The 461,373-nt window shown below is 36.4% G+C and carries 478 protein-coding genes, 3 tRNA genes, 10 pseudogenes, 2 riboswitches and 12 other annotated features (1 of these 505 cut by a window edge); of the genes and pseudogenes, 378 read left to right on the forward strand and 113 right to left on the reverse strand.

Annotated features, from left to right (window positions below; all coding sequences use genetic code 11):
- Positions 1-99, forward strand: the 3' end of a protein-coding gene (locus tag ACUN28_RS05485) for a pseudouridine synthase (protein WP_016085899.1). Its footprint begins 630 nt before the window's first position; only the last 99 of its 729 coding nucleotides appear in the window; the start codon falls outside the window, past its left edge; its stop codon occupies positions 97-99.
- A gap of 81 nt (positions 100-180) precedes the next feature.
- Here the strand turns inward: ACUN28_RS05485 and ACUN28_RS05490 are convergent, their stop codons facing one another.
- Entirely contained in the window at positions 181-402 is a 222-nt protein-coding gene (locus ACUN28_RS05490; protein WP_000805512.1) for a DeoR family transcriptional regulator, read from the reverse strand.
- A 357-nt stretch (positions 403-759) separates the two neighbouring features.
- On the opposite strand from ACUN28_RS05490, the gene pepV reads away from it, so the two are divergent.
- The 4 genes from pepV to ACUN28_RS05510 all read left to right on the forward strand — a co-directional run bounded on the left by pepV (position 760) and on the right by ACUN28_RS05510 (position 6,263).
- Positions 760-2,166 (forward strand): dipeptidase PepV, encoded by a 1,407-nt coding sequence (gene pepV / locus ACUN28_RS05495; RefSeq protein ID WP_016085900.1) that lies wholly within the window; start codon positions 760-762, stop codon positions 2,164-2,166.
- A 103-nt stretch (positions 2,167-2,269) separates the two neighbouring features.
- Positions 2,270-2,815 carry an RNA 2',3'-cyclic phosphodiesterase gene (gene thpR / locus ACUN28_RS05500; protein WP_016085901.1) on the forward strand — a complete coding sequence of 182 codons (546 nt, stop codon included), beginning with the start codon at positions 2,270-2,272 and terminating at the stop codon, positions 2,813-2,815.
- A 279-nt stretch (positions 2,816-3,094) separates the two neighbouring features.
- On the forward strand, positions 3,095-5,236 hold the full coding sequence (gene pulA / locus ACUN28_RS05505) for a type I pullulanase (protein ID WP_016085902.1): 2,142 nt from the start codon (positions 3,095-3,097) through the stop codon (positions 5,234-5,236).
- 229 nt (positions 5,237-5,465) lie between these two features.
- Entirely contained in the window at positions 5,466-6,263 is a 798-nt protein-coding gene (locus ACUN28_RS05510) for a phosphotransferase family protein (protein WP_016085903.1), read from the forward strand.
- A gap of 3 nt (positions 6,264-6,266) precedes the next feature.
- On the opposite strand, the gene ACUN28_RS05515 is transcribed toward ACUN28_RS05510, so the two are convergent.
- A complete protein-coding gene (locus ACUN28_RS05515; RefSeq protein ID WP_001122235.1) occupies positions 6,267-6,545 on the reverse strand; it encodes a YtzH-like family protein in 279 nt (92 codons plus the stop codon).
- A gap of 228 nt (positions 6,546-6,773) precedes the next feature.
- Between ACUN28_RS05515 and trmB the strand changes: the two genes are divergently transcribed.
- Entirely contained in the window at positions 6,774-7,427 is a 654-nt protein-coding gene (gene trmB, locus ACUN28_RS05520; RefSeq protein ID WP_016136871.1) for a tRNA (guanosine(46)-N7)-methyltransferase TrmB, read from the forward strand.
- A gap of 69 nt (positions 7,428-7,496) precedes the next feature.
- The gene (locus ACUN28_RS05525) at positions 7,497-8,351 is read left to right on the forward strand and encodes a YtnP family quorum-quenching lactonase (RefSeq protein WP_016085905.1); all 855 of its coding nucleotides are present in this window, start codon (positions 7,497-7,499) and stop codon (positions 8,349-8,351) included.
- Between the two features lie 156 nt (positions 8,352-8,507).
- On the opposite strand, the gene ACUN28_RS05530 is transcribed toward ACUN28_RS05525, so the two are convergent.
- Positions 8,508-8,819 (reverse strand): PepSY domain-containing protein, encoded by a 312-nt coding sequence (locus ACUN28_RS05530; RefSeq protein ID WP_000118541.1) that lies wholly within the window; start codon positions 8,817-8,819, stop codon positions 8,508-8,510.
- Between the two features lie 148 nt (positions 8,820-8,967).
- Between ACUN28_RS05530 and ACUN28_RS05535 the strand changes: the two genes are divergently transcribed.
- The 10 genes from ACUN28_RS05535 (at position 8,968) to murC (ending at position 21,250) form a co-directional block, all read left to right on the forward strand.
- On the forward strand, positions 8,968-10,041 hold the full coding sequence (locus ACUN28_RS05535; RefSeq protein WP_001031515.1) for a M42 family metallopeptidase: 1,074 nt from the start codon (positions 8,968-8,970) through the stop codon (positions 10,039-10,041).
- A 282-nt stretch (positions 10,042-10,323) separates the two neighbouring features.
- On the forward strand, positions 10,324-10,833 hold the full coding sequence (locus ACUN28_RS05540) for a DUF84 family protein (RefSeq protein WP_016136870.1): 510 nt from the start codon (positions 10,324-10,326) through the stop codon (positions 10,831-10,833).
- A gap of 83 nt (positions 10,834-10,916) precedes the next feature.
- Positions 10,917-11,231 (forward strand): thioredoxin family protein, encoded by a 315-nt coding sequence (locus ACUN28_RS05545; protein ID WP_000838193.1) that lies wholly within the window; start codon positions 10,917-10,919, stop codon positions 11,229-11,231.
- Positions 11,232-11,309: 78 nt separating this feature from the next.
- Complete coding sequence (locus ACUN28_RS05550; RefSeq protein ID WP_016135479.1) at positions 11,310-12,122, forward strand: DUF1444 domain-containing protein; 813 nt, start codon at positions 11,310-11,312, stop codon at positions 12,120-12,122.
- Positions 12,119-12,733 carry a YtpR family tRNA-binding protein gene (gene ytpR, locus ACUN28_RS05555; RefSeq protein WP_016136869.1) on the forward strand — a complete coding sequence of 205 codons (615 nt, stop codon included), beginning with the start codon at positions 12,119-12,121 and terminating at the stop codon, positions 12,731-12,733. Before ACUN28_RS05550 ends, ytpR begins: the two co-directional genes overlap by 4 nt.
- Positions 12,734-13,042: 309 nt before the next feature.
- A complete protein-coding gene (locus ACUN28_RS05560; protein ID WP_016085909.1) occupies positions 13,043-13,387 on the forward strand; it encodes a hypothetical protein in 345 nt (114 codons plus the stop codon).
- Positions 13,388-13,427: 40 nt separating this feature from the next.
- Positions 13,428-14,384: an N-acetylmuramoyl-L-alanine amidase gene (locus ACUN28_RS05565; protein WP_016136868.1), complete on the forward strand. Its 957-nt coding sequence runs from the start codon at positions 13,428-13,430 to the stop codon at positions 14,382-14,384.
- Positions 14,385-14,537: 153 nt separating this feature from the next.
- A complete protein-coding gene (locus tag ACUN28_RS05570; RefSeq protein WP_445423357.1) occupies positions 14,538-18,506 on the forward strand; it encodes a DNA translocase FtsK in 3,969 nt (1,322 codons plus the stop codon).
- Positions 18,507-18,567: 61 nt separating this feature from the next.
- Positions 18,568-19,686 (forward strand): nicotinate phosphoribosyltransferase, encoded by a 1,119-nt coding sequence (locus tag ACUN28_RS05575; protein ID WP_000658380.1) that lies wholly within the window; start codon positions 18,568-18,570, stop codon positions 19,684-19,686.
- Positions 19,687-19,939: 253 nt separating this feature from the next.
- On the forward strand, positions 19,940-21,250 hold the full coding sequence (gene murC / locus ACUN28_RS05580) for a UDP-N-acetylmuramate--L-alanine ligase (RefSeq protein WP_000219461.1): 1,311 nt from the start codon (positions 19,940-19,942) through the stop codon (positions 21,248-21,250).
- A 54-nt stretch (positions 21,251-21,304) separates the two neighbouring features.
- Here murC and ACUN28_RS05585 read toward each other — a convergent pair whose 3' ends face one another.
- A complete protein-coding gene (locus tag ACUN28_RS05585) occupies positions 21,305-21,835 on the reverse strand; it encodes a hypothetical protein (protein ID WP_257149080.1) in 531 nt (176 codons plus the stop codon).
- A gap of 64 nt (positions 21,836-21,899) precedes the next feature.
- Complete coding sequence (locus ACUN28_RS05590) at positions 21,900-22,244, reverse strand: PadR family transcriptional regulator (protein WP_016136864.1); 345 nt, start codon at positions 22,242-22,244, stop codon at positions 21,900-21,902.
- A gap of 142 nt (positions 22,245-22,386) precedes the next feature.
- Here ACUN28_RS05590 and ACUN28_RS05595 point away from each other — a divergent pair, with 142 nt between their 5' ends.
- The 3 genes from ACUN28_RS05595 to ACUN28_RS05605 all read left to right on the forward strand — a co-directional run bounded on the left by ACUN28_RS05595 (position 22,387) and on the right by ACUN28_RS05605 (position 23,905).
- On the forward strand, positions 22,387-22,935 hold the full coding sequence (locus ACUN28_RS05595; RefSeq protein ID WP_016085917.1) for a GNAT family N-acetyltransferase: 549 nt from the start codon (positions 22,387-22,389) through the stop codon (positions 22,933-22,935).
- Entirely contained in the window at positions 22,932-23,423 is a 492-nt protein-coding gene (locus ACUN28_RS05600) for a GNAT family N-acetyltransferase (protein ID WP_016085918.1), read from the forward strand. Before ACUN28_RS05595 ends, ACUN28_RS05600 begins: the two co-directional genes overlap by 4 nt.
- A gap of 77 nt (positions 23,424-23,500) precedes the next feature.
- Positions 23,501-23,905 carry a PH domain-containing protein gene (locus ACUN28_RS05605; RefSeq protein ID WP_016085919.1) on the forward strand — a complete coding sequence of 135 codons (405 nt, stop codon included), beginning with the start codon at positions 23,501-23,503 and terminating at the stop codon, positions 23,903-23,905.
- Positions 23,906-23,939: 34 nt separating this feature from the next.
- Here ACUN28_RS05605 and ACUN28_RS05610 read toward each other — a convergent pair whose 3' ends face one another.
- Positions 23,940-25,055, reverse strand: coding sequence for an aminopeptidase (locus ACUN28_RS05610; RefSeq protein WP_000654739.1), 1,116 nt, complete (start codon positions 25,053-25,055; stop codon positions 23,940-23,942).
- Between the two features lie 187 nt (positions 25,056-25,242).
- Between ACUN28_RS05610 and ACUN28_RS05615 the strand changes: the two genes are divergently transcribed.
- The 6 genes and pseudogenes from ACUN28_RS05615 to ccpA all read left to right on the forward strand — a co-directional run bounded on the left by ACUN28_RS05615 (position 25,243) and on the right by ccpA (position 29,412).
- Entirely contained in the window at positions 25,243-25,755 is a 513-nt protein-coding gene (locus ACUN28_RS05615) for a DUF948 domain-containing protein (protein WP_001197726.1), read from the forward strand.
- A complete protein-coding gene (gene ytxJ / locus ACUN28_RS05620; protein ID WP_016085920.1) occupies positions 25,755-26,081 on the forward strand; it encodes a bacillithiol system redox-active protein YtxJ in 327 nt (108 codons plus the stop codon). Before ACUN28_RS05615 ends, ytxJ begins: the two co-directional genes overlap by 1 nt.
- A gap of 117 nt (positions 26,082-26,198) precedes the next feature.
- A complete protein-coding gene (locus tag ACUN28_RS05625; protein ID WP_016085921.1) occupies positions 26,199-27,215 on the forward strand; it encodes a CamS family sex pheromone protein in 1,017 nt (338 codons plus the stop codon).
- A gap of 94 nt (positions 27,216-27,309) precedes the next feature.
- Positions 27,310-27,792, forward strand: a complete 483-nt coding sequence (locus ACUN28_RS05630; protein WP_098405430.1) for a DUF2247 family protein — start codon at positions 27,310-27,312, stop codon at positions 27,790-27,792.
- A gap of 55 nt (positions 27,793-27,847) precedes the next feature.
- Positions 27,848-28,090, forward strand: a pseudogene (locus ACUN28_RS05635) (hypothetical protein); the annotation flags it as partial.
- Positions 28,091-28,413: 323 nt separating this feature from the next.
- Positions 28,414-29,412 (forward strand): catabolite control protein A, encoded by a 999-nt coding sequence (gene ccpA / locus ACUN28_RS05640; protein ID WP_016085923.1) that lies wholly within the window; start codon positions 28,414-28,416, stop codon positions 29,410-29,412.
- Between the two features lie 34 nt (positions 29,413-29,446).
- Here ccpA and ACUN28_RS05645 read toward each other — a convergent pair whose 3' ends face one another.
- From ACUN28_RS05645 to dhp61, 3 genes are all read right to left on the reverse strand, one after another.
- Positions 29,447-29,809, reverse strand: coding sequence for a DUF4288 domain-containing protein (locus ACUN28_RS05645; RefSeq protein ID WP_033660194.1), 363 nt, complete (start codon positions 29,807-29,809; stop codon positions 29,447-29,449).
- A 1-nt stretch (position 29,810) separates the two neighbouring features.
- Positions 29,811-30,047, reverse strand: a complete 237-nt coding sequence (locus ACUN28_RS05650) for a DUF3949 domain-containing protein (RefSeq protein ID WP_016085925.1) — start codon at positions 30,045-30,047, stop codon at positions 29,811-29,813.
- A 78-nt stretch (positions 30,048-30,125) separates the two neighbouring features.
- On the reverse strand, positions 30,126-30,422 hold the full coding sequence (dhp61, locus tag ACUN28_RS05655; protein ID WP_016135470.1) for a protein Dhp61: 297 nt from the start codon (positions 30,420-30,422) through the stop codon (positions 30,126-30,128).
- 152 nt (positions 30,423-30,574) lie between these two features.
- Here dhp61 and ACUN28_RS05660 point away from each other — a divergent pair, with 152 nt between their 5' ends.
- Entirely contained in the window at positions 30,575-30,847 is a 273-nt protein-coding gene (locus ACUN28_RS05660) for a DUF3917 domain-containing protein (protein ID WP_000636592.1), read from the forward strand.
- A 49-nt stretch (positions 30,848-30,896) separates the two neighbouring features.
- Here ACUN28_RS05660 and mscL read toward each other — a convergent pair whose 3' ends face one another.
- The 3 genes from mscL to ACUN28_RS05675 form a co-directional block, all read right to left on the reverse strand.
- Positions 30,897-31,295 carry a large-conductance mechanosensitive channel protein MscL gene (mscL, locus tag ACUN28_RS05665; protein WP_016135469.1) on the reverse strand — a complete coding sequence of 133 codons (399 nt, stop codon included), beginning with the start codon at positions 31,293-31,295 and terminating at the stop codon, positions 30,897-30,899.
- Positions 31,296-31,423: 128 nt separating this feature from the next.
- Complete coding sequence (locus tag ACUN28_RS05670; protein WP_016085928.1) at positions 31,424-32,350, reverse strand: Gfo/Idh/MocA family protein; 927 nt, start codon at positions 32,348-32,350, stop codon at positions 31,424-31,426.
- A gap of 78 nt (positions 32,351-32,428) precedes the next feature.
- Positions 32,429-33,109 carry an ankyrin repeat domain-containing protein gene (locus ACUN28_RS05675; protein ID WP_016136859.1) on the reverse strand — a complete coding sequence of 227 codons (681 nt, stop codon included), beginning with the start codon at positions 33,107-33,109 and terminating at the stop codon, positions 32,429-32,431.
- 149 nt (positions 33,110-33,258) lie between these two features.
- Between ACUN28_RS05675 and ACUN28_RS05680 the strand changes: the two genes are divergently transcribed.
- The 3 genes from ACUN28_RS05680 (at position 33,259) to ACUN28_RS05690 (ending at position 35,815) form a co-directional block, all read left to right on the forward strand.
- Positions 33,259-34,713 (forward strand): sensor histidine kinase, encoded by a 1,455-nt coding sequence (locus tag ACUN28_RS05680; RefSeq protein WP_016136858.1) that lies wholly within the window; start codon positions 33,259-33,261, stop codon positions 34,711-34,713.
- 1 nt (position 34,714) lies between these two features.
- Positions 34,715-35,404: a response regulator transcription factor gene (locus tag ACUN28_RS05685; protein WP_033659783.1), complete on the forward strand. Its 690-nt coding sequence runs from the start codon at positions 34,715-34,717 to the stop codon at positions 35,402-35,404.
- Positions 35,405-35,572: 168 nt separating this feature from the next.
- Positions 35,573-35,815 (forward strand): hypothetical protein, encoded by a 243-nt coding sequence (locus ACUN28_RS05690; protein WP_223267286.1) that lies wholly within the window; start codon positions 35,573-35,575, stop codon positions 35,813-35,815.
- Between the two features lie 55 nt (positions 35,816-35,870).
- Here ACUN28_RS05690 and ACUN28_RS05695 read toward each other — a convergent pair whose 3' ends face one another.
- The 4 genes from ACUN28_RS05695 to acuA all read right to left on the reverse strand — a co-directional run bounded on the left by ACUN28_RS05695 (position 35,871) and on the right by acuA (position 39,316).
- Positions 35,871-36,746 (reverse strand): alpha/beta fold hydrolase, encoded by an 876-nt coding sequence (locus ACUN28_RS05695; RefSeq protein ID WP_116329189.1) that lies wholly within the window; start codon positions 36,744-36,746, stop codon positions 35,871-35,873.
- A gap of 111 nt (positions 36,747-36,857) precedes the next feature.
- A complete protein-coding gene (gene acuC / locus ACUN28_RS05700; RefSeq protein WP_000092820.1) occupies positions 36,858-38,024 on the reverse strand; it encodes an acetoin utilization protein AcuC in 1,167 nt (388 codons plus the stop codon).
- Positions 38,021-38,665, reverse strand: a complete 645-nt coding sequence (locus ACUN28_RS05705; RefSeq protein ID WP_000634565.1) for an acetoin utilization AcuB family protein — start codon at positions 38,663-38,665, stop codon at positions 38,021-38,023. Before ACUN28_RS05705 ends, acuC begins: the two co-directional genes overlap by 4 nt.
- 18 nt (positions 38,666-38,683) lie before the next feature.
- Positions 38,684-39,316, reverse strand: coding sequence for an acetoin utilization protein acetyltransferase AcuA (acuA, locus tag ACUN28_RS05710; protein WP_016135466.1), 633 nt, complete (start codon positions 39,314-39,316; stop codon positions 38,684-38,686).
- Between the two features lie 176 nt (positions 39,317-39,492).
- Here acuA and acsA point away from each other — a divergent pair, with 176 nt between their 5' ends.
- From acsA to tyrS, 6 genes are all read left to right on the forward strand, one after another.
- Complete coding sequence (gene acsA, locus ACUN28_RS05715) at positions 39,493-41,211, forward strand: acetate--CoA ligase (RefSeq protein ID WP_016085936.1); 1,719 nt, start codon at positions 39,493-39,495, stop codon at positions 41,209-41,211.
- 86 nt (positions 41,212-41,297) lie between these two features.
- Positions 41,298-41,858 carry a maltose acetyltransferase domain-containing protein gene (locus ACUN28_RS05720; RefSeq protein ID WP_016136855.1) on the forward strand — a complete coding sequence of 187 codons (561 nt, stop codon included), beginning with the start codon at positions 41,298-41,300 and terminating at the stop codon, positions 41,856-41,858.
- A gap of 66 nt (positions 41,859-41,924) precedes the next feature.
- Complete coding sequence (locus ACUN28_RS05725) at positions 41,925-42,380, forward strand: hypothetical protein (protein ID WP_000066436.1); 456 nt, start codon at positions 41,925-41,927, stop codon at positions 42,378-42,380.
- Positions 42,361-42,906, forward strand: coding sequence for an RNA polymerase sigma factor (locus tag ACUN28_RS05730; RefSeq protein WP_000057187.1), 546 nt, complete (start codon positions 42,361-42,363; stop codon positions 42,904-42,906). The genes ACUN28_RS05725 and ACUN28_RS05730 overlap by 20 nt, the downstream gene beginning before the upstream one ends.
- The gene (locus tag ACUN28_RS05735) at positions 42,887-43,132 is read left to right on the forward strand and encodes a hypothetical protein (RefSeq protein ID WP_001293781.1); all 246 of its coding nucleotides are present in this window, start codon (positions 42,887-42,889) and stop codon (positions 43,130-43,132) included. Before ACUN28_RS05730 ends, ACUN28_RS05735 begins: the two co-directional genes overlap by 20 nt.
- Before the next feature lie 77 nt (positions 43,133-43,209).
- Positions 43,210-43,439: a binding site (T-box leader), on the forward strand.
- Positions 43,440-43,509: 70 nt separating this feature from the next.
- The gene (gene tyrS / locus ACUN28_RS05740) at positions 43,510-44,766 is read left to right on the forward strand and encodes a tyrosine--tRNA ligase (protein ID WP_098405431.1); all 1,257 of its coding nucleotides are present in this window, start codon (positions 43,510-43,512) and stop codon (positions 44,764-44,766) included.
- A gap of 78 nt (positions 44,767-44,844) precedes the next feature.
- Here the strand turns inward: tyrS and ACUN28_RS05745 are convergent, their stop codons facing one another.
- Positions 44,845-45,234: a YjdJ family protein gene (locus ACUN28_RS05745; RefSeq protein ID WP_080117833.1), complete on the reverse strand. Its 390-nt coding sequence runs from the start codon at positions 45,232-45,234 to the stop codon at positions 44,845-44,847.
- A 63-nt stretch (positions 45,235-45,297) separates the two neighbouring features.
- Between ACUN28_RS05745 and ACUN28_RS05750 the strand changes: the two genes are divergently transcribed.
- Entirely contained in the window at positions 45,298-45,426 is a 129-nt protein-coding gene (locus ACUN28_RS05750; RefSeq protein WP_000050940.1) for a hypothetical protein, read from the forward strand.
- 66 nt (positions 45,427-45,492) lie between these two features.
- Here the strand turns inward: ACUN28_RS05750 and ACUN28_RS05755 are convergent, their stop codons facing one another.
- The 8 genes and pseudogenes from ACUN28_RS05755 to rpsD all read right to left on the reverse strand — a co-directional run bounded on the left by ACUN28_RS05755 (position 45,493) and on the right by rpsD (position 50,470).
- Positions 45,493-45,957, reverse strand: coding sequence for a hypothetical protein (locus tag ACUN28_RS05755; RefSeq protein ID WP_016085940.1), 465 nt, complete (start codon positions 45,955-45,957; stop codon positions 45,493-45,495).
- 257 nt (positions 45,958-46,214) lie between these two features.
- Positions 46,215-46,760, reverse strand: coding sequence for a hypothetical protein (locus tag ACUN28_RS05760; RefSeq protein ID WP_016085941.1), 546 nt, complete (start codon positions 46,758-46,760; stop codon positions 46,215-46,217).
- A 114-nt stretch (positions 46,761-46,874) separates the two neighbouring features.
- The gene (locus tag ACUN28_RS05765) at positions 46,875-47,120 is read right to left on the reverse strand and encodes a hypothetical protein (RefSeq protein WP_016085942.1); all 246 of its coding nucleotides are present in this window, start codon (positions 47,118-47,120) and stop codon (positions 46,875-46,877) included.
- A 121-nt stretch (positions 47,121-47,241) separates the two neighbouring features.
- Complete coding sequence (locus ACUN28_RS05770) at positions 47,242-47,772, reverse strand: SMI1/KNR4 family protein (protein WP_098405542.1); 531 nt, start codon at positions 47,770-47,772, stop codon at positions 47,242-47,244.
- A 132-nt stretch (positions 47,773-47,904) separates the two neighbouring features.
- Positions 47,905-48,378 (reverse strand): hypothetical protein, encoded by a 474-nt coding sequence (locus ACUN28_RS05775; protein ID WP_016136853.1) that lies wholly within the window; start codon positions 48,376-48,378, stop codon positions 47,905-47,907.
- A gap of 71 nt (positions 48,379-48,449) precedes the next feature.
- Positions 48,450-48,914 carry a hypothetical protein gene (locus tag ACUN28_RS05780; protein ID WP_116329188.1) on the reverse strand — a complete coding sequence of 155 codons (465 nt, stop codon included), beginning with the start codon at positions 48,912-48,914 and terminating at the stop codon, positions 48,450-48,452.
- 132 nt (positions 48,915-49,046) lie between these two features.
- Positions 49,047-49,367 (reverse strand): annotated as a pseudogene (locus ACUN28_RS05785) (T7SS effector LXG polymorphic toxin); the annotation flags it as partial.
- 500 nt (positions 49,368-49,867) lie between these two features.
- The gene (gene rpsD / locus ACUN28_RS05790) at positions 49,868-50,470 is read right to left on the reverse strand and encodes a 30S ribosomal protein S4 (protein ID WP_000135322.1); all 603 of its coding nucleotides are present in this window, start codon (positions 50,468-50,470) and stop codon (positions 49,868-49,870) included.
- 550 nt (positions 50,471-51,020) lie between these two features.
- Here rpsD and megL point away from each other — a divergent pair.
- The gene (megL, locus tag ACUN28_RS05795; protein WP_016136850.1) at positions 51,021-52,196 is read left to right on the forward strand and encodes a methionine gamma-lyase; all 1,176 of its coding nucleotides are present in this window, start codon (positions 51,021-51,023) and stop codon (positions 52,194-52,196) included.
- Positions 52,197-52,256: 60 nt separating this feature from the next.
- Here megL and ACUN28_RS05800 read toward each other — a convergent pair whose 3' ends face one another.
- Positions 52,257-52,736 (reverse strand): GAF domain-containing protein, encoded by a 480-nt coding sequence (locus ACUN28_RS05800; protein ID WP_016136849.1) that lies wholly within the window; start codon positions 52,734-52,736, stop codon positions 52,257-52,259.
- Between the two features lie 147 nt (positions 52,737-52,883).
- Between ACUN28_RS05800 and refZ the strand changes: the two genes are divergently transcribed.
- On the forward strand, positions 52,884-53,522 hold the full coding sequence (gene refZ / locus ACUN28_RS05805) for a forespore capture DNA-binding protein RefZ (RefSeq protein ID WP_016136848.1): 639 nt from the start codon (positions 52,884-52,886) through the stop codon (positions 53,520-53,522).
- A gap of 11 nt (positions 53,523-53,533) precedes the next feature.
- On the opposite strand, the gene ACUN28_RS05810 is transcribed toward refZ, so the two are convergent.
- The gene (locus tag ACUN28_RS05810; RefSeq protein ID WP_016136847.1) at positions 53,534-54,478 is read right to left on the reverse strand and encodes a DMT family transporter; all 945 of its coding nucleotides are present in this window, start codon (positions 54,476-54,478) and stop codon (positions 53,534-53,536) included.
- A gap of 124 nt (positions 54,479-54,602) precedes the next feature.
- Between ACUN28_RS05810 and ACUN28_RS05815 the strand changes: the two genes are divergently transcribed.
- From ACUN28_RS05815 to ACUN28_RS05850, 8 genes are all read left to right on the forward strand, one after another.
- Positions 54,603-55,439, forward strand: coding sequence for a LysR family transcriptional regulator (locus ACUN28_RS05815; RefSeq protein ID WP_016085951.1), 837 nt, complete (start codon positions 54,603-54,605; stop codon positions 55,437-55,439).
- 361 nt (positions 55,440-55,800) lie between these two features.
- Positions 55,801-57,513 carry a septation ring formation regulator EzrA gene (gene ezrA, locus ACUN28_RS05820; protein ID WP_016136846.1) on the forward strand — a complete coding sequence of 571 codons (1,713 nt, stop codon included), beginning with the start codon at positions 55,801-55,803 and terminating at the stop codon, positions 57,511-57,513.
- Positions 57,514-57,681: 168 nt separating this feature from the next.
- Positions 57,682-58,824, forward strand: a complete 1,143-nt coding sequence (locus ACUN28_RS05825; RefSeq protein WP_016085953.1) for a cysteine desulfurase family protein — start codon at positions 57,682-57,684, stop codon at positions 58,822-58,824.
- A gap of 6 nt (positions 58,825-58,830) precedes the next feature.
- Positions 58,831-60,045 carry a tRNA uracil 4-sulfurtransferase ThiI gene (gene thiI / locus ACUN28_RS05830; protein WP_016135454.1) on the forward strand — a complete coding sequence of 405 codons (1,215 nt, stop codon included), beginning with the start codon at positions 58,831-58,833 and terminating at the stop codon, positions 60,043-60,045.
- Positions 60,046-60,125: 80 nt separating this feature from the next.
- Positions 60,126-60,320, forward strand: coding sequence for an alpha/beta-type small acid-soluble spore protein (locus ACUN28_RS05835; protein ID WP_000157912.1), 195 nt, complete (start codon positions 60,126-60,128; stop codon positions 60,318-60,320).
- A 176-nt stretch (positions 60,321-60,496) separates the two neighbouring features.
- Positions 60,497-62,083, forward strand: coding sequence for an acyl-CoA synthetase MbcS (gene mbcS, locus ACUN28_RS05840; protein WP_016085955.1), 1,587 nt, complete (start codon positions 60,497-60,499; stop codon positions 62,081-62,083).
- A gap of 91 nt (positions 62,084-62,174) precedes the next feature.
- Positions 62,175-62,606 carry a VOC family protein gene (locus ACUN28_RS05845; RefSeq protein ID WP_016085956.1) on the forward strand — a complete coding sequence of 144 codons (432 nt, stop codon included), beginning with the start codon at positions 62,175-62,177 and terminating at the stop codon, positions 62,604-62,606.
- A 69-nt stretch (positions 62,607-62,675) separates the two neighbouring features.
- Positions 62,676-64,244, forward strand: coding sequence for an amidohydrolase (locus tag ACUN28_RS05850; RefSeq protein ID WP_016085957.1), 1,569 nt, complete (start codon positions 62,676-62,678; stop codon positions 64,242-64,244).
- 127 nt (positions 64,245-64,371) lie between these two features.
- Here the strand turns inward: ACUN28_RS05850 and ACUN28_RS05855 are convergent, their stop codons facing one another.
- Positions 64,372-65,175, reverse strand: coding sequence for an NAD kinase (locus ACUN28_RS05855; RefSeq protein WP_016085958.1), 804 nt, complete (start codon positions 65,173-65,175; stop codon positions 64,372-64,374).
- 205 nt (positions 65,176-65,380) lie between these two features.
- Between ACUN28_RS05855 and ACUN28_RS05860 the strand changes: the two genes are divergently transcribed.
- From ACUN28_RS05860 to ackA, 6 genes are all read left to right on the forward strand, one after another.
- Complete coding sequence (locus tag ACUN28_RS05860; protein ID WP_016085959.1) at positions 65,381-66,019, forward strand: DUF2953 domain-containing protein; 639 nt, start codon at positions 65,381-65,383, stop codon at positions 66,017-66,019.
- Positions 66,020-66,031: 12 nt separating this feature from the next.
- On the forward strand, positions 66,032-66,427 hold the full coding sequence (ytfJ, locus tag ACUN28_RS05865) for a GerW family sporulation protein (RefSeq protein ID WP_016085960.1): 396 nt from the start codon (positions 66,032-66,034) through the stop codon (positions 66,425-66,427).
- A gap of 136 nt (positions 66,428-66,563) precedes the next feature.
- Positions 66,564-70,676, forward strand: coding sequence for a right-handed parallel beta-helix repeat-containing protein (locus ACUN28_RS05870; protein WP_016136845.1), 4,113 nt, complete (start codon positions 66,564-66,566; stop codon positions 70,674-70,676).
- Positions 70,677-70,791: 115 nt separating this feature from the next.
- The gene (gene tpx, locus ACUN28_RS05875) at positions 70,792-71,292 is read left to right on the forward strand and encodes a thiol peroxidase (protein WP_000024529.1); all 501 of its coding nucleotides are present in this window, start codon (positions 70,792-70,794) and stop codon (positions 71,290-71,292) included.
- Positions 71,293-71,491: 199 nt separating this feature from the next.
- Complete coding sequence (locus ACUN28_RS05880; RefSeq protein WP_016136844.1) at positions 71,492-72,478, forward strand: class I SAM-dependent methyltransferase; 987 nt, start codon at positions 71,492-71,494, stop codon at positions 72,476-72,478.
- A 299-nt stretch (positions 72,479-72,777) separates the two neighbouring features.
- Complete coding sequence (gene ackA, locus ACUN28_RS05885; protein ID WP_016085963.1) at positions 72,778-73,971, forward strand: acetate kinase; 1,194 nt, start codon at positions 72,778-72,780, stop codon at positions 73,969-73,971.
- A 28-nt stretch (positions 73,972-73,999) separates the two neighbouring features.
- Here ackA and ACUN28_RS05890 read toward each other — a convergent pair whose 3' ends face one another.
- Positions 74,000-74,434, reverse strand: a complete 435-nt coding sequence (locus ACUN28_RS05890) for an NUDIX hydrolase (RefSeq protein WP_016136843.1) — start codon at positions 74,432-74,434, stop codon at positions 74,000-74,002.
- Between the two features lie 178 nt (positions 74,435-74,612).
- On the opposite strand from ACUN28_RS05890, the gene ACUN28_RS05895 reads away from it, so the two are divergent.
- Positions 74,613-75,446: an EcsC family protein gene (locus ACUN28_RS05895; protein WP_016085965.1), complete on the forward strand. Its 834-nt coding sequence runs from the start codon at positions 74,613-74,615 to the stop codon at positions 75,444-75,446.
- Positions 75,447-75,477: 31 nt separating this feature from the next.
- Here ACUN28_RS05895 and ACUN28_RS05900 read toward each other — a convergent pair whose 3' ends face one another.
- Positions 75,478-76,140, reverse strand: a complete 663-nt coding sequence (locus tag ACUN28_RS05900) for a YitT family protein (protein ID WP_016085966.1) — start codon at positions 76,138-76,140, stop codon at positions 75,478-75,480.
- Positions 76,141-76,994: 854 nt separating this feature from the next.
- On the opposite strand from ACUN28_RS05900, the pseudogene ACUN28_RS05905 reads away from it, so the two are divergent.
- Positions 76,995-77,189, forward strand: a pseudogene (locus tag ACUN28_RS05905) (hypothetical protein).
- 28 nt (positions 77,190-77,217) lie between these two features.
- Here the strand turns inward: ACUN28_RS05905 and ACUN28_RS05910 are convergent.
- Positions 77,218-77,535, reverse strand: a complete 318-nt coding sequence (locus tag ACUN28_RS05910; protein ID WP_016085969.1) for a hypothetical protein — start codon at positions 77,533-77,535, stop codon at positions 77,218-77,220.
- A 166-nt stretch (positions 77,536-77,701) separates the two neighbouring features.
- Here ACUN28_RS05910 and ACUN28_RS05915 point away from each other — a divergent pair, with 166 nt between their 5' ends.
- The gene (locus ACUN28_RS05915; protein WP_000412328.1) at positions 77,702-78,907 is read left to right on the forward strand and encodes an argininosuccinate synthase; all 1,206 of its coding nucleotides are present in this window, start codon (positions 77,702-77,704) and stop codon (positions 78,905-78,907) included.
- Positions 78,904-80,295, forward strand: coding sequence for an argininosuccinate lyase (gene argH, locus ACUN28_RS05920; RefSeq protein ID WP_016085971.1), 1,392 nt, complete (start codon positions 78,904-78,906; stop codon positions 80,293-80,295). The genes ACUN28_RS05915 and argH overlap by 4 nt, the downstream gene beginning before the upstream one ends.
- 54 nt (positions 80,296-80,349) lie before the next feature.
- Here the strand turns inward: argH and ACUN28_RS05925 are convergent, their stop codons facing one another.
- Together ACUN28_RS05925 and ACUN28_RS05930 are read right to left on the reverse strand one after the other, a co-directional pair.
- Positions 80,350-80,916: a DinB family protein gene (locus ACUN28_RS05925; protein WP_016085972.1), complete on the reverse strand. Its 567-nt coding sequence runs from the start codon at positions 80,914-80,916 to the stop codon at positions 80,350-80,352.
- A gap of 101 nt (positions 80,917-81,017) precedes the next feature.
- The gene (locus ACUN28_RS05930) at positions 81,018-81,197 is read right to left on the reverse strand and encodes a hypothetical protein (protein ID WP_000502807.1); all 180 of its coding nucleotides are present in this window, start codon (positions 81,195-81,197) and stop codon (positions 81,018-81,020) included.
- 95 nt (positions 81,198-81,292) lie between these two features.
- On the opposite strand from ACUN28_RS05930, the gene ACUN28_RS05935 reads away from it, so the two are divergent.
- Complete coding sequence (locus tag ACUN28_RS05935; RefSeq protein ID WP_016085973.1) at positions 81,293-81,988, forward strand: hypothetical protein; 696 nt, start codon at positions 81,293-81,295, stop codon at positions 81,986-81,988.
- 82 nt (positions 81,989-82,070) lie between these two features.
- Positions 82,071-82,742, forward strand: coding sequence for a hypothetical protein (locus tag ACUN28_RS05940; protein ID WP_016085974.1), 672 nt, complete (start codon positions 82,071-82,073; stop codon positions 82,740-82,742).
- 56 nt (positions 82,743-82,798) lie between these two features.
- Here the strand turns inward: ACUN28_RS05940 and ACUN28_RS05945 are convergent, their stop codons facing one another.
- Entirely contained in the window at positions 82,799-83,257 is a 459-nt protein-coding gene (locus ACUN28_RS05945) for a universal stress protein (protein ID WP_001066672.1), read from the reverse strand.
- 147 nt (positions 83,258-83,404) lie between these two features.
- Here ACUN28_RS05945 and ACUN28_RS05950 point away from each other — a divergent pair, with 147 nt between their 5' ends.
- The 9 genes and pseudogenes from ACUN28_RS05950 (at position 83,405) to ACUN28_RS05990 (ending at position 88,745) form a co-directional block, all read left to right on the forward strand.
- Complete coding sequence (locus ACUN28_RS05950) at positions 83,405-84,196, forward strand: SDR family oxidoreductase (protein WP_033660193.1); 792 nt, start codon at positions 83,405-83,407, stop codon at positions 84,194-84,196.
- Between the two features lie 213 nt (positions 84,197-84,409).
- Positions 84,410-85,543: an alanine dehydrogenase gene (ald, locus tag ACUN28_RS05955; protein ID WP_001219390.1), complete on the forward strand. Its 1,134-nt coding sequence runs from the start codon at positions 84,410-84,412 to the stop codon at positions 85,541-85,543.
- Between the two features lie 141 nt (positions 85,544-85,684).
- Positions 85,685-86,110, forward strand: a complete 426-nt coding sequence (locus tag ACUN28_RS05960; RefSeq protein ID WP_016085976.1) for a hypothetical protein — start codon at positions 85,685-85,687, stop codon at positions 86,108-86,110.
- 44 nt (positions 86,111-86,154) lie between these two features.
- Positions 86,155-86,487 carry a cupin domain-containing protein gene (locus ACUN28_RS05965; protein ID WP_016085977.1) on the forward strand — a complete coding sequence of 111 codons (333 nt, stop codon included), beginning with the start codon at positions 86,155-86,157 and terminating at the stop codon, positions 86,485-86,487.
- Positions 86,484-87,272 carry a GNAT family N-acetyltransferase gene (locus ACUN28_RS05970; protein ID WP_016085978.1) on the forward strand — a complete coding sequence of 263 codons (789 nt, stop codon included), beginning with the start codon at positions 86,484-86,486 and terminating at the stop codon, positions 87,270-87,272. Before ACUN28_RS05965 ends, ACUN28_RS05970 begins: the two co-directional genes overlap by 4 nt.
- Before the next feature lie 2 nt (positions 87,273-87,274).
- Entirely contained in the window at positions 87,275-87,619 is a 345-nt protein-coding gene (locus ACUN28_RS05975) for a DUF6176 family protein (RefSeq protein ID WP_016085979.1), read from the forward strand.
- A 72-nt stretch (positions 87,620-87,691) separates the two neighbouring features.
- The gene (locus tag ACUN28_RS05980; protein WP_016085980.1) at positions 87,692-88,147 is read left to right on the forward strand and encodes a GNAT family N-acetyltransferase; all 456 of its coding nucleotides are present in this window, start codon (positions 87,692-87,694) and stop codon (positions 88,145-88,147) included.
- Positions 88,148-88,283: 136 nt separating this feature from the next.
- Positions 88,284-88,475 (forward strand): annotated as a pseudogene (locus ACUN28_RS05985) (anti sigma factor C-terminal domain-containing protein); the annotation flags it as partial.
- 63 nt (positions 88,476-88,538) lie between these two features.
- Positions 88,539-88,745 carry a hypothetical protein gene (locus tag ACUN28_RS05990; RefSeq protein WP_001248904.1) on the forward strand — a complete coding sequence of 69 codons (207 nt, stop codon included), beginning with the start codon at positions 88,539-88,541 and terminating at the stop codon, positions 88,743-88,745.
- 14 nt (positions 88,746-88,759) lie between these two features.
- Here ACUN28_RS05990 and ACUN28_RS05995 read toward each other — a convergent pair whose 3' ends face one another.
- The gene (locus ACUN28_RS05995) at positions 88,760-89,587 is read right to left on the reverse strand and encodes a DUF2785 domain-containing protein (RefSeq protein ID WP_016085981.1); all 828 of its coding nucleotides are present in this window, start codon (positions 89,585-89,587) and stop codon (positions 88,760-88,762) included.
- A gap of 237 nt (positions 89,588-89,824) precedes the next feature.
- On the opposite strand from ACUN28_RS05995, the gene ACUN28_RS06000 reads away from it, so the two are divergent.
- Positions 89,825-90,202 (forward strand): hypothetical protein, encoded by a 378-nt coding sequence (locus ACUN28_RS06000; RefSeq protein ID WP_080118151.1) that lies wholly within the window; start codon positions 89,825-89,827, stop codon positions 90,200-90,202.
- A gap of 20 nt (positions 90,203-90,222) precedes the next feature.
- The gene (locus ACUN28_RS06005; protein WP_016136842.1) at positions 90,223-90,594 is read left to right on the forward strand and encodes a DUF3221 domain-containing protein; all 372 of its coding nucleotides are present in this window, start codon (positions 90,223-90,225) and stop codon (positions 90,592-90,594) included.
- A 31-nt stretch (positions 90,595-90,625) separates the two neighbouring features.
- Here the strand turns inward: ACUN28_RS06005 and pepQ are convergent, their stop codons facing one another.
- On the reverse strand, positions 90,626-91,723 hold the full coding sequence (gene pepQ, locus ACUN28_RS06010; RefSeq protein ID WP_016085984.1) for a Xaa-Pro dipeptidase: 1,098 nt from the start codon (positions 91,721-91,723) through the stop codon (positions 90,626-90,628).
- Between the two features lie 150 nt (positions 91,724-91,873).
- Here pepQ and ACUN28_RS06015 point away from each other — a divergent pair, with 150 nt between their 5' ends.
- Complete coding sequence (locus ACUN28_RS06015) at positions 91,874-92,557, forward strand: metal-dependent hydrolase (RefSeq protein WP_016085985.1); 684 nt, start codon at positions 91,874-91,876, stop codon at positions 92,555-92,557.
- Positions 92,558-92,597: 40 nt separating this feature from the next.
- Here ACUN28_RS06015 and ACUN28_RS06020 read toward each other — a convergent pair whose 3' ends face one another.
- A complete protein-coding gene (locus ACUN28_RS06020; protein WP_176543722.1) occupies positions 92,598-92,756 on the reverse strand; it encodes a hypothetical protein in 159 nt (52 codons plus the stop codon).
- A 247-nt stretch (positions 92,757-93,003) separates the two neighbouring features.
- Here ACUN28_RS06020 and ACUN28_RS06025 point away from each other — a divergent pair, with 247 nt between their 5' ends.
- The 5 genes and pseudogenes from ACUN28_RS06025 (at position 93,004) to ACUN28_RS06045 (ending at position 97,335) form a co-directional block, all read left to right on the forward strand.
- On the forward strand, positions 93,004-94,317 hold the full coding sequence (locus ACUN28_RS06025; RefSeq protein WP_016085987.1) for a CBS domain-containing protein: 1,314 nt from the start codon (positions 93,004-93,006) through the stop codon (positions 94,315-94,317).
- Between the two features lie 198 nt (positions 94,318-94,515).
- A complete protein-coding gene (locus ACUN28_RS06030; protein WP_016085988.1) occupies positions 94,516-94,839 on the forward strand; it encodes a hypothetical protein in 324 nt (107 codons plus the stop codon).
- Between the two features lie 310 nt (positions 94,840-95,149).
- Positions 95,150-95,268 (forward strand): annotated as a pseudogene (locus ACUN28_RS06035) (transposase); the annotation flags it as partial.
- Between the two features lie 13 nt (positions 95,269-95,281).
- Positions 95,282-96,634, forward strand: a complete 1,353-nt coding sequence (locus ACUN28_RS06040; protein ID WP_016085989.1) for an RNA-guided endonuclease TnpB family protein — start codon at positions 95,282-95,284, stop codon at positions 96,632-96,634.
- 437 nt (positions 96,635-97,071) lie between these two features.
- Positions 97,072-97,335: a DUF3949 domain-containing protein gene (locus ACUN28_RS06045; protein ID WP_016135438.1), complete on the forward strand. Its 264-nt coding sequence runs from the start codon at positions 97,072-97,074 to the stop codon at positions 97,333-97,335.
- A 17-nt stretch (positions 97,336-97,352) separates the two neighbouring features.
- On the opposite strand, the gene ACUN28_RS06050 is transcribed toward ACUN28_RS06045, so the two are convergent.
- Positions 97,353-97,649, reverse strand: coding sequence for a YtpI family protein (locus ACUN28_RS06050; RefSeq protein WP_001144784.1), 297 nt, complete (start codon positions 97,647-97,649; stop codon positions 97,353-97,355).
- A gap of 240 nt (positions 97,650-97,889) precedes the next feature.
- On the opposite strand from ACUN28_RS06050, the gene ACUN28_RS06055 reads away from it, so the two are divergent.
- Positions 97,890-98,822: a DHH family phosphoesterase gene (locus ACUN28_RS06055; RefSeq protein ID WP_016085991.1), complete on the forward strand. Its 933-nt coding sequence runs from the start codon at positions 97,890-97,892 to the stop codon at positions 98,820-98,822.
- A gap of 51 nt (positions 98,823-98,873) precedes the next feature.
- On the opposite strand, the gene ytrI is transcribed toward ACUN28_RS06055, so the two are convergent.
- Together ytrI and ACUN28_RS06065 are read right to left on the reverse strand one after the other, a co-directional pair.
- Positions 98,874-99,377 carry a sporulation membrane protein YtrI gene (gene ytrI / locus ACUN28_RS06060; RefSeq protein ID WP_016085992.1) on the reverse strand — a complete coding sequence of 168 codons (504 nt, stop codon included), beginning with the start codon at positions 99,375-99,377 and terminating at the stop codon, positions 98,874-98,876.
- Entirely contained in the window at positions 99,374-99,787 is a 414-nt protein-coding gene (locus tag ACUN28_RS06065; protein WP_116329186.1) for a YtrH family sporulation protein, read from the reverse strand. Before ACUN28_RS06065 ends, ytrI begins: the two co-directional genes overlap by 4 nt.
- A gap of 42 nt (positions 99,788-99,829) precedes the next feature.
- Here ACUN28_RS06065 and dnaE point away from each other — a divergent pair, with 42 nt between their 5' ends.
- The 8 genes from dnaE to ACUN28_RS06105 all read left to right on the forward strand — a co-directional run bounded on the left by dnaE (position 99,830) and on the right by ACUN28_RS06105 (position 110,658).
- Entirely contained in the window at positions 99,830-103,156 is a 3,327-nt protein-coding gene (gene dnaE, locus ACUN28_RS06070; protein ID WP_098404988.1) for a DNA polymerase III subunit alpha, read from the forward strand.
- A gap of 133 nt (positions 103,157-103,289) precedes the next feature.
- Positions 103,290-104,498, forward strand: coding sequence for an NAD(P)-dependent malic enzyme (locus ACUN28_RS06075; protein ID WP_011199012.1), 1,209 nt, complete (start codon positions 103,290-103,292; stop codon positions 104,496-104,498).
- Positions 104,499-104,512: 14 nt separating this feature from the next.
- On the forward strand, positions 104,513-105,157 hold the full coding sequence (locus tag ACUN28_RS06080) for a FadR/GntR family transcriptional regulator (protein WP_016085994.1): 645 nt from the start codon (positions 104,513-104,515) through the stop codon (positions 105,155-105,157).
- A 185-nt stretch (positions 105,158-105,342) separates the two neighbouring features.
- A complete protein-coding gene (gene accD / locus ACUN28_RS06085; RefSeq protein ID WP_016085995.1) occupies positions 105,343-106,212 on the forward strand; it encodes an acetyl-CoA carboxylase, carboxyltransferase subunit beta in 870 nt (289 codons plus the stop codon).
- Positions 106,200-107,174 (forward strand): acetyl-CoA carboxylase carboxyl transferase subunit alpha, encoded by a 975-nt coding sequence (gene accA, locus ACUN28_RS06090; RefSeq protein ID WP_016085996.1) that lies wholly within the window; start codon positions 106,200-106,202, stop codon positions 107,172-107,174. The genes accD and accA overlap by 13 nt, the downstream gene beginning before the upstream one ends.
- A gap of 128 nt (positions 107,175-107,302) precedes the next feature.
- On the forward strand, positions 107,303-108,262 hold the full coding sequence (gene pfkA, locus ACUN28_RS06095; protein WP_000821161.1) for a 6-phosphofructokinase: 960 nt from the start codon (positions 107,303-107,305) through the stop codon (positions 108,260-108,262).
- A gap of 53 nt (positions 108,263-108,315) precedes the next feature.
- A complete protein-coding gene (gene pyk / locus ACUN28_RS06100) occupies positions 108,316-110,073 on the forward strand; it encodes a pyruvate kinase (RefSeq protein WP_016085997.1) in 1,758 nt (585 codons plus the stop codon).
- Positions 110,074-110,268: 195 nt separating this feature from the next.
- Positions 110,269-110,658, forward strand: a complete 390-nt coding sequence (locus ACUN28_RS06105; RefSeq protein ID WP_016085998.1) for an FxsA family protein — start codon at positions 110,269-110,271, stop codon at positions 110,656-110,658.
- A 670-nt stretch (positions 110,659-111,328) separates the two neighbouring features.
- Here the strand turns inward: ACUN28_RS06105 and ytvI are convergent.
- Complete coding sequence (gene ytvI, locus ACUN28_RS06110; RefSeq protein ID WP_016085999.1) at positions 111,329-112,447, reverse strand: sporulation integral membrane protein YtvI; 1,119 nt, start codon at positions 112,445-112,447, stop codon at positions 111,329-111,331.
- Positions 112,448-113,011: 564 nt separating this feature from the next.
- On the opposite strand from ytvI, the gene ACUN28_RS06115 reads away from it, so the two are divergent.
- The 5 genes from ACUN28_RS06115 (at position 113,012) to ACUN28_RS06135 (ending at position 118,110) form a co-directional block, all read left to right on the forward strand.
- Entirely contained in the window at positions 113,012-113,473 is a 462-nt protein-coding gene (locus tag ACUN28_RS06115) for a DUF441 domain-containing protein (protein WP_445423358.1), read from the forward strand.
- A gap of 387 nt (positions 113,474-113,860) precedes the next feature.
- Entirely contained in the window at positions 113,861-115,009 is a 1,149-nt protein-coding gene (citZ, locus tag ACUN28_RS06120) for a citrate synthase (RefSeq protein ID WP_016086001.1), read from the forward strand.
- A gap of 160 nt (positions 115,010-115,169) precedes the next feature.
- Positions 115,170-116,462 carry an NADP-dependent isocitrate dehydrogenase gene (icd, locus tag ACUN28_RS06125; protein ID WP_016086002.1) on the forward strand — a complete coding sequence of 431 codons (1,293 nt, stop codon included), beginning with the start codon at positions 115,170-115,172 and terminating at the stop codon, positions 116,460-116,462.
- A 19-nt stretch (positions 116,463-116,481) separates the two neighbouring features.
- Positions 116,482-117,420, forward strand: coding sequence for a malate dehydrogenase (mdh, locus tag ACUN28_RS06130; protein ID WP_000153232.1), 939 nt, complete (start codon positions 116,482-116,484; stop codon positions 117,418-117,420).
- Between the two features lie 216 nt (positions 117,421-117,636).
- A complete protein-coding gene (locus ACUN28_RS06135; RefSeq protein ID WP_016086003.1) occupies positions 117,637-118,110 on the forward strand; it encodes a MaoC family dehydratase in 474 nt (157 codons plus the stop codon).
- A gap of 56 nt (positions 118,111-118,166) precedes the next feature.
- Here the strand turns inward: ACUN28_RS06135 and ACUN28_RS06140 are convergent, their stop codons facing one another.
- Positions 118,167-118,298 carry a hypothetical protein gene (locus ACUN28_RS06140; protein WP_016086004.1) on the reverse strand — a complete coding sequence of 44 codons (132 nt, stop codon included), beginning with the start codon at positions 118,296-118,298 and terminating at the stop codon, positions 118,167-118,169.
- 88 nt (positions 118,299-118,386) lie between these two features.
- On the opposite strand from ACUN28_RS06140, the gene ACUN28_RS06145 reads away from it, so the two are divergent.
- The 19 genes from ACUN28_RS06145 to ACUN28_RS06235 all read left to right on the forward strand — a co-directional run bounded on the left by ACUN28_RS06145 (position 118,387) and on the right by ACUN28_RS06235 (position 138,589).
- Complete coding sequence (locus tag ACUN28_RS06145; RefSeq protein ID WP_033659780.1) at positions 118,387-118,623, forward strand: hypothetical protein; 237 nt, start codon at positions 118,387-118,389, stop codon at positions 118,621-118,623.
- Positions 118,624-118,771: 148 nt separating this feature from the next.
- Positions 118,772-119,491, forward strand: coding sequence for a two-component system response regulator PhoP (gene phoP / locus ACUN28_RS06150; protein WP_016086006.1), 720 nt, complete (start codon positions 118,772-118,774; stop codon positions 119,489-119,491).
- Positions 119,484-121,247, forward strand: coding sequence for a sensory box histidine kinase PhoR (gene phoR, locus ACUN28_RS06155; RefSeq protein WP_016086007.1), 1,764 nt, complete (start codon positions 119,484-119,486; stop codon positions 121,245-121,247). The genes phoP and phoR overlap by 8 nt, the downstream gene beginning before the upstream one ends.
- Positions 121,248-121,530: 283 nt before the next feature.
- On the forward strand, positions 121,531-124,164 hold the full coding sequence (gene polA, locus ACUN28_RS06160; RefSeq protein ID WP_016086008.1) for a DNA polymerase I: 2,634 nt from the start codon (positions 121,531-121,533) through the stop codon (positions 124,162-124,164).
- 12 nt (positions 124,165-124,176) lie between these two features.
- Positions 124,177-125,007: a DNA-formamidopyrimidine glycosylase gene (mutM, locus tag ACUN28_RS06165; protein WP_016086009.1), complete on the forward strand. Its 831-nt coding sequence runs from the start codon at positions 124,177-124,179 to the stop codon at positions 125,005-125,007.
- Positions 125,008-125,079: 72 nt separating this feature from the next.
- A complete protein-coding gene (gene ytaF / locus ACUN28_RS06170) occupies positions 125,080-125,712 on the forward strand; it encodes a sporulation membrane protein YtaF (RefSeq protein WP_000281744.1) in 633 nt (210 codons plus the stop codon).
- A gap of 53 nt (positions 125,713-125,765) precedes the next feature.
- Complete coding sequence (coaE, locus tag ACUN28_RS06175; protein ID WP_016086010.1) at positions 125,766-126,368, forward strand: dephospho-CoA kinase; 603 nt, start codon at positions 125,766-125,768, stop codon at positions 126,366-126,368.
- Between the two features lie 109 nt (positions 126,369-126,477).
- Positions 126,478-127,506: a glyceraldehyde-3-phosphate dehydrogenase gene (locus ACUN28_RS06180; RefSeq protein ID WP_000198979.1), complete on the forward strand. Its 1,029-nt coding sequence runs from the start codon at positions 126,478-126,480 to the stop codon at positions 127,504-127,506.
- A gap of 387 nt (positions 127,507-127,893) precedes the next feature.
- Complete coding sequence (gene speD / locus ACUN28_RS06185) at positions 127,894-128,277, forward strand: adenosylmethionine decarboxylase (RefSeq protein ID WP_002003660.1); 384 nt, start codon at positions 127,894-127,896, stop codon at positions 128,275-128,277.
- Positions 128,278-128,561: 284 nt separating this feature from the next.
- Complete coding sequence (gene nrdR / locus ACUN28_RS06190; protein ID WP_001203687.1) at positions 128,562-129,023, forward strand: transcriptional regulator NrdR; 462 nt, start codon at positions 128,562-128,564, stop codon at positions 129,021-129,023.
- Positions 129,024-129,174: 151 nt separating this feature from the next.
- The gene (locus ACUN28_RS06195) at positions 129,175-130,581 is read left to right on the forward strand and encodes a replication initiation and membrane attachment family protein (protein ID WP_016135430.1); all 1,407 of its coding nucleotides are present in this window, start codon (positions 129,175-129,177) and stop codon (positions 130,579-130,581) included.
- A gap of 33 nt (positions 130,582-130,614) precedes the next feature.
- Complete coding sequence (dnaI, locus tag ACUN28_RS06200) at positions 130,615-131,553, forward strand: primosomal protein DnaI (RefSeq protein WP_016086012.1); 939 nt, start codon at positions 130,615-130,617, stop codon at positions 131,551-131,553.
- A gap of 277 nt (positions 131,554-131,830) precedes the next feature.
- The gene (ytxC, locus tag ACUN28_RS06205) at positions 131,831-132,712 is read left to right on the forward strand and encodes a putative sporulation protein YtxC (RefSeq protein WP_016136839.1); all 882 of its coding nucleotides are present in this window, start codon (positions 131,831-131,833) and stop codon (positions 132,710-132,712) included.
- Between the two features lie 31 nt (positions 132,713-132,743).
- Positions 132,744-132,972 (forward strand) — a binding site (T-box leader).
- Positions 132,973-133,020: 48 nt separating this feature from the next.
- The gene (thrS, locus tag ACUN28_RS06210) at positions 133,021-134,958 is read left to right on the forward strand and encodes a threonine--tRNA ligase (protein ID WP_000786076.1); all 1,938 of its coding nucleotides are present in this window, start codon (positions 133,021-133,023) and stop codon (positions 134,956-134,958) included.
- 210 nt (positions 134,959-135,168) lie between these two features.
- Positions 135,169-135,289 (forward strand) — a sequence feature (ribosomal protein L20 leader region).
- Positions 135,290-135,351: 62 nt separating this feature from the next.
- Positions 135,352-135,858 carry a translation initiation factor IF-3 gene (infC, locus tag ACUN28_RS06215; RefSeq protein WP_170959974.1) on the forward strand — a complete coding sequence of 169 codons (507 nt, stop codon included), beginning with the start codon at positions 135,352-135,354 and terminating at the stop codon, positions 135,856-135,858.
- An 18-nt stretch (positions 135,859-135,876) separates the two neighbouring features.
- Entirely contained in the window at positions 135,877-136,077 is a 201-nt protein-coding gene (rpmI, locus tag ACUN28_RS06220; protein WP_001125946.1) for a 50S ribosomal protein L35, read from the forward strand.
- A 37-nt stretch (positions 136,078-136,114) separates the two neighbouring features.
- On the forward strand, positions 136,115-136,471 hold the full coding sequence (gene rplT, locus ACUN28_RS06225; RefSeq protein WP_001138362.1) for a 50S ribosomal protein L20: 357 nt from the start codon (positions 136,115-136,117) through the stop codon (positions 136,469-136,471).
- Between the two features lie 470 nt (positions 136,472-136,941).
- A complete protein-coding gene (locus ACUN28_RS06230; RefSeq protein ID WP_000365057.1) occupies positions 136,942-137,433 on the forward strand; it encodes a dUTP diphosphatase in 492 nt (163 codons plus the stop codon).
- A 70-nt stretch (positions 137,434-137,503) separates the two neighbouring features.
- A complete protein-coding gene (locus ACUN28_RS06235; RefSeq protein WP_016086015.1) occupies positions 137,504-138,589 on the forward strand; it encodes a M42 family metallopeptidase in 1,086 nt (361 codons plus the stop codon).
- A gap of 40 nt (positions 138,590-138,629) precedes the next feature.
- Here ACUN28_RS06235 and ACUN28_RS06240 read toward each other — a convergent pair whose 3' ends face one another.
- Positions 138,630-139,247: a TetR/AcrR family transcriptional regulator gene (locus tag ACUN28_RS06240; protein ID WP_000023656.1), complete on the reverse strand. Its 618-nt coding sequence runs from the start codon at positions 139,245-139,247 to the stop codon at positions 138,630-138,632.
- Between the two features lie 297 nt (positions 139,248-139,544).
- Between ACUN28_RS06240 and ACUN28_RS06245 the strand changes: the two genes are divergently transcribed.
- Together ACUN28_RS06245 and ACUN28_RS06250 are read left to right on the forward strand one after the other, a co-directional pair.
- On the forward strand, positions 139,545-140,198 hold the full coding sequence (locus ACUN28_RS06245; RefSeq protein ID WP_016086016.1) for an HlyD family secretion protein: 654 nt from the start codon (positions 139,545-139,547) through the stop codon (positions 140,196-140,198).
- A gap of 12 nt (positions 140,199-140,210) precedes the next feature.
- On the forward strand, positions 140,211-142,010 hold the full coding sequence (locus tag ACUN28_RS06250) for a DHA2 family efflux MFS transporter permease subunit (RefSeq protein WP_016136838.1): 1,800 nt from the start codon (positions 140,211-140,213) through the stop codon (positions 142,008-142,010).
- Between the two features lie 39 nt (positions 142,011-142,049).
- Here the strand turns inward: ACUN28_RS06250 and ACUN28_RS06255 are convergent, their stop codons facing one another.
- The gene (locus ACUN28_RS06255) at positions 142,050-142,427 is read right to left on the reverse strand and encodes a hypothetical protein (RefSeq protein WP_016136837.1); all 378 of its coding nucleotides are present in this window, start codon (positions 142,425-142,427) and stop codon (positions 142,050-142,052) included.
- A 145-nt stretch (positions 142,428-142,572) separates the two neighbouring features.
- Between ACUN28_RS06255 and ACUN28_RS06260 the strand changes: the two genes are divergently transcribed.
- Together ACUN28_RS06260 and ACUN28_RS06265 are read left to right on the forward strand one after the other, a co-directional pair.
- Positions 142,573-143,115 carry a sigma-70 family RNA polymerase sigma factor gene (locus ACUN28_RS06260; RefSeq protein ID WP_016135429.1) on the forward strand — a complete coding sequence of 181 codons (543 nt, stop codon included), beginning with the start codon at positions 142,573-142,575 and terminating at the stop codon, positions 143,113-143,115.
- A gap of 21 nt (positions 143,116-143,136) precedes the next feature.
- The gene (locus tag ACUN28_RS06265) at positions 143,137-144,162 is read left to right on the forward strand and encodes a DUF4179 domain-containing protein (protein ID WP_016136836.1); all 1,026 of its coding nucleotides are present in this window, start codon (positions 143,137-143,139) and stop codon (positions 144,160-144,162) included.
- 27 nt (positions 144,163-144,189) lie between these two features.
- Here ACUN28_RS06265 and ACUN28_RS06270 read toward each other — a convergent pair whose 3' ends face one another.
- From ACUN28_RS06270 to sspI, 4 genes are all read right to left on the reverse strand, one after another.
- Complete coding sequence (locus ACUN28_RS06270; RefSeq protein ID WP_016136835.1) at positions 144,190-144,864, reverse strand: CPBP family intramembrane glutamic endopeptidase; 675 nt, start codon at positions 144,862-144,864, stop codon at positions 144,190-144,192.
- Positions 144,865-145,111: 247 nt separating this feature from the next.
- Positions 145,112-145,825 carry a CPBP family intramembrane glutamic endopeptidase gene (locus tag ACUN28_RS06275; RefSeq protein WP_016086022.1) on the reverse strand — a complete coding sequence of 238 codons (714 nt, stop codon included), beginning with the start codon at positions 145,823-145,825 and terminating at the stop codon, positions 145,112-145,114.
- Positions 145,826-145,964: 139 nt separating this feature from the next.
- Positions 145,965-146,522, reverse strand: coding sequence for an HD domain-containing protein (locus tag ACUN28_RS06280; RefSeq protein ID WP_016086023.1), 558 nt, complete (start codon positions 146,520-146,522; stop codon positions 145,965-145,967).
- 176 nt (positions 146,523-146,698) lie between these two features.
- Positions 146,699-146,908 (reverse strand): small acid-soluble spore protein SspI, encoded by a 210-nt coding sequence (gene sspI, locus ACUN28_RS06285; RefSeq protein WP_000009509.1) that lies wholly within the window; start codon positions 146,906-146,908, stop codon positions 146,699-146,701.
- 82 nt (positions 146,909-146,990) lie between these two features.
- Here sspI and ACUN28_RS06290 point away from each other — a divergent pair, with 82 nt between their 5' ends.
- The 5 genes from ACUN28_RS06290 to ACUN28_RS06310 all read left to right on the forward strand — a co-directional run bounded on the left by ACUN28_RS06290 (position 146,991) and on the right by ACUN28_RS06310 (position 153,663).
- The gene (locus ACUN28_RS06290) at positions 146,991-147,788 is read left to right on the forward strand and encodes a TrmH family RNA methyltransferase (RefSeq protein ID WP_016086024.1); all 798 of its coding nucleotides are present in this window, start codon (positions 146,991-146,993) and stop codon (positions 147,786-147,788) included.
- Positions 147,789-147,836: 48 nt separating this feature from the next.
- Positions 147,837-148,065: a binding site (T-box leader), on the forward strand.
- Positions 148,066-148,108: 43 nt separating this feature from the next.
- Positions 148,109-149,143, forward strand: coding sequence for a phenylalanine--tRNA ligase subunit alpha (pheS, locus tag ACUN28_RS06295; protein ID WP_000388217.1), 1,035 nt, complete (start codon positions 148,109-148,111; stop codon positions 149,141-149,143).
- Positions 149,144-149,161: 18 nt separating this feature from the next.
- Positions 149,162-151,582, forward strand: a complete 2,421-nt coding sequence (gene pheT, locus ACUN28_RS06300; protein ID WP_016136833.1) for a phenylalanine--tRNA ligase subunit beta — start codon at positions 149,162-149,164, stop codon at positions 151,580-151,582.
- Positions 151,583-151,735: 153 nt separating this feature from the next.
- Positions 151,736-151,987 (forward strand) — a binding site (T-box leader).
- A 52-nt stretch (positions 151,988-152,039) separates the two neighbouring features.
- Complete coding sequence (asnS, locus tag ACUN28_RS06305; RefSeq protein WP_016086026.1) at positions 152,040-153,431, forward strand: asparagine--tRNA ligase; 1,392 nt, start codon at positions 152,040-152,042, stop codon at positions 153,429-153,431.
- Between the two features lie 97 nt (positions 153,432-153,528).
- Positions 153,529-153,663 (forward strand): YuzL family protein, encoded by a 135-nt coding sequence (locus ACUN28_RS06310; protein WP_016086027.1) that lies wholly within the window; start codon positions 153,529-153,531, stop codon positions 153,661-153,663.
- Between the two features lie 40 nt (positions 153,664-153,703).
- Here the strand turns inward: ACUN28_RS06310 and ACUN28_RS06315 are convergent, their stop codons facing one another.
- The 3 genes from ACUN28_RS06315 to rnhC form a co-directional block, all read right to left on the reverse strand.
- The gene (locus tag ACUN28_RS06315; protein ID WP_016086028.1) at positions 153,704-153,955 is read right to left on the reverse strand and encodes a hypothetical protein; all 252 of its coding nucleotides are present in this window, start codon (positions 153,953-153,955) and stop codon (positions 153,704-153,706) included.
- A complete protein-coding gene (locus ACUN28_RS06320) occupies positions 153,952-154,221 on the reverse strand; it encodes a hypothetical protein (protein ID WP_033660118.1) in 270 nt (89 codons plus the stop codon). The genes ACUN28_RS06315 and ACUN28_RS06320 overlap by 4 nt, the downstream gene beginning before the upstream one ends.
- Positions 154,222-154,338: 117 nt before the next feature.
- Positions 154,339-155,274 carry a ribonuclease HIII gene (gene rnhC / locus ACUN28_RS06325; RefSeq protein ID WP_098506235.1) on the reverse strand — a complete coding sequence of 312 codons (936 nt, stop codon included), beginning with the start codon at positions 155,272-155,274 and terminating at the stop codon, positions 154,339-154,341.
- 124 nt (positions 155,275-155,398) lie between these two features.
- On the opposite strand from rnhC, the gene zapA reads away from it, so the two are divergent.
- The 12 genes from zapA (at position 155,399) to srtB (ending at position 170,968) form a co-directional block, all read left to right on the forward strand.
- Positions 155,399-155,668 (forward strand): cell division protein ZapA, encoded by a 270-nt coding sequence (gene zapA / locus ACUN28_RS06330; protein ID WP_000082701.1) that lies wholly within the window; start codon positions 155,399-155,401, stop codon positions 155,666-155,668.
- Between the two features lies 1 nt (position 155,669).
- Entirely contained in the window at positions 155,670-156,209 is a 540-nt protein-coding gene (locus ACUN28_RS06335; protein WP_016136832.1) for a CvpA family protein, read from the forward strand.
- 55 nt (positions 156,210-156,264) lie between these two features.
- Positions 156,265-157,983, forward strand: a complete 1,719-nt coding sequence (gene polX, locus ACUN28_RS06340; RefSeq protein WP_016086031.1) for a DNA polymerase/3'-5' exonuclease PolX — start codon at positions 156,265-156,267, stop codon at positions 157,981-157,983.
- A 19-nt stretch (positions 157,984-158,002) separates the two neighbouring features.
- On the forward strand, positions 158,003-160,363 hold the full coding sequence (locus tag ACUN28_RS06345; RefSeq protein ID WP_016086032.1) for an endonuclease MutS2: 2,361 nt from the start codon (positions 158,003-158,005) through the stop codon (positions 160,361-160,363).
- A gap of 195 nt (positions 160,364-160,558) precedes the next feature.
- The gene (locus ACUN28_RS06350; RefSeq protein WP_016086033.1) at positions 160,559-161,248 is read left to right on the forward strand and encodes a 23S rRNA pseudouridine(2604) synthase RluF; all 690 of its coding nucleotides are present in this window, start codon (positions 160,559-160,561) and stop codon (positions 161,246-161,248) included.
- Between the two features lie 108 nt (positions 161,249-161,356).
- Positions 161,357-161,612 (forward strand) — a binding site (T-box leader).
- 114 nt (positions 161,613-161,726) lie between these two features.
- Entirely contained in the window at positions 161,727-163,052 is a 1,326-nt protein-coding gene (gene brnQ6, locus ACUN28_RS06355; RefSeq protein WP_016136831.1) for a branched-chain amino acid transport system II carrier protein BrnQ6, read from the forward strand.
- Positions 163,053-163,552: 500 nt separating this feature from the next.
- On the forward strand, positions 163,553-164,263 hold the full coding sequence (isdC, locus tag ACUN28_RS06360) for a heme uptake protein IsdC (RefSeq protein ID WP_016086035.1): 711 nt from the start codon (positions 163,553-163,555) through the stop codon (positions 164,261-164,263).
- Between the two features lie 49 nt (positions 164,264-164,312).
- Entirely contained in the window at positions 164,313-167,450 is a 3,138-nt protein-coding gene (locus tag ACUN28_RS06365) for an NEAT domain-containing protein (protein ID WP_445423429.1), read from the forward strand.
- Positions 167,451-167,519: 69 nt separating this feature from the next.
- The gene (gene isdE / locus ACUN28_RS06370) at positions 167,520-168,401 is read left to right on the forward strand and encodes a heme ABC transporter substrate-binding protein IsdE (protein ID WP_016135421.1); all 882 of its coding nucleotides are present in this window, start codon (positions 167,520-167,522) and stop codon (positions 168,399-168,401) included.
- 27 nt (positions 168,402-168,428) lie between these two features.
- The gene (locus ACUN28_RS06375) at positions 168,429-169,412 is read left to right on the forward strand and encodes a FecCD family ABC transporter permease (protein ID WP_016086039.1); all 984 of its coding nucleotides are present in this window, start codon (positions 168,429-168,431) and stop codon (positions 169,410-169,412) included.
- Positions 169,402-170,172, forward strand: coding sequence for an ABC transporter ATP-binding protein (locus tag ACUN28_RS06380; protein WP_016086040.1), 771 nt, complete (start codon positions 169,402-169,404; stop codon positions 170,170-170,172). The genes ACUN28_RS06375 and ACUN28_RS06380 overlap by 11 nt, the downstream gene beginning before the upstream one ends.
- A 31-nt stretch (positions 170,173-170,203) precedes the next feature.
- Positions 170,204-170,968 (forward strand): class B sortase, encoded by a 765-nt coding sequence (srtB, locus tag ACUN28_RS06385; protein ID WP_016086041.1) that lies wholly within the window; start codon positions 170,204-170,206, stop codon positions 170,966-170,968.
- A 68-nt stretch (positions 170,969-171,036) separates the two neighbouring features.
- On the opposite strand, the gene isdG is transcribed toward srtB, so the two are convergent.
- Positions 171,037-171,360 (reverse strand): heme oxygenase, encoded by a 324-nt coding sequence (gene isdG, locus ACUN28_RS06390; RefSeq protein WP_016086042.1) that lies wholly within the window; start codon positions 171,358-171,360, stop codon positions 171,037-171,039.
- Between the two features lie 291 nt (positions 171,361-171,651).
- On the opposite strand from isdG, the gene ACUN28_RS06395 reads away from it, so the two are divergent.
- Positions 171,652-172,851 carry a class I SAM-dependent rRNA methyltransferase gene (locus ACUN28_RS06395; RefSeq protein WP_016086043.1) on the forward strand — a complete coding sequence of 400 codons (1,200 nt, stop codon included), beginning with the start codon at positions 171,652-171,654 and terminating at the stop codon, positions 172,849-172,851.
- A gap of 38 nt (positions 172,852-172,889) precedes the next feature.
- On the opposite strand, the gene ACUN28_RS06400 is transcribed toward ACUN28_RS06395, so the two are convergent.
- Both ACUN28_RS06400 and ACUN28_RS06405 read right to left on the reverse strand, forming a co-directional pair.
- Positions 172,890-173,084 (reverse strand): YwbE family protein, encoded by a 195-nt coding sequence (locus ACUN28_RS06400; RefSeq protein ID WP_001014310.1) that lies wholly within the window; start codon positions 173,082-173,084, stop codon positions 172,890-172,892.
- Entirely contained in the window at positions 173,085-173,258 is a 174-nt protein-coding gene (locus tag ACUN28_RS06405) for a hypothetical protein (RefSeq protein WP_016086044.1), read from the reverse strand.
- Positions 173,259-173,427: 169 nt separating this feature from the next.
- Here ACUN28_RS06405 and ACUN28_RS06410 point away from each other — a divergent pair, with 169 nt between their 5' ends.
- The 7 genes from ACUN28_RS06410 (at position 173,428) to ACUN28_RS06440 (ending at position 178,623) form a co-directional block, all read left to right on the forward strand.
- On the forward strand, positions 173,428-174,120 hold the full coding sequence (locus ACUN28_RS06410; RefSeq protein ID WP_016086045.1) for a response regulator transcription factor: 693 nt from the start codon (positions 173,428-173,430) through the stop codon (positions 174,118-174,120).
- Between the two features lies 1 nt (position 174,121).
- Positions 174,122-175,057 carry a HAMP domain-containing histidine kinase gene (locus ACUN28_RS06415; RefSeq protein WP_016086046.1) on the forward strand — a complete coding sequence of 312 codons (936 nt, stop codon included), beginning with the start codon at positions 174,122-174,124 and terminating at the stop codon, positions 175,055-175,057.
- 125 nt (positions 175,058-175,182) lie between these two features.
- Positions 175,183-176,106: an ABC transporter ATP-binding protein gene (locus tag ACUN28_RS06420; RefSeq protein WP_016086047.1), complete on the forward strand. Its 924-nt coding sequence runs from the start codon at positions 175,183-175,185 to the stop codon at positions 176,104-176,106.
- Positions 176,099-176,260, forward strand: a complete 162-nt coding sequence (locus ACUN28_RS06425; RefSeq protein WP_000931763.1) for a hypothetical protein — start codon at positions 176,099-176,101, stop codon at positions 176,258-176,260. Before ACUN28_RS06420 ends, ACUN28_RS06425 begins: the two co-directional genes overlap by 8 nt.
- Before the next feature lie 34 nt (positions 176,261-176,294).
- Positions 176,295-176,999 carry an ABC transporter permease gene (locus tag ACUN28_RS06430; RefSeq protein ID WP_016086048.1) on the forward strand — a complete coding sequence of 235 codons (705 nt, stop codon included), beginning with the start codon at positions 176,295-176,297 and terminating at the stop codon, positions 176,997-176,999.
- 34 nt (positions 177,000-177,033) lie between these two features.
- Positions 177,034-177,903, forward strand: a complete 870-nt coding sequence (locus tag ACUN28_RS06435; protein ID WP_016086049.1) for a DUF4097 family beta strand repeat-containing protein — start codon at positions 177,034-177,036, stop codon at positions 177,901-177,903.
- Between the two features lie 24 nt (positions 177,904-177,927).
- Positions 177,928-178,623 (forward strand): ABC transporter permease, encoded by a 696-nt coding sequence (locus tag ACUN28_RS06440; protein WP_016086050.1) that lies wholly within the window; start codon positions 177,928-177,930, stop codon positions 178,621-178,623.
- A gap of 63 nt (positions 178,624-178,686) precedes the next feature.
- Here the strand turns inward: ACUN28_RS06440 and ACUN28_RS06445 are convergent.
- A pseudogene (locus ACUN28_RS06445) lies at positions 178,687-178,857 on the reverse strand (spore coat protein C); the annotation flags it as partial.
- 130 nt (positions 178,858-178,987) lie between these two features.
- Positions 178,988-179,491 carry a DinB family protein gene (locus ACUN28_RS06450; protein WP_098800204.1) on the reverse strand — a complete coding sequence of 168 codons (504 nt, stop codon included), beginning with the start codon at positions 179,489-179,491 and terminating at the stop codon, positions 178,988-178,990.
- A gap of 132 nt (positions 179,492-179,623) precedes the next feature.
- On the opposite strand from ACUN28_RS06450, the pseudogene ACUN28_RS06455 reads away from it, so the two are divergent.
- The 9 genes and pseudogenes from ACUN28_RS06455 to uvrC form a co-directional block, all read left to right on the forward strand.
- Positions 179,624-179,746: pseudogene (locus ACUN28_RS06455) on the forward strand (sigma factor); the annotation flags it as partial.
- Between the two features lie 281 nt (positions 179,747-180,027).
- The gene (locus ACUN28_RS06460) at positions 180,028-181,119 is read left to right on the forward strand and encodes a BclA C-terminal domain-containing protein (RefSeq protein ID WP_116329183.1); all 1,092 of its coding nucleotides are present in this window, start codon (positions 180,028-180,030) and stop codon (positions 181,117-181,119) included.
- Positions 181,120-181,457: 338 nt separating this feature from the next.
- Positions 181,458-183,143, forward strand: a complete 1,686-nt coding sequence (locus tag ACUN28_RS06465) for a long-chain-fatty-acid--CoA ligase (RefSeq protein WP_016086061.1) — start codon at positions 181,458-181,460, stop codon at positions 183,141-183,143.
- Between the two features lie 106 nt (positions 183,144-183,249).
- Positions 183,250-183,837 carry a TetR/AcrR family transcriptional regulator gene (locus ACUN28_RS06470; RefSeq protein ID WP_080117847.1) on the forward strand — a complete coding sequence of 196 codons (588 nt, stop codon included), beginning with the start codon at positions 183,250-183,252 and terminating at the stop codon, positions 183,835-183,837.
- Between the two features lie 11 nt (positions 183,838-183,848).
- Positions 183,849-184,625: an enoyl-CoA hydratase gene (locus ACUN28_RS06475; RefSeq protein WP_000911291.1), complete on the forward strand. Its 777-nt coding sequence runs from the start codon at positions 183,849-183,851 to the stop codon at positions 184,623-184,625.
- A gap of 78 nt (positions 184,626-184,703) precedes the next feature.
- Complete coding sequence (gene etfB / locus ACUN28_RS06480) at positions 184,704-185,477, forward strand: electron transfer flavoprotein subunit beta (protein WP_001029031.1); 774 nt, start codon at positions 184,704-184,706, stop codon at positions 185,475-185,477.
- Positions 185,478-185,513: 36 nt separating this feature from the next.
- Entirely contained in the window at positions 185,514-186,491 is a 978-nt protein-coding gene (gene etfA, locus ACUN28_RS06485) for an electron transfer flavoprotein subunit alpha (RefSeq protein ID WP_016086063.1), read from the forward strand.
- A 211-nt stretch (positions 186,492-186,702) separates the two neighbouring features.
- Positions 186,703-187,017, forward strand: coding sequence for a thioredoxin (gene trxA, locus ACUN28_RS06490; RefSeq protein WP_001018943.1), 315 nt, complete (start codon positions 186,703-186,705; stop codon positions 187,015-187,017).
- A gap of 148 nt (positions 187,018-187,165) precedes the next feature.
- Positions 187,166-188,950: an excinuclease ABC subunit C gene (gene uvrC, locus ACUN28_RS06495; protein WP_016086064.1), complete on the forward strand. Its 1,785-nt coding sequence runs from the start codon at positions 187,166-187,168 to the stop codon at positions 188,948-188,950.
- Positions 188,951-189,066: 116 nt separating this feature from the next.
- On the opposite strand, the gene ACUN28_RS06500 is transcribed toward uvrC, so the two are convergent.
- On the reverse strand, positions 189,067-189,516 hold the full coding sequence (locus ACUN28_RS06500; RefSeq protein WP_000042214.1) for a YslB family protein: 450 nt from the start codon (positions 189,514-189,516) through the stop codon (positions 189,067-189,069).
- Positions 189,517-189,815: 299 nt separating this feature from the next.
- On the opposite strand from ACUN28_RS06500, the gene sdhC reads away from it, so the two are divergent.
- From sdhC to ACUN28_RS06520, 4 genes are all read left to right on the forward strand, one after another.
- On the forward strand, positions 189,816-190,442 hold the full coding sequence (gene sdhC, locus ACUN28_RS06505; RefSeq protein ID WP_000678354.1) for a succinate dehydrogenase cytochrome B558: 627 nt from the start codon (positions 189,816-189,818) through the stop codon (positions 190,440-190,442).
- A 13-nt stretch (positions 190,443-190,455) separates the two neighbouring features.
- Positions 190,456-192,249 carry a succinate dehydrogenase flavoprotein subunit gene (gene sdhA, locus ACUN28_RS06510; protein WP_016086065.1) on the forward strand — a complete coding sequence of 598 codons (1,794 nt, stop codon included), beginning with the start codon at positions 190,456-190,458 and terminating at the stop codon, positions 192,247-192,249.
- Complete coding sequence (gene sdhB, locus ACUN28_RS06515; RefSeq protein ID WP_016086066.1) at positions 192,242-193,003, forward strand: succinate dehydrogenase iron-sulfur subunit; 762 nt, start codon at positions 192,242-192,244, stop codon at positions 193,001-193,003. The genes sdhA and sdhB overlap by 8 nt, the downstream gene beginning before the upstream one ends.
- Before the next feature lie 92 nt (positions 193,004-193,095).
- Entirely contained in the window at positions 193,096-193,542 is a 447-nt protein-coding gene (locus ACUN28_RS06520; protein ID WP_016086067.1) for an acyl-CoA thioesterase, read from the forward strand.
- A gap of 36 nt (positions 193,543-193,578) precedes the next feature.
- Here the strand turns inward: ACUN28_RS06520 and ACUN28_RS06525 are convergent, their stop codons facing one another.
- Complete coding sequence (locus ACUN28_RS06525) at positions 193,579-194,358, reverse strand: M15 family metallopeptidase (protein ID WP_016086068.1); 780 nt, start codon at positions 194,356-194,358, stop codon at positions 193,579-193,581.
- Between the two features lie 264 nt (positions 194,359-194,622).
- Between ACUN28_RS06525 and motA the strand changes: the two genes are divergently transcribed.
- Positions 194,623-195,417 (forward strand): flagellar motor stator protein MotA, encoded by a 795-nt coding sequence (gene motA / locus ACUN28_RS06530; RefSeq protein ID WP_000344857.1) that lies wholly within the window; start codon positions 194,623-194,625, stop codon positions 195,415-195,417.
- Positions 195,407-196,195 (forward strand): flagellar motor protein MotB, encoded by a 789-nt coding sequence (gene motB, locus ACUN28_RS06535; RefSeq protein ID WP_001256734.1) that lies wholly within the window; start codon positions 195,407-195,409, stop codon positions 196,193-196,195. The genes motA and motB overlap by 11 nt, the downstream gene beginning before the upstream one ends.
- A gap of 24 nt (positions 196,196-196,219) precedes the next feature.
- Here the strand turns inward: motB and ACUN28_RS06540 are convergent, their stop codons facing one another.
- Positions 196,220-197,047: a 5'-nucleotidase, lipoprotein e(P4) family gene (locus ACUN28_RS06540; RefSeq protein WP_016086069.1), complete on the reverse strand. Its 828-nt coding sequence runs from the start codon at positions 197,045-197,047 to the stop codon at positions 196,220-196,222.
- 342 nt (positions 197,048-197,389) lie between these two features.
- Here ACUN28_RS06540 and ACUN28_RS06545 point away from each other — a divergent pair, with 342 nt between their 5' ends.
- From ACUN28_RS06545 to ACUN28_RS06555, 3 genes are all read left to right on the forward strand, one after another.
- On the forward strand, positions 197,390-198,274 hold the full coding sequence (locus ACUN28_RS06545) for an ABC transporter ATP-binding protein (protein WP_016086070.1): 885 nt from the start codon (positions 197,390-197,392) through the stop codon (positions 198,272-198,274).
- Between the two features lie 2 nt (positions 198,275-198,276).
- Complete coding sequence (locus tag ACUN28_RS06550) at positions 198,277-199,497, forward strand: ABC transporter permease (protein ID WP_016086071.1); 1,221 nt, start codon at positions 198,277-198,279, stop codon at positions 199,495-199,497.
- Between the two features lie 118 nt (positions 199,498-199,615).
- A complete protein-coding gene (locus ACUN28_RS06555; RefSeq protein WP_000512998.1) occupies positions 199,616-200,047 on the forward strand; it encodes an Rrf2 family transcriptional regulator in 432 nt (143 codons plus the stop codon).
- Between the two features lie 58 nt (positions 200,048-200,105).
- Here ACUN28_RS06555 and ACUN28_RS06560 read toward each other — a convergent pair whose 3' ends face one another.
- Positions 200,106-200,771, reverse strand: a complete 666-nt coding sequence (locus ACUN28_RS06560; protein ID WP_000913207.1) for an aquaporin — start codon at positions 200,769-200,771, stop codon at positions 200,106-200,108.
- Between the two features lie 143 nt (positions 200,772-200,914).
- Positions 200,915-201,880, reverse strand: coding sequence for a DMT family transporter (locus tag ACUN28_RS06565; protein WP_016086072.1), 966 nt, complete (start codon positions 201,878-201,880; stop codon positions 200,915-200,917).
- A gap of 100 nt (positions 201,881-201,980) precedes the next feature.
- Between ACUN28_RS06565 and ACUN28_RS06570 the strand changes: the two genes are divergently transcribed.
- Positions 201,981-202,553, forward strand: coding sequence for a helix-turn-helix domain-containing protein (locus ACUN28_RS06570; RefSeq protein WP_016086073.1), 573 nt, complete (start codon positions 201,981-201,983; stop codon positions 202,551-202,553).
- Positions 202,554-202,624: 71 nt separating this feature from the next.
- Here ACUN28_RS06570 and ACUN28_RS06575 read toward each other — a convergent pair whose 3' ends face one another.
- Entirely contained in the window at positions 202,625-202,810 is a 186-nt protein-coding gene (locus ACUN28_RS06575) for a PspC domain-containing protein (RefSeq protein WP_000044337.1), read from the reverse strand.
- 335 nt (positions 202,811-203,145) lie between these two features.
- On the opposite strand from ACUN28_RS06575, the gene ACUN28_RS06580 reads away from it, so the two are divergent.
- The 6 genes from ACUN28_RS06580 (at position 203,146) to ACUN28_RS06605 (ending at position 208,375) form a co-directional block, all read left to right on the forward strand.
- On the forward strand, positions 203,146-204,387 hold the full coding sequence (locus ACUN28_RS06580; RefSeq protein ID WP_016086074.1) for an amidohydrolase family protein: 1,242 nt from the start codon (positions 203,146-203,148) through the stop codon (positions 204,385-204,387).
- A gap of 98 nt (positions 204,388-204,485) precedes the next feature.
- Complete coding sequence (locus ACUN28_RS06585; protein ID WP_016086075.1) at positions 204,486-205,781, forward strand: purine/pyrimidine permease; 1,296 nt, start codon at positions 204,486-204,488, stop codon at positions 205,779-205,781.
- A gap of 165 nt (positions 205,782-205,946) precedes the next feature.
- A complete protein-coding gene (gene gerE / locus ACUN28_RS06590; protein WP_000659484.1) occupies positions 205,947-206,171 on the forward strand; it encodes a spore germination transcription factor GerE in 225 nt (74 codons plus the stop codon).
- Positions 206,172-206,462: 291 nt separating this feature from the next.
- Positions 206,463-206,750 carry a hypothetical protein gene (locus tag ACUN28_RS06595; RefSeq protein ID WP_016086076.1) on the forward strand — a complete coding sequence of 96 codons (288 nt, stop codon included), beginning with the start codon at positions 206,463-206,465 and terminating at the stop codon, positions 206,748-206,750.
- A 163-nt stretch (positions 206,751-206,913) separates the two neighbouring features.
- Entirely contained in the window at positions 206,914-207,576 is a 663-nt protein-coding gene (locus tag ACUN28_RS06600) for a type 1 glutamine amidotransferase domain-containing protein (protein WP_016086077.1), read from the forward strand.
- A gap of 160 nt (positions 207,577-207,736) precedes the next feature.
- Positions 207,737-208,375: a TetR/AcrR family transcriptional regulator gene (locus tag ACUN28_RS06605; protein WP_016086078.1), complete on the forward strand. Its 639-nt coding sequence runs from the start codon at positions 207,737-207,739 to the stop codon at positions 208,373-208,375.
- Positions 208,376-208,422: 47 nt separating this feature from the next.
- Here the strand turns inward: ACUN28_RS06605 and ACUN28_RS06610 are convergent, their stop codons facing one another.
- Positions 208,423-209,106 carry a type 1 glutamine amidotransferase domain-containing protein gene (locus tag ACUN28_RS06610; protein ID WP_445423359.1) on the reverse strand — a complete coding sequence of 228 codons (684 nt, stop codon included), beginning with the start codon at positions 209,104-209,106 and terminating at the stop codon, positions 208,423-208,425.
- Positions 209,107-209,476: 370 nt separating this feature from the next.
- Here ACUN28_RS06610 and ACUN28_RS06615 point away from each other — a divergent pair, with 370 nt between their 5' ends.
- The 9 genes and pseudogenes from ACUN28_RS06615 to ACUN28_RS06655 all read left to right on the forward strand — a co-directional run.
- Positions 209,477-210,799: an MFS transporter gene (locus ACUN28_RS06615; RefSeq protein ID WP_016086080.1), complete on the forward strand. Its 1,323-nt coding sequence runs from the start codon at positions 209,477-209,479 to the stop codon at positions 210,797-210,799.
- A gap of 218 nt (positions 210,800-211,017) precedes the next feature.
- Positions 211,018-211,827, forward strand: coding sequence for a glutamate racemase (racE, locus tag ACUN28_RS06620; protein WP_016086081.1), 810 nt, complete (start codon positions 211,018-211,020; stop codon positions 211,825-211,827).
- A gap of 128 nt (positions 211,828-211,955) precedes the next feature.
- Positions 211,956-213,005 carry a spore germination protein GerM gene (gene gerM, locus ACUN28_RS06625; protein ID WP_016086082.1) on the forward strand — a complete coding sequence of 350 codons (1,050 nt, stop codon included), beginning with the start codon at positions 211,956-211,958 and terminating at the stop codon, positions 213,003-213,005.
- Between the two features lie 128 nt (positions 213,006-213,133).
- Entirely contained in the window at positions 213,134-213,871 is a 738-nt protein-coding gene (rph, locus tag ACUN28_RS06630; RefSeq protein WP_001261765.1) for a ribonuclease PH, read from the forward strand.
- Positions 213,872-213,882: 11 nt separating this feature from the next.
- A complete protein-coding gene (locus ACUN28_RS06635; protein ID WP_000815943.1) occupies positions 213,883-214,491 on the forward strand; it encodes an XTP/dITP diphosphatase in 609 nt (202 codons plus the stop codon).
- Positions 214,492-214,504: 13 nt separating this feature from the next.
- Positions 214,505-215,008 carry a metallophosphoesterase gene (locus tag ACUN28_RS06640; RefSeq protein WP_016086083.1) on the forward strand — a complete coding sequence of 168 codons (504 nt, stop codon included), beginning with the start codon at positions 214,505-214,507 and terminating at the stop codon, positions 215,006-215,008.
- Positions 215,009-215,117: 109 nt separating this feature from the next.
- Positions 215,118-215,191 (forward strand) — tRNA-Gly (locus ACUN28_RS06645).
- A gap of 1 nt (position 215,192) precedes the next feature.
- Positions 215,193-215,266: transfer RNA gene (locus ACUN28_RS06650), tRNA-Arg, on the forward strand.
- A 110-nt stretch (positions 215,267-215,376) separates the two neighbouring features.
- Positions 215,377-215,652: pseudogene (locus tag ACUN28_RS06655) on the forward strand (hypothetical protein); the annotation flags it as partial.
- Positions 215,653-215,872: 220 nt separating this feature from the next.
- Here the strand turns inward: ACUN28_RS06655 and ACUN28_RS06660 are convergent.
- Both ACUN28_RS06660 and ACUN28_RS06665 read right to left on the reverse strand, forming a co-directional pair.
- Positions 215,873-215,995 (reverse strand): hypothetical protein, encoded by a 123-nt coding sequence (locus tag ACUN28_RS06660; RefSeq protein WP_016086086.1) that lies wholly within the window; start codon positions 215,993-215,995, stop codon positions 215,873-215,875.
- Positions 215,992-217,086, reverse strand: coding sequence for a response regulator aspartate phosphatase (locus ACUN28_RS06665; protein WP_016086087.1), 1,095 nt, complete (start codon positions 217,084-217,086; stop codon positions 215,992-215,994). Before ACUN28_RS06665 ends, ACUN28_RS06660 begins: the two co-directional genes overlap by 4 nt.
- Positions 217,087-217,316: 230 nt before the next feature.
- Between ACUN28_RS06665 and ACUN28_RS06670 the strand changes: the two genes are divergently transcribed.
- The 3 genes from ACUN28_RS06670 to ACUN28_RS06680 all read left to right on the forward strand — a co-directional run bounded on the left by ACUN28_RS06670 (position 217,317) and on the right by ACUN28_RS06680 (position 219,992).
- Complete coding sequence (locus ACUN28_RS06670; RefSeq protein ID WP_445423360.1) at positions 217,317-218,819, forward strand: T7SS effector LXG polymorphic toxin; 1,503 nt, start codon at positions 217,317-217,319, stop codon at positions 218,817-218,819.
- A 5-nt stretch (positions 218,820-218,824) separates the two neighbouring features.
- Complete coding sequence (locus tag ACUN28_RS06675) at positions 218,825-219,244, forward strand: immunity 70 family protein (RefSeq protein ID WP_016086089.1); 420 nt, start codon at positions 218,825-218,827, stop codon at positions 219,242-219,244.
- A 547-nt stretch (positions 219,245-219,791) separates the two neighbouring features.
- Positions 219,792-219,992 carry a hypothetical protein gene (locus ACUN28_RS06680; RefSeq protein WP_016086090.1) on the forward strand — a complete coding sequence of 67 codons (201 nt, stop codon included), beginning with the start codon at positions 219,792-219,794 and terminating at the stop codon, positions 219,990-219,992.
- Positions 219,993-220,076: 84 nt separating this feature from the next.
- Here ACUN28_RS06680 and ACUN28_RS06685 read toward each other — a convergent pair whose 3' ends face one another.
- Positions 220,077-220,691, reverse strand: coding sequence for a PH domain-containing protein (locus tag ACUN28_RS06685; protein WP_016086091.1), 615 nt, complete (start codon positions 220,689-220,691; stop codon positions 220,077-220,079).
- Between the two features lie 154 nt (positions 220,692-220,845).
- Between ACUN28_RS06685 and ACUN28_RS06690 the strand changes: the two genes are divergently transcribed.
- From ACUN28_RS06690 to ysxC, 8 genes are all read left to right on the forward strand, one after another.
- A complete protein-coding gene (locus ACUN28_RS06690; protein ID WP_016086092.1) occupies positions 220,846-221,259 on the forward strand; it encodes a group I intron-associated PD-(D/E)XK endonuclease in 414 nt (137 codons plus the stop codon).
- A 287-nt stretch (positions 221,260-221,546) separates the two neighbouring features.
- Positions 221,547-221,795 carry a hypothetical protein gene (locus ACUN28_RS06695; protein WP_001983650.1) on the forward strand — a complete coding sequence of 83 codons (249 nt, stop codon included), beginning with the start codon at positions 221,547-221,549 and terminating at the stop codon, positions 221,793-221,795.
- Between the two features lie 197 nt (positions 221,796-221,992).
- On the forward strand, positions 221,993-222,991 hold the full coding sequence (locus ACUN28_RS06700) for a hypothetical protein (protein WP_016086093.1): 999 nt from the start codon (positions 221,993-221,995) through the stop codon (positions 222,989-222,991).
- A 309-nt stretch (positions 222,992-223,300) separates the two neighbouring features.
- Positions 223,301-224,578: a trigger factor gene (gene tig, locus ACUN28_RS06705; RefSeq protein WP_016086094.1), complete on the forward strand. Its 1,278-nt coding sequence runs from the start codon at positions 223,301-223,303 to the stop codon at positions 224,576-224,578.
- Between the two features lie 264 nt (positions 224,579-224,842).
- Entirely contained in the window at positions 224,843-226,102 is a 1,260-nt protein-coding gene (gene clpX, locus ACUN28_RS06710; RefSeq protein ID WP_000472285.1) for an ATP-dependent protease ATP-binding subunit ClpX, read from the forward strand.
- A gap of 106 nt (positions 226,103-226,208) precedes the next feature.
- Complete coding sequence (lonB, locus tag ACUN28_RS06715; protein WP_033659894.1) at positions 226,209-227,879, forward strand: ATP-dependent protease LonB; 1,671 nt, start codon at positions 226,209-226,211, stop codon at positions 227,877-227,879.
- 182 nt (positions 227,880-228,061) lie between these two features.
- On the forward strand, positions 228,062-230,392 hold the full coding sequence (gene lon / locus ACUN28_RS06720; protein ID WP_016086096.1) for an endopeptidase La: 2,331 nt from the start codon (positions 228,062-228,064) through the stop codon (positions 230,390-230,392).
- A complete protein-coding gene (ysxC, locus tag ACUN28_RS06725; protein WP_000869115.1) occupies positions 230,389-230,985 on the forward strand; it encodes a ribosome biogenesis GTP-binding protein YsxC in 597 nt (198 codons plus the stop codon). The genes lon and ysxC overlap by 4 nt, the downstream gene beginning before the upstream one ends.
- 30 nt (positions 230,986-231,015) lie before the next feature.
- On the opposite strand, the gene ACUN28_RS06730 is transcribed toward ysxC, so the two are convergent.
- Together ACUN28_RS06730 and ACUN28_RS06735 are read right to left on the reverse strand one after the other, a co-directional pair.
- Positions 231,016-231,432 carry an organic hydroperoxide resistance protein gene (locus tag ACUN28_RS06730; RefSeq protein ID WP_000359777.1) on the reverse strand — a complete coding sequence of 139 codons (417 nt, stop codon included), beginning with the start codon at positions 231,430-231,432 and terminating at the stop codon, positions 231,016-231,018.
- 2 nt (positions 231,433-231,434) lie between these two features.
- Positions 231,435-231,887: a MarR family winged helix-turn-helix transcriptional regulator gene (locus ACUN28_RS06735; RefSeq protein ID WP_016086097.1), complete on the reverse strand. Its 453-nt coding sequence runs from the start codon at positions 231,885-231,887 to the stop codon at positions 231,435-231,437.
- 415 nt (positions 231,888-232,302) lie between these two features.
- Here ACUN28_RS06735 and hemA point away from each other — a divergent pair, with 415 nt between their 5' ends.
- From hemA to pheA, 32 genes are all read left to right on the forward strand, one after another.
- On the forward strand, positions 232,303-233,637 hold the full coding sequence (gene hemA / locus ACUN28_RS06740) for a glutamyl-tRNA reductase (RefSeq protein WP_016086098.1): 1,335 nt from the start codon (positions 232,303-232,305) through the stop codon (positions 233,635-233,637).
- A gap of 17 nt (positions 233,638-233,654) precedes the next feature.
- A complete protein-coding gene (locus ACUN28_RS06745) occupies positions 233,655-234,488 on the forward strand; it encodes a cytochrome c biogenesis protein (RefSeq protein WP_016086099.1) in 834 nt (277 codons plus the stop codon).
- 15 nt (positions 234,489-234,503) lie between these two features.
- Positions 234,504-235,433 (forward strand): hydroxymethylbilane synthase, encoded by a 930-nt coding sequence (gene hemC, locus ACUN28_RS06750; RefSeq protein ID WP_016086100.1) that lies wholly within the window; start codon positions 234,504-234,506, stop codon positions 235,431-235,433.
- Positions 235,434-235,435: 2 nt separating this feature from the next.
- Complete coding sequence (hemD, locus tag ACUN28_RS06755; protein ID WP_016086101.1) at positions 235,436-236,188, forward strand: uroporphyrinogen-III synthase; 753 nt, start codon at positions 235,436-235,438, stop codon at positions 236,186-236,188.
- Between the two features lie 20 nt (positions 236,189-236,208).
- Complete coding sequence (gene hemB / locus ACUN28_RS06760) at positions 236,209-237,198, forward strand: porphobilinogen synthase (RefSeq protein WP_001087078.1); 990 nt, start codon at positions 236,209-236,211, stop codon at positions 237,196-237,198.
- The gene (hemL, locus tag ACUN28_RS06765) at positions 237,198-238,487 is read left to right on the forward strand and encodes a glutamate-1-semialdehyde 2,1-aminomutase (RefSeq protein ID WP_016086102.1); all 1,290 of its coding nucleotides are present in this window, start codon (positions 237,198-237,200) and stop codon (positions 238,485-238,487) included. The genes hemB and hemL overlap by 1 nt, the downstream gene beginning before the upstream one ends.
- Before the next feature lie 109 nt (positions 238,488-238,596).
- Positions 238,597-239,574: a stage VI sporulation protein D gene (gene spoVID / locus ACUN28_RS06770; RefSeq protein ID WP_016086103.1), complete on the forward strand. Its 978-nt coding sequence runs from the start codon at positions 238,597-238,599 to the stop codon at positions 239,572-239,574.
- Between the two features lie 62 nt (positions 239,575-239,636).
- Positions 239,637-240,662 carry a spore coat protein YsxE gene (ysxE, locus tag ACUN28_RS06775; RefSeq protein ID WP_016086104.1) on the forward strand — a complete coding sequence of 342 codons (1,026 nt, stop codon included), beginning with the start codon at positions 239,637-239,639 and terminating at the stop codon, positions 240,660-240,662.
- 124 nt (positions 240,663-240,786) lie between these two features.
- Positions 240,787-241,019: a binding site (T-box leader), on the forward strand.
- 37 nt (positions 241,020-241,056) lie between these two features.
- Positions 241,057-243,702, forward strand: a complete 2,646-nt coding sequence (locus ACUN28_RS06780) for a valine--tRNA ligase (protein WP_016086105.1) — start codon at positions 241,057-241,059, stop codon at positions 243,700-243,702.
- 92 nt (positions 243,703-243,794) lie between these two features.
- Positions 243,795-245,096: a bifunctional folylpolyglutamate synthase/dihydrofolate synthase gene (locus ACUN28_RS06785; RefSeq protein ID WP_016086106.1), complete on the forward strand. Its 1,302-nt coding sequence runs from the start codon at positions 243,795-243,797 to the stop codon at positions 245,094-245,096.
- A gap of 165 nt (positions 245,097-245,261) precedes the next feature.
- Positions 245,262-246,224 (forward strand): hypothetical protein, encoded by a 963-nt coding sequence (locus tag ACUN28_RS06790; protein WP_016086107.1) that lies wholly within the window; start codon positions 245,262-245,264, stop codon positions 246,222-246,224.
- Between the two features lie 221 nt (positions 246,225-246,445).
- Positions 246,446-247,021, forward strand: a complete 576-nt coding sequence (locus ACUN28_RS06795; protein WP_016086108.1) for a Maf family protein — start codon at positions 246,446-246,448, stop codon at positions 247,019-247,021.
- Positions 247,022-247,068: 47 nt separating this feature from the next.
- Positions 247,069-247,746: a DNA repair protein RadC gene (radC, locus tag ACUN28_RS06800; protein ID WP_016135385.1), complete on the forward strand. Its 678-nt coding sequence runs from the start codon at positions 247,069-247,071 to the stop codon at positions 247,744-247,746.
- A 157-nt stretch (positions 247,747-247,903) separates the two neighbouring features.
- Complete coding sequence (gene mreB, locus ACUN28_RS06805) at positions 247,904-248,923, forward strand: cell shape-determining protein MreB (protein ID WP_000466737.1); 1,020 nt, start codon at positions 247,904-247,906, stop codon at positions 248,921-248,923.
- A 41-nt stretch (positions 248,924-248,964) separates the two neighbouring features.
- On the forward strand, positions 248,965-249,816 hold the full coding sequence (gene mreC / locus ACUN28_RS06810) for a rod shape-determining protein MreC (protein ID WP_016086136.1): 852 nt from the start codon (positions 248,965-248,967) through the stop codon (positions 249,814-249,816).
- Between the two features lie 14 nt (positions 249,817-249,830).
- Positions 249,831-250,376: a rod shape-determining protein MreD gene (gene mreD, locus ACUN28_RS06815; protein WP_016086137.1), complete on the forward strand. Its 546-nt coding sequence runs from the start codon at positions 249,831-249,833 to the stop codon at positions 250,374-250,376.
- A gap of 35 nt (positions 250,377-250,411) precedes the next feature.
- A complete protein-coding gene (gene minC / locus ACUN28_RS06820; RefSeq protein ID WP_016086138.1) occupies positions 250,412-251,098 on the forward strand; it encodes a septum site-determining protein MinC in 687 nt (228 codons plus the stop codon).
- A 2-nt stretch (positions 251,099-251,100) separates the two neighbouring features.
- A complete protein-coding gene (minD, locus tag ACUN28_RS06825; RefSeq protein WP_000503311.1) occupies positions 251,101-251,898 on the forward strand; it encodes a septum site-determining protein MinD in 798 nt (265 codons plus the stop codon).
- 133 nt (positions 251,899-252,031) lie between these two features.
- A complete protein-coding gene (spoIVFA, locus tag ACUN28_RS06830) occupies positions 252,032-252,778 on the forward strand; it encodes a stage IV sporulation protein SpoIVFA (protein WP_016086139.1) in 747 nt (248 codons plus the stop codon).
- The gene (spoIVFB, locus tag ACUN28_RS06835) at positions 252,771-253,631 is read left to right on the forward strand and encodes a stage IV sporulation intramembrane metalloprotease SpoIVFB (RefSeq protein ID WP_016086140.1); all 861 of its coding nucleotides are present in this window, start codon (positions 252,771-252,773) and stop codon (positions 253,629-253,631) included. Before spoIVFA ends, spoIVFB begins: the two co-directional genes overlap by 8 nt.
- A gap of 67 nt (positions 253,632-253,698) precedes the next feature.
- The gene (locus tag ACUN28_RS06840) at positions 253,699-255,087 is read left to right on the forward strand and encodes an Rne/Rng family ribonuclease (protein ID WP_016136825.1); all 1,389 of its coding nucleotides are present in this window, start codon (positions 253,699-253,701) and stop codon (positions 255,085-255,087) included.
- A 77-nt stretch (positions 255,088-255,164) separates the two neighbouring features.
- Positions 255,165-255,242 (forward strand) — a sequence feature (ribosomal protein L21 leader region).
- Positions 255,243-255,256: 14 nt separating this feature from the next.
- The gene (gene rplU / locus ACUN28_RS06845) at positions 255,257-255,565 is read left to right on the forward strand and encodes a 50S ribosomal protein L21 (protein ID WP_000270907.1); all 309 of its coding nucleotides are present in this window, start codon (positions 255,257-255,259) and stop codon (positions 255,563-255,565) included.
- Positions 255,566-255,576: 11 nt separating this feature from the next.
- Positions 255,577-255,921, forward strand: a complete 345-nt coding sequence (locus ACUN28_RS06850; RefSeq protein WP_001993153.1) for a ribosomal-processing cysteine protease Prp — start codon at positions 255,577-255,579, stop codon at positions 255,919-255,921.
- A gap of 3 nt (positions 255,922-255,924) precedes the next feature.
- Positions 255,925-256,215 carry a 50S ribosomal protein L27 gene (rpmA, locus tag ACUN28_RS06855; RefSeq protein ID WP_000944957.1) on the forward strand — a complete coding sequence of 97 codons (291 nt, stop codon included), beginning with the start codon at positions 255,925-255,927 and terminating at the stop codon, positions 256,213-256,215.
- A 63-nt stretch (positions 256,216-256,278) separates the two neighbouring features.
- Positions 256,279-256,827 (forward strand): sporulation initiation phosphotransferase B, encoded by a 549-nt coding sequence (locus ACUN28_RS06860; protein WP_016086142.1) that lies wholly within the window; start codon positions 256,279-256,281, stop codon positions 256,825-256,827.
- The gene (gene obgE / locus ACUN28_RS06865; protein WP_000497121.1) at positions 256,827-258,113 is read left to right on the forward strand and encodes a GTPase ObgE; all 1,287 of its coding nucleotides are present in this window, start codon (positions 256,827-256,829) and stop codon (positions 258,111-258,113) included. The genes ACUN28_RS06860 and obgE overlap by 1 nt, the downstream gene beginning before the upstream one ends.
- A gap of 137 nt (positions 258,114-258,250) precedes the next feature.
- Positions 258,251-258,958, forward strand: coding sequence for a response regulator transcription factor (locus tag ACUN28_RS06870; RefSeq protein WP_016086143.1), 708 nt, complete (start codon positions 258,251-258,253; stop codon positions 258,956-258,958).
- On the forward strand, positions 258,948-260,030 hold the full coding sequence (locus tag ACUN28_RS06875; protein WP_016086144.1) for a HAMP domain-containing histidine kinase: 1,083 nt from the start codon (positions 258,948-258,950) through the stop codon (positions 260,028-260,030). Before ACUN28_RS06870 ends, ACUN28_RS06875 begins: the two co-directional genes overlap by 11 nt.
- Positions 260,031-260,123: 93 nt before the next feature.
- On the forward strand, positions 260,124-260,900 hold the full coding sequence (locus tag ACUN28_RS06880) for an ABC transporter ATP-binding protein (RefSeq protein WP_000114530.1): 777 nt from the start codon (positions 260,124-260,126) through the stop codon (positions 260,898-260,900).
- A complete protein-coding gene (locus tag ACUN28_RS06885; protein ID WP_016086145.1) occupies positions 260,875-262,797 on the forward strand; it encodes an ABC transporter permease in 1,923 nt (640 codons plus the stop codon). Before ACUN28_RS06880 ends, ACUN28_RS06885 begins: the two co-directional genes overlap by 26 nt.
- Positions 262,798-262,846: 49 nt before the next feature.
- The gene (locus tag ACUN28_RS06890) at positions 262,847-264,760 is read left to right on the forward strand and encodes an ABC transporter permease (RefSeq protein ID WP_016086146.1); all 1,914 of its coding nucleotides are present in this window, start codon (positions 262,847-262,849) and stop codon (positions 264,758-264,760) included.
- 96 nt (positions 264,761-264,856) lie between these two features.
- Positions 264,857-265,708: a prephenate dehydratase gene (gene pheA, locus ACUN28_RS06895; protein ID WP_016086147.1), complete on the forward strand. Its 852-nt coding sequence runs from the start codon at positions 264,857-264,859 to the stop codon at positions 265,706-265,708.
- Between the two features lie 93 nt (positions 265,709-265,801).
- Here pheA and ACUN28_RS06900 read toward each other — a convergent pair whose 3' ends face one another.
- The 3 genes from ACUN28_RS06900 to ACUN28_RS06910 all read right to left on the reverse strand — a co-directional run bounded on the left by ACUN28_RS06900 (position 265,802) and on the right by ACUN28_RS06910 (position 268,223).
- The gene (locus ACUN28_RS06900; RefSeq protein ID WP_016086148.1) at positions 265,802-266,449 is read right to left on the reverse strand and encodes an MOSC domain-containing protein; all 648 of its coding nucleotides are present in this window, start codon (positions 266,447-266,449) and stop codon (positions 265,802-265,804) included.
- Between the two features lie 89 nt (positions 266,450-266,538).
- Positions 266,539-267,081: a transcription repressor NadR gene (locus ACUN28_RS06905; protein WP_016086149.1), complete on the reverse strand. Its 543-nt coding sequence runs from the start codon at positions 267,079-267,081 to the stop codon at positions 266,539-266,541.
- Positions 267,081-268,223, reverse strand: coding sequence for an IscS subfamily cysteine desulfurase (locus tag ACUN28_RS06910; RefSeq protein WP_016086150.1), 1,143 nt, complete (start codon positions 268,221-268,223; stop codon positions 267,081-267,083). Before ACUN28_RS06910 ends, ACUN28_RS06905 begins: the two co-directional genes overlap by 1 nt.
- 152 nt (positions 268,224-268,375) lie before the next feature.
- Between ACUN28_RS06910 and nadB the strand changes: the two genes are divergently transcribed.
- The 5 genes and pseudogenes from nadB (at position 268,376) to ACUN28_RS06935 (ending at position 274,966) form a co-directional block, all read left to right on the forward strand.
- Positions 268,376-269,905 (forward strand): L-aspartate oxidase, encoded by a 1,530-nt coding sequence (gene nadB, locus ACUN28_RS06915; RefSeq protein ID WP_016086151.1) that lies wholly within the window; start codon positions 268,376-268,378, stop codon positions 269,903-269,905.
- A 19-nt stretch (positions 269,906-269,924) separates the two neighbouring features.
- Complete coding sequence (gene nadC, locus ACUN28_RS06920) at positions 269,925-270,758, forward strand: carboxylating nicotinate-nucleotide diphosphorylase (RefSeq protein ID WP_016086152.1); 834 nt, start codon at positions 269,925-269,927, stop codon at positions 270,756-270,758.
- 30 nt (positions 270,759-270,788) lie between these two features.
- A complete protein-coding gene (gene nadA, locus ACUN28_RS06925) occupies positions 270,789-271,895 on the forward strand; it encodes a quinolinate synthase NadA (protein ID WP_016086153.1) in 1,107 nt (368 codons plus the stop codon).
- Between the two features lie 279 nt (positions 271,896-272,174).
- Positions 272,175-272,331 (forward strand): annotated as a pseudogene (gene safA / locus ACUN28_RS06930) (SafA/ExsA family spore coat assembly protein); the annotation flags it as partial.
- A gap of 1,978 nt (positions 272,332-274,309) precedes the next feature.
- Entirely contained in the window at positions 274,310-274,966 is a 657-nt protein-coding gene (locus ACUN28_RS06935) for a YhcN/YlaJ family sporulation lipoprotein (protein ID WP_016086157.1), read from the forward strand.
- A gap of 33 nt (positions 274,967-274,999) precedes the next feature.
- Here the strand turns inward: ACUN28_RS06935 and ACUN28_RS06940 are convergent, their stop codons facing one another.
- Positions 275,000-275,443: a branched-chain amino acid ABC transporter substrate-binding protein gene (locus tag ACUN28_RS06940; protein ID WP_080117851.1), complete on the reverse strand. Its 444-nt coding sequence runs from the start codon at positions 275,441-275,443 to the stop codon at positions 275,000-275,002.
- 436 nt (positions 275,444-275,879) lie between these two features.
- Here ACUN28_RS06940 and ACUN28_RS06945 point away from each other — a divergent pair, with 436 nt between their 5' ends.
- From ACUN28_RS06945 to ACUN28_RS06955, 3 genes are all read left to right on the forward strand, one after another.
- Positions 275,880-276,200 (forward strand): ArsR/SmtB family transcription factor, encoded by a 321-nt coding sequence (locus ACUN28_RS06945; protein WP_016086159.1) that lies wholly within the window; start codon positions 275,880-275,882, stop codon positions 276,198-276,200.
- Between the two features lie 67 nt (positions 276,201-276,267).
- On the forward strand, positions 276,268-277,197 hold the full coding sequence (locus ACUN28_RS06950) for a DMT family transporter (protein ID WP_016086160.1): 930 nt from the start codon (positions 276,268-276,270) through the stop codon (positions 277,195-277,197).
- Positions 277,198-277,317: 120 nt separating this feature from the next.
- Positions 277,318-277,848, forward strand: a complete 531-nt coding sequence (locus ACUN28_RS06955) for a BofC C-terminal domain-containing protein (protein WP_016086161.1) — start codon at positions 277,318-277,320, stop codon at positions 277,846-277,848.
- Positions 277,849-277,859: 11 nt separating this feature from the next.
- On the opposite strand, the gene ACUN28_RS06960 is transcribed toward ACUN28_RS06955, so the two are convergent.
- A complete protein-coding gene (locus ACUN28_RS06960; protein WP_016086162.1) occupies positions 277,860-278,804 on the reverse strand; it encodes an iron-hydroxamate ABC transporter substrate-binding protein in 945 nt (314 codons plus the stop codon).
- Between the two features lie 188 nt (positions 278,805-278,992).
- Between ACUN28_RS06960 and ruvA the strand changes: the two genes are divergently transcribed.
- The 6 genes from ruvA to yajC are packed head-to-tail and all read left to right on the forward strand — an operon-like array spanning position 278,993 to position 283,326.
- Positions 278,993-279,610, forward strand: coding sequence for a Holliday junction DNA helicase RuvA (gene ruvA / locus ACUN28_RS06965; protein WP_016086163.1), 618 nt, complete (start codon positions 278,993-278,995; stop codon positions 279,608-279,610).
- A 5-nt stretch (positions 279,611-279,615) separates the two neighbouring features.
- A complete protein-coding gene (gene ruvB / locus ACUN28_RS06970) occupies positions 279,616-280,617 on the forward strand; it encodes a Holliday junction branch migration DNA helicase RuvB (RefSeq protein ID WP_000344450.1) in 1,002 nt (333 codons plus the stop codon).
- On the forward strand, positions 280,614-280,814 hold the full coding sequence (locus ACUN28_RS06975; protein WP_016086164.1) for a DUF2905 domain-containing protein: 201 nt from the start codon (positions 280,614-280,616) through the stop codon (positions 280,812-280,814). Before ruvB ends, ACUN28_RS06975 begins: the two co-directional genes overlap by 4 nt.
- 19 nt (positions 280,815-280,833) lie before the next feature.
- The gene (gene queA / locus ACUN28_RS06980; protein ID WP_016086165.1) at positions 280,834-281,886 is read left to right on the forward strand and encodes a tRNA preQ1(34) S-adenosylmethionine ribosyltransferase-isomerase QueA; all 1,053 of its coding nucleotides are present in this window, start codon (positions 280,834-280,836) and stop codon (positions 281,884-281,886) included.
- Between the two features lie 12 nt (positions 281,887-281,898).
- Positions 281,899-283,038, forward strand: a complete 1,140-nt coding sequence (gene tgt, locus ACUN28_RS06985) for a tRNA guanosine(34) transglycosylase Tgt (RefSeq protein WP_000125362.1) — start codon at positions 281,899-281,901, stop codon at positions 283,036-283,038.
- A 27-nt stretch (positions 283,039-283,065) separates the two neighbouring features.
- Entirely contained in the window at positions 283,066-283,326 is a 261-nt protein-coding gene (gene yajC, locus ACUN28_RS06990) for a preprotein translocase subunit YajC (RefSeq protein ID WP_001068064.1), read from the forward strand.
- Between the two features lie 36 nt (positions 283,327-283,362).
- Here the strand turns inward: yajC and ACUN28_RS06995 are convergent, their stop codons facing one another.
- Complete coding sequence (locus tag ACUN28_RS06995) at positions 283,363-283,746, reverse strand: TIGR04086 family membrane protein (protein WP_016086166.1); 384 nt, start codon at positions 283,744-283,746, stop codon at positions 283,363-283,365.
- 104 nt (positions 283,747-283,850) lie between these two features.
- Here ACUN28_RS06995 and ACUN28_RS07000 point away from each other — a divergent pair, with 104 nt between their 5' ends.
- Positions 283,851-284,498, forward strand: a complete 648-nt coding sequence (locus tag ACUN28_RS07000) for a DUF421 domain-containing protein (RefSeq protein WP_016086167.1) — start codon at positions 283,851-283,853, stop codon at positions 284,496-284,498.
- A 29-nt stretch (positions 284,499-284,527) separates the two neighbouring features.
- Here the strand turns inward: ACUN28_RS07000 and spoVB are convergent, their stop codons facing one another.
- The gene (spoVB, locus tag ACUN28_RS07005; RefSeq protein WP_016086168.1) at positions 284,528-286,087 is read right to left on the reverse strand and encodes a stage V sporulation protein B; all 1,560 of its coding nucleotides are present in this window, start codon (positions 286,085-286,087) and stop codon (positions 284,528-284,530) included.
- A gap of 185 nt (positions 286,088-286,272) precedes the next feature.
- On the opposite strand from spoVB, the gene ACUN28_RS07010 reads away from it, so the two are divergent.
- The 11 genes from ACUN28_RS07010 (at position 286,273) to ACUN28_RS07060 (ending at position 300,941) form a co-directional block, all read left to right on the forward strand.
- Entirely contained in the window at positions 286,273-286,557 is a 285-nt protein-coding gene (locus ACUN28_RS07010) for a post-transcriptional regulator (RefSeq protein ID WP_445423361.1), read from the forward strand.
- Between the two features lie 270 nt (positions 286,558-286,827).
- On the forward strand, positions 286,828-289,092 hold the full coding sequence (secDF, locus tag ACUN28_RS07015) for a protein translocase subunit SecDF (protein ID WP_016086169.1): 2,265 nt from the start codon (positions 286,828-286,830) through the stop codon (positions 289,090-289,092).
- 155 nt (positions 289,093-289,247) lie between these two features.
- Positions 289,248-290,141, forward strand: coding sequence for a cation diffusion facilitator family transporter (locus tag ACUN28_RS07020; RefSeq protein ID WP_016086170.1), 894 nt, complete (start codon positions 289,248-289,250; stop codon positions 290,139-290,141).
- Between the two features lie 101 nt (positions 290,142-290,242).
- Positions 290,243-292,582 carry a single-stranded-DNA-specific exonuclease RecJ gene (recJ, locus tag ACUN28_RS07025; protein WP_016086171.1) on the forward strand — a complete coding sequence of 780 codons (2,340 nt, stop codon included), beginning with the start codon at positions 290,243-290,245 and terminating at the stop codon, positions 292,580-292,582.
- A gap of 47 nt (positions 292,583-292,629) precedes the next feature.
- Positions 292,630-293,142 carry an adenine phosphoribosyltransferase gene (locus ACUN28_RS07030; protein ID WP_000346220.1) on the forward strand — a complete coding sequence of 171 codons (513 nt, stop codon included), beginning with the start codon at positions 292,630-292,632 and terminating at the stop codon, positions 293,140-293,142.
- A gap of 209 nt (positions 293,143-293,351) precedes the next feature.
- The gene (relA, locus tag ACUN28_RS07035; RefSeq protein ID WP_016086172.1) at positions 293,352-295,535 is read left to right on the forward strand and encodes a GTP diphosphokinase; all 2,184 of its coding nucleotides are present in this window, start codon (positions 293,352-293,354) and stop codon (positions 295,533-295,535) included.
- Positions 295,536-295,551: 16 nt separating this feature from the next.
- Complete coding sequence (locus tag ACUN28_RS07040) at positions 295,552-295,992, forward strand: D-tyrosyl-tRNA(Tyr) deacylase (RefSeq protein ID WP_001266956.1); 441 nt, start codon at positions 295,552-295,554, stop codon at positions 295,990-295,992.
- Positions 295,993-296,236: 244 nt separating this feature from the next.
- Positions 296,237-296,413 (forward strand): hypothetical protein, encoded by a 177-nt coding sequence (locus tag ACUN28_RS07045; protein ID WP_016086173.1) that lies wholly within the window; start codon positions 296,237-296,239, stop codon positions 296,411-296,413.
- A 54-nt stretch (positions 296,414-296,467) separates the two neighbouring features.
- Positions 296,468-296,698, forward strand: a binding site (T-box leader).
- Between the two features lie 69 nt (positions 296,699-296,767).
- Complete coding sequence (hisS, locus tag ACUN28_RS07050) at positions 296,768-298,039, forward strand: histidine--tRNA ligase (protein ID WP_000027073.1); 1,272 nt, start codon at positions 296,768-296,770, stop codon at positions 298,037-298,039.
- Between the two features lie 12 nt (positions 298,040-298,051).
- Positions 298,052-299,827: an aspartate--tRNA ligase gene (aspS, locus tag ACUN28_RS07055; protein ID WP_016086174.1), complete on the forward strand. Its 1,776-nt coding sequence runs from the start codon at positions 298,052-298,054 to the stop codon at positions 299,825-299,827.
- A 346-nt stretch (positions 299,828-300,173) separates the two neighbouring features.
- A complete protein-coding gene (locus tag ACUN28_RS07060; RefSeq protein WP_000903182.1) occupies positions 300,174-300,941 on the forward strand; it encodes a tRNA threonylcarbamoyladenosine dehydratase in 768 nt (255 codons plus the stop codon).
- 489 nt (positions 300,942-301,430) lie between these two features.
- On the opposite strand, the gene ACUN28_RS07065 is transcribed toward ACUN28_RS07060, so the two are convergent.
- Both ACUN28_RS07065 and ACUN28_RS07070 read right to left on the reverse strand, forming a co-directional pair.
- Positions 301,431-302,072 (reverse strand): RsfA family transcriptional regulator, encoded by a 642-nt coding sequence (locus ACUN28_RS07065; RefSeq protein WP_016086175.1) that lies wholly within the window; start codon positions 302,070-302,072, stop codon positions 301,431-301,433.
- A gap of 37 nt (positions 302,073-302,109) precedes the next feature.
- Positions 302,110-303,396, reverse strand: coding sequence for a replication-associated recombination protein A (locus ACUN28_RS07070; protein ID WP_016086176.1), 1,287 nt, complete (start codon positions 303,394-303,396; stop codon positions 302,110-302,112).
- Positions 303,397-303,689: 293 nt separating this feature from the next.
- On the opposite strand from ACUN28_RS07070, the gene cymR reads away from it, so the two are divergent.
- From cymR to ACUN28_RS07105, 7 genes are all read left to right on the forward strand, one after another.
- Positions 303,690-304,106 (forward strand): cysteine metabolism transcriptional regulator CymR, encoded by a 417-nt coding sequence (gene cymR, locus ACUN28_RS07075; protein ID WP_000704116.1) that lies wholly within the window; start codon positions 303,690-303,692, stop codon positions 304,104-304,106.
- A 35-nt stretch (positions 304,107-304,141) separates the two neighbouring features.
- The gene (locus ACUN28_RS07080) at positions 304,142-305,287 is read left to right on the forward strand and encodes a cysteine desulfurase family protein (RefSeq protein ID WP_016086177.1); all 1,146 of its coding nucleotides are present in this window, start codon (positions 304,142-304,144) and stop codon (positions 305,285-305,287) included.
- A gap of 16 nt (positions 305,288-305,303) precedes the next feature.
- On the forward strand, positions 305,304-306,419 hold the full coding sequence (gene mnmA, locus ACUN28_RS07085; protein WP_016086178.1) for a tRNA 2-thiouridine(34) synthase MnmA: 1,116 nt from the start codon (positions 305,304-305,306) through the stop codon (positions 306,417-306,419).
- 110 nt (positions 306,420-306,529) lie between these two features.
- Complete coding sequence (locus ACUN28_RS07090) at positions 306,530-307,189, forward strand: tetratricopeptide repeat protein (protein WP_016086179.1); 660 nt, start codon at positions 306,530-306,532, stop codon at positions 307,187-307,189.
- Between the two features lie 97 nt (positions 307,190-307,286).
- Entirely contained in the window at positions 307,287-309,623 is a 2,337-nt protein-coding gene (recD2, locus tag ACUN28_RS07095) for an SF1B family DNA helicase RecD2 (protein WP_016086180.1), read from the forward strand.
- Positions 309,624-309,750: 127 nt separating this feature from the next.
- Positions 309,751-309,939 (forward strand): hypothetical protein, encoded by a 189-nt coding sequence (locus ACUN28_RS07100; protein WP_000469281.1) that lies wholly within the window; start codon positions 309,751-309,753, stop codon positions 309,937-309,939.
- Positions 309,940-309,957: 18 nt separating this feature from the next.
- Entirely contained in the window at positions 309,958-310,086 is a 129-nt protein-coding gene (locus ACUN28_RS07105) for a YrzQ family protein (RefSeq protein WP_001053553.1), read from the forward strand.
- Positions 310,087-310,121: 35 nt separating this feature from the next.
- Here the strand turns inward: ACUN28_RS07105 and ACUN28_RS07110 are convergent, their stop codons facing one another.
- Complete coding sequence (locus tag ACUN28_RS07110; protein WP_016086181.1) at positions 310,122-310,334, reverse strand: hypothetical protein; 213 nt, start codon at positions 310,332-310,334, stop codon at positions 310,122-310,124.
- A 176-nt stretch (positions 310,335-310,510) separates the two neighbouring features.
- On the opposite strand from ACUN28_RS07110, the gene ACUN28_RS07115 reads away from it, so the two are divergent.
- The gene (locus ACUN28_RS07115; protein ID WP_016086182.1) at positions 310,511-311,578 is read left to right on the forward strand and encodes an AI-2E family transporter; all 1,068 of its coding nucleotides are present in this window, start codon (positions 310,511-310,513) and stop codon (positions 311,576-311,578) included.
- 38 nt (positions 311,579-311,616) lie between these two features.
- Here the strand turns inward: ACUN28_RS07115 and ACUN28_RS07120 are convergent, their stop codons facing one another.
- Complete coding sequence (locus tag ACUN28_RS07120; protein WP_016086183.1) at positions 311,617-311,961, reverse strand: PH domain-containing protein; 345 nt, start codon at positions 311,959-311,961, stop codon at positions 311,617-311,619.
- A gap of 225 nt (positions 311,962-312,186) precedes the next feature.
- Positions 312,187-312,406, forward strand: a binding site (T-box leader).
- A 41-nt stretch (positions 312,407-312,447) separates the two neighbouring features.
- Here ACUN28_RS07120 and alaS point away from each other — a divergent pair.
- From alaS to ACUN28_RS07185, 13 genes are all read left to right on the forward strand, one after another.
- Positions 312,448-315,090, forward strand: a complete 2,643-nt coding sequence (alaS, locus tag ACUN28_RS07125) for an alanine--tRNA ligase (RefSeq protein ID WP_016080215.1) — start codon at positions 312,448-312,450, stop codon at positions 315,088-315,090.
- A gap of 76 nt (positions 315,091-315,166) precedes the next feature.
- Positions 315,167-315,433, forward strand: a complete 267-nt coding sequence (locus ACUN28_RS07130; RefSeq protein ID WP_000348590.1) for an IreB family regulatory phosphoprotein — start codon at positions 315,167-315,169, stop codon at positions 315,431-315,433.
- A gap of 3 nt (positions 315,434-315,436) precedes the next feature.
- Positions 315,437-315,850, forward strand: a complete 414-nt coding sequence (gene ruvX, locus ACUN28_RS07135; protein ID WP_001221202.1) for a Holliday junction resolvase RuvX — start codon at positions 315,437-315,439, stop codon at positions 315,848-315,850.
- 12 nt (positions 315,851-315,862) lie between these two features.
- A complete protein-coding gene (locus tag ACUN28_RS07140) occupies positions 315,863-316,141 on the forward strand; it encodes a DUF1292 domain-containing protein (RefSeq protein ID WP_000392245.1) in 279 nt (92 codons plus the stop codon).
- Positions 316,142-316,359: 218 nt separating this feature from the next.
- Positions 316,360-317,430 carry an endolytic transglycosylase MltG gene (mltG, locus tag ACUN28_RS07145; RefSeq protein ID WP_033659776.1) on the forward strand — a complete coding sequence of 357 codons (1,071 nt, stop codon included), beginning with the start codon at positions 316,360-316,362 and terminating at the stop codon, positions 317,428-317,430.
- A 202-nt stretch (positions 317,431-317,632) separates the two neighbouring features.
- The gene (locus tag ACUN28_RS07150; protein ID WP_016086185.1) at positions 317,633-318,274 is read left to right on the forward strand and encodes an O-methyltransferase; all 642 of its coding nucleotides are present in this window, start codon (positions 317,633-317,635) and stop codon (positions 318,272-318,274) included.
- A gap of 7 nt (positions 318,275-318,281) precedes the next feature.
- The gene (locus ACUN28_RS07155; protein ID WP_016086186.1) at positions 318,282-319,211 is read left to right on the forward strand and encodes a peptidase U32 family protein; all 930 of its coding nucleotides are present in this window, start codon (positions 318,282-318,284) and stop codon (positions 319,209-319,211) included.
- Between the two features lie 18 nt (positions 319,212-319,229).
- Complete coding sequence (locus ACUN28_RS07160; RefSeq protein ID WP_000217975.1) at positions 319,230-320,510, forward strand: peptidase U32 family protein; 1,281 nt, start codon at positions 319,230-319,232, stop codon at positions 320,508-320,510.
- A gap of 18 nt (positions 320,511-320,528) precedes the next feature.
- Positions 320,529-321,167: a uridine kinase gene (gene udk / locus ACUN28_RS07165; protein WP_000537082.1), complete on the forward strand. Its 639-nt coding sequence runs from the start codon at positions 320,529-320,531 to the stop codon at positions 321,165-321,167.
- Positions 321,168-321,445: 278 nt separating this feature from the next.
- Positions 321,446-321,922 (forward strand): transcription elongation factor GreA, encoded by a 477-nt coding sequence (greA, locus tag ACUN28_RS07170; RefSeq protein ID WP_000179964.1) that lies wholly within the window; start codon positions 321,446-321,448, stop codon positions 321,920-321,922.
- Positions 321,923-322,081: 159 nt separating this feature from the next.
- Positions 322,082-322,762 carry a hypothetical protein gene (locus tag ACUN28_RS07175; protein WP_016086187.1) on the forward strand — a complete coding sequence of 227 codons (681 nt, stop codon included), beginning with the start codon at positions 322,082-322,084 and terminating at the stop codon, positions 322,760-322,762.
- A gap of 86 nt (positions 322,763-322,848) precedes the next feature.
- Positions 322,849-324,603: a peptidoglycan D,D-transpeptidase FtsI family protein gene (locus tag ACUN28_RS07180; RefSeq protein ID WP_016086188.1), complete on the forward strand. Its 1,755-nt coding sequence runs from the start codon at positions 322,849-322,851 to the stop codon at positions 324,601-324,603.
- A gap of 116 nt (positions 324,604-324,719) precedes the next feature.
- On the forward strand, positions 324,720-325,367 hold the full coding sequence (locus tag ACUN28_RS07185) for a YrrS family protein (RefSeq protein ID WP_016086189.1): 648 nt from the start codon (positions 324,720-324,722) through the stop codon (positions 325,365-325,367).
- Between the two features lie 35 nt (positions 325,368-325,402).
- On the opposite strand, the gene ACUN28_RS07190 is transcribed toward ACUN28_RS07185, so the two are convergent.
- Positions 325,403-325,618, reverse strand: coding sequence for a YrzA family protein (locus ACUN28_RS07190; protein WP_000010984.1), 216 nt, complete (start codon positions 325,616-325,618; stop codon positions 325,403-325,405).
- Between the two features lie 136 nt (positions 325,619-325,754).
- Here ACUN28_RS07190 and ACUN28_RS07195 point away from each other — a divergent pair, with 136 nt between their 5' ends.
- The 13 genes from ACUN28_RS07195 (at position 325,755) to ACUN28_RS07255 (ending at position 337,596) form a co-directional block, all read left to right on the forward strand.
- On the forward strand, positions 325,755-326,393 hold the full coding sequence (locus ACUN28_RS07195; protein WP_016086190.1) for a class I SAM-dependent DNA methyltransferase: 639 nt from the start codon (positions 325,755-325,757) through the stop codon (positions 326,391-326,393).
- A gap of 14 nt (positions 326,394-326,407) precedes the next feature.
- Positions 326,408-327,103, forward strand: coding sequence for a 5'-methylthioadenosine/S-adenosylhomocysteine nucleosidase (gene mtnN, locus ACUN28_RS07200; RefSeq protein WP_001217038.1), 696 nt, complete (start codon positions 326,408-326,410; stop codon positions 327,101-327,103).
- 82 nt (positions 327,104-327,185) lie between these two features.
- Positions 327,186-328,109 (forward strand): O-acetylserine dependent cystathionine beta-synthase, encoded by a 924-nt coding sequence (locus ACUN28_RS07205; protein ID WP_016086191.1) that lies wholly within the window; start codon positions 327,186-327,188, stop codon positions 328,107-328,109.
- Positions 328,110-328,111: 2 nt separating this feature from the next.
- Positions 328,112-329,245, forward strand: coding sequence for a bifunctional cystathionine gamma-lyase/homocysteine desulfhydrase (locus ACUN28_RS07210; protein WP_016086192.1), 1,134 nt, complete (start codon positions 328,112-328,114; stop codon positions 329,243-329,245).
- A 259-nt stretch (positions 329,246-329,504) separates the two neighbouring features.
- Positions 329,505-332,108, forward strand: coding sequence for a bifunctional acetaldehyde-CoA/alcohol dehydrogenase (gene adhE / locus ACUN28_RS07215; RefSeq protein ID WP_016086193.1), 2,604 nt, complete (start codon positions 329,505-329,507; stop codon positions 332,106-332,108).
- 126 nt (positions 332,109-332,234) lie between these two features.
- Positions 332,235-332,456, forward strand: coding sequence for a YrhC family protein (locus ACUN28_RS07220; protein WP_016086194.1), 222 nt, complete (start codon positions 332,235-332,237; stop codon positions 332,454-332,456).
- A 157-nt stretch (positions 332,457-332,613) separates the two neighbouring features.
- Complete coding sequence (locus ACUN28_RS07225) at positions 332,614-333,561, forward strand: ABC transporter substrate-binding protein (protein WP_016086195.1); 948 nt, start codon at positions 332,614-332,616, stop codon at positions 333,559-333,561.
- A gap of 5 nt (positions 333,562-333,566) precedes the next feature.
- Positions 333,567-334,595, forward strand: coding sequence for a FecCD family ABC transporter permease (locus tag ACUN28_RS07230; RefSeq protein WP_016086196.1), 1,029 nt, complete (start codon positions 333,567-333,569; stop codon positions 334,593-334,595).
- Positions 334,582-335,400, forward strand: coding sequence for an ABC transporter ATP-binding protein (locus tag ACUN28_RS07235; RefSeq protein ID WP_016086197.1), 819 nt, complete (start codon positions 334,582-334,584; stop codon positions 335,398-335,400). Before ACUN28_RS07230 ends, ACUN28_RS07235 begins: the two co-directional genes overlap by 14 nt.
- On the forward strand, positions 335,367-335,762 hold the full coding sequence (locus tag ACUN28_RS07240; RefSeq protein WP_001258431.1) for an ankyrin repeat domain-containing protein: 396 nt from the start codon (positions 335,367-335,369) through the stop codon (positions 335,760-335,762). Before ACUN28_RS07235 ends, ACUN28_RS07240 begins: the two co-directional genes overlap by 34 nt.
- Before the next feature lie 309 nt (positions 335,763-336,071).
- On the forward strand, positions 336,072-336,578 hold the full coding sequence (locus ACUN28_RS07245; protein ID WP_016086198.1) for a GNAT family N-acetyltransferase: 507 nt from the start codon (positions 336,072-336,074) through the stop codon (positions 336,576-336,578).
- Between the two features lie 56 nt (positions 336,579-336,634).
- Entirely contained in the window at positions 336,635-337,093 is a 459-nt protein-coding gene (locus ACUN28_RS07250) for a GNAT family N-acetyltransferase (RefSeq protein ID WP_016086199.1), read from the forward strand.
- A 125-nt stretch (positions 337,094-337,218) separates the two neighbouring features.
- Complete coding sequence (locus ACUN28_RS07255) at positions 337,219-337,596, forward strand: MaoC/PaaZ C-terminal domain-containing protein (RefSeq protein ID WP_000025009.1); 378 nt, start codon at positions 337,219-337,221, stop codon at positions 337,594-337,596.
- Positions 337,597-337,629: 33 nt separating this feature from the next.
- On the opposite strand, the gene ACUN28_RS07260 is transcribed toward ACUN28_RS07255, so the two are convergent.
- On the reverse strand, positions 337,630-338,175 hold the full coding sequence (locus tag ACUN28_RS07260) for a helix-turn-helix domain-containing protein (protein WP_001020700.1): 546 nt from the start codon (positions 338,173-338,175) through the stop codon (positions 337,630-337,632).
- A gap of 156 nt (positions 338,176-338,331) precedes the next feature.
- Between ACUN28_RS07260 and ACUN28_RS07265 the strand changes: the two genes are divergently transcribed.
- A complete protein-coding gene (locus tag ACUN28_RS07265; protein WP_016086200.1) occupies positions 338,332-338,736 on the forward strand; it encodes a DoxX family protein in 405 nt (134 codons plus the stop codon).
- A gap of 21 nt (positions 338,737-338,757) precedes the next feature.
- On the forward strand, positions 338,758-339,615 hold the full coding sequence (locus ACUN28_RS07270; protein WP_016086201.1) for a VOC family protein: 858 nt from the start codon (positions 338,758-338,760) through the stop codon (positions 339,613-339,615).
- Between the two features lie 15 nt (positions 339,616-339,630).
- Here ACUN28_RS07270 and ACUN28_RS07275 read toward each other — a convergent pair whose 3' ends face one another.
- The 3 genes from ACUN28_RS07275 to ACUN28_RS07285 form a co-directional block, all read right to left on the reverse strand.
- Positions 339,631-339,945: a 4a-hydroxytetrahydrobiopterin dehydratase gene (locus tag ACUN28_RS07275; protein WP_016086202.1), complete on the reverse strand. Its 315-nt coding sequence runs from the start codon at positions 339,943-339,945 to the stop codon at positions 339,631-339,633.
- A complete protein-coding gene (locus ACUN28_RS07280; protein WP_016086203.1) occupies positions 339,926-341,680 on the reverse strand; it encodes an aromatic amino acid hydroxylase in 1,755 nt (584 codons plus the stop codon). Before ACUN28_RS07280 ends, ACUN28_RS07275 begins: the two co-directional genes overlap by 20 nt.
- Positions 341,681-341,841: 161 nt before the next feature.
- Positions 341,842-342,069 (reverse strand) — a binding site (T-box leader).
- A gap of 51 nt (positions 342,070-342,120) precedes the next feature.
- Positions 342,121-342,350 (reverse strand) — a binding site (T-box leader).
- A 188-nt stretch (positions 342,351-342,538) separates the two neighbouring features.
- On the reverse strand, positions 342,539-345,286 hold the full coding sequence (locus tag ACUN28_RS07285) for a S8 family serine peptidase (protein ID WP_016086204.1): 2,748 nt from the start codon (positions 345,284-345,286) through the stop codon (positions 342,539-342,541).
- A 229-nt stretch (positions 345,287-345,515) separates the two neighbouring features.
- Here ACUN28_RS07285 and ACUN28_RS07290 point away from each other — a divergent pair, with 229 nt between their 5' ends.
- On the forward strand, positions 345,516-346,754 hold the full coding sequence (locus tag ACUN28_RS07290; protein ID WP_016086205.1) for a TolB family protein: 1,239 nt from the start codon (positions 345,516-345,518) through the stop codon (positions 346,752-346,754).
- Between the two features lie 41 nt (positions 346,755-346,795).
- On the opposite strand, the gene ACUN28_RS07295 is transcribed toward ACUN28_RS07290, so the two are convergent.
- Both ACUN28_RS07295 and ACUN28_RS07300 read right to left on the reverse strand, forming a co-directional pair.
- Positions 346,796-346,918, reverse strand: coding sequence for a DUF4023 domain-containing protein (locus ACUN28_RS07295; protein WP_000071864.1), 123 nt, complete (start codon positions 346,916-346,918; stop codon positions 346,796-346,798).
- 68 nt (positions 346,919-346,986) lie between these two features.
- Positions 346,987-347,325: a hypothetical protein gene (locus ACUN28_RS07300; protein WP_016086206.1), complete on the reverse strand. Its 339-nt coding sequence runs from the start codon at positions 347,323-347,325 to the stop codon at positions 346,987-346,989.
- A 169-nt stretch (positions 347,326-347,494) separates the two neighbouring features.
- On the opposite strand from ACUN28_RS07300, the gene ACUN28_RS07305 reads away from it, so the two are divergent.
- The 3 genes from ACUN28_RS07305 (at position 347,495) to ACUN28_RS07315 (ending at position 349,416) form a co-directional block, all read left to right on the forward strand.
- Complete coding sequence (locus tag ACUN28_RS07305) at positions 347,495-348,097, forward strand: histidine phosphatase family protein (protein ID WP_016086207.1); 603 nt, start codon at positions 347,495-347,497, stop codon at positions 348,095-348,097.
- A gap of 18 nt (positions 348,098-348,115) precedes the next feature.
- Positions 348,116-348,652: a hypothetical protein gene (locus ACUN28_RS07310; RefSeq protein WP_016086208.1), complete on the forward strand. Its 537-nt coding sequence runs from the start codon at positions 348,116-348,118 to the stop codon at positions 348,650-348,652.
- Between the two features lie 263 nt (positions 348,653-348,915).
- A complete protein-coding gene (locus tag ACUN28_RS07315) occupies positions 348,916-349,416 on the forward strand; it encodes a DoxX family protein (RefSeq protein ID WP_000236600.1) in 501 nt (166 codons plus the stop codon).
- A gap of 41 nt (positions 349,417-349,457) precedes the next feature.
- On the opposite strand, the gene ACUN28_RS07320 is transcribed toward ACUN28_RS07315, so the two are convergent.
- Together ACUN28_RS07320 and ACUN28_RS07325 are read right to left on the reverse strand one after the other, a co-directional pair.
- Positions 349,458-350,342, reverse strand: coding sequence for an alpha/beta fold hydrolase (locus ACUN28_RS07320; protein ID WP_016086209.1), 885 nt, complete (start codon positions 350,340-350,342; stop codon positions 349,458-349,460).
- A gap of 15 nt (positions 350,343-350,357) precedes the next feature.
- Entirely contained in the window at positions 350,358-351,191 is an 834-nt protein-coding gene (locus ACUN28_RS07325) for a GNAT family N-acetyltransferase (protein ID WP_016086210.1), read from the reverse strand.
- Positions 351,192-351,452: 261 nt separating this feature from the next.
- Between ACUN28_RS07325 and ACUN28_RS07330 the strand changes: the two genes are divergently transcribed.
- Complete coding sequence (locus ACUN28_RS07330; RefSeq protein ID WP_016086211.1) at positions 351,453-352,838, forward strand: alkaline phosphatase; 1,386 nt, start codon at positions 351,453-351,455, stop codon at positions 352,836-352,838.
- Between the two features lie 54 nt (positions 352,839-352,892).
- Positions 352,893-353,360, forward strand: a complete 468-nt coding sequence (locus tag ACUN28_RS07335; protein WP_016086212.1) for a hypothetical protein — start codon at positions 352,893-352,895, stop codon at positions 353,358-353,360.
- Positions 353,361-353,436: 76 nt separating this feature from the next.
- On the opposite strand, the gene ACUN28_RS07340 is transcribed toward ACUN28_RS07335, so the two are convergent.
- Complete coding sequence (locus ACUN28_RS07340; RefSeq protein ID WP_016086213.1) at positions 353,437-354,087, reverse strand: GTP pyrophosphokinase; 651 nt, start codon at positions 354,085-354,087, stop codon at positions 353,437-353,439.
- Between the two features lie 350 nt (positions 354,088-354,437).
- Here ACUN28_RS07340 and ACUN28_RS07345 point away from each other — a divergent pair, with 350 nt between their 5' ends.
- The 3 genes from ACUN28_RS07345 (at position 354,438) to ACUN28_RS07355 (ending at position 356,944) form a co-directional block, all read left to right on the forward strand.
- A complete protein-coding gene (locus tag ACUN28_RS07345; RefSeq protein WP_016086214.1) occupies positions 354,438-355,061 on the forward strand; it encodes a nitroreductase family protein in 624 nt (207 codons plus the stop codon).
- A gap of 144 nt (positions 355,062-355,205) precedes the next feature.
- Entirely contained in the window at positions 355,206-355,355 is a 150-nt protein-coding gene (rpmG, locus tag ACUN28_RS07350) for a 50S ribosomal protein L33 (RefSeq protein ID WP_001265617.1), read from the forward strand.
- Between the two features lie 92 nt (positions 355,356-355,447).
- Entirely contained in the window at positions 355,448-356,944 is a 1,497-nt protein-coding gene (locus tag ACUN28_RS07355; protein ID WP_016086215.1) for a YcdB/YcdC domain-containing protein, read from the forward strand.
- A 55-nt stretch (positions 356,945-356,999) separates the two neighbouring features.
- Here ACUN28_RS07355 and ACUN28_RS07360 read toward each other — a convergent pair whose 3' ends face one another.
- Positions 357,000-357,776 (reverse strand): hypothetical protein, encoded by a 777-nt coding sequence (locus ACUN28_RS07360; protein ID WP_116329175.1) that lies wholly within the window; start codon positions 357,774-357,776, stop codon positions 357,000-357,002.
- A gap of 187 nt (positions 357,777-357,963) precedes the next feature.
- On the opposite strand from ACUN28_RS07360, the gene sigK reads away from it, so the two are divergent.
- Positions 357,964-358,677 (forward strand): RNA polymerase sporulation sigma factor SigK, encoded by a 714-nt coding sequence (gene sigK, locus ACUN28_RS07365; protein WP_000051382.1) that lies wholly within the window; start codon positions 357,964-357,966, stop codon positions 358,675-358,677.
- Positions 358,678-358,967: 290 nt separating this feature from the next.
- Positions 358,968-359,756: a phosphatidylserine decarboxylase gene (locus ACUN28_RS07370; RefSeq protein ID WP_016086217.1), complete on the forward strand. Its 789-nt coding sequence runs from the start codon at positions 358,968-358,970 to the stop codon at positions 359,754-359,756.
- 149 nt (positions 359,757-359,905) lie between these two features.
- Here ACUN28_RS07370 and ACUN28_RS07375 read toward each other — a convergent pair whose 3' ends face one another.
- Positions 359,906-360,061, reverse strand: a complete 156-nt coding sequence (locus tag ACUN28_RS07375; protein ID WP_000850097.1) for a sporulation histidine kinase inhibitor Sda — start codon at positions 360,059-360,061, stop codon at positions 359,906-359,908.
- Between the two features lie 247 nt (positions 360,062-360,308).
- Here ACUN28_RS07375 and ACUN28_RS07380 point away from each other — a divergent pair, with 247 nt between their 5' ends.
- The 8 genes from ACUN28_RS07380 to ACUN28_RS07415 all read left to right on the forward strand — a co-directional run bounded on the left by ACUN28_RS07380 (position 360,309) and on the right by ACUN28_RS07415 (position 365,445).
- The gene (locus ACUN28_RS07380) at positions 360,309-360,821 is read left to right on the forward strand and encodes a YqeG family HAD IIIA-type phosphatase (RefSeq protein WP_016086218.1); all 513 of its coding nucleotides are present in this window, start codon (positions 360,309-360,311) and stop codon (positions 360,819-360,821) included.
- 3 nt (positions 360,822-360,824) lie between these two features.
- Positions 360,825-361,931 carry a ribosome biogenesis GTPase YqeH gene (yqeH, locus tag ACUN28_RS07385; RefSeq protein ID WP_016086219.1) on the forward strand — a complete coding sequence of 369 codons (1,107 nt, stop codon included), beginning with the start codon at positions 360,825-360,827 and terminating at the stop codon, positions 361,929-361,931.
- Between the two features lie 15 nt (positions 361,932-361,946).
- Positions 361,947-362,780, forward strand: coding sequence for a shikimate dehydrogenase (aroE, locus tag ACUN28_RS07390; protein WP_016086220.1), 834 nt, complete (start codon positions 361,947-361,949; stop codon positions 362,778-362,780).
- A 5-nt stretch (positions 362,781-362,785) separates the two neighbouring features.
- Positions 362,786-363,079 carry a ribosome assembly RNA-binding protein YhbY gene (gene yhbY, locus ACUN28_RS07395; RefSeq protein WP_016086221.1) on the forward strand — a complete coding sequence of 98 codons (294 nt, stop codon included), beginning with the start codon at positions 362,786-362,788 and terminating at the stop codon, positions 363,077-363,079.
- A 138-nt stretch (positions 363,080-363,217) separates the two neighbouring features.
- On the forward strand, positions 363,218-363,787 hold the full coding sequence (gene nadD, locus ACUN28_RS07400) for a nicotinate-nucleotide adenylyltransferase (RefSeq protein WP_016086222.1): 570 nt from the start codon (positions 363,218-363,220) through the stop codon (positions 363,785-363,787).
- On the forward strand, positions 363,777-364,346 hold the full coding sequence (gene yqeK / locus ACUN28_RS07405; protein ID WP_016086223.1) for a bis(5'-nucleosyl)-tetraphosphatase (symmetrical) YqeK: 570 nt from the start codon (positions 363,777-363,779) through the stop codon (positions 364,344-364,346). The genes nadD and yqeK overlap by 11 nt, the downstream gene beginning before the upstream one ends.
- Positions 364,343-364,699: a ribosome silencing factor gene (rsfS, locus tag ACUN28_RS07410; protein ID WP_000653203.1), complete on the forward strand. Its 357-nt coding sequence runs from the start codon at positions 364,343-364,345 to the stop codon at positions 364,697-364,699. Before yqeK ends, rsfS begins: the two co-directional genes overlap by 4 nt.
- Positions 364,696-365,445 carry a class I SAM-dependent methyltransferase gene (locus ACUN28_RS07415; RefSeq protein WP_000873069.1) on the forward strand — a complete coding sequence of 250 codons (750 nt, stop codon included), beginning with the start codon at positions 364,696-364,698 and terminating at the stop codon, positions 365,443-365,445. Before rsfS ends, ACUN28_RS07415 begins: the two co-directional genes overlap by 4 nt.
- A 320-nt stretch (positions 365,446-365,765) precedes the next feature.
- On the opposite strand, the gene comER is transcribed toward ACUN28_RS07415, so the two are convergent.
- A complete protein-coding gene (gene comER / locus ACUN28_RS07420; protein WP_016086224.1) occupies positions 365,766-366,593 on the reverse strand; it encodes a late competence protein ComER in 828 nt (275 codons plus the stop codon).
- Between the two features lie 77 nt (positions 366,594-366,670).
- Here comER and ACUN28_RS07425 point away from each other — a divergent pair, with 77 nt between their 5' ends.
- From ACUN28_RS07425 to ACUN28_RS07435, 3 genes are all read left to right on the forward strand, one after another.
- Positions 366,671-367,270, forward strand: coding sequence for a helix-hairpin-helix domain-containing protein (locus ACUN28_RS07425; protein WP_016086225.1), 600 nt, complete (start codon positions 366,671-366,673; stop codon positions 367,268-367,270).
- A gap of 63 nt (positions 367,271-367,333) precedes the next feature.
- Positions 367,334-367,891, forward strand: a complete 558-nt coding sequence (locus tag ACUN28_RS07430) for a ComE operon protein 2 (RefSeq protein WP_016086226.1) — start codon at positions 367,334-367,336, stop codon at positions 367,889-367,891.
- A gap of 14 nt (positions 367,892-367,905) precedes the next feature.
- Positions 367,906-370,227 (forward strand): DNA internalization-related competence protein ComEC/Rec2, encoded by a 2,322-nt coding sequence (locus tag ACUN28_RS07435; protein WP_016086227.1) that lies wholly within the window; start codon positions 367,906-367,908, stop codon positions 370,225-370,227.
- Between the two features lie 29 nt (positions 370,228-370,256).
- On the opposite strand, the gene ACUN28_RS07440 is transcribed toward ACUN28_RS07435, so the two are convergent.
- The gene (locus ACUN28_RS07440) at positions 370,257-370,391 is read right to left on the reverse strand and encodes a YqzM family protein (RefSeq protein ID WP_000997609.1); all 135 of its coding nucleotides are present in this window, start codon (positions 370,389-370,391) and stop codon (positions 370,257-370,259) included.
- A 346-nt stretch (positions 370,392-370,737) separates the two neighbouring features.
- Between ACUN28_RS07440 and holA the strand changes: the two genes are divergently transcribed.
- On the forward strand, positions 370,738-371,748 hold the full coding sequence (holA, locus tag ACUN28_RS07445; protein ID WP_016086228.1) for a DNA polymerase III subunit delta: 1,011 nt from the start codon (positions 370,738-370,740) through the stop codon (positions 371,746-371,748).
- Between the two features lie 85 nt (positions 371,749-371,833).
- Here the strand turns inward: holA and rpsT are convergent, their stop codons facing one another.
- Positions 371,834-372,091, reverse strand: a complete 258-nt coding sequence (gene rpsT, locus ACUN28_RS07450) for a 30S ribosomal protein S20 (protein ID WP_001274014.1) — start codon at positions 372,089-372,091, stop codon at positions 371,834-371,836.
- A gap of 180 nt (positions 372,092-372,271) precedes the next feature.
- Between rpsT and gpr the strand changes: the two genes are divergently transcribed.
- From gpr to ACUN28_RS07610, 32 genes are all read left to right on the forward strand, one after another.
- Positions 372,272-373,375, forward strand: a complete 1,104-nt coding sequence (gene gpr, locus ACUN28_RS07455) for a GPR endopeptidase (protein ID WP_016086229.1) — start codon at positions 372,272-372,274, stop codon at positions 373,373-373,375.
- Positions 373,372-373,737: a YqxA family protein gene (locus ACUN28_RS07460; RefSeq protein WP_016086230.1), complete on the forward strand. Its 366-nt coding sequence runs from the start codon at positions 373,372-373,374 to the stop codon at positions 373,735-373,737. The genes gpr and ACUN28_RS07460 overlap by 4 nt, the downstream gene beginning before the upstream one ends.
- A gap of 210 nt (positions 373,738-373,947) precedes the next feature.
- Positions 373,948-375,771: an elongation factor 4 gene (lepA, locus tag ACUN28_RS07465; RefSeq protein ID WP_016086231.1), complete on the forward strand. Its 1,824-nt coding sequence runs from the start codon at positions 373,948-373,950 to the stop codon at positions 375,769-375,771.
- Positions 375,772-375,900: 129 nt separating this feature from the next.
- Positions 375,901-376,275 carry a winged helix-turn-helix transcriptional regulator gene (locus tag ACUN28_RS07470; RefSeq protein WP_016086232.1) on the forward strand — a complete coding sequence of 125 codons (375 nt, stop codon included), beginning with the start codon at positions 375,901-375,903 and terminating at the stop codon, positions 376,273-376,275.
- Positions 376,276-376,326: 51 nt separating this feature from the next.
- Positions 376,327-377,466: a radical SAM family heme chaperone HemW gene (gene hemW / locus ACUN28_RS07475; RefSeq protein ID WP_033659774.1), complete on the forward strand. Its 1,140-nt coding sequence runs from the start codon at positions 376,327-376,329 to the stop codon at positions 377,464-377,466.
- 133 nt (positions 377,467-377,599) lie between these two features.
- The gene (gene hrcA / locus ACUN28_RS07480) at positions 377,600-378,616 is read left to right on the forward strand and encodes a heat-inducible transcriptional repressor HrcA (RefSeq protein WP_016086234.1); all 1,017 of its coding nucleotides are present in this window, start codon (positions 377,600-377,602) and stop codon (positions 378,614-378,616) included.
- Between the two features lie 114 nt (positions 378,617-378,730).
- Positions 378,731-379,297: a nucleotide exchange factor GrpE gene (grpE, locus tag ACUN28_RS07485; protein WP_016086235.1), complete on the forward strand. Its 567-nt coding sequence runs from the start codon at positions 378,731-378,733 to the stop codon at positions 379,295-379,297.
- Between the two features lie 26 nt (positions 379,298-379,323).
- On the forward strand, positions 379,324-381,159 hold the full coding sequence (gene dnaK / locus ACUN28_RS07490; protein WP_016086236.1) for a chaperone protein DnaK: 1,836 nt from the start codon (positions 379,324-379,326) through the stop codon (positions 381,157-381,159).
- Positions 381,160-381,352: 193 nt separating this feature from the next.
- Positions 381,353-382,468: a chaperone protein DnaJ gene (gene dnaJ, locus ACUN28_RS07495; protein WP_016086237.1), complete on the forward strand. Its 1,116-nt coding sequence runs from the start codon at positions 381,353-381,355 to the stop codon at positions 382,466-382,468.
- 28 nt (positions 382,469-382,496) lie between these two features.
- Entirely contained in the window at positions 382,497-383,435 is a 939-nt protein-coding gene (prmA, locus tag ACUN28_RS07500) for a 50S ribosomal protein L11 methyltransferase (RefSeq protein ID WP_016086238.1), read from the forward strand.
- A gap of 145 nt (positions 383,436-383,580) precedes the next feature.
- Positions 383,581-384,330: a 16S rRNA (uracil(1498)-N(3))-methyltransferase gene (locus tag ACUN28_RS07505; RefSeq protein WP_016086239.1), complete on the forward strand. Its 750-nt coding sequence runs from the start codon at positions 383,581-383,583 to the stop codon at positions 384,328-384,330.
- 6 nt (positions 384,331-384,336) lie between these two features.
- Positions 384,337-385,689: a tRNA (N(6)-L-threonylcarbamoyladenosine(37)-C(2))-methylthiotransferase MtaB gene (gene mtaB / locus ACUN28_RS07510; RefSeq protein WP_016086240.1), complete on the forward strand. Its 1,353-nt coding sequence runs from the start codon at positions 384,337-384,339 to the stop codon at positions 385,687-385,689.
- 412 nt (positions 385,690-386,101) lie between these two features.
- On the forward strand, positions 386,102-386,275 hold the full coding sequence (gene rpsU, locus ACUN28_RS07515) for a 30S ribosomal protein S21 (RefSeq protein WP_000048061.1): 174 nt from the start codon (positions 386,102-386,104) through the stop codon (positions 386,273-386,275).
- Between the two features lie 15 nt (positions 386,276-386,290).
- The gene (locus tag ACUN28_RS07520; RefSeq protein ID WP_000054579.1) at positions 386,291-386,734 is read left to right on the forward strand and encodes a GatB/YqeY domain-containing protein; all 444 of its coding nucleotides are present in this window, start codon (positions 386,291-386,293) and stop codon (positions 386,732-386,734) included.
- 109 nt (positions 386,735-386,843) lie between these two features.
- Positions 386,844-387,137, forward strand: a complete 294-nt coding sequence (gene yqfC / locus ACUN28_RS07525) for a sporulation protein YqfC (RefSeq protein WP_016086241.1) — start codon at positions 386,844-386,846, stop codon at positions 387,135-387,137.
- A 176-nt stretch (positions 387,138-387,313) separates the two neighbouring features.
- A complete protein-coding gene (gene yqfD, locus ACUN28_RS07530; RefSeq protein WP_016086242.1) occupies positions 387,314-388,513 on the forward strand; it encodes a sporulation protein YqfD in 1,200 nt (399 codons plus the stop codon).
- 3 nt (positions 388,514-388,516) lie between these two features.
- Positions 388,517-389,476, forward strand: a complete 960-nt coding sequence (locus ACUN28_RS07535; RefSeq protein WP_016086243.1) for a PhoH family protein — start codon at positions 388,517-388,519, stop codon at positions 389,474-389,476.
- A gap of 193 nt (positions 389,477-389,669) precedes the next feature.
- On the forward strand, positions 389,670-391,814 hold the full coding sequence (locus tag ACUN28_RS07540; protein ID WP_016086244.1) for an HD family phosphohydrolase: 2,145 nt from the start codon (positions 389,670-389,672) through the stop codon (positions 391,812-391,814).
- On the forward strand, positions 391,811-392,281 hold the full coding sequence (ybeY, locus tag ACUN28_RS07545) for an rRNA maturation RNase YbeY (protein ID WP_000054692.1): 471 nt from the start codon (positions 391,811-391,813) through the stop codon (positions 392,279-392,281). Before ACUN28_RS07540 ends, ybeY begins: the two co-directional genes overlap by 4 nt.
- Complete coding sequence (locus ACUN28_RS07550; RefSeq protein ID WP_016086245.1) at positions 392,278-392,631, forward strand: diacylglycerol kinase family protein; 354 nt, start codon at positions 392,278-392,280, stop codon at positions 392,629-392,631. Before ybeY ends, ACUN28_RS07550 begins: the two co-directional genes overlap by 4 nt.
- A gap of 99 nt (positions 392,632-392,730) precedes the next feature.
- Positions 392,731-393,129, forward strand: a complete 399-nt coding sequence (locus ACUN28_RS07555; RefSeq protein WP_016086246.1) for a cytidine deaminase — start codon at positions 392,731-392,733, stop codon at positions 393,127-393,129.
- Positions 393,122-394,027: a GTPase Era gene (gene era, locus ACUN28_RS07560; RefSeq protein WP_016086247.1), complete on the forward strand. Its 906-nt coding sequence runs from the start codon at positions 393,122-393,124 to the stop codon at positions 394,025-394,027. The genes ACUN28_RS07555 and era overlap by 8 nt, the downstream gene beginning before the upstream one ends.
- Positions 394,028-394,203: 176 nt before the next feature.
- Positions 394,204-394,347, forward strand: a complete 144-nt coding sequence (locus ACUN28_RS07565) for a YqzL family protein (protein ID WP_000883924.1) — start codon at positions 394,204-394,206, stop codon at positions 394,345-394,347.
- Between the two features lie 33 nt (positions 394,348-394,380).
- Positions 394,381-395,127 (forward strand): DNA repair protein RecO, encoded by a 747-nt coding sequence (recO, locus tag ACUN28_RS07570; RefSeq protein ID WP_016086248.1) that lies wholly within the window; start codon positions 394,381-394,383, stop codon positions 395,125-395,127.
- 107 nt (positions 395,128-395,234) lie between these two features.
- Positions 395,235-395,867, forward strand: a complete 633-nt coding sequence (locus ACUN28_RS07575) for a helix-turn-helix transcriptional regulator (RefSeq protein ID WP_016086249.1) — start codon at positions 395,235-395,237, stop codon at positions 395,865-395,867.
- 29 nt (positions 395,868-395,896) lie between these two features.
- Positions 395,897-396,709, forward strand: a complete 813-nt coding sequence (locus ACUN28_RS07580) for a pyruvate, water dikinase regulatory protein (RefSeq protein ID WP_016086250.1) — start codon at positions 395,897-395,899, stop codon at positions 396,707-396,709.
- 367 nt (positions 396,710-397,076) lie between these two features.
- Complete coding sequence (locus tag ACUN28_RS07585) at positions 397,077-397,232, forward strand: hypothetical protein (RefSeq protein ID WP_170959979.1); 156 nt, start codon at positions 397,077-397,079, stop codon at positions 397,230-397,232.
- 320 nt (positions 397,233-397,552) lie between these two features.
- Positions 397,553-399,349, forward strand: coding sequence for a DNA primase (dnaG, locus tag ACUN28_RS07590; RefSeq protein ID WP_016086251.1), 1,797 nt, complete (start codon positions 397,553-397,555; stop codon positions 399,347-399,349).
- A 59-nt stretch (positions 399,350-399,408) separates the two neighbouring features.
- Positions 399,409-400,536: an RNA polymerase sigma factor RpoD gene (gene rpoD / locus ACUN28_RS07595; RefSeq protein WP_000764060.1), complete on the forward strand. Its 1,128-nt coding sequence runs from the start codon at positions 399,409-399,411 to the stop codon at positions 400,534-400,536.
- 385 nt (positions 400,537-400,921) lie between these two features.
- Complete coding sequence (cccA, locus tag ACUN28_RS07600; RefSeq protein ID WP_000828145.1) at positions 400,922-401,278, forward strand: cytochrome c550; 357 nt, start codon at positions 400,922-400,924, stop codon at positions 401,276-401,278.
- Between the two features lie 165 nt (positions 401,279-401,443).
- Positions 401,444-402,151, forward strand: a complete 708-nt coding sequence (locus ACUN28_RS07605; protein WP_016086252.1) for a tRNA (adenine(22)-N(1))-methyltransferase — start codon at positions 401,444-401,446, stop codon at positions 402,149-402,151.
- Positions 402,148-403,269 carry a Nif3-like dinuclear metal center hexameric protein gene (locus tag ACUN28_RS07610; protein WP_016086253.1) on the forward strand — a complete coding sequence of 374 codons (1,122 nt, stop codon included), beginning with the start codon at positions 402,148-402,150 and terminating at the stop codon, positions 403,267-403,269. Before ACUN28_RS07605 ends, ACUN28_RS07610 begins: the two co-directional genes overlap by 4 nt.
- Before the next feature lie 38 nt (positions 403,270-403,307).
- Here the strand turns inward: ACUN28_RS07610 and ACUN28_RS07615 are convergent, their stop codons facing one another.
- Together ACUN28_RS07615 and vrrA are read right to left on the reverse strand one after the other, a co-directional pair.
- A complete protein-coding gene (locus ACUN28_RS07615; RefSeq protein WP_016086254.1) occupies positions 403,308-404,258 on the reverse strand; it encodes a 4-hydroxy-3-methylbut-2-enyl diphosphate reductase in 951 nt (316 codons plus the stop codon).
- Between the two features lie 89 nt (positions 404,259-404,347).
- Complete coding sequence (gene vrrA / locus ACUN28_RS07620; protein ID WP_016086255.1) at positions 404,348-405,109, reverse strand: VrrA/YqfQ family protein; 762 nt, start codon at positions 405,107-405,109, stop codon at positions 404,348-404,350.
- Between the two features lie 180 nt (positions 405,110-405,289).
- Between vrrA and ACUN28_RS07625 the strand changes: the two genes are divergently transcribed.
- Positions 405,290-406,600, forward strand: coding sequence for a DEAD/DEAH box helicase (locus tag ACUN28_RS07625; protein WP_016086256.1), 1,311 nt, complete (start codon positions 405,290-405,292; stop codon positions 406,598-406,600).
- 173 nt (positions 406,601-406,773) lie between these two features.
- Positions 406,774-407,670 carry a deoxyribonuclease IV gene (locus ACUN28_RS07630; protein ID WP_016086257.1) on the forward strand — a complete coding sequence of 299 codons (897 nt, stop codon included), beginning with the start codon at positions 406,774-406,776 and terminating at the stop codon, positions 407,668-407,670.
- Between the two features lie 26 nt (positions 407,671-407,696).
- Here ACUN28_RS07630 and ACUN28_RS07635 read toward each other — a convergent pair whose 3' ends face one another.
- Positions 407,697-407,951 (reverse strand): DUF2624 domain-containing protein, encoded by a 255-nt coding sequence (locus ACUN28_RS07635; protein WP_001048965.1) that lies wholly within the window; start codon positions 407,949-407,951, stop codon positions 407,697-407,699.
- 149 nt (positions 407,952-408,100) lie between these two features.
- Between ACUN28_RS07635 and ACUN28_RS07640 the strand changes: the two genes are divergently transcribed.
- The 4 genes from ACUN28_RS07640 to ACUN28_RS07655 all read left to right on the forward strand — a co-directional run bounded on the left by ACUN28_RS07640 (position 408,101) and on the right by ACUN28_RS07655 (position 411,338).
- Positions 408,101-408,979 (forward strand): YitT family protein, encoded by an 879-nt coding sequence (locus ACUN28_RS07640; RefSeq protein WP_016086258.1) that lies wholly within the window; start codon positions 408,101-408,103, stop codon positions 408,977-408,979.
- Positions 408,980-409,307: 328 nt separating this feature from the next.
- Entirely contained in the window at positions 409,308-410,078 is a 771-nt protein-coding gene (locus tag ACUN28_RS07645) for a metal ABC transporter ATP-binding protein (protein ID WP_001059649.1), read from the forward strand.
- Complete coding sequence (locus tag ACUN28_RS07650) at positions 410,078-410,911, forward strand: metal ABC transporter permease (protein WP_016086259.1); 834 nt, start codon at positions 410,078-410,080, stop codon at positions 410,909-410,911. Before ACUN28_RS07645 ends, ACUN28_RS07650 begins: the two co-directional genes overlap by 1 nt.
- A 13-nt stretch (positions 410,912-410,924) precedes the next feature.
- The gene (locus ACUN28_RS07655; protein WP_001054512.1) at positions 410,925-411,338 is read left to right on the forward strand and encodes a Fur family transcriptional regulator; all 414 of its coding nucleotides are present in this window, start codon (positions 410,925-410,927) and stop codon (positions 411,336-411,338) included.
- A gap of 80 nt (positions 411,339-411,418) precedes the next feature.
- Here ACUN28_RS07655 and ispG read toward each other — a convergent pair whose 3' ends face one another.
- The 3 genes from ispG to ACUN28_RS07670 form a co-directional block, all read right to left on the reverse strand.
- On the reverse strand, positions 411,419-412,522 hold the full coding sequence (gene ispG / locus ACUN28_RS07660; protein WP_141533940.1) for a flavodoxin-dependent (E)-4-hydroxy-3-methylbut-2-enyl-diphosphate synthase: 1,104 nt from the start codon (positions 412,520-412,522) through the stop codon (positions 411,419-411,421).
- A 164-nt stretch (positions 412,523-412,686) separates the two neighbouring features.
- A complete protein-coding gene (locus ACUN28_RS07665; RefSeq protein ID WP_000825407.1) occupies positions 412,687-413,052 on the reverse strand; it encodes a hypothetical protein in 366 nt (121 codons plus the stop codon).
- 72 nt (positions 413,053-413,124) lie between these two features.
- Complete coding sequence (locus ACUN28_RS07670; protein ID WP_016086261.1) at positions 413,125-413,883, reverse strand: DUF1189 domain-containing protein; 759 nt, start codon at positions 413,881-413,883, stop codon at positions 413,125-413,127.
- Positions 413,884-414,125: 242 nt separating this feature from the next.
- Here ACUN28_RS07670 and ACUN28_RS07675 point away from each other — a divergent pair.
- The 14 genes from ACUN28_RS07675 (at position 414,126) to glcK (ending at position 428,338) form a co-directional block, all read left to right on the forward strand.
- A tRNA-Ile gene (locus ACUN28_RS07675) sits at positions 414,126-414,199 on the forward strand.
- A gap of 221 nt (positions 414,200-414,420) precedes the next feature.
- On the forward strand, positions 414,421-415,032 hold the full coding sequence (gene sodA, locus ACUN28_RS07680) for a superoxide dismutase [Mn] (protein ID WP_016086262.1): 612 nt from the start codon (positions 414,421-414,423) through the stop codon (positions 415,030-415,032).
- 116 nt (positions 415,033-415,148) lie between these two features.
- The gene (locus ACUN28_RS07685) at positions 415,149-416,426 is read left to right on the forward strand and encodes an MFS transporter (protein WP_016086263.1); all 1,278 of its coding nucleotides are present in this window, start codon (positions 415,149-415,151) and stop codon (positions 416,424-416,426) included.
- Between the two features lie 109 nt (positions 416,427-416,535).
- A complete protein-coding gene (locus ACUN28_RS07690) occupies positions 416,536-418,665 on the forward strand; it encodes a peptidoglycan D,D-transpeptidase FtsI family protein (protein WP_016086264.1) in 2,130 nt (709 codons plus the stop codon).
- A 330-nt stretch (positions 418,666-418,995) separates the two neighbouring features.
- Positions 418,996-419,913, forward strand: coding sequence for a phosphate ABC transporter substrate-binding protein PhoX (gene phoX / locus ACUN28_RS07695; RefSeq protein WP_016086265.1), 918 nt, complete (start codon positions 418,996-418,998; stop codon positions 419,911-419,913).
- 27 nt (positions 419,914-419,940) lie between these two features.
- Positions 419,941-420,891, forward strand: coding sequence for a phosphate ABC transporter permease subunit PstC (gene pstC / locus ACUN28_RS07700; RefSeq protein WP_016086266.1), 951 nt, complete (start codon positions 419,941-419,943; stop codon positions 420,889-420,891).
- Between the two features lies 1 nt (position 420,892).
- Positions 420,893-421,759, forward strand: a complete 867-nt coding sequence (pstA, locus tag ACUN28_RS07705) for a phosphate ABC transporter permease PstA (RefSeq protein WP_016086267.1) — start codon at positions 420,893-420,895, stop codon at positions 421,757-421,759.
- Between the two features lie 28 nt (positions 421,760-421,787).
- On the forward strand, positions 421,788-422,603 hold the full coding sequence (gene pstB, locus ACUN28_RS07710) for a phosphate ABC transporter ATP-binding protein (RefSeq protein ID WP_016086268.1): 816 nt from the start codon (positions 421,788-421,790) through the stop codon (positions 422,601-422,603).
- 167 nt (positions 422,604-422,770) lie between these two features.
- Positions 422,771-423,427, forward strand: a complete 657-nt coding sequence (phoU, locus tag ACUN28_RS07715; RefSeq protein WP_033659893.1) for a phosphate signaling complex protein PhoU — start codon at positions 422,771-422,773, stop codon at positions 423,425-423,427.
- Between the two features lie 347 nt (positions 423,428-423,774).
- A complete protein-coding gene (locus ACUN28_RS07720) occupies positions 423,775-426,129 on the forward strand; it encodes a sugar phosphate nucleotidyltransferase (RefSeq protein ID WP_016086270.1) in 2,355 nt (784 codons plus the stop codon).
- A 69-nt stretch (positions 426,130-426,198) separates the two neighbouring features.
- A complete protein-coding gene (rpmG, locus tag ACUN28_RS07725) occupies positions 426,199-426,348 on the forward strand; it encodes a 50S ribosomal protein L33 (protein ID WP_001265616.1) in 150 nt (49 codons plus the stop codon).
- 104 nt (positions 426,349-426,452) lie between these two features.
- Entirely contained in the window at positions 426,453-427,031 is a 579-nt protein-coding gene (locus tag ACUN28_RS07730) for a 5-formyltetrahydrofolate cyclo-ligase (protein WP_016086271.1), read from the forward strand.
- 103 nt (positions 427,032-427,134) lie between these two features.
- Positions 427,135-427,335: a YqgQ family protein gene (locus ACUN28_RS07735; protein ID WP_000253699.1), complete on the forward strand. Its 201-nt coding sequence runs from the start codon at positions 427,135-427,137 to the stop codon at positions 427,333-427,335.
- A 19-nt stretch (positions 427,336-427,354) separates the two neighbouring features.
- Positions 427,355-428,338 carry a glucokinase gene (gene glcK, locus ACUN28_RS07740; protein ID WP_016086272.1) on the forward strand — a complete coding sequence of 328 codons (984 nt, stop codon included), beginning with the start codon at positions 427,355-427,357 and terminating at the stop codon, positions 428,336-428,338.
- Positions 428,339-428,418: 80 nt separating this feature from the next.
- On the opposite strand, the gene ACUN28_RS07745 is transcribed toward glcK, so the two are convergent.
- Positions 428,419-428,592, reverse strand: coding sequence for a DUF2759 domain-containing protein (locus tag ACUN28_RS07745; RefSeq protein WP_000524852.1), 174 nt, complete (start codon positions 428,590-428,592; stop codon positions 428,419-428,421).
- 170 nt (positions 428,593-428,762) lie between these two features.
- Between ACUN28_RS07745 and ACUN28_RS07750 the strand changes: the two genes are divergently transcribed.
- Positions 428,763-429,392 carry an MBL fold metallo-hydrolase gene (locus tag ACUN28_RS07750; RefSeq protein ID WP_016086274.1) on the forward strand — a complete coding sequence of 210 codons (630 nt, stop codon included), beginning with the start codon at positions 428,763-428,765 and terminating at the stop codon, positions 429,390-429,392.
- Between the two features lie 9 nt (positions 429,393-429,401).
- Positions 429,402-430,514 carry a class I SAM-dependent methyltransferase gene (locus ACUN28_RS07755; RefSeq protein ID WP_016086275.1) on the forward strand — a complete coding sequence of 371 codons (1,113 nt, stop codon included), beginning with the start codon at positions 429,402-429,404 and terminating at the stop codon, positions 430,512-430,514.
- 145 nt (positions 430,515-430,659) lie between these two features.
- Here the strand turns inward: ACUN28_RS07755 and ACUN28_RS07760 are convergent, their stop codons facing one another.
- From ACUN28_RS07760 to metI, 4 genes are all read right to left on the reverse strand, one after another.
- A complete protein-coding gene (locus ACUN28_RS07760; protein WP_000894375.1) occupies positions 430,660-430,950 on the reverse strand; it encodes an ArsR/SmtB family transcription factor in 291 nt (96 codons plus the stop codon).
- Positions 430,951-431,383: 433 nt separating this feature from the next.
- The gene (locus ACUN28_RS07765) at positions 431,384-431,896 is read right to left on the reverse strand and encodes a cysteine hydrolase family protein (protein WP_016086276.1); all 513 of its coding nucleotides are present in this window, start codon (positions 431,894-431,896) and stop codon (positions 431,384-431,386) included.
- A 160-nt stretch (positions 431,897-432,056) separates the two neighbouring features.
- A complete protein-coding gene (gene metC / locus ACUN28_RS07770; RefSeq protein ID WP_016086277.1) occupies positions 432,057-433,220 on the reverse strand; it encodes a cystathionine beta-lyase in 1,164 nt (387 codons plus the stop codon).
- On the reverse strand, positions 433,217-434,329 hold the full coding sequence (metI, locus tag ACUN28_RS07775; RefSeq protein ID WP_016086278.1) for a cystathionine gamma-synthase/O-acetylhomoserine thiolyase: 1,113 nt from the start codon (positions 434,327-434,329) through the stop codon (positions 433,217-433,219). The genes metC and metI overlap by 4 nt, the downstream gene beginning before the upstream one ends.
- A gap of 93 nt (positions 434,330-434,422) precedes the next feature.
- Positions 434,423-434,532: riboswitch (SAM riboswitch) on the reverse strand.
- Between the two features lie 202 nt (positions 434,533-434,734).
- Positions 434,735-434,844: riboswitch (SAM riboswitch) on the forward strand.
- A gap of 70 nt (positions 434,845-434,914) precedes the next feature.
- On the opposite strand from metI, the gene ACUN28_RS07780 reads away from it, so the two are divergent.
- The 6 genes from ACUN28_RS07780 to ACUN28_RS07805 all read left to right on the forward strand — a co-directional run bounded on the left by ACUN28_RS07780 (position 434,915) and on the right by ACUN28_RS07805 (position 442,763).
- Positions 434,915-436,747: a bifunctional homocysteine S-methyltransferase/methylenetetrahydrofolate reductase gene (locus ACUN28_RS07780; RefSeq protein WP_016086279.1), complete on the forward strand. Its 1,833-nt coding sequence runs from the start codon at positions 434,915-434,917 to the stop codon at positions 436,745-436,747.
- Entirely contained in the window at positions 436,747-440,145 is a 3,399-nt protein-coding gene (gene metH, locus ACUN28_RS07785; protein ID WP_016086280.1) for a methionine synthase, read from the forward strand. The genes ACUN28_RS07780 and metH overlap by 1 nt, the downstream gene beginning before the upstream one ends.
- A gap of 18 nt (positions 440,146-440,163) precedes the next feature.
- A complete protein-coding gene (gene murG, locus ACUN28_RS07790) occupies positions 440,164-441,222 on the forward strand; it encodes an undecaprenyldiphospho-muramoylpentapeptide beta-N-acetylglucosaminyltransferase (RefSeq protein ID WP_016086281.1) in 1,059 nt (352 codons plus the stop codon).
- A 244-nt stretch (positions 441,223-441,466) separates the two neighbouring features.
- On the forward strand, positions 441,467-441,727 hold the full coding sequence (locus ACUN28_RS07795) for a DUF3966 domain-containing protein (protein ID WP_000817964.1): 261 nt from the start codon (positions 441,467-441,469) through the stop codon (positions 441,725-441,727).
- A 93-nt stretch (positions 441,728-441,820) separates the two neighbouring features.
- Positions 441,821-442,195, forward strand: a complete 375-nt coding sequence (locus ACUN28_RS07800) for a nucleoside 2-deoxyribosyltransferase (RefSeq protein ID WP_016086282.1) — start codon at positions 441,821-441,823, stop codon at positions 442,193-442,195.
- Positions 442,196-442,274: 79 nt separating this feature from the next.
- On the forward strand, positions 442,275-442,763 hold the full coding sequence (locus ACUN28_RS07805) for a hypothetical protein (RefSeq protein ID WP_016086283.1): 489 nt from the start codon (positions 442,275-442,277) through the stop codon (positions 442,761-442,763).
- A 36-nt stretch (positions 442,764-442,799) separates the two neighbouring features.
- On the opposite strand, the gene ACUN28_RS07810 is transcribed toward ACUN28_RS07805, so the two are convergent.
- Entirely contained in the window at positions 442,800-443,111 is a 312-nt protein-coding gene (locus tag ACUN28_RS07810) for a hypothetical protein (RefSeq protein WP_016086284.1), read from the reverse strand.
- 252 nt (positions 443,112-443,363) lie between these two features.
- Between ACUN28_RS07810 and ACUN28_RS07815 the strand changes: the two genes are divergently transcribed.
- Positions 443,364-443,579 (forward strand): DUF3912 family protein, encoded by a 216-nt coding sequence (locus ACUN28_RS07815; RefSeq protein WP_001008334.1) that lies wholly within the window; start codon positions 443,364-443,366, stop codon positions 443,577-443,579.
- A 214-nt stretch (positions 443,580-443,793) separates the two neighbouring features.
- On the opposite strand, the gene ACUN28_RS07820 is transcribed toward ACUN28_RS07815, so the two are convergent.
- The 3 genes from ACUN28_RS07820 to ACUN28_RS07830 form a co-directional block, all read right to left on the reverse strand.
- Entirely contained in the window at positions 443,794-445,188 is a 1,395-nt protein-coding gene (locus tag ACUN28_RS07820; protein ID WP_016086285.1) for an L-cystine transporter, read from the reverse strand.
- Between the two features lie 105 nt (positions 445,189-445,293).
- Positions 445,294-445,536 (reverse strand): DUF2626 domain-containing protein, encoded by a 243-nt coding sequence (locus ACUN28_RS07825; RefSeq protein ID WP_000440713.1) that lies wholly within the window; start codon positions 445,534-445,536, stop codon positions 445,294-445,296.
- A gap of 125 nt (positions 445,537-445,661) precedes the next feature.
- A complete protein-coding gene (locus ACUN28_RS07830) occupies positions 445,662-446,357 on the reverse strand; it encodes a helix-turn-helix transcriptional regulator (RefSeq protein ID WP_016086286.1) in 696 nt (231 codons plus the stop codon).
- Between the two features lie 205 nt (positions 446,358-446,562).
- On the opposite strand from ACUN28_RS07830, the gene comGA reads away from it, so the two are divergent.
- The 10 genes from comGA (at position 446,563) to ACUN28_RS07880 (ending at position 452,176) form a co-directional block, all read left to right on the forward strand.
- Positions 446,563-447,606 carry a competence protein ComGA gene (gene comGA, locus ACUN28_RS07835; RefSeq protein ID WP_033659772.1) on the forward strand — a complete coding sequence of 348 codons (1,044 nt, stop codon included), beginning with the start codon at positions 446,563-446,565 and terminating at the stop codon, positions 447,604-447,606.
- Positions 447,599-448,630, forward strand: a complete 1,032-nt coding sequence (comGB, locus tag ACUN28_RS07840; RefSeq protein WP_016086288.1) for a competence type IV pilus assembly protein ComGB — start codon at positions 447,599-447,601, stop codon at positions 448,628-448,630. The genes comGA and comGB overlap by 8 nt, the downstream gene beginning before the upstream one ends.
- An 11-nt stretch (positions 448,631-448,641) precedes the next feature.
- Complete coding sequence (comGC, locus tag ACUN28_RS07845) at positions 448,642-448,941, forward strand: comG operon protein ComGC (protein WP_016086289.1); 300 nt, start codon at positions 448,642-448,644, stop codon at positions 448,939-448,941.
- The gene (gene comGD / locus ACUN28_RS07850; protein WP_016086290.1) at positions 448,938-449,393 is read left to right on the forward strand and encodes a comG operon protein ComGD; all 456 of its coding nucleotides are present in this window, start codon (positions 448,938-448,940) and stop codon (positions 449,391-449,393) included. Before comGC ends, comGD begins: the two co-directional genes overlap by 4 nt.
- Positions 449,386-449,688: a competence type IV pilus minor pilin ComGE gene (comGE, locus tag ACUN28_RS07855; RefSeq protein ID WP_033659770.1), complete on the forward strand. Its 303-nt coding sequence runs from the start codon at positions 449,386-449,388 to the stop codon at positions 449,686-449,688. The genes comGD and comGE overlap by 8 nt, the downstream gene beginning before the upstream one ends.
- Entirely contained in the window at positions 449,658-450,128 is a 471-nt protein-coding gene (gene comGF / locus ACUN28_RS07860) for a competence type IV pilus minor pilin ComGF (protein ID WP_016086292.1), read from the forward strand. The genes comGE and comGF overlap by 31 nt, the downstream gene beginning before the upstream one ends.
- On the forward strand, positions 450,125-450,496 hold the full coding sequence (gene comGG / locus ACUN28_RS07865) for a competence type IV pilus minor pilin ComGG (protein ID WP_033659769.1): 372 nt from the start codon (positions 450,125-450,127) through the stop codon (positions 450,494-450,496). Before comGF ends, comGG begins: the two co-directional genes overlap by 4 nt.
- A 174-nt stretch (positions 450,497-450,670) precedes the next feature.
- A complete protein-coding gene (locus ACUN28_RS07870; protein WP_016086294.1) occupies positions 450,671-451,321 on the forward strand; it encodes a 2OG-Fe(II) oxygenase in 651 nt (216 codons plus the stop codon).
- A gap of 118 nt (positions 451,322-451,439) precedes the next feature.
- The gene (gene aroK, locus ACUN28_RS07875; protein WP_016086295.1) at positions 451,440-451,937 is read left to right on the forward strand and encodes a shikimate kinase AroK; all 498 of its coding nucleotides are present in this window, start codon (positions 451,440-451,442) and stop codon (positions 451,935-451,937) included.
- Positions 451,938-451,975: 38 nt separating this feature from the next.
- Positions 451,976-452,176: a YqzE family protein gene (locus ACUN28_RS07880; protein ID WP_000106081.1), complete on the forward strand. Its 201-nt coding sequence runs from the start codon at positions 451,976-451,978 to the stop codon at positions 452,174-452,176.
- Between the two features lie 67 nt (positions 452,177-452,243).
- Here ACUN28_RS07880 and ACUN28_RS07885 read toward each other — a convergent pair whose 3' ends face one another.
- Entirely contained in the window at positions 452,244-452,876 is a 633-nt protein-coding gene (locus ACUN28_RS07885) for a VC0807 family protein (RefSeq protein WP_016086296.1), read from the reverse strand.
- Between the two features lie 139 nt (positions 452,877-453,015).
- Positions 453,016-453,133 (reverse strand): annotated as a pseudogene (locus ACUN28_RS07890) (GTP pyrophosphokinase).
- A gap of 73 nt (positions 453,134-453,206) precedes the next feature.
- On the opposite strand from ACUN28_RS07890, the gene ACUN28_RS07895 reads away from it, so the two are divergent.
- Positions 453,207-453,434: a hypothetical protein gene (locus ACUN28_RS07895; RefSeq protein ID WP_000032704.1), complete on the forward strand. Its 228-nt coding sequence runs from the start codon at positions 453,207-453,209 to the stop codon at positions 453,432-453,434.
- Positions 453,435-453,531: 97 nt separating this feature from the next.
- On the forward strand, positions 453,532-453,663 hold the full coding sequence (locus tag ACUN28_RS07900; RefSeq protein ID WP_000064669.1) for a hypothetical protein: 132 nt from the start codon (positions 453,532-453,534) through the stop codon (positions 453,661-453,663).
- A 37-nt stretch (positions 453,664-453,700) separates the two neighbouring features.
- Here ACUN28_RS07900 and ACUN28_RS07905 read toward each other — a convergent pair whose 3' ends face one another.
- Together ACUN28_RS07905 and ACUN28_RS07910 are read right to left on the reverse strand one after the other, a co-directional pair.
- A complete protein-coding gene (locus ACUN28_RS07905) occupies positions 453,701-454,495 on the reverse strand; it encodes a YqhG family protein (protein ID WP_001183975.1) in 795 nt (264 codons plus the stop codon).
- Positions 454,482-456,164, reverse strand: coding sequence for a DEAD/DEAH box helicase (locus ACUN28_RS07910; protein WP_001100033.1), 1,683 nt, complete (start codon positions 456,162-456,164; stop codon positions 454,482-454,484). Before ACUN28_RS07910 ends, ACUN28_RS07905 begins: the two co-directional genes overlap by 14 nt.
- Positions 456,165-456,555: 391 nt before the next feature.
- On the opposite strand from ACUN28_RS07910, the gene gcvT reads away from it, so the two are divergent.
- From gcvT to ACUN28_RS07935, 5 genes are all read left to right on the forward strand, one after another.
- Positions 456,556-457,656, forward strand: a complete 1,101-nt coding sequence (gcvT, locus tag ACUN28_RS07915) for a glycine cleavage system aminomethyltransferase GcvT (RefSeq protein ID WP_000631766.1) — start codon at positions 456,556-456,558, stop codon at positions 457,654-457,656.
- Between the two features lie 20 nt (positions 457,657-457,676).
- Positions 457,677-459,020: an aminomethyl-transferring glycine dehydrogenase subunit 1 gene (gene gcvPA / locus ACUN28_RS07920; RefSeq protein WP_016086297.1), complete on the forward strand. Its 1,344-nt coding sequence runs from the start codon at positions 457,677-457,679 to the stop codon at positions 459,018-459,020.
- A complete protein-coding gene (gene gcvPB, locus ACUN28_RS07925; RefSeq protein ID WP_016086298.1) occupies positions 459,017-460,492 on the forward strand; it encodes an aminomethyl-transferring glycine dehydrogenase subunit 2 in 1,476 nt (491 codons plus the stop codon). Before gcvPA ends, gcvPB begins: the two co-directional genes overlap by 4 nt.
- 361 nt (positions 460,493-460,853) lie before the next feature.
- On the forward strand, positions 460,854-461,057 hold the full coding sequence (locus tag ACUN28_RS07930) for a DUF3929 family protein (protein ID WP_000639160.1): 204 nt from the start codon (positions 460,854-460,856) through the stop codon (positions 461,055-461,057).
- Between the two features lie 70 nt (positions 461,058-461,127).
- Positions 461,128-461,319 carry a hypothetical protein gene (locus tag ACUN28_RS07935; RefSeq protein WP_000535935.1) on the forward strand — a complete coding sequence of 64 codons (192 nt, stop codon included), beginning with the start codon at positions 461,128-461,130 and terminating at the stop codon, positions 461,317-461,319.
- Positions 461,320-461,373: the final 54 nt, after the last annotated feature.

Consider the following 461,373-nt stretch of genomic DNA (forward strand, 5'->3'; position numbering starts at 1 on the left):
TTAGTATTAGATGAAGAGCTAGAACTTGGACAATACCGAGAGCTATCAGATGAAGAAGTAGAAATGTTAAGAACATATCAAGTAGATACTGAGAAATAGTGCTGTTTTTAGGCGCAGAAAAGACCCCTTTCTAATGAGTTAGAAAGGGGTATGTATTTATTTACATACAATTATTTTTCGTTATGAGGTCATTCTCACTTTCTTTCCTGTTGTTGTCCACTTACCGCGGCAAGGGCTATACACGAGTTCATTAAACTGCAACACATTTAGATCACGTTGTATCGTTCGCGGTGTGATCCCGAACTCATCTACAAGGTCTTTCGTCGTTACCGTTCCGTTTTCATTGATGTACATATAAATTGATTTAATGCGTGTTAGCATACGAGTAGTTGTAGGTTTCAAGAGAAAACCACTCCTCTACTAGTTTTTTTGACCCCATTCAGGAAAGAAGGTCGTTACTACCATTGTACTCTACATGATAAAATTCATGCTTTAATCTACTTAAATTTTACAAAAGTTTAACAAAGATTCATATAGAAAAATATTGGTAGTTGACATTATATATATGGTCAGTCAACTAACACATAAAATTCTACGTAAAACGCCAAATTCCTGCAAATTTTTTTGGGAAAATAAAAGAAAAACTAATGAGAAATATCTGAAATATTACAATTGTTCGGTATTTGAGTTTCGTGTATGGCATAAGAGATTTCGGTTTGTTATGATGAAGGAAACAATATAGTGAAGGATGGATGCGTGATGTCAGCGATTAATTGGACAGAAGAAGTTGCAAAACGAAAAGATGATTTAATTCGTGATACACAACAATTTTTACAAATTAAAAGTGTATGGGAAGAAGAATCGGCGAAAGAGGGCGCACCATTCGGTGAAGGTGTAGAAAAAGCTTTATCTTTCATGTTACATAAAGGAGAAGCTGAAGGTTTTGCTTCTAAAAATTTAGAGGGGTATGCAGGTCATCTTGAAATGGGACAAGGAGAAGAATTAGTAGGTATTCTTTGTCACGTTGATGTTGTACCAGAAGGAGATGGCTGGACGACTCCGGCATATAGCGCGGATATTCGCGACGGAAAGATTTTTGCACGTGGTGCAATTGATGATAAAGGCCCAACGATGGCAGCTTATTATGCGATGAAAATTGTGAAAGAATTAGGTTTACCTCTTTCAAAGCGCGTTCGTATGATTTTAGGAACAGATGAGGAAAGCAATTGGAAATGTGTAGACCACTACTTTAAAAACGAAGAAATGCCAACAATCGGTTTTGCGCCAGACGCGGACTTTCCGATTATTAATGCAGAAAAAGGAATTTCTGATATACAAGTTGTGCAAAATGGTAGTGAAGAGAAGAAGGGGACATATGAACTTGTTTCATTTGAATCAGGTCGCCGTTTAAATATGGTTCCTGATTTTGCAGAAGCGATTATTACAGGAGAAGATGTAAATGCTCTTACAGTAGCATATGAAGAGTATTTACAAACTGCTAAAAAAATAGGTGAAGCAATTGTAGAAGGTAATACGGTGACGTTGCAAATCAAAGGGATTTCAGCTCACGGATCTACTCCGGAGAAGGGCGAGAATGCCGGTTTATTACTGGCAAACGTTTTAACGAAAGTTGCTCTTGATGGAAAAGGGGCTTCGTTTGCATCGTTTGTAACAGAAACATTTACAGGAGATATTTTAGGAGAGAAAGCTGGTATTTCTTATAAAGACGATATTAGCGGACCATTAACAGTAAATGTTGGTCGCCTTTCTTATACGAAAGAAAATGGTGGCAATTTAGGATTAAATGTACGTTATCCAGTTACGACTAACTTTGAAGAAACGATTGCAAAGTTAAAAGAATACGTTGGTACTCATGGATTTGAAGTGGCAGATTATTCAAACTCTCGCCCGCATCACGTTGATAAAGATCACGTATTAATTCGTACGTTGCAACGCGTATATGAAGAACAAACAGGAGAAAAAGCAGAGCTATTAGCAATTGGCGGCGGTACTTACGCTCGTTCATTGAAAGCTGGCGTTGCGTTTGGTCCGTTGTTCCCTGGAAAAGAAGAACTTGCGCATCAAAAAGACGAGTACATTGAAATTGAAGACTTATTAAAAGCAACAGCAATTTACGCGCAAGCAATTCATGAATTAGCGAAGTAATGGATATATAAATAATGACCGCTCTCTATTTTGGAGGGCGGCTTCTTTTTACCTGAATGAGATAAGAAAGAAAAGCAACAATAGAAAGAAGGAGAAAATGTAGATGGATCCGCATTATTTTGTCGCGATTACGTTACCAAATCATATAAAAGAAGTGCTGTCTAACTATAAAGAGGAAATGAAAGAGGAATTGCCATTTCGTTCATGGGTACATAAAGAAGACTATCATATTACCCTTTCATTTTTAGGGAGTGCGACAGAGGAACAATTAGAAGGAATAAAGAATGGATTACAAACACTTATAGAAACGAAAGAACTATCGTTCACATTACAAGGATTTGCAACGTTCGGTATGGAAGACAGGCCGCGTATTTTTTGGTCGAAGGTAAGCGAGAATCAAGATTTGTTTCAATTGCAAAAGCAAGTACACAATATGTGTGAAGGAAATGGATTTTCTTTAGAAACACGCCCGTATCATCCGCATATTACTGTTGCTCGTAAATGGGTAGGAGAAGAAAAGTTTGATTTAGAACATATAAAGGAAGTACCTGAAATATCATTTCAAGCGGATACGATTACTTTATACGAATCTCACGTGAAGGAGACACCGAAGTATAAAGCGATTGCTGAAATAAAATTACAAAAATAGAATGTATGAAAACGTTTTTTATACAGGTGAATATACTATAGAGAATAATGGAGTTACTGTATAGAGTCTTACTGATCAGAAAAGCCTTATCATTTGTAGCTCGTTTCATCCCGCTATTTGCGGACAGTCAGACTCTACCTCAAAATTCGGCGAATGCGAGGAAATTAGGTGGGGAGATAACTGCCCGATTGTTGGGGGCAATAATCAGTGGGATGAACAAAATAACCACTAATTAAAGGTTCACTTTATTTTAACTTTGAGAATGATGGTGATTTTTTTATGTTGAAAGTAAAACGTCCATTTGATGCCTATTTAGATGAAATGAATAAAATTACAATTTTGCTCCCACATGCGTATGGAACAAGTCGGACATTTCGTTTGCAAGAAGGAAGTAACGTGAAAGATTTACCGATTTCTCATACGATTGCGCTTCCGGATGCAACGAAGTATGAGTGCTTTATAAAAGAGCCGCTAGATGTGGGGAAGTATTATACAGTACGAGATGAACGGAATGAAGAAACAGATTTACAAATAGGTGCTGTCATAAGAACAGCGATTTTCGATGAAAAGTATTATTACGAAGGTACAGATTTAGGTGCTGTGTATCAAAAAGAGGAAACGACATTTAAAGTATGGGCTCCAACTGCGAGGCTTGCGAAAGTAAGGATTTATAAAAGTGATAAAGAATATACCGATCATGAAATGTATAGAGGAGAGAATGGCGTTTGGGCCCATACATTACAAGGGGATCACGATGGAGCTCGATATACATTTCTTGTTTGTATTAATTTAATATGGAATGAAGCAGTGGATCCTTACGCAAAGTCAGTGACTGTAAATGGGAAGTACGGCGTTGTTATCGATTTGGAAAAGACGAATGTAACAAAGCAAGAGCAATTACCACCATTGCAGGCAATGACAGATGTCATATTGTATGAACTGCATATTCGTGATGCCACTATTCATCCAAACAGTGGAGCGAGTAAAAAAGGAACATATAAAGGGCTAATGGAAGAAGGGACAACAGGGCAAAATGGGACGTTAACAGGCTTGTCTCATATAAAAGATTTAGGTGTTACACATGTTGAATTATTACCTTTATATTGTTTCGGTGGTGTAGATGAGGCGAATCCTTCCTCTGCATATAATTGGGGTTACAATCCATTATATTACAATGCGCCAACAGGATTTTATGCTACAAACCCCTCTGACCCATATAACAGGATAGTAGAGTGTAAGCAACTGATTGAAACATTTCATGAGCACGGCATAAGGGTGATTATAGATGTTGTATATAATCATGTTTATGAAAGAGAGCTATCATCATTTGAAAAGCTTGTCCCAGGATATTATTTTCGTCATGGTGAAGATGGTATGCCTTCTAATGGGACGGGAGTCGGCAATGATATAGCATCTGAACGGAAAATGATGAGGAAATTCATTGTAGAGTCTATTTTATATTGGCTTACTGAATACAATGTTGATGGATTCCGATTCGATTTAATGGGAATTTTAGATGTTGATACATTGAATATAATAGAAAAAGAAGTGCGAAACATAAAGCGAGATGCATTGTTATTAGGAGAAGGATGGGATCTACAAACCCCACTTCCTCTAGAGGAAAAAGCAACGTTAAATAATGCAAAAAAAATGCCGCATATCGCGCAATTTAATGATCAATTTCGTGATGGGATAAAAGGGAGTACCTTTCATATAAATAAACGTGGGTTTGCACTTGGTGGGCATGTAGACTGTAATCATTTGCAGTATATAGCATCAGGAAGCCTTTTGAGTATGAAAGAAACAGGTTTGTTTCTAGAGCCTGTGCAAAGCATTAACTATGTAGAATGTCATGACAATATGACGATGTGGGATAAACTAATGCGTAGTAATGAAGAGCCAGAAGAGATTTTGAAAAAACGTCACCTTCTAGCGAGCGCAATGGTGATTCTGTCGCAAGGGATTCCTTTCTTACATGCTGGGCAAGAGTTTTATCGTACGAAGCAAGGAAATGAAAATAGTTATAATGCAAATGATAAAATTAATCAATTAGATTGGGATCAAAAAGAGAAAGAGATAGAGACCGTTAACTATATAAAAGGCTTAATAGCGATTCGCAAAGAGCACGGAGCATTCCGATTACAAAACGCAGAACTTATAAAAAAGCACATGACTTTTTTGCAAACATCTTCAGAAGTACTTGCATATCACCTACAACATGCAGAATCGTTTGGACCATGGAAAGAGATTGTCGTTTTATTTAATAGCGATTTAGAAGCTAAAACGGTGCAACTTCCGAAAGAAGAAACGTGGCATGTGTTAGTAAACGAAAAGCAAGCGAAAATAGAGCCAATTTCTTCATTTAGAGGAAAGGAACTGAGGCTCGCTCCAATTAGCACGTATATATTGACGATAATGTGACAAATCGCTACTTGACGATGAGAATGTAATAAATGTAGAATTGACAAAGGTGACGATTTTGATAAGTTGTCATTCTATGACTGGTTTTGTAAAATAAAATAGAGAGTTTTTGGCTTATGCCAAGTTTTCTTTTCATTTACAGTAAAATATATATGAATCCACAACATGTGTAGAAATGTTGCGGTTTTTCTTTTCATAACTATAAAAGATAAGGATTTGTTAACGGGTAATGAATATGGAATGGTTGGAACAATTATTAGGAAAAGAGTGGAGTCTTGTACCGGCTGGTGGAGTAACGGGCGATGCATATATTGCGCAAAACGGACAACAGAAGTTATTTTTAAAGCGGAATACATCGCCCTTTTTAGCGGTATTGTCAGCAGAAGGAATTGTTCCAAAATTACTTTGGACAAGAAGGGTAACGAACGGTGATGTAATTTCTGCTCAAAAATGGCTTCCGGGACAGAAGCTAGAGCCAGAGGATATGAAACTAGAACGTGTTGCGAAACTTTTGAAGAAAATACACTCCTCTAAAGCGCTTGTACAGATGATTCAAAGACTTGGGAAGCAGCCGCTTCACGCACAAGAGTTATTACAACAACTGCAACTTGTTTTAAGAGGAGATATAAGGGATGATGAAACAATTCAGCAAGGCCTTCAATATTTAATGGATTCATTAAAAGATATTGAATACAATGAATTCGTTGTATGCCATTGTGATGTAAACCATAACAACTGGTTATTGTCGGATGAAGATGAGTTGTTTTTAATTGATTGGGATGGAGCTGTAATTGCTGACCCAGCTCTAGACCTCGGTATGTTATTATATTGGTACATTCCGCGCCAAGAATGGAGCGAGTGGCTCGAATATTATGATATTGAAATGGATGAATCGCTGCTTAGGCGTATGAGATGGTATGTAATAGCACAAACGATTTTGTCTATTCAATGGCACACAACAAAAAAGCAGCAAGCAGAAGCTGAATATTGGCATCAATATTTACAGCAACTACTTGCTTCAGAGTAATACTTAAGAAAAATTGTCCATTCCAGCAATCCACTGAGTAAGTTGTTCTTGATTATTGGAAATGTGGTTGTCCAAATTAGAGGAAGATTTACCCGATTGACTATAAGAATATACATCGTTTAGCATTGTTTTAGCGTCACTACTTATATTATCGTTTGCGAGTAACGATTGAATGAGACGCTCTAATTGCTCGCATTCAGAAACTGTCCCGCAGCAATCACTTTGGTGATTGACTAAAATATCTTTCAGCACTTCTAATTGATGTTGTTGATTAATTGGCATGAACGGATCATCCTTTCGATTGTTTTTCTCTTCAAATGTAAGAGAAAAAGCTGTTTCGTCATGGAATGTTTAATGCTGTATGTAGTTTTTATCAAAATGGTACATCTTATACTTGAAAGAAACGGACCGAGTGCTCGTACGTACTTGGTTTTTTGTTTGGGAGATTGATTAAAACAGAAAGAAGGAATTATTCCTTTAAAATAGCTATGTAAAGAGAGGGAAACATCTATGCGTTTAAGACATAAACCATATGCAATGGATCGAATTAATGAGTATGCACATATCGTAATCGGAAACCCAGAGGAGCGCGCTGGTAACTGGAAAGAAGTATTTGGAAATGACCACCCAATTCATATTGAAGTAGGTACAGGTCGTGGTCGTTTTATGTATGATATGGCAAAAGCAAATCCGCATATTAATTATATTGGAATTGAAAAATTCACGAGTGTTGTTGTAGATGCACTTGATAAATTAATTGAAGAAGAATTACCGAACTTAAAGTTAATTAATAAAGATGCTGAAGATTTAAAAGTTTTCTTTGCACAAGGTGAGATTGATCGCGTTTATTTAAACTTCTCAGATCCATGGCCAAAGAAACGTCATACGAAGCGTCGTTTAACGTATAAAACGTTCTTACGCAATTATGAAGAAGTGTTAGTAGAAGGTGGAGAAATTCATTTCAAAACAGATAACCAAGGTTTATTTGAATACTCTCTAATGAGTATGGCTGAGTATGGTATGTTACTAACTTACTTAAGCTTAGATCTTCATAATAGTGATTATGAAGGTAACATCATGACTGAATACGAAGAAAAATTCTCTAGTAAAGGTCATCGTATTTACCGAGTTGAAGCGAAATATCGTACAGAGCCTATGCAGTAATGCATAGGTTTTTTGTAACTAAAATAATCAGAATTTTATGTTAAAATTAAATAAAAAGGGGGATGTGTGATGGAACAGTTACAAATTGGAGATATAAAAGTGACATGGTTAAAAGGCGGGAATACACATTTAGACGGAGGAGCAATGTTTGGTGTCGTGCCGAAAGTACTTTGGTCACGTAAATATAAACATAATGATACAAACCATATTTATTTACGAACAGATCCGTTACTTTTGCAAACGAAAGATGGTAATATGCTGATTGATTCCGGAATAGGAAACGGTAAATTGAATGAGAAGATGAAGCGAAATCAAGGTGTAACAGAAGAGTCATCGGTTTATGAATCATTAGAAAAACTAGGATTAAAGTCTGAAGATATTCATTATGTTTTAATGACACACCTGCATTTTGATCATGCATCTGGTTTAACAAAATGGAAAGGTGATCAACTTGTGCCAGCGTTTCCGAATGCGAAAGTTTACGTTAGTGAAACAGAATGGGATGAAATGAGGAACCCAAATATCAGGTCGCGCAATACATATTGGAAGGAAAATTGGGAGCCAATTATAGATCAAGTTGTTACGTTTCAGCAAGAAATAGAAATTACAGATGAAATAAAAATGGCGCATACGGGCGGTCATAGTGATGGACATGCAGTTGTTGCTTTGGAAAGTAAAGGTGAAACGATGCTTCATTTAGCAGATCTTTTGCCGACGCATGCACATCAAAATGTACTATGGGTAATGGCCTATGATGATTATCCGATGACATCGATTGAAAATAAGCAAAAGTGGATGAAGTACGGCGCTGAAAAAGAGGCATGGTTTACGTTTTATCATGACGCGTATTACCGTGCAGTAAAGTGGAATGAGGAAGGGCATATTGTAGAAAAGATAGAGCGGAAAACGAGTATAGAAGCTTAAAAGGAGGAGGTTGTTCCAGAAGTCTGTTGGGGCAGCCTTTTTTTCTGTTATCGGCTTTTGTCGGTAAGCCGATAACAGAAAAATCGCTGATATAATTTCAATCACTACCCGTAATTTCAAAAAAATAAGAGGTTCACCTAATGGGAACCCTCCTTTTTATGCTGCTATAACCTCTAAAACAGTACCTGTTTTAGCATCAACTAAAAATTCAAATCGTTCTTGTATATCATCTAACATCGTTGTAAGACCGCCACGATAAACTTCGTATGCGACATCATATTTTTCAAATGTCTCTGGAACCATATGTACCCAAGAGCCAGTAATTTCACCTTTATGACTTAATGCTTGTTTCACCATTTTCAATGCTTTTTCTGAAGAAATATGGGATTGTTCTTGTACTTTGTTTGCAACAAGATAACCAGCTGCGAACCCAACGCCAAGACCTGCTACTAAACCTTTCCAGCTCATATATTCACCTCAATTCTGTAAAATAAAAATAGTGTACCAATAATAATTATAAAGCAAATACAGCTAAAAAAGAAGAAACTAGAAACATTTCGAAAATTTCGTTACAATAAAAGAGGTATTCTACTAAGGTTTGAAAGAAGGGGACTTCGTGAATAAAGAGACATTACAATTATTTCGTACGTTAACAGAATTACAAGGTGCATCAGGTTTCGAACATGATGTACGCCGTTTTATGAAGCAAGAATTAAGCAAATATGCGGATGAAATTGTGCAAGACGGTTTAGGTAGCGTATTTGGTCTGAAAAAAGGGGACGAAACTGGCCCACGTGTTCTTGTAGCAGGTCATATGGATGAAGTAGGTTTCATGGTTACGCAAATTACGAAAAACGGGATGCTTCGTTTTCAAACGTTAGGCGGCTGGTGGAGCCAAGTATTATTAGCACAGCGTGTACAAGTGATGACGAAGAATGGCCCTGTTATTGGGGTTGTTGGTTCTATCCCGCCTCATTTATTAAGTGACGCGCAACGTGCAAAACCGATGGATATAAAAAATATGTTAATTGATATAGGTGCAGATAGCTACGAAGATGCGATTGAAATTGGTGTAAAACCAGGACAACAAATCGTGCCAATCTGTCCGTTTACGCCGATGGCAAATGAAAAGAAAATTATGGCGAAAGCTTGGGACAACCGTTACGGATGTGGCCTTGCAATCGAATTATTAAAAGAATTAAAAGACGAAACATTACCAAACACATTATACTCTGGTGCGACTGTACAAGAAGAAGTTGGTCTTCGCGGTGCACAAACTGCTGCAAATATGATTCAACCAGACATTTTCTATGCGCTTGATGCAAGTCCAGCAAACGATGCATCTGGTGATAAAACGCAGTTCGGTCAATTAGGAAAAGGTGCTCTTCTTCGTATTTACGACCGTACGATGGTAACACATAGAGGAATGCGCGAATTCATTTTAGATACAGCTGAAACACACAACATTCCGTACCAATACTTTATTTCACAAGGTGGTACAGATGCGGGCCGTGTACATACAAGTAACTCAGGTATCCCATCAGCAGTAATTGGTGTTTGCGCACGCTACATTCATACACATGCTTCTATTTTACATGTTGATGATTATGCGGCAGCGAAAGAACTAATTACGAAGCTTGTAAGAGCAACGGATAAAACGACGTTAGAGACAATTAAGAATAACGCGTAAGGAAGAAGGGCTGAAGAGCCTTTCTTTTTTTGGATTGAAGAGATGACCCATCGGTGTGTGGTGGCGGTTAGTGCTTAATGGGTGCTCGAATGATGTATTAAGACCGCGGATAGGAAGAGAGAGGAAGGCTGTTTTTGAGTTCGAAGCCGGTAATGTTGTGAGAAAAACCTCTTTCTTTAGGTTGAATAGATGCCCCGGTGATATGCGGTAGTGGTTCGTGCTTAATTTGTACCGGAAGTGGATATTAGAACAAAGTGATAAATTTTTACAGAGGTGAGCGGAATGAAAGTAGTAGTTGGATCGAAGAATAAAACGAAAGTTGGAGCTGTGGAGAAGGTTTGGAGAGATGCTGAAATTACGTCGCTTTCTGTTCCTTCAGGAGTAGCAAACCAGCCGTTTACAGATGAAGAGACGATGCAAGGAGCGGTTAATAGAGCGAAGCGAGCGCTGCAAGAAGGAGAAGCTCAAATTGGTATTGGTCTAGAAGGCGGCGTAATGAAAACAGCACACGGCTTATTTATGTGTAACTGGGGTGCTTTGGCGACAAGTGACGGTAGAGTATTTGTTGCAGGAGGCGCTCGTATTAAATTACCAGATGACTTTTTAAAGCCACTGGAAGAAGGAAAAGAGTTAAGCGAAGTGATGGAAGAATTTGTACAGCGAAAAGATATTCGAAGCCACGAAGGTGCTATCGGTATTTTTACAGATGATTATGTTGATCGCACAGAATTATTTGTACACGTTGTTAAGTTACTTGTTGGGCAATATAAGTATGATGAAAAGCAAGCATAAACCTTGCACCGTGCGCGATGTATGGTAGTATAAAAGAAAGATTATAACATGAAAAAATGCACTCGTTAGAGGAGGAAATATAGATGAAATCATTAGAAAGCATGGAGCAATTCCAACAATTGAAAAATGAAGAGAATGTAGTCTTTATGTTCTCAGCAGAATGGTGCCCAGACTGCCGCTTTGTAGATCCATTTATGCCAGAAGTAGAAGAGAAATATAGTGATTTCTCATTTTACTATGTAGATCGTGATGAGTTTATTGATCTATGTGTAAAATTAGACGTATTTGGCATTCCGAGCTTTGTAGCGTACAATAAAGGTGAAGAAACAGGTCGCTATGTAAACAAAGATCGTAAAACACAAGAACAAATCGAAGAGTTTATTGAAGGTTTAAAATAAGGCAATTTGCCAATTGAATTGTAAAACAACCTCTACCTTCGCGGGGGAGGTTATTTTTTTGGAAGGGAGGAAAAAGAGATGAAGATGACAAGTAAAAAGATGAAAGATGAGTTAATGAAGAAATTATCTCGCCCGGAATGGGACTTTCAGTATGATAGCGAGAAAGAAGTTCTACGTATAGAACAAAAAGACTCGAAAAAAGGTATTAACGTATCGCTTCCAGGAGTTGTAGCAAAATGGGAAGTGAACAAAGAAAAGGCGATTGAAGAAGTTGCTTATTACGTACAAGAAGCACTAATTGCGATGCATAAAGAAGAAAATAACGCAGCGAAAATTTTACCTGTTATTCGCTCTACTTCTTTTCCGAAACAAGCAGAAGAAGGAAATCCGTTTATTATGACGGATCATACGGCGGAAACACGTATTTACTATGCGTTAGATTCGAATAAAACGTATCGACTCATTGATGAGCGTCTATTACAAAAATTAGAACTTACAGAGCAACAAGTGCGTGAAATGGCATTATTCAACGCTCGCTCATTAGGTTATGAATTTAAACAAGACACAGTAGCAGGGAATACATTCTACTTTTTAAACACAAATGATGGGTATGATGCGACGCGTATTTTAAACGAATCGTTACTACAATCGATGCGTGAAAAGATTTCTGGTGATATGGTTGTGGCTGTTCCTCACCAAGATGTATTAATTATTGCTGATATCGTCAACGAAATCGGTTATGATATTATTGCACAAATGACAATGAAATTTTTTGCCGAAGGGCATGTTCCGATTACATCACTTTCATTCGTATATGAAGATGGGGACTTTGAACCAATCTTTATTTTAGCGAAGAATCGGAAGAAGACAGATGGAAAAGAGAAAGGATGAACGAAGTGAACGTTTTTTACAACCTTGAAGGAATTGGTGACACTCTAATTGTTGCCTTACAAGATATTACTTTAGAGAACCGTACTTTTGATCGCAAAGGAGATGTTGCACGCGTATACGATCGTGAAAGCAATGTAACAGCAGGATTCAACATCTTTAATGCATCTTCTTATTTAGAAGTAACAGAAACAGGTAACCTTACATTAACGAAAGAACTTGTTGAGAAAATCAACGAAATTTTAGCGAAGAACGGCTTTGAAGAAACAGTAGAAGCAGATCTTTCTCCAAAATTTGTTGTAGGCTATGTAGCTGAGAAAGAGAAGCATCCAAATGCTGATAAGTTAAACATTTGTAAAGTAGAAATTGGTACAGAAACATTACAAATCGTATGTGGCGCACCGAACGTTGATGCAGGACAAAAAGTTGTCGTTGCAAAAATCGGCGCTGTAATGCCAAGCGGTATGCTAATTAAACCAGCTGAACTTCGCGGTGTTCCTTCTTCTGGAATGATTTGCTCAGCACGTGAATTAGAGCTTCCAGATGCTCCACAAGAAAAAGGTATTCTTGTATTAGAAGATAGCTTTGAAGTTGGACAAGAGTTTAAATTTTAATTGATATAAGAAAAGAGAGGTTGTCTTTTGGACAGCCTCTCTTTTTGTTTTATCATTTTTTGCTGGTAAGTCGATATTCTGTGTCAAATCGTTGATATATTGCGAGTTGTGATAGATATATTTGAAAAATCGTTGATATATCGCGAGTTGTGATAGATATATTTGAAAAATCGTTGATATATCGCGAGTTGTGACAGATATATTCAAAAAATCGTTCATATTATAGGATGTCACTTTTTTTCTCAAAATCTATATTGTATTTTATAAACAAACTAGTTAAAATTTAGAAAAATAGAAGGGGATAGACGTATGAAACAACAACTAAAAATCGCAGAACTTCTGAAACGAATTGAAACTTCAAAACAGCAAGATATTGAGTTAGGTTCTTATGAAATATATTTGTTTAGCGAAAATGAATTAGAAAAAGGGCAAATTGGTTACCGATATGATAAACATAAAAATTCATTAATAAGTGGAGAAAACGGTAAATGGCAAGAAGAATGGATTGTTATCGGATATGAAACAGATATGGGGGATCCGGTTTTCGTAAATGTGGCTGATGATGCTTATCTAGTTTATACTGCGGAGCGTGGTACAGAAACGTGGCAACCCGTTCATATTGGAAATATGGCTGAGATTATAAAACAATTATAAGAAAAACTTTGAGACCGGTGCAAAGTGATGGGAGAAAAACATGAAGTATATAAAAATAATGAGCATGATTGCATTCATTGGAATATATATGGGAGGTTGCTCACAAGAACAACCGAAAAAAGAAACAACATCTTCTATAAAAGAAACAAGCGAAGATAAAAAGGAAGACGCACCGGTAGAAAAGCAGCAGGAAGAACAAGAAAAGAAAGAAGAACCACAAGCAGTTCAAACAAATGAGCAAGTGGAGCATAAGCAGGAGGAAGTGCCGGCCGAGGAAAAGAAAGAGGAAGCTACGCCAGTGCAGCCAAATGAGCAACCAGTACAACAGAATGAACAAAAAGTAGAGAGTAATGAAAAACAAGGAAAGTTTCTTGTTGTTATCGATCCGGGGCATCAACAAAAAGCGAATTTAAATTTAGAGCCGGTTGGTCCAGGAGCAACGACGCAAAAATATAAAGTGACAGATGGTACAACTGGTATTGTGACGAAAAAAAGAGAGGCTGTTCTTGTATTAGAAATGGCTTTCGTATTAAAAGAAAAGTTAGAAGCAAAAGGTATACAAGTATTAATGACGAGAACGTCACAAGATGTTGATATGAGTAATAAAGAACGCGCGACATTTGCGAATGACCATAAGGCAGATTTGTTTTTACGTCTTCATGCAGATGGTTCTGAAAATCTGAATCAAAGTGGATTCGCTGTATTAACGCCGGCAGAAGGAAGCCCGTATACCAAAGAGATTTATGCGGAAAGTCTTCAAATCTCTCAAACGATAGTAAATAAAATGAGAGAGAATCAGCAAGTGAAAGTAAATGGAATTAAATTCAGGGATGATCTTTCTGGGTTTAATTGGTCAAAAGTTCCTGGCGTACTATTAGAACTTGGGTTTATGTCAAATCCTGAAGAAGATAAAAAATTATCTGACCCGCAGTATGTAAATTCTTTATTACAAAGTGTAACGGATAGTGTAGATGAATATCAGAAGAGTAAAGCTTAAACGCAGTCTTACATGGAAGGCTGCGTTTTTCTATATGAAAACACTCGTAAATTAGAATTATGGATAAATATGACATGCTTAATTTTACCTGCACTTTTTGCGGAATGCTGATACAATAAAGGATGTTACTATTTAGTAGAAAGAGTGGTAAGCATGTTAGATTGGATGAAAAAGCTGTTTAACAAAGAGGAAGAACAAACAGCGATGAATAAAGAAGTACCAAAGCAAATTGAAAGTCAGCCGAAAATTCCTCGTGTAAACCACTATACTGAAGCAAGAGAAGCACAAATGGCAAGTAGGAATGCAGGTAAATGCCGTTTTCCATTAGTACCGGATAATGGGTTCGATGAAGAGGATGTTATAGAAACAGGGCATTTTGAAGAACAACCTGTTCAAGGTGTAACATATGAAACTCAGCCTATTCAAAGAGGAATCAAAGTGGAAAGAAGTAGACGACAGTATGTAGAGAAGGTAGTTTCTACATATGAAGAGCCGGAAATGCAATATGAACCGGAGCAAGAGCCTGTCGTAAAAAAAGCACCTGTACCTTCGCAAGAAAGTAACCGTAGACCATTTCGTCCAACAGAAATGATTTCGCCAATTTACGGATATAATCGTCCTTCAGTAGAGAAAAAAGTTGTACAACAGGAGGAAGAAAAGGAAAGAGAAGACCTTGAAATATCTGTAGAGGGTAAATCAGTTGTTGATGCCTGGTTAGAGAAAAAAGGATATACATTATCTGATTTCTCTGAAGGACAAGCAAAGACTTCTTCCAGTCATGAAGGAGTTGATCAGCGAGATCAACCAAGTAAAAAGGAAGAAAAGTCAGTTGTCGATCAATGGCTAGAGAAAAACGGTTATGAAATTGAACGCCAAGAGCCTATAGTAGAAGAAAAAGAAGTGGTTCAAGAAATGAGTGCACCGCAGGAAGTTCCAGCGGCTGAATTACTTCATCAAACAATCGCTGAGCGTATGGAAGATACTAAGCAAGAAAGTGATGTAGTGGCCCGAAACATTCTACAAGCAGAATTAGTAGATTCTAAAGTAGAGCACGAGGATACAATATTATCAGAAGAAATTAAACGTAATACAGAAATAGAACAACCTACTATTGAAGTAGAAAAGCAAGCTCCAGAAGAATCAGTGATTGTTAAAGCAGAAGTAAAGCTTGAAGAAACAATCATTGTGGAAATACCAGAAGTGGAAGTAATTGCAGAAACAGAAGAGCCAGAAGAAGTGGAAGTAATTGCAGAAGCAGAAGAGCTAGAAGAAGTGGAAGTAATTGCAGAAACAGAAGAGCCAGAAGAAGTGGAAGTAATTGCAGAAACAGAAGAGCCAGAAGAAGTGGAAGTAATTGCAGAAACAGAAGAGCTAGAAGAAGTGGAAGTAATTGCAGAAACAGAAGAGCTAGAAGAAGTGGAGGTAATTGCAGAAACAGAAGAGCCAGAAGAAGTGGAAGTAATTGCGGAAGCAGAAGAGCTAGAAGAAGTGGAACCTGTAGCACTTGAGGAAACGCAGCAAGAAATGTTGTTAAATGAAGCAATTGAACAAAAGAACGAATTCATACATGGTGCTGAGGCTGATGAACAAACGAAGAAAGATGTTCAAAGCTTTGCGAATGTTTTAATTGCAGAAGAACAACAAGTTGTAGAAGAAGCACCGATTGTGGAAGAACAACAAGTTGTAGAAGAAGCACCGATTGTGGAAGAACAACAAGTTGTAGAAGAAGCACCGATTGTGGAAGAACAACAAGTTGTAGAAGAAGCACCGATTGTGGAAGAACAACAAGTTGTAGAAGAAGCACCGATTGTGGAAGAACAACAAGTTGTAGAAGAAGCACCGATTGTGGAAGAACAACAAGTTGTAGAAGAAGCACCGATTGAAGAAGAACAACAAGTTGTAGAAGAAGCACCGATTGCGGAAGAACACCGAGTTGTAGAAGAAGCACCGATTGTGGAAGAACAACAAGTTGTAGAAGAAGCACCGATTGTGGAAGAACAACAAGTTGTAGAAGAAGCACCGGTTGTGGAAGAACACCGAGTTGTAGAAGAAGTTCTGATTGCGGAAGAACAACGGGTTGTAGAAGAAGCACCGGTTGTGGAAGAACACCGAGTTGTAGAAGAAGCACCGATTGCGGAAGAACAACCAGTTGTACAAAAAGAAGAGCCAAAACGTGAGAAAAAGCGTCATGTACCATTTAATGTTGTTATGTTGAAACAAGACAGAACGCGATTAAGGGAAAGACATGCGGCTAGAATGAATGCAATGCAATCTTCTATGAGTGAACGAGTAGAGAATAAGCCTGTACACCAAGTAGAAGAACAACAGATGCAACAAGAGGTAATAGAATCCCGAGTGGAAGAACGTCCAGTGCAGCAAGTAGTGGTAGAACCACAAGTGGAAGAAAAACCAATGCAGCAGGTAGTGGTAGAATCCCGAGTGGAAGAAAAACCAATGCAGCAGGTAGTGGTAGAACCACAAGTGGAAGAAAAACCAGTGCAGCAGGTAGTGGTAGAATCCCGAGTGGAAGAACGTCCAATGCAGCAAGTAGTGGTAGAACCACAAGTGGAAGAAAAACCAGTGCAACAGGTAGTGGTAGAGCAAGTACAAAAGCCAATTTCAAGTACGGAAGTACAAGAGAAAGCATATGTTGTCAATCAAAGAGAGAACGATATGCGAAATGTATTGCAAACACCACCGACATATACAATTCCGCCATTAACATTATTGTCAATTCCACAGCAAGCAGCGTTAGATAATACGGAATGGTTGGATGAACAGAAAGAATTATTAGATACAACGTTTAATAATTTCCATGTTGGTGCACATGTTATTAACGTATCACAAGGTCCAGCAGTAACTCGTTTTGAAGTACAGCCAGACCCAGGTGTGAAAGTAAATAAAATTACAAATTTAAGTGATGATATTAAGTTAAGCTTAGCTGCGAAAGATATTCGTATTGAAGCGCCAATTCCAGGGAAGAGTGCGATTGGAATTGAAGTTCCAAATAAAGAAAGTAAGCCAGTGTTTCTTCGTGAAATTTTAAGAAGTCCTGTGTTTACAAAGAGCGAATCACCGCTTACAGTTGCGCTCGGTCTTGATATTTCAGGCGATCCAATTGTAACTGATATTCGGAAAATGCCACACGGACTTATTGCGGGTGCAACAGGTTCTGGGAAAAGTGTGTGCATTAACGCAATTTTAACGAGCATTTTATATAAAGCGAAACCGCATGAAGTGAAGTTAATGTTAATCGATCCGAAGATGGTTGAGCTTGCACCATACAATTCTGTTCCACATCTTGTAGCGCCTGTTATTACAGATGTAAAAGCAGCAACAGCGGCTTTAAAGTGGGCAGTCGAAGAGATGGAACGCCGTTATGAATTGTTTGCGCACGCTGGTGCTCGTGATTTAACTCGTTACAATACGATTGTAAGTGGGCGAGAAATTCCGGGAGAGACATTACCTTATATCGTTATTGTCATTGACGAGTTAGCCGATTTAATGATGGTAGCACCTGGTGATGTTGAAGAAGCAATTTGTCGTATTGCGCAAAAAGCACGTGCGTGTGGTATTCATTTATTAGTAGCGACGCAGCGTCCATCTGTAGATGTTATTACAGGTTTAATTAAGTCAAACATTCCAACGCGTATTGCGTTTACTGTATCATCTCAAGTTGATTCGCGTACGATTATTGATATTGGGGGCGCGGAGAAATTACTTGGCCGTGGTGATATGCTATTTCTAGGAAACGGTACGTCTAAACCAGTTCGTGTACAAGGTGTATATGTATCGGATGATGAGATTGAGAAAACAGTTGATCATGTGAGAAAGCAAATGAAGCCGAACTACTTATTTAAACAAGAGGATTTATTAGCGAAAACAGAACAAGCTGAGTCGGAAGACGAATTGTTCTTTGATGCATGTCAATTTGTTGTAGAACAAGGGGGAGCGTCCACATCTTCTGTACAGCGAAAATTCCGCATCGGCTATAATCGCGCGGCACGTCTCATTGAAGAGATGGAATCGCAAGGAATTATTTCTGAAGGAAGAGGAACGAAACCGAGAGATGTCCTTATTTCTGAGGATGAATTCGCTGCTATGCAGGAAACAAATGTATAGGAAACGGTTTTGCTGTATACTAAGAGAAAATGTTGGATAGTAAAGTAGGGAGTAAAGCGACATGAAAGAAATTGAATTAAAATTAAAAGGTGAAATAAATAGACTAACAAATAGAACATTTAAATTTGACGAACGTGTTGGAGAAGGTTGGTTCTCTGCCGTTTACTTTTTAAAGACTAGAGAAATCATTGAAGAATTTCGCCCGAAAAGTGTTGTGACGATGCAATTTTTCCAAAAGGAAAATGCAGTTCTTTGCGGAACAGATGAAGTGATTGCATTGCTACAAACATTCGCCAAAAATCCTGAGGAACTTGAAATTAACTCTTTAAAAGATGGCGATAATATTAGTCCGTTTGAAACAGTGTTAACAATTCATGGTCCTTATGAAAATTTCGGATTTTTAGAAGGTGTCATTGATGGGATTTTAGCTCGTCGTACATCAGTTGCGACAAATGTATATAACGTTGTCCAAGCTGCACGTAGTGTAGATAAAGAAAAACCAGTTATTTTCATGGGAGATCGTGACGATCATTATACACAGCAAGCTGGTGACGGTTATGCAGCATACATCGGAGGTATGAGCGCACAAGCGACGCACGCGATGAATGAATGGTGGGGCAGAAGTGGTATGGGGACAATGCCTCACGCATTAATTCAAATGTTTAATGGTGATGTTGTGGAAGCGGCAAAAGCATATCATAAGAAATTCCCAGAAGATGAATTAGTTGTATTGATTGATTACAATAATGATGTCATTACAGATGCACTTCGCGTAGCGCGTGAATTTGGATCAACATTAAAAGGCGTACGTGTAGATACGTCGCGCACGATGATTGATCAATACTTCATTCGCCACCCAGAGGTACTTGGAACATTCGATCCACGTGGTGTAAACCCATCGCTTGTATTCGCACTTCGTAAAGCACTTGATGAAGAAGGATTCCAGCATGTAGACATCGTTGTAACTGGTGGATTTGATGAGAAGCGTATTCGTGAATTTGAAGCTCAAAACGTACCTGTTGATATATACGGAGTAGGAAGTAGCTTATTAAAAATGAATATTGGCTTTACTGGTGATAACGTAGAATTAAATGGAAAACCAGAAGCGAAAGCTGGTCGTAAATATCGTCCAAACCCACGTCTAGAGCGTGTTCAATTAGAAAAAAGAGAAGATATGTAAAAGAGAGAAAAACTGATAGGTGATTGACCCTATCAGTTTTTCTGTTATCATAGTATAGCGGCTTCTTTTTTGCTATAATGGACTTGTTATGGACATAAAAAAGAAGTACGTACGAGTTTATCCTGATAAGTGAAGGGAAAGAATAACTTCACTACATCAAAAATGTATGATGATTACCAAAATAAGAAAAGATTCATATACTGTCTTATAGATAGGCCGTTGTATTAGTTCGAAATGTTGGAGGTTCTTTAAGATGACAGTTTACCATTTTGTAGGAATTAAAGGAACAGGAATGAGTTCATTAGCACAAATTCTTCATGACATGAAGCATACTGTTCAAGGGTCTGATTATGAAAAGCGTTTCTTTACACAAACAGCGTTGGAAAAGCGTAATATCTCGATCCTTCCTTTTGATAAAAATAATGTAAAAGAAGGACAAGTGATTATTGCAGGAAATGCATTTCCTGATACGCATGAAGAAATCGTAGCAGCAAAAGAATTAAACATCCCAGTACATCGTTACCATCACTTCTTAGGTGATCTTATGAACCAATACACAAGTGTTGCTGTAACTGGTGCACATGGAAAAACATCAACAACTGGTTTGTTAGCCCATGTAATGCAAGGTGCACACCCTACATCTTACCTTATTGGAGATGGAACAGGGCATGGGGTAGAAAATAGTAAGTATTTTGTATTTGAAGCTTGTGAGTATCGTCGTCATTTCTTGTCTTACAATCCAGACTATGCGATTATGACAAATATTGATTTTGATCATCCAGATTATTTCTCAGATATCAATGATGTATTCAATGCATTCCAAGAGATGGCATTGCAAGTGAAAAAAGGCATTATTGCATGTGGAGATGATGAAGAACTTCAAAAAATTCAAGCGAAAGTACCTGTTATTTTCTATGGATTTGGAGAAGATAATGATTTCCAAGCACGTAACATTCAAAAGAGAACAGATGGTACTATTTTCGATGTATTCGTTCGTAATACGTACTATGACACGTTCAAAATTACAGGATACGGCAATCACAGCGTATTAAATGCATTAGCGGTAATCGCGCTTTGCCATTATGAAAACGTTGATGTAGAAGCAGTTAAGCATCAGCTAACAACTTTTGAAGGCGTAAAACGTCGCTTTAATGAAAAGCCAATGGGAGAGCAAGTTATTATCGATGACTACGCACACCATCCGACAGAAATTAATGCAACGATTGAAGCAGCTCGTCAAAAACATCCAGAGCGTGAAGTTGTCGCTGTATTCCAGCCACATACATTCTCACGTACAGAAAAATTCTTAGATGAGTTCGCTGAAAGTCTAAGCAAAGCTGACCAAGTATACTTATGTGATATTTTCGGATCAGCACGCGAAAACAAAGGTGAATTAACAATCGAAGATCTGCAAAAGCGTATTGACGGTGCAGAACTAATTACAGATACAACAACGGATGTATTAAAGAAACATAAAAACGGCGTTCTAATTTTCATGGGCGCAGGAGACATCCAAAAATTCGAAGCAGCTTACGTAAAAGAAGTTCAAGTTGCAGAGAAGTAATAAAAAAGACGCATAGCGGTGGCTATGCGTCTTTTTTGTTGTGCTCGATATATTTTAAAAAGCATTGATATGTTGGTATTGTTCATTCTTTTTGTATAGTTGTTTTAATAAGACGATATATAGTGAACTGAAAAGTACATATCCAATTAAATAATAGAATGAAAACATATCGAATTGTTTTGTTATCATAATTCGAATTGCGAAAAAGCTGAATGGGAGAGCAATTAGCAGTCTTGAACTGATGAAAATAATTGTTTTAAAGTATTTTAATAAATCTATATTCCAATGGTTTTCTCTAAAGATAAACCAAATATTGCTTGCAATAAAGGATAGTAAAAATGGTAAATTAGCAGAAAAATTTATAAAACCGAGTACAATAGGCACTGATAAAGCGCCAAGTGGACCGATAGATAGGCCGGAATAATATTTAATAAAAGTATTTGTAGATTGCTGTGCTTCTTCAATAACGTGTTGAGGGATGAGTGCTGATGGTATCTCATCATTTTCTTTACGTAATGCATTTTCGTATAAATCAGATTTGATTTCTAGTACATGTTGTTCTCGTGCTGATGTAGGTAAGTTCATTAAACCTTTGTGGAAATCCTGTAAGAAAGAAGTGATGAGTTCATTTGCAAAGAATTGATCCTGTTCATTTTTTATCCTCTCCTTTAGCTAGTAACATTAGAGCTTGATACACTGCATCATAATCATCTAAGCGATTATGTAAAATTTCTCTCCCTTCGTCTGTAATGCGATAGTATTTTCTTTTTGGGCCATCACCAGACTCTTCCCAATAGGAAATAGCCCAATTGTTTTTCGTAATTCGATTTAATATAGGGTAAATCGAACCGTTTGGGATATGAAACACAGGGATATCTTGTAATGCACTTGTAATTTCGTATCCGTACATAGGTTGTTTACTTATTAAAGACAATATAGCGAGATCAAAAACACCTTTACGTAATTGAATTATAAAATTATCATTTTTTTCCATACTTTAAATATATATGATTTGTATCTATGTATCAATCATATATAGTGATTGTTCTTATATAAAAACTGAAAAAGTGTGAATATTTAACATTTTGTATCTATAAGTGTTAGAATAATAAGAAAACTAAAAGGGGCTAAAAAACATGTTCACACTTCGAGTAGACGACGAAATTGAATTACAGTTATTGGAAAAGCATCATAAAGAGGAACTATATCAATTAATAGACCAAAACCGTAATCATTTAAGAAGATGGCTCCCTTGGGTAGATGGGACGAAATCTGCTGATGCTTATGATGAGATTTGTCCGATGTGGTTAAAGAAGTTTGCAGAGGGAGACGGTTTTGAAAGTGGTATACGTTATAAAGGGAAGCTCGTTGGGATGGTAGGCATTCATCCAGTGAGTTGGGGGAAGAAAGCGGCAAGTCTCGGGTATTACCTTGCAGAAGATGCTGGTGGAAAAGGTATTATGACACGTAGCGTGAAGGCGGTACTTCACTATGCATTTGAGAATTTAAAATTAAATAAAATGGAAATTAGATGTGGTGTTGAAAATGTAAAAAGCCGTGCGATCCCAGAACGTTTAGGGTTTAAGTTAGACGGTGTTTTAAGAGATGAAGAATGGTTATATGATCATTTCCATGATATCGCTGTATATAGTTTACTAGCTTCAGAATGGAAGGAGATTCGATGAACGAGAAGATTCATATTGTTCCGTATGAAAGTAAATTTCAAGAGGAAGTAGTAAATCTTATCGTTCATATTCAGCAAAAAGAGTACAATGTCCCCATTACGAAAGAAGAGCAGCCCGACTTACTTGAAATAGAAACGTTCTATCAAAGGAATCATGGAAACTTTTGGGTAGCAACTTATGACGATAAAGTAGTCGGAACAGTAGCTTTATTAGATATTGAGAATCAGCAAGTAGCGTTAAGAAAAATGTTCGTAAAAAAAGAATTTCGCGGAAAAGAGTGGGGCGCATCACATAAGTTGCTTCAAACAGCAATTTCATGGGCTGAGAATAAAAAGCTGAAAGATATTTATTTAGGAACGACAGTGAAGTTTTTAGCAGCGCATCGCTTTTATGAAAAGAATAATTTCCAAAGTGTGAGTATAAACGAGTTGCCAAAAAGTTTTCCGGTGTTACAGGTGGATAAGAAATTCTATAGATATATTGTTTAAGAAGGTCATTCAGAAATGACCTTTTTTTATGAACTAAAATGGAAAAAGTGGTATAATTTAGGATAGGGGGTGCGTGTATGAACATTCCGATTCAAAGAAGTAAATCGGTAGTAATTTTCGTTTGTCTCACGTTAGCTTTTATGTTTGTATATCCACTTGTCATGATTGTCGCAAATAAAGATCAGTGGATGTCAGCGTTAATTGGAATGGGATTATGTTTCATTGTAAATGTCCCGCTCGTTTGGGAAGTATTTATTAAAAAGCATAAAGTAGAAAATGGTGTATTAAAGTACGGCATTTTAAATGACGATATTGTATTGAAAGAGATAAGAATCATTCGTCAAGTTGGGAAATCCCTTGAAATTACGACGAATGCATATAAAGTACATATGATTGCGATGCCGCAAGATATGAATGAATTCTTGGCGCTTATCGAGAAAGAGAATCCACATGTGAAAATAGAAATGGTAGGGAAGAAATGAAAAACGCTCGGAGTGTATCCGAGCGTTTTTATTATTATTTTAAGTTCTCTGGGTTTAAAGCTTCTAATTCAGGTACAACGAAGCGTCCGTCTTTACGGATTAGTACGTCGTCGAAGTAAATTTCGCCGCCGCCGTATTCAGGACGTTGGATGCATACTAAATCCCAGTGGATGTTCGAGTTGTTGCCGTTCCATGCATCATCGTAAGCTTGTCCAGGAGTGAAGTGGAAGCTGCCATCGATTTTTTCATCGAATAGGATGTCTCCCATTGGATGTAAGATGTATGGGTTTACGCCGATTGCGAACTCACCAACGTAGCGTGCGCCTTCATCTGTATCGAAGATTTTGTTAATGCGCTCTGTATCGTTTGCAGTTGCTTCAACGATTTGGCCATTCTCGAACTTAAGTTGTACATTTTCAAATGTATAACCGTTGTAAGGAGATGGTGTATTGTAAGAAACTGTACCGTTAACAGAATCACGAACTGGTGCAGAGTATACTTCACCGTCTGGAATGTTTAAATGACCTGAGCATTTAATAGCTGGAATGTCTTTAATAGAGAATGTTAAGTCAGTCCCAGGACCAGTTAGGCGAACTTTATCTGTTTTATTCATTAATGTAACAAGGCTATCCATCGCCTTATCCATTTTACCGTAGTCTAAGTTACAAACTTCGAAGTAGAAGTCTTCGAAAGCTTCTGTGCTCATTTTAGCAAGCTGCGCCATAGAAGCATTTGGGTAGCGAAGAACAACCCAGCGCGTTTTCGGAACGCGGATGTCTCTATGAACTTTCTTACCAACTGTTTGACCGTGAATTTGCATTCTTTCACTTGGTACGTCAGCTTGTTCGTTAATGTTATCGCCAGAGCGAAGACCGATATAAGCGTCCATATCTTTCATTACGCTTGCTTCATATGCAGCGATTTGTTCGAAGTGTTCTTCAGTAGCACCCATTAATAAAGAGCGATCTACTTGATGATCTTTTAAAGAAACGAATGGGAAACCACCAGCTGCATAAGCTTCTTTTACAAGTGCAGTTACAAGTTCTTTTTGTAAGCCAAAGTTTTCAATTAATACTTTCTCGCCTTTTTGTAAGCGAATAGAATAGTTAATTAAATTGTATGCTAACTTTTCAATGCGTGGATCTTTCATATGTAAAGCCTCCCTACTAATTATGTATCCTCTCCTATTGTAACCTACTTAGTGGAATTTGTTGAATCATTTATGTTAAAGTTAACGAATAAGTATGAAAATTCTAATGAAAAGATAGGGATTAGAACGAAACGGAAAATGATTGTATAATAGGAGAAAGTATGAAAAAGATAAAGGAAGTGATGAAATGCAAGTTCTTTTATATGTAAGTGCAGCTATTATCGCGGTTGCTTTCGCTGTATTAGTAGTGTATGTATGCAGAACGTTGTTATCGGTTCAGAAGACGTTAGAAAACGTTGCAAGCACGTTAGAAGGTTTAGAAAAGCAAATGCAAGGGATTAGCGTAGAGACGGAGCAATTATTACATAAAACAAATGCGTTAGCTGATGACATTCAACAGAAATCACAATCATTAAATAAAGTGGTATCGGGTGTAGATGGAATTGGAACGACAATCCATTCTTTAAATACGAAACTTCGTAATGTATCAGAGTCTGTTACGGACGAAATTGAAAATAATGCAGATAAAGTAGCGCAAGTTGTACAGTGGAGTAGCGCAGCAATTGAAGTATACAATCATTATCGTGCGACAAGACAAGAGAAAAAGGTTGAAAAAGAAGAGCGTAAATTAGAAAGACTTGAGAAAAAAGCTGAAAAGAAAGAGAAGCGCTCTAGACTTCGTATGAGAGGTGAATCGTGATGAATATGACAAAAGTTGAAACAATTGAAGAGCTTGAAGTATTAGTAGAAAAAAATGAGCCTTATGTTCTTTTTAAACATAGTACGACATGCCCGATTAGTCATGGTGCCTATACAGAATTTCAAGCCTATTGTAGTGAAGAAAGAGCGGTACCAGCGTATTACTTATACGTACAAGATGCGAGAGATGTTTCGAATCGTGTTGCAGAGCAGTACAACATGAAACATGAATCTCCGCAAGTGTTATACATAAAAGATGGGATGGTAGTATGGAATACGTCTCATTGGAACATTAAAAAAGCTGCTTTAGAAGAGAATATTAAGTAAAAAGAAGCAAGCTAAAGGTGCTTGCTTCTTTTTTTTGTTTTTGTTGAAATATATTTAATGGTACACTGTTAATAGTTCAAATTAAATAATTAGATTGTTGAAAGTAGGTTTTAAGTAATGAAGAAAATGGCATTATCCTTCGCGGTCGTAAGTTTATTACTGGGAGCTTGTAGCAATGATACGATTAGTAAGAAGGATGAAGTTATACAGAAGGATACGAAAGAAAAAAGCATGATTCCGAGAACTGCTGTTTCTAAAGATTATTATAGAACTGTAATTCCTTTAAAAGAACAAAAGGTTATAAATACAGCTAATATAAAAACAAATTCTAAATTAGATTTAGCAGAGTATGAAAATGGCTTAATGAATATTGCAACGCAGCAATTTGATACAGAAAATCATGTACTACAATTAAATCAGTATATTCCTGAGAAGTTAGTTGATGAACTAGTCGCAAAAGTAGAAGCACCAGTTCTGACAAATATTATAGAACAAGACTATTTCGGGAAGCAGAATTCAAACGAACTAAGTTTATCTGGTGTTATGATTGGTTTAGCTATGTCTTCAAGTGTATCGAATGAAGAAGCTATGTCTAAGGGTACTGAAGTTGCCAAACAACTTATTGAAGCTATTAATAAAAATGACAAGTACAACAAATCTCCAATTACGTTTGCTATCTTTAAGCAAGAAAGTACAAGTTCTTTAAAAAATGGTACGTATATTGCCAGTACTACCGTTCAAAAGAATGACACGAACCTTGGAAATTGGAGTACGATCGATGAACAAGCGTATTCATATCCTTCTGATGAATTTAAACAAGCACATGGAGAAGATAATACAAAAATAACTGAATTTGCTAAGACAATGAAAGAGTTTTCTCCTGGAGATTTTATTCCAGTAAATGCTAAAGTGTCTTATAAGAAAAATCAAATGGATGCATTGAATATGAATATTGTTATTAAATACAATGGTAAAACAGAATTAATGGCTCTTACTCAAATGGCTGCTCAAAGTATGTTAGAAAAATTACCTAAGGATGCGAAAGTACAATTACAGATAAAGTCCGAGAGTAAAATCGAGGCAATTATTATAAAAGAGAAAAACAGCGATAAACCGTTTGTTTCCTTCTTGTAAAAAAAAGACAGTGTTTACACTGTCTTTTTTTTATTGAAAATGGTGTTATGACGGGTAAGACAAATCAAATTCCAAAAAGTAAGAGGGAAATCATATGAACTTAAAAGATTTAAAAAATAAACATATTAAGTATGATTGGAAAACTATTTTTGTAGGCATCCAAGGAAATTATTTTAGTAAAGACGTTATTTCTGATTATGCGGTAGAATTGATGGGAATTGGTGATGAAAGCGGGTTTGTTAGTGAACTTACATGGGAAGTCTCTAATGAAGATTTAAGTAAGGTGATGTTAGAAATAAAAACTAATTATTTTCCTCAATTAGATGAAGAAAGCACAATATTAATAGAGGAGAAAAGAAAACTAAGATTTGTTTGTTTATCTGAAATAAAAGAAAGATGTAAAGAAGATAATGAATTATTAAATGAAATTGCAGAGTTTTATGGAAAGCATCACTACCCAGAAGATATGGTGAGTTTTGTTAATTATATGCCTCAAGAAGTTCCAACTACGAAAGAAGATATAGTAAATAGGTTTGAAAAATTTTTGGAATTAGAGGGATTGAAATTTAAATACTAATATATGTAAACTACCAATAAATAGGTAGTGATGTACAATTAGTTTCTGAAGTAATGAAAGATCGATGCGTAATACGCTCCATGTTTCCGCTGTGCCGATTTTAAAGAAAGAAACACATTTACCCGTTGTTGTCGATATAACGTATTCTACAGGACGATGTGACCTTCTATTGCCAGCCCAGATCCAGGCACAACGAATAAATATTGCGCAGTTCAATGAATTGATGAACGAATTAAAAGTATTTGGAACTGCTGCCTCTTATTGTATAGCGACTTTCATTGTCGATTTTTGTTGGTAAGTCGATATATTTACAAAATCGCTGATATAAATTTCATTTACTAACGTACGGCTTAATATACAGTTTCTACTCATGGAATATCTATTTTTTTACAAAAAATGCCCTTTTTTTCATAAAAAATACGAAAATACGAGAAAAGAAGCGAATTTTTTCGAAACTTTTGCGGGAAAATATTGTATGAGCCTGCGTTTTTATCGTATCATTAGTAAAAGGAAGAACTCGGGACGATTGGTGGCATCTGCAAATAGAGTTGATGTCTTTTTTTCATTCAAGTAACCGATACATAAAAATAGATAACAAAAATAGAAGGAGTGTGCGATGAGATGAACGTAACAATATATGATGTAGCGCGCGAAGCGAACGTTTCAATGGCTACCGTATCTCGTGTTGTGAACGGTAACCCAAATGTAAAGCCTACAACAAGAAAGAAAGTATTAGAAGCAATCGATCGTTTAGGATACCGCCCAAATGCGGTAGCACGTGGACTAGCAAGTAAGAAGACAACTACAGTAGGTGTTATTATTCCTGATATCTCAAATACGTTTTATGCAGAACTTGCTCGTGGAATTGAAGATATCGCAACAATGTACAAATATAACATCATTTTAAGTAACTCTGACCAAAACAAAGAGAAAGAGTTCCATTTATTAAATACGATGCTTGGAAAACAAGTGGACGGAATTGTTTTCATGGGTGAAGATATTACAGACATTCACATTGAAGAATTTAAAAAGTCTCCGGTACCAATTGTATTAGCAGCGTCATTTGATGAGCAAAATGAAACGCCATCAGTAAACATTGATTATACACAAGCAGCTTACGATGCGATGAAGCACTTTATTGAGCAAGGACATACGCGTATCGGTTTCGTCTCTGGTCCTTTCATTGATAAAGCGGGAAGCGCAAAGAAGTTACAAGGTTATCAAAAAGCTTTAGAAGAAGTAAGTATTTCATATGATGAAAATCTTGTAATCGATGGAGATTACACATATGATTCAGGTATCGAGGCATTCGAAAAGCTTTGGGGCCTTGATGAAAAGCCAACAGCGATTTTCGTATCTTCTGATGAAATGGCACTAGGTGTAATCCATGCAGCACAAGACGCTGGATTAAACGTACCAACTGATGTAGAAGTACTTGGTTTCGATAATACACGTCTTGCATTAATGGTTCGTCCACAACTTTCAACAGTTGTACAACCGATGTATGATATCGGTGCAGTAGCAATGCGTCTATTAACAAAGTATATGAACAAAGAAAAAGTGGAAGATCACACTGTAATCTTACCTCACCGTATCCAATTTAGAGATTCAACGAAGTAAGTATAAAAAAGCTCACAGCATTTGCTGTGAGCTTTTATTCGTATTCAGGATAGTATGCTTTTACTACGGTATCTACCGTTTTATTTTTCTTAACGTGTAAAAATCTTGCGTACAATTCTTTTCCCGTTTCAAATGGTGTATCGTCTAATTCAAACACATGCAATATTTTTCGAAACGTCCACGTTACTTGCTCACCGTACATATTATCGTACGATTCTTCAGAGTGTATAGCTATCTTTTCACCTAATTCATGAGCTTCCTCTATACTGTTTGCCTTAACAAGAATAATACTTTCTTCAAAAAGTGTATCGGGATTCTCTTCATAATGCTCATCAATTTTCGTAGGATCAGGCTCACCAGAATGAACAGATTCAAACAATAATTTTACAGCGTACATATTATGCTGCATGTTTCACTCTATAAATAATACTTGCGACAAGCGAAGCAGGTATTGTAAATACGTTACTTTGATAATGATAGTGTATTTGGGATTCTTCATAAGACATGTTGTCATATAGTTCGTTTTGTGAGGCATTCATTCTCTTCTGTTTTTCCTTGAGCATCTTCATATAGTTATACTGTATTGGGACGAGAATGATGAAATAGGCTAATACGATTAGTGAAATCCAAATCATTATGAACACTCCCGTATAAAGAATATTTGCATATAGTAATCATATCAATTTATAGAAAAAATAACCAGTTCTATCGGGTTATTTTTCTTCTGAAAATGCGAACAGTTCCCTTTGGTTTCTTAAATTGTGATCAATACATGTTTGAGCAACACATTTCAATCCTTGTAATAATGCATCTATGTGAGAAGTATCGTATTGAATTATATTTCCTGCTACTATCGTTTCGTCTTTTTCCAAGTTAATTGATATTTTTAGTACAGCTGTATTGCTTTGTAAATTTATAACTTCGATATAAAAAAATTGTTTTTCTAGGTCAATCGTAACGTAATTAAATCGTTCGGTTAGTTCCAAATTGCATATGGTAGTGTATTTCAAATGAAAGCCTCCTTATTGTGTAAGTGTATGTTGTAATGCTTTCGCTACAGTAGGGAGGACTCCTTGTTATATGTCACATAAGTGCAAATTCAACTATTATAGGGCAATGTCATGTATAATAGAAAGAAAAGGTTTGTGAGGGGGGAGAAAAGATGATCGTTCTTTGGATAATTACGCTTTGTATGACTGCTATTTTTGCATATATGACGTTAAAACAAAATGGCTTAAAGCGATTTGTTCCAGGAAGTATTCTTGCAGGAATTGCCCTTATCACGTATGTAATTTCTATTTTTATTGAAAGTGTATCAGTGGATATGAGCACAAGTTTAATGTTTATGGGTATTACACTATTTGCAGGTAGTATTATGGTACTTATGGTTGCAGGTATTATTTTATTTATTCATATGAATTCGGAAACGTTATAGCATATAAAAAAGGCATGTCCCTAGGGGACATGCCTTTTTATCCGTTCAATTATGCTCTATCTTTAGAAGAGTTTTGTTGTTTTAATAAGTCGCGAATTTCGCCAAGAAGTTCTTCTTCTTTTGTTGGTTCTGGAAGTTTCTCTTCTTTTTCTTCTTCTCTTTTAGATGTTAGTTTGTTGAATACTTTAACGAACATAAAGATAGCCGCTGCAATAATTAAGAAATCAAAAATAGTTTGGATAAAGTTACCATACATAATAGATGATTTACCGAATGTGATTTTTAAATCTGTAAAGTCAACGCCACCTAATACCATACCAAGTAATGGTGTAATAATATCTTTTACTAAAGAACTAACGATTTTACCGAATGCAGCACCGATTACAACCCCGACAGCTAAATCGATTACATTCCCCTTGAAAGCGAACTTTTTAAACTCGTTCCACATGTGTTAATCCCATCCTTTCCACGATTCATTATGAAATTTATAATTCCTATCAACATATTCTATAGAAATTTACGAGAGAAATAAAGGGAAAATGGGAATGAAAGTAAATTCTGAAAAATGTATCCGTTTTAATTTTTGTTTAGATCGTCCAGTAGAGATTGTAACAGTTGCTGCGTTTTTAATCCTTCTAATCCATCTACAACAGGCTTTGTATCTCCGTGTACACATTCAATAAAATGATGAACAGCATCTTCAAAACCACGTTGTTTTAACGTCGTATCCCATGATGGGGAACCGCTTTGTGAAACTGAGTTTTCCTGTTCAATTTCAAATGTATTCATATTTTTTACACGAATGATTTTCCCTGTCGTAACAAGTTCAATTTGTTCTAAATTTGTACCGGCATGGCGGTGCATTGCTGTTGAAAGTAATAGGCCGTTTGTTGTTGTATATGTATGATGGCCGTAAAGAAGTTCATTTTTTTCATTCATTTGCATCATATTGTGAACGACGTTAAGCTCATCGTTAGCTAACCAGCGAGCAGTATCTACAATATGTAAGTAATCATCTAACATCGTAAAGTCGTATGTATATGGACCGACTTTATTTGTACGGTGTTTTTCAATTCGAATCCATGAAATATCATGAGCTTGTTCTTTTGCAGCAACATACATAGGAACGAAGCGGCGATTAAATCCGACCATTAACTTTCGGTTATACTTTTCGCTCAACTCGACTAGTTTCTCAGCTTGGTCTACTGTAGCTGCTAGCGGCTTATCAACATAAACGTCGATTCCTTTTTTCAGAAGTTCAGAAACGATTTCATAATGTGTAGCAGTTGAACTATGAACGAAGATTGCATCGCATTCCGAAGCTAACGTTTCAATAGAATGGAAGTCTTGAATGCGGTATTGCTGGCAAACTTGTTTCCTTTTCTCCGCGTTAGGTGTAAACGCCCCTACAAAATTCCAATCTGTTTCTTTTGTAAGTGTTGGAAGATAGGCTTTTTGCGCGATACTTCCAAGTCCAATCATCCCAATTTTAGGTTTGTTCATGTTTATTCCCACCTATTCATATTGATGTAACGGCTTAAATGTAGCATAGGGTGGGGGAGGAAGGCAAAAATTAGCTTTTTACTTATGTCCTTCTAACAAAATCTTCTCTATCTCGTCAAAGTTATGAGCACGAGCATGCTCTAGCGGGGTAACACCATCGTTGTCTGGAATATTTACATCTGCACCGTGTTCAATAAGAAGTTGAATGACTTGTTGTTGTGTTTCATTTCCGTTACTTAGTACGATAGCTTCCATTAAAGCTGTCCATCCGAGGGTATTTACATGGTTTACATCGATATTTGTTCGCGTGAGTAGTTCTTTTATAACATCAATATAGCCATGTTCTGATGCTGGGATAAGAGCTGTACCGCCGTAACGGTTTGTCAGCGATGAATCTGCACCGGCATCAATCGTTAGTTTTAAAATATCCAAGTAACCCTCAGCGCCGGCGTATAGAAAAGGATTGTTTTTTATATCATCTTGGATATTTACGTCAGCACCAGCTTCGATAAGCGCTTTTGCAGTTTTTACATCATTTTTGTATGTAGCAATCATAAGAGGGGTACGTCCTTTATTGTCTGTTATATTTATGTCAGCCCCTTTTTTGAGTAACGATATAACGGTATTCGTTTCTTGTTTTTCAGTAGCTGCTAGTAGCGCTGTCTCCATGTTTGTCATCTCCTTTTTAACTCCTTGTTCTTGCGAGCAACCTTGCAAAAAAATTACGCAACAGATCATGCTTACTGTTTTTTTGAACATGGAATTTCAACCTCCTCATTTCAACTGTAAAATAAGAACATTAAATTTTTATAAACTGACGCTAAAATTACTATAAAATCGCTTGAGTATTTGAACATATATTTTTATGCTTATGAGTAATAAGGTTTGGTAAAGTGAGGATGTAACATATGTCTATTAAAACAAGATTTTTATTCTCTTATATTGCTGTTATTCTCGTTTCCATTACGCTCATATTAGTCGCGGGATTTTTAATTGTTTTTTCCATAACAGGAGACTTGGAATCAGTGAAAAATTTCTATAAAAGTTCCTATATTCAAAAGCCGCTTACGCCAGAAGAAGAGAATACGTATATTGAATTGAAATTAGCGGCAAAGAAAAATCAATCTCAACTATTAGATGAATCGTTCGTTTCAACACTTGAAAAAGAAGGTGTGAAAATAGTTGTAAGAAAGGGAGAAACCATTTCTTATGCTACAAAAATATTTGAAAGTGTATCTTTAAAAGAAGCCCTTCCGAAATTTGAATCAGCAAATATTAATAGTCGTGGTACAACGGAACTAGGCGATACATTTTATCGATATGTAAAGTTTGATTTTTATTTTCCTCAGGAAGAAGAGGGGAGTATATTTGTATTAAAAAAGCAAAGTTCATTTGTAGATCTTACACAAAAATTATTTCCGATTTTGTTCGTATCACTTTTACTGTTAGCCGTGTTGCTTATTGGATTATTAAGTTATCTTGTCTCAAGAAGTGTGATAAAACCAATCTTTGTATTGAAAGATGCGACTGAGAAAATTAAAGAAGGAAATTTAGACTTTCAAATACCAGTTACATCGCATGATGAGATAGGGCAATTGAATCAAGGATTTGAGGAAATGAGGAAGAAATTAAAAGAGTCGATAGAGGTACAAACGCAGTATGAAGAAAATCGAAAAGAGCTCATTTCAAACATCTCTCATGATTTAAAAACACCGATTACATCTATTATCGGATATGTAGAAGGCATAAAAGACGGGGTAGCAAATACAACAGAAAAAATGGATAAGTACTTAACGACTATCCATACGAAAGCAAGGCATATGGATACACTCATTGACGAACTATTTTTATTTTCGAAGCTCGATTTGAATCGAGTTCCATTTCGGTTTGAAACGGTTGAATTAAATATGTTTATGCAAGAATTAATAGAAGAGATGCAGATGGATTTAAGTAAAGAAGGTATAGAAGTTAACTTACAATTACATGCATCACCACTATATGTAACGGCTGATTGCGAAAAGATAAATAGAGTGATCTCAAACTTAATTCATAATAGTGTGAAATACATGGATAAAGAAGAAAAGAAAATCACTGTAACAGTATCGAGTGATAACAATAAAGTGATTGTGAAAGTAATGGACAACGGATCAGGTATCGAATCTGATACACTTCCTTATATTTTTGAACGTTTTTATCGTGCAGAGCAATCGCGAAATTCTAGTACAGGTGGAAGTGGACTTGGCTTAGCGATAGCGAAGCAAATTATTGAAGAACATGGCGGAAATATTTGGGTGGAAAGCGAGCTTGGGAAAGGCACAAGCATTTTCTTCTCATTGGAAAAAGTAGAGAAATGTGGTGAGTAATTTGAAAAGAATTTTACTAATAGAAGACGAAGTAAGCATTGCAGAATTACAGCGAGATTATTTAGAAATTAGTGATTTTCAAGTTGATGTAGAACACTCTGGAGAAACAGGTTTACAAATGGCTTTGCAGGAAGAATATGATTTAATTATTTTAGACATTATGCTTCCGAAGATGAATGGTTTCGAAATTTGTAAACAAATACGTGCTATAAAAGACATTCCGATTTTACTTGTTTCAGCAAAGAAGGAAGATATAGATAAAATTCGCGGACTCGGTTTAGGGGCGGATGATTATATAACGAAACCGTTTAGCCCGAGTGAATTAGTTGCAAGAGTAAAGGCACATATTTCTCGTTATGAAAGATTATCAGGAAATGTAAGTAAGCAACGTGATACGTTATATATTCACGGAATCTCTATTGATCAACGGGCGAGGAAAGTTTTTATAAACAATGAAGAAATCGCATTTACAACGAAGGAATTTGATTTATTAACATTCTTTGTAACACATCCAAACCAAGTCTTAAATAAAGAACAGTTATTTGAACGTATTTGGGGACTAGACTCAGCTGGCGACTTAGCCACTGTTGTCGTTCACATTAGAAAATTACGTGAAAAAATTGAAAGAGATCCTGCTCATCCGCAATATATTGAAACAGTATGGGGAGCTGGTTATCGCTTTAACGTGTAATGTACCTGCCGAGTAATGGGCAGGTTTTTTATGTTATTCAAACAAAAAGGGAAAAATAGGTAATTTATGTTAAAATATAAAGAGAGATAAAACATAGGAGAGCATGAGAGGGCGTGCTACATTTTGGGGGATACATGAAAAGATAATAAATCAAACAAGGCTTTACGGATTGGAACTAATATCATAATTATTTTATTAATTATTGGTGCAATAGAAATGTTTTATGATGAAGATTATACGAATAATCATTTCGGTGGGGTATTTTTGGTGCTAGGTTGGATAGTTAGAAGCATGTTTAATATTACGATAGGTTTGAAAGAAGGGGATAAAAAGTCAGTACTGTTTGATGTAGGTTTAGTGGTTATTTCTTGTGTTCTTTTATTTGTTTTTAGTATGAAATATTTCTTTTGAAAAAAGCTCATAGTCTTATAGAGGCTGTGAGCTTTTTGTCCGTGCTTAGATTTTCTTAATAATAACGGTACTGACGTAACGATTTATAAAATTCCTGAGTAGTAGAACTAAATTGAGCAGCTTCTTCCAAAAAGGGATAATGGTTGCTGTTCTCAAATGGAACGAAGATAGAATTACGTATGCCATCATGCATCTCGATAGAATACTGAATCGGGCACTGCACATCATATCTTCCGCATATAATAAGGGTCTTTGTTTGAATAAAGGGTAGTGATGTCCTTAAATCGAATGAAGGGTATTCATGAGCGAAAGCGTTCATCCGGCTAGCGGACATTGCTTTTTGGATTGGTTTACAAAAATAAGAGTTGTAGTTTTCAGGTTTATACAATGATAATTTTGTTCTCTCAGTAGATAGTTCTTTCCGTTCTTCACTTGTAAGGTGAGGGCTTTTCAAGTTTTCGATGAGCTGTTGCATATAATGAAACTGTGGATGTTCTAGGTTATAAATGCAAAATGGTGTTTCGGTATAGTTACTTGCTGCGGCTCCAACGACGACTAATGATTGTAAGGAATTTGAATATGTAATCGCGTATAAAAGTCCAAGCATACCGCCAGTTGAATGGCCAGCGAAATGCCATGTTGGAAGTTGCAAAGCTTCTTTAATTGCTTCTAAGTCGTGAATCGTTTCAATCATACTTAATTCGTTTTCTACGTTGGCTTTTACAGAATTACCAGCGTCTCGCAAATTAATGAGGAATACACGATATGTAGAAGTGAAAACATCCGCAAAGTAATCACCAGTTTCATTAAATTGTGAATAGTGATGTGTAATGCAAAGAGGTTCGCCATTTCCTTTTGTGAAGAGTTCGAATGTGCCACGTTTTGTGTTGATCATGTGTTGTTTCCACATAATATCACTACCTTTTCTCATAAAAGTTGAATCAGACTGTTATGAAATGAAAATATATCGACTTACAGAAACCGACAATAATAGCAAGCTATAAATAAAAGGAGGCTATTCAAAAACGAGCCTCCTTTTCGTTTAGTACAAAGATTTTGTCATATTATTCCGAATAATTTCAAGGGATTTCGCTACAGTTAATGCATTCTTTTCTTCAATTTCTGGTTTACGGGGGATAGGTTTATACATGTTGTCTGGATCTTCCCATGTGAGGGGAAGTTCTGTTTCAGCTTGTCCTTTCCAAGCGTCAATCCATTCTGGAGGGAGATAACCTGAGATGTTTTGGATGTTGTTCATTTCGAGCCAAATAAGTGCCCAAGCTCTTGGGACGACGCGCCAGTGGTCATAGCCACCGCCGCCGACAGCGATCCAGCGACCTTCGCAATATTCGTTAGCGATTTCGCGAGCGAGCTTCGGTATTTCACGGTAAATATTCATCGTTGCGCAAAGGTGTGTAAGTGGATCGTAATAATGTGCGTCAGCGCCATTTTGCGTTAAAATAATATCCGGTTTAAAGTATGCGGCAACTTCTTTTACGACAGTTCGATAGGAATCTAAGAACGATTCGTCTTCTGTAAATGCATCAAGTGGAACGTTAAAAGAATAACTATAGCCATTACCTTGTCCACGTTCATTTACAGCGCCAGTTCCAGGGAATAAATAACGCCCAGTTTCATGTAATGAAATGGTGCATACGTTAGGGTCGTCGTAAAAAGACCATTGTACACCATCACCATGATGAGCATCTGTATCAATATATAGGACGCGTAAACCGTATTTCTTCTGAATATATTTCATTGCGATGGAACTATCGTTATAAATACAAAATCCAGATGCTTTACCACGGAAGCCGTGATGTAAGCCGCCGCCTAAATTAAGCGCGTGTTTTACTTTCCCAGAAAGAACAGCATCGACAGCTGTTAATGTTCCGCCAACAAGTAATGCACTTGCCTCGTGCATATTTGGAAACATCGGTGTATCTTCTGTACCGAGTCCATATGTCATCGCAATTGATTTTTCTAACTTACCTTCTCCAGCACGTTTTACCGCATTTATGTACTCCTCTGTATGAACGTAGGCGATTTCTTCATCTGTAGCCATCCTTGGTGAGATGATTTGGGAAGGAGAGATGAAACCACCCTTTTGTAATAAGTCATACGTAAGTGTGACGCGAAGTTGGTTAAAAGGATGATCAGGGCTAAACGAATAGCCCCGAAAATCATCCGAATAAATAAACGCGCTACTCATGCTTGCATCCCCATAATGTTCGGCCATAATACGCGGTAGCCCTCTGCTTCAAGTGCATCAATCACTTTTAGAGGATTCATCGTTTGAATGCGGAAAACGAGTACTTTATCATTCTCATCTTTTGCTGGATAGACGAGAACGCTCACGATATTTATTTGCAAATCACTAAAAATAGCAACGACTTTTCCAAGAATACCAGGTTCATTTTTTACTTGAATTTCAATTTGTGAACTTGGTTGATGTGCTCCTGTTAATTTCACTAACGTGTGCAGTACAGTGGATTCAGAAATGATTCCAACTAACTTTCCAGCCTTTGTCACAGGAAGGCACCCTATTTTATTTTCAAAAAATAAGGTAGCAATTTCCTCAACGAAATCAAGAGGATGGCAAGTCATAACAGGTTGTTTCATAATAAGGTCGAGCGGTTGTTTCAGCATAGCGAGTGGAACTTGTTCATCAAGAATTGATGGACTTGCATCTCTTACATCCCGATCAGAAATAATGCCTACCACATGATTATTTTGATCGACAATTGGAATGTGCCGAATGCCTTTCGTGCGTATCGTTCGGATTGCTGTTTCGATTGTATCGTTTGGGTGTAGTGTCACCACATCTTGATTCATAATTTCTTCTACAATCATTCCAGTTGCCCCCTTTATTTAGTACATAAAACGATTGTGAAAACGTAGACGATCAAATGCTTGAATAGAATCCGTATCAACGCGTTTACCGATGCGGACCATTAAACAGTTAGCAGGGTGCGAACAAATCTCAGGATCATCTGTAGCCATCCATTGTAAGCCACCAGCATTCATCATTTTTTCCATTACTTTTCGGTACTCCCAAACATTTAAGCCTGTTTGTTTTAAATCCCAGTGCCAATAATATTCAGTCGTCAATATAATGTAATCTTCCATATGGTCGTCCATCATTGAAACTTCTAATAAGTTCTTGCCGACAGCGCACCCGCGGAAGGCTGGGACTACTTCAATCGCCCCGAGCTCAATTAAGTTTTCCATTTTTCCTTCTGACCATCGTTCGAGTGGATCAGGATACAAGTATGTAACATATCCAACGATCGTTCGGTCATGTCTAGCAATAATGAGACGAGCTTCTGGTAATTTAGAAATTTCGACAATTGCTTTATATTGCTGCTCGGCAGGACGAAACGCAATTAAGTCTGGATGAAATTCATACATTTCTAAGTTATGTGTAGAGACAGGACCTTCAATAATTAAAGTGCCTTTCGCTGTTTTTAAGTTTCTGGCATTGTATATTTTTTTATGGATCAATGTATTGCTCACCACCTTGAGGGTTTGTGAATCTATTAATATCGTACTTTATAATATATGCGATGTGAATCGAATTTTGTCATTAAAAATTTGTCTAAAAATCAACAAATATACTGAAAATTTTAAATAATATCATTATAATAGATAATAGAATACATAGGAGGGGGATGTAAAGTATGAAAGTAGAAACGCTTCCTGTCATTAAAGGAGAAAATAATTTGCCGAATTATGATGAGGCATACGCGAATTTTAACTGGGAAGAGGTTAATAAAAATTTTACTTGGAATGAAACAGGCCGAGTAAATATGGCGTATGAGGTAATTGATAAGCATGCGAAATCCGATCGAAAGAATAAAGTAGCCCTTTATTATCAAGATGGATCGCGAAAAGAGAAATATACATTTAAGGAAATGAAGGATTTTTCTAATAAAGCAGGAAACGTCCTGAAAAATTATGGCGATGTAGAAAAAGGCGATCGCGTTTTTATTTTTATGCCGCGTTCCCCAGAGTTATATTTTGCACTTTTAGGTGCAGTGAAATTGGGAGCAATCGTTGGTCCGCTATTTGAAGCATTTATGGAAGGCGCAGTTCGCGATCGTTTAGAAGATAGCGAAGCAAAAGTGTTAATTACAACACCTGAATTGTTAGAGCGCGTACCATTAAATGATTTACCTGCTTTAAAAACAGTCTTCCTTGTTGGAGATAATGTAGAAGAAGGCGGTAAAACGGTAGCGTTCAATCCTTTATTTGAACAAGCTTCAAAAGAATTACATATTGAATGGTTAGGCCGTGAAGACGGTTTAATTTTACATTATACGTCTGGTTCTACTGGTAAGCCGAAAGGTGTGCTTCATGCGCAAAATGCAATGGTGCAGCACTATCAAACGGCGAAATGGGTGCTAGATTTAAAAGAAGATGATGTATATTGGTGTACAGCTGACCCAGGCTGGGTAACTGGAACGGCTTACGGTATTTTCGCACCGTGGTTAGTTGGAGCATCAAATGTTATTTTAGGTGGACGCTTTAGTCCAGAAGCGTGGTATGAAGCGCTACAAGATTACGGTGTAACAGTTTGGTACAGCGCACCAACAGCTTTCCGTATGTTAATGGGTGCTGGACAAGACGCAATTAAAAAATATGATTTATCGCAAGTTCGTCACGTATTAAGCGTTGGTGAACCGTTAAATCCAGAAGTAATTCGCTGGGGTATGAACGCATTTGGACTTCGTATTCATGATACGTGGTGGATGACAGAAACAGGTGGACAAGTTATTTGTAACTATCCTTGTATGGAAATCCGTCCAGGTTCAATGGGTAAACCAATTCCAGGTGTGAAAGCAGCGATTGTTGATAATGAAGGAAATGAAGTGCCTCCATACACAATGGGCAACTTAGCAATTGGTAAAGGTTGGCCAGCTATGATGCGCGGGATTTGGAATAATCAGCAAAAATATGAGTCTTACTTTATGCCGGGAGATTGGTACGTATCAGGTGACTCTGCCTATATGGACGAGGATGGATACTTCTGGTTCCAAGGACGTATTGACGATGTTATTATGACGTCAGGTGAGCGCGTTGGTCCGTTTGAAGTAGAAAGCAAATTAATCGAGCATGCTGCTGTTGCAGAAGCTGGGGTAATTGGTATTCCTGATCCGGTGCGCGGCGAAATCATTAAAGCATTTATCGCGCTTCGAGCAGGATACGAACCATCTGATGAATTAAAAGAAGAAATTCGTCAATTTGTAAAGAAAGGCCTAGCAGCTCATGCAGCGCCAAGACAAATTGAATTTAGAGATAAATTACCGAAAACGAGAAGTGGTAAAATTATGCGCCGCGTATTAAAAGCGTGGGAGTTAAACTTACCAACAGGTGACTTATCAACGATGGAAGATTAAGAGAGAAGGGTCTGAACGAAACAACGTTCAGACCTTTCTTTTTTATGATATCATCAACTTATATATATGAGTTAAAAGGGGATAGTATGATGAAAACAGAAAAGGAAAAGATGATACTAGGAGAAATGTACATACCGGCTGATCCAGTTTTAGTACAAGAGAGGGAGCAAGCTCGTATATTAACGAGAAAATTAAATGATACGCCAGAAGTACAATTAAAAGAGCGTAGCGAAATCGTAAAAGAATTATTCGGAACGACTGGGGATAACATTCATCTTGAATCTTCTTTTAGATGTGATTACGGCTATAACATTCACGTTGGCGAAAATTTTTACGCGAACTTTGATTGTACAATTTTAGACGTATGCCCAGTAACAATTGGAGTGAACTGTATGTTAGCTCCAGGTGTTCACATTTATACAGCAACACACCCGCTTGATCCAGTAGAGCGCATAAGCGGATCAGAATACGGAAAACCAGTTACAATTGGCGATAACGTATGGATTGGCGGGAGAGCGATTATTAATCCTGGTGTCACAATTGGAGACGATGCGGTGATCGCATCTGGCGCTGTTGTAACGAAAGATGTGCCAGATAACGTAGTAGTTGGCGGGAATCCTGCAAAGATTATTAAAAAAATAAAATAATATTTGAACGAAGTGCCTTCCTCGTCTGTATACATTTGTGAAAGAATAGATGAGGGAGGCTTTTTTATGTCTAATAAATTACTTCTTGGTTTTGCTGTAATTGGAATTATAGTCGTATTTTCTTGTGGTTTGTTATTACCGATGCCAATCGGATTTAAAGTTTCAATGATTACAGCTGGGGTCATGATGATTGTTATGTTTTCAATCATCATTCCATTTGATAGAAAACATATAGTACGGAAAAATGGATATAAAATTGATTTTACAAAAACAAAAGTGTATTTTCGCTGGAATGTATTTGATACGATTTCGGCTTGTCTTGCAGTGTATGCATGCATTTGTGTGCAAGCATTAAATATTTTAGTTTCAACCGGACAGACAATTCAAAACCCGTATGTTCAATTTTTTACGAATCAATCGCAAGTATGGATTATTGTCGCAAGTTGCTATTTAATTTCCCGTATTTCATTAACGTTAAAAGGAATAAAGGAGATCAAAAATCATGGCGCAGATTGGGATTGAGGAGGAGCTCATGCTTGCGTATCAAAGTGGAGATAAGCAGGCTGGGGAAAAACTATACGTTTTAATCAAACCAGCGCTATACACATTTTTGTATCGATTTAACCGAGATGAACAGTTAAGTATCGACCTTGTGCAAGATACGTTTTTGACGCTAGAGCGTAAGAAACATATGTATGAACTTGAAAAAGGAAAAATAAAAACGTATTTATTTCAAATCGGTTATCGTCTTATGATTAATAAATTAAATAGGAGAAAAAAGTGGCGTACACTTTTGCCATTTTTAGTGCCAATTCAGGAAAAAGAATTTTCTCACGAAGATCGGCTCACAGTAAGAGAAGCAATTTTGAAAGTTCCAGAAGAGCAAAGAGCGGTCCTAATCCTTTCTTATTATCATGACATGCAGCAAAAAGAAATTGCAGAGATATTAAACATTCCAATTGGAACAGTGAAATCGAGACTTCATAACGGGATAAAGAAATTGAAACAATTGCTGGAGGTGGATGAAATTGAGCGAAAATCCCTTTAAGAGTGAATATAAGTTAAAACAGCATTTAGATAGTGACCATGTAGAAATACCAGACTTTCCAAAAACGGTAAGTCGCTTCGATCGATTAATCGGATTTCTTGGTTCTCCGGCAAAAGATCCTGTGGAGGCGACGATTGGAAATGATTTATCGGTTGTGTTTCATGTATCGTTATTAGTTGGGGTTCCAATTCTTTCTCTTATTACGATACTCTTTGCGACGTTGTAGAGGATTGGCAAGGAGAGAAACTCGACCTCTATTTGACACGCCTATATAAATGATGGTATAAAGAAAAGTATATGAATAATTGAGCGTGGAAAGGGAGAAGTAGTGATCATTTCCCTGTTTTAGAGAGCTGATGGCCGGTGAAAATCAGCACATAGATGATCGCGAATTACGCCCCTAGAGCATCTTTTTTCGATTGAATTGTATTCAAAAGGGAAAAGACGGTGCTAAGCCGTTATGTAAATAAGGTGGTAGGCTTTTTTTTGCCTGCAACTAGGGTGGTAACGCGATAATCAAAATCGTCCCTTATTTAAAGGGGCGATTTTTTTATGTTTTCAACCTTCACGCCAGTAATGAACTTAAAGGAGAGTATGTAGGATATGGATATTTTACAAGATCTTGAATTTCGCGGTCTAATTAATCAGCAAACAGATGCTGAGGGACTTGAGCAATTATTAGAAAAAGAAAGCGTTAAATTATACTGTGGTTTCGACCCGACAGCGGATAGCTTACACATTGGTCATATGTTACCAGTATTAATGTTACGTCGTTTCCAATTAGCTGGTCATCAACCAATCGCACTAGTTGGCGGAGGTACTGGTATGATCGGTGACCCAAGTGGTAAAAAAGCAGAGCGTACATTAAATACGAAAGATACAGTTGCTTACTACACAGAAAGCATTAAAAACCAACTTTCAAACTTCTTAGAGTTCGAAAACGTGGACAACCCAGCAACAATGGCTAACAACTATGACTGGCTTGGTAACTTAGATGTAATTTCATTCTTACGCGATATCGGTAAAAACTTCGGTTTAAACTATATGTTAGCAAAAGATACAGTAGCATCTCGTTTAGAGACTGGTATTTCATTCACTGAGTTCAGTTACATGATTTTACAATCATACGACTTCTTAAACTTATACCAACACCATAATTGCCGCCTGCAAATCGGTGGTAGTGACCAATGGGGTAACATTACAGCTGGTCTTGAATTAATCCGTAAATCAGAAGAAGATGCGAAAGCATTCGGTTTAACAATTCCACTAGTTACAAAATCTGACGGTACGAAGTTTGGTAAAACAGAAGGCGGCGCAATTTGGTTAGACCCAGAAAAAACAACTCCTTACGAGTTCTACCAATTCTGGATCAACACAGATGACCGCGATGTTGTTAAATACTTAAAATACTTCACATTCTTATCTCATGAAGAAATTCTTGAGCTTGAAAAGCAAGTAGCTGAAGCACCAGAAAAACGTGCAGCACAAAAAGCATTAGGTTCTGAAATGACAAAACTTGTTCACGGCGAAGAAGCATTAGAGCAAGCGATTAAAATTTCAGCTGCATTATTCAGCGGTTCTGTAGCAGAACTGACTGCAAGCGAAATCGAACAAGGATTCAAAGACGTACCATCTGTAGAACGTACTGCAGAAGATACAGTATTAATCGACTTACTTGTAGAAAGCAAAATCTCTCCATCAAAACGTCAAGCACGTGAAGATGTAACGAACGGCGCAATCTACGTAAACGGTGAGCGTACACAAGCATTAGACTACGTTGTAACAGAAAACGACCGCATCGAAGGTAAATTCACAATCATTCGCCGTGGTAAGAAGAAATATTTCTTAATTCGTTACTAATCAGAAACGAATATAAAACAAATAGTACCCCGAATTGTAGGCTGAAAAGTCTATGATTCGGGGTTTTTATGTATGAATTTAGATTGCCTGATCTTTTCTTGTAAATAAAATATGAAGAATTAATATGAGCATATAAAGTAAGCTAATGAGCATAAGAACAAATACTGTTGGATAAAATTTTGCCGCATATATAAAGAAATCGATTTGATAAATATCTTCGTAATTTGAAACGGTACCTTTAAAGTAATTCGTAAACTTAGCGCTATATTTCCATTCATCAGGATAATCTATTAGATTACTCCCCTGATACCAACTCATAAGTGCTGAAGTAATAAACAACATAAATGAACTTCCGAGTTGAACCATTTGGTTTATTGTCAAAAAGAATCCACCTCCTATTTTATGGTTATTATAGCGTGCATTCGTATGCCTGTAACCTTTTTGTTGTAATCTCCTTTTCGAGTTCATACGGAAATCACATGTAAGCGGTATGATAAACGTATAACAAATAGAAAGGAGTGGTAAAACGAAATGTCACTAGAAGCGCTCATTATTTTTTCTTTGCTAAATGCGGGTCAGCTTGCAGAGAATTCGAAGGTGGATATACATAAAGAGCAGAAAGATGCTTATGTATATGTTCAGAAAGAGGAAAATAAATAACTTTAATATATATAAATAAAAGCTACTCGAAGTAACTATTTTAGTTGTCTTTGGTAGCTTTTTACATTATGAATAAATAGGAATTAATTCTCGTTTAAAATCTTCGTACATTTCAAATGCAATTTTCATGATTTCTTTGAGTTCTTCGTAACTGTGGAAATATAGCACGGGTACTTTTTCCGTGTCATTTGATAACAATCGTATAAATATGTCCCATGGGTCTCCAGCTCTAACTTCACCGTTATGACATGCCTCCCAAATCAATTCAGCAACACCATATTTTAAGCTGATGTTGAATCTAAAAGCATAGATATCCTTGTTTTTTACTTCTCCTACAATAAAAAAGTCTTCTTTTTTATTGTAACGAGCTTTATAGCCAAGAGACTCGAATACTTCAATCGCTTTTTCATTTTCATAGCTTTCAAATGTATTTGTTCTATCGGAAAATTTTTCTGATAAGGATTTGTATCTTTCTACAAATTCAATTTTCTTAAGTACCTCTTTAATTTCGGGTTCTACATCATACGCCATCAATTATTCCTCCCTAAATCGAATCTCAATAGCATATTTACCTTTTAGTTCTTTCAAATACGTCTCAAAATTTTCCCTAAATTTGTTTCTTTTTTCGTACGTGAAATTGAAGTCTTTGCAAATGTATAATTCACTTGATACACTTCATTTTGAAGTATCTTAGTTATGATATTTTCACCAGTAAAAGCAAATATACCTTTTCCATGATATTTGATTCGAAACAAAGGAAAAAACTAGCGTGAACGTTGGTTTTAATATCAATCAGGTGTTACATTGAGTACATCCCTAAATAGAATGTCATCAACAGTTACATCGGGGCCAAATAGTGCGACATCGTCTGCAAATTTTATTCCTTCTATTTTTCGGCTATTCTCTGTGTAACCAATTCTTTCATATCCGCTTGCTTTTAGAGTTGTTTCAATAACTGATATTAATTGAGATTGCAATCTAGTATATTCTTGCTCTGAATCTCCAGTTAAAGTGGGCATCATGCCATTGACATCTTTATTTACAATTTCAAAGGAATTAAGGATAGAATATACATTAGCTAGTTTAGAAATGATAAGATATGTAGTATATTCAACTTCAAACTCGCCTTTTACATAACTTGGTAAAGTAATATACCAATCATTTGAAGGGAATACTATGTCGCTATCTCCTTTAATTTTAATATTATTTTTATTACAAAAATCAATTATTTGTTTAGGGAGAGTTAGTTTGATAGAAGACTTTTGTAAATATTCTTCTATATTTTTTTCAACGTAGTATTTTCTTTTTACTTCTTCAATTTTTTTATTTAACATTTATGTCCTGCCCTCCTGATTTATCTGGTCCTTTAGCTCCTTTCAAATCAAAATCAACTTCGCTTAAATATTTACCTCTTTTATTGAGTTCTTCAAATCTTACATGTTGAGTATCTACTGAATAATATTTTCTTTTTTATCATCTAGTTCTCCAACTTTTAAAAACTTTTCTTTTTTATCATAAACTGATTTATAACCTAGCTTTTCAAGTATTTGTTGAATTTCTTCAATATTGGGATTAGGAATGATTTCTTCGGCATCATAATTTTCTCTCGAAAAAGAAGAAAGTTCTGTGTATCTATTAACAAAGTCAATTTTTTTTAGCGCTGTTTCTATTTCCGATTTTAATGTTAAGTTCATAATTAACTCTCCTAAAACCTTAAGTCTATCCTTGTTTTTAGGTCATTACTTCATATATCTTTAAGGTGAAATCATGAATAAATAGGAATTAATTCTTGTGGCTCCACTTTTACTATTCATGTTAAAAGTCTAAATCTTTTTCATTACCATCATAATCTACTAGTAATGATCCTTCGTCTAAGGTATCCATTAACCATTCCACCAAACCATTCCATGATCTAGAAACGCTGTGAATCTCCCTATCCCATTGTATTACCGTTGCATCGTATCCATTGCTTGATTCTAAGTCTATACATATCGAGTCACCATAGTTTAAATCTGCGATGATTAAATACGTGTCTGGCATCTTTGTCGGTCTTCGTTCTTTTTTAAACGAATCATTTAGATAAGAGCCACCACGCTGTTTTGGACCCTGAGCAGCTGTATGAATTTCTGACAGGATTGTTCCAGGTATAAATAATTCTCCACCATTACACACTTGGAGAAAATCTTTATATATATCAGGAATTTGAATGTTAAGTTCATTTTGAAGGCTTGTTATATCTTCTAAGTTGATTCCATTATTTAGGTTATGAATACCATCTACATATTTATTAACTTCCTCAAAAAATGGTTGTAAATGATTGTTTTTTGAATAATATTTTCTTAGCATAAAACCATCTCCCTCTATTCATGTTTCCAAGGCACAACGTCTCAAGTTTAGATACATAAAGAAATCCGGTTCTTGTGAGTCGGATTTTCTGTTTTTATATTCAAAATAAGATTGCCTTTCTTAAATATAAAATTATGAATAGATAGGAATTAATTCTTGTTTAAAATCTTCATACATACCTAAAGCAATTTTTAAAATTTTTTCTAAGCTGTCATAATCGCTAAATAGTACGGGCTTAATTCTAGTATCTGGAGAAATTAAAAGTCTTGAATATAGACTCCATGGACTACCTAATCTTAGTTCATCATTATGATAAACTACCCAAGTAAAATCCAGAACGTTTACTTTAATACCAATATTAAAATAAAATAAATTTTCTTTTTTATCACCTAGTTCTCCAACTTTTAAAAACTTTTCTTTTTTATCGTAAACTGATTTATAACCTAGCTTTTCAAGTATTTGTTGAATTTCTTCAATATTGGGATTAGGAATGATTTCTTCGGCATCATAATTTTCTCTCGAAAAAGAAGAAAGTTCTGTGTATCTATTAACAAAGTCAATTTTTTTTAGTGCTGTTTCTATTTCCAATTTTAATGTTAAGTTCATAATTAACTCTCCTAAAACCTTAAGTCTATCCTTGTTTTTAGGTCATTACTTCATATATCTTTAAGGTGAAATCATGAATAAATAGGAATTAATTCTCGCTTAAAATCTTCGTACATTTCAAAGGCAATTTTCATGATTTCTTTGAGTTCTTCATAACTGTGGAAACCTGGACGGAGCACTTTTTCAGTATCATTGGATAATACGTCTACAAACATAGCCCAAGATGTTCCAGTTCTAACTTCACCAGTGTGCCATGCTTCCCAAATAAATTCAAAGAGTCCATATTTCAAGCTAATATTGAACCTGAAAGTATAGATATCTTTGTTTTTTACTTCTCCTACTCTAAAAAAGTTTTCTTTTTTCATAAAACGGGCTTTATAGCCAAGAGACTCAAATACTTCAATTGCTTTTTCATTTTCATAGTTTTCAAATGTATTTTCTCTATCAGAAAATTGTTTTGATAACACTTTGTATTTTTCAGTAAAATTAATTTTTGTAAGTACTTCCTGTATTTCAGGTTTCAATGAATAGGCCATTAATTATTCCTCCCTAAATCTAATCTCGATATCATACTTGTCTTTTGCTCGTTTTATATATTTATCTATTTTTCTAAAATTTTTATTAGATACTGGAATTTCTAAAATATGTTTTCCTTCTAGTAATTGCCCATCTATTTCTCGAATTTGTTCTAATATCTCCTGTTCGATAACATCTGTAGAAGCTACCTGTGATTGAAAGTCTCTTGGAAAGGCATCATTTTGACGAATTAATTTTTCGCATAAGTAAATGATTCCTTGTGCTAACGGACGAAAGGTTTGTAAGAAATATGCTTTTGCACTGCTATATGTTTGTCCTTGTAGAACAGTATCCAATGCAAAAGTGTCAATAGAATGAATGATTTGTTCCATTCCTTGAATAGTAGCGTTACAGAAAGCGTTCATACTTTCTGTTTGAGCTTGTACTTCACCGAGATACATATTTAAAGACATGAACTTTCCCTCCCCTTACAAGAAAATAATACCAATTGAAGGAAGGGGTTGTAAATGGAATATTCTAATAATTAGACAGTTAAAGAGATACTTGTTCATTAAGTTTTTTTAATCTTATTCAGATGCTCGGGTGATGAAGAGGTTTTTAAGTTGAGTGTAAATAGAAAAAGGGAAGGTATAGATTATGTACAAATAAATACGTTGTAAAAATAATGTTAACAAAAGGAGAGTACAGCAAAGAAAAATGAGTTATGGGGTAGAATGTAGTGTTTTTAAGTGTTAGAAGAAGGGGGTAGGTTTTTATTAATGTGAATAAAAAATTGATGAAATTCTAGAGAGAGGGTTAATTTTTATTAACTATAGACTTGCAGTTCTTTTTTATTTTGTTACATTGTTCTGTTTCTATACATATACCGGCTATATTCAATAAAAAAAGCCCAGGCCCCTTGATAAACAAGGTTCCTAAGGCTTTTAATACTACTCTTTTCAGAGTACCGAGATTAACGAGAGTAGAACTCTACGATTAATGCTTCGTTGATTTCAGCTGCTAACTCAGAACGCTCAGCGTGACGAGTGTAAGTAGCTTCTAATTTATCAGCATCGAAAGTTAAGTATTCTGGTACGAAGTTGTTAACTTCGATCGCTTCTTTAACAACAACAAGGCTGTTAGATTTTTCGCGAACGCTGATTGTTTGACCAGGTTTTACACGGTAAGATGGGATGTCTACGCGAGATCCATCAACTGTGATGTGACCGTGGTTTACTAATTGGCGAGCTGCACGACGAGTGCGAGCTAAGCCCATACGGTAAACTAAGTTGTCAAGACGAGCTTCAAGAAGGATCATGAAGTTTTCGCCGTGCTTACCAGGCATTTTACCTGCTTGGTCAAATGTGCGACGGAATTGACGCTCAGTCATGCCGTACATGTGACGAAGTTTTTGTTTCTCTTGTAATTGTAAACCGTATTCTGAAAGTTTCTTACGTTGGTTAGGACCGTGAGGACCTGGTGCGTAAGGGCGTTTTTCTAATTCTTTTCCTGTGCCGCTTAGAGAGATTCCAAGACGACGAGACAGTTTCCAAGCTGGACCTGTATAACGAGCCATAGTTGACTCCTCCTTTAAAAATGTTTTTATTTACGTAAAATAAAAACAGACGTAATCGATATTTACGGGCATTTTGTTTTCATGTACCTTCGCTCCAGCAGCAGGGAGTTACGAGATACACCTCCGTAGAGGAACAAAATACAAACGATAAACTCACATTACAAGGCTGCCTTTTTATTTTACACAAACGCTATTATATCTTTTACCCAGAGTTTCGTCAAGCGAGTACATTTTTGTTTTATGCATATAAATTTTGGAAATTAGCAAGAAGGAATTTAAAACGATATAAAAGAAGTGATAGAAACACAAATAAAACGCTTACATAAAATGTAGTAAAAAACGTTCATCAAATTTTTGTTGATGAATATGCGGGATAAAGTGAAACTTTAACCGGTGGTGGGGACATCCCCCACCACTGGTTATTAGTTGAACGAATCGGGCTTTTATGGGCAGTTAATCCCCAAAACTAACTTTTTTGCTTTCGCTGAATTTTGATGTTGGGGTCTTACTGCCCGTTAAAGCGGGATAAAAACATAAAGGGGATGTTTTTATGAAAAAGAAACATATGGAGACAGCGTTAATTCATCACGGGTATACATCTGAGGAACATAAAGGAAGTTTAACACCACCGTTATTTCAAACGTCTACATTTACATTTGAGACTGCGCAGCAAGGAGAGGCGAGTTTTGCGGGAGTTGATCCGTCTTATATTTACTCAAGACTTGGAAATCCAACTGTAAAATTATTTGAAGAACGTATGGCGGTGTTAGAAGGAGGAGAAGAAGCACTTGCTTTCGGATCCGGTATGGCAGCTATTTCAGCAACTTTAATTGGTTTTTTAAAGGCTGGAGATCATATTATTTGTTCAAATGGATTATACGGATGCACGTACGGTTTTTTAGAAGTGTTAGAAGAAAAATTTATGATTACGCATTCGTTTTGTGATATGGAGACAGAGGATGATATTGAAAATGAAATCCGCCCAAATACAAAGCTTATTTTCGTTGAAACACCGATTAATCCGACAATGAAATTAATTGATTTAAAACAAGTGATTCGGGTTGCGAAGCGAAATGGCTTACTTGTTATTGTTGATAATACGTTTTGTTCACCTTATTTACAAAGACCACTTGAAATGGGCTGTGACGCGGTCGTTCATAGTGCGACAAAATATATTGGTGGTCACGGTGATGTTGTGGCAGGTGTAACGATTTGTAAAACGAAAGCGTTAGCAGAACAAATTCGCCCGATGCGAAAAGATATCGGCGGTATTATGGCGCCGTTTGATGCATGGTTATTGTTACGCGGATTAAAGACGTTAGCGGTAAGAATGGACCGCCATTGTGATAATGCCGAAAAAATTGTATCGTTCCTCAAAAATCATGATGCGGTAGAAGGTGTTTGGTATCCAGAAGGGGAGTTAGCATCTCGCCAAATGAAACGGGGCGGTGGTGTGATTTCTTTTTCAATTAAAGGCGGGAAGGAAGAGACGCAAGCGTTTATCAATGACCTTCACTTTATTACAATTGCGGTAAGTTTAGGAGATACAGAAACGTTAATTCAGCATCCGGCAACGATGACGCACGCTGCGATTCCAGCTAAGCTAAGACAAGAGATGGGTATTTACGATAATTTAATACGTTTATCTGTCGGTTTAGAATCGTGGGAGGATATCGTTTCTGATTTAGAGCAAGCATTAAAGAAAATATCTACGGTTAATCAATAAAAAAAGAGCTAGCTATCGGTTTCGTACGTGATGTACTCAATCGATAACTAGTTCTTTTTTTTACATATGTTTTAGGAGTGTTTCCACAAACTTTTCTAAATAGCGCTGATCTACTTCGTCAAAACGATTTTTTTCAGGGCTATCGATATCAAGTACACCAATGACAGTTCCTTCTTTCACAATCGGTACGACGATTTCTGAATTAGAAGCACTATCGCAGGCGATATGTCCTGGGAATTGGTGAACGTCTGCTACAAGCTGCGGTGTTTTCGTTTCAGCTGCAACGCCGCAAACGCCTCGTCCAAATGGAATGCGCACGCAAGCAGGCATTCCTTGGAATGGTCCAAGAACAAGCTGATTTCCTTCTGTTACGTAAAAGCCAACCCAATTCACACGATCTAAAAATTGGTTTAATAATGCGGACGCATTTGATAAGTTTGCGACTACGTTTGATTCGCCAGTTAATAATGCATCCAGTTGTTTAATTACTGTCTCATATTGCTCTTCACGAGAACCTGCATAACTTTCTTTAGTGAACATGGAAACAACTCCCTTTTTATCGAGATGTGTAAAATATTAGCAAAATACGATGTATTTCACATGACTTTGTCGATAGAAAATTAAAGGAATTTGTCTTAAAAGTCAAGAAATTTAAACTATAGCTGTTCAGTGAGAGGAAGTGAGCGCATGAAACAGACGAAACAAAAAGTAATTGATGCGGCAATATCGTTGTTTAATACGAAAGGTTATGACGGGACGTCGGTGCGAGACATTGCAAAGCGAGCGGATGTGAATGTAGCGAATATTTCATATTATTTTGCTGGAAAGCAAGGCCTATTAGAGCAGCTTATTACTGATTTTTTAGAAGGTTATATTCATGTGATTGAAACGTCCTTTGAACAGAGAGAATATTTGTCGGCTAAAGATATGATGGTGCAAATGGTGCGTGGGATTTTACGATATCAATTTGAAAATAGGGAATTGACACGTTTTTTTTACCGAGAGCTTTCGCTTGATACGACATTAATTCGCGAAGTGATGACCATTTATTTTTCTAAAGAAAGATATTATATAGAGCAAATTATAAAGCAAGGACAAATGAAGCAAGAATTTAAAAAGGTGTCTTTTACAATGTTTATGACGCAATTAAAAGGCATGATGAATATGCCGTTTTTATATCCGCAATATATATCAGAAGTGCTGCATTCTTTTCCGTCTGAGACATTTTTCATAGAAATGTACACGAAAGAAATTGAACAATGGATGGAACAAACATTATGTATAACGAATATATACCATGAATTGCCAAGAGCTGTTCATATGTGAAGAATCCCCACCTAACGAACTGAGGTGGGGATTTTTGTGCTTTCTTTTCTTTGCCATATATTGTTGCATAATAGCGCGATAATTGTTAATGAGGCTCCGGCAATTTCAATTTTGTCGACTGTATAACCTCGAAAGATGGAACCAATCAGTGCAAGTACAGGAACTAAATTCATAAATAATATGCCGTTAATAGATGAAATATAGCGATTTCCTGTGTTCCAACAAAATACAGCGATAACACCTGCAATAATCGACATATACAATAGCTCAAAACGAACGCTCATAATTGTACGTAGTGACGGTATAGTAACGATGTTTGTGTAAGTGAAGAAAGTGACAATAACAATGAGTGAAATCGAGCCGAATAAACAAGTTAACGTCGTATATCGAAGTGGTGACCAAGATTGAAAACGAGCACCACCATTTGTATAAATGACCCAGCAAGTAACGCCGCATAGCATAAGTATATTTGTTGAGAGGTGACTGGCAGCTCCACATAATAAGTGAATATTTCCCTTTGAAATGACAAGCATAACACCGAGCAATGCAAGGAACATACAAAGGAATGTGTAGTTTTGTGGGCGTTTGTTTTTTGTTATCCACTGCAATAATAAAGCGATGAGCGGCATAAGGGACTGAATCATTGCGGCATGGATGGCTCCAGAAGGCCCGGCAAGTTGTTGGCCGTAAAAAATGAGAAAACCATATCCAGCGAAACCGACTGTTCCGTAAAAGAATAAAGAAAGTGTTCTTTTTTCTAAGTGGAGTGAAGTTTTTCCTTCAGTAATGAATAGCAAAATAAGAAAAATAATAGCTGCTGATCCGTACCGGATAGTTGTGAAGTAGAACGGATCGATAAACTGCAGGGCATTTGCCATGACAGGAAACATAAATCCCCAAGCAGTTACGGCAAGTAAGCATAGGAGGGATCCAAGTAGCATTTGTTTTTTGTTCAAGAGTATCTTTCCCCTTTACATTTCGTTATAGTAAGTTGATGAAATAAGTATAGAGAGTAATTGTTTATAGAAGGAAATATCGATTTTTTATAACAGTTATAACTTTTTGTTAGAGGTGTGTACGATGGATTTGGAGGCAGTACGATCGTTTATTGAAGTGAAGAATACGCGAAGTTTATCAAAGGCGAGTAAGCTTTTACATATTTCTCAACCGGCGCTTAGTAAGCAAATTCAAAGGTTAGAAGCGGATTTAGAGGTTACTTTACTCAAGCGTTCCGCGCAAGGAGTGGAATTAACAAGTGCTGGAGAGTTATTTATAACAAGAATGTTACCGATTTTGGAGCACATACATGAAGTGAAAACCGAAATGAAGAAATTTCAAGAGAAGCGGAAAATTTCTATAGGCATATTGCCAAGTTTAGCAGCACATTACATATCAAAATGTAAAGATATATTAGGTGACGGATTCGAAGTAGAATGGAAAATTGAGCATACGAAAGTACTAATGGAACTCTTTAAAGAACGGAAGATTGAAGCGATGTTCGTCGATTCAGTGGTAGAAGGCGCTACGTGTATAAAAGAATTGCGAGAAGAAAAAATTGTGTGTGTCGTTTCGAATGATCATCTTTATAAAGAGAAAACAGTGATCCGAATGGACGATTTGCAAAATGAAAAGTTAATCGTATATCCAGAAATCTGTGATGTAAGGAAAATGATTACGAATATGTTTCAAGGGATAGGTGCGAAACCAATTATAGCATTTGAAACTTCTTATGCCGAACCGATGCTTGCGATGGTCGGAGCTGGACTTGGTATTACGTTACTTCCAGAAATATCAGTAGAGCAAGCGGTAAAGCAAGGGAATGTACATGCGATTTCTATTGAGCCACCACTTGTGCGCAAAATTTATTTCGCATCTCATATGGAAGAAGGACCTTTGTCCCGCATTAACGGGCAGTAAGACCCCACCTCAAAGTTCAGCGAAAGCAAAGAAGTTAGGTGGGGAATCAACCGCCCGTAAAAGCCCGATTGGTGAGGGCTGATAATCAGTGGGGGGAAACACCCCTACTGATTAAAGTTTCACTTTATTGCATTCATTTGATGATGAGAGATAATCCAAATAGAATATTGAGAAAGATTACAATTGCATTGAAAGAAACATGAAATTTTAAAAAAAACTAGGTCAAAAACAAGCCATTACATGGTATGATTAGTACATTGTTAGTTGTTAAATATAGGGGAATTCCCTTTTTATACATAATGCCTTCCATTTCATAAACGGAACGGACAAAAAAAGAGATATAACTAGGAGGCTTTTTTGCATGGATTCTATCCTGACGATCGTTATCATTGTAGTAAGCTCTATTCTAGTGCTGCTCATGATAGAGCTTGTGATAAGAAATCGTTCATATAAAGATATTGAGGCACTGGAGCAGTGGAAACAAGAAATAAAAGATAAACCTGTGGCAGATGAACTAAAACGGGTAAAAGATTTAAATATGACGGGTCAAACAGAAGAACTGTTTGGTAAATGGCGTGAAGAATGGGATGAAATTGTATCAACAACCCTTCCGAAAGCTGACAAAGATTTAGCGCAAGCGCGAAAATTCGCCTCGCAATTCTCCTTCCGAAAAGCAAAGCATGCGATGAATGAATCCATAAGTGGTTTAGATGACGCTGATAATCGTATTACAGACATTTTAAATGAATTACAGCAATTGTTAGAAAGCCATGAAAAAAATAGCTCGGAAATTGAAGAGTTACGTGATACATATCGTAGTATGAAGAAGAGTGTTCTTGCTCATAGACATATGTATGGAGCAGCAGAGCAGAAAATTGAAGAGATGCTAGATGCTGAATCTAATAAGTTTAAAAGCTTTGAAGAGGCAACAGATAATGGCGACTATTTAAAAGCGAGAGAAATTGTTATTAGTTTAGAAGAAGGTTTGGCAAGCTTAGAAATCATTATTCACCAAATTCCAGATTTATTGGTAGAGTGTCAAGCGACGTTACCAGTTCAGCTGGAAGATTTATTACACGGACATAATGATATGGTAAGACAAGGTTATGTATTAGAGTATTTGGAAGTCCCTAAAGAAGTTCGTGATATGACGACACAACTACACACATGTTTAATGGATATACAGGAGCTTCATATAACAGAAGCTGCTGAAAAAGTAGAAAACTTAAAAACGCGTTTAGATGGCTTCTATGATCAACTGGAACAAGAAGTACATGCGAGACATTATGTGGAGCAAAAAACACTTTCTGTTTATGAAGACTTAGAAGAAATTCGCGCTGAAACGATTGAAACAAAGGTAGAAACACAGCTTGTGAAACAGAGTTATCAGTTACAAGATAAGGACATTGAGTCTCAGAAAGTAATTGAAAAGCAAATGCATATTTTAACGAAACGTTTTGAAATGCTGCAATTACGCGTTGCGGAACAAGATATTGCCTTCTCTATTATTCGTGAAGAACTAGAAGAGGTTTATGAGCAATGTGAAACGTTAAAAGTACTTCATGCAGAATATAAAGAAATGCTGCAAACGATGCGTAAAGAGGAATTTGAAGCGCGTGAGAAGTTGCAAGAAATGCGAAATATCATTTTTGAAACGAAACGTTTTATGCAAAAGTCGAATTTGCCAGGTCTTCCAGAAAGCATTATGGAAGATTTAAAAAGAGGACAAATGGCAATGCAAGCTGTATATGAACAGTTAGAAGTGAAGCCGTTAAATATGAACGCTGTAAATAGCAGTTTAGAAGAAGCATACACAACTGTTAATGATGTAGCTGAAATGACAGAAGAGTTAATTGGACAAGCGTATTTAGTTGAAAAATTAATTCAATATGGTAATCGTTACCGCAGTCATGATGAGAACCTTGCAGAGAGCTTAAATTATGCGGAGAAATTATTCCGTGAATATCAATACGATGCAGCTTTAGAACAAGCGGCTTCTGTACTAGAGCAACTTGAACCTGGCGTTGTTCAAAAAATAGCTGAATATGTAGACAATGAACAAACCCTTTCATAAGGGTTTGTTTTTTTGTGTAATTTTGCAGGCGATGTTGCTATAATGAATAGCGGAATACAGTAAGGTTATTCGTATTAAAATATAACGGAACCTTTTAGTAGTCTTAGCGTAATGACACGTATTTGTGATATGATTATATGATGTGACAGCGCTGAAAGGGGAAGAACGATGATCTATTTTGATAATAGTGCGACGACGAAGCCATATCCAGAGGCCCTTCAATCGTACGTAACGGTTGCTGGGAAATATTTTGGAAACCCTTCTTCTATTCATTCGCTTGGAGGAGAGGCAGAGCGTCTATTAACACAATCAAGAACGATTGCAGCGCAGCTTCTTCATGTTAAACCTTCTGAGATTATTTTCACATCAGGTGGAACCGAAGGGAATAACCTTGCGATTAAAGGAATAGCGATGAGGAATCGTTCGCGCGGTAAACATATCATTACAACAAATATTGAACACGCGTCTGTGTTTGAAGCATATAAACAATTAGAAGATCTCGGTTTTGATGTAACATATTTACCGGTTAATGAGCATGGTGTTGTATCGGTAGAGGATGTAAAACGAGCACTTCGTGAAGATACGATTCTTGTGTCAATTATTCATGTGAACAACGAGACTGGAGCAATTCAGCCTGTTGCTGAAATTGGAACGTTATTATCGAACTATCCGAAAATAAGATTCCATGTGGACCATGTACAAGGGATAGGAAAAGTACCGCTTGATTTATATGCTTCTCATATTGATCTTTGCTCAATATCTGGACATAAATTCCACAGTGTAAAGGGAACGGGTCTTCTTTATGTACGTGATGGCGTAAGGTTAGATCCAATTTTATCAGGTGGTCAACAAGAGCTTAAGTATCGCTCCGGTACAGAGAACTTACCTGGCATTGTAGCGATGGTGAAAGCACTTCGCATGACAATGGAACAAGTGAAAGAAAAGGTAGCTCATTTGCAAAATTTACAAACAGAGCTTGTCCGTTTCTTTAAAGAGATGGAAGATGTAACGATTAATACGTCGCTTGCATATGCAGCACCGCACATTTTAAATGTATCATTTGTTGGTTTAAAACCAGAAGTGGTCGTTCATGCTTTAGAAGAGCACGGTGTATATGTATCGACGAAGTCTGCTTGTTCTTCAAAAGCAAATGAAGTGAGCAGAGTGTTAGTGGCAATGGGAGTACCGCATGCCGCTGCTGCAAGTGCTATTCGCATTAGTTTGGCACCAGAAAACACGATGGAAGAAGTAAAACAATTTGAAGGTATTGTGAAAGAGACGATGCCAAAATTATATGAAGTGATGAGGTAAAGAAATATGATGACATATGAATATATTTTAGTTCGTTATGGAGAGATGACGACTAAAGGTAAGAACCGTTCTAAATTTGTAAGCACATTAAAAGATAACGTAAAGTTTAAACTGAAAAAGTTCCCAAATATTAAAATCGATGCAACACATGATCGTATGTACATCCAATTAAATGGCGAAGACCATGAAGCAATTTCTGAAAGATTGAAAGATGTATTTGGTATTCATAAATTTAACTTAGCGATGAAAGTACCATCAGAATTAGAAGATATTAAAAAAGGTGCATTGGCAGCTTTCTTGCAAGTAAAAGATGATGTGAAAACATTTAAAATTACAGTGCACCGTTCTGATAAGCGCTTCCCAATGAAGACGATGGAGTTACTTCCAGAAATCGGTGGGCACATTTTAGAAAATACAGAGGATATCACAGTAGATGTTCATAATCCAGATGTGAATGTACGTATAGAAATTCGCAGTGGTTACAGCTATATTATGTGTGGTGAGCATATGGGCGCTGGTGGTTTACCAGTTGGCGTTGGCGGAAAAGTAATGGTACTTCTTTCTGGTGGTATCGATAGCCCAGTAGCAGCGTACTTAACGATGAAACGCGGCGTGTCTGTGGAAGCAGTTCACTTCCATAGCCCACCTTTCACAAGTGAGCGTGCAAAACAAAAAGTAATCGATTTAGCACAAGAGTTAACGAAGTACTGTAAACGTGTAACGCTTCACCTTGTTCCATTTACAGAAGTGCAAAAAACGATTAATAAAGAAATTCCATCTAGCTATTCAATGACAGTTATGCGCCGTATGATGATGCGTATTACAGAGCGTATCGCAGAGGAGCGTAATGCACTTGCAATCACGACTGGTGAAAGTCTTGGACAAGTAGCAAGCCAAACATTAGATAGTATGCATACGATCAACGAAGTAACAAACTATCCGGTTATTCGTCCACTTATTACGATGGATAAATTAGAAATTATTAAAATCGCTGAAGAAATTGGCACATATGATATTTCAATTCGTCCGTACGAAGATTGCTGTACAGTATTCACACCAGCAAGCCCAGCGACGAAGCCAAAGCGTGAAAAAGCGAATCGTTTTGAAGCAAAATACGATTTCGCACCATTAATTGACGAAGCTGTAGCGAATAAAGAAACAATGGTATTACAAACGGTAGAAGTAGTGGCGGAAGAAGAAAAATTCGAAGAACTTTTCTAAAACCATAAATTACCATATCTAAAATATGTATGAAGTCATGTTGTTTATCACACTCTATACTCACAAGGAGGTGATACAACATGGCAAGCAACAATAAATTAGCAGTATCTGGTGCTCAAGCAGCATTAGATCAAATGAAATACGAAATCGCTCAAGAGTTTGGTGTTCAACTTGGAGCTGATGCAACATCTCGCGCTAACGGTTCTGTTGGTGGCGAAATCACTAAACGTCTAGTTTCACTAGCTGAGCAACAATTAGGCGGTTTCCAAAAATAATCCCATATACGATGGCTTAGAAAGAGCGGGTTCTCCCGCTCTTTCTTTTTGTTGTTTGCATCGTTATACATTCATTTCGACATAGACATAAAAAATTTGTCAAAAGAAGAGGGTTCAAAATTAACTGAAAATTCTTTATTATATAAGGGAGGCATAGAAACGAAGGAGGATATTTTATGAAGAGAGAAGAATTGTTGGCGCCACCGTCTTATAATTTAGTTTCCGAAATAGAGAAATATACAGGTGATAAAGAGAAGCTTGCTTTAATTTGGCAAGATGATAAAGGGAATAGACGAGAAGTTACATACGCTGAGTTAATGCAAGGTGCGAATAGAATTGGAAACGCTTTTATAAAGAGTGGTCTGCAAAAAGGGGACAAGCTTCTTATCATGATGCCGCGTTTAATTGAAGCATACATGACGTATATCGCTGCGATTAAAGCAGGATTTGTCGTAATTCCGAGTTCGGAAATGTTGCGCAAAAAGGATATCGAATATCGCATTGGACACGGAGAAGTAAAAGCAATCGTAAGTTATGAGCCGTACATTGGGCAGTTTGATGATATAGAAGCGATGGAATCTCTTCAAAAATTCGTTCTGAGCGAGCAGTCAGTAGGTGGATGGATTAATTTAAAAACAGCGTTAGAAACAGAAAGTGACCTGTTAGAAATGGCGAAGACAGATAAAGAAGATATGGTCTTTTTATCTTACACGTCAGGGACGACAGGAAATCCAAAAGGTGTTGTTCATACGCATGCATGGGCATACGCTCATTTACGTACGAGCGCTCCAAATTGGCTCGGAATTGAAGAGAATGATGTTGTATGGGCGACAGCTAGTCCAGGCTGGCAAAAGTGGATTTGGAGTCCATTTTTAGCAACTCTAGGATCAGGGGCAACAGGATTTGTATACAACGGTAAATTTGAACCGAAAACATATTTAAATTTATTAGATGAGAATAAGGTGAATGTACTTTGTTGTACGCCGACTGAGTATAGATTAATGGCAAAAGTAGAAGACTTAAGTGAGTACAATTTAGAAGCTTTACATAGCGCTGTATCCGCAGGCGAGCCGTTAAATAGAGAAGTCATTGGAACGTTCCAAAAGCACTTTGATATTACAGTAAGAGACGGCTATGGGCAAACGGAAAATACATTACTTGTTGGTGTAATGAAAGGGATGGATATTAGACCAGGATCAATGGGAAAACCGACGCCAGGTAACCACGTTGATATTGTAGATGAGGAAGGTATTCCGGTAAAGATAGGAGAAGTTGGTGATATTGCAGTTCACATTGAAACACCAGCCCTCTTTAAACAGTATTATAAAGACGATGAGCGCACAGCGATGCAATTCCGCGGTGATTATTATATTACCGGTGATAAAGCGAAGAAAGATGAAGACGGCTATTTCTGGTTTGAAGGACGCGGAGATGATATTATTATTAGTTCTGGCTATACAATCGGACCGTTTGAAGTAGAAGATGCACTTGTAAAACATCCTTACGTAAGAGAGTGTGCGGTTGTCGCAAGCCCTGATGAAATTCGCGGAAGTGTCGTGAAGGCATTTATCGTATTAAGAGAGAATATAGAAAAGAACGAAGAAACATTAATTCCAATACTCCAACAACACGTCAAAGAACTTACTGCACCATATAAATACCCTCGCAAAATTGAATTTGTAGATGAACTACCAAAAACGATTTCTGGAAAAATTCGCCGTATTGAACTTAGAAAACAAGAGATGGAGATTCCTTCAAAATAATTTCGAAAATAGTTGAATGAACTACAAACCATATGATATTATAAAAACGAACACAAGTTCGATTTTATAAATTTAAAAAAGAGGTGTCCGTATGATTTTAGGTATTAATCCGTACTTAGTTTTAGATGGTAGTGGGCAAGAAGCTGTACAGTTTTATAAAGAGGCGTTAGATGCAAAAGTAGAAGTCATGCAAACTTTTGGTGACATGCCTGAAAATCCAGAATACCCGATTCCAGCTGAAGCAAAAGAGCGCGTTTTACACGCTACTTTAAAAGTTGGTAATACGGAACTTATGATTTCTGATACATTCCCAGGTCAAGGGCATGCAATCGGATCTCAAGTAACAATCGCAATTCAAATTAGTAACGCGGAAAAGGCGAAAGAAGTATTCGATAAGTTACAAGAAGGTGGAGAGGTTATCATGCCACTTCAAGAAACGTTCTGGAGCCCAGCATACGGACAAGTAAAAGATAAATTTAATATTGAATGGCAAGTTACAACGTCTACTACTGAACAAAAGTAATTTTTAGAAAAGCACCATGTTTTGAAATGGTGCTTTTTTTTATACAATAAAACAAAGGAGATGGGATATATGGGAGAAATTTGGTATGGCGGCACCATTTACACGATGAGAGAAGAAAACGAAAAAGTGGACGCTGTTTACGTTGAAAATGGCAGGATTGTGGATATCGGGACTAAAGAAGAGTTAGAAAACCGATATGTTGCGGTGAAGTTGTACGATTTAGAGGGGAAAACAATGATTCCAGGTCTCGTTGATAGTCATATGCATCTGATTGGGCATGGAGAGAGATTACTTCGTTTGGATCTATCAAATTGTACATCGTATAGCGAAGTGCTAACTCTCGTTCAGAAACGAGTAGAAGAAGCGCCAAAAGGTTCTTGGATTATTGGAGAAGGCTGGAATGAAAATAATTTTACAGATACAAAACAAGTTCACGTACGTGATTTAGATGAAATCTCTAAAGAACATCCGATTTTATTAAAACGTGTTTGTCGCCACGTTACATGGGTGAATTCATATATACTACAAGAAGCGAACATAACAGAAACGACGCAAGATCCGAAAGGTGGGAAAATTGGCCGTGATTCATCAAATATGTTAACAGGCCTTTTATATGAACAAGGGCAAGAGTTAATGAAACATGTTCAGCCTGAAATTGATGAAGCTTATTTACAAAGCGCTTTGCAAACAGCGATTAAAGACTGCTGGCAATATGGACTCGTTGGCGGGCATACGGAAGATTTAAATTATTACGGTGGTTTTAGAAAAACGCACAATGCGTTTTCTCATGTTATAAAGGAAATGCCATTTAAAGCACACTTGCTCGTACACCATGAAGTAGCACATGAACGAAAAGAATATGAAAATGAGCACTATATTGAATTGGGGGCGATGAAAATTTTTTCTGACGGCTCTTTTGGCGGAAGAACAGCTTTATTAAGTGAACCGTATGAAGATGCGCAGGAAACAAATGGGGTTGCAATTTTCTCACGTGAAGAGCTTGCGGAGTTAGTGAAAAAAGCACGAGATTTACATATGTCAGTTGCGATTCATACAATCGGTGATTTATCGCTCCAGTATGTGATTGATGCACTTGAATTATATCCACCAGCAGAAGGATTACGTGATCGGATTATTCATTGCCAGCTTGCTCGTGAAGAATTGATTGAGAGAATGAAAAACTTACAAGCCATTATTGATATTCAGCCCGTATTTGTGTCATCGGACTTCCCATCAGTCATTGAAAAACTAGGCGAGCATCGTCTTCGTTATGCGTATGCTTGGAAGACGTTACTGGAGGCAGGATTACACTGTAACGGTGGCTCGGATGCTCCAATTGAACAAGTAAATCCGTTTCTAGGTATATATAGCGCTGTTACACGCAGAAGTTTTATTGACGGTGTATGCTATATGCCGGAAGAAAGGCTAACGGCATATGAGGCTGTTTCTTTATTTACAACAGGAAGTGCCTATGCAATCGGAAAAGAAGCGAAGCGAGGGCAAATTACAAAAGGCTATGAAGCGGACTTTACGATATTAGACCGCAATATTTTTGAAATAGAGCCAGAAGAAATAAGAGAAGTACAAGCGGCGATGACCGTAATTGATGGGAAGATTGTGTATAGAAAAGGTGCGTGAAAATATATCAGCGATTTTCGGAATATATCGACTTACCGACAAAATATGACAAGAGTAGTGGCCGATAGCGAGAGAAATAAATAACCGCCGACTTATGGAATCCCATAAGTCGGCGGTTATTTTAATACTATAAAAACGTTCTCTGTACTTTTTCCCAGAAAGAATTGTTTTTTAATTTAACTGTTTTAATTTGTTTATCGCTTAAGCGTACAACAGCTTTTTCCACTTGTTTAATGCTAAGCGCTTCATTATCCAAACCGATAACAGGATAATCATTACCGTCTGGTCTTAGTTTTAAAGTTAATGTACGTTCGTGATTTAAAATGAACGGTGAACCGAGTGTACGGTATGTGTTGTTATTTAGTGATGCTAATTCACTTACTTGGAAGCAAGGGATAAGCGGATCAACAACTGCACCGTGCAATGATTTATTGTAAGCTGTACTTCCTGTTGGGGTAGAAACAACTAAACCGTCACCTCTAAATGTTTCGAAATATAAATCATCAACGTGAACATCTACAACGAATGTTTTAATAATGCTAGAACGTAATGAGAACTCATTTAAACAATGGAAAGATGTACCGTGATCTACATCTACCTGAATTGTTGGATATTTTCGCACTTCAATTTCATTTTTTGTAATTTCTTGAAGGGCTGTATCAATGTGATCAAGGTGGAAATCGCAGTAGAACGAAATTTCATCTTTCGTAGAAATCCCTGCGTATAAACAATCTTCTCTAAAACCAGTTTTACGAACGGCTTGTAAGAAAGTTGCATCATCTCCAACACTGACGATAGCGTTTGCATTTTTTGGATGATCTAATATGGTAAATCCATTCTCTTCTAAAATACGATAGATTGGTTTCATTTTTTCAACGAGCGTTGCTTTGTCATCACCATAAAAGAAAAATAAATTGCGACGATCTGCCATTATGTATCCCTCCACTGCAGTTAAATTTTCTGTTTTTCGTGCTACATATCATTAGAGTCCGTTCCCTGACGATATGTTCAAATAATATATTTCGATATAAAATGTCAAAATACCTTTTTATTTTTAGAAAAATTTTTATATTCAATCTTAAGGAGTTCTGTTTAATGATGAATAAACTTGTCGATAATGGGTACGGAGTGAAAGGATGATACGTATGAATTGGCTCGTAATTGGAATAATAATTCTTCTCCTTTTTATTTTGCTTATACTATTGTCGAAAATATCGCTTAAGGTGACATTTTTATATTCAGAAATGGAAAAGCAATGTTTGTTTCAAGTGAAAATCTGGATGATTCGATATACATTTGATGTGTTGGAAAGAATTGAAAAACAGCAGAAGAAAACAGGACAAAAAATTGAAAAAGCTGAAGAGGACGGCGGACTAGATAATAAAATTATAGCGCAACTTGATAGCATTGGTGAACTGATAAAAAAGCTGCAAGAAGTTCATACTATTGTTAAAGATTTTCTCAAACGAGTGAAAATCAATGGTTGGAAATGGCATACGCAAATTGGAGCAGGCGACGCAGCTAGTACTGGAATTGTCACTGGATATGCATGGGGGACAAAAGGAATGGCTGCTGGAGTTGTAGGACAATATATGCATATTGTCGACGTACCAGAATTTGAAATTACTCCTGTTTTTCAAGGGAAGGGATTTGCATCAAGATGTGAGTTAACAGCATCTTTTCGTATATTCCGTACTGTAAAAACAGCGATAAAATTACTCATGTTTATGAGGAAGCAAAAATCTGGTATGACAGAAAAATCTGTTCAAGCATAGGGGGGATATAGAATGGACCATCCAATTCAAGGTTTAATGACAACGGCAATGCAGCATTTAAAACAAATGACTGATGTAAATACAATTGTTGGTGACCCAATTAAAGCGGCAGATGGAAGTGTAATTCTTACCGTTTCGAAAGTAAGTTTCGGATTTGCTGCTGGTGGAAGTGAATTTGGTAAAGTAGAACATTCAGGCCGTCATCCATTTGGCGGGGGAAGCGGTGGAGGAGTTTCTATTAATCCTGTTGCCTTTCTTGTTATAAATGGAGATGGTGTGAAAGTATTACATTTAGATAAGCAAACACACGTCATCGATAAAATAATTGAATTAGCACCACAAGCTGTTGATAAAGTGAAAGAAATGATGGATAAACGAAGAGAAGACGATCCTGAATTTCAAATTTAAAAGATAAAATAACAAAAAGAAGGGAGAAATAGATGCCCTTCTTTTTGTTATTTTATATGGAAAAATATTCCCTGTTTCACAGTAGGTTTATGTATAATGAAAAATATGAAACATTGCAGAGGAGTGGGGCTGAAATATGAAAGAAATTGTTGTATCGAAAGCATTGTTCTCTAGATATAAAACGATTTCAGATGCTGTGAAAGGTGCTTCGTCAGGGACTACAATCGTAGTAAAGCCTGGTGTGTATCGGGAGAATATATATATTGATAAAGATATTAACATTATTAGTGAGGGAGATAAACAAAGTACTGTCATTGAAGCGTTTAAAACAGCAATTTATATTGATAGTGGCAGTAAGGTTTTTATAAAAGGTATTCAAATTAAGCAATTCGGATCAGAAGATGATGCTTTAATCTATTGTGAATTTGGGGTTCTGCAAATACAGGAGTGTGATATTTATCCTGGGAAGGGTTCTGGGGTAGTGGTACAAAACCACGGGAGCTTGTACATGCAATCTTGTCAAGTAACGGGTGGATATGCAAATGGAATCAATTTTAATGAAGGAAGCCAAGGAACGATAGAGAATTGTGAGATTCATGGAATGAAGGGAGAAGAGTACCCTTCTATATTTATAGGTAAAAGTAGCCCGAATATAAAAAACTGTCGTATTCATAGCGGTCCGAGTAATGCAATCTATATGAAAAATGGAGGAAAGCCGAATATAGAGAATTGTGACTTATCTCATATGCAAGGTCCCGTTATATATATTTCGAATAGTGCTCCTGCAATAAAAAAATGTAATATACATGATGGAGAAAGCAATGGGATTTATATGGAGGAAAGCCAACCTATAATCGAAAATTGTGAGATATTTAACTTTGAAATTGGAATGGTGTTTATACATAGAAGTAAGCCGACGATAAGGCAGTGTAGAGTGTTTGATGGCAAGACGAATGCGATAACATTCAAAGGGCAGAGTGCAGGACTAGTTGAGGAATGTGAAATATTTAATTTATCAGGTGAAACATATCCAGCTATTTGGATTGAGGATAGTCAACCTGTATGGAAAAAATGTAAAGTTAGTTATACTGCAGATAGTGCTTATAATATAAACAATAATAGCAATCCAACCATTGAAAATTGTGAAATATATAAAGCAGGAAACAATGTTTTTCAAATTGTAGGAGCAACGGCTCATATTCAACGTTGTAAAATATATGATGGGCAAACATCAGCTTTTTCTATACAAGAAGCAAGCCAACCGCTAGTTGAGGAATGTGAAATTTTTAATTTTAAACGTCAACTTGTAGCGGTATATGCTAGTAATCCTACATTTAGAAATTGTAAATTATATGATGGACAAATGAATGCAGTATCATTTGAGGGAAATGGTGGCGGTTTGTTTGAAGAATGTGAATTATATCAGTTCTTTAATGAAACATACCCTATTATATTTGTGAATCAAGGCCAACTAATAGTAAGGAAATGTAAAATGCATAATGGTGCTAGTAACGCCATTTATTTAAAGAATGATAGCAAAGTGATATTGGAAGAATGTGAAATATCTCAATTTCAAAATGAAAGTAATCCAGTTATTTTGGGTGAGCAAAGTTATTTAAAATCAACAAACTGTAAAATACATGAAGGTAATAATAATGCTGTTTATGTAAAAAACAATAGTGAGTGTATACTAGATAACTGCGAAATTGGTCACTTCCATAATGATGATTCGATGGTTTGGGCGGATGAAAGTAGGATAACATTGACACAATGTGATTTACATAATGGAAAAAGTGGAGCTGTAGTGGTCAATAAAAATAGCTTTGCTTTAATTGAGGATTGTAAGTTAACAGAATTTAATAAAGAATGTGTAAAAGTTTCTGGAGAAAGTGAAGCGCTGTTACAACGAAATAACATGTATAACGCTTTACATGGAATTGGAATTGTAAGCGATAGTCAATCGGAAGTCATAGAGTGTGAAATATATGATTGCCGTGGTACCGCTTTATGGCTCGATAAAGGACAGGCTAAAATTGATAAAATTTATATTCGAAATTGTAAAGGAAATGCACTTAATCTGAAAAACAACAGTGGTATCGTTTTTTATAACGGTAGTATTTCTCAATTTGAATATCCAATGATTTATAGTGAAGAGAGTCAATTTGATGTTAGGAGAAGTAACTTTAATCATGGTAAAAGTCAAATATTTTTAGTTGGAAAAGATAGTGAATTTTGTATAGATCAATGTGACATATCTCAAGTGAAAGAATTTCCAGCGATTGACATCTGTTCTGATGTAAAAGGGACGATTCAAAAGTGTAATATTTCTGAAGCTCTTATAGGTATTAGAGTTGCTTCTGAAAGTAAGATTAACCTCACAGATATAAAGTGTTTTGATATAGACGAAGCGGCTTATCAAATTGATGATAACAGTTCAACTGTATTAGAAAATTGTAAAGCATATATAGAGGTTAGCCAGCAAAGAATAAAATCCAATGGAGAGGACAAACAAGAGGTAGAAGATGTAGAGAAAGTGAAAGTGCAGGAAGAAGATATTGACATAGAAGCTATTATGATGGAGTTAAATCGTTTTGTTGGAATGGACAGTGTTAAGGAGCAAATCGAACAGTTAATAAATTATGTGGAAATTAGTCGTTATCGTAAAGCTGCCGGACTTGATTCAGGAGATGAAATAAAGCCGAAACATACTGTTTTTTATGGAAATCCTGGTACAGGAAAAACTACGATTGCTCGTTTACTTGGCAAAGTGTATAAAGCGCTCGGATTGCTTGAAAAAGGGCATATTGTAGAAGTGAAGCGTGAAGATTTAGTTGGTTCGTATATTGGACATTCTGAAGAGAAGACAAAGGGATATATTGATGAAGCAATGGGTGGTGTTTTATTTATTGATGAAGCCTATTCGTTGAGTGTAGAAGATAGTAGCCGTGACTTTGGTAACCAAGTTATTGATGTTTTATTAGCAGCCCTTGAGAATCATCGTGGAGAATTTTTATGTGTAGTTGCTGGTTACGAAAAAGAGATGGAGCGCTTTATTGCTTCAAATCCAGGGTTGAAAAGTCGCTTTGTATCTTATATGAAATTCGAGGATTATACGCCAGATGAATTAATGGAAATTGGAAATAGGTTGTTAGAAGATAAACAGTACGAGTTAACACCAGAAGCACAAAAATATGTGTATGAACAGTTTGTAGGGTTGTATAGAAAACGCGATGAACATTTTGGGAATGCACGGATGGTTCGAGAACAGGTGGATAAATGGAAAGTGTTACATTCTGATCGAATTAGAGCGTTACCGAGAAGTGAGTGGAGGAAGAGAGAAGTACTAACGACCATTCATTTAGAAGATGTTGAAAAAGTGTTCCAACAAAAAGGGGAGAAAAAAGTAGCCGTTCCAATTAATGAGAAGTTATTACAAGAACAAATGGATCGTCTAAATGATTTGATTGGTTTAACGAAGGTAAAAGAAGAAATCCAAAGATTAATCCAGCTTGTTTCTTATTATCAGGAAGAGGGTAAGGATATAAGTGAACTTTCAATGCACATTTCATTAATTGGTAATCCAGGGACAGGGAAGACTGAGGTTGCTCGAATTATTGCGAAGGTATATGAAGCGCTTGGAATTTTAGAACGCGGTGATTGTATTGAAGTGGACCGTAAAGAGTTAGTTGATAAATTTCAAGGTGGTACAGAAGAGAAAACAGCGAATGTATTACAACAGGCAATGGGCGGTACGCTGTTTATTGATGAAGCATATACGTTGACGAATAAAGGGAGCAATGATGTAGGACATATAGCAGTGGAATTATTGTTAAAACAAATGGAAGATAGACGCGGTGAATTTATTGTGTTAGTTGCAGGATATGAAGATGAGATGGAAGAATTTCTTGATAGCAATAAAGGGCTGCGCCGTCGTTTTGATTATCGCCTTGTATTTGAAGACTATACACCAGAAGAAATGATACGAATTGCGGGTTATTATATGACGAAAAAGCAGTATCATATGTCAGGTGAGGCGAGAAATATGCTTGTTGACTATTTTACTTATCTATATGAAAATCGTGATAAAACATATGGAAATGCAGGTTTAGCTCGTAAAATTATTGAACAAGCAATGAAAAATCTTGATTACCGTATTGCGACTTTACCAGTAGAGCATCGTATGGAAAAACAAAAATATATGATTGATGTGGAAGATATACAAGCACTTTTACAGCAGCAAGAGCAATAGGAAAGAGTAATTAAAAAAAATATATAAATTGAGTTGGTTTTATTTGTGTTTTAGGAGCATTATGACTATCATTAACACTATACATACTTTGTTTTATTAAAAGGAGGATTTTCAAGTGGCAAACGTAACTTTTAAAGGTAATCCAATGACTTTAGTTGGAACAGAAGTTAAAGTTGGCGATCAAGCGCCAAACTTCCAAGTATTAGCAAACGACTTATCTCCAGTAAGTTTAGAAACATACAAAGGCGAAGTAAAATTAATTAGTGTTGTACCTTCAATCGACACAGGTGTATGTGATGCACAAACACGTCGTTTTAACCAAGATGCAGCAGGTATTGAAAACGCGAAAGTATTAACAATTAGCGCTGACTTACCATTCGCTCAAAAACGCTGGTGTGCAGCAAACGGTTTAGAAAATGTTGTTACACTTTCTGACCACCGCGACCTTTCATTCGGTGAAGCTTACGGCTTAGTAATGAAAGAACTTCGTTTACTTGCTCGTGCAGTATTCGTAGTAGATAGCAACGACAAAGTAGTTTACGTAGAATACGTAAGCGAAGGTACAAGTCATCCAAACTATGAAGCAGCATTAGAAGCAGCTAAATCTGCAAAGTAATGTGAAGAAAATGACCTCTTATAAAGAGGTCGTTTTTTCTCATATATTGCTGCGTAATGGTACCAATATATGAGAAAAAACGTTATATCCTATATAACTTAAAGGGGAGCTCTTTGCAGGAGGTCGCTTTTTCTTTTTGGAAAAAAACACTTTGTGGTATGATATAAGTTATGTGTAAAAGAGAGAAGGAGGAATGTACGTGAGTCAGACAGTGGAAACATTATTTTCTATTTTTGATTCTTCTGCGGTAGTTTTACGTAAAGGATTAGATGTAACATATTTAGAGGCGCTTGTAGAAACAGGGGATAACTTGTTTGAAGGAGCGATTTTACAAGAAGAATTATCCGAATCAGCAATTGAAAGGTTGAATCGTGAATATAGTACGTTTAATGAAGAAACATATAAAGGTGAAGAAATTCGTAAAGCGTTTCAGTTAGCCATCTTAAAAGGGATGAAAGAAGGCGTACAAGCGAATCACGAAATGACGCCTGATGCAGTTGGCATGTTCATGAGTTATTTATTCCATAAATTTATGCAAGGTAAAGCAGAAATTACTGTTTTAGACCCTGCAATTGGAACGGGTAACTTAATGACTACCGTATTTAATAGCGCCAAAGAAGAACTAGTAATGAGTGGATTTGGTGTAGAAGTGGATGAAGTGCTAATTAAACTTGCTTTAGTAAATGCGAATTTACAAAAGCATGCAATCGAATTCTTCCATCAAGATGGACTAGCGCCACTTTATATCGATCCAGTTGATGCAGTTATTTCAGACTTACCGATTGGTTACTATCCAAATGAGATCGGTGCAAGTGAATATAAGTTAAAAGCAGATGAAGGAATGTCATATGCTCACCACTTATTTATTGAACAAAGTGTGAAACATACGAAAGAAGGCGGGTACTTATTCTTCTTAGTGCCAAACTTCATTTTTGAAAGTGATCAAGCACCTAAATTACATGCATTTATTAAAGAAACATGTTTTATTCAAGGACTATTGCAACTACCTGTTTCCATGTTTAAAAACGAGAAAAATGCAAAAAGTATATTTGTTCTCCAAAAGAAAGGTCCTAGTGTAACAATGCCAAAACAGGCGTTATTAGTGGAGTTACCTAAATTCTCCAACATGAAGGCGATGGAGAACATTATGGATCAATTAAATACTTGGTTTGCAACACATAAATAAGGGTAGGTATATGTAACAGAGTTAGTAATTCATGTAGTACAGTTTTATATGATATGTCATATTTTTAAATATATACTAGATTTAACTGAATTTTTTTGAAATCTGTAATATATATTTTTTCTTGGTGTTATAATTTTTTCACTTGAAATATATGTCGGACGATGTTTAAATTAAAATCGTGAGTATAAAATTTGCTAATGATGAAACGTTTTCATATGTAGTAAATTTAATTAGATAAAATCGAGCGGTTTGTGGAAACATCCACACAACTACCAAGAGAAAAAGGGGCGAAAGACTAGATGTCAAAAATCATCGCGATTAACGCAGGAAGCTCTTCCTTAAAATTCCAATTATTTGAAATGCCAAGTGAAACAGTATTAACAAAAGGTTTAGTAGAACGTATCGGTTTAGAAGATAGTATCTTCACTATTACTGTAGATGGCGAAAAACAAAAAGAAATTACAAACATTCCAGATCACGCAGTAGCAGTTAATATGCTTCTTAAAAAATTAACTGAAAACGGAATCGTTAAATCTCTAGAGGAGATTGGCGGTATCGGTCACCGTGTTGTTCACGGCGGCGAAAAATTTGCTGACTCTGTTTTAATTACTGATGAAGTATTAGCTGATATCGAAGAATTAAGCGATTTAGCACCACTTCATAACCCAGCAAACGTTGTTGGTATTAAAGCATTCCAAGAAGTATTACCAAACGTACCAGCAGTAGCAGTATTCGATACAGCATTCCACCAAACAATGCCGGAATCTGCATTCCTATACAGCTTACCATATGAGTACTATGAAAAATTCGGCATCCGTAAATACGGTTTCCACGGAACTTCTCATAAATACGTAACTGAGCGTGCGGCTGAACTATTAGGTCGTCCACTTGAAAGCTTAAGCTTACTTTCTTGTCACTTAGGTAACGGTGCAAGTATCGCAGCAGTAGAAGGCGGTAAATCTATCGATACTTCTATGGGCTTCACTCCACTTGCTGGTGTAACAATGGGTACACGTTCTGGTAACCTTGACCCTGCGTTAATTCCATACATCATGGAAAAAACAGGCCAAACAGTAGAAGAAGTAGTTAACGTATTAAACAAGAAGAGTGGTATGTTAGGTCTTACTGGTTACTCTAGTGACCTACGTGACATCATTGCGAAAGAAGAAGAAGGCGATCACCGTGCGAAAGTAGCACTTGATGTATTCGTAAGCCGTATCCACAAATACATCGGTTCTTACACTGCTCGTATGAAAGGTGTAGACGCAATCATCTTCACAGCTGGTGTAGGTGAAAACAGTGCAATTATTCGTGAGCGCGTATTAGAAGGCCTTGAGTACATGGGCGTATACTTCGACGTAAAACGTAATAACGTATTTGGTGAAGAAGCATTCATCAGCTTCCCACACTCTCCAGTAAAAATTATCGTAATTCCAACTGACGAAGAAGTTATGATCGCTCGTGACGTACTACGTCTTGGAGATATTGGTTAATATACTATATGAAAAGAAAGACGAGATCCTATAGGATCTCGTCTTTCTTTTGTTGGAGATATTTCAAAATTCCATCTGGATATAGTGCTTTCTCTTTTTGAATGAATGCTGTCACGGGAATCCATCTCGCATACAATACTGTTTGCTCATCTTGTATATTCATTTTTTCCATTTCATATAGTGATGTGTCTAATAAGCGCAAAGAGTATAGTTGAATGATTTCATGACCAATTTCTTTACCTAGATGAAAGATGTTTTCTAAACAACCTAAATAATTGATAATTTCCACTTCTGTATGAAGCTCTTCTTTACATTCACGAATAACGGTATCTGCTGATTTCTCACCAAGTTCAATTGAGCCGCCAAGAGGTCGGTAATACGTTTCATCGCCTGTATGATATTCTTGTACGAGAAGGCGACCGTGATGTGTGGCAAGACCGAATGCTTTGGCACGTGGATACATATAGAATCACTCCTTATTTATTTTGTATAAAGATGATTATAATGTAGCTAAGTAGAAATTGATAACATGTATTCGGATAGATTGTTTCGAATACTAATGTAAATAAAAAGCATGCGATGTACAAGCATATTTGCAAATATGTTACAATAGAAAAAAATCGAACGAGGTGGTTGTTACGATGCGATCGAAGCGAGAACAAGCCATTTTAGACAATATAAAAGAATGGGAATCGCAATTATTTGAGCAAGAAGCGACTGATTTTCAAAAAATGTTTGATAAATGGGTACATACTACAATTGCGAAATTGCCTGAGAAAAAACGAAAAGATTTCTTTACGAAAGCAGATGGATGGCTCTTTCATTTGCATGCATTAATTCAAAGTTCACAATCACAGTTAGATGCGCGTAATCGTATTTTAGGAACGTCGAGATTATTTGATGAATCGATTGAGCAACTAGAGGATTTGAAAGCATTATCTATTGATCAATTAACATACATAGCAGAGCAGCAAACAGCACGCCATCGTCTATATTCATTCGTGCAAGGCGGAGCAACCGGTGCCGGAGGTTTATTATTATTAACGGCTGATTTTCCGGTTATGATTGCGTTAAATGTGAAGGCTGTCCAACTTATTGCGACATCATTTGGGCATGATGTGAACAAGCCTTATGAAATGATGCTTGCATTAAAGGTATTTCATGCGTCATTACTACCAGGAAGACTTCAGCAATACGCATGGTACAATTTATTGCAAGAGCTAGAGCAAGAAGATTCATTCTTCTATGAAGGAGATGAAGCGGTGTTACAACCAGCTTCTACTGAGGTTATATTAAAACAAATTTTGAAAACATTTTCGATTTATGCTCTTCGTCGTAAATTATTCCAAGGTATTCCAGTAATTGGAATGGCGATTGGATCTACAGTGAATTATCGTTTAACAAGAAACGTTACTGAATTTGCCAATAGATTTTATCAAGTGCGCCATATAGTCGAGAAAGAAAAAAGAGCATAAAAAAAGCGAGAGGCCGAGGCCTTTCGCTTTTTTAATTTGTTGCATGTTTTTTTGGCATTGAAACAGATACTGGTTGCTTTTCTGCTGTTTTTTCTGTTTTTGGATAATAAATTAAATCCAATGTTTTTGCCTGTACGGCAATCGAAAGAATAGTGAAAGCAATTTCTGTCCAATTTAAATAATATAATGAAAGCGCAAGAACAATCGCGTCAAAGACGAAGAAAATTTGCCCAATTGTAAAGCGAGTTCGTTTACTTAATACAATTGTTAAAATATCGTCTCCACCGGTTGCACCGCCAAATCGCAATATAAAACCGAGTCCAATACCAGCTAATGCACCGCCAACTACTGCAGCTACAAATAAATTATTTGATAAATCTACCGTAAATGGAGAATAATTTTCCATAAGAGAATAAAATACTCCGAATGAGATTGAACCTAAGAATGAATAGCCAACCATTTTTCTACCTAAAAATGAAGCACACAGTAGAATAATTGGGATATCCATAATTACAGTTGAAATAGATGGTGAAATATCATAAAAATTTTGGATGAATAGTGCAATACCTACAAAGCCACCTTCTGTTAAGTGGTTTTGAAAGTGAATGTGATATAGCGCTGCTGCTAAAATAAATGAACCGATTAAAACCATAAAAACTTCTTTAATAATTTGTCGACTTTGGATGTTCCTCATCGTTATTCCTTCTTTCCGTAGTTAGTAGTCCTTTTTGTGTTGTAAACTAACTACGAGCTCACATGTAGCTTTCAGTTAGTTTACGAAAAAACTAACTACGCTATATGTCGCTGAAGAAATAACGAATAATCCTCTCGTCCATCAATGCTCCCTACCTTCGTTTTAGTTTAAGTCTTAAAACGACTAAACAAAACGTGGAGTAGGATTCTTCATTTAGCAATCCTGCTCTTCTTTGTTTTGTTTAGCTAGTAACAATTAAGTCCTAAACAAAACGCTATGTGTAAGAAGAGTCTTTTTTTTGCCAAATTATCCTTCGGGCAATCATAATTTCCCCACTCTCGTATTTTTTTCGCTAGACTAAAGTATCTAAGCTGGAAAATACGCTACGTGTATGATTCGTCAATACGATGCCACATGCTCCTTCGAGCGATCATGATATCAAAATCCCTTCCTTCAAGATTTATATTATTATATCATACTTTCAAAAAATGTATGCGGATGGAAACCGACAATAAACGGAGGGAATCTACAAAAATTGTTATGTTTAAATATTTTTGTAGAAAAGCCTAAGTTATTTTGCAGAATTGGACAGTTTGTAACGGTTTGTCCAATAAGTAGGAAAAAATGTGTTTTATTCAGTTGTATCCTTTTCATTACTTTTATCTTTAAAAAACGCATCCCAGCTAATCACACTTAAAAAAGTTAAAGCGATAATAATGAAAGCGCGCATAAGCTTTAGACCTCCTTTTGTACATAGTATATGAATGATTCAATTCGGAATGTGTCATTTTTTTACAAGTCTTAACTATTATGAGAGTATATTAATATAGATAGATGAAAGGGATAATGAAGATATGCTAAAAGACATATTCAAAAGAAAAGAATTAACATGCGTTTCATGTCAAAAAAAGATTCAGTATGAAGAAGAGTTAGTTGCTTTTGTAAAGTTGCCGAAAGAAAGAAGTATATGAGTTGGCCCGTTTGATGTGTGTTTGGCGAAAACAGCACAAGAGATATATTGTAAATCGTGTTACGACAAAAAAGCATGACCCAAAGTAATTGAGGGGCATGCTTTTTTCATTGGTGTGCTTTTCCCTCAGATACATTTTGAGTGAGTCGATACCAAAGCCAAAGGTCATTAATGATGGAAGCGAGATCGGCAATTTCTGAATTAAGTTTGCAAGAAATTTCGAAGTCTTCTTCGTGATTTAAATGATGTTGTTTTGCATTTATATAGTGTTCCAGTTCTTTTATACGATCAGGGATTCTCCCGCGAACTTGCTCCCATTTTAATAAAATAGCATGCTGCATTTTTTCGGGGATACTTTCCCAGTCTTCTTGTAAATGCGGAATTTCAATTCCTAGATGTTCATCGTATAAGAAATACTTTTCCATAAGTTCACCCCCGTTTTCCTGCGTTTATTGTACATGAAAACAGAAAGAAGTTCGACGAAATTGTTTGAAAAAATTTGAAAATGACTCTTGATACATTTTGTAAAAGGTGTTAAAGTGTGTATTATTATAAAAGAAAATGAATATTTATTCTTTAGGGGGATGCAAAATGGAGAAGAAAAAAGTGGTATTAGCATATTCCGGAGGTCTTGATACTTCCGTTGCAATTAAATGGTTACAAGAGAAGAATTATGATATTATCGCGCTTTGTTTAGACTTAGGGGAAGGTAAAGACTTAGCATTCGTAAAAGAAAAGGCACTTTCAGTAGGTGCAATTAAATCATATATGATTGATGTTCAAGAGGAATTTGCAAATGAATATGCATTGATGGCGATGCAAGCACACACGTTATACGAAGGGAAATACCCTCTTGTTTCTGCATTATCTCGTCCACTTATCGCTAAGAAATTAGTAGAAATTGCAGAACAAGAAGGGGCGACTGCAGTTGCACATGGATGTACAGGGAAAGGGAATGATCAAGTTCGTTTTGAAGTTTCTATTCAAGCATTAAATCCTTACTTAGAAGTGATTGCGCCTGTACGTGAATGGAAATGGTCACGTGAAGAAGAAATTGCATATGCAAAAGAAAATAATGTACCAATTCCAATTAATTTAGATAGCCCATTTTCAATCGATCAAAATTTATGGGGACGCAGCAACGAATGTGGCATTTTAGAAGATCCATGGGCAGCACCGCCAGAAGATGCATATGAGATGACATTGGCATTAGAAGATACACCGAATAAACCAGAATTTGTAGAAATTGGCTTTGAAGCAGGCGTACCGACTACTTTAAATGGCACTGCATATCCACTTTCAGAATTAATTAAAACGTTAAATGCGCTTGCTGGAAAACATGGCGTTGGACGTATCGATCATGTAGAAAATCGTCTTGTTGGTATTAAATCGCGTGAAGTATACGAATGTCCAGCAGCAATGACATTAATTACGGCGCATAAGGAACTTGAAGATTTAACACTCGTAAAAGAAGTAGCGCATTTTAAACCGATGATTGAGCAGAAAATAACAGAACTGATTTATAACGGTTTATGGTTCTCACCTTTAAAACAAGCACTTCATGCATTCTTACAAGAAACGCAAAAGAATGTAACAGGTACAGTGCGTGTGAAATTATTTAAAGGTCATGCAATTGTAGAAGGTCGTAAATCTGAGTACTCTTTATACGATGAAAAACTAGCAACATATACTGCTCAGGACGAATTTAATCACGATGCAGCAGTTGGATTCATTTCATTATTCGGTTTACCGACGAAAGTATACAGCCAAGTGAATCAAAAGAAGGTGGAAGCGTGAGCAAACTTTGGGGCGGACGTTTTACCGAAGAAGCGGAAGCGTGGGTTGAGGAGTTTGGAGCATCCATCTCCTTCGATCAACAATTAGTAAATCAGGATATAAACGGGAGTATTGCACACGTAACGATGCTAGCAAAGCAAGGCATCGTTACGAAAGAAGAAGCAGAGAAAATCAAGGTAGGTCTTCAATATTTATTAGAAGAAGCGAAACAAAATAAATTGCATTTTTCGGTCGAAGCGGAAGACATTCATTTAAATATCGAAAAGATGTTAATTGAAAAAATCGGTGAAGTAGGAGGGAAACTTCACACTGGCCGAAGCCGTAATGATCAAGTAGCGACAGATATGCACTTATATTTAAAAGAAAAAGTAGAACATATTATTAAGGCTACAAAACAATTGCAAACGGTTCTTGTTCATCAAGCAGAAAATAACATTGAAACCATTATGCCTGGCTATACGCATTTGCAGCGTGCCCAGCCAATTTCATTTGCACATCATATTCTTGCTTACTTTTGGATGTTAGAGCGTGATGTGAATCGTTATGAAGATTCATTAAAGCGTATTAACATTTCGCCATTAGGAGCAGGAGCGTTAGCTGGAACAACATTCCCGATTGATCGAGAATATAGTGCGGAGCTTCTTGGATTTAATGGAATCTATGAAAATAGTTTAGATGCAGTAAGTGATCGTGATTTCATACTGGAGTTCCTAAGTAATTCATCTATGCTCATGATGCATTTATCACGCTTTTGTGAAGAACTTATTTTATGGAGTAGCCAAGAGTTTCAATTTATTGAAATGAGCGATCAATACGCAACGGGAAGCAGCATTATGCCGCAAAAGAAAAATCCAGATATGGCGGAACTTATTCGTGGTAAAACAGGCAGAGTATACGGTAATTTATTTAGTTTACTTACAGTCATGAAAGGACTACCACTCGCTTATAATAAAGATTTGCAAGAAGATAAAGAAGGAATGTTTGATACAGTAAAAACAGTAGAAGGCTGCCTTCATATTATGGCAGGCATGTTAGAAACGATGACTGTCAACAAAGAAAAAATGGGGCAAGCTGTAACCCAAGATTTTTCAAACGCAACCGAAATTGCTGATTACTTAGCAAGCAAAGGACTACCATTCCGTCAAGCTCATGAAATTGTTGGGAAGCTAGTTCTACATTGCACACAAAAAGGAATTTATTTAGTAGATGTACCACTTGAAACGTATAAAGAAATGAGTTCTTTATTTGAAGAAGATTTGTATGAAGTTCTTTCACCATATGCGGCTGTAAAGCGTCGTAATAGTGCTGGTGGGACTGGGTTTGAGCAAATCCAAAACGCTTTGGAGAAGGCGAAAGGATTTGTTGGAGAGTTTGTAGGAATTAAATGATGTATGAAAGAGAAGGTAAGGTGCTTTTTTAGAAAGCGCCTTACTTTTTTGTATTTAGATTTTTAGGGGGGGATCTATCATTTCATAATTATTTTTCATAATCATAAAATGATGTTTCTCATGTATCGCTAATAGTTGGATAGATTGAATCAGGTTAGGATAGTGAGCAATTGGATCTAAAAATACGATATGCCCGGCGATATTTTCTTCTATATTTTGAACAAGTTTTTTTATTTCATCTGTTTCACGGGAAAGTAATTCTTCTAATTCTTGTCCATTCATAGAATGATAGACCTTTTTTGAAGGGACTAAAATCCAAGGTGCTTTCATTCCTTTACCATGCTTTTCTTTATATTCGGCATAAATGTCGTGTATTTCAGTTTCAAATGGAGTATTTTTTCTTAGCTTTGCATAAGGGATAAGAGTGAGAGAGAATTTAATCGCTACTTTGAGCATCCTTGTAATTAAATATAAGTGATAAAAGTGTTCACCAGTAGACCATTTTTTGTCCTCTTTCCTATACCATAGTTGTTCTTGTGATAATGAATGGAGATGAGGAAGGAACTCGTTCCTTTGTACATGTAATGTGTGAAAATGTTTTGAGATATTTTCAGATTTCATAGTAGAGGATCCTCCATACTTGTTTTTTCCTAATTATAACATTTTTCGTGAGGAGGTAAGTAAGCCTAGAGCATTTTGCTCTAGGCTTAAAGTTTCATCGATTAATCATACTTATGTCGATCTTCCGTAATTCGAATATACTCAATATCCATCAAATCTCTAAGTAATGCACCATTACTTAGTTCCACGCCATGCTTATCTTTAAAATGAGTACGAATCGTATCTAGCATTTCAATTTCTTTCCCATTCACATCTAAAATAATGCGTTCGGAATCACCCATGCAGCATCCTCCTTTTTTAAACACATATATTTTGTCCATCTATTTCTAAAAAATGTATGTTAACCTAAAGTTAGAAAATAAGAAAGGAATGGAAAATGAGGCGTATTTATTTTATAGGGTTAATTTTGTACACGCTAATTGTATTACACGTTGCATTCCCAAATATCTTTTCATTTAAGGATGTAGAAACAGTACACGTTGGGATATTTATCTTTATTCTATTTGTAGTAGATTGCTGTATTTCAATATGGCTTTCGAAAAGAAAACATGTACAAGATAAAAAAGAAATCGAACGGAAAAAGAGAAAACGTTCATTTTGGATGATGACGTACTGTTTGTCTTTAGTACTTACTGCTGTTTTCTTTAGTGAGCATATTCCATTAGAAAGATTAAATATTGGATTTGGAGCGTTCGTATTTGCATACTATTTTTTCGTGCACTTTCTTCCTTATATGAAAGAAAAGCGAGGAGAAGAGGAAGATCCGTTTGTAGAAGAAGCGAGAGAACAAGAGCATAAGAGAATAGAAGAAGATATAAAGAAACTCGGAGAACAAAAATGGTATTTAAAATCTAAAGTCATATATGTTCTGTGCTTCATTACGCCGCCAATCGGTTATTTGTATGTGTTCTTGCTTCGTAAAAAAATGACAGAAGATGCAAAGCAAACGTATTTAACGATTGCGACGATTATGATGGCACTGTGGTCTTTGAAGTTCTTACCGCCATATGTGTTGGCAGTAGTTGTTGTAGTGATTGTTTGTTTTGTGTTTATAGTGAAGTATATGAAATAAGTTGTAGTTATATAGGCTACAGCTCTATAATTATAATTGTAATAATTTTATATAATGATTTATTGAAAAAAGGGGATGCGGTATGGGTTTAATAAAATCAGTAACTGGAGCAGTGTCTAAAGCTGCAGCTGAAGTATTGGGTGGTGCGATAGAAGCGGTAGGAGAAGTTACGAATAGTAATTTCATAAAAGATGTTGGAAAAGGCGTTAATAAAGCTACTGTGAAAACTGGGGAAATTGTTGGGAATCTTGCTGATGGTACATATGATGCTATAGGTGGGCTTATTACAGACGATAAACAGCAAGCGAAGCGAGGGTACGAAGAAATACTTGGAACGGTTCAAGATACGGCAACGACAATTGGAAAAGGTATTGTACATGTTTCAGAAAAGGGAGTTGAAACGGTGCAAGCGATACGAGAGGGAGATACTGATAAAGCGATAGAGGCAGGAAAAGAATTAGCAAAGGTTGCGGCTGTAGGTGTTTTCTCGGTTGGAGTTATAGATATAGTTGATGGTGTAGATGGAATTGCTGAGGGAGTAGGAAGTGATAGCATAGCACAAGCGGTACATCCAGATGCAACTGATGTAGAATATACGACGGAGGAAAATCCAAATGCTCATCATGTAACACCCCATGAAAGAGTTTTACCTGACGGGAGAACAATATGGGTAGATGGTGATGGCGATACGAGTGTAGATACACAAGGTGGCTGGCAACAACATAATCCGGATTACAGAATTCCTAAAGTATAAATGAAAATAGGGTAGATAAGAGAAAGCCTCTTATCTACCCTATTTATTTTTATGAATTAAAGATCACCTTGCTCCTCATCACCACGAACAACAAGGACATCGCATTTCGCATAGCGAATAATATGTTCAGAGACGCTACCAATTAGGAAACGCTCAACAGCATTTAAACCAGTTGCACCACACATAATTAAATCTACTTTATGGTTTGGAGCGATTTCTTTTGAAATTTTAGATTTAGGATTACCGAACTCTAATACAGTTTCAATTTTTTCAAGGCCAGCTTCAAGCGCAGTTTTTTTGTAGTCTTCTAATAAGTCTTCTGCAAATAGATTTGCACGTTCAGCAATTGCACGGCTATAAGCTTCTACTGCTGAGTATGCTTTTACATCAACGATATGAGCAATTGTTAATGTTGCATTGTTTCGTTTTGCGACTTGAATTGCTTTTTTAAAGGCTTTTTCTGCTTCTTTAGAACCATCCACCGCGATTAAAATATTTGTATATGTATTATTCATAGTAAATTCCTCCCAATCATTTTTATTACTGTTTACAACTTTATTATAAAACAAATTTTGGTAATGTGCTTGTCGGAAACGTTACAGAATTTTGAAAACTCTGTTTCAATTCATTTTAGTTGTAATTGGTGCGAGAACTTGTTACATATGAAGTATAGCAATTTAAAAGGAGGCAGTTTTGTGAGACATGCGCTCATTACAGCCGGTACGAAAGGTTTAGGAAAGCAAGTAACAGAAAAGTTATTGGCTAAAGGATATTCAGTAACAGTAACGTATCATAGCGACATCACGGCTATGGAAAAGATGAAAGAAACATATAAAAATATGGAAGAGCGTCTACAATTCGTGCAAGCGGATGTCACGAAAAAGGAAGATTTACATAAAATAGTAGAAGAAGCGATAAGCCGTTTTGGCAAAATTGACTTTTTAATTAATAATGCTGGTCCATATGTATTTGAACGAAAAAAGTTAGTCGATTATGAAGAAGACGAATGGAATGAAATGATTCAGGGTAATTTAACAGCGGTGTTTCATTTGTTGAAACTTGTCGTTCCAGTTATGAGAAAACAAAAATTTGGCCGTATTATTAATTACGGATTCCAAGGGGCAGATAGCGCACCGGGATGGATTTATCGTTCAGCATTTGCAGCAGCGAAAGTAGGACTTGTTTCATTAACGAAAACAGTTGCTTACGAAGAAGCAGAATATGGTATTACTGCAAACATGGTATGTCCTGGTGATATTATTGGTGAAATGAAAGAAGCGACAATTCAAGAAGCACGTCAGTTGAAAGAACGTAAGACACCAATTGGTAGATCCGGAACAGGTGAAGATATCGCAAGAACGATTTCGTTTTTATGTGAGGACGATTCCGATATGATTACCGGTACAATAATTGAAGTAACTGGTGCAGTAGATGTTATTCATAGACATCGATAGAGCGAAATAAAGTGAAGTTTCGAATAATAGGACAGTTTATCCATTGTGCTGAGAGGCGCGGATAATGCTGTCCTTTCATGTAAGATTAAATCTATCGGAAAACTTGTATTATTTTTTGTCAAATATTGAGATATTATGTTAAAATATAAGAGCGTAGAAAGCGCTTTAAAAAATGATTCAGGGGTCATTTCATAACTCAAGGGGGAACTAATAATGCGTATCGGTATTCCAACAGAAATTAAGAACAATGAAAACCGCGTGGCAATGACGCCAGCGGGAGCTGTACATTTAGTACAAAATGGTCATGAAGTTTTTGTTCAAAAAGGAGCAGGTATAGGATCAGGCTTTACAGATGAAGAATACGTACAAGCTGGTGCGAAACTTGTTGAAACTGCTGAAGAAGCATGGAATCAAGATATGGTTATGAAGGTAAAAGAGCCAGTTGCAAGTGAATACGGCTATTTCCGTGAAGGTTTAATTTTATTCACATACTTACACTTAGCTCCAGAACCAGAATTAACGAAAGCATTAATTGATAACAAAGTTGTATCAATTGCATACGAAACAGTACAATTAGACAATCGTTCTTTACCATTACTTGCACCTATGAGTGAAGTAGCTGGTCGTATGTCTGCACAAATCGGTGCACAATTCCTTGAGAAAAACAAAGGTGGTAAAGGCATTTTACTTGCAGGCGTTCCAGGGGTAAAACGCGGCAAAGTAACAATTATCGGCGGTGGTCAAGCTGGTACAAACGCAGCGAAGATTGCAGTAGGTTTAGGTGCAGATGTAACAATCATCGACTTAAGCGCAGAACGTCTTCGTCAACTAGATGACATTTTCGGTAACCAAGTAAAAACGTTAATGTCTAATCCATACAACATTGCAGAAGCTGTAAAAGAATCTGACCTTGTTATTGGAGCAGTATTAATTCCAGGTGCAAAAGCGCCAAAACTTGTAACAGAAGAAATGATTCAATCAATGGAACCAGGTTCTGTCGTTGTAGATATCGCGATTGACCAAGGTGGTATTTTCGAAACAACTGACCGTATTACAACTCACGACAACCCAACTTACGAAAAACATGGCGTTGTTCATTATGCAGTTGCTAATATGCCAGGAGCAGTTCCACGTACATCAACTCTTGCATTAACAAACGTAACAGTACCATATGCAGTACAAATTGCGAACAAAGGCTACAAAGATGCTTGCTTAGGCAACACTGCATTACTAAAAGGTATTAACACATTAGATGGCTATGTAACATTCGAAGCAGTTGCAGAAGCTCACGGCTTACAATACGCTGATGCGAAAGAGCTTCTTGAAAAAGCTCCTGCTTTATCATAATAGAGACAAATTCGAGACCTTCCTTTATGAGGAGGGTCTTTTTTTATAAGGTAATAAATTGTAAAAATTGTTGTGTATTACTGTTAATAAGTAGGGAATGTGATAATTTAGAATTATATAAAATTTGGGAGGGGGATTAGATTGGGAAGAAAAAGTAAGCGGAGGAAGCATAAAAAACAAAGAGGAGTAATAAGGAGTAAACATGAGTTAGTAGTTACGAAAAAGAGACCTAGGTCTAAATTTGAAAGTGGTTTAATAGATGCGGCGAATGTTATGTATTTTATTGTCATGTGTATTATTTTTATTAACTTAATTAAGTTACCAGTTTCAAATTTATCTTTACATGTATTTGTACTTATTATTTTTTTAATGGTAGCTATTTTAGTACATGTTTTAGTGTTTGGAACATTACTATCAACTAATAAGAATGGTGGAGAAAAAAGGCAAAAAAAGAAAAGAAATTCGTCTTATTATTCAAGCTCATCAAGTGGATTCGGTGATTACAGTAGCAACGATTGTAGCAGCTCAAGTGATGGTGGAGGAGATTGCGGAGGTGGTGGAGACTAAATTAGTTTTTCAAAAGAACGACTAATGAAAGGATGGGATGAAAGATGGAAACTGTGAATTTAATAGAATTAACGAAGGACATTCAAGATCAACATAAAAACTTCGTCGTTTCAAATGTAAATAGTCATTGCTTACGAATCGCTGTATTTACTGGTGAATATGATTGGCACTATCATTCTAACTCGGATGAATTATTTATTGTGTTAGAGGGAGAATTACTTATCGATTTTGAAGATGGAGAAACGGCGGTTTTAAAGCCAAATGATTCTATTTTAATTCCGGCATGTACGATTCATAGAACGAGAGCATTAAAGAGAACGGTAAATCTTTGTTTTGAAAATATAGAGGTTGATACGATCAAAGTGGAGCAATTATGAAAAAATTATCTGTAGCCGAGTATAGAAAAATCCTTCCGATTTTAGAAAGTCTTACAAGAACGACGACGTTTGCTTATGCGGTATGTGACCAAATGATAGATGGTGAGATTTTTGCCAACGAGAAGTTAACAGCAGGACTAGTTATTACAGCTAATGGTATTTATTATTTATTTGGTGATACTGATGATCACAATTATAACGAAGATTTATTTGCGTATATAAAAACGTCTATTGAAAAAACAGAGAAGAGATTTACACTCTTCGCTTCAAGTGACGAGTGGGAAATGATGTTAGAAGAGCGTTTTAGTAATGTACTTCGGAACATCCCGCGAATGAAATTTCAAAGCGTAACCTTTGAAGAGAGAAAACGAGATTGTAACAAAAATACATATGAAGTGAAGCGTATTGATAAAAGTGATATAGAACGAAGCAATGAATTTACAGAGGCGTATTATAAAGAATATTGGGGATCAAAAGAAACGTTTTTGAATGGTGGTTTTGGATTTTATATAGAACAAGATGGGATGATTGTAGCTGAATGTGTTTCGATATTTAATGGGAATGGGTTTGCTGAAATTGATATTGTGACGCATAAAGCATATCAAGGGAAAGGATTAGCCCAAGCTATTGCAACACGGTTCATTGAACATTGCATGCAAAATGATATTATACCGTGCTGGGATTGTTATGTAGACAATATTCCTTCGCAAAAATTAGCTAGTAAATTAAGTTTTCATAATCCAATAGAATATAGATTGTTTGTACGTAAGAGAACGGGGGAATAAAAATGAATGTGGAATTATCGAGATTTAAAGTGAAGCCTGGTAAAAGTCACCGAGTAGATGAATGGATGCAGCTTCTGAATGACAATATGAAAGAAGTGCTTTTGACATTAAACGACGAAAAGATGTATGTAGAGACAATTTTCCGGGAAATAAGAGATGGAGAAGAGTACTTATATTGGTATTCTGTGCAAGGAGAAGGCGGGGCTCTTGTCGAAAATTCTCATCATGAAATTGATAAAAAGCATTTGGAATTTTGGTGTGAATGTATCGATGAGGAAGTACCGTCTGTTGATATGAAAACAGAAGTCGTTATGATTCAAGATGTTGTGAAGAACGCGATGAAATAATAGATTGGTATTTTATAGCCGTAACATGGTCATCTTTTTGGTTGGAATATAAATTATTGGAGATGCTGTAGGATGAGAATTAGTAATAAATATATCACTCTCGATGAAATAGAGATAATAAGAGAATCCTTAGATAAATTACATGAATATCATAACGGTAAATCAAAATATTTTTCTGGTGATTATCCAAGAATGACATTTGAGGAACGTATTGAAGAGTATAAAAAAAATTCACAGTACGGGGAATATAGAATTGAATTATTAGTTGAATCAGAAACAGACGATATATTAGGATTTTGTATAGCATATAGTAAAAGGGCAAGCGGAAAGATTGAAGTTTTATTTGTCGATGAAAAATACCGAAGAAACGGATTTGGTTTGAAGTTACTGAATAGTGCAGTAGAATGGTTTAAAGAAAAGAAGATAGATAAAATTGAATTAACAGTAGTGTACGGAAATGAAGCTGTATCATTTTATGAAAAGCAGGGGTTTTACCCGCGTTCAATTATTATGACAACTAAGTCATAACGATATTATGGAGAGAGGCGTGGGAGTTTTTGTTTCAAAAAAATGATTCATATGTTACTAAAGTATATGTGAAGAGCACATCAAAATAGATGTGCTTTTTATTATGATAAAAATTTAGAAAAGCTGTATTTGGATATCTTTAAGTGAAAATAAAAGGGGATATCAAGAATCTTTTAGGACAAACTATAAAGAAATAAAAAACATCAAACCGAAAGAATTACGAATATACGGTGTAGTTGTAACAGGAAAAACAGAGGATTTACAAAGTTTACAAGGAGCACCATATATTAAGGCTGCTGTTAGAGGTGTAACAGTTGAGAAATATTGATTACAAGATATTAATGTGAATAATCAGAAAATTTATGTTATAATATGGGAAAAGGAGGTTTATATGAGGCAAATACATGGAGCAATTTATATTTACATAACAATGTTTTTCGTGGCGATATCCTATGGATTAGGGCACGTGTATTCGCATCCTATACTAACTTTTTTAAGCGGAGCATGTATGGCGTTTGCGATTCTTGTCCACCTTTTCTCAGTTTGGATCGTGAAATTTCAATTAAATATTAGTGAAATAGAAGAAGGCACTTTCTAAGTGGCCTTCTTTTTTTAATAATATTTTGGAAGTTCTCGTAGCAATTTTTCAATTTTGCATTCGGTTTCTTCACATATAGACAGTGTGCGTAGTCGGAAAAACAAACTACGTAAGAAAGATTTAATATTTCCGTATAGAAACTCGTATGATTTAATAGGTAATGTTTGTTTTTGGACGGGTAATTGGGCTACTAAGTCATGAAGGGCTACTATGAGTACTTCTTCCTTTAGACCATTTTGCAGCATTGCGATAATTGGATAAACGATACGCTCGTCTTCTTCATATTTGTAGTAAATAGAATGGACACAAACTTTGTTTAATAAAGTTTGTAATATTTCTTCGTAATATAAAGTTTCCAGTTTAGGACTACGAACAAGCGCTTCAAATGTATCAGAAGCATGAGCGATACTGTGTGCCCAGCCGTGGTCTTGCACATATCCACGGAAATCATGCTCGTTGTTCATATATAGCACTAATCGATCTTTTACATGTAAAAGATCAGCCTGTGATAAGAAATTATGATTTGTATCGGCATCAATAATGAGCGCAATTAATAATGTTGTAAATGCGCGGGTAAATACCGCATCTTCGTCATCTGAATGAATCTTATACAATAAATATTTGTCACTGATGCTTTCTAATAATAGTTTCTGTAAGTGTGTGTGTGAAATATAGTCCTTTTTGATGAGATGATAAAAAGTAGAGTAGATAAGTTTATCCCTTAAATAGCCATCAGTATCCCCAATATGCTCAAGCATAATGGAACTTAAAGAATCGATATTGAGGGCATCATTGATTACGTAATTATTATTACGAATTTCTTCTAACTGTTGTTGTAACATATAAACCTCCTTTTTTAGAGAATTCTGTATTTTAATAATATAATAAGAGGAAGAAATAGACAATACAGTGAAACTTTAATCAGTGGGGGTTCATCCCTCGCTGATTATTAGTTGAACCAATCGGACTTTTAAGGACAGTTGATCCCCCACCTAACTTCTTTGCTTTCACCGAATTTTGAGGTGGGGGTCTTACTACCCGTTCATGCGGGATACATAAGTGCTTTTGAATGGAGGGACATTGTGAAGAGAGCATTATTCTTTTTTATTAGTATTTTCTTTTTAGGAAGTTGTTCGATTTCGTATGTTACTTTTTCTAGCGAGAGCAAAAGTTGGACAGGACAATATAAAGGGCATATTCAGGATGACAGTGAAGATGGAGTGTTTACATTTCAGTATAAGGGCGGCGATGGGAATATAGAATTTAAGAATTTAGAGATTGCTATTAATGGAGCCTTTAGCACAATGACACAAACGTCAGAAAATCATAAAGGAGCAAAGGTTGAAATGAAGTCTTCTTGTGTAAGTTGCACGTCTCTATCTAAAGATGAACCGATAGAGATTGTGATTAAATGGGATGATAAGTATGAGGAGAAAATGGTTTTAAAGCGGAAATAGCATAGAGTAAGGGGATAAAAATGAATAGGCATATAAAATTTTCTATGTTTATGTTTTTAGGTGCATTTCTAATCATATTATCAGCGTGTACTACAAAACAAGTAGAGCCAGTAGCAGTAAAAAAAGTACCTGAAGAAGGGTATGTCATAGTAAGAAATGACACGGTATTTTTTGTCGGTGATAAAACGTTTAATACAAAAGTAGAGTTGCAACATGATATAGAACAACAAATGAAGAAAGAACATCCATCAGATATAGTGTTGAGATTTAAGGATAAAGACGCATATAATCAATTAAAAACAGGGGATAAAATAAAAGTATGGTCTTCTAAAACACTTGAAAGTTATCCAGCGAAAATGATAGTAGAGAAATTTGAAATAGTAGAGAAATAAAAAAAGGCAGCATTCACGCTGCCTTTTTTTATTATTTTACAAATTGTAATTCTTTCGGGAATTTCGTTAAAATTTCTGATCCGTCTTTTGTGATATAAATATCATCTTCAATACGAACGCCACCTACGTTTGGTACGTAAATACCTGGCTCGATTGTGAAGACCATACCTTCTTTTAGTGGAGACTCGTTACCAGCTTTTACATCTGGATATTCGTGTACGCTAATTCCAAGTCCATGACCAAGGCGGTGCGGGAAGAAGTCGCCGTAACCTGCATCTGCGATAACAGAACGTGCTGCGTTATCAATTGCGCCAAGTGTAACACCTGGTTTACATGCTTCAACTGCTTGTAGTTGTCCAGCAAGTACAGTGTTGTAAATACGAGTTTGTTCTTCAGAAAGGTCACCGAATGCTACTGTACGTGTAATGTCAGAGCAATAACCTTCAATGATTACGCCTAAATCAAATAGTACGAAATCGCCGCGTTTCATTTTGTTTGCACCTGGAATACCGTGTGGAAGAGCAGAGTTTGCACCTGCTAATACCATCGTATCAAATGACATTTTATGTATGCCTTTTGTTTTTAATTCGTGTTCAATAATTGCTAATACTTCTAGCTCGCTACGATTTTCTTTAATTGCATTTACACCAACTTCAACAGCATAGTCTGCCATTTTAGCTGCTTCGCGTAAAATAGAAAGTTCTTTTTCATCTTTAATTAAACGAAGTTCGCGAACTTTCTCTTCAGCTGATTTGAAAGCTGCATTTGGGAATAATTTTGTTAATTCTTCGTAGCGCTCTACGTTTAAATGTTCTTTTTCAATTGCAACTGCGTTTGCATTGATACCGCGGTCTTTAATTGCTTTTGCAATCATATCCCATGGTCTGTCTGTATCAGTGAATCCGATAATTTCATGTGCCCAGCCAGCGTTACGTGCTTGGCCTTCTTCCATTTTAGGGCAAATTAAAATAGGTTCTTTTTCTTGGAATACAAACATACCAAGAAGTCTTTCGTGTGGTTCACAGTGGAAGTTTGTCATGTAGAAGACGTTTGGTGTAGAAGTTAAGAACGCAGCTTCTACGTTTTTTTCTTTTAGCCATTGCATTAAATTTTCTAATCTAGCATTCATCGATTGGCACCCCCGAGATATTTAATTACAAATATAACTTTACATCGGAGGAAAGTGTTATGACAAGTAAATAGATGTTAGAAAAGACAGGGAATTGAAAAATCATGTAGAATAAAAAGTGAGAATGTGAATAGGGGGAGGAATGTAATAATGAAAGTATCTTATCATGGGCATTCAGTTGTAAAGATTGAAACGAATGGAAAAGTGATTTTAATTGATCCGTTTTTAACGGGAAATCCGACAACAGATTTAAAGGCTGAAGATGTAAAAGTAGATGCGATTCTTTTATCGCATGGACATGGTGATCATGTTGGCGATACAGTAGAGCTTGCGAAGAAAAATAATGCAGTTGTTGTAGCACCATTTGAACTAGCGACATTTTTAAGCTGGCAAGGTGTAAATACACACCCGATGCATATCGGTGGTTCGCATGAATTTGATTTCGGAAAAGTGAAGTTTACACAAGCATTCCACGGCTCTAGTTATATTGATGAAGAAAATAAGACGATTACATATACAGGTATGCCAGCGGGTATTTTATTTACAGCAGAAGAGAAAACTGTGTATCATGCAGGAGATACTGCTCTATTCTCTGATATGAAATTAATTGGGGAACTAAATAACATTGATGTAGCATTTTTACCAATTGGTGATAATTTCACAATGGGACCAGAAGATGCTGTGTTAGCAGCAAAATGGGTTCAGGCGAAAACTGTTGTACCGATGCATTACAATACGTTCCCAGTTATTGAACAAGATCCATATCAATTTGTAGAAAAGCTACAAAATTGTACAGGGAAAGTATTAGAAGCTGGAGAAAGTATTACACTATAGAAAAGAAACCCTTCATTTGAAAAGAAAAGTGAAGGGTTTTTTACGTGTGTAGGACAGCTTGTAAAGGTTGTACTTGTTTTGATAATTCTTTTCTTTTTGGAAGTGGTTGTTCAGGTGTTTCATTCAATTCCATTGCAACTTTTTTCCCGTCTACGAAAGCTAAAAATACAGCACTTACAACTTCTAATAATTTTTTCATCATGTATTCGCTCCTTTGTTTCATTTCTTGTCTTCATTGTATATTGAAGCGGCTCGACAAACTATCGAACGAGATGACAATACCATTACATTGTTGTAATGGTAGCGGTGGTGTAATGTAAGGCGTATTTTGTTATAAAAAAAATGGTACAGATATATAAAGAGAGAGTGTAACAGTTTTGAAAATATAGTATACTGAAAATACAACACATGAAGAATTTAGGGAAAAGAAAGTATGGTGAAACCATTTGGCTACCAAGCATAACCAAATTTTAGAACATATTAATAGTCTGCCAGTAGGCCATAAAATTTCTGTAAGGCAAATTGCAAAAGATTTGAGTGTAAGTGAAGGGACAGCTTACCGTGCAATTAAAGATGCAGAAAATAAAGGATATGTTAGTACGATTGAACGTGTCGGAACAATTCGAATTGAACAAAAGAAGAAAGAGAATATTGAAAAGCTGACATATGCAGAAGTCGTTAACATTGTCGATGGTCAAGTACTTGGAGGCAGAGAAGGACTACATAAAACGTTAAATAAATTCGTAATCGGGGCAATGAAATTAGAAGCGATGATGCGCTATACAGAAGCTGGAAACTTACTTATTATCGGTAACCGTACGAACGCACATCAATTAGCGTTAGAAACTGGAGCCGCTGTATTAATTACGGGCGGATTTGATACGGAAGATCATGTGAAGAAATTAGCAGATGAATTAAAACTACCGATTATTTCAAGTAGTTACGATACATTTACAGTTGCGACGTTAATTAACCGTGCGATTTACGATCAGCTTATTAAGAAAGAAATTGTACTTGTTGAAGATATTTTAACGCCAATTGAAGAAACGTTATATTTAAAGCCAAATGATACGGTACAGCAATGGCATGCGTATAATGAAGAAACGATGCACGGAAGATATCCAATTGTAGATGAAAATAAAAAAGTACTAGGTATCGTAACTTCAAAAGATATGATCGGTGTAGCGAAAGAAACACCAATTGATAAAGTGATGACAAAGCATCCAATTACGGTAAATGGAAAAATGTCTGTCGCGGCTGCCGCACGTATGATGGTGTGGGAGGGTATTGAATTACTTCCCGTTGTTGATGAAGGAAATAAATTGCAAGGTATTATTAGCCGTCAAGATGTACTTCAGGCACTGCAAATGATTCAGCGTCAACCACAAGTTGGTGAAACGATCGATGATATTGTAACGAATCAATTTATGACGCCGAAAGAAGCGAAAAATGAACATCTATATCAATTTTCAGTGACGCCGCAAATGACGAATTCAATCGGAACGTTATCTTACGGTGTATTCGCAACGATTGTGACGGAAGCAACGAATCGTGTTATTCGTGCGCAAAAGAAGAGTGATTTAATTGTTGAGAACTTAACAATTTATTTCGTAAAACCAGTTCAAATTGATAATGTTGTATCAGTTCATCCAAAAGTATTAGAAATTGGACGTAAATTTGGTAAGGTTGATGTAGAAGTACATCATGAAGGTAATGTTGTCGGGAAAGCATTACTTATGGTGCAGTTGATCGATAAATAAAAAGATGGAGCAGGCCGCTTTGGTTTGTTCCATTTTTTTTTAGAACGCTATATTAGAAAAAAATAAAATTTAGTTATCAACTGAATCTATTATGTTTTGCATTGCAAAAGAGAAAGTTAAATCACGTTCTGTTTCATATTTATAAGTAGGGCACGCAATCATTTGAAGGTGCTTGAACAATAATTGTGGGGGTGTCGAATGGGAGTAATATTTTTCTTTTTAGGTTTACTATTTGCAATAACTGTTCATGTGTTAACACATAGAAGAATGGATTCAAATAAAAAGAAATTGTATGTAATAAGTTTGATTTTCGCTATTATTTGTTCCTTTATCCCTACAACTGGAGAAAATCATAGCGATTTTATTTACTTTGGTATACCAGCAGAAAATTTCATTTATTATGGCGGATGGGAAATTTCGTTTAATCCATTAGGCTTTTTTGTTAACTTTATTTTGTTTTATTTGGTTTTGAAGTTAATAATTAAGCTACGTAAGAGTTCGGGGAGAGAAGTGAAAAAATAGAAGGATATGTATTTCGGAAGCAGCCATTCGACTTGGGACTGCCTCAAGAATCTTTTATATGGCAGGGAAAATACCATTAAGACTTGATATTGAACCTATTAAAAAGAATCCTGGAAATTTTATCCCTTTTGGTAAGAAGACTCCATCTGATTTGTGTTACGGGTGAAGTCCAACAATTCAGATGGAGATGAATTGCCGTCAGAAGGTAGACTAAACAATTTTGTTTCTTTTGTCTTACGATATAATCTGTCCCTAGATAAGGAGGGAATATATAGTAGGACAACGAAATTGGATAATGATAATCATAATGATTCGGTTACTTGAACCAAAAGGAATTACGATGAAGAACATGTTCACATTTTGTTCCGCTTCGTTCCAAATATTGATTTGTCAAAAATAATGAATAATTTTAATAAACTCTCTAAGAAAGGTGGTGAAAGCATTGGCTAGAAAGAAAGCGGTAAAAGTATTACGTAAACAAAAGAAAAGAGAAACCATACAACGATTCACGCAGAAACAGAATATCGGACGAGCTTGCCTCACAGCTAAAGAATTTCGTTTACTTCAACGCATGTCACATAGTTCAAAAGCATTGCGAAATGTTGGATTGTACACCATTAAACAAAGTTATTTGAACGATAATAAAATGGCTACTGTAAAGGAAGTAGATACTGCCATGCAAGCCGATATGAACTATTGGGGTATTCAATCAAACTCTGTTCAAGCGATTCGTAGAGCCTTATTTACAGAAGTGAAGAGCTTTTTTAAGGCATTGGAACAGTGGAAGAAAAATCCTGAGAAGTTCACAGGTCGCCCTAAGTTTCCGAATTATGCTCGTTCCACAGACAAACGAATCATTGAAATCTATCAAGTCCCTAAAGTGGATGAGAACGGGTATTGGATGATTCCGATGAATGTGGCATTCAGAAAAAAATTCGGTTCTATTAAAATACGTATGCCGAAAAACTTAAGACATAAAAAAATCTCCTATATTGAGATTGTACCGAAGCAAAAAGGTCGGTTCTTTGAGGTGCATTATACATATGAGATGCACGTTTCTCAAATGAAGAAACCATCCACGACTACGAGTAACGCTTTGAGTTGCGATTTAGGTGTAGATAGATTAGTAAGTTGCGTGACAAATACAGGTGATGCCTTCTTAATTGATGGAAAAAAACTAAAATCCATAAACCAATACTTCAACAAAATGATACGTAATCTTCAGCAGAAAAATATTGAAAATGGACTTTCAAAACGTGTTGTAACGAATAAAATGGCTGCACTTTGGCATAAACGGGAAAGACAAATAAATGGTTACATTTCACAAACGGTAGGCTTGTTGTTCAAAAAAGTGAAAGCATGCAATATAGATACGGTTGTCGTAGGGTATAATGCTGGTTGGAAACAAAAATCAGATATGGGAAAAAAGAATAATCAAACATTTGTTCAGATCCCGTTTCATAAACTGATTGCAGCAATTGAGAATAAATGTGTAAAAGAAGGTATACGATTTTTAAAACAAGAAGAAAGCTATACTTCAAAAGCTAGTTTCCTAGACAAAGATAGGATTCCTGTTTGGTCTAAGGAGGATAGGACGCGTTATCGCTTTAGTGGCAAACGAATCACTCGTGGTCTGTACCAAAGTAAAGCAGGGAAATGTATTCACGCTGATATTAATGGTGCGCTGAATACATTGGAAAAATCAAGAGTTGTAGAATTGGATGACAACCTCAAAGTGAAAACACCGATTCTATTAGAAGTACAAAAACGTAAGGCTGTTGTGCTTCGCGCATAGCTTAGTGGGTGCGTCAACCATCCATGTGTACTCGACTTGTCGGGGCTTGTAGCACACGCCGGATTCATCTGAGTGGTGGCTTCTTCCATAAGGAAGAATTGCTCTTTTTCGAAAGGGTGGTGCAAGTGGGAAAACAATAGTTTGTTGCCAGTACCAACCAAAAACATACTTGGGGTGTTACCGTAAGGTGGCATGAATGCTAGAGCGTCAAACTGTCTAGTGATAGATGAAAAGACCTAGCGTTCAAACTCAAGCCGCCACTGGAACGCTTCATCTCAGTGGCGGTAGTTGACTCGGCGATATATTCAGTATGCTGAAGAGGAATTATGCGGTGAGACAATTGTATAAACAAAAAACAGAATATTAATTCAATTAGAGTTTATACTATGTTATAATTATATTGTAAGAAAATGGATTTCGGGAAGGTGGTATGTATTATGTCATCAGAAGTGCTCTTTTTTGGTGGGATCGCACTATTTTACTTTCTTGTGATGATACCGCTTCAATATTTATATTTACAAGGATTGCATGAAAAAAAGAAACGAACAGGATTATCTCAGCGGGAACTATATGAAAAAATGTCTTTTGAAGAAGAACAATTACATTTTCACGTACAAGGCAACCCCTTTAATATACCTTCTGCTTTTGTTGCATATATGATTTTAAAAGTTAAGGGACGTAAAAAAGCATCACAATATTGATGCTTTTTTATGTTGCTTCAGACAGATTCAGCTTCTTCAACTGCTAATGGTAAGAAATGTTTATATTGGCGAAATCCATTAAATACACTTGCACTACCAAATAGAACAAATAAAACACCAACGATAATACGAGCGGTTGAAAGTTCTAAAAAGAATTGGTTTATCCCGAAGAATAAGACGAATGAACCGAGTGCCATTGCAGATTTTCCAGAGAGCCAACCTTTCTCCATTGGGCGGCTTGTACGAAAGTATTTTGTTTTGTAGAAGAGGTACAACATAAATGAGACGATAATACAGAAGACTAATACTGGCATAATACACACTCCTATCGCTTTGTGAAAAATAATAGTGGAGAAAAAAGAAATATCTAAACTTTCTAACTTTTATTATAAAGCAATTGTTCGCATGTATGAAATACTTTCCGTTATAATGAAGGATAAAGTGAAACTTTAATTAGTGCGGGGGTGTTTCTGCGCGCTAATGATTAGCCTGCACCGGTTGGGCTTTTACTGCACGTTAAAGTGGAGAAGTTGAGTAAAAAGGAGATTATACATATGCATGAGCAAATTTTAGGAGCAATTAAAGAGTTTGATACAATTATTATTCACCGTCATGTGCGTCCAGATCCAGATGCATTAGGTTCTCAGTGCGGTCTTGGTACAATTCTACAAGAATCGTTTCCAGAGAAAAATATTTATATGGTTGGGTACAATGAACCGTCGTTATCATTTTTACGAGTAATGGATGATATTGAAGATAGTGTATATGAAAATGCACTTGTTATCGTTTGTGATACTGCGAATCAAGAACGTGTTGACGATCAACGCTATACAAAAGGGAAGATGTTAATCAAGATTGATCATCATCCAAATGAAGATCCGTACGGAGACATTACGTGGGTAGATACGACATCAAGTTCTACAAGTGAAATGATTTATGAGTTTTACAGTTATGGAAAAGATAAAGGATTAAAGATAACAAAAGAAGCAGCGCGCCTTATTTTAGCGGGTATTGTTGGGGATACAGGTCGTTTCTTATTCCCGAATACAACAGCGAAAACACTTCGTTATGTAAGTGAGCTTGTTGATATGGATGTGAAATTCACAGATTTATACAATGAAATGTATAAGACGAAAGAAAAGATTGCTCGTTTAAACGGCTATATTTTACAAAACTTTACGATGGTAGAAGAAGGAGCAGCTTACATTAAATTAACGAAAGAAGTATTAGAAAAGTTTGATGTACTTCCTTCTGAGGCATCCGGTGTTGTTGGAGCACTTGGTAATATTGATGGATTAAAGTCGTGGGTTCTATTTTTAGAGGAAGACGATGTGATTCGTGTTCGTCTTCGCTCAAAGGGACCAGTTATAAATAAATTAGCAATGCAATATAATGGCGGAGGGCATCCGATGGCTTCTGGTGCAAAAGCATCTTCTTGGGAAGAAGCGGATCGTCTTTTTGCTGATTTATGTGAGCTATGTAAATAAGAGATTATATATTAAAACGAAAAGAAGGAGCGGCGCTAAAGCCCTCCTTCTTTATTTTTCTTTCTCTATAGCAATGCTGATTTCAAGCACGGTATCAAAAGATATTGTATCGACTTTAAAGCGGTATAGACGATCGTAATGTTTATACGTTTTATTTTCGATTGCTTTTTTGAGTAGGTCTTTATTTTTTGCGATACTTTGAATGTTTTTCGTTAAAAGATGCTGGAGGTCATTATGGATAGAAGTGGTCATATTTTCGAGTGTAAGATTGTCTAAATCGTATTTTTCTCGATTTATAATTTTTATTTTAATCTCTTGAATGGTTAAGAGTCGTTTATTTTCAGTGTTCAATTTTTCTTGATCTTCGAGAAGGACGTGGAGCTTTGCTTCTTGTTTTTCTATAATTTCTCGTTGCTCTGCTATTTTACTAGCTTGTTCTTCTTGAAAAACACCGTATATGTACAAAAAAACAAACCAGCTCAATACGCCTCCAACAGCAGCGCCAGCTAAAACTAAATACCATCTTTTGGCTGTATTGGCACTTGGTACTCTCATACATGTTCCTGCGTTAGCCATTTAATAATAGTAAGACCTGTTTGCATACCACCAGTTGCGAAAAAAATAAGGAGAATTTGTTTTACTATATCTTTCATATCTCCGCCAAAGAAACTTCTTTCAAAGCTATAAAAAGTATCAAATGTTCCACCAATTGCTGCAACGAGTGCCCAAATCTTTAAATTTTGGGCGAATTGATTAATGTAAGTGAGAGTTGGTTTTCCGATAAGAAATGCACCAAATCCGCCAATTAATGAACCGCCAAGTATAACCCCAAAGGCAATAAAATAACTAATAATGAGCAGAGAGAAAAAAGTATGTTCTCTTACATCCATCGTCATTCCCCTTTCTTCTTCATATATATGGACAAAGTATAAGAAGTATGTTTTGATTTCCGCTTTCCTCATCACCTATAATAAAAGTAGTCAGATTGGTAAAGAGAGGGTACAACAGTGAAGTTTGTGCATTTACAATGTCAAACCGTTTTTAGTTTATTAAAAAGTGCTTGTAAAATTGATGAGCTTGTAGTCAGGGCGAAAGAACTTGGTTTTTCATCGCTGGCTATTACGGATGAAAATGTTATGTATGGCGTTATTCCGTTTTATAAAGCATGTAAGAAACATGGTATACAGCCTATTATCGGCTTAACAGCTTCTATTTTTAGTGAAGAAGAAGAAAGGGCTTATCCGCTTGTTTTACTTGCTGAAAATGAAATAGGCTATCAAAATTTATTAAAGATTTCTAGTAGCATTATGACAAAGTCCAAAGAAGGTATTCCGAAAAAGTGGCTTGCCCATTATGCAAAAGGATTAATTGCCATTTCACCAGGTAAAGATGGGGAAATTGAACAATTATTATTAGAAGACAAAGAGAGTCAAGCTGAAGAAGTAGCTCGCATGTATCAAAGTATGTTCGGCAATTTTTATATGAGTTTGCAGCATCATGCGATTCAAGATGAACTGCTTTTACAAGAAAAGCTGCCTGAATTTATTAATAAGGTAAATGTTCCGGTCGTTGCAACAAACGATGTACGCTACATCAATCAAAGTGACGCACTTGTTCATGAATGCTTATTATCTGTTGAAAGTGGAACGAAAATGACGGATCCAGATAGGCCGAGAATGAAAACGGATCAGTATTATTTAAAGTCAATGGATGAAATGGAAGCACTATTTTCGCATGCTGAGGAAGCGATTCAAAATACAATAAAAATCGCAGAACGTTGCCAAGTAGAAATTCCTTTCCATGTAAATCAATTACCGAAATTTCCAGTTCCATCTAACGAGACGAATGATACGTATTTACGCCGCGTTTGTGAAGAAGGGTTGCACAAACGATATGGTACGCCGAAAGAAGTACATATACAGCGTTTGAATCATGAATTAAACGTTATTTCTAGTATGGGATTTAGTGATTATTTCCTCATCGTATGGGACTTTATGAAATACGCACATGAAAATCATATTTTAACAGGACCAGGACGTGGATCAGCAGCTGGATCGCTCGTTTCTTACGTATTAGAAATTACAGATATTGATCCAATTGAATACGATCTATTATTTGAAAGATTTTTAAACCCTGAACGTGTGACACTTCCGGATATTGATATCGATTTTCCAGATATAAGACGTGATGAAATGATTCGATATGTGAAAGATAAATATGGTCAGATTCGTGTTGCGCAAATTGTAACGTTCGGGACGCTTGCAGCGAAAGCGGCAATTAGAGATATCGCCCGTGTAATGGGGCTTCCGCCGCGAGATATTGACATATTCTCAAAACTTATCCCATCAAAGATTGGTATAACGTTAAAAGATGCATATGAGGAATCGCAATCACTCCGTGAGTTTATACAAGGGAATCTTCTGCATGAGCGTGTATTTGAAATTGCAAAACGTGTAGAAGGCTTACCACGTCATACGTCTATTCATGCAGCTGGCGTTATTATGAGCCAAGAGCCGTTAACAGGAAGTGTTGCAATTCAAGAAGGGCATAACGATGTGTATGTTACGCAATACCCAGCTGATGCATTAGAAGAACTTGGGTTGCTCAAGATGGACTTTTTAGGATTACGTAATTTAACGTTACTTGAAAATATTATAAAGTTTATCGTGAAAAAGACGGGGACACAAATCGATATAAGAAATTTACCACTTCAAGATGAAAAGACGTTCCAATTGTTAGGGAGAGGGGATACAACAGGTGTATTCCAGCTTGAATCAGGTGGTATGCGAAATGTACTTCGCGGGTTAAAACCGAATGAATTTGAAGATATTGTCGCTGTTAACTCGTTATATAGACCAGGACCGATGGAACAAATTCCGACCTTTATTGAATCAAAGCACGGAAAAAGACAAATTGAATATTTACATCCGGATTTAAAGCCGATTTTAGAAAGAACATACGGTGTAATTGTATACCAAGAACAAATTATGCAAATTGCGTCGAAGTTGGCGGGATTCTCGCTCGGAGAAGCAGATTTATTACGCCGTGCAGTGAGTAAAAAAAATCGTGATATTTTAGATCAGGAACGTAAGCATTTTGTGCAAGGTTGTTTACAAAATGGTTATGATGAGACATCCGCGGAGAAAATTTATGATTTGATTGTAAGATTTGCGAATTACGGTTTTAACCGAAGTCACGCTGTAGCCTACAGTATGATTGGATATCAGCTTGCCTACTTAAAAGCGAATTATACGTTGGAATTCATGACGGCACTATTATCAAGTGCAATTGGAAATGAAGATAAGATTGTGCAATATATACGAGAAACGAAGCGAAAAGGTTTTCATGTTTTGCCGCCGTCTCTTCAGAGAAGTGGTTACAATTTCCAAATAGAAGGCAATGCGATACGTTACAGCTTACTTTCCATTCGAAACATCGGAATGGCTACAGTGACAGCGTTACTCGAAGAACGAGAGGAAAAAATGTTTGAAGATTTATTTGAATTTTGCCTTCGCATGCCATCAAAGTTTGTAACAGAACGGAATTTAGAGGCGTTCGTCTGGTCTGGGTGTTTTGACGATTTTGGTGTTTCGAGAACGAATTTATGGAAGAGCCTTAAAGGAGCGTTAGAGTACGCAAATCTTGCACGTGATTTAGGAGATGCTGTTCCAAAATCAAAATACGCGCAAGGAGAAGAGCTCTCTTTTATTGAACAGTTAAATAAAGAGAAGGAAGCACTAGGTTTTTATTTATCAAGCTATCCGACAGCACAGTATGTGAAGTTAGCGAAAGAATTAGAAATTCCATCTCTCGCTCAGGCAATGCGACATAAGAAAAAAGTACAAAGGGCTATCGTGTATATAACAAGCGTGAGAGTGATTCGTACGAAAAAGTTGCAAAAGATGGCGTTTATTACATTTTGTGATCAAAATGATGAAATGGAAGCAGTTCTTTTCCCAGAAACGTATATACATTTCTCAGATAAGTTACAAGAAGGGGCAATTGTTTTAGTTGACGGTATGATTGAGCTAAGAAATCATAAGTTACAATGGATTGTAAATGGGCTATATCCATTAGAAGAAATGGATGTGTATGAAGAAAAGAAAGACGCATCTGTTTACGTGAAATTGCCGTCTCAGTATGAGAAAAAGCTGTTAAATCAGGTTACTAAAATATTGTTTGACTATTCAGGTTTTGCGAAAGTACTAATTTATTATGAAAAGGAACATAAAATGGTACAATTATCTCGGAGTTTATCGATTCATCCAAGTGAAGAATGTTTAGGGGCACTTCGTGAAATTGTCGGGGAAGAAAATGTGGTTGTGAAAATATAATGGACAATTTCCCTACACTTCGATTATTATAGTAGTAGTGTTCGTGGTCAGACCACTTGGAGAAATTGATATCAGCTAGAATAATTTGAGGAGAGTGGATAGTTTGTCAACACTTCGTGAAGAAGCACTTCACATGCATAAAGTGCATCAAGGAAAATTAGAAACTGTATCAAAAGTAAAAGTAGAAAATGCAAAAGATTTAAGTCTTGCATATTCTCCAGGGGTTGCAGAACCTTGTAAAGAAATTTATGACGATAAAAGTAAGGTATATGAATATACGATGAAGGGAAATATGGTAGCAGTTGTGACAGATGGAACGGCTGTACTTGGTCTTGGTAACATTGGACCTGAAGCATCTCTTCCAGTAATGGAAGGTAAAGCTGTATTATTCAAGAGCTTTGCTGGTGTAGATGCATTCCCAATTGCCTTAAATACAAACGATGTAGATAAAATTGTTGAAACTGTAAAATTAATGGAGCCAACTTTTGGCGGCGTTAACTTAGAAGATATCGCAGCACCAAACTGCTTCATTATTGAAGAACGTTTGAAAAAAGAAACAAATATTCCTATCTTCCATGATGATCAACACGGAACAGCTATCGTAACAGTAGCAGGTCTTGTAAACGCGCTAAAATTAGTTGGAAAGAAAATGTCTGACATTAAAGTTGTCGCAAATGGCGCAGGTGCAGCAGGTATTGCAATTATTAAACTTTTATATCGCTATGGCGTACGCGACATTATTATGTGTGACCGTAAAGGCGCGATCTATGAGGGTCGTCCTACAGGTATGAATCCGGTGAAGGATGAAGTTGCAAAATATACAAATAAGAATCGTATCGAAGGTTCTTTAGCTGATGTTGTACAAGGTGCGGACGTATTCATTGGTGTATCTGCAGAAGGTGCATTAACAGAAGAGATGGTTCGTACAATGAATGACGATGCAATTATTTTTGCAATGGCGAATCCAGTTCCAGAAATTATGCCAGAATTGGCAAAAGCAGCGGGCGCAGCTGTTGTTGGAACAGGTCGTTCTGACTTTGCGAACCAAGTAAATAATGTACTAGCGTTCCCTGGTATTTTCCGCGGTGCACTTGACGTACATGCGACACAAATTAACGAAGAAATGAAGATGGCAGCTGTACAGGCTATTGCTGAGCTTGTAGCAGAAGATGAGTTAAATGCAGACTATATCATTCCAGCACCGTTTGACGCGCGTGTGGCGCCTCAAGTGGCAGCTTACGTTGCGAAAGCAGCAATGGAAACAGGAGTAGCTCGCCGTCAAGTAGATCCAAATGAGGTTGCTGAGAAAACAAAACAATTAGCGCTGATTGGTAAAGAATAAGCGAGGAATTTCCATTGACATCATCAAATACAAAAGTATATCTCGAAATTGTAAAAAAAATCCGTTCCATTATGGAAGAGGATGGATTGGTAGCAGGGGATCGTTTACCGTCTGAGCGTGAGTTAAGTTCACGTTTAAACGTAGGACGTTCTTCTGTAAGAGAAGCGTTGCGTGCTTTAGAACTGGTAGGATTGATTGAAACGAGACGTGGTGAAGGGACGTTTATTCGAAACTTTTATGATAACGGTCTTGTACAATTGATTGCTCCGTTTTTGCTGCAAGATGAGAAAACAATTCGTGATTTATTACAAACAAAACGATTGCTTGAGAAAGATATGATTCGAATTGTATGTAATTTACCGAAAGAAACGTTTTCTAAAGTGCTAAGTAAATTACATCAAGTGCTTGAAGAAAATGAAAACTCAATTCCGACGCTTCATCAAACGTTCTTTAAAACACTTATTGAACAAGTCGATAATTATTTACTATATCGCATTTGGATGATCGTAAATGATTACGTATCAACTCTTTCTTGTAAAGTTTCAGGAGATTCTATTGATATGTATAGAAAGCTTTATGCTACCTTGGAAGAAAAACAAGAAAATGATGCACTAAAAATTTACGATGAATTAGTAGAGAATATACAGTTTCACTCGTAATGTATAAAATTTGTCGAAATGACCATGACACGTTATGACAAACATTCTATCGCGTAGCGGTTAAAGTTAAACGTAAAGAGTGAGGTTATTAGACAGATTGAGAAGATAAGGCTAACATCAAACTTTGGTGTTAGCCCAATTTTCTTCTTGCGCTAACCTTAGCTCTCAACGAAGGGGGTCAAATTGTGCTAAGAGATTTATTCGTGAAAAAGAAAAAGTACGCTGCAATACCTTCAGAACAAGTACGAAAAGATGTACCAGATGGCGTTATGACAAAATGTCCGAAATGTAAAAAAATCATGTATACGAAAGAGCTTCTAAAAAATTTAAAAGTATGTGTGAATTGTGGATATCATCATTCTATGAATGCATGGGAACGTCTTGATAGTATATTGGACGAAGGGTCATTCCGTGAGTATGACAAAGAAATGGTTTCATTAAATCCACTCGAGTTTCCAGCATATGAAGAGAAACTAGAGAGCGATCGTAAGAAGACTGAATTGAACGAAGCGGTTGTAACTGGTGAAGGAACAATTGATGACATGCTTGTTGTTGTTGCAGTAATGGATTCTCGTTTTCGAATGGGCAGCATGGGCTCCGTTGTAGGAGAGAAAATTGCCCGTGCAGTTGAAAAAGCATACGACTTACAAGTTCCATTTATTATCTTTACTGCGTCGGGTGGTGCCCGTATGCAAGAAGGGATATTAAGTTTAATGCAAATGGCAAAAACAAGCGTAGCTTTGAAAAAGCATAGTAATGCAGGAGGGTTATTTATTTCTGTTATGACTCACCCAACGACGGGCGGGGTTTCAGCGAGTTTCGCTTCACTTGGTGATTACAATCTTGCAGAGCCAGGTGCACTTATCGGATTTGCTGGTAGACGTGTAATTGAACAAACAGTGCGTGAGAAGCTACCGGAAGATTTCCAAACGGCAGAATTTTTACTAGAGCACGGTCAATTAGATGCGGTGGTGCATCGTGATGATATGAGAGAATCGCTCCGTAAGATTTTAGAAGTTCATCAAGGAGGGGAAATGGCTGTATGGCAGAGCTAGAATTTGAAAAACCAGTTGTTGAGCTAAGAAATAAGATTCGTGAACTGAAAGACTATACGAAAAACAGCCAGATGGACTTCAGTGAGGAGATTCGTATTTTGGAAGACAAGCTAGAAAAATTAGAGGAAGATATATACGGCAATATGAAAGTATGGGACCGTGTTCAAATTGCTCGTCATGCAGAACGACCGACAACGCTCGATTATATTGAGCACTTATTTACTAATTTTTTTGAATGTCATGGAGATCGCCTATTTGGCGACGATGCAGCGATTGTCGGCGGCATTGCGAAATATAAAGGGATGCCTGTAACTGTAATTGGGCACCAACGCGGAAAAGATACGAAAGAAAATATTCGTCGTAATTTTGGGATGCCTCATCCAGAAGGATATCGAAAAGCACTGCGTCTAATGAAACAAGCGGAAAAGTTTAATCGTCCTATTATTTGTTTCATCGATACGAAGGGAGCTTATCCTGGTAAAGCAGCTGAAGAACGTGGACAAAGTGAGGCAATTGCCCGTAATTTATTTGAAATGGCGGGTTTAACTGTACCTGTTATTTGTATTGTTATCGGTGAAGGTGGTAGTGGTGGTGCGTTAGGTCTTGGAGTAGGAGATTACATTCATATGCTGGAAAATTCTACGTATTCTGTTATTACACCAGAGGGTGCGGCGGCAATTCTTTGGAAAGACGCTGGTAAAGCAAAAGAAGCTGCAGAAGCGATGAAAATTACAGCATCAGATTTGAAAGAATTAGGTGTAATTGACGAAATTATTCCAGAGGCAAAAGGCGGAGCGCATCGTAATGTTTTAAAACAATCAGAAAATATAGATTTAATGCTTAAGAAAACTTTTGAACAATTAAGCGGAATTTCGAAAGATGAATTAATCGAAAAACGTTATGAAAAATATATGAAAATTGGGCAAGTTTCGTTTTCAAACGCTTCCATTGGGATAAAATAAGAAAAGCGTGCGTTCCTCTTCGCGAATGCACGTTTTTATTATGAAAAGACACATCTTCTCCATTGTGTTTTTATATTTTTTCGTGTTATTTTATTATAAGGCAAATAATCTTTATGAGGTGAGTACAAATGAAACGTATTGGTGTATTAACAAGTGGTGGAGATTCACCTGGTATGAATGCTGCCATTCGTGCAGTTGTTCGTAAAGCGATTTTCCATGATATTGAAGTATATGGTATTTACCATGGATACGCTGGTTTAATTTCTGGTCATATTGAAAAATTAGAACTTGGTTCTGTTGGCGATATTATCCACCGTGGTGGTACAAAATTATATACAGCAAGATGTCCTGAGTTTAAAGATCCAGAAGTACGACTAAAGGGTATCGAGCAATTAAAGAAACACGGTATTGAAGGACTTGTTGTTATTGGTGGAGATGGCTCTTACCAAGGTGCTAAAAAATTAACTGAACAAGGATTCCCATGTGTTGGTGTACCAGGTACAATCGACAATGATATTCCTGGAACAGACTTCACAATTGGTTTCGATACAGCTTTAAATACTGTTATTGATGCAATTGATAAAATTCGTGACACAGCTACATCTCATGAACGTACATATGTTATCGAAGTAATGGGACGTCATGCTGGAGATATCGCATTATGGGCTGGTTTAGCTGATGGTGCTGAAACAATCTTAATTCCAGAAGAAGAGTATGACATGGAAGATGTTATTGCTCGTCTGAAGCGCGGTAGTGAACGTGGTAAAAAACACAGTATTATCATTGTGGCTGAAGGTGTTGGAAGTGCAATTGACATCGGTAAGCACATTGAAGAAGCAACAAACTTTGATACTCGTGTAACTGTATTAGGTCACGTACAACGTGGTGGATCACCAAGTGCACAAGACCGCGTATTAGCGAGTCGTCTTGGCGCAAGAGCAGTTGAATTATTAATTGCTGGTAAAGGTGGACGTTGTGTAGGTATTCAAGATAATAAACTTGTTGATCATGATATTATCGAAGCATTAGCTCAAAAGCATACAATCGATAAAGATATGTATCAATTATCTAAAGAATTATCCATCTAATCGGCTTAATGTCGGATATTTGGGAACGGTTTCATAATTTTCGGAGGTGCAATATGCGTAAAACTAAAATTGTATGTACTATAGGTCCTGCTAGTGAAAGTATTGAGAAATTAGAACAATTAATCGAAGCGGGTATGAACGTTGCTCGTTTAAACTTCTCTCATGGTAGCCATGAAGAGCACGGCGCTCGTATTAAAAACATTCGTGAAGCTTCAAAGAAAACTGGTAAAACAGTTGGTATCTTACTTGATACAAAAGGTCCAGAAATTCGTACTCACGACTTCGTAGACGGACAAGCTGAGCTTGTTACAGGTGCAGAAGTAGTTCTTTCTACTGAGCAAGTATTAGGTACTGCAGAGAAGTTCTCTGTATCTTATGCTGGTCTTTATGACGATGTAGACCCAGGTTCTCGTATTCTAATCGATGACGGTCTTATCGAACTAGAAGTAATCGAAAAAGCTGACGGAAACATCCGTACAAAAGTTCTTAACAGCGGAACTGTAAAAAACAAAAAAGGTGTTAACGTACCAAACGTAAGCATTAAGCTTCCTGGTATCACTGAAAAAGACGTAAAAGATATCATCTTCGGTATCGAGCAAAAAGTTGATTTCATCGCAGCTTCATTCGTACGTAAAGCATCTGACGTATTAGAAATCCGTGAATTATTAGAAGGGCATAACGCTCAATACATCCAAATCGTACCAAAAATCGAAAACCAAGAGGGTATTGACAACATCGATTCAATCTTAGAAGTTTCTGACGGTTTAATGGTAGCTCGTGGTGATATGGGTGTAGAAATTCCACCAGAAGAAGTACCATTAGTACAAAAACGTCTAATCAAAAAATGTAACGTGTTAGGTAAACCAGTTATTACTGCGACACAAATGTTAGATTCTATGCAACGTAACCCACGTCCAACTCGTGCGGAAGCAAGTGACGTAGCGAACGCAATCTTCGATGGTACAGATGCAATCATGCTTTCAGGTGAAACAGCTGCTGGTCAATACCCAGTAGAAGCAGTAACAATGATGGCTAACATTGCAGTACGTGTTGAAAAATCATTACAATATGAAGATATGTTCAAAAAACGTATTAAAGAGTTCACGCCAACAATCACAGATGCAATTAGCCAATCTGTTGCGCATACAGCACTTGCTCTTGATGTAGCTGCAATCGTAGCTCCAACAGAAAGCGGACATACTGCGAAAATGATCTCTAAATACCGTCCAAAATCTCCAATCGTAGCTGTAACATCTGACGAGCAAGTAGGACGTCGTCTTGCACTTGTTTGGGGTGTACAAGCATTTATGGCTGGAAAACGTGCAGCGTCTACTGACGAAATGTTAGATACTGCAATTCAAACAGGTATGGATGCAGGTCTAATCGGACTTGGAGACACTGTAGTAATCACTGCTGGTGTACCAGTTGCTGAAACTGGCACAACAAACTTAATGAAAATCCATGTTGTTGGTGAAGAAGTTGCTAAAGGACAAGGAATCGGTCGTAAAGCTGCAAAAGGTAAAGTAGTTGTAGCAAAAACTGCTGCTGAAGCTGTAGCGAACGTAAACGAAGGTGATATCCTTGTTACAACAAGCACTGATAAAGATATGATTCCTGCAATCGAAAAAGCTGCTGCTCTAGTTGTAGAAGAAGGCGGTCTAACAAGCCATGCGGCTGTTGTAGGTGTATCAATCGGTATTCCTGTTATCGTTGGTGTAAACGGCGTAACAGCAACTTTAAAAAATGGCCAAGAAGTAACAGTTGATGCGGCACGCGGAATTGTTTATAATGGACATGCGGAAGTGCTATAAGTAATACGGAGAGAAGGATCGGAGTCCTTCTCTTTTTTTTACACAAAAACGAGGTAAAGCTAGCTTAAAACGCCTGAAATTGCTTCTAAAAGCTGTTTGTTATGAGCTTTAATAGGAAAAGATGTTTAGTTTTTGTATGATGTATATGGGCGCCGTGAGGGTGTTTAAAGTGATGTGTGAGAGGAGTGTGGAACTATGAAGTGGTTACTATTCTTGTTTATTTTAATACCAGCGATTGAGATTACAGTCTTAATTGGATCGAGTCATGTAATAGGTTTATGGTCTACGTTCGCAATGATTATATTTACGGGTATTGTTGGCGTCTATTTGGCGAAAAGGCAAGGATTTAAAGTGCTTGGAGAGATTCAATCTAAGTTAAATAGAGGAGAAATGCCAGGAGGGGCAGTACTGGATGGTATTTTTATCTTTGTAGGAGGTATTCTTTTGGTACTTCCTGGATATGTAACGGATATAATAGGTTTTATCTTTGTTATCCCTATGACGAGGGCCTTGTTGAAGCCGTTTGTTATGAAGTGGATGGAATGGAAGTTTAGAAAGAACTCTACTATTATTGTGCAGAAATAGTGCTTAGATTATAGCGATCTAAGCACTATTTTTTTTGCTTGTAAAAGGATGAGAGGGGGTGGTTAAAGAGCGGTTAATTAAAGTTTTGCTTTACTCTGGTTATTTGAAGGTAAGAAGACGTCTGCCTTGGGATTTGCTGAGTGTGAAGGGGGGGTGAAAATCGGACTACCTATAAAAATCTGGTTGGTGAAGGGTAATGATCAGTAGTGGACAAATCCCTACGGATTAAAGTTTTACTTTAATGTATTTGCTGTGTATTTTTCGATTGGATATGTGATTTGAGGAGTTGGTAGCTCTTAATGAGTGTGCTGTAGAAAAATTCTTCTGAGCTCAAGCCTGTTTTTGTATATAAAAAGAATCAATTGGTATGGAATAGCTTAGATAGGAGTAGGAAAATTGTTAGTTTAAGTCTCGTTTTATGTTATTTTGTATATTTATTCATTTACATAAAAAGTAATAAATGTAAGTAATAATTATAAAAATAATAGAATAAATATGTAAAAATACCTCGAAATATGCGTTTTCTATGCAAAAAAATAAGAGAATTATCCTTTTTGGGGGCAATTCTCTTGTTGTATGTAATGAGTGTGAAAAATAAGTACAAGGAATAATCAGTGGGAAATTCCCACTGATTACATGTAAGTTTTTGTTGTATATGAGTTAGAAACTATTATTTTGAAGGTGAGCCTTTAATATATTTCCACAAATCATGGAATACACGAGCTTTGTGCAATGTATTAAGTAGTACTAAGATGACTGGACCGATGATTAATCCTAAAAAGCCAAAAAGCTTAAAGCCGACAAATAGAGCGATCAGTGTTGCTAATGGATCAAGACCGATATTAGAGGAAAGTACTTTTGGCTCCATAATTTGTCTTTGGACAATCACGACGATGTATAAGATGAGAAGACCGATGGCGAAAGCGGTGTCGCCAGTGAAAAATACGTATATAACCCAAGGAACGAAGACGGCGCCTGTTCCTAAATATGGGAGTAAATCTACAACCCCTGTAATAATCGCGATAGTAATGGCGTAAGGTACGCGTAATATTAACAGCCCGATTAGTACAATAACAGTTGTCATAGATACGAGTGTAAGTTGCGCTTTAACAAAACCAAATAAAGCTTTTCTTAAATCGACAAAAATAGTTTTTCCATAGCCATGAACACGATTGGGCAAAAGATTTCTTACTTTCTGAGCAAGGCGGTGCCAGTCGTAACTAATGAAGAAAGTCGCTAATAAAACGAATACAAGGACAGTTAAAGTTGTTGGTAGTGCACTAATGAAATTTGTTAACCCGCTTATAATGGCTGTTAAAAGTTCTTTCATTTGCGTCGTTGCTTCAGTTCCTAAGTTTTGAATGTTTTGTGTAATCGTATAGCGCTGTGGTTCCCCAAGATGATTAAATTTAGAAATTAAATCATCATAGAGAGGCATAATATGATTAAGTGCAAATTGTTGCGCGAATGTAACGATATCCGGAAACTTTATTGTAACAAGTTGTAGTAAGTATGTTGTGGCAGATATTGCTTCCGTTACAAGATATGTAACAAGTCCAACGATAGCTCCGAATACGAGAATTAAGCTAACGAGTACTGCTAGTGCACGAGGGAATTGTAGTTTTTGGTTAAGGAAATTGACGACAGGATTAATCAAATAAGCAAATGCGAAAGCGATAATAAAAGGGTAGATAAGTCCTGACATATATAGTAATGCATAGAACCCTGCTACCGTCGCTATAATGACGAATATGAGTCGCAATATCATATATAGTAAGTTTCGATTCAAAGATGTATACCTCCCATTCCAATATGGATTATCCTAATTCGTTCAACTTATAACGAGTGTGCTGCACTGATTAAAGTTTCACTTTATCCCGTATTAACGGGAAGTAAATCTCCTACCTGAAGTGCGGCTGGATCAAAGGAGTTAGGTGGAGATAAACCGCCCGTAAATGCCCGATTGGTTCAACTAATAATCAGTGAAAAATGCCCCACTGATTAAAGTTTCACTTTATGTTATAGTGGAATGATGGATTTTTCCTGCTTTTTCAGTACATGAGTGACTGGAAAAGCTTGGTGTTGATGCTTCTACTATATGGTAAAAACTTCATTTTCTCTTCTTTTTATTTTACCTGTTTCTTATTAGAAAAGAAAGGAGAGACAATTGTTTTAAAAAAATGTATACATGCTTAAATTTTTGATGGTAAAAGTCTCAGTTTTTCATTTTAAAATACATAAAAAAATGAAGTGGTTACTGTTGAATATACATCGATATAGCATGTATAACGATAAGTTTAAAGGTATTTTTGTTTGGAAATGAGTTCATTATTTTCAGAAAGGAAGTGCAAACATGATTAGTCAGTCAACGTTATTTTTATTCATAATACTTATTATCGGACTTATTGCGAAAAACCAATCGCTTACTGTAGCTATTGGTGTGTTATTTTTATTGAAGTTTACGTTTCTAGGAGATAAAGTCTTTCCTTATCTACAAACGAAAGGGATTAACCTCGGTGTTACAGTTATTACAATAGCAGTGCTCGTACCGATTGCGACGGGGGAAATAGGTTTTAAACAACTTGGAGAAGCGGCGAAATCGTATTATGCATGGATTACTTTAGCCTCAGGGGTAGCGGTTGCTTTGTTAGCGAAAGGCGGCGTGCAATTATTGACGACGGATCCTCATATTACAACTGCGCTCGTTTTCGGGACAATTATAGCGGTTGCTTTATTTAATGGAGTTGCTGTCGGTCCATTAATTGGGGCTGGAATTGCCTATGCGATTATGAGTATTATACAGATGTTTAAATAAGGAATTTTATAGTAATATAAAAATTTTGAATTCTTTCTGTTCACAAAAGTCAGATAATTGTTTATAATAGGATTAGAAACTTTGAAAAGTTACATAACAGCAGAGACTTTACACCAGATAAAATAAAAACAACATAAAACAATTTTATAATGATATTGTTTTATGTTGTTTTTATCATAAAACTCTTCGGAATTTATTTTCCTCACTAACTTGTTTTTTTGAGCGTGAGGATTCGGGGAGACATTCACGCTCATGCTTTCCATGTAGACAATGGACAATAAGAGGGGAACATCGCAACAAATTTGCATGATCGTGCATTTTGCTTGCCTAAAGAGTGAACGGGCGTTCATAATTCAAAAGGGGAGCAAATAGATATAAGGAGCAAGGTTGGGAGAATTTTCAGGAAAAGGAGAGAATGTCATGACTGTTATTCGAGGTTTAGAAGGGGTAGTAGCAACAACATCATCTGTGAGCTCTATTATTGATGATACATTAACTTATGTTGGGTATAATATTGATGATTTAGCGGAGAATGCTACATTTGAAGAAGTAGTGTACTTATTATGGCATCGCAAGCTTCCTAACGAACAAGAATTAGCGAAATTTAAAGAAACTGTATCGGAATACTATAAAGTTCCAGGTGAGATTTTAACATATTTGAAACAAGTAGATTTAAAGATCGCACATCCGATGTCTGTTTTACGAACTGCAATTTCCATGCTATCATTATACGATGAGAGCGCTGAAATTATGGATGAAAAGTCCAATTATTTGAAAGCGGTTAAATTACAGGCTCAAGTGGGAACTTTAGTTGCTGCTTATGCAAGAATTCGTAAAGGTTTAGATGTTGTTGAGCCTAGAAACGATTTATCATTAGCTGCAAACTTCTTGTACATGTTAAATGATCGCGAGCCAAATGAAGTTGAAATTGAAGCTTTTGATAAGGCACTTGTCCTTCACGCAGATCATGAGTTAAACGCTTCTACATTTACTGCACGCGTTTGTGTAGCTACACTTTCAGATGTATATTCTGGTATTACAGCAGCAATCGGTGCGTTAAAAGGTCCTCTTCACGGCGGGGCAAATGAAAATGTAATGAAGATGTTAACTGAAATTGGCGAAGAAGAAAATGTAGAATCATATATTCATAATGCTCTTCAAAATAAAGTGAAAATCATGGGCTTTGGCCACCGTGTATATGAGCAGGGTGATCCGCGAGCAAAACATTTACGCGAAATGTCTAAGAGATTATGCGTGCTTTTAGGAGAAGACAAATGGTATAATATGTCTATCAAAATTGAAGACATTGTAACAAAAGAAAAAGGTCTTCCACCAAATGTTGATTTCTATTCAGCTTCTGTATACCATTGTTTAGGAATTGACCATGACTTATTTACACCTATCTTTGCAATTAGCCGTATGTCAGGCTGGTTAGCTCATATTCTAGAACAATATGAAAACAACCGTTTAATCCGTCCGCGTGCTGATTATAATGGACCAACACATCAAGTGTACGTTCCAATTGCACAACGATAAGCGAAAAACACTATTTCGATAGTGAAAATACGCTTTCAAAAGTCTGATTTTTTTGGGAAGATGTAATGATTAGAATATTTTAATTTGACTAACGGTTTGAACTGAGGGGTTATTCCCTCAGTTTCATACATATGAAATTTCAAACATGGGGGTTATCACATTGACGACAGGTGAAAAAATTACTGTAACTAATGGTGTTATGAATGTACCAAACAATCCGATTATTCCATTTATCGAAGGAGATGGAATTGGTCCTGATATTTGGGCAGCTGCATCTCGTGTACTAGAAGCAGCAGTTGAAAAAGCTTATGATGGTGAGAAGAAAATCGTTTGGAAAGAAGTGCTTGCAGGGGAAAAAGCATTCAACCAAACAGGCGAGTGGTTACCAGAAGAAACTTTAAATTTAATCCGTGAATATTTAATCGCGATTAAAGGTCCACTTACAACTCCAGTTGGCGGTGGTATTCGTTCTCTAAACGTAGCACTTCGTCAAGAATTAGATTTATATGTATGTCTACGTCCAGTTCGTTATTTTGAAGGCGTTCCTTCACCTGTAAAACGTCCGGAAGATACTGATATGGTTATTTTCCGTGAGAATACAGAAGACATTTATGCTGGAATTGAATACGCACAAGGATCTCCAGAAGCAGAAAAAGTTCTTGCTTTCTTAAAAGAAGCAATGGGTGTTAATAAAATCCGCTTCCCAGAAACATCTGGTATTGGTATTAAACCAATCTCAGAAGAAGGGACAAAGCGTCTTGTTCGTGCTGCAATTCAATATGCAATTAACGAAAAACGCTCTTCTGTTACATTAGTTCATAAAGGAAACATTATGAAATTTACAGAAGGTGCTTTCAAAAACTGGGGTTACGAAGTAGCGGAACAAGAATTCGGCGACAAAGTATTCACTTGGGCTGAATATGACCGCATCGTTGAGAAAGATGGCAAAGATGTAGCGAATAAAGCGATGGCAGACGCTGAAGTGGCTGGAAAAATCATCGTAAAAGATTCTATTGCAGACATCTTCTTACAACAAATTTTAACTCGTCCACGTGAGTTCGATGTTGTTGCAACAATGAACTTAAATGGAGACTATATCTCTGATGCACTTGCTGCACAAGTAGGTGGAATTGGTATTGCACCTGGTGCAAACATTAACTATGTAACTGGACATGCTATCTTTGAAGCTACACATGGTACAGCTCCAAAATATGCAGGTTTAGATAAAGTAAACCCATCTTCAGTTCTTCTTTCTGGTGTATTATTATTAGAGCACTTAGGATGGAACGAAGCTGCGAAATTAGTAACTGCTTCAGTTGAGAAAACAATTGCTTCAAAAGTAGTAACTTATGATTTCGCACGCTTAATGGAAGGTGCAACAGAAGTGAAATGTTCTGAGTTCGCTAATGAACTTATTAAAAACATGGATGTAGCGATAATCAAAAACGCATAATTAAAGCGGGGGGTAAATTATGACAATCAAACGCAAGAAAGTTTCAGTCATCGGTGCAGGATTTACAGGAGCAACAACAGCATTCTTATTAGCGCAAAAAGAACTTGCAGATGTTGTATTAGTGGACATTCCACAACTGGAAAATCCAACAAAAGGGAAAGCGTTAGATATGTTAGAAGCGAGCCCAGTACAAGGTTTTGATGCTAACATTATTGGAACATCTGATTACGCAGATACTGCTGATTCTGACGTTGTCGTTATTACAGCAGGTATTGCACGTAAGCCTGGTATGAGCCGTGATGACTTAGTAGCAACAAACTCTAAAATTATGAAAAGTATTACGCGCGACATTGCAAAACATTCACCAAATGCGATTATTGTTGTATTAACAAATCCAGTTGATGCAATGACATATTCTGTATTTAAAGAAGCTGGATTCCCGAAAGAGCGTGTTATCGGTCAATCGGGCGTGTTAGATACAGCTCGTTTCCGTACATTCATCGCGCAAGAATTAAATCTTTCTGTGAAAGACATTACAGGATTTGTTCTTGGTGGACACGGTGACGATATGGTACCTCTTGTACGTTATTCTTATGCAGGTGGCATTCCGTTAGAAACGTTAATTCCGAAAGAGCGTTTAGAAGCAATCGTAGAACGTACCCGTAAAGGTGGCGGCGAGATTGTAGGCTTACTAGGAAACGGTAGTGCATATTACGCACCAGCTGCTTCTTTAGTTGAAATGACAGAAGCAATCTTAAAAGATCAACGCCGTGTATTACCGGCTATTGCGTACCTTGAAGGTGAATACGGTTATAGCGACCTTTACTTAGGGGTACCAGTAATTCTAGGTGGTAACGGAATTGAAAAAATTATTGAATTAGAACTTCTTGCAGATGAAAAAGAAGCGTTAGATCGTTCTGTAGAATCTGTACGTAATGTTATGAAGGTTCTTGTTTAATAATTAAATATAATTGGAAAAAGATTCGGGGCCCCGAATCTTTTTCTACTATTTACTCAAATGTTTTTTTGAAATAACATGAAAACGCTATCATTTAATGTATCCTATAATGAAACTATAGATTTATACTATACATTGCCCTCATCATAGTAAATTTCGGATAAGGTATCGCTTTTAGTAGGATAATAAGGTGAAAAAATCGGAGGGGGTTGTAACATGTTAAAGAAAAAAGTTCAAATTGGTCGTAGAATGGATGAAATTACAGTAGGAGAGAAATTATCTATCACTGAAAAAATTGAGGATAAAGATTTGTTATTGTACTTAGGGTTAACGAATGATGCCAATCCATTATATATTCAGCATGATTACGCATCCCAAACTCCGTATGAAAAGCCGATTGTACCAAGCATTATGCTAACTGGAATGATTACAACGGCAGTTACGAAATATTTACCAGGTCCAGGTAGCCATATTACGAGGAAGGACCTTACGTTCGTGAAGCATGTTCACCATTATGAAACGTTACAAATCCACTTTGAAGTTGTGGCTGTTTCTGAGGAGGAACATACAATTGATATGCTTGTATCTGCTCATGATGAAAAAGGGGAAACGGTTGTAAAAGGTGCTTTAACAGTAACGCCGCCTTTTAAATCAGTTTCTATTATGGAAAAAGCATTAGATAATTTTTAAAACATGAAAATATGAATAGCGCTAGCATACCTTATTATAAGGGGCTAGCGCTATTTTTAGTTGAAAAATCCTTCTTTAAAACCTTCGACAAATTCTGAACAACCTGTTTTAATCGTATCCCAGCTTGGTACGTTAAAAGTAAGGAAACATGTTACTACTAAAGTTAAAATAGGTAGTAATACTCGCATAATAGCCCTCGAATCGTATTTATTTATATATTTAAATTAATAATATATTCATCGGTAATTGAAGTCAATGAAAGAAGTGGTTTTTAAGGTGAGATGGAAAAGAGAGGACGTTTTCTTTGATACGATAAGAGAAGCTGAAGTGTGGGCAGACGGGGTCGTGAATGAAATGTATGGAAGAGTATTTGATGGATATGAAACACTAGATTATAAAATAGCGTATGCTCTTGCGTTTTTTCTAGCGAAAAATCGAGAATTCAATATTCATACGGAAGTAGAATTTAATGAAAATATAGAGGTGTATAAAGTATGGATAACAACACGTTAATTGGAGTGAATGAGTAATAACGATAGAACAATCTGAATCCATGAATAGACAATTATATTGAGAGGGACCTTGTTTTCTAGTATGATGAGAATAACGGGGAAAATACTAGGATGAAGAAGGTTTCAAGTCTATAACTTGGAGGAAAAGAATGAACAATCGTATTTTAGTAGTTGATGATGAGGAGTTTATCTTAACTTTAATTGAATTTAATTTACAACAAGCTGGGTTTGAAGTGATAACAGCTATGGATGGAGAAATGGCGCTTCAAAAAGCGACAACAGAACGCCCAGATTTAATTATATTAGATTTAATGCTTCCGAAAATGGATGGTATGGAAGTGTGTAAAGAATTACGATTGCAGCGCGTTATGACGCCAATTCTAATGTTAACAGCAAAAGATGATGAATTTGATAAGGTGCTAGGTCTTGAACTTGGGGCAGATGATTATATGACGAAGCCATTTAGCCCAAGGGAAGTTGTTGCACGTGTGAAGGCAATTTTGCGCCGCACGAAATTACAACAAGAAGAACAAGTTGCAGAAACGTCAGATGAAGAGAGCATCACACTTGCTGAACTTAAAATTTTGCCGGAATTTTATGAGGCTTATTTCCAAGGAAGAAAGCTTGAATTAACACCAAAAGAATTTGAATTACTTGTTTATCTTGCGAAAAATAAAAGTCGCGTGTTGACACGTGATCAATTATTAAGTGCTGTATGGAACTATGATTTTGCTGGTGATACACGAATTGTTGACGTTCATATTAGCCATTTGCGCGATAAAATTGAACAAAATACGAAAAAACCGACGTACATTAAAACGATACGTGGTTTAGGATATAAATTAGAGGAGCCAAAAGGGGATGAATAAATTTCGTTCCAGGCTTCTTTTTACATTTGTTTCTCTTATTGTGTTTATTTTAGTCGGACTCGGTTTATTGCTGGAAACCGTGTTTGAAAACTACTATATTGATCATGCAAAAGAGAGAATGATAAAAGAGACAGAGTATGTTGCGGTATTAGCAGAAGAACAAGGTTTTGATGATGTTTTAAAAAATCCATATGTATTTGAAAAGTTAGAAGAAAAAATACAGGCTTCTATTGCATTTGTAGATGAAAAAAAGAAAGTTCAATATAGCGGCGGAGAACAGTCTGCGTTTAGCCAAGAGATAATTAAAGAACTTTCTTCTGAAACAATGAAACAAAGGAATAAAGTCATTACGAAAGAAACAGATCAGAATAATGAATTTTACCATGCGGTGTTCGTTCAAGATGTAGCAGGGAAACAAGGGTATATTTTGGTGAAAAGTACAATTGAGCCTTTGAAAGCCGTTCATCAAAAAACGTGGGGATTATTAATTATCGGATTTGTTATCGCGTGTCTCGTCGTCGTATTTTTAGGTATGAAAATTACAGGGCAATATATTAGGCCGATTGAATCGGTTACGAAAGTGGCTATTGAATTAGCGAAGGGCAATTATAAAGCACGCGCTTATGAAAGTCATTCTGATGAAACGGGAATGTTAAGTAAAGCGATTAATATTTTAGCTCGTAATTTACAAGAGATGACACTTGAACAAGAAATGCAACAAGATCGTCTACATACGTTAATTGAAAATATGGGAAGCGGAATGATTTTAATTGATAGCCGCGGTTATATAAACCTTGTAAACCGTTCGTATAAGGAGACTTTCCACGTAACAGATGAAGAATATTTAGATCGTTTATATTATGAGTCGTTTCATCATACAGAAATTATCGAGCTCGTGGAAGAAATCTTTATGACAGAAGTGAAAGTGCGTAAACAAATGTTATTGCCGCTTGGGATTGAGCGAAAGCATTTCGAAGTATATGGAGCACCGATTATTGGGACGAACCATGAATGGAAAGGAATTGTCCTTGTATTCCATGACATTACTGAGCTAAAGAAATTAGAACAAATGAGAAAAGACTTTTTAGCGAATGTTTCTCATGAACTAAAGACACCGATTACTTCTATTAAAGGTTTTTCAGAAACGCTCTTGGATGGAGCGATGGATAATAAGAAATTCTGCGAACATTTCTTACACATTATTCTAAAAGAAAGTGAACGCATGCAAGGATTAATTGAAGATTTATTAGATTTATCAAAGATTGAGCAACAAGGATTTAAATTGAGTATGGGGACCGTTGATATGAAGGGACTTCTTGAAGACATTCATATGGTGCTTGATAACAAAGCGGGAGAAAAAGAAATCTCTTTACAAGTAAATGCGCTAAAACGTGTCTCTGTCATTGGAGATCCAAGTCGTTTGAAGCAAATCTTTATTAATTTAATGAATAACGCAATCGTATATACGCCGGCTGGAGGCGTTGTTTCTGTAGAATTAGCAGAAGATAAATATAATGCTTATATAAAAGTGTCAGATACTGGAATTGGTATTAGTAAAGATGAAATTCCACGTATTTTTGAACGCTTTTACCGAGTGGATAAAGCGAGAAGTAGAAATACTGGTGGTACAGGTCTTGGATTATCGATTGTAAAGCATTTAGTTGAGGCGCATCACGGTATGATTACAGTAGATAGTGAAGTTGGGGAAGGGACAACATTTACAGTTGTTTTACCGAAATCAGCAACTGAAAAATAGGATGAAGGATGTTTACAATATATTAACAATGGCTTAATTAAATATTAATAAAGCTCTGTTAATATAATACATGAAAACCCCTTCATCCAAGGAGTAATTTTGGACGAGAATAGTTATGCTGTTCTCGTCACTTCCCTTTTATGTTAGTAAACGTTTTTATATATGATAGAAAATAGCCGTTATTTTTCTTCTCTCTATTAGTCATGTTAATATAGAGAAAGGAAAGGAACGGTTTTTTTCTGTGAAAAAAACCATTTCAAATTTGTATGGGGAGGTTTCTGATTTGGAAAAAAAAGTCGTATTAGTAGATGGTAATAATATCGCGTATCGTGCTTTCTTTGCACTACCGCTTTTAAATAACGACAAAGGTATACATACGAACGCAATTTACGGTTTTACAATGATGTTAATGAGAATATTAGAGGAAGAAAAACCGACGCATATGTTAGTAGCGTTTGATGCGGGTAAAACAACGTTCCGTCATAAAACGTATAGTGATTATAAAGGAGGACGTCAAAAGACTCCACCTGAATTATCAGAACAATTCCCGTTTATTCGTGAGATGCTTGATGCATTCAATGTACCGCGTTATGAATTAGAAAATTATGAAGCGGATGACATTATGGGAACGTTAGCGAAAGAAGCGAGTGAACAAGGGGCAAATGTAAAAGTTATTTCAGGAGATAAGGATTTACTTCAACTGGTTTCTGATAACACGCTTGTATGTATTCCTCGAAAAGGGATTACAGAAGTGGATGAATATACGACGGAAGCTTTATTTGAGAAATACAGCTTATCACCAAAGCAAATTATCGATATGAAAGGTTTAATGGGAGACCAGTCAGATAATATTCCGGGTGTACCAGGAGTTGGTGAAAAAACTGCGATTAAATTGTTAACACAGTTTGGAACGGTTGAAGCAGTGTATGAAAATATAGATCAAGTGAGTGGGAAGAAATTAAAAGAAAAACTGGAAGCAAATAAAGACCAAGCTCTTATGAGTAAAGATCTTGCAACGATTATTACAGATGCACCAATTACTGTGCATGTGGATGATATGGAGTATAAAGGGTATGAAGCAAGTGATGTGATTCCAATGTTCGAGAATTTAGGATTTACATCTCTTTTAAATAAATTAGGTGTTACGCCAGAAGAAACGGCTCCAGCGGAATTAGATGATATTACATTTGATATTGTGGAAGAAGTTACAGAAGAAATGCTTCAGCAAGATAGTGCGCTTATTGTTGAAGTACAAGAAGATAACTATCATAAAGCAGATATTCAAGGTTTTGGTATTCAAAATGAAAACGGCTGTTACTTTATTCAGAAGGATATTGCATTTGCATCGGATGCTTTCAAAGCATGGCTTGCAAATGGAGAAATGAGAAAGCATACATTTGATGCGAAGCGTGCGATTGTTGCGCTTAAATGGAATGGGATAGATATGCAAGGGATTGACTTTGATCTATTAATCGCTGCTTATTTACTTGACCCGGCTGACACAGATAAAGATTTCCGTACTGTAGCGAAAATGAAAGAAACGCATGCTGTGAAATCGGATGAAGAAGTTTACGGAAAAGGCGCGAAGCGTGCTGTTCCAGAGTTAGAAGTAGTAGCGGAGCATGTAGCTCGTAAAGTGCATGTATTATATGATGTAAAGCAAACATTCGTTGAAGAGTTAGAAAAGAATGAGCAATATGAACTGTTTACAGAGTTAGAATTACCACTTGCACGTGTATTAGCTGATATGGAAGTAAAAGGTGTAAAAGTTGATACAGAGCGTCTTCGTAATATGGGAGAAGAACTTGCAGGTAGATTAAAGGAAATGGAACAGGAAATTTATAAGCTTGCAGGAACAGAATTTAATATTAATTCACCGAAGCAGCTTGGTGTTATTCTGTTTGAGAACTTAAACTTACCAGTTATTAAAAAGACGAAAACAGGTTATTCTACGTCAGCTGATGTACTAGAAAAGCTTATGGATCGCCATGAAATCATTCCAAACATTTTACATTATCGTCAATTAGGGAAACTAAATTCAACTTATATTGAAGGTTTATTAAAAGTTGTACATGAAGATTCATCTAAAATCCATACTCGTTTCAATCAAGTATTAACGCAAACGGGTCGATTAAGTTCAACGGATCCGAACTTACAAAATATCCCGATTCGATTAGAAGAAGGAAGAAAGATTCGTCAGGCATTTGTTCCATCAGAAGAAGGATGGATTATGTACGCGGCAGATTATTCACAAATTGAACTTCGCGTATTAGCTCATATTGCAAATGATAAAGGGCTAGTTGAAGCGTTCCAACATGATATGGATATTCATACGAAAACAGCGATGGATGTATTTGGCGTTGAAAAAGATGAAGTAACGTCGAATATGAGACGACAAGCGAAAGCTGTTAATTTCGGAATTGTGTATGGTATTAGTGATTATGGTCTTTCACAAAACTTAGGAATTACAAGAAAAGCAGCAGCGGAATTTATTGAAAAGTATTTAGAAAGTTTCCCTGGTGTACAAGAATACATGAGTGACATCGTAAAAGATGCGAAACAAAAAGGATATGTGGCTACATTATTAAATCGCCGCCGTTATATTCCGGAAATTACGAGTCGTAATTTCAATTTACGAAGCTTTGCTGAGCGTACGGCTATGAATACACCAATTCAAGGGACTGCGGCAGATATTATTAAAAAAGCGATGATTATTATGGCAGACCGTCTAGAAGAAGAAGGATTACAGGCGCGTCTACTTCTGCAAGTACACGATGAATTGATATTTGAAGCACCAAAAGAAGAAATTGAAAAATTAGAGAAGCTTGTACCAGAAGTAATGGAGCATGCGATTGAACTCGTAGTTCCGCTGAAAGTTGATTATTCTTACGGTCCAACTTGGTACGACGCAAAATAAGGAAGTGATGAAATGCCTGAATTACCAGAGGTTGAAAACGTCAGACGGACACTTGAAAATCTTGTGACAGGAAAAACAATTGAAGATGTCATTGTTACCTATCCCAAAATAGTAAAACGACCAGATGATGTAGAAATCTTTAAAGAAATGCTAAGAGGCGAAAAGATTGAAAATATAAAGCGAAGAGGAAAGTTTTTGCTTTTATATGTAACGAATTATGTTATTGTTTCACATTTGCGTATGGAAGGTAAGTTTTTACTGCATCAAGAGGACGAGCCAATTGATAAGCATACGCACGTCCGTTTCTTATTTACAGATGGAACTGAACTACATTATAAAGATGTGAGAAAGTTTGGTACGATGCATCTCTTTAAGAAAGGTGAAGAATTGAATCAAATGCCTCTTGCTGACTTAGGTCCAGAGCCATTTGATGCTGAATTGACACCGCAGTATTTACAAGAGAGATTGCAAAAGACAAATCGTAAAATTAAAGTTGTATTATTAGATCAGCGTCTTTTAGTAGGGCTTGGAAATATATATGTAGATGAAGTTTTATTCCGTTCTCAAATTCATCCGGAACGAGAAGCTGCGTCTTTAACGGAAGAAGAAATAGAAAGAGTGTACGAAGCAATCGTTACAACGCTAGGCGAAGCAGTAAAGCGAGGCGGAAGTACCATTAGAACGTATATGAATTCGCAAGGGCAAATTGGTTCATTCCAAGAACTGTTAAATGTATATGGGAAAAAGGGAGAACCGTGTGTGACTTGCGGTACGATATTAGAAAAAACAGTTGTTGGCGGAAGAGGAACGCATTACTGCCCAATTTGTCAGCCTAGAATATAGAAAAGAGATAACATCGGATAGGCATTTGTCATATACATACAGCAGAGCTATGTATAAGGGAGGAGCTTACCGATGTACCTTTATTTATCTCTTATTTTATTAGCTTTTACATTAAGCTTAGATAGCTGTAGTGTAGGGCTAACATATGGTTTAAGAAGCGTAAGAATTCCACTAAGATCAATTATAATTATCGGAATGTGTTCAGCGGCTGTTATGCTTGTTTCAATGGGAATTGGACATATGATCGCGAAAGTATTTTCACCTGTTATCGCAACGCGTATCGGTGGGCTTGTTCTTATTGGAATAGGAATTTGGGTATTATACCAATTTTTTCGAAGTGAAAAAAAAGAAGAACCGAAGCAAGAGGAGAAGGTTTGGAAATTAGAAATTGCTTCACTCGGGCTAGTGATTCAAATTTTACGGAAACCGACTGTTGCAGATTTTGATAAATCAGGTACCATTTCTGCAGGAGAAGCATTGCTTCTTGGTATCGCTCTTTCTGTAGATTCGTTCGGTGCTGGAATTGGTGCATCTTTATTAGGATATGCACCCGCTATGATGGCGATATTAGTTGCGGTTATGAGTTCTTTGTTTTTATTTATTGGAATGAAACTTGGAACGGTTTTATCAAATATGAAATGGTTACAAAAATTTACATTCCTGCCTGGGGTATTACTCATTATTATTGGAATTTGGAAAATGTAAGTATGGGCGTGGAACATTAGTTTCGCGCCTTTTATATTGTGAGGAGGATTATGATGACAGTAGTAATTGGATTAACGGGAGGCATTGCAAGTGGAAAAAGTACAGTGTCTCAAATGTTTCGTGAACTGAGTATACCAGTTATTGATGCAGATATTATTGCGCGAGAAGTTGTAGAACGAGGAAAACCAGCATATAACAAAATTGTAGAAGTGTTTGGAACGGAAGTATTACAAGAAGATGGAGAACTGGATCGTCCAAAATTAGGAAGTGTCGTTTTCTATAATGAAGAAAAACGATTGCAGTTAAACAAAATTGTTCATCCTGCAGTGCGTGAAGAAATGAATAGGCAAAAGGAAATGTACATAAAAGAAGGTGCGCAAGCGGTTGTTTTAGATATTCCTCTCTTATTTGAAAGTAAATTAACAAGTCTCGTTGACCGCGTTTTAGTTGTAGCAGTTAAGTCGCATACGCAATTAGAACGTTTAATGAAACGAAATAATTTTTCGGAAGAAGAAGCAACAGCTCGTATTCAATCTCAGATGCCATTAGAAGAAAAAGTGAAAAATGCAGATGAAGTGATAAATAATGATGGCACAATTATGGGAACGAAAACACAATTACAGGTGATTTTAAAGAATTGGAACATTATTGACTAAAAAATTGTGAAATTAATGAAAATGCTTAGTGACATATCCCCTTTTTGTGTTATACTATTATTGGGATTGGAGATAAATAGTATAACGCATTCAAGGGGGATAACATATTATGACTCGTGTGGCAATTAATGGATTTGGACGTATTGGGAGAATGGTATTTCGTCAGGCAATAAAAGAAAGCGCATTCGAAATTGTAGCAATCAATGCAAGCTATCCATCTGAAACGTTAGCACATTTAATTAAATATGATACAGTTCACGGCAAGTTTGACGGAACAGTAGAAGCATTTGAAGATCACTTATTAGTTGATGGGAAAATGATTCGCCTTTTAAACAACCGCGATCCAAAGGAATTGCCTTGGACAGATTTAGGTGTTGAAGTTGTAATTGAAGCAACTGGTAAATTTAATTCAAAAGAAAAAGCAATTCTTCATGTTGAAGCTGGAGCGAAAAAAGTTATTTTAACAGCGCCTGGTAAGAATGAAGATGTAACAATTGTAGTTGGTGTGAACGAAGACCAATTAGATATTACAAAACATACTGTTATTTCAAATGCATCTTGTACAACAAACTGTTTAGCGCCTGTTGTTAAGGTGTTAGATGAGCAGTTTGGCATTGAAAACGGTTTAATGACAACTGTTCACGCTTATACAAATGACCAAAAAAATATTGATAACCCACATAAAGATTTAAGAAGAGCACGTGCTTGCGGACAATCAATCATTCCGACAACGACAGGTGCCGCGAAAGCGCTTGCAAAAGTTCTTCCGCACTTAAACGGAAAACTTCATGGTATGGCACTTCGTGTACCAACACCAAACGTGTCTCTTGTTGACTTAGTAGTAGATGTAAAACGTGATGTGACAGTTGAAGCTATTAATGAAGCATTCAAAACTGTTGCAAACGGTGCGTTAAAAGGTATTGTAGAATTCAGTGAAGAACCTTTAGTATCTATTGACTTTAATACAAATACACACTCAGCTATTATTGATGGTTTATCTACAATGGTAATGGGTGATCGTAAAGTGAAAGTACTTGCTTGGTATGATAACGAGTGGGGCTACTCTCGTCGTGTTGTAGATCTTGTAACGCTAGTTGTTGAAGAATTAGCGAAACAAGAAAATGTGCAACATATTTAAGTGAATAAGGGAGAGGGCAAGGGAATATTTGCCCTCTTTTTTTATTTTTTTCTGAAAAGGAAAAAAATTATATAAGTATATTTTTGAAAGTGGACATACCACGAAACGTTGTGATTACTGTATTTGTGAATCGTTTATTTTTTTTAGGGAAAAGTAAAGAGGAAAATATGACAGAAAATCGAAAAAACTGTTGTTGCAAAATGAAAATAAACAAAGTATACTAACACTCGTAAACTTAAGAGCTGAGGTACGTAGTCACTACTTAAAGGGTTAGGACCTCTCTGGACTAACTTTCCCCCGTGGTAGTGGAGCAAGCCAAATTGCAAATTAGTTTTCAATTCGAACAGTTAGAATAAATTTACAAGGGGGAACTGTAGAATGGATACTATGGATACGATGGGTCGTCACGTGATCGCTGAACTTTGGGATTGCGATTTCGACAAGCTTAATGACATGCCGTATATTGAACAATTATTTGTGGATGCAGCACTAAGAGCTGGTGCTGAAGTGCGTGAGGTTGCTTTCCATAAATTTGCACCACAAGGTGTAAGTGGAGTAGTAATTATCTCGGAATCACATTTAACAATTCATAGCTTTCCGGAGCACGGTTACGCAAGTATTGATGTTTATACTTGTGGGGATCGTATTGATCCAAATGTTGCTGCAGAATATATTGCAGAAGGTTTAAACGCGAAAACGCGTGAGAGCATCGAGCTTCCTCGAGGCACTGGTAGCTTCGAAATTAAGCAGAGAGAAACAAAAGCTCTTTAAAAAAGAACATAATTGATTTAAAATGTAAAGAGGTGTATAATGCACCTCTTTTTTAGTTTATAAAAAAGGAAACATATAACGTACTCGTTAGTGAGATAAATTGAGCTCTTACGAATAAGTTATCACCCCATCTACCATCTTATTTTTAAAAACGAGATGTTAAAGTAATGTGCTGAAACTTAAAGTGGTAAGAGAGTTAGAATGAGTTATATAATACTGTATATATATTGTAGATGAAGTAAGTAGAGAAAAAATAAAGAGTATAGTGTAAAGGAGTGAATATATTGCGTTGTCCATCCTGTTCTCATAATGGTACAAGAGTGTTAGATTCGCGTCCGGTAGACGAGGGGCGCTCTATTCGAAGAAGGAGAGAGTGTGAAAGTTGTTTAAGTCGCTTTACGACATTTGAAAGAGTAGAAGAATCACCTCTTATCGTTGTAAAAAAAGAAGGCACACGAGAAGAGTTTAATAAAGAAAAGATTTTGCGCGGCTTAATTAAAGCGTGCGAAAAAAGACCAGTATCTTTAAGGCAATTAGAAGAAGTAACTCAAAGTGTGGAACGTGAACTTCGTAATTTAGGTATATCAGAAGTGAAAAGTGATATGATTGGTGAAATTGTTATGGAAGAACTGCGTGATATCGACGATGTTGCTTACGTACGTTTTGCTTCTGTATATCGCCAATTTAAAGATTTAAATGTATTTATTGAAGAATTAAAAGATATACTGCAAAAAGAAAGAGAATAGAAGCTGTATTTTATTCTCTTACATACCGTAAGTAATGAGATAAGAGAGCTAGAAGCGAAAGCTAATAGCTCTTTTTCGCTAAGAAATTATATAATGAAGATAGAACGAATGAAGTAGAGTATAGATTGGATGAGAGAAAGGAAAAGCAAGAATGGAAAAACAGTCATGGATGGAGCTATTGCCAATTGATCGTTATAAAGTAAGTGCGAAAGGGTTACTGCATAATTACGACCGAAAAGTATTAACGATGTTGTATCAGCCGTTAATAGGTAGTAGAGCTTTTAGCTTGTACATGACGCTATGGGGAGAGTTAGAGCAAGATCGTGTATTTGGAAAAGAGAATACACATCATTCCCTTATGGTGACCATGCAAATGCAGCTTCCTGAAATATATGAGGAACGAGTAAAGTTAGAGGCAATTGGGCTTTTAAAAGTATATATTAAGAAAGAAAAAGATATTCGAATGTTTATATACGAGCTGCAACCACCTTTATCTCCAAAGCAATTTTTTGATGATATTGTGTTAAGTATCTTTTTATACAATCGATTGAGCCGGACAAAATATAATCAAGTAAAGCAATATTTCTTAGAAGAAGAATTTGATTTTGCTTCTTATGAGAATGTTACGCGTTCTTTCAATGATGTGTTTGGTTCGTTTAATCCAGGACAGCTTGAGCATGCGCAAGAGGACCTTCGTATTCCAAAAACGACAGTGATGCCAAGTAACAAGAAGGGAGACGCTCCAAAAGTTTGGAATGATTTCTTTGATTTCTCCTTATTTGTAGATGGTTTGTCCGCTCTTGTCCCTAAAAAGGCGATTACAGATCAAGTGCGAGAATGTGTCATTACACTCGCTTACGTGTATGATGTAGATGTGTTATCGATGCAAAATATCGTTCTTGGTGCGGTGACAGAGATGCAGACAATTGATATCGAAAGGCTTAGAAAAGGAGCACGTGATTGGTATCAGTTCGAAAATGGTCAAGCGTTACCTGTATTAAGTGAAAGAGTACAGCCTCATGCTGCACGTGTGATGAAAGAGAAAGAGCCTTCTACACAAGAAGAGATGTTAATGCAACAGTTAGAGGAAATCTCACCAAAACAACTATTGAAAGAAATTTCTGGTGGTGCAGAGGCGACGAAGGCTGACTTGCAAATCGTTGAAGATGTAATGATCAATCAAAAGTTAACGCCAGGTGTTGTGAATGTACTTATTTATTACGTTATGCTACGCTCAGATATGAAACTTGCGAAAACGTATGTGGAGAAGATTGCTGGGCATTGGGCACGTAAAAAGGTCGGTACAGTAGCTGAAGCAATGGCGTTAGCGAAAGAAGAAAATCGTCAATATCAAGAATGGGCTGAGACGAAGAAAAAAGGCCGTACCTCGAGGAAAACAGTGCGAAAAGAAATGGTGCCAGATTGGCTGAAAGAAGAGCCGAAAGAACAAGAGAAAGAAACAGTGAAGAAAGATGTAAATAAGAAAAAAGATGCAAGTACGTTAGATGATGAACGAAAACGACTAGAAGAAGTGTTGAAAAAATATAAGCGTGATTAATAGAAGAGAATGAACGCTCTTTGAGGTGAGAAAATGGAGCATATTCAAAATTCATTTGCAAAGTTAATGGAAAATAAAAATTTTAAAAATAGATATGAAGTATTAAAGGCGGAAGTAATGGCACATCCGCGTGTGAAAGAATTTATAGACGAACATAAAGGTGAAGTAACAACTTCTATGATTGAGCGCAGCCTTGTGAAGTTATACGAATATATTGGACAAAGTGTAGGTTGTGCGGATTGTCCGGATCTAGGTTCGTGTAAAAACATGCTGCAAGGATATGAGCCAAAGCTCGTTATTCAAGGGAAGATGATTGATATTCAATACGATCGTTGCGTTAGAAAAGTAGCATATGACGAGAGAAAGAAATATGAAAAACTCGTTCAAAGTGTATATATGCCAACTGACATTTTACAAGCGACGATGGAAAACTTAGACCCTTCAGATTTAGATGCACGTATTGATGCAATTGGTGCAGCTAATGAATTTTTAAGTACATATGAACCTGGTAAAAAAGTGCAAGGTTTGTATTTGTACGGTAAATTTGGTGTAGGGAAAACGTATTTGTTAGGAGCAATTGCGAATGAGCTTGCTCAAAAGAAAATAAGTTCGATGCTCGTATACTTCCCTGAATTTCTACGTGAAATTAAAAGTTCGATTCAAGATAATTCGATTGGGGAAAAGATTGATGCAGTGAAACGCGTACAAGTTTTAATGTTAGATGATATTGGAGCAGAAGCGATGTCAAGCTTTGTGCGTGATGATGTGCTTGGCGCAATTTTGCAATTCCGTATGTTAGAAAACTTACCGACGTTCTTTACGTCTAACTTTGATTTCAAGGAATTGGAACATCATTTAACGTATACACAACGTGGTGAAGCAGAACAAATGAAAGCAGCACGTATTATGGAACGAATTAAATATTTAGCGAAACCAATTCCAATTGGCGGGAAAAACCGACGTCATAAGTAAAAGAGCAAGCTGAGAAGCTTGCTCTTTTTTCGTTTTGAACACTTTTCAGACTAGGTGAATTGTAAAACGAAAAGTTCTTATGGAAAATTCATTGTAGCTTGTATCATTTTTTTCTCCCTCCCTTAATATATATAAAATTAGCAAGCCATATCGAGTGGATTTTCTAGCGATAAGAACTGTAATTCTACTAAGAGTGAACTTCCACGGGACGGACTCTTATAGGATTTGTAACGTATAGATACAGTCCTTTAGAGCAGGGATAAAAGGGGGGACAAGAGTGATTGAAATTTGCTTCGAAGAAAAAAATGATGCTATGCATGTATATAGACAGCTACTGAAAAGAGCGGAACTGTTATATAAGGAAACGAGTGTATATTTACAGGAACAAAAGATTGTAATTCATATACCAGTATGTGAATCGAATTATATTGAAAAGATTTTATTGCCAGTAATGGTATATTTCATTGTGAATGTAAAGCAAAACGAGTGGATTTATACAATCTTAAAAGAAAAGTTTTTTTATGAAGAAGAGGAAGAGTGTCATCAAATATTGCATATGGCACAAGAGATATTAAAGGGAAGAAGAAAAGGGGTTGCTCGTGAATTAACACGTCATGCATTCGAATCATATATTAAGTCTTCTTTAAATAATTGGCTTTGTGATCCGCTTTCGTTCTCGTTTTCATCATATGTTCGTTTTCGTCTTCGTACATATAGGGAAATGGTAGCTAAGATTGCTGAAGTGGCGATTGATGAGTATAAGTTGGAACAAGAATATCAAATGTTTATTGAGACGCTCCGGCAACAAGTACGTAGCCGAAAATCACGGTTGTCCAGTGTGCATCTTATTTTTGATGAAAGTTTTATTTTCTATGATGATAAAGGTAGACGTTTAAAACAAGAGAAATTGGTTCAATATATAGATGAAGACTTATTAAAGCAAAAGGATGTATATATTGATACGAAAGTAATTGCACCACTTCTTTCTATTTCGCCGAAAAAAATTTATTTATATACGAAAGAACAAGACCATAATATGATTATTACTTTGCGAAATGTATTTCAAGAGCGGGTACAATTACATGGATTACATGAGTTTGAGCGCAATGTGAAAAAATTAAAAAATAAAGGTAACGCCCTTGATTTTCTAAGTTTTTGAGCATATAATTACCTACATAAATGAAATATATTGAAATGTCATGATGAGGACATGAGTAGTTTTCTACGATTTTCAGAGAGGGAAGCCTTAGGGTGTGAGCTTCCTAGTACGGGATTATTACTTACCACCTCTAAACTTTAGCAGTGAACGGTTTTTCTAGTAATTGCTAACGGACAACACCGTTATGTTGAACTTGAGCAATTAACAATAAGGTTAATTGGAACAAGGGTGGAACCACGAATTCAACACTCGTCCCTTTTTACGGGATGAGTGTTTTTTATTTTGAAAAAAAAGAGGAGTGACCAGTGATGGCAGATGTAGTTAAAATTACTTTCCCTGATGGAGCTGTGAAGGAGTTTCCAAAAGGCGTAACAACTGAAGAAATCGCAGCTTCTATTAGCCCAGGCTTAAAGAAAAAAGCTGTGGCTGGAAAATTAAACGATGAGATGATTGATCTTGTTACACCAATCGAAGAAGATGGTGCAGTTTCTATTATTACATTAGATTCTGAAGATGGCTTATACATTTTACGCCATTCAACAGCCCACCTATTAGCACAAGCATTAAAACGTTTATATAAAGATGTTAAGCTTGAGCTTGGCATTGGTCCAGTAATTGAAAATGGCTTCTACTACGATATCGATATGGAAGAAGCAATTACGGTTGAAGACTTCAAGAAAATCGAAAAAGAAATGCAAAAAATTGTGAACGAGAACTTAGAAATCGTTCGTCATGAAGTACCACGTGCAGAAGCACTTCGTCGCTTTGAAGAAATCGGCGATGAGTTAAAATTAGATTTAATTAACGATCTTCCAGAAGATGCAGTTATTTCAATCTATGAGCAAGGCGAATTCTTCGACCTTTGCCGTGGTGTTCACCTTCCGTCTACAGGGAAAATTAAAGTATTTAAATTATTAAGCGTTGCGGGTGCTTACTGGCGCGGCGATAGCAATAATAAAATGCTACAACGTATTTACGGTACTGCATTCGTTAAGAAAGCAGAATTAGATGAGCACTTACGTATGCTTGAAGAAGCGAAAGAGCGCGATCACCGTAAATTAGGTAAAGAATTAAAACTATTTACTAATAGCCAAAAAGTAGGGCAAGGTTTACCACTTTGGTTACCAAAAGGTGCAACAATTCGCCGTATTATCGAGCGTTACATCGTTGATAAAGAAGCTAGCTTAGGCTATGATCACGTATACACTCCAGTACTAGGAAGCAGAGAGCTTTATGAAACTTCTGGTCACTGGAATCACTACCGTGATGGTATGTTCCCATCAATGGAAATGGATAATGAAGAATTAGTTCTTCGTCCAATGAACTGCCCTCACCACATGATGGTTTATAAAAACGATATTCACAGCTACCGTGAATTACCAATCCGTATTGCGGAACTTGGGACAATGCACCGCTATGAAATGTCAGGTGCGTTATCTGGATTACAACGTGTACGTGGAATGACTTTAAACGATGCACACATTTTTGTTCGCCCAGATCAAATTAAAGAAGAGTTAAAACGTGTTGTAAACTTAACTCTAGAAGTGTACAAAGATTTCGGTTTAGAGAACTACTCATTCCGTCTATCTTATCGTGACCCAGCAGACACTAAAAAGTATTATGCTGATGACGAGATGTGGGAAAAAGCACAAGGTATGTTAAAAGAAGCTATGGATGAAATGGGTCTTGATTACTATGAAGCTGAAGGTGAAGCGGCATTCTACGGTCCAAAACTTGACGTTCAAGTTCGTACTGCTCTTGGAAAAGACGAAACACTTTCAACTGTACAATTAGACTTCTTACTTCCAGAACGCTTTGAATTAGCTTACGTTGGTGAAGACGGTAAACAACATCGTCCAGTTGTAATTCACCGTGGTGTTGTATCAACTATGGAACGTTTCGTAGCCTTCTTAATTGAAGAATACAAAGGTGCATTCCCAACTTGGTTAGCTCCAGTTCAAGCACAAGTAATTCCAGTTTCTCCGCAAGTACATTTAGACTATGCGAAGAAAGTGCAAGATGAATTACGCCGTGCTGGTATCCGTGTTGAATTAGATACTCGTGAAGAGAAAATTGGTTACAAAATTCGTGAAGCACAAATGCAAAAAATTCCGTACATGCTTGTAGTAGGTGACAATGAAGTAACTGAAAACGGCGTAAACGTACGTAAATATGGTGAACAAAAATCAGAAACAATCGCATTAGATGCTTTTGTTGATATGATTAAAGTAGAAGGAAAACGATAAGAAATTGCCGCGGGATACCGCGGCTTTTCTATGTAATGTAGGTAAGGCGAATTAGAAAAAATAACCATGTAACACTTATCGTAAAAAAGTATTGCAAGTATGTTAGTTGTTTGTTACAATATTTCTTGTTGTTAGTAAAACACATTGCGTCTTCTTGACAGACGTCATGTCCTATGATAAACTCATCAAGGATAATAGAATATTGTTTTGTGGAACAAGTAGAAGCACCCGCTTCTCACCTGATGGACGCATTCGCAGTTTACAGGTAAATGTATTTCTTACTTAAGATTTTACAAGTGTGGGTGTCGTATGCCCGCACTTTTTTTGTCGGGTTCTATGACTACAAAATATGTTCTGAAAAAACCTTGGAGGTGGCTTACTATTAGCAAGGATATGATGATTAACGAGCAAATTCGTGCACGTGAAGTACGTTTAGTTGGTGCAAATGGCGATCAACTTGGAATCAAGTCTCGTAATGACGCTTTAGACTTAGCTGCAAATCTTAATCTTGATTTAGTATTAGTTGCTCCAAATGCGAAACCGCCAGTATGCCGCATTATGGACTACGGTAAATTCCGCTTTGAGCAACAGAAGAAAGAAAAAGAACAGCGCAAAAATCAAAAAGTAATTAGCATGAAAGAAGTTCGTTTAAGTCCAACAATTGATGAACACGACTTTAACACAAAACTTCGTAATGCTATCAAGTTTTTAGAGAAAGGCGACAAGGTTAAAGCGTCAATTCGCTTTAAAGGACGTGCCATTACTCATAAAGAAATCGGTCAACGTGTTTTAGATCGCTTCTCAGAAGCTTGTGCTGAAGTTAGTACAATTGAATCTAAGCCTAAAATGGAAGGACGTAGTATGTTCTTAGTTTTAGCACCGAAAAACGATAAGCAATAGATAGAGGAGGAAATACCTATGCCTAAACAAAAAACTCATCGCGGCTCTGCAAAGCGTTTCAAAAAGACTGGATCAGGTAAACTGAAACGTTCTCACGCTTACACAAGCCATTTATTCGCTAACAAATCTACAAAAGCTAAACGTAAACTACGTAAAGCTGGTGTAGTAAGCGCTGGTGACTTCAAACGCATTCGTCAAATGCTTGACAACTTAAAATAAGTTCGGCTGATATATAGAACAATTAGGAGGTAATATTATGCCAAGAGTAAAAGGTGGTACAGTTACTCGTCAACGTCGTAAAAAAGTAATTAAATTAGCAAAAGGTTACTACGGTTCAAAAAATACATTATTCAAGGTTGCTAACCAACAGGTTATGAAATCTCTAATGTATGCATTCCGTGACCGCCGTCAAAAGAAACGTGACTTCCGTAAATTATGGATCACACGTATCAACGCAGCAGCTCGTATGAATGGTCTTTCTTACAGCCGCTTAATGCACGGTCTTAAAAATGCTGGCATCGAAGTTAACCGCAAGATGCTTGCTGACTTAGCTGTTCATGACGAAAAAGCTTTCGCTGAATTAGCAACAGTTGCAAAAAACAACATTAACTAATTAATTAGTTGAAACCTTAGAAGATTTTTCTTCTAAGGTTTTTTTATTTGTATGCAAAGAGAGGTATGTCGTTACTGATATGACAAAATCAATCTAAAAGCTATAGCAATATAGAAGAATATATATATGAAGTCAGGAGAATCCTCCTGGCTTTTTTTAATTCTACCCCTTTGGAAAGAAGAGTATCTTTCCTACCTGAAACGACACTGCTATAATGGAAAGATGATATGGAACTTTCATCAGATAAAATAAAATTTTTATTAGTGGGCACTCCCCCGATAATGATTAACTATCACCAATCGGAGTGAACAATCTAATCGTGATGATTGAAACGTATTTGTAAATTAAGGACAAGCTATTTTGTAAAGAGATAAATGGCTGACTTATTAATAAGAAATGAAAAATAATAATGAACTTTGAGATGAAACAACATTGTTGCGTAAAATGCGATGTTGGAGGAGGACAATAGAATGGACTTACTACAACTATTTAAATTACAAAAAGAATTAGATGACCGTATTGTGAAAGAGCATGACTTACAACCGAAAAAGTTGTTAAAAGAAAAGATGTTAGCTCTTCTTGTGGAAATTGGAGAACTTGCAAACGAAACACGTTGTTTTAAATATTGGAGCAACAAACCAGCATCAGAACGTGAAGTAATCTTAGAAGAATACGTAGATGGTTTGCATTTTATTTTATCCATCGGAATTGATTTAGGTATTGATAAAAACTTCCTATTCTATAAATGTGCACAGACGAATAAAACACAAGTGGAAATTTTCTTAGACACATATGCAAAAGTAATTCGTTTTACAGATCAACCATCTATTACGAACTATATTGAATTATTTACAAGCTACCTTCGACTTGGACAAGCGCTTGAGTTTGAGCAAGAAGAGATTGAGAAGGCATATTTAGATAAAAATGAAGTAAATCATCAGCGTCAAACACAAGGATACTGATTTAATTTTTGAATATTTCAATTTAATTATTGTATAATGAAGTGACTGAAGAAAAAGGAGGGTGTTGGCAATGACAAAATTAGACACGACATTGACAATGCTAAAAGAATTAACAGATGCACGTGGTATTGCTGGTAACGAGCGTGAACCACGTGAAGTAATGAAGAAATATATCGAGCCGTTTGCAGACGAACTTTCTACTGATAATTTAGGGAGTTTAGTTGCAAAAAAAGTAGGGGAAGAAAACGGCCCGAAAATTATGGTTGCAGGTCATTTAGATGAAGTTGGCTTTATGATTACGCAAATTGATGACAAAGGTTTCCTTCGTTTCCAAACAGTTGGTGGCTGGTGGTCACAAGTTATGCTTGCGCAGCGCGTGACAATTGTAACGCGTAAAGGAGATGTAACAGGTGTAATTGGTTCAAAACCACCGCACATTTTACCTCCAGAAGCACGTAAAAAGCCAGTTGATATTAAGGACATGTTCATCGATATTGGTGCTTCTAGCCAAGAAGAAGCGATGGAGTGGGGCGTACGACCAGGAGATCAAGTTGTACCTTACTTTGAATTCCAAGTGATGAAGAATGAAAAAATGTTACTTGCAAAAGCATGGGATAACCGAATTGGTTGTGCAATTGCAATTGACGTATTAAAACAATTAAAAGATGAAAAGCATCCAAACGTTGTATATGGCGTAGGGACTGTACAAGAAGAAGTCGGTCTTCGTGGCGCGAAAACATCTGCAAACTATATTAAACCAGATATCGCATTCGCAGTAGATGTTGGTATCGCTGGTGACACACCTGGTGTAACGGCAAAAGAAGCGCAAAGTAAAATGGGTGATGGACCACAGATTATTTTATATGATGCGTCTGTTATTGGTCATACTGGTTTACGTGACTTTGTAGTTGATGTTGCTGACGAATTAGAAATTCCGTATCAATATGATTCAGTAGCGGGCGGAGGAACGGATGCAGGTGCAATTCACATTGCTGTAAATGGTATTCCGTCTATGGCAATTACAATTGCAACGCGCTACATTCATTCTCATGCGGCAATGTTACACCGTGATGACTATGAAAATGCAGTGAAGTTAATTGTAGAAGTTATTAAACGTCTTGATAAAGAGGCTGTACATAACATTACATTTAATTAATAGAAAAAGCGAAGGAGCCTCTCCTTCGCTTTTTTATGTTTTAAAAAGGTCTCTCTAATCCAGCGGCAGTATGAGCTCCTAAAATAATTAAACGAGTTAATTGCATGGCCATAAAATGCGGGGTATAAATCATCCCTCTTTTTAACCAGGACATAATCATCCCGATATGAGCTCCTGTCACATAACTAATTAAAATATCACGAGGAACCATAAGGTCTTTATCATCTGGCTGTGAAATAGATAAGCTTAGTGTTAAATGAGTTTGGATTGTTTTCATCATTTTATAAGAGTAGTTCCCGGCTGCCTTATCGCCAAGCATAACGTTATAGAAGTTCACATTTTCTGCAATATGTTCGAATAAAGCTAAAAAGGTTGGATTTGGTGAATCAAATGTAAGTTGAAACTCTTCTTTATTTCTATTTTTTGGTTTAATAACTTCTGTTAATTTCTCTAACATTTCTTCGATGCTTTTGTCTAATAGATCATATTTATCATGGTAATGGCTATAAAACGTAGCGCGGTTTACAGGAGCACGTTCTGCGATATGTTGAACAGTTACATCGTCAAATCCTTTTTCGCCTACTAAAGCGACAAAAGCATCCTGTATGAGTTGTCTCGTCCGCTTTACACGTGGATCATTTGTATTTTTAATAGACATTTTTACTTCTCCTCGTTTAATTTTCTATACTTAAACAACATATTGATATTATATTGTTGTTTAAGCAACATTTCATATGGAAATTGTCGGTTGTAGATTCAAAATAATTATTTATAATTATAAACGATAGTCCTTCAGAAATCAGCACCGCTCGCAGGTAGACATATTTTCGTTTACGCTGTAAATGGTGTGATTTTTTTGTTTAAAGGTTAATATAATTAACAATTAAACAGTCTAAACAATAAGGACGTAAATAGTTTAGAAAAAAATTATATGCGATATAAGGAGAGGAATGCAATGAATCAGTTTCGAAGAATGGTAATTATCAACATTATCACATTAATTGTACTAGTTGGCGGCGGTATTGGCGGTTATTACTATTACAACCAAACGGAAAATTACTTAAAAACAGACAATGCAAAAATTGATGGAAAGGTAATTCCGATTGCTTCACCAGTAGCGGGTAAATTAACGGACTGGAAAGCTGAAGTAGGAAAAAACTACAATGAGAACGATAAATTAGGTGCTGTTACTGTAGCGGCAGCTAATGGAGAACAAACAGTAGATGTAACAATTCCGCAAAATGCAACAGTTGTACAATCAAACGCGACGACAAATGCTTTTGTTGGAGCAGGTAGCCCGATTGCTTACGCATTCGATATGAACAATTTATGGGTAACAGCAAACATTGAAGAAACAGTGATTGACGATGTTCAAAAAGGTCAAACAGTAGATGTATATGTAGATGCATACCCAGATACAACGTTAACAGGGAAAGTAGAACAAGTTGGATTAACAACAGCAAATACATTCTCAATGTTACCATCAAGTAACGCAACAGCGAACTATACAAAAGTAAAGCAAGTTGTACCAGTTAAAATTTCTTTAGATCATAGTAAGTCAGTAAATATTGTTCCTGGAATGAATGTGTCAGTTCGTATTCATAAGTAAGGGGGAGATGAGATGTCCTCAATTGCAATTGTAGGATATGCACTATTTTGTATAATCGTCTTCTTCCTTGTAAATCGTCTTTTACGAAAGAAAAAAACGAACGTGGGAGAAGAACAAGTCCCAGCCGTAAGTAAAATAGAAGTAAGTAAAGAAGAAACAGAAGAGAAAGAAAATGAACGAAAGCAAGAAGTAGAAATTTCTAATGTAGTTGAGTTAGAAACAAGCAAGCAAGAAGAAACAAAAGAAGTAAAAGAAATGCCGAAAAAACAAACGTCTATGCCGATAGAGAATGTAAATGTAAAAGCAGTTGTAACAGTATTAATTCTCGGTATGTTCGTTTCTATTTTAAACCAAACGATCATTAACGTTGCATTACCTCCGTTAATGAATGAATTTAACGTATCAACGTCAACGGCGCAATGGTTAATTACAGGATTCATGCTTGTAAATGGTATTTTAGTACCGATTAGTGCCTTTTTAGTTTCACGATTTACGTATCGTAAATTATTTGTAGCAGCAATGTTATTCTTTACTGTAGGATCTATCATTTGTGCTACATCAGGAAACTTTACAATGATGATGACAGGTCGTATTATTCAAGCGGTCGGTGCAGGTATTTTAATGCCAGTTGGTATGAACATCTTCATGACGTTATTCCCGCCTCATAAGCGCGGGGCAGCGATGGGATTACTAGGCGTTGCGATGATTTTAGCACCAGCTATCGGACCAACTGTAACGGGCTGGGTTATTGAAAACTATAGCTGGAACTTAATGTTCTACGGAATGTTTGTAATTGGTTTAATTATTACGTTCTTATCTTTAAAATTCTTTACACTTGCTCAGCCAGTGTCTAATACAAAATTAGATGTATTTGGTGTGATTAGTTCAAGTATTGGACTAGGTAGCTTACTGTATGGATTTAGTGAAGCTGGAAATAATAGTTGGACTAGTGCCGAAGTTGTTATTTCACTTGTTATCGGTGTAATTGGTTTAGCGTTATTTATTTGGAGAGAATTAACAACGGACAATAAAATGCTTGATTTACAAGTATTTAAATATCCAGTATTTACTTTCACTTTAGTAATTAACGCAATCGTTACGATGGCATTATTCGGAGGCATGTTATTGCTTCCGGTATATCTGCAAAACATTCGCGGTTTCACACCGATAGAATCAGGTCTATTATTACTTCCAGGATCATTAATTATGGGGATTATGGGACCTATTGCAGGTAAACTATTTGATAAGTATGGTATTCGTCCGTTAGCAATTGTCGGATTAGCCATTACAACATTTGCGACATATGAATTCACAACGTTATCGATGGATACACCGTATAGCGTTATTATGACGGATTATATTATACGTTCGATTGGTATGTCATTCATTATGATGCCAATTATGACAGCTGGTATGAACGCACTGCCGATGAAATTAATTTCTCACGGTACAGCAACGCAAAATACGTCAAGACAAGTAGCTGGTTCAATTGGAACGGCGATATTAATTACACTTATGACGCAACAAACGACTGCTCACGTAGCAGATTACGGCAACATGTTAACAACATCAAATCCAATTTTAGTTGATAAAGTACACGGCATGGGGCAAAGCTTAGCGGCCTTAGCTGGATCAGCGCAAGCAGGAGATGCGATGAGCACGCAACTATTATATGGGCAAATTTCAAAACTATCTGCAATTAACGGTATTAACGATGCCTTCTTAATTGCGACGATATTAGCAGGGATTGCTTGGGTGTTATCGTTCTTCTTACCATCAGGCAATAAAACAAATAAAAAAGCAGGGAATTAATTTCCCTGCTTTTTTGTGCTTTTTATAAAAGGAATTCAACTAAATATAGAATGAATCCTCTGCAGAAATGAGTCCCCAAAAAATAACCCCTAATATTCCTGCAATAAAAATAATGAATCCCATATTGCGTATACTTTTAATTTTTGCTTTTAACCCAATGAATCCCGCTAATAATCCAGTTAAAGAAAAAAGGATCCAGTATAGAGAAGTTGGAATAGGAAGGATTGTATCACCATTAATCCCCATGCTCCAAAAAACATAAGGTAGCAAGGTAAAGGATAGGCTGAGTATCCCTGTTAAACAAATGAGCAATTTGCGATGTTTAATTCCTGCAATAATTAAAAAAATACCGCCAAAAAGCCCACATAGAGTAAGAAGTGGTACATAGAAAATCCAAAGTAAGCTCAAAACGTGCATATATACTCTCCCTCTAGTTAATGAGTTATATTTTACTGCATAAGGTTTATTTTGGATATTATTAATGAATATGTATAAATTGATAGAAATGAGTAGTACCGATACGAATTAATAGATGTAGAGTAAGTTAGAGAGGAGGGGGCTCGTGAAAATTACAGAAGAGAACGTTGTGAATCAGCTAAGGAAAAGGAACGAAAAAGCATTATATTTTATTATCGACCAGTACGGCGGACTTATAAAAAGTATTATTCAGAAGCATTTAGCTTCGTTCGAAGATGTGCAAGAGGAATGTATGGATGATGTGTTATTGGCGATTTGGAATCATATTGAAAAGTATGATGAAGAGAAAAATACTTTAAAAAATTGGATTGCGGCTATTACAAAATATAAATCTATCGATTATGCGAGGAAATATGCGAAAACAGTAAATGAAAAAGGATTGGATCAAATAGGTGAAATAGCGATGCATACCGATACGACTAAAAATGAAATTAGTAATGATATGGAACATATATTAGATCATTTAAAGAAGAACGATAAAGAAATCTTTATGAAGCATTACGTGGAAGAAGATAGTGTAGAAAATATTGCAGAGAAAATGGGAGTGAAAACTTCTTTTATATACAATCGTCTATCGAGAGGACGGAAGAAGTTGAGGGCATTATTTTTACATAACCGGATGAAATAAATAAGAGAAGAGGTGAAGGAAATGAAAGATCCATATGAAATGTTAAATGATATAAAAATGGATGAGAATGAATATGAAGAGATTAACTTAACTCATATAGAGAAACAGAAAATGAAAAAGCGAATTCGTAAAAAAATAAAAAAGAACAGAGCTCATACGAAACGGAATGTAGCGATTATAACATCTGCTGCGGCATTATTTATCATAATGATGACTGTAGATATGAGAAGAATGATTGCAGATATACCGTTAATCGGAAGTAAAATGGAAGACTACGTAAACAGTAGAGGCGAACCTTTAAAAGAGTATAAAACGACAATAGGACAAACAGTTTATGATAACGGTGTAGAAGTACGGTTAGATGAAGTGATGATAGATGAAGGGCAGATTATTGTTAATAGTACGTTTAAGTCTAGTCGAATCAATTTAGAGGGTTCTTATCCTAGTCCTGATATTTATATAAATGGAAAACAGTTAAATGGCAGTGGTAGTGGTGGAGACAAGAAAATAAATGAGTACACGTATACATTTTTCTCAAATATAGATTTAAAAGATGATGAAATGAATCCTCTAGAAATTCGTGGAGAATGTGATGTACAAGTTGTATATAGGGATATTTCTTTAAAAGAAGGCAATTCGACATGGAAAGGAGAATGGGGCTTTTCCTTCAAAGCGTCTGGAGACAAAATAAAAGCTGAAACGAAAACAATCCCAATCCATAAGCATTTTAAATTAGAAAATGGTCAAAAAATAGAAGTGGAAGATTTAAAAGTTTCTCCTATATCTGCGAAGTTGAACTATAAGATGTTGAATGGAACAAAATTAGAGGTGAAATTTATCGCGAAAGATCAAGATGGAAAAGAGTTAATACCACATTCAGGCCTTACACTATCGAAAAATAGTTATTGGCGATTTGAAAAACTAGAAGATAGTGTAAAGAAAATTGTTCTGACGCCTGTTCTAACTTCTGGTGAAGAGGGAGAAAAGAAAACGAATTATCGAAAAGTGTTAACGGAAGAAGAGTTTGAAGTTGTGATAAAAGAGTGAAAAGAGGTATCGCGATGATACCTCTTTTTATCCTAAAAAGGCTAACATATTATTCATAATATGAAGTAATATAGCTGGAATAATGGATTTTGTTTTTTTACATAAAATGGCCATAAATAGACCCATGATGAACATACTAAACATCACACCAGTTGAGTATATATGACCTATTCCGAAGAGGAAGCTAGATCCAAGTGCTGCAATCCAAAAGGGGAAGCGCTGTTGTAGGAAGTGAAGAATAATACCGCGGACTATAAGTTCTTCAAAAATAGGTACAAGTATAGCGCCACCTATTAGCAATAACAGTTTGTATTGTTTTAACATTTCTAGGTCTAAAGCGGATGACTGTTCTTTTACCGCATCAGGAAAAATATTATTAATTATAAATGTATCATTAACGATATGTAGTCCGTAAAAAAGGATGATATAGATGTATGTGCTTACTTTTTTTAATGCTGTAAAGTTTAGTGTTGGGACAATTAAATTTCTTAACGGTTTATATGCATAAATTAAAATTAATAAAATGCACAATACAAATAAATGCCTTCCAAAAGTAGTAAGTGATTTTGCTAAAGTAATTTGTTTTGGATCAGTTAGACCTTCTGTATAAATAACGGTAGGAAGGCCTATAAAGAGATTGGCTAGAAATCCTGTTCCCCAAATCGCGAAAACAAGCGAAAATAGAAATTGTGAGAGTGACATAGAGTGCTTTTGTGGGTAAGTTAGTTGCGTGGCTTGTATAATAGTGAATCACCTATCCTTGTTGATTTAATAGTTATATATAAAGATTATAGAATATTTATACAAAAAAGTCATCATTGTAGTAAAAATGATATTTTGAAGCTAATATTTACAGACCTTAATAATTTTACATTGATGTTCTGTGCAAACGGAAGAGTTTGAGGTTGTGATAAAAGAATAAAAAGAGGTATCGCGATGATACCTCTTTCTAACTCAAGAATGCCAACATATTATTCATAATATGAAATAACATAGCTGGAATAATGGATTTTGTTTTTTTACATAAAATGGCCATTAATAATCCCATGAAGAAAGTAATGACCATTACTCCAAGTGAGTATGTATGAGCGATACCGAAGAAGAAGCTTGTTAAGATCGCTGCAATCCAAAATGGAAAGCGCTCTGAGAAGAAGCGAAGTATAAAGCCACGGAAAATAAGTTCTTCAAAAATTGGTGTAAGTATAGCGAAACCGAGAAGTAATAATATTTGATACTGCTTAAAAACGTCTAAGTTTAGTGCGGAAGATTGCTGCTTTGTTGCGTCTTGGAACATATAATTTAATAAGATGTAATTGAGTAAAATGTTTATAGCGAAGAAAAGAAGTAAGTATACGTATGTACGCCATTCTTTCAGTGCTTTAAAGTTAAATGATTTTAGTAGTAATTTTTTTGCGGGTTCGAATTTAAAAATGAAGAATAACAACACGGCTAGTTGTAATACGATACTTGCGGTATTTACGATAGATTCATACAGGGCAATTTGTTTTTTATCTGTAAGACCTGCTGTATAAATTGTTAAGGGCATTGCGAGGAACACAGTAATAAGTCCGGTTCCGAAAAAAGCGAATAAAACGGAGCTAATAAATTGTCCCCATGACATAGAGTATTTCTGTTCATTAGAAAGTTGTGTAGCGGGTTGCATATGTAGAATCACCTCTTTAAATTTATATATTTAATTATAAAGTATTTCGTTTTCGGGTGTAATGTTTAAATATTACATACAAAGGTGTATTTTCCATAAAATAATAAAAGAGGTATCACCCTATAGTGATGCCTCTTTCTTATTGATAACTATGTTCTGCCTTATTGTTCGATTTCGATTGCTCTATTTGCAATTCACGCTCTACCAATCGATCTAACTGCTGAATCGCTTTTAGTGCTTTTTCATAAGAAATTGTTCTATAATGGTGCGCTCCGCCCGGTTCTTCATCTGCTTCGTCTGCCCATTTAATAATGTTTTGAAGAGATGTTCTTTCAATTTCTTGTTGTATTAAGAAAGAATCTGTATGAAGAAGAATTGCAATAGAAATTTCTTTTGCTAGTTTCGGATGTTCTCCTAATCTAATAAGCAATTTATGAGCTCTTTCTGCTCCTTTAATTGCGTGTATATCATTCTTTTTATATAAGTCATAGTCCCATTCGCCGCCTGTGTACCACGTATGATGTCCGATATCATGAAGGAAACCGGCTTTTGTCGCAGCATCGACTGAGGCGTGATGCTTTTTAGCTAAGTGAAACGCATGGTAAGCGACAGCAATCGCGTGGACCATCCCAGAACGATTTACGTATTTTTGTGTAATATGGTGTTTGAAAATTTGTTCAAGCGTAATACGGTGCATAAAACATTCACTCCTTTAATCTAATGGTGTATATGAAGAAAAATCGATCGGTTTAAATGTATTTTGAACATTGTACTCCATCGGGGTAGCGTTAGTAAAGTAGAAATGTTTAGGAGAAGAAAAAAATTTTCGTAAAAAAATCACCTTGGCTTATGCGAAGGTGATTTTCAAATTGCTTATTTTTTTAATCCTTGCTCTAGCGTTTCTAACATTTCGTGCTTTTCATTTTCATCAGCGTTTTTCCAAATGACTTCGAATAAAACACCAAGACCTGGCAGCATTTTTTCTTCACCGCTTTGAATTGCATCGACAATCGTTTCTTGTAATTGGTCTTGTGAATTTCCGGATACATTCGCTAATACAGCACCACGTAAATTAAAACTCATAGCTCTCACCTCTTCTTCAGAATTGAAACTGACGTTAGTTTTTGTTCTTTTTTATGTAAATATGTATGAAAAATAGGCTATAATGATAGGACAAGAAAAGAGGGAAATACATATTATGAAAAACATTGATTCAGTACAAAATCCGCGCGTGAAGCAGTGGAAAAAGCTGCAGACGAAAAAAGAGCGCGATAAAAAAGGTTTATTTTTTGTAGAAGGATTCCACTTAGTGGAGGAAGCTTTAAAAGCAGGAGTTGTAACAGAACTTATCGTTTCTGATCAGACAGATCTTCCGAAAGATTGGACAGTTAATGATGTGGAAATGTATATCGTGCCTGAAGCAATCGTAAAAGTACTTCGTGAAACAGAAACGACGCAAGGTGTATTTGCTGTTTGTGAGAAACACGAGAGTGAAGTAGCTCTTGCAGATGGGAAGTTTCTTTTATTAGATGGCCTTCAAGACCCAGGCAACTTAGGGACAATTATTCGTACAGCTGATGCAGCTGGTATTCATGCCGTTGTGCTTGGAGAAGGGTGCGTTGATGCATATAATAGTAAAGTGCTTCGCTCTACACAAGGTTCTATTTTTCATTTACCAGTTGTAAAAGGTAACTTAGAAGAATGGGTAGACAAGCTAAAAGAACAACACGTTCCTGTATATGGAACAGCTCTTGAAAATGGAGTTCCGTATGGTGAAGTAACACCGGTCGGTAGTTTTGCATTAATTGTAGGAAATGAAGGAAGCGGCGTAAGCCAAGAAATTCTTGCGAAAACGGATCAAAACTTGTATATTCCGATTTACGGCGGGGCAGAATCATTAAATGTTGCAGTTGCAGCAGGGATTTTAACGTATTATTTACAAAGCCCAGTTGCGAACAAATAAAAAACTTCTTATAATAAGTTGAAGTATATTATATTAAAAGTTAAATAACGAAAAACGTTGATAGAGAAGAGTAACTTACAAAATCGCCATATAGGGAGAGAATGCCTTAGACTGAAAGCATTCTTATGGTAGACGGAAGTGAATTCACCTCTGGAGTTGGCGCCAGGACCATGTATATGTAAAGGCGTTCCGGTCAGAATTGATCGTTATAACTAATGAGTGGGCAGACATGTTCTGTCAATTTAGGGTGGTACCGCGAATTTACCTCGTCCCTTTTTGGGAGCGGGGTTTTTTTATTTTTAAAATTAGGAGGGTTCCAAATGGAAGCACGTTTAAAAGAGCTAAAGCAAAAAGCGTTAGAGCTTATTGAAGAAGCGAAAGAGCTAAAGGGCTTAAATGACGTACGCGTAGCGTATTTAGGGAAAAAAGGCCCAATTACAGAAGTATTACGCGGCATGGGAAAATTATCAGCAGAAGAGCGTCCACGTATGGGAGCACTAGTAAATGAAGTACGTGAAGCGATTCAAACGCGTCTAGACGACAAAATTGGTAACTTAGAAAAAGCAGTAATTGAAGCGAAATTAGCTACTGAAACAATTGATGTTACACTACCAGGTCGCCCTGTTGAAACAGGTTGTCACCATCCGTTAACAGCTGTTGTTGAGCAAATTGAAGATGTATTCATCGGTATGGGTTATGAAGTAGCTGAAGGAACAGAAGTAGAAAAAGACTACTACAACTTCGAAGCATTAAACTTACCGAAAGATCATCCAGCGCGTGATATGCAAGATACATTCTACATTACAGAAGAAACGTTATTACGTACACATACATCTTCTGTGCAAGCACGTACGATGGAAAACAATAAAGAAAAAGGCCCAATTAAAATTATTTGTCCTGGTAAAGTGTATCGCCGCGATGACGATGATGCGACACATTCACATCAGTTCATGCAAATTGAAGGTCTTGTAATTGATAAAAACATTCGCATGAGTGACTTAAAAGGTACACTACAAGTATTCGTGAAAAAGATGTTCGGTGAAGATCGTGAAATCCGTCTTCGTCCAAGTTTCTTCCCATTCACAGAGCCATCTGTAGAGATGGATATTTCTTGTATGATGTGTCACGGCAAAGGTTGCGGCACTTGTAAAGGAACTGGCTGGATTGAAATTTTAGGCGCAGGTATGGTTCACCCGAACGTACTTGAAATGGCTGGTTATGATTCAAAAGAATATCAAGGTTTCGCATTCGGTATGGGCGCAGAGCGTATCGCAATGTTGAAATACGGCGTAGATGACATTCGTCATTTCTATACAAATGATGTACGTTTCTTACAACAATTCAAACGAGCGTAAGGGAAGGAGAGGATAAGTATGTTCGTATCATATCGTTGGTTACAAGAGTATGTAGATATTAAAGATGTAACAGCACAAGAACTAGCAGACAAAATCACGAAAAGTGGTATTGAAGTAGAAGGTGTTGAAGTATTAAATAAAGGTGTAAAAGGTGTTGTAGTTGGTCACGTATTAGAGTGTGAAAAACACCCACAAGCTGATAAATTAAGCAAATGCTTAATCGATATCGGTGAAGAAGAGCCAGTTCAAATTATTTGTGGAGCTACGAATATTGCAAAAGGTTTAAAAGTACCAGTTGCAAAAGTTGGCGCTGTACTTCCTGGTAACTTCAAAATTAAAAAAGCAAAACTACGTGGTGAAGCTTCTCACGGTATGGTTTGTGCTCTTCAAGAGCTTGGCATTGATGGGAAATTAGTTTCAAAAGAATATGCAGATGGTATCTTCATCTTCCCAAGTGACGCTGAAGTTGGTGCAGATGCACTTGAAATTTTAAACTTACATGATGAAGTACTTGAGCTTGGTTTAACACCAAACCGTGCTGATTGCTTAAATATGTTAGGTGTTGCATATGAAGTAGCTGCTATTTATGGCCGTGAAGTAAAACTTCCAGCTATCGACTTACAAGAAACTGCAGAAAAAACTTCTGATTACATTTCAGTAAGTGTAGAAGCGAAAGAAGAAAACCCATTATATATTGCAAAAATGGTTAAAAACGTAAAAATTGGTCCATCACCAATGTGGATGCAAACTCGCCTTATGGCAGCTGGCATTCGTCCAATTAGCAACGTAGTTGATATTACAAACTACATTTTAATGGAATACGGTCAACCGTTACATGCATTCGATTACGATAAATTAGGTTCAAAAGAAATCGTTGTTCGTCTTGCAAAAGAAGGCGAAAAAATTGAAACGTTAGATGATCAAGAGCGTACATTACAAAGCCACCACCTTGTAATTACAAACGGCACAAAAGCTTTAGCTGTTGCTGGTGTAATGGGCGGAGCGGATTCTGAAGTTACAAATGAGACAGTAAACGTTTTAATTGAATCTGCATACTTCGCAGGTCAAACAGTGCGCCGTACATCAAAAGACTTAGGTCTTCGCAGTGAATCAAGTGCACGTTTCGAAAAAGGAATCGACCCGACACGTACATTTGAAGCAATTCAACACGCAGCTGCTTTAATGGCGAAATACGCTGGAGGAGAAGCACTTGAAGGTGTAGTAGAAGCTGACAACTTACAAGTACAAGAGCGTACAGTATCTGTTACTGCTGAAAAAGTAAACCGTGTATTAGGTACAAATATTTCTGCAAGTGAAATGGGTACAATGTTCACAAACTTGAAATTCCCATTCACAGAAGTAGAAGGAACATTCCATGTGAATGTACCAGCACGTCGTCCTGATATTACAATTTCAGAAGACTTAGTAGAAGAAGTGGGCCGCTTATACGGTTATGATCACATTCCAGTTACATTACCTTCTGGAACGATGACTCGTGGTAAATTAACAGCAGCACAAACGAAACGTCGTAAAGTACGTCGCTTCCTAGAGGGTGCTGGTTTATATGAAGCGATCACATATTCATTAACAAGCGCTGATAAAGCGAAGCAATATATGGTTGAGCCAAATGAAAAAGCTCCTGTAAACCTTGCACTTCCAATGAGTGAAGAGCGTAGCCAACTTCGTCTAAGCTTAGTGCCACAGTTGTTAGAAGCAGTTTCATACAATGTTGCACGTAAAAACGATAGCGTTGCTTTATACGAAGTAGGTTCTATCTTCTTGCCAACAGAAGCAGGAGAACTTCCGAAAGAAGAACAACATCTTGCAGGTGTAATGACAGGTCTTGCTCTTCACCATGCATGGCAAGGTGAGAAGAAAGTAGTAGACTTCTTCGTTATGAAAGGTGTACTAGAAGGACTATTCGACGTACTTGGCGTTTCAAACCAAATCACATATGCACCAGCAAAACGTGAAGGTATGCACCCAGGTCGTACAGCTGACATCGTATTAGATGGCGAAGTAATTGGTTTCATCGGTCAATTGCATCCTGAAGCAGAAAAACAATTAGATGTGAAAAATACATTCGTATTCGAATTATCTCTTGTAAAAGTATTCGGTGCAGACGCAGAGGAAACTTATTACTCAGCAATTCCACGTTTCCCATCTATGACACGTGATATGGCTGTTGTCGTAACGAAAGAAACAAAAGCTGGTGAAATGAAGCAAGTTATTGCTGAAACTGGCGGAGAACTTCTGAAAGACGTAACGCTATTCGACTTATACGAAGGTGAAAAAATGGAAGAAGGCAAGAAATCACTTGCATTCTCTATGACCTACTTCGATGCAGAACGTACGTTAACAGACGAAGAAGTAACAGAAGCACATAACCGTGTGTTAACAACGGTAGAAGAGAAATTCGGTGCGGAGTTACGTAAGTAATTAGAAAATTGCCGGATTCATTCCGGCAATTTTTTTATTGCACAATCGTCTAAAGATGTCGGTAAGTCGATATATTATAAAAATCGCTTATATATTTTCTGGCATCTTGCATCTTTCTCTCGAATGTAGTACATTAATTTTAGTTTAACAAAACGAAAGACGATGATAAGGAAAAGTAGTATATACTATAATCCAAAGCGAGTCAGGGATGGTGAGAGCCTGATGAGGCGGTATATGTGAAGAACACCTTGGAGTTGCTAACCGAAATTGAATCTTGTATTCAAGAGTAGACTTAGACGGGAATCCGGCCTGTTACAAACCGGGAAGTATGTATTACATACGAGTTAAAGTTGGTCTTTATGACAAATTGGGTGGTACCGCGAAGTTTAACCTTTCGTCCCTTTATGGATGAAAGGTTTTTTTGTATTTAAATATATCAGCAAAGGAGAATTTCACTATGGAAAACACATTAGTAAAAAGTCTGTATAGAGATACAGATAAATACGCAGGTCAAACAGTACAAGTATCAGGGTGGATTCGTAACTTACGTGATTCAAAAGCATTTGGTTTCATCGAATTAAACGACGGTAGCTTCTTCAAAAGCGTTCAAATCGTTTTCGATACAGAATTAGAGAACTTCAAAGAAATTGCAAAACTTCCACTTAGCTCTTCAGTTAAAGTAGAAGGTAAAGTAATTGCAACGCCTGGAGCGAAGCAACCATTTGAAATTAAAGCAGAAAAAATTGATATCGAGGGTTTATCAGATTCTGATTACCCACTTCAAAAGAAACGTCATACGTTTGAATACTTACGTACAATCGCTCACTTACGTCCAAGAACAAATGCATTCTCTGCAACGTTCCGCGTACGTTCTATCGCAGCATTTGCGATTCACCAGTTCTTCCAAGAGCGTGGATTCGTACATGTTCACACACCAATCATCACTGGTAGTGATACAGAAGGTGCTGGCGAAATGTTCCGCGTAACAACGCAAGATTTAAACAACGTACCAAAAGGTGAAGACGGACAAGTTGATGAAGCAAAAGACTTCTTCGGCAAAGAAACAAACTTAACAGTAAGTGGACAGCTGAACGCTGAAGCTTATGCATTAGCATTCCGTGATGTATACACATTCGGACCTACATTCCGTGCAGAAAACTCAAACACAACTCGCCACGCTGCTGAGTTCTGGATGGTTGAGCCTGAGATTGCATTCGCTGAATTAGGTGACGTAATGGATCTTACAGAAGATATGCTGAAATATGCAATGAAATACGTACTAGAGCATGCGCCAGAAGAAATGGAATTCTTCAACAGCTTCGTTGATAAGACAGTTCTAGAGCGTATGAACAATGTGATTAACTCTGACTTCGGTCGTATCACATATACAGAAGCAATTAAAGTACTTCAAGAATCAGGTGCTGACTTCAAATACCCAGTAGAATGGGGTATTGACTTACAAACAGAGCATGAAAGATACTTATCAGAAGAGATCTTCAAACGCCCTGTATTCGTAACTGACTATCCGAAAGACATTAAAGCGTTCTACATGCGTATGAATGAAGATGGAAAAACAGTAGCTGCTACTGACCTTCTAGTTCCTGGCATCGGCGAATTAATCGGCGGAAGTCAACGTGAAGAAAGAATGGACGTTTTAGTAGACAGAATTAAAGAATTAGGTATGAACGAAGAGGACTACTGGTGGTACTTAGAACTTAGAAAATACGGCGGTACAAAACACGCTGGATTCGGTCTAGGTTTCGAGCGCTTCCTAATGTATATCACTGGCATGGCTAACATCCGTGACGTAATTCCATTCCCAAGAACTCCAGGTTCTTCTGAGTTCTAAACTATTCAAAATAAAAAGCGAGAGGATTTCCTCTCGCTTTTTATTTTGAATAGTTTAGTACCTCGTAGCAAAAAGTAACGCGAAGGGGTGAATATAAATGAGTAAAAAAGTGAAAAAAGATCATTCAAGATCAAGCCTTGGTTCTCCAGAAATAGAAGGACAAGGAACGACGACACATGAAACAGGTTCTCATAAAGTATCTTCATCAAATAAGAAGCAGAAACGAAGCTAACATAAAAAAGGAGAGTCTTGGCGGCTCTCCTTTTTATGTGTTACATCTTATTATCGTTAATTTCTTTTGTAATGTTATCTACATCTTTGTCTAATCGATCTAAATAGAAAAACCACAGTAAGCTTATGAACACGTAATAGATGGCCATAACGCCAAGATTATCAGATATGTTTTCGAATGTGGATTTAGTAGTGAATAAAACTCCCCAAATGGTAGAAATAATGAAGTAAGAAAGCGGGCCTACTAGGTGTACGAAAACATATAATAACTTTTTCACTTTTACAGCGTTCATATGAAAAACCTCCTTTTTCTTATCATACATTCAAGTTCCTCACAGAAGTGTTGTAGTTTTGCTGGATTATGTATTAACGAGCGGGCATCGTGTTTCCCGATAAATCTTCGGATCCGAAAGTTTAATAAGAAAGATCGGCCATAGCGTTCTATTAAATCGTTGAACTCTCGTTGTTCACTTAGTAGCTGAATGTTTTCTCTAATTTCGAACTGTCTTTCGTGTGGATCACCTAGTAAGATATTTAGAATCATTTGTAGAAGTAGCAATGGGAATCCCCTTCCTTAATTTGAATAATCTGTATATTTATATTGTAACAAAAATATAAGGTCGATAGTAGGGTGAAACAAAAAACAGGAGTTTGTAGGCTCCTGTTTTTGTCGATACTATTTTAATAAGCGAAACGCCTTCTCCGTATTAGCAAAATGCAGTTTCACAAACTCAGGTAATCGTTCTTTACCAAGTTTTTGAATTAATTTAGCAGCAGCGATATCAACTTGTTTACCAGCACCTTTTGGAAGTGGCATACCAGCTTTTTTGCTTAGTTCGTCAAACTGTTTTACGAATGAGTAGCGAGCTAAAATAGAAGCAGCGGCTACTGCTAAATGGACGCTTTCGCCTTTCGTCGCGAAGTAAACATTTTCACGCTGTACCTGTTTTTGTTTTGCTAAATATTTGTAGTATGTATTAGGTTGTGTGAATTGGTCGATTAAGATGCCTTCAGGTTTTGTAGGCTCAATTTTAGCTAATAAGTTTGTAATAGCTTTATTATGTAGTAAAGCTTTTAACTTACCTTGGTTGTTTCCTTTATCAAATAGTTCGTTATATTTTTCATTATGAAGGACAAGAGAACTGTAAGGAACAACGTGTAGAAGTTGTTTCGCAATGGCAGTAATTTGATCGTCATTTAAGTTTTTAGAGTCTTTTACACCAAGTTCTTTTAAAAGTGGAATTTGCTTCGCATCCACATATACAGCAACTACTGTCATCGGCCCGAAGAAATCACCAGTACCAACTTCATCTGACCCTACGATAGACATTGTACCAATGGAAGTAGGCGGTGCATAACGGTGTGAATCGACAGATTTTTTTACAGCTGTTTTCGGTGTTTGAGAGACAGTTTGCCAACGAGAAGCCTCTGCTTCAGCACGTCCGCCTTGGAACATTACTTTTCCAGATTTATACGCTGTAATTGTGCAAGATGGTACCTTTGCCATGAAGATCCCGCCTTGCGGGATTTTCGGGCTAAGCGAGTGTTTATATTGTTGTTTCATGTCTTCAATTACTGTAGAATTTGTTTGAATTACGATAGAATTTGACATAATGGTCGCCCCTTTTTTTATATTGTTATTTTTATCATATCGGATTGTTCTTTCTGTTTCCATATTATGAAGGTTCATGGTATGATAAACTTTAGGATTCTGTACGTGATTGGAGGCCGGTGAGTTGTCACAACAAAAGGGAAAGAAAAGTCGAATTAATGTAGAAATCTATGGTCAGCAATATTCAGTTGTTGGCGATGAAAGTACAAGTCATATCCGCATGGTAGCAGCGATTGTGGATGATAAAATGCGCGAACTCAATGCCAAGAATCCTTCGCTTGACACGAGTAGACTAGCGGTATTGACGGCGGTAAACGTCATACACGATTACATAAAATTAAAAGAAGAACATGAGAAATTGAAAGAAAGTATGACAAAAAAAGGAATGGAATAACATGATTGATATTATTATCATTTTACTGCTTGTTATGGGATTTTTCCTCGGCTTACGCAGAGGGTTTATTCTGCAACTTGTAAAGTTAACAAGCTTTATTATCGCATACCTTGTTGCATACTGGTACTGTAAAGATTTAGCGCCAGCACTTGCGAAATTTATTCCGTATCCATTTGATAAAAACGTATCTGTTCCAGAATGGATTGATGCAAATAATATTGAGACAGTATTTTATCAAGCGCTTGCGTTTATCATATTGTTTATTATCACAAAAATTGCACTTTCGTTACTTGGTAATTTGTTAAATATGTTTGCAGAAATACCGGTTTTAAAGCAAGTAAATGCGTTTGCGGGGGCAATCCTCGGATTTTTAGAAGTATATATTATTTTGTTTGTCTTAATTATCATTGGAAACATTCTTCCGATTGAACAAGTACAAACACCATTACAAAAATCATCAATTAGCAAAATAATTATAGACGATACACCGATTCTCTCTGAAAAGGTGAAGGAACTATGGCAGACAGGTAGCAGAGTATAACTTCTCTTTTTTCGGAAAGAGGAGTTTTTTTCTATGAAAGAAAGGCGGGGTAATGATGAAAGTAAATAAAAAACAAGTTATTAAATTACTAGAGACAATCGGGCTTTTTATGGAACTAAAGGGCGCAAATCCATTTAAAATATCTGCATTTCGTAAGGCGGCAGCAGCATTAGAAAGTGACGATCGCAGTCTTTCTGAAATTGAAGATTTCACGAAGATTCCAGGTATCGGAAAAGGAACAGCGGCAGTTATTCAAGAATATATAGAATCGGGAACATCTGAAGTATTACAAGAGCTTGAAAAAGAAGTGCCAAGTAGCTTATTACCGTTATTAAAATTACCAGGCCTTGGTGGTAAAAAGGTAGCTAAGTTATATAAAGAACTTGGTGTTGTTGATATGGAATCGCTAAAAGCGGTTTGTGAGGAAAATAAAGTACAAGCTTTAGCAGGTTTCGGTAAGAAGACAGAAGAGAAAATATTAGAGGCAATTGATCAAGTAGGCTCTCGTCCAGAGCGTTTACCAATCGCGATGGTATTGCCTATTGCCGGGGAAATAGAGGAGAAATTGTCGAATATTGCTGAAGTAATTCGTTTCTCTCGCGCTGGTAGTTTGCGCCGTGTTCGTGAAACAGTGAAAGATTTAGACTTTATCATTGCAACGACAGAACCAGCAGCAGTACGTGAGCATTTACTGCAATTCGATAATATGATTGAAGTAATCGCAAGTGGAGATACGAAAGTTTCTGTTCGTCTTCAATATGAATATGATATTTCAATCGATTTCCGTTTAGTAAAACCAGAAGAATTTATTACAACGCTTCACCATTTCACAGGATCAAAAGACCATAACGTGAAAATGCGTCAAATCGCAAAAGATAAAGGCGAGAAAATTAGTGAGTACGGTGTAGAAAACTTAGAAACAGGTGAAGTGAAGACGTTTGAAACAGAAGAGGAGTTCTTTGCTCATTTCGGTCTTCCGTTTATCCCGCCAGAAGTGCGTGAAGATGGAAAAGAAATTGAATTAATTAAAGAGTATCCAAACTTAATTCAGTTTTCCGATATACAAGGTGATTTACATATGCATACAACGTGGAGTGACGGTGCTTTTTCTATTGAAGAAATGGTACAAGCGTGCCGCGCTCGTGGATATAAGTTTATGGCAATCACTGATCACTCACAATACTTGAAAGTAGCGAACGGTTTAACGAAAGAGCGCCTTCGTGAACAAGCGAAAGAAATTGAACGTATGAATGAAAAGTATCCAGACATTACAATTTTACGCGGAATTGAAATGGATATTTTACCGGATGCAACACTTGATTTTGATGATGAAGTACTAGCAGAATTAGATTATGTTATTGGAGCGATTCACTCTAGCTTCTCACAAGACCGTGAAACGATTATGAAACGTCTTCGCGCTGCGCTAGAGAATAAGCATGTCACAATGATTGCTCATCCGACAGGACGTCTTCTTGGACGTCGTGAGGGTTATGATGTAGATACAGATTTATTAATTGAACTCGCAAAAGAGACAAATACAGTTTTAGAATTAAATGCGAATCCAAACCGTCTAGATTTAAGCGCGAAATTATTAAAACAAGCACAAGATGCTGGTGTAAAAGTAGCGATTAATACGGATGCTCATACGCTTGAAATGTTAGAAGATATGGAAACAGGTGTAGCAGCGGCACGTAAAGGTTGGATTCAAAAAGATAACGTAATTAACACATGGGATATTGAACGTTTATTAGACTATATTAAACGTAATAAGTAACACAAGGGGGACCTGCAACATGTTAGAAAGAACGTTGCGTGTATTAGAATACAATAAAGTAAAAGAACAATTACTTGAACATACAGCCTCTTCACTTGGCCGTGACAAAGTGAAGCATTTAGTGCCGAGCACTGATTTTGAAGAAATCGTAGAAATGCAAGATACAACGGATGAAGCAGCGAAAGTCATTCGTTTGAAAGGTAATGCACCATTAGGTGGTATTACGGATATTCGCTCAAATGTGAAGCGTGCAAAGATTGGAAGTATGTTAAGCCCGAATGAACTACTGGATATTGCCAATACGATGTATGGTAGTCGCAATATGAAACGTTTCATTGAAGATATGGTTGATAATGGTGTCGAGCTTCCCATTTTAGAAACTCATGTTGCTCAAATTGTATCTTTATATGATTTAGAAAAGAAGATTACAAATTGCATCGGTGATGGCGGTGAAGTAGTCGATAGCGCAAGTGATAAACTGCGTGGTATTCGTACTCAAATTCGTACTGCGGAAAGCCGTATTCGTGAAAAGTTAGAAAACATGACGCGTTCTTCCAACGCGCAAAAGATGCTGTCTGACGCGATTGTAACGATTCGTAACGAACGTTACGTAATCCCAGTAAAACAAGAATATCGCGGCGTATATGGCGGTATTGTTCACGATCAATCAGCTTCTGGACAAACGTTATTTATTGAACCACAAGTCATTGTAGAATTAAATAACGCGCTTCAAGAAGCACGAGTGAAAGAAAAACAAGAGATTGAACGCATCTTATTGATGTTAACAGAAGAAGTGGCAGTAGAAGCGGATATCGTTTTATCGAACGTAGAAGTAGTTGCGAATCTTGACTTCATCTTTGCGAAAGCTTTTTATGCCAAGCGTATTAAAGCAACGAAGCCAATCGTAAATAACGAGCGCTATATGGATTTAAGACAAGCACGTCATCCGCTTATTGATCCGGAAATTATCGTGCCAAATAATATTATGTTAGGTAAAGATTTCACGACAATTGTTATTACAGGACCGAACACAGGTGGTAAAACAGTTACGCTGAAAACAGTTGGTATTTGTGTACTAATGGCGCAATCTGGTCTTCATATTCCAGTAATGGATGAATCAGAGATTTGTGTATTCAAAAATATCTTTGCTGATATCGGTGATGAGCAATCGATTGAACAAAGTTTAAGTACGTTCTCCTCACATATGGTGAACATTGTTGATATTTTAGAAAAAGCTGATTTTGAAAGCTTAGTTTTATTCGATGAATTAGGAGCTGGAACAGACCCGCAAGAAGGGGCTGCATTAGCAATTTCAATCTTAGATGAAGTATGTAATCGTGGTGCTCGCGTTGTTGCAACGACGCATTACCCAGAATTAAAAGCATACGGATATAATCGTGAGCAAGTTATTAATGCGAGCGTTGAGTTCGACGTGAACACATTAAGCCCAACGTATAAATTATTAATCGGTGTACCAGGACGTAGTAATGCCTTTGAAATTTCGAAACGCCTTGGATTATCTGATCGCGTGATTGATCAAGCTCGTAACCACATTAGTACAGATACAAACAAAATTGAAAATATGATTGCGAAGTTAGAAGAAAGTCAAAAGAACGCAGAACGTGACTGGAACGAAGCAGAAGCACTTCGTAAGCAATCTGAAAAACTGCATCGCGAATTACAGCGTCAAATTATTGAATTTAATGATGAGCGCGATGAAAAATTATTAAAAGCGCAAAAAGAAGGGGAAGAAAAAGTCGAAGCTGCAAAGAAAGAAGCAGAAGGCATTATTCAAGAACTTCGTCAATTGCGTAAAGCACAGCTTGTAAACGTGAAAGACCATGAGCTTATTGAAGCGAAGAGCCGTCTAGAAGGTGCGGCGCCAGAGCTTGTGAAGAAACAAAAAGTAAACGTGAAAAACACAGCGCCGAAACAACAATTACGCGCAGGTGATGAAGTAAAAGTATTAACGTTCGGTCAAAAAGGTCAATTACTTGAAAAGGTAAGTGATACAGAGTGGAGCGTACAAATTGGTATTCTGAAGATGAAAGTGAAAGAATCCAATATGGAATACATTAATACACCGAAGCAAACTGAGAAAAAAGCAGTTGCAAGTGTGAAGGGAAGAGATTATCACGTTTCCTTAGAGCTTGACCTTCGTGGTGAACGTTATGAAGATGCAATGATGCGTGTTGAAAAATATTTAGACGATGCCCAGCTTGCAAGCTATCCTCGCGTCTCAATTATTCACGGTAAAGGAACAGGAGCGCTTCGCCAAGGTGTACAAGACTACTTGAAGAAACATCGCGGCGTGAAAAACTACCGCTACGGTGACATGGGCGAGGGAGGCCTAGGCGTGACAGTTGTCGAATTAAAATAGAAAACAACGAAACAAAGGGGAAACCATTATATGTTTATGGACAAACTTGCAAAAGTATTGTTAGCTTGTTGCGGAATATTTTTGGTGATTGGGGTTATTTATTTAGTTGTTTTTGCGAAGTGAAAAAGCGTCAATCGTGGCATAATGATATTGCCATAGATTGACGCTTTTAATATATGTGAAAAGGAATAAGACATGAAAATCAACCAATACATAAGCGAAGCAAAATCCTGCTCAAGACGTGAGACAGATCGTCTTATTAAAGCTGGACGCGTGGCTATTAACGGTGAAATATGTACGCACGGTGCACCTGTGAGCGATGGTGATGTCGTGACGATTGATGGACAGGTTATTGCAAAAGAAGAGAAGGAAAAGGTGTATATTGCCTTTCATAAACCAGTAGGCATTACTTGTACAGCAGCCGATCATATTGAAGATAATATTATTGACTATATCAATTACCCAGAGCGTATCTTTCCTGTTGGGCGATTGGATAAAGCGTCAGAAGGACTTATTTTATTAACAAATGATGGTGCGATTGCGAATCAAATTTTACATGGTGATCATGAGCACGAGAAAGAATATGTTGTCACAGTCGATAAACCTTTTACAGATTGGTTTATTGATGAGATGTCCAGCGGTGTAAAGATTAAAGATGGCATGACGAAGCCATGTAAAGTGACGAGAGTTGATCAGTCTACATTTCGCATCGTTTTAACGCAAGGGATGAACAGACAAATTCGTAGAATGAGCCGTGCTTTCGGGTTTACTGTGACAAAACTAAAGCGAGAACGCATTATGAATATAGAGCTAAATGATCTTGAAGTAGGAAAGTGGAGAGACATTACAGCTGAAGAATTAGAATTATTAATAGGGCAGTTATAGGGAGGGGAAATTTTCTCCCTATATTTTTTTGTCAGAAAAAATAAAACTATTGATTTTTTAAAAAATAGCCCATATAATAAAAAACAACAAGTTTCGACAAGATATTTTATAAAAGTAATGATGAGGACATGAGTTGTTTTCTACGATTCTCAGAGAGGGAAGCCTTAGGCTGTGAGCTTCCTAATACGAAAAGACAAGCTTACCACCTCTAAACTTCAAGAGTGAACTGCATGCATGATGCATTGTAATTCTTGGCGGATAAAACCGTTATCAATTTACACGAGCTATAAAATGAGCTTATTTCGTTATAAATTCATTTTATTAGAATAAGGGTGGAACCACGATTTCAACACTCGTCCCTTTGTTAGGGACGGGTGTTTTTTGCGTTCTTTTATGGGGAAGTATGCTTGAAAGAGGATATATGACGGATTTTAATTCAGAATATTTTGTTAAATAAAAAATTAGGAGGTTAGTAGAAATGAAATCATCTTTAAAGTTTTCTGAGATGTTTGCAATAAGTTTAATGTTATTTGCACTATTTTTCGGTGCGGGTAATATGATTTTTCCACCAGCATTAGGACAAGGTGCTGGAACAGATGTATGGATCGCGTTGTTTGGTTTTATTGTAACAGGAGTTGGGCTACCGTTATTAGGGGTAATTGTTATAGCTTTAAAGGGAGATATTAATGAGCTAGCAGGGCGTGTACACCCTATATTCGCACTAGTTTTTATCACTGCAATTTATTTATGTTTAGGCGTATTCGTAAGTGTACCGCGTACAGGAACTGTTGCTTATGAAATGAGTATTGCACCGTTTTTACCAAGTGAGATAGCTGGTCAATCATATCCACTTGTTATCTTTACATTTATTTTCTTTGCCGTAACTTTCTATCTAGCTTTAAATCCGTCGAAATTAGTGGGGCGCATTGGTAAAGTGTTAACTCCAATTTTGTTAGCTGTTATTGCAATTATCGTAGGTAAAGCACTTATTACACCAATTGGAGAATTTGGTGCACCGACAGAAGCGTATAGTGCTCCGCTCTTTAAAGGTTTTATTGATGGATATTTAACTTTAGATGGACTTGCAGCACTTGTTTTCGGAAATGTTGTGATTAATGCGTTAAAAGCAAAAGGTGTTACAAATAAGAACAGCATTGCAAAAGTAACAATCTTTGCAGGATTTATTGCAGCGCTTGGTTTACTACTTGTTTATTTAGTGCTTGCTTATCTGGGAGCTTCTAGTGTGTCTCTTGGAATGGGAGCAAACGGAGGAATTATTTTAACAAACGTTGTAAATCATTTGTTTGGTAGTTATGGAACTTTATTATTAGGAATTGCAATTACAGCAGCATGTTTAACAACTTCTGTAGGTATTGTTGCAGCTTGTGGGGAATATTTTTCTTCCTTATTACCAAAGCTTTCTTATCAAAAGGTCGTTTTCATTTTCTGTGTATTAGCATTTATGGTAGCGAATCTTGGATTAACTCAGTTAAATGCATTAGCATTACCGATTTTAATTGCAATTTACCCAATTGGTATCGTGCTGATTGTATTATCACTTGTTGAAAACTACGTTCGTCTTCCATTAGCGATGTATGTAGGTGGTATTGTAGGAGCATTTGCAATAAGTTTCTTTGATGGATTACACAATGCAAACCTTCAAATCGCAGCGCTAGCCCCTATTTTAGATAAGATTCCATTATATAGTGTAGGCATTGGTTGGCTAGTTCCAGGCATAATCGGTATAGGATTTGGTTATATAGTTTCTAAGTTTCAAAAGCAGGAAATTGCTGTAGAAAAATAGAGGAAAGAGGCTTTCTATGAAAGAAAGCCTCTTTTTTTGTAGAAAAAGCCGTATATAGAGAAATTTAGATATTAAAAATTTTATACGTAATATAGTTGACAAAAAATTTACGAGTAGGCTAAGATTGACTTAGTTGTGGAAATATTGGAAGGAAAGTGAGGAGTGAAAGGTATAAGGTTTTCTATAACGATATCATTTTTGTAGATAGAGGTGATAGAGTAGGAAAATGGATAGTTTTATTTTTTTTGAGTTTCATTGAGAATGATAATCAACAAATAGGATAGGGACTTATGTTAAAATAGGAATCGCTCTTTATACGGAATAGAGAGGGATATTATTTTTAATATCAAGTGAGAATGATAATCAATAATGTCTACAGTACATAAAGAAAGTACAATTAAATAATGGTAGAGGATTATTATTTTTTTCTTATAAATTGAGAATAATTATCATTTTCAAAAGAGTGTGGATGAAAGATAAACAAGGAGGAAGTAAGCCAAATGAGAAAGATTTCTGTATTACCCGCTTTTATTATAACGTTCGTATGTATGCTAGCTTTTCTTGTCATGCCATATGGGAAAGCTTCAGCACAACTAGCTGACGGTACTTATGATATTAACTATGTCATTCAAAAAGCGGAAAATGATTCAGCTTCAATGGCAAATGATTATTTTGAAAAACCAGCTAAGTTAGTTGTAAAAAATGGTGAGATGAGAGTACAAATTCCGATGAATCATAGTGCTTGGATTACAGAATTTAAAGCACCTGAGAATGGGAATTTTATTGATGCGAAAGTTGTTAGTAAAGATGAATCAGCAGATAAAAGAACTGTAGAGTTTAAAATAGACGACTTATCTAAACCAGCAGCTGTAAAGATTCATGTTGTTGTACCAGATGTGAATTATGACCATCACTACACAATTCGCTTTGCGTTTGATGCAAATGTAAAAGCGGTAGGTGGCGATAACGGTGTAGCTGCTACAACAAAAAATAATGACCAAGCGAAAACAGATACACAAGTAAAAGAAGAGAAAACAAAAGTAGAGAGTAAGGAAACAGCTAAAGAAGCGAACAAAGAAACAAAAAATGAAAATGGAAAAGCTGAAAAAACAGATAACCCCAAAACAGGCGATGAAGCACGTATTGGATTGTTTGCAGCGCTAATTCTAATTTCAGGTGTTTTCTTAATCCGTAAAGTACGTCAAAACTAAATAAAGGAGCGGTATTCCATTGAATAAATATTTTAAAATGGTTGTTGCGATGTTTTTAATGGTATTTACATTCGTATCAACATTACAACCCCTTGCGGTTCAAGCTGCTAGTCAACTAGCTGACGGTGAATATTCAATTGGTTTCAAAGTTCTTAAAGACAAATCAGATGAAGAATCCATGATGAATCAATACTCTGTAAGTCCAGGAACTTTAAAAGTGAAGGATGGGAAAAAGAAAGTATCCTTTACGTTAACGCATAGTTCATGGATTACGAAATTTGAAACAGAAAAAGCAGGTCAGCTCGTTGAGACAAATGTAATTAGTGAGGATAAAGAAAAAGATACAAGAGTAGTAGAATTTGATGTGGAAGATGTAGAGAAGATATTAAATGCAAAAGTAAAAGTTGATATTGATGCGTTTAATTATCATCATTACTATGACATTCGTATTTCATTCGACCAAAATAGTATTACACCAATTCATGTAGAAAAACCAGATGAAAAAGAGGACCCAGCTAATAAGCCAGATCCAAATGAAACTACGGATCCAGGTCAGAAGCCCGACCAAAAGCCTGACCCAAATCAACAACCAAATTCTAACACAATTGAAGATGGTGCGTACAGTATTCCTTTCAAAGTATTAAAAGATAAAACAGATGAAGAATCTAAAATGAATAGTTACATGAAAAATCCAGGAGTATTGAAAGTAGAAAATGGTAAGAAAAAAGCAATTGTAACGCTAAAGAGTAGCTCATTAATTAAAAATTTCCAAACAGAAAAAGATGGTGCATTTGTTGATGCAAAAGTAGTGAGTGAAGATAAAGAAAAAGATACAAGAGTAGTAGAGTTTGAAGTAGCTGATTTATCAAAAAAACTAAATACAAAAGTATTTATTGAGATGGCATCAAAAAATTATAAACAAACGCATGACGTACAACTTGTATTTGAACAAGACAAACTTGAACCAATTAAAAGTGAAGATAAACAACCAGATGGAGACAAACAGCCGGATGGAGGCAAACAGCCAGATGGAGATAAGCAACCAGATGGAGACAAACAACCGGATGGAGATAAACAACCAGATGGAGGCAAACAGCCAGATGGAGATAAGCAACCAGATGGAGGCAAACAGCCGGAGGGAGATAAACAGCCAGGCGGAGACAAGCAGCCAGATGCTGAAACAATTAAAGATGGTGAATACAGCATCGGTTTTAAAGTGCTAAAAGATAAGACTGAAGAAATTTCAATGATGAACACGTATACAAAGAGTCCAGGTGTGTTAAAGGTGAAAGATGGTAAAAAATACGTATCATTCACATTAACGAATAGTTCATGGATTACAAAGTTTGAATTTGAGAAAAATGGTTCATTTCTTGATGCAAGTGTATTAAGTGAAGATAAAAAAGCTGATACACGCGTAGTGGAAGTAGAAATAGCAGATTTATCAAAAAAATCAAATGCAAAAGTGAAAGTAGATATCGATTCAATGAATTACCATCATTTTTACGATATTCAATTTGCATTTGATAAAGATAGCATTCAGCCGGTAGATAACCAAGGCGGAAATGACAACCAAGGTGGAAACAACAATCAAGGCGGAAATGACAACCAAGGTGGAAACAACAATCAAGGCGGAAATGACAACCAAGGTGGAAACAACAACCAAGGCGGAAATGACAACCAAGGTGGAAACAACAATCAAGGCGGAAATGACAACCAAGGTGGAAACAACAATCAAGGCGGAAATGACAACCAAGGTGGAAACAACAATCAAGGCGGAAATGACAACCAAGGTGGAAACAACAATCAAGGCGGAAATGACAACCAAGGTGGAAACAACAATCAAGGCGGAAATGACAACCAAGGTGGAAACAACAACCAAGGTGGAAACAACAACCAAGGTGGAAACAACAACCAAGGCGGAAATGACAACCAAGGTGGAAACAACAACCAAGGCGGAAATGACAACCAAGGTGGAAACAACAACCAAGGCGGAAATGACAACCAAGACGATAACAAAACAATTGATCCCAATGCTCTTACAGATGGTGAATACAGCATCAATTTTAAAGTGTTAAAAGATAAAACAGACGAAATTTCAATGATGAACACATATACGAAGAGTCCAGGTGTATTAAAAGTGAAAGATGGTAAGAAATATGTGTCCTTCACATTAACAAATAGTTCATGGATTACGAAGTTTGAGTTTGAAAAGAATAGTGCGTTCGTCGATGCAAAAGTATTAGGTACAAATAAAGAGCAAGATACAAGAGTAGTAGAAGTGGAAGTAGATGATTTATCGAAAAAGTTAAATGCAAAAGTGAAAGTGGACATTGATGCGATGAATTATCATCACTTCTATGACATTCAATTTGCATTTGATAAAGGAAGTATTAAAGCTTTAGGTGATCAACCTGGAAATGATAACCAAGGCGGAAATGACAACCAAGGTGGAAACAACAACCAAGATGGTAACAATAATCAAGGTGGAAGCAATAACCAAGATGGAACGAATAATCTAAATGAAAACCCAACAGTTGATCCGAAAAATTTAAAAGATGGTCAGTATGATATTGCTTTTAAAGTGTTAAAAGATAAGACTGAAGAAATTTCAATGATGAATCAATATGTTGTAAGTCCAGCAAGATTAACGGTGAAAGATGGTAAGAAGTATATTGCAATGACACTAAAAAATAGTGAATGGATTACAAAATTCCAAACAGAAAATAATGGTGGATTTGCAGATGCAAAAGTAGTAAGTGAAGATAAGGCTGCAAATACAAGAGTAGTAGAATTTGAGGTTAATGACTTATTTGCAAAATTAAATGCAAAAGTAAAGGTAGATATCGATTCAATGAACTACCACCACTTCTACGATGTACAAATTCAATTCGATACAAATAACATCGGAGCGGTAGGGACTATTAAAGAGGATCCAAAAAAAGATCCAAAAAATGATCCGAAAAATCCAGTGACTACACCGAAAGTAGACAATGTAAAAACAGTTGGTACTCCTAATTTTAACCGCAATGCAGATGATAAGAAGAAAAAAGAAGATACAAAAAATGATTCAAAAAAAGAGAAAAACTCAAAAACAGCAGATACAGCACAACTTGGTTTATACATGGTGTTACTGCTAGGTTCACTTGCTTTACTAGTTCGTAAATATAGAGCAGGTAGATTGTAATTTTTGAAGTCTTGATGCATGTCCGCATGCATCAAGACTTGTTTCATATTATTTGGAAAGGAGTGGTGATTGAGAGTGAAGAAAATTGCAAGTGTACTAATGGCTATCATTTTATTAGTGAGTATAGCTGGGTGCTCATCACCAAAGAAAGAAACAGCGAAGCAGGTAAAGAGCGAGAGTAAAGAGAGAGTTGTTGCAACGACAGTCGCTGTAACTGAAATTATGGATGCATTAGAAGTAGATTTAGTTGGTGTTCCAACAAGTTCTAAAACTTTACCAAAACGATATAAAGGTTTACCAGACGTAGGGAATCCGATGAGCCCTGATATGGAAAAAGTAAAATCATTAAAGCCGTCAGAAGTATTATCGGTGACAACACTTGAATATGAATTAAAGCCAGTTTTTGATGGTGTGGGTATGAAAGCAAACTTTTTAGATTTAACAAGTTTGAAAAACATGCAAAATTCAATTAACGATTTAGGTAAGAAATATGGACGTGAAAAGCAGGCCGAAGCAGTAGTAACTAAGTTAGATAAAAAAGTTGCTAGCATTCAAAAAGAAGTAAAAGGGAAGAAAGAACCGACAGTACTTATTTTATTAGGTGTGCCAGGAAGTTACTTGGTAGCAACAGAGCATTCTTATATTGGAGATTTAGTAAAACAACTAGGTGGTAAAAACATTGTACAAGGTGAACAAGTAGAGTATTTAGCTTCTAATACGGAGTATTTAAAGAAAGCTGATCCAGATATTATTTTACGAGCAGCACACGGTATGCCTGATGAAGTTGTAAAAATGTTCGATAAAGAATTTAAAACGAATGACATTTGGAAACATTTTGCGGCAGTTAAAAATAATCGTGTTTACGATTTAGAAGAGCGTTTATTTGGAACGACAGGAAACTTAGCAGCAATTGAAGCGTTAGATGAATTGAAAAAAATGATGTATCCGTGATGCATTTTAATATAAAGGAAGAGTGGAATGAATAAAAAAACTTGGAGTTTCCTCATTGTTACTGCATTACTTATTGTTATGACATCATTGTCAGCAACGAAAGGGAGTTTAGAAGTAGGTATTGTTGAGCTTGTACAAGGGGTATTTACAGGGGGAAATGAAGATGTTGAAGTGATTAAAGATTTACGTTTCCCGCGTATTATTATTGCACTGTTCACTGGGGCGGCACTTGCTGTTTCAGGTGTGCTTTTTCAAGCTGTTATGAAAAATCCACTCGCTGATGCTGGAGTGATCGGTATATCTTCAGGAGCAAGTTTTATGACACTTGTTATTATTACGTTATTCCCGCAGTTTTTTTTCTGGACACCAGTATTCGCCTTTTTAGGTGGTGCGTTTGCATGTTATCTCGTTTATGCATTTTCATGGAAGTCAGGGTTAAGTCCACTTCGCATTATTTTAGTGGGTATAGCTATTAATGCGATGTTCACTGGATTAAATGAATCGTTCATTACCATTTGCGGATATTTCATTAAAAGTATTAAGCAAACAACGACTTCTAATATAACGATGAAGACGTGGGGCGATGTAGAAATAATGGTTACGTATGGAACAATTGGTCTTATTCTTGCTCTGTTTGTAGGAGCTTGGTGTAACTTATTATCGCTACAAGATAAGACTGCGAAAAACTTAGGTTTGCACGTGACGAGAGTTCGTCTTATTATTTCTGCTATTGCAGTACTCCTAGCGGCAGTATCAACAGCGATTGCGGGTGTTATTGCTTTCGTGGGATTACTCGTTCCGCATATTTCAAGACAATTAGTCGGTTCAGATCATAAAGTATTAATTCCATTTTCTGCTCTTGCAGGAGCGTTACTAATTTTGACGGCGGATACGATTGGAAGGTTAATTGTGCCACCTAACGAAATTCCAGCGGCGACGATTATGGCAGTTATTGGTGGTCCATTCTTAATATTCTTGCTTAGAAAGAGTGATAAAGTTCATGGAAATTAAAAATGTAACCTTTTCGTATGATAATGTAACGGATCGATTAAAGTCGGTTAGTAGTGAAATAGAAATTGGTAAAATTACAACAATTATTGGTCCAAACGGTTGCGGGAAATCGACATTACTTGGCGTGATGTCAAGAAATCACGATCCTCGTAGCGGAGAGGTAATACTGGATGGGAAGGCGATCAGCCAATATAAACCGAAAGAGTTTGCTAGAAAGTTAGCCGTTGTCCATCAACAAAATGAAGCACCGGCAGATATGACGGTAGAGAAATTAACAAGCTTTGGCCGTATGCCTCATAAAAATATTTTTTCCTCGCAAACTGATGAAGATAGAGAAGCGATCGAAAGGGCTTTAGCATGTACGAATTTGCTAAGTAAACGTGATAAAGAGATTCATGCGTTATCTGGCGGAGAAAGACAACGTGTTTGGATTGCTATGACGTTAGCCCAGAAAACACCAATGCTCTTTTTAGATGAACCGACAACTTATTTAGATATTTATTATCAACTTGAAATATTAGAGCTAGTAAAAGAGTTAAATGAAGTACATGGATTGACGATCGTTATGGTATTACACGATATTAATCAGGCGATTCGCTATAGTGATCATATCATTGTTATGAAAGACGGCGAAATTGTTACGAAAGGTAAGCCAAATGATGTTGTGACAGAAAGTATGATAAAGACGATATACGGTGTAGATGTCGTTGTAAAGCAAGATGAAGATACAGGGTTGTATATGGTCCCAATGGGTATTTAAATATGCGAACAATCCGTTTTGAGGTGATAATTTGAGTAGTAAAAAAGAACGGAAGAAGAATTCTTTTTTTCAACGAATACTTACAGTTGTTTTTTTAGGTACCTTTTTCTATTCAGTATATGAATTAGGTGATATTTTCATGGATTACTATGAAAATCGTAAAGTAATGGCCGAAGCACAAAACATTTATGAAAAAAGTCCGATGGAAGAGCAATCACAAGATGGGGAAGTGCGTAAACAGTTCAAAGCTCTGCAGCAAATTAACCAAGAAATAGTTGGATGGGTTACGATGGACGATACACAAATTAATTATCCAATCGTTCAAGCGAAAGACAATGATTACTATTTATTTCGTAATTATAAAGGTGAAGATATGAGAGCAGGAAGCATCTTTATGGACTATCGTAATGATGTGAAATCTCAAAATCGAAATACTATTTTATATGGTCACCGTATGAAAGATGGTTCTATGTTTGGAAGTTTAAAGAAAATGTTAGATGAAGAGTTCTTCATGTCGCATCGTAAATTATATTACGATACATTATTTGAAGGATATGATCTTGAAGTGTTCTCGGTGTATACAACAACAACTGATTTTTATTACATTGAAACGGATTTTAGCAGTGATACGGAATACACATCATTTTTGGAGAAAATTCAAGAAAAATCGCTGTACAAAACGGATACAAAATTGACAGCAAGTGATCAAATCGTAACACTTTCGACGTGTGACTATGCACTTGATCCGGAAGCAGGAAGGTTAGTCGTGCATGCGAAACTAGTAAAAAGACAGTAAATAAAAAAGTATAGAATATGAGAAGCGGTAACGCTTCTCATATTCTATACTTTAAAAAAGAAATATGTTTACTGTGCTGCGGCCATTGGCATACGTACAACTTCAACATTGTAGTAAGTGATTTTATTATCAAGAATATATTCTGGCATCCCGCCTTGATGTGAGTGAGCATCTTTAAATGCTGAGCTCTTCGTCCAACCTTGGAAATCTTCTTTTGCATTCCAACGTGTGCTAATTGTTACTTCATCATAATCAACTGTATTTTGCGTTAAAAGAACTTCTAATCCTAAAAAGCCTTGCATCGTTTCGACTTGACCTACTTTATTAAAACGCTCAATTAATTTATGTCCATTTCCCTTTGTAATTTTAGCTGTATTTGTAACAATAATCATGTTTTATTCCTCCTATAAATGTTGCCTTTATTTTCGAGAACTCATATACATTAAATGATAATGAAAATCATTATCATTGTCAATGGTAATGATGAAATATATAAGTTTTTTTTTGAAAGTACGATATTTATTTCATAAGTTAGTAAATATATGGCGATTAGGTGCAACAATGAGTGGGTTGTACTAGTAAAGCGATAATATGGTATAGTGAAACGAGGCTGTTTTTCAGCCTCGTTTTTTTACATGCTTCCTACTAATTAGAAAGCATTCAAATGGAAAGGAAGACATTACATGCGATCTGAAGTAACTATAAAAATAAAGCCGAAATTTATAAAAGAAATTAAAAGTGGATATCCGCTTATTTTAAAAGATGCGATTCAAAATTTAAATGATGTTCGGGAAGAAGGAACAATCATTAAAGTAGTAGATGAGAAGAACCACTTTGTCGGAAAAGGTTATTATGGAAAACAAAATAAAGGATATGGCTGGATTTTAACGAGAAAAGAGAGTGAACAAATTAATCAATCTTTCTTTGAAAGTAAAATAAAATCTGCCTTACATAAACGAAAGCAATTTTACAAATCAAGTGATACAACAGCATTCCGCGCCCTAAACGGTGAAGGTGATGGTCTTGGAGGCTTAATCATCGATTATTATGACGGTTATTACGTAGTGAGTTGGTATAGTGAAGGAATTTATACTTTTAGAGATGAGATTATAGCAGCTCTTCAAAAAGTAGCAAACTTTAAAGGGATTTATGAGAAAAAGCGTTTTGATACGAAAGGGAAATACATTGAAGGCGATGATTTCGTAGCTGGAGAGCGCGGTGAGTTCCCGCTTATCGTAAAAGAGAATGGTGTGAATTTTGCGGTTTATTTAAATGACGGAGCGATGGTTGGTGTATTTTTAGATCAGCGTAACGTTCGAAAACAAATTCGTGATAAGTATGCAAAGGGGAGAACCATGTTAAATATGTTCTCTTATACAGGTGCTTTCTCTGTATTTGCAGCACTTGGTGGAGCGAGTAAAACAACGAGTGTGGACCTTGCAAATCGTAGTTTAAGTAAAACGATTGAGCAGTTTAGTGTAAATGAAGTTGATTATGAAGCACAAGATATTATTGTAGAAGATGTCTTTCTGTACTTCAAATATGCGGCTAAGAAAAAGATGAAATTTGATATGGTTGTACTTGATCCTCCAAGCTTTGCACGCTCAAAAAAATATACATTCAGTGCAGCGAAAGATTATAAAAATTTATTAAAAGAAACAATTGCCATTACAGAAAATAACGGTATTATCGTTGCTTCTACAAATTGTAGCGCATTCGATATGAAAAAGTTTAAAGGCTTTATCGATACAGCATTTAAAGAAATGAATGGCAAATATAAAATATTAGAAGAACATTCTTTACCAGAAGATTTCCGTACAATTGATCAATTTAAAGAAGGGGACTATTTAAAAGTAGTTTTCATCGAGAAAATCAAAGGTTAATAAAGAAAAGGAGCTCAAGTTTACATGAGCTCCTTTTCTTATTGAACGATATTTTGTACTCTACCGACTTGCCCATCCTGCAATCGTACTTTAATGCCATGCGGATGAGAAGGGGAGTTCGTTAAAATATCTTTTACAATTCCACGTGTTAATTTACCAGTTCGTTGATCTTGTTTTAGTACAATATCAACTTCAAGACCGGGTGCGATATTAGAACGTTTTTGTCCGTTCATTTATACACCTGTACGTCTACGTTGGTTGTTCGTTTTTTTCGTTTGTTGATTTTGTAATTTTTTCGTTGCTTGGCTTTGGTTTGTGTTATTTTGACCATTACCGTTACCTTGCTTTTTCTTTGCAAGTTGTTCGCGCATTAAATCAGCTAAGCTTACTTTTTTGTTTTCTGACATGATAAGTCTCCTTTATATAAAGTTAATTATGAACAATAGTAGTGAATTTTATCATATCATTGTTAAGGAAGGAAGGGAAGTTGGTTTGAAAATTCACATAATTCTTTCCAGTATTCATTCGTTACGATACAATTAAAGTGTTAATGTTTGTAAAAAAGGGGATAGAAATATGTCACATCATATTTTATTAGTTGAAGATGACGTTTCAATTCAAGAGATGGTTGAAACATATTTAGTAAAAGAAGGCTTTCAAGTTACAATCGCATCTGATGGAGAAGAAGGGGTGAATACATATTTAAAAGGTTCATTTGATTTGATTATCCTCGATATTATGATGCCAAAGCTAGATGGCTTAGAGGTCGTGAGAATCATTCGAGAAAAAAGTGCCGTTCCGATTTTAATGATGTCGGCAAAAGATACAGATGTTGATAAAGCTGTTGGATTAGGACTTGGAGCAGATGATTACATTTGTAAGCCGTTTTCTATGATTGAATTAGCTGCACGTGTAAAAGCGGGTATTCGGAGGTCTACGAAATATTCGGCTACAGAAACAACAGAAAAGATGATTCAGATTGGTGATTTAACAATCGATCCAATTAATTTTACTGTGGAAAAAAAAGGGAAGCCTCTCAAGCTTACTTTAAAAGAATTTGAGATTTTAAAACTGTTCGTAAAAAATCAAAATCGTGTATTTACAAAAGCACAAATATATACGTTAGTTTGGAATGAAGAGTATTACGGTGACGATAATGTTATTAATGTTCATATGAGAAGATTGCGTGAGAAAATTGAAAGTAATCCATCTAATCCAGAATATATTAAAACGTTATGGGGTATCGGCTATAAGTTGGAAGTGATGTAATATGGTCAATCTGTTAATAGGTATTATTTTTATATTGTTATGTGTCATTTACATACAGTATAAAATGAGAAAAAATAGTAGTAAAAATTTACGATACACATATGAAAAGTTAGAAAGTATTGTAAATGAAAAAACAGGCGAGAAGTTACTCGTTATGACAGATGATCTAGAATTACAAAAGTTATTAGTTGCAATTAATCAATTATTAGATGCAAAACAGAAAACGAATGCAGATCATGCAAAAGTAGAAATTTCGATGAGAAAAATGCTTTCAAATATTTCGCATGATTTAAAGACGCCACTAACAGTTATTCTTGGATATACAGAAATGTTAAATAAGGATAAAACGATAAATGAAGAAGAACAGCAAATATTACTTGAAAAGGTGCATGTAAAAACACTAGAAGTAATGGAACTGATTCATAAGTTTTTTGATTTAGCAAAGTTAGAATCTGGTGACAAGGCAATCGAAATGACAAAAGTAAATATGAATGAAGTTTGTCGCGAGAAGATTTTATCTTTTTATGATTTAGTTACGACGAAAGGTTTTCACGTTCATATTGATATACCAGAAAGAAATATATATGCACTTGGAAATGTAGAAGTATTAGGTAGAGTATTGAATAATTTAATATCAAATGCGATTACATATGGAGACGATGGAAAGACACTCGGTATGACGTTAAGAGATGACGAAACAAATGTGTATATAGACGTATGGGATACAGGAAAAGGAATTGATGAATCTCATATTGATAAAGTGTTTGAGCGTATGTACACACTTGAAGATTCAAGAAATAGATTGTACCAAGGGAGCGGTTTAGGGTTAACGATTACGAAAAGGCTTGTGGAAGCGATGGATGGGAAAATTCACCTTTCTAGTAAGCCGTATGAAAAAACAATTTTTACAGTTGTATTAACAAAGATGCTGTTTTAGCTTGTAGAGAAGTAGATTCTACAAGCTTTTTTGCAGCGTAAGGAATTTGTAAGAAACGGGTAAGAAAAAAGAGATTTCTGTTGTCTATTATAGAAATATAAAGTAGTGCGAAAGGGGTAAGTGACATGACATATATATTAAAAACGAACCAACTGACGAAAGTGTTTAAAGGGAAAGAAGTTATTTCTAGCGTTAACATGCATGTGAAAAAAGGAGAGATATACGGTTTCTTAGGGCCGAATGGTGCAGGTAAAACAACGATTATGAAAATGATCACAAATTTAATAAAACCGACGAGCGGTGATATTGAAATTTTTGGTGAGAAGTTGACAGATACATCTTATGAATTGTTAAAGCGCATGGGGACAATTATCGAATATCCAATCTTTTATGATAAATTAACGGCGAAGGAAAACTTAGAATTACATTGTGAATATATGGGGTATTACGATAAGAACGCAATTGATCATGCTTTACATTTAGTAAAACTGCACGGTATAGATGATAAAAAAGTAAAAGATTTTTCATTAGGGATGAAGCAACGACTTGGTATTGCAAGGGCGATCATGACAAAGCCAGAATTACTCATTTTAGATGAGCCAATTAACGGTTTAGATCCAATTGGTATTAAAGAATTGCGAGACTTATTTAAAATGCTCTGCAAAGAATACGGTATTACATTATTAGTTTCTAGTCATATTTTAGGCGAGATGGAACTAATGGCGGATACAATTGGTGTAATTCAAAATGGAAAACTAATAAAAGAAGTTTCAATGAAGAGTATTAACGGAAAGCAAACAGAGTACATTGAAATCACTGTTCCTGATGTGAAACGTGCAGCTTATATTTTAGAAGATAAACTTGGTATAAAAAATTACAAAATAATGAGTGGAAATATGATTCGTGTGTATGAATTGAAGGCGACGCAGCAAGCTATTTCAAAAGCACTTATTATGAACGATGTAGAAATTGAAAGTATTAATAAGAAACATAGTTCCTTAGAAGAATATTTCTTAAATGTAATGGATGGAGAGGGCATTCATGCTTAATGGATTGTTAGTGAATCTACTAAGTGGATTGATTGTAATGTTCATAAGTGGGATTTTATATTATAGAAAACCTGAGCGGAAATGGTTGTTAATTCTAATAGTAATAGGAATGTTAAGCTTCGTTACTGCTGGAATTAGAATGTTAGCAGCGTAGAGATAGTTATATAAAGAATGGAGGAGTGGTTTGTATGCTTAGATTAATGAAGCTTGAGTGGAAAAAGCATCGATTATCTAGTTACTTTAAAAGTGTAGCAATTTGTATTATAGCAATTTTCGCTGCAGTAAGCCTTATGGCATTAGGAATTAAAGCTGAGGGAGACGCGCTCTTCTCTGACTTCACACAGAACATGGCTTTAGCAAATATTTTTATTAGGATAACATTCATTATTTTTAGTTCGGTCATTTTATCACGTTTAGTAATTGATGAGTATCGGAACAAAACGATGCAACTATCGTTTATGTACCCACTGCAAAGGAAAATGTTAATGAGGGCGAAATTAACAATTGTTTTTTGTTTTTGTTTTGTGAGCACAATTGTCGCTACTTTTATTATTAGTTTACTCGTATATTTTGTGAGTCCAATGATGGGATTGATTGAAACGCCAGCTACGATAGATGAAATAATAGCTATCGTTCCAGCTACTTTTATAAGTGCATTTATGATATCAGGTATAAGTTTAATTCCTTTATTTTTTGGGATGAGAAAGAAATCGACACCGACAACGATCACTTCTGCAGTAATAATTGGCATGTTAATTAGTAGTAACTTTGGTTCTGGAAATGGTCAAGTAAGTATGTTTAATTTTATAGCTATCCCAATAGTGCTCTGTTTATTAGGGATTTTTATTAGTTATCTTTCATATCGTAAAATCGACAAGATCGATGTGGCGTGAAGTAAGATTAAAACAACAATGAACTGGGGTATGAATGTTGAAAAAAATAATAGTAATTGCAATTTTATTTCTGACAATTGCTAGTGTGGTTTTTGGTTTTAAGACATTTCAGGGGAAAGATTTTAAGAAAGAAAAGTCTTTTGAGATAAATCATATAAAAGAAATAGAAGTAGACAATGAAAACTGGGATATTGAATTTAAAAGTACAGACGCTAACAAAATAGTAATTTCCGCTCAAGGTCAACAAGTGGATAAAATAGATCCTGTCAAAATAGAAAATGATGAAAATAAAATTGTGATTAAGCAAAAACAAAAGGTGACTAAATTTTTTAATGGTTTTACGTTTAGGAAGAAAAATAGTATATCTATAACTGTTCCGAAGAAAGAAATAGATAAAATTGTATTAAATAATAAATCGGGTGATGTGAAAATAAGAGATATAGAAGTGAAAAATATCGTGACAAAAAGTGAGTCTGGAGATGAAATGGTTGTAGGACTATCAGCCGAGAAAGGTGAATTCATATCGCAAAGTGGAGAGTTAGCTGTAAAAGATAGTTCAGTACAAGAATTAAATATAAAGTCTACGACTGGTGATAACTATATAACAAATGTAAGTAACTCAAATATGAACATTACTTCAACATCCGGGGAAGTATTATTGAAAGATATGAAAGAAGGAAAATCATTATTTGTAGAAACAAAATCAGGAGATATTGGCTTACGGCATAAAGGGGTTCCGACTTCTTTGAAACTTACGGCTAAAAGTAATTCGTCTGACATAATGGTGAATGTAAATGGACTTAAGAAAGATAAAAATACAGAAAAAATAAAAGCGGGAACCATTGGTGATGCAAAAAACGAAGTGAAGATTGTAAGTAAAACAGGAGCGATTTATATTGATTAAAATGTAAATGAAAGGAGGACTATTATGCTACGTTTAATGAAGCTAGAAATGAAGAAGTTTAAGCTTGGCTGGTATGTAAAAGGGGCAGTTATTGCAAATATCGCTATACTGGCATTAATGATCTTTACGAGCATTGTTGCTCAAGTAGAAGGTGATCCAGAAATAAGGGATCCGCAGATGATGTTGTTAACGGCTAGTACATTAGTAAGAGCAACATTCATTATTTTTGGTAGTGTGTTAATCGCAAGGTTAATAATTAGTGAATATAAAAATAAGACAATACTACTTATGTTTTCTTATCCTATTAATCGGAGGAAAATGATGAGTAGTAAGTTGGCCATTACAGCAACATTAACATTTCTAACAGTTATTGTATCTAACATTTTAGTAGTAGGAGTGTTCTTTGGGATAGATAGTTATTTTTCAATTCTTCCTAATCCATTTACAGTAGATCAATTGACGCAAGAAGGAATAAAACTGGTTCCTTTAGCTATTGCAACTGCGGGAATGAGTTTAATCCCATTATATTTTGGAATGCGTAAACGTTCAGTGCCAACTACAATTGTTTCATCTCTTATCGTTGTATCAATTGCAATGAATACCAACCCAGCGTTTTCTACAGCAACTTTTCTTCCCCTTCAACTAGCATTGGCAGCAATTGGAGTTGTGATTGCATATTACGGAATTAAAAATATAGAGAGGGAAGATATAACAGTATGACAAGAATACGTAAAAAAGAGTTGGCGTTACACCAACTCTTTTTTGTATATGTATGCTTCGTTACTACTCTGTAAATTTAGAGTGTGTGCTTACATACTCTTGAACTCCTGGAGAAATGTTAAAGTTATTAAGACTTTTATATTCGATAGTAAACTCTCCGTCTCTACTTGTCTCAAAGGAGATTGCATAGCGGTTCATTTTAGCATCGTAAGAAGTATTTTTGACTTCCGCATCTCCCATTGATTAAAGTTTCACTTTATTTCAACGTATTTTTTCCACAAAACAACCATTTAGCAAAAAAATAGTTTCACATGAAACAAATTAAAGAAAAAGACAAGATGTGTAAACACCTTGTCTTTTTCTGTTACATTTTAGGAGCTTCCATTCCAGCAGCAGCCCATTCTTCTTTTGCAGGACCATATACGCCAGGGGCTGTTAAGCCAGCTTGTCGCATTAAGACAGTCATTTGTCCGCGGTGATGATTTTGGTGATTGATAAGTGTCATTAAAAATATAGAATTCGGCATAGGGCGGCCAAAGAAGTCATTCATAGTAGTTAAGTCTTTATCAGTCCATTCGCTTTGAAGTGCTTCAACAAAAGCCGCATTCACTTTACGATACCCATCTGCAATTGTTTTAGCTGAAGTTGGTACAGGATAATCTTTCGTTTCTCCTTCAAACTTAAGCCCAGTACCAGATAGCATAACAGGAATTGCCGTCACGATATGCCAAGCAACTCTGCCTAACGTCCAGTGTCCAGGTGCGATTTCTTGTAACAAAGATTCATCAGTTAGTACATCGAGCATCTTTTGAGTAGACTCAGCCTCGTATTTCCATGATTGTAGAAAGCCTTCAATAGTTTGGTACATATTTATCCCCCCTAGTTATGTTCATAGGTTAAATTCGTGAGAGATAATATAATCCCTGTTCCACAAGAAAGAATTCATTAAGTATTGTTAAAATACGGAAATTGTTAGAAAGTGTTTGTAAAAGTGTCATAAAACGAATGTGTTGACGATATTTTATTAATCGTTTGGTACAACATTAGTAGTTATGATGAAAATCGTGGGAAGTTTAGAAGGTGGCTTATATCTGTTGCGAAGTTTAAAGCCATTGATTATAAATGAAAAGGTAAAAATTCCAACGAAAAATAAGGGGGTATACGGATATTGCTATGTAAGATTGGAATCCATATGTGTATGAAGAATTTAGAAAAGGAATTTCATTTAACGAGAGAGGCGAAAGTACAAGCAAAAGGAGAGAGTATCGCATGTAATAATTATTAGAATGTACGGGATAAATCTATATTTAGCTCCACTGAATAAAGTTTTTCGTTCTTATTTGATAGATGTTTTTTAATTTCTTACTTGTACTTAAAAGATTGAATTTGAAGGAAGGGATCAACATGTCTTCATGGAGCAATAACATAAATGGCTATTGTGGGTGTAATAATCAAAATGGTGTACATGTTGATTCATGCTGTTTTAGTTGCGATGGGACAGTTCCTAAGCTGGGCCCAACAGGTCCGACGGGAGCAACAGGTCCAACAGGAGCGACGGGAATAACGGGTCCAACGGGAGCGACGGGAATAACAGGTCCAACGGGAGCGACGGGAATAACAGGAACAACGGGAATAACAGGTCCAACGGGTCCAACGGGAGCGACGGGAATAACAGGTCCAACGGGTCCAACGGGAGCGACGGGAATAACAGGTCCAACGGGTCCAACGGGAGCGACGGGAATAACAGGTCCAACGGGTCCAACGGGAATAACAGGAGCAGCAGGTCCAACAGGAGCGACGGGAATAACAGGAGCAACAGGTCCAACGGGAGCGACGGGAATAACGGGAATAACAGGCCCAACAGGAGCGACGGGAATAACGGGGGTAACAGGTCCAACAGGAGCGACGGGAATAACGGGGGTAACAGGTCCAACAGGAGCGACGGGAATAACAGGTCCAACAGGAGCAACGGGAGCGACGGGAATAACAGGAACAACGGGAATAACAGGTCCAACGGGTCCAACGGGAGCGACGGGAATAACGGGTCCAACGGGAGCAACAGGTGAAACCGGAGCAACTGGCACAAGTATAACGGCAACATACGCGTTTGCAAATAATACGTCGGGTTCAGCGATATCGGTACTTCTCGGTGGAACAAATGTCCCGCTTCCAAACAATCAGAATATCGGTCCGGGAATTACGGTTTCTGGGGGAAATACAGTATTTACGGCTGCAAATGCAGGGAATTATTATATTTCATATACAATTAATATAACCGCTTCGTTATTAGTTAGTTCACGCATTACAATTAATGGAGCACCGCTTGCTGGGACTATCAATTCGCCTGCCTTGGCAACCACATCTTTTAGTGCAACAATTATTACGACTCTTGCGGCTGGAAGTGCTATTAGTTTGCAACTATTTGGTTTGTTAGCTGTTGCTACATTATCAACAACTACACCAGGAGCTGTGTTAACGATAATAAGATTAAGCTAAATAATGACTCTCTTATTCTTTTATAGATTAGGAGAGTTTCTACATATAATAAGAAGTTAATGGAGTGAAGCATAGTTATATAAAAGTCAGAATATTATGATTGTAACGTTATGGTGACTATAATATAATGAAAATAACCATCATGAATGAACATTCATTTATCCCGCATTAACGGGCAGTAAGATCCCACCTCAAAATTCAGCGAAAGTAAAGAAGTTAACTGGGTGATCAACTGCCCGTAAAAGCCCGATTTGTTCAACTAATAATCAGTGGGGAAACAACCCCCCCACTGATTAAAGTTTCACTTTATCTTTTATGTATTTGAAGGGGGAATGAAGGTGGAAAAACCATGGTTGAAAAGTTATCCAGAAGAAATTCCAAGTACGATTTCTTATGAAATTCAGCCGCTTCATGGATATGTGGAACAGGTGGCTTCTCGCTATCCAGAAAAGAAAGCGCTTCACTTTTTAGGGAAGGATATCACATTTTCAGACTTCCACGATAAGGTGAAGAAGTTTGCGAATTATCTTCAAAAGCTCGGTGTGGAAAAGGGTGATCGAGTTGCTATTATGTTGCCGAACTGTCCGCAATCCGTAATTGGTTATTATGGTACATTACTTGCGGGAGGTATCGTAGTACAAACAAATCCACTATATACAGAAAGAGAATTAGAATACCAGCTTCATGACTCCGGAGCAAAAGTAATTCTTTGTCTCGATTTAGTGTTTCCAAGAGTAACGAATGTTCAATCTGCTACAAAAATTGAACATATTATCGTAACTCGGATTGCGGACTTTTTACCCTTCCCTAAAAATTTACTTTATCCATTTGTACAAAAAAAGCAGGCAAATCTTGTCGTGAATGTGTCGGAAAGCGAAACGATTCATCTATGGAAATCAGTAGAACGAGAAAGTAATGTTAATATTGAAGTTCCTTGTGATCCTGAAAATGATCTAGCTCTTTTGCAGTATACAGGGGGAACAACGGGATTTCCAAAAGGGGTTATGTTGACGCATAAAAACCTTGTTTCGAACACTTTGATGGGAGCTCATTGGCTATATAATTGTAAAGAAGGAGAAGAAGTAATTCTTGGTGTCCTTCCGTTCTTTCATGTGTATGGGATGACAGCTGTAATGAATTTAAGTATTATGCAAGGATATAAAATGGTGCTGATTCCGAAGTTTGATATGAAAATGGTTTTTGAAGCAATAAAAAAACATAAAGTCACACTATTTCCAGGGGCACCAACCATTTATATTGCTCTATTAAATAGTCCCCTCTTAAAAGAATATGATATTTCTTCTATCGAGGCTTGTATTAGTGGATCTGCCCCGCTTCCTGTAGAAGTACAGGAAGAGTTTGAGAGAGTTACAGGTGGAAAATTGGTAGAAGGTTATGGATTAACGGAGTCGTCGCCAGTTACACATGGGAATTTTTTGTGGGAAAAACGCGTGCCAGGAAGTATTGGTGTGCCGTGGCCAGATACAGAGGCAAACATTATGTCACTTGAAACTGGAGAGGCTTTACCTCCGGGTGAACTTGGTGAAATTGTTGTAAAGGGTCCTCAAATTATGAAAGGGTATTGGAATAAGCCAGAAGAAACAGCAGCTGTATTACAAGACGGGTGGCTCCATACAGGGGATGTTGGTTACATGGATGAAGATGGCTTCTTCTATGTAAAAGACCGTAAGAAAGATATGATTGTTGCGAGTGGATTTAATGTGTATCCTCGTGAAGTAGAAGAAGTATTATATGAGCATGAAAAAGTGCAAGAAGTAGTGACGATTGGAGTTCCAGATCCGTACCGAGGAGAGACAGTTAAAGCATTTGTTGTGTTAAAAGAAGGTACAGAGTGCTCTGAGGAAGAATTAAATCAGTTTGCACGTAAATATTTAGCCGCTTATAAAGTGCCGAAAGTATATGAGTTTAGAGATGAATTGCCGAAAACGACAGTCGGAAAAATTTTACGCCGTGCTCTAATAGATGAAGAGAAGCGAAAGAATGAGGATGAGCAAACGGGCTAAGGCCCTTTCTTTTTGAAAAAATAGGATTGACACTTTTCTAAATAGTCAGTATTATAAGAATATGAATGACTATTCATTCAGTCATCTTCTTGAAGGGGACAGTAAAGTGAAGAAAAATAGACCGAAATACAATCAAATTATTGATGCGGCAGTCATTGTGATTGCGGAGAATGGGTACCACCAAGCGCAAGTTTCTAAAATCGCAAAGCAAGCTGGGGTAGCTGATGGCACGATTTATTTATATTTTAAAAATAAAGAAGATATATTAATATCCTTATTCCAAGAGAAGATGGGAGAATTTGTCGAAACAATTCGTCAAAAAACAGCAGGAATTGAAAGCGCTGTATCGAAGTTATTCATGTTGGTAGAAACGCACTTCGTGCTGTTGTCGCAAAATGATCCTCTTGCTATCGTTACGCAATTAGAGCTAAGACAGTCTAATCAAGACTTGCGCCTTAAAATAAATGAAGTATTAAAAGGCTACTTACAAGTTATGGATGAGATTTTAGAGACTGGTATAAAACAAGGTGAGTTTCAAGCGGATTTAAATGTTCGCGTGGCAAGACAAATGATCTTTGGAACAGTAGATGAAGTTGTGACCAATTGGGTAATGAGCGATCATAAGTATGATCTGGTCGCACTTTCAAAAACGGTACATGGGCTACTTATTGCAGCTTGTGGTTATCGTCAATAATGGGAGGGATCATGTTGAAATTCCTATCTGTAAGAGTTGAAGATCATATCGCGGTGGCGACGTTAAATCACGCACCAGCGAATGCGATGTCTTCACAAGTTATGCATGACGTTACTGAATTAATTGATCAAGTGGAAAAGGATGATAACATTCGTGTTGTTGTTATTCACGGTGAAGGACGTTTCTTCTCAGCAGGAGCAGATATTAAAGAATTTACATCTGTTACTGAAGCGAAGCAAGCAACAGAATTAGCACAGCTTGGACAAGTTACGTTTGAGCGTGTTGAAAAATGTTCAAAACCAGTTATTGCGGCAATTCATGGAGCGGCACTGGGCGGCGGCCTTGAGTTTGCTATGTCTTGCCACATGCGCTTTGCAACTGAAAGTGCAAAACTTGGTTTACCTGAATTAACACTTGGATTAATTCCTGGTTTTGCAGGTACACAGCGCTTACCACGTTATGTTGGGAAAGCAAAAGCTTGTGAAATGATGTTAACAAGTACACCGATTACTGGTGCAGAAGCATTGAAATGGGGACTTGTTAACGGATTGTTCTCTGAAGAATCATTTTTAGATGATACGCTTAAAGTCGCAAAACAAATTGCTGGAAAAAGTCCAGCAACAACTCGTGCTGTACTAGAGTTATTGCAAACGACAAAATCGTCTCATTACTATGAAGGTGTACAACGTGAATCACAGATTTTTGGTGAAGTATTTACGAGTGAAGATGGAAGAGAAGGTGTAGCTGCATTTTTAGAAAAGCGTAAACCTTCATTTAGTGGCAGGTAGTTCAATTATTTTTTTAATATAAATTAACAGAAAATTAAAATTGATAGAATCTTTCTGAAAAACAAGGGGGTAAATGGAATGAACATCTACGTACTCATGAAACGAACATTTGATACAGAAGAAAAAATCGTAATTAAAAACGGTGCAATTTACGATGGCGAAGCGGAATTCATCATCAACCCTTACGATGAATATGCAATTGAAGAAGCAATTCAAGTAAGAGACGCACAAGGCGGAGAAGTTACAGTTGTAACAGTCGGTGGCGAAGATAGTGAGAAAGAACTTCGTACTGCATTAGCGATGGGCTGTGATAAAGCGGTATTAATTAATATTGAAGATGATGTGGAAAATGGTGACCAGTTCACGACAGCAAAAGTGCTTGCTGAATATTTAAAAGATAAAGATGCAGATTTAATTTTAGGCGGAAACGTTGCAATTGATGGTGCATCTGGACAAGTCGGTCCACGCGTAGCTGAAGCGTTAAATATTCCGTACGTAACGACAATTACAAAACTTGAAATTGACGGTACAAACGTGAAGATTGAGCGTGATGTTGAAGGTGATACTGAAGTGATTGAAACTTCATTACCAGTTTTAGTAACGGCACAACAAGGTTTAAATGAACCGCGTTATCCATCGCTTCCAGGTATTATGAAAGCGAAGAAAAAGCCACTAGAAGAAGTAGAATTAGATGATTTAGATTTAGAAGAAGATGATGTGGAAGCAAAGACAAAAACAATTGAAATCTATTTGCCTCCTAAGAAAGATGCAGGAAAAGTGTTACAAGGCGAGCTGCAAGATCAAGTAAAAGAACTTGTATCGTTGCTCCATACAGAAGCGAAAGTAATCTAATAAAATACGAAATTATATATGCAGGAGGGAAAATCTATGGCTCGTAAAGTATTAGTAATGGGTGAAGTTCGTGATGGATCGCTACGTAACGTTTCGTTTGAAGCGGTAGCAGCAGCAAAAACAATTGCAGAAGGCGGTGAAGTAGTAGGTCTTCTAGTTGGAGATAGCGTTGCCTCTTTTGCAAATGAATTGATTCATTACGGTGCAGATCGCGTTGTGACAGTTGAAAATGATAAATTAAAATCATATACATCTGATGGTTATGCACAAGCGTTTTTAGCTGTATATGCGGAAGAAAATCCAGAAGGTATTGTCTTTGGACATACAGCACTTGGTAAAGATTTATCACCAAAATTAGCAGCGAAGCTTGAAGCTGGTTTAGTTTCTGACGTAACTGCTTTAGAGGTTGAAGGTGGAAATGTTATCTTCACTCGTCCAATTTACTCTGGTAAAGCATTCGAGAAGAAGATTGTAACAGACGGTATCTTATTTGCGACAGTACGTCCAAATAACATTGCAACGCTTGAAAAAGATGAGTCTCGCAGTGGTGACGTATCTTCTATTACAGTTGATGTGAAAGATTTACGTACAATCATTCAAGATGTTGTCCGTAAAACAGCAGAAGGTGTTGATCTTTCTGAAGCGAAAGTTATTATCGCTGGCGGACGCGGTGTGAAGAGTGAAGAAGGCTTTAAACCATTAAAAGAGTTAGCTGACGTACTAGGCGGTGCTGTTGGGGCATCTCGTGGTGCTTGTGACGCTGAGTATTGCGATTACTCATTACAAATTGGTCAAACTGGTAAAGTTGTTACGCCAGACTTATACATTGCATGTGGTATTTCTGGTGCGATTCAGCATTTAGCTGGTATGTCTAACTCAAAAATAATCGTTGCGATTAATAAAGATCCAGAAGCAAGTATCTTCAAAGTAGCTGACTACGGTATTGTCGGTGATTTATTCGAAGTCTTACCTCTTTTAACAGAAGAATTTAAAAAGTTAAAAGTACATTCATGATTTAAGTACCCTTGAGTTCCAAGTGAAGTACCCCTATATATAGAAAAAGGTGAGAGATCCCCTGTCTCTCATCTTTTTAGTATTTCATCCGTATTTTTATATAGTATAAAGGGGCATTTTTTTGTTACAATACATAACGATACATATTATTCGCCACGTATATAAGTTAATGATATACTCTTGGTAGAATATACTTGAAGGAGGAAATAAAATGGCAATTGTAAATGCAAATGACCAAAGCTTCGCAGCTGAAACTAGCGAAGGTGTTGTATTATTAGATTTCTGGGCACCTTGGTGTGGACCTTGTAAAATGATCGCTCCTGTATTAGAGGAAATCGATGCAGAACTAGGCGAAAAAGTAAAAGTAGTAAAAGTAGACGTTGATGAAAATCAAGAAACTGCTCGTCAATTCGAAGTAATGAGCATTCCAGCTCTTTTCGTATTAAAAGACGGTAAAGTAGTTGATCAAGCGTTAGGTTACAAACCGAAAGAAGCGTTAGTAGAATTAGTTTCTAAACACTTCTAAAATAAAGGGGCTGCCATTTGGTAGCTTTTTTTATTTTCCTTTTTTACACCTTTCCGTTACAATAAAAGAACGTATGTTGGGTGTTTTGGCATAGTATGTTTTCATGTGAAAATAAAAATGCTAAGCATGTAGAAATGGAGGGTGACGAGTGCACGAACATTTAAAAGAGAAGCTGGCTATTTTACCAGATCAACCTGGTTGTTATTTAATGAAAGATAAGCAAGGAACGGTTATATATGTCGGAAAGGCAAAAGTGCTTAAAAATCGTGTGCGCTCGTACTTTACTGGTTCGCATGATGGGAAAACACTGCGGCTTGTCGGAGAAATTGTAGATTTTGAATATATTGTAACTTCCTCAAATCTAGAGGCTCTCATTTTAGAGTTAAATTTAATAAAAAAACATGATCCAAAATATAATATTCAATTAAAAGATGATAAAACATATCCTTTTATTAAAATTACAGCTGAAAAACAGCCGCGATTACTCATTACGCGAAACGTAAAAAAGGATAAAGGAAAGTATTTTGGACCTTATCCGAATGCACAATCAGCTCACGAAACGAAAAAACTGCTAGATCGTATGTACCCGCTTCGTAAGTGCTCAAATATGCCCGATAAAGTTTGTTTATATTATCATATGGGTCAATGTTTAGCACCTTGTGTGAAAGAAGTGACGGAAGAACAAAACAAAGAAATTGTAGATGAAATTATTAAGTTTTTAAATGGTGGACATAAAGAAGTTCGCTCAGAATTAGAAACAAAGATGTATGAAGCTTCAGAGAAACTAGAATTTGAACGTGCAAAAGAGTTACGTGATCAAATTGCTCATATTGATGCAATTATGGAAAAACAAAAGATGATTATGAGTGACTTAGTAGATCGTGATGTGTTTGGATATGCAGTTGATAAAGGATGGATGTGTGTTCAAGTTTTCTTCGTTCGAAAAGGAAAGCTAATTGAGCGTGATGTTTCTATGTTTCCAATTTACGATGAACCAGAAGAAGGATTTTTAACGTTTATCGGTCAATTTTATGAAAACAGCAGTCATTTTAAGCCGAAGGAAATTGTCGTTCCAGGAAGTATAGACTCAGAATTAGTAGAGCGCTTTTTAGAAGTTGAAGCGACACAGCCGAAACGTGGTAAGAAAAAAGATCTTGTAGAATTGGCAAATAAAAATGCGAAGATTGCTCTTGAAGAGAAATTCTATTTAATTGAACGTGATGAAGAGCGAACGATTAAGGCGGTAGATCATTTAGGAAAGCAGCTCGGAATTGAAACACCGTATCGTATTGAAGCATTTGATAACTCAAATATTCAAGGAACAAATCCAGTTTCCGCAATGATTGTTTTTATCGATGGGAAACCAGCAAAGAAAGAGTACAGGAAATATAAAATTAAAACGGTTCAAGGACCAGATGATTATGAGTCTATGAGAGAAGTTGTGAGACGCCGTTATACAAGGGCCCTTAAAGAGAGTTTACCATTACCAGATTTAATCATTATTGATGGCGGAAAAGGCCATCTGGCAGCTGTAAGTGATGTTCTAGAAAATGAGCTTGGGTTATATATTCCGATGGCAGGTCTTGTAAAAGATGACAAACATAAAACTTCCCATTTAATTATTGGGGATCCACCTGAACCTGTGATGCTTGAGAGGAATAGCCAAGAATTTTATTTATTGCAGCGCATTCAAGATGAAGTGCATCGATTTGCGATTACATTCCATCGTCAATTACACGGGAAATCTGTTATTCAATCAGCACTGGATGATATTCCAGGAATCGGTGATAAACGGAAAAAGGTATTGTTAAAACATTTTGGTTCATTAAAGAAGATGAAAGAAGCTTCGGTAGCAGAATTTGTCGAAGCGGGTATGCCGAAAAATGTCGCGGAAATAATTTATACGTATTTAACAGATAAGAAGACGTTGTAGTTTACAATGTCTTCTATTTTTTGTTATAATTTCTGAAGATTTAAAATAAATTGATGTGAATGAAAATACAAAAAAGTCAACTAAACTGATATGTCTAGTTGACTGCAGGTAATGCCTTACACTTCAATGAGATCTTTTATATCCCATTTCACAAGAAATGTAATAGAGTCAGAACGTTTTTTCTTTTCTTCGTATGACTCTGCAACGACGTTCCGTTGCTTTTGAATTTGTTCAGCGATGAATCCAGCTTCTAGTTGATAAGAAGAATGCCTTTTTTGTTTTTGACGTTCTGCAATGAGTGTGCCTTTAAGTTGGAACTGCATTTCACGACGCTTATGTTCAATAATGCTTAAAGTGCCCCAGCCAGCTTTTTCAAAGAACTGAATGACTTCTTCAATTGTTTCTAGTGGATATTTTCTTGCAAGGTTTCTACCAGACCAGTATAAAATACCATCTAAATCGTTGCCGATTAAATCAGGTAGTAATTCTTCACGTAGCAATTCATAAGCGAAGGCGTTCAATGAAACATCTTCTAAAGATGTTATATCGATTGTATTTTTACTCACAATATTCCCCTCTTTCTATAGGGATTATTATATAACATTTTTCATTTATAAAAACAGATTTTTCTTTAGGGAAATCTGAATATCTAAGAAGAAAAAAAGAATTGGCAAATTATATGCAAATTATGTATACGTTTTCTTGACGCTTCGACAAAAATAGGGGTAAAATGAACTTGTTATCAAATTATGCTGAAATATTTCGAATAATTTTTTCAGTTTTTCTTATGCCAATAGTGAAAAAACATTATTGTTATAAATTAATCTGAAAACAGCAGTCAAACATTCAAGGGGGTAATGGGGACATGAAAGGCCGCGAGTATACGTTTCGTAAGTGGCACTCATTAATGGGGGTCATCCCGGTTGGTGTCTTTTTGACGCAACATCTAATTGTAAACAACTTTGCAACAAGAGGAGCAGAGGCTTTTAACAAAGCTGCAGGCTTTATGGAGCTCCTTCCATTCCGGTATGCGCTAGAAATTTTCATCATCTTTTTACCGATACTGTACCATGCTATATATGGCTTATATATTGCATTTACAGCTAAGAACAATGCGGTTTCTTACGGTTATTTCCGTAACTGGATGTTCGTCTTCCAAAGAATTTCAGGTATCGTTACGCTGATTTTCATTTCTTGGCACGTCTGGGAAACTCGTATTCAAGCAATGTTAGGTAAAGAGGTAAACTATGATATGATGGCAGATATTTTAAACAATCCAGCTATGTTTGCATTCTACTTAGTTGGTGTTGTTTCAACAATTTTCCACTTTGCAAATGGACTATGGACATTCTGCATCAGCTGGGGAATTACAGTATCTCCACGTTCACAAAGAATCTCTACTTATGTAACATTAGCTATTTTCTTAGGTCTATCTTATGTAGGTGTGAGTGCATTATTAGCGTTCATCGATCCACAGCTAGCAAATCAGTAAGGAGTGGGAGAGCATGAAAGGGAAACTTATAGTAGTCGGCGGTGGCTTGGCTGGCTTAATGGCAACGATTAAAGCGGCAGAAGCAGGAGTAAATGTTGAACTGTTTTCTTTAGTACCAGTAAAACGTTCACATTCTGTATGTGCTCAGGGCGGAATTAACGGTGCCGTAAATACGAAAGGTGAAGGGGATTCTCCATGGATCCACTTTGACGATACAATTTATGGTGGGGACTTCTTAGCGAACCAACCACCAGTTAAAGCAATGTGTGAAGCAGCACCTGGTATCATTCATTTAATGGACCGTATGGGTGTTATGTTCAACCGTACGGAAGAAGGACTTCTTGATTTCCGTCGATTTGGTGGAACGCAACATCACCGTACAGCATTTGCTGGTGCAACAACTGGACAACAATTACTTTACGCATTAGATGAGCAAGTACGTCGTCACGAAGTAGCAGGACTTGTAACGAAATATGAAGGTTGGGATTTCTTACGAGCTGTTGTTGATGATGAAGGTGTGTGCCGAGGAATCGTTGCACAAGACTTACAAACTATGGAGATTAAAAGTTTCCAAGCTGATGCCGTGATTATGGCAACAGGGGGCCCTGGTATCATCTTCGGAAAATCAACAAACTCCATTATTAATACAGGTACAGCAGCGTCTGCTGTATATCAACAAGGCGCTTATTATGCAAATGGTGAGTTCATTCAAATTCACCCAACGGCAATTCCAGGAGACGATAAATTACGTCTTATGAGTGAATCTGCACGTGGTGAAGGTGGACGTGTTTGGACATATAAAGATGGTAAACCATGGTACTTCTTAGAAGAAAAATATCCGGCTTACGGAAACCTTGTACCTCGTGATATCGCAACGCGTGAAATCTTTGATGTTTGCGTAGAGCAAAAACTAGGTATTAACGGTGAAAACATGGTGTACTTAGATCTTTCTCATAAAGATCCGAAAGAACTAGATATTAAACTTGGTGGAATCATTGAAATCTATGAGAAATTTACAGGTGACGATCCTCGTAAACTACCAATGAAAATCTTCCCAGCTGTTCACTATTCAATGGGTGGACTATGGGTTGACTATAAGCAAATGACGAGTATTCCAGGTTTATTTGCAGCAGGTGAGTGTGATTATTCTATGCACGGTGGAAACCGCCTTGGTGCAAACTCACTATTATCAGCAATTTACGGTGGTATGGTAGCAGGACCAAACGCAATTGAATATATGAAAGGTCTTTCTAAATCATCAGATGCTGTTTCATCTACTGTATATGAGCAAAATGAATTAATCGAAACAGAGAAATTTAACAATATTTTAACGATGGATGGTAATGAAAATGCATATGTTCTTCATAAAGAGCTTGGAGAATGGATGACAGATAACGTTACAGTAGTTCGTGAAAATAAAAAGTTACTAGAAACTGATGCGAAAATCGAAGAGTTAATGGCACGTTACAAACGCATTAACATTAACGATACAGCAAGATGGAGTAACCAAGGTGCTTCATTTACACGTCAACTTGCAAATATGTTTGAGTTAGCACGTGTTATTACAATTGGCGCATATAACCGTAATGAGAGCCGCGGGGCGCATTACAAACCTGAATTCCCAAATCGTGATGATGCAAACTTCTTAAAAACTACGATGGCAAAATTTGAAGGAGAAGGAAATGCACCAGCGTTCCATTACGAAGACGTTGACGTTTCATTAATTAAACCACGTAAACGTGATTATTCTTCAAAACATGATGTAGCTGCTAAGGGTGAAGAGAAGGGGGATAAGCAACATGTCTGAGAAAACAATCCGCCTCATCATTACGAGACAAGATGGACCAGATGCACAAGAGTTTGACCAAGAGTTTGAAATCCCATATCGTCCAAATATGAACATTATTTCGGCACTGATGGAAATTCGTCGTAATCCTGTTGATGCAAAAGGAAACCAGACGACTCCGATTGCATGGGATATGAACTGTTTAGAAGAAGTATGTGGTGCTTGTTCGATGGTGATTAACGGAAAGCCACGTCAATCATGTACAGCTCTTATTGACCAGTTAGAACAACCAATTCGCTTAAAGCCGATGAAGACATTCCCGGTTGTACGTGACTTACAAGTTGACCGTAGCCGTATGTTTAATGCGTTAAAACGCGTTAAAGCTTGGATTCCAATTGATGGCACGTATGACTTAGGACCAGGACCAAGAATGCCTGAGAAGAAACGTCAATGGGCGTATGAGCTTTCAAAATGTATGACATGTGGCGTATGCTTAGAATCATGTCCAAACGTAAATAGTAAATCTGACTTTATTGGACCAGCACCGTTATCACAAGCTCGTTTATTCAACTCACATCCAACGGGTGAAATGCATAAAGCAGATCGCTTACGTGCAATTATGGGAGATGGAGGACTTGCAAACTGTGGTAACTCTCAAAACTGTGTGCAATCATGTCCAAAGGGTATTCCATTAACAACTTCAATTGCGGCATTAAACCGTGATACAACAATTCAATCGTTCAAAGATTTCTTTGGTAGCGACAATAACTATTAATAAATATGCCTCTTCATGTTGAAGAGGCAATATTTATAACTTTATTTTTCTGTTTATTCTGTTTATTTTAAGGGCGAAAAGGAGAGGGAACCATGAAGAGGATTTCTTATATTGAAGATTTTGAACAATGGGAAAGTGGTTTTTCATTTTACAACCCTGTAAAAGTTCGTTTTGGTGAAGTAGATATGTTTGGGCATGTAAATAATGTCGTTGCCTTTACTTATTTTGAAGAAGCGCGTATTGCGTTGTTTAAAGAACTTGGGTTTATGCAAGAGTGGACGCATGAATCTTCAGAAACGATGATCGTTGTTGCAGATTTACAATGTAATTTTATGAAGCAAATATATTTTGATGAACAGTTGAAGGTGTATGTAAAAGCGGGATCGGTTGGGAATTCTTCTTTAGATTTGCATTATATGGTGAAAAATGCAAAAGGAGAAGTTTGTTTAGTTGGTCGTGGAATGATGGTTCAAGCATCGAAAAAAACGGGAAGAGGCGAACCGTGGCCTGAAGAGTGGAAGAAAAAATTACTACAATAATAGAGTGAAAGAAAAATAAGAGAGCAATTTGCTCTCTTATTTTTTGTCTTCCATTGCTTCTTCTAATGTTAAATGATGTTTATATATGTATGTAGCGTATGGATTTCCAACGTAGCGCAAATGCCACGGTTCATATGCATATTCTGTTGTTTCTGTTTTATCTTCTAAGTAACGAATGACAAAGCCGAATTCATGAGCATGTTCTGCAACCCATTTCCCTTCGGCTGTCTCTCCAAAAATAGGCTCTAATTGGAATTTAGCAGATTTTGAACTAATATCCATTGCTAAACCAGTTTGATGCTCACTTGTACCAGGAATGGCACTTACTGAATCAGCTTCAGCTTTTCCTTGACGTCTAACGTATGTATCATGTAATGATTTTTGGCGTTTGTATGAACGATAACCAGATACAGCTGTAAGTTCAAGTCCTTCTTTTTTTGCCGCTACAAACATATCCTCAAGCGCATTTGCAGCATCTTTGCGCAGTAGCGTTTTTTCTTTATCTTTTGGACTAGTAAATGGTACATTTGGTCTTGTTAAATCTTCAGGTGTGTATCCATCTGGTAGTTTTCGGTGTTTATTAACTAAGACAAGATTAGATTCTGGATTTGTTACAACGGAAAAGTCGTTGTCTAGTTTTTTTGCATTATGATCAGCTTTTGGAAAAGCAGGGATCTCTTCTTTTTGGTGATTACTATGTTTTTGACCTTCGACAGCTTTCGCCTCATTTTGTAGTGGTGATTTAGAACCAAAGTATGCGAAAGAAGCGATACCGATTACAATAGTAGTGGCAGAAATAATTATTATTTTTTTCATGATGCCTTGTAATCACAGTCCTTTCTTAATAAAATATGTATTGCTTTTATTATAAGTCTAGTTTGTTGAAAAAGAAATATAAGAGTCGTAACGTAATAGAAATGCAAAGAAAATGTCAGAAAATGTGTGAAATTGTAGTATTTTTTCATTTAATTCATTTCTTATCTTTCATGAAATGAATTTTTTATGTAATATATATACATAAGAAGATGTAGCGATTATCGAGAATAAAGAACTTCTTGTATAGACTAGGAGTGAATGGGAATGGATTTTGCAACAATTATTGGACTTATTTTAGGATTTGTAGCAGTGGTAGTAGGGATGGTCGTCAAGGGCGCTGACGTAACAGCCTTATTGAATCCTGCCGCAGCATTAATTATTTTTATCGGTACATTTGCTGCAGTATGTATCGCATTTCCGATGAATCAACTAAAAAGAGTTCCAAAATTATTTAAAGTTCTTTTTGGTTCAAATAAAAAGGATTTGAGTTATGAACAGTTGCTAGAATTGTTTGTTCATTGGACATCTGAAAGTAGAAAATACGGTATTTTGTCTTTAGAGCAACAATTAGACAAAATTCAAGATGAATTTCTTTTGCGTGGTATGAAATTTGTGATTGATGGCGTATCTGCAGAAGATTTAGAACAGATTTTAGAAGCTGAATTAGAAGCAATTGAAGAAAGGCATGCAAAAGGAGCAGCAATTTTTTCTCAAGCTGGTACGTATGCACCGACATTAGGTGTTTTAGGTGCTGTTATCGGTCTTGTAGCTGCACTTGGTAATTTAACAGATATTGAAAAGTTAGGACATGCTATTTCAGGTGCATTTATTGCAACGATTTTTGGTATTTTTTCAGGTTATGTATTATGGCATCCATTTGCAAATAAGTTAAAACAAAAATCTGCAGCTGAAATCGAGAAAAAACGTTTAATTATTGATTGTTTATTAATGTTACAAGAAGGTACATATCCGTTTATTATGAAAAACCGTATTTTAGGTGCACTTTCTGCAACTGAGCGTAAAAAGCTAGAAAAAGGAGCAGAAAAAAATGCGGAGTAAGAAAAATAGAAGAGGCAAAAAGAAAAAACATGATGAGCATATCGATGAAACGTGGTTAATTCCATATTCTGATATGTTAACGTTGTTATTTGCATTGTTTATCGTTTTATTCGCAATGAGTAGTATAGATGCTGCGAAGTTTAAACAGATGGCAGTTGCTTTTCGAAGTGAATTAGCTGGGGGAACAGGTAACAAAGAATTTTTAAGTGATCAAAAGCCAAATGATGAAAAAGAATTATCAGCAAGTAGCCTTGAGGCAGAACAAGCAAAAAAACAAGAAGAAGCTAGAGCCAAAGAAAAAAAAGAGATGGATGAATTGAAAGCATTACAAAAAAAGATTGATCAATATATTAATGAAAAACAATTATCCTCTTCTTTTCAAACTAAATTAACTGAAAAGGGATTAATGGTGACAATATTAGAAAATATACTGTTTGATTCGGGGAAAGCAGATGTGAAATTAGAATCTTTAGGGATTGCAAAAGAGATGTCTAGCTTACTTGTTTCAGCGTCACCTCGTGAAATTACAGTATCCGGTCATACAGATAATGTCCCTATTGCCAATGCGCAGTTTGCGTCGAATTGGGAATTAAGTACGCAGCGGGCAGTTAATTTTATGCAAGTATTACTGCAAAATAAAGAATTACAACCAGAAAAATTTAGTGCGATTGGTTACGGAGAATACCGTTCGATTGCTCCAAACGATACACAAGAAGGAAAGGCAAAGAATAGACGTGTAGAAGTGTTTATCTTGCCTTTAACAGAGAAAGTAAAATAAAGAGGATGGCGAATGCCATCCTCTTTATTTTGCATCGAATGATTTTAAGTTGTCACGACGGATTTTATCTTTTTCTGCATCTGATTTTTTGAAATCATAATCATATAACGCGCCTTCCCAATCGCCATACATTGGATTAGGGAAAATAATAAATTTCTCACCAAATTGTGCTTTTGAATCTGCTACTGCTTGATTGCGATCTTTTACAGATTTCCCATCAAAACCTGTGAAATCAGATAAGTTATCACCGAAGAATAAGACGATATCATGGGTTTGAGAAACGAGTTCACGGCGTTTTTCTTTTCCCTTTTCTTTCGGATCTTGTAGTAATATATGTTCTTTCGTTGCTTGAGGAGCACCTATACGCTCAAGATTTTTAATTGTTGCATCTAGTTGGTTCGTTTTACGATTTGAGATGTAATAAATATCTACACCTTTAGACTCCGTATATTTTAAGAAATCAATTGCGCCTGGAAGGGCTTCAGCTTCAGCCTTATTAATCCAATCATCCCATTTGTAAGGATAGCCTTTGCCTGTTTTTACGCTCATTGCTTGATGAGGGCTGTTGTCTAAAACAGTTTCGTCTAAATCAAGTACGATAGCAGGCTTTTTCTCTGTCCCTTTTGCAAGAGCTGCATCAAGCTTCAATTGACCAATGTTGTATCCTTGGTAATAAAGTGCTTTCGTTTCACCAGCTGTTTGATACCATAAATCAGCCATTAATTGTTGTTCTGTTAATTTTACTTTTTCTTCTTTTGCCACTGTTTTCTCTGGTGTTCCTGAACATGCTACAAGTGATGTAGATAGAACCGCTACAGATAATAAAGTGGTGATACCCCTCTTCATCTTCATATGTATCCTCCTTGATGTTAGAAAATCATCTTATATTATATATTAAAATATAAAATTTTTTTATGAACATTTGCATATTGTCTTTTGTATATATAGTAGTATGTCCTATATTAGAAAGATGAGAAAAATAATAACAGTTGTTTTGACAAGTTTTATTGTCGTAATGACAATTATAATTGACAAAAAGCACTTTATTATTTACAATTTTAACTAAATAGAACAAATGATGGATTGAGAGTGGTGTTACATATAAGAGGATGAAGTGTAGTGCTATATTTTATCCTGAATAAACATAGTCTTTGAAAGAGAGTATGAATGATACTAAAGGGGAGGCTTTATACTTTGAGTTTACAAATTCAAAACTTAACGAAACTATTTGGGGAATCAAAGGCAGTTAACGGTTTGCAAATTTCGTTACCAAAAGGTGAAGTGCTAGGATTACTTGGAAGAAATGGTGCAGGGAAAACAACGACAATCAAAATGCTTCTCGGATTATTAACGCCTAATGAAGGCTCTATTACATGGGATGGAAAAACATTTGGGACTAGTGGGGTAACGATTGGATATTTACCAGAAGAAAGAGGTTTATATACAAAAAGTAGAGTAATAGACCAGTTGCGATATTTTGGTAGATTAGAAGGCATGACGAAGAAAGAAGTAGATCTTGCTATTGATCACTGGTTAGATCGATTAGCAATACCGGAATATAAATTTAAAACGGCAGGAGAGCTTTCAAAAGGAAATCAGCAAAAAATCCAATTAATTGCTGCTCTTCTTCATAATCCTGAACTTCTCATTTTAGATGAACCATTCAGTGGATTGGATCCAGTTAATGCTGGGATGTTAGCTAGCATTATTGAAGAACAAGTACAGAGCGGAAAGACAATTATTTTATCTAGTCATCGTATGGAACAAGTAGAGGCTTTTTGCCAACATGTATGTATTTTGAAAAAGGGCGAAGCAGTCGTAAAAGGCCAGTTAAGTGATATTAAAAAAGAGTACGGTTTCCGCAATTTAACGATTGAAGATACAGAAGAGAATGTGAGGGGATTAAAAGCTATTCATGTATCGTATGAAAAACAACAAGGCCTTCTTTATGTGCAAGTACAAGATGATGCAGAAGCTCTAAAGATTTTACACCAGTTGCAAGAACAAGGTGTTACCTTACGACAATTTAAAATGTTAGAGCCGACGTTAAACGAAATCTTTGTAGAGAGGGCGAAATAACGATGCGTAAATTTTCTCACGTATTTTCATTTTATTTCAGGGAAGCATTTTTATCTAAAAAATCATTAATTACGAGTGCGATTTTATTTCTAGTTGTGTTTGGGCTTTTTGCATTTAATCATTTCACTGCTGATAACGATAAAGGAAAAGATAAAATTGCTGTAGTAACGGAAAGTGATACTTATAAAGTGCAAGAAAGTGATGTAACAAAGTTACTTCCGTCTGCTAAAGTAACTGTAGAAAATAAGGATAAATTTAAGGCGTTACGTAAGCAAGTGGAAGATGGGGATTTAGACGGTCTATTCCGTATTACAGAAAAGAATGGTATTCCAGAAGTGACGTATATGTATAGTGGTTTTCCGAGCCAATCAACGGCTACACTTATGGCAAGTTATTTAAAAGAACAGTATACAGCGGTAATGATTGAAAAAAATAATGTATCTGCCGAAGTAGCAAAACAGTTACAGATGGAAATCCCGTTAAAGCAAGAGGCAGTAAAAGATCATGCTTCTTCCTTTGGAATTGGTTATGTTTTCTCGTTTGCTTTATATATGTTTATTATTATCTTTGGTGGTGCAATTGGAACTACGGTAGCATCTGAAAAATCATCTCGCGTTATGGAGTTAATGCTTCCGAAAGTAAAACCATTAACAATGCTACATGCTAAAATTTTAGCAATTGTTTCTAGTGCTTTACTATTACTTATTACTGCTTCCTTCGGTTTTATTGTACCGTATTTATTAGGGTGGGTAGATTTAGATAACGCATCTTTAATAGGGCTCACACTAGACTTTTCTAAATTGGATGCTGTAGTGATTAGTATGTTCTTTGTATATTTTGTCACGGGCTACTTACTATATGCGATGCTATATGCAGCGGTTGGGGCTGTTGTATCAAAAATTGAGGATGTGCAATCTCTTTCGTTCCCAATTACAATGCTAGGTATGGCAGCATTTTTTATTAGTCTTAAATCATTATTTGATCCAAATAGTACATTAGCTGTAGTTAGTTCATATATTCCATTCTTTACACCTATGGTTACCTTTTCAAGACTTGTAGCTGGTGAGGCGGGAGTTGTAGAGGTATGTGTAACGTTATTAATTTTATTGGTGACTATCGTTATTGTTAATATGATTACAAGCCGTATTTACGTAAACGGCGTAATGAATTACTCAGACAAAGTGAAATTTAAAGATTTAGCGAAATTCATAAAGCGTCAATAATGAGAGAAAAGCATGATTTCCTATTGAAATCATGCTTTTTCTTTATGTATAAATTAAAAATAGTATATAATAATAAGAGTCGTCTTTTAATAGAATGAATGCAAAGGAGGGTGTGCAGATGGGAATTAGTAGTCGTTTTACAGTAGGTGTGCATATGTTAACGTTACTTGCGATAGATCGAAACTCTCGCTGTACCTCTGAATGGATTGCTGGTAGTGTGAATACAAATCCGGTTGTGATTCGTCGCATTACAGGAATGTTGAAGAGAGCAGGACTTGTTGATGTACAAGCTGGTAAAGGTGGTACGACACTTGCTCGTGATTTAGAAGAAATTACATTACTTGATGTATATAAAGCAGTGGAAGTTGTAGAAGAAGGACAGCTATTTTCCTTCCATGAAAATCCCAACATTGAATGTCCAGTAGGAGCTAATATTCAATCGGTATTAGAAATTATTTTAATGCAAGCGCAAGAAGCGATGGAAAACGTACTTGCAAATGTAACGGTAGATCAATTAGTTACAAACTTAAAGTCTAAAATGAAAGAGTAAAAAGCGAGCATCCTCATAATGAGGGCTCGCCTTTTTTCATTCAGAAATATTGAAAATTCTATTTTTCAGTATTTAAAATAAATTTACCTACGATAGCTGCTACGATACCACCAAGAATTGGTGCAACGATGAATACCCATAGTTGAGAAAGTGCTTCTCCGCCAGCAAATAAAGCTGGTGCGATACTACGAGCAGGGTTAACGGAAGTTCCTGTTAACGGAATACCTAATAAGTGAACTAAAACTAATGTGAAACCAATTACTAATCCCGCTAGAGAAGAGCTTCCTTTTTTACCTGTTACAGCAACGATAACTAATACGAATACGAAAGTTAAAATAAATTCAACTAGAAATGCTCCAGATAAACCAAGAGTTCCAAAACCATTTTGTCCTAAATTATCTAAAGGTGTTTTAGCAGATTGTAAAATTGTCACCAATGTTGCAGTTCCTAATAAACCACCTAAAACTTGAGCTAATACATAATAACAAAGTTCCATAGCGTTCATTCTTTTGTTGATGAACATAGCTACTGATACCGCTGGGTTAATGTGACATCCAGAAATTGTTCCGATGCTATATGCCATAGCCACAATAGATAGACCGAAAGCCATAGCGATTCCTAATGTTCCAATTCCTTCAATTCCGCCGCCAATGACAGCTACTCCAGTTCCGAATAATACAAGTACAAATGTACCAATAAACTCAGCGATTGCTTTTTTTAACATAATTTACCTCCTATTATTGCGCATGAAACGTATTATAACATAGGTTTTAGTATAATCAGCTAATGAAATACTATTCTGATAAGGCGAAATAGGGGGACAATAAAAAAGAGTATGGTTCTATAACAAAGAACCATACTCTTTTTTTATGCTGTTTTTTTCTGTTTAACGATTGGAACAGATCGATTTAAAATGCTATTTGCAACCATTCCCAACATAATAATAATCATTCCAAGTAGGGAAATCCCACCAGGAAATGAACCATTCAAGAAAACAATTTCGCCAAGCACGGTAAAGACCATCGTTCCAGCTTGCGTTGCTTCAACAGCTCCAAGTAGAGCGAGGTTATCTTTTGCTAGGTCAGTAGCAAAGAAAAATGTCATCGTTGCAATCACGCCGGAACATAATGCTAACAAAAACCCTTGCAGCATTTGGTTTGAGGTTGGAATTCCAGTAGTAGAAAATCCATATATGCCAAGTAAAATAGTAATAGGGAGGCTTCCGATTGCCATTCCTAATACACGTTGGAACGTATCAAGACGCCCGCCAACAAGTTCCATCATTTTTCGGTTACCGAATGGATATAAGAAAGCAGCTAACACGACAGGTAAAAAGCCTGAAATAAACTGAGTCATTGTAATATGACCTGCTGCAGTCGCTTGCATACAAATTACACCAAGTAAAATAAATAATGCAACATATAAACTACGAAGTGGGATTTTCCCGCGTACAAGTTTTGTACCTGATTTTGTTTCTATTTTAACGAAAAATAATGGTGATAGTAGTAGACCTGCTAAGATCGTAACTTGCCAAGTTCCAGCAACGAGCCACGCTGGAGAAAAGACAGCTGCAAAACTTAATAAGGAATAGAAACCAATACCTGCAACGGAACCCCATCCGATCCACGCCAATGGATGTTTCTTTAATTCTTCCCATAACCCCCTTAAGTTTTTGCGAAATAAAACGATAAGGAATAAAATAGGGAGAGCAAATAAAAAACGGAAGGAAGCTGTCCAAGCCCAGCTCGTTCCAGATACATTCATCGCTCGATTAATAATAAAGGTTGCGGAAAAAAAGGCTGATGATAAAAGGCCTAATAAAATTGCGCGCATGAAGTATAGCACTCCTTTCGGAATTTGATGATTATGTATAGTATAATATACTTAAAAATGATAAAAGTAAACTATTTTATACTTTAAGGTGGTTTTATAGATGAAAGAACATGAAGATATGCAAACGAAAGAAGTCATTCAGCAAGTAGGTCAGCTATTAAGACAAATTCGAAATGAACAAAAATTAAGTTTAGAAGAATTAGCCCAAAAAACAGGAGTTAGTAAATTAACATTAGGAAAGATTGAAAGAGGCGAAACGAACCCAACGTTAGCTGTCATTTGGAAAATAACGAAAGGGTTATCGATTCCTTTATCGAGATTGATGGTTGTTGGAGAACCTGTAGCTGTTGCGCGCTGCGGAGAAGGATTTGCAGTAGATGTAGGACAAACATGGCATTTAGAAACGATGTTCCGTTATACGAAAGAAACGGGGATGGAAATGCACCGTGCTTGTTTAAGATCGAATAGTATATATGAACCAGAAGCTCATCATGAAGGTGCTATTGAGCTTGTAACGGTAATGAAAGGGAAAGTATCTATTCAAGTTGAGAATGATGTATACGAATTAAATGAGTTTGACTCTATTCAATTTGAAGCGAACAAGAAACATAGTTATAGAAATGAAGAAGATGAAGTAGCAGTATTACATTTAACGATGAAATATTCTTCATGAAAAAATCCCCTATAGAAAAATCTATAGGGGATTTTTTTATACGCTGTGCTTAAATATATGAAAGAATGTTATTAGTAAGAGCGTGGCATGAGTAATAAACAAATAAAATAAACTAAAAAACCCGTCCCAAAACATAAAACAGCAATGACCCAAAGTATGCGAATGAGTGTAGAGCTAATATCAAAATATTCTCCTAAACCACCACATATACCGAATAGCATTTTATCAGTTTCGGATTTACACAATCTTTTTGACATCTTCTAATCCACTCCTTTTTATCTCGCTTTAACGGGCAGTAAGACCTCCACCTAAAAATTCAGCGAAAGCAAAGAAGTTAGGTGGGGATTAACTGCCCGTTAAAGCCCGATTGGTTTAACTAATGATCAGTGGGGGGGAGGAACACCCCCCGCTGATCAAAGTTTCACTTTATAGCAAACTATATACTTCTATTCTATATGGAAATTTATGAGAAGACTATGTGGTTGTATTACATTTTTTTTAGGGAATAGTCGTAATAATTGTCTTAATTTTCAGTGGATATTAAACTTATAGTGATGAGGTGATTTCTAATAAAGGGTGGGGGAATAGAGAGATGACAGTATATTGGTTAACTAATGTAATGCTTGAATCGGGATATACATATGAAGAGGGGAGAATTTCCCAAACAGAAACAGAGTTATGTAGTTTACTCATTGAAGATGGACGAATTAAAAGAATGATAGCAGGGGCTGTTCAAGAGGAAGGGGTACTCATTCTTGATGCCAATCGTTTATTGATTTTGCCCGCTTTCGAAGAGATGCATATTCATATTGATAAGACGTATTATAGTGGCCCTTGGAAAGCTTGTATGCCAGCAGAGAATATTCTTACACGTTTTCATGAAGAAGAAAAAATTCTGCCGAAGCAATTAGCAACTGCTCAAGATAGAGCGGAAAATATGCTAGCGTTATTGCTTCGAAATGGTGCAACGAATATTAGAACGCATTGTAATGTTGATCCGATTATTGGACTTGGTAATTTGGAGGCGACGTTAGCCGCGTTGGAAACATATAAAAATCAGGTTTCTGGTAGAATCGTTGCTTTTCCGCAACATGGATTATTGCGCAGTAATTCTGTACAACTTGTGAAAGATGCGATGCGTATGGGGGCGCATCTAGTCGGCGGAGTGGATCCAGCTACAGTGGATAATGATATTGAAAAATCATTACATACAATTATGGATATTGCAGTAGAATTTAATGCGGATGTTGATATTCATCTGCACGATGCAAATAATCTTGGAACGTTTACAATGAAGAGATTGGCTAGTCTAACAGAAGAAGCGGGGTGGCAAGGTCGCGTCACAATTAGTCATGCGCTTGGACTTGGTGGTGTTGCGGATAAAGAAGCTGAAGAAGTGGCAGAAAGACTAGCTGCTTTAAACATTGATATTACTTCAACGGTGCCAATTGGGAAACAAGTAATCCCGATTCCGTTATTAGATAAAAAAGGTGTGAAAGTTTCATTAGGAAATGATAGTATTACAGATCATTGGTCACCGTTTGGGACAGGTGATATGCTGCAAAAGGCAAATCGATTAGCAGAGCGTTTCGGATGGAGTGACGAAAGGTCTTTAGGAAAAGCCCTTCGCTTTATTACGGGTGGAAAAGAAACGTTAAACAATGAAGGGAAGCGAGCATGGCCGAATGTAGGAGATGAAGCGAGTTTTGTTTTGACGAATGCAACATGTACTGCTGAAGCGGTAGCGCGTCAAACAGAGAAGCGTTTAGTCGTGCATAAAGGAAATATTGTTGTTGGAAGTTTAAATGAGGTGGAATTAAATAATCTTGTGTAAAAGAATCGTTTGAATGTTTTGAGGAGGGTTCTAATTGTGAGTGTAGAACTCTTCTTTTTTATGCTTACAATATATTTCTTATAAGGAAGTTAGAAGGGATGAAGAATTTGGACAATCAACATAACCAAAATCATATTATGGGAACTTTGCAATGGTTTATATTTTTATTAGCGAATTCAATCGCACTACCAATTGTCGTTGGCGGATTATTTCATCTTACGACGGAAGAAATATTTTATTTAATGCAGCGCACATTTTTTGTAGTTGGTATATCTTCTTTTTTACAAGGGTGGCTTGGACATAGACTACCAATTGCGGATGGACCAGCTGGATCTTGGGTTGGAGTATTTACCGTGCTTGCTTATGCAACTGTCGGGCAAGATCAATTACATAGTACGTTGCAAATTTTAGAATTAGGCATGATAATTTCCGGTTTTGTTTTAGTAGGATTAGGAGTCACTGGTTTTATCGGACGTATTTTATTTTTATTTACGCCTCTTGTGACAGGGACGTTTTTACTTTTATTATGTTTACAATTAAGCGGTGTATTTTTAAAAGGGATGCTAGGAATTACTGCTACTGTTTCTCAAATTGATGGATTTACAGCATTAATTGCGTTTAGTATATTTTTGTTCGTTATTATACTATCTAATTTTGGAAAAGGTTTTGTCAAAAGTTACGCAGTTTTAATAGGATTAATTAGCGGGTGGATTCTTTTTCTCATTGCAGGAAAAGTGACGATTCCATCTCAAGTAACTCATTTTGTGCAACTTCCGCATATATTTGCTTGGGGACTTCCAAAATGGAATACAGGTATGGCTGTATCAAGTTTCGTTATGGTATGTATTTTAGTTTCAAATACAGTGGCAGCTATTATAGCGATTAATCAAGCTACCATTCAAAAAGGGACTATTGAACAGAAGCAGTTGAAGAATGGTACCTGGGTTGGTGGGGTTTCGCATATCATTTCTTCTGTATTTTCAACTGTAGGTGTCGTGCCGTTACCAGCAACGGCAGGATTTATACGTTTAACGAAACAAAAGTATATACGATCGTTCTTACTGGCATGTATGTTACTAGTCGTAATGTCGCTGTTTCCGAGTATTATTCGTTACTTAGCATCTTTACCATCCGCGGTCGCCTCTGCGGTTTTACTGGCTTCGTTCGTACAGCTAATTGGAATTGGATTTTATAATATAAAACAAGTGCCAATGAGCGAAAGGAATGTAACGATTTTAGGAGTTGCTGTATTATTTGGAAGCGGTGTTATGTTTTTACCGTCTGGAGCACTCCAATCTTTGCCTTCTGTTATGCAATATATATTCGGAAATGGCTTGTTCGTAGGTACAGTTGTTAGCATATTACTAGAACAAATGTGGCGTATTGAAAAGTGAGTGGATACAAAGAGTATCTGCACTGTATAAAAGTCTAAAATAACATGTGAAATAAAGCCCATTTTCATTCACCACCTGCACATTTCGTTCATACAATATCTTGACTAAATAAACACCCAACTTACACATACACGGCTCTGGCTTAAGCAAGGAGGGTTATACCAGTTGAAGGAAAAAGCGTATCAATCTAAACCGTTACTCACAAAGAGAGAAAGAGAAGTATTTGAATTACTGGTTCAAGATAAAACAACGAAGGAAATTGCAGGTGAACTTTTTATCAGTGAAAAAACAGTACGCAATCACATATCAAACGCAATGCAAAAGCTAGGAGTTAAAGGACGTTCACAAGCAGTTGTTGAGCTTCTTCGCATGGGAGAGCTCGAACTATAAAAAGAAAGCCGACTTTTATACGAGGAGTCGGCTATTTTTCTGTTTGCATTTGAAATGGAGAAGGTATCTCAGACTCTAGAAGAGAAGAGATGTTTAATAAAGGAAGGATTCTTTATTACGCGGTTTTGTGAAAACTTATCTGGCAGTACATATTTAGAATTGGAAAAAAATCAGGTACCATATAATGAGTTCGGTAAAATGTTTGAAAAAGCGTTGAAAATAACAATTTTATAACGTGATAAGGTATTCAAGATAGATATCATTATCATTCGTGAATAAGAAGGTGCAAATATGAAATTGTATTTTAAGGATATGGAGATAGGTGAAATTAAAGATGTTTTTGGAGATATGCCATGGATGTATGGAACAATTCGTTTATACGAGAATAGTAAACCGCTCCAAAAATATTTTCGTGAAATGGTAGACGAAGATAGTGTATTTGATTTTGAAAGCATAGACCCTGAATTTTTAGATGAAGACAATTGGTCTATTTTTGATGAGGGTGATCGGCGGCATTTAGGGATTGATATACCTGCTATTCATATGGAGGAAGCAACGGTTGCGTGGCGTTGGAGATAAGAACTATAGCATGCGTATGTAGTAGGTTGAGTTTCTTGGTATGCTCAAGTGATAAGGAAGAAAGCCAACTTTTATACAAGGAGTTGGCTATTTTTCTGTCCGTTTCATGTGCTATAAGAATGATAAGAACACTCCATACATAAATAGGTAGTAAGGAGGGGATATGTTGAAAAGGGTATTGTTAGTTTCAACAAGTGCACATGATATGAATGGACACCCGACTGGTTTGTGGCTTGAAGAGCTCGCAGCTCCTTATAATTTATTTGAAAAAGCTAAGTTTGATGTTGATATGGTGTCGATAAAGGGCGGTAGAGTACCTATTGATAGAGTGTCTATTCCGAATGGTATACCTCGTGAATTTAAGCGTGTCGCTTCTTTATTGCAAAATACGAAGTCAATTTCAATTGTTCATTTTTCGGATTATGATGCGGTTTTATTTGGTGGTGGGCACGGGGCGATTGTAGATTTTCCGGGTAATCCATATGTAGCAAATTTGATTGAGAATATGTACAATAATAACCGGATTGTAGCGGCTGTTTGTCACGGAGTAAGCTCCTTAGTCGGTGTGAAGAATAAGGATGGATCGTTTTTTAGTGCGGGTAAGCGTATAACAGGTTATACAAATGCTGAAGAAAAAGCTGTACATTTAGAAAAGCGAGTTCCTTTTTTATTAGAAAGTAAATTGAAAGAAGAAGGAGCTTTGTTTTATGTTGCTCCTAATTTTACGCCACACGTGGTAGTAGATGGGCGTTTGATTACAGGGCAAAATCCGCAGTCTAGTGTGGAAATAGGGAAAGCTATAAGAAGAGCTGTAAATAAATTATAGAAAAATGCTCGCTACTAATACAGGTAGTGGGCATTTTTTCTATAGTGTAAATGGAGAATCCTCTTAAACTAAAAAGATATATTAAGTATAATGACTTCATTTATAATTAATCGTGAATTTGCTATACTATTTTGTATGGACAAAAGGGGAGGCTCTTTTAATGAGAAAAGTTGCGTGTGCAAACACTTATATTAATAAAATAAAGCCCGTTATTCGAAAAACGAGTTTTAGCCAATTGAAAATAGATGAAATTGCGAAATATATGGATATTAGTAAGGCCACTTTATATAAACGTTTTTCTTCGAAAGATGAGATTATTGAAGCGGTGGTAGAAGATTTTATGAACTACCTTCTTGAAGGTGATGCGGATAATCAAGATGAAAGTATGTCTTTTGCAGAACGTTTCCAAAAGACGTTTATCCACTCTTTAAAATGTGTGACATATATTTCTGATGTTTTTTTACAAGATTTGAAAGAGGCATATCCGCACTTATCTGATCAGCTAGTCGCTGCACAACAAAATCGTAATCAGAATTTACAAATGTTTTTTGAAGCGGGTATGGAACAGGGCTACTTTAATAAAATGAACGCACAATTATTTATGGTACAAGATGATGTGATGTTAAGACGTATTATAGAACATTCTTTTTGTATTCAGTACGATATTACGTTAAAGAAAGCGATACTGGATTTTTATCAATTAAAGAAGTATCAACTTTTTAAACCAGAGTATATAGAAGCAATTGATGATTCTGAAATTGAAAAAGATGTTATTGCTATTTTGCAAATGATTTCATAAAAAAAGCAGGTTTTCCTATACTAATGGAAACCTGCTTTTTTTATATGTTATTTTTTCACGTGTTGTAATACTAATTCAGCTACTGGACCACCTGAAGCTGGGTTTTGACCAGTGATAACACGATTATCTTCTACAGCATAAGCTTCCCAAGGCTGCGCAGCTTTTTGGTAAAGTCCTCCATTTTTAATGAGTTCATCTTCTGTTAAAAATGGAACAAATTGATCCAATTCAGCTAGTATTTCTTCTTCATTTGAGAATCCTGTTACTTTTTTACCGCTAATTAAACGTTCTCCGTTACTTAATGTGATGTGAAATAAACCAGCAGCTCCGTGGCAAACAGAAGAAACAATTCCTCCATTTTCATAAATGTTGCGGCTAATCATTTGAAGTTCTTTATTTTTTGGGAAGTCCCAAATTACACCGTGACCGCCTGCGTAATAAATAACAGCGTAGTCTTCTGGATTCACTTCACTCGGTTTCATTGTAGAACCGAGACGATTCATAAATTCTTTCTTTTGATACCATTCCCAATCGATGCTCTCCGCCATTGCTAAACTATGCGGATCAAATGGCGTATAACCACCTTGTGGGCTGACATAATCTACTTCGTAACCAGCTTCTTCAACTTTTTTAACGAAATGGACAGCTTCACCAAGCCAAAGCCCAGTAGCTCGATTTAAATTTGGATATTTTTCTACGCTTGTTAATACAACTAACATTTTTTTCTTCATCATAATCCTCCTGTAACGTTTCTTCTATATAAAAGTTCTTTATTTGCTTAATTTTATTAAGTTAGAAATTGCAAATTTGAATAACCATGTCAGTCCTCCTTATAGCGGATTCGAAATTAGTGTATAACAATTTTTATACAAAGTAAACTAAAAAAGCTAAATTAGTTTACTTTGTATATTTTTCGTTGACAAACTGTAATGCTGAAACTATGATAGTTCCATGAATGTCGAACAACATACATGTTACGTTTCGAATTCAGTTCGTCGCGCGATAAATTTATACATTTGATGAAGTTGTTTAGTGGTGATAGAGGAGCTAAACAAATTTATTTTTCATTTACAATTACTACAATCAGGAGAGGTGTTACACATGGGGAAAGATATAAGTAATCATTCAAAATGGTTTGTTTTCACATTATGTTTTATCGTTTTATTAGGACCGATGAATGCGGTGTTATTTAATGTAGCGTTAGAGGATATTGCTCATGATTTATCCATTAGTCAATCGAAAGTAAGTTGGGTTGTAGTAGGTTATTCCTTAGTTGTCGGTATTGGTTCGATGATATATGGGAAACTGGCGGATCGTTACAGTGTAAAAAAATTATTAATTATTTCCATTATCATATTTGTAGTTGGTTCTATTATTGGGTTTGTAAATCAATCTTATGCGATTGTCATTTTTGCAAGATTAGTGCAAGCGGGCGGTGGAGCTGCATTTATTGCGCTTAGTATGATTGCAGTTGCAAAATTAGTTGCTCCTGCTGAAAAACCAGGTGCGTTAGCGATGATTAGTTCTTCTATTGCATTAGCGGTTGGTATCGGCCCTTTAGTTGGTGGTGCAATTACAAATACGTTAGGGTGGCCGTATTTATTTTTATTTATGGTTATTTCAGTGGTTGGGATTTTCTTGCTTATCAAATTTATGCCGGAAGAAGCGCAGTATACGGAAGAAGCGTTTCATTTTGATTACATTGGAGCGGTGTTGTTATTTGTATTCATTACGACAGTTTTATTAGGTGTAAATATTAATAGTTGGCTATTTGTGTTATCTGTTGTTTTCTTATTTTTATTCACGGTTCGTATGAAGAACGCAGAGCATCCATTTATTGATATCGAGTTGTTTACGAACAAACCATTTCTGCGCTTAATAACAGTCGGTTTCATCATTAATGTGGCGTTATGTGCTAGTTTGTTACTATTACCGCTGTTGTTAGGAAGAGAGTATGGATTATCTCCATTTGTTATTGGAATTACGCTATTTATTGCCTCTCTCTTTGGTATTGCGTCAAGTTTTATTACAGGGAAAATTGTCCCTTCATTTGGGAATGTGAATATGATTTATGTAGCGTCTGTTGTTATGATAGTGGGCTTTTTAATTTTAGGACTTATTCCAAGCGGAAGTTTACTTTATATTGTATTAGCGGTTGTTTTTACGTTTATAAGTTATTCAGCAATTCAAGTTTCATTAAATACATTTATACCGAAAACATTGAATCCTTCTAAAGTTGGAGTTGGCCTTGGATTGTATAATTTAATTAACTTTTTCGGTATGGCATTCGGACCAGCTGTAGCAAGCAAAATTATGGAGTCTACAAATAGTTATCGTTTGAATTTTATTTTAATCGTCGTTTTAATTTTTGCTCATTTCTTCTTATTAATAGGAATGTCTTCTATTCAGAGAAAAGTGGTGTAATGAATACGTATTTTATATAGAAGAAACCGACTTTCAAATAGAGGGTCGGTTATTTTTCTGTCTTGCAAATTACGAAAAAAAGGAGCAAAATAAATAAGGTCCTAGTCTATACAGGTACAAATAAAAAAATCATACAGGAGCATTTTAAGTAAGCGGATTTAAAGTGCGTACAATATACTGATAAACATAAAATAAGATGATGAATGAGAAAACGGGTGATGAAGTTGAATAGAGCAATCGGTGTTATCGATTCAGGAGTTGGCGGTTTAACAGTAGCGAAGGAATTAATTCGTCAGTTGCCGAAAGAACGTATTATATATTTAGGAGATACAGCACGTTGTCCGTATGGTCCACGTTCTCGAGAAGAAGTGCGTCAATTCACGTGGGAAATGACGGAGCATTTACTAGATTTAAATATCAAAATGTTAGTTATTGCGTGTAATACAGCAACTGCGGTTGTATTAGAAGAAATGCAGAAACAATTACCGATCCCAGTCGTAGGAGTTATCCATCCAGGGTCACGTACAGCTTTAAAAGTGACAAATACGTACCATGTTGGGATTATTGGAACGATTGGAACGGTGAAAAGCGGTGCGTATGAAGAGGCGTTAAAGTCTATTAATAACCGTGTTATGGTAGAAAGTTTAGCGTGTCCGCCTTTCGTTGAACTTGTAGAGAGTGGGAATTTCGAAAGTGAAATGGCGTATGAAGTTGTGAGGAAAACGTTACAACCGCTGAAAAGAACTGATATTGATACGCTTATTTTAGGTTGTACACATTATCCGATTTTAGGCCCAGTTATTAAAAAGGTAATGGGAGATAAAGTGCAATTAATTAGTTCGGGTGATGAAACAGCGCGAGAAGTAAGTACGATTTTATATCACAGTAAAATGTTAAATGAGGGAGAAGAACAAAGTGATCATCTCTTCTTAACAACTGGAAAAATAGGTCTATTTAAAGAAATTGCATCGAAATGGTTCGGTCAACCGATTGAAAATGTGAAGCATATCAATTTAGAAACAAAATAATAGTAGACTTATAGAAGTGAACTCCTGAGAAATCAGGAGTTTTTGTTTATAAGAAGCAAGGTATGTTCTAAAACGTAAAACAGCTCGTATACATAATAGTACAAACTTAGATTTTAGGGGGGAATGGCATGCCTAAATCCACTTTTAAATGGGTTGTTGGTGCTACTGTGAGCGCTGTTTTACTAACAGGGTGTGGCTTTATAAATCAGGAGAAAGCAACGGAACAAATTGATCCACCAAAACAAGTTACGTACACAGAGGGTGGAAAGAAAGAAGTAGCTAAGAAAGATAAGCAAGGACAAACGGTGAATAGAGAATTATACCTTGTTGATAAAAACGGTTATGTTGTACCGCAAACGTTAGCTATACCTACTCCGAAAGCAAATGAGGTCATTCAGCAAACGTTAGAGTACCTTGTGAAAGATGGGCCAGTAACGAATTTATTACCGAATGGGTTCCGTGCAGTCATTCCAGCAAATACATCGATGACTTTAAATTTGAAAAAAGATGGGACGGCAGTCATTGATTTCTCAAAAGAAATGAAAAACTATGCAAAAGAAGAAGAGCGTCAAATTGTTGAGTCAATAGCGTGGACGTTGACGCAATTTAAAGAAATAAAACAAGTGCAGTTCCAAATAAATGGTGAGAAATTGGCGAAGATGCCTGTTGGTGGTACACCGCTTGGTGAAGGGGTGAGCCGTGCTAATGGTATCAACTTCGATGATGAACAAGTAGCTGATGTAACAAATACAAAACCAGTTACACTTTATTTTATGGCGCAAAATAATAATAAACAGCAATACTACGTACCCGTAACACGCCGCGTTGTAGAAGGAAAAGAAAATGATTATGCAGCAATTATAGATGAACTTGTAAAAGGACCGATTCATCAGTCGCTTCTGAATGATTTTAATCCAGGAGTTAAGCTTATTACGAATCCGAAATTACAAGACGGAAATCTTACATTAAACTTTAATGAAAATATATTTATAAACCCAGATAAAAATATGGTTTCAAATTACGTATTGAAGTCGTTAGTTTTATCTTTAACAGAAAAGAAAGGCGTGAAAAGTGTTTCTATTGAAGTGAATGGTAAAGCAAATCTTATAGATGAAAAGGGCGGAAAGTTAATAAAACCTGTAGATCGTCCAGAAAACGTGAATACAGGTAGTTTTTAATCGTCAATAATTTGATATACTTAAGTGAGAAAGGGGAATTGCTTTTTGGGTTCCTCTTCTTTTATTGTATACATATCATACATTTAAATTTGGCTATACTAACAAATAGTTATGAGGAGGTTATTTTTATGCGAGTAGATGGTAGAGAGAAAACAGAATTACGCCATATACATATTCATACGAATTATTTAAAACATCCAGAGGGATCAGTGTTAATTGAAGTTGGAGATACAAAGGTGATTTGCTCAGCGACAATTGAAGAGCGTGTCCCACCGTTTATGCGTGGAGAAGGAAAGGGCTGGGTAACGGCTGAATATGCAATGATTCCACGTGCAACAGAGCAACGTACAATAAGGGAATCAAGTAAAGGGAAAGTAACAGGACGTACAATGGAAATCCAGCGTTTAATTGGAAGAGCATTACGTGCGGTAGTTGACTTAGAAGCACTTGGTGAGAGAACGGTTTGGATCGATTGCGATGTTATTCAAGCGGACGGTGGAACGAGAACTGCTTCTATTACAGGGGCATATGTAGCAATGGTATTAGCTTTCGAAAAGTTATTACAAGCAGAAAAAGTATCTAAAATTCCAGTGAAAGATTATTTAGCAGCAACGTCAGTAGGGATTGTTGAAGAACAAGGTGTTGTTTTAGATTTAAACTACGCAGAAGATTCTAAAGCAGACGTTGATATGAACGTAATTATGACTGGAAAAGGACAGTTTGTTGAAGTACAAGGAACTGGAGAAGAAGCGACGTTTAGCAGAGCACAGTTAAATGAATTGCTTGATGCTGCGGAACAAGGCATTTTCCAACTAATTGACATGCAAAAAGAAGCTTTAGGTGACATCGTATCTCATATAGAGTAGAGGTGGAAAATATGAAACAAGTTGTTGTAGCGACAAAAAATATGGGGAAAGTGCGTGAATTTGCTGAGTTATTTGAGCGATTTGATTTAGAAGTGAAATCATTACACGATTTTCCTCATATTGAAGAAGTCGAAGAAACTGGTGAAACATTTGAAGAAAATGCGATCTTAAAAGCGGACAGTTTGAGTAGACAGCTGAATGCGATCGTAATTGCGGATGATTCAGGCCTTATTGTAGATGCTTTAAACGGAAAACCAGGCGTGTATTCAGCTCGTTTTGCTGGGGAGCCGAAAGATGATCAAGCGAATATTGATAAAGTTTTGCAAGAATTAAATGAAGTAGCGTTTGAAAAACGTAAAGCTCGTTTCTACTGTGCATTAGCAGTGGCTTTCCCTGAAGGTGATAAAAAGCCTGTTATTGTAAATGGGACGTGTGAAGGATTTATTTTAGAACAGCGCCGCGGGGAAAACGGCTTTGGATATGATCCGATTTTTTATGTGGAAGAATATAAAAAAGCGATGGCGGAACTAAGTTCAGATGAGAAAAATGCCATTAGTCACCGCGGACGTGCTCTGCGTAAGTTAGAAGAAAAAATCCCTGAATGGTTTTTAGGAGAATAGGGGAGAGAGATTGATGAAAGCTTTAATGGTAAGCGATAGTCATAGCTCTGTGAAGGAATTGCAGCAGTTAAAAGAGAAATATGAAGGAAAAGTAGATGTCATGATTCATTGCGGTGATTCAGAGCTAACGCCTGCTCATGAAGAGCTGCAAGGTTTCCATGTTGTAAAAGGGAATTGTGATTATGCTAACTTTCAAGATGAAATTGTAACTGATGTAGATGGCATTCGTTTCGTAGTTGTGCACGGACATCGTCATAACGTGAAAATGACATTACAAACATTAGCGTACCGTGCAGAAGAGGTAGGGGCGCAAGTTGCATGCTTCGGACACTCGCACGTATTAGGTGCGGAATTAATCGACGGCGTTTTATTTATTAATCCAGGCAGTATTTTATTACCGCGTCAGCGTGTAGAAAAGACATTTGCTTTATTAGAAATGGATGAAAATCAAATGGAAGTTCGTTTTGAAACATTAGACGGACAACTAGTTGAACAAGCAGTTTTTAAAAGAGGATAAGAAAAATTATCCTCTTTTAAAAAAGGTGTTGACTTTATGTATGATTATACATATAATAAATATTGTCGATAGGGCAACAGCGCTAACGAAGAAAAATAAAATAACATATGCGGGTGTAGTTTAGTGGTAAAACAAGAGCCTTCCAAGCTCTGGTCGAGAGTTCGATTCTCTTCACCCGCTCCATGTCCCAGTAGCTCAGCCGGATAGAGCATACGCCTTCTAAGCGTACGGTCGGGAGTTCGAATCTCTCCTGGGACGCTAACAAAACCTTGCGGTGACGTCAAGATCCGCGATATATAAGCTCTCTGATTCGTCAGTTGAATCGTACAATGTGCGGTCGCTAACGAGTTAGGGGGCTTATTTTTTTTATGTCAAAAAGACGCGATTCCTTAACGATTAGCGAAGACTTAACGAATATTTTTAGCGATAGATTGAAAAGTGATCCACGGAAGAAAGAAATCGTAGAAAATCGTTATACGTTCAATTTAACAATCGACAAAGCGCTCGAGATAATTGTGCGTCAAATGAAAGCGACAGGCTTACGTGAGCGTACGATAGATGACTACTATTTACATGTTAATCACTTTATGAAGATAACAGATACGCAATACTTAGAAGAATTAAACGTTAATCATATTTACCAACTTCCTTAGTTGTTGTCGCTATTACAAGTTGATTAACACTATATAATACAGCTGGTATAAGTAAGGTGGCTATAATTGTAGTGAATACAGGTGCAAACTTGCCTATTGTCTCTATTGTTAGTCCATCAAACATTTTCGTTGTTCAATCCTTTCAAAGTTAAAGTTAGATAAAAAAGAACGCTGTCCTAAGAATAGGTAAGCGTCCTATGTTTTTAATAAATCAACCTGTATCACCATCAGCTAAACCTTGTATAATATGAATAGCTGTTTGAGTGTTAACTGAAGTATGTGTGCCTATCGTTACAATTGTAATCAATAGCATTCCTAATAATACTTTCTTCACTTTAACGCCTCCTTTTTAAAAATTTCTTTTTTAGCTTCATAACTTAAATAGAAATATTTACTTCCTTGTTCAAAGTTTCCTTCGTTATGAAATTGGACTGCTACTGCTTCCATGTATTCTTGAACATACTCCCATAATCTTTCGTTTTTAAAGTAGTTCATTCCTGCTAGCACAGCTTGTTCTAATTTTTCGGCAGTAACTTTTTTATTTATTTTTCTTAGAATTGTAAAGCGGTATTGATATTCTTGATTTCCTAATTCATTGCAGATAGTTAAACCTTTTTCAATGAGTTGAGACGCAATTTCTTCCTCACCTAGCTTGACGTGTTCCTTGGCTTTAACAAAAATAGCTTTATAATTATGAGGTTTCTTTTCAACAACTTCTGAAAGGTATCGAATTGCCGAAATAGAGAGATTTTGACTCGCATACATTAAGCCTAAATTATGACGAACTAGTAAGATTGCTTTCTCATTTTTTTGCTTTTGGAATGTGTTCATTGCAGTAACAAAGTATTCTTCAGCTAGTTCAAATTCTCTTAAATGCGTACAAGCTAATCCTAATAAATTATCGCAATAGGCTGTTTTTAATTCATAGCTTTCATGTTTAGAAAATATGTCCCTAGCTTTTGTACCGTGCTTAATGGCTAAAAGTGCTTGATAAATATGATAATGATATGTTGCTAAGTTATAATGAAATTCTGCTTTTTCAAGTTCATCAGGAATGTGTTTAAGTAAGATTTCTGCTTTATCATAATGTTCTTTAGCAAGGCTATAATTACCGATTGCGTTAGAATGAATAGCCTTATAAAAATGGTAGTAGTAAGATAAAAAGTTATCTGTGGGAATATTAAAAGATTCAATTTTATCAAAGCTATTTTTTGAAATACTTAAATTATCCACTAAATATTTATAACCGAAATCTAAAAGGTAATAGTAGAGTAACAATTTTGGGTCTGCTTCGTTAGTGTGAATAATAGAATTAATTTCTTCTTTTAAACAATGGGCATTATCTATATTACGTGAACGTATTTCTTGATACCATTCGTTAAGTAGTTTTGAAATTTGTTCATTCCCCTTTATTAGAACGTCCATGAAATCCCCTCCCTTTTTGAATATTCTTATAAATAATGATAGCAAGAATAGAATTTAATGGGAATTGAATTTCAATATTTCTCAACATTTGTGTAACAGTTTTATTTTCAATTATGTAACTAATTGCATTCATTCTCCCTGTTAGTAATTTCAAATATTTGGCACAGTGAAATAACCAGACATGGTATAATTTTCTTATAAAATACTGTATAAAGAAGGAGGGTCAATGCATGAGTTTAAATATGTATTTGGGAGAAGTACAAAGCCAAACTCATAGCATGAACGCTGTATGTTCCGCTACCATTCAAGGTATGGAACAAGCCATTCAGTCGATTGATGCTTTTACAAGCGATACTGTTCTACAAGGGCAAACTTACGATAGTGCAAAAGCATTCTTCGCAGAAACTTTTCGTCCTTTAGCACAAGGAATCATTTATTTATGTGAAGAATTAATCCGTCAGAATGATGCCTTTCCAAATCAATTTCAATCACAAGTCGCTTCCACAGATGTAGTTGAACAAGAACTGTTAGAACAAATTCGAGAGATTGACCGAATGATAGCAAGTACAGAAGCACTCAATCAAGCTATGCCAATCTCGGGCATGGACGCTATGGTAAATCTTTTTATTGAGATGCGGCGTAAAATTCAGGAAAAATTAGAACATCTATATGAATTTAATCGAACGTCTAGTAATAATTACGCAACAGCACTTCAACTAGCCGCTAGTATTGCAACAGGTCTTGCAGAAGTACAAAGTGGAAAAGGATTTAGTCCTGCAAGTGGTACATTTAGTACGAAAGAATTAAATATGGAGTGGGCGGCTTCTATTCAAGCGATTGCAGAAGATAGGAATCGTCAGGCTGATAATTCAATTGAAGAAGGTGCAATGTGTGGCAGACCAAAATCTGATTTAGAGAAAGCTTGGGATGGTCTTTATGATGGTGCAGGAAAAGGTGTTGGAGATGCTTGGGAAGGATTTAAAGCGTTAGGTGACGGTGAAACATGGTCAGACATGTGGGATGCAGTTGTCAATTATGATGAGACTCTTCCTGCTATGTGGAACGCTTTCTCAGATTCTTTTATGAATGACGTTTGGCATGGCGATGTCGAAAGTGGGTTCCGCTGGGGTTCTTATTTAGTAACATCAGTCGGTCTAGGGTTACTTGGTGGGAAAGGTCTTGATAAGGCTTCTAAACTTGCTAGAGGAGCAAACATGTACAAAGTAACTGAAGCTTTTCCGCCACGTTTACAACCTGCTTTTGCAGGTGGTGGTTTAACTGGCGAAGCTATACTTAGTACATTGCCATCATCAGGACACTGGGGAAATTATTTAAGTAGCTATTTCATGTTTGCTAGACCTTCATGGAGAGAGTCTGAAAATGAGATTGGTGGGATACATCCTGATTATGATGACCAAGTTGCTTTTAAGGATGGAGAGGTAGTTTCTAAATACACAAAAGGTAGTACTAGACCTGATTTTTATATAGAGGGTCATAGTATAGAAGTGAAAAATTATGACTTGTCCACTAAATCAAGGAGAACTAATTTAGTAAATACAATTGTTAAACAAGTAAATGATAGAGCCATTCACTTGCCTGAAGGCACAAAGCAAACTATCATTATAGATACAAGAGGACAAACTGTTTCTAGTGACATTCTGAGGGAAATTAGAGCAGAAATACATAAAAAAGCTAATACATTACCTGAAATAAAATTTATTAAAAAGGACTGATGAAAATGGCAGTTGGATTTTCTGTAGACATATTTTTCTATGAGGCAGGACACCCTGACTTTTTACACAGCTTTTTCTCAACAATCTCATATCACACTGAACCTGAGGGATGGGGAACTAAATATCCTCTACTAATGAAAGACTTATATTTTGATAAACTAAAGTGGCAAGATGTCCCTGAGGCTTTAAAAAATGTAGAAGAAATCAGAGAAACATTAAGTAAAATACCTCCATCAGAGGTAATATGGGACATTGAGGACTTAACTAAAAGACCACCTTGGGGAGATAAAATTCCTTCTAAAATAACTAACTTAGCAAACTACCATTCTATTCAAGGGAAAGACTTTCTTACTTTGTTAAAAAATGCCCTAAAGGAGTCGGAGGATTGCAAATCAGATGTAAAAGTTGAGAAGTTAGGTAAATAATTTCCTTAAACAACAAGGTAGAATTTTAACAAATAGTCAGTTGACCGAAATAATGAACTATTCAACAAACGGATTATACTGATGTTTATATATAGGTTAAGGACGGATCGAGAGTTCGAATCTCTCCTGGGACGCTAAAAAAACCTTGTTATCTTTTGATAACAAGGTTTTTTGTTTGTCTACAAATTAATGTATGTGCAAGAAGTTTAAAAATATTATAACGGGATATATGATAATGAGTATATGTAACAGATTAAAGTGCATTAAAAAAGAGCGCCGTTTATGCGGCCTGTTCCTCATATTTAATTTAAAGAATCAATAGGCTTATGATGGAACTCAAATCCACATCCGTATTTTCCTAATTTTTCACTTAGAATGTTATAAAACTTTTTACCATTCTAGTGCGATTGAGTATCCGTTATCGGAACTTATCCCCGGCAATGTGTTACAATTAATAGAAGCGAAAAACGAGAATCTCCAATTGACTGGACGTGTGATTGGCTGGACAGTTTAAGCAGGTTGTATAAAAAAGGGAGATGGCGAAAAGATGGCGAAATCTAAAGAGAATGATTTAACGGAGAAATTGGCAGAAGGTCACCGAAAATATGGTGACGGCAACTTTACAGTACAGAACATCGGTGATGAAACTAACCCAAATTGGACTGTTGTAAAAAATGTGAGGAAGGGATCGGCAGGCATTCGCGAAGGAGAAGATATATTAAGACTGCGATCCAAATATATAAAATAGTACGGAAATGGGCGGAGCGGGAGTTCGAATCTTTCTTGGGACGCTAAGAAACCCTTGTTATCTTTTGATAACAAGGGTTTTTGTTTAGTTATTAATAAATTTTTCAAAAACAAAACCGTAATCTTTCACGTTATATTGTTTCTTTGTATCAACGAGCCAGTTAAAGGCGATCTCGTTCATTTCTTTAAATTGCTCTGCTAAATTTACTTGTGCGTTTGAAATGCGGCTAAAAGCATTAGATGCCATATCTAGACTTTTATGTGCATACTGCAATGTAATATCGTTGTCGTATGAGATTTCTTCAATTTTAAGTAAAGCTTTATATAAATCTTTTAATTCTTCAATATGTTTTTTGTGAACATCAATTGAATAATGCTCATCGCCCATTTGAAACTTAATTTCTACATCTAAATCAATCGTTCCGGCAGTTTCAAGTGCTACGTTTCTAATTTGATATTTACTATAGCTAAAGCGGCGTAGTGTGCGTTTTTTACTTGTTGCGCTCGTACCATCTAGGTGGATTAATCCTTTGTTTGTGAAACAATATTCATCTGATTTTGATTTAATTAGAAAATAAATTTTCTCCCCATCTTCATGCATCACATAATCATCAGCATCAACTTTATCGTAATCTTTTGGTGTAATGACAGATCCTACATCACTTAGTCCTAATACATCTGCAGCCATTTTTTTAAACATACATAATCCCCCTTTTAAATTAAATTCTTAATTGTATAAAAATATATTAACACGATTTCAATAAAGTGTTTTCTTATAATTAAAAACATTTGAAGGTAAGTTAAGAAAAGGAATCAATGTTATTTAAAAAATATATAAAAGGTGTTGAGTAAAAGTGCACCACCATACAAAAACAAAAGGAGATTTAGCGGTTTTAAAAGCTCAAGTTGATTTGTATGAAAAAGGATATATGATTTTAATACCACAAACAGAGCATTCGCCATTCGATCTTGTAGTGTATAAAGATGGAGTATGTAAGAGAGTGCAAGTGAAATATAGAGAATTAAATTCGAGGGGGGTTCTTGAAGTTAGATTCCGTTCTAGTTATTCTACGGCCAGCGGAGTCGCTACAAAAGAAGTGAATAAAGAAGAAATAGATGTGCATTGCGTATATTGTCCTCAAACAGATTCCTGTTATTATTTCAATCCCAAATTATTTAGTAAATCTATTAGTTTAAGGGCCGATTCTCCGAAAAATAACCAAGAGAAAAAAGTTAATTTTGCAAGTGATTATAGAGAAATTCCGTGAAAGCCTCTCAAGTGATATGAGGTGTTTTTTTATACCTTTTTTGAAATCTTACAATTCTGTAAGGTAACTGTAAGGAAGTTCGATGGTAACAAATTGCTAATCCTCTATAATGAAGGTAACAACGATAAAACGAGGAGGAAGAAATGATGAAAGGGTTAATCGTAACGGGTTTAACAGTAGCTTTTGGATTTGTAGCGTATGAAAAATTAACGTATGTAGTTGATGTTGTAAAACATTTAATCGCTTAGAGAAAACTGCGGTGAGAGGGAAAGGGAATGAGTGAATGAATGGAATGGTTATTTGGAATTATAGGTACTTGTAGTGTAGTGTTATTGTTCTTTGTCCCGAGTGGTATACTTAGTTCGACAACGAGTTTGTTCTTCTTAAGTTTGTTTGCTTGTACGATGCTTATTATTATGTTTTTAATGAAGCGAAGTAAACCAATCTTCTATTTTAGCATGATTGTTATGGCAATTATTGTTCTCCAAATTATTACCCTTGTTATATACCCCACTATTATAAAAGCTTTCCATTAATGATGAATCCTCTGCTTTCATTGCTGAGGGTTTTTATTTGCACATTTTTAATTTTGATTGAGGATTTGTTTATATTGAAATATAAAAATTAAATATTCCCATATTTCAAACAAAGGTTTTTGGGATGTTGTATTCTCATTACTCATTTGATATATTTACTTTAAAGATAATTAAAATCTAGAAAAAGAGGCGGACGTATGGATAAAAAAGAAAATACGGTCGTATTGTTTCCGCAACTATCAGAGCGATATATTGATGAAGGTTTTTTAGCGCTGAAAGAGCGGAAATTCGAAGATGCATTGCGTTGCTTTGAAATATTACGTCAGTATAATGCAGAAACGGAACAAACGGAACTAGCTTCGGTTATTTGTTTGTTAGAATTAAAACATATGGAAGAAGCGAAAGACAAATGTGAACAGTTGCTTGAAACGGGAGCTGTATTATTTGGTGATATTCTTGAAACATATGTGACGATTTTAGTTCAAACAAATGATTATGAAGGCGTTATTGAAACCGTTGAAAAAGTTTTGCAAACGAAAGATATAATGCCTGAGCAAAAGGACAAATTAGCGCAGCTCGCTTTATTTGCAGAAGGTATGTTAAATGAAGTAGATACGTCACTAGTCGATTCGAATTTTGAATTAGATGAGTTTACTAATGAAATGTTTGGAGAAAGCTTTGGGCAAAAATTAAGAGCAATTCAGCAACTTTCGTTAAAAGACTTGGATCTTGCATTACCTATTTTAAAGAAATTTTTAATAGACGAAAAACAGCACCCTTATTTGAAAACTTCTATTTTGTATAAAATGATAGAAAATCAAATAGAAGAAGAGATAGAGGTTGAAAAGTTTGGGAATACGATCAAGGTGATTCCAGCATTTACAGGTCATAATGAGGAGCAATCCGATAACATTATACATACATTATCAAGTCGATTAGAGCAAAATTATCCCGATATATTTGATGCGATGGTTACATATTGGAAAGAATTGCAAATTGGCGTTTTCCCATTCGCTCTATTAATGGATAAGGTGGAGATTTGGGCTGCTGTTTTAGAGAGAATTGGGAGAAAGCGTTTCGGATTGACTATTGATGAAGAAGAGCTTATGACAGCGTATAATATTGAATTAGAAGAGTTTCATATTGCCTATCAATGGTTATTACGTGTTGAAAGAGAAGGATATTTGCCCGTATAATTATGAAAAAGAATCGTTCGGTTCTTGAAACGAGCATATTCTATGTTATAATGTAAGGGTTGCAAAAGGCAGAAATCTGCCTGTTTGTAAGAGAAGAGAAGTGTAATTCTCTTACTTAATATGTTTCATATTATTCTCGAACAAAATATACCGTAATTGTCTTTTAGGCAATTAGTAGATTGGAACATTATATCTGAAAGCTTTTGCTAGAGGATTATTTGTACTTTTGTTATTTCAAAAAAGAGATAATGAAGATTTTAATCTATAGAGGTATGTGCATACATTATTATAGTTGGAGGGAAAGAATAAATGGCTGCAAAATGGGAAAAATTAGAAGGTAACGTAGGCGTTTTAACAATCGAAGTTGATGCTAAAGAAGTAAACAACTCTATCGACGCTGCGTTCAAAAAAGTAGTAAAAACAATCAACGTACCAGGTTTCCGTAAAGGGAAAATGCCTCGTCCGTTATTCGAACAACGCTTTGGTATCGAATCTTTATACCAAGATGCTTTAGATATCATCTTACCAAAAGCATACGGTGAAGCGATTGATGAAGCTGGTATCTTCCCAGTTGATCATCCTGAAATCGACATCGAGAAGTTCGAAAAAAATGCTAACCTTATCTTCACTGCAAAAGTTACAGTGAAACCTGAAGTTAAATTAGGTGAGTACAAAGGTTTAGCAGTAGAAAAAGTTGAAACAACTGTAACTGACGAAGATGTAGAGAACGAATTAAAATCTTTACAAGAGCGTCAAGCTGAACTAGTTGTTAAAGAAGAAGGAACTGTTGAAAATGGTGATACAGCTGTAATCGACTTCGAAGGTTTCGTTGATGGCGAAGCATTTGAAGGCGGAAAAGGCGAAAACTATTCTCTTGCAATCGGTTCTGGTACTTTCATCCCTGGTTTCGAAGAGCAAGTAATTGGTCTTAAATCTGGTGATTCTAAAGAAGTTGAAGTATCATTCCCAGAAGAGTACCACGCTGCTGAATTAGCTGGTAAACCAGCTACATTCAAAGTAACAATTCACGAAATCAAAACAAAAGAACTTCCTGAGTTAAACGACGAGTTCGCTAAAGAAGCAGACGAAGCGGTTGCAACTCTTGATGAATTAAAAGCAAAACTTCGTACAAACTTAGAAGAAGGCAAAAAGCATGAAGCTGAGCACAAAGTACGTGACGAAGTAGTAGAATTAGCTGCTGCTAACGCTGAAATCGAAATTCCAGAAGCTATGATCGACACTGAGTTAGATCGTATGGTTCGTGAATTCGAGCAACGTTTAAGCCAACAAGGTATGAACCTTGAGCTTTACTACCAATTCACAGGTACTGACGCTGACAAGTTAAAAGAGCAAATGAAAGAAGACGCTCAAAAACGCGTAAGAATCAATCTTGTTCTTGAAGCTATCATTGAAGCTGAAAACATCGAAGTTACTGAAGAAGAAGTAACTGCAGAAGTTGAAAAAATGGCTGAAATGTACGGTATGCCAGTAGACGCTATCAAGCAAGCTCTTGGAAGCGTAGACGCTTTATCTGAAGATCTTAAAGTGCGTAAAGCTGTAGACTTCTTAGTAGAAAACGCTGCATAATAAAATAACAAGGCACGATTTTAATCGTGCCTTGTTTTATAAATATAGAAATATATTTATAAAACTTTTCGATGAAGAAGGAAAACTTCCTTTACAAGTCGAATATACATATTTCAAAAGTTTTAAAATTTTTTTATTTGTACATAACTAGTCATATTATTTGTATTTCTCGCCACGTAGTGACATAATATGTATTTACATACGATACATTTATCGTGTACATACGAAGGCAAGAGATTAGCACTTTGTAAGGGGTGTGAAAATATGTTTAAATTTAATGATGAAAAAGGTCAATTAAAATGTTCTTTCTGTGGTAAAACACAAACGCAAGTTCGAAAGCTAGTTGCAGGTCCAGGTGTTTACATTTGTGACGAGTGTATCGAGCTTTGTACTGAAATTGTACAAGAGGAGCTTGCGAAGGACGAAGAAGTAGAATTCAAAGATGTACCGAAACCGGTAGAAATTCGTGAAATCTTAGATGAGTATGTCATCGGACAAGATAACGCGAAAAAAGCACTAGCGGTAGCGGTATATAACCATTACAAACGCATTAATTCTAACAGTAAAATTGATGATGTAGAATTAGCGAAGAGTAATATTTCACTTATTGGGCCAACTGGTAGTGGTAAAACATTATTGGCACAAACATTAGCGCGTATTTTAAATGTTCCATTTGCGATCGCGGACGCAACATCTTTAACAGAAGCTGGATATGTAGGGGAAGATGTAGAAAACATCTTACTAAAATTAATCCAAGCAGCTGATTATGATGTAGAGAAAGCGGAAAAAGGAATCATTTATATTGATGAGATTGATAAAGTGGCACGTAAGTCCGAAAATCCATCAATTACACGTGATGTATCTGGTGAAGGCGTACAGCAGGCACTTCTGAAAATTCTAGAAGGTACTGTAGCAAGCGTTCCACCTCAAGGTGGTCGTAAGCACCCGCATCAAGAGTTTATTCAAATTGATACAACGAACATCCTATTCATTTGTGGTGGAGCGTTTGATGGCATCGAGCCTATTATTAAACGTCGCCTTGGTGAGAAAGTAATTGGATTTGGTGCTGAGAAGAAAAATGCTGATGTGAATGAAAAGCATGTTTTATCTCACGTTTTACCAGAGGATCTTTTAAGATTCGGTTTAATTCCGGAGTTTATCGGTCGTCTTCCAGTTATTGCGAACCTAGAGCCGCTTGATGAAGATGCTCTTGTAGATATTTTAACGAAACCGAAAAATGCGCTTGTTAAGCAATTCCAAAAATTATTGGAGCTTGACGATGTTGAGTTAGAGTTTGAAGAAGGTGCACTAGTTGAGATTGCGAAAAAAGCAATTGAACGTAAAACAGGTGCTCGTGGACTTCGTTCTATTATTGAAGGTTTGATGCTGGATGTAATGTTCGAACTTCCATCTCGTAAAGATATCGAGAAGTGTATTCTTACGAAAGAAACAGTAGCTGATAATGAACCACCGAAATTGGTGTTACAAGATGGTACTGTACTTGATACAAAAACATCTGCATAATGCGAAGAAGAAACAGCAATTTTTATAATTGCTGTTTTTCTTTATGTTTAGCTATGTTCCTCCGCGGAAATACTAAGAGATAAAACATTGCGGGAGGAAATAAATGATGAGCTGGACAAATATATTTTTACTTGTTCAACTTGTTTTTGGCGTAATTGTCGGATTGTATTTTTGGCATTTACTTCGAAATCAGCGAACACAAAAAGTTTCAATTGATCGAGAATCGAAAAAAGAATTAGAACAGCTTCGTAAAATGCGCGAGATTTCTTTAACAGAGCCGCTTGCGGAAAAGGTGCGTCCTACATCCTTTTTAGATATTGTAGGGCAAGAGGACGGGATTAAGTCGCTAAAAGCGGCTCTTTGTGGCCCGAATCCGCAGCATGTGATTATATATGGTCCACCAGGTGTGGGAAAGACAGCGGCAGCACGTCTTGTATTAGAAGAAGCGAAACGAAATCCGAAATCTCCATTTCGCACGAATGCAACATTTATTGAACTGGATGCGACGACAGCAAGGTTTGATGAACGTGGTATTGCAGACCCTTTAATTGGTTCGGTGCATGATCCGATTTATCAAGGTGCTGGTGCAATGGGGCAAGCAGGTATTCCGCAACCGAAAAAAGGTGCGGTAACAGATGCGCACGGTGGTATTTTGTTTATTGATGAGATCGGAGAACTACACCCGATTCAAATGAACAAAATGTTAAAGGTGCTAGAAGATCGAAAAGTGTTTTTGGAAAGTGCGTACTACAGTGAAGAGAATACGATGATTCCAACGTATATACATGACATTTTTCAAAAAGGTTTACCAGCTGATTTTCGCTTAGTTGGTGCGACGACACGTTCGCCAGAGGAGATTCCTCCTGCTATTCGGTCGCGCTGTTTAGAAGTGTTTTTCCGTGAGTTAGATACAGAAGAAATTCAAAAAGTTGCGAAGAATGCAGCTGACAAAGTGGAAATGCAAATAGGTGAAAATGGTATTGAAATGATCGGGATGTATGCAAGAAATGGACGAGAAGCGATTAATCTTGTACAAATTTCTGCTGGTATGGCAATCAATGAAGAACGTTCTTTCATTAAAGATGAAGATATAGAGTGGGTTGTTCACTCTAGTCAACTTACACCGAAATATGAAAAACGTATTTATCCTATTCCAAGAATTGGTCTTGTAAATGGACTTGCTGTATATGGACCGAATACAGGCGCGTTATTAGAAATTGAAGTAACAGCAATCAAGGCGAAAGATAAAGGGTCGGTAAATGTTACTGGAATTGTAGAAGAGGAAAGTATTGGTAGTCAAACAAAATCAATTCGCCGTAAAAGTATGGCGAAAGGTTCTGTAGATAATGTATTAACAGTACTTCGTTCTCTAGATGTGTTGCCAGAAGGGTACGATATACATATTAATTTTCCAGGTGGTATTCCGATTGATGGGCCTTCGGCAGGAATCGCTATGGCAACAGGTGTATATTCAGCAGTGCATCGTACGTATGTGGATAATGAAGTAGCGATGACGGGTGAGATAAGTATACACGGGGAAGTGAAACCTATTGGTGGTGTGTACGCAAAAATAAAGGCTGCCAAAAAAGCGGGTGCTAAGAAAGTTATCATTCCTGCTGAAAACATGCAACCGTTTTTGTATACAATAAAAGGAATTGAAATCATTCCTGTTCGTAAGTTAAAAGAAGTATTTGAGCTAACATTTATGCAGGGAAATATGCATCGAGAGCTTGATATACATACTGCTGTAGACGAAACAGATGCACAGTCAATGTGAGGATGAACGATAATAAAATTTGCCAGACTTCGTTTAAGTTTGTATGCTTAAGCGGAGTCTTTTTCTTTTCATAAGGGAGAAAAAACGAGGGATTTACAATTGCGGAGAATCTCTGCAATTGCATCTAGATGTATTGTAATATAAAATAGTTGAACAGGAGTTTATTTTATTATGGAGGTGCTATGTCTAGTATGAATACGAATGAAAGAATCGTACCCCTCCTACCATTAAGAGGCGTTCTCGTATATCCAACGATGGTTCTGCATCTTGATGTAGGACGTGATAAATCGATACAAGCACTAGAGCAGGCGGCAATGGATGAAAATATCATCTTTTTAGCGATGCAAAAAGAAATGAATATCGATGATCCGAAAGAAGATGACATATATAGTGTAGGTACAGTGGCGAAAGTGAAGCAAATGTTAAAGTTGCCAAACGGTACGCTTCGTGTCCTTGTAGAAGGTTTACATAGAGCAGAAGTAGTAGAGTTTATCGAAGAAGAAAATGCAGTGCAAGTTTCTATTAAAACGGTAACGGAAGAAGTGGAAGATGATCTAGAAGAGAAAGCTCTTATGCGTACGTTACTGGAGCATTTCGAACAATATATTAAAGTTTCGAAAAAAGTTTCAAATGAAACATTTGCAACGGTAGCTGATGTAGAAGAGCCAGGAAGATTAGCGGATTTAATTGCTTCTCACTTGCCAATTAAAACGAAGCAGAAACAAGAAATCTTAGAGATTGTATCTGTGAAGGAACGATTACATACACTTATTTCAATTATTCAAGATGAACAAGAGTTACTTAGTTTAGAAAAGAAAATTGGACAAAAAGTGAAACGTTCAATGGAGCGCACGCAAAAAGAATATTTCTTACGTGAGCAAATGAAGGCGATTCAAACTGAACTTGGCGATAAAGAAGGTAAGGGCGGGGAAGTTGAAGAACTTCGTGAGAAAATTGAAAAGTCGGGAATGCCTGAAGAAACAATGAAGGCTGCACTGAAAGAATTAGACCGTTATGAAAAGTTACCAGCAAGTTCTGCGGAGAGCGGTGTTATTCGCAATTATATGGATTGGTTATTAGCGCTTCCGTGGACAGAAGCAACAGAAGATATGATTGACCTTGCTCATTCTGAAGAGATTTTAAACAAAGATCATTACGGTCTGGAGAAAGTGAAAGAGCGCGTACTTGAATATTTAGCTGTACAGAAGTTAACGAATTCATTAAAAGGACCTATCCTTTGCTTAGTAGGACCTCCTGGGGTCGGGAAAACTTCTTTAGCACGTTCGATTGCAACATCATTGAATCGTAATTTCGTCCGTGTATCCCTTGGTGGGATACGCGATGAATCTGAAATTCGTGGTCACCGTCGTACGTACGTTGGAGCAATGCCAGGACGCATTATTCAAGGTATGAAAAAGGCGAAAACAGTTAATCCAGTCTTCTTATTAGATGAGATTGATAAAATGTCTAACGATTTCCGTGGAGATCCATCAGCAGCATTACTCGAAGTGTTAGACCCAGAACAAAACCATAATTTCAGTGATCATTACATTGAAGAACCGTATGATCTATCGAAAGTTATGTTTGTAGCAACTGCTAATACACTTTCAAGTATTCCAGGTCCGTTGCTTGACCGTATGGAAATTATTTCGATTGCTGGCTATACAGAACTTGAAAAAGTTCACATTGCTCGTGAACATTTATTGCCGAAACAATTAAAAGAGCATGGCTTACGAAAAGGTAATTTACAAGTACGTGATGAAGCGCTTCTTGAAATTATTCGTTATTATACACGTGAGGCTGGTGTTCGTACGCTAGAGCGCCAAATTGCAAAAGTTTGCCGTAAAGCAGCAAAAATTATCGTGACAGCAGAACGCAAGCGCATTGTTGTAACAGAGAAAAATGTTGTTGATTTACTGGGTAAGCACATTTTCCGTTATGGGCAAGCTGAAAAAACAGACCAAGTTGGTATGGCGACAGGTTTAGCGTATACAGCAGCAGGCGGCGATACACTTGCGATTGAAGTGTCTGTAGCGCCAGGTAAAGGGAAATTAATTTTAACAGGGAAACTTGGGGATGTTATGAAAGAATCCGCACAAGCAGCGTTTAGCTATATTCGTTCTCGTGCAGAAGAGCTTCAGATTGATCCGAATTTCCATGAGAAAAATGATATTCATATTCATGTTCCAGAAGGGGCAGTTCCAAAAGATGGACCGTCAGCAGGTATTACGATGGCAACGGCACTTATTTCTGCACTAACAGGTATTCCTGTAAGTAAAGAAGTGGGGATGACAGGTGAAATTACACTTCGTGGTCGTGTATTACCAATTGGTGGTTTAAAAGAAAAAACATTAAGTGCTCACCGCGCAGGCTTAACAAAAATTATTTTGCCAGCAGAAAACGAGAAAGATTTAGATGATATTCCAGAAAGCGTAAAAGAAAACCTTACGTTTGTGCTTGCATCTCATTTAGATGAAGTATTGGAGCACGCATTAGTAGGAGTGAAACAATGAAAGTAACAAAAGCAGATATTGTAATTAGTGCTGTTAAACCAGAACAATATCCAGACAGTGATTTACCAGAAATTGCATTAGCAGGTCGTTCAAATGTCGGGAAGTCTTCCTTTATTAATAAAATTTTAAATCGTAAAAAGTTAGTGCGTATTTCCTCTAAACCAGGAAAAACGCAAACATTAAACTTTTTCTTAATCAATGAGATGATGCATTTTGTTGACGTTCCAGGTTATGGATATGCGAAAGTATCTAAATCAGAGCGCGCAGCATGGGGCAAGATGATTGAAACATACTTTACAACGCGTGAGCAATTAGACGCAGCTGTATTAGTAGTTGATTTACGTCACCAACCAACAAACGATGACGTGATGATGTATGATTTCTTAAAGCATTATGAAATCCCAACAATTATTATTGCGACGAAAGCTGATAAAATTCCGAAAGGGAAATGGCAAAAGCATTTAAAAGTTGTAAAAGAAACGCTTGCTGTTGAAATTGGCGATGAAATTGTTCTATTCTCTTCTGAAACAGGACTTGGAAAAGAAGAAGCGTGGAAGGCAATTCATAGAATGACAAAAACAAAAAACGCGTGACAAATGTCGCGCGTTTTTTTATATACACTTTTATCTTACGTTTAATGTAACTTCAATATTACCTCTCGTTGCTTTTGAATAAGGACATACACCGTGAGCAGCTTCTACAAGTTCTTGTGCTTCGGCATGAGAAACGCCAGCAACGTGTACATCAAGTACAGCAGATAGGCCGAAACCTCCATCTGTATCCTTTCCAATCGAAACGTGAGCAGTTACTTCTGTACTTTCCACTTTCACACGCTTTGTACGAATGACAAGTTGTAAGGCACTATCAAAACAAGCGGCATAACCAGCAGCAAATAGTTGTTCTGGATTTGTTGCCTCTCCGCCTGCACCACCTAGTGCTTTCGGCATTTTTACATCAAGATTTAATATGCCATCATCTGAAACTACTTTCCCATTTCTTCCGCCTGTAGCTGTTACTGAAGCAGTATATAATTTATCCATATTTATTCCCCTTTTCTATCATTAATTGTTTTCATTGTTTCAATTAGTTTATTTAATTGAATTAATAAAGAACGATATTCTTGCTCTGTAATTCCTAAATTTGTAGCCATCGTTGTCGGTAATGAACAAGCCTTATCTTTTAAATCTTTACCTTGTTCTGTTAATTCAATACAAACTTTTCGTTCGTCTTCTTTGGAACGAACACGTTTTACAAGGTTTAATGATTCCATCCGTTTTAACATAGGTGTTAACGTACCGGAATCTAAAAATAGACGCTCTCCAATTTCTTTTACTGTTAGTCCGTCTTGCTCCCATAGTACGAGTAAAGTAATGTACTGGGGATACGTAATACCCATTTCTTCTAAATAGGGACGGTAAAAGCGGGTAACTTCCCTAGAACAAGCGTAAATAGAAAAACAAAGTTGGTTATCTAGATGCAAAGAATTCTCCGTCATACATAACTCCCTTCTAATTGAGTTGTGCACAATTTAATTTTGTAAAATCAATATAACGAAAAAAAAGTACAATGTCAAATACATTGTATGGAGAAAGTATGTGCTACATTTTGGAACAATCATACATATTTTCCTTCATGATGAAAGAAGATAGGAAAGATGATGCTATAATTTATATGGAATAGTTTCCATCACTTGATTATGAGGACTTTTTTTGGTAACGTACAAATAGAGTTATTAATTTATAATCATTATAAAGTAGAAAAACTTTATTAATTTTACTGAATCTCCTTTCCTACATACGGAGAATAAATAAAAAATAATCGGTTGTTCACACGATTGTCAGATTCATAAGAGGAAAGTTGTATTATGATAGTAGATAAAGTGATAAAACGGGTGAAGGGGGACATGCTGCGTGCATATTCTTGTTGTTAGTGTAAATTATCGAACAGCCCCTGTAGAATTTCGTGAGAAACTCACATTTCAGGCAGCAGAGCTAGAGCGAGCAATGACTACATTACAAAATCAAAAGAGCGTGTTAGAGAATGTCATTGTATCAACTTGTAATCGCACTGAGATTTACGCTGTTGTCGATCAATTACACACGGGACGGTATTATATTAAGAAGTTTTTAGCTGATTGGTTTCAGCTTGAAATAGAAGAAGTCGCACCATATTTAACTATTTTTGAACAAGATGGTGCAATAGATCATTTATTCCGCGTAACGTGCGGTTTAGATTCTATGGTAGTCGGAGAAACGCAAATTTTAGGTCAAATAAAAGATAGCTTTTTAGAAGCGCAACAAGTAAAAGCAACAGGCACCATTTTTAATGAATTGTTTAAGCAAGTAGTTACGCTAGCGAAACGTGCGCACTCAGAAACGACAATAGGTGAAAGTGCGATGTCGGTTAGTTATGCTGCTGTCGAGCTTGGGAAGAAAATATTCGGCGAGCTAACAGATTGTCATGTACTTATTCTTGGTGCTGGCAAAATGGGTGAACTGGCGCTGCAAAACTTATATGGAAGCGGTGCTCGTAAAGTAACAGTCATGAATAGGACGCTTTCAAAAGCAGAAGTAGTGGCTGAGAAATATATGGGACATGCAAAGCCTTTAAGTGAATTGCAATGTGCACTATTAGAAGCAGATATTTTAATTAGTTCAACTGGTGCATCTGAGTATGTCATTACGAAAGAGATGATGACAAAGGTAGAGAAAATGCGCTCTGGTCGTCCGTTATTTATGGTTGACATTGCAGTGCCACGTGATATTGATCCAGCGATTGATGAGTTAGAAGGCTCTTTCTTATATGACATTGATGATTTGCAAGGAGTAGTGGAAGCAAATCGTGCTGAACGTTTGAAAGAAGCAGAGAAAATTCAATTTATGATTGAAGAGGAAATTGTTTTATTTAAAACGTGGTTAAGTACACTTGGTGTTGTTCCGTTAATATCAGCTCTTCGTGATAAGGCGCTTGCTATCCAAAGTGAAACGATGGAAAGTCTGGAACGAAAAATACCGAATCTTAGTGATCGTGAGAGAAAAGTAATTAGTAAGCATACGAAAAGTATTATTAATCAATTATTAAAAGACCCAATTTTAGTAGCGAAAGAAATAGCTGCGGAAGAGGGAGCGGACGAAAAATTAGCGTTATTTGCAAAGATTTTCGATTTAGAAATGGAAGACGTAGAGAGTTGTGCGGAAGAAGTAGAACATAAAAGAGCATGGACACCATCCGTTCCATCTTTATAATTTGGAAGGATGATCGGATGAGCTTTTTAAATAACAGTATTATTTATCATATTGCAATTATTTTATATGCTTGTAGCATTAGTTTATATTTTATAGATTATTTCCAAAGTAACCGAAAGGCGAACCGATTTGCTTTTTGGTTACTTTCGATTGTATGGGTTCTGCAGTCTATCTTCATGTTACTTCGGGCTACAGATTCAGAAACGAATCCTATATTAACTTTATTATCAGGGATTTATTTTTATGTTTGGCTATTGATTACGATGTCATTAGTCATTAATCGATTTATGAGAATCGATTTTTTAGTCTTTTTTACAAATGTTGTCGCATTTGGCGTAAGCGCTTTTTCTATTTTTACACCGCTCGGAAAGATGTCGCCGGTACTTGCAGAGCAATTAGTTTCGGAACTTGTATATGTCCATGTTGGTATGGCTATTATTTCTTATGCAACGTTCACTGTATCGTTCATTTTTTCTATTATGTATTTATTGCAATATCGCCTATTAAAAAAGAAAAAATGGAATGCGAGATTAAGAAGATTGGGGAATTTACCGAAGTTAGAATCGATGTCTTACGGATTAAATTTATTTTCTGTTCCATTTTTCTTACTAGCTATTTTATTAGGATGCATATGGGGATATACAAAATTGGACAATTTCCATTGGTATGATACGAAAGTGATCGGGTCTTTTGTCGTTCTATTTGTATATTGTGCTGGCCTATATTTACGAGCGGCAGATGTGTTGCAAGGGAAGAAAATCGTGCAGTGGAACATTGGAGCATTTCTCGTAATGCTAATTAATATTTTTCTATTAAGCAGTTTATCCAACTTCCACTTTTGGTATTTATAATGAGGAGAGAAAATTATGCGCAAAATTATTGTAGGGTCACGAAAGAGTAAATTAGCATTAACGCAAACAAACTGGTTTATTGATCAGTTAAAAGCGCTAGGATTACCATATGAATTTGAAGTGAAAGAAATCGTCACAAAAGGCGATGTTATTTTAGATGTTACTCTATCAAAAGTAGGCGGAAAAGGTTTGTTTGTTAAAGAGATTGAACATGCGTTACTTACGAAAGAAATTGATATGGCTGTACATAGTATGAAAGATATGCCGGCCGTACTTCCGGAAGGATTAATGATTGGCTGTACACCGAAGCGTGTTGACCCTCGTGATGCTTTTATCTCAAAAAACGGAGCATCGTTTAAAGAGTTAGCAGAAGGCGCTATTTTAGGTACGAGTAGTTTAAGACGTAGTGCACAATTATTAGCTGCGAGACCAGATTTACAAGTGAAGTGGATTCGCGGAAATATCGATACACGTTTACGTAAATTAAAAGAAGAAGATTACGATGCAATTATTTTAGCGACAGCTGGATTACAAAGAATGGGCTGGGATGATGAAGTTATTACAGAACATTTAGATGAGACGTTATGTGTACCTGCTGTAGGACAAGGGGCATTAGCAATTGAGTGCCGTGAAGATGATAAGGATTTACTACAGTTGTTAGCGCATATAAATGATGCAGTAACAGAAAGAACAGTGGCAGCAGAACGAGTATTTCTTCATAAACTTGAAGGTGGATGCCAAGTTCCAATCGCTGGATACGCAACTCTTACAGAAAACGATGCAATCGAATTAACAGCTCTTGTCGGGTCTATGGATGGTTCTGTTTTATTGAAAGAGACAGTAGTAGGAACTAATCCAAAGGAAGTAGGATTAGAGGCTGCGGACCGTTTAATTAAACAAGGCGCAAAAGAACTCATTCTTGCTGCAAATAAGGGGCAACAATAAATATGAACGCTCTCGCTGGCAAAACGGTATTGATTACACGTGCCCAGCATCAAGCGAAACAAATGAGTGTAGCGGTGAAAGAAAAGAGCGGAATTCCATTGGAAATTCCGCTTTTGCGTATGGAAGGTATGTCTCATAGGCAAATTCAACATATAGCAGGACAGCTACATTCTTATGACTGGGTTATTTTTACGAGTAAAAATGGGGTAGTTTTTTTTCTAGATCGTTTGGGAAATAAGCTCCCCGTAACGACTAAAATTGCTGCAGTAGGCGTGAAAACAAGTTTAGAGTTAGAAAAGCGGGGCTATGAAGTGGACTTTGTTCCAACTTCATTTGTTGCAGAAGTATTTGCAGAAGAGTTTGCAAAAAAATTAAGTGGAAACGAATGCATTTTATTTCCGAAAGGGAATTTAGCAAGAGATGTAATTCCAGTTGCACTTCGCGAAATTGGTGTTTCTCTAGATGAGATAATCGTATATGGTACGAAAGAAAATGTAGAGAAAAAGCGAGAGCTTATAGAAACGTTAGAAGCAGAGAAAGTAGACATTATTACATTTACGAGTCCTTCAACTGTTACTAGTTTTGTTCGTTTACTTGAGGGTACAAACTGGAGAGAATGGACAAAAAAATGTACAATTGCTTGTATAGGGCCTATTACGGAAAAAGAGGCGAGCCTTTATTTTCCGCATATTATTATGCCGAAAGAGTACACTGTAGAAGCATTACTACAATGCGTTTGTGAATCTATAAAATAAAAGAATGGGGATAGAAATCTATGAACTCTTTACAATTTAATCGTCATCGTCGTTTAAGACAAAGCGGTAATATGCGTGCGCTTGTGCGTGAAACGTTTTTACATACGGAAGATTTTATTTACCCTATTTTTGTATTAGAAGGCGAAAATGTTCGTAATGAAGTGCCTTCTATGCCAGGCGTATATCAAATGTCTTTAGATTTATTACAAGCTGAAATGCAAGAGGTTGTTGATTTAGGTATTCGTTCTGTTATTGTATTTGGTTTACCTGCTGAAAAAGATGAAGTTGGATCATCAGCATATTGTGATCATGGAATTGTGCAACGTGCAATTCAACAAATTAAAGGTGAATTCCCTGATCTAGTAGTAGTTGCGGATACATGTTTATGTCAATTCACAAGCCATGGTCATTGCGGTGTAATTGAAGATGGTATTATTTTAAATGACGAGTCTCTTGCAGTCCTTGCGAAAACAGCTGTAAGCCAAGCGAAAGCAGGAGCGGACATTATTGCGCCGTCAAATATGATGGATGGATTCGTAACAGCAATTCGCCATGCATTAGATGAAAATGGTTTTGGACATGTACCAGTTATGTCGTACGCTGTGAAATATTCATCAGCATTTTACGGGCCATTCCGTGATGCGGCACACGGTGCACCACAATTTGGGGATCGTAAAACATATCAAATGGATCCAGCGAACCGTATGGAAGCATTCCGTGAAGCAGAATCAGATGTAATGGAAGGGGCAGATTTCTTAATTGTAAAGCCAGCTCTTTCTTACTTAGATATCGTTCGTGATGTGAAAAATAACTTTAATTTACCAGTCGTTGCTTATAACGTAAGTGGCGAATATTCGATGATTAAAGCGGCAGCGCAAAATGGTTGGATTAATGAAAAAGAAGTTGTACTTGAAAAATTAATTAGCATGAAACGTGCAGGAGCAGATTTAATTATTACGTATCATGCAAAAGATGCAGCAAGATGGTTACAAGAAGGAGGCGCTAAATAATGAAAAAGTTTGATAAGTCGATTGCAGCGTTTAAAGAAGCACAAGATTTAATGCCTGGTGGCGTAAATAGCCCAGTTCGTGCCTTTAAGTCTGTCGGTATGAATCCATTGTTTATGGAGCGTGGAAAAGGCTCTAAAGTATATGATATCGATGGAAATGAATACATCGATTACGTATTATCATGGGGTCCTTTAATTCATGGCCATGCAAATGATCGTGTTGTTGAAGCGTTAAAAGCTGTTGCTGAAAGAGGTACAAGCTTCGGTGCCCCAACGGAAATTGAAAATAAATTAGCGAAACTTGTTATTGAGCGTGTACCATCAATTGAGATTGTACGTATGGTTAACTCTGGAACAGAAGCGACAATGAGTGCGCTACGTTTAGCTCGTGGTTATACAGGACGTAATAAAATTTTGAAATTTATCGGTTGTTACCATGGTCATGGTGATTCGTTATTAATTAAAGCGGGTTCTGGTGTGGCAACGCTAGGTTTACCAGATAGCCCTGGTGTACCAGAAGGTGTAGCGAAAAATACGATTACAGTAGCGTATAACGATTTAGAAAGTGTGAAATACGCTTTCGAACAATTCGGTGATGATATTGCTTGTGTAATTGTAGAACCAGTAGCAGGAAATATGGGTGTTGTTCCACCACAACCAGGATTTTTAGAAGGCCTTCGTGAAGTAACAGAGCAAAATGGTGCATTGCTTATTTTTGATGAAGTAATGACAGGATTCCGAGTTGCTTACAATTGTGGACAAGGTTATTACGGTGTAACACCTGACTTAACTTGTTTAGGTAAAGTAATCGGTGGTGGATTACCAGTAGGAGCATACGGTGGTAAAGCAGAAATTATGCGCCAAGTTGCACCGAGCGGACCAATTTACCAAGCGGGTACTTTATCAGGTAACCCACTTGCAATGGCAGCAGGTTATGAAACGTTAGTGCAGTTAACGCCAGAATCATATGTAGAATTCGAGCGTAAAGCTGAAATGTTAGAAGCTGGCTTACGTAAAGCGGCTGAAAAACATGGTATTCCGCATCGCATTAACCGTGCAGGTTCTATGATTGGTATCTTCTTTACAGATGAACCAGTTATTAATTACGATGCAGCAAAATCTTCAAACTTAGAATTCTTTGCGGCTTACTATCGTGAAATGGTAGAACAAGGTGTATTCTTACCGCCATCTCAATTCGAAGGTCTATTCTTATCGACAGCACATAGCGATGCAGATATTGAGGCGACGATTGCAGCGGCTGAAATTGCAATGTCAAAATTAAAAGCTTAATTGATGAAAGAAAATCGTTCTCCATAAGGGGAGCGATTTTTTTTATTCATAAAGTCCGCTTTCCACACATAAATCTGTAATGACATATAGTTTGGGAGGGGGAAAAGAAGTGGCAACAGATCATTCATTACGTTTTTCATTAAAAGAATCTGTTTGGTTCCAAAAAGGACAGGAAGTCGAAGAACTTTTGTCAATTTCGTTAGATCCAGACGTTGAGATAGAAGAGCTTGATCATGAAGTTATCGTGAGAGGGCAATTAGATTTAACGGGAGAGTATGTTGCACGGCAAGATGATTCAGCTTATTCATTAAGAGATCTATCACCAGCGAAGTCAATTGATTATGTAGAAACAAGGGAAGATGGGGTTAATGAACTTGTTCATTCCTTTCCACTTGAAATATCAATTCCAAGAAACCGTGTGAAAGTAATTGAAGAACTATATGTATCTATCGAGGAATTTGATTATGAATTAAAGGAAAATGGTTGCTTACAATTATTAGCGGATATATCTATCACTGGTTTATGTGATGAAGAAAGAATCGAGGATGAAGAGGAAGAAACGGCGTATGCTGAGTTAGAAGATGATCCAGTACAAGAGGATGAAAATAGACCAACGCCGCACATGGAAGAACCAGCCTATAAGGAATCAAATGAGTGGGAAGATTACGCATTTGAACCGTTCCAACTAGAAGAAAGAAAAGAGCAGGAAGTAGAGGAAGAGGAAATAGAGGAACATGAATTTGTAGAGCGTGAAGAGGAGAAAGAAACAACGCCACAATTTGAATTGTTCGGAAGAAAAGATTTCAAGAAAGAAAAAGCGAAGAAACAAGAAGAGCAAGAAGAAGAAACGTATTCACAGCGAGATGAAAATGCGCTTTATTTAACGAAATTATTTACGAAAGAGCCGGAAGAAGAATTTACAAAGTTAAGAATGTATTTCGTGCAAGAAGGGGATACAATTGAATCTGTTGCAGATCGTTATGAAACGTCTGTACAAAACTTATATCGTGTTAATCAAACAGAAGATATATATTTAACTACAGGGCAAATTATCTATATTCCCGTTTCAAGAACAAAAGCGAAATAAGTGAGTGTTTTCACTCACTTATTTTTCTAAAGGCTATGTTTTGAATAGAAAGGGTTATTCGTATGGATATGGAATTACGAAATCGCTATGAACCCATTGTAAGGCAATATAGATTGGATACGCAGCATATGGAAGAGCACGGAAGTGTAACGAAAATTTATACGAATCAAGGTCCATATGCTCTCAAGAAAATAGAAGGCAGAAAGTTAGAGCGGAATAACTTTCTGCATCATATTCAATATTTGAAGGAGAAAGGTTTTTCAAATTATGTACCTATATACCATGCGACAGATGGAAATTATATTTTAAGTGACGGGACGTATAATTATTATTTAATGCCTTGGTTAGAACGTGCGGAAGGGAACGGCGAGGATAATGATCAATACCATAAAATGTTTCAAACTCTCGGAACGTTGCATCAAAAAACAGTAAAAGAAGAAACGTATACTGAACAGGATCTAGAAAAACATTATACAAATATATCCGATCGCTGGGAGAATGATGGCGAAATGCTAGAAGAGTTTCTCGTAGAATCTGAAGCGAAGTGGTATATGTCACCATTTGAACTGCAATATTGTACGTACTATCATCATGTAATGAGGGCGCGTGAGTTTGCAACGAAGCAATTAAATGAGTGGAACGATGCGATGAAAGAAAAAGAGACAACACGCATTACGTTTGTACATGGTAACGTATCACTTAATCACTTTTTATTCGACTATGAACGAAATGGCTATTTTATTAGTTTAGAAAAATCAAAGTTTGCAACACCTGTGCAAGATATTGTAGGATTTTATTCTCGGTCGTTAAACACATATCCAATTGCACGAAGTGATCGGTTTGAATGGTATCAAATGTACCAAAAAAATTTCCCTTTTACGAAAGAAGAGCAACTACTCATGTTTGCGTATATGACGTATCCATCGCAATTTATTCGGCAAATTCAGTCTTATAAGAAAAGAAGAGAGAGCCGTAATGAGGAAAATGAACTTCTTGGAGTAAAGAGCTTACAACAATCGCATTGGCTCGTTAGCAATATAGAATATTTCCTGTCGCAATTACAAGCTGCCCAGCAAGGGAACGGATAAAAAGATAAGTAGTATCTCTACTTATCTTTTTTTTTTCGTTCGTCCAAAAAGCCGTAGTATTAAATTTATCTTGACGAATAGGGTTTCGTTTTTTACACTATTGTATATAATAATTAACAATCATATAAATGCCTTGAAGGGGAAGAGTATAACAAGAAACGTCTTCAGAGAGGAGAATCATTAGCTGGGAGATTCTCTAGATAGTTATGTTAGAAGGTAGCCCTGGAGCATCTTTTCTGAACGGAATAGTTCTCATTAGGAAAAGACGGATTTGTCCGTTATCAAATTAAGAGTATAAGCAAATTCCTGAATTTGTTTGTAAATAAAGGTGGTACCGCGATGTCCCTCGTCCTTTTTGGATGAGGGGCATTTTTTATTTTAAGGAGGGAAAATAATGTCAAACACGGAAAAGAATTTACCAACTAAATATGATCATATGTCCGTTGAAGAAGGCCTTTATCAATGGTGGCTTGAAGGCAAATATTTCGAAGCAACAGGAGATGAGAAGAAACAACCATACACAATTGTAATTCCACCTCCGAACGTAACTGGTAAGTTACACTTAGGTCATGCTTGGGATACAACTCTTCAAGATATTTTAACTCGTACGAAGCGTATGCAAGGTTACGATGTATTATGGCTTCCAGGAATGGACCATGCGGGTATCGCAACGCAAGCGAAAGTAGAAGGAAAACTTCGTGAAGAAGGTATTTCACGTTACGATCTTGGCCGTGAGAAATTCCTTGAAAAAGCTTGGGAATGGAAAGAGGAATACGCGTCTCACATTCGTCAACAATGGGGGAAAGTTGGTTTAGGACTAGACTATTCTCGTGAACGTTTCACATTAGACGAAGGTTTATCTGATGCGGTTAATAAAGTATTCGTTCAATTATACGAAAAAGGCTTAATTTACCGCGGTGAATATATTATCAACTGGGATCCAGCAACACGCACAGCTCTTTCTGATATTGAAGTAATTCATAAAGAAGTTCAAGGTGCATTCTACCATATGAACTATCCATTAACAGATGGCTCTGGTCATATTCGTCTTGCGACTACTCGTCCAGAAACGATGCTTGGTGATACAGCAGTAGCAGTTCATCCAGAAGACGATCGTTACAAACATTTAATCGGAAAAACAGTTACACTTCCAATCGTAGGCCGTGAGATTCCGATTATTGCTGATGAATACGTAGAAAAAGATTTCGGAACAGGCGTTGTAAAAATTACACCAGCTCATGACCCGAATGACTTTGAAGTAGGTAACCGTCATGACTTACCACGTATTTTAGTAATGAACGAAGATGGATCGATGAACGAAAAAGCTGGTAAGTATAACGGCATGGATCGTTTCGAATGCCGTAAAGCGTTAGTAAAAGATTTACAAGAAGCGGGCGTATTAGTAGAAATCGAGCCTCATATGCATTCAGTAGGTCATAGTGAGCGTAGTGGTGCAGTAGTTGAGCCTTACTTATCAACACAATGGTTCGTAAAAATGGCTCCACTTGCTGAAAAGGCAGTAGAGCTTCAACAAAAAGAAGAAGAGAAAGTAACGTTCGTACCAGAGCGTTTCGAAAACACATATTTACGTTGGATGGAAAACATTCACGACTGGTGTATTTCTCGTCAATTATGGTGGGGACACCGTATTCCAGCTTGGTATCATAAAGAAACTGGTGAAGTATACGTAGGTACAGAAGCACCAGCAGATATTGAAAACTGGAATCAAGATAACGACGTACTTGATACGTGGTTCAGTTCAGCGTTATGGCCGTTCTCAACACTTGGTTGGCCAAATGAAGAGGCAGCAGACTTTAAAAAGTTCTATTCAACAGATGCTTTAGTAACTGGTTATGACATCATCTTCTTCTGGGTATCTCGTATGATTTTCCAAGGTTTAGAGTTTACAGGCGAGCGTCCATTTAAAGATGTATTAATTCACGGTTTAGTTCGTGATGAGCAAGGTCGTAAAATGAGTAAATCTCTTGGTAACGGTATTGATCCAATGGATGTTATCGAGAAGTACGGTGCAGATGCAATGCGTTTCTTCTTATCAACAGGAAGCGCACCAGGTCAAGATTTACGCTTCAGCATGGAGAAAGTAGAATCTACTTGGAACTTCATTAATAAAATTTGGAATGCATCACGTTTCGTATTAATGAACATGGATGACATGAAGTATGAAGAAATCGATTTAACGGGTGAAAAATCAGTTGCGGATAAGTGGATTTTAACTCGCTTAAACGAAACAATCGAAAGCGTAACACGTAACATGGATAAATATGAGTTCGGTGAAGCTGGTCGTTCATTATACAACTTCATCTGGGATGATTTCTGTGACTGGTACATTGAAATGGCGAAACTTCCACTATACGGTGAAGATGAAGCAGCTAAGAAAACAACTCGTTCTATTTTAGCTTACGTATTAGACCAAACAATGCGTCTATTACACCCATTCATGCCATTCGTAACAGAGAAGATTTGGCAACATTTACCGCATGAAGGTGAATCTATTACAGTAGCAGCGTGGCCAACAGTTCGCGAAGATTTACAAGATACAGAAGCTGCAGCAGAAATGCACCTTCTAGTTGATATCATTCGCTCTGTTCGTAACATCCGTGCAGAAGTTAATACACCAATGAGCAAAAAAGTTCAAATGCAAATTAAAGCGAAAGATGAGGCTGTACTTGCTCAACTTACGAAAAACAGCTCTTACATTGAGCGTTTCTGTAACCCAAGCGAATTAACAATTCAAACGGATTTACAAGCGCCAGAAAAAGCAATGACTGCAATCGTATCGGGTGCAGAGTTATTCTTACCGTTAGCTGATCTTATCAATCTTGATGAAGAGAGAGCGCGTCTTGAGAAAGAACTTGAGAAGTTCGACAAAGAAGTAGAACGTGTACAGAAGAAACTTTCAAACCAAGGTTTCGTAGCGAAAGCTCCTGCAGCAGTTATTGAAGGAGAGCGTGCGAAAGAGCAAGATTACCTAGAAAAACGCGAAGCAGTTCGTCAACGTCTAGTAGATCTTGAAAAGTAAAATGTTTTTTAGAGGCTCACTATATTGGTGAGTCTCTTTTCTTTGCGTATAATAGGAGTATGAAGGTTGTCTTTTGAAAGGGGAAAGCATACGTGATACATACATACGAAGAAGCGATAGGGTGGATTCATAGCCGATTGAAGTTTGGTATTAAACCAGGATTAGAAAGAATGAGATGGATGCTAGAAGAGCTTGGAAATCCAGAGCGTCACATAAAATGTATTCATCTTGCTGGTACAAATGGAAAAGGTTCAACGTTAACATATATGCGCTACATGTTAGAGGACGCAAAATATAAGGTAGGAACATTTACCTCTCCTTATATTGAAACATTTAACGAACGTATTAGTGTGAATGGAACACCAATTGCAGATGAAGAGATTACTGAACTTGTAAAGATGGTAAAGCCAGTCGTTGAAAAACTAGATGAGACGGATTTAGGGGAAGCGACTGAGTTTGAAATTATTACTGTTATGGCAATTTGTTATTTCGGTAAAGTCAATTTCTGCGATGTTGTTTTATTTGAAACAGGGCTTGGAGGGCGCTTTGATTCTACGAATGTTATTCATCCTGTTCTCACGATTATTACAAATATCGGCCACGATCATATGCATATTTTAGGGAATACACTAGGAGAAATTGCATATGAAAAGGCAGGGATTATTAAGTCTGGTGTTCCAGTTATTACTGGTGTACAAGATGAGGAAGCATTGCAAGTCATTCAAAAGGTTGCAAAGGAAAATCATGCAAACTTATACGAGATGGGCAAGCATTTTACAGCGTTACATAAACAGTCTAGCGAAGATGGAGAACAGTTCGATTTCACTTGTCCTTTCGCCTCTTTTAAAGATGTGCAAATCTCAATGAAAGGCAGTCATCAAGTAGGAAACGCAGCACTTGCACTTATGGCAGTCATGTATGTGAAAACATATTTATCATTTTTAATTGAGGAAGAAGAAATAAGAACTGGATTAAAGGAAGCGTATTGGGTGGGGCGCTTTGAAAAACTGCAAAGTAATCCAGATATTATTATAGATGGTGCTCATAACCCAGAAGGTATTGAAAGTCTTGTGAAAACGGTAGAATCACATTACAAAGATAAAAATGTAATAGTTTTATTTACTGCCCTTGGTGATAAACAATTGCATAATATGGTAGGGCAATTAGAAACCATCGCCGATGAAATTATTTTTACAACATTCGCCTTTGATCGTGCTATTTCAGCAGGTGAGCTTGCATCGTATTCAAAGAAAGAGTCAAAATTAATTTTTGAAAATTGGAAAGAGGCAATTGATACGAAGGTTGAAATGCTTGGAGAAAATGATGTTTTTATCATAACAGGTTCTCTTTATTTCATTTCGGAAGTTCGAAAATATATTCGCGAAAAAAACTAGATAGTCTTTGCTATCTAGTTTTTTTGTTCTACAAATGAAGTCAAATGCATACATATAAGATAAATATATAGGGTTATTTGGCGAATTCCTCTGACAAATATCTCGTTTTTTTGTGAAATGAATATGATATGATGCGGACAACGATAAGAGGTGAGGTGTGAGTGTATGGACAAGCAATCACGAACGATCTCAGTGAAAGTGAATGGAACAGAAGCGAAGTATGAGGAGAAGAAGAAAGATGAATTTGAATGGATGGTAGTAGAAAGTGAAAGACCAAAAAACGTTGTTCCGTTTCAAAAAGCGAAATTAGCGTCTACGGAAAAAAAACGAAAGAAGTGGAGCAATACATTAATTGCAATCGTTGCAACTGCGATTGTTATTGGTACGGCGTTTGGGATGGGGATGCTACAGTTACTTAAAGGACAAGGGGCGACAGGGGGAAGTGAAGTAACAGCTTCGAAGCAGATGCAAAATGAAGAATCAAAGGTGGGTGGAACGGCAGAACAAACACCAGCACCAAAAGAGGAAAAAACAAAAGCACAGACAGGAACGTCATTAGATCCAATGAAATTATTTTTTGTTCAAGGAGGAATTTATTCTTCTGAAGAAAAGGGACAGGCCGCTCTTGAAGAGTGGAAAGGCAATGGAGGCGTCGCAGCTTTAAAACCGAGCGGTGATAAGTATGCATTAGTTGTTGGTGTTGCTAGCGATGAACAGGGCATAAATCAATTAATGACGCAGTATAAAAATGATAATGTCTCCGTATTGAAAAAAAACTGGGATATAACAGATAAAGCGTTACTTAAAGATGATAAAGAAGTCGGGGCGTTTTTAACAAAAGTACAGCCATTATATACTCATTTAGCAAAATATGCTTCCAGCGTACAAGCTAGTGGAAAAAGTAATACAAAAGATATAGGTGCGATTGAAAAAGAGTGGAAAGCGATTGAAAAAGAAGGGAAAAGTATGAAGCAAGAAGAAGCGAAGAAATTGTATATGTATACGTCAGTAGCTGTGCAAACAGTGAAGGATGGAAAAGGTGATAAGGAATCTTTGGCGAAATTAAATCAAGTTATTATTGATGGTATACTTTCATATGAAAAAATTGTTTCACAAAAGGTGAAATAATAGGATAATGAAATGACGAAGGAAGAGGTATAGGTACTTCTTTCTTTTCTTTTGAATTTAGAGCAAAGCGCTTTCTCTATGGCAGGAATATAATCGTATTTTAGTAAGGAAGTATTATTTTGTTTAGAGAAAATAATATTTCTTTCATTTGTGGACAAACTATTCCTTTGATACGATTGTTGTAAATGATTCTGCTTCATGTGAGAAAGGAAGGAGAAAATATGAGAAAAATTATTTTAGCTTCAGGATCACCTCGCAGAAAGGAATTGCTTGAGTTAGCAGGTGTACCGTTTGAAATCGTTGTAAGTGAAGTAGAAGAAACGATTGGTGCGTACTCATCACCTTCTGATATTGTTATGTCTCTTGCCCTGCAAAAAGCATCTGCGGTAGCAGAAACGAATGGTGATCACATTGTGTTAGGTGCAGACACAATTGTTACATATGATTCGCGTGTTCTTGGAAAGCCTTCTAATGAGGATGAGGCGAAAGAAATGTTACGATTATTATCAGGGAAAACACATGAAGTGTATACGGGTGTTGCAATTATAGCAAAAGACAAAACAGTCACTTTTTATGAGCGTACAGAAGTTACGTTTTGGGAATTAACAGAAGAGGAAATTGACGTATACGTTGCATCAAAAGAGCCTCTTGATAAAGCAGGAAGTTATGGAATTCAAGGTAAAGGATCTATTTTTGTTCAACATATTCAAGGGGACTACTATAGTGTAGTCGGGTTACCAATTTCACGTCTTGTTCGGGAATTAAAACAATTTAATATTGATGTAACCCATGCGTAGAATTGCATGGGATTTTCTTTGAGAGAACAAATAAAAGGGGTGGAGAAATGAACGGTATTCGTGATGTTGTCAAAGAAGAACAGCCACGGGAGCGTTTATTGTTAGAAGGAGCTGGGAGTTTATCGAATCGGGAGCTTCTTGCAGTGTTACTCAGAACAGGTTCTAAAGAAGAAACAGTTTTAAAGTTATCAGATAAAATTTTACATCACTTTGATGGTTTACGTATGTTGAAAGATGCAACGTTAGAAGAGCTTGTCAGTATACATGGTGTTGGGATTGCAAAGGCAGCCCAGCTTATAGCCGCTTTTGAACTTGGTAGAAGGATGGTACGTTTAGAATATCAAAATAGATATAGCATCCGAAGCCCAGAAGATTGTGCGAGATATATGATGGAAGAAATGCGCTTCCTGCAGCAGGAGCATTTTGTATGTTTATATTTGAACACAAAAAATCAAGTTATACATAGGCAAACGATTTTTATTGGAAGTTTAAACACATCAATTGTACATCCAAGGGAAGTTTTTAAAGAAGCATTCCGCCGTGCAGCAGCCTCTATCATATGTCTTCATAACCATCCCTCAGGAGACCCGACGCCGAGCAGAGAAGATATCGAAGTAACAAAACGCTTAGTAGAATGCGGTCGAATTATCGGAATTGAAGTGCTTGACCATATTATAATAGGTGACCATAAATTCGTGAGTTTAAAGGAAAAAGGTCATATTTAAGACTATGCTTTTTACTTATTTTGTTTTATAATGTGATTTATGAGTTTTTTGTAGAAATTTATCTACAAGAAGGATAAAGATATAAAAAACGTACTGTTTTTATAATATAAAGTAAGAAAAAATGAGTCCGTGAAAACAAGAAAGGAAGATAAAAAATATGTTTGGATTTGGTGGCTTTACTCGCGATCTTGGAATAGATTTAGGAACTGCGAACACGCTTGTATATGTAAAAGGAAAAGGTGTAGTTTTACGTGAACCTTCAGTAGTAGCGTTACAAACTGATACGAAACAAATCGTTGCTGTAGGTAGCGATGCAAAACAAATGATTGGTCGTACACCAGGAAACGTTGTGGCACTTCGCCCAATGAAAGACGGTGTAATTGCTGATTACGAAACGACAGCAACAATGATGAAATATTACATTCAACAAGCTCAAAAATCAAATGGATTCTTCTCACGTAAGCCTTACGTAATGGTATGTGTACCGTCTGGTATTACAGCTGTAGAAAGACGTGCAGTAATTGATGCGACTCGTCAAGCTGGTGCTCGTGACGCTTATCCAATTGAAGAACCATTTGCAGCGGCAATCGGTGCAAACTTACCTGTTTGGGAGCCAACTGGTAGTATGGTTGTTGATATCGGTGGCGGTACAACAGAAGTTGCAATCATTTCTTTAGGTGGTATTGTAACAAGCCAATCAGTTCGTGTTGCTGGTGATGATATGGATGATTCAATCATTCAGTACATTAAGAAAAGCTATAACTTAATGATCGGTGAAAGAACAGCTGAAGCATTAAAATTAGAAATCGGTTCTGCAGGCGAGCCAGAAGGTATCGAGCCTATGGAAATTCGCGGTCGTGATTTAGTAAGTGGTTTACCAAAAACAGTACTAATTCAGCCAGAAGAAATTGCAGATGCATTAAAAGATACAGTAGATGCAATTGTAGAATCTGTTAAAAATACGTTAGAGAAAACTCCACCTGAATTAGCAGCAGATATTATGGACCGTGGTATCGTATTAACAGGTGGCGGAGCATTACTACGTAATTTAGATAAAGTGATTAGTGAAGAAACAAATATGCCAGTTCTTGTTGCAGAAGACCCATTAGATTGCGTAGCAATTGGAACGGGTAAAGCATTAGACAATATCGATCTTTTCAAAACTGCTGCTCGATAATATTGCAAAATAAAAATCAGTAAAATTAAGAGGGTGTGAACGTGCCACAGTTTTTCTTAAACAAAAGATTAATTGTTTTGTTAGTTAGTATTATTCTTCTCGTGGCATTGATTGGAATCTCATTGAAAGAACGGAATAGTTTGACGTGGCCAGAGCAGTTTATTAAAGATACTGTCGGTGTTGTAGAGCGTGTATTCCAAAAGCCAGCGAAATACGTAGCTGGATTCTTTGAAGATGTGGAAGATGTAAAGCGCACGTATGAAGAGAATAAAGAATTAAAAGCAAAATTAGATAATTATGCAGAACTATCAGGAAAAGTAAAACAATTAGAAGATGATAAAAAGAAACTACAAGAGTTAACGGGTAAAAAAGAGTTGAATAGCGGTTATACTGAAATTCCAGCGACTGTTGTTTCTCGTAATCCAGATAAATGGTACGATTTAATTGGAATTGATAAAGGGGCACAGCAAGGAATTAAAAAAGATATGGCTGTAGTAACTTCACAAGGTTTAGTTGGACGAGTGAAAAGTGTATCTCAGTTTACATCATCAGTAGAATTACTAAGCTCTATGAGCCGAACAAATCGTGTTTCTGCTATCGTACAAGGTGACGAGAAAATCTTTGGATTGATTGAAGGTTACGACAAAGAAAAGCACTTACTTCTTTTCACAAAGATTGGCTCTGATGCTAAGGTAGAGAAAGATCAACTAGTTGTAACATCTGGACTTGGTGATATTTTCCCAAAAGGCCTTGTAATTGGAAAAATTGTTGATGTTCAGCCGGATCCATACGGTTTAACAAAAACAGCTTATGTAAAACCAGCCGCTGATTTAAATGACGTAGAGCATCTTATGGTTGCTAAACGTGAAACGCCTTCAGCGCCATTAGAATAGGAGGAGGAGAAGAGATGATGAAGATTTTAAAAAGAGCAGCTCTTCCTCTTTTGCTCCTTTTTGTTTTTCTATTTGAAAATATGTTTGCTACTGTTGTTCCAACAGAGGTTTTTTGGAAAGACAGTATAGCAGCACCTCATTTCTTTATAATTGTGTTATGTTTTATTACTGTGTACTATAGTCCGGTCCAAGGGATTTATTACGGACTCTTATTTGGTTTCTTATTTGATACCGTATACACAGAACTTGTCGGTATATATATTTTTGCGTATCCAATTTTAGCTTATTTAGTTTATAGTGTGATGAAGATACTACAATTGAATTTATTTATTGTGGCTTCTATCGTACTAGCTAGCATTGTAGCATTAGAGTATTATGTGTATGGATTTTTAACTTTGTTAGGACGTACTCATATGTCGGCGTATGTCTTTTTCACAGATCGTCTCCTGTCTACTTTATTGCTAAATGCAATTTTCTTATTGATAGTTTGTTTCCCACTGAGACGATATTTAGTGCGTCTTTCAAAAGCGATGGAAGAAAAAGAAAAAAGGATTTTCTAATTTTATGTCGAATTGAATCGGTGGGGTGAACTTTAGTGGAAGAAAAAAAGCAACAAAATGTAACAATAAAAGGGACAAAAGACGGAATAACGCTTCATTTAGATGATTGTTGTTCATTCTCTGAATTACTGAAGGAATTGGACGAAAAGCTTTCTACACATTACTATCATGGTGATGGGCGCTCTTTAATTGAAGTGCATGTGAAAGTGGGAAATCGTTATTTAACAGAAGTCCAACAAGAAGAGATTCGTACGTTAATTCGTAATAAAAAGAATCTTGTTGTGGATTCAATTGAAAGTGATGTTATAACTAAAGCGGAAGCAATAGCTTGGAAAGAAGAAACAGAAATTGTCCCTATTTCCAAAATTGTTCGCTCTGGACAAGTTTTACATGTAAAAGGAAATTTATTGTTAATTGGAGATGTTAATCCAGGCGGAACGGTTATCGCTGGGGGGAATATTTTTGTCGTAGGATCATTAAGAGGAATTGCGCATGCTGGGTATTATGGGGATTCGGATGCTGTAATCGCTGCATCTGTTATGAACCCGATGCAACTTCGAATTAGTGATGTGGCAATGCGGGCTCCGGAAGAGAAAGAAGACGGAGCGGAGGCGGCAGAATGTGCGTATATTAATGAGAACAATCACATTGTTGTCGATCGACTGCAACTTCTCACTCATCTTAGACCTAATTTAACAAAGTTAGAAAGGGGAATTGTATAGCTGTGGGAGAGGCAATAGTAATTACATCTGGAAAAGGCGGAGTAGGTAAAACTACAACGTCTGCGAACATTGGTACAGCCCTAGCGTTATCTGGAAAGAAAGTGTGCTTAATTGACACAGATATCGGTCTTCGAAACTTAGACGTAGTAATGGGGCTGGAAAATCGTATTGTATTTGATCTTGTTGATGTCGTTGAAGGGCGTTGCCGTTTACCTCAGGCTCTTATTAAAGATAAACGTTTTGATGATCTTTATTTATTACCTGCAGCACAAACGAGTGATAAATCAGCGGTAACACCTGAACAAATGGATGAATTAATACAAGTATTACGTCAAGATTACGATTACATATTAATTGATTGTCCTGCGGGGATTGAGCAGGGATTTAAAAACGCGGTAGCTGGTGCGGATAAAGCAATCGTTGTTACGACGCCAGAAGTATCCTCAATGCGCGATGCGGATCGTATTATCGGGCTTTTAGAAAAAGAGGATATTGAACCACCGAAACTTGTTATTAACCGTGTGCGTAGTCATATGCTTCATGAACAGGATATGTTAGATGTTGATGAAATCGTACGTACATTGTCAATCGAGCTTCTTGGTGTTGTCGAAGATGATGATGAAGTTATTCGTGCTACAAATACAGGTGAACCTGTAGCGTTGCAACCGAGTGGAAAAGCAGCGTTAGCTTATCGTAATATTGCAAGACGCTTGTTGGGTGAGAATGTACCATTACAAGCATTTGAACAAGAAAAGGTATCGGTATTTACAAAGGTGAAAAACTTCTTTGGAATCCGTTAACAGCACTTCGCACATATGCGAAGTGCTTTCTTTTTTCTTCACACGAATATCTTCCTTTCCTAGCTCATACATATGTACAAACTGTATACAACTGTTTCTACTTAAATCAGCTTAAGGAAAGAAAGGAGACAGTATGAAGAATAGACGTGTAGAAGAAATTAAAAAACGGATTGCGAAAAGGAAGGCAGAGCAAGAAAGGATGGAGGAAGAGCAGTATTTTGCTGGAGGGAATTTTGATAGTGAATCAGTATTTATTGAAGAAGGAGAAAAGGAAATTCATCCTTTATTTCGAAAGGAAGTATTTTTCTTTAAAGTTTTGTTATCAGCAATATTAGTTCTTTCTGTCGCTATTTTATATAAGAATGCACCCTCTTCTTTCGACGGTGCGAAAGCTGTTACAGAAAAAGTGATGAAAGAAGAATTTCAGTTTGCTACTGTAGCGAAATGGTACGAAAAACAGTTTGGAAAACCACTCGTATTCTATTCGCCTAATGAGAAAAAAGAAGGAACCATTCAGCAAAAAGATTATGCAATTCCTGCTTCCGGAAAGGTGATGCAAGGGTTTCAAAAAAATGGCCAAGGTGTATTTGTTCAAACGGCTACAAATGCAACTGTTGAGTCAGTGAATGAAGGGCTAGTTGTTTTTGCAGGCAAGAAAGAGGAACTTGGAAATACAGTTCAAATTCAGCACGCAGATGGCACTGAGTCATGGTATGCAAATTTAAATGACATGTCGGTGAAATTATATGATTACGTTTCAAAGAAACAAAAAATTGGAACAGTGAATAATGATGCAAATAATAAAAATGGTAAGTTTTATTTCGCAATAAAAAAGAATGAAAAATTTATTGACCCGATTCAGGTGATTTCATTTGATTAAATATAGGGATGTTTTAACGAAGATTTCAGTGCATCCGTTGTTTTGGGTTATAATTGTCATTGGTATTTTTACGGCGCGTTTTAAAGAGTTACTACTGTTATTTTGTATCGTTCTCATCCATGAACTTGGGCATGCTTTTGCAGCGGCACACTATAATTGGCGTATTAAAAAGATTCAACTTTTACCGTTTGGTGGTGTGGCTGAGCTCGAGGAACATGGAAATAAGTCGTTGAAAGAGGAGCTTGTTGTTGTAATTGCAGGACCTATTCAACATATTTGGATGATGCTGGTAGGTTATATATTGTTTGAAGTTGGTTGGCTTGATGCGGATTTATATTATTTCTTTATGTGGAATAATATAATCATTTTAGCATTTAATTTACTACCTATTTGGCCGCTTGATGGTGGGAAAGTATTGTTTAACGTATTATCATATCGTTTTCCTTATTTACAAGCACATGAAAAGATGATGAAATTATCATGTGTTTTTTTTAGTGTAATACTAGGCTGGCAGTTACTTTGGAATAGCAACAATGTAATGATGTGGGTACTACTCATATTTTTAGCGGTATCGTTATATCAGGAATGGAAACAAAGACGGTATGCCTTTATGCGTTTTTTATTAGAACGTTATTATGGGAACAAAAGAGGAATTGAAAAGATTGCACCTATTGAAGTGCAATCAAAAGATCATTTATATAAGATATTCACAAAATTTCGTAGGGGGTATAAGCACTCTATTATCGTCCATGGAAAATATAAAGAACATTACACATTGGATGAAAATGAATTGCTCTATGCGTATTTTACTGAAAAACGAACAACTTCATCTGTTGAAGAATTAATCGGTTAGTGTTGACGATAGCACTAACCTTTTATTATTGTAAAAGCAAAGAAGATTATAAAGTGAGGAAATAATTTTGAAAACGTTATTTATGAACTACGCTGGATCGGAAAAACGAGTTGCAATTGAAGAGAAGAAAAAAATTGTTGAGTTTTTATGGAAACGAAATGAAGAACAAGAGATTGTTGGGCATATTTATGTTGGACGCATCGTAAGAACAATCGCTGGAATGAACGCAGCATTTGTAAACATCGGTTTAGAAAAACATGCGTACCTTTCATATGATGATGTACCATCTTCATATCGTATACATGAAGGGCAAGCGGTACTCGTACAAGTTGTGAAAGAAGCAATTGATACGAAAGGGCCGAAATTGACAGCGAACATAGAATTTACCGGGAAATATGTCGTTTATATGCCATATGATGAAATGCGTGCGGTTTCTCGGAAAATAAAAAACAATAAAAGAAGGCAACAGCTACTTCAAATTGAAGTAGAAGGGACCGGTGGTTACATTTTTCGCTCTGCTTCTGAAAAAGGAGAAATTGAAGAAATACAAGCTGAAATGCAAAGGTTACAGCAGTTATATGAAGAGTTAAAAAGAAAAGAGGGCCAAGGGAAAGCACCGTTACTGCTTCATCGACCGGCCACCTTTTTAGATCGTGTATTTCAAGAGAATCCAATTGAAACGATTGAAAAAGTAGTTGTAGATACAAGAAGTATTGTAAAAGAATTAGAAGAAAAAGTCGGAAAAGAAAAAGTATCTTTTTATAATGAAAAGTCTTCAATGTTTAACCATTTTGGAATAGAGCGTGAGATCGAGAAAGCACTTCAAAAAATTGTTTGGCTTCCGAATGGTGCTTATTTAATTGTGGAACAAATGGAGACGATGACTGTAATTGATGTGAATACGGGCAAGTTTACCGGAAAGCAAAATTTGCAAGATACAGTCCTTCGTACAAATGAAGTGGCAGCTGAAGAGATTGCACGTCAATTAAGACTGCGTGATATTGGCGGTATGATATTAATTGATTTTATTAATATGAAAAGAAGAGAAGATAAAGAAAAGGTAAGAGAATGTCTCATAGCTGCTATGCAAAATGATCGCACATATACAAGAGTGCTCGGGTTTACAGAGTTAGGGATTTTGGAGATGACACGTAAACGTAAAAAACATTCTTTACGCGACGTATTACTAGAAGAGTGTGTACCGTGCAAAGCGACGGGGTATGTGATGTCATATGAAACAATTGCGTATGAGTTAGAAAGAGAGCTAATCACATATGGCGATATAGAAGATGAGGCAGTATTAATCGCTGCACCTAAAGAGTTACAAAAACAATTTTTGCAAAAAGAATTACAAAAAAATATTCCATTTGAAATTTACTTCAAAGATGATATGATCGAAAAGTACGCTATTATTCGTTTTGGAAGTAAAACAGAAATTGTAGAACGGAAAAAATAGTTAGCAGAACATTTATTGACAACCGTCTATGATTCATGATAACATCTTTATGTTATAGTTTATAGCACCTAAACGGCTATATGCTACAACCGCACAAGACAGGTTCCCTAAAGACATTTATGTCTACCTCGTTTTTGGCGAGTCTTAGTAAATAAGAGGAGGTGCAAGTATGTACGCAATTATCGAAACAGGTGGAAAACAAATTAAAGTTGAAGCTGGTCAAGCAATCTACATTGAAAAATTAGATGTTGAAGCTGGTGAAACTGTTACTTTTGACAAAGTTCTTTTCGTTGGTGGCGAAAACGTTAAAGTTGGTAGCCCAGTTGTAGAAGGTGCAACAGTTACTGCGAAAGTTGAAAAACAAGGTCGCGCTAAGAAAATCATCGTTTTCAAATACAAAGCGAAAAAGAACAATCGTAAGAAACAAGGTCATCGTCAACCTTACACTAAGCTAGTTGTTGAAGCTATCAACGCTTAATTCTGGTTAACATGATTAAAATTACGATAAGTCGCACGAAATTAGGAAGTATCCAATCATTTAAAATGACTGGACATGCCGATTATGCGCCACATGGACAAGATCTTGTCTGTGCTGGAACTACAGCGGTTGTGTTTGGTTCTATAAATGCAGTGGAAGAACTTTGTAATGTGCAGGCAACTATTGAACTCGGAAGTGATGGCGGATTCTTAACGTATGAATTGCCTAATGATTTAGACGTTCATACAGCAGAAAAAGCACAGATACTTTTAGAAGGATTAGTTGTTTCGCTAAAGACGATCGAACTTGATTACGGAAAGTATATCCGTTTAATAGAAAAAGTGCAGGAGGTGTAACGTATGTTAAGATTAGATCTTCAGTTTTTCGCATCTAAGAAAGGTGTAGGTAGTACAAAGAACGGTCGTGACTCTCAGTCAAAACGTCTTGGTGCTAAACGCGCAGATGGTCAAACGGTTTCAGGTGGTTCAATTCTTTACCGTCAACGCGGTACAAAAATTTATCCAGGTGTTAACGTTGGTCGTGGTGGCGATGACACTTTATACGCGAAAGTTGACGGCGTAGTACGCTTTGAGCGTCTTGGCCGTGACCGCAAACAAGTGAGCGTATATCCTGTTGCTCAAGAAGCATAAGAACTCACGGAAAACTCTAACCTGAGTGCAGGTTAGAGTTTTTCTATATTAAGGAGTATCTAAATGAATGAAAAATGGACAATTATAGATGCATTGCGCCATTCAAGACATGATTGGCTCAATCGTATGCAGATGGTGAAAGGAAACCTTTCCCTTGGAAAAGTGGAAGAGATTCATAGTCTCATCGATCGTTTTGTCCAAGAAGCGAGACAAGAATCCAATCTGATGGGGCTATCAATGCCTTTATTTTCAGAGTGGATTTTAACATATAATTGGAAACAGCAGCCGTGCTTATTGGAGTACGAAGTATTAGGGAAATTACATAACTTCTCTCACTTAGATGAGACTGTATGTACATGGACGGATCAATTTTTCTCAATGCTTCAGCATAGTTTAGACGTATATGTTGAAAATTATGTTTGTATCACAATTGAATGTGACGCGGATAATGCTCGTTTCTTTTTTGATTTTCGTGGTAAGCTAACGAGTGTAGAAGAACTACAGAATTGGCTTGCGACCCAAAACAATAAATGGTATTCCATTTCTTATACAGTACGAGACGAAGAAGTCTCAGTTATATTACAACCAATCGAAAAAAGTGTGGTGAAATAATGTTTGTAGATCAGGTCAAGATATATGTAAAAGGCGGCGACGGTGGTAACGGAATGGTTGCGTATCGTCGTGAGAAGTATGTACCTAAAGGTGGCCCAGCAGGTGGCGACGGTGGTAAAGGTGCAGATGTTGTTTTTGTTGTTGAGGAAGGCTTACGTACATTAATGGATTTCCGCTACCAACGTCATTTCAAAGCTGATCGCGGTCAGCACGGAATGAGTAAAGGTCAGCACGGTCGTAAATCTGAAGATTTAATCGTAAAGGTTCCACCAGGAACAATAGTAAAAGATGAAAAAACAGGTCAAATTCTTGCCGATTTAGTAACGCATGAACAAACAGCTGTAATCGCAAGAGGTGGCCGTGGTGGCCGTGGTAACTCACGTTTCGCAACAGCAACGAACCCAGCGCCAGAAATCGCTGAGAACGGGGAACCAGGTCAAGAGCGTGATGTCATTCTAGAACTTAAAGTGCTAGCAGATGTTGGACTTGTTGGATTCCCAAGTGTAGGTAAATCTACATTATTATCTGTTGTATCATCAGCGCGTCCGAAAATTGCAGAATATCACTTTACAACAATCGTTCCAAATCTTGGTGTTGTTGAAACTGGTGATAACCGCAGTTTCGTTATGGCTGACCTTCCTGGACTAATTGAAGGCGCACATGCAGGCGTTGGACTTGGACACCAATTCTTACGTCATATTGAGCGTACACGTGTAATCGTGCACGTTATTGATATGTCTGGTTTAGAAGGCCGTGAGCCATATGAAGATTATGTAACAATTAATAATGAATTAAAAGAATACAATATGCGTTTAACAGAGCGTCCACAAGTTGTTGTTGCAAACAAAATGGATATGCCAGATGCAGAAGAAAACTTACAAGCATTTAAAGAGAAAGTGGGAGACGAAGTAAAAATCTTCCCAATCTCAGCTGTAACGAAACAAGGTGTTCGTGACTTACTATTTGAAGTAGCGAACTTATTAGAAACAACACCAGAATTCCCAATGTACGATGTTGTCGAGGAGTCTGAAGCAAGTGTAATGTACAAATTTGATGCTGAAAGTCTTAAATTTGAAATTACACGTGAAAGTGACGGCACATTTGTTATTTCTGGTTATGATATTGAGAAGACATTCAAAATGACAGACTTCTCACGTGATGAATCTATACGTCGTTTCGCTCGTCAAATGCGCGGAATGGGTATTGATGAAGCGCTTCGTGCACGTGGTGCAAAAGATGGAGATATTGTAAAAATTCTTGAATATGAATTTGAATTTATCGACTAAGACTGCCGAAATATGGCAGTCTTTTTTTATTGTAAATGTCTGATTCGTATAGGAAAAAATACCCACTAATTAAATTTTCAATTTATAATAGAACAAGGAGTGGTTTTGGAAGAATTTTTTATGGGGAGAAAACGAACATGTATAAAATATTAATTGTAGAAGACGATGAAAAAATAGCGGGAATACTAGAGGAGCATTTAGAAAGGTATGGCTATCAATCATTTAGAGCAAGTGATTTACGACATATAAAAGATGAGTTCGTAAAAGTAAATCCGCATCTCGTGTTACTTGATATTAATTTACCGTATTTTGATGGTTTCTATTGGTGTCGTCAAATCCGCAGTGTATCGAATGCACCAATTATTTTTGTTTCTGCAAGAACAGGAGAAATGGATCAAGTAATGGCGATTGAGAATGGCGGAGATGATTACATTACGAAGCCATTCCATTTAGATATCGTCATGGCAAAGGTGAAAAGTGCACTTCGCCGTGGCTATGGTGAGTACGCCTCTGTTGCTGAGAGTGATTGTTTAGGTGTAAATGGATTGTTGTTATTTCCGTCCCAGCACATTGTTGAGTGGCATGGGCAACAAACGGAGTTGACAAAAAATGAATTTTACTTATTAGAGTGTTTAATGAAACAAGCAAATCAATATGTAACGCGTGAAGAACTGTTAGAAGCCCTGTGGGATGAGATAGCTTTTGTTGATGATAATACATTAACCGTAAATGTAAAACGCGTAAGGAAGAAACTAGAGGAGCTAGGCATTAAAAATGCAATTGTAACGAAACGTGGATATGGTTATGCGCTTCTTACAGAGTGGGGAGAAGGGCATGAAGGTTAAAGATTACCTCATGGATCGCTTTTCTTTAATTCTTTCTTACATTGTTAGCCTTTGTTTATTTGGGCTCGTTTTGCAGTTGCAAAGTCTTCTAGAAAAGCGATCTATTGATTGGAATACGTGGTTATACGGACTTTTATTAGGGACAGTTGTTTTTACTGTATATCTCATTTACGATTACCGAAAACGGAGTGTGTTTTTAAAGAGGATCGAAAAGTATGTTACTGGCGGAAATACATTACATGATTCATTACTTATTGACACTTCTTATACGGCAGAGCAAGAGATGGTCGTTGAATCGTTTACGCTGTTAAGACAGCAATATATGAATGAAGTTCATAAACAACATGCGAAAGAACAACAGCAAATGATATTTATGAATCAATGGATTCATCAAATGAAAACACCAGTATCTGTTATTGAGTTACTATTACAGAAGTTTGGTAAAGAGCATCGTGAAGCAAGAGCAACAGTTGAAAGTATTCGCGAGGAAAATAATCGTATACTAAATGGTTTAGATTTAGCGTTACATATGGCAAGGTTAGAGCAGTTTGCGAAAGACTATAAAGTAGAAGTAGTAAATGTGATAGATATTATTCGAGGTATTATTAATGAAAATCGAAAGTCTTTCATTCAATCGTCTGTATTTCCGAAAGTGATGTTTGAGGAAGATACTTGTATGGTTGCCTCTGATAGAAAATGGCTAAGTATTGCTATAGGGCAAATTGTTGTAAATGCAATTAAGTATACAAAAATTTCGGAAGCAGAGAAAAAGGAAATTCAATTTCAAATTGAAGAGAAAGATCAAAAGGTATTATTACATATTAAGGACAATGGAATCGGTATTCCAGAGCAAGATGTAAAGCGTATATTTGATCCATTCTTTACGGGGATAAATGGCCGTAAAACGAGAGAAGCGACTGGAATGGGTTTATATATTACGAAGGAAATTTGTGATAATTTACATCACGGTATTTATGTGCAATCGGCTGAAGGAGAAGGGACAACATTCACGTTCCAATTTGCAAAAGATGAAGAATATCATACATTAATGAGAAAAATGACAAAACTGTAAGATAACAAAACGTTTTGTAAGGGAAATCACTCGTTTCTTTTTCTTATTTTTCTTATAGTAAATGTAAGAAGAAAACACGTAGGGGGATTAGAAATGAGTGTTCTTGAAGTAAAAGGATTAACGAAGGTGTACCAATCAAAAGGTTCAGTAGCGACGACTGCTTTAAACGATATAAATTTTAAAATAGAAGAAGGCGAATTTGTAGGGATTATGGGTCCTTCAGGGAGCGGGAAAACAACGCTTTTAAATTTATTAGCAACAATTGATAAACAAACTTCAGGTCATGTGCTTGTAAATGGTGAAGAAATTAATCAAATGCGTGCTGCAAAATTAGCGGAGTTTCGCCGTACACATTTAGGATTCATCTTCCAAGATTTTAACTTACTTGATACGTTATCGATTAAAGAAAATATTATTTTACCGCTTGTAATGGCGAAGAAATCTGTAAATGAAATCGATGCGAAAGTGCTTGAGATTGCAAAGTTTTTAAATATCGAAGAAATTTTAAATAAAAAAGTGTATGAAGTATCAGGCGGACAACAACAACGTGCAGCAGCTGCGAGAGCGATTATTCATGAACCGACGTTAATTTTAGCGGATGAGCCAACTGGAAACTTAGATTCAAAGTCGGCGAAATCATTAATGAGCGCGTTACAAGACCTACATGAACAAAAGAAAGTAACCATTGCAATGGTTACGCATGATCCAGTAGCGGCGAGTTATTGCGAACGTATTCTTTTCATTCGCGATGGAGAGATTTTCTCAGAAATACATAAAGGAAGAACGAAGCAAGCCTTTTTCCAAGAAATTCTGGACGTACTTGCGATGCTAGGAGGAGAATATCATGAACTTTCGCCAGCTCGCGCTTAGTAATGTAAAAGGAAATTGGCGTAATTATAAAGCGTTTCTTATAAGTAGTTGTTTATCGATTGTCGTATTTTTCATGTATGCTTCCTTTATTTATCATCCAGATGTCGTAAGCGGTAATATTAGTATGAGGGAGATGATTTCAAAAGGATTAGAATCGATGAATTATATTGTAGTCATCTTCTCAGCACTTTTTATTTTATATGCAAATTCAACATTTTTACGAGCAAGGAAAAAAGAGTTTGGTCTACTAACATTAATAGGCGGAACAAAATCTCAACTTGGCCGAATGATTATATTAGAACAGCTTATGTTAGGTAGTATTGCAATTATAGTAGGTATTGGGCTTGGTATGCTTTGTTCAAAATTATTCTTCCAAGCATTAAGCGTAATATTGAAAATAGATAAAACACTTCCACTCGTATGGAATAGTAAAGCGGTTTTGATTACAGCGGGTGTATACTTTATTCTATTTTTAATCCTATCATTGTTTAGCGTTTGGACAGTAGGACGCTTGCAAATTATTGATTTATTAAGAGAAGCAAGAAAACAAAAAGTAGAACCTTTTGCATTTACATCGTTATGTGTAGTTGGTATAGGATGTATTATTGTTGCATATGTACTTAGCTTCCAAGTGACATTTATGAATTTTATCATACTGTTTTTACCGATTGTAGGGCTGACGATAGGCGGAACTTATTTACTGTTTACACAAGGTAGTACAGTCGTATTAAAAGCACTGCAAAAAAGAAAAAGATCTTTTTATACATATCCAAACATGTTCGTACTTAGCAATCTTATTTATAAAATGAAAGATAATGCTCGTTTTCTATTTGTAATTTCTATCATTACGGCGGTTGTATCTTCGGCAGTTGGTACACTGTACGTATTTTTTGAGGATATGAGTTATAAGGCAGTAACTAGTACCCCGCATGCTATTTCGTATGAGGAAAACGGCATTCATACGCATAATGTCATAAAAGAAGGGAAAACAAAAGAATTAATAAAAAAACACGGATTTGAAGATGCGCGAGAGGTAACGTACGTAAAACTTCCTGGAACTCAAAAAATCACGATGTTTAACAGTGAGCATGAAGTACCGATGGCGATTGTTTCAGAAAAAGAATATAATGCTGAAGCACGTAAACAAAAGAGAGAGCAAGTTAGAGAAGTTCATAATGCACCAGGTAGTGCAACGATGGTCATAATGGATATGGCGAACGATATGATGAAGATAGATCGTTCGAAACCGTATGAAATTAAAATTAACGGACAAAAGCAATCTGTTCAATTAAATGAGCCAACTCCATTTTCTGTTTTTAATGATGGTGAATATCTCATTGTGAATGATCAAGATTTTGAGAAATACGCAAAGCTTGTACCAGATGAAGAAAAGACGAAATATTACGGTTATTATATAGAAGACTGGAAAAGTACCGAAGACCTTGTGTTAGATTTGAAAAAGGAAGTTGCACCAGATAAGCAAGAGGAATTAAATAACTCGGTGCTCGCTTATAAAAATATAAGAGAATCAGGAGCAATTACGATGTTTATCGGTTTCTTTGTAGCTGTACTGTTCTTCTTCTTCGCTTGTAGTATGACATACTTTAAATGGTTTAACGATAAAGAACAAGATCGTATTCAATTTAAATCGTTAAAGAGAATCGGTATGACAGATAAAGAAATTCGTAAAATTGCAATTCGACAAATGGGCGTTATCTTCTTTATCCCAATTGTAATCGGTGCCATTCATAGTGGATTTGCTCTTCATACGTTAGGGAAAATGCTTTATCTCGATTTATGGAAATCAGGTGCGATTGTAATTGGAGCATACATTGTAGCTTCTGCGATTTACTTTATGATCGCGCAGAGAGGATATTTGAAACACGTGCAAAGCTAGAGAAACCTCTAGCTTTTTGCCTATGTAGTAAGTTATAGGGGGACGATAGATGAACATTCGGCAACTAGCGCTGCAAAATATAAAAGGAAATTGGCGTAATTATAAAGTGTTTTTCTTAAGCAGTTGTTTTGCAATATTTGCGTCTTTTGCATACATGTCTGTTATTGTACATCCGTATATGCAAGAGACACTGTGGTATCAAAACGTACGCTGGGGACTTATCGTATGTAATGTTATAATCATTTCTTTTTTCATTATATTTATTTTGTACTCTACTTCTATTTTCATAGAGGCACGTAAGAAAGAATTAGGATTATATATGTTAATGGGAGCAACGAAATCTAACGTAATAGGAGTAATTATGACCGAGCAAATATTGATTGGGGTATTTGCTAATATTTTCGGTATAGGGATTGGCATGATCTTTTTGAAACTCTTTTTTATGGTGATTAGCATGCTAATGCGTCTTCCGAAAGAACTCCCTGTCATATTTGACGTGAAAGCGATTGGGGTAACGTTTATTACATATATGGTTGTTTTTATTCTGTTATCTTTTATAAGTGCTTTACGTATATGGAATATAAAAATCATTCGGTTGTTGAAGGACTTTCGAACGGATAAAAAAGAGAAGAAAACATCAATGTGGCTTTGTATATTCGGCTTTATTTGTTTAGTAGTAGGATATGTGTTAGCGTTACAAGCGACGATGCCAACGATAGCGTTATACTTTTTTCCTGTGTCTATACTTGTCTTTTTCGGTACGTACTTTTCTTTTACACACGGTACAATCCAATTGTTAGAAATGATTAAACGAAATAAAAAGATTATGTATACATATCCGTACTTATTTATAGTGAATCAATTGTCACATCGAATGAAGGAAAATGGTCGTTTTTTCTTTCTAATGTCGATGGCAACGACGTTTGTAGTTACGGCAACAGGTACGGTGTTCTTATATTTTTCGGGTATGCAAGATATGTGGCGGGATGGGGGGGCGCACTCATTTTCATACATAGAAAAAGGTGTTTCTACCCACGAAGTCTTTGAGGAAGATACGGTTGAACAATTACTGCATCAATATGGATATGATGATTTTCAATTTATGAGTTTTGTTGGAGTGTATGCATCCTTCCAGTCTAATAAGGGAGAAATTGAAGTTGCACCGCTTATAAAGGAAAGTGAATACAATCAAGAAGCGAGAAAACAAAAAAAGAAAATATATCATCCGAAAAAAGGTACAGTTACACTTGTTTATTATAATAAAAGTAATTATCCGAATGTATATAATCAAAAAGAGATTCAATTAAAAGTAATGAATCAAACGTATCCATTCGTATTTAACGGTCAGAAAGAAGGGGCGCGATTTAATTATCACCTCGCGCACATTAACGGTTTGTTTTTCGTTATGAATGATGAAGATTTTGACAGTATAGCAAATAAGGTTCCGGATTCTGAAAAAATGATATATCGAGGATACACATTACCCAATATCGAAAATACGAAAAAATTAAATGGAGATTTACGGAAACATATGAAACAAGATGATAATAATGCATTTCGAAGTAATATGGAGTTATATGTGAATATGAAAGAGTTTGGCGATATTACTTTATTTGTAGGTTCATTCATTAGTATATTATTCTTTCTTACTTCATGTAGTATCGTATATTTTAAATGGTTTCATAATATTGCATCCGATCGAAAGCAGTACGGGGCACTTTCTAAACTTGGAATGACGAAGGAAGAAGTGTGGAAGGTTTCTCGTTGGCAATTGTGTATGCTATTTTTTGCGCCTATTATAGTAGGAAGTATGCATAGTGCAGTTGCGTTATATACGTTTCATAATACGATTTTTATGGATGGTTCATTAAGAAAAGTAGGTTTGTTTATTCTGTTTTATATCGCCGCATGCATTATGTATTTCGTTTTCGCTCAAAGAGAATATAAGAAACATTTAGACTAGCACATGCTAGTCTTTTTTTAATATTCGAAATTTACATAGAAGAATATAAAAAAGTATGGTATAACAGTAAGAAAACGAAAAAGAGGGGAAAAGACGATGATTCGAGTAGGATATTTAGGACCAGAAGCAACATTTACAAATATGGCGGTGAGTCGTTTTTTTCCGGAAGCAGAGCATGTACCGTATCGAACGATTCCAGATTGTATAGATGCAGCCGCAAATGAAAATGTAGATTTCGCAGTTGTACCGCTAGAAAATGCGATTGAAGGTTCAGTAAACATAACAGTCGATTATCTCGTACATGAACAACCGCTTTCCATTGTAGGAGAAATTACAGTACCGATTCAGCAGCATTTACTTGTACATCCGCAATATGCAGAAGTGTGGGAAGAAGTATATGCAGTGCATTCTCATCCACATGCTATTGCACAATGTCATAAGTTTTTAAATGAAGAACTAAAAGGGGTAACCGTTCGAGATATGACATCAACAAGTGCTGCTGCACAATATGTGAAAGAACATCCTGAAGAAAAAATCGCTGCTATTGCAAACGAAGCAGCAGCAGAAAAATACGGATTAGCAATTGTAAGAAGTGGTATTCATACGCATAAAAACAATCATACACGTTTCCTTGTTTTGCATAAGAAAAAGAAAGCGGTACTCCCAAATAACGGAGAAAATCGCGGGGAGAAAACGACGCTTATGATAACGTTACCTGCGGATTATGCAGGAGCGCTATATCAAGTGTTATCAGCTTTCGCATGGAGAAAATTAAACTTATCCAAAATCGAATCTCGCCCGATGAAAACAGGACTTGGAAATTACTTTTTCTTAATCGATGTCGATAAAGCATACGATGACGTATTATTGCCAGGCGTAACGATGGAACTTGAAGCACTTGGTTTTTCTGTTACGGTGCTGGGGAGTTATTCTTCTTATTGGTTGTAAAGGGGAGTATTTGTAGTTAATTCGATATAAGTTCAGTCGCTAGTATACCGTCTGATAGATAAATAAAATCCCACCTATAAATGGTGGGATTCTTTATTTTAACTTCGCAAGACGATCTTCTAACTGACCACGCCAAATATCAGCTAGTTCTGGAACAGAAAGAACTTTTTCAATACCGTCTTTATCTTTTCTATTATGAAAATAGATTTCGTTAGAGAACAAAACAGAAACATTACTCGGTTGACGTTCTAGTAATGTAATTTTTGAATCTTTACGTACAGTACCTTCCTGAAGAACGCGGCATAGGTAGCCAGTAAATCCAGTTGCTACAATGCGCGGCAGTATGCCAGGAATACCGAGGCGTTTTGAAATAGTGCTACAAGGTACTCTTGCTTGTGTGACTTGAATGATTGCTTCACCTAGTTGATATGTATCTCCGATGCATACATCATGTTCTAACATATTTGTTACGGTAATGTTTTCACCAAATGTGGAAGCTGGAAGCGTAGTTTGAAATTCCTCTTCCCATAGTGCGTAATGCTCATGTGGGTATACACAAACAGCGCGATCAGGTCCCCCGTGGTGTTTTAAATCCGCTACATCATCGCCAAGGAAGCCATCTTTTGAGAGGAAAGCTTCTTCCGTAGAATCTTTACATATACCTGATATCATTTCTTTATCTTCGCCATATTTCATTTGTTTCGGTTTGCCAATGCTAAAGTGAACGAGTTCAATTCCCATATTTGATCTCCTTTATAATTGATTACAATATTATATCATTTACAAAATAAAAGCACAGAGAATTATAAAAACTCTGTGCTTTGCATTAATTAATAAACGAGAAATCCTGCTTTATCTAAAGCCTCGCAAGCAGCATCTAACTTTTCTTTAGAATCCGCTTCAATTGTATGTAAGTGAATACCATCTGTTAGTTGTGAAAGATAGGAAGCATTTGTGTTTTCGATTTTTTGTAGATACTGTTCTACATCAAAGCGATTACTTACCATAATAGATGCTGTTAAGTCACCGTATACAGGATGCTCAACTTTTACATCTTTAATCGTAACGCCGTGATCAACAAGCATTGTAAGTTCTTGACGTACTTCTGCTGGTTTATGTTGGCATACGATTACGCGTTCGAAAGCTTGTTGTTTCTCTTGCGGTTTTAAATATAAATAACCTTGAGCAGTTGCAATAATCGGTTCGTTTCGTGCTTTAAGCAAGGAAATATCTTGCACGATAACTTGTCTACTTACGTTTGTCTTTTTCGATAGCTCATTCCCGGATAACGGTTCATTTGCAGCAAGAAGCCACTTAAGGATAAGCTGTCGTCTTTCTTCACCTAAAATCTTTTTTTGTTCATTTTGTTTCATTATGATTTAACACCTCTATAAAATTGATTTCCAATTGTGTGTAGTGCATGAATAGTAGTATCAATTTGATCTTTCGTTGTTTGTTGTCCGAAAGAGAAGCGGACATATTGTTTTGCCTCTTCATACGTTTTTCCAATTGCAAGCATTGTTTTCGAAGGTTCTTGTTTACCGACTTGGCAAGCACTTCCCGTGGAAATGGCAATACCGCGACGATTACATTCTAGCATTGTATACTGACCTTCTATTCCTTTTATTGTAACCCCAATAATATGTGGTAAACAAGAAGTAGAATGACCTTCTACTTCAATTTCTAGCGGAAGTGTTTGTAATTGCTCTAAAAAGTAGGATCGTAACTCTTTAAAACGTAAACTTTCTTCCTGTTGATTTTTTAATATATTCTCAGCAGCTGTTAAAAAAGATGCGATGCCAGGAACGTTTACCGTACCTGGACGAAATCCTTTTTCGTGAGAAGTTCCCGGGAATATTTGTGTCCAGCGAACTTGCGGATTGATATAGCAAGCGCCAACACCCTTTGGTCCGTATATTTTATGTGCTGAAACAGAAAGACTATCAATCCCCATCTCAAAAACATGGATAGGAAGTTTACCAAATGTTTGCACACAATCTGAATGAAATAAAACGTTATATTTTTTTAAAAGTGCCCCGATCTCTGCGATATTTTGAACGGTTCCGATTTCAGAGTTTCCGTGCTGTATACTCGCTAGAACAGTATCTTCTGTAATAGCTGCTTCTAAATCTACTAAACGAATGAGTCCATTTTTATCAACAGGAATTTCAGTAATCGTATACCCTTTTGATTGTAAGGATTGAAAATAACTTCGAATGGATGCATGTTCCATAGGTGTCGTAATAATATGCTTCTTATTTTGGGTGTTGAGAAGGGATTGAATCGCAAGGTAGTTCGATTCTGACCCGCCGCTCGTGAAGAATACCCCCTGCTCTTTTCCACCAATCATGTCAGCAAATGTTTTTCTGCAAACGTGTAATAAAGAAGAGGCTGTTCCTCCAATGTCGTGTAAACTTTGTTCATTTCCGAAGTATTGCGTTGCTGCTTTCATATATGTTTGTAATGCTTCCACGCTCATAGGTGTAGTAGCTGCATAGTCAAGATATATCATCATGTAAAGTCCTCTCTCTAGTAAGAGTTACATTTCTTTTGTTTTTTAAATGGTAGTGAAAATAAGAATTATAAAAAAACTCTTGTCATTATTTTAAAACTATGTAAATATAGGTGTCAAGACAGTTGAAAAGTGTAAAGTAGGAGGCAACAATTATGCCAAGTGCAGATGTCTTAATTATTGGAAGTGGCGTTGCGGCACTTCGTGTTGCGAAAGAGATTTGTCACGAAAAGAATGTGATTATTATCACAAAGGAAACAAATCGTAATAATAATACATATTTAGCGCAAGGTGGAATTGCCGCAGCGGTTGCTACATATGACAATCCAAATGATCATTTTGAAGATACGTTAGTAGCAGGATGTCATTATAACAAGGAAGAAGTGGTCCGTTATTTAGTCGAGGAAGGACCGAAAGAAATGAATAATCTCATTGAAAATGGAATGAAATTTGATGGAGATGAAACGGGTCCTCATCTTGGAAAAGAAGGTGCACATCGCAAGCGTCGTATTTTACATGCAGGTGGCGATGCGACAGGAAAGAATTTATTAGAGCATTTCATTCAAGAAGTAGCCCCGCACGTTACGGTAGTGGAACAGGAAATGGTGCTCGATTTTATTATAGAAAATGATAAATGTATCGGGGCTTTAACTCGTAATAGTAAAGGAGAATTGAAGCGTTACGTTGCAGATTATACGGTGTTAGCAACAGGAGGGATTGGTGGTTTATACGCCTTTACTTCTAACGACAAGACAATTACGGGTGATGGACTTGCGATGGTGTACCGCGCAGGCGGGGAGCTCGTAGATTTAGAGTTTGTACAATTTCATCCGACAATGTTATACGCGATCGAGCGATGCTGCGGCCTCGTCTCTGAAGCAGTTCGCGGAGAAGGAGCTGTCCTTATAAATGGAAAAGGGCAGCGTTTTATGATGGATATACATCCTGATCACGATCTCGCACCGCGTGATGTAGTGGCAAGAGCGATCCATGAACAGCTTTTGGCAGGTGAGAAAGTGTATTTGAATATCGAGTCTATCCAAAATTTCGAAGAACGTTTTCCGACTGTATCATCATTGTGTAAAAAGAATGGTGTCGATATAAATGACAAATGCATTCCAGTCGTACCTGGTGCTCATTTTCATATGGGCGGCGTGAAAACGAACTGTGATGGAGAGACGTCCATTCCAAATTTATATGCGATCGGAGAAGTAGCTTGTAATGGTGTTCATGGAGCAAATAGATTAGCAAGTAATTCATTATTAGAAGGTCTTGTGTTTGGAAAAAGAATAGGACAACATATTTTAACGAAAGCGACAAAAGAAAGATTGAACAACTTGGCTGAGAAGGAAAAGAAGTTTATCGTTCTCAAGCATTTGCCGGCGAAAGAAGAAATACAAGAATGCATGATGAAATATGTTGGGATTGTACGAACAGAGCAAAGTTTATCTTATGCAAAGAGATGGCTTAGTAAGTATGGTGTTCGAAATATGATACTACAACATGATGCTCTTACGAATGAAGAGATAACGATTATTAATATGTTAACGGCCTGTGAGCTTATAGTTGTATCAGCTTTGCAAAGAGAAGAAAGCATTGGTGGTCATTATCGAAGTGATTATCCAGATAGAAATAGCGTAAAAAAAGAGATCGTTCGAGTGAAAAGAAAACTACAACTTGTGTGATGAGGGGAAGAGGGGCTTTATGAATACGATAAAAGTGAAAGAAGCATTAAATCGATTTTTTCTAGAAGATATAGGAGAAAGAGATGTAACATCTCAGCTTATTTTTCCAGACAATTTACTTTCAAAAGGAACGTTTCTTGCGAAGGATACAGGGGTCTTTGCGGGGCGTTTAGTCATTGAAGAAGGATTTAAATTAATTGATGAGAGAATTGAAGTGGAGCTTCATAAAAAAGATGGAGATCTTGTAGAAAAGGGCGAAATAATCGCAACTGTGCAAGGGCCAATTGCTTCGTTATTAACGGCAGAGCGCGTTATATTAAACGTTATCCAGCGTATGAGCGGGATAGCTACAATGACACATGAAGCTGTTCTTGCTTTAGATAGCAGCCATACACGCATTTGTGATACGAGAAAAACGATGCCGGGAATCCGTATGTTTGATAAGTATGCAGTCTTGTGCGGAGGCGGATTTAACCACCGTTTCGGTTTATATGATGGTGTCATGATTAAAGACAATCATATTGCTTTTGCAGGTTCTATTACGAAAGCTGTTACATCGGTGAAAGAAAAAGTAGGGCATATGGTGAAAGTGGAAGTGGAGACAGAAACAGAGGAGCAAGTGAGAGAGGCTGTAACTGCTGGTGCAGATATTATTATGTTTGATAACCGTACGCCAGATGAGATTCGAGAGTTTTCAAAGATTGTGCCAAGTGCCATCGTTACAGAAGCTTCAGGAGGCATTACGATTGAAGATTTATCGAAATACGGAAAAACAGGGGTAGATTATATTTCACTTGGAGCGTTAACACATTCAGTGAAAGCACTTGATATTAGTTTCAATATTGAGGCGTAAGGAAAGTGGCTTAGAGGGGGAGAAAGAAATATGAGTATTTTAGAAAAAGTGCAACCGATTGAAACGATGTTACCGGAGCGTTATCACACGATGTCAACAGAAGATATGGAAAAGCGTGTTCGTGAAATTAAAGAAAAAATGGGGGAAACGTTATTTATTCCAGGGCACCATTACCAAAAAGATGAAGTGGTACAATTTTCAGATGCAGCAGGAGATTCGCTGCAGCTTGCACAAGTTGCAGCAAGTAATAAAGAGGCGAAATATATTGTATTTTGTGGCGTTCATTTTATGGCAGAAACAGCAGATATGTTAACGACGGATGAACAAGTTGTCATCTTACCAGATATGCGCGCAGGTTGTTCGATGGCAGATATGGCAGATATTGAACAAACAGAAAGAGCGTGGAAAGAGCTCACGAAATTATTTGGAGATACGATGATTCCGTTAACGTATGTAAACTCTACAGCTGCCATTAAAGCATTTTGTGGTCGTAACGGAGGAGCAACGGTAACTTCTTCAAATGCAAAACAAATGGTATCTTGGGCGTTTACACAAAAAGAGCGTCTCGTCTTTTTACCAGACCAACATTTAGGAAGAAATACAGCGTACGATTTAGGTATCCCGTTAGATAAAATGGCAGTATGGGACCCGCATACAGATTCATTAGAGTATGATGGAGATATAGAAGAAATTCAAGTGATTTTATGGAAAGGTCATTGTTCTGTTCATCAAAACTTTACAGTCAAAAACATTGAGAATGTACGAAAAAATCATCCGAATATGAATATTATTGTACATCCGGAATGTTGTTATGAAGTTGTAGCTGCTTCGGATTATGCAGGGTCAACGAAATATATTATTGATATGATTGAATCAGCACCATCTGGTAGTAAATGGGCAATTGGTACAGAGATGAATTTAGTGAACCGAATTATTCAGCAACATCCAGATAAAGAAATTGTTTCACTTAATCCATTTATGTGTCCATGTTTAACGATGAACCGAATTGATCTGCCGCACTTATTATGGGTGCTTGAAACGGTAGAAAGAGGAGAAGAAATTAACGTTATTAGCGTTGATACACAAGTAACGGAAGAAGCAATTCTTGCATTAAATCGCATGTTAGAGCGTGTGTGAAGCAACGGTATTTCTGTTGCTTTTTTTCATGCATATAATCATAACGAGAACGAAATGTGCATACATTGTTTTGAAGAAATCATTGCGATTTTTTTATCCCACATTAATGGGCAGGCCGATTGGTGCGCACTGATTAAAGTTTCACTTTATGCTTATTCCACTTCTAATGATATTGAAAATCGAAGAAGTGATACAAGTGAAAAGAAGTTAACGTTATTTAGAAAGGGTTACTTCATGAGATTTGTTACTTATAGATAAGTTATACAGGAGGGGGAAAATTTGAAAATTCATATCGTGCAAAAAGGGGATACCCTTTGGAAAATTGCGAAAAAGTACGGAGTGGATTTTGACACGCTGAAACAAACAAATACACAACTTAGTAATCCGGATTTAATCATGCCAGGTATGAAAATTAAAGTACCATCAAACAGCGTCCACGTAAAACAACAGGCTGGGGCAGGTTCAGCACCTCCAAAACAATATGTAAAAGAAGTACAGCAAAAAGAATTTGCAGCAACACCAACGCCACTTGGAATAGAAGATGAAGAAGAAGTTACGTATCAATCAGCACCCATTACACAGCAACCTGCTATGCAACAAACACAAAAAGAAGTGCAAGTAAAACCACAAAAAGAAGTACAGGTAAAGCTGCAGAAGGAAATGCAAGTGAAACCGCAAAAAGAAGTACAGGTAAAGCCACAAAAAGAAGTGCAAAAAGAAAAGCCAGTTGAAAAACCGTCTGTTATTCAAAAACCACCTGTTATAGAAAAACAAAAACCAGCAGAAAAAGAAAACACGAAGTTTTCGGTAAATGTATTACCACAGCCGCCGCAACCACCAATAAAAGCGAAGAAAGAATATAAAATTTCAGATGTAATTAAAAAAGGAAGCGAGTTAATTGCTCCTCAAATTACTAAAATGAAACCTAATAACGTCATTTCTCCGCAAACGAAAAAAGATAACATAGTGTCACCACAAGTGAAGAAAGAGAACGTAGGAAATATAGTATCACCGCAAGTGAAGAAAGAGAATATAGGAAATATAGTATCACCGCAAGTGAAGAAAGAGAATATAGGAAATATAGTATCACCGCAAGTGAAGAAAGAGAATATAGGAAATATAATATCACCGCAAGTAAAGAAAGAAAATATAGGAAATATAGTATCACCGCAAGTAAAGAAAGAAAATATAGGAAACATAGTATCACCGCAAGTAAAGAAAGAAAATATAGGAAACATAGTATCACCGCAAGTGAAGAAAGAAAATGTAGGAAATATAGTGTCACCGCAAGTGAAGAAAGAAAATGTAGGAAATATAGTGTCACCAAATGTATCGAAAGAAAATGTAGTTATTCCACAAGTAATACCGCCAAATATTCAAGTCCCAAACATCATGCCAATGTTGGATAACAATCAACCACCAAATATAATGCCAATGTTGGATAACAATCAACCACCAAATATAATGCCAATCATGGATAACAATCAACCACCAAATATAATGCCAATCATGGATAACAATCAAATGCCAAATATGATGCCAATCATGGATAACAATCAAATGCCAAATATAATGCCAATCATGGATAACAATCAAATGCCAAATATGATGCCAATCATGGATAACAATCAAATGCCAAATATGATGCCGATCATGGATAACAATCAAATGCCAAATATAATGCCGATCATGGATAACAATCAAATGCCAAATATGATGCCAATCATGGATAACAATCAAATGCCAAATATGATGCCAATCATGGATAACAATCAAATGCCAAATATGATGCCAATCATGGATAACAATCAAATGCCAAATATGATGCCGATCATGGATAACAATCAACCGCCGAATATGATGCCATATCAAATTCCATACCAACAGCCTATGATGCCGCCGAATCCGTATTATCAACAACAAAATCCATATCAAATGCCATATCAGCAAGGAGCACCGTTTGGACCGCAATATACGTCTATGCCAAATCCAAATATGATGCCGATGGATAATAATATGCCGCCGCTCGTGCAAGGAGAGGAAGATTGTGGATGCGGAGGAGAGAGCAGGTTATATAGTCCACAACCTGGGGGACCACAATACGCGAATCCTTTATATTATCAACCAACTCAATCAGCATATGCACCACAACCAGGGACGATGTATTACCAACCAGATCCACCAAATGTATTTGGAGAGCCCGTTTCAGAAGAAGAGGACGAAGAGGAAGTTTAAAAAAGGCGGGATTATTCCCGCCTTTTTTGTATGTAGAGTCGTTCTGAAAACGGAAGATTTACATCAAATGTTAGAAAATCCCCAGTGAAATATTAACAGTGTAAAAACCTTCTCTGTTACTCATCATAAGAGGGAGCTTTTCAAAAGAGAAGTTCATTCTAACAGAGGGGGTTTTTGTATTGAATACGAAAGTAAAAGTGATTGCTGCTTCTTTGTTAGTTACTAGTGCATTAGCTGCATGTGGTACACCAAAAGATAATAATGCAATGGATGGACGTAACTACAATTATGAGCGCACATCTTATAATGATACACACCAGTATCGTGATAATGTAACGCGTAATGATCGTTATACAGATTATGTAACATATAGAAATGGTCGTAACGATACAGGATATAACAATTATTACCGCGATGTAAATTACAACGGTCAAATTGCTAATCCGCATCCAACACGTAATATTACAATGAACAATTCATACATTAACAATGATGGGAAAACAGCAGAAAGAATAACAAATCGTGTAAAACGTATGAATAACGTAGACCGCGTGTCTACAGTTGTATATGGAAACGATGTGGCGATTGCGGTAAAACCGCGTAATCCAGTATCGAATGAAACGGCACTTGCAAACGAAGTTCGTCAAGCTGTTGTAAATGAAGTTGGAAACAGAAATGTGTACGTCTCTGTAAGGAATGACATGTTTACTCGTGTTGATGCAATGAGTACACGCTTACGTAACGGTACAGTTACAAACGATTTTAATCGTGACATAGTGAATATGTTCCGAGACATTCGTTACGGTTTAACTGGTACTACTGGTACTATGCGATAGCAAAATAAAAGAGGAAGGGGGAGCCCTTCCTCTTTATTCATCATTGTCTTGTACACGACGTTTTTTAATAAAATAACTAACGGAATAAGACGCTAAAAAGCATATGAAGAAAATACTACCTGTTAAAACTGCTTCAAAGAGAGGTCTTTCTGGACTGAAAATGATATAAATAATAGCTATAATAATTCCAACAATAAAAGAACGTAAAATAATTTTGTAATAAGGAGTTAACTTTATATCTTTTTCGCTCTCTTCTACATCGATTGAAACGCTTAACTGTAAATAAGCAATTAAAATACTCGTAAGCATAAATAATAACCATAATGGAGATTTCGTAATTTGATCCATTCCTTCAGTGAATCCGATATAGCCCAAAATGCCAATTATACCAAGTGATTGAAAAAGAAAGGCAATGCGTATGTTTTTTAATGTTTTCAGAATGAGACGTTCATCCTTTATTTTTTTCACAATATCCATCTCCTGTTTATTATGATTTCGCTGTTACATCAATTGTAACATATATATTACATTTATCAATTTATAATTTACATAATTTTGTTTAGATAAAAGAGGAAATAAAATATTTTTATAAACATGTTGCACTTATACTTTATTAATGTTATATTAGCAAAGCGATGAGCTAATTTACGTAAGACGAGAGATATGCTTAAGTGCTAAACACGCGAATGTGGTCGCCTGGTCTCTCGCCGTAAACGCATCAAGACGCCTGCTTTGCAGGCGTCTTTCATTTTATATGAATGTAATGGGGAGAATGGAGAAATCCAATCTTCCCTTTTTTATTGAAATGAAAGTTGGAAAATAAAGTTATTTACAAGTGTATATGAAAGAGTTACTATTTAATGGTAATATATTACATACTTTTTTAGATATAAAAGGTTGGGATGAATAGGATATGGAGAATTTTGAATGTAGAAATACAGAAGTTGTATTAGAGAAATTTCAGGTCGTAACACCTATATTTCAGGCTTTAGGAGATGAGAATCGTCAGCGAATTATTATGTTGTTATTAGAAAACAAACAGATGAATGTAACACAAATAACAGATAAAATGGGGATTTCTAGACCGGCTGTTTCACACCATTTAAAAATTTTAAAACAAGCAGAATTAATTGTAGCGGATCGAAATGGAAAAGAAATTTTTTATTCTATAATAGCAGGAGAATTTTTAAAACAGGTGAAGGATTTACTTCAAGCAATAGAGTCAAATTATTAATTTTTTTTAACTAACAAGTAAACGAGTTTAAACTTTTAAACCTATTTACTTAAAAGGGGTAATAAAAATGAACAGAATAAACCGTATGTATGTAATTATGTTACTTGTTCCTTTGTTTTGGGGTGGATCTTTTGCAACAGCAGAGCATGTTATTACTGAAATTCCACCGATTACTGCAGCAACAATTCGTTTTGGTTTAGCTAGTTTCATTTTAGTAGGCATAGTTTTTATGAAATCTGAGTGGAATACAAGTTTGTTATTAAAGAATTGGAAAGGGCTGTTATTTGTATCGCTAACAGGTATTTTTGGCTACAATGTTTTTTTCTTTATGGGACTTAACTATACTTCCACTCTGAATGGCTCGCTTATTATTGCTACAATGCCCGTTTTTGTAACGTTGGGGGCAATATTATTTTTTAAAGAGTCTTGGAGTATAAAAATGGGAATAAGTTTAATGTTGTCCCTTAGCGGTGTAATAGCTGTTATTACGAGTGGTTCAATGAATATACTTATGTCTTTGTCATTTAATAAGGGAGATCTTTTATTTATAGCTGCTTTAATCTGTGGGGTGTTATATAGCTTAACTGGGAAAAAAGTTATGCGTGGTGTATCACCTTTGTTAACTACAATGAGTATGACGGTATTAGGAACCGTTTTTTTAGCAGGACTTTCTCTATATGAAGATGGGTGGGGAAAGGTTTTAACGTTTTCTTTACAAGGATGGCTAGAAATGTTGTATATGGTCATATGCGGGACATTAATTGGGTATATCGTGTTTAATAAAGGAGTAGAAGAGTTAGGTGCAAGTAAAGCGAGTATGTATTTAAATTTAACCCCCATTGTAGCTACTGGCATTGCAGTTATAGTATATGGAGCAGTTGTTACATGGCAACAAATAGTCGGAATGATAATTGTACTAATTGGGGTTTATATAGCGACGGTACAATCAAATAAAGATATAAAAAAGCTTTCACATAATCAATACGTTTCGAAATAGGTAGAAATAATTGGACTCTATAAGTCTTAATGGGAACAATCTATGAATTAGGGATAAAACCCCCATTTCCGGAAAAACTACTAATGAAAGTTTGATTTTGCCTAGAAGAGGTGAATGGAAATGAAATGGATACTGATTGCAGTACAAGCATTCGTTATGATGTTTTGTTTAGTTTATGAAACGAGTGCGAGGGCGGAAGGGCCAGTGCCAGAAGTAACAGAGAAAGACCCTCAAGTTACAATTTTATTAGAGCGTATGTATGTGGATGGAGAAGTAAGTGAAGAAATATTTACAGAAAAAGTAGCGGATTTAGAAAAGTTTTTACAGCAATATAAAGAATGGCAACTCGTTGATCGTGATGATGTGCAAATTGTATTACAAAAGAAAGTGGATGATATTTCTCCTTTATTGAAAACGAGCGGTTATTTTGGTGTTTCAGAGGAAGGGATATTACAAATTTTCAAAGGTGTACCGAAAAGTGATAATGCGATTCATTCCTTCTTTCAAATTGATATGAAAAAGCTTGAGAGTTATGAGCGTGCGAAATTGAAGCGTGGTATTCGTATTAAATCAAAAGAAGGCTTTGTGAAGACGATTGAAAAAATGAAGCAATACGCAGTGCAAAATAAGAAAAAAAGCAGCTCATGGTGAGCTGCTTTTTCTTACTTGTTTTTATCTAAAATTTGTTTCGCGATTTCATCAATTAGCATATCTTTTCCGATTGGATTGAAAGCTTTCGTATTGAAGATTTCATTTGATACTTCATATACGTGATTGTTTTTTACTGCTTTATTGTCTTTCCAAACGGCACTATTTTTGTAGTCTTCGTAAACTTTATCAGCTTCGCCGCCGAAGTTTACAACGAACATTTGATCAGGTTGGAATGCAACAAGACCTTCTAGCGATACTTGTGCCATCGTTTGTTTTAAATCTGTACCTTTTGTTGCTGGAAGTTTTAAGTCATTAAAGATGATGTCACCGTATCCGAAGCTACCGTATACACGGAAATTTTGTGGTGTAACTGCGACGAACATAAAGTTTTCATCTTTTGTTTTCTCTTTAATTTTTTTAGATAAAGAGTCTGCTTTTTTATCGTAGTCTGCAATCCATTTGTCAGCTTTCTTCTCTTCGTCAAATAGTTTACCTACTTCTTTAAACTTACCACGCCAGTCTTCTAAGTTTGTTTCTAAAACAACTGTCGGTGCAACCTTTTCTAACTGATCATAAATTTTTAATTGACGATTATTTAAAATAATTAAGTCTGGTTTTAAAGCAGTAACAGCTTCTAAATCAACTTTAGGTGCCCAGTACCATCCTACTGCTTTTACGCCATCTAGCTTTTCTGTTAAATGATTTTGGATTTTATCTTTATATGTATTTGCTGTACCAACAGGTTTGTGTCCAAGAAGTAATAATTCTTCTGTTGATCCAGACAAGTCAACAATTCTCTTTGGATTTACTGGAATTGTAGCTTCCCCTTTAGCATGTTTTACAACTTTTGTTTTCGGTTGTTCTTTCGCTTTTGATTCTTCTTTTTGAGAAGAACAGCCAACGATAGAAAGAACAACTAGCATAATAGTAAATAAAATAAATAGTTTACGTTTCATCCTGATGTAACCCCTTTAATTAGTATTGATAATCATTATCGACTTCTGTATATTAAGGTGCTTTAACCTTTCTGTCAATGGAAAATAACAGAAGTTTCAAATGGAGAACATTTGTTGGGGCAGTCTCGCTTTTCTATCATTAAATATGTTAAAATGGAATACATGATTTAAGAGGGAGAGATCGTATTTTGTTTGAATATGTTACAGGTTACGTGGAGTATGTAGGACCGGAATATGTCGTAATTGACCATAATGGAATTGGTTATCAAATTTTCACACCGAATCCGTATGTATTTCAAAGAAGTAAGCAAGAAATCCGTGTCTATACATATCATTATGTGAGAGAAGATATTATGGCACTTTACGGGTTTAAAACACGTGAAGAGCGTTTATTATTTACAAAGCTATTAGGCGTGTCTGGCATTGGACCAAAAGGAGCTCTTGCAATTTTAGCTTCTGGTCAGACAGGACAGGTCGTTCAAGCGATTGAACATGAAGACGAGAAGTTTTTAGTGAAATTCCCGGGCGTAGGAAAGAAAACAGCGCGCCAAATGATTTTAGATTTAAAAGGAAAATTAGCTGACGTCGTACCAGATGCATTTGTTGATTTATTCTCAGACACAGAACGTTTTGATGAGAAGAAAGGTTCATCAGTTGAGCTTGATGAGGCGTTGGAAGCTCTGCGCGCACTTGGATACGCAGAACGAGAAGTTTCTCGCGTTGTACCAGAGTTATTAAAAGAATCATTAACGACGGATCAGTATATTAAAAAGGCACTTAGTCTTTTACTAAATGGTAAGAGGTGAGTATAATGGACGAACGTCTCCTTTCAGGGGAATCTGCATATGAAGATGCGGATTTAGAATATTCATTACGGCCACAGACGCTCCGTCAGTATATTGGCCAAGATAAAGCGAAACATAATTTAGAGGTGTTTATTGAAGCGGCGAAAATGCGTGAAGAAACGTTAGATCACGTGCTTTTATATGGACCACCAGGTCTTGGTAAAACGACGCTTGCAAATATTATTGCCAATGAAATGGGAGTTAATGTTAGAACAACTTCAGGTCCAGCAATTGAAAGGCCAGGAGATTTAGCAGCTGTATTAACAGCGCTTCAGCCAGGGGATGTATTATTTATTGATGAAATTCATCGTTTGCATAGATCAATTGAAGAAGTACTATATCCTGCGATGGAAGACTTTTGTCTTGATATCGTAATTGGAAAAGGACCGTCAGCACGGTCGGTACGTCTAGATTTGCCTCCGTTTACGCTAGTTGGAGCAACGACACGTGCAGGAGCATTATCAGCGCCGCTTCGTGACCGTTTTGGTGTACTTTCAAGATTAGAGTATTACACAGTAGATCAGCTTTCTGCGATTGTTGAACGTACAGCAGAAGTATTCGAAGTTGAAATTGATTCGTTAGCCGCACTAGAAATTGCAAGACGTGCTCGTGGTACACCTCGTATTGCGAATCGTTTATTACGACGTGTACGAGATTTCGCACAAGTTCGTGGTAACGGAACGGTTACGATGGAAATTACACAAATGGCGTTAGAACTACTACAAGTAGATAAATTAGGTCTAGATCATATCGATCATAAGTTATTGCTTGGCATTATTGAGAAATTCCGTGGTGGCCCAGTCGGGTTAGAAACGGTTTCGGCAACGATTGGAGAAGAATCTCATACGATTGAAGATGTATATGAGCCATATTTATTACAAATTGGCTTTTTACAACGAACGCCAAGAGGCCGAATTGTAACGCCGCTTGCATATGAGCATTTCGGAATGGAGATGCCAAAAGTATGACGGAGATGCCAAAATTGCTTATTACAGCAGGTGTCTTACTTATCGTTGTTGGATTAGCTTGGAAGTTCATTGGAAGACTTCCAGGCGATATTTTTGTGAAAAAAGGAAACGTTACCTTTTATTTTCCTATCATTACATGTATTGTGTTAAGTATTGTATTATCTTTTATTATGTATATAATAAATCGATTTAAATAAGAAATAGGTGGATATAGTTATGGATATAAATCTGTTTGATTTTCATTTACCAGAAGAACTTATTGCACAAGTCCCATTAGAAGATCGTGAAACATCAAGATTAATGGTGTTAGATCGTGAAACAGGAGATATTGAGCATAAACATTTTACAGACATTCTTTCTTACTTACATGAGGGGGATTGCTTAGTTTTAAATGAAACGAAAGTTATGCCTGCTCGTTTGCACGGTGTGAAAGAAGATACAGGCGCGCACATTGAAGTACTTCTTTTAAAACAAGAAGAAGGCGATAAGTGGGAAACGCTTGTGAAGCCAGCGAAACGTGTAAAAGAAGGAACTGTTATCTCTTTTGGCGAAGGGAAATTAAAAGCAACGTGTACAGGAACTGCAGATCAAGGTGGACGTCAGCTTGAATTTTCATATGACGGCATCTTCTATGAAATTTTAGATGAACTTGGGGAAATGCCACTTCCTCCATATATTAAAGAGACGTTAGAAGATCGCGATCGCTATCAAACAGTATATGCGAAAGAAATTGGTTCAGCAGCAGCGCCGACTGCAGGACTTCACTTTACAGAAGAGTTACTGGAGAAGTTAAAACAAAAAGGCGTCGAGTTAGCTTTCATTACACTTCACGTAGGGCTTGGAACATTTAGACCAGTTTCTGCGGATACGATTGAAGAACACCATATGCACGCAGAATATTACCATATGTCTGAAGAGACAGCGGCATTATTAAATCGTGTGAAAGAGAGTGGTGGACGTATTATTACGGTAGGTACGACTTCAACTCGTACGTTAGAAACAATTGCGACAGATCATGATGGCAAGCTTTGTGCTGCTTCTGGCTGGACAGACATTTTTATGTATCCAGGTTACGAATTTAAAGCAATTGATGGTTTAATTACAAATTTCCATTTACCGAAATCAACATTAATTATGCTTGTAAGTGCATTTGCAAACAGAGATAATGTACTTCATGCTTATAATGAAGCAGTAAAAGAAAAATATCGTTTCTTTAGCTTCGGTGATGCGATGTTCGTTGCATCTCACGCTAAAATGGGAAACAAATAAAAGGAGTAAATTATGACAGCAATTCGTTATGAATTTATTAAAACTTGTAAACAAACAGGTGCGCGTTTAGGACGTGTACATACGCCGCACGGTTCATTTGATACACCAACATTTATGCCAGTTGGTACACTTGCAACAGTTAAGACAATGTCACCAGAAGAATTAAAAGCAATGGATTCTGGCATTATTTTAAGTAATACGTATCATTTATGGCTACGTCCAGGTCACGAAATTATTCGTGAAGCAGGCGGTTTGCATAAATTTATGAACTGGGATCGTGCAATCTTAACGGATTCTGGTGGTTTCCAAGTATTCAGTTTAAGTGACTTCCGTCGTATTGAAGAGGAAGGCGTTCACTTCCGTAACCACTTAAATGGAGATAAATTATTCTTATCACCAGAAAAAGCGATGGAAATTCAAAATGCATTAGGTTCAGATATTATGATGGCATTTGATGAGTGTCCACCTTTCCCGGCTACTTTTGAATATATGAAGAAATCTGTAGAACGTACAAGCCGCTGGGCAGAACGTTGTTTAAAAGCGCATGAACGTCCACAAGATCAAGGTTTATTCGGTATTGTACAAGGCGGAGAGTTCGAAGAGCTTCGTCGTCAAAGTGCAAAAGACCTTGTTTCAATGGACTTCCCTGGTTACGCTGTAGGTGGTTTATCTGTAGGTGAGCCGAAAGATATTATGAACCGTGTACTTGAGTTTACAACACCACTTCTTCCAGATAATAAGCCACGTTACTTAATGGGAGTAGGTTCTCCTGACTCTTTAATCGATGGTGCAATTCGTGGTATTGATATGTTTGACTGCGTACTTCCAACTCGTATCGCTCGAAATGGTACATGTATGACAAGTGAAGGCCGTCTAGTTGTAAAAAATGCGAAATTTGCAAGAGACTTCGGTCCGCTTGATCCAAATTGTGATTGCTATACATGTAAAAATTACTCTCGTGCATACATTCGTCACTTAATGAAATGTGATGAAACGTTTGGAATTCGTTTAACGTCTTATCACAACCTTCATTTTCTGTTAAACTTAATGGAGCAGGTGAGACAAGCTATTCGTGAAGACCGTCTTGGCGATTTCCGCGAAGAGTTCTTTGAACAGTATGGCTTTAATAAACCGAATGCTAAAAACTTCTAATACATAATTTAAAAGGAGGAACAAAAGATGAATCCAGGTATGATGAATATCGTTATGATCGTTGCGATGTTTGCGATTTTCTATTTCTTATTAATTCGCCCGCAACAAAAGCGTCAAAAAGCAGTTGCTCAAATGCAAAATGAATTGGCAAAAGGTGATGCTATCGTAACAATCGGTGGTTTACACGGTACAATCGAATCAGTAGATGAGACGAAAATCGTTATTAAGTCTGGTGGTTCACACTTAACTTTCGATCGTAATGCGATTCGTGAAGTTGTGAAAAACTAATGAGGAAGGCCCTGCATGAAATGTGCAGGGCCTTTTTTAGTTATTTTGTTTTGACATATTTACACCGAAAATACCACCGAGTGTACTGGCACCCATCAATGCTAATTGATAAAGTAACTGTGAGTTCGATAAAGTTTGAGAGAAGCCCAAATAGTTAACTAGAAAAACAAGTATGGTGAATGTAAGTCCTGTTGTGAAGCCTACTAGCCAACCTTTCCCTTGTGCTTTTTTGCCGGCAGTAAATCCAGATATAAGCATAGATAAAAGAGCCAGTATAAAAATAGTAACAGCTAATGTCCCTTCATTCATATCTGTAAACTTTAATAAAAGAGCCATAACCATGCTAATAATTGATGCAAGAATTAATAGGGTAACGATGCCGAAGCCAATTGCAGTTGATAATTTTTTTGTTCCATCCATTTATACATTCCCCCCTTTTTAATACAAGCATATTTTCCTTTTGCCCAAGTTAGACTAGTTTATTTTTTATAGGGGAATCTATAGGTAAAAAAGGAGATGTAGAAATGGAATGGGTATCAATCATTGGCCGGACGATGCTTTTGTATATCATCATACTAATTATTTTTCGTTTTATGGGTAAACGTGAAATTGGAGAGCTGAGTGTATTAGATTTAGTCGTATTCATTATGCTGGGCGAAATGGCTGTAGTGGCAATTGAAAACACCGATAAATCACTTTGGCACCAATTAGTTCCGATGACGTTTCTTATGTGTATACAGATCATTTTGTCAGTTATTTCGTTAAAGTATCAACGCTTTCGGCATTTAATAGAAGGTGAGCCCGCTATTCTTGTAAATGCGGGAAAGATTGATGAAAAGAAGATGAGAAAGCAGCGTTATAATATAGATGATTTAATGATGCAATTAAGGGAGCAGGGAGTCGGAGATATCCGAGATGTGGAATATGCTATTTTAGAACCATCTGGGAAGTTATCTGTCTTTCAAAAACAAAAAGGTAAACAGGATGCATTGCAGTTTACTCTTCCTCTTATTATTGATGGGGAAATTCAATCTAATCATTTACAAATGATTGAACATACAGATGAATGGCTTATTGAGAAATTAAAAAACTTAGGTTATAACGATATAACACAAATTTTATACTGTAGCTTTCAAAATGGACAATTTTTTGTTGATTTGAAAGAAAACTAGAGGCTTACTATAGGAAATAGTAAGCCCGTTTACTTCAAAAATGAAAGTTTTCGAATGATTGGGAGCCTGCTTAATTCTTCTTTTCGAATGAGTTTGAAAGTGAAGAGGAGGATAATATAAACGATTGTTGTTAAAGTGATTTCCCATAATGTTTGTATACCGAGTGAATGAGAGAAAATAATATACTTATGAAGATAAAAACCGAAAGCGCCTGCAATACCGATAGCAAGTCCACCGAAAATATAGTCTTTTGCGTAAATGGTAAATGTAATTTTCTTTAAAACAGTAGCGTAATGAAGGAATGTTACTGTTACTATATTTGCAGCGATAGCGAGTGCAACCCCCATCATTTGAAAATCTGGCCTTGAAGCTAGTACAAAAATAACGATTAATTTCACGATGGCGCCAATAAATGTATTCATCATGGCAGCACGTGCTAAGTTTAAAGCTTGTAAAACAGAGGTAAGTGGACTTTGAAAGTAATGAAATAAAAAGCAAGGTGCAAGAAGCTGGATGAATGCTGTTGCACCATCCGATCCGTACATAAGAGTTAAGACAGGAGAAGCAAATACATATAATATAACGACTGACCAGCCACCAGTAATTAATGAAATACGAAGAGCTTGTTGTAAGCGGTGTTCTACTAATTTATGTTGTCTTTTTGCCATTGCCTCGCTAATGGATGGAACGAGTGCTGTAGAAAGGGCGTATGTAATAAAGGCTGGCAGTGATAGAAGTGGGAATGCATAACCATTTAATATACCGTATTGCTGGGTTGCGACGGAGGCAGCAACTCCGGCAATGGCTAAGCTTTGCATAACGACGATAGGTTCGAAAAAATATGAAACGGAACCGATTAAACGACTTCCTGTAGTTGGAAGGGCAATATCCATAAGAGAATAAAATGTCCCTTTGCTTTCCTTTACAGTAGTGAAAAATCCAGAGCGTATAGATAAATGTTTTTCGCGCTGAAATAAAGTGAGTAAAAATAATAACGATGCAACTTCACCGAGAACGGCTGATAACATAGCGCCAGCTGCAGCATATTCTACACCGTAAGGTAAAAATAACTGAATGCATATAGCGATAATTGTAATGCGGACAACTTGTTCTATAACTTGGGCGTAAGCGCTAGGTTTCATATTTTGTTTCCCTTGGAAATACCCGCGTAAAACGGAAGAAACAGCAATAACAGGAACGACAGGTAAAATGGCCATTAATGGATAGTACGTTCGTTCATCAGTTAATAATGTTTTTGCTAAAATAGGTGTGAGGAGCATAATTCCAATTGTTAAAATGATACTAATAACGGATGTAACAGCTAATGATACTGTTAATATTTTTTTTACTCTTTGTTTATCGTTCACAGCTTCTGCTTCTGCTACAAATTTTGCAATTGCGACAGGAAGGCCGATTTGTGTTAATGTAATTGCTAGAATGAATGTAGGAACGGCCATCATATAAAGGCCAACGCCTTCTTCCCCTAAAATACGTGCCATTACAATCCGGTTAATAAATCCAAGGATTTTGGTAATAAAGCCGGCTATCATTAAAATAAATGCGCCTTTTAAAAAGCTTTGTCTCGTCATGGTCTTCTCCTACCTTCTCAAAATCAGTGGAATGATTTACAATAATTTATATGCACGTATGAGACAAGAATGACAAGCATTTAAGAGAGTGAAGTATGAGAGTGCTCTTGAAAGTAGTTATTGCTGTCCATTAGAGCGGGATTAAAAGCGACTTTTCGTGCTGAAATAAGAAGGAGATGTTATGTATGTTAGAAAAAGAGGCTTTGGTAGAATCGTACCGCGGACAGTTACAAGTCGTTTTAGAAAGTAAAGTAGAAGAGTTCCACATGTTCGGTTATGACCGAGTAACAGATGATGATATTTGGAAGTTTCTTAAAGTGAAAAAGTGGAAGAAGATAGACAGCGATGTTAGATTATATGAATTAGTTAATGACGTATTAAGAGTAAGTGCTAATGAATATATGAATTATTTAACTGTTGAAGCATATCAAGCGCCACTTTGGTCATTTGATGAATATGAAAATAAATAACCGACTGCAATTGGTTTGTTCTTCCTTTTGCAGTATAATGATAGGTATTGATAATGAGGAAATAATTATGTCTAAGATCATATATAAAGGAGGTAGTGAAGAGAGAAAATAAATACTGAAAGTGTAGGTATTGTGAAAAACTTACCGACACAGCTAGTGAGGAACTAGCAAAATTATAGAAAGGAAGTCTACTAACTAGGCGTATGCACACGTGTAAAAGTGAATCGTAAGAGATTTATTTAAAGTGTTAGTAGCAGAAAGAGGGTACATATGGCAAAGCGTGGTACGAGAATTGCCGCCTTTTTCCTCATCGTTTTATTAATCGGTGGAGTCATTGGTGCGGCAGGAAAAGACATAGCAAAAGGAATTAGTCTAGGACTAGACCTTCGCGGTGGTTTTGAAATTCTGTATGAAGTAAAACCAGCCAAAAAAGGTAATAAAATTGACCGAGAGGCACTTGTAAGTACAGTAGGTGCTCTTGAAAACCGTGTCAATGCACTCGGTGTAAGTGAGCCGAACATTCAAATTGAAGGGCAAGATCGAATTCGTGTACAGCTTGCTGGTGTACAAGATCAGCAAAAAGCACGTGAAATGTTATCAACACAAGCGAAGTTAACATTCCGTGATGTAGATGACAACCTTCTTATGGACGGAACGGATTTAAAAGGCGGCGGAGCAAAGCAAACATTTGATGATAAAGGTCGTCCAAGTGTTGGACTTACGTTAAAAAGCGCTGAAAAATTCCGTGAAGTAACAGAAAAGATTTCAAAAATGCCACCACCAACGAATTTAATGGTAATTTGGCTTGATTTTGAAGAAGGAAAAGATTCGTATAAAGCAGAATCAGCAAAACCGAATCCGAAGTTTTTATCAGCAGCAACAGTAGAACAAGTATTTAACCAAGCTGAAGTATCTATCGTAGGTGGAAACTTCACAGTTGAAAGTGCGAAAGAACTTTCATCTTTATTAAATGCAGGTGCACTTCCTGTTGATTTAAAAGAAATGTATTCAACATCTGTTGGAGCAAAATTTGGTCAACAAGCGTTAGAGCAAACGATTTTCGCTAGTGCGATTGGTATCGCTCTTATTTTCTTATTTATGCTTGTATTCTACCGTTTACCAGGACTTGTAGCGGTTATTATGTTAGGTCTATACATTTTCGTTACATTACTTGTCTTTAACTGGATGCATGCAGTTCTTACGTTGCCAGGTATTGCGGCGTTAGTGCTCGGGGTAGGTATCGCCGTTGATGCGAATATTATTACGTACGAGAGACTGAAAGAAGAGCTGAAAATTGGTAAGTCAATGATGTCAGCATTCCGTGCTGGTAACCATCGTTCATTAGCAACAATTTTAGATGCAAACGTTACGACTCTTGCAGCAGCTGGTGTATTATTCGTTTATGGTAATAGTTCTGTAAAAGGGTTTGCAACAAGTTTAATCGTAAGTATTTTAGTCGGTTTTATTACGAACGTATTCGGTACCCGTTTCTTACTAAGTTTACTTGTAAAGAGCCGTTACTTCGATAAAAAACCAGGATACTTTGGTGTGAAACAAAAGGATATTATTCCATTAACAAAAGGCGTAGTACATCCGCCGACAAGATTTGATCGTATTAACTTCGTAAATATCGGTCATAAATTCCTTGTTTTCTCGATTGTAGTTGTAATTGCAGGTGCAATTATACTACCAATTTTCAAATTGAATCTTGGTATTGACTTTGCGAGTGGTACACGTATCGACTTGCAATCAAAACAAACACTTACTGTGTCTGATGTTCATAAAGATTTTAAAGAATTGAAAATTGACGTGAAGGAAGAAAATATTGTACCGACTGGAGATGACAATAAAGGGTTCGCAGTTCGTACATTAGGTGTTCTATCAAAAGATGAAATTGCGAAAACAAAAACATTCTTCCACGATAAATATGGTACAGATCCCAACGTAAGTACAGTTTCACCGACAATCGGTAAAGAGATTGCACGAAATGCATTTATCGCAGTATTAATTGCTTCTGCGGTTATCATTTTATACGTAAGTATTCGATTCCGATTTACGTACGCATTATCTGCAGTGCTTGCATTATTACATGATGCGTTCGTTATGATTGTTATATTTAGTATTTTCCAATTAGAGGTAGACTTAACGTTTATCGCTGCGGTATTAACAATCATCGGTTATTCTATTAATGACTCAATTGTTACATTTGATAGAAACCGTGAATTATACAAACAGAAAAAACGAGTTCGCGATATAAAAGACTTAGAAGAAATCGTAAATGCAAGTATTCGTCAAACGCTTGGTCGTTCGATTAACACCGTATTAACAGTGTTATTCCCAGTAATTGCGTTACTTATCTTCGGTAGTGAGTCACTACGTAACTTCTCGTTTGCGTTACTTGTTGGATTAGTTGTAGGTACGTACTCTTCTGTTTTCGTTGCTTCTCAAATTTGGTTAATGCTTGAAAACCGTCGTTTGAAAAAGGGGAAAAACAAGAAGAAGGTTGAGAAAGTAGAATCTGAACCGCAAGTATAAAAAGATGATGTCTCTTTATGAGGCATCTCTTTTTTCGTTTGTGGATACAATAAGATAGCAACTTTTTAACAAAAGGAAGATGGAAGAAAGTGGTGATGTTATCGCTGTTTTTGTTACAATAAAAAGATAGGTTAAGAAAAGAAGGGATTTTAATTATGGAAAAAGATGAACGTTTTAAACAGGCCGAGTTCGGTGCTATTGTCGGGATCGTTGGTAATATTATATTAGCGATTGTAAAGGCGGTAATTGGTTATATTGGGAACAGTAAAGCACTATTAGCGGATGCCGTGCATTCTGCATCAGATGTAATTGGTTCGCTTGCTGTACTGTTTGGATTGCGAGCAGCAAAGCAGCCGCCCGATGAAGATCACCCGTATGGTCATGGTAAAGCGGAATCGATTTCAGCGATTATTGTTGCAGTATTATTATTTATTGTGGGAATCGAGATAGCGATTTCGTCTCTAAAAGCTTTTTCGCAGGAACTAGAACCACCGAAGGGAATTACGATTTTTGCTGTTGTTCTTTCGATTATCGTGAAAGAAGGAATGTTTCAATATAAATTTCGATTAGGGAAGAGGGTAAATAGTGATGCAATTATTGCAAATGCATATGAGCACCGTTCGGATGTATTTTCTTCAATTGCAGCTTTAATCGGTATTTGTGCAGCGATTATGGGTGGTAAGTTTGGGCTAGATTGGCTTGTATATGCCGATCCAATTGCAGGATTATTTGTTTCACTGCTTGTTGCAAAGATGGCGTGGAGTATTGGGGCAGAAGCAATTCACGCAACGCTTGATCATGTTCTTCATGAGGAAGATGTTCTTCCGCTTAGAGAAGCAGTACTTCAAATAGATGGTGTGAAAAAAATCGGTTCTTTATATGCAAGGGAGCATGGTCATTACGTTATTGTCGATATTAAAGTTTCTGTAGATCCATACATTACTGTAGAAGAAGGGCACCGCATTGGCAAGCATGTAAAAGAAACGCTTATGGAACAAGATAACGTACAAAATGTGTTTGTACATATAAATCCATATTCTCCAAATTAAATATCATTAACATTTTAGTATACAGATATTGCATCGTAGTTTGCATCATATTGTCACCCCTTAATCTGTCTTGTATAATGAACAGGTTAAGGGGTGATTTCGTGTTACAACCGAAGACGCGTTGGAAAGAAAAAGAATATAACGATGAGCGAGTGAGTGAATTAGCAAGTAAATTAAAATTATCACCACTTGTCGTTTCGTTATTCCTCGGTAGAGGACTAGATACAGAAGATAAGATTTTAGATTTTTTAAATACAGAAAATCAAGAATTTCACGATCCATTTTTATTAGAAGGAATGGATAGAACGGTAGAACGTGTAAATAAGGCGATTCAAAATGGAGAGCAAATATTAATATTTGGTGACTACGATGCCGACGGAGTAAGTAGTACGACTGTGTTATATCTTGCTTTGCAAGAATTAGGTGCAGATGTAGAATTCTATATCCCAAACCGTTTTACAGAAGGTTATGGACCAAACGAAGCGGCATTTCGTTGGGCGCATAGCGCAGGGTTCTCACTAATTATTACTGTTGATACTGGTATCGCAGCAGTACATGAAGCGAAGGTGGCGAAGGAGCTTGGAGTGGATCTTATTATTACGGATCACCATGAGCCACCACCAGAATTGCCAGAAGCACTTGCGATTATTCATCCGAAATTAGATGGCGGTGTGTATCCGTTTCACTATTTAGCTGGTGTAGGTGTTGCGTTTAAAGTTGCACATGCACTTTTAGGCCGTGTACCAGAACATTTATTAGAAATTGCAGTAATTGGTACAGTAGCCGATTTAGTATCACTTCATGGTGAAAATAGATTGCTAGTGAAGCGCGGTTTAAAACATATGCGCATGACGAAAAATATCGGACTAAAGGCGCTATTTAAAGTTGCTAACGTTTCGCAAAGTGAAATTACAGAAGAGAGTATTGGCTTCGCAATCGCGCCGCGTATTAATGCAGTTGGACGTTTAGAAGATGCTACGCCGGCTGTACATCTTTTATTATCAGATGATCCAGAAGAAGCGAAAGAGTTGGCTGAAGAAATTGATGAGCTGAACAAACTGCGAAAAGATATTGTAAAGCAAATTACAGAAGAAGCTATTGCTGAAGTGGAAAATAATTTCCCGCCAGAAGACAATAAAGTGTTAGTGCTTGCGAAAGAAGGCTGGAATCCAGGTGTAATTGGAATTGTCGCTTCTAAATTAGTTGAACGTTTTTATCGTCCGACGATTGTATTAAGCATTGATCCTGTAAAGGAAACAGCAAAAGGTTCAGCACGTAGTATTGCAGGGTTTGATTTGTTTGCAAACTTGTCAGATTGTAGAGAGTTATTGCCACACTTCGGAGGGCATCCGATGGCAGCGGGAATGACGCTACATATGAATGATGTAGGTGAATTGCGCCGCCGCTTAAATGAACAAGCAGATACAATTTTAACAGAAGAAGATTTTATTCCAATTACAGCCGTTGATGTCTTTTGCAAGGTGGAAGATGTAACACTTGCAGCCATTGAAGATATGCAAAAGTTAGCGCCATTTGGTGTTGGAAATCCAAAACCGCGTATTGCAGTTAAGGATGCAGAGCTAGAAAGTATTCGTGCAATCGGATCAGACGGCTCTCATTTAAAAATGGCTCTTCGCGATGGACAAGCAACACTGGACACAATCGGATTCGGTTTTGGTGCGTATGCGAAAGAAATTTCTCCAGTTGCAAAGGTATCTGTAATAGGAGAAGCATCCATTAATGAATGGAATAATTTTAAAAAGCCGCAATTAATGGTACAAGATATTGCCGTAGAGGCATGGCAATTATTTGATTGGCGTAGTATGCGTAACGTAGAAGCGAATGTAGCAGAACTTCCGAAAGAAAAAATAACGATGGTGTATTTTTCTGAAGAGGTATTGAATAAATTTTCTTTAGAAGACTATAAAGAGCATATTATGCATGCATCAGAAGTAACTCATTTAGACGATCAATACATCGTGTTGCTTGATTTACCAAAAGGAACAGATGAATTACGAGATTTATTTAAAGTTGGGTTCCCTTCGCGAATTTACACGCTATTTTATCAAGAGAACAATCATTTATTTAGTACAGTCCCAACGAGAGAACACTTTAAATGGTACTACTCATTCTTAAGCCAAAAAGCACCATTTTCTTTAAGACAATACGGAGAACAACTGTGTCGTCATAAAGGTTGGTCAAAAGATACAGTAAATTTCATGACACAGGTGTTTTTTGAGTTAGAATTTGTTACAATAAAAGATGGCGTCATTTTTATGGCAGACAAAAAACAAAAGCGTGATTTAATTGAATCGAACACATATCGTGAGAAAATGAACCACTTACAATTAGAAAAAGAATTGGTTTATAGCACATATCAGCAACTATATACATGGTTTGAAACGATTCGTAATCATAAAGAAGTAGAACAGTTAGGGTAAAGGATTTGTATTTACAAACCTTTTAGATCTGAGGAGGATTCAGAAATATGGATTTCAAGCAACATATCGCAATTGTACCGGATTATCCAAAAGAAGGTATTGTATTTAAAGACATTACACCGTTAATGAACGACGGTAAAGCATACAAAGCAGCAACAGATGCAATCGTTGAGTATGCAAAGAAAAGAGACATTGACCTTGTAGTAGGACCAGAAGCACGTGGCTTTATTATCGGTTGCCCAGTTTCTTATGCATTAGAAGTAGGTTTTGCACCAGTTCGTAAATTAGGGAAATTACCACGTGAAGTAATTACAGTTGACTACGGTAAAGAATATGGTAAAGATGTTTTAACAATCCATAAAGATGCAATTAAGCCAGGTCAACGCGTATTAATTACAGATGACTTATTAGCTACAGGTGGAACAATTGAAGCGACAATTAAGCTAGTTGAAGAACTTGGCGGAGTTGTAGCAGGAATTGCATTCTTAGTAGAGCTTACTTACTTAGATGGTCGTAAAATGTTAGATGGTTACGATGTATTAGTATTAGAAAAATACTAATCACTATATAGTAAAACTACGGTGATAAAAAGTACCCGTGAATCTCTTGGAGAGGAGCGGGTACTTTTGTATAATTGCACAAAAAAATAAGGTGAAATGTCAGTAAAATCTTTTCCTTTTCACAATTCACAATCATTGGGTTATAATGATAGAATATAATTTATTCTATTTAATTAAGATAAAGTCAATTTTCAATAAAAGGTGATTCGATGGCAAATGAGCAGGTACTAACAGCTGAACAGGTACTCGAGAAAGCAAGTCAATATTTAGCGGATGAAGATATTGAGCTAGTGGCACGTGCCTATGAATATGCACGTGATGCGCATAGCGAACAATACAGAAAATCGGGTGAACCGTACATTATTCATCCAATTCAAGTTGCAGGTATTTTAGTTGATTTACACATGGATCCAGCTACAGTATCAGCAGGTTTCTTACATGATGTAGTAGAAGATACAGAGATTACATTAGAAGATATTGAACGGGAATTTAATAAAGAAATTGCTATGCTTGTCGATGGTGTGACAAAGCTCGGAAAGATTAAATATAAATCTCATGAGCAACAACAAGCAGAAAACCATCGCAAAATGTTTATTGCAATGGCTCAAGATATTCGAGTTATTTTAATTAAACTAGCTGATCGCCTTCATAACATGCGTACATTGAAACATTTGCCGCAAGAGAAGCAGCGTCGCATTGCGAATGAAACGTTAGAAATCTTTGCACCTTTAGCACATAGACTCGGAATTAGTACTATTAAATGGGAGCTAGAGGATACGTCACTGCGCTATTTAAATCCACAACAATACTATCGTATTGTAAATTTAATGAAGCGTAAACGTGCAGAACGTGAAGAATATTTAGACGAAGTAATGACTGGTATTCGTGAGAAATTAAAAGAAGTTGCAATTCAACCTGAGATTTCTGGAAGACCAAAACATATTTATAGTATTTATCGTAAAATGGCACTGCAAAATAAACAGTTTAATGAAATTTACGATTTATTAGCTGTACGTGTCGTTGTAAATAGTATTAAAGATTGTTATGCGGTACTTGGAATTATTCATACGTGCTGGAAGCCAATGCCGGGTCGTTTTAAAGATTATATTGCAATGCCGAAAGCAAATCTATATCAATCTCTTCATACGACTGTAATTGGGCCGAAAGGTGATCCGCTTGAAGTGCAAATTCGTACGAAAGAAATGCATGAGATTGCAGAATTCGGGATCGCGGCACACTGGGCGTATAAAGAAGGAAAAACAGCAGAAACAACAGGTACATTAGAGAAGAAACTTACATGGTTCCGTCAAATATTAGAATGGCAAAATGAAGCTTCTAATGCAGAAGAGTTTATGGAGTCATTAAAAATTGATTTGTTCTCTGACATGGTATTCGTTTTCACACCGAAAGGCGATGTAATGGAATTACCACTTGGATCTGTTCCGATTGACTTTGCGTATCGTGTCCATTCAGAGATCGGGAATAAAACAATTGGTGCAAAAGTAAATGGGAAAATGGTGACCCTTGATTATAAATTAAAAACGGGTGACATCATTGAAATTTTAACATCGAAACATTCGTATGGACCAAGTCAAGATTGGGTGAAACTTGCTCAAACATCTCATGCGAAAAACAAAATACGTCAATTCTTTAAGAAGCAACGTAGAGATGAAAATATTGAAAAAGGCCGTGAGCTTGTTGAAAAAGAGGTGCGTGGCCTAGAGTATGAGATGAAAGAAGTGTTAGCTCCTGACAATTTAAAACGTGTTGCTGAGAAGTTCAATTTTGCAAATGAAGAAGATATGTTTGCAGCAGTTGGATATAGCGGTATCACTGCATCACAAATTGTTACGCGACTAACGGACAAGTTCCGTAAGCAACGTGAAGAAGAAGAAATCGTTGAAGTTAAAGAAGTTCGTAAACCGATGAAAATTCGAAAATGGGATTCTGGCGTTAAAGTAAGTGGTGCGGATAATTTATTAATTCGTTTATCAAAATGCTGTAACCCAGTACCGGGTGATGATATCGTTGGGTATATTACGAAAGGCCGAGGCGTATCGATTCACCGCCGTGACTGTGTAAATGTTCATACAGAAGAAGCTATAGAACGTTTATTAGAAGTAGAGTGGGAAGGTAGCCCTGAAAAAGAAATTGAGTACAACGTTGATATTGAAATTTCAGGTTATGATCGCCGTGGTTTATTAAATGAAGTATTACAAGCTGTTACAGAGACGAAAACCTACATTTCTGCAGTTTCTGGTAGAAGTGACCGTAATAAGATGGCGACAATTAATATGTCAATCTCGATTCGTAACTTACAGCATTTGAAAAAAGTAGTAGAACGCATTAAACGTGTTCCAGAAATTTATGCAGTACGACGCATGATGCATTAATAGGGAGTGTAGAAAGATGAGAGTTGTTTTACAACGATCAAAAGAAGCGTCTGTCACAGTAGACGGTGAGATCGTAGGACAAATTCCGTTCGGTTTAACATTACTAGTTGGCATTACGCATGAAGATACAGAAAAAGATGCAACTTACATCGCAGAAAAAATTGCGAACTTACGTATTTTTGAAGATGAGAGCGGAAAGATGAACCATTCTGTACTGGATGTAGAAGGACAAGTTCTATCAATTTCGCAATTCACATTATACGGAGATTGTCGCAAGGGAAGACGTCCAAACTTTATGGATGCTGCTAAACCTGACTATGCAGAGCGTTTATACGATTTCTTTAATGAAGAAGTTCGTAAACAAGGATTGCATGTAGAAACAGGGAAGTTCGGAGCGATGATGGACGTTTCTTTAATCAATGATGGTCCGGTGACCTTAATTGTAGAAAGTAAATAGTGTTGCTTAAAAAGAGGGGGTTATTTAATCCTCTCTTTTCTATACATTGTTGTATGTTTTGTTCATTTACCCTGTAATAGCTCGATTGGTGAAGGTTAATAATCAGTGAGGGATGGACAAAACCCCCACTGATTAAAGTTTCACTTTATTTGGAATTAATAGCTGTTTTAGTTATGTATAACTCTCTCATCAATATGGAACAATAAAAAGTAAAACATCCATATTGAATGTGAGGGATATACGTATGCGTATGAATGAAAAAGGGCATTCTGTTACAAATGGTGCAAATCAACTGTTTAACGTGAATTTTCATGAGTTTATTTCAAAGGAACAAAACAATACTTCAATGGAGCTTGCTTCTGAGTTTGGAATTTCTCTTCAAGATGTAAAGCGTCTAAAGAAGCAGATTGAACGCTCTTAGAGCACTTGACAATCCTACTGAACAAACGTATAGTAATTTTATATTTACATATGAATATAACCGTTGATAGAGAAGAGTAAATGAGACACACATGGAAAGAGAAGAAATGTCTTAGGCTGAAAACATTTCTACATGATGACTGATTGAATGACACTCTAGAGGTTTCAACTTGAACAGCATATATGCTTAGTAGGGATGAACGCACATTTAAGCGTTATTAAAAAAGTGGAAGCATACGTGCTTCAATTAGGGTGGCACCACGGGTATAATACTCTCGTCCCTACTGTTCAAACAGTAGAGGCGGGAGTTTTTTTATTTTTATTAAGATTAAAACAATTTGAGGAGGAACTGAATATGTCTATTCAAATCCCACGCGGAACGCAAGATATTCTTCCAGGTAGCGTTGAGTTATGGCAGTATATCGAAGGGCAAGCACGCGAAATTTGCCGTCGTTACAACTATAAAGAAATTCGTACACCAATTTTTGAACACACTGAGCTATTTTTACGTGGTGTTGGTGATACGACAGATATCGTACAAAAAGAAATGTACTCATTCCAAGATCGTGGAGAGCGCAGTTTAACATTACGTCCAGAAGGTACTGCACCTGTTGTGCGTTCTTACGTTGAAAACAAAATGTTCGGTGATGCAACACAACCAACGAAATTATACTATATCGGTCAAATGTTCCGTTACGAAAGACCACAAGCAGGTCGCTATCGTCAATTCGTACAATTTGGTATTGAAGCAATTGGTAGTAATGATCCTGCAATTGATGCAGAAGTAATTGCACTTGCTGTAGAGTTTTACCGCGGCATGGGCTTAAAAAATATTAAAGTTGTATTAAACAGCTTAGGTGATGCGGCGAGCCGTCAAGCGCACCGTGATGCGTTAATCGCACACTTCGAGCCACGTATCGGTGAGTTCTGTTCTGACTGTCAATCTCGTTTAGAAAAGAACCCTCTTCGTATTTTAGATTGTAAGAAGGACCGTAACCATGAATTAATGGGAACAGCACCATCTATTACAGAATACTTAAACGAAGATTCAGCAGTATACTACGACAAAGTTCAAGAACTATTAACGATGATGGATGTTCCATTTGAAAAAGATCCGAACTTAGTACGTGGTTTAGACTACTATCAACACACTGTTTTTGAAATTATGAGTGAGGCAGAAGGTTTTGGTGCTATCACTACATTAAGCGGTGGTGGCCGTTATAACGGGCTTGTACAAGAAATCGGTGGGCCAGAAATGCCAGGTATCGGTTTTGCGATGAGTATCGAACGTTTAATTATGGCGCTAAAAGCTGAAAACATCGAATTACCAATTGAACATAGTATTGATTGTTATGTTGTAGCGCTTGGTGAAAAAGCGAAAGACCATGCTGCGAAAGTTGCGTTTGATCTTCGTAAAGCTGGATTATCAGTTGAAAAAGATTATTTAGACCGCAAAATGAAAGCACAATTTAAATCAGCAGATCGTCTAAAGGCGAAATTTGTAGCTGTATTAGGGGAAGATGAGCTAGATAAAGGCATCATTAACTTAAAAGATATGGCAACAGGTGAACAAGAAGAAGTAGCATTAGATGTATTTGCTTCATACGTAGCAGAGAAATTAATATAGGGGGAACTTACAGTGGCTGAAAGAACACATGCATGTGGAAAAGTAACAGTAGAAGCAGTTGGGCAAACAGTTCAATTAAAAGGTTGGGTACAAAAACGCCGTGATTTAGGTGGATTAATCTTTATCGACTTACGTGACCGTACAGGTATCGTACAAGTTGTATTTAACCCAGAAACATCAAAAGAAGCGCTAGAAGTAGCAGAAACAATTCGTAGCGAGTATGTATTACACGTAGAAGGTACAGTTGTTGAGCGTGGTGAAGGCGCAATTAATGACAATATGGCAACTGGTCGTATTGAAGTACAAGCAACGAAAGTAGACGTATTAAATGCAGCGAAAACAACGCCAATTATTATTGCTGATGATACAGATGCATCAGAAGATGTGCGTTTAAAATATCGTTATTTAGACTTACGTCGTCCAGTAATGTTTAACACATTCAAAATGCGTCACGACGTAACAAAAACAATTCGTAACTTCTTAGATACAGAAGAGTTCTTAGAAGTAGAAACACCAATTTTAACGAAGAGTACGCCAGAAGGAGCTCGTGACTATTTAGTACCAAGTCGTGTACATGATGGTGAATTCTATGCATTACCGCAGTCTCCACAGCTATTTAAACAGCTTCTTATGGTCGGCGGATTTGAGCGTTACTATCAAGTGGCACGTTGTTTCCGTGACGAAGATTTACGTGCAGACCGTCAACCAGAATTCACGCAAATCGATATCGAAGCTTCATTCTTAACACAAGATGAAATTTTAGAAATGATGGAGCGCATGATGACGAAAGTTATGAAGGATGCAAAAGGTGTAGAAGTGAGTGCACCATTCCCTCGTATGAAATATGCTGATGCAATGGCTCGTTACGGTTCTGATAAGCCAGATACACGCTTTGAAATGGAACTAACAGACCTATCTGAATTTGCAGCAGGTTGTGGTTTCAAAGTATTTACAAGTGCTGTAGAAAGCGGCGGACAAGTAAAAGCAATTAATGCAAAAGGTGCTGCGAGCAAATACTCTCGTAAAGATATTGATGCATTAACTGAATTCGTAAAAGTATACGGTGCAAAAGGTCTAGCTTGGCTTAAAGTGGAAGAAGACGGCTTAAAAGGACCGATTGCGAAATTCTTCGGTGAAGAAGAAGCAAACGCGTTAATGACTACATTAGAAGCTACTGCTGGCGACTTATTACTATTCGTAGCAGATAAGAAAAGCGTTGTTGCAGATAGCTTAGGTGCACTTCGTTTACGTCTAGGTAAAGAGCTTGAGTTAATTGACGAAAGTAAATTTAACTTCCTATGGGTAACGGATTGGCCACTTCTTGAGTACGATGAAGATGCAGATCGTTACTTCGCAGCTCACCACCCATTCACAATGCCATTCCGTGAAGACGTTGAGCTATTAGAAACAGCACCAGAAAAAGCACGTGCACAAGCATATGACCTTGTATTAAATGGTTATGAGCTTGGTGGTGGATCACTTCGTATTTACGAGCGTGACGTACAAGAAAAAATGTTCAAAGCACTTGGATTCTCACAAGAAGAAGCGCAAGAGCAATTCGGATTCTTATTAGAAGCATTCGAATACGGTACGCCACCACACGGCGGTATCGCATTAGGTTTAGACCGTCTTGTTATGTTACTTGCAGGGCGTACGAACCTTCGTGATACAATTGCATTCCCAAAAACAGCAAGCGCGAGCTGCTTATTAACAGAAGCTCCAAGTCCAGTAGCAGAAGCACAGCTTGAAGAACTGAACTTGAAGTTGAACGTAAAAGAAGAGAAGTAAGAATAGGGTCTAGATGGTTATACTATAGCCGTCTAGACTTTTTTTGATAGGAAGTTTAAAAAGTCCGGTTCAGATAACTGTCGCATCCCATCGTTACGTATGCTAGTCTGGTGCTCGAGTAGTAAAGCTACACTGCGCTCCTCCTGGCTTCAGCGCCTCGAACTGCTCGGTTCTCTGAATCCTCCTTTTTCAACGTGTATGTAGGAAGAAAAAAAGCCCGGTTTATATTATGTTTTTTTGTTTGGAATATGTATTTTTAGGAATTCTATAACTTTTTCTATACAAATAGTCGGAAAAACGCTAGAATACATGATAGACCATTTTTGTAATAGGAGTGTAGAGCTGAATGTTACATCAATTTTCACGTAATGAATTAGCCTTCGGTAAAGAAGGACTTGAAATATTAAAAAATAGTACAGTCGGTATTTTAGGAATTGGCGGCGTAGGATCATTTTCAGCTGAAGCGTTAGCGCGTTCTGGCGTAGGACGTCTCGTATTAGTTGATAAGGACGTTGTAGATATTACAAACGTAAACCGTCAAATTCACGCTTTAGTATCTACTGTAGGGCGTTCAAAAGTAGAATTAATGAAAGAGCGTATTGCAGACATTAATCCAGAGTGTGAAGTAATTGGACTAGAAATGTTTTATACAGATGAAACATATGAAGAGTTCTTCAAGCATGGTTTGGATTTCGTAGTGGATGCATCGGATACGATTACGTTCAAAATTCATTTAATTAAACAATGTTTACGTCGCAAAATTAAAATTATCTCATGTATGGGTGCAGCAAATAAAATGGACCCAACTCGTTTCCGTATTGCGGACATCTCTAAAACACATACAGATCCAATTGCGAAAGTCATTCGTACGAAGCTTCGTAAAGAGGGTATTAAGAAAGGTGTAAAAGTTGTCTTCTCTGACGAAAACCCAATCGTAATTCGCGAAGAAGTACGTAAAGAAATCGTACCAGACGAAAATGCAAAAATTCGTAAAGCGAAATTACCACCTTCATCAAATGCATTCGTACCATCTGTGGCCGGCTTAATTATGGCAAGTCACGTTGTACGTGAGCGTATTAAAAACGTAGAAGTGAAGCGTGTAGGGCAAGAATAAAGTGAAAGCATATATCCGTCTAGGGTATATGCTTTTTCTATTATATTTTAAAGAACTGCTGATATCTGCAATACTAATACTTCAAGTGTAAGTAATCCTAGTAAAGAATAATCGTATTTGTCCGATTTATAACCTGAGGTCTTTTTTAAACTATGAATGGTAAAAAGACCTAACGTTAGAACGAGAATACCGAGTGTTATTTTGAAGACTGTTAATGAAATAGAGATCATTTCCTTTCGATTGTATATGTTTATAGTAACATGTAAGTGGGGAATGTCCATTTAATCCCAGTTATTCTTTGTATAGCAGGTCGACTTATTTTGTTGATTTTTGTCGGTAAATCGATATAATTAAAAAATCGTTGATATATTGTAAGTTACGATAGATATATTTGAAAAAACGTTTATATAATTTCACTTACCGATACATACTATTCGCTGAAAAAATAAACAGGGATGTCACTTAGTCAAAAAAGTGACATCCCTGTTTTTAATTCTCTGCAGAATATATAATATCTAAATTTCCATTTTGATCTGTCTTGAAAATGGGAGCAATCTGTTCTTCTTGTTCTTCAACTGAAACGAGTTTTCGAGCACGGTCCATAATTCTAACAAGCATTGCGTAATCTTCTTCGATTGCTTGTTGTTTTTTTGTGAGTATCGCTAATTTTGCTTCAAGTTCATGATTCGTTTTTTCTAGGGAAGTAAGCTGATCTTGTAATACATCATTTTCAGTTTGCAACTTTGCGATTGAAGGGTTATTATGTTCCATGTTTTGCAAAAATGAGATGACATTTTGCATTGTAAGATCTTGTTTACTTGGCGTAATATCTTCTGAAAACTCGGCATCGATTACGAGTTGTTTCGTTTTCGTGAAATGTTCTTTTTCTATTTTAGCTTCAGAGCGTTTTAATTCTTTACGTTGTTTTTTTGCGAGTTGCACCGCATCTTCGTAATTCGGTCTTACTTCAGCATTCCACCTAAAGCCGCAAGCTGCGGAAGTGCGGTTCAATGCATCGCCAACTTCATCGAATGCTTTTATTTGTGTGCTGCCGCTGCGAATATGTCGTAAAACAGTTTCTGCTAAAAGGAGATCGTCTTCTTTTGTCCATGCATCTTGACGTGTTTTCATAAGCGAAGCCTCCATAATGGTGACGTTTTCGCTTATGTTACCCTTTATTTTTCGTTTTATTCGAACTTTGTAATCTTTCATATACAGTAGAAAGTGCTTGCTCAAATTTCCCTGTCGTTTTCGGTTTATAATAGTGTTTGTTTTTTATTTTATCAGGTAAGTATTGTTGTTGTACCCAGCCATTTGGATGGTCGTGTGGATATAAGTATCCAATGCCTCTTCCGAGTGATTCTGCGCCTTTGTAATGACTATCTTTTAAATGACTTGGAATGTCGCCTGTTTGACCGTTACGTAAATCGTGTAATGCAGCATCAAGTGCTTTATAAGCTGAGTTTGATTTTGGTGATAGACAAAGCTCGATAACAGCATTTGCAAGTGGTATGCGTGCCTCTGGGAATCCAACTCGTTCCGCTGATTCTATGGCTGCTAGTGTACGCGGTCCGGCTTGCGGGCTAGCGAGTCCGATATCTTCATATGCCATAATAAGGAGACGTCTACCAATGCTTTGTAAATCACCAGCTTCAATAAGACGTGCTAAATAATGAAGTGCTGCATTTACATCACTTCCGCGCACCGATTTTTGAAATGCCGATAATACGTCATAATGAGCATCTCCACCTTTGTCGTGAACAAAGCTCTTTTTTTGCAAGCATTCTTCTGCAATTTCTAGCGTAATTTCCGCAGCTTTGTCATCAGTTGTAAAGCTAGATAAAACAGCTAGTTCAAGTGCATTATAAGCGGAACGCATATCTCCGCCTGATGCATTTGCAAAGTGATGTAATGCTTCAGGCGTAATAGTTACATCATATTCCCCAAGACCTTTTTCTTTATCTTCAAGTGCTCGTTTTAAGCCAATTAAAAGATCATCTTCTGTTAATGCGTGTAATTCGAAGATTTGACAACGACTTCGAATAGCAGAATTAATAGCATGGAACGGATTACTCGTCGTTGCACCAATTAAGGTAAGGAGCCCGCTTTCTAAATGAGGTAATAGAAAATCCTGCTTTGCTTTATCTAGACGGTGTACTTCATCTAAAATTAAAACGAGGTGTCGATGCATCTTTGCCTCTTGTACGACAACTTCCATATCTTTTTTATTATGAGTAACAGCGTTTAATAGGCGAAAAGGGGTTCCGGTACTTCCTGCAATTGCGCTCGCAATGGATGTTTTTCCAGTGCCTGGAGGGCCATATAAAATCATAGATTGAAAATGATTTGCTTGGACCATTCGCCATAAAATCTTTCCTTCACCAACTAAATGCTGTTGTCCGATAATTTCTTGAATATTTGTAGGGCGCATTCGATGTGCGAGTGGTTGTTTCATTTTTTACCGTCTCCCTTAATGTATAATCTCTTTCTATCGTATCATTTTTTTTAGTGGAATTTGAAATAGGATGCTGTTTTGTGGGAAAAATGAATATGAATATTTTCATTTTTCTTTCAATTGTAATAATTTCCGAGTTTTTCAATGTGATTTTATGTTATCATTTTGATACACAAGTTGAAATTTCTTATAATACTATATTATGCTATAATTTCATAGGATTTTAAATTGTGTTCTTTTATAAATAAGATATAACCAATAGAAGTGAAAATTTGAAAAGAGGTGCAAAATAGATGAAGATTTCAACGAAAGGCCGCTACGGCTTAACAATTATGATCGATCTTGCAAAAAAGTTTGGTGAAGGTCCAATTTCCTTAAAATCAATTGCGCAGGCACATGACTTATCGGAACATTACTTAGAGCAATTAATTTCACCACTTCGTAACGCTCGTCTAGTAAAGAGTACGCGCGGGGCATATGGCGGATATGTATTATCAGATCAGCCAGCTAACATTACAGCTGGGGATGTCATCCGTGTACTAGAGGGTCCAATTAGTGTTGTAGAAATGATAGAAGAAGAAGAACCGGCACAACGCCAATTATGGATGCGTGTTCGTGATGCGGTGCAAGAAGTGTTAGATAGCACAACGTTAGAAGATTTAGTACGTTATGAGGAAGAAAATCACGGGGGCTATATGTTTTACATTTAATTCCTTGTGAAACGATTTGGAAAGAAGGAGATTTAATGGAACGCATTTACTTAGATCATGCTGCGACATCTCCGACTCACCCAGAAGTGGTCGACAAGATGATTCCATATATGACAGAAACATTCGGAAATCCGTCTAGTATTCACTTTTATGGACGTCAAACGCGCCATGCAGTAGATGAGGCGAGACGTGTGTGTGCACGTAGCATTCATGCGAATCCGAATGAAATTATATTTACGAGCGGTGGTACAGAAGCTGATAATTTAGCACTTATCGGTGTAGCACGTGCGAATCGCCATAAAGGTAACCATATTATAACGACGCAAATTGAACATCACGCAATTTTGCATACGTGTGAATTATTAGAGCGTGAAGGGTTTGAAGTCACATATTTACCTGTTGATGAAACAGGACGCGTTCAAATTTCTGACATACAAAAGGCATTAACAGAAGAGACAATTCTCGTATCCGTTATGTTTGGGAATAATGAAGTTGGAACGATGCAATCAATTGCGGAAATAGGTAAGCTGTTAAAAGAGCATCAAGCTTATTTCCATACAGATGCGGTACAAGCTTACGGATTAGTAGAAATAGATGTGAAAGAGTTCGGCATTGATTTATTATCGATTTCAGCTCATAAAATTAACGGACCGAAAGGTGTAGGGTTCCTATACGCTGGTGCAAATGTAAAATTTGAACCGTTATTAATAGGCGGGGAGCAAGAAAGAAAACGCCGTGCTGGTACTGAAAATGTACCGAGTATCGTTGGTTTGCAACATGCAATTTTGTTAGCTGAAAAAACTCGTGAGCAAAAAAATGCCCAATATGAAGAGTTTAAAGATATAATGGTATCTGTCTTCAAAAATGAAGACATTACTTTCGAGGTAAACGGAAACTTAGAATATCGCTTACCACATGTGCTTAATATTAGTTTTACAGGAATGAACATTGAACCGTTTCTTGTGAACTTAGACTTAGCTGGTATTGCAGTGTCAAGTGGTTCGGCTTGTACAGCTGGTTCGATTGATCCATCACATGTATTAGTGGCGATGTTCGGAAAAGACTCCGATCAAATACGTTCATCCGTACGCTTTAGTTTCGGACTTGGAAATACGAAAGAGCAAATTGAGAAAGCGGCGTACGAAACAGTGAAAATCGTGAAGCGATTAACACAAAATTAGCATGGGAGGTGACATGATGAACAAACTACCTCACGAAACACGCGTTGTCATCGGGATGTCCGGTGGCGTCGATTCATCTGTAGCAGCTCTTTTATTAAAAGAACAAGGTTATGATGTAATCGGAATTTTTATGAAAAACTGGGATGATACAGATGAGAATGGTGTCTGCACAGCAACAGAAGATTACAATGATGTAATTGAAGTGTGTAACCAAATCGGCATTCCGTATTATGCAGTAAACTTTGAAAAACAATACTGGGATAAAGTATTTACGTACTTCTTAGATGAGTACCGAGCTGGTCGTACACCAAACCCAGATGTAATGTGTAATAAAGAAATTAAATTTAAAGCATTTTTAGAGCATGCAATTGCGCTTGGTGCTGATTATGTAGCGACAGGCCATTATGCACGTGTTGCTTATATGGATGGCGAATATAAAATGCTTCGCGGCGTTGATGATAATAAAGACCAAACGTATTTCTTAAATCAATTAAGCCAAGAGCAATTATCAAAAACAATGTTCCCGCTGGGTGAACTGAAGAAACCACAAATTCGTGAAATGGCAAAAGAAGCTGGTTTAGCGACAGCGGCGAAGAAAGATAGTACGGGTATTTGCTTCATTGGTGAACGTAACTTTAAAGATTTCTTAAGTAACTATTTACCAGCACAACCAGGTGTGATGCAAACATTATCTGGTGAAGTGAAAGGAAAACATGACGGTTTAATGTACTATACAATTGGACAACGTCATGGCCTTGGTATTGGTGGTAACGGTGATCCATGGTTTGCTGTTGGGAAAAATTTAAAAGAAAACATTTTATATGTTGATCAAGGTTTCCATAACGAACTTCTATATGGTGATGAAGTTACTGCTACGAATATCGGCTGGGTAAGTAATGAAGCGAAAGAAAAAGAATTTAAGTGCACAGCGAAATTCCGTTATCGTCAAGAAGACAATAAAGTAACGGTTCAAATCGTTGATGAAAATACAGTTCGCATTCTTTGTGACGAGCCAATTCGTGCAATTACACCAGGACAAGCAGTTGTTTTCTATGATGGAGATGAGTGCTTAGGCGGTGCTACAATTGATGAAGTATACCGTAGTGGTAAGAAATTGGATTATTTAGGATAAAACGAGAAGCCTCTGCCGATTAGCGGTTAGAGGTTTCTTTTACATAAAGCGAATTTTCGTTCGCTTGGAAAATACATTCTTTGTTATAATTTGTTGTAGAGGTGAAGGACATGTCAAACAAACTTGAAACAGGTATTCAATATATGCAAGAAGGAAACTGGGAAGAAGCTGCTAAAAATTTCACAGAAGCAATCGAAGAAAATCCGAAAGATGCGCTTGGATATATTAATTTTGCGAACTTATTAGATGTATTAGGCGATAGTGAAAGAGCAATTTTATTTTATAAACGTGCATTAGAGTTAGATGATAAATCTGCGGCTGCTTATTATGGATTAGGAAACGTATATTACGGTCAAGAGCAATTTGCAGAGGCTAAAGCTGTATTTGAACAAGCGATGCAAGCGGGATTACAATCAGCTGATGTAACATTTATGTTAGGTATTACACATGTGCAGCTCGGAAATGATCGTCTTGCACTTCCATTTTTACAAAGAGCAACAGAATTAGATGAAAACGATGTAGAAGCTGTGTTCCAGTGCGGACTTTGCTTTGCGCGATTAGAACATATTCAAGAGGCGAAACCTTATTTTGAAAAGGTATTAGAAATGGATGAAGAGCATGCAGATGCGTATTATAATTTAGGTGTTGCGTACGTATTTGAAGAAAATAACGAGAAGGCTCTTGCTTTATTTAAGAAAGCAACTGAAATTCAACCAGATCACTTTTTAGCTGGTAATGGTATTCGTTTATTAGAGCAAGAAGCTGAATAAGATGAACATATAGTTTAATGGGTAGTTATCCCTCATCTAAAGAGGTGGGGGATGTACTGCTCATTAAAGTGAAACGAAACCGGAAAGGAGAGGAAAAATGGGAAATCAACATGCAATGGATTTGTTTGAGGAAGAGAAAAAATTTATAAAAGCGCAAGTTCTTCATACCATTTTCCACAACGAAGAAAACCTCTATTCCGTTGTCAGTATGAAAATCATTGAAACGAATGAAACGTATGACGAAAAGAAAGTAATGATAAACGGTCATTTTCCCCGCATGCATGAAGATGAAGTGTTTACATTGACAGGGCATTTTAAAGATCACCCAAAGTATGGAAAACAATATTTGGTTGAAACGTTTAAGAAAGAATTGCCGCAAACAAAAGCAGGTATGGTGCAATATTTAGCGAGTGATTTATTTAAAGGGATTGGAAAGCGTACTGCTGAAAAAATTGTTGACCATCTCGGAGAACATGCTATTTCTAAAATTATGGACGATCCTGATGCGTTAAATGGTGTTGTTAACAAGCAAAAAGCGCAAGAAATATATGAGACAATTGTTGAACATCAAGGACTAGAGAAAGTAATGAGTTTTTTAAATGGTTACGGTTTTGGAACGAAGCTTTCTATTAAGATTTACCAGCAATATAAAGAGATGACATTAGAAGTGATTCGTAATAATCCATATCAGCTGATTGAAGAAGTGGATGGCATTGGCTTTGGAAGAGCGGATGATATAGGACGTGCGTTAGGGATATCGGGTAATCACGATGATCGTGTACGTGCAGGGTGTTTTTATACGCTAGAGAATGTTTCGCTGCAACTCGGTCACGTTTATATGGGAAAAGATCAACTTGTAAGAGAAACGATGTCACTTTTAAACAACCAAGAAGGAAGAGTGACAGAGGAAGACATTATAGGCTGCGTTGAAATGATGCAAAGTGAAGGGAAAGTTATCATAGAAGAAGAACGAGTGTATTTAGCATCGTTATTCTACTCTGAAAAAGGTGTTGTAAAGTCTATTCGCAGGCTTATGAATCAAGAAGAAACACCTTCATTTCCTGAAGCAGAAGTGTTAAAGACATTAGGTGAAATTGAAGAGCAGCTGAACGTACAGTATGCACCACTTCAGCAGGAAGCGATTCAAACGGCACTTCATAAACCGATGATGTTATTGACAGGTGGACCAGGAACGGGAAAAACAACCGTTATTAAAGGAATTGTTGAAATGTATGCATCACTGCACGGATTATCGTTAAATCCGAATGAATATAGCGATGATAATCCATTTCCGATATTATTAACGGCTCCAACAGGAAGAGCAGCAAAGCGAATGAGTGAATCGACAGGACTTCCAGCTTGCACAATTCACCGCTTACTTGGTTGGACGCCAGAAGGGTCTTTCCAGCGCAATGAAACGGATCCGGTTCAAGGGAAGTTACTCATTATTGATGAATTTTCAATGGTTGATATTTGGCTTGCAAATCAGCTGTTTAAGTCATTGCCGACGAACATTCAAGTTATCGTTGTAGGTGATGAAGATCAGTTACCATCTGTAGGGCCTGGACAAGTGTTGAAAGATTTATTGAATGCAGGTGCAGTTCCGACAGTAAAGCTTACTGAAATTTATCGTCAAGCGGAAGGCTCATCTGTTATTCAACTCGCCCATGCGATAAAAAATGGAACGCTCCCACCAGATTTAGCGCAAAATCAAAAAGATCGTTCATTTATCGGCTGTACAGGAACTCAAATTGTTGAAGTTGTTAAGAAGGTTTGTGAAAATGCTAAGACAAAAGGGTTTAGCGCAAGAGATGTACAAGTATTGGCCCCGATGTATCGTGGCCCTGCCGGTATTAATGTACTAAACGAAGCGTTGCAAGAAGTGTTTAACCCGAAAAGGGAAAAGAGTAAAGAAATTGCTTACGGTGATGTTGTATATCGAAGAGGCGATAAAGTCTTGCAACTTGTTAATCAGCCAGAGAGCCAAGTGTTTAATGGTGATATCGGAGAAATTGTTTCGGTGTTTTATGCGAAAGAGAACGTTGAACAACAAGATATGATTATCGTTTCATTTGATGGCATTGAAGTAACATATACAAAGCCAGACTTAAATCAAATTACACATGCCTATTGCTGTTCGATTCATAAATCGCAAGGTAGTGAGTTTCCGATTGTGATTATGCCGATAGTAAAAAGTTACAATCGTATGTTACGTCGTAATTTAATTTACACTGGCATTACAAGAAGTAAGAAATTCCTTATTATTTGCGGGGAGGAAGCAGCTTTCCAGTCTGGTGTAAATCGCCTTGATGATGCAATGCGTCAAACGACTTTAGCGGGTCGCTTGCAAGAATCACAAGGAGAAGTACAGATGGTAACAGTTAATGGCGAAGAAATGGACGTGGAAAACATTTCACCGTATGATTTCATGTAACAAGGTGAAATTATATAGTGAAACTTTCAAACGTATAACGTTGAAAGGCTCCAGCAATGTATAAATGAATGCGGTTTGGACATAATGGCGAATAGAATCTGGGAGAATGTAAGGAGATGAAAGCCATATGTTCATTTGTCCAAATTGCAAAGGGAAAGACATTGGAAAAATAGGTGTCAACCAATTTTATTGCTGGAATTGTTATATCGAATTATCGGTTTCAAAGGGGAAAATCCATACGCATCAAGTAGAGGAAGATGGTTCATTAAGCTCTCTTGATGATTTATTTGATGAGAACGAAAGAACGATCGGATAACGAAAAGGGGGATTTACTTTGAATCTACGCAATTCATTAATCGCATTAGGTGTTGGAGCTGCAGCATATCAATATGCTCGCAAGCAAGATGTATTTTCAAAACGCAATATGAAAAAAGCACGTAAGATGATTAAATCTTATCTATAAGCGCAAAAAACTCCCTTCATGATAAGGGAGTTTTTTTATGCACTTGTATGCAAATATAAAAGTCCAATTTCAGAGAAGAGATAAGATAGACCGTAACATCCAACGCCGAGCATTCCGTAATGTAATAATTGTTTCGCTCTTTCTTTTCGCGAGGAACGAATAAAGAAACCTTTCCAAATCCCAAACCCGATACAAACCCATTCAAGAATCATAAAAAGTGCTGATAACACGAGCATAAATAAAACCATTATGAGCCCTCCTGATTATATTGTTCCATGCTGCATTCTCAGGGGTGGTTGTCCTTGTTATGTTATGTATATGTACGTCTTTATAAAACAGTATGGTCTGCGCGAAAAGATTTTAAAACTTTTGCACATAACCTACCCTATTTATTTTCACAATAAAGGTGGAGGAGGTTTTTCGTGTGAAGAATCTTAAAATTATTTGGATATATCGTTTAGGGTTATTATTACTTGTATTTCTTTGTTTGCTCGTCTTTTTAAAAATTAAGCCACTATGGTCACCGATTATTTTTGTATTTAAAGTGGCAATTACACCGTTTCTTATTGCGTGTTTTATTGCGTATTTATTGCATCCTTTAATTGAAAAAATTCATAAAGAAGGGATGCCACGCACACTTGCTATTTTGCTTATTTACATCCTTTTCTTTGGCGGGATTGGTTATGGGATTTATAAAGGAACACCAGTCGTTATTAAGCAGTTACAAGAAATCAATGAACAATTCCCGCAGTTTACAAAAATGTATGATTCTTGGATGGATGGCGTCACAGAACAAACAGCGAATTTCCCATCATTTATTCATGAAAAGGTGAAACAAATTTTTGTTGGTGTAGAAACGAAGATACAATCACTTTTAAATAAAGTAATGAGTACAGCTCGTGGCGTACTGGATTCGTTGCTTATTATTTTCTTAATACCGTTCATTGTATTTTACATATTAAAAGATTACGGTGAGTTTTATCATATCTTTTGGAAGCTAGTCCCAAGTAAGTGGCGTAGTACGGGGCAAATGCTGGCGAAAGAAATTGATAAGTCACTCGGAAGTTATATTCGAGGACAGTTATTTGTTTGTTTAGTATTAGGAGGAGTATCCGTTCTTTCTTTTTGGTTTATCGGTATGAAATATCCATTATTACTCGGCATTATTATTGGGGTAACGGATATAATCCCATACTTCGGCCCTATATTAGGGGCAATTCCGACGTTGATGATTGCGGCAACGGTATCAACGAGTTTACTTATTAAGGCGGGAATTACAATCGCTATTTTGCAATTTTTGGAAAGTAACATTTTATCACCTTACATCGTTGGCAAGTCGCTTCGTATGCATCCTGTTATTATTATGCTTGCATTACTAGTTGGAGGAGAGGTTGCCGGGATTGTGGGGTTGTTAATATCGGTTCCGATTTTAGCGGTTATTCGTACAGTGATCGTTCATGTAAGACCTCTTTGGAAAAAAGGAAATGTGTAATATAAAAGCCCTCTACTTATAAAAGTCGAGGGCTATCATTATGTAGAGAGTTGCTCGTGTATTTGTTGAACGAGAGAGCTTACATCATTTGTTTGAATATGTTTTATTTTTTTCCATTCATTATCATACATAAATACAATTTGATTACTGAAAAGGTGCCGCTGCCCTTTTAAATCAGAAATTTTTGTGAAAGAGTACTCTTCAAATATTGGATTCTTGCTTACATCTGGTCCGTAAAAGAAGAGTCTTTTGTTCGTCAAAATTAACAGACCTGGCCTTGCGACGGAACGATATATAAATATATTTAATGAACATGCTGCGTAAAACAATATAGTTTCGTCCGTAGTTAATATGTTTTTAGCTTTGTTCAATAAGGTTGTCATTGTAATCGCTCCTTTATTATTTATAATTTAACTATAACAAAAAATAAATATTCAGAAAAGTATGTGGAGATATTTTCATGAAGATAGTACGAAATATTCATAAATGCATAATATAATGAAAGGCTGTTAAGAATGAATAGTAGAATAACTATGGTTAATGCAATATAAATGATTATCTACATTGACAAACTTAAGAGAATTCTATTATATTTAGTCATATAATACATTAAATCAATGACGGAACAAGTACGTTACAGTCCATTTATAGAGAGAAGCTTCCATATGGCTGAAAGAAGCTTTAAATGAAGGGTAACAGAAAGCTAATCCTGAGAGCAGCTAATCACTGCCGTCTTGCCACGTTACGGCACCATGAGGTGATGAATTGATTCGTATAGTAATCAATTCATAATTAGGGTGGTATCGCGAGTTAACTCTCGTCCCTTTTATAGGGGGCGGGAGTTTTTTATATTTAAGGAGGAAAATACAATGAAACAACTAACAGGCGCACAAATTCGTCAAATGTTTTTAGACTTTTTCCAAGAAAAAGGACATGCAGTAGAACCTAGTGCATCACTAGTTCCACATGAGGATCCATCTCTTTTATGGATTAACAGTGGTGTAGCAACATTAAAAAAATATTTTGATGGACGTGTAATCCCGCAAAATCCACGTATTACAAATGCTCAAAAATCAATTCGTACAAACGATATTGAAAACGTAGGGAAAACAGCTCGTCACCATACATTCTTTGAAATGTTAGGTAACTTCTCAATCGGTGATTACTTTAAAGAAGAAGCAATTACTTGGGCTTGGGAGTTCTTAACGAGCGACAAATGGATCGGATTCGATAAAGAATTACTATCAGTTACAATCCATCCAGAAGATGAAGAAGCATTCACAATTTGGAATGAGAAAATGGGTGTTCCGAAAGAGCGTATCATTCGCTTAGAAGAAAACTTCTGGGATATCGGTGAAGGACCAAGTGGACCGAATACAGAGATTTTCTATGACCGCGGAGAAGCTTACGGTAATGACTTTAGTGACCCAGAATTATATCCAGGCGGAGAAAACGAGCGTTACTTAGAAGTATGGAACCTTGTATTCTCTCAATTTAACCATAATCCAGACGGTTCATATACACCACTTCCTAAGAAAAACATCGATACAGGGATGGGTCTAGAGCGTATGACATCTATCGTTCAAGATGTGCCTACAAACTTTGACACAGACCTATTCATGCCAATGATTGGTGCAACAGAATCAATTTCTGGTGAGAAATATCGTAATGGTGACTTAGAAAAAGATATGGCGTTTAAAGTAATTGCTGACCATATCCGTACAGTAACATTCGCTGTTGGTGACGGTGCTCTTCCATCTAACGAAGGTCGTGGTTATGTATTACGTCGTTTATTACGCCGCGCGGTTCGTTATTCGAAGAAATTAAACATCAATCGTCCATTCATGTTTGAATTAGTGCCGGTTGTTGGAGAAGTAATGAAAGACTTCTACCCAGAAGTACTTGAAAAGAAAGATTTCATTGCAAAAGTTGTGAAAAACGAAGAAGAGCGTTTCCACGAAACACTTCATGATGGTGAAGCAATTTTAGCTGAAGTTATCACAAAAGCAAAAGAAGAAAAAACAACTGTTATTTCTGGAGTAGATGCGTTCCGTCTATATGACACATACGGTTTCCCGATTGAATTAACAGAAGAATATGCAGAAGAAGCTGGTATGACAGTTGATCATGAAGGCTTTGAAAATGAAATGGAAAAACAACGTGAGCGCGCACGTGCTGCTCGTCAAGACGTTGATTCTATGCAAGTTCAAGGCGGTGTCCTTGGAGAAGTGAAAGTAGCGAGCGAGTTCGTTGGTTACGGTACAGTTGCGACAGAAAGTAACGTTGTTGCACTTGTGAAAAACGGCGAATACACAGACAGCTTACAAGCTGGCGAAGAAGGACAATTAATGCTTGATGTAACACCATTCTATGCTGAGAGCGGCGGACAAATTGCAGACCGTGGTTACCTTCTTGCTGACGGCGTGAAAGTTCTTGTAAAAGACGTACAAAAAGCACCAAACGGTCAAAACTTGCACAAAGTTGTTGTTGAAGAAGGTACATTAACGAAAGATGCGGCTGTGAAAGCTATTATCGATACGAAAAACCGTAGTAGCGTTGTGAAAAACCATACAGCAACTCACTTACTACACCAAGCATTAAAAGACGTACTTGGAACGCATGTTAACCAAGCAGGTTCTCTTGTAACTTCTGAACGTTTACGCTTTGACTTCTCTCACTTCGGTCAAGTACAAGCTGACGAATTAGAAAAAATTGAGCGTATGGTAAACGAGAAAATTTGGGAAAGTATTGATGTTGAGATTTCTCAAAAAGCAATCGAAGAAGCGAAAGAAATGGGCGCAATGGCATTATTCGGTGAAAAATACGGTGATGTTGTACGCGTTGTACAAGTAGGCGATTACAGCTTAGAGCTTTGCGGTGGTTGTCACGTTGATAACACAGCTTCTATCGGTATTTTCAAAATCGTTGCTGAGTCTGGTATCGGTGCAGGAACTCGTCGTATTGAGGCGGTAACTGGTAAGTCTGCATACGAATTAATGAACGATCAAGTAGGTTTATTAAAAGAAGCAGCAGGAAAAATGAAAACAAATCCGAAAGATATTTTAACAAGAGTAGATGGTTTATTTGCTGAAGTAAAACAACTTCAAAAAGAAAACGAATCTCTTGCAGCAAAATTAAGCAATATCGAAGCTGGAAACTTAACTGATTCAGTAATGACAGTTGATGGCGTGAACGTATTAGCGGCAAAAGTAAATGTTGCAGATATGAACAACTTACGTACGATGATGGATGACCTTAAAAATAAATTAGAGTCTGCAGTTGTCGTATTAGCGTCTGTAAATGATGATAAAGTAAACATCTTAGCTGGCGTAACGAAAGATTTAATCAGCCAAGGATACCATGCGGGTAAACTTGTGAAAGAAGTAGCTTCTCGTTGCGGCGGCGGTGGTGGTGGCCGTCCTGATATGGCTCAAGCAGGCGGTAAAAACCCAGCGCAAGTTGAGGAAGCTTTAGCATTTGTACAAGAGTACGTTAAATCTGTTTCAAAATAAAGAGATAGTAGTGTACAATGGTAGGGAGAGGAGAAGTTCTTCTCCCTATACTTACTATATAAGTGAGGTGCTTGAAATGGACGGTTTTGATAAAACAATGAAGTTTAGCATTCAAGATGAAAAACAGAGTGTCCATGTAAATGATGTACTTTTAACTGTGTATGATGCACTTCAAGAAAAAGGCTATAATCCGATTAACCAAATCGTCGGTTATTTATTAAGTGGAGACCCAGCATACATACCTCGCCATAAAGATGCACGAAGCATCATTCGCAAGCTTGAACGTGATGAGTTAATTGAGGAGCTTGTGAAGTCTTACTTGAAACATCATCGTGAGGAGTAGTTTATGCGGATATTAGGTTTAGATGTAGGTACAAAAACAGTCGGAGTTGCAATGAGCGACGAAATGGGCTGGACAGCGCAAGGATTAGAAACAATTAAAATTAACGAAGAACGAGGTCACTTTGGTTTTGATCGTATTTCTGAGTTAGTAAAGCAGTACAATGTGGACAAAATAGTAGTAGGTTTACCTAAAAATATGAATGGTACAATTGGCCCACGTGGTGAAGCGTGCCAACAATTTGCAGAAAACCTACGAGAGCTGTTACAATTAGACGTTGTAATGTGGGACGAGCGTTTGTCAACGATGGCAGCGGAGCGTTTGCTCATTTCAGCTGATGTAAGCCGTAAGAAGCGAAAGCAAGTAATCGATAAGATGGCTGCAGTCGTAATCTTACAAGGATTTTTAGATAGTAAATAAGAGGTGACCAAAATGGAAGAAAATCAAATTACAATTGTAGACGAAAAAGGTAACGAACATTTATGTGAAATTATTTTCACTTTTGATGCTGAAAAATTTGGCAAAAAATCATACGTAGTCTTCTCTCCAATCGGAGAAGTAGACGAAGATGGAGACCCAATTTATGATGCAATGGCTTATGAGCAAAATGAAGAAGAGGGCGGAAGTTTACTTCCAATCGAATCTGAAGAAGAGTGGGAAATGGTACAAGAAATGTTCAACACTCTAGCTGATGAGCAAGAAGCTGAATAATAAGTACTAAAAGGTGGACGACATATAGTCCATCTTTTTTTATATGTAAAATGAAAGATTTTTTGTCGAAACCTTGTAATCCTTTGTAGTATAATGAGACGGATTGTAGAAAAATAAAATGTCTATCTAAAAAAGATAAATAAATTTATTGTGTTTTTATATCGTGTTGTATAGAAAGATATACGTACGGTCTACAATTTAATTAAGGAGGAAGAGTGTTGATAGAGAATCAAGTGAAAAAGAAGCGTAGACGCATTTTTTTATTTTCGATTATTGCACTGCTTTTAGTTTGTGGTTCAGTCTATGCGTATATTTCATCCGCATTAGGACCAGTTGATAGCGGGAATAAAAAAGAGATGGAAGTAGAAATTCCAAAAGGATCATCTACTAGTAAAATTGGTGAGATTTTAGAAGAAAAAGGTGCTGTGAAAAATGGTACAGTTTTTAGTTTTTATACAAAGGCTAAATCTAAAAATTTACAAGCGGGTACATATTTATTAAATCCTTCAATGAATGCCTCAGATGTTATTGAACAAATGTCATCTGGTAATGTACATCGTCCAGCTCTTTATAAAGTGACGATAAAAGAAGGGGCACAAGTAACTGAAATTGCAGAAACGGTTGCAAACGAATTAAAGTGGAATAAAGATGATGTCGTACGTCAATTAAACGATAAAGCATTTATTCAAAAAATGCAGCAAAAGTATCCGAAGTTGTTAACGGATAAAATCTTTGATAGCAATATTAAATATCCATTAGAAGGTTATTTATATCCTGCGACGTACTCTTTCTATAAAAAAGATACGACGTTAGAAGAAATCGTAATCCCAATGCTTGAGAAAACGAATGCAATCATTGTTCAAAATGAGGCGAAAATGAAAGCGAAAAACTGGGATGTTCACCAGCTTTTAACATTGTCTTCACTTATTGAAGAAGAGGCAACAGGCTTTACAGATCGTCAAAAGATTTCTAGCGTCTTTTATAATCGTTTAGCGAAAGGTATGCCACTGCAAACTGATCCAACGGTATTATACGCACTTGGAAAGCATAAACAACGTGTATTATATGAAGATTTAAAGATAAACTCACCGTACAATACGTATGTTGTGAAAGGATTGCCGATTGGTCCGATTGCGAACTCTGGCAAGCATTCAGTGGAGGCTGCATTAGAACCTGCGCAAACGGATTATTATTATTTCTTAGCTGCACCAACTGGTGAAGTGTACTATGCGAAAACATTGGAAGAGCATAATGCATTAAAGCAAAAATATATTACGAAAAAACAGTGAAATGGGGAGGGATAGCGAAAAAAGTCGCACATCCCTCTTTTTTGTGGTAAAATATATCGGGTTAAAAACTGGCAGAAGAATCGTTTTTAATATCAAAACGGGACGTACAAGCTAAGGGTGAAGCTGGCTTGTATTTTTATTGCATTCTATGTGTGAAAAGACGTCATAGAGGCACTTCTCCATGTAAATAAGGAGGACCATTATGGAGGATGCAGTTAACGAGTACCTATTATCATTTATTGATCCAAAAGATAAATTAATTCTTGAAATGGAAGACTATGCGAAAGAAAATCATGTGCCGATTATGGATCGACTTGGAATGGAATTTATGTTGCAATTTTTACGTTTAATTGGACCAAAAAGTATTTTAGAGCTTGGTACAGCAATTGGCTATTCTAGTATTCGTATGATGCAAGCTATTCCAAATTCTCGCATTGTGACAGTTGAGCGCAATCGCGAGCGATATGAAAAAGCACTTGAATATATAGACCGTTCACCAGTTAAAGAGCGTATTTCCGTTATTTACGGTGATGCGTTAGAAACAGGCGAACAAGTAGAAGAACATGGAACATTTGATGTTATTTTTATTGATGCAGCAAAAGGACAATATCGTCGCTTTTTTGACTTATATGAACCGTTATTAAATCCTGGTGGCGTAATTATTTCAGATAATGTTATGTACCATGGTCTTGTGACGACAAAAGAGAAAATTGAAAACAGACGTACACGTGGTTTAATCCGTCGTATTAAGACGTACAATGAATGGCTTATGAACCATGAAGGATATGATACAACGATTTTCCCAATTGGTGATGGAGTAGCTGTTAGTAAAAAGAGAGGGTGACCAAGGTATGAAGAAACCTGAATTGTTAGTAACGCCAAAAGAAGTGGCGGATATCGAACCTCTTGCGAAAGCAGGAGCAGATGCGGTAATGATCGGTGAGCAAAAGTTTGGTTTACGTTTAGCAGGGGAATTTTCACGTGAAGATGTGAAACAAGCTGTGAAGATTGCACATGAAAATGGTGTAAAAGTATACGTAGCAATGAACGCTATGTTCCACAACGATAAAGTAGAAGAATTAACAGATTATGTTGCATTTTTAAACGAAGTAAGTGTAGATGCAATTGTCTTCGGGGATCCAGCAGTATTAATGGCCGTTCGCGAAGTAGCGCCAAATATGCAGTTGCACTGGAATACAGAAACAACAGCAACAAACTGGTTCACTTGTAACTACTGGGGACAAAGAGGAGCAAAACGCGCTGTATTAGCTCGTGAGCTTAGCTTAGATGAAATTGTTGAATTAAAAGAAAATGCTGAAGTGGAGCTTGAAGTACAAATTCACGGTATGACTTGCATGTTCCAATCAAAGCGTTCGCTAGTAGGAAACTACTTTGAGTATCAAGGGCGTAATCTTGACATTGAAAAGAAAAAATATGAAGAGAATATGTTCTTATATGACCCAGAGCGTAACAATAAATATCCAATTTATGAAGATGAAAATGGTACTCATATTATGAGTCCAAACGATATTTGTTTCATCGATGAATTAGAGGAACTAATTGATGGTGAAGTAGATAGCTTAAAAATTGATGGTGTACTAAAAAGCTCTGCATACATTATTGAGGTAACGAAGAAATATCGTAAAGCAATTGATTTATGTGTAGAAGATCGTGATGCGTATTATGACGTGAAAGCCGATTTATATAAAGAGATAGAAGAAATGCAACCGGTAAATCGTCCGTTAGATACAGGATTCTTCTTTAAAGAGACGGTTTACTAAACGAGGAGGGTGTAGGAAATGACTGTACAAGAAATTTCACGAGTAATCGATGGCAAACGCGTTATTGTGAAGAAACCTGAACTGTTAATCCCTGCGGGTAACTTAGAAAAATTAAAAGTAGCTATCCATTATGGGGCAGATGCTGTATATTTAGGTGGACAAGAATTTGGTCTTCGTTCGAATGCAGGTAACTTTACACTGGAAGAAATGGCAGAAGGTGTGAAATTTGCAAAGAAATATGGAGCAAAAATATATGTAACAACAAATATCTTTGCACATAATGAAAATATGGACGGGCTAGAGGAATATTTAAAAGGGATTGAAAAAGCTGGCGTAACGGGAATTATCGTTGCTGATCCGCTTATTATTGAGACTTGTAAACGTGTAGCGCCTTCTGTTGAAGTACATTTAAGTACACAACAATCACTATCCAACTGGAAAGCAGCACAGTATTGGAAAGAAGAAGGTTTACATCGTCTTGTATTAGCTCGTGAAGCAAGCTATGAAGAAATGAAAGAAATTAAAGAAAAAGTGGATATTGAAATTGAAGCATTCGTCCATGGTGCAATGTGTATCGCATATTCAGGCAGATGTACGTTAAGTAACCATATGACGGCACGTGACTCTAACCGTGGTGGTTGTTGTCAATCTTGCCGCTGGGACTATGATTTGGTTCAAACAGTATCACAACATAAAGATGCAAAAGAGCTGCCTCTATTCCAAGAAGAAGATGCTCACTTTGCAATGAGTCCAAAAGACTTAAATTTAATTTTATCAATTCCGAAAATGATTGAAATTGGAATTGATAGTTTAAAGGTTGAAGGACGTATGAAATCAATCCATTACGTAGCGACTGTAGCGACTGTATACCGTAAAGTAATTGATGCATATTGTGCGGATCCGGATAACTTTGAGTTTAAACAAGAATGGTTAGATGAGCTGGATAAATGTGCAAATCGTGATACAGCTCCTGCATTCTTTGAAGGGGTTCCAGGACATCAAGAGCAAATGTTTGGAAATCATAGTAAGAAAACAACGTATGATTTCGCTGGTTTAGTGTTAGATTATAATGAAGAAACGGGCATCGTAACGATTGAGCAACGTAATCATTTCAAACCAGGACATGAAGTGGAGTTCTTTGGGCCAGAAATAGAAAACTTTACGCAGACGGTGGAGAAAATTTGGGATGAGGATGGAAACGAATTAGATGCAGCGAGACATCCGTTGCAAATCGTGAAATTCAAAGTGGATCAACCAGTGTATGTGAATAATATGATGCGCAAAAGCATACTTCAATAAGAAAGAGTTGATAGTCGAATGGGGACGAATAAGCCTGTTGTAATTGGAATTGCTGGTGGTTCGGGATCAGGTAAAACGAGTGTAACGAAAGCGATTTTTGACCATTTTAAAGGTCATTCTATTTTAATCTTAGAGCAAGATTATTATTACAAAGATCAAAGCCATTTACCAATGGAAGAGCGTTTAAAAACAAATTATGATCATCCGCTTGCGTTTGATAATGATCTGTTAATTGAACATTTGCAGCAGTTACTTGCATATGAGCAAATTGATAAGCCTGTATATGACTATACATTGCATACGCGTTCAGAAGAAGTTATTCCAGTTGAGCCGAAAGATGTAATCATTTTAGAAGGAATTCTTATTTTAGAAGACCCACGTCTTTGTGAGTTAATGGACATTAAGCTATTTGTTGATACAGATGCAGATCTTCGTATTTTACGCCGCATGCAGCGTGATATTAAAGAGCGCGGTCGTACGATGGATTCAGTTATTGATCAATACGTAAGTGTTGTACGTCCAATGCACAATCAATTTATTGAGCCTTCTAAGAAATTTGCGGATATTATTATCCCTGAAGGTGGACAAAACCATGTTGCAATTGATATTATGGTGACAAAAATTGCAACAATTCTTGAACAAAAAGTAAATTTGTAATAGCATAGTAAAAGATATACGATAGGAAGGGATTTTTTCCCGTCCTATCGAATACAATGAAACATGCAACCTCATCTATATATAGGTGAGGGCATATTTATATCAACTTTCCATACATATCTTCTTTATATAAAGAAGAATTGGGAATACGGGGTTGTATGTGACAACTCCGCTAGTACAGGCGTGCTAGAAACCTCCGCTATACATATAAGTGGGGGAGTTTTCATATGGAACTCCTCTTTTTTTCGGGGGATTGGTATATAAAAGGAGTGGAAAATATGGCAACAGAAAAAACATACCCTATGACGCAAGAGGGTAAGCAAAAGCTAGAGAACGAACTTGAAGATTTAAAAACGGTAAAACGTAAAGAGGTTGTAGAGCGAATTAAGATTGCGCGTAGCTTCGGAGATCTTTCTGAGAACTCTGAGTACGATGCAGCAAAAGATGAGCAAGCGTTCGTAGAAGGACGTATTACACAATTAGAAAACATGATTCGTAACGCAGTTATCATCACAGATAACGGTGAAGAATCTACAGTTGTTACATTAGGTAAAACAGTAACATTTAAAGAGTTACCAGGTGGAGATGAAGAATCTTACACAATCGTAGGTAGCGCAGAAGCAGATCCATTTGAAGGAAGAATTTCTAACGATTCTCCAATTGCAAAAAGCTTATTAGGTAAGCAAATTGGTGAGAAGGTAGCAATCCAAACTCCAGGTGGAGAAATGCAAGTAGAGATTATCTCTGTAAAATAAAAAAGATTCTCCCGATGGGAGAATCTTTTTTATTTTATTTGTAGAACGAAAAAATTGTATAAACATTCGAATGGTTCGACAAAAAATGTCAAAAAATCACCTGAAGCTTTGATATCATAATTAGGAACTATAGGTTTTAAAGGGGAAAAGGGGATAATTATGAAACATAGAATTTTTACAGGACTGGTTTGTAGTATATCTATATTAGCGCTTGCTGCGTGCGGAACGAATGAGGAAACTACATCATCGAAGGGCGAAAAAGTAAAGCAAGAAGAAAAAAAGGATACTAGAGCAACTGAGAGTTCAAAAAGCGTAGAAAATCCACGAGAAAAAAAGGAATTTGATGAATTTGATTTAGCATATCAATTAGCTATTGTCATGAAAATATTTCAAGATGTAACAATTAAGTACGATTATGCGATTGGGAATCCAGATTATTTATTGCGAGATTCGATGGATCAAAAAACAATAGATGACATGAAGAATATGTTGCAAGAACAGGCGAAGAATAATGATAAAATTTTAAAGGATGAAGTGAATCAAGCATATACATATTTAAAACAATCGAAAGTAAGTAATAAAGATGATATTCAAAAAATAATAGATGCACAAAATAATTACTTACAAATTGTAGATAAGATGATTGTTTGTATTGATTCTGTAACAGTCGAGAATGCAAAAGAAAAAAGAAATGAAATGAATAATTTAAGTAAGGAATATTTAAAAGTAGCGGCTAACGTAACAACTACTGTAATCGAAGTTGCCAAAAATAATGGAGTGAATGAAACAGAATTTAGATCGCTTCTTCTGAAATTTCTAGAGAAGCCAAAGAAGCAATAATAGCATATATAATACCTATTTTAATTTAGGGCTTGTATAAATAAAATAGTACCTCGTCTAAACTACAATAGACGAGGTGTTTTTTTATGAAAATAAAGCGGAGAATTACAATTGTTTTAATTTGTTTTATATGTGTCATGTTTATATTACTTTGTCGTTTAATTCAAATACAAATTATAGGTACGGAATCATTTACTAGTCGCAAGATAAATTTAATCGAAAAAAGTGTTACACAACGGACGCAATCCATTACGGTAGATGATGGACGAGGCCATTTTATAGATCGGAACGGTAAGGAAATAGGTGAGAAAAAGTATCCTGTTTTAATTGTTTTTCCATTTCTACAAATAAAAAATGACATGTTAGAGAAAATTGCGCATATCATTGGTGTGTCGAGACAAGAGATTGAAAGTCAAATGAAAGATAAGAAAAGTGCATTTATCATGCGAAGAGGAAATGGGCCATTTCGCTTGGCACGAGAGCAGATGGAGAAGGTCAATCAATTAAATGTATTAGGTATTGTAGCAGCTGAAGTTCGTTTACGGCAAACAGGCGTGATGAATCATTTAATTGGCGATGTGGGTGAGAATGAACGAGAATTTCAAAAACGATACGGAGAAGTAAGAAAAATTTCAAAGCAAACGCCAATTGGCATTTCAGGATTGCAGCAATCGTTTGATGAATTTCTTTTGACCGATGGAGAGGCAAAAGTATTGTATCAGGTTGACCGACAAGGAGAACCGATTTTTGGAAAACAAGCGAAATATACGTCGCCTGGAAATCCATTTTATCCAGTGACGATTCAAACTACTTTACATAAAGGGTTACAGCAAAAAGCAGAAGAAGTGGTTGAAGCAAGCGAAATAAAGAAGGGGGGATTAGTGTTACTTGATGTAAAGAAAAATGAAATTTTAGCGATGGTCAGTAAACCATCTGTACAGGTGAAAGATGAGCGTTTATATAAAACTACACTTGAAAATCAAATGTTAACACCACATTTTCCCGGTTCTGTTTTTAAAACAATAGTTGCAGCGGCAGTGATTGATCAAAATGAAAATGTGTTTAATCGTACATTTAATTGTAATAAAGATTTATATGGTGAAGAACACCCACAAGTTATGATGGGTACACTTAGTTTTAAAGAGAGCTTTGCTAGAAGCTGTAACAGGACATTTTCAGAGTTAGGTAACGAGCTAATGCAAAAGGATAAGATGGTGTTAGAAACTTACGTAGCAGCTTTAGGAGGCGCTGGTAAGGTTGGATGGAAAGGTTCTGTATTTCATACAACTCATTTTGAGCAGATGCCAGAGGAGAAGAGTGTTACCATTTGGGAAAGTGAAGGAAATAAGAGTAGTAAAAAGGCGGTAGCGCAAACAGCAATTGGACAGAAAGATGTACGCATGTCACCTCTAGCGATTGCAAATATGATGGCGACGATTGCTAGAGATGGAGAAAAGATGGAAGTGAAAGCTGTTGAAAAGATAATGTATAAAAATGGAACAGACTTTTATACATTTGAAGACCATACATTAGATGGAAAACAGCTTTCGTATGAAGCGGTGAAAACATTACAAGAGTTATTAAGGGGCGTTGTAACAACAGAGAAAGGAACAGGAGCAGCGTTCAGGTCGTTACCACTAAGTGTCGCCGGAAAATCTGGGACAGCGCAAACAGGAAAAGGGACGAAAGTGAATCGTTGGTTTGCAGGTTATTTTCCCTATGAAAATCCAAGATATGCTTTAGTTGTCGTGGATATAGAAACGAATAGCAATGTAAATAAAGTTACACCTATTTTCAAAGCTATCGTAGAATCAATCTATCGATTAGAGAATGAAAAGTAATCTTGCAATTCATAGTGAAATGTTTTCATTTCGTGAAAATATTATTGTAAATGTTCAACCTTTCTAGATTTAATGTTACAATAGCAAGTATGAAAAACTGCATGGAGGTTTGAAGAATGGCAGGAGGATCTAGATTCCAACAGAAACAACAAAAACGTCGTCAAAACGGTGTTTTAAATATTGCAATTGCAATTGTATTAATATTAGTAGCTATTGTATCATATCAATTGTTTGTTCCTGAAAGAAAAGAACAAGCGTCTTCTAGTGATAAAAAAGTAGCTCAGCAAACAACGAAAGAGAATAAGGCTGAGAAAGCTAAAGGTAAAGAAGAAACGAAGAAGAACGAGCAAGATAAGGTAGATGCTAAGAAGAAGGAAGAAGAGAAGCAAAAGGCTGACGAAGAACAGAAAAAAGCTGAAGAAGAAGCGAAAGCTAACGAGAAAGTACCAGCTGAAAAAACACAGCCAAAGGCAACTGACGCTTATACGAAATCTTCTTGGAAGCCAGTAGGTACAGAGCAAGGTGCGACACCTGCGATGACGTTTAAAAAAGGTACAGCAGATTGGAATGAGATGAATCAAGCTATTTCAGCTGCAATTGACGTTCCAGTAGAGCAATTAGTTATCCATAGAATTGGAAATAACGGTAAGAATAAAGCTTACGGTAACGTACAAGATAAACAATCAGGAAAAAAATATTATGTGAATATTGATTGGGTAGAAAATGAGGGCTGGAAACCAGTACTTGTTCAAAACCTAAACTAAAAAAGAGAGGCTCCTAAGGAGCTTCTCTTTTTTAGTTAGCGTAATTTCTTTAATTTAAAATGAACAACCGCGCTATAATATGGTCTTTTGCTTTCGGGATCCATAACCATTTGATGCGAGATGTGATGAACTTCAAGCATAAGTGCTTTATTATTATCGATTTGTTCACTAATTTTTCGTTCTAAAGAAGCTAAGTCTCCCGCTTCAAAAAATTCTACTTTATCTTCTAACATTTCAAAGGTAAATGACATGAAGACGGCCCCTCTCCTATGTAATCAACTATAGTGTAACAAAGAAAAGAAGGAAATACCACGTACATTTCAATTGACATTTTTCGAAAGAGGGAATATCATACTGATAAAACCGATAAGAAAAAGGGGAATTTTTATGGGGACAGAATTTAATGGTTTATTTGATGAGTGGGCTCATACGTACGACTCATTTGTACAAGGCGAAGATATACAATATAAAGAAGTTTTCGCCCGTTATGAGGACATTCTAGAGGATGTAGTTAACAAGTCATTTGGTAATGTTTTAGAATTTGGTGTTGGTACTGGCAATTTAACAAATAAATTATTATTTGCTGGCCGCACAGTTTACGGTATAGAGCCGTCACGTGAAATGCGCATGATTGCAAAAGAGAAATTGCCAAAAGAGTTTTCCATTACAGAAGGTGATTTTCTTTCGTTTGAAGTCCCAAATTCAATTGATACCATAGTAAGCACCTATGCATTTCATCATTTAACAGATGATGAAAAAAATGTAGCGATTGCGAAGTATAGTCAATTGCTAAACAAAGGTGGTAAAATAGTGTTTGCTGATACGATATTTGCAGATCAAGATGCATATGATAAAACTGTTGAAACAGCAAAACAAAGAGGTTTTCATCAGTTAGCAAACGATTTGCAAACGGAATACTATACACGTATTCCGGTCATGCAGTCTATTTTTGAAAACAATGGTTTCCATGTAACGTTTACGAGATTAAATCATTTCGTTTGGGTAATGGAGGCAACTAAGCAATAGAAAGAGGGATTAGATTGAGAATTGCTGTAATTGGAGCAATGGAAGAAGAAGTACGTATTTTACGTGACAAATTAGAACAAGCAGAAACAGAAACGGTTGCGGGTTGTGAATTTACGAAAGGACAATTAGCAGGACATGAAGTAATCTTGTTAAAGTCTGGTATTGGTAAAGTAAATGCAGCGATGTCAACGACAATTTTATTAGAAAGATATAAGCCTGAAAAAGTAATTAATACTGGTTCAGCTGGTGGATTCCATCATTCTCTAAATGTTGGAGATGTAGTTATTTCAACAGAAGTTCGTCATCATGACGTAGATGTTACAGCATTTAACTATGAGTATGGTCAAGTACCAGGAATGCCGCCTGGATTCAAGGCAGATGAAGCATTAGTTGCATTAGCTGAGAAATGTATGCAGGCAGAAGAAAATATTCAAGTTGTAAAAGGTATGATTGCAACAGGTGATTCATTTATGAGTGATCCAAACCGCGTTGCAGCAATTCGTGATAAATTTGAAGACCTTTATGCAGTAGAAATGGAAGCAGCAGCTGTTGCACAAGTATGCCACCAATATGAAGTTCCGTTTGTTATTATTCGTGCACTTTCTGATATTGCTGGTAAAGAGTCTAATGTTTCATTTGATCAATTTTTAGATCAAGCAGCTCTTCATTCTACAAACTTTATTGTAAAAGTACTAGAAGAGTTAAAGTAATGTAACAAAAAGGCAACTGTCTCATATAAAGAAAATACATACAGTTGCCTTTTCTTTATTGGCAAATAAGGGGGAGAACACGATGAATGTATATCGTGGAGTTCATGAGTTAATTGGTCATACACCAATTGTAGAAATTACTCGTTTTTCACTTCCAGAAGGGGTCCGTTTATTTGCGAAGCTTGAATTTTATAACCCAGGTGGAAGCGTTAAGGATCGCTTAGGAAGAGAATTAATCGAAGATGCGCTAGAAAAAGGGCTTGTTACCCAGGGTGGAACAATTATTGAACCGACTGCTGGAAATACTGGTATTGGACTGGCACTTGCAGCGTTAGAACATGATTTACGCGTTATTGTTTGTGTACCAGAGAAATTTAGTATTGAAAAACAAGAATTAATGAAAGCACTAGGCGCAACGGTCGTGCATACACCGACTGAGCAAGGAATGACCGGTGCAATTGCAAAAGCGAAAGAGTTAGTAAATGAAATACCGAATTCATACTCTCCAAGTCAGTTTGCAAATGAAGCAAACCCTCGTGCTTATTTCAAAACATTAGGTCCTGAACTTTGGGATGCATTGAACGGAGAGATTAACATATTTGTTGCAGGAGCAGGAACTGGTGGTACATTCATGGGGACTGCATCTTATTTGAAAGAAAAAAATGTAGATATAAAAACGGTTATTGTGGAACCAGAAGGATCTATTTTAAATGGTGGTAAAGCTGGTTCACATGAAACGGAAGGGATTGGCCTTGAATTCATCCCGCCATTTTTGAAAACATCGTATTTTGATGAAATTCATACAATTTCTGATCGAAATGCATTTTTACGAGTGAAGGAATTAGCGCAAAAAGAAGGACTGCTTGTTGGGAGCTCTTCAGGAGCAGCATTTCATGCAAGTTTACTTGAAGCAGAGAAAGCGGCACCAGGTACAAATATTGTAACGATTTTTCCCGATAGTAGTGAGCGCTATTTAAGTAAAGACATATACAAAGGATGGGAATAAAAATGAGAGCAAAGACAAAGTTAATTCATGGTATTCGCATAGGAGAACCTTCAACTGGATCTGTAAACGTACCGATCTATCAAACAAGTACGTACAAACAAGAAGCAGTTGGTAAACATCAAGGATATGAATATTCACGTACAGGTAACCCAACACGTGCAGCTTTAGAAGAAATGATTGCTGTATTAGAAAACGGCCATGCGGGATTTGCATTTGGCTCAGGAATGGCTGCTATTACAGCGACAATTATGTTGTTCTCAAAAGGTGACCACGTTATTTTAACTGATGATGTTTATGGTGGAACGTACCGCGTTATCACGAAAGTATTAAACCGTTTCGGTATTGAGCATACATTTGTAGATACAACAAACTTAGAGGAAGTTGCAGAAGCGATTCGTCCAAATACGAAAGCGGTTTATGTAGAAACACCAACGAATCCATTACTAAAAATTACTGATATTAAAAAAATATCTACTCTTGCTAAAGAGAAAGATTTATTAACAATTATTGATAACACATTCATGACGCCATATTGGCAGTCGCCGATTTCTTTAGGAGCAGACATTGTACTTCATAGTGCAACGAAATATTTAGGAGGTCATAGTGACGTAGTTGCAGGTCTAGTAGTTGTAAATAGCCCGCAATTAGCAGAAGATCTTCACTTTGTGCAAAATTCAACAGGAGGCATTCTTGGCCCACAAGATAGCTTCTTACTACTTCGTGGTTTAAAAACATTAGGAATTCGAATGGAAGAACATGAAACGAATTCACGTGCAATTGCTGAGTTTTTAAATAACCATCCAAAAGTAAATAAAGTATATTATCCAGGTCTTGAGTCACATCAAAACCATGAATTAGCAACAGAACAAGCAAATGGATTTGGCGCTATTATCTCATTTGATGTAGATAGCGAAGAAACATTAAATAAAGTACTTGAGAAATTACAATACTTTACACTTGCTGAAAGTTTAGGAGCAGTAGAAAGTTTAATTTCTATTCCATCTCAAATGACACATGCATCAATCCCAGCAGATCGCCGCAAGGAATTAGGAATTACAGATACATTAATTCGTATTTCTGTCGGTATTGAAGACGGCGAAGATTTAATTGAAGATCTAGCACAAGCGCTAGCATAATAAAAATGCACTGCTAATATAGGCAGTGCATTTTTATTACGTTATTTTGTGAAACATTTCACAAAATAGACATACACAAATGAAATGATTTCATGTATATTAAGTTCATGAAGTGTTACTCACGAACAAACTTGTGAAATATTTCACAAACAATGAGGTTCATGTAGGAAAGCAACTCTATTTTTTTTGCGCTAATCGGGACTGATTACGACCTATAGGGTCTTATTTAGTCCAAGATAGCAGAATAGGAGGAATTTACATGGTAGTCAAAGAGAAAGTTGTAAATGAAATGCAGGAAGTAAAAGAGATGATTGATACGTTAGTGAATAACGGTCGGAAGGCTTTACAAGCATTAGAAAGCTTTACACAAGAGCAAATTGACAACATTGTTCATGAAATGGCATTAGCAGGTGTTGATCAACATATGCCACTTGCAAAGTTGGCTGTTGAAGAAACAGGGCGTGGTGTATACGAAGATAAATGCATTAAAAATATTTTTGCTACTGAATATATTTGGCATAGCATAAAGAAAGATAAAACAGTAGGGATTATTCACGAAGATCCTCATGAAGAAATAATAGAAATTGCGGAACCTGTCGGTGTAGTAGCTGGGGTAACGCCAGTAACGAACCCAACGTCGACAACAATGTTTAAAGCATTGATTGCGATAAAAACGAGAAATCCAATTATTTTCGCATTTCATCCTTCAGCACAAAACTGTTCCATTGCAGCGGCGAAAACAGTATATGATGCAGCGGTGAAGGCAGGGGCACCAAAACATTGTATTCAGTGGATTGAAAGACCTTCTGTCGAAGCAACGAAACAATTAATGAACCATGAAGGTGTTGCACTTGTTTTGGCAACTGGAGGAGCAGGTATGGTGAAATCAGCTTATTCTACTGGAAAACCAGCGCTAGGTGTAGGTCCTGGTAATGTACCATGTTATATAGAGAAATCAGCGCATATAAAACGAGCCGTTAATGATTTAATTTTATCAAAAACATTTGATAACGGTATGATTTGTGCATCAGAACAAGCAATCATTGTAGATAAGAAAATTTATGATGATGTGAAAACAGAAATGATTGCAAACAATTGTTACTTTGTAACAGAGGAAGAGAGAAGAAAATTAGAAAAACTTGTTATTAATGAAAATACATGTGCAGTAAATAGTGATATTGTAGGGAAATCCGCACAGTATATTGCCGAATTAGTTGGAATTACTGTGCCTAAAAATACAAAGATGCTTGTAGCTGAAATTCAAGGTATCGGAGCAGCCTATCCACTATCTCGTGAGAAACTGAGTCCAGTATTAGCCTGTGTAAAAGCAAATTCATTAGAAGAAGGATTTACATATTGCGAAGAAATGTTAAACCTCGGTGGTTTAGGACATTCAGCAGTCATCCATTCTGTAAATAAAGAAGTGCAAAAGCAATTTGGATTACGCATGAAAGCTTGCCGCCTTATTGTAAATGCCCCTTCCTCACAAGGTGGAATCGGCGACATATATAATGGATTTATTCCATCACTTACGCTTGGTTGCGGTTCCTACGGGAAAAACTCAGTTTCTCAAAACGTAACAGCGACGCATTTATTAAATATAAAAAGGTTGGCAAATAGAAAAAAGAATTTGCAGTGGTTTAAATTACCACCCAAAATTTATTTTGAAAAACATGCGACAGCATATTTAGCGAATATGCCTAACATTTCACGCGCATTTATTGTAACGGATCCAGGAATGGTTGAGCACGGATATGTAGATACGGTTACACATTATTTACGTAAACATGCAAATGATGTAAAAGTTGAAGTTTTCTTTGAGGTTGAGCCAGATCCATCAGATGAAACAGTGTTTAAAGGTGCGGAAATGATGAGAAGTTTTAAGCCAGATGTAATTATCGCACTTGGTGGTGGTTCAGCTATGGATGCAGCGAAAGGGATGTGGCTTTTCTATGAGCACCCAGAAACAACATTCTATGGAATTAAACAGAAGTTTTTAGATATAAGAAAACGTACATGTAAATATCCGGAATTAGGAAGTAAGGCACAGTTTGTTGCCATTCCAACAACATCAGGAACAGGATCAGAAGTGACACCATTTGCGGTTATTACAGATAAGAAAAATAATATAAAGTATCCACTTGCAGATTATGAATTAACGCCAGATGTAGCAATTGTTGATCCACAATTTGTAATGACAGTACCACCACATGTAACAGCAGACACTGGGATGGACGTATTAACGCATGCAATCGAGGCGTATGTGTCTGTTCTGGCAAATGACTATACAGATGGATTAGCATTAAAAGCCATTGATCTTGTATTTAAATACTTACCAAGAGCATTTAAAGATGGAAATGATGAAGAAGCACGCGAAAAAATGCATAATGCTTCTGCAATCGCAGGGATGGCATTTGCAAATGCTTTCCTAGGTATTAATCACAGTTTAGCACATAAAATTGGACCAGAATTCCATATTCCGCATGGACGTGCGAATGCAATTCTTATGCCGCACGTAGTTCGCTATAATGCTATTAAGCCAAGAAAACACGCATTGTTCCCAAAATATGAGCACTTTGTAGCTGATGAACGCTATGCACATATTGCGAGAACAATCGGGCTTCCAGCAAGTTCAACAACAGAAGGTGTGGAATCACTCGTCCAGGCAATTATTGAGCTTGGAAAAAGCTTAAATATAAATATGAGTATTGCAGGACAAGGAGTTGCTAAAGATGAATTTGAAGAGGTTGTTGGATTATTAGCAGAAAGAGCTTTTGAAGATCAATGTACAACAGCTAATCCAAAATTACCTCTCATTTCAGAGCTGAAAGAAATTTATATGGAAGCATATAAAGGAGAGTAATGGTTATGAAAGAGTCGCAATAAAGCGGCTCTTTTTCTTTTGGAAAACATCTCCCAGAATGGCTGTATTTACTTGTCTTTAAGTTTAAGAGAATATGATACAGTGAAATGGAGGAGTGAGAATATAATGAAAGAATTACAAGAAAAAATAGAAGATTATACTCGGTTCGGACAAATTCTTCTCGCGGTAAGTACATTGTTAATGGTTGGTTTATTGATTCCGAATGGAGCAAAAGAAACAATACAATTTTTTGTTATGATGGGAAGCATCGTTATATTTTTAAGTTTATCATTCTTTTTCTTTCAGCGTGTGAAAGTGATACGAGATCAGTTAGAGGGAAATGAATGAATATTATGAAATAGAGCACTACGAAAAGGACGAATCTTTTTGTAGTGCTCTTTGTTTTTTGTAAAAAATGTATGCGGTTTATATTGACAATGATAATCCTTATCAATTAAAGTAGAATAGTAGTTAATGATTATCATTATCAGTTAGAGGTGGAAGAATGAAAAAATCTATTGCGCTATTCACAGCGATTTTATCTATTTTTTTCTTATTAATCGGTTGCAGTGCAAAAGGAAACGAAAAAGCATCTGCAACAAAAACAGAAAAAGGAAAAGAGAAAATCGAAGTTACCGACCTGTCAGGAAGAAAGGTAACATTTGATAAAGTGCCAGAGAGTTTTGCAACATTAAGTATGGGGGACATGAATATTATTCATGCTTTAGGTGGAAAAATAGTAGGTCGTCCAGATACAAAAATAACTCTTCCAGAGGAGTTAAAGAAAGTACAAGTAATCGGGAATGCACATCAGCCGAATTTTGAGCAAATTGCTAGTTTGAAACCGGATGTACTTATTGCTAACAATGGATTTCAAAAGAATGTTCCAACGGTTGAAGGACAAGGAACGAAAGTAATAATTTCTTCTGCGAACTCTGTACAAGATATTCAAAAGAATATTGAAATATATGGAACGGTAATGAAGAAAGAAGATAAAGCAAAAGAACTTAACCAAAAAATTAATGATCAAATAAAGAAATATGAGAAAAAGAGCGATGTGAAAGCATTGCTAGTGTATGGAGCACCAGGCACTTATTTAGCAGCATTACCAACATCTTTATCAGGTGATATTTTAGAAAAAACAGGTGGAAAAAATATTGCAGCCGATTTTCCAGAAATGAAGGAATATCCGCAATATGCGCAACTAAGCGTAGAACGCATTATTGAGGCAAATCCAGATGTGATTTATTTAATTACACATGGAGATCCAAATAGCGTTAAAAAAGCATTTGAAGGCGAAATGATGAAAAATGAAGCGTGGAAAAATTTAGATGCAGTAAAACAAAATCGTGTAGTTATTTTGCCACCTGACTTATTTGGATCAAATCCTGGAACAAAAGTTACAGAAGCGATGGACTTTATGTATAAAAGTATACAAGATGTAAGGAAATGATAAGTATGGAAAGTAGTGAAGTAGTAAGGGAAAAGGAACATCCTTTTGCGAAAAAAAGATGGATAATAGCAGTTACTTTAGTTGTATTAACGATTCTAGGTCTTTTTTACGGTCTTTTTGCAGGAAGTTTGTCCTTTTCTTTACGAGAAATTCTAGCTGGCATACAAGATGAGGGTTCGACAGTTCATCGAATTGTATGGGATCTTCGTATACCGAGAGTGCTCGTTGGATTTATAGTGGGAACATGTTTAGCAGCATCTGGTGCACTGCTACAAGGGGTTATGAGAAATCCTCTTGCAGATCCTGGTATTATCGGGGTTTCATCTGGAGCAGGCCTTGTAGCAATTGTAATTATGATTTTATTCCCTCAGCATATGGCTTTTTTACCGCTCGGTGCGTTTTTAGGAGCTTTCATAACGGCGATGGTCATTTATGCTTTATCATGGCAAAAAGGGGCACCTCCTTCAAGAATTGTCTTAGTAGGGGTGTCAATTAATGCATTAATTGGTGCAGCGACGTCAGCGTTAATGTTATTACATAGTGACAAAGTACAATCCGTGTTACCGTGGTTAGCAGGCGGCATTGGTGGTGTAAGTTGGGTACATTTAAACATGATTATTTATTATGCAATATTCGCTATTATACTAGCCTTCTTTGGTATTAAGCATATTCGAGTATTAATGCTTGGAGATGAAATGGCGAAATTATTAGGTTATAACGTGGAGAGAAGCCGGTTTTATTTAATAGTAGTAAGCACATTATTAGCTGGAATTGCGGTTAGTGTTTCTGGTCTTATTGGATTTGTCGGTCTTGTCGTACCACATATGTTACGCTTATTAGTTGGAAATGACTATAAATATTTACTGCCATTGTCATGCCTTGGCGGAGGGATATTACTTGTTTTCGCGGATGCGATAGCTCGAAGTTGGTTCGATCCAATTGAATTGCCTGTAGGTATTTTATTATCCTTCTTAGGTGGTCCGTTCTTCTTATATTTAATTCATAGAGGAGGAAAGCAACGTGATTTCCGTTAACAAAGTGTTTTACGCACATTCTGAAAGATTTCAAATGCAAAATATGAATGTACATATTAAAGCTGGAGAGATCGTTAGTTTAATTGGACCGAATGGGTCGGGGAAATCTACTTTGCTTCGTTTAATGGCAAGATTACTTAAACAAAGCGAAGGGGATATCATTTTAGATGGAAAAAGTATTCATACGATGAAAAGTGCCGATGTTGCGAAGCAATTAGCGATGTTACCACAAATGCATGATCATCAATTAGATTTAACAGTGAAAGAATTAATCGAATTCGGAAGAGGCCCTCATAAATCATGGAGCAGTCGCTTAAATAAAGAAGATGAAGAAATTGTTGATTGGGCATTGTCTGTTACAAATCTTGAAGGGTATGAATATCGTCTTTTGCAATCTTTATCAGGAGGAGAAAGACAACGTGCCTGGATTGCAATGACGCTAGCACAACGTACAAATGTTTTATTATTAGATGAACCAACAACTTTTTTGGATATCGTCCATCAATTGGAAGTAATGGAACTTGTGAAACGATTAAACGAGGAGTTTGGTATGACAATTGTAATGGTTTTACATGATATTAACCAAGCGGCTCAATATAGTGATCGTTTACTCGTATTAAAGCGAGGGAAGCTTCAGTATGACGGTATACCAGAAGAAGTGTTATGTCATGAAATGTTTCAACGTGTATTCGGCATAGATGTAGATATTTTTCAAGGTAGCGACAAGCCATTTTTCACACCAAAACGAATTTCTAAAAAAGGAGGAGCAAGATGCGAACAGAAGAATGTATTACCACTGAGTTAGTAAGAGAATTTGTTATGGCAGCTCACGGAGATTTAGAGAAAGTACAAGAACTGTTGGCTGAATCCCCAAGCTTACTTCATGCCTCTTACAATTGGGGCGGATCAGATTGGGAAAGTGCGTTAGGGGCAGCGGCACATGTAGGTCGTAAAGATATTGCTCTCTATTTACTAGAAAAGGGTGCTCGAATGGATATTTTCGCGGCCGCTATGCTTGGAGAATTAGAAGTTGTACAAGCTATTTTAGTAGCACAACCAGAAGCATTACGTGCATCTGGTCCACATGGTATTTCCCTTCTTCAACATGCACGAATGGGCGGGGAAAAAGCACAGCGTGTATTTGAGTACTTAACAGTGCTCTCTTAATGACCGCAAAGGTTCTTATGTGCGGTAAACTTTTCACTTTCATATAATTGAAAAGTTTACCGCCCGTTAGAACGGGATAAGTATCTAGTATATTTGAAAATCCTACACCCCCCTCAATTGTAGTTTTCGTTATGCTAGTTATGATATGGATGCAGTAGACAATATTTTTCTACTGCCTTTTTTAGATTCTTTTAGGATTGAATATTCTGTATTTTGCCCTTGGTTCATTTATAATAGATAGTAACATTTAGTATATATACAAAACATAATCGTGTAGTTAAGTACAAATTCGTGGGAAGGAGTGCAGATATGTTTCATACAGATCGTTTACAAATTCGCAAATATACAATGGATGATTTACAGTTCTACGCTTCACTATGGGGAAATGAGAAGGTAATGCGCTATATTGGAAATGGGACGTTAAAAACATATATGCAATGTAAAAAAAGTTTGGAGGAGTGGGTGATTCCGAGCTATAAAAACGGTCTCGGTTTATTTGTATTGATTGAAAAGGAAACGGGAATACGAATTGGTCATGCAGGACTAGTAAAGCAGCAGATAGGTGGAAAAGAAGAAATTGAAATTGGTTATTGGTTACTACCTCAGTATTGGGGAAAAGGGTATGCGAAAGAAGCAGCAGCAGCGTTTCGAGACTATGGCTTCCAAGCGTTACGAATGAATAAATTAATTTCGCTTATTAATCCGGACCATCCCGCCTCAATATTTGTTGCTAGAAAAACAGGGCTTAGTTATGAGAAAACAACTTCATTTCATGGGATGGATGTACTCGTTTATTCCATTAAGCGCGTTCGATGAAAAAAGGTAAATTGCATCTTTTGAAGAATGGTATATAAAAATAAAGGGGGGATTACATGTATATTTACCATAATGGACTTATTATTCGCGAGGGAACGAATGGTGTGCCAGCATATGCAATTAAAGCTTTGTTCGAAGATGCCGGTTGGAGCAATGATAATATCCCTTCTTGGCAAATTGAAAAATTCACGATAGCATTTGAAAATTCAACATGGGCATTCACAATTTGGGATGAAGAAGAGATGATAGCCATGGTTAGAGTCATTTCTGATGGAATCATGGTCGCGAACATAGTAAATTTAGTTGTGAAGTGTGAATATAGAGGGAAGGGATTAGGTAAGAAGCTTGTCGCCCTTTGCTTGCAAAAACTGCCACACGGTGACTGGTTTGCGCATACATCTGCAAACAATTTTGATTTTTATAGAAGTTGTGGTTTTGAGGTGAGAGAGTTATCAAGAAATGGAACATGCGCTTATTATGGATATCAAGTTGCAAAAAAAGATGGTCATCGGTAAATGAGCGAAAAAAAAGAAAGAGTACAGTTATAAGTATTTCTAATTCTTTTTGTAATAGAAAATGAACTGAGGCTCATTTTATGATAAAATGAAAGAAAATTCTGTTTATTATCAGGGGGATAAAAATGAGTATAAAAGTTGGGGATGTATTTAAATACGAAAGAAGATTTACTGAGGAAGAGGTTTTTGAATTTGCAAATATTACAGGAGATAAAGGTAGGCATCATATGGAATATGATGAAAATGGACGTTTAATGGTTCATGGTTTATTGACTGCTAGTATTGGAACGAAAGTAGGCGAAGAATTACATTACATAGCAAGAGAATTAGTAAGTGAGTTTATTAGACCGGTTTTTACAGGAGATACGATCACTTGTGAATTAACTTTAACAAATATTGAACAGATGGAAGGATACAAAAAGGTTTCAATCGAGTCAGTTTATCGCAATCAACACGAAAAGACTGTACTAGTTGGGACAAGCTATGGCGTTATAAGGGGATAAAAAAGAAGCCTGATTTACAGGCTTCTTTTTTATTTAATAAACACGTTTTCGATTTTCTGCATGACTAGAGATGAGTAATAATGCAGTTTCTTCTCCTATATTGCGAACGATATGAGGAACACATGCATTCCAGGAGAAAGAATCCCCTTCCTCTACAATTGCAATATCTTCTCCATGTTGAACTTCTAGTTTTCCGCGTAATACAAGATGACATTCTTCCCCTTCATGGGCATTTGGTGTATTTTCTTTCGGAAACCCAGCAGGAATTTCTACGAGATTTAAGCGAAGGCCACCTTGCTCTGCAACATGTTCAATTCTTTGTTCATCTTTTCCGTATACACTGTATTTACGCTCTACCTTTTTGACAACTTTCAACCGATCTTTTTGTTCTAATAATAAATAGGGAAGGGGAACGTTTAAAAAATTGGAGATCGTTTCTAAAGTTGAGATAGATGGCGATGTTTTATTATTTTCAACCTGACTCATAAATCCTTTAGAAAGACCTGTTCCCTCACAAATTTGTGCGATTGTTATGCCTCTACGTTGACGAATTTCACGTATTGCAGAACCAATATTCATAAAATCAAGCTCCTTTTTGTAAACAACTATTTGTATCATAGCAAAAAAAATATATTTTTTCCCAGTGAAAATGAATTGACGAATAAAAAAAATTAGTGTATGTTTTGTAATGTAAATAAAAGTTTTGTATAAGAAAACTATAAAGGAGAGAAAGAAATGAATCAACATATCGGTAACTTAATTATTCGTATCGTGTTAGGGGTAACGTTCTTTATGCACGGTTTAACAAAATTCCAATCGGGGATTGACAATATTGCAGGGTGGTTCACAAGCATTGGTTTACCAGGAGGACTTGCATACGGTGTAGCAACAGCGGAATTAGTTGGTGGTATATTGTTAATTCTAGGTTTAGGTGTAAGATATATTGGATTATTATTTGCACTTGTTATGGTGGGAGCAATCGTAAAAGTAAAATGGTCAGCTGGTTTATTAGGAGATGGAAAAAATCCTGGCTTCGAATTAGAACTTGCATTGTTAGCAATGGGTGCGTACTTATTTGTTGCGAAAGCAGACGGTTTTGTAGATAATTTTTTAAAAGAGAAAATGTCAAAGAAGAACTAATTTAAATGGGAGGCTAACAAGATGAGTTTTCAACTTCATCCCGATACAACACTTGATGTTGTTCATTTATATGTATCAAATATAAAGAAATCACTAGAGTTTTATACAGAAGTACTAAGTATGAAAGTACTAAAAGAAGATGAAATGGTCGTTACATTTGGGAATGAAAATAACGAACCACTCCTTATCATTGAAGAAAAGAAAGAAGCATTACCAAAGCAAAGAGGGAGAACGGGTTTATATCATTACGCAATTTTATTACCAAGCAGACAGGATTTAGCGAATATCCTTCGCCATCTTGTAGAAATGGTATATCCGCTGCACGGCGGAGCTGACCATTACTTTAGTGAGGCCCTTTATTTAGCTGATCCAGATGGAAACGGGATTGAAATTTATCATGATCGCCAAAAAGAAGTTTGGCGTGATGAGAATGGAGAACTACCATTTGTTAGTAACCCGTTAGCTGGTGAAGAATTATTGCAGCAAGGAAGTGCATGGAATGGCTTTCCAGCTGGTACTGTGATGGGACATATTCATTTCCATGTAGCTGATTTGGAAGAAGCAAAACGTTTCTATGTGGATGGTCTTGGCTTTGAAGTAACGATTCCAGCTCGTAATGGAGCGTTGTTCGTATCGGCAGGTGGTTATCATCACCATATCGGTTTAAATACGTGGCAAGGTGAAGGAGTACCACCGCAAATGCCAAATTCCGTTGGCTTGAAATATTTCACAATTGTACTAGCAGACGAAAAACAAAAAGAGCAAGTATGTGAAAGTTTAAAAAATATTGGCAAGATTGCTACGTATAAGGATGGAATATTACAAGTTGAGGATCCATTTGGACATTGTATCCATTTCAAAATAAAAGGAGAAGCCTAAAAAGGCTTCTCTTTTTTACTTTCTTATAATTGCTTTTTCGTTTTGTAAAAATAGTTCATCAAATTGCTTGGCAAGCTCAAAATCTAGTTTCGTTAAACCTTTCGCATTCCAAGATGACAAAGTAATAATAACTGCTTTATACTGGATAAGGATAAATGGATGGTGATTATGTTCTTCTGATAGTTTGGCGGCTTCAGAGACAAATTCGACTCCTTTTAAGTAGTCGGAAAACATATATTTTCGTTCAATCCATTTTTCATCTTTTACCATCCATTTATCTACTTTCAATAACTCCTCTTGAACTTCTTCTTCAGTTAATCGTAGCATCATTTTTCACATCCTTTATATGCAGTAGTGCAAGACCATTGTTAATAAGGCGTGTTACAGCTTCGTCCGTTGTGAAAGTAGACAGTTGTTGTAGTAATGCTGCCGATGTTTCGTGCCCTTTGTTATGTTCTAGAAGTAATTCTAATATTTCAAGGCGAAGTAGCCATTCTTTCGGATACAATTTATTTAATACCTCTTGAATCGCTACTAATTGTTCGACATGCGCGTCGTGTAAAATACCTTTATTTCGAATGTCACGAACTGTTTGATACATACGATCTAGCTCAGTTAATGTGAGAGGTGCTGGAGTTTCTTCTATTTCTTCATCAACTGAGGAAAACGATGCTGCATCTGCTGCTCCTGGGAATACAGAAGTGATCTCTGAACCAACAGCCATATCAAATGCGCCCCATGAAGCATCAAATAATACTCGGGCGTTATAAGTAACTGTGCAATCGATAAAGGAAATAAGAGCAATTTTCTTATCATTTTTTATAATATCTGTTACTGTTCCTTTTACATGAATACCACTTGCAAAAGTAAACTCAGCAGTATTTCCAATCGTAATTCCTAATGATTGTAATTCTTCATCTGTACAATTTTCTAATGCAACATTTTCAGTAAGTAATCCAATTGGTGTTCCAAAGCCGTCACTGTGTACAGCAGTAGAATGATTCGCTAGTTGTTTATTGTGAATTGCTAATGCTGTTGGCGAACTTGTTCGCATGTAAATCAATTCACCTGCATCGTTTTTAATTGTCTCGGTGAATGTACCTGTAATTTGTAATCCACTATTTAGCTCAGCAGTTGCATGATTTTCAGAGCGAATTGCTTTTTCTAAGCCTTCTTTACCACCTGTTTTAAAGGCCATCGTTTCAGCGAATTTCTCAAGTGCTTCTGTTAATTCTTTAAATGATTCACAAACAAATAGTTGTGGTTGCATTTTTGTTACGTCATAAGTTGTTCTTGTACAAGCTTCAATGGAAAAAGGAACTTTTTCTACAGCGTCTGTTAAGCAATGTTTACTTTCACCAACAGAAGAAAGGAGCCCAGCACCGTAGATTTTTGGATTGTCTATATTTCCAATTAAGCCGTATTCTACTGTCCACCAGAAAAGACGTGAAATTTGTTCAGCTTCTGATAAACCAGAAACTAAGTTTTGTTTTTCAATTACATTATTTTCAGCAGCTGCAACTTCTTCAGGTGTAGAAGTCGGGCTTTCTTTTACAATCGTTAATGTACGAACAGCTTCAAACGCCTCATGTTCTTCTTTTGTGGAGAAAGCTTTTGCTCCAATTTGTCCAAATCGTTTCACATATTTTGCATATGTAGGATCAAGCAAAATCGGTGCGTGTCCTGCTGCCTCATGTACGATATCTGGAGCTGGTGTGTACTCGATATTTTCTACTTTGCGAATATCTGTTGCGATTGGTAGTAAACCGTGTCCTTGGAAATCAAAGAATGCTACACCGGGAATAAGTCCATCAATTGTTACAGCTCCCCAGCCGCTTGGTGCCAAACACTCATTCATTTCTTCTACCTTTGGAATTGCATCTATATTAATACCAGATGATTGTAATCCGTTCACATAGGCTGGATGAGCAACGTCTTTTAAGAAACTATGATTTTGTCTCATAATGTAACGCCACACAGCGTGATTCACCGGCGTGTATTGATCATAATGCTGTGTGGATACGAATGGTTTTAAATGCGATGGAATTTCTGTTTTCTTTGTCATTTAGACATCCTCCTTTTTTTCAATAAAATTCAGTATCGGTTTCGTTTAGCTTGTACCACCCCCCTTCAAATTTGTAAGCGCTTATAAAATTTTATCATAAGATTCGGAATTATTTAACGTTTGTTTCTGTGAGAAATAGAAAAAGCCCTATCGGAAAATCCGATAGGGGCGAAAGAATCGCGGTACCACCCTATTTGTAAGTGAAAACATACTTACATCTCAATTCATGATAACGGAAAAACTCCGTCTTTTCCTTCATGCGTACAAGCACTACGAAAAAGAAGCTCCAGAATTGTAATTCATATTTATATATGTGCTAATTTCCACCGACCATTAGCTCTCTGTAACAGGGATATAAGATATTACTGCGATTCTTTCAACGCGTATATATGAAATTGTACAAAAGGGAAGGACGCAAAAAAGCCCCTATCGGAAAATCCGATAGGGACGATAAAAATCGCGGTACCACCCTAATTGTAAACAGAAAAATTGTTTACCACTCACTTTAAGATAACGGAAAGATCCGTCTTTCTCTTCATGCATTATGTGCACTACGGGAAAGAAGCTCCAGAATTGTAATTCACGCTTGTATATGTACTGATTCGCACCAACCATCAGTTCTCTGAGACAGGGATATAAGTCGCTACTAGTATTCCTTCAAAGCCGATATATAATTCGTTCAACTAAACTATGTTTTGTATTATAAAACTTTTTTTAAAAGATTGTCAACAATAATTTTATCACGCTATTTGTGGGCAGTAAAACTCCTACTTCAAAATTTGGCCGGAGCAAAGAAGTTAGATGGAAGCCTTACTGCCCGTAAACGTCCGATTAGTGAGGGCTGATTAAAGTTTCACTTTAGTTCACTTCTAAATCAACATTTAAATTAGATGTATTTCCAGCTGCATCGGTTGCAACAATATGAATTGTATTCTTTCCTTGTTGTAATTGATTACGATCGAAATAAATTTCGTAGTTTTTCTCCCAAGTGTTTAAGAATGCACTTTCCCATATACCATTTCCGTTAATTTCATATTGCATTTTCACTGGAATACCAGGTGCAACCCAACCAGATTCTGTCATCCAATCTAGTAGAATATCGTCAACTTTCCCTCTAATTATGAGATTTTCTTGATCAACTTCGTGCGTTAACTTAGGTGCTGTTCGGTCAATAAACACTGCTCCTGTTTGCTTTGTTTCTCCACCAGAGTTAGAAGCAACAGCTTCGATTTGGTATAAGCCATCAGGTAGAGGGGATCCATTAATTTTTGTACCATTCCATTTGAAAGATTTATAACCAGGTGTTTCATTTTTACCTTGATATACCATGCCTTGATATGTCACGCGGTCTTTCGTAATTAAATTAGCATGAAAGGCTATGTCTTCAACTGGTGTAACTAAATAGTAATTGATTAGGTTGTCATCTAGTATTTTGTCATTATTTGGACTGAAAGTAGAATTAACGATTTCAAGGCCATCAATACGCTTGTATTCTTTCGGATCAATGCTAAATGTAAATGGAATACGCATTTCTTCAGTTTTTCCTTGTTCTTTTACATACAGATTTCCTGTATATACGCCTTGCGGTAAGGAGCTATCTACAGTAATAGTAAATGGTTTTTCAATATTACTATTCGGTTTCAAACTAATCGAAGAAGGGAAAGAAGTCTGGATTTTTGTTTTTGTATCTAGTAATTCAATACGAGTTGAAAAGTTTTTCTTTTTGTTAGAAAGATTTTGTAACGTAATATTTTGTGTTAGCTTTACTTTGCCGCTATTTGGTTTAATAAGACCGAAACTTACGTTGTTCGGTTGCACTAACGCATCAGTTTGAGCTGCTTTTGGAATGTTAATTAAACCAGATCCTTGTGCCATAACAGGATATGTAGTTTCATTTACATCTTTTAATGTTTTTGCTGTATTGGCAAGAGATGCTTTCAATTGTTCTGTCGTCCAATCAGGATGCATTTGACGCAGTAAGGCAACGGCTCCCGCTACCTGTGGCGCAGCCATACTTGTTCCGTTGTGAGATTCATAGCCACCTCTTGGTACAGTACTAGTAATTTGTACGCCAGGTGCAACTATATCAGGCTTTATAAGCCAACTGCCTTGTGATGGTCCTCTTGAACTGAAGTTACCAATAAGTTCGGTTTTGTTTGGTTGTCCAATCTTTATATTTTTCTTTCGTTTTGTAATTACATTTTTCAACTCTTCGCCATTTGTATTTGATAGTTGCATAACTGGAAGAGCTATATCTGCACATTCGAAATATTCTGGCATAATATTAATTTCTTTTTCGTTAGAAATTAGTAGCACGCCGAGAGCACCAGCTTGCTTTGCTTGTTCTGCTTTTACTAACGTACTCGAAGTTCCTTGTAAAACAAGGGCGAACTTACCTTTCACATCTTGTTTAGCGTAATCGCTTGAATTACCGTAGCCAACATATACAAGCTGAGCATCGTTTCCTACTTGGAAGTCTGCTTTTGATAACGGTAATCCTTGGTAAGATTTATTAGAACCAGCTACTTGGAATGTTGGGAATGGAATAGAAACAGTAGATGCACCAACAGAAATGACACTACTGGCATTACCAGGAGCATCAACAGACCAAGGCTTTGGTCCATCGTTTCCATTTGAAACGACTGCAGTAACACCAAGTTTTGCTGCGCGTTCTAACGTCAGTGTTACAGGTTGATCAGGGACATTCAAATCTTGACCGAGAGATAGATTTAAAACATCTGCACCGTCTTGAATAGCACGCTCAATACCTTGAATAATATCATCTGTCGTACCAGTGCCACCATCATTCATGACACGGTAAGCGAGTATAGAAGCGTTCGGAGCAATCCCCTTTATTTTTCCGTTACCAGCAATAATCCCTGCAACATGGGTACCGTGGACATTTCCATCCATCGGATCATTATCTTCATCGACTGTATCGTAGCCACCGATATAATTTGCTTGTAAATCAGGATGGGTATAGTCTACACCTGAATCGATAACAGCGACTTTCATTCCTTTTCCATCAAGCGGTTTGCCAGTTGGATCTTTTAATTTCCAAGCTTCAGGTGCACCAACTGTAGGACCTCCAACGTTTGGTGTTTCTAAATCCGCAGGGCTTTTTGATGTTTCATGTAACTTATATGTTAAGTTCGGATAAATTGCCTTTACTTCAGGTAAAGAAGCTAAAGCAGCAACTTGATCTCCCGGGATAGAAATAGAGAATCCAGAAAATAACGTACTATACGTTTCTTTTATCTTTGCTTTTGGTGCTTTTTCTTTAATTTTCTTTGTTGTATCCTCTTGTGCTTTTTTTAGTTGTGCATGGTATGATTGCGCATTGCCATTTTTTAAGTCTGGAGCATGCTGAATGTTACTTTGTGAAGCGAGCGGAGCGTGTTGCAATTCTACAATGACTGAAATTTCTTTTGATGTTTTTGTTTCAACATTTTGCGCGATTTTGTTTTCTCCCCATTGTTGAATATTCGCTTTTAACTGTGGACTAAATTGCTTCTCCTTTTGCAGTGATTCAGCATGTGCGCTTAAAGCTCCAAAACTAGAAAAGGCGAGCGCCATACTTAATAGTGTAGATGTAGTCTTTTTCATTGAAACTCCCCCTAATAAAAAGTGCCAATATTCCGAAAAGTTATCTTACATTTTTGTTGTGAAATATAAAATTGAATGTTGGTTAAACTATACTTTCGACATAATTCATACCAATCCTCTTTGAATTAAAAGTTTCTTGGGAAATTTTTTGGAATTATGTCGAATGGGGGATTTTTCACATATTGTAGGTGGGGTGTGAGGAATGCTATGGGGGAAATGGAGGAGTGTTATGAAAAAGGTTGTAGCAAGTGTCATAACAGTATTATTCATATTTTTAAGTTCAATTACTATTACTAAAGCAGAAAATAGTGGGGTGAAAATTGCTTTTATTCGTCATCATGACCTTTGGATTAAAGTTGATGGGAAAGAAAAACAACTTACAAAAGGAGAGAAGGTAACAGGGCCGAAGTGGTCATATGATGGGGAGTGGCTAGCATATGTAAAAGGGAAGAAACAAAGTATTCTTGAGTTATACCGGCTGAAAGATGGAAAGAAAGTTACGCCGTTTCACTCAGAAGCATCGAATTATCAATGGTCACCAACAGAAAATATAATTGCATTTATATTTACAGGTACATTAAATACATTTGATGTAGAAAAAAAGAATGCAGATTTTGAAAATGTATCGGCTGGTGTAGGTGATTATGCATGGTACCCTGATGGAAAGAAGTTTCTTGTATCCTCTGAAGCACACTTACTTCCAACAGGATGGACAGGAGCTCAGCTATATGAAGTGCAAAAAGATGCACATATGAATCCTCACAAAATGAAGCATTTGTATGCATTGCCAAATGAACATGATGATTTTCTAGCGCTAGTTGCAAGTGGGTTTGAGTGGTCACCAGATCGAAAGTGGATTTCATTTTTAGCGGTACCGACAGCTTCATGGTCAGCTGATAGTAATACGCTTTGCTTAGTTCGAGCAGATGGTAGTCGTTTTGAAAAAGTAGATCAAATGTTATTAAACACACAATGGTTCAAATGGGCGCCATCCAAGGATATATTAGCTTATATTGAAGGAAGCGGGAGAGTTGCGTTAGAGAATAAACATTTAAAAGTAAAAGAACTGCCAGCACTTCAGCAGAAAACCTTTACGCCGAAAGGATATGTTGATTGGGATTTTTCGTGGAAGAACGATAAAGTGATTATCGTTTCACGTGCAAAAGAGGCAGGGATAGAAACTCCGCCAGAAAAAAGGCCATTACCGTCTTTATATGAGATTGATAGTACAAGCGATGAACAACATCAAATCACAAAGCCACCTCATAAGCAAGGTGACTATCATCCGATCTTTATGAAGAAGAGCAATCAATTAATATGGATACGTTCAGATCGTAAGAAAGCTAACGTATGGCTTGCCCATAGTGATGGAAAACAGGAAAAGAAGTGGATTGAAAATATAGATGTACCAGAGTGGTATTATGAGAAATGGAATTGGGAAGATGTCATCTCGGTGAAAGAAGAATAAAAAAACTGCCTGAAAGATAATTTTAGGCAGTTTTTTTATCGTTATTTATGTGTTTTATTTGGCTTTTTTTTCGCTGGGTTTCCGTTCCCTTGACGTTTTCTATTTTGTTCGTCTTTTGCTTGTTTTTCATGTAGTGTATTTAAAAAGTCATTTGAGTTACTCATTCTATATCTCTCCTTTCATTTCGTCATAGTTACTATAACCATTTAGGAGGATAATCATGAGTTAGAAGTTAGGCGCTTAATTTTCTACGATAGTATACGTAAAATATTCCATACGTAATAAATAGCATAAGTAAAACTTGTAACTCTACATTTTCTTTTAAAATAGTTGCGCCAGGATCTGGTAAGTAAGGTGATGTATCGCTCGTTCCTAAATCTAACCATTTGTTTAAGAGGTTAATGATACAAAACATGAAAACACCAGACCAGCTTGCAATAATTGCCTTCTGCTTAATTTTTGTTTCCCGTTCATCATCTGTAATCCAAGGATTAGCAGTTTTATCACTATTAAAAAATCCATTTATGTATCCCCATATGCCCATTCCGATAAAGGCGATAATCCATTTCATATTTGTGATTCCCCTCCCTATTGTAAAAAGTATTTGACATATATGATTGTAATATTTTCTAATTAATTATGTCAAATGTTTTTTACAACCAGTTTTTCATATAGCAGGAATAAAGAATGAGATAGGGAAGAAATATGTAAGAGGATTTCATAGTGAGAGGAGGCTGGATATGAAACTCGTCTTTGTTCGGCATGGTGAAGGAGAACATACAAAAGATTTGCCGGCAAGTTTACAAGTGTTGCATCCGCCATTAACGGATGAGGGAAGGGATCAGGCTAAATTACTTCAATGCAATGTGCCATTGCAGGAAACGGATATATTAATTGCTAGCCCTACACTTAGAACTTTACAAACGGCGGCAATATGGAGTGAGAAAGTAGCTTGCAAAAAAATCGTCCATCCATATGTATCCCCACGTATTTTTCCTTATCGAGAAGGAGCGAAAACATTGCCATGTGATCACATAGTAGATCAGGGAATAATAACAAATTTATTTCCACATTTTTCGATAGAGAAAAGCACAAATAAGCAGTTATGGACGGAAGGTATAAATACTATTTCAGAGAAGAGTTTTCAGCAAATAGTAGATGAATTTCTTTTTTGGTGCTATGAGCTAGGCGCTGAAAGAATTTGTATTGTATCTCACGACGGGACAATTACAGCATATAGGCAATATTTACAGAAGGTCGTTTTAACTAGATCTGATTTTTTGCAAGAGACGGGTATATATGAAATGGATGTATCCCTTAAAAGTTTAATTGATGAAATCTAATTATAGGATGGAGGGTGTATGTTGAAGGTTGCACTAGTAGTTGGTTTTAATTCTGATTTAGAGGCGCAATCAATCCGAGCATCGCTTGAATATTTTGGTGCAAGAGTTGTAACATATTGGATTGGTAGACCGAAAGAGTTCATGGATATTCTTTCTGGAAAGGGTTTATATAATGATATTAATTATATTGTCTTTTGCTTTCATGGTGAGGAAGGGAAGTTTGTCATGGAAGAGTTAGGTGAAGATATATATGAACAAGATGAACCGAGGGGGTACTTTGGTGCAGCAGAAATTTATAAATATGCAAAATTGCATAATACACATATTGTAAATAGTGGGTGTACGTTAGGGGAGCAAAAGCTAGCAGAATCTTTTTTACGTAGTGGAGCGAAATCGTATATTGGGTCGATAGATTATGTAGATGGGAATGCAGCACTTATGTTTACAATACGCTTATTTTACGGGGTTATTAACCATAAAAAAACGTTAGAAGAAGCATTTCAAGAAGCGAGGTTAATTGATGAGGAGACACACACATTTCAATTTTATAAATAGTGAAAACGCGTTTGTTCTATATTCGAATAAACGCGTTTCACATTTAACTCACATTTTTTTTACATTTTCTTCAATGAAAACCATTATCACTTGTGGTATGATATGTTCAAGTTTTTACAGGTAATAAAAGTTACTATATAAACGTTAGTTTTTAATGTTTCATACACATGTCACAAATTATTCATAATTAACGTTTGTAAAATAAGTAACTAATGTTATTATATTATCTGTAACTGACTTAATTACAACTTTAGGAGGAAGATATGGTTATTCAATTTTTAAGAGAAAACAAAGCAGTTTCTTTTGTGTTAGCAGTAATCCGAGTGTATCTTGGTTACACATGGTTAATGGCTGGAATCGGTAAACTACAAGGAAAAGGTTTCGATGCAACAGGTTATTTACAAGGTGCAATTGAAAAATCTAAAGGAGCTCAACCGGCTGTTCAATCTTGGTGGGCATCATTTTTACAAGATTTCGCAATTCCAAACGTTGATCTATTTAATACACTTGTAACATGGGGAGAGATTTTAGTCGGAATTGGTTTAATTGTAGGCTGTTTAACAAAAACAGCGGTCTTTTTCGGTCTTGTAATGAACTTTTCCTATATGTTTAGTGGGTCAATTGGTGTAAACCCTGAAATGGTTATTTTATCAATGTTCGTTCTAGTTTCTGGTATGAACGCTGGTAAATTTGGAATAGATGGCTTTGTTATTCCGAAAGTATTAGGATCAAAAACTCAAAAACGCCAAAAGCAAGCTGCTTAATATATGAAAGTGGGTATCTCAAAATGAGATACCCGCTTATTTTATTTTTCAAATTGTATCGGATTGTTTTTAAAGAAATCTTTTACATACCCTACAAATTCCTGTGGTTCTTGGCGAAACGGTGCGTGATAACCTTTTTCAATAACATGGAAAGTACTATTTTTTAAGAATTGATGATACGTTTCTCCTTCTTTCCAAGAAACGCTACTATCATTTCTTCCCCATATAATTAAGGTTGGTTGTTTCATTTCATTTGCATTAATTTGAAGACGTCTAGGCCATAATTTCATTTTATTGTAATGCTCTTCATCATTACGCTTGAATTTAACTTTGCTCTCATCATAATCTGCAATAGCAGAAACGGTATTTAAATCAGTCGACAACTGTGGTTTTGGTGAACCTTGTTTATTAACGAATGTATGAGGACCGCCTGTAGCATCAGTTAAAATAAGGTGGGTAACGGCTTCAGGATATAAATATGTTAAATTAAGAGAAATTTCTCCGCCCATTGAGTGGCCCAGTATTGCAAACGAATCGTAACCTAGTTTTTTCATTAATTTATAATACAAATTTGCATGAGTTGGGAAAGAATAGTGAAAATCCATTGGCTTAGATGAGCGCCCGAATCCTAAAGCATCTACAGAAATAATCGTATGATCTTTTGCTAAGTCTGAGTAAATCTTTTGAAAACCATCTGACGATCCTCCAAATCCATGGATCATAAGTAAAGGTGGTTTTTCATTACCAATCTTTTTAAAGTAAATGGTTTGACCATCTATTTCTACCATTTTTTCCTCGGTAGCTAATTTCGCTGTAAGTGTATTTTTAACTTGTTTTACTTGTTCTACTGGCTTTTCTGCTGCACTACATCCTACTAATAGTGTAAGAGTAAGACAACCTACCATAAAATAGCTAAATCGCTTCAATTAGGTGTCCCCTTTCTAACATAACGCTGTATCTATCATAGCAAATAGCATATTACGATTTCCAGGAAGTTGGCTACCATTTTTTATCATAAGAGGTGAAAGGAGCGTTTCTTGGAATTTTTCTGTTTGAAGAAATTTGCGAAATGAAAATTGTGAATGTGGGACATCAATCCTTACTGTGCCATTCCAACATTCACATATGTTTTGTAGTAATTGAATAGCATCTTCTTCTCGTTTGGCGATAAGTGGATTGATACATAATATATTACCTTTTTGTATGCATAAGGAAAAAGCTTCTATACAGTTACGTCTCTCAATTTTAAAAGAGTGGCTGGTTCTTGGTAATAGTAATGAATAAAGTAAAGAACGATCGGCACCAGTTGTAATTTGATCGAGAGAAATAAGCGATATAAGGTCTGGTTCTTTCACTTGTTGTGTATGAGCAATATGTGTCTTAGTCGTTTGTTTTTCAAAACGATGAATCGTCGTTACTGTTTGAAATCCGCACGATGTATAAAGAGGCTCGCCAGCTTTTGTTGCAATAAGTGCAATTGGTTGTTTTGGATAGGTACGTTCTAAGCAGCGAGTAAGCAACATACGTCCGATGCCCTGGCCTTGAAAATTAGGATGGACGAATAACATGCCAATAGTAGAAAAACTACCTTTAAAAGGAAATACTCCTCCAGCTGCAATCAGTTTATTTTCATGCATATAACCGATAATTGTGCCGAGAGAAAGATACATTTCGAATTGTTTTTTCATAAATGCTTTATCTTGTAACCATCCAATAGCTTTACAAAGGTCGAGTAAATCAAAAATGAAAGATTCATCTAGCTCTATTGTTTTCATAAATGTTCACCACATTTCTATTAATTTTCATGAAAGTAGATTGAAAATGTTAAATGAGAGATTTACGTTACACGAAATCCAACTGGTTTATATTTCGATTGTAAAGGGGAAAATCGTTGATATGAATAGACAAAGTTATACAAATTATAACTGATATTTACATAAGTTAACAAAAAATTTACATATAACTAATTTTCTCTTAATAGTCTTCCATTAAATTTGATAGTGGGAAATGAATAACCTAATTAGGGGGACAAGACAGTGAAAAAGTTTGTGAAAAAAGCATGGCCATTTGCAGTTGTGGCGTCGTTAGCAGTTACTTCGGTGGCAACATGGAATTTTACACGTTCTAGTGAAGTAAATGCGGATGAGAACGGAAGCAATGCAAAGATTAAAAATGTTATTGTGTTAATTGGAGATGGTATGGGTCCTTCATATATGACAGCTCATCGTTATATGAAAGATAATCCAAAAACATTCGAAATGGAATCTACAGAGTTTGATAAACATCTTGTAGGAACACAAAAAACATATCCGGAAGATGAACATGAAAATATCACAGACTCTGCATCAGCAGCAACAGCTATGTCAGCAGGAATTAAAACATATAATGCGGCCATTGCAGTTGATAATGATAAAGCAGAAGTGAAAACTGTCCTTGAACAAGCGAAAGAAAAAGGGAAATCAACAGGATTAGTTGCTACTTCTGAAATTACACATGCAACACCAGCTGCGTTCGGTGCGCATGACATTAGTCGTAAAAATATGGACGCAATTGCAAATGATTATTTTGATGAGAAAATTAAAGGGAAGCATAAAGTAGACGTTATGCTTGGCGGCGGTGTAAATAACTTTGTTAGAAAAGATCGCAATCTTACAGAAGAATTTAAGAAATCTGGTTATAGCTATGTAACAGATCGCAATCAATTGTTAAATGATAAAAATGATCAAATTCTTGGTTTATTTGCGCCAGGTGGTTTAGATAAAATGATTGACCGTACCGATAAAACACCTTCATTAGAAGAAATGACAAATGCAGCAATTGAGCGCTTGAACAAAAATAAAAATGGTTTCTTCTTAATGGTTGAAGGAAGTCAAATCGACTGGGCTGGACACGATAATGATATCGTTGGTGCAATGAGTGAAATGGAAGACTTTGAAAAAGCATTTAAAGCAGCGATTGAGTTTGCGAAAAAAGATAAAAATACGTTAGTCGTTGCAACGGCAGACCACGCTACTGGCGGATTATCTTTAGGTGCGAATGGTGAGTATAACTTTAAAGTAGATCCAATTAAAGCTGCAAAACGCACACCAGACTTCATGGCAAATGAGATTGCAAAAGGTGCAAATGTAGAAGAAACATTGAAAAAATATATTGATTTACAATTAACACCAGAAGAAATTAAAGCGGTAAATGATATTGCTCCTTCAAAAGATGTAACAAAGATTGATAATGCGATTGAGGATATTTTCAATAAGCGTTCGGTTACAGGATGGACTACAGGTGGGCATACAGGGGAAGATGTAAACGTATATGCATTTGGCCCTGGTAAATACTTGTTCTCTGGCGTTCAAGAGAATACAAATATCGCTAAACGTGTCTTTGATATTGTTGGCGGTGGCGATCCGAATAAAGGAAGACGCTAATTATAAATGAAAGTGAGGCGAAATGCCTCACTTTTCTTTTTAGGAGATGGGAAGATGGGGGCTTTTTTCAGAGGGATAGGATCCCTTCTAATAGGTGTATTATTGCTAGTTGGATGTCAATCCAAAGAGAATCAGATAGAAAAAAAATCTACTACTACAAAAGCTGAGGAAAAGGTACAAATAACGAAAGAAGAAGAGAAATCGATTCAAGATGTTATGGAGAAGTTTGTACGGACGACAAATGAAAAAAATCTTGCTGAACATATGGAGTTATTTTCAAAGAAGATGCCTAGTGCTGAAGACTTAAAAACACAAAAAGAAGCAGCTTTTCAAAAGGGAAATAAGAAAATTGAATTGGAACATATAGATATGAAAGCTAGTAAAGCAGGGTATGTTGTTGTTGAAACGAAGGAAAAAGAAATAGAGGGGGAGGTCACTCTTCAGAAGAACGTACAGTATGCGCTTGGAAAAGAAGAGGATGGATGGAAAATTGAAGAGGTTCGCATGATAGGGAAGAAATAAAGTGAAACTTTAATTAGGAAGTCTTACTACCCGTAAATAGCGAAATAAAAAAGGTTCTCATTGGAGAGAACCTTTTTTATAGTGGTAACATAATTTGATTTGAACATGCTTCAATATCATCAATATCTTGGCGAATGGTTGCCATTTTATTATCAAGATCTTCAGCTTTCATTGCTGCATCGTGTAGTTCATCTTTTAAATACTCAGGTATTTTCCCTTCATATTTATAGTAAAGTTTATGTTCTAAACTTGCCCAAAAATCCATAGCAAGTGTACGTAACTGAATTTCTGCAAATACATCTTTTGTACCAGAATTCAGTGATAAAGGATATTTAATAATCATGTGTAAACTTTTATATCCGTTTCCCTTTGGATTAGCGATATAATCTTTTACTTCAATGATTTCCATATCTTCACGCTTTTGAATAACATTTTTTAAATGATAGATATCTTCTACGAAGCAACATGTAATACGAATGCCGATGATATCTTGTAAATGAGTTTGGGCATTTTCAACTGTTGGTAATAAATTTTTACGCTCAAGCTTTTTAATAATACTTTCAGGTTGTTTTAGTCTTGTTTTTATATGTTCAAACGGGTTGTAATCCTCTAAAAATTGAGCTTCCCGGTTCATAATTTCAAATTTAGTTTTTAACTCTTCTAAAGCAAATGTATATGGTAGTACAAAAGCTTTCCAATAGTTAACTGTTGATTGATTATATTCCATTTATATACACACCTTTTCCAATTTACAAGCGAGGTTGTTATTATACTAAATACCAAAGCATATAAGCGCAAGCAGCAAATGATGAGATCATAAAACGATATTTAGTTTTCATACTTTCAACTCCTTTCGAGTAAGATTCTATATAAATAAACGTGATTGTTAATAAGTTCACTATGTATAATTCTTATAGTAATAGATTCGTGTGAATTTCGTATGAACTAATTGTTTCAGCTTTTTGTCTTTTTTTGTGAAGCATCATTATTATCCATAACTTAAAGTGTTTTCATTTGATTTATTTTATTATATAAATTAATTTATATTTGAATTTATGATTATTAAGGGGCTATAAGGTGAACTTTGAAGAATTAGCAATTGCTAGACGTTCTGCAATGAAATTTGTACAAGAAATAGAAATCCCTGATGAGGATTTTAAAAAAATATTTGAGCTAACAAAGCTTTCTCCATCTTGTTATAATTTGCAACATACACATTATGTTGTAATTCGTGATCAAGAGCGCAAAGAAAGATTAAAAGAGTTAGCTTTTAGGCAGTATAAAGTATCAAGTGCATCTGCAGTAATACTTGTTTGTGGTGATAAGAGAGCATATCAAAATGTCGAAAATATTTATTTCGGTATGAAGGTTTTAAAGATGATTGATGAATGTGAGTATGAAGATACAATTAGGCAAACGAAAGGGTTATATGAAGGAAAAGGAGAACGCTTCATGGAAGAGGAAGCGATTAGAAATGCTTCGTTAAGTGCGATGACTTTTATGTACGCAGCTAAATATTATGGCTATGATACGTGTCCGATGATCGGTTTTGATGAAAAAGCAGTACAAAGTGAATTAAATATGCCGGAGCATGTAGTACCTGTTTTAATGATTACGATAGGAAAAAGTGATACTACTAAAACTCGCCCACGAGGATATCGAAAACCGATTAGTGAGTTTGTTACATACGAAACATTTTAATACAAGGTATAGATTACTTAAACAAAAGGGTTCTATTTAGATCCCTTTTGTTTTGCAATTGACAAATAGAATGAAGTTATATAATATATAAATCGTAATCATTACGTTTTAGTTTGCGATCTTTAAAAGAAAGGAGAATTACAAATGCGTGTAAATATTACATTAGCTTGTACCGAGTGCGGTGATCGTAATTATATTTCTAAAAAAAATAAACGAAACAATCCAGAGCGCATCGAACTAAAAAAATATTGTCCACGATTAAAGCGAGTAACGTTACATCGTGAAACGAAGTAGAAGACTAGAGATATCTCTAGTCTTTTTTTGTTTATATTTCTTTGGTTTTGTTTGTTATAATTACCTTAAATTGTAATAAAGGGAGCGGTATGATGAATCAAAAAGATAAAGAAAGAAAAGAGCAAGTGGCTCATATTATTGACATTTCAGATGATTATAGTCTTGCTGTAGATGATCAAGAAGGTGTGGATGACCCATATCATCTATTATGGTGGGAACATAAAGCGGATGAGGAGAGAACAATACAGATTACACTGAATAGACATACCGGTAATTTAATTGACTTTAGGATAGAGGAGGGAAATTCTATTTCGAGCGGCAAGGAAGCGATAGAGGAGAATAAAGCAAGAGGGATTGCAAATGTATTCTTAAAAAAATATATAAAAGAAGGATATGAATTTTATACATATGTAACTGTTAAGGATAATTGGCGCGGTTGGAAAGAAGTAAATTATATGCAAGAAGTGAATAGCTATCCATTGCCGAATACAGGGTGTGTCGTGCGAGTTCATCCTTCAGGTAATGTTGTACATTTTCGTTATAATGGACAAAAAGCTATTGAGAAAAAACCGTTATGGCCAAGTGAAATTGTTGAGGAGAATGTCGTTTTAGAAAATTTGAAAGCTAGACAAAATATGAGACTTGTATTTGTAGATTTAACACACTCTTCATGTGAGTATGAAAATGGAAAAGAAGTAAAAGGGTACCATCTTGTATATGAACCAGAACCTAGTCATGCATCTATTAATGCAAGTACGGGAGAAGATTTGTTTGGATCAGAACATTATAAATTACCGCCGACAGTAGCTGTTGAAAAAACAAAAAAAGGTAGCCGGCAAGGTGACATATTCGAATTATTTGGCTGGGATAAAGAAAGTTTTATAAAAGTAGATGAGACGGAAAATGATGATGAAATAAGGATGAAATTTGTTCCGAAAGAGGAATTACAAAAACAGAAAGAAGAACAGAATCCATATTTAATGAATGAATTCTTTAAGAAGCATTTACCGATGTTAAAATATAATAATTTAATTGGCATTACGGTTGATAAATTAACCAGTGAATTAATTGGTTTTATAAAACTGACAGAAGATAAAGAAGCAAAGCAAATACTGTCTAGAGAGGAATGTTTACAAAAAGCAATTCAATTTTTAGAGCGAGTGATTCCGGATATCACACAATATCTTCGCCTTTGGGAGGAACGTGAAGAAGCAGAAGATGGGATTGAAAGATTTAACTTTTCCGTATATGTGAATGGTATTCCGGCAGAGTATAAGCACTTTATGATCAACATCAATGCAGAAAATGGTGCAGTGATACACTACTCTGGAGAGTCTAGCAAATTTATAAAAGAATTACTTGCATATGAAACAACACCAAAAGTAACAAAAGAAGAAGCGTTAGAAATATACAGAGAGGCTATCCGAGTTAAATTAGAATGGTCTATAGATCATGACGTAGAGGAAACGGTATATCAATTGCTGTATAAACAAACAACGGATGAAAATTATAAAGAATTCTTCGACTGTAGTCGAGAAATTCGTTATATTGATGCGCATACTAGGGAGAAAATTTGGAGTAAATACTAGTAAAAGCCAATCGATATGTATCGACTGGCTTTTACTATGTTCTTAGAATTATTTATTAATTGCCGTTAAGTGGTTGAAGAATACCATCTTGAGCTTTTGACCAATCATATAGGTTTCCATCAGATCCCACTGCAAAATTTAGAGCACGTGAGTTCTCAGGAGATTCGCGTCCATATAAAACGTCGTATAGTTTAATACCATTTATTGTGCCAATTAGTTTGTCTTCGCCGGAGCCGTAACGAATTTCATCTGAGCGAGCTCCCATTCTTTTTTCTAGAACTTTTATAGCATCTTCACTTGTGAATGTAATAGTATCAGTTTGTTTATTTGGTTGCTTAGCTGGTTGTTGTTCTTTTTGTGTGTTTTTAGACTCTGCTTCAGGTTTTGTATTATTTTTAACTGTGTTGTTATCTTCATTTTTTTTGTTGTTTTCAGTAGTTGCTTTGCTCTCAGTTTTTGTATTGTTTTTAGGTGTTGCATTGTTTTCATTTTTTTTGTTGTTTTCAGTAGTTGCTTTGCTCTCAGTTTTTGTATTGTTTTTAGGTGTTGCATTGTTTTCATTTTTTTTGTTGTTTTCAGTAGTTGAGTGGTTCTCAGTCTTTGGCTGGTTTTCAGTTTTTACGTTATTCTCGTTTGTTGCATTTTCCTCAGTTTTCACACTGTCTTCATCTTTTTGTTTATCTTCTGTTTTTGTGCTGTCTTTTGATGCTGCAGTATCCTGTTTAGTCGTTTCAGGTTTTGTGGGCGAAGTTTGTTGTCCGCAAGCTGACAGTAAGAAAAAAGATAGTGTGAGTACTACTAGTTTTGTTATTTGTGAAGTAAAGTATTGCATGAAAACACCTCTTTCAAAATTTTGGAACTTAACATATTGTAATACATTGGAAAAAATATTCAAGGTATGAAAGACTTATTTCGTTCGACAAAAAGCTAAGGATTCCATATTTATATCGTACAGACACAAACAACCTCACGCCCACATACACATAGTAAAGACCACTATTTTGGCGGGGGTGAAAGGTTTGAGTCTATTCGCCGCAATTGGATATATGGTTCGAGAAGTGTTTGTCTTTGTTTCTTATGTGAAGAATAATGCGTTTCCGCAGCCGTTATCATCAGACGACGAGAGAAAGTACTTAGAGTTAATGGAGCAAGGTGATGCTCAAGCGAGAAATCTTTTAATTGAACATAATTTACGGCTTGTAGCTCATATCGTTAAAAAATTTGAAAACACAGGAGAAGATGCAGAAGATTTAATTTCGATTGGTACAATTGGGCTTATTAAAGCGATCGAGAGCTATTCTGCAGGAAAAGGCACAAAACTTGCGACGTATGCAGCACGCTGTATTGAAAATGAAATTTTGATGCATTTACGTGTACTGAAAAAAACGAAAAAGGACGTTTCACTTCATGATCCAATCGGGCAAGATAAAGAGGGGAATGAAATATCGCTTATTGATATATTAAAATCAGAGTCTGAAGATGTAATTGATATGATCCAGCTTAGTATGGAGTTAGAAAAGATTAAAGAGTATATCGATATTTTAGACGAACGAGAGAAAGAAGTGATCGTGAAGCGTTTTGGACTGGGGCTTGATAAGGAGAAAACGCAACGAGAGATTGCAAAGGCGCTTGGTATTTCTAGAAGCTACGTATCAAGAATTGAAAAGCGCGCTTTAATGAAAATGTTCCATGAATTTGTAAGAGCGGAGAAAGAGAAAAAAGCGAAAGAATAATGTACATTGCAAGCAGCCGTATTTTAAAATGGGCTGCTTTTCTTTTTGTAAATCAGGAAAGAAAAAGAGTTGTGTTCAGAAGAAATCCATGTTCACTGTTGAAAATGACGGATTCTATCTGTAATATTAGAGGGTGCTAAACAATTTAAGAATAATACCATACTTAGTCTTCCGCATGTATAATATGGCAGTTCTATATGATATGTGGGAATAAGAACCAGTTTTACATATGATATAGAAGGAAAAGAAGGGGAAGCTAAAGTTATAGACTGATTAGGAGGTTTCGCAATTTGCGACGTACATTATATCGACTTATGATCGAACTTACAAATGGTCGTTTTACTTCTTATATATTACGTAAATTTGCACAATCTCGTTTGAGCTCTATCATTATTCCATCGTATGCGAAAGTTTTTCGAATTAATCAAGATGAGATGGAAAAGGGTTTGAAGGAATATAGAACATTGCATGAATTATTTACACGTAAGCTAAAAGAAGGAAAGCGTAGTATTGATACAGATACATTGAGTATCGTTAGTCCTGTTGATGGTGTTTTTGCTGATCACGGTCCTATTGAGGACACGAAAACATTTGATATTAAAGGCAAGCGTTATTCGATTGTGGATATGCTAGGTAATGAAGAACGTGCAAAGCGATATGCTGGTGGTACATACATGGTTATTTATTTAAGCCCAAGTCATTATCATCGTATTCATAGTCCGCTTTCTGGTTCTGTGACTGAAAGATTTGTACTCGGTAGAAAATCATATCCGGTAAATGCAGCTGGTATGGAATACGGGAAAGAACCATTGTCAAAAAATTATCGCTCTGTTACAGAAGTAAATAGTGATGGTGAACATATGGCGCTTGTAAAAGTAGGAGCTATGTTTGTTAATAGTATTGAGCTGTTACATGAAAGAAGTACTGTTCAAAAAGGTGAAGAAATGGCATACTTTACATTCGGTTCAACAGTTGTGTTATTGTTTGAAAAAGATATGATAGAAGTAGTACAGCATTTGAAGAGTGGACAAGAGCTTCGTCTTGGTGAAAAAATTGCTACTCGAGTGGCTCATAAGTAAAGAAAAGATTTTATAATTGTAAGCAAGAGTTATGGACAAAGATGCTTAATGATGAAATTCCCTAGATGGGAGTACTTGTTTATTCGAGAGCCATCGCAGGATGGCTCTTTTTACAAGTTAGCTAATGAAAATTTTACTTTAATATATAATCAAGACGATTTGACAAGCTTGTCCTCTAATGAGCGTCTAATCATTTCTTGTTTTATAAGTAAAATGAAGTCGGGATTTAATTTTAGTTCTTTTGCTTTATAATAAGACTCAGTGAGTAACTCAGTAGATAACTGTTCCATATGTTTTGTTTTCAAGGTGAGTCACCTCCTAATAATATAAGGATTGATTCGTTGTTGCATTTAATGTACCAAAAAAATATGACAGTCACAAACGGGTAGTTATCCACACACCTAAGTGGATAAAGTGTGTATAGATTGTTAGTAAATTCCAAATTAACTGAAAAATTAATGTGGAAAATGTGTACAATTTTATCCACAGGTTATATATCGAAATATGTTGTCGAAAAATTTTTATGAAAACTCCTCAAAGAGGTGAAAGAAATTGAAGTTGTTTTTACCAAATGAATATGTGAAAAATGTATATCATGTTCAAGCAGAAGATTTGAAGAAACGTGGAATTAAAGGTGTTATTACTGATTTAGATAACACTTTAATTGAATGGGATCGTCCAAATGCAACGCCACAACTTGAAGAATGGTTTTTGAAAATGAAAGAGCAAGGCATCCAAGTGACGGTCGTTTCAAATAATAATGAGCAACGTGTGAAAGACTTTGCTGATCCATTAGGTATTCCATTTATTCATAGTGCACGTAAACCATTTGTTCGCGCATTTAAGCGTGCGATACAAGAGATGCGTTTACAACCAGATGAAGTTGTAGTAATTGGGGATCAGTTACTAACGGATGTGCTAGGTGGAAACCGAGTGGGCCTTCATACGATTTTAGTTGTACCGGTAGCACAAACGGATGGATTAGTAACGCGCTTTAATCGGAAAATTGAACGAAGAATTATGAGAAATATGAAGAAAAAAGGTTTAATTAATTGGGAGGAATAAAGTTTGACTGAAACAATTAAATGTATTGGTTGCGGTGTAGAAATTCAAACAGAAGATAAAAATGAAGTGGGATATGCTCCTACCTCATCTTTAGAGAAAGAACAAGTAATTTGTCAACGCTGTTTTCGCTTGAAGCATTACAATGAAATTCAAGATGTATCATTAACAGATGATGACTTCCTACGTATTCTAAATGGAATTGGAAAATCGGATGCATTAGTAGTTAAGATTGTAGATATTTTTGATTTTAATGGTAGCTGGTTACCTGGCTTACATCGTTTCGTGGGAAATAATAAAGTATTACTTGTTGGAAATAAAGCTGATTTAATTCCTAAGTCAGTAAAACATGATAAAGTAAAGCATTGGATGCGCTATAGTGCAAAGCAGCTAGGATTAAAACCAGAAGATGTCTTTTTAATTAGTGCAGCGAAAGGACAAGGGATTGCTGAGCTGGCAGATGCGATTGAGTATTACCGAGGCGGAAAAGATGTTTACGTTGTTGGATGTACGAATGTAGGAAAATCAACATTTATTAATCGTATGATTAAAGAATTTAGTGATGAGACTGAAAATGTAATTACAACATCTCATTTCCCAGGAACAACGCTTGATTTAATTGATATTCCGTTAGACGAAGAATCTTCTTTATATGATACGCCAGGTATTATTAACCACCATCAAATGGCTCATTATGTTGGAAAAGAAAGCTTAAAGCTTATTACACCAACAAAAGAAATTAAGCCAATGGTATTCCAATTAAATGAAGAACAAACGTTATTCTTTAGTGGACTGGCGCGTTTTGATTATGTAAGTGGTGGTCGCCGTGCGTTTACTTGTCACTTCTCGAATCGTTTAACAATCCATCGTACAAAGCTTGAGAAAGCAGATGAATTGTATAAAAATCATGCTGGGGATTTACTAAGCCCACCAACACCAGAAGAATTAGCAAATATGCCAGAACTAGTGAAATATGAATTTAATATTCGTGAACCAAAAACGGATGTTGTATTCTCTGGATTAGGATGGGTTACTGTAAACGAACCGGGAGCAAAAATTGTTGCACACGTACCAAAAGGAGTAAGTGTTTCGCTACGTAAATCTTTAATTTAATATGGAGAGGGATTTATGAAACAATTATATGGTGTAATCGGAAATCCAATTGGACATTCATTATCACCCGTTATGCATAACGATGCATTTGAACACTTGAATATGGATGCCCATTATCATGCATTTCTTGTTAAAGAGGAAGTGCTAGGGGAAGCAGTAAGAGGTTTAAAAGCATTAGGTATTTCAGGATTTAATGTAACAACTCCGCACAAAGTTGCTATTATGGATTACTTGGATGAGATTGACCCGCTAGCAAAACAAATTGGTGCAGTAAATACAGTGGTTCATAAGGATGGAAAACTGATTGGCTATAATACAGATGGAATTGGTTTTGTCCGAGCGCTGCAGGCAATTAGTAGTGAACCACTTCAAGAGAAACGTATTTTACTGCTTGGCGCAGGTGGTGCTAGTCGAGCTATTTATTTTTCTCTTGCTGATGTAGGTGTGAAAGAGATTGATGTAGCTAATCGTACAGTAGATAAGGCGAAAGAACTTATTGCTGCATGTAAGGCTCATGTTAATTCTGTTGCTTTATCGTTAGAAAAAGCAACAGAAGAACAAGGAAATTATGATATTATCATTCAGACGACAACAATAGGTATGCATCCACGCGTCGAATATACACCATTACAAATTTCTTCGTTAAAAAAAGGAACGATTGTATCAGATATAATTTATAATCCATTTGAAACGAAAATTTTATGTGAGGCAAACGAGCAAGGTGCAATGATTCAAAATGGTATTGATATGTTTGTTTATCAAGGGGCACTTGCATTTGAAATGTGGACAGGACGTGTACCGAATATCGATAGAATGAAACAATTAGTTATAAGAAAGCTTGGAGGCTAACATATATGTTAACAGGAAAACAAAAAAGATTTTTACGTGCAAAGGCACATCATTTAACACCGATTTTTCAAGTTGGAAAAGGTGGCGTAAATGAAAATATGGTGAAACAGATTGGAGAAGCATTAGAAGTTCGTGAACTCTTTAAAGTGAGCGTACTACAAAATTGTGAATTTGATCGTCGTGAAGTTGCAGAAGAGCTTGCAAAAGGCGCACGTGCTGAAATCGTTCAAGTAATTGGAAGTACAATCGTTTTATACAAAGAATCTAGAGAAAATAAGCAAATTAAGCTTCCTCGATAAAAAGGCTAGCATATGCTATTTTTATTGCTAGTTCGTAATGATGTAGAGAACGAAACCAATTGAACTTTTATTAACAGTGAACTCTCTTCGGATAGAAATGAAGAGAGTTGCTGTACGTAAAAGGAAGGGGCGTTTCTTTTGAGAAAAATTGGCATCATTGGCGGTACATTTGATCCGCCACATTATGGACATTTGCTAATTGCAAATGAAGTATATCACGCTTTGAATTTAGAAGAAGTATGGTTCTTGCCGAACCAAATTCCACCGCATAAACAAGGGCGGAATATTACAAGTGTAGAAAATCGCTTACAAATGTTAGAGCTTGCGACTGAGGCAGAGGAACATTTTTCTATTTGTTTAGAAGAGCTAAGCAGGAAGGGCCCATCTTATACGTATGACACTATGTTACAATTGACGAAGAAGTATCCGGATGTGCAGTTTCACTTTATTATTGGTGGAGATATGGTTGAGTATTTACCAAAGTGGTATAACATTGAAGCGTTACTTGATCTTGTAACGTTTGTTGGGGTTGCAAGACCTGGTTATACATTGCGTACACCTTATCCTATCACCACTGTGGAAATTCCGGAGTTTGCAGTTTCTTCATCTTTATTGCGTGAGAGATATAAAGAGAAGAAAACATGTAAATATTTACTTCCTGAAAAAGTACAGGTATATATCGAGAGGAATGGGTTGTATGGATCGTGAGAAAGCACTTCATATTGTCAAACAACAAATGCATGAAAAACGTTATATACACACAATTGGTGTAATGGAGACAGCAATTGAACTTGCTAAGTTATACGGTGTGGATGAAAAAAAGGCTGAAGTTGCAGCTGTATTCCATGATTATGCGAAGTGTAGAGCGATTTCTGAGATGGAAGAGATTATTAAAAGTGAAGATTTGCCGAAAGATTTACTTTGTTATAACAAAGAGTTATGGCATGCACCTGTTGGGGCATACTTAGTAGAAAAAGAAGTAGGCATTACGGATCCTGAAATCCTGCAAGCTATTACATATCATACAAGTGGTCATGAGAAAATGACGATGTTAGATAAAGTAATTTATGTAGCTGATTACATTGAGCCTGGGCGAAAGTTTCCAGGGGTGGAGGAAGCTCGCAAACTCGCATATACGGATATAAATCAAGCTTTATTATTTGCGTTAAAGCGAACAATTCAATTTTTAATGGAAAAAAATCAAACGATTTATCCATTAACATTCCAAACATACAACGCAGTTATCAAGGAGGAAATTAGTAGATGAAAGATAAAGATTTATTAGTATTAGCAGCAAAAGCGGCTGATGATAAGAGAGCAGAAGATATGGTTGTCCTAAATATGCAAGGTATTTCACCAATTGCAGATTATTTTATTATTTGTCACGGTAACTCAGATAAGCAAGTGCAAGCAATTGCGCGTGAAATTAAATCAAAAGCACATGAGTTCCAAATCGACGTACAACGTATGGAAGGTTTTGACGAAGCACGCTGGGTGTTAGTTGACCTTGGAGATGTAGTTGCCCATGTATTCCATAAAGATGAGCGTAATCACTATAATTTAGAGCGTCTTTGGGGCGATGTGCCGCGTGAAGATATTACAGACGAGCTAGACCAATGAAATACGAACAATTTGCATTGTTGTACGACGAACTAATGAATGATGTTCCTTATGATAAATGGGTGGAATTCACAGAGGAAAGTTTACAGCAAGCGGATATGAAAGAGGCGAAGATTCTTGATGTAGCATGCGGTACTGGTAATGTAACACTTCCGCTTGTACAAAAGGGTTACGATTTAATCGGTGTCGATCTTTCAGAAGAAATGTTAACGGTCGCTCAGCAAAAACTAGGCGGAGAAGGATATTTTATTCCTTTTTACCAACAAGACATGCGAGAGCTTGATGTTCCGGGTGAGTTTGACTGTGTAACTATTTTTTGTGATTCATTAAATTATGTATTGCAAGAAGATGGAGTGCAAGAAACATTTCGAAGAGTGTTTCACCATTTACGTCAAGATGGTTTGTTTTTATTTGATGTACATTCTTTATATAAAATACATCATGTATTTCAAAATGAAACATACACAGTGAATGGAGAAGAAATATCTCTTATTTGGAATTGCTTCCCTGGTGAAGAGTCAAATAGTGTAGAACATGACTTAACATTCTTTGTTCAAGACCCAGAAGAAGATGTGTACCATCGTTTTGACGAATGTCACGTGCAACGTGCATATCAGGTTGAAGAGTTAACGAAATGGCTTGAAGAAGCTGGTTTTACAGTGCTTCGCGTGACTGGTGACTTTGAACGACTTGAAGTTACAGAACAAACAGAGCGTATTTTCTTCATGGCGAAGAAAAATGGATAGAGTGAAACTTTAATCAGCGGGGGCGAAGCCCCTCGCTGATTATTAGTTGAACCAATCGGGCTTTTACGGGCAGTTGATCCCTCACCTAACTGCTTTGCTTTCGCTGAGTTTTGAGGTGGGGTCTTACTGTCCAGCAAATAGCGGGATAAAACAAAAGCAACCGAGAAGGTTGCTTTTGTTTTGTAAAGAAGCTGTAATTTTAGTTCTAGAATAATAAGAAGATGATATACGTGAAGTGTGAAAATGCTAGTTTAAGTGAAAATGCAATGAAAAAAAGTAAGTATTTATAAAAAGGATTTGGAATGACGATGACGTATTTATTATGTGTGTTTATTGAATTGCTGATCAACGCATTTTAAATCTTCATCAAATTTCTCGTGTGTCCGCTCAATTAATTTATGAAACATATCCCCAACATGTTCTTCTAAAACAAGAATGCCTTCTCCTGTAACGCCGCCCTTAACACATACTTTTTCTTGTAAAGTAGGCAATGTGAAAATCCCTTTTTCAAGTAGTTTCCCCATTCCAACGACCATTTCACTTACTAAAGTAGTGGCTTCTTCATGTGTAATATTTGTTTTATCTACAGCAGCGTTAATGAAACATTGTAATAAATAACTAAAGAATGCAGGGCCACAGCTTGCTATATCAGATGAAACGCGCGTTATATCTTCTTCTATTACAAGGGGAGTGGAAATGTTTTTGAATAGGCGAAATAGTTTTTGTTGCCACTCTTCGGAGCATTTACTTCCAAATGTAAATAGTGATGCGCCAGACAGGGCGCGGTTTGTAATGCTCGGAATGATACGTGCGACGTGGCAAGGTACAAGTGTCTCTAATTGTGATGGAGATATTGGACTTGTGATAGAAACTAAGCACTTTTCATCAGAAAAATGTTCAGCGTATTTTTGTAGGATCGGGTATATATCTATTGGCTTTACGCAAATAAAAATAAGATGTGATCGTTCGATTACCTCATCGATAGTTTTGGCTATATGAACAGAAGGGTATTTTTCCTTTATATGATATGCTTTGGCGGGCGTTCGATTAATGATTGTAAGGCACGAAGGTTTGACAGCACGGGTTTCTAAAAATGCGTCGATTAGTATATTCCCCATGTTCCCTGTCCCTATAATTCCTATGTTCAATGTTTCATCCCTCCTTCGTAACAGCTTTCTCCTAAACAATATGAATGATGTTATAAATTTATGATTAGAGGTGAAAAATGATGTGGGATTTTCCAAAGAAATGGTTAGGGTTAGTAGCTATTATTGGAACTGTACTTTTTCTTCTTTTCTGGAAAACGAACCAGCATACAGAGCAGTCCTTCATTGCAACGGATGTTCAAGCGAAAGAGATAGAGAAAAAAAGTAAACCGAAAATATCGGATACAAAGCAGCAGAAAAAAATAATTGTAATTGATATGAAAGGGGCTGTTGTTAAAGAGGGGGTGTATGAAATGAAAGAAGGGGACCGGGTCAAGGATGCCATTGAAAAGGCAGGTGGATTTTTGCCCGAGGCAGATAGGAAGAAGGTAAATTTAGCGCAAATAGTACAAGACCAAATGATCCTTTATGTACCGAATAAAAACGAACAAGTGCAAGAAGTAGCTGCTATTTCAAAGGGGGAGGGGAAAGTTCAAATAAATGCAGCTTCTAAAGAACAACTTGAAAAAATTACAGGCATTGGTTCTCGGAAAGCAGAAAGTATTTTGAAATATCGAGAGGAACATGGACCGTTTCAGAAAATAGAAGATTTGTTAGAGATTGATGGGATTGGTGTGAAGTCTCTGGAAAAAATAAAAGATCAAATTATTATTCCATAAAAGATTGACGAAGTTTTTCTTCATTCGCTACACTACAAGTAGACAAAAAAGTAGGTGAAAAATATGGAACGAATTTCATGGGATCAATATTTTATGACGCAAAGCCATTTGCTATCTTTACGTAGTACATGTACAAGGCTTGCAGTAGGAGCGACGATCGTTCGTGATAAACGAATTATTGCTGGTGGATATAATGGTTCAATTAAAGGTGGCGTACATTGTATAGATGACGGATGCTACGTCATTGATAATCATTGTGTTCGTACAATTCACGCTGAAATGAATGCTTTATTACAATGTGCAAAGTTTGGTGTGAAAACGGAGGAAGCAGAAATTTATGTTACGCATTTCCCTTGTTTACAATGTTGTAAGGCAATTATTCAAAGTGGCATTACAGCGGTTTATTATGCGCAGGATTATAAAAATCATCCATATGCCGTAGAGTTATTTGAAAAAGCGAATGTAACAGTGAAACACGTTCCGCTAGAATATAATATTGCAGCATTAGAGGATCAAAAGCGTCATATGGAGTTAAAAGAACTATTTGCATCTTTAGAAAAAGAGAACTTATCAATGGAAGAATTACAGCACTTATTCACGAAAGCAAAAATGATGCTATAAGGAGTGGGTATGAGTTGCAAGGACAATGGGGCTATGTTGCAATCTCATTTATAGTAGGGATTGCAATCGCCTTCTCCTCTTCGGTTTTATTGCTGGCTTGTGGTCTCGTTCTATATGTTTTCTTTTGTTTGTATCGTACTTCGCGTAAAACCTTCTTTTTTTGTATGATAGCGTGTTTTAGCGGCGTTATGTACACTACGTATGTTCAAGGGCAAAATAATCCTCTAGGAGACTTCTATGAAGTTACAAGAGGATTGATACGAAATACCCCTCTTATTAACGGCGATCACCTATCATTTCAAGTTGAAGATCAGAATAAAAATATAGTGCAGTTAAGTTACAAAATTAAATCAGCCGTGGAAAAGAAACAACTGCGACAATTACATGCAGGAGTATCATGTATATTCGAAGGTGAGAGAAAAGAACCGCAAATAGCCCGTAATTTTCATGGTTTTAATTACCGGGATTATTTGTATAGGCAAAATATTCATTTCACATTTGATACTACATATATTTCTGAATGCCAGAAAACATCATTGTCACTCGTGCAATGGATTCTTCTTTTGAGACAGCAAGCAATCTCGGGAGTTACAGAAATGTTTCCAGAGCAATCAGGTGCTTTTATGAATGCATTAGTATTTGGTGATAGACAGCAAATGATATTTGAAGTTGAAGAGCAATATCAACAATTTGGTCTTGTGCATTTGTTGGCGATTTCAGGATCGCATATCGTATTGTTAATGGTGATCGTGTATTTTATTTTGCTAAGAAGTGGTGTGACGAGGGAGGTAGCAACAGTATGTCTTATCTTCTGTATTCCTCTATATATGATTTTAGCAGGAGCATCACCGTCTGTTATAAGAGCTTCTATAACAGGAGTTTTGATGTTAGTTGCTTTCATGTGTTCTATTCGTTTATCTAGCTTAGACGCTTTAAGTGTAACAGCTATATGTATGCTTATATTTGATCCATATCTTATTTTTAATATCGGCTTTCAGTTTTCTTTCGTTGGTAGTTTTGCTTTACTCTTATCTGCCCCACTTTTACTAGAGAGTAGTAATGGAGTAATCAGAAATTCTATTTATATTTCTCTTATTTCGCAGCTCGTTAGTACTCCAATTTTGTTATATCACTTCGGTTACTTTTCTCCATATAGTATTTTTCTGAATTTCCTATACGTTCCGTTTTTATCTCTCATTGTATTGCCGTGTAGTATTATTATTTTGGTATGTATACCGATTGTTCCGTTTCTTGCAAAAGGACTTGCGAATGTACTATCAGTAGGTTTGAATCTTTCTAATGCTTTTCTAAATTATTGTGAAAGTTTACCATTTACCCGCCTTATTTTCGGGCAAACGTCTATACTTCTGGTAGCTCTATATTGCGTGAGTATTGTTAGTATAGTAATGGTTTGGGAAAGGCGGATGTCGAAGGGGATTATGTTCATAGCTTCGGGTATATTTCTTTTTGTTTGTACATGTCATTATGTATATCCGTATTTTCGGGAAAGCGGTAGTGTTACATTTCTTGATGTTGGACAGGGAGACGCAATTTTAATTCGCCTCCCGTACGATAAAGAAATTTACCTCATTGATACTGGTGGAACAATTCGTGTAAATAAGGAAGAATGGCAACGGAAAAAGCATGAATTTTCTGTTGGACAGGATGTTTTAATCCCTTATTTACAAAAGGAAGGAATTAAAACAATAGATAAATTAATCGTAACGCATGGAGATGCGGATCATATAGGTGCTGCGCAAGAGTTATTATCAAATATGACCGTGAAAGAAGTTGTATTTGGCCGAAAGGAACAAGATGCGGTATTAGAAAAATTGGTAAAGAAACAGGCGTTAGAAAAGGGAGTGAAAATAAGAGAAGTGGGAGAAGGAGAGAGTTGGAGCGTAAATGAAGCGGAATTTTTCGTACTAGCTCCAACAGGAAAGGAAAGAAGTGAAAATAATGCTTCAATTGTACTATGGGCAAAATTAGGAGGGTTAACGTGGCTGTTTACAGGTGATTTAGAAGAAGAAGGAGAGAAATTTTTAGTAGCTATGTATCCAGAGTTGCGGGCGGATGTTTTAAAGGTTGCTCATCATGGGAGTAACACGTCATCTATAGTGCCTTTTTTGAGCGCTGTACAGCCTAATATAGCGATTATTTCTGCTGGTGAGCGTAATAGGTATGGGCACCCTCATAAGGAAGTTATAGAGCGTTTTGAGAGGATGGGGATTGAAATATGGCGTACGGATAAGCAAGGTGCTATTTCCTATGTTTTTAAAGGGGAACACGGAACCTTTCGTAGCAAAATCACATATGATGAAACACATAATAGATAAAAAAGAAGACTGCCAGTAAGCAGCAGTCTTTAAGAACCAATAAATTTAATAACAGTTGCAATGATGAAAAGTGTTGCGAAAAAACCAAATGAGACGATAAATCCTACCCCTGAATCAATAGCGTCATTGCGTTTACTTTGAACGTTTTGTTCAAAATCATTCATTTAGAATCCCTCCCCAACATTCCACTTTAGTATAAAATATTGTCAGAAAAAAATCTACAATTTCCATATGAAGAGAAATCGAGTGTTTTTACTACTTTTAGATCAGGAAGTAACGTGAGTTTTTTGTTTCCAAGCATGTTAACAGTTGGCACTTATACTCGAATTTTTATTGTGAATAATAAAGGGAAGGTGATTACCGCACACCAATAAGAAACCCGGGGCTTATTGCGTGGCGTTTAATATAAATAAAGGGACGGGTTATACAGCCTGTTCCTTTGTACTTGTAAAACAAAAGCTAGGGCATTAGTATAAATATATATTGCCAAGTTAGGGAGTAGGAAAAAGTATGAGTGATATACATAAAAAGATTAAAAAGAAGCAGTTTGCTCCGTTATATTTACTGTATGGAACGGAAGAGTTTTTTATAAATGAAACGATAAAGCTTATTACAACAGAAGCGCTTGAAGAGGAAGATCGCGAGTTTAATGTTGTGACATATGATTTAGAAGAAGCGTATTTAGAAGATGTGGTTGAGGACGCACGTACACTTCCTTTTTTCGGAGAACGTAAAGTGCTATTAATAAAATCACCACTATTTTTAACTTCACAAAAAGAAAAATTAGAGCAAAATATGAAAATTTTAGAAGAATATATTGGGGAGCCTTCGCCATTTTCTATTCTTGTTTTTGTTGCGCCTTACGAAAAACTTGATGAACGAAAAAAAATTACAAAACTATTAAAGAAAACAGCGGACGTAGTAGAAGCGAATGCGATGCAAGTGCAGGATGTTCAGAAGTGGATTGTTGCTCGTGCAGATGAAGTGCATGTACATATTGATAATGCGGCTGTTAGTTTGTTGTTAGAACTTGTGGGAAGTAATGTAACGATGTTGGCGAAGGAAATGGACAAGTTAACGTTATACGTCGGTATGGGCGGAGAGATTACCCCGAAACTTGTTGCAGAGCTTGTGCCAAAATCGGTTGAACAAAATGTGTTTGCTTTAACAGAAAAAGTGGTAAAAAAAGATATTGCGGGTGCGATGCAAATTTTGGATGGATTATTTACGCAGCAGGAAGAACCAATTAAACTGCTTGCGTTATTAGTGAGTCAATTCCGCTTGCTGCATCAAGTGAAAGAGTTACAACAACGTGGTTATGGGCAAAATCAAATAGCGTCTCATATTGGTGTGCATCCGTATCGTGTAAAGTTGGCGATGAATCAAACGAAGTTTTTCTCTTTTGAAGAATTAAAAAAAGTCATTATAGAATTAGCAGAAGCTGATTATAGTATGAAAACGGGAAAGATGGATAAGAAGCTTGTACTCGAGTTTTTCTTAATGCGATTAAATCATATGTAGTGATACAAAAAAGTTCACGTACTAAGTACGTGAACTTTTTTTTGTATATAAAAAAACGACCCAAATGGATCGTTTTTTAAACGCCTTACGCGTTTACTTGTTTCGCTAAGCGAGATTTTTGACGAGCTGCAGCGTTTTGGTGGATAAGACCTTTACGAGCTGCTTTGTCAAGTTTTTTAGAAGCAGTTTTGAAAGCTTCTTTAGCATTTTCAAGATCGTTATTAGTAACTAAAGCTTCTACAGTTTTAACAGCAGAACGCATGTCAGACTTGATAGAAGCGTTATGTGAACGACGCTCTTCGCTAAGTTTAGCGCGTTTGATAGCAGATTTGATGTTTGCCATACTTTTCACCTCCCTGGTGCAATCGAATGACTCGATTCTTACATAGAACAAGTGATATTTTATCAAACGGTGAAGAGAATTGCAATAGTATATCAATGAAATTTCACGTAAAGGAAAGAATGACCTAATATAACTTTGGGAAATCTAACGATATTTACTATGAATTACGGAGGAGATACGATGAAAGAACCATTAGATTTAAGTAAATATAGTGTTAGAACTGACCTTGCTGTAGAGGCACATCAAATGCTGCAAGAGCGCCAGGAAGAGCAAAAAGGGATACAAGGAGTTATTGTAAAAGAGAGGGAAGAAGAAGGTATTACTATTACGAAAGTAACGATTGATGAAGTTGCCTCTGAATCGATGGGTAAAAAACCTGGAAATTATTTAACACTTGAAGTACAAGGTATACGTCAACAAGATACGGAACTGCAACAAAAAGTAGAGCGTGTTTTTGCAAAAGAATTTTCTTATTTCTTAGAAGAGGTTGGCGTTACGAAAGAAGCGAGTTGTTTAATTGTTGGTCTTGGGAATTGGAATGTAACGCCAGATGCGCTTGGACCAATCGTTGTAGAAAATGTATTGGTAACGAGACATTTGTTTCAATTGCAGCCTGAAAGTGTAGAAGAAGGGTTTAGGCCTGTTAGTGCAATTCGACCGGGGGTAATGGGAATTACAGGAATTGAAACGAGTGATGTCATTTATGGAATCATTGAGAAGACAAAGCCAGACTTTGTCATTGCAATTGATGCATTAGCTGCCCGTTCTATTGAACGAGTAAATAGTACGATACAAATTTCTGATACGGGAATTCATCCTGGATCGGGTGTTGGGAATAAACGTAAGGAACTCAGTAAAGAGACATTGGGTATTCCTGTTATCGCGATTGGTGTTCCGACTGTGGTTGATGCCGTTTCGATTACAAGTGATACAATTGATTTTATTTTGAAACATTTTGGACGGGAGATGAAAGAAGGAAACAAACCTTCACGTTCTTTGTTGCCAGCTGGTTTTACATTTGGAGAAAAGAAAAAATTAACAGAAGAAGATATGCCGGATGAAAAGAGCCGGAATATGTTTTTAGGTGCTGTAGGTACACTGGAAGATGAAGAAAAGAGAAAATTAATTTATGAAGTGTTATCTCCTCTTGGCCATAATTTAATGGTGACTCCGAAAGAAGTGGATGCTTTCATAGAGGATATGGCAAATGTAATAGCGAGTGGTTTAAATGCAGCCTTACATCATCAAATTGACCAAGATAATACAGGAGCATATACACATTGATGGGAAGAGACGATAATCATTTAAGCCGCTTTTCGCTTTTATGTATATGTAGTGCGGCCTTATGTTTACTTATGATCATAGCGGGGGTGGCACTTGCTAATCATGGTTTGAAAAGTATGAAAGGTTATCAGCAAATGTCGTATGAACAAATAGCTCATATGACAGGAACAGAGGGTGCGGGTGCTGAATCAGAAATTTTGGGAAGTTCGTTTTCCGTTACTGAAAAACAAAAACAATTAGAAAGCTTAAAAAGTTTTAATGTTGTAGAAGGAATTGGTATGGCAATAGCAAGTGCTACTTACGAAGTAACAAAGTTTGGAACGGATATAGTTGTTGGGAAAGTGAAAGAGATTTTTAGTTAAGGGTAGCAGGAAGAACGGTTGTCTTACCATTTTGTACGACAGCCGTTTTTAAATTTGAAAAAGGTTTGTCTCTTATGGTTTGTTCGCATAAGATATAGATAGAATGATTTGTATTGTAAGCGGCACGAGTTTTCATTGAATCTTTGCTGCTCTATTGATATAATCAGTGCTAGTGTATATTGGCGAGACTATTAGGAGTTGAGAACATAGATGAACAAAGAAGAAAGAGCAAAAAGACAGTCCAAAATCCGTAATTTCTCTATCATTGCTCATATTGACCACGGAAAATCAACGTTAGCAGACCGTATTTTAGAGAAAACAAACGCGTTAACACAACGTGAAATGAAAGCTCAATTGCTTGACTCTATGGATTTAGAGCGTGAGCGCGGTATTACAATTAAATTAAATGCAGTACAACTAATGTATAAAGCGAAAGACGGTGAAGAGTATATTCTTCACTTAATCGATACTCCGGGACATGTCGACTTTACGTACGAAGTATCTCGTAGTTTAGCGGCTTGTGAAGGTGCAATTCTTGTTGTGGATGCAGCGCAAGGGATTGAGGCGCAAACATTAGCGAACGTATATTTAGCGCTTGATAATAATTTAGAAATATTACCAGTTATTAATAAGATCGACTTACCAAGTGCGGACCCAGAACGTGTACGTCAAGAGGTAGAAGATGTAATTGGTTTAGATGCATCGGAAGCTGTACTTGCTTCAGCGAAAGCTGGTATTGGTATTGAAGATATTTTAGAACAAATCGTTGAAAAGGTACCGGCTCCAACAGGTGATTCAGAAGAGCCTTTACAATGTATGATTTTCGATTCTTTATATGATCCGTACCGCGGTGTAATTGCATATATCCGTGTTGTAAATGGAACGGTAAAAGTTGGCGATAAAGTACGTATGATGGCAACTGGAAAAGAATTTGAAGTAACAGAAGTAGGTGTGTTTACACCGAAAACAACGCAACGTGACGAGTTAACAGTAGGTGATGTAGGTTTCTTAGCGGCATCTATTAAAAACGTAGGTGATACACGTGTAGGTGATACGATTACACATGCAAAACGTCCGGCTGCAGAGGCGTTAGCAGGGTATCGTAAGTTAAACCCAATGGTATTCTGTGGTTTATATCCAATCGATTCTGCCCGTTATAACGACTTGCGTGATGCGTTAGAAAAATTAGAATTGAATGATTCTGCTCTTGAATTTGAGCCTGAAACATCTCAAGCTTTAGGTTTTGGTTTCCGTTGTGGTTTCTTAGGACTACTTCACATGGAAATTATTCAAGAACGTATTGAACGTGAATTCAAGATTGACTTAATTACAACAGCGCCAAGCGTTATTTATAAAGTTTATTTAACAAACGGTGAAGATGTTATTGTTGATAATCCATCTAATATGCCAGATCCACAGTCTATCGACCGTGTAGAAGAGCCTTTTGTGAAGGCGTCAATTATGGTTCCGAATGACTATGTTGGAGCAGTAATGGAAATTTGCCAAGGTAAACGTGGAACGTTTATTGATATGCAATATTTAGATGAAACACGTGTTACACTAACATACGAAATTCCGTTATCAGAAATCGTATATGATTTCTTTGATCAATTGAAATCAAATACGAAAGGATATGCATCATTTGACTACGAGTTAATTGGTTATAAACCGTCTAAACTTGTGAAAATGGATATTCTTTTAAATAATGAACAAGTAGATGCTTTATCATTTATCGTGCATCGTGATTCAGCGTATGACCGTGGTAAAGTAATCGTAGAGAAATTAAAAGAATTAATTCCAAGGCAACAGTTCGAAGTACCAATTCAGGCGACTATCGGAAACAAGGTTGTAGCACGTTCTACAATTAAGGCGATGCGTAAAAACGTACTTGCTAAATGTTACGGTGGTGACATTTCTCGTAAGCGTAAACTTCTTGATAAGCAAAAAGAAGGTAAAAAACGTATGAAGTCTGTTGGTTCTGTAGAAGTACCGCAAGAAGCATTCATGGCTGTACTGAAAATGGATGACAACTAATAATTGGAATAAAAAGAAGTCGTTTATGCGGCTTCTTTTTTCTATATCATTACTTTTTAGACATCTTAGCATCTCTCATTTACAATAGTGAGAGAGCTTTTTAGTTCATATAGAGTTAGGAGTCTGTTAATGTCCGAAAATATTCGAAAAGATATTCAAGAGAAAATACAAAATGGCAATTTTAATTGTGAAAAGGAATTGACGCTTTCTATTATTAGTGGGAAGTGGAAAGTTGTAATATTGTGGCATCTTGGTGTGGAAGGGCCTCATCGTTTTAGTGAATTACAGCGACTATTCCCAAGCATTTCTCATAAAGTTTTGTCGAACCAATTAAAAGAGTTAATGGAAGATGGGATTGTGGAACGAACAGTATACCCAGAAATTCCTCCGCGAGTGGAGTATTATATGACGGAATTAGGCATGTCGCTTTTACCAATCGTTGAAATGATGTATGATTGGGGAAAAATGCGAATGGAACAAATTCGTAATACGTTAGAGAAGTAAAGAAGCCTCCCGAGCGCGGAGGTTTTCTTTTTAGAAAGGTAGGAGTTATATTTGGTGCAAGCTGCATATATTCATATTCCGTTTTGTCAGCATATTTGTCACTATTGTGATTTTAATAAAGTGTTTATTGAACGCCAGCCGGTCGATCAATATTTAGATTATTTAGAGAAAGAAATAATAAATACAGTCCAAAAGGTACCGTTTGATAGTATGAAAACGATTTTTGTTGGCGGGGGAACTCCGACAGCGTTAAATATGGAGCAGACAAAGAAATTATTAGATATTATAAACCGTCGTTTACGTCCGTTTGCCCCGAAGTGTGAATTAACATTTGAAGCGAATCCGGGTGATTTACCGAAAGAGAAGTTAAATGTATTGCTAGAAGGTGGAGTGAACCGAATTAGTTTTGGTGTGCAAACATTTCGAGATGAGTTGCTTGAGAAAATTGGACGTAAGCATACGAGGGAAGATGCATTTGTAGCAATTAGAGAAGCACAGGAAGTGGGCTTTAAAAATATAAATGTAGATATTATTTATGCTCTGCCAGGGCAGACGATAGAAGATGTAAAAGAAACATTAGATATTGCCTTTACGCTTGGTGTGCAACATTTCTCGGCATATTCATTAATTGTGGAACCGAAAACTGTGTTTTATAACTTAATGAATAAAGGGAAATTAAGACTTCCAGGTGAAGATCATGAAGCGAAAATGTATGAAATGGTAATGGATGAAATGGAGAAACATGGCTATACCCAGTATGAAATTAGCAATTTCTCAAAAGGTGATAATGAAAGTAGACATAATCTCACATACTGGAATAATGAAGAGTATTATGGATTTGGAGCTGGAGCGCATAGTTATGTAAATGGAGAACGTATCCAAAATGTAGGACCGCTCAAGCAATATTTCAATAAAATCGATGAAACTGGATTTCCGTATTTAGATGTTCACGCGGTGACGGAGAAAGAAAAAATGGAAGAAGAGTTGTTCTTAGGGCTTCGAAAAACAAAAGGTGTGTCAAAAATGGCGTTTCGCAATAAATTTAATGTGGAAATGGATCAAGTTTTCGCGAAGCAGTTACAAAGCAACCAAGAACAAGGATTGCTTGAAGAGAGCGACGGATATGTTCGTTTAACGCGAAAAGGAAAATTATTAGGGAATGAAGTATTCCAATCATTTTTGATTGACTAATTAAATGTTCCATAAACGTGAAAAAGTTTCATTATTTCGTGACGTTTCCGTTGACAATTGAATGTCAATTTTGGTAAGTTATTAATAGATTTAGCACTCAAAGACAAAGAGTGCTAACAGAGGTGATGATGAGATGCTTACGGAACGTCAGCTCTTAATTTTACAAACAATTATTGATGACTTTATTGGATCAGCGCAACCTGTTGGGTCGAGGACGTTGGCTAAGAAAGATGAAATTACATTTAGTTCAGCTACTATCCGAAATGAAATGGCTGATTTAGAAGAACTAGGATTTATTGAAAAAACGCATAGTTCTTCTGGACGTGTTCCTTCTGAGAAAGGATACCGATTTTATGTAGACCATCTTTTAGCGCCGCAAAACTTACCGACCGATGAAATTGTACAAATTAAAGATTTATTTGCTGAAAGAATTTTTGAAGCGGAAAAGATTGCACAGCAATCGGCTCAAATTTTATCAGAGCTTACGAATTATACAGCCATTGTTCTTGGACCGAAGTTAAGCACAAATAAACTTAAAAACGTACAAATTGTACCGCTTGATCGTCAAACTGCAGTCGCTATTATTGTAACGGATACAGGGCATGTACAAAGCAAAACGATTACCGTTCCGGAATCTGTTGATTTATCAGATTTAGAAAAAATGGTTAATATTTTAAATGAAAAACTATCGGGTGTACCAATGGCAGAATTGCATAACAAAATCTTTAAAGAGATTGTTACAGTTTTACGTGGGTATGTTCATAATTACGATAGTGCAATAAAAATGTTAGATGGTACATTTCAAGTTCCTTTATCGGAAAAGATATACTTTGGAGGAAAAGCAAATATGCTTTCGCAGCCAGAGTTCCATGACATTCACAAAGTAAGATCTTTACTTACCATGATTGATAATGAAGCCGAGTTTTATGACATTTTGCGTCATAAACAAGTAGGTATTCAAGTGAAAATTGGTAGGGAAAACTCTGCGACGGCCATGGAAGATTGTAGTTTAATTTCTGCAACATATTCGATTGGAGAAGAACAGCTTGGAACAATTGCTATTTTAGGTCCGACAAGAATGCAATACTCTCGTGTAATTAGTTTGTTACAGTTATTTACGAGACAATTTACTGATGGACTTAAAAAGTAAATGAGAGTAATACATTCGCTCAAGTAATGAAATTTTCATTGCTGTGTGTAATATATAATGCTTAGGTAATTGTGTTCAGCATGATACCTAATACCTTTTAAGGAGGTGAATATTGTGGAAGAGCGTAACGAACAAGTGGTAGAAGAAGTAAAAGAAGCGCAAGCTGAAGAAGCTGTCACGACAGAAAACAGTGAAGAAACTGTAGAAGAAAAAAGTGAGGCTGCTCTTTTACAAAAAAAAGTAGATGAGTTACAAGCGAAACTAACGGAAACGGAAGGTCGCACATTACGTCTACAAGCTGATTTTGAAAATTATAAGCGCCGTGTCCAAATGGATAAACAGGCTGCTGAAAAATATAGAGCACAAAGTCTAGTTTCAGATATTTTGCCAGCTCTTGATAATTTTGAAAGAGCGATGCAAGTGGAAGCAACTGATGAGCAAACGAAATCCTTGTTACAAGGTATGGAAATGGTGCATCGTCAATTGCTAGAAGCGTTGAATAAAGAAGGTGTTGAAGTGATTGAAGCTGTTGGTAAACAGTTTGATCCTAATGAACACCAAGCTATTATGCAAGTGGAAGATAGTGAATTTGAATCAAACGCGGTAGTTGAAGAATTCCAAAAAGGTTATAAACTAAAAGACCGTGTGATTCGCCCATCAATGGTAAAAGTAAATCAATAATTTACATAAAAGTAGGAGGATTCGCCATGAGTAAAATTATCGGTATTGACTTAGGTACAACAAACTCTTGTGTAGCTGTTATGGAAGGTGGAGAACCAAAGGTTATCCCAAATCCAGAAGGAAACCGTACAACACCTTCTGTTGTAGCTTTCAAAAATGAAGAGCGTCAAGTTGGGGAAGTTGCAAAGCGTCAAGCAATTACAAACCCAAATACAATCATGTCTGTTAAACGTCATATGGGTACAGACTACAAAGTAGAAGTTGAAGGTAAAGATTATACACCTCAAGAAATTTCTGCAATCATTTTACAAAACTTAAAAGCTTCTGCAGAAGCATACTTAGGTGAAACAGTAACGAAAGCTGTTATTACAGTACCTGCATACTTCAACGATGCAGAACGTCAAGCGACAAAAGATGCTGGTCGTATCGCTGGTTTAGAAGTTGAGCGTATCATTAACGAGCCAACAGCAGCGGCGCTTGCTTATGGTTTAGAAAAACAAGATGAAGAGCAAAAAATCTTAGTATATGACTTAGGTGGCGGTACATTTGACGTATCTATCCTTGAGTTAGCAGACGGCACATTCGAAGTTATTTCAACTGCTGGTGACAACCGTCTTGGTGGAGATGACTTTGACCAAGTTATTATTGACCACTTAGTAGCTGAGTTCAAAAAAGAAAATAACATTGATTTAAGCCAAGATAAAATGGCACTTCAACGTTTGAAAGATGCAGCTGAAAAAGCGAAAAAAGATCTTTCTGGCGTAACACAAACACAAATTTCATTACCATTCATTAGTGCTGGAGCTGCTGGTCCATTACACTTAGAATTAACGTTAACAAGAGCGAAATTCGAAGAACTTTCAGCAGGTCTTGTTGAAAGAACGTTAGAGCCAACTCGTCGTGCATTAAAAGACGCTGGTTTTGCTCCAAGCGAATTAGATAAAGTTATCCTTGTTGGTGGATCTACTCGTATCCCAGCTGTACAAGAAGCTATTAAACGTGAAACTGGTAAAGAACCATATAAAGGTGTAAACCCTGATGAAGTTGTAGCATTAGGTGCTGCAGTTCAAGGTGGCGTACTTACTGGTGATGTAGAAGGCGTACTATTATTAGACGTAACTCCACTTTCTTTAGGTATTGAAACTATGGGTGGTGTGTTCACGAAATTAATCGAGCGTAACACTACAATTCCAACAAGTAAGTCACAAGTATTCTCAACAGCTGCTGATAACCAACCGGCAGTAGACATTCACGTATTACAAGGTGAGCGTCCAATGTCAGCTGACAACAAAACGTTAGGTCGTTTCCAATTAACAGACCTTCCACCAGCACCACGTGGTATTCCACAAATCGAAGTAACATTCGATATTGATGCGAACGGTATCGTTAACGTACGTGCAAAAGACTTAGGAACAAGCAAAGAGCAAGCTATTACAATCCAATCTTCTTCAGGTCTTTCTGATGAAGAAGTAGATCGTATGGTACAAGAAGCAGAAGCAAATGCTGACGCTGACCAAAAACGTAAGGAAGAAGTTGAACTTCGTAACGAAGCTGACCAACTTGTATTCCAAACGGATAAAGTTGTAAAAGATTTAGAAGGTAAAGTGGATGCGGCTGAAGTTGCAAAAGCAACAGAAGCGAAGGAAGCATTACAAGCTGCGATTGAGAAGAACGAGCTTGAGGAAATCCGTGCGAAAAAAGACGCTTTACAAGAAATCGTACAACAATTAACAGTTAAATTATACGAGCAAGCTCAAGCAGCTGCAGGGCAAGCAGAAGGTGCACAAGGCGCACAAGATGCTGGCGCGAAGAAAGACAATGTAGTAGACGCTGAGTTTGAAGAAGTAAAAGAAGATAAGTAATATAAATAAGTAAGATGACAAAAAGTCAAAGTCAAGCGTGCCTTGGCTTTGGCTTTTTTCATGAATGAGAAGAAATGTGTGAGGTTCTTAAGTTTTTTACTTTGCATACTGTAAGTGAGGAAACTTTGTTGCAAAGCACTTTCTTTCGGTGTTAAAATTACGTTTATGTGAAAGATTCGGGGGTTGTAAATTTATGAGTAAACGAGATTATTATGAGGTCCTTGGCCTTAGCAAAGGTGCTTCTAAAGATGAAATAAAAAAAGCGTATCGTCGTTTGGCTAAAAAATACCATCCAGACGTAAGTAAAGAAGAAAATGCAATTGAAAAGTTTAAAGAAGTACAAGAAGCATACGAAGTATTAAGTGATGATCAAAAGCGCGCGCAATACGATCAATTTGGTCATGCTGGTGCAAATCAAGGTTTCGGTGGCTTTGGCGGCGGAGGAGACTTCGGCGGTGGCTTCGGTTTCGAAGATATCTTTAGTTCATTCTTTGGCGGTGGTGGCGGCAGACGTCGTGATCCAAATGCTCCGCGTCAAGGTGCTGACTTACAATACCAAGTTACTTTAGAGTTTGAAGAAGCTATTTTTGGTAAAGAGTTAAATGTTGAGATTCCAGTAGAAGATCCATGTGATACTTGTAAAGGTAGCGGAGCAAAACCAGGAACTTCAAAAGAAACATGTAAACATTGTTCAGGATCAGGTCAAGTAAGTGTAGAACAAAATACACCGTTTGGTCGTATTGTAAACCGTCAAGCTTGTGGTCATTGTTCAGGAACTGGTCAAATGATTAAAGAAAAATGTACGACATGTCACGGTTCTGGTAAAGTACGTAAACGTAAAAAAATCAATGTTAAAATTCCAGCAGGTATCGATAATGGTCAACAAATTCGTGTATCTGGAAAAGGTGAAGCGGGCGTAAATGGCGGACCGGCAGGAGATTTATATGTTGTTGTTCATGTAAGAAATCATGAATTCTTTGAGCGTGAAGGAGATCACATTATTTGCGAAATGCCATTAACATTTGCGCAAATGGCACTTGGTGCTGAAGTGGAAGTTCCTACTGTTCATGGGAAAGTGAAGCTGAAAATTCCAGCAGGAACACAAACAGGAACAGAATTCCGCTTAAAAGGAAAAGGTGCGCCGAACGTACGTGGATACGGTCAAGGAGATCAATATGTAGTTGTTCGTGTTGTTGTACCGACGAAATTAACTTCACATCAAAAAGATTTATTACGTGAATTTGCGGGACAAGAAGAGCAGGATGATAGTTTATTTGGAAAGCTTAAACGTGCTTTCAAAGGGGAATAATGGAAATAAAAAATGGAGTTGGTAAATTGTGAAATGGTCAGAAATTAGTATTCATACAACAGAAGAAGCAGTAGAAGCTGTCTCTCATATTTTACATGAAGCTGGTGCTAGTGGAGTTGCGATTGAGGATCCAGCAGAGTTGACGAAAGAGCGCGAGCAACAATACGGTGAAATTTATGCATTGAACCCAGATGAGTATCCGGCAGAAGGTGTATTAATAAAAGCATACTTCCCGCAAACGGATTCTTTACATGAAACGATTGCAGGTGTAAAATCATCTATTGATATGCTTCCATCTTACGACATTGAAATTGGTACTGGAAATATTACCGTTAACGAAGTCAATGAAGAAGATTGGGCTACTGCTTGGAAAAAATATTACCATCCAGTACAAATTTCTGATACATTCACAATTGTGCCGACGTGGGAAGAGTATACACCAGCTTCTCCGGAAGAAAAAATTATTGAATTAGATCCAGGTATGGCGTTTGGGACAGGAACTCATCCGACAACAACGATGTGTATTCGTGCTTTAGAAAAAACAGTTAAGCCAGGTGACACTATCATTGATGTAGGAACAGGTTCTGGTGTACTTAGTATTGCAGCGGCAAAATTAGGTGCGTCTTCTGTTCAGGCGTATGATTTAGATCCAGTTGCAGTTGAAAGTGCAGAAATGAACGTACGTTTAAATAAAACAGATGATATCGTGTCTGTTGGGCAAAATAGTCTTTTAGAAGGTATTGAAGGTCCTGTTGATTTAATCGTAGCTAACTTATTAGCAGAAATTATTCTTTTATTCCCTGAGGATGCAGCGAGAGTTGTGAAGTCAGGCGGATTATTTATTACATCGGGCATTATTGCTGCGAAGGAAAAGGTAATTTCGGAGGCGCTAGAAAAAGCTGGATTTACAATTGAAGAAGTGTTACGAATGGAAGATTGGGTAGCAATTATTGCACGAAATGCGTAATATAGATTTTAGTCTATAATGAAAAGGGGGAGTCTCTCACTATAAGGTGAGGGACTTGCCGTTTGTTATATGAAAAATGATAACGTTTCGTTCCTTTCGTAAGTATTGACTTACGAAAGGAACGAAACTCTACTAAGGTGATTATATGCAACGTTATTTTGTAGAAGAGAAATATGTAAATGAGACAAGTATTCGCATTGTAGGTGATGACGTACATCATATCGCAAGAGTGATGCGTATGTCAGCTGGAGATCACATTTATTGCTGTGTAAACGGAAAAACAGCAGTATGTTCAATTGATGAAATTACCAGTGAATTTATTAATACGGCTATTGTAGAATGGGTAGAGGCGTCAAGTGAACTTCCTGTTTTCGTGACGATTGCAAGTGGACTGCCAAAAGGAGACAAGCTAGAGTTAATTTTCCAAAAAGGAACAGAGCTTGGGGCAGCTGCATTTTTACCATTTCAAGCATCCCGCTCTATCGTAAAATGGGATGCGAAAAAAGCTGATAAAAAAGTTGAGCGTTTAAGAAAAATTGTGAAAGAAGCTGCGGAACAATCACATAGAAGTGAAGTTCCAGAAGTGCATGCTCCGGCATCGTTTAAACAATTGCTTTCAATGAGTGGTGAGTATGATGTTTGTCTTGTTGCTTACGAAGAGGAAGCGAAACAAGGCGAGAAATCTAATTTTGCGAAAGCTTTAACAACGATGAAACCAGGTCAAAAGCTATTGATTGTATTTGGCCCAGAAGGCGGTTTAGCTGAGGAAGAGATTACAGCGCTTCGTGAACATAAATTTGTACCATGTAGTTTAGGACCAAGAATTTTAAGAACAGAAACGGCGCCGTTATACGCGTTAAGTGCTGCTTCGTATCATTTTGAATTGATGGGGTGATGATCAATGTCAACTGTTGCGTTCCATACGTTAGGTTGTAAAGTAAACCACTATGAAACAGAAGCCATTTGGCAATTGTTTAAACAAGGTGGTTATGAAAGAACTGAATATGAAAAGAAATCTGATGTATATGTTATTAATACATGTACAGTAACGAATACGGGAGATAAGAAAAGTCGTCAAGTTATTAGACGTGCTGTTCGTCAAAATCCGGATGCGGTTATTTGTGTAACGGGATGTTATGCACAAACATCTCCAGCGGAAATTATGGCGATTCCAGGTGTAGATATTGTAGTTGGTACACAGGATCGTGAAAAGATGTTAGGATACATCGAAGAATTCCGCAAAGAGCGTCAACCAATTAATGCTGTCCGCAACATTATGAAAACACGTGTATATGAAGAACTTGATGTACCTTATTTCACGGATCGTACACGTGCATCTTTAAAAATACAAGAAGGCTGCAATAACTTCTGTACATTCTGTATTATTCCGTGGGCGCGTGGCCTAATGCGTTCTCGTGATGGAAAAGAAGTTATTAAACAAGCACAACAATTAGTAGATGCTGGCTATAAAGAAATCGTATTAACAGGTATTCATACAGGTGGGTACGGTGAAGATATTAAAGATTATAACTTAGCTGGATTACTTCGTGATATGGAAGCAGAAGTAGGTGGATTAAAACGTCTTCGTATTTCTTCTATTGAAGCGAGTCAAATTTCAGATGAAGTAATTGAAGTGTTAGATAAGTCTGAAGTAGTTGTCCGCCACTTGCACATTCCGTTGCAATCTGGATCTAATACTGTATTAAAACGTATGCGTCGTAAGTATACGATGGAATTTTTCCAAGAACGTTTAGATCGTTTGAAAGAAGCGTTACCAGGCCTTGCGATTACATCGGATGTAATTGTTGGTTTCCCAGGTGAAACGGAAGAAGAATTCATGGAAACATACAATTTCATTAAAGAGAATCGTTTCTCTGAGTTACACGTGTTCCCTTACTCCAAACGTACAGGAACACCTGCAGCGCGAATGGAAGATCAAGTTCCTGAAGATGTGAAGAACGACCGTGTTCATCGTTTAATTGAACTATCTAATCAATTAGCGAAAGAGTATGCGTCAGCGTTTGAAGGTGAAGTGCTTGAAATCATTCCGGAAGAACAATTTAAAGAGGGCGATCGTGAAGGGTTATATGTAGGTTATACAGATAACTACTTAAAAATTGTATTTGAAGGATCAGAAGAATTAATTGGTAAACTAGTGAAAGTGAAAATCACGAAAGCTGGTTATCCATATAACGAAGCGCAATTTGTTCGTGTTCTTGAAGATGATGTGAAAAAAGAATCGGCAAGCGCATAAAGTGAAACTTTAATCAGTGCGGGGCATCCTTCACTGATTAGCAGCCCTCACCAATCGGGCTGCCCGGCAAATAGCTGGATAAAAAAGCATGCAAATGGAAACGATTTGCATGCTTTCTTTTTTAGTGGAGAAGTTAAGTAATGAAAATGTACGAAATGAGTAGTTGTGTCGTACATTCCAGCATGAAAAAAGGTGTAATGACAAAAATATAGTTGTCTTCAGGGGGAAAGGATAACAGCTATCTGCATAGTTTTTGAAAAAGGAAGAGCATCTATTCTTCTTTTATTCTGCCAAATAGTTGACCTGAAGTGATAAAATGTATTATAATCTTAAAAGACATGCTGAAGAAGTGTTTCTTTTTGCATGCTGAAGTTAGTATGTAAGTGTGATGTTTCGGAGGGAGGGAAAGAGAATGTCAAAAACAGTCGTTCGTAAAAACGAGTCTTTGGAGGATGCACTTCGCCGTTTTAAAAGATCGGTTTCTAAAACTGGTACACTTGCTGAAGCAAGAAAGCGCGAGTTTTATGAAAAACCAAGTGTAAAACGTAAGAAGAAATCTGAAGCGGCAAGAAAGCGTAAATTCTAAGAGAGGGTGTAAGTGATGAGTCTTCTCGGTCGTTTAAACGATGATATGAAACAAGCGATGAAGAATAAACAAAAAGAAAAATTAACCGTTATTCGTATGGTTAAGGCTGCTTTACAAAATGAAGGTATTAAACTGCAACATACTCTTACTGAAGAAGAGGAATTAACAGTTTTAGCTCGTGAAGTAAAACAGTATAAGGACTCCCTCCTTGAATTTAAAAAAGCTGGTCGTGAAGACCTTGTTAATAAACTGCAAAGTGAAATTCAGATTTTAAGCGCATATTTGCCGGAGCAATTAACAGAAGAAGAACTAGCGAATGTAATTAAGCAAGTTATTTCTGAAGTTGGTGCGACTTCTAAAGCGGATATGGGTAAGGTGATGACTGCTGTTATGCCGAAAGTAAAAGGTAAAACAGACGGATCACTTGTGAATAAGTTGGTTATCCAGCTATTAGCGTAAAAAAACGTCTCATTTCGTATGAGACGTTTTTTTTATGCTTTTTTTCAGTTTGGACGTGATATTACAAGCTCTTTTTTCATACATATGGGATGAGAGGGGGTCTTTTGAGATGAAAAAATTAGAACAAATGAAGAATTGGTTAACGAAGCAAATAGACCTGCCAGTGGATGTGCTAATGGATCTACCTCGGATCACGCTTGTTGGGCAAGTGCATATCTATATAGAAAATCATCGGGGTTTATTAGTGTTTTCAGATAAAGAAGTAAGATTGTTGTTAAAGCATGGTCAATTATTAATTAAAGGGCAATCCTTTATTATTAAAACAATCCTTCCGGAAGAACTTTTGCTTGAAGGAATAATTGAGCAAGTGACGTTTTTGGAAAACGAACAGAAAGAGAAATGAGGGAAACTTCCGTATGTGAAGTTTTTCTTCTTTATTCTAACGATTTGACCCTACTATTTAGTTTATCCCGCTATTTATGGACAATAAAACTCTTTATTTCATTTTCGTACGAGCTATTTTGCTAATTAAAGTGAAAAGTAGTGTGTCTACTTTTGGAAAGGTAGTGAAGGTAGTAGATGAAAAATAAATGGTTTATAAAGTGGCTTGGATATGTAAAGGTACGAATTGAAGGTAGAGGAGCGGAACGGTTCGTTAACGAATGTGTGCGTAGGAAATTATTAGTTTGGGACGTTAAGAAGATTGCTGATGAAACGTTAGTTTTTTGTATGTTATTACGAGATGTGAAAAAAATCAAGCCGATTTATAGAAAAAATGAATGTAAACTATATTTTATTGGGCGTTACGGTTTTCCTTTTTTGAATAAGCGTTTAATTAAAAATAGTGGATTCTTAATTGGTTTTTTAATTTTCTTTTTTGGCATGATTGCATTATCAAATATGGTTTGGAAAATTGAAATTACAGGAGCGAAGCCTGAAACAGAATATATATTGATGAAAGAATTGGACAAAATGGGTATTAAAAAAGGGAAATTACAATTCCAAATGCCGAGTGTAGAAGATGTACAACGTCATTTGACAGACAATATTAATGCGATTACTTGGGCAGGACTAGAAATAAGAGGAACGACGTACCATTTTAAAATTGTTGAAAAAAATGAGCCAAAAAAAGAAAAGGAACAAAGGCCGCAAAATTTAGTGGCAAAAAAAGAAGCGATTGTTACAAAAACATTTGTTGAAGTAGGAAAACCAGTCGTGTTGAAAAATGACCATGTAGAAAAAGGGCAGCTTCTCGTATCAGGGATATATGGTAATGAGGAGAGTCCAAAAATCGTTTCGGCGAAAGGCATTGTATATGGAGAAACGTGGTACACATCTAAGGTGAATGTGCCGCTGAAGACGCAATTTCAAGTATATACGGGCAATGCGTATAATGAGCATTACCTTACATTTGGGAGTGCGAAAATAAAAATATGGGGATTTCAACATGATAAGTATAAACGCTCTCGTACGGAAAGTGTAAAGCATGATGTGAAATTATTTGGTTTTACACTGCCGATCGCATATGAAAAAGATATAGTGCGAGAAGAGGAAGAAGCAAATCGAGAATATACAGAAAAACAGGCAATGAAAGTAGCAAAAGAAATGGCTGAAAAAGAACTAAAGAAAAAATTGGATGAACATGCTATGATTGTAAGTGATAAGATTTTGAGTAAAGAGGTTGAGGCGGATCAACTAAAAGTCACATTGCATTATACTGTGGTTGAAAATATTGCAGAGCCACAACTAATATCCGAATCCGATATTCAAGGAGACTGAGTAATGGCAGAACAATTAGTAGAAATGAACCAACAATTGGAAAATACTAACGAAGCAATCGCTCTTTTTGGAGTCAATGATGCTCATTTGAAAGTAATTGAACGGGAACTGAATGTATCGATTGTAACTAGAGGTGAAACTGTTCATGCATCTGGAGCAGTTGAAACTGTGACACTCGTAGAAAAAATCTTACAGCAATTACTTGTTGTTATTCGAAAAGGTGTATCAATTACAGAAAGAGATGTTGCGTATGCAATTCAGCTCGCACAACAAGGGAAAATCGCTCAATTTGAAGAGTTATATGAAGAAGAAATTTTTAAAACTGCAAAAGGTAAATCCATTCGTGTAAAAACAATGGGACAAAGAAGATATATTCATGCAATGAAGAAGAATGATATTGTATTTGGAATAGGACCTGCTGGGACTGGGAAAACATACTTAGCTGTAGTAATGGCTGTGAGAGCTTTAAAGCAAGGATATGTAAAGAAAATCATTTTAACGAGACCGGCTGTAGAAGCTGGAGAAAGTTTAGGTTTTTTACCAGGGGATTTGAAAGAGAAGGTAGATCCGTATTTACGTCCATTGTATGATGCGTTGCACGATATTCTTGGACAAGAATATACGCAGCGTATGATGGAGCGAGGTGTAATTGAAATCGCGCCTCTTGCTTATATGAGGGGGCGTACGCTCGATGATTCATTTGTTATTTTAGATGAAGCGCAAAATACAACGGGTGCACAAATAAAAATGTTTTTAACAAGATTGGGTTTTAGTTCTAAAATGGTTATTACCGGGGACCCTTCACAAGTAGACTTACCAAAAGGGGTAAAATCAGGGCTTTCTCTAGCTTCTAACATTTTATCTGGTGTATCAGGTCTTTCATTCATTACATTAGAACAAACGGACGTTGTGAGGCATCCACTGGTGCAGCGTATTATTGAGGCATATGATAAAATGGAATGATCCTATTTGTCAGGATCATTTCTTTTTGTATTAAGGTTGGCGAACGGCATATTTTTTACTATCATAAAAGATAAGAGAAATAAACTATAGGTACTGGTGTATAGAGATGTTACCTAAAAGTATCGTTGGCTAGAAGAAATGAAAGCTATAAATAGTTTCACTTTATTTCTAGAGAGGAGAAGGTATTGAAATCATGTTAAGATCTCAAGAAATTTCTAAGTGGTTTCGTAATTTACAACATTCGAAAAAACTAAGTTGGATTTCTTACGTTTTATTAGGAGCGGTGCTGTTTTTTGCACTTATGAATAATGTGAAACCAGAGCAATTAGATGTTGATATGTATTCTATTGCGAAAAAAACAATCCACTCTCCTATTAAAATTGAAGATAAAGTTATAACGGACAGAAAAAAACAAGAGGCCGCTCAAAAAGTTGGGGATCAATATACATATAGAAGTGAATATAAACAAAATAGAGTAGATATTGTAAATGATGTTTTTGCCAAGGTAAATGAAGTAATTCAAGAGATGAAAGCTGCTGGGCCTGAAGAGCAAAAAAAGATGACTGATGCCAATAAATTAGAAAAGTTGAAGAAGAAGTTACCATCTAATTTAATAAAGGAATTATCTGATGAGAATTTATTATACTTTATTAATTCAGAACCGGATCAATTAGAATTAGCAAAGAACGCGGCTTTAACGTCTGTTAGTGTTATTATGGGTGGAAATATTAAAATGTCCGAAGAAATAGCAGCAAAAGAGCGTTTTGTTAATGAAATGAAAAGCCTTAATGTGAATAGCGGATTGAAGGAAGCTGTTAATGCGCTAGGATCATATGCGATTACAGCAAATTATTTTTATGATCCTGTTGTAACGAAAGAGAGGAAGAAAGCGGAAGAAGATTTAGTTCCGCCTGTTTATATTCTTCAAGGACAAGTTATTGTTAGAGAAGGCGAAACAATTTCAAGTGATATGTATAATCAGTTGAAATTAGTCGGTTTATTAGAAAAAGGAAATAGTTTCCAACCTTATGTTGGATTAGCGGTGCTCATTGGTGTGTTGCTATACTTTATGCATAAGCAGTTTGAAGTATTTTTACAGCGGAAAAGAGAAGATAGACCATATATTTTAGCGTATATTACAATCTTGTCTATCACGATTGTTTTAATGAAAATTATTAGTTTGTTTCAAAAGCTTGAGTATGCAGGAATTGCGTATGTTGTCCCAGTTGCGATGGGAACAATACTTGTAAAACTAATGATTGGCGATCGGTTTGTATTTTTAACAAGTATGATTTTTTCTGTGTGCGGAAGTATTATGTTTAATGAAGGGGTAACAAGTACACTGAATTATAGTGTAGGTATTTATGTGTTATTAAGTTCATTATCAGTGAGTATTTTCTTAAGAGAAAAAAATCGTCGTACGATGATTTTGCAAGCCGGTATACTTGTTTCTATCTTAAATGTAGTCGTCTTGGCAGCGTTATTATTATTACGTAATGGGAATTTTTCACCTCTTGAAATTGGTACGCAATTATTAATGGCTTCCGTTTCAGGAATTATCTCATCCGTTTTAGCTATGGGGATATTACCATATTTAGAGAGTGGACTTGGAATTGTATCAAGCATGAAGCTTATGGAACTATCAAGTCCAAATCATCCGCTTTTGCGTAGAATTTTGTTAGAAGCGCCAGGAACATATCACCACAGTGTAATGGTAGCGAATCTTTCTGAGGCAGCTTGTGAAGCGGTTGGAGCAAATGGAGTATTAGCACGTGTAGGGGCGTATTATCATGATGTAGGAAAAACAGTACAACCACAATTCTTTATTGAAAACCAGATGGGAATTGAAAATCCACATGATAAATTAGATCCTGTGACTAGTAAAGACATTATCATTGCTCATGTAACAGATGGAGTAAAAATGCTCGAAGAATACCATATTCCGCAAGAAATTATCGATATTGCTGGACAACACCATGGTACAACACTACTTAAATATTTTTATTATAAGGCGATTAAAGAAGATAAAGAAAAATATACAGAAGAGATGTTCCGTTACCCGGGATCAAAAGCAACTTCTAAAGAATCGGCGATTGTTGGTATTGCTGATAGTGTTGAGGCGGCGGTACGTTCTATGAATCACCCAACGCCAGAGCAAATTAATAATTTAGTACAAAGTATTATTAAAGATCGCTTGCAAGATGGGCAATTTAGTGAATGTGATTTGACATTTAAGGAACTACAAATCGTTGGAAAAACGTTATGTGAAACGTTAAATGGTATTTTCCATTCGCGTATTACATATCCGGAGCCACCGGAAGAGAAGGAGAAAGAATGAGTTTATTAATTGATTTCATTGATGAAACAGAAGAAGTGAAAGAAGAATATGTAAATTTAATTCGTGAGATATTAGGAAAAGCGGCTCAAATGGAAAAAATAGAGGATGGTGCTGAGTTATCAGTGACATTTGTAGATAACGAACGCATTCGCGAGATTAATCGTGATTACCGAGATAAGGATCAGCCTACTGATGTCATTTCCTTTGCTATGGAAGAAATGGGAGAAGGGGAAATGGAAATTGTAGGTGTAGAGATGCCGCGTATGTTAGGTGACCTTATTATTTCTATTCCGAGAGCGAAAGAACAAGCTGAAGAGTATGGGCATTCTTTTGATCGTGAACTTGGCTTTTTAGCGTTACATGGATTTTTACATTTACTTGGTTATGACCACATGACAGAAGAAGATGAAAAAGAAATGTTTGGAAGACAAAAAGAAATTTTAGAAGCATTTGGATTAGGACGATGAAAAAAGGAAAACTTATAGATAGTTTTGGGTATGCTATAGCAGGTGTATTCTTTTGCCTTCGTCATGAACGAAATATGAAAATTCATTATTTAGCCGCAGTCATTGTTATATGCTGCGGCTTTTATTTCCGTATTACGAAAGTAGAGTGGATGGTATTACTTATTGTAATAGGAATGGTAATGAGTTTAGAGATGGTAAATACAGCTGTGGAAAAAACAGTAGATTTAGCGACTACCGATATACATCCGTTTGCGAAAATTGCAAAGGATGTCGCAGCGGGAGCGGTTTTATTGTTTGCTATAATAGCTGTTATAATTGGTGCTATTATCTTTTTACCGTATGTGGTATAGTTGCATTCCAAAGTTTTTATTAAGCTTTGGAAGTGCTGTAAAGGCCTTTAATAAGAGAGTGTATCTATTCACAGCTGTGAACAGGAAGGATGCGGGAATATGAATAGTAAACAATTAATTCAAGAAGCAATCGAAGCGCGTAAACAAGCGTACGTACCATATTCTAAATTTCAAGTCGGTGCAGCATTATTAACACAGGATGGAAAAGTATATCGTGGATGTAATGTTGAGAATGCATCATATGGCTTATGTAACTGTGCAGAAAGAACAGCTATATTTAAGGCGGTTTCTGAAGGAGATAAAGAGTTTGTAGCTATCGCGATTGTGGCGGATACAAAGCGTCCAGTACCTCCTTGTGGAGCATGTCGACAAGTTATGGTAGAATTATGTAAACAGGATACGAAAGTATACCTGTCAAATTTACATGGTGACGTTCAAGAGACGACAGTCGGAGAATTGTTGCCAGGAGCATTTTTAGCGGAGGATTTACATGAATAATAAAGGTTATAAATCAGGTTTTGTCTCTATTATTGGCAGACCGAATGTTGGAAAATCTACATTTTTAAATCGTATTATCGGGCAAAAAATTGCCATTATGAGTGACAAGCCACAAACAACTCGTAATAAAATTCAAGGCGTATATACAGAAAATGATTCACAAGTAATTTTCATTGATACACCAGGAATACATAAACCTAAACATAAACTAGGCGACTTCATGGTGAAGATGGCTCAAACGACATTAAAAGAAGTTGATATTGTTCTGTTTATGGTCAATGCAGTTGAAGGATTTGGTCGTGGTGAGGAATTTATTATTGAGAAATTAAAAGAAACGAAACAACCAGTATTTTTAGTAATTAATAAAATTGACCAACTTCATCCGGAGCAATTATTAGAGTTAATTGATCAATATCGCAAACTACATGAGTTCGCAGAGATTGTGCCGATTTCTGCATTAGACGGTAATAATGTGGACGCTTTAATTGGAACAATTAAAAAGTATTTACCAGAAGGACCACAATACTACCCAGATAATCAAGTAACGGATCATCCAGAGAGATTTATTATTGCAGAGCTTATTCGTGAGAAAGTACTACATTTAACACGTGAAGAAGTGCCGCATTCTGTGGCTGTTGTTATCGATGCAATTCAAAAACGCGAAGGCGGGGCAGTTTATATTAATGCAACGATTGTTGTTGAACGTCCATCGCAAAAAGGAATTATTATCGGAAAACAAGGGAAGATGTTAAAAGAAGTTGGTAAGCGAGCTCGTTTTGATATTGAAGCATTACTTGGTTCTAAAGTATTTTTAGAAGTATGGGTAAAAGTGCAAAAAGATTGGCGTAATAAAATGTCTCAGCTTCGTGACCTTGGTTTCCGCGAAGACGAGTACTAAAATAGAGTAAAGTTGTAATCAGTGGATGTTTTGTTCATCCGCTGATTATTGGTTTTTATGAGTTTTGATAAATTAGGAAAAATTTTTCTCACATGAAAATGGACAAAATGGGTCAATTTAATAACAACAAAGGAAATTGGTTTATAGGCTACGCTTATTGAGAAAGGTGGATTCTTATGCTAGATTTTACCTGGAAGTTTTTCTCCAAAACAGGAAGCATTGAAACGTACTTGCTTTTGAAAGAAATGGAAAAAGACGTAAACGATGAGATGGATCAACATGAAGAGGAGCTAGCGCATCTAGACTCTCCAATTTCTTGACCCGTTTTGTTCAAACCTTGGATGGTGACGAACATGTTTCAAAAAGTTGAGGGCATCGTTATCCGTACGACAGATTACGGAGAAACGAACAAGATTGTTACAATATTCTCAAGAGAATTGGGTAAGGTAAGTGCAATGGCAAGAGGCGCGAAAAAACCGAAAAGTCGGTTAGCATCTGTTTCGCAACTTATGACCCATGGTAATTTTCTTATTCAAATGGGATCTGGACTTGGAACTTTGCAACAAGGCGAGATTATTTCAACTATGAAAGAAATTCGCGAGGATATATTTTTAACTGCTTATGCATCATTTATTGTCGAGTTAACTGATAAAGCAACAGAAGATAAAAAACATAATCCATATTTATTTGAAATGTTATATCAAACGTTGCATTATATGTGTGAGGGTGTTGATCCAGAAGTATTGTCATTAATTTATCAAACGAAAATGCTTCCGGTATTAGGGATGCGCCCGTACTTTGATACATGTGCGATTTGTCATCAAGAAACAGATTTTGTCGCCTTCTCTGTTCGGGAAGGCGGTTTTCTGTGCTCGCGTCATGCTGAGCAGGACCAGTATCGTATACCAGTGGGGGAAGCGGTTCATAAATTATTACGTCTTTTCTACCACTTCGATTTACATAGACTTGGCAATGTATCAGTGAAGGATAGCACAAAAAAACAAATGCGTTTAGTATTGAATACATATTATGATGAATATTGCGGGATTTATTTGAAATCAAGACGTTTCTTAGAACAACTTGATAAGTTTCAAATTTAATTTTGGGCCGTATACGGTCCTTTTTACATCCTATCTTTTTCGAATAGCATATTTAGTATATAATATTTAAGAGATAGTATAACTTTTTTCGTTGTGCATTAAAGGTGGTGATTATCATAGAGCTGAATAAACGGCAAGAACATATCATTCAGATTGTAAAAGATCACGGTCCTATTACAGGGGAGTCAATTGCTGCGCAATTGGGATTAACACGTGCAACGCTAAGACCAGACTTAGCAATTTTAACGATGGCTGGTTATTTAGAAGCGCGTCCACGCGTAGGTTATTTTTATACGGGTAAAACTGGGGGGCAGCTATTATCTGAAGCTGTTAAGAAAATTAAAGTACAAGATTATCAATCTAGACCAGTTGTAATTGATAAAAATGTCTCAGTATACGATGCAATTTGTACGATGTTTTTAGAGGACGTAGGTACATTATTTGTTGTAGATCAAGCGATTCTATTAGTTGGCGTTGTATCTCGTAAAGATTTATTACGAGCTAGCTTAGGAAAGCAGGATTTAACCTCTCTTCCGGTTAATATTATCATGACAAGGATGCCAAACATTACGATGTGTCGTAGAGAAGATTCTTTATATGATATTGCGATGGAATTAATAGAAAGACAGATTGATGCGATGCCAGTTGTAAAAGATACGAAACAAGGTTTAGAAGTGATTGGACGAATTACAAAAACAAATATTACACGTGCGTTTGTAAACTTAGTAAATAACGAATAAGTGTAATTTGTTTAAAGTGAGGTAATGAAATGGATAATAAAATCGTATATGTCGTATCTGACTCTGTTGGAGAAACGGCTGATTTGGTTGTTCGAGCGGCAATGGGGCAATTCCCATTTGCTCCTGATATTAGACGTGTACCGTATGTAGAAGATACAGGGACATTAAAAGAAGTGATTTCGATTGCTAAGAGCAATCAAGCGCTTATCTGTTTTACGTTAGTAAAGCCTGACATGCGCCAGTATTTAGTGACAGAGGCTGCGAAAGAAGGTGTAGAGGCATATGATATTATCGGGCCTCTAATTGATCAAATTGAAGAAATTACAGGGCAAGTGCCGAGATATGAGCCGGGTGTTGTTCGTAGATTAGATGAAGAATACTTTAAAAAGATTGAAGCGATTGAGTTTGCTGTAAAGTATGATGATGGTAGAGACGCACGTGGTATTTTAAAAGCAGATATCGTGTTGATTGGGATTTCGCGCACATCAAAAACGCCACTTTCTCAATATTTAGCTCATAACAAACGTTTAAAAGTTGCCAATGTACCACTCGTACCAGAAGTAGATCCGCCTGAAGAATTATATCAAGTGGCTAAAGAAAAATGCTTCGGTTTGAAAATTACGCCAGATAAGTTGAATCATATTCGAAAAGAGCGATTGAAATCACTGGGACTAAGTGACGGTGCAACATATGCCAATATTAATCGTATTAAAGAAGAAATTGATCACTTTGAGAATGTAGTTGGTAAAATACATTGTCAAGTAATTGATGTATCGAATAAAGCAATTGAAGAAACAGCCAACATTATTGTGAATGCAGTGCAAAACCAAAAAATGTTTTAGCACATTTACCAAAGGTGAATGTGCTTTTTTCGCTCGTGAGAAACACAATACCTGTTGATTTCGTAATAGATTATGGCGGAGTGGTTATACTTATATTCTTCTGTCTTTTTATTATGTTAAAGGTAGGGTTTCGTTATCCTGAAATAGAAGATGAAAAAATAAAGGGATATGTAGCGTAGTTGAAGAAAATATATTATAATAAAAAATTGTGATAAAAACCTATATTTTACGTTTAGACTTTAATTTTTCAGAATAAACTAGGGATAGGATTTACGAAAAGACATGTAATTACGTTAAATCGACAAAATCTATACAAGAAAACGCACATTATGGAAGGATTCGCAGAAGGGATGTAGAATACAGAAATATGCAAAACATCAATATCGTATTAGTTGATGCAGAGGCATATCCTGTGAAGGCTGAAAATTGTGCAAGTTGGAACGAAAGTTCATGTCGAAATTTTGTTTGTCACATCGTATGCTCATCGTTTAAGGAAGTAGCAAGGGAAATTGGATCTATGTAGATGCTGGATAAGCTAAAGTTGATTTATCAACATGCAAAAGAAACAGATCTCGTGATCATATAGGATATAGTGCTTGCTAGTCTTCTTATGAAAAAGTGTATATGTATTGTCTCCAGGAGGTACATTTGTAACAGATGAGCAAATGGATACAATTTTATATAGTAGGTACATATCTGCGAAATTACGCAGAAAAGGGCCTGCAAAATCGTTTGATAACGTGATCGACAACACTTTCTAATAAGTTTAGAAAAAATATTGTCGAATTATAAAGGAATTTTTTAATTTATATCGAATACAAAATACGACACGGAGATGGATTTATGGGGAACAGAATTCCCGAAGAAGTTGTTGAACAGATTCGGACGTCATCGGATATTGTAGAAGTGATTGGTGAATACGTTCAACTTAGAAAACAGGGGCGTAACTATTTCGGCCTTTGTCCATTTCATGGTGAGAATTCTCCTTCATTCTCTGTTTCATCTGATAAGCAAATTTTTCATTGCTTCGGATGTGGAGAAGGTGGAAATGTATTTTCCTTTCTAATGAAAATGGAAGGATTGGCTTTTACCGAGGCTGTTCAAAAGCTAGGTGAAAGAAATGGAATTGCGGTTGCAGAGTATACATCAGGGCAAGGACAACAAGAAGACATATCTGATGACACTGTCATCATGCAACAAGCTCATGAACTGTTGAAAAAGTATTATCATCATTTATTAGTAAATACAGAAGAAGGAAATGAAGCACTTTCGTATTTGTTAAAACGTGGTATTACGAAAGAGATGATTGAGAAGTTTGAAATTGGTTATGCGTCACCTGCTTGGGATGCAGCAACGAAAATTTTACAAAAAAGAGGTTTATCGCTGTCTAGTATGGAACAAGCTGGTCTTCTCATAAGAAGCGAGAAGGATGGTAGTCATTATGATCGCTTCCGTGGAAGGGTCATGTTTCCAATCTATACGTTACAAGGTAAAGTGATAGCGTTTAGTGGAAGGGCGTTAGGAGATGACACTCCGAAATATTTAAATAGCCCTGAAACACCAATTTTTCACAAAAGTAAATTGTTGTATAACTTCCACCAAGCGAGGCCGTTTATTAGAAAACGTGGGCAAGTGGTCCTTTTTGAAGGGTATGCCGACGTACTAGCTGCGGTAAAAAGTGGTGTGGAAGAGGCTGTTGCGACAATGGGAACAGCTTTAACTGAAGAACAAGCAAAACTTCTGCGACGTAACGTTGAAACTGTTGTTCTTTGCTATGATGGTGATAAAGCAGGACGAGAAGCGACGATGAAAGCCGGACGATTATTGTTGCAAGTTGGTTGCCAAGTGAAAGTTACATCCTTGCCAGATAAGCTTGATCCTGATGAATATGTGCAACAATATGGGACAACTGCTTTTGAAAATCTTGTAAAATCAAGTATAAGTTTTGTTGGTTTTAAAATAAATTATTTGCGTTTAGGGAAAAATTTGCAAGATGAGTCTGGCAAAGAAGAATATGTGAAAAGTGTTTTAAAAGAGTTATCGTTGTTACAGGATGCGATGCAGGCAGAATCATATTTGAAGTCATTATCGCAAGAATTTTCGTATTCAATGGAAACACTTTTGAATCAATTGCACCAATATCGCAAAGAACAAAAGGTACAGCAAAAACAAGTAAAGCAGGTTTCTAAGCCGTCTCAAATTGTTCAAACAAAGCCGAAGTTAACAGGTTTTGAAAGGGCAGAAAGAGAAATTATTTACCATATGTTGCAAAGTCCAGAAGTGGCTGTTCGTATGGAATCCCACATAGAAGATTTTCATACAGAAGAACATAAAGGGATTTTATATGAACTATACGCATATTATGAAAAGGGAAATGAACCTTCAGTCGGAACATTTTTAAGTTGGCTCTCTGATGAAAAGTTGAAAAATATTATCACTGATATTTCGACGGATGAATTTATTAATCCAGAATACACAGAAGAAGTGTTACAAGGCCATTTGGAGACGCTTAGACGTCATCAAGAAAAACTTGAAAAGATGGAAATCATCTTTAAGGTAAAACAGATGGAAAAAACGGATCCTGTAGAGGCTGCTAAATATTATGTAGCGTATTTACAAAATCAAAAAGCGAGAAAATAGCTTTTTTGATAAATTTTTAGTATAATGAATGTTTGTATCTCGCGTAAGGAGGGGAACAGATGGCTGACAAACCAGCTCGTTCTAAACAAATTGAAACTGAAATGACCCTTGAGCAAGTGAAAGAACAACTCACTGAGCTCGGAAAAAAACGTGGCGTTCTTACATATGAAGAGATTGCAGAACGCATGAATGGATTTGAAATTGAATCCGATCAAATGGATGAATACTATGAATATTTAGGTGAACAAGGGATTGACTTAGTTGGCGACAATGACAACGACGAAGGTCCTAATAATCGCCAAATAGCAAAATCGGAAGAAGAATTCGACCTCAATGATTTAAGTGTACCACCTGGGGTTAAAATCAACGATCCTGTTCGTATGTATTTAAAAGAAATTGGTCGTGTAGATTTATTATCCGCAGAAGAAGAAATTCGACTTGCAACGCGTATTGAAGAAGGCGATGAAGAAGCGAAACGTCGTCTTGCAGAAGCAAACTTACGTCTTGTAGTAAGTATTGCAAAGCGCTACGTGGGCCGCGGTATGCTTTTCTTAGACTTAATCCAAGAAGGGAATATGGGTCTAATTAAAGCGGTTGAAAAGTTCGATTATCGTAAAGGTTTCAAATTTAGTACGTATGCAACTTGGTGGATTCGCCAAGCAATTACACGTGCGATTGCAGACCAAGCAAGAACAATTCGTATCCCAGTTCATATGGTTGAAACGATTAATAAGTTAATTCGTGTACAACGTCAATTACTACAAGATTTAGGACGTGAACCATCTCCAGAAGAGATTGGTGAGGAAATGGATCTTGCTCCGGAAAAAGTACGCGAAATCTTAAAAATTGCACAGGAGCCAGTTTCTCTTGAAACACCGATTGGTGAAGAAGATGACTCCCATTTAGGTGATTTTATTGAAGACCAAGAAGCAACATCGCCTGCGGACCATGCAGCGTATGAATTGCTAAAAGAACAATTAGAAGATGTGTTAGATACACTAACAGATCGTGAAGAAAATGTTCTACGTCTTCGTTTTGGTTTAGATGATGGACGAACTCGTACGCTTGAAGAAGTTGGGAAAGTATTCGGCGTAACGAGAGAACGTATCCGTCAAATTGAAGCAAAAGCACTTCGTAAATTAAGACATCCAAGCCGTAGTAAGCGTCTTAAGGATTTCTTAGAATAGGCTACCTTTAAGTTTACTTCACCTTTGTGAAGTAAACTTTTTTGTTTTGTTAATTTTTGTTAAACTTTATCTATCGGCAACGATTACAATTTCTTGTAATTTATTTTACAGAATTGTCTTTTGATTTGCAAATGCTCATTTTTCGATTTTTCGATTAATTTTGTTTATTCTATACAAAAATATATGTAGAAAAGTGAAAAATATGATGAAAAACGTTAATAATTATCGAAATAATAAGCGATATAAAAATAAAAAACAATAAACTGAATTTATGGAATATTTTTAACGATTAGTAGTTTACTCTTTTCTGATAGAGCGTTTTCAAGTACAATGGAAATGACTGAATCATCTAACTATTTAGCGGTATAGAGGGGGGAGAAGAGATATGAAACGTAATCCGCTGATTCCGTTCGCTCTTATTGCAGCATTAGGTATTATCGTTATGTTTGTATTTTCATTTCAGGGGCTAAATAAATCTAAAGAGTTAGCTGATGCAAAAAATGGCGGGAAGCCAGCACAAACAGCATCAAAGCCAGAGGATATTGTAAAGCAAAGCTGTACGAGCTGCCACGGCGATCAGTTACAAGGGGCAGTAGGGCCTAATTTACAAAAAATTGGTGGGAAACTTTCAAAAGATGAAATTAAAGAAATTCTTTCGAAAGGAAAAGGCAATATGCCACCAAATATAGTTCCAGCTGATCAAGCCGCTAAAGTAGCTGATTGGTTGTCTAAGAAAAAATAAAGTTCCGTATGACAAGCCTTTTGTTTATGCAAAGGGCTTGTTTTTCTATATTTTCTAAAATACGATGAATGATAGAGAAGTGAATTGTTGTTATGGGCTTGCAACAACTACTATAAATTCATTATCATGGAGACAGACTGACAAGAGAAGGAGTAATGGAAATACATGAATGAAGTAAAGCTTTCAAAACGATTAGAAGAAGTTGTACGTGAAATACCAGTAGGATCTACAGTTGCTGATATTGGGTCGGATCATGCGTATTTACCGTGTTATACAATTATAAATAATATTGCTACAAAAGCAGTTGCAGGAGAGGTTGTAGATGGACCATTTCGCTCTGCGCAAGCAACTGTAGCTGAAAGTGGCTTACAAGATAAAATAGATGTGCGTAAAGGGAACGGATTAGCTGTTATCGCGCCAGGAGAAGTAGATGTAATTACGGTTGCTGGAATGGGCGGAGCGTTAATTCGTGACATTTTAGAAAGTGGTAAAGAAAAATTAGAAGGTGTAACACGTTTAATTTTACAGCCGAATATTGCAGCACATCACATTCGTGAATGGTTTATTGAGAATGGATGGGAGCTTATCCATGAAAAAATCGTAAAAGAAGATGGGAAAATTTACGAGATTTTAGTAGGGGAGCGAGGAAACATCACGTTGCCTTATTCTGAAAATAAACAAGCTGAATTGTTTATGGGACCATTTTTAATAAAAGAAAAAAGTGAAGCTTTCGTTGAAAAATGGGAAGGGGAATTAAAAAACTTCCAAAATATTTTAAAGCAGTTAGAACGTGCGGTTGATTCTGAAGAAACAAAAGCGAAGCGTGCGGAAGTAGAAGTGAAAATGAAAATGATAGAGGAGGTTTTATCATGAGTAAAATTCCAAATGGCCATGAAATTATTTCGTTATTTGAAAGTATGTATCCGAAGCATTTGGCGATGGAAGGAGATAAGATTGGCCTGCAGATTGGAGCGCTTAATAAACCCGTGCAGCACGTATTAATTGCGTTAGATGTAACGGAAGAAGTTGTGGATGAAGCAATTCAACTAGGAGCGAATGTTATTATTGCTCATCACCCTTTAATTTTTAGCCCGTTAAAAGCGATTCATACAGATAAGGCGTATGGGAAAATTATTGAAAAGTGTATGAAAAATGATATTGCAATCTATGCAGCGCATACAAATGTGGATGTTGCTAAGGGCGGGGTAAATGATTTACTTGCTGAGGCGTTAGGATTGCAAAATACAGAAGTTTTGGCACCGACATACGCAGAAGAAATGAAAAAAATTGTTGTGTTTGTGCCAGTAACTCATGCAGAAGAAGTAAGAAAAGCATTAGGAGACGCAGGTGCTGGTCATATCGGCAATTATAGCCACTGTACGTTTAGTAGCGAGGGTACAGGTACGTTTGTACCTCAAGAGGGAACAAATCCTTATATCGGGGAAACTGGGCAGTTAGAACGCGTAGAAGAAGTGCGAATCGAAACGATTATTCCAGCTTCACTACAGCGAAAAGTGATTAAAGCAATGGTAACGGCGCATCCATATGAAGAAGTAGCATATGATGTGTACCCACTTGATAACAAAGGCGAAACATTAGGGCTTGGAAAAATAGGCTATTTACAAGAAGAAATGACACTTGGACAGTTTGCGGAACATGTAAAGCAATCATTAGATGTAAAGGGTGCACGAGTTGTTGGGAAATTAGATGATAAAGTGCGTAAAGTAGCTGTACTTGGTGGCGATGGTAACAAATACATCAATCAAGCTAAATTTAAAGGAGCGGATGTATATGTAACAGGTGATATGTATTATCATGTTGCTCATGATGCGATGATGCTCGGTTTAAATATAGTTGACCCAGGACATAACGTTGAAAAAGTAATGAAGCAAGGTGTGCAAAAGCAATTACAAGAAAAAGTGGATGCTAAGAAACTCAATGTACACATTCATGCTTCGCAGTTACATACAGATCCATTTACATTTGTATAAGAAATAAAAACCGTTGCACGTATAGGCAACGGTTTTTATTATTGTTCTTTTTTCACTTTTACGCGAGGTAATATTTTTTGTAACGGTACTTTTCGAACTCTCTCCCATGTAGCGGGATTCATTGGGTCATATTGCTCTAAGAAAGCGATAACCTCTTTTGTAATTGGAGTTGGAGTAGAAGCACCTGCTGTAACAGCTACGTTTTCTACACCTTGGAGCCATTCTAATTTGATTTCGCTTACGTCTGCAACGCGGAATGCTTTCGTGCCAGCGATTTCTTGTGATACTTGTGCTAAACGGTTTGAATTGTTACTTTTCGGATCGCCAACAACAATTGTTAAGTCTGCAACATCAGCTTGTTTAGCGACAGCTTCTTGGCGAACTTGAGTTGCTAAACAGATTTCTTTATGGAATTCTGCTGTTGGGAATTTCTTCTGAATGTCCTCCATTAAATGTTGAACATCCCATTGGCTCATTGTTGTTTGATTTGTAACTAAAATTTTATCCGTTGGAATTTCTAATGTTTTTAAATCATCAGCTCTTTCAATAAGATGAACGATATCAGGTGCAATACCAACTGCGCCTTCTGGTTCTGGATGATTTTTTTTGCCGATATAAATGACATGGTAACCTTCAGCTTTCTTTGCTTCAATAAGGTCATGTGTTTTTGTAACATCTGGGCAAGTGGCATCGATTGTTGTTAAACCTTTTTCTTTTGCGCGTTGTTTAACTTCTGGAGAAACACCGTGTGCAGTGAAAATAACAGTACCAGAATCAATTTTATCCAAAATTTCTAATCGACTTGGACCGTCTAATGTAATGATGCCATCTTCTTCGAATGCATCTGTTACATGTTTGTTGTGAACAATCATACCTAAAATATAAATAGGTCTTGGTAATGATGTATCTAATGCGGCGTTACGTGCAATAACCATCGCGTCCACAACACCGTAGCAATAACCACGAGGGGAAATTTTAACAATTTTCATATGAGTAATCCTCTCCTTCTAAACAAGGGATACTTTTGTGCATAGTCTTTTACATTATAAAGGAGGAGTGGATAGAAAACAAAGGATTGTTACACATATAGTTTTGGTTTTGTTGCTATTTTTTGAACAGGCTCCTCTCGTATTTCTTTTTCTATGACTGGCTCAATCACTATTTTTTTTCTTTTTCTTTTTTTTTGTGGAGGAGGCGGAGTTGCTACCTTAACCTTTTCTGTTATGTCTTCAGCTTGATCTTCAGTTTGATCTTCTTCCGTACTTTTTCCAGAGGTGAGGATTTTAACAATGCTTGGTAGGTTACGCATAATGGGACCATACTGTTCGACGACAGGGCTTACAGATTGAACGACTTGGGATACTTTTTCGATATTGTTTATCATATTAGTTGGATTTGAAATTAAATTCGCAAAAAAACTGCCGATGCCGCTGCTTGATGCTGCTGTAGTTGATGAACCGCCGCGACTTTCATTTGATTCATACATTTGAGGGGGGATCATTTGCTCCGGATGCTGCTGCATGTATGGCTGATATTGTTGTGAGTATTGCTGCGGGTATTGTTGTTGGTATTGCGGTTGCTGTTGATATTGCTGTTGATATTGTTGTCGATATTCGGGTGGCGGTTGCTGGTGCATCATTGGCGGTGGTCCTTCCATTTGTCGGTAAGGCGGAACCATTTGCATGAAAGGTTCGGTTGGATCGTGTTTTTTAAAGAGTTTAGCAAGGAACCCTTTCTTTTTTTGTGCCATCGGTGGTAGTTGTGGAATTGGATATGGTGTATAAGGTTGCTGCTGGCCTGGATTCGGGTACATCTGCCTCATGGGGGATTTTGGAAACATGTGAGAAATCCTCCTTTCTTCAGTTAGGTATATACACATACAATATGCAATAAGAGAGAAGAAGGTTAGTTTTTGAAGTAAAAACCTAAACTAAAGATGGCTTTTATTTGTAGATTTCGATATAATGTAGACTTGACTGATTTGTGCGCGCAGTAGAAATTTAGAAAGAAGGTGTAACTTATGACACAACAAACTTTTACACAGTATGATTTTAAACCATTTTTAATAGATGCAGTTCGTGAACTACGCTTTACAGAGCCGACAGGAATTCAAAAGAAAATTTTCCCAGTCGTGAAAAAAGGTGTAAGTGTAATTGGACAATCCCAAACAGGTTCTGGGAAAACACATGCATACTTACTTCCTACATTGAACAGAATTAATGCAAGTCGTGAAGAAGTACAACTTGTTATTACAGCGCCTACTCGTGAGTTAGCACAACAAATTTACGAAGAAATCGTGAAATTAACAAAGTTTTGTGCGGAAGATCAAATGATTACAGCACGCTGTTTAATTGGTGGAACTGATAAACAACGCTCAATTGAAAAGTTGAAAAAACAACCTCATATTGTAGTTGGAACACCAGGACGTATTAAAGATTTAGTAGAAGAGCAAGCGCTATTTGTTCATAAAGCAAATACTATTATTGTCGATGAAGCAGACTTAATGCTTGATATGGGATTCATTCATGATGTAGACAAAATTGCAGCACGCATGCCTAAAAACTTGCAAATGCTAGTTTTCTCTGCAACAATTCCTCAAAAACTAAAACCGTTTCTGAAGAAATATATGGAAAATCCAGAGCATATTCATATCAATCCAAAACAAGTGGCGGCTGGAAATATTGAGCATTATTTAGTACCTTCTAAACATCGTAACAAAATCGATTTAGTGAACAAAATGTTGCTACAATTTAAACCGTATTTAGCAGTTGTTTTCACGAATACGAAAAAGATGGCGGATCAGGTTGCTGACGGATTAATGGAACGTGGCTTAAAGGTTGGACGAATTCACGGAGATTTATCACCACGTGATCGTAAAAAAATGATGAAACAAATCCGTGACCTTGAATTCCAATATATTGTTGCAACCGATTTAGCAGCTCGTGGTATTGATATTGAAGGAATTAGTCATGTTATTAACTACGAACTTCCATCAGATTTAGATTTCTTCGTTCACCGCGTTGGAAGAACAGCACGTGCAGGGCATTCAGGTATTGCAGTGACGATTTATGATCCAGCAAACGAAGAAGCATTGGATAGTTTAGAAAAACAACGTCATATTGAGTTCAAGCATGTAGATTTACGCGGAGATGAGTGGGCGGATTTAGGTGAACGCCGCCGTCGTAAGAGCCGTAAAAAACCAAATGATGAACTTGACGTTATGGCAACAAAAGTTATTAAAAAGCCGAAAAAAGTAAAACCAAACTATAAACGTAAACTTGCAACTGAACGTGACAAAGTGAAGAGAAAATATAGCAATAAAAAAAGATAAGGGATTTCCCTTATTTTTTTTTACCCTGCTATTTGCTAGATAATGGAAAAACTGATTAAAGTTTCGTTGTAGCTAGTTGAAGTTTGTGTAGTGTTTTAGGAACAAACAATTCACTACATATTTCTACAAATTATGCTATCATTATATCTATTGTATATTGAAGAGGTGATTGTATGTTAAAGATTGGATCTCATGTTTCCATGAGTGGTAAGAATATGTTATTAGCAGCAAGTGAAGAGGCTGTTTCATACGGTGCAACGACGTTTATGATTTATACAGGTGCACCACAAAATACAAGAAGAAAACCAATTGAAGAATTGAATATAGAAGCAGGAAGAAAACATATGGAATTAAACGGTATTGAGGAAATTATCGTACATGCGCCGTATATTATTAATGTCGGGAATACGACGAAGCCAGAAACATTCCAATTAGGTGTAGATTTCCTTCGTATGGAAATTGAAAGAACATCGGCATTAGGTGTGGCGAAACAAATCGTTCTTCACCCAGGTGCGCACGTTGGTGCAGGGGCGGATGCTGGTATTCAACAAATTATTAAAGGACTTAATGAAGTATTAACGCCAGAGCAGACGGTTAATATTGCGTTAGAAACGATGGCAGGAAAAGGAACAGAATGCGGTCGTAGCTTTGAAGAAATTGCAAAGATTATTGATGGTGTAAAATATAATGAAAAACTATCAGTATGCTTTGATACATGTCATACGCACGATGCCGGATATGATATTGTAAATGACTTTGACGGTGTATTAAACGAATTTGATAAAATTGTTGGTATTGATCGTTTGCAAGTACTTCATATTAATGATAGTAAAAATGTACGCGGCGCAGGAAAGGACCGTCATGAAAACATCGGTTTCGGTCATATCGGTTATAAAGCGTTGCATCATATTGTGCATCATCCGCAGTTATTGCATGTACCAAAAATTCTTGAAACGCCATATGTAGGTGAAGATAAAAAAGATAAGAAGCCACCATATAAATTAGAAATCGAAATGCTGAAAAATGGTACTTTTGATGAAGGACTTCTTGAGAAAATTAAAGCGCAATAAGCAATAAGGAGGGGTTTTTCCCCTCCTTATTTTAGTAGTTGTTGAAATAAAGTATTTACTTGTTGTGCAGTAGCAGGGGAGGTTACTTTTGCTATTTGTTTTAAGAGCTCTAGTCGTTCGTCATTATCGTAAATGTTAATATTCTTTCCTTTCATAAGTAAAACAATTTGATCGGCTTGGGCAGTCGTAATAGAAACTTCATATTCTTTGCTATATTTCAATAACTCTTTTGTAGAAATATGATTTAATTTTTTATTTACAAGTTGTTTAATGAGGTTCATTAAGTTATCCTCCTTCACACGTTCTTCTATCGAAATATATGAGTACGTAGCTTGTACATATTCGTATAGAGTTTCTTTTTTCATGAGAAAAAGAAGCGTATGTTATAATATAAGGACAAAACTATAGAAAAAGAGTATAGGGAGGACTTATGGAGCAAAAGCAACATCGAAAAGAGAGTGTTATCCATCTTATTTATCGTTTAGTTATGATTATTTTTGGTGCAGCATGCGCAGCGGTAGCGATTGAACTATTTTTAATGCCAAATAAAATTATTGATGGTGGAATTATTGGTATTTCTCTTATATTAGATTATCTTACTCCGAATATTTGGTGGTTAAGTTTCTCTACTTTAGTCGTTATTCTCAATATCCCATTTATGTATTCAGGTTATAAGCAAATCGGAAAAACGTTCATGCTATCTTCGGCGTTCGGTATTGTAGCTTTAGCGTTTATTGAATCAACGTTACATGCTGTTCCGCCATTTACAACGGAGCCCATTTTAGCGACAGTGTTTGGTGGTCTTATTTTAGGTATTGGTGTAGGGCTCGTTATTCGTCATGGTGGATCAATGGACGGAACAGAAATTATGGGGATTTTATTAACGAAGAAATTACCTTTCTCTGTTGGCGAATTTGTAATGTTTGTGAACTTATTCATTTTTGCGTGGGCAGCATTTGTATTTGGTGTTGAACAAGCTATGTATTCTGTTATGACGTACTATATCGCATTCAAAACAATTGATACAGTCATTCAAGGTTTAGATGAAACGAAAGCAGTTTTAATTGTATCAGATCAATATGAGGAAGTATCAAATGCGATTTTGCATCGTCTTGGTCGTGGAACTACAAAGCTTGTAGCGAAAGGCGGTTACACGGATAAAGAAAAAGAAGTTATTTATGCAGTTGTAACACGTCTGGAAGTGACAAAGTTAAAATCAATTGTGTATGAAATTGATGAGAATGCGTTTGTTACGATTATGAGTACACAAGAGACAAATGGCGGTAAGTTTAAATCGGCTATTCACTAAAAAAGTTATCCAGCTATTTGAGGGCAGTAAAACTCTCACCTCAAAATTCGGATGGGGCAAAGCAGTTAGGCGGAGAGCTACTGCCCGTAAAATCCCGATTGGTGAGGGCAAATAATCGGTAGGGGATGGCCTCATCTGATTAAGGTTTCACTTTATAGGAATTTTTTTTGAAAGCAGAGAATTTTTCTCTGCTTTTTGTTATAATAGTAAGGTTTCTTGAAAAAAGTAGATATATTTTAGGCAGATTGGTTTACAACTATAATAAGCTGTACTATAATTCAAATAGATATAAATCGGAATCATTCTGAATTAAAATAGGTGAGATGCTATGAATAATATATTAGAAATAGAAGGATTGTCATTTCGATATGAAGATCGAAATGTGTTAGAAGATATTAATTTGCAAGTTCCGAAGGGAGCTTTTTTAGGTTTAGTTGGACCGAATGGTTCTGGGAAATCAACTTTGCTAAAATGTTTATTAGGCGTTTTAAAGCCAAAACAGGGAAGTATTCGTTTGTTTGGTGTTGATAGTAAGAAGTTTAAAGAATGGAACAAAGTTGGTTATGTGTCGCAAAAGGCAAATAGCTTTAATTCTGGTTTTCCGGCAACTGTTTTTGAAGTTGTGTCAATGGGACTCGTTTCGAAAAAAGGGCTGTTTCGCTTTTTCACGAAAAACGATAAGGAAAAGGTAGAAAAAGCGATTGCTGATGTAGGGATGAGTGAGTTTCAAGGGCGCAATATAGGAGAACTTTCCGGTGGACAACAACAGCGTGTATTTATTGCTCGTGCGCTCGTTAGTGATCCTGAATTACTTATTTTGGACGAGCCCACTGTTGGAATCGATGTGAAGAATGTAGAAAGTTTTTATGAGATATTAGAGGATTTAAACAAAAGGTTAGGAATCACATTAATTCTCGTTACTCACGATATGGGAGCTGTTACCGAGAAAGTAACACATGTTGCATGCTTAAACCAACATTTACATTTCCATGGAAATGTAGAGAAGTTCCGAGAGTTAGAAGATGCGGAAATGTCCGTCTTATATGGACATCATGTTCATCGTTTAGAACACGAGCATGAGCATCACGGGAGGATATAATGATACAAGATTTTTTACAATATGACTTTTTACGTAACTCTTTATATGCAGGGATTTTAATAGGGCTTGTTGCGCCGCTTATCGGTGTATTTGTTGTCATTCGCCGTATGTCGCTTATTGCGGATGCATTAAGTCACGTGACATTATCGGGTATTGCTGCAAGTTTACTACTAGAAAAAACAATTTTCACAGGAGGATTTTTAAATCCGCTATATATGGGAATGATTTTTTCTATTGGTGGGGCGTTACTTATTGAAAAATTACGTACTGTATATAAACATTATCAAGAATTAGCAATTCCGATTATTCTTTCAGCAGGAATGGGGATTGGCGTTATTTTTATTTCACTTGCAAATGGATTTAACACAGATTTATTTAGTTATTTATTTGGTAGTGTAAGTGCTGTAACAAGTACGGATTTAATAATCATCGGCATTGTAGCAATTGTTGTTATTGTAACGATTACTTTATTATACAAAGAGTTATTTTTACTATCGTTTGATGAGGAATACGCTGTATCAACCGGTTTGAGTGCAAAGTGGATTCACTTTATTTTTATTATATTGGTTGCTCTTGTCATTGCGGTATCAATGCGCGTAGTCGGGGTTCTTCTCGTATCATCATTAATGACGTTACCAGTTGCAGCAAGTATTCGTATTGCAAATGGATTTAAACAAACAATTTTCTTCTCCATTTTATTTGGTGAGATTGCAGTAATTGGTGGAATGTTTGCTTCGTATCAACTTAATCTAGCGCCAGGTGGTACAATTGTTATGATAGCAGTTCTTATTTTAATTGGTGCGATTTTATGGAAAAAGAAAAAAACTGCATAAAGTAGGGATAGATATGAATCTAACAGAAGCTTTACGCCTAATGAAAGATAAAGGATACAAACATACTGGGAAAAGAGAAGAGATGCTCAGGTTATTTGCAGCTCACAATCGTTATTTAACGGCGAAAGACGTTTTAGAGCATATGAAGGATGATTATCCAGGTCTTAGCTTTGATACGATTTATCGTAACTTAACGGTGTTTGCTGAAATCGGTGTTTTAGAACAAACGGAATTAAATGGTGAAAAGCATTTTCGTTTTACATGTTCTATTATGGAACATCATCATCATTTTATTTGTTTAGATTGCGGGGGAACGAAAGAGATTACTTCTTGCCCGATGGATTTTATGAATAAAGATTTTAACGGTTATGAAGTAACAGGTCATAAGTTTGAAATATACGGTCGTTGTCCAAAATGTGCAAAGTAAAAGCTCGTCAGTTATATAACTGACGAGCTTTTTTACGTAGAAAAGAAGGTTGCTCACAAATATTGTGGGCAACCTTCTTTTTATTGTTCTTGAGTTTCTTTTTCTTTTTCTCGTTCAGCAGCCATTTCAGCAGCGATTACGTCGATTTCTTTTTTTAGTTCTTCTACCATTATTTCTTCTGGCACTTTACGAACAACTTGCCCTTTACGGAATAATAATCCTTCTCCACGTGCACCGGCAATACCGATATCAGCTTCACGAGCTTCACCAGGACCGTTTACAGCACAGCCAAGTACTGCAACTTTAATTGGTACTTTTAGTGTAGAGATGTATTCTTCTACCTCGTTAGCGATGCTAATTAAATCAATTTCAATACGACCGCAAGTTGGACAAGAAATAAGTGTTGCTGCATTAGATGCAAGGCCGAATGACTTTAATAGTTCACGCGCAACTTTTACTTCTTCAACTGGGTCAGCACTTAATGAAATACGTAGTGTATTTCCGATGCCTTTATTTAAGATTGCTCCAAGACCAGCGGCACTTTTTACAGTTCCAGCAAATAATGTTCCAGATTCTGTAATGCCTAAATGTAATGGATAATCAAAAGCACGAGCAGCTTTGTCGTATGCTTCAATTGCTAAGTTAACATCAGAGGCTTTCATAGATACGATAATATCGTGGAAATCTAAGTCCTCTAAAATTTTAATGTGATGTAGGGCGCTCTCGACCATACCATCTGCAGTTGGGTATCCATACTTTTCTAAAATGTGACGCTCTAATGAACCTGCGTTTACACCGATACGGATTGGAATACCGCGTTCTTTTGCTGCATTTACAACAGCTTCTACTTTATGGCGACGACCAATGTTACCTGGATTGATACGTACTTTATCAATGCCACCTTCAATTGCTTTTAAAGCAAGGCGATAATCAAAATGAATATCAGCAACAAGTGGAATGTTGATTTGTTTTTTAATATCAGCAATAGCATTTGCTGCGCGTTCGTCTGGAACAGCAACACGCACGACTTGACAGCCAGCTTCTTCTAAACGTTTAATTTCAGCAACTGTTGCTTCAACATCATGTGTTTTTGTTGTTGTCATACTTTGTATAATTAATTCATTATTACCGCCAATTGTTAAATTACCGACTTTAACTGGACGTGTTTTTGTACGATGAGTCATTTCATTCACGAATAGATCGCTCTCCTTATAAAAGAAGTTTCTTATTTAGTCCCTCATATCAATGATAGTATACGTGATACAGGGCTATAGAAACCGAAGTGCTCGGTTTCACTTTTACTATTGTATCAGCGCCTTCATGTAATTGACAAGGATTAAGTGATTGCTTATTGATATAACGGGAATTTATAAGACTTTCCAATTTGTATTTTTGTAGCAGATGTACTTTTGTTCAGTTGTTTAAAGTCATCAATTACCTTTTCAATAGAAGGGATTTTTTTCTTGTTAATTTGTTCGGTAATAGAAAGAACTGTCTCACCTGTTTTGACTTCAATTGTTTTATAAGTGACATCTGTTTCTTTTTCTGCTTTGTTCTCTTTCTTTTGTTTTGTATCTGTACTTTCTTGTTTTATCGTTTGGGCCGCATTTGTTTTTTTATATGAACTTAACATCGGTAAAGTGCCGATTTTTATATCGTAATAAAATATATAACCAAGAACAAGCACGAATAAGAATATACCTAATCTTTTCATATTCTTCACTCCTTTGCTAGGAATATATGCTTGTCCAAAAAAAAAATGCCTAATTAGGCATTTTTTTCGTTCTTATTTTTCTTTCGGTTTTGGAACTTCTTTAATTGTTAAGTATAGAACAATTAAAACAACTGCGATATAAATGAATGTTGAACCAGGTACAACGATTTTGAATAAATCCATAATCATAAAGAAGATTGTTGGAATTGTGTAGCTGTAAGCAGTTAACGTCCATACTTGCTTATAAGATAATTTACGTTGACCGCTCATAGCCGAACCTATAAACGCAAGTAAAGTAATTCCTAAGAAAGTAATAAATAATTGGAATAGGTATACTAAAACTCCGATAACGGCTAGTAAAATTGGATAAATACTATCGAATACAGAAATAAAATCTTGCAAATCTTTCTTCTCAAGAGATGTCCCTAATAAATCATTATAGGAGTATGTTTGTGTTTGACCATTTCCTATAGAAACTACTTTATCTTTTAAAATAAATAAACCAGTTTTGTTTTGATATTTTTCTATATCTGTTGTATTTGGATCAAATACGAAAAGAGCATCTCCCTCTTCTTTTTGAATAGGTTGTTCAATATCGGCCTTTAGTTCACCATTTTCAATTTTAAAATCAGGTAAATCTTTTTCAATTGCTTGATTTACCATGGTAACACTATCTTGAATAAAGCTACCGTAAAAGAATGTTCTTGGAATAGTAGTGATTAGACAAAGTAGCATAATATACAAAATGGTTTTTCCGATTTTTTGAAAACGGAATAGCGCCATATCTTTAGGCGAATATACGCTTTTTGCTAATTGGGTAAATATGGACATAGATTCACTTCCTTTATGTATGTATAAAATCATTGTAACGTAGGAATCTAGAGAATCTCAAGATATATTATATTTACATATAGTGGAGATAACTAAATTTCTTTTTATTAATTTTCTTCTTTTGAATGAGAAAAATACAATTGACACTTTTCTTTTCCATATGGTAAATTTATCTTACATTTCTTAAAGAATATATCCGATAGGGATTCCTTTATTTGATATGTTGTTACATACATAATTGTGGACCCTTAGCTCAGCTGGTTAGAGCAGACGGCTCATAACCGTCCGGTCGTAGGTTCGAGTCCTACAGGGTCCATATCCATTTCACATGTTTATTACGTCAGCAGGAAGCTTCCTTGTAGAAGGGAGCTTTTTTTATGAAATATATGAGCATTTTAATTGAAAAGAAGTGGGAATTTTGCTACTTTAATGATAGCAAGACAATGTGATTTATTTGTTTGCACCCTATGGCAATTAGGGTAGAATGAAGTTGTATGTCACTTAAGTGGCAATACATAAACTGGGAGGAATATAACAATGGCAAAACACGAATTACCAAATTTACCTTATGCGTATGATGCTTTAGAGCCTCACTTTGACAAAGAAACAATGAACATCCATCATACAAAACACCATAACACGTACATCACAAACTTAAACGCTGCTTTAGAAGGTCATGCAGAATTAGCTGACAAAAGCGTAGAAGAATTAGTTGCGAACTTAAGCGAAGTACCAGAAGCAATCCGTACAGCAGTACGTAACAATGGTGGCGGACATGCTAACCATACATTCTTCTGGACAATCTTATCTCCAAATGGCGGCGGACAACCAGTAGGTGAACTTGCAACTGCAATTGAAGCGAAATTCGGTAGCTTCGATGCATTCAAAGAAGAATTCGCAAAAGCTGGCGCAACTCGTTTCGGTTCTGGTTGGGCTTGGTTAGTAGTAAATAATGGTGAGTTAGAAGTAACAAGCACACCAAACCAAGATTCTCCTTTAACTGAAGGTAAAACTCCAGTTATCGGTTTAGATGTTTGGGAACATGCTTACTACTTAAATTACCAAAACCGTCGTCCAGACTACATCGGTGCATTCTGGAATGTTGTAGATTGGAACGCTGCTGAAAAACGTTACCAAGAAGCAAAATAATTGTAATAACGATAGAAAAAGCTAGGAGAATGCTCCTAGCTTTTTTCTGTGCTTTCCTTTTACATAATTGAGCTTGTCTTTGGAAGACTAGAACATGAAGTAAAGGAGAGTTGTGTATGAAGTGGAAACATATAATTGGTGACGTTGAAGTGAATCGGGATTTAGTGTTATTGCTCCTTATTGGAGGTTTATACACGCTCGCAATTTCTTTATCGAATACGTTTGTTAACATTTATTTATGGAAACAAACACAAAATTATGTGAATCTTGGCTTGTATAATTTGGCCAGCGTTGTATTACAGCCTCTCACATTTCTTATAGGTGGGAAATTAGCGAAGCGTATTGATCGCTCAATTTTGTTACGAATAGGCGTAGGCACGTTAGCTATTTTTTTTATCGTTGTTTTAGTAGCGGGAAAAAGCGCTTCTCACTATATTTTATTAATGGGGGCTCTTTTAGGAGTCGGGTATGGTTTTTACTGGCTCGCGTTTAATTTATTAACATTTGAGATTACAGAACCAGAAACAAGAGATTTCTTTAATGGTTTTCTTGGACTTCTTACATCATTCTCTGGCATGATTGGGCCGATAGCAGCGGGATATACAATTTCACGTATGGAAAAATGGAGTGGCTATACGGTCATATTCTTTCTTTCGTTACTGTTATTTGCAATTGCTGTCATTTTAAGCTTTTTTGTATCTAAGAGAGAATGTGAAGGACGGTATGAAATTGTTCAAGTATTGAAAGAGCGGCAGGTTGATAAAAACTGGGGAAGAATTACACGAGCTCATTTTTTTCAAGGGCTGAGAGAGGGAACGTTTATTTTTGTTATTTCAGTGTACGTGTATTTAGCAACTGATAGCGAACTCGCCTTAGGGAAATATAGCTTAGTAAATTCTGCTGTATCATTTGTTTGTTACTATTTAGTCACTCGTATGTTAAAGAAAGAGTGGCGAAAAAAAGCAATTTTGCTCGGAGGCATTATTTTATATGCTGTCGTATTTTTAGTTATATTCAATGTTACATACACAAAATTACTTATTTATGCAGCGTGTATCGCAATTGCATACCCTATTTTGCTCGTTCCGTACGGGTCCATGACATATGATGTAATTGGTAGGGCGAAAAATGCGAGAGAGTGGCGTGTAGAATATGTAGTTGTCCGGGAATTATGGTTAAATGCAGGAAGAATTTGCTCGATTTTAAGTTTTTTATGTGCTGTACTATTCTTTCCGCCTGAAAAAAGTTTGCCTTACTTATTATGTATTTTAGGTGCAGGACATTTTCTTATTTATTTTGCAGTTAAAAATGTCAAATATGATGAGGGAAATACGAGTAAAACAAGTATTGTAACGCAAGGAACTACGCAGAATCAAACAGAACCAGAAGGTTAACTTCTCGGTTGTTTTATGCTAGAATAGAAAAAGATGTAAGACAGCAGTGAGGACACCTGTATGAAGGTGTCCCTTTCACATTACATAGCTGTTTGTAGAGGGGGTTTGTATGAGCAAGAAGCAGAAACAACAAAAGAAAAAGACTCACGTTCCTTTTCGGTTAAACGTGCTGTTTTTCTGCGTGTTTTTAATGTTCTCCGCGGTTATTGTAAGGCTTGGATATGTACAAATTGTTCGCGGTGAGGAATACAAGAATGAAGTGGAGAGGAAAGAGAACTCGACGATAAGTAATCCTGTACCACGTGGGAAAATATTTGACCGTTATGGGCGAGCTGTAGTAGATAATGCAGCTGTACGTACGATTACATTTACAAAAATGAAAGGATCAACTGCAGAAACTCGCTTAGAAACAGCGAAAAAGCTAGCAGAGTTGATTGAAGTACCGACAGATAAATTAACAGATCGCGATAAAAAAGATTATTGGCTTGCTATGCATAAAGAGGAAGCGAAAGAAAAAATTACGAATAAAGATCGTCAAGAGTTGAAAGATAAAAAAATTGACGATAAAGAATTAGAGGAGCGTCAACGAAGTCGCGTGACAGAAGAAGAAGTAAATCAATTATCCGCAAAAGATTTAGAAATACTAGCGATTAAAAGCAAAATGGACGGCGGATATGCAATGACACCACAAGTCATTAAGAAGGATGCAACTGATGAAGAATATGCGATTATTAGTGAAAAATTAGCGGAATTGCCAGGTGTAGATACAAGTGTCGATTGGGAGCGAAAATATGCATATGATGGTGATTTGTTCCGAAGTGTACTTGGTGGTGTAACAACTTCTGATGAAGGTTTACCGAAAGAGCGTTTAGATTACTATCTTGTTCGTGATTATAATCGGAATGATCGCGTAGGGAAAAGTTACCTTGAACAGCAATATGAAGATAGCCTGCACGGTACGAAAGCAGAAGTGAAAAATATTACAGATAAAAACGGTAATATTTTAGAAACGATTAATGTATCAAAAGGGCAAAGTGGTAATGACCTGAACTTAACAATCGATATGGAATTACAAAAGCGTGTAGAAGAAATTATCACGAAAAATTTATTGAGATATAAAGGTGGACAACCTCTTTTAGATCGTGCATTCGTTGTAATGATGAATCCAAAAAATGGTGAAGTTTTATCTATGGCAGGGAAACAGTTAGTGAATGAAAATGGCGAAACGAAAGTACAAGATTTCGCATTAGGAACGATGACAAGTTCTTATCCAATGGGATCGACTGTAAAAGGTGCGACAGTACTTACAGGGTATCAAACAGGTGCGATTCAACCGGGTTCAGTTCAATATGACGAACCAATCAGATTAAAGGGAACGCCACAAAAAGCTTCTTGGAAGAATATGGGTTACATTAATGATTTGACAGCATTAAAAATGTCTTCTAACGTATATATGTTTAAAACAGCGATGAATCTCGCAGGTGTTCAATATGTGAAAGGTGGTACGTTAGATATTCCACAAAAAGCATTTGATACGATGCGTTATTATTTCGGACAGTTTGGACTTGGTGTGAAAACAGGTATTGATTTACCGAATGAATCAGCGGGCCAAACAGGTAGAGGAAATCAGCCAGGTTTCTTATTAGATTTATCAATTGGACAGTACGATACGTATACACCACTTCAATTAGCACAATATGTTTCAACAATTGCAAATGGTGGTTACCGTATGCAGCCACAAGTTGTAAAAGAAATTCGTCAACCGGCAGCGAAACCAGATGAAGTTGGAAAAGTTGTTCATTCAATGGAACCGAAAGTTCTAAACCGTATTGATATGCCTGAATCACAAATTAAACGTGTTCAGGAAGGATTTAGACAAGTATTTAACGATTCTGGTGGTACAGCTGCGAAATACTTTACAGGTGCACCATATAAAGCTGCTGGTAAAACAGGTACAGCTCAAACTGTGTATGGCGGAGATAAAGAGATTGGTAGAAAGGCAAACGGTGAGCGTAAAGAAACATATAACTTAACGTTAGTAGGTTATGCGCCACTTGAAGATCCTGAAGTAGCGTTTTCTGTTGTTGTACCTTGGGTAGATGATAAATCAGGTATTAACGGTTATATTAGTCGTGACATTATGGACGCGTACTTTGATTTGAAAAAAGTAGAAAATGGCGAAGCTCCAACAGATGCAAAAGACAATAAAAAGAAAAATATAGATCAAGATGATGAATAAAAAAGTTGTAAAAAAAGCACACTATCTGAAAAGATAGTGTGCTTTTTTTTATGGTCCATGCATACGTTTTAATAAAGTGGACAAGCATATCGTATCGAAAAATTAAGAGGCCTAACAAGTAATACGTTTACTTCTCCTCTGGGGATAAAGGTTTTATGAACCAATCATCAGTGAAGATGAGCAGTGGCTACGGATTAAAATTTTACTTAATGTTGATTCTTGTGGAACTTTACAAAACTTTTACAAACAATTAAAACCGAATTAATAGTTTAGCAGTATTCTTATATCTGTAATCCTGTTATTTCCGGTTACTTCTAGGAGGAAGAACACGTGAAATGGATAAGTGCATCGATTAAAGTTTTCATACTGTCGACATGTTTCCTTTATGTTGGCACGTCTACTGCATTTGCTGTAAATGAAATGGGAGAAGTGAGAGTTGATGGATCCTCAACAGTTTTTCCTATTATAGAAGCAGTAGCGGAGGAATATACAAAGGTGCATCCGAACGTGAAAATTTCTATCAGTGTTTCTGGAACAGGAGGAGGATTTAATCGTTTCAGTAAAGGAGAAGTGGATATAAATAATGCTTCGAGAGTAATGAAACAAGTGGAAGAAAATGAAATGAAGAAAAACTCCATTCAGTTTACACCATTTGAAGTTGCTTATGATGGTCTGACGATCGTTGTGAATCGCCAAAACACTTGGGTAGACAATATGACGGTAGACGAGTTACGTCTACTGTGGAGTGAAGATGAAAGTGAAAAGCGATGGTCACAAATTCATTCATCATGGCCACGCGAACAGGTAAAGTTTTATGCGCCAGGTGTAGACTCTGGTACGTATGATTATTTTCAAAATGTCATCTTACAAAATAGTCGCATTGTAAAAAAAGTCTCTTTGTCTGAAGATGATCAAGTTATTATGCAAGGGGTAATGAATGATAAAAATGCCATTGCTTTTGTAGGATATGCTTATTATATGGCCAATCGAGATAAGGTGAGAGCAATAAAAGTGAATGGTGTACTTCCGACGAAAGATACGATTCAATCAGGTAAGTATAAGCCGTTATCTAGGTCGCTATTTGCTTATGTGAATGATGCATCTATCCGAAATAAAATGAATGTAGCAAATTATATTGAGTTTATGATTCAACATGTTGGTAATCTCGCTGAAGAGGTTGGATATGTAAAATTACCAAAAGAAAAGTACAATGAACAGCTGCGGATGTTAACAGAAATAAAAAGGTAATGTCAGGGTGGAAAGGGGTTTTCATCTTTGGCTTATAATGACAAAAGTCAAATTACATTTTCTGTACAACATTTGATTGAAAGAAATACAAAACAAAGAAAAAAAACGCAGCGAATCAATCGAATCGTTCCATTATTACTAAAAATAATTGCTAGCGTGTCTATTGTGACGACAATTGGAATTATTTTTACTTTGGCAAATGAAACAATGATGTTTTTTCAAAAAATACCATTACACTCCTTTTTGATGGAGAAAGAATGGTTACCTTTTTTTGAAGATCCTAAATTCGGTATATTACCACTTATATGTGGAACGGTCCTTGTAACAGCAATTGCTATGTTCGTAGCAATTCCTATCGGTTTAGCGTGTGCCGTATTTTTAAGCGAATATGCTTCAAACGGTGCAAGGAAAGTGTTAAAGCCAATGTTAGAATTATTAGCAGGTATCCCGACAATTGTATATGGTTTTTTTGCATTAACAGTTGTAACACCGCTTTTACAACGGATTATACCTGATTTACAGTTTTTTAATGCGATTAGTCCAGGTATTGTTATTGGCTTTATGATGATACCTACAATTGCATCTCTGTCTGAAGACGCAATGAGAGCTGTAGCAAAAGGAACGAAAGAAGCTTCGTTAGCACTTGGAGCAACTCGGTTTGAGATGGTAAAACAAGTCGTGTTTCCTTCGGCTTTTACAGGGATTATGGCAGCGATTATATTAGCTGCTTCCAGGGCAATTGGTGAAACGATGATCGTTGTAATTGCAGCGGGATCCACGCCGAACGTATCGCTCGATCCGACACACTCCATTCAAACGTTAACAGCTTATATTGTGCAAGTGAGTTTAGGTGATGCTCCGCATGGAACCATTACGTATTACAGCATGTACGCTGTAGGTGCAACGTTATTTTTGTTTACTTTTATAATGAACATCATTTCGCAGTTTATTATGCGCCGCTTTAGGAGGGTGACATAATATGCGAATGTTGAATCATAAAAAGATACAAGAAAATATGGCATCGCGTTTTTTAAAAGATCGAGTTTACAAATTGTTATTTTATATGGCAATTTTGTTTTCAATAGTAATACTGCTTATTTTGCTTTTTCAAATTTTTGAAAAAGGTATAAGTTATCTTTCATTAGATTTCTTTACAAACTTTGCTTCGCGTAATCCGAAAGAGGCTGGGATTGCTGCAGCTTTGTCAGGAACAATATTATTTATGAGTATTGTTATACCAGTCTCTTTTATATTTGGGGTCGGAACTGCTCTTTATTTAGAGCAATATGCGAAGGAATCTATATTTAAAAAGGTAATAGAAATTAATAATCAAACGTTAGCAGGAGTACCTTCCGTTGTATTTGGATTACTCGGCTTAACCATTTTTGTATATGCTCTTCATCTAGGTGAGAGTATCATTGCGGCGGCACTGACGATGAGTTTACTCGTCTTACCGACAGTTGTTGTAGCGAGTCAAGAAGCAATACGATCTGTACCAAGTTCATTATTAGAAGCTTCTTACGGATTAGGTGCTACGAAGTGGCAAACGATGTATCAAATTGTATTGCCATATGCTTTCCCAGGAATAATAACGGGTTGTACGTTAGCGATATCAAGAGCGATTGGAGAAGCGGCACCGTTATTAGTTATCGGGGCACTTGCATTTGCAAATTATGTTCCATTTAGTATGTTTGATAGATTTACAGTTTTACCAATTCAAATTTTTAATTGGATGAGTAGACCGCAAGAAGAATTTCAGTATGTAGCAGCTGCTGGGATGATCGTTTTGTTAGGTTTGTTGCTCTTTATCAATATATTTGTCCTATGGTTACGAAATCGAAAATAAGTTGGAAATGGATGAAAGGGGAATTCAAATGGTAGCAACAGTAGTAAATGTACAGGTGAAAAACGAGGAGAAAATCGAGACTGCGCCAAAGAAAGTAGTATTTAATACGAAAAACTTAAATTTATGGTACGGAGAAGACCATGCTTTAAAAGATATTAACTTAAGCATTCATGAGAATGAGGTTACAGCAATTATCGGGCCAAGTGGTTGTGGTAAATCAACGTACTTAAAAACATTAAATCGTATGGTAGAGTTAGTACCAATCGTGCGAACTACAGGTGTAATTGAATATAGAGAGCGCAATATATTTGATAAATCATATCCAGTTGAAGAATTACGAACACATGTAGGAATGGTGTTCCAAAAGCCAAATCCATTTCCGAAATCTATTTATGAAAATGTAGCATACGGCCCAAAAATTCATGGTATAAGCGACAAGAAAACGTTGGATGAAATTGTTGAAAAAAGTTTACGTGGAGCAGCAATTTGGGATGAGTTAAAAGATCGTTTGCACGATAATGCATACGGTTTATCCGGTGGACAGCAACAGCGTCTATGTATCGCACGTTGTTTAGCGATTGAACCCGACGTTATTTTAATGGATGAGCCAACATCGGCACTAGACCCAATTTCAACATTAAAAGTAGAAGAATTAATTCAAGAGTTAAAGAAAGACTTTAGTATTGTTATCGTAACGCATAATATGCAACAAGCAGCACGTATTTCAGACAAAACTGCTTTCTTCTTAAGTGGAGAAGTTGTGGAATATACAGATACAAATAAATTATTTACGACACCTTCAGATAAGCGTACAGAAGATTATATTACAGGCCGATTCGGTTGATATCGTTGCAAGGCTCAGAGCAAATGCCTTCTTAACAGAGGGCATTTCTTATTTTTACCTCATCTAATTAGAGAAGTAATACGTCTCCTATCTTAAGGCTTATTACAAGTACGCTAGGTAGGAGATCTATATATACAATGGCACTTAATATTGAGGGGGAAGAAAAAATGGTAAGAGAACAGTTTCAATGTGATTTAAAAACGTTACAGCAAAAGGTGATTGAGCTTGGTGTACTAGCGAGGGAAGCTTTGTTGCTTGCCATGGAAGGTCTTCGTACAAGGGATGTAGAGAAAGCGTTAGAGGTTATAGATGGTGATTATCGTATGGATAATTTAGAAGAGGAAATAAATGATCTTGCGCTTATGCTTATTACGAAGCAGCAACCTGTAGCAGGTGACTTAAGAAGGATTTTTATTTCAATTAAAACAGCGACAGATTTAGAGCGTATTGCAGATCATGCTGTTAATGTTGCGAAATCAACAATTCGTCTTGGGGAAAAAGAAGTAACTGTCAGTTTGCATAATATTGAGGAAATGTTTGCTATTGCTAATGAGATGTTAAATTTAGCATTAGAAGCATACGAACAGGAAAATTTAACTTTCGCGAAACAAATTGCCGAAATGGATGATTCTGTTGATGAAATATATGGGAAAGCGATTCGTGAATTTATATCTTCAGTCCCAGAACAACCAGAAGCGATTACACAAATTACACAATTATCTTTTGTAGCGAGATATATTGAGCGTGTAGCAGACCATATTACAAATATTGCTGAGAATGTTTTTTATTTAGTAAAAGGAAAGCATTACTTATTAAATGAATAAAGAAAAAAAGCAGGTGAAACATCGCCTGCTTTTTTTAGTCAAAACATGACAAAAAAAGCTCGTTGTTTCCATTAGTTTATGATGATAAGATGTATCATAATATAATGGAAAAATTAGGACATATATGTTGGTGACTTATTGAGTATTATTTTTCTAAGTTAATAGTAAGCGCTTTCTTTTGTGGGGGTTAGAAAGATACATGTATATAGGAAGTCTTAATCAAAGTTTTTCTCACCAGTGATGATTCATTGAAATAATCAAACTTATACTGCTAGTTAATGCAGGGTAGATAATATACATATCGTATATGAAGTTATTGAACATTATATAAGTGGAGGCTGAAGTATATGAAGGGGGTTATTTTAGCTGGAGGAAAAGGAAGACGCCTTAGACCATTAACATGTAATACTCCAAAACCGATGTTGCCGTTATTAGAAAAGCCAGTTTTGGAATACAATATTGAATTATTACGTCAGCATGGTATTCGTGAAATTGCAATTACTGTTCAGTATATGAGTACGTCCATTAAGCAATATTTTGGTGACGGCAGTAAATGGGGAGTTAACTTGTACTATTTTGAAGACTCTCCTCCGCTTGGAACAGCAGGGAGTATTAAACAAGCGGAAAAGTTTTTAGATGAAACATTTGTTGTCATAAGCGGGGATGCGTTAACTGACTTTCAATTATCAGAAGGAATTACGTTTCATGAACAAAAGAAAAGAATGGTAACTATGTTTGTGAAGGAAGTAGAAAACCCTCTTTCATTCGGTTTAGTTGTAATGAACAAAGAACAAGAGGTTACACGATATATAGAAAAACCGAGCTGGAATGAGGTAGTCTCTAATATTGTGAATACAGGTATTTATATTATGGAGCCAGAAATCTTTTCTTACATACCGCCCCAAGAATTTTTTGATTTCAGTCAAGATGTGTTTCCTTTATTGGCAAATAAGAACGCATTATTTGCATATTTGTCAGAAGGTTATTGGTTAGATATCGGTACATTTGATCAATATCGACAAGCACAATTTGATTTGTTAACGAAAAAATTGCAAGTACCTATTCCTTATACGGAAGTATTGCCGATGGTATGGATGGGGGAAGGTGTGACGATTGGAAAAGGAACGAAGATTCACGGCCCTTCTTTTATTGGAGAAGGAGCAAAGATTGGTGCTGGAGCTGTAATTGAGCCGTACTCTATTATTGGGAAAAATAGTATTGTTTCAAATTATTCTCATCTTCAAAAAAGTATTGTTTTTGCAAATGCACACATTGGGCAGTATTGCGAGCTATTAGAAACGACAATAGGAGAGCATACAATGGTGGAAGATGACGTTACACTGTTTCAAAAAAGCATTGTAGCGGATCATTGTCATATAGGGAAAAGTACGGTAATTAAGCAAAAGGGAAAACTATGGCCATATAAGGCAATTGACAGCTATTCGGTAGTAGGATCGGCTGGTGTACAAGAAAGTGAAAAGAGTGCAGGATGGTTGCAAAAAAGCCGCATTGTAGGAAGAGGTAATGTTGAGATTACTCCTCAATTTATTGTAAAGGTTGCGATGGCGTACGGATCTCTTTTTGCCAAAGGAGAAAGTATATTAATCGGGAGTCAAGAACATATAGAAACGACTTCTTATAAAAATCTTTTTCTTCATGCGATTCATGGTATCGGGATTCATACGATGGAATGTAAAGAAATGAACGAATCGCTTTTTCAGTACAGTATTCAGGATTTACAATGTGCAGGTGGGGTTTTCATTCAAGTGGAAAATGAAAAAGAGGTTGTTATAAAGTTGTATGGTAAGGATGGGGTACAATTAACGTATAAGCAACAAAAAGCGATAGAACAAGTATATATGTCTGAGTCGTTTTATTACGTATGTGAGAAAGAAATGGGACGGAATAAGCTAGTCCACGTTTCTTTACATGATTATATAGAGGTTGTATTGGAGCGCATTGATATTGAAAAAATACAAAAACAGAAGTTTCATCTTCTTATTAATAAGAGAAATGATATGTTACAACATTTACTTATGCACTTTTTGCAAAGGCTTGGATGCACGGTTACGTGGATTTATGCGGGCGAACAAAAGGATCATGTGAAAGCATTGATGAAATCAAGCAAAGCAAATATGGCGCTTATGTTTTCAGAGCAAGGAAATTATTTCGAGTTATATGATAATCATAGTAATATTTACCAGGGAACAGATTTTGAAGAAGTAGATATTCCGGATTTATTACTTGAATCGGCAGGAAATATCTACCCGATGTCTTTGAAATTAGGAGAATGTTACCTTCTATTTTATACGCAGGATGAAAAAAAGTCGTTTCAAGCGAGATGGAAGCGAGATATTTTATATCGAATTGGGAAATTATTTGAGCTAATAGCATTGCAGGGAAAGACATTTCTCAGCATAGTAGAGCAATCACCTCCGCTCTATCTACTTTGTGATGAAGTGGTATGTTCATGGAATGAAAAAGGGAAAGTAATGAGGAAATTATTAGCTGATATGGAAAGAAAAGAAGAAGGTATATTTGAAGGCGTACAGTTCAAATATACGGAAAAAGAGTGGTCTTATATCGTTTCTGACACAAAACAACCGAAATTTTTAGTGTATTCGCATGCTAGAAACCCAGTAATAGCAAGGGAAAACATGAAAAATCTTATAGAAAAAATTAGACAATATCAAAAGGTGTAGAATTTTTATTTTAAAAGTGGTATTATAGTATAGTCTGATTTAAGTTATTAGTACTGGAGGGAAATAAGAATGCGTGTGAATATTACTCTAGCATGTACAGAATGCGGAGATCGTAACTATATCTCAAAGAAAAACAAACGTAACAACGCTGAGCGTATCGAGCTTAAAAAGTATTGCAAGCGTGACAAGAAGTCTACGTTACACCGTGAAACAAAGTAAGCAGTAGGAATATTTTCCTACTGTTTCTTTTTTTATTCGATTCCTCTGTTAAAAGTGATACACTATCATCGTAGAGCAAAGTATCACTGTGAGGGGGAAAATGTGTGAGAGAAGAGAAACTACGTTTACGTAAACAAATAATAGAGCACATGAATTCTTTATCAGAAGAACGATATACAACTTTATCAGAGCAAATTGCATTTTCGTTGTATGCGCAAAAAGAGTGGGCTGAAGCTAAAACAATTGGAATCACTCTCTCAATGGAAAATGAAGTGAATACATATCCTATTATCGAAAAAGCTTGGGAAGAGGGAAAGAAAGTTGTTGTTCCGAAGTGTAATAAAGGAACACGAACAATGTCCTTCCGGCACATTAGTAATTTTGATCAATTAGAAACAGTGTATATGAATTTACGTGAACCAATTCCAGCGCTTACGGAAGAAGTGAATGCAGATGAAATTGATCTTCAAATCGTGCCAGGCGTAGCTTATACAGAGCGAGGAGAGCGGATTGGATATGGCGGTGGCTATTATGATCGTTATCTCGTGCATTATAAAGGGAAAACGCTATCATTAGCTTATAGTTTTCAAATGGTAAAGCATATTCCAGTAGAGCCGTTTGATAAAAATGTAGAAAAAATTATTACAGAAAAAGGAACAATGGTTAAAAATGGGCTTGTATAGACAAATAAAAATTGACGAGACTTTTTCTTCTTGATTATAATAAAATATGTGAACGTTTTCTTATTATAGTTTTTTATAGTAAGTGAGCATAGAGGGTGATGAAATGGTATCTATTTATGATATTCAGCAATTGCTAAAGAAATTTGGTACGATTATTTATACGGGAGATCGAATTGCAGATTTACAATTAATGCAAGATGAATTGCGTGAATTAAATCAATCACAGCTAATCGATCCACAAGACTATCAAACAGCTTTATTTTTATTGAAGCAAGAAATTCAAAAAGAGCTAAATAAGAATTAGATAAAGGTAGGTAAGCAACATGGAAGAGAAATGGTTAGTTGGTGTTGACCTTGGTGGTACAACGATTAAATTAGCATTTATTAATGTGTACGGTGAAATTTTACATAAGTGGGAAATCCCTACGAATACAAATGAGCAAGGAAAACATATTACGCTTGATGTAGCGAAAGCGATTGATAAAAAGTTAGAAGAGTTAGGTGAATTAAAAAGTAAGTTAATTGGTATTGGTATGGGAGCTCCTGGTCCTGTACACGTGGCGTCTGGAATGATATATGAAGCTGTTAACTTAGGATGGAAAAACTATCCGTTAAAAGATTTATTAGAAGTAGAAACAGGATTACCTGTTGTTATTGATAATGATGCAAACTTAGCAGCACTTGGTGAAATGTGGAAAGGTGCTGGTGAAGGAGCAAAAGATTTAATTTGTATGACACTTGGCACTGGTGTTGGTGGCGGTGTAATTGCCAATGGTGAGATTGTACACGGCGTAAGCGGTGCTGCTGGTGAGATTGGACACATTACAGTAGTTACAGAGAATGCTTTTCCATGTAATTGCGGGAAGTCTGGTTGCCTAGAAACTGTAGCATCTGCAACGGGTATTGTACGTGTTGCTATGCAAAAAATACAAGAGACTGATAAAGAGAGTATGCTACGTTCTATGTTAGCAGAAGAAGGGCGTATTACATCAAAAGACGTATTTGAAGCACATGGACAAGGTGATGAACTAGCAGGCGAAGTAGTAGAAAAAGTAGCTTCTTATTTAGGATTAGCTGTAGCGAACCTTTCTAGCACGTTGAACCCAGAGAAAATTGTTATTGGTGGCGGCGTTTCTAAAGCTGGAGATGCACTATTAGAACCAATTCAACGTTATTTCGAGCAATATGCTTTCTCACGTGCTGTAAAGAGCACGAAGCTAGCTATTGCAACACTTGGTAATGACGCAGGTGTTATCGGAGGAGCTTGGCTTGTAAAAAAGCACAAATACGAAGTGAAGATGATATAAGTTATGAACTATGAAAAGAGGAAGGGGAAACCCTTCCTCTTTTTGTGTGAAATCTTGATGAAGAATAACATGTAAATGAATTAAGCTGCCGGTGGGTACCCGTTATATAGAACAGTCATGATCGTAAACCATCCGAAAACGAGTACAGTTGCAATTGCAAAGCCGCTCGCGAAAAAGTTCTTTTCACGAAGTGTTCTAAGCGTAGCAAATACAGCTAACAGAGTGACAAGCGTAAAAATAATAACAAGGCCCATACAATATCCTCCTCTGTCTACCCATTCCTTAATATGAGTTTTTGGAATATTTACTCTTTTATATTGTACATGTTTTAAAAATGATTGTCGAGATAGCATCCTTTCTTTTCCTAAGAGAAAAAAATGTTGTATCATTGAAAGTAAGTTTAATAATTGGAGGAGATTTTCATATGAAATGGACACAAATGCCGTTAGGCCCATTACAAACGAATGCTTATATTTTAACGAATGATCAAAATGAGTGTATTATCTTTGACCCTGGTCACGAAGGAGAGAAGCTCGTTACATATTTACAAGAAGCGCAGTTAAAGCCACTAGCTGTTTTATTAACCCATGCTCACTTTGATCATATTGGTGCTGTTGACGCGGTAAGAGACGCTTTCCATATTCCTGTGTACGTACATAAAGAAGAAGAAGATTGGTTAGGCGATGCAACTGTAAATGGCTCTCAAATTTTTATGATGAATCGCAGCATTACAGCAAAACCAGCAGATCATATTATTGATGCAGAAGGTACATTAGCAATTGGTTCATTTAATTTTGAGGTTTTTGAGACGCCAGGACATTCTCCAGGCAGTATTTCTTATTATTGTAAAGAGGCGAATGCTGTATTTTCTGGAGATGTATTGTTCCAAATGAGTATCGGAAGAACTGATTTACCTGGTGGGAGCTTTGCTGAATTAATTGGAAGTATTGAAGAAAAATTATTTGTATTACCTGATGAAACAGCAGTGCTATGTGGACATGGTCCAGAAACAAGCATTGGTTTTGAAAAAGAAAATAATCCATTTTTACAGTAAGGAGTCATTATGGGGATGGAGCTTATTTTAAAAGAATGGATGGCGAAAGAGAAGGATTATTCAATTTCATATAGTACGTATATGAACCTCGTATTGTATACAGAGGGACATGGTTATTATATGAAGGAACGTGAGAAAATTGGAAGACAAGGGGATTTTTTTACAAGTAGTAACGTATCCTCTGTTTTTGCAAAAACATTTGCTAAGTTTTTTATTCGTCTTGTTGAAAATGGTGAAGTTGCTCCGAATATTTGTGAGATTGGTGGGGGAACAGGAAAGTTTGCCTATGATGTTTTACAAGAATGGAAGCAATTGTCTCCAGAAACCTTTATTGATTTAAACTATTCATTGATTGAAATGAGCCCTTTTCATAGAAAATTACAGCAGAAAAATCTTTGTTCGTTTTCTAATGTGGCATATTATACGTCGCATAGTGAAATGGGGGAATCATTCGAAGGAATTCTTTTTTCGAATGAGTTATTTGATGCATTTCCTGTTGAAGTAATTCAGAAGAGAAATGGAATATTGTATGAAGTACGTGTTACATACACAGAAGAGGGGAAACTTGCAGAAGTATGTAGACCGTTACATAAAAGCATCGGTCGATACTTATTGAAATATAATATTCACCTTGTTGAAGGTCAGCGTTTTGAAGTGTCGATTGCGATGGAAGAATATATAAAAGAAATTGCGAAATGGTTTCAACGAGGTGTATGTATTACAGTTGATTATGGATACACAAAAGAAGAATGGATGCATCCTGCACATCAAGAAGGAAGCTTACGAGGGTATTATGAGCATAAGTTAATCCGTAATCCTTTAGCACATCCAGGTGAAATGGATCTTACTACTCATATTCATTGGGACGAACTAAAAGAGATGTTTAGCCTGCAAGGTATGCAGACAGTATGGCATAAGAAGCAAGCTGAGTTTTTGTTAGCAGCAGGAATATTAGATCAGCTTACCGATCATCAGGATAGGAATCCTTTTTCTGAAACTCAAAAACAAAATCGTGCAGTTCGTTCGATGATTTTGAGCGGAGGATTAGGGAGTGCATTTGATGTTGTTATACATACGAAACATATGCAACAGTTACACTTAGATCGGTATTTGAAACTATAAAAAAACAAGACACAGCATATTTCTGTGTCTTGTTTTTTAATACGACTTATGTAGCATCATATATTTCCTCTCATGATATATATTTATATTAAAGATATGAGATGAAAAATATAAAATACGTCCTTTTTTCTCTGTTTATGAGTCCCTAACCTAATAATACGCGAACGAGTTGAATAATTGTCTCGTTTTCTACTTTGTAATAGATTTCCAATCCTTTTCTTTCACTTGAAACGATTTTAGCGCTTTTTAACTTTGCTAAATGCTGTGAAATTGTAGATTGTGGCATGTTTAAGCCAGTGTACATTGTAGAAACATTGCTTGGACCACGTTCAATTAATCCTTTTACAATACATAAGCGAACAGGATGAGCAAGTACTTTCAATAATTCTGCATTGCTTTCATATAGTTCAATTTCTTTTTGAAAGGTTTCTAACATGTTCTTTTCCACCTCCGTGTGAGCTGTTATACCATACTATACATACCAAAAAATCAAAGAAAAGAAAACAGTTGTTGCAGAAAAAAAGTCCTAAAGTAAAGAAATTGTAAGAAAAGAGACCCTGATGTAAATAAAGTAGATGATTTAGCACGGTTTTGTAAAATGACATTTTTGGGTGAAAATTTAGATGCGTTTTAAAAATTGAAAGATATAGATATATTTGTAACACAATCTTACCATGATTTTCTTATTCTTTCAAATGAATATACAAAATTTTTAAAATAATATGACAAAGGAATTATAATGATATATATAGAATATAAAACAGGTTAAAAGAAAAGAAGCTGAATGTAATCAGCTCCTTTATGGTGAAAATGAAATGTTTGAGTATAGCTGATAAATCTTAGAATTGCCAAGTCATTAGTTATGTATTCTAGCATTCATCGTTCATCAACTTTAAAAATCTACGGTTCCATATATTCTCATAAAAATCAATTGTCTCTTTTGCGGACATAAATGGATTATGTAACGTAGAGGTTGTTTTCTGTACCATGAAGTTTTCGTATCCTAGTCCATGGGCAAATTTAATTGTAGCATCCATGCAGTACTCTGTTTGGGCACCACAAAACTCAATACGATGTACAGATAATTGATCTAAAATCTCTTTTAAGTTTGTTTTATAAAATGAATTGGCATGTGTTTTTCTTACAAAAAAATCTTGTTCTTGAACATCTAAATCAGCATGAATAGCCCAAAGTTCTTTTTCGGGTACTAAATCATCATCGCAATGTTGAACGAAAAGAATTGGTTTATTTGTTTTTCTGTATGAAGAAATTCTTTTATTTACTTTTGTAAGTAAATTTTGTAAATCAAATAAATGCTCTTCGCTATAACATACTCCATTTTGTAAATCGATAACGATTAAAACATCTGCACAAGTATCCATTATTTTTGCCCCTTTTTTACTTCTTAATATATCAATTAATTCATTACTTGGAAATAGATGGTGCTCTGTCGTTTTTTATGAACTATACGAAAAGTGAAAAATATACTTAACAGCATAAAAAAGAAGATATGATAACTTAATTTCATATCTTCTATTCTCTCTATGCATTTACAGGTTCTTCTACATAAGAAAGGGCATTTTCAAAATCGGATATTAAATCGTCAACATTTTCAAGGCCGACGGATAACCGAAGTAATGAATTAGAAATCCCTCTTTCATCACGAGCTTCTTGTGACAATGCTGCATGTGACATTTTAGCTGGGTAGGAAAGAATCGATTCGACAGCACCTAAACTAACCGCAAAGACAGGTAATTTTACTTTTGATAGAAATTGGCGGAGTGCGTCTTCTGATTGTAAAGTGAAAGATAGGACAGCTCCGGCTGATGTAGCTTGAGATTGTTGAATATTAAATCCAAGATGTGATTGTAAGCCAGGATAATAGACATTTTGAACTTTAGCGTGCTCTTGTAAATAGTGTGCAATTTTATTGGCGTTTGCAGCTGAATGCTCAAGACGTACATGCAATGTTTTTAGACCACGAAGCACGAGAGAACAATCTTGAGGGCCTAAAATAGCGCCGAATGCATTTTGTAAAAATCCAAGTTTTTGAGCGAGTTCGGCATCTTTTACAACCGCTAATCCGGCAGTAACATCACTATGACCAGCAATGAATTTTGTGGCACTATGAAGAACGACATCGGCGCCAAGGTCAAGTGGCTTCTGGAATAGTGGTGTCAAAAATGTATTATCAACAAAAGTAAGGGCGTCAATAGATTTTGCAAGTTTAGAAACAGCACGAATATCTGTCACTTTTAAAAGCGGATTAGAGGGTGTTTCCACATAAAAGAGTTTTGTATTTGGCTTAATGTTTTGCTTTATTTCTTCTAAATTAGTCATATCAACAAATGTATGGGAAACACCGTAACGGGAGAGAACTTCAGTTATAATTCGATAAGTGCCTCCGTATACGTCTTCTGAAATGAGTACGTGATCACCTTGTGAAAGAAGGAGGAATGCAGTAGAAATCGCTGCAATCCCTGATGCGAAGGCAAATCCTTTTGTTCCGCCTTCTAATAAAGCAATGATATCTTCAAGAGCTTCACGAGTTGGATTACCAGATCGGCTATAGTCATATTTTCCGAACGTATCTACATCAAACTGGTGGAATGTTGATGTATTATAGATGGGAACGTTAACAGCTCCTGTTTGCGAGTCATGTTTATATTGGTTGTGCAGTAAGAGTGTATCTATAGAATAACTCATATTCTTACACCTTCTTTTACAAGTTTAATGGCTTGCTGTAAGTCTTGAATTAAATCGTTACTATTTTCAATGCCAACGGAAAATCGCAGAAGACGATTACATACACCGTTTGCTGTTCTGATTTCTTCAGGAATATCAGCGTGTGTTTGCGTTGCTGGATATGTCATTAAACTTTCAACACCACCAAGACTTTCAGCGAATGTAATTAAGGATAAAGATTGTAAGAATGGATTGATCCATGTTTCATCTTTCAGACGAAATGAGATCATGCCGCCTCTTCCAGGATAAAATACATCTGTCACCCCGTCTTCATCATTTAAATAAGCGACAACTGCTTTTGCATTTTCTTCATGTTGTCTCATACGAAGCGCTAACGTTTTCATACCACGAATTAATAGCCATGAGTCAAATGGGCTTAAGACCGCACCAGAGGCATTATGATAATGAGCGATTTCCTCACAAAGTTCCTTACCTTTTGCAACGACAAGTCCGCTTAGGACATCGTTATGTCCTCCTAAATATTTTGTTGCGCTATGAAGTACAATGTCAGCACCTTCTGTTAATGGTTGCTGTATATAAGGTGTGTAGAATGTGTTGTCTACAATAAGAAGTAGTCCGTGTCTTTTCGCTACAGTTGCGACAGCGGCAATATCAGTAACTTGCATTAATGGATTAGTCGGAGTTTCTATGAAAATAGCCTTTGTTTCAATTGTGATAGACTGCTCAATTTGTTTAATAGATTGTGTATTTACGTATCTACATCGAACGTTCCACTTTTTTTCGTGCTCAGAAAATAATCGATAAGTGCCCCCGTATAAATCTTCGGATACAATAAGTTCATCTCCGGAACGGAATAGGGAAAGGACAAGGAGAACAGCTGCCATCCCTGAACTACAGGCATAACCTTGTTCACCGTATTCTAAATCTGCGATTGCCTGTTCTAAAAGGCCGCGAGTTGGATTGCCAGTTCGTGAGTAGTCAAAGCCAGTAGATTTGCCAATTCCTTCATGACGATAAGCAGTTGAGAAATAAACAGGTGGATTAACAGTTCCTGTTGTAGTTTCGCTCCGGTTTCCGATTTGTGCTAGTTTTGTTTCGATAGTTGACATGTGAAAATTCCTCCCTTTTAAATTAACAATTAAGTGAATGTAAAATAAAAAAAGCCTTCTAAGAAGAAGGCTTTCGGTTTGAATAGAGTCTTCTTCTCATCTGTCAAATCTTTCACAATTTGCTGGAATTAGCACCTTATTAACAAATGTTAATGGTTGCTGAGGCGTCGTAGGGCCAGTCCCTCTACCTCTCTAGATAAGAATGTTCGTATGAAATTTTATTATGTTTTTAACTTTACAACAAAAGATAATTGAATTGCAACTTTATTTTAAATAATTTTTATTTTTCCGCAAGTGTCATTGACTTTTGCATTTGTGCGTGCTAAATTTATTAAAAAATTAGCAAACATTGTTAAAAGGGGAACGCATTTCCTTTTAGCTACATAAATAAAATAATAAAGACAACTCTTATTGAGAGCGGTGGAGGGAAAGGCCCTGTGAAACCCGGCAACCTTCAAACGAAATGTTTGAAACGGTGCTAATACCTGCAAAACGAATGTTTTGCATAATAAGAGGAGGAACAATTATGTCCCCCTCTTCAAAGTGAAGAGGGGGTTTTTATATTGATAGAAATGAGGGAGATTTGTGAAATTACTAGATTTATTGTCAAAAGGAATTGTAATAGGTGACGGTGCGGTTGGGACGTTATTACATTCACATGGTTTGCAAAGTAGTTTTGAAGAATTGAATATATCTGATCCAGATTTAATTATATCGATTCATAAGCAATATGTAGCTGCTGGGGCAGATGTGATTCAAACAAATACGTACGGAGCAAATGAAGCAAAATTACGTATGTATGGTTTAGAAAATCAAGTTACTGAAATTAATAGAGCGGCAGTAAAACTGGCGAAAGCATCTGTTACCGACAAAAATGCAATTTTAGGAACAATTGGCGGTATGAAACATATCGGAGCTGTTACGACAACTGATATGGAGCGAGAATTTATGTTGTTGGAACAGGCAAGTGCATTATTAGAAGAACAGGTTGATGGACTGCTATTAGAGACTTTCTATGATGAGTTTGAATTACTTCATGCTGTTCAGGTGTTACGAAAACAAACGAATATTCCAATTGTAGCTCAATTAGCGTTACATGAGGCAGGTACGACTCAAAATGGAAATGATGTAAATGAAATATTAAAACAGCTATTAGATTACGGTGCAAATGTTGTTGGATTGAACTGCCAACTAGGGCCACTTCATATGACGGAAGCTTTTAAAATGATATCGATTCCTCAAAATGGCTACTTGTCAGCATATCCAAATGCAGGTCTTCCAAATTATGTGGAGGGACGTTACGTATATGAAGGAAGTCCGGCTTATTTCGAAGCGATGACACCGAAATTTATTGAGCAAGGTATTCGGTTATTGGGTGGTTGTTGTGGCACGACTCCAGAACATATTGAAAGTATGAAACGTGCTACTCTAAATGTTACGCCTGTAATAGAAAAGGATACGATTCAAAGACCAAAAGTAGTTCATACACATGAGAAACGTTCAAAAGCTCATGTCACTTTAGCAGAGAAAGCAAAAAAACAAACGACAGTAGTAGTGGAATTAGATCCACCGAAAACGTTAGATACGCAGCGGTTTTTTGAAGGCGCAAGAGCATTGAAAAGAGCTGGAGCAGATGCTATTACTCTAGCAGATAATTCATTAGCATCGCCTCGCATCTCGAATATGGCAATGGGAGCATTATTAACGAAGCATGATATTCCAGTATTGACGCATTTAACGTGTAGAGATCATAACGTCATCGGACTACAATCTCATTTACTAGGCCTATCAGCGTTAGGTATGGAAGAAGTGTTAGCTTTAACTGGTGATCCAGCACGTGTTGGTGATTTTCCAGGTGCCACTTCTGTATATGATTTGTCCTCTATTGAGCTCATTAAAATGATTAAAGAAATGAATGATGGGCGCTCTATTTTAGGGAAATCAATAGGTCCAGCAACAAGATTTTCAGTGGGAGGTGCGTTTAACCCGCATGTAAGACATTTAAAAGCAGCGGTTAAGCGAATGGAACGGAAAATAGATGCTGGAGCAGAATATTTCTTAACTCAGCCGATTTACGATGTCGCGTTAATGGAAGAAGTGTATGAAGCGACAAAACATTTGGAACAACCGCTTTTTATTGGGATTATGCCATTAATAAGTAAACGGAATGCAGATTTTCTTCATTTTGAGGTGCCAGGAATTACGCTACCTGAAGAAATAAGGGAGAGAATGGATGGACATGAAACGAAAGAGGCAGCAATTGAGGAAGGAATTCGCATTTCACAAGAACTAATTGATGCGGCGATGAAATATTTTAACGGCATTTATCTTATTACACCATTTCTAAAATATGAAATTACAGAACACCTTGTTAAATATGTGAGAGAAAAGCAAGAAGTGAAAGAAGGTATTAATTGATGAAACGTATAGAAGAAAAATTACAAAATAACATCTTAATATTAGATGGTGCAATGGGGACAATGATCCAGCAAGAGGACTTAACTGCGGAAGATTTCGGAGGAGAAGAGTACGAAGGCTGTAATGAATATTTAGTAGAAACAAGGCCTGATGTCATTTTAAAGATTCATAAAGCTTATATTGAAGCTGGTGCGGATATTATTGAAACAAATACATTTGGGGCGACGAATATTGTATTAAATGATTATGAGTTGTCTCATTTAGATGAGGAACTAAATGAGAAAGCAGCACGTTTAGCAAAGCAAGCTGTTATAGAAAGCGGGAAGGAAGTATATGTTGCGGGAGCAATGGGGCCGACAACGAAAGCGATTAGTGTTACTGGTGGTGTGACGTTTGAAGAATTAATTGAAGCCTATACACGGCAGGCAAGAGGATTATTGAATGGAGAAGTTGATGTATTACTCGTTGAGACGAGTCAAGATATGCGTAATGTGAAGGCAGCTTATATTGGAATTCAAGCAGCTTTTGATGAACTAAATACAATTGTTCCTATTATGATTTCGGGAACGATTGAACCGATGGGAACGACTCTGGCTGGGCAAACAATTGAGGCTTTTTACTTATCGATAGAACATATGAAGCCGTTATCGGTTGGGTTAAACTGTGCGACTGGTCCGGAGTTTATGAGAGACCATATTCGTTCACTATCTGATTTATCGGAGTGTTACATTTCTTGTTATCCAAATGCAGGCCTTCCTGATGAAGATGGACATTATCATGAATCTCCATCTTCTCTCGCCGAAAAAGTGAAGCGATTTGCCGAAGAAGGATGGGTTAATATTATCGGTGGTTGTTGTGGCACAACACCAGAACATATAAAAGCAATGAAATCCGCGTTAGCGTCTCTGAAGCCGCGTGAACACCGTGAACGAGATGGACATGGTGTTAGTGGATTAGAGGCACTACAATATGATGATTCTATGAGGCCGTTATTTGTTGGAGAAAGAACAAACGTTATTGGATCACGTAAATTTAAACGATTAGTAGCAGAAGGGAAATTTGAAGAGGCTGCTGAAGTCGCAAGAGCGCAAGTGAAGAAAAATGCTCATATTATTGATATTTGTATGGCAGACCCGGACCGGGATGAAATAGAAGATATGGAAAATTTCTTGGCAGAAGTTACAAAAGTATTAAAAGTACCAATTATGATTGATTCAACAGATGAAAATGTGATGGAGAGAGCTCTTACTTATATTCAAGGAAAAGCTGTTATCAATTCAATTAATTTAGAAGATGGAGAAGAACGATTTAAAAAAGTGACACCTCTTCTCCAAAAATATGGTGCCGCTATTGTTGTAGGAACAATTGATGAAGAAGGTATGGCAGTAAGTGCGGAAAGAAAACTCGAAATTGCGAAAAGAAGTTATGAATTATTGACGACGAAATATGGTATACGCCCGTCAGATATTATTTTTGATGCACTTGTATTTCCTGTAGGTACAGGTGATGAAGAATATATTGGCTCGGCGGCAGCGACGATAGAAGGAATTCGCCTTATTAAAGAAGCATTACCAGAGTGTTTAACGATTTTAGGTGTAAGTAACATATCATTTGGTTTACCACCAGCTGGACGCGAAGTATTAAATTCCGTCTTTTTATATCATGCAACGAAAGCTGGATTAGATTACGCGATTGTGAATACTGAAAAATTAGAGCGCTATGCGTCAATTACGGAAGAAGAAAAACGTCTTGCAGATGCATTGCTTTTTGAAACGACGCAAGAGACGTTAGAAGAATTTACAAATTTTTATCGCGCGGCAAAAAAGAAAGATGTCGTTATCCAAGAAACATTAACTATTGATGAAAGGCTGGCAAATTACATTGTAGAAGGTACGAAACAAGGGCTACAAGAAGATTTAAGCCTCGCACTTACAGAAGGAAGAAAACCTTTGGATATTATTAATGGCCCACTTATGACAGGAATGGATGAGGTGGGAAGATTATTTAATAATAATGAGCTTATCGTTGCTGAAGTATTGCAAAGTGCTGAAAGTATGAAAGCTGCCGTAAGTTATTTAGAGACATATATGGAATCTAGCGATAGTGCGAAAAAAGGGAAAGTATTATTAGCAACTGTGAAAGGTGACGTACATGATATTGGGAAAAACCTCGTTGAAATTATTTTATCGAATAACGGATATGAGATTATTAATTTAGGAATCAATGTTCGCTCGGATCGAATTGTTCAAGAAGTACAAGAGAAGAAGCCTGACATAATTGGTCTTTCTGGTTTACTAGTAAAGTCAGCTCAACAAATGGTAACGACTGCTGAAGATTTACAAGCGGCAAATATTGATATTCCAATCGTTGTAGGCGGGGCAGCGTTAACGAGAAAGTTTACAGATAATCGTATTTCACCATCATATAAAGGACTCGTATGTTATGCGAGTGATGCGATGACGGGGCTCGATATTATTAATAAGCTACAAAAAGAAGAAGAGCGCGAGAAGATGAAACAAGATAAAAAAGAGCGTCATCTTCATATCGTAAAAAAAGAGGAGAAGAAAGTAGAAATTCCAGCAGTAATTGAGCCATTACCGAAGGCTGAGGTTATGATACCTGATTCAACAAAACGAATTGTATTACGAGATGTTCCAGTTGCGCATCTCGCTCCATTTTTAAATAGACAAATGCTACTTGGGCATCACCTTGGATTAAAAGGAAATGTGAAGAAGCTTTTGCAAGAGGGAGATAAAAGAGCACACGAATTAAATGATTTAATAGACGAATTATTGCAGGAAGGACAATCTTGGTTAAAACCGAAAGCAGTGTATCAGTTTTTCCCAGCGCAAAGCGACGGACAAAATATTGTAATATATGATCCAGAAGATCATACGCGTATGATAGAGCGTTTCACATTCCCAAGACAAGGAAAAGCACCATATCGTACTTTAGGTGATTATTTACGACCAATTGGAGATGAGATGGACTATGTTGCTTTCCTATCTGTTACGGTTGGGGAAGGCATTCGGGACATTGCTGAAGAGTGGAAAGCGAAGGGTGATTATTTACGCAGTCATGCCATTCAATCGTTAGCGCTTGAACTAGCAGAAGGACTCGCTGAAAAAACACATATGCTCATTCGTGATCGCTGGGGCATTCCAGATTCACCAGAACTGACGATGGAAGAACGTTTCCGTACGAAATATAGAGGGATACGCGTGTCCTTCGGTTATCCAGCATGTCCAGAACTTGCAGATCAAGAAAAGCTATTTCGCTTAATTCATCCAGAGGAAATAGGTATTTCATTAACGGAAGGATTTATGATGGAGCCAGAAGCATCTGTAACGGCTATGGTATTTTCTCACCCCGAGGCAAGATATTTTAGTGTATTATAATCTAGAAGGGGGAGACGTATGAAGAAAATAGTCTTTACAGGTGGCGGTTCGGCCGGACATGTAACACCTAATTTAGCCATCATTCCACATTTACAAGAACAGAATTGGGATATTTCTTATATTGGTTCTCATCAAGGAATTGAGAAAACGATTATAGAAAAGGAAGGCATTCCGTACTATAGTATCGCCAGCGGAAAGCTACGCCGTTATTTTGACTTGAAAAATATAAAAGATCCTTTTCTTGTAATGAAGGGTGTTATGGATGCGTATGTAAGGATTCGAAAACTAAAACCAGATGTAATTTTTTCAAAAGGTGGTTTCGTATCTGTACCAGTCGTAATTGGAGGGTGGCTAAATCGCGTACCAGTTTTATTACATGAATCCGATATGACGCCAGGACTAGCAAACAAAATTGCGCTCCGTTTTGCTTCGAAAATATTTGTTACATTTGAAGAAGCTGCGAAACATTTACCGAAAGAAAAAGTAATCTATACAGGATCTCCTGTACGTGAAGAAGTGCTAAGGGGAAATCGTGAAAAAGGTTTAGCGTTTTTAGGTTTTTCACGTAAAAAGCCAGTTATTACAATCATGGGAGGAAGTTTGGGCGCAAAGAAAATTAATGAAGCGGTTCGAGAAGCGTTACCAGAACTTCTGAAAAAGTATCAAATTGTTCATCTTTGCGGAAAAGGTAATCTTGATGAAAGTTTACAAAATAAAGAAGGATATAGACAATTTGAATATGTACATGGAGAACTACCAGACATATTGGCGATAACAGATTTTGTTATTTCACGTGCAGGGTCCAATGCCATTTTTGAGTTTTTAACATTGCAAAAGCCGATGGTTTTAATTCCGCTATCGAAATTTGCAAGTCGTGGAGATCAAATACTAAATGCAGAATCATTTGAAAGACAAGGATATGCCTCGGTATTGTATGAAGAAGATGTGACTGTGAATTCTCTTATAAAGCATGTTGAAGAGTTATCTCATAATAATGAGGCGTATAAAACCGCATTAAAAAAATATAATGGAAAAGAAGCGATTAAAACAATCATTCACCATATTTCAGAGGCATGATGAAACAATCATGTCTCTTTTAGTAGGTTGAAAGATTCCAAGAAACGGTGTTTTTATGTTACAATAAAGTGAAACTTTAATCAGTGGGAGGTTTACCCCCACTGATTATTAGTTGAACCAATCGGGCTTTAACGGGCAGTTAATCCCCCACCTAACTTCTTTGTTTTCGCTGAATGTTGAGGTGGGGGGGCTTACTGCCCTCAAATAGCGGGGTAACAAATGGTTAGTAGGGAAATTCCAAGTAATGAAGCGTGAAAATACGAATGGATTAGGAGTGACTGTGTTGGAGCTAAGTCTCTATGAAAATACTGCACTTATTATATGCTTTGTGTTGTACGTTGGTAGTGTTATTGTTTATATTTCAAGGAAATTTTCGCAAGAAAGAGAGCTTGAAAAATCAGAGATAACAGCTGAACTAGAAATGTTAGCTGATGAAAGTTATAAAAAGCAAAAAATAAAAGAAGATCATGAAGCATCCCATCATTTAAACGCAAATAAGTTTTAAAGATGGGGATTTTTTTTTGGATTCGTTTTTTATTATATTTAGCAAGTAACACTAAAACGGAGTTTCCCGTACATCAAGAAGGAGTGTATATAAATGAATTTTTATATCGCCTCGGGATTCAAAAATAAACACCTTGTACGTTCTATAGCAAATGAACTGAAACATGCAGGTTGGCATCATACATATGATTGGACAAGAAATGAAAGGGCAGTGAATCAAAAGCAATTAAGAGAAATTGGTCTGGCAGAAAAGAATGCTATTCAAGAAGCGGATGTCTTTTTACTTATATTAGATGGCGGAAACGGGAGCCATACAGAGTTTGGAATGGCGATTGCGCTAGAGAAAAAGATATATGTATATCATGAAAGAAACCCGCTTCAAACAACGTTCTATCACTTGCCAGAAATAAATATTTTTGAAGGAGATGCAGCTGGATTTGCATCTTATGTTATGAATCATGTGAAATAATAGTAACTACCTAAAAGGTTATAAAAGTGATCTTTTGGGTACAGTGATGATAAGAACCGTATATAAAGGAGTATATAATATGAAATTAGAAAATGGTTGGGAAACGAGTTTTTTAGAAGTTGTACAAAACAGTGAATTTAAGAAAGATGCAATTCTTAGTCAATTGCTTTTTGCGGATGGTGAAGAAGTAGAAGAGCTTGTTGATGATTACGGTTATGAAGAGATTATTGAACGCGAACATGATGATGAGTTAGCAGAAGTTTTAGGTGAAGAACTTTTCGATGAGATGGAACGACACGTATTCTTATCTTCAAAGCCAGAAAAAAAACTTATTTCATTCGTAAATGGATTAGGTTTTCATGTGTTAGATTGGATCGTTCTTCTTGAAACAGAATTTGGCATTGATAGTGCACACTTTACGTCGGACGCTGTGAAAATGTTAGAGAAACGCTTTAGACAATTTCCATACATAGAAGAGAAGACAGTTTTTGATATGACATTTGGAGAAGCAATAGATGCATTAGAATCTGTGACAGGATTACAACTGAAAGAAAAGATGAACGTATAATGTAAAAAAAGAACGTGAGGCTATCACGTTCTTTTTTTACATTATAATAATTTTGTCATTTAGTTTTGTTTGTCCGCTAAGAAGAGCGTTTAAATATTCCACTTTTCTTATACAGGCTTGTATATGTCTTTCAACCTCTTGTAACTCTGCTTGGTGATGCGTTTCAATCGGATGAATTTGTACGTTGAATTTTTCAAATTGACTACTATATGTTATTTCTGCATAGCCGCTCATAATATCGGTTTCGTTATGAAATAAAAATTGCTTCGTTTTGTCACAGAATGATACATCCTGAAAGCCATATACTTTTAATGCTTCAATTACTTTTTTAATCATTTTTGTATTCATTTTTTAACCCTCTTTACGAAGTTCTACTTTTATATTATAACATAAAAAATTACATAGAAAGCGCTTCCAAGTGTATTTTATTATAAACTTTACGTTTCAATCACAAAAATGAAACAAAGAAAAAATAATTGTAAAGAAGGAAGGACTCTTTTATTGTTTCGTCATATATATAGAGAAATAGTGCAATGAAAGGAAATTTTCCGAGGTGGAGATCGTATTTCCAATTTGAGCGCAGTAAAAGAGGTGAAAATCTTGAACTTTGATATTGTAGGACAAAAAGCATATATAAAAGATGGACCGCATCGGAACCGAATTGGAATTGTAAAGAACAGCGAGACAAAATTAGAATCGCAGTTTGCTATTGTAATTGGAGAACAAATCATTGATGTAGAGCTAAAGGATATCGTGCTAGTTGGAGTAGATGTAGGACAATTTCATAAATGGTGCGAACAAAATGGTTATTTGTGAGAAGGACGGGCTGTGAGATAATGAAATATATTTGAGAAAAGAGAATATGTTATTGTATTCTCTTTTTCTATGTGTAAGGGGATGAAGATGAAGTATAAAGAACAAGATTATACATAGTGTTTGAGACAATATGTTATGCCTTGTGTTTAAAAGATAAAGAAGATGGAAAGAAATGAAAAAGGACGCTAACATTTTTGTTAGCGCCCTTTTTTTATTATGAAGCAATTTCACCAGTTTTTGTATCATCTTGATTGTACGTATCTTGATCTAATTCACCAAGCCATTTACTAGAAATAAGACCTGCTGTCATAGAACCACTTACGTTAAGAGCTGTACGACCCATATCGATTAATGGTTCAACTGAGATAACAAGAGCGACAATGCCGATTGGTAAGTTCATTGTAGATAGTACGATTAACGCTGCGAATGTTGCACCACCACCAACACCGGCAACACCAAATGAGCTAATTGCAACGACAGCGATTAAAGTTAAAATAAATTGTGGTTGTAATGGATCAATTCCTACAGTTGGAGCGACCATCATTGCAAGCATTGCTGGATAAATACCTGCGCAACCGTTTTGTCCGATAGATACTCCAAATGATGCTGCGAAGTTTGCAATTCCTTCAGAAATACCAAGTTTTTCTTTTTGTGCTTCAATATTTAATGGCATTGCACCAGCGCTAGAGCGAGATGTGAATGCGAATGTTAATACAGGGAACACCTTTTTCAAATATTGAATTGGATTTAAACCAGATAGAGCAATTAATAATAAGTGAATAACGAACATTACGATAAGTGCCACGTAAGACGCTAACACGAAGTTACCGAGTTTTAAAATAGCATTTATATCGCTACCAGCAACTGTTTTTGCCATAAGAGCTAATACGCCGTATGGAGTAAGACGTAAAATTAATGTTACCATACGCATTACGATTGCATATACAGCATCAAGCATCTTCTTAAATAGTTCTGCTTGTTCTGGATATTTTCGTTTTACACCTATAAAGGCTATACCGATAAATGCTGCAAATATTACAACAGAAATTGTTGATGTTGGACGAGCGCCTGTTAAATCAAGAAACGGATTTGTAGGTAACAGCTCTAATAATTTATCTGGAATTGTAGTTTTCTCAATAGAAGTAAATCTTTCTTCAACTAACTTCAGACGAGCAGATTCTGCATCACCTTGTTGCAGGCCTGTTGCAGATACATCAAATCCTGCACTTGCAGCGATACCGACAGCTGCAGCGATTCCTGTAGTAAGAATTAAAATTCCGATAATAAGACCACTGATTTTACCAAGGTTTTTCGTTAACTGTAATTTTGTAAATGCTGAAATAATAGATACTAAAATAAGTGGCATAACGATCATTTGAAGTAATTTCACATAACCGTTACCGATTAAGCCAAACCAAGTATTTGATTCAATAATTACTTTAGAAGTTGGCTCATAAATAAATTGTAATATAAGACCGAATATAATTCCGACTCCTAAAGCAGTAAATACACGTTTATTAAAAGATACATGCTTACGTTGCATATAATATAATACGCCAACTAAGATGATCATGACTGCAACGTTAATTCCGACAAGCAGTGTATTCATGTTGATTCCCCCTAATTCCAATCTGTTATATAGAATATAAGGTAATAAAACATATAAGTCAACTAGGAAATTGCGGAATTAAAAAAAGATGGCAAAATGCCATCTTTAATGCCCAGCTCCAGGGACAAGTAAAAACGTCGTGTAGTATGTAAATCCTATGAAGAAAACAGTTAAATATGCCCCGAATACGTATATATACATACGCTCTGTTAATTTTAAATAGCTTAAAAGTACGAAGAATCCTGTTTGTCCTAAAAATAGTAGTGCGGTCGAGTGCATATCCCCTACGTAAAACATAACCGAGAAAATTCCAGTCCAAAAGCCGAGAACGCGAAACATGCGCTCCATGCCATCTCCCTCCTTTTCTAAAAAAAGTAAACCTCTCCTCATTATAGTTTATTTTTCTTACTATTGTAAATATTCGTTCATACAAAAAGAAGCCATTTATAAATGGCTTCTTTTTATACGGAAAATTAAATTGTTAGTTTATAATTACAAGATTTACATCCATCTAGTAGACTATCATTTCGTGTTAATTCCGTGTTAGGGAATAGGATTTCAAAAATCCCTTTCATCATATCTCCGTGCATATTGCAAATTTCAGTTGGGTGATGAACAGCAACTTCTTTAAATGGACAATTGTGTACATCATAGAAAATTTTTGTTCCGTCTGCACTTAATTCAAATGCTGGTGATAAGCCAGCTGTCGAAAAGGCTTCTTTTGCAATTTGAATTTTTTGCTCTACTGTTAAAGCATCTTCACTCACATGTAAACGCTGCATATGTTGTTGCATTAATTCAGCCCCAAATTGTTTTCCTGTTTCGTATAGCGCTTTTTCACCAGCAGCGCCAAGGCTAAGTAAAGAATTAAATGCTATTCTTGCTAACAATTGATAATCACGGAATGGAAATTGCAATTGGATAACATCTTCAGATAATACATATAATCTGCTTGGTCTTCCGCCTTTTCCAGTTTTCTTTGTTTCCGATTTCAGCATATGAACATCTTCTAATTTAGATAAATGCAAACGTGCTACGTTTGGATGAATGTCAAACTCATCTGCAATTTCTTGTACAGTTACGTAACTATGTTTTTGAGAAATATATTTATAAATGTAATAACGAGTTGGGTCAGCTAAAACACCTGTAATTTTTAAAGCTTGTTCCATGAGGATCTCCACCTTTATCACTTTATCCAAGATAATAACATTATAATACAGATAAACTTCCATATAGGTAATTTCAGACAATAATTCGGAAATTGTTCATAATTTCACAAACATATTTTGCCTTTTCCCTCTGGTGAAAATACAAAAGTTCCAATTTTTCTTATGTGTTTTTTCGTGCTATATACATAGTGGGGAGGGAAAAATGATGAATGGAATTGAAAGTTTTGCGAATATGATTTTGAAAGAAGCATGTAGGGTACAAGCATCGGATTTACATATTGTACCCCGGCAGAAGGATGTAGTGGTTCAACTGCGTATAGGGAAAGATTTAATGACGAAACAATACATTGAAAAGGAATTTGGAGAAAAACTTGTTTCACACTTTAAATTTTTAGCATCCATGGATATAGGGGAGAGGCGGAAGCCGCAAAATGGTTCACTGTATTTACAAATGGATGGACAAGAAGTGTATTTACGCCTTTCCACGCTTCCAACCGTATACCAAGAAAGTCTCGTTATTCGCCTTCATTTACAAGCATCTATTCAGCCGTTATCTCATCTTTCATTATTTCCAAGTACAGCGAAAAAACTACTCTCTTTTTTACAGTATTCACATGGGTTACTCGTATTTACTGGACCGACAGGTTCTGGAAAGACAACAACAATGTATGCATTATTAGAGGTAATTAGAAAAAAGAAAACACGTCGCATCGTTACACTGGAAGATCCAGTTGAAAAAAGAAAGGAAGATGTATTACAAATTCAAATAAATGAAAAAGCAGGTATCACATATGAGGCGGGACTGAAGGCTATTTTACGTCATGATCCCGATATTATTTTAGTCGGTGAAATTCGTGATGAAGAAACAGCGAAAATAGCTATAAGAGCAAGTTTGACTGGACATTTAGTAATGACGACACTTCATACTAAGGATGCGAAAGGGGCGATACTCCGATTTATGGATTTTGGCATAACGAGGCAAGAGATTGAACAATCTTTATTGGCTATAGCTGCACAGCGACTTGTCGAATTGAAGTGTCCGTTTTGCAAAAGAAAGTGCTCAACTTTATGTAAATCAATGAGGCAGGTAAGACAAGCGAGTATTTATGAGTTGTTATATGAATATGAGTTAAAACAAGCGATTAAAGAAGCAAACGGGGAATGTGTCACATACAAGCATGAAACATTAGAATCTTCGATACGAAAAGGATACGCTTTAGGATTTATAGAAGAGGATGTTTATGTTTAAGAAAATATGGAGTTTAAGTGATCAAGTGGTATTACTGAAACGATTAGGAGAACTGTTAGAAAAAGGATACTCCCTTTTACAGGCATTAGAATTTTTACGGTTTCAATTACCTTTAGAAAAGAAAGTACAATTGCAGCGCATGATTGATGGATTAAAAGATGGAAAAAGTCTACACGATTCTTTTCATCAATTAATGTTTCATCAGGAGATGTTAAGCTACTTATTTTATGCCGAGCAACATGGTGATATTTCTTTTGCGTTGCAACAAGGGAGCGCACTTCTTTATAAAAAGGTTAAGTATAGGAAAGATATGATGAAAATAATGCAGTATCCTATGTTTTTGGCGTTCTTTTTAATAATCATGATTTTTGTTTTTAACCGCATTTTATTACCGCAGGTTGACATGGTATATAGTTCGTTTGGTTCTACAGCACCGTTACTTACAGAACAAATACTAAGTACAATTAAGCTACTACCCTACCTGATGTTTAGTACTATTTTTATCTTTATGATTGGATGTAGTTTATATATGTTTTACTTTCGGAAACTCCCACATATGCAACAGGTAAAAATTATGCTTCGTATTCCCCTCATAAAAACATTTCTTATTATAAAGCATTCGCATTATTTCGCCACTCAATTGAGCGGTTTATTACACGGCGGACTATCAGTACTTGAGGCTCTAACAATAATGATGGAGCAAAAATATCATCCGTTCTTTCAATATGAAGCGGGACGAATTGAACGCCAATTAATTGCGGGAGAACCGTTGCAATCTATTATTGCTAAAAGTGGATATTATGAGAAAGAACTTTCTTATATTATTACGCATGGACAAGCAAACGGTAATTTGGCGATTGAATTAGGTGACTATAGCGATCTTATTATGGAAAAGATGGAACAAAAAATTAAGCGTATGTTAGTGATCATTCAACCGATTTTATTTACGTGTATTGGAGGGATAGTTGTTCTTATGTATTTAGCGATGATTATGCCAATGTTTCAAATGATGAATTCTATTTAGGAGGTATTTTCATGCAGAATGAGGAGGGGTTTACCCTTTTAGAAATGTTATTAGTTATGGTCGTCATAACTGTATTATTACTATTAATTATTCCAAATGTAGTTACACAGCGTTCATCCGTCGAAGGAAAAGGATGTAAAGCCTATGTAAAATCTATAGAAGCGCAAATACAAGTATACCAATTGCAACATAATAAAATTCCCTCGCTAAAAGAGCTAAGTGATGAAAAATATATTACATCTGATAAGTGTCCGAATGGTGAATCCATTCATATTTCAAATGATGGCACAGTATCAAGTGGGAAACTGTGAAACAACAAGGTTTTACTCTTTTAGAAATGCTACTCGTTCTATTTGCAATTTCTATACTAAGTATGGTCACGTATTTTAACGTACATTCATTATATGAAAAACAAAAAATTGAACAATTTTTGAGACAGTTTTCAAATGATATTTTGTATATGCAACAATTAGCGATAAACCGTCAAAAACATTATACATTACGATGGCATAAAGATAGGCATATGTATTATATAGGGGATTCGAGTACGAATCTTTCTATCATTAAAAGAGAATATGATAGCGATGTACAAATTGATTTGAATACTTTTCCTAATCCAATGACATATAATCCGAGTGGAAATATTAATAGAGGTGGAACAATTTTACTCTCGTATCGAAGTTATAAATATGAGGTTGTATTTCAGCTTGGAAGAGGGAGATTTACGTATCGTGAAATGTCAAAAAGGGTCAGTGATGGCTGAAATGCTTGTAGCATTAAGTATATTAATGATGGCGGTATCTTTACTACTTCCGCAAACAGTATTGATTATGCAAGAACGAAAAAACATACAAATTCGTTATAAGGCATTTGTATTATTAAAAAGAGAAGCAGCTTTATATATGTATGAGAATGAGACAAAGCAACAGAAAGAAAAAGTCATAAACGGAAATGTATATTACACATATTGGGGAGGAAATGAAGTTTGTGCTATGTGGAAAGATGTGAAAGGAAGAATGATGGAACAATGCTTTTATGCAGGAGAAAAAATAAATTAGAAGTTGGATTTACATTAATAGAAATGATCGTATGTTTTTTTCTGTTATCACTGTTCTTTTTACTCTTGCCACGTTTACATTTTATTGGAATAGAAAACAACCAATCAAAAGGATTAAATAATTGGGAATGGGATGTGTTTTTAGGACAAGTACAGTTAGAGTTTCGTGAAGTATCATTTGTAGAAAAAATAGTCCCTGAGAATAAAGGTAGTCTTTTGCGCTTTCGCCTTCGCACTGGAGATGAAGTGACGTATGAAAAATTGAATAATCATCTTATAAGAAAAGTGAATATGCGCGGAAGAGAAGTTATATTACAAAATGTTGAAATGGTTTCGTATGAAGTAACACCTCATTTGCTCTTTATAAATGTGAAAGATAGGAGCGGGAAAATATATGAAGGTGTAGCTGTAAGGTATAGTGGTATGGAAATAAATGTATGAGGAAACAAGGTGGATTTACGATGCCAGGAACAATCATTTTTCTTGTATTATTAACTTCGTTCTTTGTATACGAAACAAATATGTTGCTTATAGATAAAAAATTTTATATTGAAATAGAGCAAAAGTTTGTACTGGAGGAACTACTAAATCGATCTATTACAAATATAAAACAGGACTTACAGCAAAAAGAAAAGGAAGATACTTTTTTCTTTCAATATGAAAAGGGCGAAGCAAGTGGAAATTATGTCTTTGAAAACGATGTTATTCTCGTTTCGTTGCAGTGCAAAATAAAACAAGAAGTTTTTTATAAAGTAAGCTTTCGGTATAGAAAAAAGGATGAGAAAATATTCGATTGGATAGAAGGATAGTATGTAAAATATATGGATAAAAAACCATGATTTCTCATTTGAAAATAGGCTATTTTTTTAAGAAAATGGATAAATAAAACGATTAAAAGTTTAAATTTTCTCAAAAAAGAGAAAGGTAGAAAGAATATGATATATTCATGCTATCCAAACATATTTTTTAGGGAGAATAGGGAAATGACAAATAACAATCAAATAGGTGAAAATAAGGAACAAACTATTTTTGATCATAAAGGAAATGCAATTATGACAGAAGATAGGGAAATACAAATTATTTCAAAATTCGAAGAACCTCTTATTGTCGTGTTAGGAAATGTATTAAGTGATGAAGAGTGTGAAGAATTAATCGAATTGTCTAAAAATAAGTTAGCACGTTCTAAAGTTGGTTCATCACGTGATGTAAATGATATTCGAACAAGTAGTGGTGCATTTTTGGATGATAATGAACTTACTGTGAAGATTGAAAAACGAATTTCATCTATCATGAATGTTCCTGCGTCGCATGGAGAAGGATTACACATTTTAAATTATGAAGTGGATCAACAATATAAAGCGCACTATGATTATTTTGCAGAACATAGTAGATCAGCTGCTAATAATCGTATCAGTACGCTTGTAATGTATTTAAATGATGTAGAAGAGGGCGGAGAAACGTTCTTTCCGAAATTAAATCTTTCTGTGAACCCTAGAAAGGGAATGGCAGTATACTTTGAGTATTTCTATCAAGACCAATCACTAAATGAGCTTACGTTACACGGAGGGGCACCTGTAACGAAAGGTGAGAAGTGGATTGCAACGCAGTGGGTGAGAAGAGGTACTTATAAGTAAAAGTGTGTATGTGACGTTTTGTTCTTCATTGCATAATGAGAACAAAACGTTTTTTTATTAATTAATGTAATCTTTCGTTATAATAACAAATAATAACGGATGATTGAGAGGAACGAACATGAAATCTATATACATAACCGGTTATATGGGAGCTGGGAAAACAACAATTGGAAAGGCATTAAGTAAAGAACTTCATATGGATGTTGTCGATACAGACCAAAAAATTGAAGAGAAGCAAGAGAAGGAGATCCGTGAAATTTTTGCCGAGGAAGGCGAAATGGCTTTTCGAGAATATGAAAGTGAAATGTTACGTTCACTCCCCAGTTGTAATGTCATTATTACAACTGGCGGCGGAATCATTGAGCGAGAGGAAAACCGAAAGTGGATGAAGGAGAATGGAACTGTCGTGTATTTATATTGTGATCCACATCTAATTGCAGAAAGGCTTCGTGAAGATACGACACGTCCACTATTTCAGAAGAAAGATATAGAGGCATTTGTGACGAAATTTGAATCGCGCCGAGCTTATTATGAAGAGGCTCATATTCATATCGATACGACGAATAAGTCTGTAAAGCAAATTATGAATGAATTGAAAGAAAAGATTAATGCATAAAAAAGTGGACATACTAATCAAGTAGAGGTGATGATAATATGTCTACTAATGATTATGTTCGCTTTGTGACACAGCAGTTTGTGTCATATATGGATGCTCCAAAAGAAGATCGTAAACAAAAGAAAGAACAACGCCGTGCTGAAAAAGAGCCATTTATGAATAAGTGGTTTGGTGTTATGCCGCTTAGTGCTGCTTTGTTTTATCGAAATGTAAAAAATAAAAGAAAAAAATCAAGTTAACGATTTCGTAATATGTCTAGCAAAATGAAAATCCCCTAGTAGTATGATACTACTAGGGGATTTTCATTTACTGCACAGATTCTTTTTCCTCTGTAACGCTATGTATTTTATTGTTTACCCAGACAAATCCAATTCCGATACAAATGGAAATGCCCCACCCAACAGCGGTCATAATCGCCCTCATTTCACCATAGCCATCTACACCGAAAACAGAGATGAAATAAATTTTTAAGAAGCTTTTTAATATGAATTGTAGCCCGAAAAATAGCGTTAAATATTGTAGTGCTGGATAGATACGACTATCACGATACAGCTCACGACTTTTATCACGGTCATGGCCTTGCAATGCGGCAATATCTGCTGCGAAATATAACATAAGTGGTTTTTTTATAAAAATTGTACATGTGACGATAACGCCGAGTACGATGTGATAATACGCATCGTTCCACAACATTCGTTCGGCTGATCCAGATAATAAATCTACCGTTGTATTAGAAATGAGTGTAATTAAAATAAAGAACCCTGTCACGTTAAACTGTTTTTCTTTTTTAAAGGTATACAGTGTATAAATAATCCCCGGAACAGAGGAAAGTAACATCGCGTAATAAGGGTCGATATAAGGTTTTGCGAATTTCCAAATGAGGAATGGGATTACGAGATAAAACACAAGATCCAATATAGCTTTTTTATTTTGATTCATACATGGCCTCCTTAAGTCATACATATATTTTATAATATAATTTCTGAAAATTATATAAGGTTTAGTGGGAAAAGCAAAAGTATATTCATATTTGAGGTATTGGTAGATTAAAAAATTGCCCCTAGCGTAGTAAGTTTTTTTAGTATATAATAAAGGAAACGCTTTCATTTTTTGGTTTGTTCACAAAATGGACGGAAAATCACATAGTTACTGTCGATATGTTGCTTTATAATGAAACTAATTAAATATACATGCATACAATATTGTGAAATAAATAACATAAATAATCTATATAAATGTAAACGTTATCAAAATAGAGAGGTGGAAACAATGAGTAAATTTTTCTTCAATCATAATCCAGCAACAGTAGAGGATGGAAGGCTTGTTAAGTATGCTGAAATTATTTATGGAGAAGGTGGCCGTTCTGTATTAGAAAATTTAATGGTGAAGGCATCTATCAGATTGCGTGATCGTTATCCGAATAAATCTGACGAACAGATCTCGAACCTCGTAAATAAAGGCATCCATGATATGTTTCGAAAATATGTGAGTGAGTAAGAGTAGCCGATGGCTACTCTTATTTTTTTTGCATAAGGATGGTGCCTCTAGCTGAAAATAAGGGTGTATTTTGAAAGATATAAAAGGAGTGAAACAGATGAGCAATGGAATTGGCCGTTCAAAAGAAAATCTTCCAACTGATGCAAATCATGTGAGTGCAAAGGATCGTGCGTATCAAAAACGTATGGCAAAGCAAAAACAACAAGAGCGTAATGGCGATAGAGGATAACGCAAAGTAAAGCTCCTTCTAAAACAGAAGGAGCTTTTTAAGATAGAAAATGATTCGCGGTAACATAAAAAAGTCCACCGTTAATAATTTGCACTGTAATGCGGGGTTCATACTGTTCTTGCAGTGCTTGTTTTTCAATTTCATAGCTTTCAGGAAGTTCATCACTTTCTTCATAAAAACGATTTAAAAGGTCCAAATCGTGATTCCAGCGCACCCTTGCTTCTTTCGCCCACGTATGGTCATCTTCTGCAATAATGCTTTTTAAAGCATCCTCTATGCGTTGTAAACCGCTTTGCGGTTTAATGATAGGCGAGAGCGTAAAACAAAAGTCAGGTATTTTCGGTGTGAGTTTAATTTTAGCTAATGTTTCATGAAAGTTTGCAATCATTGTGCCAGAAATAAGATGAATTCCAATGGAGTGGAGGATATCTTTTTTTCGATCACATTGATAGGAAACTTTAATATTTACACCGAGCCACGGATGGAGCGGTGTATGTGTCGCCCCGCTATGCCGTACTTCCTCATATAAACGTATGTAAGACCCTAATTCTTTTGTCGTTTGAAAAATTTGATGAAGACGTGGTGAACCGTAGTGAATAAGCTCGCCATCGTTTTCTTCATTTTCTGGATTTGTAATAAGGGTAAGGCGCATCGGATTCGGTACGCCTCCTGTTTTCTCAAGATAGTGCCAATAAAAAGGGCGGTTCATTAATAATTTATCCATCTCAATTGTTAACTGCACGTCTAATAATTGAGGAGAACGCTCTAAAATTTCGCAGTTATTCGCCTCGAAAAAATTGTATAAGTAATTATGAATTTCATGTTGCTGCATAGCCTTGCACCTCAGCTTCATTTCGTTTCGCGAAGTCGATAATAGATGTTAAGTTTTCCATCTTAATTCGGATTTCTCCTTCGCTTTTTGATTGCGCAAATATTTCTTGAATGTGCGCGTCGATGTTTTTCATATTAATTCTCGTTAAAATTTCATCGAGTTCACCGATAACACGCTCGAATAAATTGATTTTTTCATATAACAGTTTCAAAATATGTTCTTCAACAGTGTGTTTTGTAGCTAAGTTATAAATATGAACATCATTCTTTTGACCAAGACGGTGAATACGTCCGATTCTTTGTTCAAGGCGCATTGGGTTCCATGGTAAGTCGTAATTGATCATATGGCTACAAAACTGTAAGTTAATCCCTTCACCACCAGCTTCAGTTGCAATTAACACTTGCGCACGGTTTTGGAAAAGTTCCTTCATCCAATCTTTCTTCCCGCGTTTAAACCCACCGCGGAATGGTACGGAAGAAATACCGTGTTGTTGTAAAAACCATTGTAAGTACATTTGTGACGCTCTATATTCCGTGAAGATGATGACTTTATCGTCAATTTCTTTTATAAGCTCTAGAGCTTTATTCGCTTTTGAGTTAAAAGGAATATGATTAATTTTGTCCATTAGCACATCAATATGCGGGTCTTTTATGTAATGTTCATTTTCCTTCTGTCGTTTTTCTACATGTTTTTTTAATGAATAGTAAACAGCCTCACGACTACTGCACGCTTCCCGTTTTAAAGTTAACGATGAGAAAGCGGATGTGAAGGCATCTTGTCCTCTCCAATTTTCAATATCATTATATAAAGCTTGCTCTTCTTCATTAAACTCAACAAAAATTGTACGTACATGTCTCTTTGGCCAATCAATTCCGGTATTATGACGCCGATTTCGGACCATTACTTTGTTAATAAGAGCTTTTAAATCTTCATCAGATTCGGCAGAACGATTTTTTGAAGCGTAATATTCTTCAAAGTTGGATTGATTGCCTAAATGTCCTGGTTTTAATAAAGAAACGAGGTTGAAAATTTCATCAATCTTATTTTGAACAGGAGTAGCAGTTAATAATAAACAAAATTTCTTTTTTAAACGTTGTGCAAATTCATAGTTTTTTGTTTTATTATTTTTAAGTTTATGTGCTTCATCGATAATAATAAGGTCATATTCTAAGTTCAAAACGATATCACGATGCGGTGAACGTTTTGCAGTATCAATGGATGATACAATCACATCGGCTTGTTCCCATGAATAGCTTTTCTTTTGGGCTACAGCTGGAATGAAAAACTTTGTATTTAGTTCGTATGCCCATTGTGATACGAGAGAGGCCGGGACGAGTATAAGTACTTTTTTCACAAGGCCACGGACCATATATTCTTTTAAAATAAGTCCAGCTTCAATCGTTTTCCCAAGTCCTACTTCATCTGCTAGAATCGCTTTGCCATTCATTTGTTCAATGACATTTTGAGCCACTTCTAATTGATGAGGAAGCGGTGTGAAATGAGATAAATGTTTCGGTGCTTGTAGTCCATCGAAAGTAGGAACAAGTAACGATTTTTCTGTTTCATAAGCTAAATGGTATAAATCCCAGTTTGTCCAAGGGCCATCTTCGTCAATTCTATTTAAAAAATTGTTTTGCCACGTCCGATCTACGGAAATATCGACATTCATTATGACTCTCCCACCTTTTATAAACTAAAGTAATTATGAAAAAATCTTTATTATATAAGCCTTGTAACAAGGCGCTATTACACATACTAAAAGTTAAAGAATAGGCAAAGATAAAGGGCTGAATTTTGAAAGTTGTATTTAATAGGATTAAGAATAAAAAATTCTAAATTATTTTTTATGCTAGAATATTGATGAAATATAGCGAATAATGTTAGGATAATGGTGTGAAATGTATGGAATCTTTCGTATTTTATCCAAGAAAGTGATTTTTTATTTACGCTTTCATAAAAAAATGTAATGAGATTCCGTATATCCTATCTTTTCAGAGTGAAAATGTTTAGATAAGGGAAACAACTTTTATTGATTTGTCAGAGCATAAGGGGGAGAGAGCATGATTACATTACAACGTACACCGTTATTTGATGTATACGCGAAGTATGGTGGGAAAACAATCGACTTCGGTGGTTGGGAGTTACCAGTTCAATTTTCAAGCATTAAAGAAGAACATGAAGCTGTACGTACAGCGGCAGGTTTGTTCGATGTGTCTCATATGGGAGAAGTTGAGGTAAAAGGTGTAGATAGTTTAGCATTTTTACAACGTGTTGTTACAAATGACGTATCTACCTTAAAGGTAGGAGGCGCACAATATACAGCTATGTGCTATGAAAATGGTGGTACAGTAGATGATTTATTAATCTACAAACGTGGTGAAGAAGACTATTTATTAGTAATCAATGCATCAAATATCGAGAAAGATTACGAATGGTTAGCTAGCCATGTAATTGGCGATGCGACAGTAGTCAATGTTTCTAGTGAAGTTGCACAGCTTGCAATCCAAGGACCAAAAGCAGAAGGCATTTTACAAAAAGTTGTGTCAGAAGATTTGAAAGAAATTAAGTTCTTTAAATTTAAAAACGATATTCTTGTAGATGGAATTCCAGCACTTGTATCTCGTACAGGTTACACAGGTGAAGATGGATTTGAAATTTACTGTAAGAGTGAAGATGCTGCAAAACTTTGGGAGAAACTTCTTGAAGTTGGAGCAGAAGAAGGCTTAAAAGCATGTGGTTTAGGTGCTCGTGATACACTTCGCTTCGAAGCAACATTACCACTTTATGGTCAAGAATTATCAAAAGATATTACACCGATTGAAGCTGGAATTGGCTTTGCGGTAAAACCAAATAAAGAAGCAGACTTCTTTGGAAAAGAAACGTTAAAAGAACAAAAAGAAAACGGGGCGCCTCGCAAATTAGTCGGCATCGAAGTAATCGAACGTGGAATTCCTCGTACGCATTACCCTGTATTTATTGGAGAAGAAAAAATCGGGGAAGTAACGAGTGGTACACAATCTCCAACGTTAAAGAAAAGCATTGGTTTAGCACTAATTGATGTAAAATACGCAGCAGTTGATACAGAAGTAGAAATTGAAATTCGTAATAAACGCGTCAAAGCAGTAGTTGTTCCAACACCATTTTATAAACGTTCAAAGTAACGGGGAGAGGGGTAGATTTCATGTTGCATCGTTATCTTCCAATGACAGAAGAAGACAAAAAAGAAATGTTACAAACGATCGGCGTTCAAACGATCGATGAGTTATTCTCTGATATTCCAGAGAGTGTTCGTTTTAAAGGGGATTTAAAAATTAAAGAAGCAAAATCAGAGCCAGAGCTTTTAAAAGAGTTATCTCAAATGGCTAGTAAAAATGCTAACTTAAAAGAATATGCTTCTTTCTTAGGAGCAGGCGTATACGATCATTATGCTCCAGTAATTGTAGATCATGTTATTTCTCGCTCAGAATTTTATACAGCTTACACGCCATACCAACCAGAAATTTCACAAGGGGAATTACAAGCAATCTTTGAATTCCAAACAATGATTTGTGAATTAACAGGAATGGATGTAGCAAACTCTTCTATGTACGACGGAGGTACAGCTTTAGCTGAAGCGGCAATGCTAGCGGCTGGCCATACTCGCAAAAAGAAAATTCTTGTATCTAGTGCAGTGCACCCGGAATCAAGAGCAGTACTTGAAACGTATGCAAAAGGTCAACATCTTGAAGTTGTTGAAATTAATCATAAAGATGGTGTAACAGATTTAGACGTATTACAAAGTGAAGTAGATGATACAGTTGCTTGTGTAATCGTTCAATATCCAAACTTCTTCGGACAAGTTGAAAAATTAGCTGATATTGAAAAAATCGTTCATCAACAAAAATCATTATTTATCGTTTCTTCAAATCCATTATCATTAGGCGCACTAACACCACCAGGAAAATTTGGTGCTGATGTTGTAATCGGTGATGCACAACCATTTGGTATCCCAACGCAGTTTGGTGGACCACACTGTGGTTACTTTGCAACAACGAAAGCATTTATGCGTAAAATTCCAGGACGTCTTGTTGGACAAACTGTAGATTCAGATGGTAAACGTGGGTTTGTATTAACGTTACAAGCACGTGAACAGCATATTCGTCGTGATAAAGCGACATCTAATATTTGTTCAAACCAAGCGTTAAATGCATTAGCAGCTTCTGTTGCAATGACAGCGCTTGGAAAACAAGGTGTGAAAGAAATGGCACGTCAAAACATTTCTAAAGCACAATACGCAAAACGTCAATTCGAAGCGAAAGGCTTCACAGTAACATTTGCTGGACCTTTCTTCAATGAGTTCGTTGTAGATTGCAAACGTCCAGTAAAAGAAGTAAACGACGCATTACTACAAAAGAATATTATCGGTGGTTACGATCTAGGTCGTGACTATAAAGAATTTGATAATCATATGCTTTTAGCAGTAACTGAGCTTCGAACAAAAGAGGAAATTGACACACTTGTAAATGAAATGGGGGCTATCCAATGAAGAACCAAGACCAAGCACTTATTTTTGAAGTGACTAAAGAAGGACGCGTAGGATATAGCTTACCCAAATTAGATGTAGAAGAAGTGAAACTAGAAGATGTGTTTGAGAGCGATTATATTCGAGTAGAAGATGCAGAGCTACCAGAAGTATCAGAACTTGACATTATGCGCCACTATACAGCACTTTCAAACCGTAACCACGGCGTTGATTCTGGATTCTATCCACTTGGATCTTGTACGATGAAATATAATCCGAAAATTAATGAGAGTGTAGCTCGTTTCGCAGGATTTGCAAATATTCATCCACTTCAAGATGAAAAGACAGTACAAGGTGCAATGGAATTAATGTACGACTTACAAGAGCATTTAATCGAAATTACAGGTATGGATACTGTTACTTTACAACCAGCAGCTGGTGCACACGGAGAATGGACAGGCTTAATGTTAATTCGTGCATACCATGAAGCAAATGGTGACTTTAACCGTACGAAAGTAATTGTGCCTGACTCTGCTCACGGAACGAATCCAGCATCTGCAACTGTAGCTGGTTTTGAAACAATTACAGTAAAATCAAATGAAAATGGTCTTGTTGACTTAGAAGATTTAAAACGTGTTGTAAACGAAGAAACAGCAGCACTTATGTTAACAAATCCTAATACATTAGGTCTATTCGAAGAAAACATTTTAGAAATGGCAGAAATTGTCCATAACGCAGGCGGTAAATTATACTATGATGGTGCAAACTTAAATGCGGTATTAAGCCAAGCGCGCCCAGGAGATATGGGGTTTGACGTTGTGCATTTAAACCTTCATAAAACATTTACAGGCCCTCACGGCGGCGGTGGCCCAGGTTCTGGTCCAGTAGGTGTGAAAGCTGATTTAATTCCGTACTTACCAAAACCAATTTTAGAGAAAACGGAAAATGGCTATCACTTTAACTACGATCGTCCAGAAGCAATTGGGCGTGTAAAACCATTCTATGGTAACTTCGGAATTAACGTTCGTGCATACACATATATTCGTTCTATGGGTCCAGATGGGCTACGTGCAGTAACTGAGTATGCTGTATTAAATGCGAACTATATGATGAGAAGATTAGCGCCATTCTATGATCTTCCATTCGATAGACATTGTAAGCATGAGTTTGTATTATCAGGTCGTCGTCAAAAGAAACTTGGTGTACGTACATTAGATATCGCAAAACGCCTGCTTGATTTCGGTTACCATCCACCAACAATTTACTTCCCATTAAATGTGGAAGAATGTATTATGATTGAGCCGACAGAAACAGAATCAAAAGAAACATTAGACGGTTTCATTGATAAGATGATTCAAATTGCTAAAGAAGTAGAAGAAAATCCAGAAGTTGTACAAGAAGCGCCGCATACAACGGTAATTAAACGTTTGGATGAAACATTGGCTGCTCGTAAACCAGTTTTACGTTATGAAAAGCTAGCTCCTGTACAAGTTTGATTAGAATAACTAAGGAAGGACTCGCTATATGCGGGTTCTTTTTTTGTATGGAGAATTTATTCCGCTATTTGCGGGCTAATAATCAGTGGGAATGGACAAAAACCCCCACTGATTAAGGTTTCACTTTATGCAGAAGTAGTGAAGAAAATGTTAAAATTTTATATTTTTTGTTTCATAATGGTGTAAAGAAGCGGTTTTATAGGTGATTTTGTTGAAAAAGTCGGTTTGATAAAAGTATTTATTTTTGTTAGAATTTTATTGAAATTAAGAAGATGTAATGAGATAGGCATAACTCATTTTTATGTATATGTGAAAAAACGAGCAAGGTGGGGGTGAAAATGTGGGATATCGGTGTTATAGAATGATATACCATTTAGAAAACGGAAAAACGATTAAAGATGTAAAAGAATTTTGTTATCGAGACCAAGGAAAAGTACTAGAAAGAGTAGCGCATCGTGTAATGGATAATAGAGAAGTGACGGCAATTGATAAGCAAGGAACGATCATTTCAATAGCATGTGAGGACATTGTAAAGGTGGAACTTGATTACATAACAGAAAGTTAACCTTGAGTCATATCGAATTATTCGATAAAATATACTGTTGAATGGTGAAGTGAGAAGAGAGGAGTTTATTATGGGTAGTACAAGACACTTTTATATGTTTATCTTAGCGTTTGTTCTTGTTGTGGCATTAACGATTTATTTAATTGTTGATAGCACTTGGTACAACACAGTTCATCCAGCGTTCCTGCTGTTTATGTATGTAGGAATTGCGGTAGTGAGTTTCGGAATGAGAGATGAGATGTTAGATCGCTTTGAAAAGTGATACATATACGAAAGACCAACAGGAAAATGTTGGTCTTTTTTTCTTGCCAAAAAT

The organism is Bacillus sp. WC2507 (assembly GCF_052656125.1).

Coding starts and splice junctions, on each gene's coding strand:
- sdhA (WP_016086065.1), top strand. CDS start 190,456: ATGAAAGGGAAACTTATAGTAGTCGGCGGTGGCTTGGCTGGCTTAATG.
- ACUN28_RS05660 (WP_000636592.1), top strand. CDS start 30,575: ATGATCGTTCTTTGGATAATTACGCTTTGTATGACTGCTATTTTTGCA.
- ACUN28_RS05770 (WP_098405542.1), bottom strand. CDS start 47,772: ATGCTAAGAAAATATTATTCAAAAAACAATCATTTACAACCATTTTTT.
- ACUN28_RS07065 (WP_016086175.1), bottom strand. CDS start 302,072: ATGAAAACACGTCAAGATGCATGGACAAAAGAAGACGATCTCCTTTTA.
- ACUN28_RS05800 (WP_016136849.1), bottom strand. CDS start 52,736: ATGTTCACTAAAGAAAGTTATGCAGGTTCTCGTGAAGAGCAATATGAG.
- accA (WP_016085996.1), top strand. CDS start 106,200: ATGGCAGAGCTAGAATTTGAAAAACCAGTTGTTGAGCTAAGAAATAAG.
- ACUN28_RS06555 (WP_000512998.1), top strand. CDS start 199,616: ATGGGAATTAGTAGTCGTTTTACAGTAGGTGTGCATATGTTAACGTTA.
- queA (WP_016086165.1), top strand. CDS start 280,834: ATGGATATAAATCTGTTTGATTTTCATTTACCAGAAGAACTTATTGCA.
- ACUN28_RS06280 (WP_016086023.1), bottom strand. CDS start 146,522: ATGCACCGTATTACGCTTGAACAAATTTTCAAACACCATATTACACAA.
- nadB (WP_016086151.1), top strand. CDS start 268,376: ATGCCAAGTGCAGATGTCTTAATTATTGGAAGTGGCGTTGCGGCACTT.
- ACUN28_RS06955 (WP_016086161.1), top strand. CDS start 277,318: ATGAAATGGATACTGATTGCAGTACAAGCATTCGTTATGATGTTTTGT.
- ACUN28_RS07735 (WP_000253699.1), top strand. CDS start 427,135: ATGGTATCTATTTATGATATTCAGCAATTGCTAAAGAAATTTGGTACG.
- ACUN28_RS06560 (WP_000913207.1), bottom strand. CDS start 200,771: ATGTTAAAAAAAGCAATCGCTGAGTTTATTGGTACATTTGTACTTGTA.
- gpr (WP_016086229.1), top strand. CDS start 372,272: ATGAAAGAACCATTAGATTTAAGTAAATATAGTGTTAGAACTGACCTT.
- ACUN28_RS06365 (WP_445423429.1), top strand. CDS start 164,313: ATGTTTTTAATGGTATTTACATTCGTATCAACATTACAACCCCTTGCG.
- ACUN28_RS07155 (WP_016086186.1), top strand. CDS start 318,282: ATGAAGAAACCTGAATTGTTAGTAACGCCAAAAGAAGTGGCGGATATC.
- radC (WP_016135385.1), top strand. CDS start 247,069: ATGAACGGTATTCGTGATGTTGTCAAAGAAGAACAGCCACGGGAGCGT.
- ACUN28_RS05890 (WP_016136843.1), bottom strand. CDS start 74,434: ATGTATCCACGTGCCAAAGCATTCGGTCTTGCCACACATCACGGTCGC.
- ybeY (WP_000054692.1), top strand. CDS start 391,811: ATGAGTTTATTAATTGATTTCATTGATGAAACAGAAGAAGTGAAAGAA.
- ACUN28_RS05605 (WP_016085919.1), top strand. CDS start 23,501: ATGAACATTCCGATTCAAAGAAGTAAATCGGTAGTAATTTTCGTTTGT.
- ACUN28_RS06400 (WP_001014310.1), bottom strand. CDS start 173,084: ATGAACGGACAAAAACGTTCTAATATCGCACCCGGTCTTGAAGTTGAT.
- ACUN28_RS06940 (WP_080117851.1), bottom strand. CDS start 275,443: ATGGATATTGTGAAAAAAATAAAGGATGAACGTCTCATTCTGAAAACA.
- ACUN28_RS06310 (WP_016086027.1), top strand. CDS start 153,529: ATGAGTAAAAAAGTGAAAAAAGATCATTCAAGATCAAGCCTTGGTTCT.
- mreD (WP_016086137.1), top strand. CDS start 249,831: ATGATGAAGATTTTAAAAAGAGCAGCTCTTCCTCTTTTGCTCCTTTTT.
- ACUN28_RS07930 (WP_000639160.1), top strand. CDS start 460,854: ATGATATACCATTTAGAAAACGGAAAAACGATTAAAGATGTAAAAGAA.
- ACUN28_RS05855 (WP_016085958.1), bottom strand. CDS start 65,175: ATGGCAGATCGTCGCAATTTATTTTTCTTTTATGGTGATGACAAAGCA.
- ACUN28_RS07310 (WP_016086208.1), top strand. CDS start 348,116: ATGTTGAAGGTTGCACTAGTAGTTGGTTTTAATTCTGATTTAGAGGCG.
- ACUN28_RS05510 (WP_016085903.1), top strand. CDS start 5,466: ATGAATATGGAATGGTTGGAACAATTATTAGGAAAAGAGTGGAGTCTT.
- ACUN28_RS07800 (WP_016086282.1), top strand. CDS start 441,821: ATGAATTTTTATATCGCCTCGGGATTCAAAAATAAACACCTTGTACGT.
- ACUN28_RS05745 (WP_080117833.1), bottom strand. CDS start 45,234: ATGAACTCGAAAAGGAGATTACAACAAAAAGGTTACAGGCATACGAAT.
- ACUN28_RS06700 (WP_016086093.1), top strand. CDS start 221,993: ATGGATAAAAAAGAAAATACGGTCGTATTGTTTCCGCAACTATCAGAG.
- ACUN28_RS07325 (WP_016086210.1), bottom strand. CDS start 351,191: ATGAAAACAATAGAGCTAGATGAATCTTTCATTTTTGATTTACTCGAC.
- cccA (WP_000828145.1), top strand. CDS start 400,922: ATGAAACGTAATCCGCTGATTCCGTTCGCTCTTATTGCAGCATTAGGT.
- metC (WP_016086277.1), bottom strand. CDS start 433,220: ATGAGTTATTCTATAGATACACTCTTACTGCACAACCAATATAAACAT.
- mdh (WP_000153232.1), top strand. CDS start 116,482: ATGACAATCAAACGCAAGAAAGTTTCAGTCATCGGTGCAGGATTTACA.
- lonB (WP_033659894.1), top strand. CDS start 226,209: ATGAGCTGGACAAATATATTTTTACTTGTTCAACTTGTTTTTGGCGTA.
- pfkA (WP_000821161.1), top strand. CDS start 107,303: ATGAAACGTATTGGTGTATTAACAAGTGGTGGAGATTCACCTGGTATG.
- obgE (WP_000497121.1), top strand. CDS start 256,827: ATGTTTGTAGATCAGGTCAAGATATATGTAAAAGGCGGCGACGGTGGT.
- sodA (WP_016086262.1), top strand. CDS start 414,421: ATGGCAAAACACGAATTACCAAATTTACCTTATGCGTATGATGCTTTA.
- motA (WP_000344857.1), top strand. CDS start 194,623: ATGGATTTTGCAACAATTATTGGACTTATTTTAGGATTTGTAGCAGTG.
- yhbY (WP_016086221.1), top strand. CDS start 362,786: ATGTTAACAGGAAAACAAAAAAGATTTTTACGTGCAAAGGCACATCAT.
- comGG (WP_033659769.1), top strand. CDS start 450,125: ATGAGGAAACAAGGTGGATTTACGATGCCAGGAACAATCATTTTTCTT.
- ACUN28_RS07645 (WP_001059649.1), top strand. CDS start 409,308: ATGAATAATATATTAGAAATAGAAGGATTGTCATTTCGATATGAAGAT.
- thiI (WP_016135454.1), top strand. CDS start 58,831: ATGATGACATATGAATATATTTTAGTTCGTTATGGAGAGATGACGACT.
- ACUN28_RS06635 (WP_000815943.1), top strand. CDS start 213,883: ATGAAACAAGTTGTTGTAGCGACAAAAAATATGGGGAAAGTGCGTGAA.
- ACUN28_RS07260 (WP_001020700.1), bottom strand. CDS start 338,175: ATGAATATTGGTTCTGCAATACGTGAAATTCGTCAACGTAGAGGCATA.
- ACUN28_RS05610 (WP_000654739.1), bottom strand. CDS start 25,055: ATGAAAGATCCACGCATTGAAAAGTTAGCATACAATTTAATTAACTAT.
- ACUN28_RS06230 (WP_000365057.1), top strand. CDS start 136,942: ATGGACTTACTACAACTATTTAAATTACAAAAAGAATTAGATGACCGT.
- ACUN28_RS05930 (WP_000502807.1), bottom strand. CDS start 81,197: ATGGGTGATTCCGAACGCATTATTTTAGATGTGAATGGGAAAGAAATT.
- clpX (WP_000472285.1), top strand. CDS start 224,843: ATGTTTAAATTTAATGATGAAAAAGGTCAATTAAAATGTTCTTTCTGT.
- ACUN28_RS05990 (WP_001248904.1), top strand. CDS start 88,539: ATGAGGCAAATACATGGAGCAATTTATATTTACATAACAATGTTTTTC.
- ACUN28_RS06275 (WP_016086022.1), bottom strand. CDS start 145,825: ATGCAACCCGCTACACAACTTTCTAATGAACAGAAATACTCTATGTCA.
- pstB (WP_016086268.1), top strand. CDS start 421,788: ATGGTAGCAACAGTAGTAAATGTACAGGTGAAAAACGAGGAGAAAATC.
- nadC (WP_016086152.1), top strand. CDS start 269,925: ATGAATACGATAAAAGTGAAAGAAGCATTAAATCGATTTTTTCTAGAA.
- ACUN28_RS07555 (WP_016086246.1), top strand. CDS start 392,731: ATGAATAGTAAACAATTAATTCAAGAAGCAATCGAAGCGCGTAAACAA.
- ACUN28_RS05935 (WP_016085973.1), top strand. CDS start 81,293: ATGAGGCGTATTTATTTTATAGGGTTAATTTTGTACACGCTAATTGTA.
- ACUN28_RS05540 (WP_016136870.1), top strand. CDS start 10,324: ATGAAAGTAGTAGTTGGATCGAAGAATAAAACGAAAGTTGGAGCTGTG.
- ACUN28_RS05525 (WP_016085905.1), top strand. CDS start 7,497: ATGGAACAGTTACAAATTGGAGATATAAAAGTGACATGGTTAAAAGGC.
- ACUN28_RS06665 (WP_016086087.1), bottom strand. CDS start 217,086: ATGGACGTTCTAATAAAGGGGAATGAACAAATTTCAAAACTACTTAAC.
- ACUN28_RS06460 (WP_116329183.1), top strand. CDS start 180,028: ATGTCTTCATGGAGCAATAACATAAATGGCTATTGTGGGTGTAATAAT.
- ACUN28_RS07550 (WP_016086245.1), top strand. CDS start 392,278: ATGAAAAAAGGAAAACTTATAGATAGTTTTGGGTATGCTATAGCAGGT.
- ACUN28_RS05815 (WP_016085951.1), top strand. CDS start 54,603: ATGGATTTGGAGGCAGTACGATCGTTTATTGAAGTGAAGAATACGCGA.
- ACUN28_RS05945 (WP_001066672.1), bottom strand. CDS start 83,257: ATGAATAATACATATACAAATATTTTAATCGCGGTGGATGGTTCTAAA.
- ACUN28_RS07270 (WP_016086201.1), top strand. CDS start 338,758: ATGAGTTTTCAACTTCATCCCGATACAACACTTGATGTTGTTCATTTA.
- ACUN28_RS05650 (WP_016085925.1), bottom strand. CDS start 30,047: ATGATTTGGATTTCACTAATCGTATTAGCCTATTTCATCATTCTCGTC.
- ACUN28_RS07010 (WP_445423361.1), top strand. CDS start 286,273: ATGTTAGAAAAAGAGGCTTTGGTAGAATCGTACCGCGGACAGTTACAA.
- ACUN28_RS07610 (WP_016086253.1), top strand. CDS start 402,148: ATGAGTAAAATTCCAAATGGCCATGAAATTATTTCGTTATTTGAAAGT.
- ACUN28_RS06680 (WP_016086090.1), top strand. CDS start 219,792: ATGGCGAAATCTAAAGAGAATGATTTAACGGAGAAATTGGCAGAAGGT.
- ald (WP_001219390.1), top strand. CDS start 84,410: ATGCGTATCGGTATTCCAACAGAAATTAAGAACAATGAAAACCGCGTG.
- ACUN28_RS05720 (WP_016136855.1), top strand. CDS start 41,298: ATGATGAAAACAGAAAAGGAAAAGATGATACTAGGAGAAATGTACATA.
- ACUN28_RS06045 (WP_016135438.1), top strand. CDS start 97,072: ATGTCATCAGAAGTGCTCTTTTTTGGTGGGATCGCACTATTTTACTTT.
- ACUN28_RS05675 (WP_016136859.1), bottom strand. CDS start 33,109: ATGTTCAAAAAAACAGTAAGCATGATCTGTTGCGTAATTTTTTTGCAA.
- pyk (WP_016085997.1), top strand. CDS start 108,316: ATGCGTAAAACTAAAATTGTATGTACTATAGGTCCTGCTAGTGAAAGT.
- comGC (WP_016086289.1), top strand. CDS start 448,642: ATGCAGAATGAGGAGGGGTTTACCCTTTTAGAAATGTTATTAGTTATG.
- ACUN28_RS07335 (WP_016086212.1), top strand. CDS start 352,893: ATGGGGGCTTTTTTCAGAGGGATAGGATCCCTTCTAATAGGTGTATTA.
- ACUN28_RS05545 (WP_000838193.1), top strand. CDS start 10,917: ATGAAATCATTAGAAAGCATGGAGCAATTCCAACAATTGAAAAATGAA.
- ACUN28_RS05900 (WP_016085966.1), bottom strand. CDS start 76,140: ATGAGGAACATCCAAAGTCGACAAATTATTAAAGAAGTTTTTATGGTT.
- ACUN28_RS07830 (WP_016086286.1), bottom strand. CDS start 446,357: ATGGAACAAGCTTTAAAAATTACAGGTGTTTTAGCTGACCCAACTCGT.
- ACUN28_RS07415 (WP_000873069.1), top strand. CDS start 364,696: ATGAAATACGAACAATTTGCATTGTTGTACGACGAACTAATGAATGAT.
- ACUN28_RS05765 (WP_016085942.1), bottom strand. CDS start 47,120: ATGAACTTAACATTAAAATCGGAAATAGAAACAGCGCTAAAAAAAATT.
- mtaB (WP_016086240.1), top strand. CDS start 384,337: ATGTCAACTGTTGCGTTCCATACGTTAGGTTGTAAAGTAAACCACTAT.
- ACUN28_RS07130 (WP_000348590.1), top strand. CDS start 315,167: ATGGACGGTTTTGATAAAACAATGAAGTTTAGCATTCAAGATGAAAAA.
- rplU (WP_000270907.1), top strand. CDS start 255,257: ATGTACGCAATTATCGAAACAGGTGGAAAACAAATTAAAGTTGAAGCT.
- ACUN28_RS07670 (WP_016086261.1), bottom strand. CDS start 413,883: ATGTCCATATTTACCCAATTAGCAAAAAGCGTATATTCGCCTAAAGAT.
- ACUN28_RS05725 (WP_000066436.1), top strand. CDS start 41,925: ATGTCTAATAAATTACTTCTTGGTTTTGCTGTAATTGGAATTATAGTC.
- ACUN28_RS06575 (WP_000044337.1), bottom strand. CDS start 202,810: ATGTCAAAAAGATTGTGTAAATCCGAAACTGATAAAATGCTATTCGGT.
- yqeK (WP_016086223.1), top strand. CDS start 363,777: ATGGATCGTGAGAAAGCACTTCATATTGTCAAACAACAAATGCATGAA.
- ysxC (WP_000869115.1), top strand. CDS start 230,389: ATGAAAGTAACAAAAGCAGATATTGTAATTAGTGCTGTTAAACCAGAA.
- rnhC (WP_098506235.1), bottom strand. CDS start 155,274: ATGTCAAATTCTATCGTAATTCAAACAAATTCTACAGTAATTGAAGAC.
- ACUN28_RS07275 (WP_016086202.1), bottom strand. CDS start 339,945: ATGATGCTACGATTAACTGAAGAAGAAGTTCAAGAGGAGTTATTGAAA.
- ACUN28_RS06075 (WP_011199012.1), top strand. CDS start 103,290: ATGCATAAAGTGCATCAAGGAAAATTAGAAACTGTATCAAAAGTAAAA.
- ACUN28_RS07120 (WP_016086183.1), bottom strand. CDS start 311,961: ATGACAACCTTATTGAACAAAGCTAAAAACATATTAACTACGGACGAA.
- ACUN28_RS05560 (WP_016085909.1), top strand. CDS start 13,043: ATGAAACAACAACTAAAAATCGCAGAACTTCTGAAACGAATTGAAACT.
- ACUN28_RS07000 (WP_016086167.1), top strand. CDS start 283,851: ATGGAATGGGTATCAATCATTGGCCGGACGATGCTTTTGTATATCATC.
- ACUN28_RS07870 (WP_016086294.1), top strand. CDS start 450,671: ATGACAAATAACAATCAAATAGGTGAAAATAAGGAACAAACTATTTTT.
- ruvB (WP_000344450.1), top strand. CDS start 279,616: ATGGACGAACGTCTCCTTTCAGGGGAATCTGCATATGAAGATGCGGAT.
- ACUN28_RS06870 (WP_016086143.1), top strand. CDS start 258,251: ATGTATAAAATATTAATTGTAGAAGACGATGAAAAAATAGCGGGAATA.
- ACUN28_RS07300 (WP_016086206.1), bottom strand. CDS start 347,325: ATGAAATGGATTATCGCCTTTATCGGAATGGGCATATGGGGATACATA.
- ACUN28_RS05570 (WP_445423357.1), top strand. CDS start 14,538: ATGTTAGATTGGATGAAAAAGCTGTTTAACAAAGAGGAAGAACAAACA.
- ytxJ (WP_016085920.1), top strand. CDS start 25,755: ATGAATATGACAAAAGTTGAAACAATTGAAGAGCTTGAAGTATTAGTA.
- ACUN28_RS07635 (WP_001048965.1), bottom strand. CDS start 407,951: ATGAACCTCATTAAACAACTTGTAAATAAAAAATTAAATCATATTTCT.
- ACUN28_RS06345 (WP_016086032.1), top strand. CDS start 158,003: ATGTTAGAAAGAACGTTGCGTGTATTAGAATACAATAAAGTAAAAGAA.
- alaS (WP_016080215.1), top strand. CDS start 312,448: ATGAAACAACTAACAGGCGCACAAATTCGTCAAATGTTTTTAGACTTT.
- thrS (WP_000786076.1), top strand. CDS start 133,021: ATGGCAGATGTAGTTAAAATTACTTTCCCTGATGGAGCTGTGAAGGAG.
- rpoD (WP_000764060.1), top strand. CDS start 399,409: ATGGCTGACAAACCAGCTCGTTCTAAACAAATTGAAACTGAAATGACC.
- ACUN28_RS07070 (WP_016086176.1), bottom strand. CDS start 303,396: ATGAAACAACCACTCGCACATCGAATGCGCCCTACAAATATTCAAGAA.
- dnaJ (WP_016086237.1), top strand. CDS start 381,353: ATGAGTAAACGAGATTATTATGAGGTCCTTGGCCTTAGCAAAGGTGCT.
- ACUN28_RS07910 (WP_001100033.1), bottom strand. CDS start 456,164: ATGAATGTCGATATTTCCGTAGATCGGACGTGGCAAAACAATTTTTTA.
- ACUN28_RS06380 (WP_016086040.1), top strand. CDS start 169,402: ATGGAAATTAAAAATGTAACCTTTTCGTATGATAATGTAACGGATCGA.
- ACUN28_RS07640 (WP_016086258.1), top strand. CDS start 408,101: ATGGAGCAAAAGCAACATCGAAAAGAGAGTGTTATCCATCTTATTTAT.
- ccpA (WP_016085923.1), top strand. CDS start 28,414: ATGAACGTAACAATATATGATGTAGCGCGCGAAGCGAACGTTTCAATG.
- sdhC (WP_000678354.1), top strand. CDS start 189,816: ATGAAAGGCCGCGAGTATACGTTTCGTAAGTGGCACTCATTAATGGGG.
- ACUN28_RS05870 (WP_016136845.1), top strand. CDS start 66,564: ATGAAAGAAATTGTTGTATCGAAAGCATTGTTCTCTAGATATAAAACG.
- ACUN28_RS07140 (WP_000392245.1), top strand. CDS start 315,863: ATGGAAGAAAATCAAATTACAATTGTAGACGAAAAAGGTAACGAACAT.
- ACUN28_RS05965 (WP_016085977.1), top strand. CDS start 86,155: ATGGAAACTGTGAATTTAATAGAATTAACGAAGGACATTCAAGATCAA.
- ACUN28_RS07440 (WP_000997609.1), bottom strand. CDS start 370,391: ATGAATGATTTTGAACAAAACGTTCAAAGTAAACGCAATGACGCTATT.
- rpsU (WP_000048061.1), top strand. CDS start 386,102: ATGTCAAAAACAGTCGTTCGTAAAAACGAGTCTTTGGAGGATGCACTT.
- isdG (WP_016086042.1), bottom strand. CDS start 171,360: ATGATTATTGTTACAAATACAGCTAAAATTACAAAGGGAAATGGACAT.
- ACUN28_RS07255 (WP_000025009.1), top strand. CDS start 337,219: ATGAGTATAAAAGTTGGGGATGTATTTAAATACGAAAGAAGATTTACT.
- adhE (WP_016086193.1), top strand. CDS start 329,505: ATGGTAGTCAAAGAGAAAGTTGTAAATGAAATGCAGGAAGTAAAAGAG.
- ACUN28_RS07885 (WP_016086296.1), bottom strand. CDS start 452,876: ATGAATCAAAATAAAAAAGCTATATTGGATCTTGTGTTTTATCTCGTA.
- ACUN28_RS05575 (WP_000658380.1), top strand. CDS start 18,568: ATGAAAGAAATTGAATTAAAATTAAAAGGTGAAATAAATAGACTAACA.
- spoIVFA (WP_016086139.1), top strand. CDS start 252,032: ATGAAGAATAGACGTGTAGAAGAAATTAAAAAACGGATTGCGAAAAGG.
- ACUN28_RS05515 (WP_001122235.1), bottom strand. CDS start 6,545: ATGCCAATTAATCAACAACATCAATTAGAAGTGCTGAAAGATATTTTA.
- pepQ (WP_016085984.1), bottom strand. CDS start 91,723: ATGAATGCTAGATTAGAAAATTTAATGCAATGGCTAAAAGAAAAAAAC.
- ACUN28_RS06995 (WP_016086166.1), bottom strand. CDS start 283,746: ATGGATGGAACAAAAAAATTATCAACTGCAATTGGCTTCGGCATCGTT.
- ACUN28_RS07230 (WP_016086196.1), top strand. CDS start 333,567: ATGGAAAGTAGTGAAGTAGTAAGGGAAAAGGAACATCCTTTTGCGAAA.
- ACUN28_RS06265 (WP_016136836.1), top strand. CDS start 143,137: ATGAAAGATCCATATGAAATGTTAAATGATATAAAAATGGATGAGAAT.
- ACUN28_RS07880 (WP_000106081.1), top strand. CDS start 451,976: ATGTCTACTAATGATTATGTTCGCTTTGTGACACAGCAGTTTGTGTCA.
- ACUN28_RS06290 (WP_016086024.1), top strand. CDS start 146,991: ATGATAGGACAAGAAAAGAGGGAAATACATATTATGAAAAACATTGAT.
- ACUN28_RS07110 (WP_016086181.1), bottom strand. CDS start 310,334: ATGGTTTTATTTATGCTCGTGTTATCAGCACTTTTTATGATTCTTGAA.
- ACUN28_RS07745 (WP_000524852.1), bottom strand. CDS start 428,592: ATGGGCCTTGTTATTATTTTTACGCTTGTCACTCTGTTAGCTGTATTT.
- etfB (WP_001029031.1), top strand. CDS start 184,704: ATGAACATCTACGTACTCATGAAACGAACATTTGATACAGAAGAAAAA.
- ACUN28_RS07795 (WP_000817964.1), top strand. CDS start 441,467: ATGAAGCGTGAAAATACGAATGGATTAGGAGTGACTGTGTTGGAGCTA.
- ACUN28_RS06735 (WP_016086097.1), bottom strand. CDS start 231,887: ATGACGGAGAATTCTTTGCATCTAGATAACCAACTTTGTTTTTCTATT.
- ACUN28_RS05775 (WP_016136853.1), bottom strand. CDS start 48,378: ATGAACTTAACATTAAAATTGGAAATAGAAACAGCACTAAAAAAAATT.
- ACUN28_RS07580 (WP_016086250.1), top strand. CDS start 395,897: ATGGATAATAAAATCGTATATGTCGTATCTGACTCTGTTGGAGAAACG.
- ACUN28_RS06030 (WP_016085988.1), top strand. CDS start 94,516: ATGGGAGTAATATTTTTCTTTTTAGGTTTACTATTTGCAATAACTGTT.
- megL (WP_016136850.1), top strand. CDS start 51,021: ATGAAAAAGAAACATATGGAGACAGCGTTAATTCATCACGGGTATACA.
- ACUN28_RS07755 (WP_016086275.1), top strand. CDS start 429,402: ATGGGGATGGAGCTTATTTTAAAAGAATGGATGGCGAAAGAGAAGGAT.
- ACUN28_RS05630 (WP_098405430.1), top strand. CDS start 27,310: ATGAACTTAAAAGATTTAAAAAATAAACATATTAAGTATGATTGGAAA.
- ACUN28_RS05565 (WP_016136868.1), top strand. CDS start 13,428: ATGAAGTATATAAAAATAATGAGCATGATTGCATTCATTGGAATATAT.
- ACUN28_RS06795 (WP_016086108.1), top strand. CDS start 246,446: ATGAGAAAAATTATTTTAGCTTCAGGATCACCTCGCAGAAAGGAATTG.
- ACUN28_RS05910 (WP_016085969.1), bottom strand. CDS start 77,535: ATGGAAAAGTATTTCTTATACGATGAACATCTAGGAATTGAAATTCCG.
- gcvPB (WP_016086298.1), top strand. CDS start 459,017: ATGAAGAACCAAGACCAAGCACTTATTTTTGAAGTGACTAAAGAAGGA.
- ACUN28_RS05590 (WP_016136864.1), bottom strand. CDS start 22,244: ATGGAAAAAAATGATAATTTTATAATTCAATTACGTAAAGGTGTTTTT.
- ACUN28_RS07935 (WP_000535935.1), top strand. CDS start 461,128: ATGGGTAGTACAAGACACTTTTATATGTTTATCTTAGCGTTTGTTCTT.
- ACUN28_RS07905 (WP_001183975.1), bottom strand. CDS start 454,495: ATGCAGCAACATGAAATTCATAATTACTTATACAATTTTTTCGAGGCG.
- ACUN28_RS05915 (WP_000412328.1), top strand. CDS start 77,702: ATGGAGAAGAAAAAAGTGGTATTAGCATATTCCGGAGGTCTTGATACT.
- pulA (WP_016085902.1), top strand. CDS start 3,095: ATGTTGAAAGTAAAACGTCCATTTGATGCCTATTTAGATGAAATGAAT.
- refZ (WP_016136848.1), top strand. CDS start 52,884: ATGAAACAGACGAAACAAAAAGTAATTGATGCGGCAATATCGTTGTTT.
- ACUN28_RS06420 (WP_016086047.1), top strand. CDS start 175,183: ATGACATATATATTAAAAACGAACCAACTGACGAAAGTGTTTAAAGGG.
- ACUN28_RS05970 (WP_016085978.1), top strand. CDS start 86,484: ATGAAAAAATTATCTGTAGCCGAGTATAGAAAAATCCTTCCGATTTTA.
- mutM (WP_016086009.1), top strand. CDS start 124,177: ATGCCTGAATTACCAGAGGTTGAAAACGTCAGACGGACACTTGAAAAT.
- ACUN28_RS07180 (WP_016086188.1), top strand. CDS start 322,849: ATGAAAATAAAGCGGAGAATTACAATTGTTTTAATTTGTTTTATATGT.
- ACUN28_RS06270 (WP_016136835.1), bottom strand. CDS start 144,864: ATGTCACTCTCACAATTTCTATTTTCGCTTGTTTTCGCGATTTGGGGA.
- ACUN28_RS06415 (WP_016086046.1), top strand. CDS start 174,122: ATGGTCAATCTGTTAATAGGTATTATTTTTATATTGTTATGTGTCATT.
- ACUN28_RS07650 (WP_016086259.1), top strand. CDS start 410,078: ATGATACAAGATTTTTTACAATATGACTTTTTACGTAACTCTTTATAT.
- ACUN28_RS05550 (WP_016135479.1), top strand. CDS start 11,310: ATGAAGATGACAAGTAAAAAGATGAAAGATGAGTTAATGAAGAAATTA.
- ACUN28_RS06950 (WP_016086160.1), top strand. CDS start 276,268: ATGAACAGAATAAACCGTATGTATGTAATTATGTTACTTGTTCCTTTG.
- comGF (WP_016086292.1), top strand. CDS start 449,658: ATGCTTTTATGCAGGAGAAAAAATAAATTAGAAGTTGGATTTACATTA.
- ACUN28_RS07225 (WP_016086195.1), top strand. CDS start 332,614: ATGAAAAAATCTATTGCGCTATTCACAGCGATTTTATCTATTTTTTTC.
- ACUN28_RS06885 (WP_016086145.1), top strand. CDS start 260,875: ATGAACTTTCGCCAGCTCGCGCTTAGTAATGTAAAAGGAAATTGGCGT.
- ACUN28_RS05995 (WP_016085981.1), bottom strand. CDS start 89,587: ATGTTACAACAACAGTTAGAAGAAATTCGTAATAATAATTACGTAATC.
- ACUN28_RS07615 (WP_016086254.1), bottom strand. CDS start 404,258: ATGAAAATTGTTAAAATTTCCCCTCGTGGTTATTGCTACGGTGTTGTG.
- lon (WP_016086096.1), top strand. CDS start 228,062: ATGTCTAGTATGAATACGAATGAAAGAATCGTACCCCTCCTACCATTA.
- ACUN28_RS06335 (WP_016136832.1), top strand. CDS start 155,670: ATGATTGATATTATTATCATTTTACTGCTTGTTATGGGATTTTTCCTC.
- ACUN28_RS06115 (WP_445423358.1), top strand. CDS start 113,012: ATGATTAGTCAGTCAACGTTATTTTTATTCATAATACTTATTATCGGA.
- ruvX (WP_001221202.1), top strand. CDS start 315,437: ATGCGGATATTAGGTTTAGATGTAGGTACAAAAACAGTCGGAGTTGCA.
- ACUN28_RS06435 (WP_016086049.1), top strand. CDS start 177,034: ATGTTGAAAAAAATAATAGTAATTGCAATTTTATTTCTGACAATTGCT.
- ACUN28_RS06050 (WP_001144784.1), bottom strand. CDS start 97,649: ATGCCAGTATTAGTCTTCTGTATTATCGTCTCATTTATGTTGTACCTC.
- ACUN28_RS06020 (WP_176543722.1), bottom strand. CDS start 92,756: ATGAAAAAATTATTAGAAGTTGTAAGTGCTGTATTTTTAGCTTTCGTA.
- ACUN28_RS06880 (WP_000114530.1), top strand. CDS start 260,124: ATGAGTGTTCTTGAAGTAAAAGGATTAACGAAGGTGTACCAATCAAAA.
- dnaK (WP_016086236.1), top strand. CDS start 379,324: ATGAGTAAAATTATCGGTATTGACTTAGGTACAACAAACTCTTGTGTA.
- ACUN28_RS05980 (WP_016085980.1), top strand. CDS start 87,692: ATGAGAATTAGTAATAAATATATCACTCTCGATGAAATAGAGATAATA.
- ACUN28_RS06675 (WP_016086089.1), top strand. CDS start 218,825: ATGGCAGTTGGATTTTCTGTAGACATATTTTTCTATGAGGCAGGACAC.
- greA (WP_000179964.1), top strand. CDS start 321,446: ATGGCAACAGAAAAAACATACCCTATGACGCAAGAGGGTAAGCAAAAG.
- ACUN28_RS07900 (WP_000064669.1), top strand. CDS start 453,532: ATGAGCAATGGAATTGGCCGTTCAAAAGAAAATCTTCCAACTGATGCA.
- ACUN28_RS07535 (WP_016086243.1), top strand. CDS start 388,517: ATGGCAGAACAATTAGTAGAAATGAACCAACAATTGGAAAATACTAAC.
- ACUN28_RS07030 (WP_000346220.1), top strand. CDS start 292,630: ATGGATTTCAAGCAACATATCGCAATTGTACCGGATTATCCAAAAGAA.
- sspI (WP_000009509.1), bottom strand. CDS start 146,908: ATGAGTTTTAATTTACGTGGTGCTGTATTAGCGAATGTATCCGGAAAT.
- asnS (WP_016086026.1), top strand. CDS start 152,040: ATGGAAAACACATTAGTAAAAAGTCTGTATAGAGATACAGATAAATAC.
- ACUN28_RS07175 (WP_016086187.1), top strand. CDS start 322,082: ATGAAACATAGAATTTTTACAGGACTGGTTTGTAGTATATCTATATTA.
- brnQ6 (WP_016136831.1), top strand. CDS start 161,727: ATGAAATCATCTTTAAAGTTTTCTGAGATGTTTGCAATAAGTTTAATG.
- ACUN28_RS05530 (WP_000118541.1), bottom strand. CDS start 8,819: ATGAGCTGGAAAGGTTTAGTAGCAGGTCTTGGCGTTGGGTTCGCAGCT.
- ACUN28_RS06540 (WP_016086069.1), bottom strand. CDS start 197,047: ATGAAGATGAAGAGGGGTATCACCACTTTATTATCTGTAGCGGTTCTA.
- aroE (WP_016086220.1), top strand. CDS start 361,947: ATGAAACAATTATATGGTGTAATCGGAAATCCAATTGGACATTCATTA.
- hrcA (WP_016086234.1), top strand. CDS start 377,600: ATGCTTACGGAACGTCAGCTCTTAATTTTACAAACAATTATTGATGAC.
- ACUN28_RS05975 (WP_016085979.1), top strand. CDS start 87,275: ATGAATGTGGAATTATCGAGATTTAAAGTGAAGCCTGGTAAAAGTCAC.
- pstA (WP_016086267.1), top strand. CDS start 420,893: ATGCGAATGTTGAATCATAAAAAGATACAAGAAAATATGGCATCGCGT.
- ytrI (WP_016085992.1), bottom strand. CDS start 99,377: ATGAGAGTACCAAGTGCCAATACAGCCAAAAGATGGTATTTAGTTTTA.
- ACUN28_RS07470 (WP_016086232.1), top strand. CDS start 375,901: ATGTCCGAAAATATTCGAAAAGATATTCAAGAGAAAATACAAAATGGC.
- ACUN28_RS06605 (WP_016086078.1), top strand. CDS start 207,737: ATGAGAAAAGTTGCGTGTGCAAACACTTATATTAATAAAATAAAGCCC.
- ACUN28_RS07210 (WP_016086192.1), top strand. CDS start 328,112: ATGAGAGCAAAGACAAAGTTAATTCATGGTATTCGCATAGGAGAACCT.
- ACUN28_RS05670 (WP_016085928.1), bottom strand. CDS start 32,350: ATGAACAAACCTAAAATTGGGATGATTGGACTTGGAAGTATCGCGCAA.
- ACUN28_RS06945 (WP_016086159.1), top strand. CDS start 275,880: ATGGAGAATTTTGAATGTAGAAATACAGAAGTTGTATTAGAGAAATTT.
- ACUN28_RS06960 (WP_016086162.1), bottom strand. CDS start 278,804: ATGAAACGTAAACTATTTATTTTATTTACTATTATGCTAGTTGTTCTT.
- hemL (WP_016086102.1), top strand. CDS start 237,198: ATGAAAAAGTTTGATAAGTCGATTGCAGCGTTTAAAGAAGCACAAGAT.
- isdC (WP_016086035.1), top strand. CDS start 163,553: ATGAGAAAGATTTCTGTATTACCCGCTTTTATTATAACGTTCGTATGT.
- comGB (WP_016086288.1), top strand. CDS start 447,599: ATGTTTAAGAAAATATGGAGTTTAAGTGATCAAGTGGTATTACTGAAA.
- ACUN28_RS07020 (WP_016086170.1), top strand. CDS start 289,248: ATGGAAAAAGATGAACGTTTTAAACAGGCCGAGTTCGGTGCTATTGTC.
- ACUN28_RS07895 (WP_000032704.1), top strand. CDS start 453,207: ATGAGTAAATTTTTCTTCAATCATAATCCAGCAACAGTAGAGGATGGA.
- ACUN28_RS06875 (WP_016086144.1), top strand. CDS start 258,948: ATGAAGGTTAAAGATTACCTCATGGATCGCTTTTCTTTAATTCTTTCT.
- motB (WP_001256734.1), top strand. CDS start 195,407: ATGCGGAGTAAGAAAAATAGAAGAGGCAAAAAGAAAAAACATGATGAG.
- ACUN28_RS06600 (WP_016086077.1), top strand. CDS start 206,914: ATGTTGAAAAGGGTATTGTTAGTTTCAACAAGTGCACATGATATGAAT.
- rsfS (WP_000653203.1), top strand. CDS start 364,343: ATGAAAGATAAAGATTTATTAGTATTAGCAGCAAAAGCGGCTGATGAT.
- hisS (WP_000027073.1), top strand. CDS start 296,768: ATGTCTATTCAAATCCCACGCGGAACGCAAGATATTCTTCCAGGTAGC.
- hemB (WP_001087078.1), top strand. CDS start 236,209: ATGAACTCTTTACAATTTAATCGTCATCGTCGTTTAAGACAAAGCGGT.
- ACUN28_RS05645 (WP_033660194.1), bottom strand. CDS start 29,809: ATGTACGCTGTAAAATTATTGTTTGAATCTGTTCATTCTGGTGAGCCT.
- ACUN28_RS06685 (WP_016086091.1), bottom strand. CDS start 220,691: ATGTTTAAAAAAATGGCTGCAGATGTATTAGGACTAAGTGATGTAGGA.
- ACUN28_RS06890 (WP_016086146.1), top strand. CDS start 262,847: ATGAACATTCGGCAACTAGCGCTGCAAAATATAAAAGGAAATTGGCGT.
- ytfJ (WP_016085960.1), top strand. CDS start 66,032: ATGGACCATCCAATTCAAGGTTTAATGACAACGGCAATGCAGCATTTA.
- ACUN28_RS07765 (WP_016086276.1), bottom strand. CDS start 431,896: ATGGATACTTGTGCAGATGTTTTAATCGTTATCGATTTACAAAATGGA.
- ACUN28_RS07540 (WP_016086244.1), top strand. CDS start 389,670: ATGTTAAGATCTCAAGAAATTTCTAAGTGGTTTCGTAATTTACAACAT.
- ACUN28_RS07430 (WP_016086226.1), top strand. CDS start 367,334: ATGGAACGAATTTCATGGGATCAATATTTTATGACGCAAAGCCATTTG.
- spoVB (WP_016086168.1), bottom strand. CDS start 286,087: ATGACGAGACAAAGCTTTTTAAAAGGCGCATTTATTTTAATGATAGCC.
- ACUN28_RS06790 (WP_016086107.1), top strand. CDS start 245,262: ATGGACAAGCAATCACGAACGATCTCAGTGAAAGTGAATGGAACAGAA.
- pheS (WP_000388217.1), top strand. CDS start 148,109: ATGGAAGCACGTTTAAAAGAGCTAAAGCAAAAAGCGTTAGAGCTTATT.
- ACUN28_RS07360 (WP_116329175.1), bottom strand. CDS start 357,776: ATGCAATACTTTACTTCACAAATAACAAAACTAGTAGTACTCACACTA.
- ACUN28_RS06780 (WP_016086105.1), top strand. CDS start 241,057: ATGTCAAACACGGAAAAGAATTTACCAACTAAATATGATCATATGTCC.
- yqfC (WP_016086241.1), top strand. CDS start 386,844: ATGAAAAAATTAGAACAAATGAAGAATTGGTTAACGAAGCAAATAGAC.
- secDF (WP_016086169.1), top strand. CDS start 286,828: ATGGCAAAGCGTGGTACGAGAATTGCCGCCTTTTTCCTCATCGTTTTA.
- ACUN28_RS07080 (WP_016086177.1), top strand. CDS start 304,142: ATGGAACGCATTTACTTAGATCATGCTGCGACATCTCCGACTCACCCA.
- comGE (WP_033659770.1), top strand. CDS start 449,386: ATGGCTGAAATGCTTGTAGCATTAAGTATATTAATGATGGCGGTATCT.
- ACUN28_RS07805 (WP_016086283.1), top strand. CDS start 442,275: ATGAAATTAGAAAATGGTTGGGAAACGAGTTTTTTAGAAGTTGTACAA.
- ACUN28_RS06550 (WP_016086071.1), top strand. CDS start 198,277: ATGCGTAAATTTTCTCACGTATTTTCATTTTATTTCAGGGAAGCATTT.
- ACUN28_RS05755 (WP_016085940.1), bottom strand. CDS start 45,957: ATGGCGTATGATGTAGAACCCGAAATTAAAGAGGTACTTAAGAAAATT.
- ACUN28_RS06580 (WP_016086074.1), top strand. CDS start 203,146: ATGACAGTATATTGGTTAACTAATGTAATGCTTGAATCGGGATATACA.
- ACUN28_RS05950 (WP_033660193.1), top strand. CDS start 83,405: ATGAAGTATAGCAATTTAAAAGGAGGCAGTTTTGTGAGACATGCGCTC.
- ACUN28_RS05925 (WP_016085972.1), bottom strand. CDS start 80,916: ATGAAATCTGAAAATATCTCAAAACATTTTCACACATTACATGTACAA.
- ACUN28_RS06615 (WP_016086080.1), top strand. CDS start 209,477: ATGGGGAAAGATATAAGTAATCATTCAAAATGGTTTGTTTTCACATTA.
- ACUN28_RS05835 (WP_000157912.1), top strand. CDS start 60,126: ATGGCAAGCAACAATAAATTAGCAGTATCTGGTGCTCAAGCAGCATTA.
- ACUN28_RS06105 (WP_016085998.1), top strand. CDS start 110,269: ATGAAGTGGTTACTATTCTTGTTTATTTTAATACCAGCGATTGAGATT.
- hemC (WP_016086100.1), top strand. CDS start 234,504: ATGCGCAAAATTATTGTAGGGTCACGAAAGAGTAAATTAGCATTAACG.
- ACUN28_RS05850 (WP_016085957.1), top strand. CDS start 62,676: ATGGGAGAAATTTGGTATGGCGGCACCATTTACACGATGAGAGAAGAA.
- acuC (WP_000092820.1), bottom strand. CDS start 38,024: ATGAGTAGCGCGTTTATTTATTCGGATGATTTTCGGGGCTATTCGTTT.
- vrrA (WP_016086255.1), bottom strand. CDS start 405,109: ATGTTTCCAAAATCCCCCATGAGGCAGATGTACCCGAATCCAGGCCAG.
- ACUN28_RS07690 (WP_016086264.1), top strand. CDS start 416,536: ATGAGCAAGAAGCAGAAACAACAAAAGAAAAAGACTCACGTTCCTTTT.
- speD (WP_002003660.1), top strand. CDS start 127,894: ATGGATACGATGGGTCGTCACGTGATCGCTGAACTTTGGGATTGCGAT.
- ACUN28_RS06015 (WP_016085985.1), top strand. CDS start 91,874: ATGAAAGTATCTTATCATGGGCATTCAGTTGTAAAGATTGAAACGAAT.
- ytpR (WP_016136869.1), top strand. CDS start 12,119: ATGAACGAAGTGAACGTTTTTTACAACCTTGAAGGAATTGGTGACACT.
- ACUN28_RS06235 (WP_016086015.1), top strand. CDS start 137,504: ATGACAAAATTAGACACGACATTGACAATGCTAAAAGAATTAACAGAT.
- relA (WP_016086172.1), top strand. CDS start 293,352: ATGGCAAATGAGCAGGTACTAACAGCTGAACAGGTACTCGAGAAAGCA.
- pheT (WP_016136833.1), top strand. CDS start 149,162: ATGTTCGTATCATATCGTTGGTTACAAGAGTATGTAGATATTAAAGAT.
- ACUN28_RS07250 (WP_016086199.1), top strand. CDS start 336,635: ATGTATATTTACCATAATGGACTTATTATTCGCGAGGGAACGAATGGT.
- ACUN28_RS07520 (WP_000054579.1), top strand. CDS start 386,291: ATGAGTCTTCTCGGTCGTTTAAACGATGATATGAAACAAGCGATGAAG.
- ACUN28_RS07825 (WP_000440713.1), bottom strand. CDS start 445,536: ATGGAGCGCATGTTTCGCGTTCTCGGCTTTTGGACTGGAATTTTCTCG.
- rpsT (WP_001274014.1), bottom strand. CDS start 372,091: ATGGCAAACATCAAATCTGCTATCAAACGCGCTAAACTTAGCGAAGAG.
- rpsD (WP_000135322.1), bottom strand. CDS start 50,470: ATGGCTCGTTATACAGGTCCAGCTTGGAAACTGTCTCGTCGTCTTGGA.
- murC (WP_000219461.1), top strand. CDS start 19,940: ATGACAGTTTACCATTTTGTAGGAATTAAAGGAACAGGAATGAGTTCA.
- ACUN28_RS07090 (WP_016086179.1), top strand. CDS start 306,530: ATGTCAAACAAACTTGAAACAGGTATTCAATATATGCAAGAAGGAAAC.
- rpmG (WP_001265616.1), top strand. CDS start 426,199: ATGCGTGTGAATATTACTCTAGCATGTACAGAATGCGGAGATCGTAAC.
- ACUN28_RS06140 (WP_016086004.1), bottom strand. CDS start 118,298: ATGCGAGTATTACTACCTATTTTAACTTTAGTAGTAACATGTTTCCTT.
- ACUN28_RS06565 (WP_016086072.1), bottom strand. CDS start 201,880: ATGCGCGCAATTTTATTAGGCCTTTTATCATCAGCCTTTTTTTCCGCA.
- ACUN28_RS07160 (WP_000217975.1), top strand. CDS start 319,230: ATGACTGTACAAGAAATTTCACGAGTAATCGATGGCAAACGCGTTATT.
- ACUN28_RS05760 (WP_016085941.1), bottom strand. CDS start 46,760: ATGTTAAATAAAAAAATTGAAGAAGTAAAAAGAAAATACTACGTTGAA.
- ACUN28_RS05585 (WP_257149080.1), bottom strand. CDS start 21,835: ATGAACTTACCTACATCAGCACGAGAACAACATGTACTAGAAATCAAA.
- ACUN28_RS06405 (WP_016086044.1), bottom strand. CDS start 173,258: ATGTCAGAAAACAAAAAAGTAAGCTTAGCTGATTTAATGCGCGAACAA.
- tig (WP_016086094.1), top strand. CDS start 223,301: ATGGCTGCAAAATGGGAAAAATTAGAAGGTAACGTAGGCGTTTTAACA.
- ACUN28_RS07185 (WP_016086189.1), top strand. CDS start 324,720: ATGGCAGGAGGATCTAGATTCCAACAGAAACAACAAAAACGTCGTCAA.
- ACUN28_RS07505 (WP_016086239.1), top strand. CDS start 383,581: ATGCAACGTTATTTTGTAGAAGAGAAATATGTAAATGAGACAAGTATT.
- holA (WP_016086228.1), top strand. CDS start 370,738: ATGAGTGATATACATAAAAAGATTAAAAAGAAGCAGTTTGCTCCGTTA.
- ACUN28_RS06180 (WP_000198979.1), top strand. CDS start 126,478: ATGACTCGTGTGGCAATTAATGGATTTGGACGTATTGGGAGAATGGTA.
- ACUN28_RS05705 (WP_000634565.1), bottom strand. CDS start 38,665: ATGATTGTAGAAGAAATTATGAATCAAGATGTGGTGACACTACACCCA.
- ACUN28_RS06055 (WP_016085991.1), top strand. CDS start 97,890: ATGCATGAGCAAATTTTAGGAGCAATTAAAGAGTTTGATACAATTATT.
- ACUN28_RS07240 (WP_001258431.1), top strand. CDS start 335,367: ATGCGAACAGAAGAATGTATTACCACTGAGTTAGTAAGAGAATTTGTT.
- ACUN28_RS06245 (WP_016086016.1), top strand. CDS start 139,545: ATGAATCAGTTTCGAAGAATGGTAATTATCAACATTATCACATTAATT.
- mreB (WP_000466737.1), top strand. CDS start 247,904: ATGTTTGGATTTGGTGGCTTTACTCGCGATCTTGGAATAGATTTAGGA.
- ACUN28_RS06475 (WP_000911291.1), top strand. CDS start 183,849: ATGTTGAAATTCCTATCTGTAAGAGTTGAAGATCATATCGCGGTGGCG.
- ACUN28_RS07150 (WP_016086185.1), top strand. CDS start 317,633: ATGGAGGATGCAGTTAACGAGTACCTATTATCATTTATTGATCCAAAA.
- pheA (WP_016086147.1), top strand. CDS start 264,857: ATGATTCGAGTAGGATATTTAGGACCAGAAGCAACATTTACAAATATG.
- ytaF (WP_000281744.1), top strand. CDS start 125,080: ATGTACCTTTATTTATCTCTTATTTTATTAGCTTTTACATTAAGCTTA.
- ACUN28_RS07265 (WP_016086200.1), top strand. CDS start 338,332: ATGAATCAACATATCGGTAACTTAATTATTCGTATCGTGTTAGGGGTA.
- ACUN28_RS07720 (WP_016086270.1), top strand. CDS start 423,775: ATGAAGGGGGTTATTTTAGCTGGAGGAAAAGGAAGACGCCTTAGACCA.
- ACUN28_RS06315 (WP_016086028.1), bottom strand. CDS start 153,955: ATGAACGCTGTAAAAGTGAAAAAGTTATTATATGTTTTCGTACACCTA.
- ACUN28_RS07760 (WP_000894375.1), bottom strand. CDS start 430,950: ATGTTAGAAACCTTTCAAAAAGAAATTGAACTATATGAAAGCAATGCA.
- ACUN28_RS07290 (WP_016086205.1), top strand. CDS start 345,516: ATGAAAAAGGTTGTAGCAAGTGTCATAACAGTATTATTCATATTTTTA.
- ACUN28_RS05750 (WP_000050940.1), top strand. CDS start 45,298: ATGTCACTAGAAGCGCTCATTATTTTTTCTTTGCTAAATGCGGGTCAG.
- ACUN28_RS06375 (WP_016086039.1), top strand. CDS start 168,429: ATGAATAAAAAAACTTGGAGTTTCCTCATTGTTACTGCATTACTTATT.
- ACUN28_RS06745 (WP_016086099.1), top strand. CDS start 233,655: ATGAGCTTTTTAAATAACAGTATTATTTATCATATTGCAATTATTTTA.
- ACUN28_RS07340 (WP_016086213.1), bottom strand. CDS start 354,087: ATGGAATATAATCAATCAACAGTTAACTATTGGAAAGCTTTTGTACTA.
- ACUN28_RS06595 (WP_016086076.1), top strand. CDS start 206,463: ATGAAATTGTATTTTAAGGATATGGAGATAGGTGAAATTAAAGATGTT.
- ACUN28_RS06570 (WP_016086073.1), top strand. CDS start 201,981: ATGAAAGAACATGAAGATATGCAAACGAAAGAAGTCATTCAGCAAGTA.
- mnmA (WP_016086178.1), top strand. CDS start 305,304: ATGAACAAACTACCTCACGAAACACGCGTTGTCATCGGGATGTCCGGT.
- phoP (WP_016086006.1), top strand. CDS start 118,772: ATGAACAATCGTATTTTAGTAGTTGATGATGAGGAGTTTATCTTAACT.
- ACUN28_RS06395 (WP_016086043.1), top strand. CDS start 171,652: ATGCGATCTGAAGTAACTATAAAAATAAAGCCGAAATTTATAAAAGAA.
- etfA (WP_016086063.1), top strand. CDS start 185,514: ATGGCTCGTAAAGTATTAGTAATGGGTGAAGTTCGTGATGGATCGCTA.
- ACUN28_RS06610 (WP_445423359.1), bottom strand. CDS start 209,106: ATGAAGAAAAAAATGTTAGTTGTATTAACAAGCGTAGAAAAATATCCA.
- metI (WP_016086278.1), bottom strand. CDS start 434,329: ATGTCAACTATCGAAACAAAACTAGCACAAATCGGAAACCGGAGCGAA.
- ACUN28_RS07245 (WP_016086198.1), top strand. CDS start 336,072: ATGTTTCATACAGATCGTTTACAAATTCGCAAATATACAATGGATGAT.
- thpR (WP_016085901.1), top strand. CDS start 2,270: ATGGATCCGCATTATTTTGTCGCGATTACGTTACCAAATCATATAAAA.
- ACUN28_RS07195 (WP_016086190.1), top strand. CDS start 325,755: ATGGGGACAGAATTTAATGGTTTATTTGATGAGTGGGCTCATACGTAC.
- ACUN28_RS06525 (WP_016086068.1), bottom strand. CDS start 194,358: ATGAAAAAAATAATAATTATTTCTGCCACTACTATTGTAATCGGTATC.
- ACUN28_RS07040 (WP_001266956.1), top strand. CDS start 295,552: ATGAGAGTTGTTTTACAACGATCAAAAGAAGCGTCTGTCACAGTAGAC.
- ACUN28_RS05600 (WP_016085918.1), top strand. CDS start 22,932: ATGAACGAGAAGATTCATATTGTTCCGTATGAAAGTAAATTTCAAGAG.
- nadA (WP_016086153.1), top strand. CDS start 270,789: ATGAGTATTTTAGAAAAAGTGCAACCGATTGAAACGATGTTACCGGAG.
- ACUN28_RS06910 (WP_016086150.1), bottom strand. CDS start 268,223: ATGATGATATATCTTGACTATGCAGCTACTACACCTATGAGCGTGGAA.
- aroK (WP_016086295.1), top strand. CDS start 451,440: ATGAAATCTATATACATAACCGGTTATATGGGAGCTGGGAAAACAACA.
- ACUN28_RS05825 (WP_016085953.1), top strand. CDS start 57,682: ATGATCTATTTTGATAATAGTGCGACGACGAAGCCATATCCAGAGGCC.
- ACUN28_RS05780 (WP_116329188.1), bottom strand. CDS start 48,914: ATGGCCTATTCATTGAAACCTGAAATACAGGAAGTACTTACAAAAATT.
- ACUN28_RS07625 (WP_016086256.1), top strand. CDS start 405,290: ATGACACAACAAACTTTTACACAGTATGATTTTAAACCATTTTTAATA.
- ACUN28_RS07280 (WP_016086203.1), bottom strand. CDS start 341,680: ATGACAAAGAAAACAGAAATTCCATCGCATTTAAAACCATTCGTATCC.
- ACUN28_RS06905 (WP_016086149.1), bottom strand. CDS start 267,081: ATGAAACAAAATGAACAAAAAAAGATTTTAGGTGAAGAAAGACGACAG.
- yqfD (WP_016086242.1), top strand. CDS start 387,314: ATGAAAAATAAATGGTTTATAAAGTGGCTTGGATATGTAAAGGTACGA.
- ACUN28_RS06430 (WP_016086048.1), top strand. CDS start 176,295: ATGCTTAGATTAATGAAGCTTGAGTGGAAAAAGCATCGATTATCTAGT.
- ACUN28_RS07565 (WP_000883924.1), top strand. CDS start 394,204: ATGCTAGATTTTACCTGGAAGTTTTTCTCCAAAACAGGAAGCATTGAA.
- rph (WP_001261765.1), top strand. CDS start 213,134: ATGCGAGTAGATGGTAGAGAGAAAACAGAATTACGCCATATACATATT.
- ACUN28_RS06695 (WP_001983650.1), top strand. CDS start 221,547: ATGGAATGGTTATTTGGAATTATAGGTACTTGTAGTGTAGTGTTATTG.
- ACUN28_RS07295 (WP_000071864.1), bottom strand. CDS start 346,918: ATGAGTAACTCAAATGACTTTTTAAATACACTACATGAAAAACAAGCA.
- ACUN28_RS07315 (WP_000236600.1), top strand. CDS start 348,916: ATGGTTATTCAATTTTTAAGAGAAAACAAAGCAGTTTCTTTTGTGTTA.
- tgt (WP_000125362.1), top strand. CDS start 281,899: ATGACAGCAATTCGTTATGAATTTATTAAAACTTGTAAACAAACAGGT.
- ispG (WP_141533940.1), bottom strand. CDS start 412,522: ATGACTCATCGTACAAAAACACGTCCAGTTAAAGTCGGTAATTTAACA.
- phoR (WP_016086007.1), top strand. CDS start 119,484: ATGAATAAATTTCGTTCCAGGCTTCTTTTTACATTTGTTTCTCTTATT.
- coaE (WP_016086010.1), top strand. CDS start 125,766: ATGACAGTAGTAATTGGATTAACGGGAGGCATTGCAAGTGGAAAAAGT.
- ACUN28_RS07100 (WP_000469281.1), top strand. CDS start 309,751: ATGTTCATTTGTCCAAATTGCAAAGGGAAAGACATTGGAAAAATAGGT.
- tyrS (WP_098405431.1), top strand. CDS start 43,510: ATGGATATTTTACAAGATCTTGAATTTCGCGGTCTAATTAATCAGCAA.
- cymR (WP_000704116.1), top strand. CDS start 303,690: ATGAAGATTTCAACGAAAGGCCGCTACGGCTTAACAATTATGATCGAT.
- hemD (WP_016086101.1), top strand. CDS start 235,436: ATGAACGCTCTCGCTGGCAAAACGGTATTGATTACACGTGCCCAGCAT.
- ysxE (WP_016086104.1), top strand. CDS start 239,637: ATGGATATGGAATTACGAAATCGCTATGAACCCATTGTAAGGCAATAT.
- mscL (WP_016135469.1), bottom strand. CDS start 31,295: ATGTGGAACGAGTTTAAAAAGTTCGCTTTCAAGGGGAATGTAATCGAT.
- ACUN28_RS06585 (WP_016086075.1), top strand. CDS start 204,486: ATGAAGAATTTGGACAATCAACATAACCAAAATCATATTATGGGAACT.
- ACUN28_RS07685 (WP_016086263.1), top strand. CDS start 415,149: ATGAAGTGGAAACATATAATTGGTGACGTTGAAGTGAATCGGGATTTA.
- ACUN28_RS07205 (WP_016086191.1), top strand. CDS start 327,186: ATGAATGTATATCGTGGAGTTCATGAGTTAATTGGTCATACACCAATT.
- ACUN28_RS07655 (WP_001054512.1), top strand. CDS start 410,925: ATGAATCTAACAGAAGCTTTACGCCTAATGAAAGATAAAGGATACAAA.
- ACUN28_RS07750 (WP_016086274.1), top strand. CDS start 428,763: ATGAAATGGACACAAATGCCGTTAGGCCCATTACAAACGAATGCTTAT.
- polX (WP_016086031.1), top strand. CDS start 156,265: ATGAAAGTAAATAAAAAACAAGTTATTAAATTACTAGAGACAATCGGG.
- ACUN28_RS06450 (WP_098800204.1), bottom strand. CDS start 179,491: ATGTACCAAACTATTGAAGGCTTTCTACAATCATGGAAATACGAGGCT.
- gcvT (WP_000631766.1), top strand. CDS start 456,556: ATGATTACATTACAACGTACACCGTTATTTGATGTATACGCGAAGTAT.
- ACUN28_RS05680 (WP_016136858.1), top strand. CDS start 33,259: ATGTCTATTAAAACAAGATTTTTATTCTCTTATATTGCTGTTATTCTC.
- ACUN28_RS05895 (WP_016085965.1), top strand. CDS start 74,613: ATGCGATCGAAGCGAGAACAAGCCATTTTAGACAATATAAAAGAATGG.
- comGA (WP_033659772.1), top strand. CDS start 446,563: ATGAATGGAATTGAAAGTTTTGCGAATATGATTTTGAAAGAAGCATGT.
- ACUN28_RS06850 (WP_001993153.1), top strand. CDS start 255,577: ATGATTAAAATTACGATAAGTCGCACGAAATTAGGAAGTATCCAATCA.
- ackA (WP_016085963.1), top strand. CDS start 72,778: ATGTCAAAAATCATCGCGATTAACGCAGGAAGCTCTTCCTTAAAATTC.
- infC (WP_170959974.1), top strand. CDS start 135,352: ATGATGATTAACGAGCAAATTCGTGCACGTGAAGTACGTTTAGTTGGT.
- dnaG (WP_016086251.1), top strand. CDS start 397,553: ATGGGGAACAGAATTCCCGAAGAAGTTGTTGAACAGATTCGGACGTCA.
- ACUN28_RS06240 (WP_000023656.1), bottom strand. CDS start 139,247: ATGTCTATTAAAAATACAAATGATCCACGTGTAAAGCGGACGAGACAA.
- gcvPA (WP_016086297.1), top strand. CDS start 457,677: ATGTTGCATCGTTATCTTCCAATGACAGAAGAAGACAAAAAAGAAATG.
- rpmA (WP_000944957.1), top strand. CDS start 255,925: ATGTTAAGATTAGATCTTCAGTTTTTCGCATCTAAGAAAGGTGTAGGT.
- acsA (WP_016085936.1), top strand. CDS start 39,493: ATGAAAGTAGAAACGCTTCCTGTCATTAAAGGAGAAAATAATTTGCCG.
- racE (WP_016086081.1), top strand. CDS start 211,018: ATGAAGTTGAATAGAGCAATCGGTGTTATCGATTCAGGAGTTGGCGGT.
- pepV (WP_016085900.1), top strand. CDS start 760: ATGTCAGCGATTAATTGGACAGAAGAAGTTGCAAAACGAAAAGATGAT.
- ACUN28_RS07045 (WP_016086173.1), top strand. CDS start 296,237: ATGCGTATGAATGAAAAAGGGCATTCTGTTACAAATGGTGCAAATCAA.
- rplT (WP_001138362.1), top strand. CDS start 136,115: ATGCCAAGAGTAAAAGGTGGTACAGTTACTCGTCAACGTCGTAAAAAA.
- ACUN28_RS05695 (WP_116329189.1), bottom strand. CDS start 36,746: ATGAGAAAAGGTAGTGATATTATGTGGAAACAACACATGATCAACACA.
- ACUN28_RS06135 (WP_016086003.1), top strand. CDS start 117,637: ATGTTAAAGAAAAAAGTTCAAATTGGTCGTAGAATGGATGAAATTACA.
- udk (WP_000537082.1), top strand. CDS start 320,529: ATGGGGACGAATAAGCCTGTTGTAATTGGAATTGCTGGTGGTTCGGGA.
- ACUN28_RS05730 (WP_000057187.1), top strand. CDS start 42,361: ATGGCGCAGATTGGGATTGAGGAGGAGCTCATGCTTGCGTATCAAAGT.
- yajC (WP_001068064.1), top strand. CDS start 283,066: ATGAATCCAGGTATGATGAATATCGTTATGATCGTTGCGATGTTTGCG.
- ACUN28_RS06860 (WP_016086142.1), top strand. CDS start 256,279: ATGAATGAAAAATGGACAATTATAGATGCATTGCGCCATTCAAGACAT.
- ACUN28_RS07810 (WP_016086284.1), bottom strand. CDS start 443,111: ATGAATACAAAAATGATTAAAAAAGTAATTGAAGCATTAAAAGTATAT.
- ACUN28_RS06255 (WP_016136837.1), bottom strand. CDS start 142,427: ATGCACGTTTTGAGCTTACTTTGGATTTTCTATGTACCACTTCTTACT.
- ACUN28_RS07060 (WP_000903182.1), top strand. CDS start 300,174: ATGTTACATCAATTTTCACGTAATGAATTAGCCTTCGGTAAAGAAGGA.
- ACUN28_RS05595 (WP_016085917.1), top strand. CDS start 22,387: ATGTTCACACTTCGAGTAGACGACGAAATTGAATTACAGTTATTGGAA.
- ACUN28_RS07220 (WP_016086194.1), top strand. CDS start 332,235: ATGAAAGAATTACAAGAAAAAATAGAAGATTATACTCGGTTCGGACAA.
- ACUN28_RS06250 (WP_016136838.1), top strand. CDS start 140,211: ATGTCCTCAATTGCAATTGTAGGATATGCACTATTTTGTATAATCGTC.
- trxA (WP_001018943.1), top strand. CDS start 186,703: ATGGCAATTGTAAATGCAAATGACCAAAGCTTCGCAGCTGAAACTAGC.
- ACUN28_RS06670 (WP_445423360.1), top strand. CDS start 217,317: ATGAGTTTAAATATGTATTTGGGAGAAGTACAAAGCCAAACTCATAGC.
- ACUN28_RS05940 (WP_016085974.1), top strand. CDS start 82,071: ATGGGTTTAATAAAATCAGTAACTGGAGCAGTGTCTAAAGCTGCAGCT.
- ACUN28_RS07425 (WP_016086225.1), top strand. CDS start 366,671: ATGATGTGGGATTTTCCAAAGAAATGGTTAGGGTTAGTAGCTATTATT.
- dnaI (WP_016086012.1), top strand. CDS start 130,615: ATGGAGCATATTCAAAATTCATTTGCAAAGTTAATGGAAAATAAAAAT.
- ACUN28_RS07285 (WP_016086204.1), bottom strand. CDS start 345,286: ATGAAAAAGACTACATCTACACTATTAAGTATGGCGCTCGCCTTTTCT.
- ACUN28_RS07605 (WP_016086252.1), top strand. CDS start 401,444: ATGAATGAAGTAAAGCTTTCAAAACGATTAGAAGAAGTTGTACGTGAA.
- murG (WP_016086281.1), top strand. CDS start 440,164: ATGAAGAAAATAGTCTTTACAGGTGGCGGTTCGGCCGGACATGTAACA.
- rpmI (WP_001125946.1), top strand. CDS start 135,877: ATGCCTAAACAAAAAACTCATCGCGGCTCTGCAAAGCGTTTCAAAAAG.
- ACUN28_RS07665 (WP_000825407.1), bottom strand. CDS start 413,052: ATGAAAAGATTAGGTATATTCTTATTCGTGCTTGTTCTTGGTTATATA.
- ACUN28_RS05615 (WP_001197726.1), top strand. CDS start 25,243: ATGCAAGTTCTTTTATATGTAAGTGCAGCTATTATCGCGGTTGCTTTC.
- lepA (WP_016086231.1), top strand. CDS start 373,948: ATGAACAAAGAAGAAAGAGCAAAAAGACAGTCCAAAATCCGTAATTTC.
- rpmG (WP_001265617.1), top strand. CDS start 355,206: ATGCGTGTAAATATTACATTAGCTTGTACCGAGTGCGGTGATCGTAAT.
- phoU (WP_033659893.1), top strand. CDS start 422,771: ATGGTAAGAGAACAGTTTCAATGTGATTTAAAAACGTTACAGCAAAAG.
- ACUN28_RS06440 (WP_016086050.1), top strand. CDS start 177,928: ATGCTACGTTTAATGAAGCTAGAAATGAAGAAGTTTAAGCTTGGCTGG.
- ACUN28_RS06730 (WP_000359777.1), bottom strand. CDS start 231,432: ATGGATAAATTATATACTGCTTCAGTAACAGCTACAGGCGGAAGAAAT.
- ACUN28_RS07820 (WP_016086285.1), bottom strand. CDS start 445,188: ATGAATACACTGCTTGTCGGAATTAACGTTGCAGTCATGATCATCTTA.
- recD2 (WP_016086180.1), top strand. CDS start 307,287: ATGGGAAATCAACATGCAATGGATTTGTTTGAGGAAGAGAAAAAATTT.
- ACUN28_RS07355 (WP_016086215.1), top strand. CDS start 355,448: ATGAATCAAAAAGATAAAGAAAGAAAAGAGCAAGTGGCTCATATTATT.
- gerM (WP_016086082.1), top strand. CDS start 211,956: ATGCCTAAATCCACTTTTAAATGGGTTGTTGGTGCTACTGTGAGCGCT.
- ACUN28_RS05860 (WP_016085959.1), top strand. CDS start 65,381: ATGATACGTATGAATTGGCTCGTAATTGGAATAATAATTCTTCTCCTT.
- glcK (WP_016086272.1), top strand. CDS start 427,355: ATGGAAGAGAAATGGTTAGTTGGTGTTGACCTTGGTGGTACAACGATT.
- ACUN28_RS06410 (WP_016086045.1), top strand. CDS start 173,428: ATGTCACATCATATTTTATTAGTTGAAGATGACGTTTCAATTCAAGAG.
- ACUN28_RS06350 (WP_016086033.1), top strand. CDS start 160,559: ATGAAAATCAACCAATACATAAGCGAAGCAAAATCCTGCTCAAGACGT.
- sdhB (WP_016086066.1), top strand. CDS start 192,242: ATGTCTGAGAAAACAATCCGCCTCATCATTACGAGACAAGATGGACCA.
- ACUN28_RS07305 (WP_016086207.1), top strand. CDS start 347,495: ATGAAACTCGTCTTTGTTCGGCATGGTGAAGGAGAACATACAAAAGAT.
- trmB (WP_016136871.1), top strand. CDS start 6,774: ATGCGTTTAAGACATAAACCATATGCAATGGATCGAATTAATGAGTAT.
- metH (WP_016086280.1), top strand. CDS start 436,747: ATGAAACGTATAGAAGAAAAATTACAAAATAACATCTTAATATTAGAT.
- ACUN28_RS06520 (WP_016086067.1), top strand. CDS start 193,096: ATGAAGAGGATTTCTTATATTGAAGATTTTGAACAATGGGAAAGTGGT.
- ACUN28_RS06195 (WP_016135430.1), top strand. CDS start 129,175: ATGGAAAAACAGTCATGGATGGAGCTATTGCCAATTGATCGTTATAAA.
- ACUN28_RS06975 (WP_016086164.1), top strand. CDS start 280,614: ATGACGGAGATGCCAAAATTGCTTATTACAGCAGGTGTCTTACTTATC.
- ACUN28_RS07630 (WP_016086257.1), top strand. CDS start 406,774: ATGTTAAAGATTGGATCTCATGTTTCCATGAGTGGTAAGAATATGTTA.
- mbcS (WP_016085955.1), top strand. CDS start 60,497: ATGAAGAGAGAAGAATTGTTGGCGCCACCGTCTTATAATTTAGTTTCC.
- ACUN28_RS05625 (WP_016085921.1), top strand. CDS start 26,199: ATGAAGAAAATGGCATTATCCTTCGCGGTCGTAAGTTTATTACTGGGA.
- ACUN28_RS06425 (WP_000931763.1), top strand. CDS start 176,099: ATGCTTAATGGATTGTTAGTGAATCTACTAAGTGGATTGATTGTAATG.
- ACUN28_RS07190 (WP_000010984.1), bottom strand. CDS start 325,618: ATGTCATTTACCTTTGAAATGTTAGAAGATAAAGTAGAATTTTTTGAA.
- ACUN28_RS05845 (WP_016085956.1), top strand. CDS start 62,175: ATGATTTTAGGTATTAATCCGTACTTAGTTTTAGATGGTAGTGGGCAA.
- ACUN28_RS06005 (WP_016136842.1), top strand. CDS start 90,223: ATGAATAGGCATATAAAATTTTCTATGTTTATGTTTTTAGGTGCATTT.
- ACUN28_RS06900 (WP_016086148.1), bottom strand. CDS start 266,449: ATGGGAATTGAACTCGTTCACTTTAGCATTGGCAAACCGAAACAAATG.
- ezrA (WP_016136846.1), top strand. CDS start 55,801: ATGGATTCTATCCTGACGATCGTTATCATTGTAGTAAGCTCTATTCTA.
- ACUN28_RS06640 (WP_016086083.1), top strand. CDS start 214,505: ATGAAAGCTTTAATGGTAAGCGATAGTCATAGCTCTGTGAAGGAATTG.
- recO (WP_016086248.1), top strand. CDS start 394,381: ATGTTTCAAAAAGTTGAGGGCATCGTTATCCGTACGACAGATTACGGA.
- ACUN28_RS07585 (WP_170959979.1), top strand. CDS start 397,077: ATGCAAAACATCAATATCGTATTAGTTGATGCAGAGGCATATCCTGTG.
- era (WP_016086247.1), top strand. CDS start 393,122: ATGAATAATAAAGGTTATAAATCAGGTTTTGTCTCTATTATTGGCAGA.